This window comes from Streptomyces sp. SM18, from assembly GCF_002910775.2.
Classification (GTDB): domain Bacteria; phylum Actinomycetota; class Actinomycetes; order Streptomycetales; family Streptomycetaceae; genus Streptomyces; species Streptomyces halstedii.
The window spans coordinates 2919802-3376496 of the sequence record NZ_CP029342.1; the positions used below are offsets into that span (position 1 = coordinate 2919802).

Annotated in this window: 409 protein-coding genes, 5 tRNA genes, 3 rRNA genes and 10 pseudogenes (1 of these 427 running past the window's edge); 187 read left to right on the forward strand and 240 right to left on the reverse strand. The window is 70.9% G+C overall.

Annotated elements, in window-relative coordinates; genetic code table 11:
• Positions 1–885: the 5' portion of a sensor histidine kinase gene (locus tag B9S64_RS12830; protein WP_103488628.1), read on the reverse strand. The gene continues 441 nt to the left of window position 1, outside the view; the window shows 885 of its 1326 coding nt (coding positions 1–885); it begins with the start codon at positions 883–885; its stop codon lies off the left edge, out of view.
• A 154-nt stretch (positions 886–1039) separates the two neighbouring features.
• Between B9S64_RS12830 and B9S64_RS12835 the strand changes: the two genes are divergently transcribed.
• The 7 genes from B9S64_RS12835 (at position 1040) to B9S64_RS12865 (ending at position 6744) form a co-directional block, all read left to right on the forward strand.
• On the forward strand, positions 1040–1909 hold the full coding sequence (locus B9S64_RS12835; protein ID WP_103488629.1) for a hypothetical protein: 870 nt from the start codon (positions 1040–1042) through the stop codon (positions 1907–1909).
• Positions 1910–1920: 11 nt separating this feature from the next.
• A tRNA-Gln gene (locus tag B9S64_RS12840) sits at positions 1921–1991 on the forward strand.
• A 110-nt stretch (positions 1992–2101) separates the two neighbouring features.
• Complete coding sequence (gene glmU, locus B9S64_RS12845) at positions 2102–3550, forward strand: bifunctional UDP-N-acetylglucosamine diphosphorylase/glucosamine-1-phosphate N-acetyltransferase GlmU (RefSeq protein ID WP_103488630.1); 1449 nt, start codon at positions 2102–2104, stop codon at positions 3548–3550.
• A gap of 119 nt (positions 3551–3669) precedes the next feature.
• Positions 3670–4647, forward strand: a complete 978-nt coding sequence (locus B9S64_RS12850; RefSeq protein ID WP_103488631.1) for a ribose-phosphate diphosphokinase — start codon at positions 3670–3672, stop codon at positions 4645–4647.
• A 201-nt stretch (positions 4648–4848) separates the two neighbouring features.
• Positions 4849–5427, forward strand: a complete 579-nt coding sequence (locus tag B9S64_RS12855) for a 50S ribosomal protein L25/general stress protein Ctc (protein ID WP_103488632.1) — start codon at positions 4849–4851, stop codon at positions 5425–5427.
• A 177-nt stretch (positions 5428–5604) separates the two neighbouring features.
• Complete coding sequence (pth, locus tag B9S64_RS12860) at positions 5605–6198, forward strand: aminoacyl-tRNA hydrolase (protein ID WP_103488633.1); 594 nt, start codon at positions 5605–5607, stop codon at positions 6196–6198.
• Positions 6199–6273: 75 nt separating this feature from the next.
• The gene (locus B9S64_RS12865) at positions 6274–6744 is read left to right on the forward strand and encodes a hypothetical protein (protein WP_037877626.1); all 471 of its coding nucleotides are present in this window, start codon (positions 6274–6276) and stop codon (positions 6742–6744) included.
• Between the two features lie 34 nt (positions 6745–6778).
• Here the strand turns inward: B9S64_RS12865 and ppc are convergent, their stop codons facing one another.
• A complete protein-coding gene (gene ppc, locus B9S64_RS12870) occupies positions 6779–9508 on the reverse strand; it encodes a phosphoenolpyruvate carboxylase (protein WP_103488634.1) in 2730 nt (909 codons plus the stop codon).
• Positions 9509–9878: 370 nt separating this feature from the next.
• Here ppc and B9S64_RS12875 point away from each other — a divergent pair, with 370 nt between their 5' ends.
• Positions 9879–10865, forward strand: coding sequence for a fatty acid desaturase (locus B9S64_RS12875; RefSeq protein WP_028441331.1), 987 nt, complete (start codon positions 9879–9881; stop codon positions 10863–10865).
• The gene (locus tag B9S64_RS12880) at positions 10862–11548 is read left to right on the forward strand and encodes a TetR/AcrR family transcriptional regulator (RefSeq protein WP_078569060.1); all 687 of its coding nucleotides are present in this window, start codon (positions 10862–10864) and stop codon (positions 11546–11548) included. Before B9S64_RS12875 ends, B9S64_RS12880 begins: the two co-directional genes overlap by 4 nt.
• A 129-nt stretch (positions 11549–11677) precedes the next feature.
• Here B9S64_RS12880 and B9S64_RS12885 read toward each other — a convergent pair whose 3' ends face one another.
• Positions 11678–12472, reverse strand: a complete 795-nt coding sequence (locus tag B9S64_RS12885) for a trans-aconitate 2-methyltransferase (RefSeq protein WP_103488635.1) — start codon at positions 12470–12472, stop codon at positions 11678–11680.
• A gap of 88 nt (positions 12473–12560) precedes the next feature.
• Between B9S64_RS12885 and B9S64_RS12890 the strand changes: the two genes are divergently transcribed.
• Positions 12561–13058: a MarR family winged helix-turn-helix transcriptional regulator gene (locus tag B9S64_RS12890; RefSeq protein WP_028441334.1), complete on the forward strand. Its 498-nt coding sequence runs from the start codon at positions 12561–12563 to the stop codon at positions 13056–13058.
• Here the strand turns inward: B9S64_RS12890 and B9S64_RS12895 are convergent.
• Positions 13017–13787, reverse strand: a complete 771-nt coding sequence (locus tag B9S64_RS12895) for a response regulator transcription factor (RefSeq protein ID WP_103488636.1) — start codon at positions 13785–13787, stop codon at positions 13017–13019. The genes B9S64_RS12890 and B9S64_RS12895 overlap by 42 nt on opposite strands.
• A 268-nt stretch (positions 13788–14055) precedes the next feature.
• On the opposite strand from B9S64_RS12895, the pseudogene B9S64_RS12900 reads away from it, so the two are divergent.
• Positions 14056–14493 (forward strand): annotated as a pseudogene (locus tag B9S64_RS12900) (GNAT family N-acetyltransferase); the annotation flags it as partial.
• On the opposite strand, the gene galK reads toward B9S64_RS12900, so the two are convergent.
• The 3 genes from galK to galT are packed head-to-tail and all read right to left on the reverse strand — an operon-like array spanning position 14483 to position 17699.
• Positions 14483–15682 carry a galactokinase gene (gene galK / locus B9S64_RS12905; RefSeq protein WP_103488637.1) on the reverse strand — a complete coding sequence of 400 codons (1200 nt, stop codon included), beginning with the start codon at positions 15680–15682 and terminating at the stop codon, positions 14483–14485. The pseudogene B9S64_RS12900 and the gene galK overlap by 11 nt on opposite strands.
• A complete protein-coding gene (gene galE, locus B9S64_RS12910) occupies positions 15679–16659 on the reverse strand; it encodes a UDP-glucose 4-epimerase GalE (RefSeq protein WP_109492048.1) in 981 nt (326 codons plus the stop codon). The genes galK and galE overlap by 4 nt, the downstream gene beginning before the upstream one ends.
• Positions 16656–17699, reverse strand: coding sequence for a galactose-1-phosphate uridylyltransferase (gene galT / locus B9S64_RS12915; RefSeq protein WP_103493538.1), 1044 nt, complete (start codon positions 17697–17699; stop codon positions 16656–16658). Before galT ends, galE begins: the two co-directional genes overlap by 4 nt.
• A gap of 208 nt (positions 17700–17907) precedes the next feature.
• On the opposite strand from galT, the pseudogene B9S64_RS35540 reads away from it, so the two are divergent.
• Positions 17908–18066 (forward strand): annotated as a pseudogene (locus B9S64_RS35540) (DUF4158 domain-containing protein); the annotation flags it as partial.
• A 164-nt stretch (positions 18067–18230) separates the two neighbouring features.
• On the opposite strand, the gene B9S64_RS12925 reads toward B9S64_RS35540, so the two are convergent.
• Entirely contained in the window at positions 18231–19007 is a 777-nt protein-coding gene (locus tag B9S64_RS12925; RefSeq protein ID WP_103493537.1) for an SDR family oxidoreductase, read from the reverse strand.
• A gap of 42 nt (positions 19008–19049) precedes the next feature.
• On the reverse strand, positions 19050–19889 hold the full coding sequence (locus B9S64_RS12930) for an SDR family NAD(P)-dependent oxidoreductase (RefSeq protein ID WP_103493536.1): 840 nt from the start codon (positions 19887–19889) through the stop codon (positions 19050–19052).
• Between the two features lie 176 nt (positions 19890–20065).
• On the opposite strand from B9S64_RS12930, the gene B9S64_RS12935 reads away from it, so the two are divergent.
• Positions 20066–20971, forward strand: coding sequence for a helix-turn-helix transcriptional regulator (locus B9S64_RS12935; RefSeq protein ID WP_103493535.1), 906 nt, complete (start codon positions 20066–20068; stop codon positions 20969–20971).
• A 102-nt stretch (positions 20972–21073) separates the two neighbouring features.
• Here the strand turns inward: B9S64_RS12935 and B9S64_RS35010 are convergent.
• Positions 21074–21238, reverse strand: a pseudogene (locus B9S64_RS35010) (site-specific integrase); the annotation flags it as partial.
• A gap of 183 nt (positions 21239–21421) precedes the next feature.
• Between B9S64_RS35010 and B9S64_RS12945 the strand changes: the two are divergent.
• Positions 21422–21943, forward strand: coding sequence for an NUDIX hydrolase (locus B9S64_RS12945; RefSeq protein WP_103493534.1), 522 nt, complete (start codon positions 21422–21424; stop codon positions 21941–21943).
• A 34-nt stretch (positions 21944–21977) separates the two neighbouring features.
• On the opposite strand, the gene B9S64_RS12950 is transcribed toward B9S64_RS12945, so the two are convergent.
• From B9S64_RS12950 to B9S64_RS12980, 7 genes and pseudogenes are all read right to left on the reverse strand, one after another.
• Positions 21978–22385 (reverse strand): hypothetical protein, encoded by a 408-nt coding sequence (locus tag B9S64_RS12950; RefSeq protein WP_103493533.1) that lies wholly within the window; start codon positions 22383–22385, stop codon positions 21978–21980.
• Positions 22363–23310, reverse strand: a complete 948-nt coding sequence (locus B9S64_RS12955; protein ID WP_258038037.1) for a site-specific integrase — start codon at positions 23308–23310, stop codon at positions 22363–22365. The genes B9S64_RS12950 and B9S64_RS12955 overlap by 23 nt, the downstream gene beginning before the upstream one ends.
• A 105-nt stretch (positions 23311–23415) precedes the next feature.
• Positions 23416–23493, reverse strand: a pseudogene (locus B9S64_RS35015) (site-specific integrase); the annotation flags it as partial.
• A gap of 258 nt (positions 23494–23751) precedes the next feature.
• A complete protein-coding gene (locus tag B9S64_RS12965; protein WP_103493532.1) occupies positions 23752–23961 on the reverse strand; it encodes a DUF397 domain-containing protein in 210 nt (69 codons plus the stop codon).
• Positions 23962–24089: 128 nt separating this feature from the next.
• On the reverse strand, positions 24090–24299 hold the full coding sequence (locus tag B9S64_RS12970; RefSeq protein WP_103493531.1) for a DUF397 domain-containing protein: 210 nt from the start codon (positions 24297–24299) through the stop codon (positions 24090–24092).
• Positions 24300–24377: 78 nt separating this feature from the next.
• Positions 24378–24581 (reverse strand): DUF397 domain-containing protein, encoded by a 204-nt coding sequence (locus B9S64_RS12975; RefSeq protein ID WP_103493530.1) that lies wholly within the window; start codon positions 24579–24581, stop codon positions 24378–24380.
• Positions 24578–25405 (reverse strand): helix-turn-helix transcriptional regulator, encoded by an 828-nt coding sequence (locus B9S64_RS12980; RefSeq protein ID WP_103493529.1) that lies wholly within the window; start codon positions 25403–25405, stop codon positions 24578–24580. Before B9S64_RS12980 ends, B9S64_RS12975 begins: the two co-directional genes overlap by 4 nt.
• A gap of 139 nt (positions 25406–25544) precedes the next feature.
• On the opposite strand from B9S64_RS12980, the gene B9S64_RS12985 reads away from it, so the two are divergent.
• Together B9S64_RS12985 and B9S64_RS12990 are read left to right on the forward strand one after the other, a co-directional pair.
• Positions 25545–25754 (forward strand): hypothetical protein, encoded by a 210-nt coding sequence (locus B9S64_RS12985; protein WP_103493528.1) that lies wholly within the window; start codon positions 25545–25547, stop codon positions 25752–25754.
• A 5-nt stretch (positions 25755–25759) separates the two neighbouring features.
• Positions 25760–26929 carry a methyltransferase domain-containing protein gene (locus B9S64_RS12990; RefSeq protein WP_103493540.1) on the forward strand — a complete coding sequence of 390 codons (1170 nt, stop codon included), beginning with the start codon at positions 25760–25762 and terminating at the stop codon, positions 26927–26929.
• Positions 26930–27266: 337 nt separating this feature from the next.
• Here the strand turns inward: B9S64_RS12990 and B9S64_RS12995 are convergent, their stop codons facing one another.
• The 3 genes from B9S64_RS12995 to B9S64_RS13005 all read right to left on the reverse strand — a co-directional run bounded on the left by B9S64_RS12995 (position 27267) and on the right by B9S64_RS13005 (position 30903).
• Entirely contained in the window at positions 27267–28598 is a 1332-nt protein-coding gene (locus B9S64_RS12995; protein ID WP_103488776.1) for a UDP-glucose/GDP-mannose dehydrogenase family protein, read from the reverse strand.
• A gap of 72 nt (positions 28599–28670) precedes the next feature.
• A complete protein-coding gene (locus B9S64_RS13000) occupies positions 28671–29108 on the reverse strand; it encodes an NUDIX domain-containing protein (RefSeq protein WP_103488775.1) in 438 nt (145 codons plus the stop codon).
• A gap of 28 nt (positions 29109–29136) precedes the next feature.
• A complete protein-coding gene (locus B9S64_RS13005; RefSeq protein WP_181012119.1) occupies positions 29137–30903 on the reverse strand; it encodes an asparagine synthetase B in 1767 nt (588 codons plus the stop codon).
• A 331-nt stretch (positions 30904–31234) separates the two neighbouring features.
• On the opposite strand from B9S64_RS13005, the gene B9S64_RS13010 reads away from it, so the two are divergent.
• Positions 31235–32626 (forward strand): sporulation protein, encoded by a 1392-nt coding sequence (locus B9S64_RS13010; RefSeq protein WP_103488773.1) that lies wholly within the window; start codon positions 31235–31237, stop codon positions 32624–32626.
• Positions 32627–32776: 150 nt separating this feature from the next.
• Here B9S64_RS13010 and B9S64_RS13015 read toward each other — a convergent pair whose 3' ends face one another.
• From B9S64_RS13015 to rsmI, 9 genes are all read right to left on the reverse strand, one after another.
• Positions 32777–33469, reverse strand: a complete 693-nt coding sequence (locus tag B9S64_RS13015) for a LuxR C-terminal-related transcriptional regulator (RefSeq protein ID WP_103505011.1) — start codon at positions 33467–33469, stop codon at positions 32777–32779.
• Positions 33470–33694: 225 nt separating this feature from the next.
• Positions 33695–35626, reverse strand: a complete 1932-nt coding sequence (locus B9S64_RS13020; protein ID WP_109492049.1) for a PQQ-binding-like beta-propeller repeat protein — start codon at positions 35624–35626, stop codon at positions 33695–33697.
• Between the two features lie 58 nt (positions 35627–35684).
• Positions 35685–37598 carry a PQQ-binding-like beta-propeller repeat protein gene (locus B9S64_RS13025; RefSeq protein ID WP_109492224.1) on the reverse strand — a complete coding sequence of 638 codons (1914 nt, stop codon included), beginning with the start codon at positions 37596–37598 and terminating at the stop codon, positions 35685–35687.
• A 402-nt stretch (positions 37599–38000) separates the two neighbouring features.
• A complete protein-coding gene (locus tag B9S64_RS13030; protein ID WP_103491827.1) occupies positions 38001–39818 on the reverse strand; it encodes an ABC-F family ATP-binding cassette domain-containing protein in 1818 nt (605 codons plus the stop codon).
• Positions 39819–39931: 113 nt separating this feature from the next.
• Complete coding sequence (locus tag B9S64_RS13035; RefSeq protein ID WP_103491828.1) at positions 39932–40831, reverse strand: 4-(cytidine 5'-diphospho)-2-C-methyl-D-erythritol kinase; 900 nt, start codon at positions 40829–40831, stop codon at positions 39932–39934.
• Positions 40828–41715, reverse strand: a complete 888-nt coding sequence (gene rsmA, locus B9S64_RS13040) for a 16S rRNA (adenine(1518)-N(6)/adenine(1519)-N(6))-dimethyltransferase RsmA (RefSeq protein WP_103491829.1) — start codon at positions 41713–41715, stop codon at positions 40828–40830. The genes B9S64_RS13035 and rsmA overlap by 4 nt, the downstream gene beginning before the upstream one ends.
• Positions 41716–41857: 142 nt before the next feature.
• On the reverse strand, positions 41858–42724 hold the full coding sequence (locus B9S64_RS13045) for a TatD family hydrolase (RefSeq protein WP_103491830.1): 867 nt from the start codon (positions 42722–42724) through the stop codon (positions 41858–41860).
• 62 nt (positions 42725–42786) lie between these two features.
• Complete coding sequence (locus B9S64_RS13050) at positions 42787–43239, reverse strand: hypothetical protein (RefSeq protein ID WP_103491831.1); 453 nt, start codon at positions 43237–43239, stop codon at positions 42787–42789.
• A 204-nt stretch (positions 43240–43443) separates the two neighbouring features.
• Entirely contained in the window at positions 43444–44340 is an 897-nt protein-coding gene (gene rsmI, locus B9S64_RS13055) for a 16S rRNA (cytidine(1402)-2'-O)-methyltransferase (protein ID WP_103491832.1), read from the reverse strand.
• A 53-nt stretch (positions 44341–44393) separates the two neighbouring features.
• On the opposite strand from rsmI, the gene B9S64_RS13060 reads away from it, so the two are divergent.
• From B9S64_RS13060 to B9S64_RS13100, 9 genes are all read left to right on the forward strand, one after another.
• Positions 44394–46139, forward strand: a complete 1746-nt coding sequence (locus B9S64_RS13060) for a dolichyl-phosphate-mannose--protein mannosyltransferase (RefSeq protein ID WP_103491833.1) — start codon at positions 44394–44396, stop codon at positions 46137–46139.
• Between the two features lie 166 nt (positions 46140–46305).
• Positions 46306–47946, forward strand: coding sequence for a penicillin-binding transpeptidase domain-containing protein (locus B9S64_RS13065; RefSeq protein ID WP_103491834.1), 1641 nt, complete (start codon positions 46306–46308; stop codon positions 47944–47946).
• Positions 47947–48084: 138 nt separating this feature from the next.
• Positions 48085–48594 (forward strand): YbaK/EbsC family protein, encoded by a 510-nt coding sequence (locus tag B9S64_RS13070; protein WP_103491835.1) that lies wholly within the window; start codon positions 48085–48087, stop codon positions 48592–48594.
• A complete protein-coding gene (locus B9S64_RS13075; RefSeq protein WP_103491836.1) occupies positions 48591–49442 on the forward strand; it encodes an EamA family transporter in 852 nt (283 codons plus the stop codon). Before B9S64_RS13070 ends, B9S64_RS13075 begins: the two co-directional genes overlap by 4 nt.
• Positions 49443–49613: 171 nt before the next feature.
• Entirely contained in the window at positions 49614–49856 is a 243-nt protein-coding gene (locus B9S64_RS13080; protein ID WP_103491837.1) for a hypothetical protein, read from the forward strand.
• On the forward strand, positions 49828–50352 hold the full coding sequence (locus B9S64_RS13085) for a DUF6879 family protein (protein ID WP_103491838.1): 525 nt from the start codon (positions 49828–49830) through the stop codon (positions 50350–50352). Before B9S64_RS13080 ends, B9S64_RS13085 begins: the two co-directional genes overlap by 29 nt.
• Before the next feature lie 16 nt (positions 50353–50368).
• The gene (locus B9S64_RS13090; RefSeq protein WP_103491839.1) at positions 50369–51217 is read left to right on the forward strand and encodes a helix-turn-helix transcriptional regulator; all 849 of its coding nucleotides are present in this window, start codon (positions 50369–50371) and stop codon (positions 51215–51217) included.
• Positions 51218–51457: 240 nt separating this feature from the next.
• Positions 51458–52000, forward strand: a complete 543-nt coding sequence (locus B9S64_RS13095) for a class IV adenylate cyclase (protein ID WP_103491840.1) — start codon at positions 51458–51460, stop codon at positions 51998–52000.
• 56 nt (positions 52001–52056) lie between these two features.
• Entirely contained in the window at positions 52057–53160 is a 1104-nt protein-coding gene (locus B9S64_RS13100) for a radical SAM protein (RefSeq protein WP_103491841.1), read from the forward strand.
• Positions 53161–53193: 33 nt separating this feature from the next.
• On the opposite strand, the gene B9S64_RS13105 is transcribed toward B9S64_RS13100, so the two are convergent.
• The 5 genes from B9S64_RS13105 to B9S64_RS13125 all read right to left on the reverse strand — a co-directional run bounded on the left by B9S64_RS13105 (position 53194) and on the right by B9S64_RS13125 (position 57952).
• Positions 53194–54012: an SDR family NAD(P)-dependent oxidoreductase gene (locus B9S64_RS13105; RefSeq protein WP_103491842.1), complete on the reverse strand. Its 819-nt coding sequence runs from the start codon at positions 54010–54012 to the stop codon at positions 53194–53196.
• Complete coding sequence (locus tag B9S64_RS13110) at positions 54009–55172, reverse strand: serine hydrolase (protein ID WP_103491843.1); 1164 nt, start codon at positions 55170–55172, stop codon at positions 54009–54011. Before B9S64_RS13110 ends, B9S64_RS13105 begins: the two co-directional genes overlap by 4 nt.
• 77 nt (positions 55173–55249) lie before the next feature.
• Positions 55250–56128, reverse strand: a complete 879-nt coding sequence (locus B9S64_RS13115) for an energy-coupling factor ABC transporter ATP-binding protein (RefSeq protein WP_181012329.1) — start codon at positions 56126–56128, stop codon at positions 55250–55252.
• Positions 56125–56886, reverse strand: a complete 762-nt coding sequence (cbiQ, locus tag B9S64_RS13120; RefSeq protein WP_103491845.1) for a cobalt ECF transporter T component CbiQ — start codon at positions 56884–56886, stop codon at positions 56125–56127. The genes B9S64_RS13115 and cbiQ overlap by 4 nt, the downstream gene beginning before the upstream one ends.
• Position 56887: 1 nt before the next feature.
• On the reverse strand, positions 56888–57952 hold the full coding sequence (locus tag B9S64_RS13125; protein ID WP_103491846.1) for an energy-coupling factor ABC transporter permease: 1065 nt from the start codon (positions 57950–57952) through the stop codon (positions 56888–56890).
• Positions 57953–58128: 176 nt separating this feature from the next.
• Here B9S64_RS13125 and B9S64_RS13130 point away from each other — a divergent pair, with 176 nt between their 5' ends.
• Complete coding sequence (locus tag B9S64_RS13130; protein WP_103491847.1) at positions 58129–58503, forward strand: SsgA family sporulation/cell division regulator; 375 nt, start codon at positions 58129–58131, stop codon at positions 58501–58503.
• Between the two features lie 208 nt (positions 58504–58711).
• Here the strand turns inward: B9S64_RS13130 and B9S64_RS13135 are convergent, their stop codons facing one another.
• Together B9S64_RS13135 and B9S64_RS13140 are read right to left on the reverse strand one after the other, a co-directional pair.
• Complete coding sequence (locus tag B9S64_RS13135; protein ID WP_103491848.1) at positions 58712–60934, reverse strand: MMPL family transporter; 2223 nt, start codon at positions 60932–60934, stop codon at positions 58712–58714.
• Between the two features lie 119 nt (positions 60935–61053).
• Positions 61054–61626: a TetR/AcrR family transcriptional regulator gene (locus B9S64_RS13140; protein WP_103491849.1), complete on the reverse strand. Its 573-nt coding sequence runs from the start codon at positions 61624–61626 to the stop codon at positions 61054–61056.
• A 200-nt stretch (positions 61627–61826) separates the two neighbouring features.
• Between B9S64_RS13140 and B9S64_RS13145 the strand changes: the two genes are divergently transcribed.
• A complete protein-coding gene (locus tag B9S64_RS13145; protein ID WP_103491850.1) occupies positions 61827–65399 on the forward strand; it encodes a S41 family peptidase in 3573 nt (1190 codons plus the stop codon).
• Between the two features lie 340 nt (positions 65400–65739).
• On the opposite strand, the gene B9S64_RS13150 is transcribed toward B9S64_RS13145, so the two are convergent.
• From B9S64_RS13150 to B9S64_RS13165, 4 genes are all read right to left on the reverse strand, one after another.
• Positions 65740–65931, reverse strand: a complete 192-nt coding sequence (locus B9S64_RS13150) for a hypothetical protein (RefSeq protein ID WP_103491851.1) — start codon at positions 65929–65931, stop codon at positions 65740–65742.
• A gap of 86 nt (positions 65932–66017) precedes the next feature.
• On the reverse strand, positions 66018–66902 hold the full coding sequence (locus B9S64_RS13155; protein ID WP_103491852.1) for an SDR family oxidoreductase: 885 nt from the start codon (positions 66900–66902) through the stop codon (positions 66018–66020).
• Positions 66899–67840 carry an alpha/beta fold hydrolase gene (locus B9S64_RS13160; protein WP_103491853.1) on the reverse strand — a complete coding sequence of 314 codons (942 nt, stop codon included), beginning with the start codon at positions 67838–67840 and terminating at the stop codon, positions 66899–66901. The genes B9S64_RS13155 and B9S64_RS13160 overlap by 4 nt, the downstream gene beginning before the upstream one ends.
• Positions 67837–69357 carry an NAD(P)/FAD-dependent oxidoreductase gene (locus tag B9S64_RS13165; RefSeq protein ID WP_103491854.1) on the reverse strand — a complete coding sequence of 507 codons (1521 nt, stop codon included), beginning with the start codon at positions 69355–69357 and terminating at the stop codon, positions 67837–67839. Before B9S64_RS13165 ends, B9S64_RS13160 begins: the two co-directional genes overlap by 4 nt.
• A gap of 169 nt (positions 69358–69526) precedes the next feature.
• On the opposite strand from B9S64_RS13165, the pseudogene B9S64_RS13170 reads away from it, so the two are divergent.
• A pseudogene (locus tag B9S64_RS13170) lies at positions 69527–70144 on the forward strand (MerR family transcriptional regulator); the annotation flags it as partial.
• A gap of 156 nt (positions 70145–70300) precedes the next feature.
• Here the strand turns inward: B9S64_RS13170 and B9S64_RS13175 are convergent.
• Positions 70301–71116: an exodeoxyribonuclease III gene (locus B9S64_RS13175; RefSeq protein ID WP_103491855.1), complete on the reverse strand. Its 816-nt coding sequence runs from the start codon at positions 71114–71116 to the stop codon at positions 70301–70303.
• A 49-nt stretch (positions 71117–71165) separates the two neighbouring features.
• Between B9S64_RS13175 and B9S64_RS13180 the strand changes: the two genes are divergently transcribed.
• Positions 71166–71645 carry a GNAT family N-acetyltransferase gene (locus B9S64_RS13180; RefSeq protein WP_103491856.1) on the forward strand — a complete coding sequence of 160 codons (480 nt, stop codon included), beginning with the start codon at positions 71166–71168 and terminating at the stop codon, positions 71643–71645.
• A gap of 8 nt (positions 71646–71653) precedes the next feature.
• Here the strand turns inward: B9S64_RS13180 and B9S64_RS13185 are convergent, their stop codons facing one another.
• The 9 genes from B9S64_RS13185 to galU all read right to left on the reverse strand — a co-directional run bounded on the left by B9S64_RS13185 (position 71654) and on the right by galU (position 79140).
• The gene (locus B9S64_RS13185) at positions 71654–72427 is read right to left on the reverse strand and encodes an SAM-dependent methyltransferase (protein WP_181012330.1); all 774 of its coding nucleotides are present in this window, start codon (positions 72425–72427) and stop codon (positions 71654–71656) included.
• A 152-nt stretch (positions 72428–72579) separates the two neighbouring features.
• A complete protein-coding gene (locus B9S64_RS13190; protein ID WP_103491858.1) occupies positions 72580–73251 on the reverse strand; it encodes a hypothetical protein in 672 nt (223 codons plus the stop codon).
• 287 nt (positions 73252–73538) lie between these two features.
• Positions 73539–73612 (reverse strand) — tRNA-Ala (locus B9S64_RS13195).
• Between the two features lie 86 nt (positions 73613–73698).
• Positions 73699–74871: a gephyrin-like molybdotransferase receptor GlpR gene (glpR, locus tag B9S64_RS13200; RefSeq protein WP_103491859.1), complete on the reverse strand. Its 1173-nt coding sequence runs from the start codon at positions 74869–74871 to the stop codon at positions 73699–73701.
• 124 nt (positions 74872–74995) lie between these two features.
• Positions 74996–75679 (reverse strand): GNAT family N-acetyltransferase, encoded by a 684-nt coding sequence (locus B9S64_RS13205; protein WP_258037905.1) that lies wholly within the window; start codon positions 75677–75679, stop codon positions 74996–74998.
• 17 nt (positions 75680–75696) lie between these two features.
• The gene (locus B9S64_RS13210; RefSeq protein WP_103491860.1) at positions 75697–76224 is read right to left on the reverse strand and encodes a molybdenum cofactor biosynthesis protein B; all 528 of its coding nucleotides are present in this window, start codon (positions 76222–76224) and stop codon (positions 75697–75699) included.
• Positions 76225–76265: 41 nt separating this feature from the next.
• Positions 76266–76766, reverse strand: coding sequence for a cyclic pyranopterin monophosphate synthase MoaC (moaC, locus tag B9S64_RS13215; RefSeq protein ID WP_093530766.1), 501 nt, complete (start codon positions 76764–76766; stop codon positions 76266–76268).
• Positions 76767–76889: 123 nt separating this feature from the next.
• The gene (gene glp / locus B9S64_RS13220; protein WP_103491861.1) at positions 76890–78233 is read right to left on the reverse strand and encodes a gephyrin-like molybdotransferase Glp; all 1344 of its coding nucleotides are present in this window, start codon (positions 78231–78233) and stop codon (positions 76890–76892) included.
• Between the two features lie 4 nt (positions 78234–78237).
• Positions 78238–79140, reverse strand: coding sequence for a UTP--glucose-1-phosphate uridylyltransferase GalU (gene galU, locus B9S64_RS13225; RefSeq protein ID WP_103491862.1), 903 nt, complete (start codon positions 79138–79140; stop codon positions 78238–78240).
• Positions 79141–79246: 106 nt separating this feature from the next.
• On the opposite strand from galU, the gene B9S64_RS13230 reads away from it, so the two are divergent.
• The gene (locus B9S64_RS13230; RefSeq protein WP_181012331.1) at positions 79247–79855 is read left to right on the forward strand and encodes a 5-formyltetrahydrofolate cyclo-ligase; all 609 of its coding nucleotides are present in this window, start codon (positions 79247–79249) and stop codon (positions 79853–79855) included.
• A gap of 126 nt (positions 79856–79981) precedes the next feature.
• Here the strand turns inward: B9S64_RS13230 and B9S64_RS13235 are convergent, their stop codons facing one another.
• Complete coding sequence (locus B9S64_RS13235) at positions 79982–82726, reverse strand: penicillin acylase family protein (protein ID WP_103491864.1); 2745 nt, start codon at positions 82724–82726, stop codon at positions 79982–79984.
• Between the two features lie 243 nt (positions 82727–82969).
• On the opposite strand from B9S64_RS13235, the gene B9S64_RS13240 reads away from it, so the two are divergent.
• The 5 genes from B9S64_RS13240 (at position 82970) to B9S64_RS13260 (ending at position 88656) form a co-directional block, all read left to right on the forward strand.
• Complete coding sequence (locus B9S64_RS13240; RefSeq protein ID WP_258037906.1) at positions 82970–84550, forward strand: potassium/proton antiporter; 1581 nt, start codon at positions 82970–82972, stop codon at positions 84548–84550.
• A 383-nt stretch (positions 84551–84933) separates the two neighbouring features.
• Entirely contained in the window at positions 84934–86214 is a 1281-nt protein-coding gene (locus B9S64_RS13245) for an MFS transporter (RefSeq protein ID WP_103491866.1), read from the forward strand.
• Positions 86215–86280: 66 nt separating this feature from the next.
• Positions 86281–86619 (forward strand): FmdB family zinc ribbon protein, encoded by a 339-nt coding sequence (locus B9S64_RS13250; RefSeq protein ID WP_028441387.1) that lies wholly within the window; start codon positions 86281–86283, stop codon positions 86617–86619.
• Between the two features lie 129 nt (positions 86620–86748).
• Positions 86749–87621: an S-methyl-5'-thioadenosine phosphorylase gene (locus B9S64_RS13255; protein WP_103491867.1), complete on the forward strand. Its 873-nt coding sequence runs from the start codon at positions 86749–86751 to the stop codon at positions 87619–87621.
• Positions 87622–88029: 408 nt separating this feature from the next.
• On the forward strand, positions 88030–88656 hold the full coding sequence (locus tag B9S64_RS13260; RefSeq protein ID WP_103504990.1) for an RcpC/CpaB family pilus assembly protein: 627 nt from the start codon (positions 88030–88032) through the stop codon (positions 88654–88656).
• Between the two features lie 27 nt (positions 88657–88683).
• Here B9S64_RS13260 and B9S64_RS13265 read toward each other — a convergent pair whose 3' ends face one another.
• From B9S64_RS13265 to B9S64_RS13290, 6 genes are all read right to left on the reverse strand, one after another.
• On the reverse strand, positions 88684–88908 hold the full coding sequence (locus tag B9S64_RS13265) for a hypothetical protein (RefSeq protein WP_103490116.1): 225 nt from the start codon (positions 88906–88908) through the stop codon (positions 88684–88686).
• A gap of 154 nt (positions 88909–89062) precedes the next feature.
• On the reverse strand, positions 89063–89467 hold the full coding sequence (locus B9S64_RS13270) for a hypothetical protein (protein WP_103490115.1): 405 nt from the start codon (positions 89465–89467) through the stop codon (positions 89063–89065).
• A complete protein-coding gene (locus B9S64_RS13275) occupies positions 89464–90294 on the reverse strand; it encodes a ubiquinol-cytochrome c reductase iron-sulfur subunit (RefSeq protein WP_103490114.1) in 831 nt (276 codons plus the stop codon). Before B9S64_RS13275 ends, B9S64_RS13270 begins: the two co-directional genes overlap by 4 nt.
• Complete coding sequence (locus B9S64_RS13280) at positions 90291–90893, reverse strand: 4Fe-4S dicluster domain-containing protein (protein WP_028441392.1); 603 nt, start codon at positions 90891–90893, stop codon at positions 90291–90293. The genes B9S64_RS13275 and B9S64_RS13280 overlap by 4 nt, the downstream gene beginning before the upstream one ends.
• 7 nt (positions 90894–90900) lie before the next feature.
• Positions 90901–93225 (reverse strand): molybdopterin oxidoreductase family protein, encoded by a 2325-nt coding sequence (locus B9S64_RS13285; protein ID WP_103490113.1) that lies wholly within the window; start codon positions 93223–93225, stop codon positions 90901–90903.
• Entirely contained in the window at positions 93222–94376 is a 1155-nt protein-coding gene (locus B9S64_RS13290) for an MFS transporter (protein ID WP_103490112.1), read from the reverse strand. The genes B9S64_RS13285 and B9S64_RS13290 overlap by 4 nt, the downstream gene beginning before the upstream one ends.
• A 243-nt stretch (positions 94377–94619) precedes the next feature.
• Between B9S64_RS13290 and B9S64_RS13295 the strand changes: the two genes are divergently transcribed.
• Together B9S64_RS13295 and B9S64_RS13300 are read left to right on the forward strand one after the other, a co-directional pair.
• Positions 94620–95726 (forward strand): P1 family peptidase, encoded by a 1107-nt coding sequence (locus B9S64_RS13295; RefSeq protein ID WP_103505152.1) that lies wholly within the window; start codon positions 94620–94622, stop codon positions 95724–95726.
• Positions 95727–95847: 121 nt separating this feature from the next.
• The gene (locus B9S64_RS13300) at positions 95848–96594 is read left to right on the forward strand and encodes a DUF6227 family protein (RefSeq protein WP_028441396.1); all 747 of its coding nucleotides are present in this window, start codon (positions 95848–95850) and stop codon (positions 96592–96594) included.
• A 125-nt stretch (positions 96595–96719) separates the two neighbouring features.
• Here the strand turns inward: B9S64_RS13300 and B9S64_RS13305 are convergent, their stop codons facing one another.
• Entirely contained in the window at positions 96720–98237 is a 1518-nt protein-coding gene (locus B9S64_RS13305) for an MFS transporter (protein ID WP_258037949.1), read from the reverse strand.
• 229 nt (positions 98238–98466) lie between these two features.
• Between B9S64_RS13305 and B9S64_RS13310 the strand changes: the two genes are divergently transcribed.
• The gene (locus B9S64_RS13310; protein ID WP_258037947.1) at positions 98467–99507 is read left to right on the forward strand and encodes a YafY family protein; all 1041 of its coding nucleotides are present in this window, start codon (positions 98467–98469) and stop codon (positions 99505–99507) included.
• Positions 99508–99670: 163 nt separating this feature from the next.
• On the opposite strand, the gene B9S64_RS13320 is transcribed toward B9S64_RS13310, so the two are convergent.
• Positions 99671–100672, reverse strand: a complete 1002-nt coding sequence (locus B9S64_RS13320; RefSeq protein ID WP_028441397.1) for an RNA polymerase sigma factor RpoD/SigA — start codon at positions 100670–100672, stop codon at positions 99671–99673.
• A 535-nt stretch (positions 100673–101207) separates the two neighbouring features.
• Positions 101208–101987 (reverse strand): dioxygenase, encoded by a 780-nt coding sequence (locus B9S64_RS13325; RefSeq protein WP_103492434.1) that lies wholly within the window; start codon positions 101985–101987, stop codon positions 101208–101210.
• A gap of 255 nt (positions 101988–102242) precedes the next feature.
• Between B9S64_RS13325 and B9S64_RS13330 the strand changes: the two genes are divergently transcribed.
• Positions 102243–102755, forward strand: coding sequence for a MarR family winged helix-turn-helix transcriptional regulator (locus tag B9S64_RS13330; RefSeq protein ID WP_181012369.1), 513 nt, complete (start codon positions 102243–102245; stop codon positions 102753–102755).
• Positions 102756–102938: 183 nt separating this feature from the next.
• On the opposite strand, the gene B9S64_RS13335 is transcribed toward B9S64_RS13330, so the two are convergent.
• Together B9S64_RS13335 and B9S64_RS13340 are read right to left on the reverse strand one after the other, a co-directional pair.
• Positions 102939–104471: an MFS transporter gene (locus B9S64_RS13335; RefSeq protein WP_103492433.1), complete on the reverse strand. Its 1533-nt coding sequence runs from the start codon at positions 104469–104471 to the stop codon at positions 102939–102941.
• Between the two features lie 364 nt (positions 104472–104835).
• Complete coding sequence (locus B9S64_RS13340) at positions 104836–105501, reverse strand: TetR/AcrR family transcriptional regulator (protein WP_103492432.1); 666 nt, start codon at positions 105499–105501, stop codon at positions 104836–104838.
• 272 nt (positions 105502–105773) lie between these two features.
• Here B9S64_RS13340 and B9S64_RS13345 point away from each other — a divergent pair, with 272 nt between their 5' ends.
• Positions 105774–107051: a M6 family metalloprotease domain-containing protein gene (locus B9S64_RS13345; RefSeq protein WP_103492431.1), complete on the forward strand. Its 1278-nt coding sequence runs from the start codon at positions 105774–105776 to the stop codon at positions 107049–107051.
• Positions 107052–107171: 120 nt separating this feature from the next.
• Positions 107172–107244: transfer RNA gene (locus tag B9S64_RS13350), tRNA-Arg, on the forward strand.
• Positions 107245–107291: 47 nt separating this feature from the next.
• On the opposite strand, the gene xerC is transcribed toward B9S64_RS13350, so the two are convergent.
• Entirely contained in the window at positions 107292–108965 is a 1674-nt protein-coding gene (gene xerC / locus B9S64_RS13355) for a tyrosine recombinase XerC (protein WP_103492430.1), read from the reverse strand.
• Positions 108966–108976: 11 nt separating this feature from the next.
• Positions 108977–109642 (reverse strand): helix-turn-helix domain-containing protein, encoded by a 666-nt coding sequence (locus tag B9S64_RS13360; RefSeq protein ID WP_103492429.1) that lies wholly within the window; start codon positions 109640–109642, stop codon positions 108977–108979.
• 94 nt (positions 109643–109736) lie between these two features.
• Here B9S64_RS13360 and B9S64_RS13365 point away from each other — a divergent pair, with 94 nt between their 5' ends.
• The 5 genes from B9S64_RS13365 (at position 109737) to B9S64_RS13385 (ending at position 114853) form a co-directional block, all read left to right on the forward strand.
• The gene (locus B9S64_RS13365) at positions 109737–109967 is read left to right on the forward strand and encodes a hypothetical protein (RefSeq protein ID WP_103492428.1); all 231 of its coding nucleotides are present in this window, start codon (positions 109737–109739) and stop codon (positions 109965–109967) included.
• 215 nt (positions 109968–110182) lie between these two features.
• A complete protein-coding gene (locus tag B9S64_RS13370; protein ID WP_181012368.1) occupies positions 110183–111418 on the forward strand; it encodes a DUF3631 domain-containing protein in 1236 nt (411 codons plus the stop codon).
• A gap of 195 nt (positions 111419–111613) precedes the next feature.
• Positions 111614–112390 carry a DUF2637 domain-containing protein gene (locus B9S64_RS13375; RefSeq protein ID WP_103492427.1) on the forward strand — a complete coding sequence of 259 codons (777 nt, stop codon included), beginning with the start codon at positions 111614–111616 and terminating at the stop codon, positions 112388–112390.
• Between the two features lie 223 nt (positions 112391–112613).
• Positions 112614–113138, forward strand: a complete 525-nt coding sequence (mobC, locus tag B9S64_RS13380) for a plasmid mobilization relaxosome protein MobC (protein WP_103492426.1) — start codon at positions 112614–112616, stop codon at positions 113136–113138.
• The gene (locus B9S64_RS13385; RefSeq protein ID WP_103492425.1) at positions 113135–114853 is read left to right on the forward strand and encodes a relaxase/mobilization nuclease domain-containing protein; all 1719 of its coding nucleotides are present in this window, start codon (positions 113135–113137) and stop codon (positions 114851–114853) included. The genes mobC and B9S64_RS13385 overlap by 4 nt, the downstream gene beginning before the upstream one ends.
• A 212-nt stretch (positions 114854–115065) precedes the next feature.
• Here the strand turns inward: B9S64_RS13385 and B9S64_RS13395 are convergent, their stop codons facing one another.
• Together B9S64_RS13395 and B9S64_RS13400 are read right to left on the reverse strand one after the other, a co-directional pair.
• Positions 115066–115299: a hypothetical protein gene (locus B9S64_RS13395; RefSeq protein WP_103492423.1), complete on the reverse strand. Its 234-nt coding sequence runs from the start codon at positions 115297–115299 to the stop codon at positions 115066–115068.
• Positions 115296–115499: a hypothetical protein gene (locus tag B9S64_RS13400; protein ID WP_103492422.1), complete on the reverse strand. Its 204-nt coding sequence runs from the start codon at positions 115497–115499 to the stop codon at positions 115296–115298. The genes B9S64_RS13395 and B9S64_RS13400 overlap by 4 nt, the downstream gene beginning before the upstream one ends.
• Before the next feature lie 171 nt (positions 115500–115670).
• Here B9S64_RS13400 and B9S64_RS13405 point away from each other — a divergent pair, with 171 nt between their 5' ends.
• The 3 genes from B9S64_RS13405 to B9S64_RS13415 all read left to right on the forward strand — a co-directional run bounded on the left by B9S64_RS13405 (position 115671) and on the right by B9S64_RS13415 (position 118802).
• Complete coding sequence (locus B9S64_RS13405; protein ID WP_103492421.1) at positions 115671–116423, forward strand: DUF6879 family protein; 753 nt, start codon at positions 115671–115673, stop codon at positions 116421–116423.
• Between the two features lie 12 nt (positions 116424–116435).
• Positions 116436–117287 (forward strand): helix-turn-helix transcriptional regulator, encoded by an 852-nt coding sequence (locus B9S64_RS13410; protein ID WP_103492420.1) that lies wholly within the window; start codon positions 116436–116438, stop codon positions 117285–117287.
• Positions 117288–117650: 363 nt separating this feature from the next.
• Positions 117651–118802 (forward strand): MMPL family transporter, encoded by a 1152-nt coding sequence (locus B9S64_RS13415; protein ID WP_258037946.1) that lies wholly within the window; start codon positions 117651–117653, stop codon positions 118800–118802.
• A gap of 97 nt (positions 118803–118899) precedes the next feature.
• On the opposite strand, the gene trxB is transcribed toward B9S64_RS13415, so the two are convergent.
• Positions 118900–119880 carry a thioredoxin-disulfide reductase gene (gene trxB, locus B9S64_RS13420; protein WP_103492418.1) on the reverse strand — a complete coding sequence of 327 codons (981 nt, stop codon included), beginning with the start codon at positions 119878–119880 and terminating at the stop codon, positions 118900–118902.
• Positions 119877–120299: an arsenate reductase ArsC gene (locus B9S64_RS13425; protein ID WP_103492417.1), complete on the reverse strand. Its 423-nt coding sequence runs from the start codon at positions 120297–120299 to the stop codon at positions 119877–119879. Before B9S64_RS13425 ends, trxB begins: the two co-directional genes overlap by 4 nt.
• A gap of 94 nt (positions 120300–120393) precedes the next feature.
• On the opposite strand from B9S64_RS13425, the gene B9S64_RS13430 reads away from it, so the two are divergent.
• The 3 genes from B9S64_RS13430 to B9S64_RS13440 are packed head-to-tail and all read left to right on the forward strand — an operon-like array spanning position 120394 to position 122910.
• Positions 120394–120702 carry a helix-turn-helix transcriptional regulator gene (locus B9S64_RS13430; RefSeq protein WP_103492416.1) on the forward strand — a complete coding sequence of 103 codons (309 nt, stop codon included), beginning with the start codon at positions 120394–120396 and terminating at the stop codon, positions 120700–120702.
• A complete protein-coding gene (gene arsB, locus B9S64_RS13435; RefSeq protein ID WP_103492415.1) occupies positions 120699–121826 on the forward strand; it encodes an ACR3 family arsenite efflux transporter in 1128 nt (375 codons plus the stop codon). The genes B9S64_RS13430 and arsB overlap by 4 nt, the downstream gene beginning before the upstream one ends.
• Before the next feature lie 4 nt (positions 121827–121830).
• Positions 121831–122910, forward strand: coding sequence for an ArsO family NAD(P)H-dependent flavin-containing monooxygenase (locus B9S64_RS13440; protein ID WP_181012367.1), 1080 nt, complete (start codon positions 121831–121833; stop codon positions 122908–122910).
• A 57-nt stretch (positions 122911–122967) separates the two neighbouring features.
• Here B9S64_RS13440 and B9S64_RS13445 read toward each other — a convergent pair whose 3' ends face one another.
• Positions 122968–123441 (reverse strand): GNAT family N-acetyltransferase, encoded by a 474-nt coding sequence (locus B9S64_RS13445; protein WP_244318555.1) that lies wholly within the window; start codon positions 123439–123441, stop codon positions 122968–122970.
• Positions 123442–123715: 274 nt separating this feature from the next.
• Between B9S64_RS13445 and B9S64_RS13450 the strand changes: the two genes are divergently transcribed.
• The 4 genes from B9S64_RS13450 (at position 123716) to B9S64_RS13465 (ending at position 126354) form a co-directional block, all read left to right on the forward strand.
• Positions 123716–124048: a hypothetical protein gene (locus B9S64_RS13450; RefSeq protein ID WP_103492413.1), complete on the forward strand. Its 333-nt coding sequence runs from the start codon at positions 123716–123718 to the stop codon at positions 124046–124048.
• Positions 124045–124491, forward strand: a complete 447-nt coding sequence (locus B9S64_RS13455; protein WP_103492412.1) for a MerR family transcriptional regulator — start codon at positions 124045–124047, stop codon at positions 124489–124491. The genes B9S64_RS13450 and B9S64_RS13455 overlap by 4 nt, the downstream gene beginning before the upstream one ends.
• A 338-nt stretch (positions 124492–124829) precedes the next feature.
• Complete coding sequence (locus tag B9S64_RS13460; RefSeq protein WP_219818798.1) at positions 124830–125258, forward strand: MerR family transcriptional regulator; 429 nt, start codon at positions 124830–124832, stop codon at positions 125256–125258.
• 118 nt (positions 125259–125376) lie between these two features.
• Positions 125377–126354, forward strand: coding sequence for an arsenic resistance protein (locus tag B9S64_RS13465; RefSeq protein ID WP_103492438.1), 978 nt, complete (start codon positions 125377–125379; stop codon positions 126352–126354).
• Between the two features lie 48 nt (positions 126355–126402).
• Here B9S64_RS13465 and B9S64_RS13470 read toward each other — a convergent pair whose 3' ends face one another.
• Positions 126403–127446 carry an NAD(P)/FAD-dependent oxidoreductase gene (locus B9S64_RS13470; RefSeq protein ID WP_103492411.1) on the reverse strand — a complete coding sequence of 348 codons (1044 nt, stop codon included), beginning with the start codon at positions 127444–127446 and terminating at the stop codon, positions 126403–126405.
• 94 nt (positions 127447–127540) lie between these two features.
• Here B9S64_RS13470 and B9S64_RS13475 point away from each other — a divergent pair, with 94 nt between their 5' ends.
• A complete protein-coding gene (locus B9S64_RS13475; protein WP_103492410.1) occupies positions 127541–127837 on the forward strand; it encodes a helix-turn-helix transcriptional regulator in 297 nt (98 codons plus the stop codon).
• Positions 127838–127858: 21 nt separating this feature from the next.
• Here the strand turns inward: B9S64_RS13475 and B9S64_RS13480 are convergent, their stop codons facing one another.
• Positions 127859–128224, reverse strand: coding sequence for a helix-turn-helix transcriptional regulator (locus B9S64_RS13480; protein ID WP_103492409.1), 366 nt, complete (start codon positions 128222–128224; stop codon positions 127859–127861).
• Between the two features lie 104 nt (positions 128225–128328).
• Between B9S64_RS13480 and B9S64_RS13485 the strand changes: the two genes are divergently transcribed.
• The 6 genes from B9S64_RS13485 to B9S64_RS13510 all read left to right on the forward strand — a co-directional run bounded on the left by B9S64_RS13485 (position 128329) and on the right by B9S64_RS13510 (position 135049).
• The gene (locus tag B9S64_RS13485) at positions 128329–129723 is read left to right on the forward strand and encodes an NAD(P)-binding domain-containing protein (protein WP_103492437.1); all 1395 of its coding nucleotides are present in this window, start codon (positions 128329–128331) and stop codon (positions 129721–129723) included.
• A 60-nt stretch (positions 129724–129783) separates the two neighbouring features.
• Entirely contained in the window at positions 129784–130248 is a 465-nt protein-coding gene (locus B9S64_RS13490; protein ID WP_103492408.1) for an ArsI/CadI family heavy metal resistance metalloenzyme, read from the forward strand.
• Positions 130245–131477, forward strand: coding sequence for an MFS transporter (locus B9S64_RS13495; protein WP_103492407.1), 1233 nt, complete (start codon positions 130245–130247; stop codon positions 131475–131477). The genes B9S64_RS13490 and B9S64_RS13495 overlap by 4 nt, the downstream gene beginning before the upstream one ends.
• A gap of 116 nt (positions 131478–131593) precedes the next feature.
• Positions 131594–132298 (forward strand): hypothetical protein, encoded by a 705-nt coding sequence (locus B9S64_RS13500; RefSeq protein WP_258037945.1) that lies wholly within the window; start codon positions 131594–131596, stop codon positions 132296–132298.
• Positions 132267–133448 carry an XRE family transcriptional regulator gene (locus B9S64_RS13505; protein ID WP_103492405.1) on the forward strand — a complete coding sequence of 394 codons (1182 nt, stop codon included), beginning with the start codon at positions 132267–132269 and terminating at the stop codon, positions 133446–133448. The genes B9S64_RS13500 and B9S64_RS13505 overlap by 32 nt, the downstream gene beginning before the upstream one ends.
• A 650-nt stretch (positions 133449–134098) precedes the next feature.
• Positions 134099–135049 carry a hypothetical protein gene (locus tag B9S64_RS13510; RefSeq protein WP_103492404.1) on the forward strand — a complete coding sequence of 317 codons (951 nt, stop codon included), beginning with the start codon at positions 134099–134101 and terminating at the stop codon, positions 135047–135049.
• A gap of 460 nt (positions 135050–135509) precedes the next feature.
• Here B9S64_RS13510 and B9S64_RS13515 read toward each other — a convergent pair whose 3' ends face one another.
• The 5 genes from B9S64_RS13515 to B9S64_RS34465 all read right to left on the reverse strand — a co-directional run bounded on the left by B9S64_RS13515 (position 135510) and on the right by B9S64_RS34465 (position 139153).
• On the reverse strand, positions 135510–136163 hold the full coding sequence (locus B9S64_RS13515; protein ID WP_103492403.1) for an HAD-IA family hydrolase: 654 nt from the start codon (positions 136161–136163) through the stop codon (positions 135510–135512).
• A 571-nt stretch (positions 136164–136734) separates the two neighbouring features.
• Positions 136735–137058 (reverse strand): helix-turn-helix domain-containing protein, encoded by a 324-nt coding sequence (locus B9S64_RS13525; RefSeq protein ID WP_103492402.1) that lies wholly within the window; start codon positions 137056–137058, stop codon positions 136735–136737.
• Positions 137058–137426 (reverse strand): type II toxin-antitoxin system RelE/ParE family toxin, encoded by a 369-nt coding sequence (locus tag B9S64_RS13530; protein ID WP_181012366.1) that lies wholly within the window; start codon positions 137424–137426, stop codon positions 137058–137060. Before B9S64_RS13530 ends, B9S64_RS13525 begins: the two co-directional genes overlap by 1 nt.
• Positions 137427–137978: 552 nt before the next feature.
• Positions 137979–138731 carry a hypothetical protein gene (locus B9S64_RS13540; RefSeq protein WP_103492400.1) on the reverse strand — a complete coding sequence of 251 codons (753 nt, stop codon included), beginning with the start codon at positions 138729–138731 and terminating at the stop codon, positions 137979–137981.
• A gap of 284 nt (positions 138732–139015) precedes the next feature.
• On the reverse strand, positions 139016–139153 hold the full coding sequence (locus B9S64_RS34465; protein WP_181012365.1) for a hypothetical protein: 138 nt from the start codon (positions 139151–139153) through the stop codon (positions 139016–139018).
• Between the two features lie 508 nt (positions 139154–139661).
• Here B9S64_RS34465 and B9S64_RS13550 point away from each other — a divergent pair.
• The 3 genes from B9S64_RS13550 to B9S64_RS13560 all read left to right on the forward strand — a co-directional run bounded on the left by B9S64_RS13550 (position 139662) and on the right by B9S64_RS13560 (position 143565).
• Positions 139662–140903 (forward strand): Twin-arginine translocation pathway signal, encoded by a 1242-nt coding sequence (locus B9S64_RS13550; protein WP_103492436.1) that lies wholly within the window; start codon positions 139662–139664, stop codon positions 140901–140903.
• Between the two features lie 2 nt (positions 140904–140905).
• Complete coding sequence (locus B9S64_RS13555) at positions 140906–141220, forward strand: 4a-hydroxytetrahydrobiopterin dehydratase (protein ID WP_103492398.1); 315 nt, start codon at positions 140906–140908, stop codon at positions 141218–141220.
• A 209-nt stretch (positions 141221–141429) separates the two neighbouring features.
• Positions 141430–143565, forward strand: a complete 2136-nt coding sequence (locus tag B9S64_RS13560) for a restriction endonuclease (protein WP_181012364.1) — start codon at positions 141430–141432, stop codon at positions 143563–143565.
• Positions 143566–143599: 34 nt separating this feature from the next.
• Here the strand turns inward: B9S64_RS13560 and B9S64_RS13565 are convergent, their stop codons facing one another.
• The 3 genes from B9S64_RS13565 to B9S64_RS13575 form a co-directional block, all read right to left on the reverse strand.
• The gene (locus B9S64_RS13565; RefSeq protein ID WP_103492396.1) at positions 143600–144163 is read right to left on the reverse strand and encodes a flavoprotein; all 564 of its coding nucleotides are present in this window, start codon (positions 144161–144163) and stop codon (positions 143600–143602) included.
• Positions 144164–144167: 4 nt separating this feature from the next.
• The gene (locus tag B9S64_RS13570) at positions 144168–145997 is read right to left on the reverse strand and encodes a hypothetical protein (RefSeq protein ID WP_103492395.1); all 1830 of its coding nucleotides are present in this window, start codon (positions 145995–145997) and stop codon (positions 144168–144170) included.
• A 291-nt stretch (positions 145998–146288) separates the two neighbouring features.
• Entirely contained in the window at positions 146289–149111 is a 2823-nt protein-coding gene (locus B9S64_RS13575) for a D-alanyl-D-alanine carboxypeptidase family protein (protein ID WP_181012363.1), read from the reverse strand.
• A 196-nt stretch (positions 149112–149307) separates the two neighbouring features.
• On the opposite strand from B9S64_RS13575, the gene B9S64_RS13580 reads away from it, so the two are divergent.
• From B9S64_RS13580 to B9S64_RS13595, 4 genes are all read left to right on the forward strand, one after another.
• A complete protein-coding gene (locus tag B9S64_RS13580; protein WP_103492393.1) occupies positions 149308–150030 on the forward strand; it encodes a GPP34 family phosphoprotein in 723 nt (240 codons plus the stop codon).
• A gap of 227 nt (positions 150031–150257) precedes the next feature.
• Positions 150258–151115, forward strand: coding sequence for a helix-turn-helix transcriptional regulator (locus B9S64_RS13585; protein WP_103492392.1), 858 nt, complete (start codon positions 150258–150260; stop codon positions 151113–151115).
• Positions 151116–151341: 226 nt separating this feature from the next.
• Complete coding sequence (locus B9S64_RS13590; RefSeq protein WP_028441417.1) at positions 151342–151548, forward strand: DUF397 domain-containing protein; 207 nt, start codon at positions 151342–151344, stop codon at positions 151546–151548.
• A 656-nt stretch (positions 151549–152204) separates the two neighbouring features.
• The gene (locus tag B9S64_RS13595; RefSeq protein ID WP_103492391.1) at positions 152205–153788 is read left to right on the forward strand and encodes a sodium:solute symporter family protein; all 1584 of its coding nucleotides are present in this window, start codon (positions 152205–152207) and stop codon (positions 153786–153788) included.
• Positions 153789–153950: 162 nt separating this feature from the next.
• On the opposite strand, the gene B9S64_RS13600 is transcribed toward B9S64_RS13595, so the two are convergent.
• From B9S64_RS13600 to B9S64_RS13610, 3 genes are all read right to left on the reverse strand, one after another.
• Positions 153951–155066: an ADP-ribosylglycohydrolase family protein gene (locus B9S64_RS13600; RefSeq protein ID WP_103492390.1), complete on the reverse strand. Its 1116-nt coding sequence runs from the start codon at positions 155064–155066 to the stop codon at positions 153951–153953.
• Between the two features lie 244 nt (positions 155067–155310).
• Complete coding sequence (locus B9S64_RS13605; RefSeq protein WP_103492389.1) at positions 155311–155784, reverse strand: carboxymuconolactone decarboxylase family protein; 474 nt, start codon at positions 155782–155784, stop codon at positions 155311–155313.
• A gap of 103 nt (positions 155785–155887) precedes the next feature.
• Positions 155888–156166: a hypothetical protein gene (locus B9S64_RS13610; RefSeq protein ID WP_103492435.1), complete on the reverse strand. Its 279-nt coding sequence runs from the start codon at positions 156164–156166 to the stop codon at positions 155888–155890.
• 151 nt (positions 156167–156317) lie between these two features.
• Between B9S64_RS13610 and B9S64_RS13615 the strand changes: the two genes are divergently transcribed.
• From B9S64_RS13615 to B9S64_RS13625, 3 genes are read left to right on the forward strand one after another with little or no spacing between them, the layout of a single operon-like run.
• A complete protein-coding gene (locus B9S64_RS13615; protein WP_103492388.1) occupies positions 156318–157145 on the forward strand; it encodes a helix-turn-helix transcriptional regulator in 828 nt (275 codons plus the stop codon).
• Positions 157142–157348 (forward strand): DUF397 domain-containing protein, encoded by a 207-nt coding sequence (locus B9S64_RS13620; protein WP_103492387.1) that lies wholly within the window; start codon positions 157142–157144, stop codon positions 157346–157348. Before B9S64_RS13615 ends, B9S64_RS13620 begins: the two co-directional genes overlap by 4 nt.
• Positions 157345–157536 (forward strand): DUF397 domain-containing protein, encoded by a 192-nt coding sequence (locus B9S64_RS13625; protein ID WP_103492386.1) that lies wholly within the window; start codon positions 157345–157347, stop codon positions 157534–157536. Before B9S64_RS13620 ends, B9S64_RS13625 begins: the two co-directional genes overlap by 4 nt.
• 52 nt (positions 157537–157588) lie before the next feature.
• On the opposite strand, the gene B9S64_RS13630 is transcribed toward B9S64_RS13625, so the two are convergent.
• A complete protein-coding gene (locus B9S64_RS13630) occupies positions 157589–160171 on the reverse strand; it encodes a bifunctional FO biosynthesis protein CofGH (RefSeq protein WP_103492385.1) in 2583 nt (860 codons plus the stop codon).
• Between the two features lie 119 nt (positions 160172–160290).
• On the opposite strand from B9S64_RS13630, the pseudogene B9S64_RS13635 reads away from it, so the two are divergent.
• Positions 160291–160969: pseudogene (locus B9S64_RS13635) on the forward strand (HAD family hydrolase); the annotation flags it as partial.
• A gap of 424 nt (positions 160970–161393) precedes the next feature.
• Here B9S64_RS13635 and B9S64_RS13640 read toward each other — a convergent pair.
• The gene (locus B9S64_RS13640) at positions 161394–162158 is read right to left on the reverse strand and encodes a FadR/GntR family transcriptional regulator (RefSeq protein ID WP_181012175.1); all 765 of its coding nucleotides are present in this window, start codon (positions 162156–162158) and stop codon (positions 161394–161396) included.
• Positions 162159–162402: 244 nt separating this feature from the next.
• Between B9S64_RS13640 and B9S64_RS13645 the strand changes: the two genes are divergently transcribed.
• The 6 genes from B9S64_RS13645 to B9S64_RS13670 are packed head-to-tail and all read left to right on the forward strand — an operon-like array spanning position 162403 to position 168439.
• On the forward strand, positions 162403–163779 hold the full coding sequence (locus B9S64_RS13645) for an MFS transporter (protein ID WP_103489625.1): 1377 nt from the start codon (positions 162403–162405) through the stop codon (positions 163777–163779).
• Entirely contained in the window at positions 163779–165515 is a 1737-nt protein-coding gene (locus tag B9S64_RS13650) for a dihydroxyacetone kinase family protein (protein WP_103489626.1), read from the forward strand. The genes B9S64_RS13645 and B9S64_RS13650 overlap by 1 nt, the downstream gene beginning before the upstream one ends.
• The gene (locus B9S64_RS13655) at positions 165515–165991 is read left to right on the forward strand and encodes a ribose-5-phosphate isomerase (protein WP_103489627.1); all 477 of its coding nucleotides are present in this window, start codon (positions 165515–165517) and stop codon (positions 165989–165991) included. Before B9S64_RS13650 ends, B9S64_RS13655 begins: the two co-directional genes overlap by 1 nt.
• Positions 165991–166788, forward strand: coding sequence for a triose-phosphate isomerase family protein (locus B9S64_RS13660; RefSeq protein WP_103489628.1), 798 nt, complete (start codon positions 165991–165993; stop codon positions 166786–166788). Before B9S64_RS13655 ends, B9S64_RS13660 begins: the two co-directional genes overlap by 1 nt.
• Positions 166773–167570, forward strand: a complete 798-nt coding sequence (locus B9S64_RS13665) for a sugar phosphate isomerase/epimerase (protein ID WP_093675390.1) — start codon at positions 166773–166775, stop codon at positions 167568–167570. The genes B9S64_RS13660 and B9S64_RS13665 overlap by 16 nt, the downstream gene beginning before the upstream one ends.
• Positions 167570–168439 carry a phosphogluconate dehydrogenase C-terminal domain-containing protein gene (locus B9S64_RS13670; protein WP_093675391.1) on the forward strand — a complete coding sequence of 290 codons (870 nt, stop codon included), beginning with the start codon at positions 167570–167572 and terminating at the stop codon, positions 168437–168439. The genes B9S64_RS13665 and B9S64_RS13670 overlap by 1 nt, the downstream gene beginning before the upstream one ends.
• A gap of 102 nt (positions 168440–168541) precedes the next feature.
• Here B9S64_RS13670 and B9S64_RS13675 read toward each other — a convergent pair whose 3' ends face one another.
• Entirely contained in the window at positions 168542–169159 is a 618-nt protein-coding gene (locus tag B9S64_RS13675; RefSeq protein WP_103489629.1) for a TetR/AcrR family transcriptional regulator C-terminal domain-containing protein, read from the reverse strand.
• A gap of 71 nt (positions 169160–169230) precedes the next feature.
• Between B9S64_RS13675 and B9S64_RS13680 the strand changes: the two genes are divergently transcribed.
• The 4 genes from B9S64_RS13680 (at position 169231) to B9S64_RS13695 (ending at position 172577) form a co-directional block, all read left to right on the forward strand.
• On the forward strand, positions 169231–170736 hold the full coding sequence (locus B9S64_RS13680) for an FAD-dependent monooxygenase (RefSeq protein WP_103489630.1): 1506 nt from the start codon (positions 169231–169233) through the stop codon (positions 170734–170736).
• A 76-nt stretch (positions 170737–170812) separates the two neighbouring features.
• On the forward strand, positions 170813–171997 hold the full coding sequence (locus tag B9S64_RS13685) for a hypothetical protein (RefSeq protein WP_103489631.1): 1185 nt from the start codon (positions 170813–170815) through the stop codon (positions 171995–171997).
• A gap of 77 nt (positions 171998–172074) precedes the next feature.
• Positions 172075–172329, forward strand: a complete 255-nt coding sequence (locus B9S64_RS13690) for a type II toxin-antitoxin system Phd/YefM family antitoxin (protein WP_093526406.1) — start codon at positions 172075–172077, stop codon at positions 172327–172329.
• A complete protein-coding gene (locus B9S64_RS13695; protein WP_103489632.1) occupies positions 172326–172577 on the forward strand; it encodes a type II toxin-antitoxin system RelE/ParE family toxin in 252 nt (83 codons plus the stop codon). Before B9S64_RS13690 ends, B9S64_RS13695 begins: the two co-directional genes overlap by 4 nt.
• A 71-nt stretch (positions 172578–172648) precedes the next feature.
• Here the strand turns inward: B9S64_RS13695 and B9S64_RS13700 are convergent, their stop codons facing one another.
• Together B9S64_RS13700 and B9S64_RS13705 are read right to left on the reverse strand one after the other, a co-directional pair.
• Positions 172649–174133: a penicillin-binding protein 2 gene (locus tag B9S64_RS13700; protein ID WP_103489633.1), complete on the reverse strand. Its 1485-nt coding sequence runs from the start codon at positions 174131–174133 to the stop codon at positions 172649–172651.
• Positions 174134–174275: 142 nt separating this feature from the next.
• Positions 174276–175121, reverse strand: a complete 846-nt coding sequence (locus tag B9S64_RS13705) for an LLM class F420-dependent oxidoreductase (RefSeq protein ID WP_103489634.1) — start codon at positions 175119–175121, stop codon at positions 174276–174278.
• A 176-nt stretch (positions 175122–175297) separates the two neighbouring features.
• On the opposite strand from B9S64_RS13705, the gene B9S64_RS13710 reads away from it, so the two are divergent.
• Complete coding sequence (locus B9S64_RS13710; protein WP_103489635.1) at positions 175298–176026, forward strand: siderophore-interacting protein; 729 nt, start codon at positions 175298–175300, stop codon at positions 176024–176026.
• 48 nt (positions 176027–176074) lie between these two features.
• On the opposite strand, the gene B9S64_RS13715 is transcribed toward B9S64_RS13710, so the two are convergent.
• Complete coding sequence (locus tag B9S64_RS13715; RefSeq protein WP_103489636.1) at positions 176075–178012, reverse strand: long-chain fatty acid--CoA ligase; 1938 nt, start codon at positions 178010–178012, stop codon at positions 176075–176077.
• Positions 178013–178254: 242 nt separating this feature from the next.
• A complete protein-coding gene (locus tag B9S64_RS13720; RefSeq protein WP_103489637.1) occupies positions 178255–179532 on the reverse strand; it encodes an acetyl-CoA C-acetyltransferase in 1278 nt (425 codons plus the stop codon).
• 75 nt (positions 179533–179607) lie between these two features.
• On the opposite strand from B9S64_RS13720, the gene B9S64_RS13725 reads away from it, so the two are divergent.
• Both B9S64_RS13725 and B9S64_RS13730 read left to right on the forward strand, forming a co-directional pair.
• Positions 179608–180927 carry a 3-oxoacyl-ACP reductase gene (locus B9S64_RS13725; protein WP_103489638.1) on the forward strand — a complete coding sequence of 440 codons (1320 nt, stop codon included), beginning with the start codon at positions 179608–179610 and terminating at the stop codon, positions 180925–180927.
• 3 nt (positions 180928–180930) lie between these two features.
• A complete protein-coding gene (locus tag B9S64_RS13730) occupies positions 180931–181896 on the forward strand; it encodes a MaoC/PaaZ C-terminal domain-containing protein (protein ID WP_109492050.1) in 966 nt (321 codons plus the stop codon).
• Between the two features lie 11 nt (positions 181897–181907).
• Here the strand turns inward: B9S64_RS13730 and B9S64_RS13735 are convergent, their stop codons facing one another.
• Entirely contained in the window at positions 181908–182552 is a 645-nt protein-coding gene (locus tag B9S64_RS13735; RefSeq protein WP_103493889.1) for a TetR/AcrR family transcriptional regulator, read from the reverse strand.
• A gap of 208 nt (positions 182553–182760) precedes the next feature.
• On the opposite strand from B9S64_RS13735, the gene B9S64_RS13740 reads away from it, so the two are divergent.
• Positions 182761–183963, forward strand: a complete 1203-nt coding sequence (locus B9S64_RS13740) for an alpha/beta hydrolase (RefSeq protein ID WP_103493888.1) — start codon at positions 182761–182763, stop codon at positions 183961–183963.
• 87 nt (positions 183964–184050) lie between these two features.
• Here B9S64_RS13740 and B9S64_RS13745 read toward each other — a convergent pair whose 3' ends face one another.
• From B9S64_RS13745 to B9S64_RS13765, 5 genes are all read right to left on the reverse strand, one after another.
• Complete coding sequence (locus tag B9S64_RS13745) at positions 184051–185412, reverse strand: dicarboxylate/amino acid:cation symporter (RefSeq protein WP_103493887.1); 1362 nt, start codon at positions 185410–185412, stop codon at positions 184051–184053.
• Positions 185413–185798: 386 nt separating this feature from the next.
• On the reverse strand, positions 185799–186095 hold the full coding sequence (locus tag B9S64_RS13750; protein WP_103493886.1) for a DUF4229 domain-containing protein: 297 nt from the start codon (positions 186093–186095) through the stop codon (positions 185799–185801).
• Between the two features lie 137 nt (positions 186096–186232).
• Positions 186233–186760, reverse strand: coding sequence for a GNAT family N-acetyltransferase (locus tag B9S64_RS13755; protein ID WP_103493885.1), 528 nt, complete (start codon positions 186758–186760; stop codon positions 186233–186235).
• A 175-nt stretch (positions 186761–186935) separates the two neighbouring features.
• Positions 186936–188099: an aminofutalosine synthase MqnE gene (mqnE, locus tag B9S64_RS13760; RefSeq protein ID WP_103493884.1), complete on the reverse strand. Its 1164-nt coding sequence runs from the start codon at positions 188097–188099 to the stop codon at positions 186936–186938.
• A gap of 93 nt (positions 188100–188192) precedes the next feature.
• Complete coding sequence (locus B9S64_RS13765; RefSeq protein ID WP_028441448.1) at positions 188193–188648, reverse strand: Lrp/AsnC family transcriptional regulator; 456 nt, start codon at positions 188646–188648, stop codon at positions 188193–188195.
• A gap of 134 nt (positions 188649–188782) precedes the next feature.
• Between B9S64_RS13765 and B9S64_RS35020 the strand changes: the two genes are divergently transcribed.
• A complete protein-coding gene (locus tag B9S64_RS35020) occupies positions 188783–188917 on the forward strand; it encodes a hypothetical protein (RefSeq protein ID WP_255310544.1) in 135 nt (44 codons plus the stop codon).
• A 4-nt stretch (positions 188918–188921) separates the two neighbouring features.
• Here the strand turns inward: B9S64_RS35020 and B9S64_RS13770 are convergent, their stop codons facing one another.
• Complete coding sequence (locus B9S64_RS13770; RefSeq protein ID WP_372453981.1) at positions 188922–189620, reverse strand: UbiX family flavin prenyltransferase; 699 nt, start codon at positions 189618–189620, stop codon at positions 188922–188924.
• A gap of 94 nt (positions 189621–189714) precedes the next feature.
• Between B9S64_RS13770 and B9S64_RS13775 the strand changes: the two genes are divergently transcribed.
• Positions 189715–190320 (forward strand): rhomboid family intramembrane serine protease, encoded by a 606-nt coding sequence (locus B9S64_RS13775; RefSeq protein WP_103493882.1) that lies wholly within the window; start codon positions 189715–189717, stop codon positions 190318–190320.
• On the opposite strand, the gene mqnP is transcribed toward B9S64_RS13775, so the two are convergent.
• Both mqnP and B9S64_RS13785 read right to left on the reverse strand, forming a co-directional pair.
• On the reverse strand, positions 190310–191215 hold the full coding sequence (gene mqnP / locus B9S64_RS13780; protein WP_103493881.1) for a menaquinone biosynthesis prenyltransferase MqnP: 906 nt from the start codon (positions 191213–191215) through the stop codon (positions 190310–190312). The genes B9S64_RS13775 and mqnP overlap by 11 nt on opposite strands.
• Positions 191212–192669, reverse strand: coding sequence for a menaquinone biosynthesis decarboxylase (locus B9S64_RS13785; RefSeq protein WP_103493880.1), 1458 nt, complete (start codon positions 192667–192669; stop codon positions 191212–191214). The genes mqnP and B9S64_RS13785 overlap by 4 nt, the downstream gene beginning before the upstream one ends.
• 89 nt (positions 192670–192758) lie before the next feature.
• Between B9S64_RS13785 and B9S64_RS13790 the strand changes: the two genes are divergently transcribed.
• Positions 192759–193163, forward strand: a complete 405-nt coding sequence (locus B9S64_RS13790) for a PLD nuclease N-terminal domain-containing protein (RefSeq protein ID WP_103493879.1) — start codon at positions 192759–192761, stop codon at positions 193161–193163.
• Positions 193164–193345: 182 nt separating this feature from the next.
• Positions 193346–194041 carry a type 1 glutamine amidotransferase domain-containing protein gene (locus B9S64_RS13795; RefSeq protein WP_103493878.1) on the forward strand — a complete coding sequence of 232 codons (696 nt, stop codon included), beginning with the start codon at positions 193346–193348 and terminating at the stop codon, positions 194039–194041.
• Positions 194042–194122: 81 nt separating this feature from the next.
• On the opposite strand, the gene ccsB is transcribed toward B9S64_RS13795, so the two are convergent.
• The 7 genes from ccsB to hemL all read right to left on the reverse strand — a co-directional run bounded on the left by ccsB (position 194123) and on the right by hemL (position 201880).
• The gene (gene ccsB / locus B9S64_RS13800; RefSeq protein WP_103493877.1) at positions 194123–195208 is read right to left on the reverse strand and encodes a c-type cytochrome biogenesis protein CcsB; all 1086 of its coding nucleotides are present in this window, start codon (positions 195206–195208) and stop codon (positions 194123–194125) included.
• A complete protein-coding gene (locus B9S64_RS13805; protein ID WP_103493876.1) occupies positions 195205–196899 on the reverse strand; it encodes a cytochrome c biogenesis protein ResB in 1695 nt (564 codons plus the stop codon). Before B9S64_RS13805 ends, ccsB begins: the two co-directional genes overlap by 4 nt.
• 5 nt (positions 196900–196904) lie before the next feature.
• Complete coding sequence (locus B9S64_RS13810; RefSeq protein WP_103493875.1) at positions 196905–197669, reverse strand: cytochrome c biogenesis CcdA family protein; 765 nt, start codon at positions 197667–197669, stop codon at positions 196905–196907.
• Positions 197670–197673: 4 nt separating this feature from the next.
• Entirely contained in the window at positions 197674–198279 is a 606-nt protein-coding gene (locus tag B9S64_RS13815; RefSeq protein WP_028441458.1) for a TlpA disulfide reductase family protein, read from the reverse strand.
• Positions 198280–198346: 67 nt separating this feature from the next.
• Positions 198347–199612, reverse strand: coding sequence for a hypothetical protein (locus tag B9S64_RS13820; protein ID WP_103493874.1), 1266 nt, complete (start codon positions 199610–199612; stop codon positions 198347–198349).
• Between the two features lie 199 nt (positions 199613–199811).
• On the reverse strand, positions 199812–200576 hold the full coding sequence (locus tag B9S64_RS13825; protein ID WP_258038083.1) for a histidine phosphatase family protein: 765 nt from the start codon (positions 200574–200576) through the stop codon (positions 199812–199814).
• The gene (hemL, locus tag B9S64_RS13830; RefSeq protein WP_103493873.1) at positions 200573–201880 is read right to left on the reverse strand and encodes a glutamate-1-semialdehyde 2,1-aminomutase; all 1308 of its coding nucleotides are present in this window, start codon (positions 201878–201880) and stop codon (positions 200573–200575) included. Before hemL ends, B9S64_RS13825 begins: the two co-directional genes overlap by 4 nt.
• A gap of 295 nt (positions 201881–202175) precedes the next feature.
• On the opposite strand from hemL, the gene B9S64_RS13835 reads away from it, so the two are divergent.
• Positions 202176–202760, forward strand: coding sequence for a hypothetical protein (locus B9S64_RS13835; protein ID WP_103493872.1), 585 nt, complete (start codon positions 202176–202178; stop codon positions 202758–202760).
• Positions 202761–202859: 99 nt separating this feature from the next.
• Here the strand turns inward: B9S64_RS13835 and B9S64_RS13840 are convergent, their stop codons facing one another.
• Both B9S64_RS13840 and B9S64_RS13845 read right to left on the reverse strand, forming a co-directional pair.
• Entirely contained in the window at positions 202860–203123 is a 264-nt protein-coding gene (locus B9S64_RS13840) for a hypothetical protein (RefSeq protein WP_103493871.1), read from the reverse strand.
• Positions 203124–203343: 220 nt separating this feature from the next.
• Positions 203344–204756, reverse strand: a complete 1413-nt coding sequence (locus B9S64_RS13845; RefSeq protein ID WP_103493870.1) for a hypothetical protein — start codon at positions 204754–204756, stop codon at positions 203344–203346.
• A gap of 211 nt (positions 204757–204967) precedes the next feature.
• On the opposite strand from B9S64_RS13845, the gene B9S64_RS13850 reads away from it, so the two are divergent.
• Complete coding sequence (locus tag B9S64_RS13850) at positions 204968–205930, forward strand: hypothetical protein (protein WP_103493893.1); 963 nt, start codon at positions 204968–204970, stop codon at positions 205928–205930.
• Between the two features lie 46 nt (positions 205931–205976).
• Here B9S64_RS13850 and B9S64_RS13855 read toward each other — a convergent pair.
• A protein-coding gene (locus B9S64_RS13855; protein WP_374936112.1) for an IS5 family transposase occupies positions 205977–206767 on the reverse strand; the annotation gives its coding sequence in 2 pieces (ribosomal slippage) (positions 205977–206450 and positions 206453–206767; 789 coding nt in all).
• Positions 206768–206968: 201 nt separating this feature from the next.
• Between B9S64_RS13855 and B9S64_RS13860 the strand changes: the two genes are divergently transcribed.
• Positions 206969–207994 carry a transcriptional regulator gene (locus B9S64_RS13860; protein ID WP_103493868.1) on the forward strand — a complete coding sequence of 342 codons (1026 nt, stop codon included), beginning with the start codon at positions 206969–206971 and terminating at the stop codon, positions 207992–207994.
• A gap of 171 nt (positions 207995–208165) precedes the next feature.
• On the opposite strand, the gene B9S64_RS13865 is transcribed toward B9S64_RS13860, so the two are convergent.
• From B9S64_RS13865 to B9S64_RS13895, 7 genes are read right to left on the reverse strand one after another with little or no spacing between them, the layout of a single operon-like run.
• Positions 208166–208960 (reverse strand): enoyl-CoA hydratase/isomerase family protein, encoded by a 795-nt coding sequence (locus tag B9S64_RS13865; RefSeq protein WP_103493867.1) that lies wholly within the window; start codon positions 208958–208960, stop codon positions 208166–208168.
• Complete coding sequence (locus tag B9S64_RS13870) at positions 208957–210237, reverse strand: cytochrome P450 (RefSeq protein ID WP_374936111.1); 1281 nt, start codon at positions 210235–210237, stop codon at positions 208957–208959. Before B9S64_RS13870 ends, B9S64_RS13865 begins: the two co-directional genes overlap by 4 nt.
• 60 nt (positions 210238–210297) lie before the next feature.
• Positions 210298–211668 carry a cytochrome P450 gene (locus B9S64_RS13875; RefSeq protein WP_103493865.1) on the reverse strand — a complete coding sequence of 457 codons (1371 nt, stop codon included), beginning with the start codon at positions 211666–211668 and terminating at the stop codon, positions 210298–210300.
• A gap of 10 nt (positions 211669–211678) precedes the next feature.
• Positions 211679–212239: an ATP/GTP-binding protein gene (locus B9S64_RS13880; protein WP_103493864.1), complete on the reverse strand. Its 561-nt coding sequence runs from the start codon at positions 212237–212239 to the stop codon at positions 211679–211681.
• Between the two features lie 3 nt (positions 212240–212242).
• Positions 212243–212632 carry a DUF742 domain-containing protein gene (locus B9S64_RS13885; protein ID WP_103493863.1) on the reverse strand — a complete coding sequence of 130 codons (390 nt, stop codon included), beginning with the start codon at positions 212630–212632 and terminating at the stop codon, positions 212243–212245.
• Positions 212625–213473, reverse strand: a complete 849-nt coding sequence (locus tag B9S64_RS13890; RefSeq protein ID WP_181012473.1) for a roadblock/LC7 domain-containing protein — start codon at positions 213471–213473, stop codon at positions 212625–212627. Before B9S64_RS13890 ends, B9S64_RS13885 begins: the two co-directional genes overlap by 8 nt.
• A complete protein-coding gene (locus B9S64_RS13895; RefSeq protein WP_103493862.1) occupies positions 213470–214657 on the reverse strand; it encodes an ATP-binding protein in 1188 nt (395 codons plus the stop codon). The genes B9S64_RS13890 and B9S64_RS13895 overlap by 4 nt, the downstream gene beginning before the upstream one ends.
• 444 nt (positions 214658–215101) lie before the next feature.
• On the opposite strand from B9S64_RS13895, the gene B9S64_RS13900 reads away from it, so the two are divergent.
• The 3 genes from B9S64_RS13900 (at position 215102) to B9S64_RS13910 (ending at position 217176) form a co-directional block, all read left to right on the forward strand.
• Positions 215102–215851, forward strand: coding sequence for a Mut7-C RNAse domain-containing protein (locus tag B9S64_RS13900; RefSeq protein ID WP_103493861.1), 750 nt, complete (start codon positions 215102–215104; stop codon positions 215849–215851).
• 98 nt (positions 215852–215949) lie between these two features.
• Entirely contained in the window at positions 215950–216285 is a 336-nt protein-coding gene (locus tag B9S64_RS13905; RefSeq protein WP_028441471.1) for a YnfA family protein, read from the forward strand.
• Between the two features lie 132 nt (positions 216286–216417).
• The gene (locus B9S64_RS13910; protein ID WP_103493860.1) at positions 216418–217176 is read left to right on the forward strand and encodes an SDR family NAD(P)-dependent oxidoreductase; all 759 of its coding nucleotides are present in this window, start codon (positions 216418–216420) and stop codon (positions 217174–217176) included.
• Between the two features lie 48 nt (positions 217177–217224).
• Here the strand turns inward: B9S64_RS13910 and B9S64_RS13915 are convergent, their stop codons facing one another.
• Positions 217225–218418, reverse strand: a complete 1194-nt coding sequence (locus tag B9S64_RS13915; protein ID WP_103493859.1) for an RtcB family protein — start codon at positions 218416–218418, stop codon at positions 217225–217227.
• A 172-nt stretch (positions 218419–218590) separates the two neighbouring features.
• Here B9S64_RS13915 and B9S64_RS13920 point away from each other — a divergent pair, with 172 nt between their 5' ends.
• From B9S64_RS13920 to B9S64_RS35030, 3 genes are all read left to right on the forward strand, one after another.
• The gene (locus tag B9S64_RS13920; RefSeq protein ID WP_093821900.1) at positions 218591–219355 is read left to right on the forward strand and encodes a hypothetical protein; all 765 of its coding nucleotides are present in this window, start codon (positions 218591–218593) and stop codon (positions 219353–219355) included.
• A 203-nt stretch (positions 219356–219558) separates the two neighbouring features.
• Positions 219559–220383 carry a DUF3558 domain-containing protein gene (locus B9S64_RS13925; protein ID WP_103493858.1) on the forward strand — a complete coding sequence of 275 codons (825 nt, stop codon included), beginning with the start codon at positions 219559–219561 and terminating at the stop codon, positions 220381–220383.
• Positions 220384–220565: 182 nt separating this feature from the next.
• Positions 220566–222455, forward strand: a complete 1890-nt coding sequence (locus B9S64_RS35030; protein ID WP_258038081.1) for a DUF2637 domain-containing protein — start codon at positions 220566–220568, stop codon at positions 222453–222455.
• A gap of 79 nt (positions 222456–222534) precedes the next feature.
• Here the strand turns inward: B9S64_RS35030 and lysS are convergent, their stop codons facing one another.
• Positions 222535–224298, reverse strand: coding sequence for a lysine--tRNA ligase (gene lysS, locus B9S64_RS13935; RefSeq protein ID WP_030623157.1), 1764 nt, complete (start codon positions 224296–224298; stop codon positions 222535–222537).
• 193 nt (positions 224299–224491) lie between these two features.
• Between lysS and argS the strand changes: the two genes are divergently transcribed.
• Complete coding sequence (gene argS, locus B9S64_RS13940; protein WP_103493857.1) at positions 224492–226261, forward strand: arginine--tRNA ligase; 1770 nt, start codon at positions 224492–224494, stop codon at positions 226259–226261.
• Positions 226262–226402: 141 nt separating this feature from the next.
• On the opposite strand, the gene B9S64_RS13945 is transcribed toward argS, so the two are convergent.
• Positions 226403–227596 (reverse strand): phosphatidylserine/phosphatidylglycerophosphate/cardiolipin synthase family protein, encoded by a 1194-nt coding sequence (locus tag B9S64_RS13945; RefSeq protein WP_258038085.1) that lies wholly within the window; start codon positions 227594–227596, stop codon positions 226403–226405.
• Positions 227597–227805: 209 nt separating this feature from the next.
• Positions 227806–229305 carry a helix-turn-helix transcriptional regulator gene (locus B9S64_RS13950; protein WP_103493856.1) on the reverse strand — a complete coding sequence of 500 codons (1500 nt, stop codon included), beginning with the start codon at positions 229303–229305 and terminating at the stop codon, positions 227806–227808.
• A gap of 382 nt (positions 229306–229687) precedes the next feature.
• Here B9S64_RS13950 and B9S64_RS13955 point away from each other — a divergent pair, with 382 nt between their 5' ends.
• The 3 genes from B9S64_RS13955 (at position 229688) to B9S64_RS13965 (ending at position 232932) form a co-directional block, all read left to right on the forward strand.
• Positions 229688–230449, forward strand: coding sequence for a DUF4232 domain-containing protein (locus B9S64_RS13955; protein ID WP_103493855.1), 762 nt, complete (start codon positions 229688–229690; stop codon positions 230447–230449).
• Between the two features lie 213 nt (positions 230450–230662).
• The gene (locus tag B9S64_RS13960; protein WP_103493854.1) at positions 230663–231784 is read left to right on the forward strand and encodes a tetratricopeptide repeat protein; all 1122 of its coding nucleotides are present in this window, start codon (positions 230663–230665) and stop codon (positions 231782–231784) included.
• A 116-nt stretch (positions 231785–231900) separates the two neighbouring features.
• On the forward strand, positions 231901–232932 hold the full coding sequence (locus B9S64_RS13965; RefSeq protein ID WP_103493890.1) for a polyprenyl synthetase family protein: 1032 nt from the start codon (positions 231901–231903) through the stop codon (positions 232930–232932).
• 59 nt (positions 232933–232991) lie between these two features.
• Here the strand turns inward: B9S64_RS13965 and B9S64_RS13970 are convergent, their stop codons facing one another.
• The gene (locus tag B9S64_RS13970; RefSeq protein ID WP_103493853.1) at positions 232992–233393 is read right to left on the reverse strand and encodes an ATP-binding protein; all 402 of its coding nucleotides are present in this window, start codon (positions 233391–233393) and stop codon (positions 232992–232994) included.
• A 151-nt stretch (positions 233394–233544) separates the two neighbouring features.
• Between B9S64_RS13970 and B9S64_RS13975 the strand changes: the two genes are divergently transcribed.
• The 8 genes from B9S64_RS13975 (at position 233545) to B9S64_RS14010 (ending at position 240066) form a co-directional block, all read left to right on the forward strand.
• Positions 233545–234330 (forward strand): helix-turn-helix transcriptional regulator, encoded by a 786-nt coding sequence (locus tag B9S64_RS13975; RefSeq protein ID WP_103493852.1) that lies wholly within the window; start codon positions 233545–233547, stop codon positions 234328–234330.
• Entirely contained in the window at positions 234327–234566 is a 240-nt protein-coding gene (locus B9S64_RS13980; protein WP_103493851.1) for a DUF397 domain-containing protein, read from the forward strand. The genes B9S64_RS13975 and B9S64_RS13980 overlap by 4 nt, the downstream gene beginning before the upstream one ends.
• Positions 234567–234696: 130 nt before the next feature.
• Complete coding sequence (locus B9S64_RS13985) at positions 234697–235974, forward strand: choice-of-anchor A family protein (RefSeq protein WP_103493850.1); 1278 nt, start codon at positions 234697–234699, stop codon at positions 235972–235974.
• A gap of 362 nt (positions 235975–236336) precedes the next feature.
• A complete protein-coding gene (locus tag B9S64_RS13990; RefSeq protein ID WP_103493849.1) occupies positions 236337–237560 on the forward strand; it encodes an AAA family ATPase in 1224 nt (407 codons plus the stop codon).
• 74 nt (positions 237561–237634) lie between these two features.
• The gene (locus B9S64_RS13995; protein ID WP_103493848.1) at positions 237635–238231 is read left to right on the forward strand and encodes a hypothetical protein; all 597 of its coding nucleotides are present in this window, start codon (positions 237635–237637) and stop codon (positions 238229–238231) included.
• A gap of 151 nt (positions 238232–238382) precedes the next feature.
• Positions 238383–239171 (forward strand): DUF4253 domain-containing protein, encoded by a 789-nt coding sequence (locus tag B9S64_RS14000; protein ID WP_103493847.1) that lies wholly within the window; start codon positions 238383–238385, stop codon positions 239169–239171.
• Between the two features lie 48 nt (positions 239172–239219).
• Positions 239220–239570, forward strand: coding sequence for a hypothetical protein (locus tag B9S64_RS14005; RefSeq protein WP_103493846.1), 351 nt, complete (start codon positions 239220–239222; stop codon positions 239568–239570).
• Between the two features lie 88 nt (positions 239571–239658).
• On the forward strand, positions 239659–240066 hold the full coding sequence (locus B9S64_RS14010) for an SRPBCC family protein (RefSeq protein WP_103493845.1): 408 nt from the start codon (positions 239659–239661) through the stop codon (positions 240064–240066).
• Between the two features lie 8 nt (positions 240067–240074).
• Here B9S64_RS14010 and B9S64_RS14015 read toward each other — a convergent pair whose 3' ends face one another.
• Positions 240075–241163 (reverse strand): winged helix DNA-binding domain-containing protein, encoded by a 1089-nt coding sequence (locus B9S64_RS14015; RefSeq protein WP_103493844.1) that lies wholly within the window; start codon positions 241161–241163, stop codon positions 240075–240077.
• Complete coding sequence (locus B9S64_RS14020) at positions 241160–241582, reverse strand: VOC family protein (protein WP_103493843.1); 423 nt, start codon at positions 241580–241582, stop codon at positions 241160–241162. The genes B9S64_RS14015 and B9S64_RS14020 overlap by 4 nt, the downstream gene beginning before the upstream one ends.
• A 229-nt stretch (positions 241583–241811) precedes the next feature.
• On the opposite strand from B9S64_RS14020, the gene B9S64_RS14025 reads away from it, so the two are divergent.
• A complete protein-coding gene (locus B9S64_RS14025; protein ID WP_103493842.1) occupies positions 241812–242792 on the forward strand; it encodes a YafY family protein in 981 nt (326 codons plus the stop codon).
• 68 nt (positions 242793–242860) lie between these two features.
• On the opposite strand, the gene hemB is transcribed toward B9S64_RS14025, so the two are convergent.
• The 6 genes from hemB to B9S64_RS14055 form a co-directional block, all read right to left on the reverse strand.
• Positions 242861–243862, reverse strand: coding sequence for a porphobilinogen synthase (hemB, locus tag B9S64_RS14030; RefSeq protein WP_103493841.1), 1002 nt, complete (start codon positions 243860–243862; stop codon positions 242861–242863).
• Positions 243863–243987: 125 nt separating this feature from the next.
• Entirely contained in the window at positions 243988–245655 is a 1668-nt protein-coding gene (locus B9S64_RS14035) for a bifunctional uroporphyrinogen-III C-methyltransferase/uroporphyrinogen-III synthase (RefSeq protein ID WP_103493840.1), read from the reverse strand.
• On the reverse strand, positions 245652–246638 hold the full coding sequence (hemC, locus tag B9S64_RS14040) for a hydroxymethylbilane synthase (RefSeq protein WP_103493839.1): 987 nt from the start codon (positions 246636–246638) through the stop codon (positions 245652–245654). Before hemC ends, B9S64_RS14035 begins: the two co-directional genes overlap by 4 nt.
• Positions 246635–248131, reverse strand: coding sequence for a glutamyl-tRNA reductase (locus B9S64_RS14045; protein ID WP_103493838.1), 1497 nt, complete (start codon positions 248129–248131; stop codon positions 246635–246637). Before B9S64_RS14045 ends, hemC begins: the two co-directional genes overlap by 4 nt.
• Entirely contained in the window at positions 248128–248910 is a 783-nt protein-coding gene (locus tag B9S64_RS14050; protein ID WP_028441502.1) for a redox-sensing transcriptional repressor Rex, read from the reverse strand. The genes B9S64_RS14045 and B9S64_RS14050 overlap by 4 nt, the downstream gene beginning before the upstream one ends.
• 314 nt (positions 248911–249224) lie before the next feature.
• The gene (locus tag B9S64_RS14055) at positions 249225–249500 is read right to left on the reverse strand and encodes a glutaredoxin family protein (RefSeq protein WP_028441503.1); all 276 of its coding nucleotides are present in this window, start codon (positions 249498–249500) and stop codon (positions 249225–249227) included.
• 155 nt (positions 249501–249655) lie between these two features.
• Between B9S64_RS14055 and B9S64_RS14060 the strand changes: the two genes are divergently transcribed.
• The 3 genes from B9S64_RS14060 (at position 249656) to B9S64_RS14070 (ending at position 253298) form a co-directional block, all read left to right on the forward strand.
• Positions 249656–250615 carry an HAD family phosphatase gene (locus tag B9S64_RS14060; protein ID WP_109492052.1) on the forward strand — a complete coding sequence of 320 codons (960 nt, stop codon included), beginning with the start codon at positions 249656–249658 and terminating at the stop codon, positions 250613–250615.
• Between the two features lie 495 nt (positions 250616–251110).
• Positions 251111–251896, forward strand: coding sequence for an ECF subfamily RNA polymerase sigma factor, BldN family (locus B9S64_RS14065; protein ID WP_103491966.1), 786 nt, complete (start codon positions 251111–251113; stop codon positions 251894–251896).
• Positions 251897–252104: 208 nt separating this feature from the next.
• The gene (locus B9S64_RS14070) at positions 252105–253298 is read left to right on the forward strand and encodes a DUF5667 domain-containing protein (RefSeq protein WP_103491965.1); all 1194 of its coding nucleotides are present in this window, start codon (positions 252105–252107) and stop codon (positions 253296–253298) included.
• Positions 253299–253362: 64 nt separating this feature from the next.
• Here B9S64_RS14070 and B9S64_RS14075 read toward each other — a convergent pair whose 3' ends face one another.
• The 21 genes from B9S64_RS14075 to B9S64_RS14180 all read right to left on the reverse strand — a co-directional run bounded on the left by B9S64_RS14075 (position 253363) and on the right by B9S64_RS14180 (position 276700).
• Positions 253363–254409, reverse strand: coding sequence for a lysophospholipid acyltransferase family protein (locus tag B9S64_RS14075; RefSeq protein WP_103491964.1), 1047 nt, complete (start codon positions 254407–254409; stop codon positions 253363–253365).
• 16 nt (positions 254410–254425) lie between these two features.
• Positions 254426–255496, reverse strand: a complete 1071-nt coding sequence (locus B9S64_RS14080) for an NAD-dependent epimerase/dehydratase family protein (protein ID WP_103491963.1) — start codon at positions 255494–255496, stop codon at positions 254426–254428.
• 219 nt (positions 255497–255715) lie between these two features.
• A complete protein-coding gene (locus tag B9S64_RS14085; RefSeq protein WP_003948845.1) occupies positions 255716–255814 on the reverse strand; it encodes a 30S ribosomal protein bS22 in 99 nt (32 codons plus the stop codon).
• Between the two features lie 108 nt (positions 255815–255922).
• Positions 255923–256135 (reverse strand): helix-turn-helix domain-containing protein, encoded by a 213-nt coding sequence (locus tag B9S64_RS14090; protein WP_014046653.1) that lies wholly within the window; start codon positions 256133–256135, stop codon positions 255923–255925.
• A 128-nt stretch (positions 256136–256263) separates the two neighbouring features.
• Positions 256264–257079 (reverse strand): phosphatase, encoded by an 816-nt coding sequence (locus B9S64_RS14095; protein WP_103491962.1) that lies wholly within the window; start codon positions 257077–257079, stop codon positions 256264–256266.
• A 76-nt stretch (positions 257080–257155) separates the two neighbouring features.
• The gene (locus B9S64_RS14100; protein WP_103491961.1) at positions 257156–258328 is read right to left on the reverse strand and encodes an acetoin utilization protein AcuC; all 1173 of its coding nucleotides are present in this window, start codon (positions 258326–258328) and stop codon (positions 257156–257158) included.
• The gene (locus B9S64_RS14105; protein WP_103491960.1) at positions 258297–259505 is read right to left on the reverse strand and encodes an MFS transporter; all 1209 of its coding nucleotides are present in this window, start codon (positions 259503–259505) and stop codon (positions 258297–258299) included. Before B9S64_RS14105 ends, B9S64_RS14100 begins: the two co-directional genes overlap by 32 nt.
• 97 nt (positions 259506–259602) lie before the next feature.
• Entirely contained in the window at positions 259603–260250 is a 648-nt protein-coding gene (locus B9S64_RS14110) for an HAD family phosphatase (RefSeq protein WP_093526289.1), read from the reverse strand.
• 72 nt (positions 260251–260322) lie between these two features.
• Positions 260323–260439: ribosomal RNA gene (gene rrf / locus B9S64_RS14115) — 5S ribosomal RNA — on the reverse strand.
• A 79-nt stretch (positions 260440–260518) separates the two neighbouring features.
• Positions 260519–263643, reverse strand: a 23S ribosomal RNA gene (locus tag B9S64_RS14120).
• A gap of 297 nt (positions 263644–263940) precedes the next feature.
• A 16S ribosomal RNA gene (locus B9S64_RS14125) occupies positions 263941–265466 on the reverse strand.
• The 16S, 23S and 5S rRNA genes sit together here, the layout of an rRNA operon.
• Positions 265467–266480: 1014 nt before the next feature.
• On the reverse strand, positions 266481–267290 hold the full coding sequence (gene proC, locus B9S64_RS14135; protein WP_103490524.1) for a pyrroline-5-carboxylate reductase: 810 nt from the start codon (positions 267288–267290) through the stop codon (positions 266481–266483).
• Between the two features lie 58 nt (positions 267291–267348).
• The gene (locus B9S64_RS14140; protein WP_103490523.1) at positions 267349–268107 is read right to left on the reverse strand and encodes an ABC transporter permease; all 759 of its coding nucleotides are present in this window, start codon (positions 268105–268107) and stop codon (positions 267349–267351) included.
• Positions 268104–268883: an ABC transporter ATP-binding protein gene (locus B9S64_RS14145; protein ID WP_103490522.1), complete on the reverse strand. Its 780-nt coding sequence runs from the start codon at positions 268881–268883 to the stop codon at positions 268104–268106. Before B9S64_RS14145 ends, B9S64_RS14140 begins: the two co-directional genes overlap by 4 nt.
• 163 nt (positions 268884–269046) lie before the next feature.
• Positions 269047–269850 (reverse strand): class I SAM-dependent methyltransferase, encoded by an 804-nt coding sequence (locus B9S64_RS14150; protein WP_103490521.1) that lies wholly within the window; start codon positions 269848–269850, stop codon positions 269047–269049.
• Between the two features lie 138 nt (positions 269851–269988).
• Positions 269989–270546, reverse strand: a complete 558-nt coding sequence (locus tag B9S64_RS14155) for a hypothetical protein (protein WP_103490520.1) — start codon at positions 270544–270546, stop codon at positions 269989–269991.
• A gap of 97 nt (positions 270547–270643) precedes the next feature.
• Positions 270644–272494, reverse strand: a complete 1851-nt coding sequence (ilvD, locus tag B9S64_RS14160) for a dihydroxy-acid dehydratase (protein WP_103490519.1) — start codon at positions 272492–272494, stop codon at positions 270644–270646.
• Between the two features lie 141 nt (positions 272495–272635).
• Positions 272636–273901 carry a PQQ-binding-like beta-propeller repeat protein gene (locus B9S64_RS14165; RefSeq protein ID WP_103490525.1) on the reverse strand — a complete coding sequence of 422 codons (1266 nt, stop codon included), beginning with the start codon at positions 273899–273901 and terminating at the stop codon, positions 272636–272638.
• A gap of 177 nt (positions 273902–274078) precedes the next feature.
• Positions 274079–274705 (reverse strand): TetR family transcriptional regulator, encoded by a 627-nt coding sequence (locus B9S64_RS14170; protein ID WP_103490518.1) that lies wholly within the window; start codon positions 274703–274705, stop codon positions 274079–274081.
• Complete coding sequence (locus tag B9S64_RS14175) at positions 274702–275523, reverse strand: sugar phosphate isomerase/epimerase (protein WP_103490517.1); 822 nt, start codon at positions 275521–275523, stop codon at positions 274702–274704. Before B9S64_RS14175 ends, B9S64_RS14170 begins: the two co-directional genes overlap by 4 nt.
• 229 nt (positions 275524–275752) lie before the next feature.
• The gene (locus B9S64_RS14180) at positions 275753–276700 is read right to left on the reverse strand and encodes a Ppx/GppA phosphatase family protein (RefSeq protein WP_103490516.1); all 948 of its coding nucleotides are present in this window, start codon (positions 276698–276700) and stop codon (positions 275753–275755) included.
• Between the two features lie 41 nt (positions 276701–276741).
• Here B9S64_RS14180 and B9S64_RS14185 point away from each other — a divergent pair, with 41 nt between their 5' ends.
• Complete coding sequence (locus tag B9S64_RS14185; protein ID WP_103490515.1) at positions 276742–277581, forward strand: hypothetical protein; 840 nt, start codon at positions 276742–276744, stop codon at positions 277579–277581.
• Positions 277582–277671: 90 nt separating this feature from the next.
• Here B9S64_RS14185 and B9S64_RS14190 read toward each other — a convergent pair whose 3' ends face one another.
• Positions 277672–279567 (reverse strand): hypothetical protein, encoded by a 1896-nt coding sequence (locus B9S64_RS14190; protein WP_109492053.1) that lies wholly within the window; start codon positions 279565–279567, stop codon positions 277672–277674.
• Between the two features lie 135 nt (positions 279568–279702).
• Here B9S64_RS14190 and radA point away from each other — a divergent pair, with 135 nt between their 5' ends.
• Positions 279703–281115 (forward strand): DNA repair protein RadA, encoded by a 1413-nt coding sequence (gene radA / locus B9S64_RS14195; RefSeq protein ID WP_103488682.1) that lies wholly within the window; start codon positions 279703–279705, stop codon positions 281113–281115.
• An 80-nt stretch (positions 281116–281195) separates the two neighbouring features.
• A complete protein-coding gene (disA, locus tag B9S64_RS14200) occupies positions 281196–282320 on the forward strand; it encodes a DNA integrity scanning diadenylate cyclase DisA (RefSeq protein WP_028442179.1) in 1125 nt (374 codons plus the stop codon).
• Positions 282321–282512: 192 nt separating this feature from the next.
• On the opposite strand, the gene B9S64_RS14205 is transcribed toward disA, so the two are convergent.
• Complete coding sequence (locus B9S64_RS14205) at positions 282513–283346, reverse strand: hypothetical protein (protein WP_258037675.1); 834 nt, start codon at positions 283344–283346, stop codon at positions 282513–282515.
• A 261-nt stretch (positions 283347–283607) separates the two neighbouring features.
• On the opposite strand from B9S64_RS14205, the gene B9S64_RS14210 reads away from it, so the two are divergent.
• The 5 genes from B9S64_RS14210 (at position 283608) to cseC (ending at position 288080) form a co-directional block, all read left to right on the forward strand.
• Positions 283608–284510: an A/G-specific adenine glycosylase gene (locus B9S64_RS14210; protein WP_093530867.1), complete on the forward strand. Its 903-nt coding sequence runs from the start codon at positions 283608–283610 to the stop codon at positions 284508–284510.
• A 199-nt stretch (positions 284511–284709) separates the two neighbouring features.
• Entirely contained in the window at positions 284710–285321 is a 612-nt protein-coding gene (locus B9S64_RS14215; RefSeq protein WP_103488681.1) for a SigE family RNA polymerase sigma factor, read from the forward strand.
• Positions 285309–286037 carry a hypothetical protein gene (locus tag B9S64_RS14220; protein ID WP_103488680.1) on the forward strand — a complete coding sequence of 243 codons (729 nt, stop codon included), beginning with the start codon at positions 285309–285311 and terminating at the stop codon, positions 286035–286037. The genes B9S64_RS14215 and B9S64_RS14220 overlap by 13 nt, the downstream gene beginning before the upstream one ends.
• 10 nt (positions 286038–286047) lie before the next feature.
• Complete coding sequence (gene cseB / locus B9S64_RS14225; protein WP_103488679.1) at positions 286048–286761, forward strand: two-component system response regulator CseB; 714 nt, start codon at positions 286048–286050, stop codon at positions 286759–286761.
• On the forward strand, positions 286758–288080 hold the full coding sequence (cseC, locus tag B9S64_RS14230) for a two-component system sensor histidine kinase CseC (protein ID WP_103488678.1): 1323 nt from the start codon (positions 286758–286760) through the stop codon (positions 288078–288080). Before cseB ends, cseC begins: the two co-directional genes overlap by 4 nt.
• Positions 288081–288167: 87 nt before the next feature.
• On the opposite strand, the gene B9S64_RS14235 is transcribed toward cseC, so the two are convergent.
• A complete protein-coding gene (locus tag B9S64_RS14235) occupies positions 288168–289754 on the reverse strand; it encodes an MDR family MFS transporter (RefSeq protein WP_103488677.1) in 1587 nt (528 codons plus the stop codon).
• A gap of 139 nt (positions 289755–289893) precedes the next feature.
• On the opposite strand from B9S64_RS14235, the gene B9S64_RS14240 reads away from it, so the two are divergent.
• Positions 289894–290487 (forward strand): TetR/AcrR family transcriptional regulator, encoded by a 594-nt coding sequence (locus B9S64_RS14240; protein WP_103488676.1) that lies wholly within the window; start codon positions 289894–289896, stop codon positions 290485–290487.
• 17 nt (positions 290488–290504) lie between these two features.
• Here the strand turns inward: B9S64_RS14240 and B9S64_RS14245 are convergent, their stop codons facing one another.
• A complete protein-coding gene (locus B9S64_RS14245; RefSeq protein ID WP_103488675.1) occupies positions 290505–291173 on the reverse strand; it encodes a M23 family metallopeptidase in 669 nt (222 codons plus the stop codon).
• Positions 291174–291992: 819 nt separating this feature from the next.
• Positions 291993–294518, reverse strand: a complete 2526-nt coding sequence (locus B9S64_RS14250) for an ATP-dependent Clp protease ATP-binding subunit (RefSeq protein WP_103488674.1) — start codon at positions 294516–294518, stop codon at positions 291993–291995.
• A gap of 429 nt (positions 294519–294947) precedes the next feature.
• Here B9S64_RS14250 and B9S64_RS14260 point away from each other — a divergent pair, with 429 nt between their 5' ends.
• Positions 294948–295532 carry an SCO3374 family protein gene (locus B9S64_RS14260; protein WP_103488673.1) on the forward strand — a complete coding sequence of 195 codons (585 nt, stop codon included), beginning with the start codon at positions 294948–294950 and terminating at the stop codon, positions 295530–295532.
• On the opposite strand, the gene B9S64_RS14265 is transcribed toward B9S64_RS14260, so the two are convergent.
• From B9S64_RS14265 to B9S64_RS14310, 10 genes are all read right to left on the reverse strand, one after another.
• On the reverse strand, positions 295511–295846 hold the full coding sequence (locus B9S64_RS14265; RefSeq protein ID WP_103488672.1) for an Lsr2 family protein: 336 nt from the start codon (positions 295844–295846) through the stop codon (positions 295511–295513). The genes B9S64_RS14260 and B9S64_RS14265 overlap by 22 nt on opposite strands.
• Positions 295847–295992: 146 nt before the next feature.
• Positions 295993–296577 carry an amino-acid N-acetyltransferase gene (locus tag B9S64_RS14270; RefSeq protein WP_176712224.1) on the reverse strand — a complete coding sequence of 195 codons (585 nt, stop codon included), beginning with the start codon at positions 296575–296577 and terminating at the stop codon, positions 295993–295995.
• Between the two features lie 9 nt (positions 296578–296586).
• Entirely contained in the window at positions 296587–297075 is a 489-nt protein-coding gene (locus B9S64_RS14275) for a BlaI/MecI/CopY family transcriptional regulator (RefSeq protein WP_103488671.1), read from the reverse strand.
• A 103-nt stretch (positions 297076–297178) separates the two neighbouring features.
• On the reverse strand, positions 297179–297358 hold the full coding sequence (locus tag B9S64_RS14280) for a hypothetical protein (protein WP_103488670.1): 180 nt from the start codon (positions 297356–297358) through the stop codon (positions 297179–297181).
• Between the two features lie 140 nt (positions 297359–297498).
• Entirely contained in the window at positions 297499–298113 is a 615-nt protein-coding gene (locus tag B9S64_RS14285) for a hypothetical protein (RefSeq protein ID WP_109492054.1), read from the reverse strand.
• A gap of 139 nt (positions 298114–298252) precedes the next feature.
• A complete protein-coding gene (locus tag B9S64_RS14290; protein ID WP_028442162.1) occupies positions 298253–299050 on the reverse strand; it encodes a type III pantothenate kinase in 798 nt (265 codons plus the stop codon).
• The gene (gene nadC / locus B9S64_RS14295; protein WP_103489888.1) at positions 299050–300087 is read right to left on the reverse strand and encodes a carboxylating nicotinate-nucleotide diphosphorylase; all 1038 of its coding nucleotides are present in this window, start codon (positions 300085–300087) and stop codon (positions 299050–299052) included. The genes B9S64_RS14290 and nadC overlap by 1 nt, the downstream gene beginning before the upstream one ends.
• Complete coding sequence (locus tag B9S64_RS14300; protein ID WP_103489886.1) at positions 300084–301856, reverse strand: L-aspartate oxidase; 1773 nt, start codon at positions 301854–301856, stop codon at positions 300084–300086. Before B9S64_RS14300 ends, nadC begins: the two co-directional genes overlap by 4 nt.
• 1 nt (position 301857) lies before the next feature.
• Positions 301858–302865, reverse strand: a complete 1008-nt coding sequence (gene panC, locus B9S64_RS14305) for a pantoate--beta-alanine ligase (RefSeq protein ID WP_103489885.1) — start codon at positions 302863–302865, stop codon at positions 301858–301860.
• Positions 302862–303956: a Rossmann-like and DUF2520 domain-containing protein gene (locus B9S64_RS14310; RefSeq protein ID WP_103489883.1), complete on the reverse strand. Its 1095-nt coding sequence runs from the start codon at positions 303954–303956 to the stop codon at positions 302862–302864. Before B9S64_RS14310 ends, panC begins: the two co-directional genes overlap by 4 nt.
• 165 nt (positions 303957–304121) lie before the next feature.
• On the opposite strand from B9S64_RS14310, the gene B9S64_RS14315 reads away from it, so the two are divergent.
• Positions 304122–305276: a low specificity L-threonine aldolase gene (locus B9S64_RS14315; RefSeq protein ID WP_103489882.1), complete on the forward strand. Its 1155-nt coding sequence runs from the start codon at positions 304122–304124 to the stop codon at positions 305274–305276.
• Positions 305277–305372: 96 nt separating this feature from the next.
• Here B9S64_RS14315 and B9S64_RS34470 read toward each other — a convergent pair whose 3' ends face one another.
• On the reverse strand, positions 305373–305546 hold the full coding sequence (locus B9S64_RS34470; RefSeq protein ID WP_181387628.1) for a hypothetical protein: 174 nt from the start codon (positions 305544–305546) through the stop codon (positions 305373–305375).
• A gap of 134 nt (positions 305547–305680) precedes the next feature.
• Between B9S64_RS34470 and B9S64_RS14320 the strand changes: the two genes are divergently transcribed.
• Positions 305681–306787 (forward strand): DUF5937 family protein, encoded by a 1107-nt coding sequence (locus B9S64_RS14320; protein WP_219818774.1) that lies wholly within the window; start codon positions 305681–305683, stop codon positions 306785–306787.
• A gap of 41 nt (positions 306788–306828) precedes the next feature.
• On the opposite strand, the gene B9S64_RS14325 is transcribed toward B9S64_RS14320, so the two are convergent.
• Entirely contained in the window at positions 306829–307503 is a 675-nt protein-coding gene (locus tag B9S64_RS14325) for a response regulator transcription factor (protein ID WP_103490495.1), read from the reverse strand.
• A 23-nt stretch (positions 307504–307526) separates the two neighbouring features.
• Complete coding sequence (locus tag B9S64_RS14330) at positions 307527–308735, reverse strand: sensor histidine kinase (RefSeq protein ID WP_103490494.1); 1209 nt, start codon at positions 308733–308735, stop codon at positions 307527–307529.
• 96 nt (positions 308736–308831) lie between these two features.
• Between B9S64_RS14330 and B9S64_RS14335 the strand changes: the two genes are divergently transcribed.
• Both B9S64_RS14335 and B9S64_RS14340 read left to right on the forward strand, forming a co-directional pair.
• The gene (locus tag B9S64_RS14335; RefSeq protein WP_109492055.1) at positions 308832–309824 is read left to right on the forward strand and encodes an SAM-dependent methyltransferase; all 993 of its coding nucleotides are present in this window, start codon (positions 308832–308834) and stop codon (positions 309822–309824) included.
• Between the two features lie 32 nt (positions 309825–309856).
• Entirely contained in the window at positions 309857–310999 is a 1143-nt protein-coding gene (locus tag B9S64_RS14340) for an NADH-quinone oxidoreductase subunit D (protein WP_103489533.1), read from the forward strand.
• A gap of 59 nt (positions 311000–311058) precedes the next feature.
• On the opposite strand, the gene B9S64_RS14345 is transcribed toward B9S64_RS14340, so the two are convergent.
• The 4 genes from B9S64_RS14345 to B9S64_RS14360 form a co-directional block, all read right to left on the reverse strand.
• Entirely contained in the window at positions 311059–312087 is a 1029-nt protein-coding gene (locus B9S64_RS14345; RefSeq protein ID WP_103505269.1) for a hypothetical protein, read from the reverse strand.
• Positions 312088–312191: 104 nt separating this feature from the next.
• Positions 312192–313166, reverse strand: coding sequence for an ABC transporter substrate-binding protein (locus B9S64_RS14350; protein WP_103490498.1), 975 nt, complete (start codon positions 313164–313166; stop codon positions 312192–312194).
• Between the two features lie 53 nt (positions 313167–313219).
• A complete protein-coding gene (locus tag B9S64_RS14355) occupies positions 313220–313894 on the reverse strand; it encodes an ABC transporter permease (protein ID WP_103490499.1) in 675 nt (224 codons plus the stop codon).
• A gap of 3 nt (positions 313895–313897) precedes the next feature.
• Entirely contained in the window at positions 313898–314596 is a 699-nt protein-coding gene (locus tag B9S64_RS14360; RefSeq protein WP_103490500.1) for an ABC transporter permease, read from the reverse strand.
• Positions 314597–314729: 133 nt separating this feature from the next.
• On the opposite strand from B9S64_RS14360, the gene B9S64_RS14365 reads away from it, so the two are divergent.
• Positions 314730–315911, forward strand: a complete 1182-nt coding sequence (locus tag B9S64_RS14365) for a betaine/proline/choline family ABC transporter ATP-binding protein (protein ID WP_103490501.1) — start codon at positions 314730–314732, stop codon at positions 315909–315911.
• Positions 315912–316046: 135 nt separating this feature from the next.
• Here B9S64_RS14365 and B9S64_RS14370 read toward each other — a convergent pair whose 3' ends face one another.
• Positions 316047–317168, reverse strand: coding sequence for an esterase family protein (locus B9S64_RS14370; protein ID WP_103490502.1), 1122 nt, complete (start codon positions 317166–317168; stop codon positions 316047–316049).
• Positions 317169–317339: 171 nt separating this feature from the next.
• Here B9S64_RS14370 and B9S64_RS14375 point away from each other — a divergent pair, with 171 nt between their 5' ends.
• The 6 genes from B9S64_RS14375 (at position 317340) to B9S64_RS14400 (ending at position 322432) form a co-directional block, all read left to right on the forward strand.
• Complete coding sequence (locus B9S64_RS14375; RefSeq protein WP_103490503.1) at positions 317340–319145, forward strand: phosphatidylglycerol lysyltransferase domain-containing protein; 1806 nt, start codon at positions 317340–317342, stop codon at positions 319143–319145.
• A 245-nt stretch (positions 319146–319390) separates the two neighbouring features.
• Complete coding sequence (gene folP / locus B9S64_RS14380; RefSeq protein ID WP_181012230.1) at positions 319391–320188, forward strand: dihydropteroate synthase; 798 nt, start codon at positions 319391–319393, stop codon at positions 320186–320188.
• On the forward strand, positions 320185–320664 hold the full coding sequence (locus tag B9S64_RS14385) for a nuclear transport factor 2 family protein (RefSeq protein WP_103490505.1): 480 nt from the start codon (positions 320185–320187) through the stop codon (positions 320662–320664). The genes folP and B9S64_RS14385 overlap by 4 nt, the downstream gene beginning before the upstream one ends.
• Positions 320665–320856: 192 nt before the next feature.
• Positions 320857–321216 carry a dihydroneopterin aldolase gene (gene folB, locus B9S64_RS14390; RefSeq protein WP_103490506.1) on the forward strand — a complete coding sequence of 120 codons (360 nt, stop codon included), beginning with the start codon at positions 320857–320859 and terminating at the stop codon, positions 321214–321216.
• Complete coding sequence (gene folK / locus B9S64_RS14395; RefSeq protein WP_103490507.1) at positions 321213–321824, forward strand: 2-amino-4-hydroxy-6-hydroxymethyldihydropteridine diphosphokinase; 612 nt, start codon at positions 321213–321215, stop codon at positions 321822–321824. Before folB ends, folK begins: the two co-directional genes overlap by 4 nt.
• Before the next feature lie 125 nt (positions 321825–321949).
• Positions 321950–322432, forward strand: a complete 483-nt coding sequence (locus B9S64_RS14400) for a DUF3180 domain-containing protein (protein WP_103490508.1) — start codon at positions 321950–321952, stop codon at positions 322430–322432.
• 67 nt (positions 322433–322499) lie between these two features.
• Here B9S64_RS14400 and folE read toward each other — a convergent pair whose 3' ends face one another.
• The 6 genes from folE to dacB form a co-directional block, all read right to left on the reverse strand.
• Positions 322500–323105: a GTP cyclohydrolase I FolE gene (folE, locus tag B9S64_RS14405; RefSeq protein WP_103490509.1), complete on the reverse strand. Its 606-nt coding sequence runs from the start codon at positions 323103–323105 to the stop codon at positions 322500–322502.
• Positions 323106–323287: 182 nt separating this feature from the next.
• On the reverse strand, positions 323288–325345 hold the full coding sequence (gene ftsH, locus B9S64_RS14410; protein ID WP_103490510.1) for an ATP-dependent zinc metalloprotease FtsH: 2058 nt from the start codon (positions 325343–325345) through the stop codon (positions 323288–323290).
• Between the two features lie 217 nt (positions 325346–325562).
• Positions 325563–326102: a hypoxanthine phosphoribosyltransferase gene (gene hpt, locus B9S64_RS14415; protein ID WP_030629466.1), complete on the reverse strand. Its 540-nt coding sequence runs from the start codon at positions 326100–326102 to the stop codon at positions 325563–325565.
• Between the two features lie 96 nt (positions 326103–326198).
• The gene (gene tilS, locus B9S64_RS14420; protein WP_103490511.1) at positions 326199–327278 is read right to left on the reverse strand and encodes a tRNA lysidine(34) synthetase TilS; all 1080 of its coding nucleotides are present in this window, start codon (positions 327276–327278) and stop codon (positions 326199–326201) included.
• 188 nt (positions 327279–327466) lie between these two features.
• Complete coding sequence (locus B9S64_RS14425) at positions 327467–328603, reverse strand: zinc-dependent metalloprotease (protein ID WP_103490512.1); 1137 nt, start codon at positions 328601–328603, stop codon at positions 327467–327469.
• Between the two features lie 48 nt (positions 328604–328651).
• Positions 328652–330133 carry a D-alanyl-D-alanine carboxypeptidase/D-alanyl-D-alanine-endopeptidase gene (dacB, locus tag B9S64_RS14430; protein ID WP_103490513.1) on the reverse strand — a complete coding sequence of 494 codons (1482 nt, stop codon included), beginning with the start codon at positions 330131–330133 and terminating at the stop codon, positions 328652–328654.
• An 86-nt stretch (positions 330134–330219) separates the two neighbouring features.
• Between dacB and B9S64_RS14435 the strand changes: the two genes are divergently transcribed.
• Positions 330220–330711 (forward strand): inorganic diphosphatase, encoded by a 492-nt coding sequence (locus tag B9S64_RS14435; RefSeq protein WP_028442133.1) that lies wholly within the window; start codon positions 330220–330222, stop codon positions 330709–330711.
• 193 nt (positions 330712–330904) lie between these two features.
• Positions 330905–332608, forward strand: a complete 1704-nt coding sequence (locus B9S64_RS14440; RefSeq protein WP_103490514.1) for a threonine/serine exporter ThrE family protein — start codon at positions 330905–330907, stop codon at positions 332606–332608.
• 62 nt (positions 332609–332670) lie between these two features.
• Here the strand turns inward: B9S64_RS14440 and B9S64_RS14445 are convergent, their stop codons facing one another.
• Positions 332671–334101 (reverse strand): DedA family protein, encoded by a 1431-nt coding sequence (locus tag B9S64_RS14445; protein ID WP_109492056.1) that lies wholly within the window; start codon positions 334099–334101, stop codon positions 332671–332673.
• Positions 334102–334246: 145 nt separating this feature from the next.
• On the opposite strand from B9S64_RS14445, the gene B9S64_RS14450 reads away from it, so the two are divergent.
• Both B9S64_RS14450 and B9S64_RS14455 read left to right on the forward strand, forming a co-directional pair.
• Positions 334247–334612, forward strand: coding sequence for a YbjQ family protein (locus B9S64_RS14450; protein WP_103488600.1), 366 nt, complete (start codon positions 334247–334249; stop codon positions 334610–334612).
• An 80-nt stretch (positions 334613–334692) separates the two neighbouring features.
• Positions 334693–336114: a glutamate decarboxylase gene (locus B9S64_RS14455; protein WP_103488599.1), complete on the forward strand. Its 1422-nt coding sequence runs from the start codon at positions 334693–334695 to the stop codon at positions 336112–336114.
• 13 nt (positions 336115–336127) lie between these two features.
• On the opposite strand, the gene B9S64_RS14460 is transcribed toward B9S64_RS14455, so the two are convergent.
• From B9S64_RS14460 to B9S64_RS14470, 3 genes are all read right to left on the reverse strand, one after another.
• The gene (locus tag B9S64_RS14460; protein WP_103488598.1) at positions 336128–336769 is read right to left on the reverse strand and encodes a PadR family transcriptional regulator; all 642 of its coding nucleotides are present in this window, start codon (positions 336767–336769) and stop codon (positions 336128–336130) included.
• A 96-nt stretch (positions 336770–336865) separates the two neighbouring features.
• Entirely contained in the window at positions 336866–338320 is a 1455-nt protein-coding gene (locus tag B9S64_RS14465; RefSeq protein ID WP_103488597.1) for an aldehyde dehydrogenase family protein, read from the reverse strand.
• Positions 338321–338374: 54 nt separating this feature from the next.
• Positions 338375–339256, reverse strand: coding sequence for a helix-turn-helix transcriptional regulator (locus B9S64_RS14470; RefSeq protein ID WP_103488596.1), 882 nt, complete (start codon positions 339254–339256; stop codon positions 338375–338377).
• 342 nt (positions 339257–339598) lie between these two features.
• Here B9S64_RS14470 and B9S64_RS14475 point away from each other — a divergent pair, with 342 nt between their 5' ends.
• Entirely contained in the window at positions 339599–340165 is a 567-nt protein-coding gene (locus B9S64_RS14475; RefSeq protein WP_103488595.1) for an ATP-binding protein, read from the forward strand.
• Positions 340166–340341: 176 nt separating this feature from the next.
• Here B9S64_RS14475 and B9S64_RS14480 read toward each other — a convergent pair whose 3' ends face one another.
• From B9S64_RS14480 to B9S64_RS14495, 4 genes are all read right to left on the reverse strand, one after another.
• Positions 340342–340584, reverse strand: coding sequence for a DUF397 domain-containing protein (locus B9S64_RS14480; protein ID WP_103490807.1), 243 nt, complete (start codon positions 340582–340584; stop codon positions 340342–340344).
• A gap of 284 nt (positions 340585–340868) precedes the next feature.
• The gene (locus B9S64_RS14485) at positions 340869–342959 is read right to left on the reverse strand and encodes an FUSC family protein (protein ID WP_103490808.1); all 2091 of its coding nucleotides are present in this window, start codon (positions 342957–342959) and stop codon (positions 340869–340871) included.
• Positions 342960–343015: 56 nt separating this feature from the next.
• Complete coding sequence (locus B9S64_RS14490) at positions 343016–344176, reverse strand: DUF2786 domain-containing protein (RefSeq protein WP_103490809.1); 1161 nt, start codon at positions 344174–344176, stop codon at positions 343016–343018.
• A gap of 28 nt (positions 344177–344204) precedes the next feature.
• Positions 344205–345134 carry an NADP-dependent oxidoreductase gene (locus B9S64_RS14495; RefSeq protein WP_103490810.1) on the reverse strand — a complete coding sequence of 310 codons (930 nt, stop codon included), beginning with the start codon at positions 345132–345134 and terminating at the stop codon, positions 344205–344207.
• 160 nt (positions 345135–345294) lie between these two features.
• Here B9S64_RS14495 and B9S64_RS14500 point away from each other — a divergent pair, with 160 nt between their 5' ends.
• Complete coding sequence (locus tag B9S64_RS14500; protein WP_103490811.1) at positions 345295–347001, forward strand: bifunctional 3'-5' exonuclease/DNA polymerase; 1707 nt, start codon at positions 345295–345297, stop codon at positions 346999–347001.
• Between the two features lie 97 nt (positions 347002–347098).
• Here the strand turns inward: B9S64_RS14500 and B9S64_RS14505 are convergent, their stop codons facing one another.
• Entirely contained in the window at positions 347099–347980 is an 882-nt protein-coding gene (locus B9S64_RS14505; protein ID WP_103490812.1) for a carbohydrate-binding protein, read from the reverse strand.
• A gap of 63 nt (positions 347981–348043) precedes the next feature.
• Complete coding sequence (locus B9S64_RS14510) at positions 348044–349411, reverse strand: carbohydrate-binding protein (RefSeq protein WP_103490813.1); 1368 nt, start codon at positions 349409–349411, stop codon at positions 348044–348046.
• A gap of 278 nt (positions 349412–349689) precedes the next feature.
• Between B9S64_RS14510 and B9S64_RS14515 the strand changes: the two genes are divergently transcribed.
• Both B9S64_RS14515 and B9S64_RS14520 read left to right on the forward strand, forming a co-directional pair.
• Complete coding sequence (locus B9S64_RS14515; RefSeq protein ID WP_103490814.1) at positions 349690–350745, forward strand: DUF2804 domain-containing protein; 1056 nt, start codon at positions 349690–349692, stop codon at positions 350743–350745.
• 38 nt (positions 350746–350783) lie between these two features.
• Positions 350784–351467 (forward strand): phosphotransferase, encoded by a 684-nt coding sequence (locus B9S64_RS14520; RefSeq protein WP_103490815.1) that lies wholly within the window; start codon positions 350784–350786, stop codon positions 351465–351467.
• 171 nt (positions 351468–351638) lie between these two features.
• Here the strand turns inward: B9S64_RS14520 and B9S64_RS14525 are convergent, their stop codons facing one another.
• The 3 genes and pseudogenes from B9S64_RS14525 to B9S64_RS14530 form a co-directional block, all read right to left on the reverse strand.
• Complete coding sequence (locus B9S64_RS14525; protein WP_258037815.1) at positions 351639–352589, reverse strand: DUF11 domain-containing protein; 951 nt, start codon at positions 352587–352589, stop codon at positions 351639–351641.
• A 189-nt stretch (positions 352590–352778) separates the two neighbouring features.
• Positions 352779–352967 (reverse strand): annotated as a pseudogene (locus tag B9S64_RS35035) (transposase); the annotation flags it as partial.
• A 323-nt stretch (positions 352968–353290) separates the two neighbouring features.
• The gene (locus tag B9S64_RS14530) at positions 353291–354802 is read right to left on the reverse strand and encodes an alpha/beta hydrolase (protein ID WP_181012253.1); all 1512 of its coding nucleotides are present in this window, start codon (positions 354800–354802) and stop codon (positions 353291–353293) included.
• Positions 354803–354968: 166 nt separating this feature from the next.
• Between B9S64_RS14530 and B9S64_RS14535 the strand changes: the two genes are divergently transcribed.
• On the forward strand, positions 354969–355721 hold the full coding sequence (locus tag B9S64_RS14535) for a MerR family transcriptional regulator (protein WP_103490817.1): 753 nt from the start codon (positions 354969–354971) through the stop codon (positions 355719–355721).
• A gap of 219 nt (positions 355722–355940) precedes the next feature.
• Here the strand turns inward: B9S64_RS14535 and B9S64_RS14540 are convergent, their stop codons facing one another.
• Together B9S64_RS14540 and B9S64_RS14545 are read right to left on the reverse strand one after the other, a co-directional pair.
• The gene (locus B9S64_RS14540; protein ID WP_374936062.1) at positions 355941–356660 is read right to left on the reverse strand and encodes a MerR family transcriptional regulator; all 720 of its coding nucleotides are present in this window, start codon (positions 356658–356660) and stop codon (positions 355941–355943) included.
• 201 nt (positions 356661–356861) lie between these two features.
• Positions 356862–357473, reverse strand: coding sequence for a TetR/AcrR family transcriptional regulator (locus B9S64_RS14545; protein WP_103490819.1), 612 nt, complete (start codon positions 357471–357473; stop codon positions 356862–356864).
• A gap of 171 nt (positions 357474–357644) precedes the next feature.
• On the opposite strand from B9S64_RS14545, the gene B9S64_RS35410 reads away from it, so the two are divergent.
• Together B9S64_RS35410 and B9S64_RS14550 are read left to right on the forward strand one after the other, a co-directional pair.
• Entirely contained in the window at positions 357645–357782 is a 138-nt protein-coding gene (locus B9S64_RS35410) for a hypothetical protein (protein WP_308460752.1), read from the forward strand.
• A pseudogene (locus tag B9S64_RS14550) lies at positions 357783–358271 on the forward strand (helix-turn-helix domain-containing protein); the annotation flags it as partial.
• An 83-nt stretch (positions 358272–358354) separates the two neighbouring features.
• Here the strand turns inward: B9S64_RS14550 and B9S64_RS14555 are convergent.
• On the reverse strand, positions 358355–358768 hold the full coding sequence (locus B9S64_RS14555) for a MarR family winged helix-turn-helix transcriptional regulator (protein ID WP_103490820.1): 414 nt from the start codon (positions 358766–358768) through the stop codon (positions 358355–358357).
• A 108-nt stretch (positions 358769–358876) separates the two neighbouring features.
• Here B9S64_RS14555 and B9S64_RS14560 point away from each other — a divergent pair, with 108 nt between their 5' ends.
• The gene (locus tag B9S64_RS14560) at positions 358877–359791 is read left to right on the forward strand and encodes an alpha/beta hydrolase (RefSeq protein ID WP_103490821.1); all 915 of its coding nucleotides are present in this window, start codon (positions 358877–358879) and stop codon (positions 359789–359791) included.
• A 54-nt stretch (positions 359792–359845) separates the two neighbouring features.
• On the opposite strand, the gene B9S64_RS14565 is transcribed toward B9S64_RS14560, so the two are convergent.
• Together B9S64_RS14565 and B9S64_RS14570 are read right to left on the reverse strand one after the other, a co-directional pair.
• Positions 359846–360726 (reverse strand): IS5 family transposase gene (locus tag B9S64_RS14565; protein WP_103490709.1). Its coding sequence is split into 2 segments (ribosomal slippage): positions 359846–360366 and positions 360366–360726, totalling 882 coding nucleotides; the frame shifts between segments, so codons are not numbered across the junction.
• Positions 360727–360989: 263 nt separating this feature from the next.
• Positions 360990–361580, reverse strand: a complete 591-nt coding sequence (locus B9S64_RS14570; RefSeq protein WP_181012288.1) for a TetR/AcrR family transcriptional regulator — start codon at positions 361578–361580, stop codon at positions 360990–360992.
• Between the two features lie 69 nt (positions 361581–361649).
• On the opposite strand from B9S64_RS14570, the gene B9S64_RS14575 reads away from it, so the two are divergent.
• Positions 361650–362423, forward strand: coding sequence for an oxidoreductase (locus B9S64_RS14575; RefSeq protein WP_103491294.1), 774 nt, complete (start codon positions 361650–361652; stop codon positions 362421–362423).
• Between the two features lie 31 nt (positions 362424–362454).
• A complete protein-coding gene (locus B9S64_RS14580; RefSeq protein WP_103491295.1) occupies positions 362455–362823 on the forward strand; it encodes a VOC family protein in 369 nt (122 codons plus the stop codon).
• Between the two features lie 120 nt (positions 362824–362943).
• On the opposite strand, the gene B9S64_RS14585 is transcribed toward B9S64_RS14580, so the two are convergent.
• The gene (locus B9S64_RS14585; protein WP_103491296.1) at positions 362944–363579 is read right to left on the reverse strand and encodes a TetR/AcrR family transcriptional regulator; all 636 of its coding nucleotides are present in this window, start codon (positions 363577–363579) and stop codon (positions 362944–362946) included.
• Between the two features lie 146 nt (positions 363580–363725).
• On the opposite strand from B9S64_RS14585, the gene B9S64_RS14590 reads away from it, so the two are divergent.
• The 7 genes from B9S64_RS14590 to B9S64_RS14630 all read left to right on the forward strand — a co-directional run bounded on the left by B9S64_RS14590 (position 363726) and on the right by B9S64_RS14630 (position 372773).
• Positions 363726–364484: an SDR family NAD(P)-dependent oxidoreductase gene (locus tag B9S64_RS14590; protein WP_103491297.1), complete on the forward strand. Its 759-nt coding sequence runs from the start codon at positions 363726–363728 to the stop codon at positions 364482–364484.
• Positions 364485–364995: 511 nt separating this feature from the next.
• Positions 364996–365643, forward strand: a complete 648-nt coding sequence (locus B9S64_RS14605; RefSeq protein ID WP_103491298.1) for a hypothetical protein — start codon at positions 364996–364998, stop codon at positions 365641–365643.
• Positions 365644–365752: 109 nt separating this feature from the next.
• Entirely contained in the window at positions 365753–367366 is a 1614-nt protein-coding gene (locus B9S64_RS14610) for an alpha/beta hydrolase (protein ID WP_181012289.1), read from the forward strand.
• A gap of 1084 nt (positions 367367–368450) precedes the next feature.
• Positions 368451–369101, forward strand: a complete 651-nt coding sequence (locus tag B9S64_RS14615) for a GPP34 family phosphoprotein (protein WP_103491299.1) — start codon at positions 368451–368453, stop codon at positions 369099–369101.
• A 70-nt stretch (positions 369102–369171) separates the two neighbouring features.
• Positions 369172–369906, forward strand: coding sequence for a DUF3159 domain-containing protein (locus tag B9S64_RS14620; RefSeq protein WP_103491300.1), 735 nt, complete (start codon positions 369172–369174; stop codon positions 369904–369906).
• Positions 369907–369942: 36 nt separating this feature from the next.
• Complete coding sequence (locus tag B9S64_RS14625; protein WP_103491301.1) at positions 369943–371193, forward strand: peptide synthetase; 1251 nt, start codon at positions 369943–369945, stop codon at positions 371191–371193.
• 170 nt (positions 371194–371363) lie between these two features.
• On the forward strand, positions 371364–372773 hold the full coding sequence (locus B9S64_RS14630; RefSeq protein WP_103491302.1) for an FAD-binding oxidoreductase: 1410 nt from the start codon (positions 371364–371366) through the stop codon (positions 372771–372773).
• A gap of 820 nt (positions 372774–373593) precedes the next feature.
• Here B9S64_RS14630 and B9S64_RS14635 read toward each other — a convergent pair.
• The 10 genes from B9S64_RS14635 to B9S64_RS14680 form a co-directional block, all read right to left on the reverse strand.
• Positions 373594–373670, reverse strand: a tRNA-Thr gene (locus B9S64_RS14635).
• Between the two features lie 98 nt (positions 373671–373768).
• Positions 373769–375298 carry an alpha/beta hydrolase gene (locus tag B9S64_RS14640; RefSeq protein ID WP_103491303.1) on the reverse strand — a complete coding sequence of 510 codons (1530 nt, stop codon included), beginning with the start codon at positions 375296–375298 and terminating at the stop codon, positions 373769–373771.
• A gap of 92 nt (positions 375299–375390) precedes the next feature.
• A complete protein-coding gene (locus B9S64_RS14645) occupies positions 375391–376596 on the reverse strand; it encodes a DNA polymerase III subunit delta' (RefSeq protein WP_103491304.1) in 1206 nt (401 codons plus the stop codon).
• A gap of 215 nt (positions 376597–376811) precedes the next feature.
• The gene (gene tmk, locus B9S64_RS14650) at positions 376812–379919 is read right to left on the reverse strand and encodes a dTMP kinase (RefSeq protein ID WP_103491305.1); all 3108 of its coding nucleotides are present in this window, start codon (positions 379917–379919) and stop codon (positions 376812–376814) included.
• A 389-nt stretch (positions 379920–380308) separates the two neighbouring features.
• Positions 380309–383143, reverse strand: a complete 2835-nt coding sequence (gene topA, locus B9S64_RS14655) for a type I DNA topoisomerase (protein WP_103491306.1) — start codon at positions 383141–383143, stop codon at positions 380309–380311.
• Positions 383144–383424: 281 nt separating this feature from the next.
• Positions 383425–383622: a hypothetical protein gene (locus B9S64_RS14660; RefSeq protein ID WP_103491307.1), complete on the reverse strand. Its 198-nt coding sequence runs from the start codon at positions 383620–383622 to the stop codon at positions 383425–383427.
• Between the two features lie 249 nt (positions 383623–383871).
• Complete coding sequence (locus tag B9S64_RS14665) at positions 383872–385398, reverse strand: class I SAM-dependent methyltransferase (protein WP_103491308.1); 1527 nt, start codon at positions 385396–385398, stop codon at positions 383872–383874.
• Between the two features lie 159 nt (positions 385399–385557).
• On the reverse strand, positions 385558–386196 hold the full coding sequence (locus B9S64_RS14670) for a small secreted protein (RefSeq protein ID WP_103491309.1): 639 nt from the start codon (positions 386194–386196) through the stop codon (positions 385558–385560).
• 420 nt (positions 386197–386616) lie between these two features.
• The gene (locus B9S64_RS14675) at positions 386617–387063 is read right to left on the reverse strand and encodes an ATP-binding protein (RefSeq protein WP_103491346.1); all 447 of its coding nucleotides are present in this window, start codon (positions 387061–387063) and stop codon (positions 386617–386619) included.
• A gap of 269 nt (positions 387064–387332) precedes the next feature.
• Complete coding sequence (locus B9S64_RS14680; RefSeq protein WP_003967428.1) at positions 387333–387686, reverse strand: STAS domain-containing protein; 354 nt, start codon at positions 387684–387686, stop codon at positions 387333–387335.
• A 79-nt stretch (positions 387687–387765) separates the two neighbouring features.
• Between B9S64_RS14680 and B9S64_RS14685 the strand changes: the two genes are divergently transcribed.
• Positions 387766–390288, forward strand: a complete 2523-nt coding sequence (locus B9S64_RS14685) for a DEAD/DEAH box helicase (RefSeq protein WP_103491310.1) — start codon at positions 387766–387768, stop codon at positions 390286–390288.
• A 140-nt stretch (positions 390289–390428) separates the two neighbouring features.
• Here the strand turns inward: B9S64_RS14685 and B9S64_RS14690 are convergent, their stop codons facing one another.
• The 7 genes from B9S64_RS14690 to ssd all read right to left on the reverse strand — a co-directional run bounded on the left by B9S64_RS14690 (position 390429) and on the right by ssd (position 395831).
• Complete coding sequence (locus B9S64_RS14690) at positions 390429–390809, reverse strand: Rv3654c family TadE-like protein (RefSeq protein ID WP_103491311.1); 381 nt, start codon at positions 390807–390809, stop codon at positions 390429–390431.
• A 338-nt stretch (positions 390810–391147) separates the two neighbouring features.
• Positions 391148–391459 carry a TadE family type IV pilus minor pilin gene (locus B9S64_RS14695; RefSeq protein ID WP_374936068.1) on the reverse strand — a complete coding sequence of 104 codons (312 nt, stop codon included), beginning with the start codon at positions 391457–391459 and terminating at the stop codon, positions 391148–391150.
• A 106-nt stretch (positions 391460–391565) separates the two neighbouring features.
• Positions 391566–391787, reverse strand: coding sequence for a DUF4244 domain-containing protein (locus tag B9S64_RS14700; RefSeq protein WP_103491313.1), 222 nt, complete (start codon positions 391785–391787; stop codon positions 391566–391568).
• A gap of 156 nt (positions 391788–391943) precedes the next feature.
• Positions 391944–392747 carry a type II secretion system F family protein gene (locus tag B9S64_RS14705; RefSeq protein WP_103491314.1) on the reverse strand — a complete coding sequence of 268 codons (804 nt, stop codon included), beginning with the start codon at positions 392745–392747 and terminating at the stop codon, positions 391944–391946.
• Positions 392744–393589: a type II secretion system F family protein gene (locus tag B9S64_RS14710; RefSeq protein ID WP_103491347.1), complete on the reverse strand. Its 846-nt coding sequence runs from the start codon at positions 393587–393589 to the stop codon at positions 392744–392746. Before B9S64_RS14710 ends, B9S64_RS14705 begins: the two co-directional genes overlap by 4 nt.
• A gap of 26 nt (positions 393590–393615) precedes the next feature.
• Positions 393616–394764 carry a TadA family conjugal transfer-associated ATPase gene (locus B9S64_RS14715; RefSeq protein ID WP_103491315.1) on the reverse strand — a complete coding sequence of 383 codons (1149 nt, stop codon included), beginning with the start codon at positions 394762–394764 and terminating at the stop codon, positions 393616–393618.
• On the reverse strand, positions 394761–395831 hold the full coding sequence (gene ssd / locus B9S64_RS14720; RefSeq protein WP_258037853.1) for a septum site-determining protein Ssd: 1071 nt from the start codon (positions 395829–395831) through the stop codon (positions 394761–394763). The genes B9S64_RS14715 and ssd overlap by 4 nt, the downstream gene beginning before the upstream one ends.
• 566 nt (positions 395832–396397) lie before the next feature.
• On the opposite strand from ssd, the gene B9S64_RS14725 reads away from it, so the two are divergent.
• Positions 396398–397237 carry an HAD family phosphatase gene (locus B9S64_RS14725; RefSeq protein WP_103491317.1) on the forward strand — a complete coding sequence of 280 codons (840 nt, stop codon included), beginning with the start codon at positions 396398–396400 and terminating at the stop codon, positions 397235–397237.
• A gap of 445 nt (positions 397238–397682) precedes the next feature.
• Here B9S64_RS14725 and B9S64_RS14730 read toward each other — a convergent pair whose 3' ends face one another.
• Positions 397683–398507 carry an oxidoreductase gene (locus tag B9S64_RS14730; RefSeq protein WP_103491318.1) on the reverse strand — a complete coding sequence of 275 codons (825 nt, stop codon included), beginning with the start codon at positions 398505–398507 and terminating at the stop codon, positions 397683–397685.
• Positions 398508–398609: 102 nt separating this feature from the next.
• Between B9S64_RS14730 and B9S64_RS14735 the strand changes: the two genes are divergently transcribed.
• Positions 398610–399605 carry an ATP-binding protein gene (locus tag B9S64_RS14735; protein ID WP_103491319.1) on the forward strand — a complete coding sequence of 332 codons (996 nt, stop codon included), beginning with the start codon at positions 398610–398612 and terminating at the stop codon, positions 399603–399605.
• 60 nt (positions 399606–399665) lie between these two features.
• Here B9S64_RS14735 and B9S64_RS14740 read toward each other — a convergent pair whose 3' ends face one another.
• Positions 399666–400976 carry a hypothetical protein gene (locus B9S64_RS14740; protein WP_103491320.1) on the reverse strand — a complete coding sequence of 437 codons (1311 nt, stop codon included), beginning with the start codon at positions 400974–400976 and terminating at the stop codon, positions 399666–399668.
• A gap of 282 nt (positions 400977–401258) precedes the next feature.
• Between B9S64_RS14740 and B9S64_RS14745 the strand changes: the two genes are divergently transcribed.
• From B9S64_RS14745 to B9S64_RS35040, 6 genes are all read left to right on the forward strand, one after another.
• Positions 401259–403862, forward strand: coding sequence for a SulP family inorganic anion transporter (locus B9S64_RS14745; RefSeq protein ID WP_103491321.1), 2604 nt, complete (start codon positions 401259–401261; stop codon positions 403860–403862).
• Positions 403863–404158: 296 nt separating this feature from the next.
• The gene (acs, locus tag B9S64_RS14750; RefSeq protein ID WP_103491348.1) at positions 404159–406090 is read left to right on the forward strand and encodes an acetate--CoA ligase; all 1932 of its coding nucleotides are present in this window, start codon (positions 404159–404161) and stop codon (positions 406088–406090) included.
• Positions 406091–406528: 438 nt separating this feature from the next.
• Positions 406529–407929 (forward strand): Na+/H+ antiporter NhaA, encoded by a 1401-nt coding sequence (gene nhaA / locus B9S64_RS14755; RefSeq protein WP_103491322.1) that lies wholly within the window; start codon positions 406529–406531, stop codon positions 407927–407929.
• A gap of 39 nt (positions 407930–407968) precedes the next feature.
• Positions 407969–408493: a phage holin family protein gene (locus tag B9S64_RS14760; RefSeq protein ID WP_103491323.1), complete on the forward strand. Its 525-nt coding sequence runs from the start codon at positions 407969–407971 to the stop codon at positions 408491–408493.
• The gene (locus tag B9S64_RS14765; protein WP_103491324.1) at positions 408490–409470 is read left to right on the forward strand and encodes an alpha/beta fold hydrolase; all 981 of its coding nucleotides are present in this window, start codon (positions 408490–408492) and stop codon (positions 409468–409470) included. Before B9S64_RS14760 ends, B9S64_RS14765 begins: the two co-directional genes overlap by 4 nt.
• A 104-nt stretch (positions 409471–409574) precedes the next feature.
• The gene (locus B9S64_RS35040; protein WP_078492625.1) at positions 409575–409778 is read left to right on the forward strand and encodes a hypothetical protein; all 204 of its coding nucleotides are present in this window, start codon (positions 409575–409577) and stop codon (positions 409776–409778) included.
• A 161-nt stretch (positions 409779–409939) separates the two neighbouring features.
• On the opposite strand, the gene B9S64_RS14775 is transcribed toward B9S64_RS35040, so the two are convergent.
• The 3 genes from B9S64_RS14775 to nth all read right to left on the reverse strand — a co-directional run bounded on the left by B9S64_RS14775 (position 409940) and on the right by nth (position 412990).
• The gene (locus tag B9S64_RS14775) at positions 409940–411145 is read right to left on the reverse strand and encodes a MarP family serine protease (protein WP_103491325.1); all 1206 of its coding nucleotides are present in this window, start codon (positions 411143–411145) and stop codon (positions 409940–409942) included.
• Positions 411146–411237: 92 nt separating this feature from the next.
• Positions 411238–411990, reverse strand: a complete 753-nt coding sequence (locus tag B9S64_RS14780; protein ID WP_103491326.1) for a CoA pyrophosphatase — start codon at positions 411988–411990, stop codon at positions 411238–411240.
• A gap of 79 nt (positions 411991–412069) precedes the next feature.
• Complete coding sequence (nth, locus tag B9S64_RS14785) at positions 412070–412990, reverse strand: endonuclease III (RefSeq protein ID WP_103491327.1); 921 nt, start codon at positions 412988–412990, stop codon at positions 412070–412072.
• A 253-nt stretch (positions 412991–413243) separates the two neighbouring features.
• Here nth and B9S64_RS14790 point away from each other — a divergent pair, with 253 nt between their 5' ends.
• Positions 413244–413918 (forward strand): Crp/Fnr family transcriptional regulator, encoded by a 675-nt coding sequence (locus tag B9S64_RS14790; RefSeq protein WP_014046869.1) that lies wholly within the window; start codon positions 413244–413246, stop codon positions 413916–413918.
• Positions 413919–414069: 151 nt separating this feature from the next.
• Here the strand turns inward: B9S64_RS14790 and B9S64_RS14795 are convergent, their stop codons facing one another.
• The 4 genes from B9S64_RS14795 to B9S64_RS14810 form a co-directional block, all read right to left on the reverse strand.
• On the reverse strand, positions 414070–414912 hold the full coding sequence (locus B9S64_RS14795) for an MBL fold metallo-hydrolase (RefSeq protein WP_103491328.1): 843 nt from the start codon (positions 414910–414912) through the stop codon (positions 414070–414072).
• The gene (locus tag B9S64_RS14800) at positions 414909–415814 is read right to left on the reverse strand and encodes an NUDIX hydrolase (RefSeq protein ID WP_103491329.1); all 906 of its coding nucleotides are present in this window, start codon (positions 415812–415814) and stop codon (positions 414909–414911) included. The genes B9S64_RS14795 and B9S64_RS14800 overlap by 4 nt, the downstream gene beginning before the upstream one ends.
• Before the next feature lie 393 nt (positions 415815–416207).
• Entirely contained in the window at positions 416208–416678 is a 471-nt protein-coding gene (locus B9S64_RS14805; protein WP_103491330.1) for a RidA family protein, read from the reverse strand.
• 2 nt (positions 416679–416680) lie between these two features.
• On the reverse strand, positions 416681–416836 hold the full coding sequence (locus B9S64_RS14810; protein WP_093527172.1) for a DUF4177 domain-containing protein: 156 nt from the start codon (positions 416834–416836) through the stop codon (positions 416681–416683).
• 72 nt (positions 416837–416908) lie between these two features.
• Here B9S64_RS14810 and B9S64_RS14815 point away from each other — a divergent pair, with 72 nt between their 5' ends.
• Together B9S64_RS14815 and B9S64_RS14820 are read left to right on the forward strand one after the other, a co-directional pair.
• A complete protein-coding gene (locus B9S64_RS14815; RefSeq protein ID WP_103491331.1) occupies positions 416909–417961 on the forward strand; it encodes an ArsA-related P-loop ATPase in 1053 nt (350 codons plus the stop codon).
• Entirely contained in the window at positions 417958–419637 is a 1680-nt protein-coding gene (locus B9S64_RS14820; protein ID WP_103491332.1) for an ArsA family ATPase, read from the forward strand. The genes B9S64_RS14815 and B9S64_RS14820 overlap by 4 nt, the downstream gene beginning before the upstream one ends.
• Positions 419638–419898: 261 nt before the next feature.
• Here the strand turns inward: B9S64_RS14820 and B9S64_RS14825 are convergent, their stop codons facing one another.
• A complete protein-coding gene (locus tag B9S64_RS14825; RefSeq protein WP_030629379.1) occupies positions 419899–420246 on the reverse strand; it encodes a WhiB family transcriptional regulator in 348 nt (115 codons plus the stop codon).
• A gap of 628 nt (positions 420247–420874) precedes the next feature.
• On the opposite strand from B9S64_RS14825, the gene B9S64_RS14835 reads away from it, so the two are divergent.
• Positions 420875–423088, forward strand: coding sequence for a transglycosylase domain-containing protein (locus tag B9S64_RS14835; RefSeq protein WP_103491333.1), 2214 nt, complete (start codon positions 420875–420877; stop codon positions 423086–423088).
• 161 nt (positions 423089–423249) lie between these two features.
• Here the strand turns inward: B9S64_RS14835 and B9S64_RS14840 are convergent, their stop codons facing one another.
• On the reverse strand, positions 423250–423714 hold the full coding sequence (locus tag B9S64_RS14840; RefSeq protein ID WP_103491334.1) for a GatB/YqeY domain-containing protein: 465 nt from the start codon (positions 423712–423714) through the stop codon (positions 423250–423252).
• A 79-nt stretch (positions 423715–423793) separates the two neighbouring features.
• Between B9S64_RS14840 and B9S64_RS14845 the strand changes: the two genes are divergently transcribed.
• Positions 423794–424732 carry a metallophosphoesterase gene (locus B9S64_RS14845; RefSeq protein ID WP_103491335.1) on the forward strand — a complete coding sequence of 313 codons (939 nt, stop codon included), beginning with the start codon at positions 423794–423796 and terminating at the stop codon, positions 424730–424732.
• A 117-nt stretch (positions 424733–424849) separates the two neighbouring features.
• A tRNA-Pro gene (locus B9S64_RS14850) sits at positions 424850–424923 on the forward strand.
• Positions 424924–425168: 245 nt separating this feature from the next.
• On the opposite strand, the gene B9S64_RS14855 is transcribed toward B9S64_RS14850, so the two are convergent.
• Positions 425169–429761 carry an ATP-binding protein gene (locus B9S64_RS14855; RefSeq protein WP_103491336.1) on the reverse strand — a complete coding sequence of 1531 codons (4593 nt, stop codon included), beginning with the start codon at positions 429759–429761 and terminating at the stop codon, positions 425169–425171.
• A gap of 367 nt (positions 429762–430128) precedes the next feature.
• On the opposite strand from B9S64_RS14855, the pseudogene B9S64_RS14860 reads away from it, so the two are divergent.
• Together B9S64_RS14860 and B9S64_RS14865 are read left to right on the forward strand one after the other, a co-directional pair.
• Positions 430129–430632 (forward strand): annotated as a pseudogene (locus B9S64_RS14860) (transposase); the annotation flags it as partial.
• Between the two features lie 184 nt (positions 430633–430816).
• A pseudogene (locus B9S64_RS14865) lies at positions 430817–431302 on the forward strand (transposase).
• A gap of 175 nt (positions 431303–431477) precedes the next feature.
• Here B9S64_RS14865 and B9S64_RS14870 read toward each other — a convergent pair.
• Complete coding sequence (locus B9S64_RS14870) at positions 431478–432416, reverse strand: ion transporter (RefSeq protein ID WP_103491337.1); 939 nt, start codon at positions 432414–432416, stop codon at positions 431478–431480.
• 313 nt (positions 432417–432729) lie between these two features.
• Between B9S64_RS14870 and B9S64_RS14875 the strand changes: the two genes are divergently transcribed.
• The gene (locus tag B9S64_RS14875; RefSeq protein WP_028442080.1) at positions 432730–432963 is read left to right on the forward strand and encodes a hypothetical protein; all 234 of its coding nucleotides are present in this window, start codon (positions 432730–432732) and stop codon (positions 432961–432963) included.
• Between the two features lie 350 nt (positions 432964–433313).
• Here B9S64_RS14875 and tatA read toward each other — a convergent pair whose 3' ends face one another.
• The gene (gene tatA, locus B9S64_RS14880; RefSeq protein WP_103491338.1) at positions 433314–433613 is read right to left on the reverse strand and encodes a Sec-independent protein translocase subunit TatA; all 300 of its coding nucleotides are present in this window, start codon (positions 433611–433613) and stop codon (positions 433314–433316) included.
• Positions 433614–433760: 147 nt separating this feature from the next.
• On the opposite strand from tatA, the gene B9S64_RS14885 reads away from it, so the two are divergent.
• Positions 433761–435380, forward strand: a complete 1620-nt coding sequence (locus B9S64_RS14885) for an LCP family protein (RefSeq protein ID WP_103491339.1) — start codon at positions 433761–433763, stop codon at positions 435378–435380.
• 49 nt (positions 435381–435429) lie between these two features.
• On the opposite strand, the gene mgtA is transcribed toward B9S64_RS14885, so the two are convergent.
• Positions 435430–438102, reverse strand: coding sequence for a magnesium-translocating P-type ATPase (mgtA, locus tag B9S64_RS14890; protein ID WP_103491340.1), 2673 nt, complete (start codon positions 438100–438102; stop codon positions 435430–435432).
• Entirely contained in the window at positions 438095–438466 is a 372-nt protein-coding gene (locus tag B9S64_RS14895; protein WP_037877895.1) for a metalloregulator ArsR/SmtB family transcription factor, read from the reverse strand. The genes mgtA and B9S64_RS14895 overlap by 8 nt, the downstream gene beginning before the upstream one ends.
• A 290-nt stretch (positions 438467–438756) precedes the next feature.
• Between B9S64_RS14895 and B9S64_RS14900 the strand changes: the two genes are divergently transcribed.
• Entirely contained in the window at positions 438757–439023 is a 267-nt protein-coding gene (locus tag B9S64_RS14900) for a GlsB/YeaQ/YmgE family stress response membrane protein (RefSeq protein ID WP_103491350.1), read from the forward strand.
• 34 nt (positions 439024–439057) lie between these two features.
• Here the strand turns inward: B9S64_RS14900 and B9S64_RS14905 are convergent, their stop codons facing one another.
• Positions 439058–439642, reverse strand: coding sequence for a TerD family protein (locus B9S64_RS14905; protein WP_103491341.1), 585 nt, complete (start codon positions 439640–439642; stop codon positions 439058–439060).
• Positions 439643–439777: 135 nt separating this feature from the next.
• A complete protein-coding gene (locus B9S64_RS14910; RefSeq protein WP_028442074.1) occupies positions 439778–440353 on the reverse strand; it encodes a TerD family protein in 576 nt (191 codons plus the stop codon).
• A gap of 109 nt (positions 440354–440462) precedes the next feature.
• On the opposite strand from B9S64_RS14910, the gene B9S64_RS14915 reads away from it, so the two are divergent.
• Both B9S64_RS14915 and B9S64_RS14920 read left to right on the forward strand, forming a co-directional pair.
• Positions 440463–440846 carry a BlaI/MecI/CopY family transcriptional regulator gene (locus tag B9S64_RS14915; protein ID WP_103491342.1) on the forward strand — a complete coding sequence of 128 codons (384 nt, stop codon included), beginning with the start codon at positions 440463–440465 and terminating at the stop codon, positions 440844–440846.
• A 5-nt stretch (positions 440847–440851) separates the two neighbouring features.
• The gene (locus tag B9S64_RS14920) at positions 440852–441784 is read left to right on the forward strand and encodes a M56 family metallopeptidase (RefSeq protein WP_103505225.1); all 933 of its coding nucleotides are present in this window, start codon (positions 440852–440854) and stop codon (positions 441782–441784) included.
• A 105-nt stretch (positions 441785–441889) separates the two neighbouring features.
• Here the strand turns inward: B9S64_RS14920 and B9S64_RS14925 are convergent, their stop codons facing one another.
• A complete protein-coding gene (locus B9S64_RS14925) occupies positions 441890–442441 on the reverse strand; it encodes an NADPH-dependent FMN reductase (RefSeq protein ID WP_103490572.1) in 552 nt (183 codons plus the stop codon).
• Between the two features lie 119 nt (positions 442442–442560).
• On the opposite strand from B9S64_RS14925, the gene B9S64_RS14930 reads away from it, so the two are divergent.
• From B9S64_RS14930 to B9S64_RS14940, 3 genes are all read left to right on the forward strand, one after another.
• Positions 442561–443235, forward strand: coding sequence for a TetR/AcrR family transcriptional regulator (locus B9S64_RS14930; protein ID WP_103490571.1), 675 nt, complete (start codon positions 442561–442563; stop codon positions 443233–443235).
• A 105-nt stretch (positions 443236–443340) separates the two neighbouring features.
• Positions 443341–445257 (forward strand): molecular chaperone HtpG, encoded by a 1917-nt coding sequence (gene htpG, locus B9S64_RS14935; RefSeq protein WP_103490570.1) that lies wholly within the window; start codon positions 443341–443343, stop codon positions 445255–445257.
• Positions 445258–445618: 361 nt separating this feature from the next.
• On the forward strand, positions 445619–446413 hold the full coding sequence (locus B9S64_RS14940; protein WP_103490569.1) for an SGNH/GDSL hydrolase family protein: 795 nt from the start codon (positions 445619–445621) through the stop codon (positions 446411–446413).
• A 96-nt stretch (positions 446414–446509) separates the two neighbouring features.
• On the opposite strand, the gene B9S64_RS14945 is transcribed toward B9S64_RS14940, so the two are convergent.
• Entirely contained in the window at positions 446510–447346 is an 837-nt protein-coding gene (locus tag B9S64_RS14945) for a bifunctional 2-polyprenyl-6-hydroxyphenol methylase/3-demethylubiquinol 3-O-methyltransferase UbiG (protein WP_103490568.1), read from the reverse strand.
• An 89-nt stretch (positions 447347–447435) separates the two neighbouring features.
• Between B9S64_RS14945 and B9S64_RS14950 the strand changes: the two genes are divergently transcribed.
• Both B9S64_RS14950 and B9S64_RS14955 read left to right on the forward strand, forming a co-directional pair.
• Positions 447436–449313: a prolyl oligopeptidase family serine peptidase gene (locus B9S64_RS14950; RefSeq protein ID WP_103490567.1), complete on the forward strand. Its 1878-nt coding sequence runs from the start codon at positions 447436–447438 to the stop codon at positions 449311–449313.
• A 252-nt stretch (positions 449314–449565) separates the two neighbouring features.
• Positions 449566–450339: an SURF1 family protein gene (locus B9S64_RS14955; protein ID WP_103490566.1), complete on the forward strand. Its 774-nt coding sequence runs from the start codon at positions 449566–449568 to the stop codon at positions 450337–450339.
• A 4-nt stretch (positions 450340–450343) separates the two neighbouring features.
• Here B9S64_RS14955 and B9S64_RS14960 read toward each other — a convergent pair whose 3' ends face one another.
• From B9S64_RS14960 to recR, 6 genes are all read right to left on the reverse strand, one after another.
• Positions 450344–451375, reverse strand: a complete 1032-nt coding sequence (locus B9S64_RS14960) for a hypothetical protein (RefSeq protein WP_308460750.1) — start codon at positions 451373–451375, stop codon at positions 450344–450346.
• 407 nt (positions 451376–451782) lie between these two features.
• A complete protein-coding gene (locus B9S64_RS14965) occupies positions 451783–452358 on the reverse strand; it encodes a SigE family RNA polymerase sigma factor (RefSeq protein WP_028442063.1) in 576 nt (191 codons plus the stop codon).
• Between the two features lie 359 nt (positions 452359–452717).
• A complete protein-coding gene (locus B9S64_RS14970) occupies positions 452718–453779 on the reverse strand; it encodes an aspartate-semialdehyde dehydrogenase (RefSeq protein WP_103490564.1) in 1062 nt (353 codons plus the stop codon).
• Positions 453776–455047 (reverse strand): aspartate kinase, encoded by a 1272-nt coding sequence (locus tag B9S64_RS14975; protein ID WP_028442061.1) that lies wholly within the window; start codon positions 455045–455047, stop codon positions 453776–453778. Before B9S64_RS14975 ends, B9S64_RS14970 begins: the two co-directional genes overlap by 4 nt.
• 273 nt (positions 455048–455320) lie before the next feature.
• Positions 455321–455980 carry a DUF5063 domain-containing protein gene (locus B9S64_RS14980; RefSeq protein ID WP_028442060.1) on the reverse strand — a complete coding sequence of 220 codons (660 nt, stop codon included), beginning with the start codon at positions 455978–455980 and terminating at the stop codon, positions 455321–455323.
• Between the two features lie 84 nt (positions 455981–456064).
• Entirely contained in the window at positions 456065–456664 is a 600-nt protein-coding gene (gene recR / locus B9S64_RS14985) for a recombination mediator RecR (RefSeq protein ID WP_103490563.1), read from the reverse strand.
• Positions 456665–456695: the final 31 nt, after the last annotated feature.

Here is a 456695-nt window from a genome sequence, read left to right on the forward strand (position 1 = left end):
GCCCACCGACGCCAACGGCACCCGGCCCACCGGCCCGGGCACCAGCGCGTCCCCGCTCCGCAGCACCCCCAGCATCTCCCGCAGCTCCGTCAACGCCTGCCGGCCCATGTCACCGACCAACGCCGCGTTACGCACCGCCTTCGCCGGGTCCTTCGGCGCCACCGCCTGCAACGCCGCCGCGTGCACCACCATCAGACTCACCCGGTGCGCCACCACGTCGTGCATCTCCCGGGCGATCCGGGTCCGCTCCTCCGTACGCGCCCACTCGGCCCGCTCCTCGGCCCGGTCCGCCAGCAGCGACAGCTCCCGCTCCAGCGAGTCCGCCCGCTCCCGCAGGCTCTCCATCAGCCGGCGCCTCGCCCCGATGTAGAGCCCGAACAGCACCGCCGGCGCCGTCAGCCCCAGCGCCATGAACAACGACACCAGCGGGATGTACCAGTCACCCGGACCGAAATCCACGTCGGCGTGCGCGCTGACGCTCTGCCGCAGCCGCACGTACCCCACGACGAACGAACCGACGAAGGTCATCCCCGCCAGCACGATCGTGATCCTGCGCGGCACCTCCGAGGCGGCCAGCGTGTACAGGCCGACGAGCCCCATCAGAAAGCCCATCTCGGCCGGCGTCGTGGCGATCGACACCAGGACCACCGCGATCGGCCACCGGCGGCGCACCACCAGCACCGAACCGGCCAGCAGCCCGAACAGCACCCCCAGCGGCACCGGCAGCCCCGTGTCCCCGGCGAACTCCACCCCCTCCAGCGCGCACTCCAGCGCCGAGACCAGCGCCAGCCCCACGTCCAGGGCGACACCACGCCGCCGCTCCCACCACCAGTACGCGCGGGTGGTCCCACCCGGCGCTTCCTGGTCTGCCCCCGTTGCGGTCATGGCATCCAGCGTACGGGCGGCCGCATCCGTTTTTCCGGAGAGTCCGGCAGCACAGGAGGCGAACGCCCGGGACCGGAACGCACCCGGTCCCCACGATCCGGTGAACCACGCGCCTCTTCGACCGGACGTCCGCATTCCGCACGATCGTGTCCGTATGACCCAGCCCCACGACAGGTACGCGGACTTCGAGGGCCTGCGGGAGAAGGCGGTGGCGCTGCGCCGTGACGGGCTCAGCCTGCGCCAGATCCGCGACCGGCTCCACGTCCACAACAACGACCTCCTCCAGCGCCTCGTGAACGGCGAGCCCGCCCCGGAGTGGACGAGACGCCCCCGGGCCCGGGACGACCTGCGCGAGCGCGCCCGGGAGCTGCGGCGCCAGGGGCTGACGTACGACGCGATCCAGGTCGAGCTGGGGTGCTCGAAGAGTTCGGTCTCGCTGTGGGTGCGGGACCTGCCGAAGCCGCCGCGACGCTCCCGCGAGGACGCCTCGGCCGCCGCCAGGCGGGGATGGGAGGCCACGCTCCGCCGTCGCGAGACGGAACGCCTGCGGACCAGGGAGGCGGCCCGCCGGGAGACGGCGACGCTGAGCGAGCGCGAGCTGTTCCTGGTCGGTGTCGGGCTCTACTGGGCCGAAGGCGCCAAGTCCAAGCCCTACCGACGCCAGGAGCGCGTGTCCTTCGTCAACAGCGATCCGGACATGATCAGCGTCTACCTCGCCTGGCTCCGTCTGCTCGGTGTCACCCCGGAACAGCTCAGGTTCCACGTCCACATCCACGAGTCCGCCGACGCCGCCGAGGCGGAACGCTTCTGGGCCCGGCACGCGGACGCGGACCCCTCGCGATTCGGCAAGACATCACTGAAGAGGCATCAGCCCGGGAGCAACCGGAAGAACGTCGGCGGGGAGTACCGGGGTTGCCTCGTGATCCGTGTACTGCGGAGTGCGGAGCTGTACCGTCGCATCGAAGGCTGGTGGTACGGCATAGTAGGGGCTGCGCTTCCGCCCGAGAAGGAAATTCGGGCATAGCACCCATACTATCCCGGGTCGTCTAATGGCAGGACAAATGGTTTTGGTCCATTGAATGAGGGTTCGATTCCTTCCCCGGGAGCCCCCGCAGCGCGGGCCCCGACCCAACCGGTCGGGGCCCGCGCTCGTTTCGGGCCCGAACACCCCCGGTATCCTGCGGATGTCCATCACCCGAAGCCGAAGGGCACATCCGTGAGCACCACAAGCCCGGCAGCCGTCGTCGTCCTCGCAGCGGGTGAGGGCACCCGTATGAAGTCGAAGACTCCCAAGGTCCTGCACGAGATCTCCGGCCGTTCGCTCGTCGGTCATGTCGTCGCCGCCGCCCGGGAGCTCGGTCCGCAGCACCTCGTCGTGGTCGTCGGGCACGCGAGTGAGCAGGTCACCGCGCATCTCGCCGCCGACGAGACCCCCGTACGCACCGCCTTCCAGGCCGAGCGCAAGGGCACCGGGAACGCCGTCCGGATGGGGCTCGACGAGCTGGGCGGGGCCGTCGAGGGGACCGTGATCGTCGTCTGCGGCGACACCCCGCTGCTCTCCGGCGCGACCCTCTCCGCGCTCGCCGCCACCCACACCGCGGACGCCAACGCCGTCACCGTGCTGACCGCCGAGGTCCCGGACTCCACCGGTTACGGCCGGATCGTCCGCGACGCGGCCACCGGCGCCGTCACCGAGATCGTCGAGCACAAGGACGCCACCGACGCGCAGCGCGCGATCCGTGAGATCAACTCCGGCGTCTTCGCGTTCGACGGCCGGCTGCTGGACGAGGCGCTCGGCAAGGTGCGGACGGACAACAGCCAGGGCGAGGAGTACCTCACCGACGTGCTGTCGATCCTGCGTGAGGACGGCCACCGGGTGGGCGCCTCGGTGGCGGGCGACCACCGGGAGATCCTGGGCATCAACAACCGCCTCCAGCTCGCCGAGGCACGGCGGCTGCTCAACGAGCGGCTGCTGGAGCGCGCGATGCTCGCCGGGGTGACGGTCGTGGACCCCGCGTCCACGCTGATCGACGCGACGGTGACGTACGAGCGCGATGTGGTCGTGCACCCGGGCACCCAGCTGCTGGGTACGACGCATCTGGCGGAGGACTGCGAGGTCGGCCCGAACTCGCGGATCAAGGACACCGCGGTCGGCGCCGGGGCGCGGCTGGACACCACCACGGCGGACGGCGCGGAGATCGGCGCGGGGGCGACGGCGGGCCCGTACGCCTATCTGCGTCCGGGGACGCGGCTGGGTGTGAAGGCCAAGGCCGGGACGTATGTGGAGATGAAGAACGCCACGATCGGCGAGGGCAGCAAGGTCCCGCACCTGAGCTACGTCGGTGACGCGACCATCGGTGACCACACCAACATCGGCGCGGCGAGCGTCTTCGTGAACTACGACGGTGTGGCCAAGCACCACACGACGATCGGGTCCCACTGCCGGACCGGTTCGGACAATATGTTTGTGGCACCCGTCACGGTCGGGGACGGTGTCTACACCGCCGCGGGTTCGGTCATCACCAAGGACGTGCCGGCCGGCTCTCTGGCTGTCGCGCGGGGCCAGCAGCGGAATATCGAGGGCTGGGTGGCCCGGAAGCGTCCCGGAAGCCCGGCGGCCCAGGCGGCCCAGGCGGCGGGTCAGGAGTCCGACGGCGAAAGCTGACCGGAAACAGGTGCGCCCCAGGCGGCGTACCGTGATAGGTGCTCACCCATTTCGGCTGGCTCGTCGCACATCGGGACACATGCGCGCGGCGCCAGATACACGTCTGAGGAGACTGTGCTGTGACCGGGATCAAGACGACCGGCGAGAAGAAACTGATGCTCTTCTCCGGCCGCGCCCACCCCGAGCTGGCCGAGGAGGTCGCGCACCAGTTGGGTGTGGGCCTCGTGCCGACGAAGGCCTTCGATTTCGCCAACGGTGAGATCTATGTGCGGTTCCAGGAGTCCGCGCGTGGCGCCGACTGCTTCCTGATCCAGAGCCACACCGCTCCGATCAACAAGTGGATCATGGAGCAGCTGATCATGCTGGACGCGCTGAAGCGCGCGTCCGCCCGGTCGATCACGGTGATCGTGCCGTTCTACGGTTACGCCCGCCAGGACAAGAAGCACCGTGGCCGTGAGCCGATCTCGGCGCGGCTGATCGCGGATCTGATGAAGACGGCGGGCGCGGACCGCATCCTCACGGTGGATCTGCACACGGACCAGATCCAGGGCTTCTTCGACGGTCCGGTGGACCACCTGTTCGCGCTGCCGATCCTGGCGGACTACGTGGGTGCGAAGGTGGACCGGTCGAAGCTGACGGTCGTCTCGCCGGACGCGGGCCGGGTGCGGGTCGCGGACCGCTGGTGCGACCGGCTGGACGCGCCGCTGGCGATCGTGCACAAGCGCCGTGACAAGGACGTGCCGAACCAGGTCAGCGTCCACGAGGTCGTGGGCAACGTCGAGGGCCGGGTGTGTGTGCTGGTCGACGACATGATCGACACGGGTGGCACGATCTGTGCCGCCGCGGACGCCCTGTTCGCGCACGGGGCGGAGGACGTCATAGTGACGGCGACGCACGGGGTGCTGTCGGGCCCCGCGGCGGACCGTCTGAAGAACTCGAAGGTGAGCGAGTTCGTGTTCACGGACACGCTGCCGACGCCGGGTGAGCTGGAGATCGACAAGATCACGGTGCTGTCGATCGCGCCGACGATCGCGCGTGCGGTGCGTGAGGTGTTCGAGGACGGTTCGGTCACGAGCCTCTTCGAGGAGCAGGGCTGATCCCGGGCTGATCCCCGGGGCCGGTGATCCACTTGGGGTGCGGCCTCCCCGCCGGGTAGACTCATGGAGTTGCTCGGCGAGGGAGGCCGTTCTCATGAGGGATCATGAGGGCCGGCGGTCCGTTATCGACGCGCTCTTCGTAGCAGGCCTGTCGTGGGCCGGGTGACCATCGAACGTTCGTCACCTTGCGAGGAGTGCACCATGGCCGAGATCAAGCTCGCCACCGAGGCCCGTACCGAGTTCGGCAAGGGCGCCGCCCGCCGTATCCGTCGTGCCCACCAGGTTCCCGGCGTGGTCTACGGCCACGGCGCCGAGCCGGTCCACATCACGCTGCCGGGCCACGACCTGCTGCTGGCGCTGCGTACGCCGAACGTCCTGATCGGTCTGGAGATCGACGGCAAGGACGCGCTGGTCATCCCGAAGGCCGTGCAGCGCAACCCGCTGCGTGGCGACATCGAGCACGTCGACCTGCTCACCGTGAAGCGCGGCGAGAAGGTGGACGTCGAGGTCGCCGTGCAGGTCGAGGGTGCGCTGGCTCCGGGTTCGAACCTGCTCGAGTACGTCATGAACACGCTGCGCGTGCAGGCCGAGGCGACGAACATCCCCGAGTCCGTGACGGTTTCCGTCCAGGGCATGGACGCCGGTCAGTCGGTCTTCGCCAAGGACATCCCGCTGCCCACCGGTTCGGTGCTGGTGGACGACCCGGAGGCCGTCGTGCTGTCGGTCGTCACCGCGCAGGCCGAGCCGTCCGAGGAGGACGGCGAGGGCGAAGAGGCCTGAGCCTCGCCGCACCTGCTTGACTGACGGGGTGGCGTGTCCCTCACGGGGGTCGCGCCGCCCCGTTTTTCGTTGTCCGACCCGTTTTTCGTTGTCCGACCCGTTTCGTGGTGCGCGCGTATGCGCTGTGTGCCCCGTTCCGCTGTCCGTCCGTTCCATGCGCGAGGAGACCGAACGCAGATGTCCGACGCCACCGACCCCTGGCTGATCGTGGGCCTCGGCAATCCCGGCCCCGAGTACGCGGCGAACCGGCACAACGTCGGGTTCATGGTCGCCGATCTGCTGGCGACGCGGATCGGCGGGAAGTTCAAGCGGGCGCAGAAGGCGCAGGCCCAGGTGGTGGAGGGGCGGATGGGTCCGCCGGGTCCGCTGAGCCGTCGGGTGGTGCTGGTGAAGCCGATGTCGTACATGAACCTGTCGGGTGGGCCGGTGACGGCGCTGCGGGACTTCTACAAGGTGCCGACGGATCATGTGGTGGCAGTGCACGACGAGTTGGACATCGACTACGGGACGCTGCGGTTGAAGCTGGGGGGTGGCGACAACGGGCACAACGGGCTGAAGTCGATGACGAAGGCGATGGGTCCGGACTATCACCGGGTGCGGTTCGGGATCGGCCGGCCGCCGGGCCGTATGCAGGTGGCGGACTTCGTGCTGAAGGACTTCTCGTCCGCCGAGCGCAAGGAGCTGGCCTATCTGGTGGACCGGGCGGCGGACGCGGTGGAGGCGTTGGTGGCGGACGGTCTTGAGCGGGCGCAGTCGGCGTACAACTCCTGACATTCCTGTCGCTTCCTGGGTGTTTTCCGGCCACGAGTTGACCAAGGGTCCGGCTCTCGCCAAAGATCTGCCCCCATGAAGCGGAGCACGTCCCACCGGCTGTTGCACCACGGCCGTACGTTCGCGGCCGGCTGTGTCGTCCTGTTGCTGCTCGTGGCGGGGGTGTGGGCGTCGTGGGAGAGGGCGCACCACATCGTGCTGGCCAAGGGCCGTGAGCACGGGACGATGTCGGTGACGGGGTGCGGCGAGGACATGTGTACGGGGTCGTTCGCGCCGGACGCCCAGTCGGAGCGGCGGTCCGGGGTGACGATCGAGCGGTCCGTGGCGGTGCGCAAGGGTGACCGCTTCCCGGTGGTGGTGAAGCCGGGGACCGGGGAGGTCGTGCGGACCGGGGTGCCGGGGTTCCTGCACGCCTGGGTGCCGTTGGGCGGTGCGCTGGTGCTGGCGTCGCTGCTGATCGCGGGGGGTCTGCGGCTGACGCGGACGGCGTGGGGCACGGGGGCCGCGGGGGCGGTCCTGCTGGCGGCGACGTTCTTCGCGCTGTGACAGGACCGCGCCCGCGGGTGTTCCGGGGTGTGGGTCAGCCGGTGTTGCGGAGTCCGGCGGCGACGCCGTTGACGGTGAGCAGCAGGGCGCGGGCGAGCAGCGGGTCGGGTTCTTCTCCGCGTTCGGCGGCCTGGCGCTGGCGGGCGAGCAGGGACACCTGGAGGTAGGAGATCGGGTCCAGGTAGGCGTCGCGGATGGCGAAGGTCTGCTGGAGCACCGGGCTGGTGTCGAGGAGTTCCTTGCCGCCGGTGACCTTGAGGACTTCCCGCACGGTGAGTTCGTGCTCGGCCTGGATGACGTCGAAGACGTGCTTGAGCGGGTCGGGGACGAGGGTGTCCACGTAGTGGCGGGCGATGCGCAGGTCGGTCTTGGCGAGGGTCATCTCGACGTTGGAGAGGAAGTTCTGGAAGAAGTGCCACTGTTCGTGCATTTCGTCCAGGACGGTGTCGAGGCCGGCTTCGCGCAGCGCCTTGAGTCCGGATCCGACGCCGAACCAGCCGGGGACGATCTGGCGTGACTGGGTCCAGCCGAACACCCAGGGGATGGCGCGCAGTCCGTCGAGCGAGACGCCTGAGCCGGGGCGGCGGGAGGGCCGCGAGCCCAGGTGGAGGTCGGCGAGCTGGTCCACGGGGGTGGAGGCGAGGAAGTACGCGGGCAGGTCGGGGTCTTCGACGAGCTTGCGGTAGGCGGTGTGGGCGGCGTCGGAGACGGTGTCCATGGCCGCGTCCCAGCGGGCGAGGGCCTCGTCGGACTGGCGGGGCGCGGTGTGCAGGGCGGAGGCCTGGAGGGTGGCCGCGACGGTGAGTTCCAGGTTCTCGCGGGCGAGCGCGGGGATGAGGTACTTGTCGGAGATGACCTCGCCCTGTTCGGTGACCTTGATCTCGCCCTCCAGGGTGCCCCAGGGCTGGGCGAGGATGGCGTCGTGGGAGGGGCCGCCGCCTCGGCCGACGGTGCCGCCGCGGCCGTGGAAGAGGCGCAGGCGTACGCCGTAGCGGTGGGCGACGTCGCGCAGGCGCCGCTGGGCGCGGTGGATCTCCCACTGGGAGGTGGTGATGCCGCCGAACTTGGAGGAGTCGGAGTAGCCGAGCATGACCTCCTGGACGTCGCCGCGCAGGGAGACGAGGCGCCGGTAGGAGGGGTCGGCGAGCATGGCGTCGAGGATGACGTCGGCGGCCTTGAGCTCGTCGGTGGTTTCGAGGAGCGGCACGATGCCGATCTTGGCCCAGCCGCCGTGCAGGTCGAGGAGTCCGGCCTCGCGGGCGAGGACGGCGGCGGCGAAGACGTCGTCGGCGCCCTGGCACATGGAGATGATGTAGGACTCGATGACTTCGGGGCCGAAGCGTTCGAAGGCCTGGCTGATGGTGTGGAAGACGCCGAGGGTCTTCTCGCCGGCGGCGTCCAGGGGTGCCGGGGTGGGGGCGAGGGGGCGGCGGGAGCGGAGTTCCTTGGCGAGGAGCTTCTGCCGGTAGTCGCGGGGCATGTCGGCGTAGCGCCAGGATTCCTCGCCGAGCCGGTCGAAGAGCTGGCCGAGGGCGTGGTGGTGGGCGTCGGCGTGTTCGCGTACGTCCATGGTGGCGAGCTGGAGGCCGAACGCGGACAGGGTCCGGATGGTGCGGTCCATGCGGCCGTCGGCGAACAGTCCGCCGCGGTGTTCGCGCAGGGAGGTCTGGATGAGGGTGAGGTCGTGGATGAGTTCGGAGGTGCCGAGGTAGTCGCAGCCGGGGCGGTGCGGGGTGCCGGTGGCGAGGCGTTCGCGGGTGTTGACGAGCTTCTGGCGGATGCAGGTGGCCTTGAGCCGGTAGGGCTCTTCGGCGTTGAGCCGCTTGTAGCGGGGGCTGATCTCCGGGAGGAGTTCCAGGTCGGTCTGGAGGGAGGTGAGGAGCTCGTCGGTGGCTCCGGCGTAGCGGATGGAGTTGGAGAGCAGTCCGCGCAGGTAGTCGATGAGTTCGAGGGCGTCGGTGATGCCGTGTTCGTGCTGGAGGATCAGGACGTCCCAGGTGACCTTGGGGGTCACGTTGGGGTTGCCGTCGCGGTCGCCGCCGATCCAGGTGCCGAAGGTGAGGGGGCGGGTGCCGGCGGGGAGTTCGACGCCGACGCGTTCGAGTTCGGCGGCGAGGTCCTCCAGGACGTCGCCGACGGCTTCGGCGTGGAGTTCGTCGAGGTAGTAGATGGCGTTGCGGGCTTCGTCGGTGGGTTCGGGCCGTACGACGCGGAGTTCGTCGGTCTGCCAGATGAGGTCGATGTTCTCGGCGAGCCGCAGGTCGTGGCGGCGGCGGTCGGCCTCGATGACGGGGGTTTCCAGCAGCTCGGCGATGCGGCGGAGCTTGTTGAGCACGGAGCGGCGGGCGGCTTCGGTGGGGTGTGCGGTGAAGACGGGGCGGACGTTGAGGTTCTTCACCGTCTCGCGCAGGTGTTCGGGGTCCGCGTCCTTGAGCCGGTCGGCGGTGCGGGCGAGGACTCCGCCGTCGGCGGCCCGGCGGTCGCGCATCTCGTGGGCGCGGTGGACCTGCTCGGTGACGTTGGCGAGGTGGAAGTAGGTGGAGAAGGCGCGGACGAGCTGGGCGGCGGTCTCCAGGGCGGTGTCGCCGAGGAGCTGGGCGGCCGCTTCGCCGTCGGTGCGGGTGAGGGCCCGGACGCGTTCGACGAGGTCGAGGAGTTCGGGGCCCTCCTGGCGTACGAGGGTCTCGCCCAGCAGGTCGCCGAGGCGTCGGATATCGGCCCGCAGTTCGGTGTTCGCGGCGGGGGTCTGGTCGGCACTGCTCACAGTGTGCGGCTCCTTGCAGTGGTGGGAAGAGGTGCGTCGCGTAAGCGTCTCCCTGGAAGGTGGCGGCGGGAGACCGGTGAGCACGTCTGTCACAGGGGTCCGGGGTCGTCGCGGTACTCACGCCACCCCGGGTGAACGCAGAGTGCGGACCGCGCTGTCCGACCCACCCAGGATAGGTGGCCGGGGGACGGGCGTGTGGGCAGCCCTGGGGAGTGGTTGACGGTGGGGCCGGGGGTGGGTGTCACCGGGGTGGTGGCGTGGGCGGTCTCGTGTCGCGGGTGGTTTCGCTGCCATACTTACGTTGCCGTAGGTTACGGAAGCGTAGCCCGGTCATACCGTCATATTTCCTCACCTCACGGGGGACTCCCCTATGACCACCAGCCCCGATGTACTCGACGACGGCCTGCCGTCCGCCGTCCCCGATCCCGCACCCTCCTCCGGCACGCTCGGCGGAGACAACAAGCGTTCGATCGAGCAGATCGCGCTGCTGCTGTTCATCGTGGTGCCCTTCGCGGCCCTGGTCGCCGCGGTGCCTCTCGCCTGGGGCCGCGGTGTGAGCTGGCTGGACCTGTCCCTGATGGTCTTCATGTACTACCTCGGCTGCCACGGGGTGACGATCGGCTTCCACCGCTACTTCACGCACGGCTCCTTCAAGGCGAAGCGGCCACTGCGCCTCGCCCTGGCGGTCGCGGGCTCCATGGCGGTGGAGGGTCCGCTGGTGCGCTGGGTGGCCGACCACCGCAAGCACCACCGCTTCTCCGACGCCGAGGGCGACCCGCACTCGCCGTGGCGGTTCGGCGACGACCTCCCGGCCCTGCTCAAGGGCCTGTGGTGGGCCCACATCGGCTGGATGTTCAACGAGGAGCAGACACCGCAGCAGAAGTACGCGCCCGACCTGGTCAAGGACCCCGCGATCCGGGCGATCTCCCGCCACTTCGTGAGCTTCACCGTCCTCTCGCTGGCCATCCCGCCGCTGGTCGGCGGACTGGTGACGATGTCGTGGTGGGGCGCGTTCACCGCGTTCTTCTGGGGTTCGCTGGTCCGGGTGGCGCTGCTGCACCACGTGACCTGGTCGATCAACTCCATCTGCCACGCGGTCGGCAAGCGGCCCTTCAAGTCCCGTGACCGCTCGGGCAACGTGTGGTGGCTGGCCGTCCTCTCGTGCGGCGAGTCCTGGCACAACCTGCACCACGCGGACCCGACGTGCGCCCGGCACGGGGTGCTGCGCGGCCAGATCGATTCCAGCGCCCGGCTGATCCGCTGGTTCGAGCAGGCGGGCTGGGCGCGCGACGTGCGCTGGCCGGACGCCTCGCGTATGGCCTCCCGCCGCAAGCCCGTGGGCGCCGACCCGGCATGATTGAGGACGTGGTCACCGACTCAGGCAGCAACGGCGAGAAGAGCAGGACTTCCCCTACCCGACGGGCCCGGCGGGTCCGGATGACCGGTAAGGAGCGCCGGGAGCAGCTGCTGGACATCGGCCGCACCCTGTTCGCGGACCGGGGCTTCGAGGGCACCTCGGTCGAGGAGATCGCGGCCCGCGCGGGGGTCTCCAAGCCGGTGGTGTACGAGCACTTCGGCGGCAAGGAGGGCCTGTACGCCGTCGTGGTGGACCGCGAGATGCGCCAGTTGCTCGACCTGGTGACGGGCGCGCTGACCGCGGGCCATCCGCGTGAGCTGCTGGAGCAGGCGGCGTTCGCCCTGCTGGACTACATCGAGACGTACACGGACGGGTTCCGCATCCTGGTGCGGGACTCCCCCGTCGCCCAGTCCACGGGCACATTCGCGTCGCTGATCAGCGACATCGCCACGCAGGTGGAGGACATCCTCGGCCTGGAGTTCAAGGCCCGCGGCTTCGACCCGAAGCTGGCGCCGCTCTACGCGCAGGCCCTCGTCGGGATGGTGGCGCTGACCGGGCAGTGGTGGCTGGACGTCCGCAAGCCGAAGAAGGCGGAGGTCGCGGCCCATCTGGTGAATCTGGCCTGGCACGGGCTGGAGAACCTGGAGTCGAAGCCGCGCCTGATCGGCCACCGCAAGAACTGACGGCCCGCGCCCGCTCACCCGGCCCCGTGTCCCGCCGGCCGCTCTCCGGCCCCGGCGGGGCGCCGGGGCCGTTCCCGTCCGGTGTGACGCCGTTCCCGTCCGGCGCGGCGTGGCGCCGGGGCCGGGGTACTACTCGGGGGTCCGGGCCACCGCGAAGACGCGGCGGAAGGGCAGCACCGTGCCGTGGGGGCCCGGCGGGTAGGCGGTGCGCAGCAGTTCGCGGTAGGCGGCGACGAAGGCGTCGCGGGCTTCGGGGTCGTCGGCCAGGGCGGTGAGTACGGGGCGCAGCCCGGTCCCCTTCACCCAGTCCAGGACGGGGTCCTCGCCCGTCAGGAGGTGCAGATAGGTGGTCTCCCAGACGTCGGCCTCGCAGCCGAGGCCGGTGAGGTGGGCGAGGTACTCCGCCGGGGTGTCCACCGCGTCGCCGTGGCGCAGCACCCCGCCCAGCCGGTCGCGCCAGCGCGGTGACGCGGCGAGTTCGCGCATCAGGGTGTGGCTGGGGGCGTCGAAGTTGCCGGGGACCTGGAAGGCGAGGGTGCCGCCGGGGGCGAGGGCGTCCAGCCAGCGGGGGAAGAGCGCGGTGTGGTCCGGCACCCACTGGAGCAGCGCGTTGGAGACGATCAGGTCGTACGTCTCGCCGGGGGTCCAGGTCGCGGCGTCGGCCTCGGCGAAGTCGAGGCCGGGTCCGGCGTGGGCGCGGGCCCGCTCCAGCATTCCGGGGGAGTTGTCGTAGCCGGTGACACGGGCCCCGGGCCAGCGTGCGGCGAGGAGGGCGGTGGCGTTGCCCGCGCCGCAGCCGAGGTCCGCGATGCGTGGGGCGGGGTGCGGCAGGGGGCCGACACGGGCCAGCAGATCGTGGAAAGGGCGGGTGCGGTGGTCGGCGTGGCGGAGATACTGCTGGGGGTCCCAGACGGGTGAGGTCATGGTTCCAGCATCACCAGCCACTTGTTTCGATGTCAAGATACTCGAAATCAAGAGACTTCATGTCGAGGGACCCTTTACACTGATCGACATGGAGGACGAGGTCGACCGGCTGGTCGCTGCATGGCGCCGAGAGCGCCCGGACCTCGACGTGGAACCGCTCGAGGTCCTGAGCCGTGTCTCCCGCCTGGCCCGCCATCTCGACCGGGCCCGCAGGATCGCCTTCGCCGAGCACGAACTGGAGCCCTGGGAGTTCGACGTCCTGACGTCGCTGCGCCGCGCCGGCGCGCCCTACCAGCTCTCCCCCGGCCAGCTCCTCACCCAGACGCTCGTCACCTCGGGCACCATGACCAACCGCATCGACCGGCTCACCAAGAAGAACCTGGTCGAACGGCTGCCCGATCCGAGCGACCGCCGCGGTGTGCTCGTCCGGCTGACCGCCGAGGGCCGTGACAAGGCCGACCAGTCGCTGGCCGGCCTGCTCGACCAGGAGCGCGCCATCCTGGGCGAGCTCTCCGGCCGGCAGCGCTCCGAGCTGGCCGGTCTGCTACGCCGGCTGACCGCCCCGTTCGACAACATCCCCGGCTAGCGCGACCGGGCCGACCCCCGCCCGGCGGGCCAGGGCCACGGCGGCGAGCGTCGAGTGCACCCCCAGCTTGCCCAGGACGTTCTGCATATGGGTGCGCACCGTGTGCGGGGAGAGGAAGAGCCGCTCCGCGACCGCCTTCCGGCCGAGCCCCGCGACCATGCAGCGCAGCACCTCCCTCTCACGCGGGGTCAGCGACTCCACCAGCTGCTCGCTCTCCGTACGGTGCCGGCGCGCGGTGGTCAGCTCCCGCAGGACCCCGGTGAGCAGCGCGGGCGGCAGATGCGTCTCGTCGCGCAGCACCCCCCGGATGACGGCCAGCAGGCGTTGCAGGGAGCAGTCCTTGGCGACCCAGCCCGACGCGCCGGCCTGGAGCGCCAGCGCGGCGCGGCCCGGATCGTCCTTCTCGGCGAGCACCACCGTACGGACCGAGGGCCTGCTGACCCGCACCCCCGCCACCAGCGAGATGCCGTCCACCGGGGCGTTCCGGTCCGGTGCGGCCGGGGGGCGCGCGCCGGAGGCGGTCGCGCCCAGGTCCGCGTCGACCAGCATCACGTCGTAGTGCCGGTTCTCGGCGGCCGCGCGTTCCAGACACCGCAGGGCGGCGGGCCCGCTGCCCGCCGCGGCCACGTCCACGTCCGGTTCGGCCGCGAGGGCCGCCGCCAGTGACTCGGCAAAGATGCGGTGGTCGTCGACCACGAGAACCCGGATACGAGCCACAGGCACCCCCATGCTGCGTTTGCTCCTGGGGGCGCCTCTGCGCGGCCGGCCCCGACGGCGGACGGACCACCGCGGATACGACGCCCGGACCGTTCGAGGCGACCGGTCCGCACGGCCGCCGCCGTGCCGGGCCGGCGCCCACCCGGGCGTCGCATCCGACTGTCTCGTCCCCTGAATCGGCACCGGCCCCCACCGGTGCTGTGCATCAGCGTACGGCGGGTAGGGGGCGGCGGAGAGCAATTCGCAGAACTGACCGTCCGACGTGTTTAGGGTGTGCCTCATGTTCCGTCTTGAGACAGAAGTGGACAAGGAACGTCGTATTCTGCTGGGCCGTCGGCTGCACGACGACGACTGGGACGGATCCTCCGGCCTGCGGGCCCTGCACTCCACTTCCGCCGAGCACGAACTCCCCCTGGACGTATGGCTCCTGGACGAGGACGGGACCCTGGTCGGCGGGCTGGCCGGGCGCACCTGGGCGTACTGGCTCCATGTGGACCTGCTCTGGGTGGACGCCCGCCACCGGGGCGAGGGCCATGGGGCCCGGCTCCTCGCCCAGGCGGAGCGGACCGCCCGCGAGGACCGGGCCTGCACCCGCTCCCGGCTGGAGACCTGGGACTTCCAGGCCCCCGCCTTCTACCGGAAGCACGGGTACGAGGTGGCCGGCGAGGTCGCGGACTACCCGCCGGGCGTCCATGAGTTCACCCTGGTCAAGCGGCTGGACCAGCCGGAACCAGACGCCGGGCACCGGCCGAGGGGACTGCGGGGAAGACTCCTGGGACGGCGTGTCCGGCCGAGGTGAACGCCTCCACCACGGCCTTGGTGACGGTGTCCGCCGCCGAGTCCTCCACCAGCACGATCGCGGAGCCGCCGAAGCCGCCACCGGTCATCCGGGCGCCGAGCGCACCGGCCGCGCCGGCCGCGGAGACCACCAGGTCCAGTTCGGGGCAGGAGACCCGCAGGTCGTCGCGGAGCGAGCGGTGCCCGTCGTCGAGCACCGGGCCCGCCGCCCGTACGTCACCGGCGTCGAGCAGTTCGATGACCCGCTCCACCCGGTGGTTGTCGCTCACCACATGGCGGACGTAGCGCACCACGGACTCGTCCACGCCCGCCGCCTCCAGCGCGCCGAGCGCGTCGCCCAGACCGTCGTACGGCAGGTCGCGCAGGGTGGGTATGCCGAGCGCCCGCGCGCCCGCCTCGCAGCCGGCCCGCCGCTCCGCGTACGCGCCGTCCCCCAGCGAGTGCTTGACGCGGGTGTCCACGACCAGCAGCCGCAGGCCGTGCGCGGCCAGGTCGAAGGGCACCTGGCGCTGGGTGAGGTCGCGGGTGTCGAGGTACAGCGCGTGGCCCTCGGTGCAGCAGGCCGAGGCCATCTGGTCCATGACCCCGCACGGCACGCCGACGAAGTCGTTCTCCGCGCGCTGTCCGAGGACGGCCAGCTCCGGGGCGCTCAGGCCCAGTTCGAAGAGGTCGTTCAGGGCCAGCGCGGTGACGACTTCGAGGGCGGCGGAGGAGGAGAGCCCGGCGCCGACCGGCACGGTCGAGGTCAGCTCGATGTCCGCGCCGGTGACCGGGTGCCCGGCCTCGCGCAGCGCCCACACCACTCCGGCCGGGTAGGCGGCCCAGCCGTGGCCGGAGCGCGGGGCCAGCTCCTCGACGCGCAGGGAGACGACCCCGCCCGGTACGTCGGTGGAGTGCAGGCGCAGTTCGCCGTCGGTGCGGCGGGCCACGGCCGCCCGCGCGGCGTGCGGCAGGGCGAGCGGCATCACGAAGCCGTCGTTGAAGTCGGTGTACTCGCCGATCAGATTCACTCGTCCGGGTGCTGCCCAGACCCCCTCGGGGGCGTGTCCGTACAGCTCGGTGAACGACGCGGTCAGCTCGGCGTGGCCGGTTCCGGCGTGGTCGGTCATGGGGTGGCGGTTTCCTCTCGGCGGGCGAACGTCCAGGCGTCGGCGACGATGGCGGACAGGTCGGCGCGCGACGGCTGCCAGCCGAGCCGCCGCCGGGCGGTGGCCGCGGAGGCGACCAGCACGGCGGGGTCCCCGGCGCGGCGCGGGGCCGCGGTCTCGGGGACCGGGTGCCCGGTGACCCGCCGGACGGTCTCGATGACCTCGCGCACGGAGAAGCCGTTGCCGTTGCCGAGGTTGCAGATCAGGTGCTCGCCCGCGGTGGCGGCGTCCAGGGCCAGCAGATGGGCGTCGGCGAGGTCCGCGACATGGATGTAGTCACGCACACAGGTGCCGTCGGGGGTCGGGTAGTCGTCGCCGTACACCGAGATCGACTCACGGCGGCCGAGGGCGACCTGGAGGACCAGCGGGATGAGGTGGGACTCGGGGTCGTGGCGCTCACCGCAGGCGCCGTAGGCCCCGGCGACGTTGAAGTAGCGCAGGGAGACGGCGGCCAGGCCGTGGGCGCGGGCCTCGCCGCTGATCATGTGGTCGACGGCGAGCTTGGAGGCGCCGTACGGGCTGGTCGGCGCGGTCGGGTCGGTCTCGGTGATGAGGCTGGACACCGGCTCGCCGTAGGTCGCCGCGGTGGACGAGAAGACCAGGGTGCGCACCCCGGCGTCCCGCATGGCGGCGAGCAGGGCGGTGGTCCCGCCGACGTTGTTCACCCAGTACTTCTCGGGGTCGGTGACGGACTCACCGACCTGGGAGTACGCGGCGAAGTGCAGGACCCCGTCGTAGGAGGCGTCCAGCCACTTGGCGGCGTCCTGGACGCGGCCCTCGACGAACTCGGCCCCGGCCGGGACGCCCTCGCGGAAGCCGGTGGACAGGTCGTCCAGCACGGTCACGGTGTGACCGGCTTCCAGCAGGTGGGCGGCGACGACACTGCCGACGTATCCCGCGCCGCCCGTCACCAGGTACTTCTTCCCCGGGTTGCTCACTCGCTCGCTACCTCTCGCAGTCGCTGGGCCGCGGCCTCCGGCGGCACGTCGTTGATGAACACGTCCATGCCGGACTCGGAGCCCGCGAGGAACTTCAGCTTGCCGGAGGTCCGCCGGATGGTGAAAAGCTCCAGATGGAGCCCGAACTCCTCCCGCCCGGGTGCCCGGAAGGGCGCCTGGTGCCAGGCGGAGATGTACGGGGTCGGCGGCTCGCCGGGGCCGAAGATCCGGTCGAATCGCCTCAAGAGTTCCAGATAGACCTGTGGGAACTCCGTGCGCGCCGCCTCGTCCAGCTCCCGCAGGTCGGCGACCCGGCGGCGCGGGTAGAGGTGGACCTCGTAGGGCCAGTGCGCGGCGTACGGCACGAAGGCGGCCCAGTGCTCGCCCTCCAGGACGATCCGGTCGCCGTCGGACAGCTCGCGGGCCACGACGGCGTCGAACAGGTTGCCACCGGTCTCCGCACGGTGGGCCGCGGCCGAGCGCAGCATCCGCTCGGTGCGCGGGGTGACGAAGGGGTAGCCGTAGATCTGTCCGTGCGGGTGGCCGAGGGTGACACCGATCTCGGCGCCCCGGTTCTCGAAGCAGAAGACCTGCTCGACCTGCGGAAGCCCGGCGAGGTCGGCGGTCCTGTCCGTCCAGGCCGCGAGGACGAGCGCGGCCTGCTCCTCGGTGAGCCCGGAGAAGGACACGTCGTGGTCGGAGGTGAAGCAGACGACCTCGCAGCGGCCAGAGTCACCGGCGAGCGAGGGGAAGCGGTTCTCGAAGACGGCGACGTCGTAGTCCGCGTCGGGGATCTCGCTGAACCGGCCGTCCTGGGACGGGCAGAGCGGGCACTCGTCGGCCGGCGGGTGGTAGGTACGCGCCTGCCGGTGCGAGGCGATGGCCACGCTGTCACCGAGCAGCACGTCACGGCGGATCCCGGAGGAGGTCGAGACGGCGTCCAGCGGCCGCTTGTCGACCGCGTCCCGGACGGTGTCGTCCGCGCGGTCGTAGTAGATCAGCTCACGGCCGTCCGCGAGGGTCGTAACCGTCTTCTTCACCAGGGTCCTCCATGTAACCGCCCTCTCAACATAACCGCACACAATTAATCACAACTCAACATGAGCGTCAATGACGCCTGGTCGGGGTCTGAGGAACATCCGTGTCAGATCGTGCGCCAAGGGTTCGCTGGGCAGTTTGGTGCTGACCTGGAGTGATTGAGCGTCGGAGCCTTCGTGGGTCGTTGTTGTCGATCTTCGGAGAGCTGTTGTGGCGGTCGAGTTCCTGACGGATGAGCAGGCGGTCCGGTACGGGTCGTTCCACGAGGTGCCCTCGCGGGCGGAGCTGGAGCGGTACTTCTTCCTGGACGACGCGGACCGGGAGGCGGTGCAGGCCAAGCGCCGTTCACACAACCGGCTCGGGTTCGCGGACGCCTCGTGCCTGAAGCTGTACGGCGAGCGGGACGGTACGGCCCGTACCCACGCTGGGGAGATCCAGCAGGCCGGGAGCCGGCAGGCCACGGGACTCAGCTCTGGACACACCAGAGGCTGAGTCCGTTGACCAGAACGCAGGTACACCGCCTGTTTGTTGCGCTATACGGGCTGGGCCGTGGGCAGGATGGTCAGTTCGCTGATGTTGACGTGTCGGGGAAGAGCGGCAATGAAGGCAACGGTCTCTGCGATGTCGGTGCCGCGCAGGCACTCGATGTCGTGGAGCAGGCCGGCCATCAGGGCGCCGGCGTCGGGGTCGGTGACGTGGTCGGGTAGTTCGGTGTCGACCATGCCGGGCTCGATGGCGCTCACCCGCACGTTCTTTCGGCCCAGTTCGACTCGGATGAGACGGGTGAGGTGGCTGATGTACGCCTTGGTCCCCGAGTAGATCGAGAACTTCTCCAGAATGCGTGTCGCCGCGATGGAGGAGGTGTTGATCAGGTCGGCGGACTTTCCACGCTCAGCGCCGGCAGTCAGGTGCGGGAGGAAGGCAGCGATCACGTTCATCACTCCCGTGACGTTGAGATCGATCTGCCGCTGCCAGTCCTCGACCTTGAGCTCGTCGATGGCAGAGATCAACTGGACGCCCGCGTTGTTGAACACCAGGTCCGCCGGTCCCAGCGTATCCGCCACCTGGTCGGCGGCTGTGCGGACGGCTGCCCGGTCGGTGACATCGACGGACAGGGGTACGGCCTTTCCGCCGGCCGCGGTGATGTCGGCGGCGAGGGAGGCGAGCTTTTCCTGGCGGCGTGCGATGACGGCGACAGAGGCTCCAAGTTCGGCGAGTCGGCGGGCGGTGGCCGCCCCCATGCCGCTGGAGGCTCCGGTGACCACGGCCACACGGCCGTCCAACGGCCGACCGGTAAGCAGGTACGTCATGATGAGAGATATGTCCTGTTGCTCGGGATTGGTCTGGGGTGGTCAGGCAGCGTCGTCGCAGGCCGTGGCGGCGGACTTGTCCTGCCAGGCCGCGAGGTCGTCCTGAAGGCTGCGGATCTTGACCAGCTGGCGTTCGATCGCGTCGCGCCCCAGGGCCAGGTGCCCAGGCAGCTTGTCCTGGCAGGTCACCTCATAGATCAGGGCGGCGCCCTTGACCGGGTCGCCGAGCTGGGTGTGGTTGGCGGTGTCGATCCAGTCCAGGGTGGCGTGGGCCGGCGTGCCGTCGTAGGCGGGGATGCGCTCGGCCGCGGTCGACAGGGAGCTGGCGTCGAGGAAGTCGGTGCGGAAGACACCGGGCTCCACGACCATGCTCTGGATCCCGAACGGCTCCAATTCCACCGCGAGCGCCTCGCTGATACCGGCCACCGCGAACTTCGACGCGCTGTACATGCTCACCCCGGGCTCGCCCTCGAATCCGGAGCGGGAGCCGATGTTCACGATCTTTCCGGCTCCGGCCGCCCTCATCGCGGGCAGGACCGCGCGGGTGACGTTGATCAGCCCGAAGACGTTGAGATCGAACAGGGACCGCGCCTCGGCGTCCGTGATCTCCTCCAGCGCCCCGAGCAGACCGCGCCCCGCGTTGTTGACGAGGACGTCGATCGTGCCGAAGCGCTCCACGGCCGTCTCGACCGCGGCGGTGATGTCCTCGCCGCGGGTGACGTCGAGGGCGACACCGAGGACGCGGTCGTGCCGGCACAGCTCGTCCGGCAGCTTCCGCGGGTCACGGGCGGCGACCACGACGTTGTCGCCGCCGTTCAGTGCCGCCCGCGCGATCTCCAGCCCCAGCCCGCGGGAGCCGCCGGTGATGAACCACGTTGCCATGAAGGTGTCTCCATCCGTTCGCTTCGCCCGGACACCCCTTGCGGTGGCGGGCTCCGGCATCCACTGAACCAACTCTGAGCAGGCAAAAGAGGCCTCAAAAGGGCCCGCCTGATCGGGGGACGAAATGGGCCACCCTCCCGCCGCCGAATCCTCGGTGAACGCGCGACCCTGGATGTATGGATCGTGAGCACCCCACCAGCGCACCCATGGCGGAATTCCTCCGCTCCGCCCGCGCCCGCCTCACCCCGCAGAAAGCCGGGCTCGACGACCCCAGCCCGGTCCGACGCCGGGTATCCGGACTGCGCAGGGAGGAACTCGCCCGGCTGGCCGGGGTGAGCGTGGACTACTACACCCGCCTCGAACAAGGTCGCAGCCGCAGCGCCTCCACAGAGGTCCTCGACGCGCTCGCCACCGCCCTGCACCTGGACGACGCTGAGCGCAGCCACCTGCACACCCTCGCCCGGCCACGGCCCCGGCCGGCCCGCCGGCGCCCCCGCCCCCAGCGCGTCCACCCCGCCACCTGGGACTTGCTGGACACCCTCCAGCAGACCGGCCGCCCCGGTTTCGTCCTCGGACGACGCCTCGACGTGCTGGCCCACAACCCACTCGCCGGACGCCTGATCACCGACTTCCGCGCCCTCCCCGCGGCCGAGCGGAACCAGGCCCGCTTCGTCTTCCTCGACCCGCACGCGCGCGAGCTGTACCGGGACTGGCCCCGCGTCGCCGCCGACACCGCCGCCATGCTCCGCCTCGACGCGGGCCGCCACCCCGACGACCCGGCCCTCAGTGCCCTGGTCGGTGACCTGTCCATACACAGCGAGGAATTCCGCCGCTTCTGGTCCGACAACAAAGTCCACCGGCGCACGACCGGCACCAAGGACTACCACCACCCGCTCGTCGGCGACCTCACCGTCACCTACCAGGCCCTCACCCCCGCAGACGACCCCGACCAGATCCTCTTCGTCTACGGCACCGAACCCGGCAGCCCGTCCGAGACCTCCCTGCGCCTGCTGGCCCGATGGAGCAGGACGGCAGCCGATACCGCCAGCGTCACAGCGCAAGCGCCAGGAGCGCACGACTGACACAAGCCCGCTCCGGTCGTCAAAAGGTACGAGACGCATCCGACGCAGAGCGGTCTCTCCCCCACGCCCCGGGGCTTCGCACTCCGGGACAGTGAGCGACCAGCGGCTGGTGCCGCCCGGGGCAAGCAGGCTGGTCAGCTCGGAGATCGCCTCCGAGGAGGGCTTGAAGTAGCGGCGGACATTCTCGGGCTTCTTGTGCCGGGACTTCGCCATCAGCATCAGCAGAGAGGCGCCCTGCTCCCCGAGGTGGGTCAGGGCGGTGTGCCTTGTGTCCGCAGAGACCGTGTGCGGATGACCTCGTGTTGCGATTGAGTAAGCCAGGGGTCGCGGCCACATTCGCGACCCAGATCGTCGCGCGTGTTGCATTCTGCGAGGTCTCCTGTGGTGCAGATCACTCGTCACTGTTGCCCGTGGGGCCAAGCTGTCAGTGGGGACTGAGATCGTGCATCCGTGAGCGAACTGGTTGAGCATGTCGATGAGCACGACCGCGTGCTGGGGATCGTCGAACGGGATGAGGCGGTGCGTGAGAACTGGCTGCATCGCATTGCAGCGACGATCTGTCGTGATCGCGAAGGTCGGATCTTGGTGCTGCGGCGGGCCGAGACGTTGTCCCGGTTTCCGGGCTACTACGACGCGATGGTCGGCGGAGCCGTGGACGTGGGCGAGTCCTATGAGGAGGCGGCAGTCCGCGAGTTGGCTGAAGAACTGGGCGTTCGTGTGCCGGTGAGTTTCCTGTTCAAGCTCCTTTTCCGGGAGGGGCTTAGTCCCATCTGGCTCGGGGTGCATGAGGCCGTCGTGTCGGAGACCCTGGTCCCGGACTCGGGTGAGATCGACTGGTACGACTGGCTGACAGTGGCCCAACTGCGCGCAGTGGTTGATGAATGGTGCTTCGTTCCGGGAGGGCGGGAGGCTCTGCGCCAGTACTTGGGGTCTGGATTCGGCAGCGGTGCGAGCGATCTGACAGCCGGGTGACCAGCGATGCGGGTTACCTCGGTTCAGGGGCATTTCAGCTGCAGGACCCGATGACGGCGGTTCGCGGTGCTGGGAGACGGCTGACCTTGGCTTTCCCGTTGGCGGCTTCGCGGAGCCGGACGATCTCCTCGTGCTGGGCGGCGAGGCGGGCCAGGGCCTGGCTGCGGAGTTCGGTGAGCTCGTCGACCGTCTGCTCCGACTGGGCGAGCCGTTCCCGGAGCTTGGTGTTTTCTACCTTGAGCCGGGAGATCTGAGCGTCGCGAGGGTCAGGGATCTCGCCGGCCTCACGCAATACGTTCAGGCGTCGTTCGAACTCGACGCGCAGATGAGCGTAGGGGCGGGTGCCGTAGAACGCGGTGCGGTCGACGGCGGCCTCGCTGGCGAGGGTCTTGATGTCGCACTTTCCGCCTCGCGGGATCTCACCGCGGAGGAGCCGATCCATGGCGGCTCGGATGCGGTTCTCGTTCTCGGTCCGCTGGGCTGCTCCAGCCGGAGCCCTCCGTGGTGGCCGCGCGGTCCAGTTCCAGGTAGTCGTGCAGTCCAGCGAGAGCCTCGTAGGAGGTCCACGTGGTGCGGAACTTCTTGCCTTTGGTGATCCCAGTCGGCACCGGAAACGGGACGGGAACCGCGGTCGGCTCCGGCGGCAGGGCGGGGATCTCCCAGGGCAGAAGGTAGGTGAACTCCTGCAGCCGCATCCCGCTGGCCAGCGCGTGATCCCCGACCGCCCCGTTGCGGGTCAGCTCCCGCCCATGGAAACCGGTGTCCTGCGAGCCGTCCGGGGTCAGCCCGCGTAGCCCCTTGCGGAACAGTTCGGTGAAGTCCGGCTCCAGGTACTTGATCGTCACATGCGGCTTCGGCGTGCGACGGACCGCCAGATTCACCCGCACCTCCCGGCCGGTCCCGGCGAACAGAGCCCGCGCGGCCCGATAGGTGAACGGCTCGGCCACCGCGTACCCCTCGTGCATCGCCCACCGGTAGAACAGCGACAGGATGCTCATGTGCTGGCCCCACGTCGTCGCCGCGAACCGGGCCTTCAGCGGGCCCGCGGCCCGGTGCTCGGCGTACCGGCTCAGCCCGGCCTTCAATCGCTCGCGTGAGTCGAACAGGCCCACCCCGTGCTCGGCCAGGAACTCGATCCACTCCTTGACCGCTCGCGCGTAGTTCTCCCACGAGTTCGGCGCCGGCGCCCCGCTTGCAGGGAGCTCACGCAGCCACCGGTTCACCACCGCCGCGGGGCGCGGCGCGGCCGGGCCGTCCTCGAAGCGCAGGTCGTCGTCGACGAGCACGGGCATCCCCTCGGGGATCAACGGCCGATGCTCGACATCCCAGGACTCCCAGTCCTGGGACGAGAAAAAGCTCAGGATCATGAGGGCTGACAGTAGAAACACCACACGGCTCAGCGCAATGCCAAAACACCCAGCTCAGCAGCCCAGTTGGAGCCAATCGCTACACGGAAACTAAGCAGAGACAAAATGGCGGTACTCGTGCAGGTCCCAGCCGGTCCCCGGCCCGCGCACCGCGGTGTGTTCATCCAGCGGGGCGCGAGCCTGGCAGGGCCGCTTCACGTACGGCCCGGAGAACGTCACCGCAGGTGACGAACCAAGCTCCCGCGGATAATGGGGCGTTGTCCGTGGGAAGACTTCAGACGGGTCCGGTCGCCGACGCCCCGTCAGCCACCTACCAGGGTCGACGTCGGCTTAGCGCACGATCTGACATGGATGTTCCTCAACCCCCTGGTCCGGGACGCCTCACGGGCAACGCAAAGCCCCACCGTGCGGGGCACGGTGGGGCGAGGCCGGAACGTCCGGTCAGACGGTGCCGAGGTCTCCCGCCCGGACGCCCGCGACGAACGAGGAGAACGCGTCGGCGGAGACACGCAGAACGGGACCGCTCACCTGCTTGGAGTCACGGACGGGAACGACCCCGCGCGTGGCGGCGAAGCCGGCGGCGACCTCGACACAGTCGCCGCCGTTCGAGCTGTACGAGGACGTGTACCAACGGAGGGATTCGATCGTCACGGGATGCCCTTTCACAACTGGCTGATCTTGGCCACCGACGCTGCCCGCGAGCCTGCGGGGTCGGGACGCCACACCGTCAGCGAAAGCCCGCCGCGCTCGGCACGGTAGGGCGACGCCGGGACGGTCAGTCAGACGGCGTCAAGCTCTCCGCCCCGGACGCCCGCCACGAACGAGGAGAACGCGTCGGCGGAGACACGCAGAACGGGACCGCTCACCTGCTTGGAGTCACGGACGGGAACGACCCCGCGCGTGGCGGCGAAGCCGACGGCGATCTCCACGCAGTTGCCGCCGTTCGAGCTGTACGAGGACTTGTACCAACAGAGGGATTCGGTCGTCACGGGATACCCTTTCACAACTGGCTGATCTTGGCCACCGACGCTGCCTGCGACAGCGAATCGTCCCGGCCGGTGCGGCCGTCAGCCGAGCTTCGTGGAGCGCACGAAGTCGGTGAAGGCGCTCCGGCTGACCATCAACACCGGTCCGGCAGGCGCCTTGCTGTCCCGAATCGGGACGATGCCGTGCGCGGCGGCGTGAGCCGGGTGCCACTCCACACATTCTCCGCCGTTGTTCTGACTGAACGAACTACTCATCCAGCCATCCATCGCGACCGTGTGATTCATGAATAGCGTTCCTTCCGGATCGAGGTGATCAGCTCAGCTGACGCGTCCGGCGAGAGGGCCAGCGCCGTCAGCAGATCATAGGCGTCGGACGCCTTCGTTCTGTCTTCCGGTTCTGCCAGCACGTACCCCCGTGGGAAGCCGTCGACATGCACCACGTCCTCGTCATCAGGAAACGACAGGATGCCGAACGGCGAGGCCCAACCGTGGTGTTGTCCGATGTCGGGCACGACCTGCACGCGATGCCGTGCGACGTCCGAAAGCCGCAACAGGTGCCCCAGTTGCTGGTGCATCACATCGCGACCCCCGACCATGTTGGTCAGCGCGGCCTCGTTGAGGATCAACCAGAGCCGCGCCGGATCGCGGTCTCGCTCCAGAATCCGCTGCCGGTCTATGCGGCCGGTGACCAGCTCTTCCAGGTTGGAAGGCCGCCCCGTGCGCAGTACGGCCCGGGCATAGGACTCGGTCTGCACCAGGCCAGGCATGAGCTGAGGATGGAACATCCGCAGGCTCGACGCCTTCCATTCCAGCTCCAGGTAGCGACGGAACCACGGCGGGAAGGCGTATCTCATCGCCAGCGGCCACAGCCTCTCGAACAGCCCGTCCGCTCCAGGGAAGATCTGGTCGCAGGCCCGCGCGAAGTTCAACGACGGGGTCCGCTTGCCCGCTTCGATCTTGGCCACCAGTGAATAGCCGCAGGAGGCCGCCCGGGCCAAATCCTCCCGCCGGATGTTCCAACGCTCACGCGCGACTTGAACCTCCGCCCCGAAGAACGTGAGCGGCGTCTCGGCCGGGTCCGGCGTGGCGGGTTCCGCCTCTACTGCCACCAGTTCGCCCCCACTTCCTTGGACACCGGCTCATGTCCAACTGGACACTTCACACTGTCCACCCTAACCCTCTGTTGCCTGGTCGTCACAGTGCCGAAGCTGGTCCTGAAGCCACGGATCAGCACCACCGTGAGGACTCATGGACCCACCACTCAAGGCCGCCAACTCCCCAGCCGACAGGGGCGCCCGCCTCGGCGCCGAAGACCTCTGGTTCCGGAAGCGCGTGGACACGTCTCACTACGCGTCCCCGTCCCTGTTCCCGCCCTGCACCTGTGGAGCGCCGATCTGCCCGGACCGCTCCGACGACAACACACCGCCCGACGCCACCCCCAGGAACGAGTACCGATGAACCCGATGAAAGAGGCGGAAGAGAAGGCCTGCCCCACCCGTAAAGAGGTGGGGTTCGCCCTCGTGTCCGCCGGTGTCCTCAACTCGGAATGGCTCAACGCCTATGCCCTGGTGCCCCGCCGGGCGTTCCTTCCCGACGACATCTGGCCCTTCGACATGAAAACGGGACAGGTCGTTCACGTCTCGCGGGCCGACGACGAGAGGCGCTGGCGGGAGTACGCCGACGCGGACCTCCCGGTCGTGACTCAGTGGGACGACGGAGAGCACGAAGGCCACCGGCCGGGCCGTCTCCCCACCTCCTCGGCCTCCATGCCGAGTCTCGTGTTCCAGATGCTCGACCTCCTGACCGTGGACGAGGGTTCCAAGGTCCTGGAGATCGGCACGGGGACGGGGTGGAACGCCGCCCTGCTGGCTCACCGCGCCGGTGAGGAGAACGTCGTCAGCGTGGAAGTGGACCGGTCCGTCGCCGACCAGGCGAAAAGAGCCCTGGACCGGTTCGGCGCACTCGTGGAGGTCGTGCACGGAGACGGCTCCCGGGGAGCGCCCGGCCACGCGCCCTACGACCGGACCCTCGCCACCTGCGGAGTCCGGGAGATCCCCTTCGACTGGGTCGCCCAGACCCGCCCCCTGGGGGTGATCGTGGCCCCGTGGGGGACCGGCTTCACCCATGACGACGCGCTCGTACGTCTTCAGGTCCAGCCGAACGGACAGATCGCGCAGGGCAATTTCGTCGGGCCCGCCGAGTTCATGAAGCTGCGTTCGCACCGGATCACGCCGGTCTCCCACGAGGAGTACGCCCCTCACACGGACTTCCCGGCAGTCGAGGAGTCCCCGGAGGTCGCCTCGGAGATCGCGTCGGGCGGTCGGTTCAGTCCACTGAACTTCGCTCTCGGCCTCCGGGTGCCGGACTGCACCTTCCATCCGGCGGAGGCGCGGGACGGCGCTCGGCCGCTCTGGTTCTACGGCCGCGACGACCGTTCATGGGCCTGCGTCTTCCTGCGGGAAGGAGAGAACGCGCAGGTCTGGCAGCACGGTCCACGGAGGCTCTGGGACGAGGTGCGCGCCGCGCACACGTGGTGGTGCGCCCAAGGCCGCCCGCAGTGGCCCCGGTTCGGCCTCACGGTCGGTGCCGCCGGGGAGTACGCCTGGCTCGACGAGCCGGGCCGGCCGCTGTAGCCGACCGGTCCGCGGGCCGGTCCGCGCGAGGCCGGGGCGCCGGTACGGGCCCCGGTCCGCGCGGGCCGGGCCGTCGCCGTCCGCGCGGCCCCGTCTCTATCCCCGCCCCGCACCTGTGGAGCGCAGATCCGCCGGACCGCTCCGACGACAACGCACCGCACGACGCCGCCCCCAGGGCCGAGTGCCGATGAACCCGCCTGGGGAGCGTCCGGCCACACGCCCCACGACCGGACCCTCGCCACCTGCGGAGTCCGGGAGAGTCCCTCCGGCTGGGTCGCCCGGACTCGCTCCGTGGAGGGGTTGCGCCGGGGGCCTCCAGGACGGCCTTCGTTCCCCTTCACTCGCCTTGAGAGGGGCGCCCGAGGGTTCGGATCATCCAGCCGGCCTCGCGCCAGCGGTCGGTGTCGAGGGTGCCGCGAGCGTCGATGATCTTGCGACTGGTGGTGCGGGTGGCGAGCCGCTTGGGGTCGATGTGGGTGAAGACGTGCCATTCGGTGAGATGGAGGACGAGGTCGGCGTCCTCGGTGGCGGCGATGAGGTCCTGGACGTAGTCGAGGTCAGGGTGGAGCTTACGGGCGTTGTCGAGGGCTTGGGGGTCGGTGACGGTGACGTAGGCGCCGAGGTCGTGGAGTTTCTGGGCGATGTCCAGGGCCGGGGAGTCGCGGATGTCGTCGGTCTCGGGCTTGAAGGAGGCGCCCCAGACGGTGATGCGCTTGCCGCGCAGGTCAGCCCCGAGTTCCTGGTGGGCTAGGTCGATGACGCGCCGACGGCGGCGGGTGTTGACCGCGTCGGCTTCGCGGAGGATCCCGACGGCCTGGTCAGCGTCGAGTTCGCCGGCGCGGGCGATGAAGCCGCGGAGGTCTTTGGGGAGGCATCCGCCGCCGAAGCCAAGGCCGGGCCGCATGCCATGGCGGCCGATGCGGTGATCGTGTCCGAGGATGTCGGCCAGATTGGTGACATCCGCGCCGGACTTCTCGCAGACCTCGGCCATCGCGTTGACGAAGGAGATCTTCGTGGCGAGGAAGGAGTTCGCGGCGCCCTTGGCGAGCTCGGCGGTGGCCCAGTCGGTGACAATCGTCGCGGCCCCGGAGTCGATGATCTTCGCGAATGCTTCCCGCAGGACGCTCTCGGCCCAGGAGTGAGTGTTCTGGAAGCCGAGGACGAGGCGGTCGGGGCGGAGGGTGTCGTCGACGGCGAAGGACTCGCGGAGGAACTCGGGGTTCCAGGCAACCTCGACCTGGTCCCCGGCGGGGGCGGCGGCCTGGAGGAGTTCGGCGAGGCGGGGTGCCGTGCCGACCGGGACGGTCGACTTGACCGCGATCACGGCCGGGGTGCTCAGGTGCGGGGCGAGCTTGAGGGCGGCGTCGAAGAGGTGCGAGAGGTCGTAGCTGTCGCTGCCGGGTCGCTGCGGGGTGCCGACGCCGATGAAGTGCAGGTCGGCGAAGGCTGCGGCCTCCTGATGGGAGGCGGTGAACTTCAGCCGTCCGGTGGTGGTGTGCCTGGTGATCAGGGCGTCGAGGTCGCGTTCGAAGAAGGGGGCCCGGCCGGAGTTCAGGATGGCGACCTTGTCGATGTCGGAGTCCATGCCGAGAACCTCGTGGCCGAGTTCGGCCATGCAGGCGGCGTGGGTGGCGCCGAGGTAGCCGCATCCGATGACGGTCATCTTCATGAGCGGGGTGTCCCTTCGGGTGAGGCCGCCGCGGGCGGCCCCGCCCTTGCCCCGCCCGGACGGGCGGGTTGATCAGGAGGGCCGGACGGCCAGATGGCGGTTTATCCCGTTCCGGATGAACGGGGGGATCGTGAGGATGTCGAGGTGCTCGGGGGCGAAGAACCGGAGTCTGACGCCCTCGGAGAGCGGGAGGCGGGTCTCGTCGCCGTCCCAGGAGGCCGCGAAGAAGGTGATGATCTGCCCGGAGCCGTGTTCGTCGCGGGTCTCGAACAGCTCGGTCAGCGAGTCGGCGGTGAGGCCGGCTTCTTCCTGGAGTTCGCGGACGATCGCGGTGGCCGGGGCCTCTCCGGGGTCGCAGCCGCCTCCCAGCAAGCTCCAGTGGGAGGGCCAGGCGATGGCGGGGAGGTCATCGCGGAGGTGGAGGAGGAGTTCGCCGTGGCGGTTGGTGATGATCGCGACGGCTCCACGGGTGGCGGCCGACTCCTCGGTGGCGGGGGTCTTCGAGTGCATCCCCTCACCGTAGTAACCGAGTTGGGGATCATGCGGCCGCCCTCACCGTCTGGTCCGAAAACCAGGCGGCTGCCATGAGGGCCTGCATGCGCGTTCGGTCGAAGCATCCGCCGGGCTTCAAACCCCCCTCCAGGAGGGGGCGGAACGCGGGTGGGGCGTCGGCGAGGGCCATGCGGATCTGGGTGTCGGCCCAGGTGGCGAGGTTGCCGTTGAGCCAGGAGGGGACCGGGGAGGCGAAGCCGAGCTTGTCCCGGCGGGCCCAGACCTCGCGGGGCAGGCCGAGGCTCTTGGCGGCGTCCCGCAGGATCCGCTTGCCCTGGGCCGGGTCGGTGATCTTGTAGTCGACGGGCAGCCGGTAGGAGAACTCGACCAGGTCCCGGGCGAGGCAGGGCGACCGGCGTTCGAGTGCGTAGGCGGAGGCGAGCTTGTCGCTGGTCATCACCAGCGGCCTCCAGGCCGTCGCCAGGTCCGCGAGGGTCAGGCCGCGGGCCAGATCCCCGCCTGCGCGGGCCATGGCGTCCGCGACGAGATCGCGGAGACGACCGTCGGGGTCCGGGCCTCGAAGGATGAGCCGGGTCACCGCTTCCGCCGGGTTGAGGGGTTCTCCGGTGGCGTGCATGAGCTTGGAGGCCAGCGGCCGGTATGCCTCCAGGCCGGAGTTCAGGACGGCTTCGGGGCCGAAGAGGACCAGGGCCTGGCGGACGTAGCCCATCAGGAACTCGTCCGGTCCGAGACCGCCGATCACCACCCGCATGCCGAGATCGGAGATCTTCCGGTAGGCCATGTGCTCGGAGAACGTGGACGCGTTCCCCATGGGGTAGTCCAGGGCCCGCATCATGTGCGGCAGAGCGGTGGTGAAGTCGACGTGGTCGGGCTCGACCACCACCAGCTCGGCCTTGATGTCCCGCGCGATGACCGCGGCCGTGGAGGACTCGTCAAGGCGTTCCTGGCCCGGGTAGCGGACGGTGACGCAGACCGGGGGCCGCATCAGGTAGGCCAGCACCGCCGAGTCCAGCCCGCCGGAGAGAAGGAGAGCGAAGTCGCAGGCAGGGGACCTGAGCGGGATCTGCTCGGCCAGGATGGTGGAGAACCTGGCCAGGGCCTCGTCGTAGCTACCGGTGAAAGGGGCCCGATCCTCCAGGTGCCACCAGGTCATCTGGTCGATCGAGCCGGTGGTGACGTCGAAGGACAGCAGCGTGGCCGGTGCCAGCAGTTGGATGCCCTGGAACGGGGTGTCGACGCCGGTCGGGGTCTCGATCGCGGTGACCTCCGGCCGTAAGACCAGCGGGGCCGACCCGTAGCCGGTCAGCGTGGTCACCTCGGAGGCGAAGGCGAGCCGGCCGCCGTCGAGCCGCCAGTAGAGGGGCTTCTCGCCGAGCCGGTCGCGTGCCAGGAACAGCTTCGCGACCTGTGGATCATAGACGGCCAGGGCGAACATGCCGTCCAGGCCGTCCAGGCAGGACGGGCCGATTTTGGCCCAGGCCCGAAGCAGGAAGTGGGCATCCGACTCCCTCTCGCGGACCTCGATGCCCCAGGCGGCGGCCTGATGCCGCCAGTTGTAGATCTCCCCGTTGAAGGCCAGCAGCAGACCGGTGGCCCTGTCGCGATAGGGGCCGGGCATGGCCTGCGGGTCCACGATCAGCAGCGTGTTCATAGCCAGCACCGCCCGGCGGTCGCTGCTGGCGGCATGCATGGTGCCGTCCGGGCCGCGGTAGTGCTGCGAGGCGCCCATCGCGGCCACCGTCTTCTCGTGCCGGACGGCGTCGCCTCCGGCCAGTCCCGCAATTCCGCACATCTGGTTCACCCCCGAGCGTGAAGTCGTGGTACCTGGCGACGGCCTCCGCCGGGAGCACCTTCCTGGCGCCCCGACGGCGACCTGTGCCCTCATCACACCGTTCGGACCGGGCGGCGGGGAGGGCTCACATGGGGGCTCACAACTCGCGAAGCAGGTTCACCCAGGGTCCGCAGGGCAATACCCTCAGTGCCTCAAGCACGGGAAGCCGGACCGGTCTCCCGTGCACAGCCGGAACGCGTACGACTGAAAATTCCCAGTCGACGCGGCCCGGCCTCATGGCGTTACCTCGTCGGCCGCCCTGTTGCCGACCTGGTGGAAAAGGGGAATCAAGGTGGCGTCGACAAGCCGTCGGAAGCGACCGCCGAACGCGGATCTGGCCCGGCTCATCGAGACCTGCGGCGCGAGCCACAAGTCCCTGGCCCTGCGAGTCAACCAGCTCGCCAAGCACGCGGGGACGGAGACGGACTACTCGCATACCTCGCTCGCGAACTGGTGCCGACGGGGCATGATCCCCAAGTGGCCGGTGCCCACGTTGCTCGCGCAGGCCCTCAGGGAACGGCTTGGGCGGCGCGTGTCTCTGTCTGAAATCGGTATGGGTGATGCGGAGACACCGGACGCCGATGTGGGGTTGGATTTCCCCCGGGACCGTGCTGATGCGGTCCGAGTGGCCACGTCGTTCTGGAGTTTCGTGAACCGCCGCGACTTCCTGACCGGATCCGGCTTCGCCGTGTCCGCGTTCACCACCCCCGTGACACGGTGGCTGGTCACCCCCGCCGACGAGGCCGCCGACCTCGCCGACGGCAAGCAGGTCGGCCGGGCCGACCTGGAAGAACTCCGAGACGCGGCCGCCGAGGCCCGCCGCTGGGACTCCAAATACGGCGGCGGGAACTGGAAGGCCAACTCTGTCACCGTCTGCCTCCAGGAACGGGCCGCCCCGCTCCTGCGGGGTTCCTTCACCGATGACGTGGGCCGCGACCTGTTCTCCGTCACCTCCGAACTGTCGAGGCTGGCCGGGTGGACCGCCTTCGACGTCGGCCAGCACGATGTGGCCCAACGGCACTTCATCCAGGCCCTCCGCCTGGCCCGTGCGGGCGGTGACGTCCAGCTCGGCTGCTACGTCCTGACCACAATGGCCATGCAGTCCCTGCTGAGGGGCTTCCCCTCCGAGGCCGTCGATATGGCCCAGGGAGCTTTCGAACGCGCCAAGGGCCGGGCCGCCCCGCGTGTCCTGGCGTTCACCAAGCTCATCGAGGCCCGGGCCCACGCCCGCGAGAACAACGCCAGGACCGCCTCACGGGTCCTCGCGGTGTCCGAGGACCTCATCAGCCGGGCCGACCGGACCAGTGGCGACGAGCCCGCGTGGATCGACTTCTATCACCACGCGAGGCTGTCCGCGGACGCCGCCGAGGTCTTCCGCGACCTGAAGAACCCCAAGGCGTCACTGGCCTGGAACCAGCGGGCAGCCGCCATGCCGTCCGGGGTGTTCACCCGCTCCGTCGGGATGCGGCTCGCGATCGTGGGGACCGCCCACCTCCAGGCCCGCGACCTCGACCACGGCCTCGCACTGGGCAACCGGTCCGTCGACATCCTCGCCCGCGTCCAGTCGAGCCGGGCCAAGGACTACGTCCGCGAGTTCAACACTGCCCTCGCCCCCTGGCGGCGCGAGCCCTCCGTCCGTGACTTCATCCACCGCACCCGCACAGAACTCGGCGTCGCAGCCTGAGCACGTACGACGTCGCCTTGCACCACCGCGTACGGACTTCTGCCCAGACCGCCGCTGTGCCCGGTCGGTCCGCGCAAGGCCGGGGTGCCGGTACGGGCCCCGGTCCGCGCGGGCCGGGCCGTCGCCGTCCGCGCCGGGCCGTCGCCGTCCTCACGCGGGGCGGCCCGGGGCCTTCCGCGTCGCGGCGGCCCGGTCCAGCAGCCCCGTGCGGGCGGCCAGCGCCGCCGCCTCCAGCCGGGAGCCCACCCCCAGCTTCATCAGGACCCGCTGCACATGGGTGCGCGCGGTGCTCGGCGCGATGCCCATCCCGGCCGCGATCAGCCGGGTGTCGTCGCCCTCCGCGACCCGTAACAGCACCTCGACCTCGCGCGGGGTGAGCATCCGCAGCAGCCGTTGCCCCTCGTCGTCGGGCTGGACCGGTGGGTGGAGGAGGTCGGAGAAGGCGCCCCGCAGCAGTTGGGGGGCGATGGCGGCCTCTCCGGCGCGGGCCTTGGCCATGGCGCGCTCGACGCCCTCGATCCGTTCGTCGTGGCGGACGTATCCGGCCGCCCCGGCGGCGAAGGCCGCGGCGATCCCACGCGGGCTCGGCACCGGGCCGAGCACCACGACGGCCACCTGGGGGCGCTCCCGCCCGATCCGTACGATCGGGTCGAAGGCGCCCGGTTCGGCCGGCGTCGCCGTCCCGAAGAGGCAGACCTCCGGCGCCCGGCTGACCACGAGTTCGGCGGCCCCTGCCGTCGGCGCGGCCGCCGCCAGTACCCGGTGCCCGCGCAGTTTCAGTGCCGAGGCGAGCGCCTCGGCGAGCAGACGGTGGTCATCGACCACCATGAGCCGCACACCCATGCGAGCAACCCCCCTGTGCTGTTGTGTGTCCTGGAACAGGCCCCCCGGCCGCCCCTCTGGACCCGGCAAGTTACACGCTTGTTCGACGCGGTGCGCCCTCTATCGGGCAGGAGCCCCCAGAATGCCGAATTCTGCTGTGTTCAGGGCTACTTGGCGGGCGGAAAACGATCGGCCCTGCCGGTCGACCGATCGCCCGGCAGGGCCGCCGCTCACCCGTGGGACGGGTCAGTGGGTGGTGAAGGACACCGCGAGGTACTGCTTCTCGTCGGGGAACGCGCTGCTGGGCGTGGAGAGCGACCTGGGCGAGAGGAACATCCGGCCCTCGCCGTAGAGGATGTCCTCGAAGTACGCGGAGAAGCTGCTCTCCGTCTTGCGGACCGTCTCGTCGCCCGGGTTCTTCATCAGCACGGTCTCCTTGAAGGTGGAGCCGTCGACGGACACGATCTGCCCGCCCTCGTCGTACGGGGGCGCCTTGTACGCGATCACGTTGGTGCCGTCCATGCGCAGCGGGACGAGGTGGTGGCGGTCGCCCGCGTCCGCCTTGCCGCCGACGAGCTTCCCGGTGGTCAGGTCGAACGCGACGATCTCGTTGGTCCGGCCGTACTCGCCGCCGCCCTCGTGCTCCTCGGTCGGCACGTAGATCCGGTTGTTGCCGACCGCGAGGGCCGTGCACTTCTCGACCTCGGTGGAGCCGCAGTCACCGGCGTACTTGTCGGCGTCCGCGGAGATCCTGACGATCAGCTTGCCGGTCTGCGCGTCGATCGAGAAGAAGTCGGAGATGCTGCTGCCGTCCCCGGCGGTGTCGCCGACGTCGGCCGCCACGACGAGCGGCTTCGTGGACACGATGTGGGCGTAGTCCACCCCGGCGGGCATGGTGTACGAGGACACCGGCGCGCCCGTGGTCGCGTCCAGCGGCTGGATGCTGACCTGGGGATCGTCGTAGGAACCGCAGGCGCGGACCGCGACCAGGGCCTCACCGCCGCCGTAGCCACGGTCGTAGCAGCCCTGGGCGTCGGTCTTCGGCTTCCACAGCTCGGCCCCGGTGTCCAGGTTGAACGCGGCGCCGCCGCCGGTACCGCCCGCGGCGACCGTGGTGCCGCTCAGCGTGACCTCGTCGAACCTGACCGGCTTGTCACCGCTGCTGGAGGAGGTGACCGACTTGCTCCACAGGAGCTTGCCGGTGGTCATGTCGAGCGCGCCGACCTGGTTGCACGACGGGTACTTGGCCTCCTTGGTGGGCTTGGCCTCCTCGAAGACGACGGCCGTCTTGTAGTCCTCGCTCATGTGCCGGGAGGCCGCGCAGATCTGGCCCTTGAGCGGAACGGACCAGAGCTTGGTGCCCTTGTCGATGTCGAAGCCGGTGATCTCGTACACGCCGGGCTTGACGTACGCCTTGTCGGTGATCCAGGAACCGACGACCGTCATCCGGTCGTCCACCTTCGGCTGCTCCAGCTGGAAGCCGACCTTCGACGCGGTGTTCGCCGGTGCCTTCTCCTTGCCGCCGGCGAGCCCGTCGCCCTTGTCGTCCTTGCCCTCGCCGCCGGTGGTACCGGCGGAGGACGCCTCGTTCTTCTTGGAGCCCCCGTCGTCACCGCCCGCCGCGTAGATGACGCCGCCGCCGATGATCAGCGCCACGGCGACCACCGCCGCGACGATGATCTTCGTCTGGGTGCCGATCTTCTTGCCGCCGCCCGGCGGCGGGGTCGCGTACTGCGGCTGCATCGGCGCGGTCGGGTAACCGTGGCCCTGCGGCGGATACGCGCCGGGCTGTCCGGGCTGCTGCGGGTAGCCGTAGCCGGGCTGACCGGGCGGGGGCTGCTGCGGGTAGCCGTAACCCGGCTGTCCCGGCGGGGGTGCCTGCGGGTAGCCGTAACCGGCGGGCGGGGGAGCCTGCCCCGGCGCGGGCGGCGGCGGGGTCTGACCGGGCGGCGGCGGGGTGCCGTACCCGCCGGGGGGCGGGTCCTGCGGGGCGCCGAAACCGCCGGCGGGAGGTGTGGGCGGGCCCGCCGGGGCGGCCGGAGGCTGGGCCGGGGGCTGCTTGCCGAGCGGGTCGGCGGGGGGCGGCGGCGGGGTGGACGGCGCGCCGAAGCCGCCGGGGGGCGGGTCCTGCGGGGCGCCGAAGCCGCCCTGGGGCGATTCGTCGTTCGGCTGGGTCATGGCGTGCGTACCTCTGGGGGATGCGAAGAGAAGGGGCGGTGGGTGACGCCGTGGGCCGTCACTCGCCGAAGGCCATCATGGTCGTCTGCTCCAGTTCCTCCGCGTCGTTGGAGGCGCTGACGCGTCCGGTGACGATGAAGGAACGGCCACCGGCGTAGGCGGTCTTGGAGGTGAAGAAGCCGCCCTCGATCCGGTTCGTGGAGTCCGGGTGCTGGAGCACGACGGACGGGGCGCCGCCGGTGGGCGCGAGCGTGGCGATCGCTCCGCCCTTGTCGTACGTGGGCTCCATGTAGAGCAGCACCTTGCCGCCCTCCATGCCGATCGGCTTCACGACGCGTCCGTCCGGGGCCGGGGCCTTCCACTTGGTCTTGCCGGTGTCCAGGTCGAACGCGACGACCTTGTTGGTGCGGCTCTCGCCGCTGGTGTCGTCCTTGGTCGCCATGTAGAAGGTGTCGGCGTCGGCCGCGACACCCGTGCAGCCTTCGAGCTCCTGGCCGAAGACCGAGAAGTCGTGGCCGCAGTCGACCGAGAAGCCGTCCCCCTTGTCACTGACCAGTCCGGAACGGTTGGTGCCGTTGCCGTTGAGGGCGAGGATGGACCATTCCTTGTCCTTGGTCAGCGAGACGACCAGCGGGTTCACCGAGTAGACCTTGTCGATCTCCCAGCCGCGCTTGGGCACGTACGTCCACCGGGCCTTCCCGGTGACCGGGTCGAGCTCCTGGATCTGGTGCTGGGGGTTGTCCACGTCGTCGGTGCGGCAGTTGACCGCGGCGATGAGCTTGGGGCCGCCGGCGAACGCGAACGGCTGGCAGTTGCCCGAGGGGTTCGCGAACAGTTCCTTGCCGTCACCGACCCGGTAGGCGTTGGAGTTGCCGGTCCGGCCGACGGTCACGGTGTCCCCGCTGATCGCCAGCTGGATGTCGGACAGTATGTCCCAGGCGCCGTTCTTCTTGACCGACTTCTTCCAGCCGGCCTTGCCGGTGGTGAGGTCGATCATCTGGAGATCGGCGCACTTCGCCTTCTCGCTGGTGCCGTCCATGACGCCGATGACGATCTTGCCGTCCTCGGTGGGGTTGTTCGGGGCCGCGCACATGTCGGCGGGCAGCGGGACGGTCCACTTCGGCTTGCCGTCGGCCACCCCGTAGCCGACGACCGAGCGGTACATCCCCTTGACGAGGGTGTCGCCGACGATCCACGGGCCGTACACGTCGGCGCCGTTGCGGGGGACGTCGATGTCGTTCGTCGTCAGCCAGAGGACCTTCGCCTCGCCCTCCTTGCGCCCGGCGTTGAGGTCGTCGTTCGTCTCCCGGCCCCCGCCCGTGCCGTCGCCCTCGTCCACGGAGGGGGAGGCGCTCGGCGTTTCGGTGCCGGTGCTCTCCTTGGCCACGGGCTTCTTCGGGTCGTCGTCGGTGCCGAGGGCGAAGTAGACGCCACCGCCGACGACGAGCAGCGCGGCGACGGCCGCGCCTATGAGGACGGCGGGCTTCCCCTTGAACAGGCCGCGCTTCGGACCGCCGGCCGGTGCGGGCGCCCCGGGGTACTGCTGCTGCGGATAGCCGTAGCCACCGGGCGCACCCGGCTGTCCGTACGGGCCGGGGGCCTGGTTGTACGGGCCGGGCTGCTGGCCGTACGGGCCGGGGGCCTGGTGGTACGGCCCCGGCTGCTGGCCGTACGGGCCGGGGGCCTGCGGGTAGCCGTACCCGGGCTGTCCGGCCGGGGGCTGCGGGTAGCCGTAGCCGGGCTGCGTGGGCGGCTGGTCGGCCGGGGCGGCCGGAGGCACCGGCGGGGCGGACGGCGGGGCGGCGGGCGGCTGCCCCGGCGCCGGGGGCGGGCCGGCGGGCGGCGGGGTCTGCGGCGGACCGGCCGTGGGCGGGGTCTGCGGCTGGGGCGGCGGCTGAGGAGTCCCCTGCGGCGGCTCCTGCGGAGCCCCGAAGCCTCCCGGCGGCGGTTGCTGGCTGGGCGGCTGGGTCATCAGCACGTCCCCCTTCGTGCGGTGCGGTCCGTTGCCCGGTTCGTTCTCCCCCGCGATTCCGTGGGGCGGAATTCCCCTCGGAAAGGAGCGAATCGGGCACGGGTGGCGCGGCGTTACGACAGTCGAGCGGGGCTTCTTTGTACCACCCGTATCACTTCGGCCACCGGTTCGGGCCATGCCCTGTTCCCAAGGGAGAACCGGGCCGTGATGCCCTCGTTACCCGGTTCCGCCGGACGCCCGTCACCACGCTCGGGTGACGGGTCGTCACCATGCCGCCCAGGGCGCCCACTTCGCCATGGCAAACCCTCAGGCGCCTCACGAATCCGCCGCCGGGCGGCCGTACCGCCGGTACAACCGCCCACCACCCGCCCGCCGTACCACCCGGCCGGAGGGGGTCCGGCCTCAGGCGTCCTCGGCCAGCTCCAGCCAGCGCATCTCCAACTCGTCGCGCTCCGCGACCAGTTCACGCAGCTCGGCGTCGAGGGCCGCCACCTTCTCGAAGTCGGTGGCATGCGAGGCGATCTGGGCGTGCAGCTCCGTCTCCCGCGTGGACATCTTGTCGAGCTGCCGCTCCACCTTCTGGAGCTCCTTCTTGGCCGCCCGAGCGGCCTGCGGCGACACCGTGGCGGCCGGGGCCGCCTTCGGCGCGGAGGAGGCGGCTGCGGAAGCCGGTGCGGCCTCCTCCTCCATGCGCTTCCTGCGCTCCAGGTACTCGTCCACACCGCGCGGCAGCATCCGCAGCGACCGGTCACCGAGCAGGGCCATCACCCGGTCCGTGGTCCGCTCGATGAAGAACCGGTCGTGGGAGATGACGATCATCGAGCCGGGCCAGCCGTCGAGGAGGTCCTCCAGCTGGGTCAGGGTCTCGATGTCCAGGTCGTTGGTGGGCTCGTCGAGGAAGAGGACGTTGGGCTCGTCCATCAGCAGGCGGAGGATCTGCAACCGCCGCCGCTCGCCGCCGGACAGGTCCCCCACCGGGGTCCACTGCTTCTCCTTGGAGAAGCCGAACTGCTCGCAGAGCTGGCCCGCGGTCATCTCACGGCCCTTGCCGAGGTCCACCCGGTCGCGCACCTGCTGGACCGCTTCGAGGACGCGCAGGTTCTTGTCCAGCTCCGCCACCTCCTGCGAGAGGTAGGCCAGCTTGACGGTCTTGCCCGCGACGATCTTCCCGGCCGCGGGCTGCACCTCGCCCTGGCTGCGGGCCGCGTCCGCGAGCGCCCGCAGCAGCGAGGTCTTGCCCGCGCCGTTGACCCCGACCAGGCCGATGCGGTCGCCGGGGCCGAGCTGCCAGGTGAGGTGGGTGAGCAGGGTCTTGGGACCGGCCTGGACGGTCACGTCCTCCAGGTCGAAGACGGTCTTGCCGAGCCGGGCGTTCGCGAACTTCATCAGCTCGCTGGTGTCGCGCGGCGGCGGCACGTCGGCGATCAGCTCGTTGGCCGCCTCGATGCGGAAGCGCGGCTTGGACGTACGGGCGGGGGCGCCGCGCCGGAGCCAGGCCAGCTCCTTGCGCATCAGGTTCTGCCGCTTGACCTCCTCGGTCGCGGCGATCCGCTCGCGCTCGGCGCGGGCGAAGACGTAGTCGCTGTAGCCGCCCTCGTACTCGTGGACCGCGCCCCGCTGGACGTCCCACATGCGGGTGCAGACCTGGTCCAGGAACCAGCGGTCGTGGGTCACGCAGACCAGCGCGGAGCGCCGGGCCCGCAGGTGCGCGGCCAGCCAGGAGATCCCCTCGACGTCGAGGTGGTTGGTGGGCTCGTCGAGCACGATCAGGTCCTGCTCGGCGATGAGCAGCTTCGCCAGGGCGATCCGGCGGCGCTCACCGCCGGAGAGCGGGGCGATGACGGTGTCCAGACCGTGCTCGAAGCCGGGCAGGGCCAGCCCGCCGAAGAGGCCCGTCAGCACGTCGCGGATCTTGGCGCTGCCCGCCCACTCGTGGTCCGCGAGGTCGCCGATGACCTCGTGCCGGATGGTGGCCTGCGGGTCCAGCGAGTCGTGCTGGGTGAGGACGCCCAGGCGCAGCCCGCCGCTGTGGGTGACCCGCCCGGTGTCCGCCTCCTCCAGTTTGGCGAGCATCCGGATGAGCGTCGTCTTGCCGTCGCCGTTGCGGCCGACGACGCCGATCCGGTCGCCCTCGGACACCCCGAGGGATACGCCGTCGAGCAGGGCACGGGTGCCGTACACCTTGCTGACCTGCTCGACATTGACCAGATTGACGGCCATTTCACTCCTGCCTCGGGGGTCCCGGATGCGGGGACCGCTCGACGTCCCAGGGTAGTCGCCACGCGGAGTACGGCGTGCGGGGTGCGGTGGCCCCCGCCGCCGCCCCTGGACGCCTACGGTTCCCGGACCGTCGCCCCCGGTGCCGGGGACACCGCTGTGCGGACCCCTCGGCAGGTGCCCGAGGCCGCCAGGGCGTCGGCCACCTTCCGGGCCGCCTCCGCGTCGGCGGCCAGGAACGCCGTGGTCGGCCCGGACCCCGAGACCAGCGCGGCCAGGGCACCGGCCGCCGTGCCCGCGGCGAGGGTGCCGGCGAGCGAGGGGCGCAGGGAGAGCGCGGCGGGCTGGAGGTCGTTGCCGAGGGCGTCGGCGAGCCCGGCGGTGTCGCCCTTGCGCAGGGCGTCCAGGAGCGCGGGCGGCGCGGTGGGGGCGGGGACCGGGGTGCCCGCGGTGAGCCGGTCGAACTCCGCGTACACGGCCGGGGTGGACAGCCCGCCGTCGGCGACCGCGAAGACCCAGTGGAAGGTGCCGCCGACCTCGATCGGGGTCAGCCGCTCCCCGCGGCCGACGCCCAGCGCCGCCCCGCCGATCAGGCTGAACGGCACATCGCTGCCCAGCTCGGCGCAGATGGCGAGCAGTTCGTCGCGGGATGCGCCGGTGGACCACAGCGCGTCGCAGGCCACCAGGGCGGCGGCCCCGTCCGCGCTGCCGCCCGCCATGCCCCCGGCGACGGGGATGTCCTTGGCGATGTGGAGGTGGACGTCCGGGCTGATGCCGTACCGCTCGGCCAGCGCGGTCGCGGCGCGGGCCGCGAGGTTGGTGGAGTCCAGCGGGACCTGGGCGGCGTCCGGCCCGGAGCAGGTGATCCGCAGGGTCTCGGCGGGGGCGACGGTGACCTCGTCGTAGAGGCCGACCGCGAGGAAGACGTTGGCCAGGTCGTGGAAGCCGTCGGGGCGCGCGGCACCCACGGACAGCCGCACGTTGACCTTGGCGGGGACTCGGACGGTGACACTCATGCGTTGCTCCCGGACGTCTGGTCCACCGGCTTGTTCTCGGCGACGGCGGCGAACTCCTCGACCGTCAGCGACTCGCCCCGCGCCTGCGGGGAGACGCCCGCCGCGATGAGGGCGGTCTCGGCGGCGGCGGCGGAGCCCGCCCAGCCGGCCAGTGCGGCGCGCAGCGTCTTGCGGCGCTGGGCGAAGGCGGCGTCCACGACGGCGAACACCTCGGTGCGGCTCGCGGTGGTGCGGACCGGCTCGGTGCGGCGCACCAGGGACACCAGCCCGGAGTCGACGTTCGGGGCGGGCCAGAACACCGTGCGCCCGATCGACCCGGCGCGCTTGACGTGGGCGTACCACGCGGCCTTGACCGAGGGGACGCCGTAGACCTTGTTGCCGGGCCGGGCGGCCAGCCGGTCGGCGACCTCGGCCTGCACCATCACGAGCGTCCGCTCGATGGACGGGAAGCGTTCCAGCATGGTGAGCAGGACCGGCACCGCGACGTTGTACGGAAGGTTGGCGACCAGCGCGGTCGGCGCCGGGCCGGGGAGTTCCGTCACCAGCATCGCGTCGGAGTGCACCAGGGAGAAGCGGTCCGCGCGCTCCGGGAGCCGGGCGGCGACGGTGGCGGGCAGGGCGCCCGCGAGTACGTCGTCGATCTCGACGGCGACGACCCGGTCGGCCGCCTCCAGCAGCGCCAGGGTCAGCGAGCCGAGCCCGGGGCCGACCTCGACCACCACGTCGTCGGGCCGCACCTCGGCGGTCCGGACGATGCGGCGGACCGTGTTGGCGTCGATGACGAAGTTCTGGCCGCGCTGCTTGGTGGGGCGTACGCCCAGCGCCGCCGCCAGTTCGCGGATGTCTGCGGGGCCCAGGAGGGCGTCGGGCTCTGTGGTGCTCACCCGGTAAGCGTACGGCGGCGGCGGGGACCGGCCCGCCCGGCGGGGGCCGCGTCGGCCCTGGCCCGCCCCGTCCGCCGTGCGGGACCGCCTGCCGGTTCCGGCGCCGCTCGCTCAGGCGGGCTCAGAAGCCGCTCAGGCGGGCTCAGAAGTCGAAGGCGCGTGCGGTGTTGTCGTAGACCGCGGCGGCCAGGGTGTCCTCGTCGGTGCCCCGCACCTCGGCCATGGCCCGGAGCGTGACCGGGACGAGGTAGGGCGCGTTGGGCCGCCCCCGGTACGGGGCGGGGGTGAGGAAGGGGGCGTCCGTCTCCACGAGGACCAGCTCGACCGGCGCCACGGCCAGCGCGTCACGCAGCGGCTGGGCGTTCTTGAAGGTGACGTTGCCGGCGAACGACATGAAGTACCCGGCCGCCGCGCAGATCCGGGCCATCTCGGCGTCCCCGGAGTAGCAGTGGAAGACGGTCCGCTCGGGCGCGCCCTCCTCGGCGAGGATGCGCAGCACGTCCGCGTGGGCGTCCCGGTCGTGGATGACCAGGGCCTTGCCGTGCCGCTTGGCGATCTCGATGTGGGCCCGGAAGGACTCCTCCTGGGCGGCGATGCCCTCGGGGCCCGTACGGAAGTGGTCGAGGCCGGTCTCGCCGACGCCGCGTACGTGGGCGAGGGCGGCCAGGGCGTCGATCTCGGCGAGCGCCTCGTGCAGGGCCGCCCTCCCGCCCGGCTCCCTGGCCCCCTGGCGCGCGCCGCCGTCCGGGTCCCCGTGCACGATCCGGGGCGCCTCGTTGGGGTGCAGGGCGACGGAGGCGTGCACGGAGGGGTGGGCGGCGGCCGTCTCGGCGGCCCAGTACGAGCCCTTCACGTCGCAGCCGACCTGGACGACGGCGGTCACGTTGACCGCCTCGGCGCGGGCCAGGCCCTCCTCGACGGTGGCGTCCTGCATGTCCAGGTGGGTGTGCGAGTCGGCGACCGGGACACGCAGGGGTTCGGGCAGCGGCGGGGCTTCGGTACGGCTCATGCCCCGACTCTACGAAAGGTCCCCCGCGCACAGGCACCCGCAGGCCGCCCGGGGCGGCGGGATCACCCGCGGTGGAAGGGGCGCAGCAGGTCGGAGAGGTGCCAGTGGTGCGTCGCCGACGCCGGGGCCAGGGCGGCCGCGGGCACGGCTCCCCCGTCCACGGCGGCCTCGGGAGCGCCCGGGGCCTCCTGGCCCTCCCGGCCCTCCGCGCCCTTGGTCCCCGAAGGACCCGAAGCCCCCGGGGGCCGCGCGCCCTTCGCGGGCCGGAGCAGGGCCTGGGCGCCGGAGACCCGGCCGGACCGCATGATCCGGACCACGTGCCCGCCGCAGTTGGCGCAGGTGGGGGTGGACAGCGGGGAGGGCACCCGCTCCCCGTCCGCCCGGTAGACCACGTAGGCGTGGCCCGAGCCGTCGACGTGGTGTTCTATCTCGTAGGCCTGTTCCCAGCCGTGTCCGCACCTCATGCACGCGAAGGCGTACGCCTCGTGCACCGTGGTTGCCGCGCTCTCGCTCATGCCTGTTCCTCCTGTCCGTGGACAAGCACTCCGGCAGGCGCTCCGGCCCCGTGCTCCGACCGTGCCCCGGACATGCGTTCCGCCTTCCAGTGGACGCCTTCCGGAGCCGCCGCGCACCAGCTCTGCCGAGTGTTGGAGAGGTCTTGGTCCTTCTGTGGCCGAAGGCCCGGAACAGGGCCTTCCACGCGGGGCCCGCTTTACGTTTCAGGCCTGCCCTTTGCCATCGGACGGGGTGGTCCCGGCCGCGTTCTTCGCCGCGACCACCGCGTCGAAGACCTCGCGTTTGGGCAGGTGGGCGTCGGCGGCGACCGCCGCGATGGCCTCCTTGCGCCGCTCCCCCGCCTCCTCGCGCACCCGCACCCTGCGCACCAGCTCGGCGGCGTCCGGCCGCTCGCCGGTGGTGTCCGCCGCGCCTTCCACGACGACGGTGATCTCGCCCCGTACGCCCTCGGCGGCCCAGGCGGCCAGCTCACCCAGCGGGCCGCGCCGCACCTCCTCGTACGTCTTCGTCAGCTCCCGGCAGACCGCCGCCCGGCGGTCCGCGCCGAACACCTCGGCCATCGCGGCCAGGGTGTCGTCCAGCCGGTGCGGCGCCTCGAAGAAGACCATCGTGCGCCGCTCGTCGGCGACCTCACGCAGCTTGCCCAGCCGCTCGCCCGCCTTGCGCGGCAGGAAGCCCTCGAAGCAGAAGCGGTCCACGGGCAGCGCGGACAGCGCGAGGGCGGTCAGCACGGCCGAGGGCCCCGGCAGCGCGGTGACCCTGATGTCCCGCTCGACGGCCGCCGCGACGAGCCGGTAGCCGGGGTCGGAGACGGACGGCATCCCGGCGTCCGTGACCAGCAGGACCCGTGCCCCGTCGGCCAGCGCCTCCACCAGCTCGGGCGTCCGCGCGGCCTCGTTGCCCTCGAAGTAGGAGACGACCCGGCCCGTCGTGCGGACGCCGAGGGCCTGGGTGAGACGGCGCAGCCGCCGGGTGTCCTCGGCGGCCACCACATCGGCGGTCTCCAGTTCGGCGGCGAGCCTCGGCGGGGCGTCCGCCACGTCGCCGATGGGGGTCCCTGCGAGTACGAGCGTTCCAGTCGTTCCAGTCACATCGGCCATCCTCCCAGCACGGGCGGCGCCCCTCGCACAGACGCGTTCCCTACGATGGCGCGGTGACGAGTACTGCGCCCGAGGCCCATCAGGGCAACGACGCCGGGGATCCCGCCCGCGACCAGCCGCCCTCCTGGCAGCGGCGGCTGCGCCGATTCGGCCGTTCCGCACGGCCGGAGACGGGGCTGCGTGAGCGCCTGGTGCCGCCGTACACCCGGCCCGGACGGCAGTTCTGGGAGGTGCTCGCCGTGCCGCCGGCGGCGGCCGACCGCCTGGTGCGCTGGTCCGCCTGGGGCGGGCCGCTGCTGGTGGCGCTGGTCGCCGGGGTGCTGCGGTTCTGGAACCTGGGCAGCCCGAAGGCGGTGATATTCGACGAGACGTACTACGCCAAGGACGCCTGGGCGCTGGTCAACCAGGGGTACGAGGGCGCGTGGCCCAAGGACGTCGACAAGCTGATCCTGAGCAACCCGTCGGCGGTGGAGGTCCCGGCCGATCCCGGGTACGTCGTGCACCCGCCGGTCGGCAAGTGGATCATCGGCCTCGGTGAGCAGCTCTTCGGGTTCACCCCGTTCGGCTGGCGCTTCATGGTGGCCCTGCTGGGCACCGTCTCGGTCCTGATGCTGTGCCGGATCGGGCGGCGGCTGTTCCGCTCCACGTTCCTCGGCTGTCTGGCGGGCACCCTGCTGGCGGTGGACGGCCTGCACTTCGTGATGAGCCGGACCGCCCTGCTCGACCTCGTCCTGATGTTCTTCGTGCTCGCGGCCTTCGGCTGCCTCCTGATCGACCGCGACTGGTCCCGCCGCAAGCTGGCCGCCGCGCTGCCGGCGGGCGAGGACGGGGGGCTGCGCCCGGACGCCCGGACCGCCGAGACGCTGCGGCTGGGGTGGCGCCCCTGGCGTCTCGCCGCGGGTCTGATGCTCGGGCTGGCCTTCGCCACCAAGTGGAACGGGCTGTACATCCTGGCCGCGTTCGGGGTGATGGCGGTGCTCTGGGACGTCGGCGCGCGCCGTACGGCGGGTGCGGTGCGGCCCTACCGCGCGGTGCTGCTGCGGGACCTGCTGCCCGCGTTCGCCTCCACGGTGCCGGTCGCGATCGGCACGTACCTCCTCTCGTGGACCGGCTGGATCCTCTCGGACAAGGGCTACTACCGCGACTGGGCGGCCACCGAGGGCAAGGGCGGCAACTGGACCTGGCTGCCGGACTGGCTGCGCAGCCTGTGGCACTACGAGAACCAGGTGTACGACTTCCACGTCGGCCTGACCTCCGGCCACACCTACCAGTCCAACCCGTGGAGCTGGATCGTGCTGGGCCGCCCGGTCTCGTACTTCTACGAGGAGGAGCCGGGCTGCGCCGCGTCTCAGACCGGCAAGTGCGCCCGCGAGGTCCTGGCGATCGGCACCCCGCTGCTGTGGTGGGCGGCCTGTGTGGCGCTGCTGTACGTGCTGTGGCGCTGGTTCTTCCGCCGCGACTGGCGGGCCGGCGCCATCGCCTGCGGGGTCGCGGCGGGCTGGGTGCCCTGGTTCCTCTACCAGGAGCGGACGATCTTCCTCTTCTACGCGGTCGTGTTCGTGCCGTTCCTCTGTCTGGCGGTGACGATGCTGATCGGCGCGCTGCTCGGTCCGGCGGCCCGCCCGTTGCCCGGCGGTGATCCGTCCGGCGAGCGCAGACGGATGCTGGGGGCGATCGCGGCGGGTGTGCTGATCCTGCTGATCGTGTGGAACTTCGTCTATTTCTGGCCGCTGTACACGGGCACGTCGATCCCGGAGAACGCCTGGCGGGACCGGATGTGGCTGGACACCTGGGTGTGAGAACGCCGGGAATTCGGCTGGAAAGCGCTCTCTCGCGATGCGTCGCGGTCCGGTAACGACCCCTTCACATGTCAGAGCCGTCCCGTAGAGTCCCCAGAAAACCCCCGGGTTTCTGAACGCGTTCAGAACATGTGGAGGGGGGCTCCTGGGGAGGGGAACCGCACCGATGCGCAGTGGAGCGAAGGTCGCCGTGGTCGGCGGCGTGTTCGTGCTGGCGGCCGGAGGGATCGGCTACGGCGCGTACAGCGTGATCTCGGACGACACCGGGGGCGGCACGGACACCGTCGCCGAGTCCACCGAGGTGAAGACCGGCCCGCCGAGCGAGACCGAGATCGAGCGGACCTCGAAGGACTTCCTGACGGCGTGGGCGTCCGGCGACGCCGCGACCGCCGCACAGCTCACCAACAACGCCACGGCGGCCGAACCGCTGCTGACGGGGTACGCCGAGGACGCCCACGTCACCGACGCGGTGATCACCCCGGGCCCGGCCACCGGCGCGAAGGTGCCGTACACGGTGAAGGCGACGGTCTCCTACGAGGGGAAGACCAAGCCCTGGTCGTACGCCTCCGAGCTGACCGTGGTGCGCGGCCTGACCACCGGCAAGGCCCTCGTCGACTGGGACGCCGCGGTGATCCACCCGGAGCTGACCGAGGGCGCGGTCCTGAAGACCGGCGAGTCCTCCGTCGCCTCGATCGAGGCCGTGGACCGCGACGGCACGGTGCTGGACAAGAAGACCTACCCGTCGCTGGGCCCGGTCCTGGACAGCCTCCGTGAGAAGTACGGCGACACCGCCGGCGGTTCGCCCGGCATCGAGACCTGGATCGAGTCCGACGACGCGGAACAGCCGGACACCACGCTGCTGACGCTCGCCAAGGGGAAGCCCGGCACGCTGCGCACGACGCTCGACGCGAAGGTCCAGGCGGCGGCCGAGGCCGCGGTCAAGCGGTACGGCGAGTCCTCCGTGGTGGCGATCCAGCCCTCGACCGGCGCGATACAGGCGATAGCCAACAACCGGGCGGACGGCTACGACGCGGCCATGCGGGGCACGCTGGCCCCCGGCTCCACGATGAAGATCGTGACGGCCGCGATGATCATCCAGAACGGGCTGGGGAACATCAACTCCCCGGTGGAATGCCCGTCCACCGTGTCGTGGGAGGGCGTGACCTTCCACAACCTCAAGGACTTCTCCATCGCGAACGGCACCCTGCGCGACGCCTTCGGCCAGTCCTGCAACACGGCCTTCATCAAGCCGGTCAAGCCGCTCGGCGACCGGGCGGGCACGGCGCTCGGCCAGGAGGCCCGCGACTACTTCGGCCTGGGCCAGGACAACTGGAAGACCGGGGTGGAGTCCTTCGACGGCAGCGTCCCGGAGTCCTCGGGGGCCGAGACCGCGGCCTCCTACATCGGCCAGGGCAAGATCCTCATGAGCCCGCTGAACATGGCGTCGGTCACCGCGACCGCGAAGAACGGCGCCTTCAAGCAGCCCTACGTCGTCGCCCGCGACCTGGACGACCGGCCGTTCGCCACCGCCCGCCCGCTCCCGGGCGACGTGGGACAGCAGTTGCGGGACATGATGCGCTTCACCGCGACCAGCCCGACCGGCACCGGCACCAAGGCGATGGCCTCGGTCGGCGGCGACAAGGGCGCCAAGACCGGCTCCGCCGAGGTGGACGGCCAGTCCACGTCCAACAGCTGGTTCGTCGGCTTCAGCAACGACCTCGCGGCGGCGGCGGTCGTCCAGTCCGGCGGCCACGGCGGCGACGCGGCGGGCCCGGTGGTCGCGGCGGTCCTGCGCGCCGGTCCGTGAGCGGGGGCGTGGGCGGAACGTGATCTGTTGGCCGGGGCGTCACCGGGGGCCGGTTCGCCCGGACGCCGCCCCCGGCCTCACGCCCACCGCCCCCGAACTCCCTGGTGCCGGGGGCGGCCCGTTCAGTAGCGTGCGGCCATGAGCACATCGGACACGACTCCCACCGCGCCCCCTTCCGACGCCCACCCCCGCTTCGCCGAGGCCCTGCGTGAGCTGGGCCTCGACGTCGAGGTGCGCCGCTTCCCGGACGCCACCCGCACCGCCGTCGAGGCCGCCGCCGCGATCGGCTGCGCGCTCAGCCAGATCGTCAAGTCGCTGATCTTCGAGGCGGACGGCACCCCGGTGCTCGTCCTGATGGACGGCTCGTCCCGGGTGGACGTGGAGCGCGTACGGACCGAACTCGGCGCGGCCGAGGTCAAGCGGGCGGGCGCCGACCTCGTACGGGAGACCACGGGGTACGCGATCGGCGGCGTCCCGCCCTTCGGCCACCGCACGAAGACCCGTGTGCTGGCCGACCGGGGACTGCTCGACCACCCGGTGGTGTGGGCGGCCGCGGGCACCCCGCACACCGTGTTCCCGCTCGACCCGAAGGCCCTGGTCACGCACGCCGGCGGCACCCTGGTGGACGTGCGCGAGCAGACGGCGTGACCCCCCTGGTGGCGGTCGCCGTCCTGGCGGCCGCGATCACCCACGCCGGCTGGAACGCCATCGCCCACGCGATACGCGACCAGCTCCTGTCCTTCACCCTGATCTCCGGGGGCGGCGCGCTGATCGGCGCCGTCCTGGCCTCGGCGGCACCGCTTCCGGCGGCCGGTGCCTGGCCCTACCTGCTGCTCTCGGCGGGCCTGCACGTCGCCTACATGGCACTGCTGATGCGCTCGTTCACGCTGGGCGACTTCGGCCAGATGTATCCGATCGCCCGGGGCACGGCCCCGCTCGTGGTGACGGTCCTGGCCGCCGTCTTCGTCGGCGAACGCCCCGACGGCTGGGCGACGGCGGGCGTCGCGGTGGCCTCGGCCGGGCTGGTGGGCCTGGCGCTGTGGGGCATCCGCGGTTCCGGCAGCCGCCCGCACGGCCCGGCGATCCTGGCGGCCCTGGCGACGGGCCTGGCGATCGCCGCGTACACCACGGTCGACGGGGTCGGCGTCCGCGCCGCGGGCACCCCGCTCGGCTACATCGGCTGGCTGATGATCATCCAGGGCCTGATCATCCCCGCGTACGCCTTCTGGCGCCGACGCGGCGCGCTGGCCGCCGAGTTGTCCCCGTACCTGAGACGCGGCCTGCTCGGCGCGACCCTGTCGGTCACCGCGTACGCCCTCGTCCTGTGGGCCCAGACCAGAGCCCCCCTGGCCCCGGTCGCCGCGCTGCGGGAGTCGTCGATCATCGTGGGCGCCGCGATCGGGACACTGTTCTTCAAGGAACGGTTCGGCACCCCCAGGATCGCGGCGGCCGGACTGATGGTCGTGGGCATCGGCCTGATGCTGCACACCGGTTGAAGGGGGCGGGGCGACGGGGCAGACCGTACGACAACCCATTCGGTCTCCGCATCCGGTCCGCATGCGTCAGCACGTGGCCGGAACCGCCCTCTTGACGACGGACTGCGCGCTCGGAAGGCTCTGGCGTAGAAGTAGAAGCCGGTGCAATCCGCGTAGCCCGGGGAGGCTGCTGTGTCGCTGCGGTTCGTCGCCAAAGACCCCGAGACGGACGGGGCGAACTGCCCCACGGTGTGGGTGGACGACGAGAATCAGGAGATCGTGCTCCAGGGCTGGAAGGCCGACGAGGAGACACGGACGGCCTGCCTGAGGACGGGCCCGATCCCGGACACCGAAGCCGTCGTTCGACTACCGCTGCGCATGGCCGCCGCGGTCCGGGAGGCTTGCGATGCCGCAGACGGCACCGCCGTTCGCTGAGCTGCTCGCCAACTGCCGCCACTCGGCCGTACATCTGGAGATGCGCGACCACTACGACGACCCCGACGAAGCTCCGCGCGTAGCGGCCTGGAAGGCCGGGTACCGCCCGGACCCGGAGGACCGGGCGACGTGGTGGCGCCCCTGGCTCGACATGGTGGCCGAATCCGTCGGTCGCGGTGTCGAGTTCCGTCGGGCCCGCATCGTGTCCGAGCCCGTCAGCGAGTACACCCGCTACCTCTACGACGGCTCCTTCGCGAACATCGCCGCCGGGGAGAGAATTCGCTGGCTGCCCCGCCGAAGGGCATCAGACCTCTGTCTGCCCGGCAACGACTTCTGGGTGTTCGACGGGCAGTTGGTCCGCTTCGGACACTTCTCGGGAGAAGGCGCGTACCTGGGTGACGAGATCGAGGACGCCCCCGACGTCGTGAAGCTGTGCTCGTCGGCGTTCGAGGCCGTCTGGGACCGGGCCGTCCCACACTCCGCGTACACGATCTGAGGCACACGCACCACCCATGTCCCGTCATCCCTCGTCCAGCGTCCAGTCCGCCCGTGAAGCTCTCGCCACGCGTCTGCGCGAGATCCGTCTGGACTCCGGGCTGACCGGCCGTGCGGTGGCGGCGCGGGCCGGATGGCACGCCTCCAAGTCCTCACGTATCGAGAACGCGGTGACGCCGCCTTCGGATGCCGACATCCGGGCCTGGTGCTCGGCCTGCGGGGCCGACGGGCAAGCGGAGGACCTGATCGCCGCCTCCCGGTCCACCGAGTCCATGTACGTCGAATGGAAACGACTGCAACGGACCGGTCTGCGCAGGCTCCAGGAGTCCTACGAGCCCCTCTTCGAGCGCACCCGGACTCTCCGGGTCTACTGCTCGAACGTCGTCCCCGGCCTGTTGCAGACGCCCGCCTACGCCACGGCACTGCTCACGGAGATCGCCGGCTTCCGGCAGTCACCCAACGATGTCGCCGAAGCGGTCACCGCCCGTATGGGCCGATCCCGCTTCCTCCGCGAGGGCGACCACCGCTTCGCCTTCCTGGTCGAGGAGTCCGTCTTGCGGTACCGCATGGGCGACGCCGCCACCATGGCCGGGCAACTCGGCCATCTGCTGGCCGTCATGTCTCTGCCGTCCGTCTCGCTCGGAGTCGTCCCGCTGGACGCGCGGCGGGGCATGTGGCCACTGGAGACCTTCTCCGTCTACGACACCGATCGAGCACAGGTGGAGCTCCTCACCGCGGCCGTCACGGTCACGTCTCCGTCGGAGGTCGACCAGTATCTCCAGGCATTCGCCCGGGTCGGCCGGCTCGCCGTCCATGGAGCCGACGCCCGTTCCTTGATCACCGCCGCCATCGACGCGCTGCGTTGAACCGGCGTGCAATTCCGTAGAACTCTGTGGCCGCCCTCCCTGGCTGATTCCTAACGTGCCGTACAGGGACCCGGAAGCCGAGGCGGCTCGGTGCCCCGGCCACGGATCACGCCGTGCCGGCCACGGGCGGGTGACGTGTGACGGGTGGCCCCCCATCCGCGCCCCTGGGTGTCGCAGGCTTGCCCCGGTACGGGACATCCGGCCGGTACCCGACAGCCGACGGCGAGGAGATGACGCACGATGGCGACCCTGATCGAGTACGAGGCGAAGGCGCTGGGGATCGACCCCGGGGAGATGGCTGAGCGTATCGCCGGCAACGGGGGAACCCATGTCGCCGACCGGATGATGCGCCGCTACGTGTACGACGTCCGGCCCGCCGCACCAGGCCGGTGGGTCCGGCTGCGGGACACGGGATCCGAGGTGACGTTGTGCCTCAAGGAGATCACCTCCGACTCCGTCGACGGCACGCGTGAGACAGAGGTGGAGGTGGGCGACTTCGAGGCCACGCACGTACTGCTCGAACGCCTTGGATTCCACGCCAAGGCGTACCAGGAGAACCGCCGCTCCTCCTGGCAACTGGACGGCGTGCGGCTGGAGATCGACTCGTGGCCGCTGATCCCGCCCTACCTGGAGATCGAGGGGGACGACGCGGAGCAGGTCTGGACGGCGGCCCGTCGGCTGGGCCTGGCCCGCGCCGAACTGACCAGCGAGAACACCACCGCGGTCTACGCCCGGTACGGGGTGGAACTGGAGAAGGTCACCGACCTCCGGTTCACGGCCTGATCACCCCCGATGGTCCCGCTCCGGTCAGGAGCGTGTTCACCCAGAGAGGTGCGCCGATGCACGGCGAAGAACGCTTACCCGTAGACGTCCGTCCCGACCGCACGGTCCGAGTGAAGATCATCGACGCCTGCGGACTGGCGTGCACCTTCTGCCACAACGAAGGCACACCGGTCACGGCCGACAACCTCGGCAGGCAGGCGGGCGAGTACACGGGTACCCCCGGGCGTTCGGGACGGGTCTCCCTCTACCTGCGTACCAACGGGGCCGCGTTCCTGCCCGCGAGGGTGGAGCCGGACCCTGACTTCGCGCTCGCCCTGGCCGCCGTCCGGGGCAGCATCGACACCGGAGAAGTGCACTTCACCGGCGGTGAACCCACCCTCCACCCCAAGCTGCCCGAACTCGTCTCCCTCGCCCACCGGCTCGGGCTCACCGTCGGCCTCACCTCCAACGGAGAGAACGGCGCGGCCGTGCTGAAGGAGTGCGCGGAAGCCGGACTGGACCGCGTCAACCTGTCCGTCTTCGGCACCACGGCCGACGAACTCGCCGCCGTACAGTCCCCGCGCTACGCCTCCGTCAGGCTCGCCGAACGCAAACTCCGCGCTCTCCACGACACGATCGAAGCGGCGCTCCTGAGCGGGGTGAAGGTCTCGGCGAATATCGTCGTACCTGATCAGACGCATGTTCCTCGCGTGTTACGGATCATCGAAGAGCATGGCCGAGACGTCGCGGTACGCATGCTCGTGTCCCTCGGGGACGGGGGCACGTCGCTGCACGCGATGCGACAGGTGCTGAACCACCTCGGGGCGGTACCCGAACGGCACATCGTCACAGCGGGCGCTTCCGACCAGCGCACCCGCTACCGGCTCCCGGACGGCCGCACCCTGTACGCCAAGTCCATCCGTCCGGTACGGCTGCCGGACACTTGTGCCGGCTGCCGGTTCAACAACGCACGTGACTGTCAGGAGGGGTACTACGGGGTCCGCCTCTACCGCGAGCAGGACGGGCCCTTCATGGTCGGGGTCTGCATCCGGCGCATGGACCTGTGTGTGCCACTCGGCCAGTTCGTCATGAGCCGGATCTGTCACGAGGTACAGACCTTCCGGGACGACGAGTACGCCCGCCTGACCGCGCTCAGCCGGCCTCCAACGGCGGACCGCTGAAGCGCCGCACGCCCGTACGCGCCCCCCGCCGGTTCACACCGGCCGGGGCTCGTCCGTGTCGCCCCGCATCGCGTCGCGGAAGCCCTTGTTGACGCCCATCAGGCCGCCGTCCACCCGGAGCGTCGTCCCGGTGATCCAGGCCGCGTCGCGGGAGGCCAGGAAGGCCACGGCGGCGGCGATGTCGTCCGGTTCGCCGAGCCGTCCCAGTGGGTAGAGGGCTCTCGCCCGCGCCAGGTCGCCCTCGCGGCCGGTCCACCCCTCGGTGCGGATGGTGCCGGGGGCGACCAGGTTGACCCGGACCCCGCGCGGGCCCGCGTGGCCGGCCAGTGTGCGGGTCAGGCTGGCCAGGCCCGCCTTCGCGGCGCTGTAGGCGTGCCCGCCGAAGTCCTGCTCGCCGTTGACCGAGCCGATGTTGACGACGGCGCCGCGGCCGGAGGCGGCCAGGTGCGGCAGCGCGGCCCGGGAGCACCGGTAGGGGCCGGACAGGGTGATGTCGAGGGTGTGGGCCCAGGAGTCGTCGGCCTCGTCCTCGAAGAGGGCGGCGTCCTCGTGGTTGGCGTAGGCGTTGTTGACGAGGACGTCGAGCCCGCCGAAGGTGGCGACCGCGTGGGCCACGGCCGCCTCCACGGCGGCGCGGTCCCCGACGTCGCAGGCCAGGGCTTCGGCGGTGCCGCCGTCCTTCTCCCGTATCTCCCGGGCGACCCGGTCGGCCCGTGCGGCGTCCAGGTCGGTGACGAGGACGGCCGCGCCCTCGGCCGCCAGGCGGCGGGCCGTGGCGGCGCCGATGCCCTGGCCCGCTCCGGTGACCAGGGCGGTGTGTCCGTCGAGGCGTCTGCTGATGTCGGCTGTCACAGCGCCGACCGTACCGCCCGGACCAGCGCTTGGGAACGGGGATCCGCGGTGACCCCCTTCTGCAGACCGTTCGTCACATAGCCCAGCGCGACGCCCGATTCGGGGTCCGCGAATCCGAGCGACCCGCCCCGGCCGGGGTGGCCGAAGGAGCCGGGGGCCAGCAGCGGGGCGGCGGAACCGTGCAGCATGTAGCCGAGGCCGAAACGGGTGGAGACGACCAGCACCCGGTCCGGGCCCGCGGACTCCTCGGTGCGGGCCAGAGTGAGGGTGGCCGGGGCGAACAGCCGGTGGCCGTCCACCTCGCCGATCATCGCCGCGTAGCAGCGGGCCAGTCCGCGTGCGGTGGCCACGCCGTTGGACGCGGGGAGTTCGGCCGCGCGATAGGCAGGGGCGTTCTCGTCGGGGAACGGGTCGATCGCCCCGAAGGCCCGCCGGGTCAGCGAACCGGGGTCGGCGTAGGCCTCGACGACGTTCCGCTTGGGGCGCATGCGCAGCGTGCCGCCGTTGCCGTCCACCGCCGGGGGCTCGACGGGCCCGATGCGGCCGACGCGGTGCGCCTCGTCCTCCGGCAGCCCGAACCAGAAGTCCAGGCCGAGCGGGCGGGCGATCTCCTCCGCGACCCAGCGCCCGATGGTGCGTCCGGTGACCCTGCGCACCAGTTCACCGACGAGCCAGCTGTAGGTCTGGGCGTGGTAGCCGTGGTCGGTGCCGGGTTCCCACTGGGGCCGCTGGGCGGCGACGGCCCGTGGCCCGCTGACCCCGTCGGCCGCCTCCTCGGGTGTCAAAGGCGTGTCCAGGGCGGCCAGTCCGGCCCGGTGGGCGACGAGGTGGCGTACGAGGACGCGCTCCTTGCCGTTGGCCTTGAACTCCGGCCAGTACGTGCCGACGGGCGCGTCCAGGTCCACCTGTCCACGCTGGTGCAGCAGCAGCGGTACGGCGGCGGCGACGCCCTTTCCGGCCGAGCGGACGATCTGGGTGGTGTCCACCGCCCACGGTTCGGTGCCGTCCACGTCCCGGGTACCGGCCCACAGGTCCACGACCTTGCGCCCGTGCCGGTAGACGGCCACGGCCGCGCCCCGTTCCCCGCGCTGTTCGAAGTTACGGACGAACGCGTCCCGTACTGCCTCGAACCCTGGTGCCACCGTGCCTCGTACGTCCACGCCTGCTCCCGCACTCCCGCTCATCCCCCCATGGTGCATCGCCGGACGGGCGGAGCGGCTGCCGGGTCACCGTCTGTTCACGGACGGGGAACGGCGACGGAACGCGGGTCGAAGCCGAAGGGCAGTTCCAGCCGGTGTCTCCGCATCAGCCCGGTGTCGCACAGGAGTTCCTGGGTGTGGTCGTCGGCGGCGATGACCCCGTCGCTGAGGATGACGGCGCGGGGGCAGAGCTCCAGGGCGTACGGCAGGTCGTGGGTGACCATCAGGACGGTGACGTCCAGCGTCCGCAGGATGTCGGCGAGTTCGCGGCGGGAGGCCGGGTCCAGGTTGGAGGAGGGTTCGTCCAGCACCAGGATCTCCGGCTCCATGGCGAGGACGGTGGCGACGGCGACCCGGCGGCGCTGCCCGAAGGAGAGGTGGTGCGGGGGCCGGGTCGCGAACTCCTCCATGCCGACCCGCTTGAGCGCGGCCATGACCCGCTCCTCCAGCGCGGCGCCGCGCAGTCCGGCCGAGGCGGGTCCGAAGGCGACGTCCTCCCGGACGGTCGGCATGAACAACTGGTCGTCGGGGTCCTGGAAGACGATGCCGACCCGGCGCCGGATCTCCGCGAGGTTCCGCTTCTCCACGGGCAGTCCGGCGACCCGGACGGTGCCGGCGCCCGCGTCGAGGATGCCGTTGAGGTGCAGGACGAGGGTGGTCTTGCCGGCGCCGTTGGGGCCGAGCAGGGCGACGCGTTCGCCCCGGCGCACGGTGAGATCGACCCCGAAGAGGGCCTGGTGGCCGTCGGGGTAGGCGTAGGCGAGGCCGCTGACCTCAAGGGACGGCGGGACGTCCGGGGACGGCGGGACGTCCGGGGACGGCGGGACGTCCGGGGACGGAGCGGCCTCAGGGGACCAGGCGGCCTCGGGGGACACGGCGGCGTCGGGGGACGGAGCGGGGCGGGCAGGTCGGCTCATACGGTCCATCCCAGCAGACAGACGCCCAGGGCGAGTACGGGCAGGGCACAGGCGTACGCCCACTGGGCGCGGGAGGCGGTCACCTCGTCGATCACCGGCATGGTGCCGGTGTAGCCCCGGCTGACCATCGCGAGGTGGACGCGCTCGCCGCGTTCGTAGGAGCGGATGAACAGGGCGCCCGCCGTCTTGGCCAGCACGCCCCAGTGGCGTACGCCGCGTGCCTCGAACCCCCGGGAGCGGCGGGCGATCGACATCCGGCGCAGCTCGTCGGTGATCACGTCGCCGTAGCGGAGCATGAAGGACGCGATCTGGACGAGCAGCGGCGGCAACCGGAGCCGCTGGAGGCCGAGCAGCAGGGAGCGCAGTTCGGTGGTGGAGGCCAGCAGCACGGAGGCGGCCACACCGAGCGTGCCCTTGGCGAGGACGTTCCAGGCGCCCCAGAGGCCGGGGACGCTGACGGTCAGGCCGAGGAGTCCCGTCTGCTCCCCGGGGACGACGAACGGCATGAGCAGCGCGAACGCCACGAACGGCACCTCGATGACCAGGCGTTTCAGCAGGAAGCCGGCCGGGACGCGGGCCACCGCGGCGACGGCGGCGAGCAGCACGGCGTACAGCGCGAAGGCCCAGAGCGCCTCGCGGGGGGTGGAGACGACGACCACCACGAAGCCGAGGACGGCGACCAGCTTGCAGTGCGGGGGCAGGCGGTGGACCGGGGAGTGGCCGTGCCGGTAGAGCGTGTGGGCGTGGCCCGCGCCCATGTCAGTCGGACCCGAGCGCGCCGGCGACGGGCTCCGGCCTGCGGCGGCGGTGCACGGCCCAGAAGACGCCGCTGCCGACCGCCACGGTGACGCCGACCCCGATGACTCCGGCCAGGCCGCCGGAGAGCCGGGCGTCGCCGATGTCCTTGACGCCGTAGTCGGCGAGCGGGGAGTCCGCGGCGCCGTGTTCCTTGACGTTCTCGTCGATGCCCTTGTCTGCGGCGACCTTCTCCAGGCCGTCGGGGCTGGCGGAGGCGTAGTAGGAGACGAACCCGGCGAGCAGCAGCGCCGCGACCAGGCCGGTCGCCCAGACCCCGCGGGTGGAGCGGCCACGGGCGGCCGGGGCGGGCTCGGGCTCGGCGGCCGGGGCGGCCGGGGCGTCGACGAGTGCGCCGTCGACACGCAGCTTCAGCGGTGCGGCGAGCCCCTGGGCACCGTGGACGAGGTCGGGGCGTACCGCGAGGACCGCGCCGACGGTCAGCGCGGTGATGGCGGCCTCGCCGATGCCGATGAGGACGTGTACGCCGACCATCGCGGTGAGGACCTTGCCGAGGGGGACGTCGGTGGTCCCGCCGATCGCGTAGAGGGCGGTGAAGGCGACGGCGGCGGCCGGTACGGAGACCAGCGCGGCCACGAATGCCGCCGCGGTGGTCGAGCGGCGGGTGCGGGGCAGCACCCCGGTGAGCCCGCGGAAGAGGGCGTGGGCGACGACGACGGTGACGACGCCCATGACGGTGATGTTGACGCCGAGCGCGGTGAGGCCGCCGTCGGCGAAGAGGATGCCCTGCATCAGCAGGACGACGGCTATGCAGAGGACTCCGGTGTACGGCCCGACCAGGATCGCCGCGAGCGCCCCGCCCAGGAGGTGGCCGCTGGTACCGGCGGCGACCGGGAAGTTGAGCATCTGCACGGCGAAGATGAAGGCCGCGACGAGCCCGGCCAGCGGCGCCGTGCGCTCGTCCAGCTCGCGCCGCGCGCCCCGGAGGCTGACCGCGACCGCCCCGGCGGCGACCACACCGGCCACGGCGGAGACGGGTGCGTTGATGAATCCGTCGGGTACATGCATGGAGGGCTCCGCTTCGGGCGAGGGGGCGGGCTCGGGCAAACGCTCCATGATAGGACCCTGTTGCGAATCGTTCGCAAGAGCGCAGACGTGACAACTGCGTGGCACTTCCCAACATGCCGTAAGCGCGACATATGGGACATTGGGGTGGAAGATACATTCACACCGGAGGAGCCGGCATGTCTCTCGTGATTCATGAACACGTCAGGGCCCGGCTCGTCACCGACGGTCCCGAACCCCGGCTCGTCCCCGTCCGGTTGAGCTGCGACACCGAGGCCCCGCGGACCGTGCTCCTGCGACTTCCCGGCGGCGCCGACCGGAGCATCGGCCGGGACGTCCTGGAGGGCGGACTGCGCTCCCCCGTCACCTGCGGCGACCTGCGGATCTGGCCGTGCGGCCGGGCCCAGCTGGTGGTGGAGCTGCACGCGCCGGACGGTGTCACCGTGTTCCAGTTCGACAACGCGCCGCTGATCCGCTTCCTGCGCCGCACCTACGAGGAGGCCGGAGCGGCCGGAACCCGCCCGGCCGCGGGCACCTCGTCCACCCTGACCTGACCTGGACGGGGCCGGGGCGGACCGGACCATCCCGGCCCGCCTCGCCCGCTCCGGCCCGCCCGGCCGAGTACGCCCTGCCCGGCCACGCCGATGGGCCCCGCGCCGCGTGCACGGGGCCCATGGGCCGCCCCGGTCCCCCGTCCCCACAGGTGACCGGCGCTCCGGGGTCCACGTCCCGCTCAGGCGCGGACCCCGGGGTTCTCTCGGATCAGACGCGGCTCAGCTCGCGCTCCCCGCCCGCCGGGCCGTCACCCGGACCGTCGGCCGGCAGCTCCTGGCGGAGCCCCTCGCCCTCCACGTCCACACGGGGCAGCGCGCGGTCCAGCCAGCCCGGCAGCCACCAGGCGCGCCGGCCCAGCAGGGCCAGGACCGCCGGCACGATGGCCATCCGGACGACGAAGGCGTCGAAGAAGACGGCGATGGCCAGCGAGAAGCCGATCATCTTGATCATCGACTCGCTGGAGCCGATGAAGCCCGCGAAGACGGCCATCATGATCACCGCGGCGGCCGTGACCACCCGGGCCCCGTGCCGGAAGCCGGTGACGATCGCCTGGCCGGGCGTCTCCCCGTGGACGTACGCCTCCCGCATCCGCGTGACCAGGAAGACCTCGTAGTCCATCGCGAGACCGAAGACCACACCGACCATGAAGATCGGCATCATGCTCATGATCGGACCGGTCTGCTCGACCCCGAAGAGCGAGCCCAGCCAGCCCCACTGGAAGACCGCGACGACCGCGCCCAGGGCCGCGATGACCGAGAGCAGGAAGCCCAGGGCCGCCTTGAGCGGCACCAGCAACGAGCGGAAGACGACCATCAGCAGCAGGAAGGCGAGTCCGACGACGAGGGCCAGGTAGGGCAGCAGCGCGTCGTTCATCTTCTGCGAGAAGTCGATGTTCATCGCGGTGGCACCGGTGACCAGCACCTCGGCGCCGGTGTCGCTCTTGATGTCCGCGCCCGCGTCACGGATGGCGTGGACGACGTTCTCCGTGTCGGTGGAGCTCGGCCGGTCCTTCGGGATGACCGTGATGGTCGCGGCGTCGCCGGCCTTGTTGAAGGTGGCCGGGGTGACGGCGGCGACGTGCCCGCTCGCCTCGATCCCCTGGGAGACCTGCTCGACCGCGGCCTTGCCGTCGTCGCTGTTCCTGGTGTCCACGACGACCAGCAGCGGACCGTTGAACCCGGGGCCGAAGCCGTCCGAGAGCAGGTCGTAGGCCTGGCGCTGCGTGGTGCTCTTCGGCTGTGAACCGTCGTCCGGCAGACCCATCTCCAGCGAGGCGGCGGGGACGGCGATGACCCCGAGCCCCAGGACCCCGGCGAGCAGCACCCACACCGGCTTGCGCAGGACGAACCGTGCCCAGCGGGTGCCCATGTTCGGCTTGGCGTCGGGCCGGTTCTCCTCCTCCGCGGCCTTGCGCGCCTTGCGCCCCATGACCCGCTTGCCGACGAAGCCGAGCATCGCGGGCACCAGGGTGAGCGCGATGAGGACCGCGATGGCGACCGTACCGGCGGCGGCGAAGCCCATCTTCGTCAGCATCGGGATGTTGACGACGGCGAGGCCCACCAGCGCGATGACCACGGTCAGACCGGCGAAGACCACCGCGGATCCGGCCGTGCCGACGGCCCGCCCGGCGGCGTCCTCGTGCTTTCGGCCCTCGGCCAGTTCGGCGCGGTAGCGGGAGACGATGAACAGGGCGTAGTCGATGCCGACCGCGAGCCCGATCATCATGGCGAGGATGGAGGTGGTGGAGCCCAGGTCGAGCACGCTCGCCAGGGCGGTGATCAGCGACACCCCGATCCCGACGCCGACGAGCGCGGTGAGCAGCGGGAGCCCCGCGGCGACCAGCGAGCCGAAGGTGATGACCAGCACCACCGCGGCGACGGCGACCCCGATGACCTCGGTGGCTCCGGTCTCCGGAATGACCTGGAGCGCGTCACCGCCGATCTCCACGGTCATCCCGTCGCTCCGCGCGGCCTCCCCCGTGTCCTCCAGCGAGTCGCGCGTCGCGTCGGTCAGCTCCATGGCGTTGACCTTGTAGGAGACGGAGACGTAGGCCGTCGTTCCGTCCTCGCTGACCGCGTTCGCCTCGTAGGGGTCGGCGACGGAGGCGATCTGGTCCGAACCGGCCTCCAGCCGGCCGACGGTCTTCTGGACCTCGGCCTTGTTGTCGGCGTCGGTCATCTTCTGACCGTCGGGGGCCTTGAAGACGACCCGCGCGGTCGCCCCGTCGGCGCTGCCGCCGGGGAAACGCTCTTCCAGCAGGTCGAAGGCCTTCTGGGCCTCCGTGCCGGGAATCGAGAAGGAGCTGGAGGTGGCGGTGGACGCGGAGGCGGCGCCGAATCCGACGAGCCCCAGCAGCGCCGCCCAGACGAGGGCGACGTACCAGCGGCGCCGGAAGGCGAACCGCCCGACTTTGTACAGGAAAGTGGCCACGGAGAGGAACTCCCGGTCAGGTCGTGGAGTGGAAATGGGCGTGAGGAACCAGCCCGACGACGAGAGCGGCGTGTCAGGTGGAGCGTCGGGGAGAGGTCGTACGGAAGGGAGTGGGAAGGTCAGACACCGAGGGCGGGGAACACCACGGCTTCCGCGTAGTCGATCAGGAACTCACGGTCGACCGGGCGCTCCTCGACGAGCTCCCGTGCCGCGAAGGCGCCGATCATCATGTGTGTCACATAGGACAGCGCCGGGTTGTCGGGACGCACCTCGCCCCTGTCCACCGCCCGTTGGAGCAGCTTCTGGAGGCCGGTCATCTCCGGCTCGATCAGCAGGGCGCGCAGGGCCTGCAAGAGATCGGGGTTGGTATGGACGGCATGGCTCAGACCCCGCAGCAGTGCGGAGTTCTTCTCCATCTGGCAGTCGTCGCTGCGCCGGAGGACGGCGTGGAAGTCGCCCCGCAGCGAACCGGTGTCCACCTCGTCGAGGTGCACCGGCTTGTCGTTCCGGAGCGCCCTGACGACCAGCTCGGCCTTGCTCCCCCACTGGCGGTAGAGGGTGGCCTTGCTGGAGCGGGTACGCGCGGCGACGGCGTCCATGGTCAGGCCTTCGTACCCGACCTCGCCGAGCAGGTCGAGCACGGCGGTGTACAGCTCGTTCTCGCGTTCCGGCGTGAGCCGTGAGCGTGCCACCTGTCGACCTCCTCCACCTGGTATCCGCTGGATCGTACGCCGATCACGCCCGGACGCGTGATCATCGCGCAAGATCACGACCCGAACGAAACTGTTTCGTACACTTCGACGTTACTCCCCGCTCCCCGCGAAACGAAATCGTTTCGCTGTGTCGTGCGACACAAGTTGCCACCGGCCCCACGCGCGGAAAGCATTGGAGGGTGAGTGACGACGTCGCGTATCTCCGGTTCCCGCACCTCCACCAGGACCTGCTCTGCTTCGCGGCCGAGGACGACCTCTGGGTCGCCCCCCTCGCCCCCGCCGGGCAGCGGCCGGGCCGCGCGTGGCGGCTGACCGTCGACCGCACCCGGGTGAGCCACCCGCGCTTCTCGCCCGACGGCAGCCGTATCGCCTACACGACCTGGCGCACGCTCGATCCGGAGATCCACCTGGTTCCCGTCGACGGGGGGCCCGCCCGCAGACTCACCTACTGGGGCTCGACCGACGCACGGGTCTGCGGCTGGACCCCCGATCCCGGCGACAGCGCGCAGATCCTCGCCGTCTCCTCGCACAACCAGCCCTTCTCCTACTTCTCGTGGGCGTACAGCGTCCCCACCGACGGCGGCCCCGGCGGCAAGCTCCCCTGGGGCCCGGTCGCCGACATCGCGGTCGCCGACATCGACGGCGAGCGCCGCACCCTGCTCCTCACCGGCAAGCCCCCGCACGAGCCCGCGGCGTGGAAGCGCTACCGGGGCGGGGCGATGGGCCGGCTGTGGCTGCACGGCGAACGGCTGCTGCCGGACATCGGCGGGCATCTCGACGCGCCGATGTTCGTCGGCCGCCGCATCGCCTTCCTCTCCGACCACGAGGGGGTCGGCAACCTCTACTCGTGCCGGCCCGACGGCACGGACCTGCGCCGCCACACCGACCACGACGCCTTCTACGCCCGGCACGCCTCCAGCGACGGCACACGCGTCGTCTACCAGTGCGCGGGCGACCTGTGGCTGGTCGACGACCTGGAGGACCCGGACGCGGTCCCGCGCAGGCTGGAGGTGCGGCTCGGCGGCCCCAGGACCGGGCGGCGCACCTACCAGGTGCCGGCCGCCAGCCACGTGGACGCGCTCTCCGTGGACGAGACGGGCCGGGCCAGCGCCGTCTCCGTACGCGGCAGCCTGTACTGGCTCACACACCGCGACGGCCCGGCCCGCACCATCGCCGACGACCCCGGGGTGCGCGTCCGGCTGCCGGAGATGCTGGGCAGCAGCGGGCAGGTCGCGTACGTCACCGACGCCGAGGGGGAGGACGCGGTCGAGATCGCCTACCTGCCGCGGGCCAGCGGCGACCGGCGGCCGCGGCGGCTGGCCTCCGGACGACTGGGCCGGGTGCACGAGATGATCGCGGACCCGGAGGGTACCCGCCTCGCCATCGCCTCCCACGACGGCCGTCTGCTGCTGCTGGACACCGCGGAGGACGAGGCGGCACAGGAGGCGGCCGTCCTGGACCTGGCCGAACGCGAGGCCGCGCGACCGGACGAGATCCCCGCGCCGGACGGGACCTCCCCACCGGACGGAAACACACAAGGGACCGCCGCACAGGGGACCGCCGCCCCGGACGCACCCTCCCCACCGGACGGAAACGCACAGGGCACCCCCGCCCCGGACGCGACCGGACAGGAACCCCCCGTCCTGGACGTGACCGGGCAGGGGGCCGCCGTCCTGGGCGCGGACGCGCGGGAGGCCGCCCCGCCCCCTCCCCCACCGCCCGCCGAGACCGAGGTCACCGAGCTGATCCGCTCCGTCAACGGCCCCGTCCGCGACCTGGCGTTCTCACCCGACGGCGCCTGGCTGACCTGGTCGCACCCGGGAGTCGGACGCTCGCTGCGGAAGATCAAACTGGCCAGGATCAGCGGCCCCGGCGCCCCGGTGACCGTCGATGTCACCAACGGCCGGTTCGAGGACGAGAACCCGGTCTTCACCGGAGACGGCCGCTACCTCGCCTTCCTCTCCTGGCGCGGCTTCGACCCGGTGTACGACGTCCACACCGGCGACCTCTCCTTCCCGCTGGGCTGCCGCCCCTACCTGGTACCGCTCTCCTCGGCGACGCCCTCCCCCTTCGCGCTGCTCCCGGACGGGCGGCCGGCGGCGGGCGGCCTGGACCCGGTGGACATCCCCCCGGGGACGGTCGAAGGACCCACGGTCACCGTGGAGTTCGAGGGACTGGAGAGCAGGGTGACGCCGTTCCCGGTCTCCGCCTCGAAGTACTCGGCGCTCCAACCGGTCAACGGGGGCGGGCTGGTCTGGCTGCGGTGGCCCATCTCCGGCGCCCTGGGCGAGACGTTCGCCAACCCGGCGGACATGTCGGGCCGCCCGACCCTGGAGCACTTCAACATCGCCAAGACCCGCAGGACCGAACTGGTCGCCCACCTCGACTGGTTCGCGGTCAGCGGGGACCGGACCCGGCTGGTGGTCATGGACGACGGCGAGCTGCGCGCCGTCCCCTCCGACGAGCCCGGGGACGGCGACTCCACCGTCTTCCTCGACCTGCGCCGCATCCTGCACGACGTCGATCCGGCGGCGGAATGGCGCCAGGCGTACGACGAGGCGGGGCGCATCGTCCGGTCCTACTTCTGGGAGCCGGACATGTGCGGCATCGACTGGGCCGGTGTCCTGGACCAGTACCGCCCGCTGGTCGAACGGGTCGCCTCCCCCGACGAGTTCGCGGACCTGCTACGTGAACTCATGGGCGAGCTGGGCACCTCGCACGCCTACGTCGCCCCCGCCCGCCGCAACGAGGGACCGCCGCACTACCAGCGGGCGATCGGACTGCTCGGCGCCAACCTGGCCTGCCGGGACGGCGACTGGACGGTCCTGCGGATCCTGCCCGGCGACTCCTCGGACTCCAAGGCACGGTCCCCGCTGGCCGGTACGGGCATCCGCGAGGGGGCGGTCCTCACCCATGTGGACGGCCGCCCGGTGGACCCGGTGGCCGGACCGTACCCCCTGCTCACGGCGGCGGGCGGGACCACGGTCGAGCTGACCTTCCGCCCGGCGGGCGGCGAGGGCGGCCGGCCCCGCCGCATCGCGATCGTCCCCCTGGTCGACGAACGCCCGCTGCGCTACCAGGACTGGGTCGCCAAACGCCGTGAGGTCGTACGCGAACTGAGCGGCGGCACCTGCGGATACCTGCACATCCCGGACATGGGCGGCTCGGGCTGGGCCCAGTTCAACCGCGACCTGCGCCTGGAGGTGTCGCGCCCCGCCCTGATCGTGGACGTACGCGGCAACGCGGGCGGGCACATCAGCGAACTGGTCGTCGAGAAGCTGACCCGCACGATCCTCGGCTGGGACCTGACCCGCAACGCCCAGCCGGTCTCGTACGCCTCCAACGCGCCCCGGGGCCCGGTGGTGGCCCTCGCCGACGAGGCGACCTCCTCGGACGGCGACATGATCACGGCGGCCTTCCGGCTGCTGAAGCTGGGACCGGTCGTGGGGCAGCGCACCTGGGGCGGGGTGGTGGGCATGACCGGACGCCACCGGCTCGGCGACGGCACGGTGATCACGGTGCCGATGAACGCGGCCTGGTTCGACACGTACGGCTGGTCCGTCGAGAACCACGGGGTCGAACCGGACCTGGAGGCCCTGCGCACCCCCCTGGACTGGGCGGAGGGCCGGCACGCGGTCCTGGACGACGCGGTCACGGTGGCCCTGGACCTCCTGGCCGCCCACCCGCCCGCCACACCCCCCACCTACGCCACGGCCCCGAACCTACGCCGCCCTCCGCTTCCCCCACGCTGACCCCCACCCCACGTCCCGGGGCATGTTCCCTCTCCCCACACACTGGCCCGCACCCCACGTCCCAGGGCACAATCCAGCCCGTCCGGCGCTTGAGGACCGGCGCCCGGGACAGAGCCCCACCCCACGTCCCGGGGCACAACTCCAGCCCGTCCGGCGCTTGAGGACCGGGGCCCGGGGCGGAGCCCCGGTTTCGGGAAGGGGCGGGGAGGGGACAAGCCCCCCGCAGCGGCCCCCACCCCGGCACGCACCACACCGGCACCACCCCCGCCCCACCACCCCGCACACAAAAGGGGCGCGCCCCAGAAGGACGCACCCCTACACCCCGCAACCGCGAGGCCCGTCAGCGACCGAACCGCTCCCGCGCCCCCTCAGCCGCATCCCGCCCCCGCTCACGCGGGCCCGCCGGCCGCTCACCACCGCGGTCGGACCGCTCCCGCGGAGCGTCCCGCTCGCCGCCCCCCTGCCGCTTCCGCCGCTCGGCCTGGTCGGCCAGTTCCCGCGCCTTGTCCCTGAACTGGTCTGCGATGCCCATGCTGTTCACTCCTTCGTGGGTGCGTGGGACGGCCCCCGGAGGGGCCCCGCCCAGACTTACACACCCGGACATCCGACGCATTTCGATCAGTTACGCTGCGCTCGCGCCTCCTGGTCCGCCGCGCCACCGGCCCCCACGAGCCCCTTGCTGACGCCGTCCAACCGCCCCCCGAACCGATGCATCTCGCGCTGCCCGACGACCCCGATCACCGACGGCAGGTACCCGCGGACCGACTGCATCCCGCGCAGCCACCACTGCCCGTACACATGCGCGGAGCGCCGTTCGACACCGGCCACGATCCGGTCCACGGCCGGGCCGAGCGGGTAGGTGCGGTTGGCGGGCCAGGGCAGCCGCTGCCGCAACTCCCGCATGACGTCGTCCTCGTCGGCGCCGCGCACCATGTCCGTGTCGGTCCAGGACAGATAGCCGACCCCGACCTTCACCCCCCGGTAGCCGACCTCGGCCCGCAGGCTGTGCGCGAACGCCTCCACGCCCGACTTGGAAGCGCAGTACGCGCTCATCATCGGCGCCGGGGTCATCGCCGCCAGCGACGCTATCTGGAGGAAGTAGCCGCGGCTCTCCATGACGATCGGCAGGAACGCCCGCGCGGTGACCGCGCCGCCGATGAGGTTCACCTCGATGACCCGGCGCCAGGCGACGGGGTCGGAGTCCACGAGCGGACCGCCCGTGGCGACACCGGCGTTGGCGACGACGACGTCGATCTTCCCGAAGCGCTCCTTGACCTCACGGGCGACCTGGACCATCGCCTCGTGGTCGGTGACGTCCGCGAACCAGTGGTCGCTGTCACCGTGCAGCCGCTCGGAGACCTTCTTCAGCTCGTCGGGCTCCAGCCCGACCAGCGCCAGCTTCGCTCCCCGTGCCGACAGCTTGCGGGCGAGCAGTTCGCCCACACCGCGTGCCGCGCCGGTGACGACGACGACCTGACCTTCGAGACTCCGCCTGCCGCTCATGCGACCTCCTCCTCGCTCACGGCCTCGGCCGCACTGTCCACAGTGACGTACAGGGCCACCAGCTCGCGGAGCTTCGCGGTGACCACTTCGGGCGCCTCGACCGGCGTCATGTGCCCCATTCCCGTCAGCTCGGTGAGACCGAGGCTGTGCGGCAGCGCGGCCTCTATGGCCCGTGCGTGCACGGGGGGCGTCAGCCGGTCGTCCGTACCCGCTATGACCGCGGTCGGCAGCCTCAACTCCCCTATGCCCGCCCGGAGGTCGAGCTCCGCGAGCACATGCCCCCAGGCCACGCGCGCCCTGCGGGGGCAGGCGTGCACGATCCTGGCGCAGGTGTCCACCCGGTCCGGGGCGGAACCCCTCCCCATCGTCGCGTACTTGAGGACGGACCTGGAAACCGCGTTCACCGGTCCGAGTGGTGCCCGCGCGCCGAGGATCGCCCCGGTCATCCGGGTCCGCAGCGCACCGGCCCGCATCGGCAGGACCCGCGCTTCGGCGGTCAGCCGCGAACTGCCGGTGCTGCACAGCAGGGCGGCCGCGCCGTGCTCGCGTACGGCGTCCCGGCCGGCCGCCGCCATGAGCGTCATCCCGCCCATGGAGTGACCGGCCAGCACCGCCTTCCGGCCGGGCGCGAGGGTGCCCCGCAGTACGGCTTCGAGGTCGTCGGCGAGCGCCCGGGTGCTGTACCCGCCGTGACCCGCCCCGGGCGTACGTCCGTGGCCCCGCTGGTCGTAGACGACCACCCGGTGGTCGGCCGCCAGGTCGCGTATCTGCGCGTCCCAGAAGCGGGTGTTGCACGTCCAGCCGTGCGACAGGACGACCGCGGGGGCCTCCTCGGGGCCGTACAGCTCGACGTGTATGCGCGAGCCGTCGGCGGAGGTGACGGTCAGTTCGCGCGCGGGCACGGGCGGGGCGTCCACGCGGTGCGGCTGCCGGCTCATCGGACGGCCTCCTCGGCCACGGCCCGGAGGCGGCCGTCCGGTACGGGCGGCCGCACCACCTCGTACTCCGCGAGGTCCACCGAGCGGGTGGCCCGGCGGAACTCGGCGGTGGTGCCCGGCCAGACGGTCGTGTTGCGGCCGCTGGAGTCCAGGTACCAGCTGGTGCAGCCCCCGGTGTTCCACACGGTGCGCTTCATCCGGTCCTGGACCCGCCGGTTCCAGGCGCCCACGGCGGAGGGCCGGGCGGCGAGGGCGACCCGGCCGCCGAGGACGTCCAGTTGGCGCAGGTAGTCCGCCATGTAGTTGAGCTGCGACTCGATCATGAGGATCATCGAGGAGTTCCCGAGCCCGGTGTTGGGGCCGATGATCGTCATCCAGTTAGGGAAGCCGGCCGCGCTCGCGCCGCGCAGCGACTCCATGCCGTCCTTCCAGGACTCGGCGAGCGTGATGCCCTCGGCTCCGACGACCCGGTCCGCGATCGGCATGTCCGTCACATGGAAGCCGGTGCCGAGGACGATGACGTCCGCCTCGGTCTCCGTACCGTCGGAGGCGACGAGGGTGGAGCCGCGCACCTCGGCGAGGCCGGAGGCGACCACGTCCACGTTGGGCTCGGCGAGCGCCGGGTAGTAGGCGTTGGAGAGCAGGATGCGCTTGCAGCCGATGCGGTACGAGGGGGTCAGCTTGGCCCGCAGCAGCGGGTCCCTGATCGCGCGGGCCATGTTGGCCTTGGCTATCTTCTCCACGAGCCCGAGCTGGTCGGGGTGCTTGGTGAAGGCGCCCACCTGCAACTCCCGGATGGCCCACAGCAGTCCGCGGCGCGCGGTACCGGTGAAGGGGAGCGTCCGGTGCAGCCACTTCTCGGGGCCGCTGATGGCGCGGTCCATGCGCGGCATCACCCAGGGCGGGGTCCGCTGGAAGAGGGTGAGCCTGCGGGCCCGCGGCTGGATCTCCGGCACGATCTGGATGGCGGAGGCGCCGGTGCCGATCACGGCGACGCGCTGGCCCGCGAGGTCGTGGCCGTGGTCCCAGCGGGCCGAGTGGAAGACCTTGCCCGGGAAGTCGGCGAGTCCCGGTATGTCGGGCAGCTTGGGGTCGGAGAGCGGACCGGTCGCGGAGACGACGACGTCGGCGGTGAGCGTGGTGCCGTTCGCCGCGTCGATCACCCAGTGCAGCGCGTCGTTGTCCCAGCGCATGAGGGTGACCTCGTGCTCCAGCCGGATGTGCGGGCGCAGCCCGAAGGTGTCGGCCACCCGCTCCAGGTAGGCGCGGATGTGCTCCTGTCCGGAGAAGGTGCGCGGCCAGTCGGGGTTGGGCGCGAACGAGAACGAGTAGAGGTGGGACGGTACGTCGCAGGCGCAGCCGGGGTAGCTGTTGTCACGCCAGGTGCCGCCCACGGAGGCGGCGCGCTCCAGGACGACGAAGTCGGTGATGCCTTCGCGGCGCAGCCGGACCGCGGCCCCGAGGCCCCCGAATCCGGATCCGATCACCGCCACTCGTACGTGCTCGTGCTGGGCCATGCTGCCGCCTCCCCGCGGTACGTCACACGACTCTGCCAGCAATCACTGGCATGGTTGGGAGGGTAGAGCAGCGCCGTACCGATGGGTAGGGGGCGTACCAAGGAAAGTTACCGGCGGTACAACATAGGGTTCGGCTGTGGCCGAAAGACGCGAGCACCGCGAGTACCGCATGGAGGAGCTGGCCGAACGGGCCGGCATCACCGTGCGCACCCTGCGCTTCTACCGCGAGCGGGGGCTGATCCAGCCACCACGCCGCGAGGGCCGCATCGCCTGGTACGACGACCACCACCTGGCCCGGCTGCGCACCATCACCGGGCTGCTGGAACGCGGCCACACCCTCAACGGGATCGCCGATCTCGCCGCCACCTTCGACAGCGGCCGCGACGTGGCGGAGGTGCTGGGCCTGGGCGAACCGACGGAGGAGACCCCGGTACGCCTCACCCCGGAACAGCTCGCCGACTACTTCGCGGGCGAGGCCACCGCGGACAACCTCGCCGCCGCCATGGAGCTGGGCTACCTCGGCACGGACGGCGACACGATCGTGCACATCAGCCGCCGCCTGCTGGACGCGTCGTCGGAGCTGGTACGGACAGGGGTGCCGCTCGCCTCGGTGCTCTCGGCGGGCCGCCTGGTCCGCGAGCACGCCGACGCCCTGGCCGAGCTGTGCGTACGCGTCCTGCGGGCCCACACGGCGGACACCGACCAGGACCAACTGCGCACGCTGGCACACGCGGTGGTGGACGCCGAGCTGTCGATGGCCCTGGACCGCCGCCTCCGCGACAAGGACGCGGACCCGGGCACCGCACGCGGGGAGCACACACCGGCGGCCGAGGCGTCCCCGACACAGGAGCGCACGCCGGTGGCCGACGACGGAGCACAGCCGAACGGCACCGGCACCGCCACAGGCACCGGCCCCGGCCCCGAGGCAGACGTCCCGTAACGGTCAGCGCTCGTAGGAGACCGTCACCGGCGCGTGGTCGCTCCACCGCTCGCCGTGCGTGGCGGCCCGCTCCACCCACGCCTTCACCGCGCGCCCCGCGAGACCCTCGGTCGCCACCTGGTAGTCGATCCGCCAGCCCGCGTCGTTGTCGAACGCCCGCCCACGGTAGGACCACCACGAGTACGGCCCTTCCTGGTCGGGGTGCAGCGCGCGGACCACGTCCACGTACGCCGCCTCCTCGAAGACCCGGGTGAGCCAGGCGCGCTCTTCAGGGAGGAAGCCGGAGTTCTTCCTGTTGGCCTTCCAGTTCTTGAGGTCGGCCTCCTGGTGGGCGATGTTCCAGTCACCGCACACGAGCACCTCGCGCCCCTCGGCGGCGGCCCGCGCCTTGAGCCCCTCCAGGTACGGCAGGAAGGCCGCCATGAAGCGCTCCTTCTCCTCCTGCCGCTCCGTACCGACCTCACCGGAGGGCAGATACAGGCTGGCGACGGTCACTCCGGGGAGGTCCACCTCCACATAGCGCCCGCTGGTGTCGAATTCCTCACTCCCGGGGACGCCGAACCCACCGAATCCGATCTGCACGCGTTCCGGCGCGAGCCGCGTGTAGAGGGACACCCCCGCACGCCCCTTGGCCGCGGCCGGAGCGTGCACGGTGTGCCAGCCCTCCGGGTCGCGCACCTCCTCCGGAAGCTGGTGCGGCTCGGCGCGCACTTCCTGGAGGCAGACCACGTCGGCCTCGGACTGCGCCAGCCATTCCACGAAACCCTTCTTCGCGGCGGCGCGGAGCCCGTTAACATTTGCGGAAGTAACAGTCAGCATCCCGAAACAGTACCTACATCACCCCACGCATAGACGTACGATGATTCGCATGATTATTCAGCCTCGCCCCTTCGACCACCCCGACGCCGTCAAACTCAACGACCAGGTGCAGCTCGAATACGCGGCGCGCTACGGCGACGAGGGCGATCTCACACCGCTCGCCCCCACCATGTTCGACCCGCCTCACGGTCTGTACCTGCTCGCCTACGACGAGCAGGACCGCCCGGTGGCGACCGGTGGCTGGCGTTCCCAGGACGCGAACGCCGAGGGCTACTCCGACGGCGACGCCGAGATCAAGCGCATGTTCGTGGTCCCTGAGGGCAGGGGCCAGGGCCTGGCCCGCCGCATCCTCGCGGCCCTGGAGGCCGACGCGACGGCGGCCGGCCGCACCCGCATGGTTCTGGAGACCGGCGACCAGCAGCCGGAGGCGGTCGCCCTCTACACCTCCTGCGGCTACGAGATCTGCACGAAGTTCGGCTACTACCGGATGTACGACAGCAGCATCTGCATGGCCAAGCCGCTGGGCTGAGGCTTCCGTCAGGGAACCCGGGCCACCCCCACGTAGAACCCGCTGCGCTCGTACACCGGCGCGGGCTGCTCCTGGTACCACTCGGGCGCCGTCACCAGCCCCGGATCCACCAGCTCCAGCCCCTCGAAGAACGGCTCGACCTCGGCGCGCGTACGCATCCGGAGCGCGATGGCCCCCTTCTTGTACGCGGACTCGGTCTCCCGCCTCAGCTCCGGGTGCTGGTCGGCGGTCCCGTGCGAGAGGACCAGGTAACTGCCCGGCGGGAGGGCGTCGACCAGGGTGCGGGTGATGCCGTACGGCTCCTGGTCGTCGGGCAGGAAGTGCATCAGCGCGATCAGGGACAACGCGACGGGCCGGCCGAAGTCGAGCGTCCGGGAAGCCCGTTCGACGATGGCCATGGGCTCGCGCACATCGGCGTGGATGTAGTCGGTCACCCCCTCCGGGCGGCTGACCAGCAACGCCTCCGCGTGCCGCAGGACGATGGGGTCGTTGTCCGCATAGACGACCCGCGCGTGCGGCGTGACGGCCTGGACGACCTGGTGGAGGTTGGGTTCGGTCGGGATCCCGGTACCGATGTCCAGGAACTGATCGACCCCCTGCCGCGCCAGCCAGGCGGACGCGCGATGCATGAACGCCCGGTTCCGCCCCGCGTTGGCCCGCGCCTCCGCCGGCAGCCCCTCCCCGACCTCCTGGTCGACCGGGTAGTTGTCCTTGCCGCCCAGCAACCAGTCGTAGACGCGCGCCGGATGCGGCTTGCTGGTGTCGATGGGTGAGCTGGGCATACCGGAACCGGCCGTCACAGGACGCTCCTCCGAAGGAACCACGAGCAGAGAACGCCACACCCGACCTGCCCGTCAACCCTCAACTACGGTCACCGACAAGGCGGATGAGCAGGAACAGCCTAAGCGGTCCTTCACGGGACCCGGCACGTGCTTCAGGAACCGGAATGCTCGGTCCGCATGCGGCCGTCGATTCTCCGGATGACCTCGCGCAGCGCGTCGTGCGAAACCCAGGGAATCCAACGCGTCACATGGGTGGACAGCGCCGCAGGCTGCGGAAAGTTCACGAGTACCGACTGGGCATCGGCTGCCAGGCGGGAGAACGTCTCACCGCAGAACGGATGCTCCGCTTCGACGAAAGCCATGACCGAGTCGGACAGCGAGGGGTACTCGCCGTCATAGATCCAGTTGGCGCCGAACCCGATGAGCTCGGGAAAGCGCGCCGCCGCCTCCCAGTCCGCCAGAGGCAGATCGGCGAATCCGGCGTCCGGTTCCTGGTCGACCGCCCTGATCAGGCCGGCCAGCGTGCGCAGATACTCATCCCCCGGAGCACCGTCTCGCGCCTCGCCCAACCGTTCGGTGAACGTACGTGGGAAGAATGCCGCACCCTCCGACCTCAACAGGTCGGCCGTGTGGTCCAGCAGGGCGGCAACGGACGCGACGGGAAGCAGCCAGCGCGATGTGTCGGCGGCACACGTGGTGCGGACGAAGCGCCTCAACTCGTCGTCCAGGTCGAGGGCGCCCTGCGACTGCTGGGCACGCAGTGCTGTCTCGACCACGCGTCCGACCGGCCCGTCGTTGAAGAGGGCACCGGTGTGCGAGATCACGCCGCGATCATCTCCATGAAGAACGTCCGAGGGCTTCGACTCCGGCCCTCACCCTACGGACGTCCAGCCGCCCCCTGTCCGCTGCCAGGGGTTGGTGCACACCAGCGAGCTCAACGCCCCGGCGGCAGCCAGGCACCCGCCCGACAACCCGCCAGACCCGATACACCGCCATCCACCACCCCGAACAGGCATCGAACGACCCTCGAAACGACGAAGATCCCGCCCGATCTTGCGATCGGACGGGATCTCGTCACCATTCCTGAACTAACTCAAGAACAGTCGTGCGGTGGACCTGTGGGGATTTGAACCCCAGACCCCCTCGATGCGAACGAGGTGCGCTACCAGACTGCGCCACAGGCCCTTGCAACGAGTGAAACTCTAGCACCCTCACCGGGGTGCCCGGAAATCCGATCCCGGCAGGTCACCGAGTCGGGCCCGGCGGCCGTCTCACTCGTTGGCCGCGCGGGGCCGGTCCTCGTCGTCGTACTGGTCGAAGAGGGGCGTCCGACCGCGCTCGCGGGCTCGCTTGGACTGGGGACCGCGGCGGCGGGGGGCCGGGTCCGCCTCGGGCTGTACCGGGTGCGAGGTGCCCGTCTGGGACGGTTCCGCCGTGCTGGAGCGGGCCGCGCTCCAGGTCTCCGGGTCACCGACCTCCACCCCGCCCGTGGCGCGCGGGGCGACGGGGGCGGTGACATAGGTCGGCAGCGGGACCGGGACCGGCTCCCAGCTGTCGCCCTGGGCCGGGCCGCGTTCGCGCTGCTGGTCCACCCACTCCGCGTGGTCCGTCTGCTCGACGAGCGCACGACGGCCCGCTTCCTGCGGGGAGACCGTGGGAGCGGGGGCGGGGTGCCCCGCCTCGGGCTCCTCGTCGGGCTCGGCGGGAGCCGTCGCCGTGGGCTGGTGCCTGCGCGGGCGGCTCTCACGGAGCCGCTGGGCGGCGACCTCGGCCCGGCGCCGGTCCATGGTGAAGACGAACCGGCGGCGTTCCTGCCCCCGCAAGTGCACGATGTACGCGCTCAGCAGGACGGCCGGGACGGCGGGGGCCCAGAGGAACCGGAGCCCGCCGACCGCCGCGACGATCGCGCCCAGCGTGAACGCCATGAACAGGACCGTGGTCGTACGCCGGCGGCGTGCCAGGACCTGGGAGCGCCGGGCGCGCCGCTCGCGCTCCGCTTCCCCGCCGGGCGTACGCGGGCGCCGGGCGGGCGCGGGTCGCGCCTCCTCGCGCGGGCGTGCGTCGGCCGGGTATTCGGGGTATTCGGGTGCGCCGCCGTGCGCCGGGTCGTACAACCGGGCTTCGGTGTGTGCCGGGGGCGCGGAAAAGGCCCGGACGTCGACGGACTCAAGTCGGTCCGTGACGGCATCCGGGTCCACGTCACCAGGCGCCTCCCCGGCCTCCCGCCCCTGAAGCTCCTTGGCGTACCGGCGCTCCATGGCTGCCCGTCCGGACAGCAGCCGGATGGCAGTGCTGAAGCGTTCCGTCGGACGGGCCTCATTGAGCTCGTCCTGCCTGCGGAGCCACATCGGCACCAGGTAGGCGGCCCAGGCACCGACGATGACTGCGTAGATGAGGCCGCTGCTGCTCACGCTCACACCGTAGAGGGGTTTGCACGGCGGCATCCGCCAATTGGCCCGGTGTGTCGCACGATCCGGCAGATATCTCGGACTTTTTTTGCGATTCTTCCGATCAGCTGCCGACGCCGGCGGGGCGAATCAGGGTCATTGTGCGATCAAATTCGAACACTTATTGCATTTCCCCGGAGCTTCGCGGTGAGTTCGAGGTCTGCTGGGCCTGCTGGGTCTGTTGGGGCTGCGGCGTCGGTGATGCCTGCGGGCTGTCCTGGCGCGCCCCGCGCCAACGACGGAGCAGCCCGTCGGGCACTTCCTCCGCGGTGAGGGCGTAGATCAGGTGGTCCCGCCACGCACCGTCGATGTGGAGATAGCGGGGCCGCAGCCCTTCCTCGCGAAATCCGAGTTTCTCCACGACCCTGCGGCTCGGCCTGTTCTCCGGCCGAATGCACACCTCGATCCGGTGCAGTCCGACCGTACGGAAGCAGTGGTCGACGGCGAGGGCCACCGCGGTCGGTACGACCCCGCGTCCCGCGACGCCCTGGTCGACCCAGTAGCCGACATGCCCCGAACACATGGAGCCCCAGGTGATGCCGGCCACCGTCAACTGCCCGACGAGGCGTCCCTGGTACTCGATGGCGAAGGGCAGCATCCGGCCCCCGTTGGCCTCGGAGCGCAGGTGCCGGACCATCTGACGGTAGGTGGGGCGCTGGGCCATCGGGCCACCCGGGGAGGGCGGCGGCACCGTCGCTTCCCAGGGGCGCAGCCAGTCGCGGTTGCGCCGGTTGACCTCGCGCCACGCGCGCTGGTCCCGGAGCTTTATCGGGCGGAGGGTGATCTCACCGTCGGTCAGGATCACCGGCCAGGTCGGGACGTTCAGCTCGGGCTCCCCGGTCGGGGGTGGTCGCCGCCGCGCATCTGGTCGACGGCGTGCACCAGCAGACGGCCCAGGACCGCGAGCCCGTCACGTACGCCGCCGGTCGAGCCGGGCAGGTTCACCACGAGGGTGCCCTCCGCGGTGCCCGCGAGGCCCCGGGACAGGGCGGCCGTGGGTACCGTGTCGCGTCCCTCCGCCCGGATCGCCTCCGCGATGCCCGGGATCTCCCGGTCGATGACACGACGGGTGGCCTCGGGGGTGCCGTCGGTGGGCGAGACGCCCGTACCGCCGGTGGTGACGATCACGTCGTAGCCGGCCGCCACACCGGCCCGCAGGGCGGCCTCGACCGGATCGCCGTCCGGGACGACCTGGGGGCCCTCGACGGCGAACCCGAGGACCGTGAGTCCTTCGGCGACCAGCGGGCCGCCCTTGTCGGGGTAGACACCGGCCGAGGCGCGGTTGGAGGCGGTCACGACGAGGGCGCGGTAGCCACCGGCCGCCGAAGCGCCTCCGGGGCCGGCCGCCAAAGCGCCTCCAGGGCCGCCCGCCGCCGCACTTCCTGGGCCGCTCACGCCTCGGCCCCCTCCGGCGCCGGGCGCCGGTAGTCGCCGGACACGCCGCCGGACTTCGCCTCGACCCGGACGTCCGTGATCACCGCGCTCTTGTCGACCGCCTTGACCATGTCGATCACCGTGAGCGCGGCGACCGAGACGGCGGTCAGGGCCTCCATCTCGACGCCCGTACGGTCGGTGGTCTTCACGGTGGCCGTGATCTCCACCGCGTCGTCGGCGACGCCCAGATCGACCTTCACACCCGAGACGGCCAGCGGATGGCAGAGCGGGATCAGCTCCGGCGTCCGCTTGGCCCCCATGATCCCGGCGATCCGCGCGGTGGCCAGCGCATCGCCCTTGGGAACGCCTTCTCCCCGCAGGAGTTCGACGACACGCGGCGACACGAGGACCCGGCCGCTCGCCCGCGCCACCCGGGACGTGACGTCCTTCTCCGACACGTCGACCATGCGGGCCGCGCCCGCCTCGTCGATGTGCGTCAGCCTGTTCTGCGTACTCAACTCACTCCGCCTAGCGGTAGGGCGCCGGTCGCCCCCACCGGCCGCACAGGCGTGCGGGCCGGGGGTCCGGGGGCTTCCCCGGGAGGGCGCGGCGCGAGATACGGTACCGCCACCACGGGCCCGTCAGCGGAGGAGGATCACCTCGGTCTCCGTGCCGGGCTCGGTTGAGGTCATGTCCTCGGGCAGCACGATCAGCGCGTCGGCCTGGGCCAGGGCGGCGACCAGATGCGACCCGGGACCGCCGACCGGTGTCACGGTGCCGGCCTCGGCGTCGTACCTCCCGCGGAGGAACTGGCGCTTGCCGGACGGCGAGGAGAGCGCCTCGTCCACACTCAGCGTGGCCCGGACCCTGGGGCGGTGGACGTCGTCCAGGCCCATCAGGGTGCGGATCGCCGGCCGGACGAACAGCTCGAAGGAGACGTACGAGGACACCGGGTTGCCCGGCAGGGCCAGCAGCGGCGTGTGGTCCGGGCCGATCGAGCCGAAGCCCTGCGGCTTGCCGGGCTGCATGGCGAGCCTGCGGAAGTCCACACCGGGGCCCGCCGCGTCCTCCTCGGTGTCCGGGTCGCCCTCCGCGTCCCGGGGCGCGTGCCCGACCGACGACAGGGCCTCCTTGACCACGTCGTACGCGCCGACGCTCACCCCGCCCGTGGTGACGACGAGGTCGGCCCGGATCAGCTGGTCCTCGATGGTGGCGCGCAGGGCCTCGGCGTCGTCGGCAACGGCGGCCACCCGGTAGGCGATCGCCCCGGCGTCCCGGGCGGCGGCCGTGAGCGCGAAGCTGTTGGAGTCGTAGATCCGTCCGCCGGTCAGCTCCTCGCCCGGCTGCGCCAGCTCGCTGCCCGTGGACAGGACGACGACACGCGGGCGGGGCCGTACCTTCACCGACGCCCGGCCGATCGCGGCGAGCAGCCCGATCTGCGCGGGGCCGACGACGGATCCCGCCGGCAACGCCAGGTCCCCCGGGCGTACATCGCTGCCCCGGGCCCTGACGTGGGCGCGGGGCTTCACCGGCCGGTGGACGCGGACCTCGCCGCTCGCCCCCTCCGGGGCGTCGCTGTGGGCGCGCATGGCGGTGGCGGGGCCGCCGCCCGTGCCGCCGTCCGTCCACTCGACCGGGACGACCGCCTCGGCGCCTTCCGGCAGCGGGGCGCCGGTCATGATGCGGGCGGCCTCACCCGGGGCGACGGCCCGGCCCCCGGGCAGACCGCCGGCGCCCGCGGCGACGTCGCCGACGACGGTGAGGACGGCCGGGAACTCCTCGCTCGCGCCCTCGACGTCGGAGACCCGGACCGCGTAGCCGTCCATCGAGCTGTTGTCGAAGGGCGGCAGCGCGACCTCCACCACGACGTCCTCGACCAGGACGCAGCCCTGGGCGTCGGGCAGCTGCAACTCGATGGGCTCCAGCGGCCGCACGGCGGCGAGGATGTCCTCCAGGTGCTCGTCCACCGACCAGATGGTGCTCACGCTCCTACAACTCCTCGGCGACGTACCGCTTCAGCCAGGTCCGGAAGTCCGGTCCCAGGTCCTCACGTTCGCACGCCAGTCTGACAATGGCACGCAGATAGTCGCCGCGGTCGCCGGTGTCGTAACGGCGGCCCTTGAAGACGACGCCGTGCACCGGTCCGCCGATCTTCTCGTCCTCGGCCAGCAGCTGGAGCGCGTCGGTGAGCTGGATCTCGCCGCCGCGGCCGGGACCGGTCCGCCGCAGTATGCCGAAGACGGCGGGGTCGAGGACGTAACGGCCGATGACGGCGAGGTTGCTGGGGGCGTCGGCCGGGTCGGGCTTCTCCACCAGCCCCGTGACGCGCACGACGTCGCTGTCCGCGGTGGCCTCGGTGGCGGCACATCCGTACAGGTGGATCTGAGCCGGATCGACCTCCATGAGGGCGACGACGCTGCCGCCCTCCCGCTCCTGGACCTCGATCATCCGGGCGAGCAGGGGGTCCCGGGGGTCCATCAGGTCGTCGCCCAGGAGGACGGCGAACGGCTGGTCGCCCACGTGCGGGGCGGCGCACAGGACGGCGTGGCCGAGTCCGCGCGGATCGCCCTGCCGGACGTAGTGCATGGTGGCCAGGTCGCTGGACTCCTGGACCTTGGAGAGCCGTTCGGCGTCCCCCTTGCGGGTCAGCGCGGATTCCAGCTCGTAGTTCCGGTCGAAGTGGTCCTCCAGGGGACGCTTGTTGCGACCGGTGATCATCAGCACATCGGAGAGGCCCGCCGCGACCGCCTCTTCGACGACATACTGGATGGCGGGCTTGTCGACGACAGGCAGCATCTCTTTGGGAGTGGCCTTGGTGGCCGGCAGGAACCGGGTGCCGAGACCTGCAGCTGGGATGACAGCTTTGCTGATCCTGGGGCGCGACTGAGTCATGCGCAGAACTGTAACGGGTGCCTATGGGCGGAAGATGAGCGTCCGGTTAACTTCGCACTCATACAACCCGATACACGAGGTATGTGAGCACCCGTTGAACGACGACATGTCCAGAAAAACGCTGCTGCGGAGCGAACTGCTGGCCGCCCGGCGCCTCCTGACGTCCCAGGACGTGCGGGACGCCGCCGAGCTCATGTCCTCGGCCGCCGCGGCCCTCCCCGAACTGGCCGGCGCCCGCACGGTGGCCGCCTACGTGTCCGTGGGGCGCGAGCCGGGGACGCACGCGCTGCTGGACGACATGCGCGCCCGGGGCGTCCGGGTGCTGCTGCCGGTCCTGCTGCCCGACAACGACCTGGACTGGGCCGTCTACGAGGGTACGGAACACCTCCTGCCCGCCGGACGCGGCCTCCTGGAACCGCACGGCGAGCGGTTGGGCCCCGACGCGGTCCTCGCCGCCGACGTGGTCCTGCTGCCCGGCCTCGCCGTGGACCGGCGCGGGATGCGGCTGGGACGCGGCGGCGGGAGCTACGACCGGGTACTGGCCCGGCTGGCGGCTGCCGGGGCGGATCCCGCCCTGGTCGTCCTGCTCTACGACGACGAGGTGGTCACCCGGGTCCCGGACGAAGCGCACGACCACCCCGTGGACGCCGTGATCACGCCGACCGCCGTACGGCGCTTCCTGCCCCGGGGCCGCACGGAACCCCAGGACACCTGAGAAGTCCAGGACACCTGAGAAGTCCAGGACACCTGAGGAACCCAGGAGGCCCCGGGGCATCGCGCCCCGGGGCCTCCCGCTGTCCTGCGGTCCTGCGGTCCCGCTGTCCCGCTGTCCCGCGAAGCCCTACGGCTTCTTCAGCGTCAGCGTGTCGACCGTGGCCGTGTCCACCGCGCCCGTCCCGTAGGACCAGTCGAGCAGTTCACCGTTGACCCACTTGTCGGTCTGGTCGGTGTAGTGCGCGCTGAACGCGTGTCCGGAGGCACCCGTGAGGTTGATCCAGCGGGACTTGTCCCAGTCCCCCACGTTGACGACCATCCGCATCGACGGGACCCAGATGACGCCGTAGCCGCCCGCCGCGTTCCACCCGGTGGCGTTGACCGCCGCCTCGCCGCCGCCGAGATTCCAGGGGCCGCGGTTGAGCGCCCGCTGGAGCAGGTCGGGGCCCTCGGTGCCGAGCGTCTGGTTGCGCAGGGTCAGCTGGTGCAGCCGGCCCCAGCTCCATGTGCTGATGTCCTTGCCGAGCTTGGCGGTCAGCTCCCAGCGCGCGTCCTCCATGGCGCGGGCGAAGAGCTGGTCACGGCCGTCGATGGCCTCCTCGCGGCCCTGGGCGGGCGCCTTCCACCACTCGTTGTCCGTGTCGTCGAGGATCGACTCGACGACCTCGTACCAGCGGTCGCCCCCGTCCGGCTGCGCCGCGTCCGGTGCGCGCTGACCGCACTCCCGTACGAACTTGTCCTGCTCGTCCACGGGTCCGCTGCCGGCGGCGGGCCGCACGTAGATGCAGTCGCCCTTGGCGCGGAGCTCCTTGGGGAGCTTGTTGCCGAAGGCCAGCTTGAGGATGTTGCGCCAGACACCGTTGAAGTACGCGGCCGCGGCCGAGTCGGACTCCTGGGTGTAGTCCCAGCCCTCCAGAAGCTTCTGCGCCTCGCGGATGCTCGTGTCGGAGATGTTGATCTTGAGCAGCTTCGGCACCAGCTTCGCGGCGATCGCGCTCTGGTTGTCCATCTGCATCGACTGCATGTCGTCGGTGGAGACCTTGCCGCCGTCGTCGATCTTCTTCTGGATGAGGTCGTTGATGCGCTGGCTCCGGGTGCCGTAGCCCCAGTCCTTGGTGAGCATGTGCTGGTAGCTGTCGTCGATGACCGCCTGGTTGGCGGTGACGATGTACCCGCGCTTCGGGTTGTACTCGTACGGCAGCTCGTCGAAGGGGATCGGGTCCTTCTCCCAGCCGTACTCCGAGGACCAGCCCGGACTCGGCATCGTGCCGTCGCCCTTCAGGCGGACCGGGATCTTGCCGGGGGCCTGGTAGCCGATGTTGCCCTCGGTGTCCGCGTAGATGAGGTTCTGGGAGGGCACCTCGAAGTGCGAGGCCGCCGCCCGGAAGCTCTTGAAGTCCTTGGCGCGGTTGAGCTCGAAGACGGCGTCCATGGACTTGCCGGGCTCCAGCGCGGTCCACTTCAGGGCGATCGCGTAGCCGTCGCCCCGGTCGGGGGCCGCGTTGGCGACGGGGGCCTTCTTGCCGACCTTGGCCAGCTCGCCGCTGCGGTCGGAGACGAGCGGCCCGTTGTTCGTCTCGCGGACGGTGATCTTCCGGCTCTTGCCGCCGGCGACCTTGATGGTCTCGTCGCGGGTGTCGAACGCCTTGGTCTTGCCGTCGTACTGGTAGCCGTCGGCCGAGACCTTCTCCAGGAAGAGGTCCGTGACGTCGGCGCCCAGGTTGGTGAAGCCCCAGGCGATGTCCTGGTTGTGACCGATGATCACACCGGGCATGCCGGAGAAGGTGTAACCGGCCGTGTCGTACCGGCAGTCCTTGGAGACCTCCCGGCAGTGCAGCCCCATCTGGTACCAGAGGGAGGGCAGCATCGGCGCCAGGTGCGGGTCGTTGGCCAGCAGCGGCTTGCCGGTGGTGGTGTGCTCGCCGTCGACCACCCAGGAGTTCGACCCGATGCCGTTGCCGTTCGGGCCGAGCAGCGCGGGGATCTCGTCCAGGGTGCGGGAGAGGGCGGAGAGCTGGGTGTTCAGGCCGTCGGCCGCGTCCGTGGCGGTGTCCCCGCCGATGTTGTCCGACGGCTCGGCCTCCGGATCGAACTCACCGGTGACCGGGGAGACGGCGCCCTTCTCGACGATCGGCTTGTTCTTCTTGTACGGGTACTCCGGGTACAGGTCCCCGATCTGCTTCTCGGTGAGCCTGCTGGTCAGCAGCGAGCGGTCGATCTCGTCCTGCATGTTGCCGCGCAGGTCCCAGGCCATCGCCTTCAGCCAGGCGACCGAGTCGACCGGGGTCCACTCGGTGGGCTTGTAGTCGTTGGTCAGGCCGAGCGCCGCGTACTCGACGGAGATGTCCTTGCCGTCCTTGCCCTCCAGGTAGGCGTTCACGCCCTCCGCGTAGGCCTGGAGGTTCTTCTTGGTGTCCTTGTCCAGGACTTTGTCGTACTCCTCCTGGGCGACCTTGCGCCAGCCCAGGGTGCGCAGGAAGGCGTCGGTGTCGACCTGGCCCGAGCCGAACATCTCGGAGAGCCGTCCGGCCGTCATGTGGCGGCGGACGTCCATCTCCCAGAAGCGGTCCTGGGCCTGCACGAAGCCCTGGGCGCGGAAGAGGTCGGCGTCGGAGTCCGCGTAGATCTGCGGGATCCCGTAGGCGTCGCGCTTGACGTCGACGTCACCGGTCAGGCCCTTGAGTTCGAGCGTGCCGGTGGTCTGCGGGTAGGAGGCACGGACCGTGGAGACGGACCAGTACGCCCCATATCCGACACCCGCGACGAGCGCCAGCACCAGGACGATCACGAGCAGGCGAGCGCGTCGCCCCTTCTTCCTGCCTTTTTTCTTCGCATCAGAAGAACCGGAAGGGGCGGTTGTGTTGGCGGGCATCGCTGTCCTTCGAGGGGCAGGGCGGTCCTGGGAGTGCAGGAGCAACCATAGGCGCCCCGCAGAAGCCACTCGGACGCGGTACGGGGATGCACCCATCTGCGCCGTGGTCGTACGAACGCTCGAAGGCGTCAAGAAAGCGTTAAAGATTAGGTAAGGTAACGAAGTACTGGCCGCCGGAGGCCGATCCGGAAGGCGTACGCAGGGAAGGAACGGACCCTGACTGTCCACACGCTCAACGAGCTTCTGCTCGCCTGCTCGCTCGTCCTGCTGGTCGCCGTCGTGGCGGTGCGCCTCTCGTCGCGCAGCGGGCTTCCCAGCCTGCTCCTGTACCTCGGCATCGGCATCGCCCTGGGACAGGACGGCCTCTTCGACGTCAAGTTCGACAACGCCGAACTGACCCAGGTGATCGGCTACGCCGCCCTGGTCGTCATCCTGGCCGAGGGCGGTCTGGGCACGAAGTGGAAAGAGGTCAGGCCGGCTCTCCCGGCGGCCGCCCTGCTCTCGACCGTCGGCGTGGGCATCAGCGTGGGCGTCACCGCGAGCGCGGCACACTACCTCGTCGGCCTGGACTGGCGTCAGGCACTGATCATCGGCGCCGTCGTCTCCTCCACCGACGCCGCGGCCGTCTTCTCCGTCCTGCGCAAGGTCCCGCTCCCGTCCCGCATCACGGGCGTCCTGGAGGCCGAGTCCGGCTTCAACGACGCCCCCGTGGTCATCCTGGTGGTCGCCTTCTCCGCCGTGGGCCCGGTGGAGCACTGGTACGTCCTGATCGGCGAGATAGCCCTGGAGCTGGCCATCGGCGCGGCCATCGGGCTCGCGGTCGGCTGGCTGGGCTCGTACGGGCTGCGCCATGTCGCCCTGCCCGCCTCCGGGCTCTACCCGATCGCCGTCATGGCCATCGCGGTGTCCGCGTACGCGGCGGGCGCCATGGCCCACGGCAGCGGGTTCCTCGCCGTCTACCTGGCCGCGATGATCCTCGGCAACTCCAAGCTGCCGCACTGGCCGGCCACCCGGGGCTTCGCCGACGGGCTCGGCTGGCTGGCGCAGATCGGCATGTTCGTCCTGCTCGGCCTGCTCGTCACCCCGCACGACCTGGTCGACGACTTCTGGCCCGCCGTGGTCGTGGGGCTGGTCCTCACCGCCGTGGCCCGGCCGCTGTCGGTCTTCCTCAGCCTCGCGCCGTTCCGGCTGCCACGGCGTGAGAAGGCCCTGATGTCCTGGGCGGGGCTGCGCGGCGCGGTCCCCATCATCCTGGCGACCATCCCCATGGTGTCCGGGATCGAGGGAAGCACCCGGGTCTTCAACATCGTCTTCGTCCTCGTCATCGTCTACACGCTGATCCAGGGGCCGACCCTGCCTTGGCTCGCGAAGGCGCTCCGGATCGCGGACGACCGGTCCGAGGCGTCCGACCTGGGCATCGAGTCGGCCCCCCTGGAGCGGTTGCGCGGGCACCTGCTGTCCGTCGCGATCCCCGGGAAGTCGAAGATGCACGGTGTCGAGGTCGGTGAGCTGCGGCTGCCCTCCGGAGCGGCCGTCACCCTCGTCGTACGGGACGGCACGAGCTTCGTACCCGAGCCCGCCACGGTGCTCCGGCGCGGGGACGAACTGCTGGTCGTCGCCACCGACCCGGTGCGCGACTCCGCCGAGGCACGGCTGCGGGCGGTCGCCGAGGGCGGCAAGCTGGCCGGCTGGCTGGGCACCGGCAAGGACACCGGGCCGGAGGTCGTCGCCCCGCTCGTGGACGTACCGCACGTGGTCAGACTGGCGAAGAAGCTCGGCAAGGGCGGCGACGGCCGTCCGGACGGCACCAAGGCCCGCCGGTGAGCGGGGGTGTGGTCCGGTCGGTGATCAGGGCCCGCGGCCCGGTGAGCGGGGGCGGGGCCCGGTGACCCGAGGCGGGCCGGGTGATCGGAGGCGGGGCCGGGCGTCCCGTACGCGATCACAGGCGCCCCGGGTCGCGTACCTGTAACATGAAGGATTGCTACATGATCTACTCGATCTGATCGAGATCGACCAACTCTGCCTGACGCAGAGCTGGCGCGACCGTATGGCGGTCGTGGCGTCCTTTCGCCTCTGGAGCGAGCGCCCGGCATCTACCGCAGTCCCGCGCGAAGAGGACAGCTCTCGGCAGCTTCCGGACGAGCTCGGCACCCCGGTGCCGGCATCCCCCGGGGGCACGGCCACCAGGCGGCAGAAAGGCATGGACCGTGGCGACCACGGTCTCCGACCGCCCCGGTTACGGGCAGTTGCTGCGCACCCCGGGTGCGTGGACCTTCCTCCTCCCGGGCTTCGCGGCCCGGCAGCCCTTCGCGATGCTGACCATCAGCATCGTGCTCCTGGTGCAGCACACCACCGGCTCGTACGGCAGCGCGGGCGCCGTCGCCGCCGTCTCCGGTGTCTCGATGGCCCTGTTCGCGCCGCAGAGCGGCCGGCTCGCCGACCGGTTCGGCCAGCGGGCGGTGCTGCTGCCCGGCGTCCTGGTGCACGCCGCGTCCGTCGCGGTGCTCACGACGCTCGCCCTGGCCCACGCGCCCCTGTGGGCGCTGTTCCTGGCGGCCGTGCCCACCGGGGCGTCGATCCCGCAGATCGGGCCGATGGTCCGGGCCCGCTGGGCCGCCCGGCTCGGCGCCGCCCCGGGACGTCCGGCCTCCCCGCTGATGGCGACGGCCGCCGCCTTCGAGTCCGTGACGGACGAGTTCACGTTCGTCGTCGGACCGGTGATCGCGACGGCGCTGTGCACCGGCGTGCACCCGGCGGGCGGGCTGGTCGCGGAGGGTGTGCTGACCCTCGTCGGCGGCCTCGTCTTCGCCGCCCGGCGCTCGACCCAGCCCGCCGTCCGGGGCGCCTCGACCACCGCCGCCCCGCACCGCTCGGCACTCACCGTCCCGGGGGTCCGGGTCCTGGCGATCACCTTCCTGGGCATCGGATCCGTCTTCGGGGGCATGCAGGTCTCCCTGACCGCGTTCTCCGAGGAGATCGGCCGCCCCGGGGTGAACGGGCTGCTGTACGGGGTCTTCGCGGCCGGCAACATGCTCGCCGGGATCGCCTGCGGGGCCATCGCCTGGAAGAGCAGCCCCCGCCGTCGTCTGATCATCGGATACATCGCCCTGACCGTGACCGCGTCCGGCCTCTGGGCCATGCACTCCGTGGTGCTGCTGGCCGGCCTCGGACTGCTCGTGGGGCTCTGCATCGCACCCGCTCTGATCAGCGGATACACCTTGGTCGACGCCCTGGTTCCGCCGTCCGCCCGGACCGAGGCCTTCACCTGGCTGACGGGCGCGGTGGCACTGGGCCAGGCGGCCGCCGTCACGGTGGCCGGACAGCTCGCGGACGCGAAGGGGGCGAGCACCGGATTCCTGGTGCCGCTGGCCGGTACGGTACTGGCCCTGGCGACCCTGCTGACCCTGCGTTCACGGCTGGTACCGCGCTCCGAAGGGCGGACAGTGGCACGTGGGATCGGTCACCGCGGGCCGGTCACGGTGGACTGACGGGCCGGAATACGTCAGTATGGAGCGTCGTTAGCACTCATTGAGTGAGAGTGCCAGGAGGAGCAAGTGCCGACCTATCAGTACCAGTGCACCGAATGCGGCGAGGGCCTAGAGGCGGTGCAGAAGTTCACCGATGATGCCCTGACCGTGTGCCCGAGCTGCGAGGGACGCCTCAAGAAGGTGTTCTCGGCGGTCGGCATCGTCTTCAAGGGCTCCGGTTTCTACCGGAACGACAGCCGTGGCTCCTCGTCGAGCAGCGCACCGGCCGCGTCGTCCGCGAAGACGTCCGGTTCCTCGTCCACCACCTCGTCGTCCTCGTCGGGTTCGGACGCGAAGCCCGCCGCCTCGGCCGCCTCCTCGACGTCTTCGTCGTCGGGCTCGTCGGGCGGCACGTCCGCCGCCTGAGGCCTCGGCCTTCCGCAGGAGCCGTCCAAGGATTCCGCCCCGGGACCCCGCTTCCGATCTGACGACCGGACCGCGGGGTCCCGGTCGTGCGCCCGGCCGGGGACGCGGGACAGCCCTTAGGGTGATCGCATGGCGAACGCGGATACGGCTACGGGCACGGTTACAGGCACGGCTACGGCGGACATCGGGGTCATCGGCGGATCAGGGTTCTACTCCTTCCTGGAGGACGTGACCGAGGTCCGTGTGGACACGCCGTACGGCGCGCCGAGCGACTCACTCTTCCTGGGCGAACTGGGGGGCCGCCGGGTGGCGTTCCTCCCCCGGCACGGCCGCGGCCACCACGTACCGCCGCACCGCATCAACTACCGCGCCAACCTCTGGGCCCTGCGCTCGGTGGGCGTACGCCAGGTGCTCGGCCCGTGCGCCGTCGGCGGCCTGCGCCCGGAGTACGGACCGGGCACCCTGCTGGTGCCCGACCAACTGGTGGACCGCACGAAGGCCCGCGTGCAGACGTACTACGACGGCGAGACCCGGTCGGACGGGGTGGCCCCCCAGGTGGTGCACCTGGGCTTCGCCGACCCGTACTGCCCCGAGGGGCGCAAGGCCGCCCTCGCCTCGGCGCGCGGCCGTGACTGGGAGCCGGTGGACGGTGGCACCCTCGTCGTCGTCGAGGGCCCCCGCTTCTCGACCCGCGCCGAATCGCGCTGGCACGCCGCGATGGGCTGGTCGGTCGTCGGGATGACGGGCCACCCGGAAGCGGTGCTCGCCCGTGAACTGGAGCTCTGCTACACGTCGATGACGCTGGTCACCGACCTGGACGCGGGAGCCGAGGCGGGCGAGGGCGTCAGCCACGACGAGGTCCTGAAGGTGTTCGCGGCCAACGTGGACCGGCTCCGCTCGGTGCTGTTCGACGCGGTCGCGGCGCTGCCGGCGCCCGAGGACCGCGACTGCGTGTGCGCGCACGCGCTGGACGGCGTCGAGACGGGCGTGGTGCTGCCCTGACACCCCCGCCTGGCAGCGGCCGGCGGCCGGGCGCCCGAGGTGCGGGGGCCGGAGTGGCCGAGGCGCGTCGGCCGGGGCGTGGCGCTTGCTCCGTGGGCGCTCGGGTGTGGGCGGTTGGGTGTGGCGGTTGGGTGTGGGCGCTCAGGTGTGGGGCGGTTGGGGTGGGTCAGCGCGGCTGACTCGTGTGGCGGCGGCGTGGGTGCCCGCGTCGCGGGCGGTGTCACCACTCGGTGGACGGTGTCACCCTCGGTGGGCGGTGTCACCCTCGGTGGGCGGTGTCACCACTCGTACGGGTCCCCGAGTTGTCCACATCGTGTGGACCGTCCACAGGCCTCAGCACGATTCCGGCCGCCGGTGCAGGGTGAGGGAGTCCGCGTCCGCTCCTCCACTCACGCCAGGTGGTGCCCCATGTTCCCCTCGGTGCCCGACACCCGTCCCGCGCCTCCCGCTCCCTGCGGGATGCCGCCCTTCGCGCCCCTGCGAGTGCGTGGCGGCGGCGGAGGCCGCCTGCGGCGCGTGCTGCGGCGGCAGCGCCGCGCGTTGGCGGCCGGGTCCGCCCTGTCCTGCGCCTTACTCGCCGTGTCAGGGCTCGGGGGTTCTCCTCCGGGAGGCGCGGGCCCGGCCGGGGAGGAGGGCAGAGCCACCGTCGCGGGCGACGCCCGACCGGTCGAGCCCGAGCGGCGTCCGGTCCGGCTGGTCGCCGCCCCGGTGCGCATCGCCGACGCGGCGACCGTCCGGCTGCTGCGTCCGGGAGACCGCGTCGATGTGCTCTCCACGCGGGACGCGGACGCACGGTCCTCGGACACCGGGCAGGACACCACCGCGCGAGCCCGCCTGGTGGCGCGGGACGTACGGGTGGCTCAGGTGCCGGGGCGTGCGGACGGTCCGGACGCGGGCCTCGGGGAGCCGGACGGTGGCGCGGAAGCGGGAGACGGAGGCTTGGTCGTCCTCACCGTGGGGCGTGAGACCGCGGCGGCGCTGGCCGGTGCCGGCGCCTCGGGACGGCTCGCCGTGGCGGTGTCCCATGGCCACTGAGCGCACGTGTCCCGACAGCGGGGCCTGTCAGACGTGGTGGGGCGGCTTCTCGTCGAGGAAGCGAGCCAGATCGGCGGCGCCACCGCCCGAGGGAGCCCGCTCACCCCATCCCTGGTCCGTGTCGTCCGATGACTGCCGGTCCAGCGGATCGTCGAAGAACAGCGCCTGCCTCGGCTCGGCCTCCGGCGGCTGCTGCTCCTGCGTCTGCGTCGGCTGCGGATCTCGCGGTCCGGGGGCGGGGGCGGTGCTCATGGTCCCAAGGGTACGGCGGCCGCCCCCAAGGGCACGAAAGCTACTTCCAGAAGCCCGGAGGCCCTCCCCCGGGGCAGGGCGGCTGCCTCCCGGAGCTGGGCGGCGGCTACCTCGCCGGGCAGGGCAACTGTCTCCAGGGGTGCGAGGGCACCGCTCAGCGGTCCTTCGGGTCGAGCAGCCACAGTCCCAGAACGACGAGGAAGGACAGACAGAGAAACCCCGCACCCCACCAGGCCGTCGCGGTCCGGCCCTCCATCCACACGTTGACGACCACCGTCAGCGCCCAGAGCTGGCCGACGACGACGCTCATCGCCAGGACCACCCGGGCCGTCAGCTTCGCCGAGCGTTCGGGTTCCTGCTCGGTTCCCGCTCCGGGCCCCGGCCCGGTGTGGCGCACCCTCGGGTCGCCCCAGCCGCTGGTGGGCCGGATCTGGGGATAGCGCTCGTGGACGGGACGGTTCAGTTGGGGGTGGGCGCTGCCCGGGTGGTAGTCCGGATACCGCGTCCCGGCGGGGTCGGGAGGGCGCGGTGGCTCGACCGGGTCCAGAGGCTCGGTCATGCCCGCCTCCCCGGCGCCATGGCCTCGGACACGACCGGAGCGGGCACCGGCGCGGGCGGGGCGAGGACCGGCACGGCCGGAGCTGGGCCCTGTGCGGGCGAGGCTGGGACCGGTGCGAGTCGGGCGGGCGAGGCTGGGACCGGCGCGGGCCGGGCGGGCGGGCCACCGGGGGCCAAAGCGGCCGGGCCCTCCGCACCGCCCTGGGTGCCGGGGCAGCCGATCCGGGCGGCGAGGGCCGGGTCGTCGCCGAGCTGGCGGCAGAGCCCCGCCTCGATGCTCTCCCCCGAGCGGGTGGTGCCCACGGCCCAGACGCTGCCGTCGTCCAGCTCGGCCAGCACCACCTTGGGCAGACCGCGCGGCGGGGGCCCGGCCGTCACCTCCCCGGTGCGGGCGTCGAAGACCCCTTCGTGGCACGGGCAGTACAGTTCCCCCTCCGCGCCCCGGTCCTTGCGCCACAGCACCGCGCAGGCGAGGTGGGTGCAGACGGCCGAGTAGCCGACGAGGGTGCCGTCGTCCATCCGTACGGCCAGCGCCCGGTCCTCGTCACCGGGGTAGCGGAAGGCGAGGGATTCGCCGGGCAGCAGGCGCGGGGCGATCCGCTTCGGCTCCGGTGCCTTGCCGCCCGGCTCCTCCCCGTGCCGCCGGAGGATCCCGCCGGCGACGCCCAGGCCGCCCACCGCGAGACCGCCGGAGACCGTGGCGACGATCCGGAGGTAGTCGCGCCGGGTGGTCGGTGAGTCGGCGGCGATCCTGTCCCGCAGGGCGTTGCGGGGGTCGCCGTCGGGGTTGTCGTCGCTGCCCGGCTGCTGCTGTTCGGTGACGCTCATCGGCGGACGTCCTCCCCGTTGATCTCGACGACCGGGAGTCCGCCCGGCACCGGCCACCGGACGCGTTCCGCGGGCACGACCATGGCCGCGCCCGTGCGGACCTCGCTCTCGCCGAAGACGAAGGTGTCGGCGATCTGGACGCCCGGACGCTCGGCCTGGAGCTCCTCGGCGGTCCCGTAGAAGAGGGCGCCGGTCGGGCAGACGGTGGCGCACATCGGGGCGAGCCCGTAGGCGGTGCGGTCGTAGCAGAGGTTGCACTTCATCTGGAGCTTCGCCTGGAGGTCGATCTTGGGGACGCCGAAGGGGCAGGCGTTGACGCAGTTGGCACAGCCGATGCAGCGGGTCGTGTCGGCCTGCTGCACGACGCCGTCGGCGGTCACCAGGATCGCGTCGGCCGGGCAGACCTCCGCGCAGGGGGCCACCGGGTCCTCGCAGTGCATGCAGACCGTGGGAAGGGAGGCGACGCTGTGACCCTCGTCGGTGTAGTCGAGGTGGATCATCGACTTGCCCCGGTGGGAGTCGCATTCGCGGCAGGCGGAGACACAGGCCTGGCAGCCGATGCAGCGCCCCGGGTCGATGAACATCGTTCTGCCCATCATCGGGGCATCAGCTCCTCTCCGAGGTGCCGCGGCCCTGCGGGGCCGTGGGAGGCAGCGGGTCGGTCCGGGAGACCTGGGTCTCGGGGTAGGCGACCTGCCCGGGGGCGACCGGAGGCGAGGGGACCTCGTCGATCCGTTCGGCGCGCTCGACGCGGCAGGCGCAGACCTTGTACTCGGGGATCTTGGAGCGGGGGTCGAGGGCGTCGATGGTGAGGGCGTTCGCCGCGGTGGGGACGGGCCAGTGGTAGGGGATGAAGACGGTGTCGGGCCGGATCGCCTCGGTCACCAGGGCGGGGTAGACCGCGCTGCCGCGCCGGGTGACGACCCGGAGGGGTTCGCCGTTGCGGAACCCCCGGGAGGGATGGATCTCGACCCAGGGGCGCGGGGTCTGCTCGACGAGCCCGCCCAGCCGGCGGGTCTGGTTGCCGGAGAGGAAGTGGGCGACGGTGCGTCCGGTGGTCAGCCTCATGGGGTGCTCGTCGTCGTACGGGTCCGCCGGCGGGTGCCACTCCACGACCTGCATATGGACCTTTCCGTCGGCGTGGTAGGTCCTGCCGTCCTCGAAGAGCCGGGGGGTGCCGGGGTGGTCGGTGGACGGGCACGGCCAGGCGATCCCGCCGGTCTCCTCCAGCCGTTCGTAGGTGATGCCGGAGTAGTCGACGATCGTTCCGGCGGAGGCCCGGCGCAGTTCGTCGAAGACGGCGCGGGAGCCGTCGAAGGCGAACGCGTCGCCGGCGCCGAGGCGGCGGGCCAGTTCGCACATCACCCAGGTGTCGGTGCGGACGCCGGGCGGGGGTTCCTGGGCCTTGTTGTGCTTGACGACCCGCGCCTCGGAGTTGGCCATCACCCCCTCGTCCTCGGCCCAGACGGTGATGGGGAAGACCACGTGCGCGTTGGCGGCGGTCTCGGAGAGGAAGAAGTCGAACTGGGCATGGAACTCGGTGACGTCGTACCCGTCCTTGACCACGGAGTAGTTCGGAAGGGAGACGAACGGGTTGTTACAGATGCCGATCAGGCCGCGGATCTCGCCGCGCTGCATCTGCCAGACCATCTCCATCATCGAGGTCCCGGCAGGCGGGAGTTCGGACTCCTTGATGCCCCAGATCTCACAGATCTGCCGGCGGTGTTCCGGGTCGTGGATCGAGCGGCCGCCGGGGAGGAGGTCGGCCTTCTGCCCGTGCTCGCGGCCTCCTTGGCCGTTGCCCTGGCCGGTGAGGGTGCCGTATCCGGCACCTGGCCTGCCGAGGTGGCCGGTGGCGGCGCAGAGGTTGATGACGGCGAGGCAGTTCTCGACGCCCTGGGTGTGGTGTTCGATGCCCCGGGCGTGGAAGGCCATCGCCTTGGGCGCCCGTGCGAAGGCGCGCGCCACCTGGACGACCTGTTCGGCGGGGACACCGCAGATCTCGGCGGCACGGGAGGGCGGGTAGTGGGCGACGGTGGCCTTGACCTCCTCCCAGCCGCTGGTGTGTCCGGCGAGGAAGGAGACGTCCGTGAGGCCCTCCTCGATCACGACGTTCAGCACGGCGTTGAAGAAGGCCGAGTCGGTGCCCGGCCTGAGGGCGACATGGATGTCGGCGGTGCGGGCGACCGCGGTTTCGCGCGGGTCGACCACGATCAGCGTGGCCCCGCGGTCCCGCGCGCCCCACACGTACTGGGTCAGCACCGGGAAGCACTCGCCGACGTTGGCACCGGCCAGCAGCAGGCAGTCGGTGAGCAGGATGTCGGCGAAGGGGTTGCCGGCCCGGTCGATGTTGAAGGCGAGCTTGTTGGCGCCCGCGGCGCTGACCATGCACAGCCGGCCGTTGTAGTCGACGTGCCGGGTCCTGACCGCCAGCCGGGCGAACTTGCCGACCAGATACGTCTTCTCGGTGAAGAGACTGGCCCCGCCGAGGACGCCGACGGCGTCATTGCCATGGGCCTCCTGGATGCGTCTGATCTCGGAGACGGTGTGGTCGAGCGCCTCGTCCCAGGAGACCTCGCGCAGTTCCTCGTCACGGGAGCGGCGCATCAGCGGGGCGGTGAGCCGCTCGGGGTGGTTGACCTGCTGGTAGGCGTTGATGCCCTTGGGGCAGAGCCGCATGCGGTTGATGTCGTGGTCCCGGGGCTCCACGCCGAAGACCTTGCCGTCCCCGTCCACGCGCAGATACATGCCGCACTGGACGCCGCAGAAGCAGCAGTGGGTGGGGACGAGCGTCTCGCCGTGCTGGTCGGCGTGCCACCGGTCGGCCGGGAACCCGCCCGCGTCGCGGAAGCCCCGGGTGCCCGGCGGCGCGAGTGAGGGGTCGAGGGGAATCACCGTACGACGGCCGGGCGCGTGTGGTTCCGCGGTCACTGGAAGCCCTTCTTGACCTGGGAGAGATAGGCGTTGCCGCGCAGCACCCGCTTGCAGCGCGGGCAGTACTCGGCCCATCGGTCGAAGCCGAGGTCGAGGTCGCGCATGGTGCCGCGCAGGTTCTCGACGTAGGGCCCGGTGTCGATGGGTTCGTGGCAGCGGCGGCAGGTGAAGATCTCGTCGTCCCGCCGCGCCGTGTACTTGAAGAGCTGCATACCGACCGCGGCGGGCCGCTGCACGATGTGGAAGAACTTCCCGAACGGGATGTAGACGAGGGTGAAGACCACCGACGCCATGTGCAGGATCGCCAGGAACTCGTAGCCGCCGCCGTGCAGGAAGAGCGAGGAGAACGTGAGCAGCAGACCGGTCACGGAGATGATGATCAACGCGAGGAGCGGGACCATGTCGTAGGCGAAACGCTGTCCGGTCATGGCGCCGCGGTCCTTCATCCGGCGCCAGAGGAAGTAGGCGGCGCCCGGGATGACCAGGACGGCCGCGAGGTCCAGGCCGTGGAACATCACCCAGCCGACGAAGCTCAGCGCGTCGAAGCCGAGGATCTTGACGCCCCAGATCCGCATCTCGTAGGCGGGCCCCGAGCCGGTGCCGGAGGTGAAGGTGAACCAGCCCCAGGTGAGCGGGAAGGTGATCAGCGCGGCGAGGACACAGCCCCAGAAGATCAGCTGGTGGGCAGCCCAGCGGGCGTGCGAGCGGGCGCCGAGGAACTTCTGGAAGCCCAGGTAGGTCGCGATCATCCTCGGCACGGCGGTGGGCGCCTGGCGGAAGTTGTCGGCGGAGAAGAAGCTGCCCCAGCCACGGGCGAGGAGCCGGCGGGCACCGGGGGCGGAGACCCAGACCGTGTAGCGGTAGGCGACGCCGAAGGCGAGGAAGACGCTGGCCACGGCGTACGGGAGGAGCGCGGAGTCGTAGTCGCGCAGGAGCCGGCTGCCGAACACGATCGCGAGGACCAGCAGGGCGGAGACGGCGGTACCGGCCAGGACGGCCCGGCCGTTGACGGACCGTGGGAGGGCCTCGACGGCCCTCGCGAGGACGACGGGGCCGCGTCGCCGGCGGCCGGGCCCCCCGGGGGGTTCGGTACGCGCGCCGGCGCCGGGCTGTTCGGCCGTGGACAGCGCTTCTGGTGGCTCGGTCACCCCGCCACCGTAGGGCTGAAAAGTGCGCTTGACCCCGTTTTGCACCCTCGGTGGGTGCGCGTCGCCCGTCGGGCGCCGGGCGGGCACGGTCCCGTACCGCTCCACCGCGCACGTCCCGGTACTCCCCCGCCGCTGTACGTTCACCGGAAGACGACGATCCGGGAACGGGGAACGGCGAACGGGACCCGCCGGAACCTGCCGCCCCGCCGCCCGTCCCCGCCGTACACGACCGAGGAGCCCGCGATGCCCGATGACGACGTCCCTCCGACCGGCCCCCTGGACGCGCTGACCGACGTGGACGGGATCCGGGTCGGCCACGCGCGCGTGCCCGGCGGCCTGGCCCTGAGCGGGACCACCGTCGTCCTCGCCCCCACGGGCGGCGCCGTCGCCGCCGTCGATGTGCGGGGCGGCGGCCCCGGCACCCGGGAGACGGACGCCCTCGACCCGCGCAATCTCGTGCAGCGGGTCGACGCGGTCGTCCTCACCGGCGGCAGTGCGTTCGGCCTGGACGCCGCGTCCGGTGTGACGGCGTGGCTGGAGGAGCGGGGGCGCGGCGTGCCCGTGGGCCCGGAGCCCGGCCAGGTGGTACCGGTCGTCCCGGCCGCCTGCCTCTTCGACCTGGGCCGGGGCGGCGACTGGCGGGCCCGCCCCGACGCCTCGACCGGCCGGGCCGCGATCGAGGCGGCCGCCGCCACCGAACCGGGCACACCGGTCGCCGAGGGCACGGTGGGCGCGGGCACCGGCGCGGTCGCCGGGGAGCTGAAGGGCGGAGTCGGCACGGCGAGCGTGCGGACCGCGTGCGGGGCGACGGTCGCCGCCCTGGCCGTGGTGAACGCGGCCGGTTCGGCCGTGGATCCGAGGACCGGCGTCCTGTACGGCGCGTACGGCGCCGGTCAGCCCCCGGAACCTCCCGCCCCCGCCACCCACGAGGCGGCCCGCCGACGGCTGGCGGAGCTGCGCGCCGCACGCGGAACCGGACACTTCAACACCACGATCGCCGTCGTGGCCACCGACGCCGGCCTCACCCGCGCCCAGGCGCAGAAGCTCGCGGGCACGGCGCACGACGGGCTGGCGCGCGCCGTCCGGCCGGTCCATCTGCTGACCGACGGGGACACCGTCTTCGTCCTGGCCACCGGCCGTACACCGCTGCCCGAGGAACCCACGTCCGCGCTGAACGGAATCCTGGCGGCGGGCGCGGACGTGCTGGCCCGAGCCGTCGTGAAGGCGGTCAGGGCGGCCCGGGGGGTGGACGGACCAGGCGGAACGTTTCCCTCGTACAGCGACCTCTACGGCGAGCTCCCCGGCAAGCCCCATGACAACCGGAACGATCATCACAACGGCACGCCCTGACGGCGAGGAACTTTACTCGTCAGCGGTACGTTTTTTAGCGAACACAGGTCACGATGTCCGAACCAGGGACTACGTTATGCACGCATCAAGTAACGCGCGGCGACGGCCTGGAGACAGCACCTTGAGCGATCCGTACGAGACAACCGAGCAGCACCTCGAGCGACTCCTGCGATGCGCCCTCAACTCCTTCGATCTGTCCGACACCACCATCGAACGACTCGGGACGGCACTGGCGCACAGCAGCGCGCTGCACTCGTCCCACCACAGCGCCGCCCTCCACCGTGAGACCTACCGCCACACCTATCTGCTCTCCGACGGCTCCGCGCTCACCCTGTGGGAGCTGGTGCACGGCGGCGCACGGGACACCGACGCGCCCCTGCGCCACGAGCTGTACGACGACGAGGGCGACGCGCAGGTCGCCGCCGCCCGGCTGTCCGGGAGCTTCTGGGACACCCGGGCCATCGCCGACGAGGGTTCACGGGACGATCTGGAGATCCTCACCCTCCTGACGGCCGTCCCTCCGGCCCCGCTCCCCCGTATGTACGCCCCGGACAACTCCGCGGACCACGCGCGCCGGGTCCTGCGCCGCGCGGAGAACGTGGACCGGCCGGGTACCGAGACGGCGGGGCTCCTGCGTGCCGCCTTCGCCCACCACATCACCCAGATCTTCGGACGCCAGTGCCGCGTCGACGGCCGGGACGCGGGGTTCACCCTCTACGAGCACGCGTTCCTGCTGCTGGACGGCAGCGAGACGAGCCTGTGGGAGGTCGAGCACACGGCGACGCCGGACGGCCGCCACATGTGCGAGGTGTACGGCGACGAGCAGACCGCTCGCCGGGCCATGGAGAACCGCACCCGGATCTGCTGACCCCGCCGCGCAGGAACCGTCCCGCGTACACCGACGGCCCGTCCGCCCCGCTCGGGGGTGGACGGGCCGTCGTGGACCGCGGGGCCGCACGCACACCGCCGCCGCCGCGTCCGTCAGTGACCGTCTCAGCGCGTCAGCACCGGCTCCTCGGTGGGCAGGTCCCCCGGAACCGCTCCCCCGACCGTCCCCGTCCCCGTTCCCGTCCCCGTCCCCGTTCCCGTCCCCGTCCCCGTTCCCGGGTCCTCGGCGTCGCCGCCGCCCTCCAGGTGCACCCTCGGCGCGGCCGGCAGGGCGAACATCACCAGGAAGATCACGGCGAGGACCCCCGCGACACACCACAGCGACCGCTGGAAGGCGTCCACGAACGCCGGTCCGAGCGCGTCCGGCGGCAGATCGTCACCGATCGCCCCGAAGAAGACGACCGACACGAGGCCGAGCCCCAGGGCCGTACCCATCTGCTGCACGGTGTTGATCAGCCCGGAGGCCGACCCCGAGTGTTCCTTCGGCACCCCGGAGAGCACCGCGTCCGTCAGCGGGGCCACGATCAGTCCCATCCCCACACCCATGAACAGCAGCGGCGGGATCATCTGCCAGGGGGTGACGGCCTGGCCGTAGTGCCCGGCCTCGCCCATGTAGAGCAGCAGTCCGACGATCATGAGCAGCGCGCCGGCCTGGAGCACCTTGCGGCCGAAGCGGGGCACCAGTTTCTGCACGGAGAGCCCGGCGGCGACCGAGACGGCGATCGAGAACGGAATCCCGGTCATCCCCGCCTTCAGCGCGCTCCAGCCGAGCCCCATCTGGAGGTAGAGCGTCCAGACCAGGAAGAAAATGCCGAGGCCGACCCCGAAGGTGAGCTGCACGGCGATGCCCGCGGCGAAGCTCTTCACCCGGAACAGCGACAGCTCGATGAGCGGCGAACCGTCCAGGCGCGCCTTGCGTGCCTCGTACGCGACCAGTACGGCGAACACCAGGAGGCTGCCGGCCATCGACAGGTGCCCCCACAGCGGCCAGCCCAGCTCGCGTCCACGGGTCAGCGGGTAGAGCAGCATCAGCAGGCCGAGCGTCACCAGGGCGACACCCACCAGATCGAGGCGGAGCGCCTTCGGGGCCTTGGACTCGCTGATGAACTTCCGTCCCAGGACGAGCCCGGCGACACCGACCGGCAGGTTGATCAGGAAGATCGGCCGCCACTCCAGGCCGAAGAGGTTCCACTCGGTGAGCAGCGCGCCCAGCAGAGGGCCCGAGACGGCGCCGAGTCCCACGATCGCCCCGAAGAGCCCGAAGACCTTGCCGCGTTCGTGCGCCGGGAAGGTGGCGTGGACGATCGAGAGCACCTGAGGCACCATCAGCGAGGCCGTGGCGCCCTGGAGGATACGTGAGGCGACGAGCATCTCCGGGTTCACCGCGAAGCCGCAGAGCGCGGAAGCGATCGTGAAACCGGCGATACCGAGCAGGAAGAGCCGTTTACGGCCGTAGATGTCACCAAGTCGGCCACCGGTGATCAGACCGGCGGCGAAGGCGAGGGCGTACCCGGCGGTGATCCACTGGATCGCGGAGAACGAGGCACCGGTGTCCCGGGTGATGCTCGGTATGGCGATGTTGACGATGGTGACGTCGACCAGGTCCATGAAGGCCGCGGTCATCACGATCGCGAGCGCGAACCAGCGGCGCCGGTCGGCCGACGAGCGCGGGTCCGCCTGCGCTGCCGACGAGCGCGGGTCCGCCTGTTCTGCCGACGAGCGCGGGTCCGCCTGTTCTGTGGAAGCCGTACGGGCGGCTGCCGCGGGCCGCGGCGATGCGGGAGAAGTCATGGGAGGAAACTAGACAGCCATTAGGTCAGGTCATGACCTCTTTGTGGCACATGCTGAACCCATGACCGACACACCGGCACGCCTGCTGAATCTGCTGTCGCTCCTCCAGACCCCGCGCGAATGGCCGGGCAGCGAACTGGCCGAACGGCTCGACGTCAGCCCCCGGACCATCCGCCGCGACATCGACCGGCTCCGTGACCTCGGCTATCCGGTCGAGGCCTCACGCGGCTCGGTCGGCGGATACCGGCTGGTGGCGGGCGCCGCCATGCCGCCCCTCCTGCTGGACGACGAGGAGGCGGTGGCCATCGCGGTGGGGCTCAGGGCGGGTGCGGGCCATGCCATCGAGGGCGTGGACGAGGCGTCCGTACGCGCGCTGGCCAAGCTGGAGCAGGTGCTCCCCTCCCGCCTGCGGCACCGCGTCTCCTCCCTCCAGAACGCCACCGTGCCGCTCACCCGGGGCGACGGCTCCACCATCGATCCGGGCACCCTCACGGTCATCGCCTCGGCGGTGACCGGGCGCGAGCGGCTGCGTTTCGCGTACCGGGCGGGGGACGGCACCGCGTCGAAGCGCCAGGTCGAGCCGTACCGGCTGGTGAGCACGGGCAGCCGGTGGTACCTCGTCGCCTACGACCTGGACCGTGAGGACTGGCGCACCTTCCGGGTGGACCGGGTGACCGAGCCGTACGCCACCGGTGCCCGGTTCTCCCCGCGCGAGCTGCCCGCGGGAAACAGGGACGCCGCCGAGTTCTTCACCCGGTCGATGGCGCGCAGGCAGCCGGAGGTGCGCGTCGATGTGACGTTCCGGGCCCCGGCGGACTTCGTCACCGCGCGGCTGCCCGGCTCGCTCGGCGCGGCGGAGCCGGACGGCGGGGGCGGCTGCCGGCTGCGCACGGCCCTCAACGACTCGCTGGAGTGGGTGGCGCTGCGGCTGGCGCTGGTGGACTGCGAGTTCGAGGTGCACGGGCCGCCGCAGCTGGTGGAGCACCTGCACGCCCTGGGTGCCCGTCTGACCCGTGCCTCCTCGACGGGGCTCGGCGCGGCGGACGGGACAGCGGTACCGGCACAGACGCCGGCCACGCACGACCGGGGCGGACGAGGCTGACGGGCCGGGGCGGACGAGGCCGACCGGGCCGGGCCGGGCCGGACATGGAAGAGCCCCGGCGCCGGGGGGGGGTGGGCGCCGGGGCTCAGCTCTAGGGACCGGAAGGAACCGGTCTTCGGGCCGGTGCGAACCGGCTTGATGGGGAGATTACGGGGTCAACGGCTCAGGCCGCAGCGTCAAAGCCCGTGTCGTGAGCCATTCTCTTCAATTCGATCAGTGCGTGCTTCTCGATCTGCCGGATCCGCTCCCGCGTGAGGCCGTGCTGCTTGCCCACTTCGGTGAGGGTCCGCTCGCGGCCGTCCTCGATCCCGTAGCGCATCTTGATGATGGAGGCGGTGCGGTTGTCGAGCTTGCCGATCAGATCCTCCAGCTCCTCGCTGCGCAGCAACGTCATCACGGACTGCTCCGGCGACACGGCGGAGGTGTCCTCCAGCAGATCACCGAACTGCGTGTCCCCGTCGTCGTCCACCGACATGTTGAGGCTGACCGGGTCCCGCGCCCAGTCCAGGACGTTGCCGACGCGCTCGGCGTTGGATCCCAGCTCCGCCGCGATCTCCGTGTGTTCCGGGTCGCGCCCGTGCTCACGGTTGAACTCGCGCTGGACCCGGCGGATCCGGCCGAGCTCCTCCACGAGGTGGACGGGGAGGCGGATGGTGCGGGACTGGTCGGCTATGGACCGGGTGATGGCCTGCCGGATCCACCACGTCGCGTACGTGGAGAACTTGAAGCCCTTGGCGTAGTCGAACTTCTCGACCGCGCGCACCAGGCCGGCGTTCCCCTCCTGGATCAGGTCGAGCAGGGGCAGACCTGCCCTCGGGTAGCGGCGGGCCACGGCGACGACGAGCCGGAGATTGGAACGGATGAATATGTCCTTGGCGCGCTCACCCTCGGCGACGAGCGCCTCCAGCTCCTCACGCTTGGCGCCTCCGGCCTCGCTCTCCACCTCTCCGTCGAGGATCCGCTGGGCGTAGACGCCCGCCTCGATCGTCTGCGAGAGCTCGACTTCCTTGGCGGCGTCGAGCAGGGGTGTACGAGCGATTTCGTCGAGGTACATGCCGACCAGGTCGCGATCGGCGATTTCCACGCCCTTGGCGCGAACACTGCTTGCCCGGTCGGTCCCACCGGTCTCGGCGGACGAACGACGGGCGACGGCACGGGTTGCCATGCGTGCTCCCTTGCTGAGTAGGTCGCGACACCCTCCCGGGTGCCCTGCATCCGTTGGAAACAACGACTGGAATCCGGACAGAATTCCCACACCGGCCATTCACTTTCGCGATCATGCAGTACCCTGTCGGCCCCTTCGGGGGGCCAGATGTCACGGATACCCGCGGAAGCCCAGGTCAGACCTGGAACCGGAACGGATCTGCCGGCCCTCGCCGACCTCTGCCACCCCGTGGTACCTGAGACGGCGGTCACGGTCGGCACGGTTGCCTTCACCCGACCAGCGGCCCCCCTGATCCCGCCTCTCTCCCCAGGACGGTCTCCGACGCCCACGGGTTGCCCCGACCCGGCCGCCGGACCGGACGACGCGACCACCGGACCGGACGACGCGACAGGGCGGCCGGGCAGCACGCCAGCCGGCCGGACAACACGACCGACGCGACCGACGCGACCGACGCGAACGGCGGGCCCGTACGCACGACCCGCCGTCCCCGCCGCCTGTCCCCCGTCTTCCCGCCGCCACCGGACGGTCCCCGGACTCAGCCGAACTGCACCGACCGCTTCGCCAGCCCCATCCAGAAGCCGTCGATCACGCTGCGCCCCTGGTCGAGGTCGTTCTCCGCCGCGCCGAGCGTGACGAAGAGCGGGGCGAAGTGCTCGGTACGGGGGTGCGCCAGCTTGCCGGCCGGGGACTTGTGTTCGAAGTCCAGCAGCGCGTCGATGTCCTGGGCCCGGAGCGCGCGGTGCCCCCAGTCGTCGAACTCCGCCGACCAGCCGGGGGTGCCACCGGCGTGGCGCAGAGCCGCCAGGTTGTGCGTGAAGAAGCCGCTCCCCACGATCAGCACCCCCTCGTCGCGCAGCGGGGCGAGCCTGCGCCCGATGTCCATCAGCGCCTGCGGGTCCAGCGTCGGCAGGGAGATCTGGAGCACGGGGATACCGGCGTCCGGGTACATCTCGACGAGCGGCACGTACGCCCCGTGGTCCAGGCCGCGGTCCGGGATGTCCTGGACCGGCGTACCCGCCCGGCGCAGCAGCTTGCGGACGTTCTCGGCGAGTTCCGGGGCCCCGGGGGCGGCGTACCGGACACCGTAGTAGTGCTCGGGGAAGCCCCAGAAGTCGTAGACGAGGGGCACGGTCTCCGTGGCGCCGAGCGCCAGCGGGGCTTCTTCCCAGTGGGCCGAGACCATCAGGATCGCCTTGGGGCGCGGCAGCTCCGCGGACCAGGCGGCCAGCTCGGCCGGCCAGACGGGGTCGTCGGCGAGCGGCGGGGCGCCGTGGGAGAGGTAGAGGGCGGGCATGCGTGCGGCGGTGACGGTCATGACACTCCCATTCCTCCGCCGGCCAAGGTATGTGTTCTGTGCAGGTACCACGATCGGCACCTGTGCGGACCACCTGGCCCCGGCCGGACGGCTTCTCGCGACGGAGATTTCCTGGACTTCCTGGATGTTGCTCGAAGCCTCGCGTGGATCTCGCGTGCGTCCCGGTCGGATCCCGGACGCTTGCTTGAAGCTTCAAGTTCCTATGTCCACAGACCTTAGCTCTATCTAGTTCAACTTTCAAGAAAAGGTCGTACAGTGAAGTACATGACCACGGCATCCACCGGCGGGCCCCGATGGCTCACCGACGAAGAACAGAGCGTCTGGAGTGCCTATCTGCACGCCACCACGCTCATGGAGGACCATCTCGACCGCCAGCTCCAACGCGACGCCGGCATGCCGCACATCTATTACGGGCTGCTCGTCCAGCTCTCCCGGGCACCGCGGCACCGGAAGCGGATGACGGAGCTGGCCAAGGACGCGAAGATCACCCGGTCCCGGCTCTCGCACGCGGTGGCCCGGCTGGAGAAGAACGGCTGGGTCCGCCGCGAGGACTGCCCCTCCGACAAACGCGGACAGAACGCCGTACTCACCGACGAGGGCCACGCGATGCTCGTCCGGTCCGCCCCGGGTCACGTGGACGCCGTACGTCAGGCGATGTTCGCCCGGCTCACCCCCGAACAGGTGCGGAACCTCGGCGAGATCATGCGGGTCGTCGCCGCCGGACTCCAGCCCGAGGGCACGGACGCCGACCTGCCCTGGCTCCGCTGAGCGGACCCGGAAGGCGACCGGACACGGGTCTGCCCTGGCTCCGCGCCGAGCGGAACCAGGGCAGACGACCCGGGCAGACGACCGGGGCAGATGTCACGACCCGCCGGTGAGCGACGGGCGACGACCGGTCAGTAAGCGAAACGGCCGGTCAGTGGGCGGCGTCGGTCAGTCGGCGACGACCGGTCAGTGGGCGACGACCGGGATGCGGAACTCGTCCTCGGTACCGTCCACCCGCTCCCCCGTACCACCGGCGGAGCCCGTGGGTCCCGAACCGGGGCGCCCGGTGTTGACGAGCGTCACCGCGATCGCCGAGGCGGCCACGAGGATGCCGACCGCCCACCAGATCGCTGCGGCGAAACCGCTGACCATGGCCTGGAACTGGAGCAGCTTCGGGTCACCGGCGCCCGCGGCGTGGTCGGCGATGTAGGCGGTGGTGGCCCCGGCGGCGATGGTGTTGAGCAGCGCCGTACCGATGGCACCCCCGACCTGCTGCGAGGTGTTCACCATCGCGGAGGCGACCCCGGCGTCACGAGGCTCGATGCCGTGCGTGGCCAGCGACATGGCCGGCATGAACGCCGTACCCATCCCCAGGCCGAGCAGCAGCTGCGCCGGCAGGATGACGCCCGCGTACGAGGTGTCGAGATCCAGCTGGGTCAGCAGCAGCATGCCGACGGCGGCGACCAGGAAACCGGGGCCCATCAGCAGCCTCGGCGGGACCCGGGTCATCAGGCGGGCGCCGATCTGCGTGGAACCGGTGATCATGCCCGCGATCATCGGCATGAACGCGAAGCCGGTCTTGACCGGCGAGTAGCCCTGGACCACCTGGAGGTAGTACGTCAGGAAGAGGAACAGCCCGAACATCGCGATGACGGCGAGACCCAGCGAGAGGTAGACCCCTCCGCGGTTGCGGTCGGTCAGGACGCGCAGCGGCAGCAGCGGGGACCTGACCCGCGACTCGGTCGCGACGAAGGCCACCAGCAGCACACCGGCCGCGATGAACATGCCGACGGTCAGCGAGTCCGACCAGCCGGCCGACTCGGCGCGGGTGAAGCCGTACACCAGCGAGACGAGACCGAGCGTGGACAGGACGACACCGGGGATGTCGAGCGGCGAGCGGTTACGGCCGCCGGCCGGCTCACGGATGACGAAGTAGGCACCGGCGGCGGCGAGCACCGCGAACGGGATGTTGACGAAGAACGTCCAGCGCCAGTTCAGGTACTCGGTCAGGAAGCCGCCGAGGATGAGGCCGACCGCGCCGCCGCCACCGGCGATGGCGCCGTAGATGCCAAACGCCTTGGCGCGCTCCCTGGCGTCGGTGAACATCACCGCGAGCAGAGAGAGTGCGGCGGGTGCCAGCAGTGCGCCGAAGACACCCTGGAGGGCACGCGAGCCGAACATCATGGCCTGGCCCTGGGCGGCACCGCCGAGCGCGGACGCCAGGGCGAAGCCGAGCAGCCCGACCACGAAGGTGCGCTTGCGCCCCCAGAGGTCGGCGATGCGCCCGCCGAAGAGCAGGAGTCCGCCGAACGCGAGGGCGTACGCGGTGATCACCCACTGCTTGTTGCCCTCGGATATCCCCAGGTCGGTCTGGGCGGAGGGCAGGGCGATGTTCACGATGGTCGCGTCGAGCACGACCATCAGCTGGGCGAGGGCGATGAAGGCCAGCGCTTTCCAGCGACTGGGGTCGGGAAGTGAGGTGTCGGCGATTTTCGACATGGGAGTAGCCACCTAGGGACGCGCGTGGACGCGAAGAGTCGTGACCGGTTCCGTACCGGGCCCGGGTACGAGCCCGCGGCGGAACCGGGAAAAGGGAGTGCTGTGCCGGGAGCCGGACCCGCTGGTTGGGCCTCGGCGCTTCATCGGGGTGCGGACCGGACCTGCCACGGGGGCCGGAGTCCGGCCGTCCGGCCGGGGGTCCACCGGCCGGACCGGACAGCTACCGGCCTACCAGTCTGATCCGGTCCGGCTTGATCTGGTCTGGCCTGAGTCGGTCTGGTTCGATCTGTTCCGATCTGTTCTGGTTCGGTCGGTTTCGGTTTCGGTTCCGTCTGATGATTGATCCTGGGCGTCGCGGCGTGAGTCAGCGTCCGCGGCGCAGATCCTCCAAGGTCGCCGCCGATCCGGGCAGTTCCGAACGGGCCGGAGCACGCAGGCCGTCCAGGAAGAGCTGGAGATGGCGGTGGGTGAACCGGTCGATGCCCGGACAGGCGATGCCGGGCAGCGGCCGGGTGAGCTGGGAGAGGGCGACGAGTACGTCACCGACGGCGATGTCGGTACGCAGACGCCCTGCGGACATGGCGCGCTCGACGAGCCCTTCGACGGCCTCTTCGAGGCGACGGCGCTCGGCGAGCAGTTCGGGATGGTCCTTGTCGAAGCCGCCGGACAGCATCGGGCACAGCGCGCCGATCCGTTCGTCGGCCGCCGCGTGCACGAAGCGGCTGAGCGCGGCGAACGGGTCGGACTCCGCCGTCGCCGCCTCCTCCGCGCGGTCGGTGGTACGGCAGGTGACCGCGAGCACGACCTCGTGGGTCAGCGCGGCCCGGTCGGGGAAGTTCCGGTAGAGCGTGGCGTTGCCAACCCCGGCCCGGCGCGCGACCTCGTCGAGCGGCACGTCCGGCCCGAACTCGACGAACATCTCACGGGCGGCCGTCACGATCCGCTCCCGGTTGCGCAGCGCGTCGGCCCGCGGACGGGTCGTGCCAGGGCGATGCGTCGCGCACGTGGCGGCTTCGTCGACGGTCTCCACGACACGGACCTTCCTTCTCGTTCGGAGTGATCCCCGCTGCGCGATGCCCGCACAACCGGGGAACATGTCCCCGGTTCGCGGGAACACAGGTGTAAACGGGGAGACCCTCCCCGGTTATTTCACACCTGATTGTGACCTGCCTCACCTCTCATGGCTCGGGAATCCCCTCCAACGGCGCACCCAACGGGCGGGCGCACAGGACCCGGCACAGGCTGATCGCCAGAGCGCAGCCCGGGGCCGGCCGGCTGCCGCGGAGCCCGAAGGCGAGCCTCATGCACCATCCCCGCCACCGGATACGCAGCTTCCGCCGCCCCCTCGCGCTCGCCGGAGCGACGGCCCTGGTCATCGCGACCATGGCATCGGCCAGCTCCACGATCCCGCTCTCCAGCCGCGCCTCCGCGGGCCCGGTGTCCGCACCCCGGGGAACCGGCCTGGCCCCGTGCCGTATCCCCGCGACCATGGGCGTGCAGATGTCGGAAGGCATACCGACCCCGCACGGCTACACCCGCTCGACCGGGCAGGTCAGGGCCCTCAACCTGATGATCGACTTCCCGGACGCCCAGGCGAAGGAACCGGCGACGGACCGGCTCGCGGAGTTCTTCCCGCAGACGTCCGACTGGTTCCACACCAGCTCCTACGGCCGCCTCGACTACGTCCCGGAGGCCCCGGTGAAGGACTGGCTGCGCATGCCGCTGCCGTTCTCGGAGTACGGGATCGAGCGCGGCTCACCGTACGAACCGGGGTACCGCAAGCTCGTCAAGGACCTGGTGACCGTCGCCGACCCGAAGGTCGACTTCTCCGCGTACGACCTGGTCAACGTGCTGGTCACCCCGAACGCCGGCCCGTCCGCCCTGGACACCGTCCTGTCGGTGACCTTCTCCGGCAACGACGAGGCACCCTCGGCCGACGGCGTACCCCTCTCCAACACGTCCTTCGTCTACAGCCGCCAGGACGACGGCTCCGGCTCGTACGAGGAGACCGGCTACCGCGTACTGCCGCACGAGAACGGCCACGTCTTCGGCCTCCCCGACCTGTACACGATGGAGGGCGGCGGGGCCGTGGGGCACTGGGACATCATGTCCGAGGACTGGGGCGCCAACAACGACCTGCTGGGCTGGCACAAGTGGAAGCTCGGCTGGCTCTCCGACGACCAGGTCAGCTGCGCCTCGGCGACCGGCACCAGCGAGCACACCCTCGGCCCCCTGGCCACCCCGGGCGGCCCGAAGCTGGCCTTCGTCCCGGTGACCGCCGAGTCCGGGTACGCGGTGGAGGTACGGACGCCGGGCGGCAACGACGAGGCGGTCTGCCGGCCCGGCGTCCTCATCTACAAGGTCAGCTCGGACGTCGACACCGGCCAGGGCCCGGTCTCCGTCGCGGACAGCACCCAGAACAGCGGCGGCTGCACCCGCCGCCCCAACGTCCACGCCGAACTCTCCGACGCCCCGTTCGAACCGGGCGAGACGTTCAACGACCGGTCCAACGGCATACGCATATCCGTGCTGGACAAGGACGCCGACGACAACTACCGCATACGGATCACACGCCCGTGACCCGGGCCGGACGGAGGCGGGGGCGACCCCCACGCCCGCCCGCCCTCACCCGCTACACTGACGGCGGCGTGCCCCTCCAGGGACGCCACGGGATCAGTGGACCTACGTGTCCGGGACCCCGCCTTCGTAGCTCAGGGGATAGAGCACCGCTCTCCTAAAGCGGGTGTCGCAGGTTCGAATCCTGCCGGGGGCACAACGCGTTATCGTTCTGACCTGGGGTTTCTCCCCCAGGGAGGGGTCTTACTCGGCCTCGGACTTCTCGTCCGGGGCCGATTGCGTGAGCGGTGCGTGAGCGGACGGGAAGTTGATCTCCCGGATTTCCCCCAACGGATCAGCACCATCCGGCACGGATTCCGCGTCGGCGGACTCCGCGTCGTCGAGCTCGGCCTCCGCCTCGGGAGCGATGTTCTCGGGGGTTGTGCGCGCTCGCGGCACGAGCCGGGCCGCAGCCTCTGCGATTGCCAGATCCGCTTCGGGGAGCAGGCTCGTGTACGTGTCCGACGTGATGGTGATCGAGGAGTGGCCGAGCATCTCCTGGATGTCCTTCAGGCCGGCACCTGCTGCGTGAGCCAGAGTCGCGGCACCGTGAGGGAGGTCGTGGAGCCGGACCGGCGGGAGGCCGATCTCCTCGTACAGCTCGATAAATCGCCGCGTGACGTTGGCAGGGTGGAGCAGTTCTCCGTTCTCGCGGGTGAAGACCCTTCCGGTCTCCACCCAGGCGCTCCCCCACTTCTCGCGGTCCTTGTCCTGCTGGGCGCGGTGCCGCTTGAGGGCCTGGACCGTGTCGGAGTCGAGGGCGATGGTGCGCGCTCCGGCGTCGGTCTTGGGGTCGTCCTCGTACACCTCCCAGCCGTTCACCACGAGTTGCTTGGCGACGGTGAGGAGGCCGGCGCTCAGGTTGGTGTCGGTCCACCTCTGACCGCATGCCTCACCTCGCCGTAGCCCACGAAAGGCGACCAGGTGGAACAGCGCGTACAGCCGGTCCTCGGCTACATGGTCGAGGAAGAGGCCGGTGTGTTCCGGCGTCCAGACCATCACCGGCGAGGGTGTCTCTCCGGTGCGCCTCCAGTGGAGGATGCGCTCCTCGGTCCACACGAGTGCCTTGGGACGCCTGCCCGCCTCCAACTCGACGTGGGAGGCCGGGTTGAAGGTGATCAACTGTTGAGCGATCGCGGCGTTCAACGCAGCACGCAGTGTGGAGCGAACGCGTTGGCGCGTTGCCGGACCGACGATCCGGCGGTAGGGCTCCATCTCTGCGATGGCCGCTTTCATCGCCTTACGGCGGGAGCGCGGCTCGCGCCCCTTCCAGGGGATCTGTGCGAGATCCTCGACCGCTTTGCGCCGTGCGGCGTTTCCTTCGGCGATCTCGACGTTGGCCTCGGCTATGGCCTCGAACATCTCCGACAGGTGGGTGACCCGAAGGCGGTCGAGTCGCAGGTGCCCGATGCGCGGCTGGAGGTGGACACGAATGTTGCTCTCGTCGCGGCTGATCGCGCTCTGCCGCCCCTTCTTGCCCGCCAGCCAGATATCCAGCCAGCCGCCGACCGTGAGGCGGCTGGTGAGATCCAAGCCGTGGCTCAGCCGACGACGGGTCGACTCGATGTCCGGTAGCGGGGCCTTCTCGTCCCCCACCTTCTCCAGCAACTCGGCGATCTGATCCAGACCTTCGGAGTCGTCGGCGTCGGCAAGGCCGAGAAGCGCGCGTATGTGGTCGAGTTCGGCTTGTGCGGCTTTGAGGCTCTCGTAGCCGGCACGGCTGAACGAGCGGCGGGTTCCGTCGGCACGGGGCGGGAGTTCCTGGCGTACGGAGTAGGAGCCGTGCTTGCGGCCGGCGAGCTTGGGGCACTTCTTGCCGAGCGGCTTTCCCGTCTTGGGGTCGCGGCAGTAGCAGCGGCGGTGGGTGGAGCCCTTCAAGGGCGTTCCTCCTAGGTGGTCTCAGGGGCCCATTCGGGCGGGTCTACGTCGTGAAGTGCGGGTGGGAGGTCGGGTGGGGTGGCTCCGTCTTCGCTGAGCTCGCGACGGAGGTAGCGGAGCTTGTACTTGGCGGAGATGGCCTGGTCGGCGTACGCGCTCTGCTTGCGTTCGGCCTCTTCCTGCTGGGCGCGGCTCGTTGCCGTCTTGGCCGCAAACCGTGCCTGCTCTTCCTCGTCGAGCGCGGCTAGTGCGGTGCGCACGAGACTGGTGTGGGCTTCGAAATCGGGCACGAGGCCCGAGTCATAACCGAACACTTCCTCTTCGCCTGTGAAGCGCCGCAGGGCGTCCCAGGTCGGCACCAGACCCTGGAATGGAAGTTCCTGCGTCCGGTCGACGTAACCGACCGGGAAGATCAGACAGGCCGGATACGTCTCCAACGCGGCGGCGAGGACGATGACGTCGACCAGCGGGAGGCCAGCCCGACGGCCCGACTCCATGTTGGCAATCACGTTGCGGGGAATGGGATGCCCGAGCCCCTCGCACCGATCGGCCAGATCCTGCGCGCTCCACCCCATCTCCTTCCTTCTCCGGCGGACCTCACCGGCCACGTTTGCCTGGACCCGGTCCACCCACTCCGGGAAGTCATCCTCTTCATCATCCGAACGACGTTGTGTCATGTAGACACATTAGCTTGAGGATGCTGATTGGTAGACGCCTGGAGCCGGACGGGATGACCACGTCCGCCGAGGGCTGTACCGAAAGGGATGCCGCATGCGCGATAACACCACAGGGGGACAGCCCAAGGGCATGAGCCGGGAAGACCTGTTGGCCTTGCCGGTAGCCGTTGACCTGGAAACAAGCAATCGAGCCCTGGGCCTCGGCCGAAGCAAGGGGTATGAGCTGGCGAAGCGGGGCGCGTACCCGTGCAAGGTCCTGCGGCTCGGCAACGCCTACCGCGTCGTGACCGCAGATCTGCTGGATCTGCTCGGGCTGGCGGCATGAAGGGACGGCAGCGTAGCAAAGCATTCTGCGTTGAGCTGACACAGAATCGCTGGACTGTCGGCAGGAGTGGACGTACGGTCCGTGTTCCCTCGGGGTACGAAGTGGGCCTCCGGCGAGGCAACGCCGGAGGCCCGAGCAGCCCCGAACGGCCCTGGAAGAACCAACCCGGCGGCAAGGGCAGGCAAGCCCACCACCGCCAGACGAGGAGCTGCCCCGTGGAACACGCGGCAACCGAGCCCTATTCCACCCCTGACAAGCCTTCGTGGCCGCCGGTGGCCATACCCGGCCAGTCGACGGGCCACCCTGCTTCACCGGGAGAGCCGCCCGCAGCCGTCTCCGAGACTGCCCCGGTATCCGAGGGGGATCAGGTGCTGACGGAGCTGCTGGAGCAGATCCGCCGTTACGTCGTACTGCCGAGCGAGGAAGCGTTCACGGCCGTGACGTTGTGGGTGGCGGCGACTCATCTGCAGACGGCATGGCAGCACGCCCCGCGCCTGGCTGTGGTCGGGCCGGCGAAGCGGTGCGGCAAGTCGCGGCTGCTGGACGTGATCACCGAGAGCGTCCACGATCCGCTGATCACGGTCAACGCGTCAGCCGCCGCGGTATTCCGGTCGATCACCGCCACACCGCCCACCCTGCTGGTCGACGAGGCCGACACTCTCTTCGGCTCCGCGAAGGTCGCGGAGAAGAACGAGGAGATGCGCGGCCTGCTCAACGCGGGGCACCAGCGTAACCGCCCCACCCTGCGGGTTTCCGGACCCAACCACGAGGTCTCGAAGTTCCCCACGTTCGCCATGGCAGCCCTCGCCGGCATCGGCGACCTGCCGGACACGATCATGGACCGGTCGATTGTCATCCGGATGCGGCGCCGCAGGCCGGGCGAGAAGGTGGCGGAGTTCCGTACCTTCCGTGACACCCCGCCCCTCCACGCGCTGCGCGACCGGCTCGTCGCCTGGCTGGCCCCGCTGCACGCCGAGGCGATGGAGCTGACACCGGCCATGCCGGTCGAAGACCGCGCGGCCGACACCTGGCAGCCGCTGGTGACCGTTGCCGACCTCGCCGGCGGGACGTGGCCCGACCTTGCCCGCACAGCCTGCCGGGTCATGGCCAAGCACGAGGCCGAGCAGGACCAGGACAGCAGTAGTCTCGGCATCCGCCTCTTGGCCGACATCCGCCGCGCCTTCGCCACCGAAGGCAATCCGCCGGCTCTCCGCACCAGCCGGCTCCTCGACATCCTCAACCAGGACGCCGAGACCCCCTGGCCGGAGTACACCACCAACGGCCTGACTCCTCGGGGCCTGCAGATCCTGCTCAAGGAGTACGGCATCAGCTCCGCACCCCGCCGCTTCCATGGCAACGTCCAGGCCCGGGGCTACGCCCTCCTGCATTTCACCGACTCCTGGGCACGCTACTGCCCGGAGCCCGCACCCGAAACGACGACCGGGGCCTGACCCGGCACGACCCGTCGCGACTCGTCTCCGCGCAGGTCAGCGCGGTGACGGGTCGGGACCCGGTGACGAGTCGACTCGATGTCACCTCCGCACCCGTACCTGCCCTGACCAGGCACGCGACGAGTTGCGACGGGTCTCTCTCACCCGCGACCGGGCCACACCAGTCTCATCTCCGTACTCCTGGAGCGCTCCCCCTTGCCTTCTCCCACTTCCACCGCGGTACCTTCCCCTGCCCCGGTGCCCTTGACCGCAGCGATCCGCACAGGCGTGGCGCTGCTGGCCGTGGCAGCCTTCGCGCTTTCCTATGACGCCCTGCGGCAGATGGCCGCCGCCAGCCACATTCACCCGGCGCTCACCTACGCCTTCCCGCTCGTCATCGACGGGTTCATCGCCATCGGGATCGGCGCCCTGCTCGTCCTGCGGACCGCGCCCCTGTCCGCCCGCCTCTACGTCTCGGCGCTAGTCGGCACCGCCACCGCCACAAGCATCTGGGCCAACGTCCTGCACGCCATCCGCCTCAACCAGCAGACCCGCCACAACGGACTCTCTCTCGACGACCTCACCGTCGGGGCCATCTCCGCCATCGCGCCACTCGCCTTGGCCGGGGCCGTCCACTTCTACCTCCTCGTCGCCCGGCGCCCCACTACCCCTGACCGCCACAACAGCGACGACCGCCACGAACCCGGCGCGGACCACACCATCGGTGAGCTCGCGCCACCACACGCCACGGACACGGACACCGATGTGCCGCAGCAGCCCGGTAAGCCGGGAGGCAAGCAGTCGAGCGTTTCCCTGGAGCAGGCCGTGGCCATCGGCCGCACGGCTCCCCTCGGACGAGGCAACAGCGTCTCCCGCCGCAACGTCGAGAAAGCGATCCGGGACAACGGATTCGGCATGTCACGCGCCCGCCTGGACCAGGTCAAGGACCTGCTGCAGGCCGAACTCGACGCCGTCACCACAAGCACCAACTGAACCTCGCACCCCACGTCACCCCAGCCCGTTCCTCCCATGAACCAGCACCGGAGGAACGGGCCCTCTCCCTCCACCACCGCTTGCAGGAGCCCTCATGCACAGGCCCGTCCGCGAGCCCTCGTCGGCGCAGCAGCAGACCACCTCCACCCCGGCATCAGGCGGAGCAAGGTATGGCGTTGGACCGTCCACGGGCCGGTCCCACGCAGATGCCTCCGCCCCGGGGGTGGCGGAGGAGCTCGGGCGCCAGGGGGCGCCCGACCGGAACAAGCCCGTCGACACCGCCACCCGCACCGTGCTGCCGCAGCGTGCCGCCGAAGCCGCCGCACTGCACCGAGTCGCCCGCCGCCGTCAGCGCAAAGAGACCCAGCGCAAGGAACGCGTGGACGTCCGCTACAGCATCGACGAGAAAACAGCGATCCTCACCGTGGCCCGCTCGCTGAACATCGCCGCCGCCCACTACGTCGGCGCCGTCGTCATGGCCCACATCCAGGGAGACCTCACGCTGCCTGGTCAGCGCACTCAGCTCGACGACTACATCGACGAACTCGCAGCCCTCCGAGGTGAAGTCGCCAAGATCGGCCACAACATCAACCAGATCGCGAAGAAGCTCAACTCCGGCGGCCGTCCACACCCTGGGGACACCGCACTCCTCGACCATGCAGAACTCGTCCTCAGCACGGCCGTCACAGCCGTCCGCCACATCGCAGCAGCCACCACTCAGGCCGCCGCCACAAAGGGGCCACGGTGATCGCGAAGATCAGCAGCGGCAAGAGCACCGCCGGCCTCATCCGCTACCTCTACGGCCCCGGCCGGGCCAACGAACACACCGACCCGCACCTCGTCGCCTCCTGGGACGGCTTCGCACCCGACCCCGGCCGCACCAACGACAGCGCAGCCACGAAGAAGCTCCTCGTGGCCGACCTCGACCTACGCGTGCAGCAGGCCAGGCGTCTCGGCCGGGCCCCGAAGCAGCACGTGTGGCACTGCTCCGTCCGCGCCGCACCCGGCGACCGCATCCTCGACGACGCCGAATGGGCGGAGATCGCCCGTCGTGTCGTCACAGCGACCGGCATCGCACCGACAGACGATCCCGACGGCTGCCGATGGGTCGCCGTCCGGCATGCCGACGACCACATCCACATCGCCGCCACCAAGATCCGAGGCGACCTGCGCACCGCACGCCACTGGAACGACTACCTCACCGCCGACCGCGAACTCGCAGCCGTCGAGAAGGAATACGGCCTCTTCCAAGTCGTACGCGGAGACCGCACCGCCGCGAAACGGCCCACCCGCGCCGAGCAGGAGAAGGCCCACCGGACCGGCCACGACAAGCCCGCCCGCGTACGCCTGCGCACCCTTGTCCGCACAGCAGCGGCTGCCGCCACCAACACCGAGGAATTCCTCGCTCTACTCACCCGTACCAGCGGCGTCCTCGTCGAGGTCCTGCACTTTCCCTCCGGAGAACCGCGCGGCTACAAAGTCGCCCTGGAGCACGACACGAACGCCGAAGGAGAGCCGGTGTGGTTCTCCGGCTCCACGCTGTCACCGGACCTCTCCCTCCCCAAGATCCAGAGCCGTCTCGCCGCAGCAGACATCCCTGCCGACAATCCCAACGGGCATCTACGGCCGCACCCGTGGCACCAAGCCACCGCAGCCACAGAGCGCATCCCCCACCACCTCGGCCGGCCGGACGCCGAAGCCGCCCAGGCCCACCTGGCCGCCCTCGGCGAAGCACTCGACGCCGTGGCCCTCACCGCACCACCGGACATCCGTACCGAACTCCGAGCAGCAGCCTCTGCCTTCGAACGGGCAACCCGTTCACGTATCCACGCCGAACACCACCACGCCCGTGCCCTGCGCGGGGCAGTGAAATCTATGCTCCGCGAGCCCTCACCCAAGGACGGAGCTCTCCTGGCGATGTTCCTCGATGCCGCGCTCCTGGCCGTCATCGCCGCCGCCCGCTGGCACGACCAACGACAGCACAACCAACAGGCCGCAGCCGCCCACCAGACTCTGCTCCACCTCCAGACCGCCTACGGCCGAACCTCATCCGGGCACCTACTCACCGCCAGCCAGCACCGACCGCCTCAGAAGGTCGCAGTCCGGTACGCCCAGCTCATCCGCCAGACCACCCCCACGCACGCCGACCAGATCCTCACCGACCCCGCCACCGACGCACTCACCACCGCAATGGCCGCCGCGGAAACCGCAGGACACGATCCCGGACGCCTGTTGCAGCAAGCAGCAGACGAACGCACCCTCAACGACGCCCGCTCCCCAGCACGCACCCTGGCCTGGCGCATGCAACGGCTCTCGCAGCGACCCGCACCGAGCCGCCGTGCCCTCGCAGCGCAAGCACACAGCACCCTCCTGCGCCCAACAGCTTCTCTACGCCCCGCAGCTCCCCCGCAGCCCGCGGCACCGACCACGCCCGCCACCACGGCTGGGCCCCGGCGCAGGTGATCACGCCTGGCCAGTCGACTCAGGAGTGAGCAGGTCAAGTGCTTCCACCCTGCAGTCGTGGTGGGCGCAGGTGCAGCGGCGCACGAGCAGGATTCCACCTCCGTGGGGCAGCGACACGTCCTCGGTTTGGCGGCACTCGCGGTGCAGGTCCTTGTAGCCCGGACGATGGGCAAGGGCACATTCCGGCGACATGCCTGAGGTGTCCGGGCTCATCAGAGGATGCCGCCGCTGCTGGCCGAGTTCAGGGCGCGCGTCCGCTCCCGTATGGCCTTTTGGCGTTCGTCGTCGGTGGCCCGGCGGACACGATCGGGGTCGGCGTCCCACTCGCACCCACCGGTCACCGGCCGAAGCTGAACGTACGGCCCTTCGTGTCCCATGACGTACCCCAGCCTGTCGCGCTGGGTGTCGACGACCAGTGCGCCCTCCGGCTGCTGTGCCGCCGTCACTCGCGACCTCCTCGCTGAAGTGCCTCGGCCAGACGGGCGGCCACATCGGAGCGCACGCGCCCCAGTTCAACGAGCCGCAACTCCGGTGACGCGGCGTCGACGCTCAGCGAAGGAAGAACAATCCCGGCCTCGGCCAGTGCCTCTCTCAAGGACTCCACCGCAGTGAAGGGATCGATGTCCTGCTGTTCCTTGGTTGCCATGAACCAGACGCTAGAAGTGGGAAGTTGTCCGGCGGTACGCTGTTTTCTCGGATTTGCTCGACAGGTCATGAAGATTGCTGGTGTTTTCTCCTGGGCCCTGCCTGATCCCGTAGTGCCGAGCTGGTGCTCCGGCCATGCTGTTGATCACCACCCCTGGAAGGGAGAGCGTCCATGGCTCGCCAGTTGCGCTTCAGCGGCACAGACAGCAAGGTCGACGGCTGCCCCGCCCTGCACACGGACGAGGGCACCGGCGAGATCATCGTTCAAGGAACCCCCGTGACCGACCCCGAAGACCTCGCACAGCTCCAGCACTACGGGCCGGACGACGCAGCGGTTGCCGTGCCTCGCGAACTGCTCGTGAACTGGGGACCGAAGGAAATGGACCGGGTACCGGAGATGGTCGACCGGGACACCTTCCGGCGCCTGTTCACGACCTTCGAGCACACCGCATGGCGGCTGGAGACGCGGCGCGGCTACGCCTCCGACCGGCAGGACCCCGACTTCCAGGCGTTCCTCGCCACCGGCTCGTCGCCCTGCGACCCCGAGGAGCCCTGGTTCCTCAACATCAGGACCCAGACGGACGCCGGCAAGACGGTCGGCCGTGTCCGCATCGCCGACAACCCGCCCACTACCGAGCAGCGATTCCTGCTCGACTACGCCCGGCACAACACGGCGGTCGGCGAGGACATCCGCTACCTGTGGCGCGAGGACGCCGACCAGGCGACCCTGCCCGCCGAGGACTTCTGGATCTTCGATTCACGGATCGTGGCGCTGCTGCGCTTCGACGACGAAGACACCATGCTCGACATCGAGTTGATCACCGAACCGGCCCAGGTCGTGCGCTACGCCACCATCCGCGACGCGGCCATGCACCATGCCGTTCCGTACGACCGGTTCGCGGCGCAGGTGGCCGCGACCGGATAGCGTGCGTGACCGGTGAGCACCGACTACCAGCAGGCACGGGCAGCTCTGGGGGCGCGGCTGCGTGAACTCCGCTTCTCGTGCCCGGGGGGCCGGCTCACCGGTCAGCAGCTCGCCCAGCGGTTGGGCTGGCAAGGGTCCAAGGTCAGCAAGCTGGAGAACGGCAGGCAGACGGCTACCCCCGAGGATCTTCGGGCGTGGGCCGACGCTACCGAGCAGCCAGGCGCGTACGCCGAGCTTGCCTCCCGGCTCGCCGGGTTCGAGTCCCACATCAGATCCTGGCGCAGAGCACTGGCGAACGGCTTCAAGCCCTTGCACGAGGGGCTGAGCGCGGAGATCGAGCGCACCACGGAAATGTGGCTCTGGGAAGAGTCGGTGATCGCCGGACTTCTACAGACCCCCGAGTACGCCCGCCACGTCATCCAGCGCTACGCGGAGCTGCTGGGCGGAGCCGGCGGCATCGAGGATGCGGTGCGCTCCCGGGTACAGCGGCAGGAGTGGCTGTACCGTCCCGGCCACAAGCTGCACGTGCTGACGTGGGAAGCCGCGTTGCGCTCGCTGATCTGCCCTCCCTCCGTCCTGGCCGCGCAGCTCGACCGCCTCACGGGCGTGATCGGGATGGACACGGTCGAGCTGGGCATCATCCCGTTCACCGCGTCCGTGAAGATCGTGCCGGCCAACGGCTTCTGGGTCCTCGACGACCGCCTCGTCGTCGCCGAGGACTGGCACGCCGAGATGTGGCTGGACGACGCCGACAGCGTCACCTTGTACATGAAAGTCTGGAAGACCCTCCGCGAATCGGCGGTGTACGGGGCCGACGCCCACAACGTCATCAACTCGGCCAGGCGCGCGCTGAACCAGCATTGACGGGCCACCCGGGGCAGGGTTCTCCGTAGCACCCAGACCATACGCACCTCTTCGGCTCCGCGTCGCCCGACGCCGTCTGCCGCACTGCACCGGCCGGCCAAGAGTCCAGGCCGCCACCGTTAGAAACCTGAAGCACGTGGTGCCCCCACCCGTTGCCGGAGCAGCGGCCGCCATCGGGGCGGCCACTACTGCGTACGTATTAGAGAACTGTCGGCAGCTGCACGACGCCGGCGAACACCAGGTCGGACAGGGTGGAAAGGGTTCCCCGAGTTCGGATGTGGAGACCCTCCTGTCGCTGCTTTTCTTGATCGTTTGTGCCGGTTGGCCTTCCGTCGACGCTGGCGCGTCCTGGCGGTGTGGGTGGTGGCACTCGTTGCTGCCGGGGTGGCGTCGGCGCTGGCCCCGGCCGCACCGGATGGTTCCTACTCGATGCCGGGGACGGAGTCGCAGCGGGCGTTCGACCTCATCGAGGAGCGCTTCCCCGCCAACAGCACGGGGAGCGCCGCCTCAGAGGGGGCGAGCGCGAAGCTTGTGTTCGTCGCGCCTGACGGGGAGAAGGTCACCGACCAGGCGAACCGGGCGGCCGTCACCGAGGTCGTGGGCAAGGTCGGGGGGCTCGACCAGGTGGTCCGGGCGGCCGATCCGTATGGAACGGCCGCGGTGAGTAAGGACGGCTCCACGGCGTATGCGTCGGTCACCTTCGAGGTGAAGGCGAAGGACGTCGACGACGCGGGGCTGGAAGGCCGCTTCACCGAGGCCACCGGGCGCGAGCTGTTCGCCGCGACCTCCCAGCTGGTCCACCTCGCCGGCTGGATGGCCCAGGACGAAGGCGACACCCCAGAACTGCGTGGGCTCGCCCAGGGCTACTACGCCCATTCCTTCCGCCTGGCAGCCGAGGCCGGCGACGCAGAACTGTCTGCCACAGCCCTGCGAGGGCTCGCCGTCCAGTGCGTCGACCTGGGCTACCGAGCCGAAGCCGTCCAGCTCGGCGAAGCCTGCGTGGAGTACGGCCGTCACCTGGACAACCCGCGAGCCGTCGCCTACTACGAAGCCACCCTCGCCAACGCAGCCGCCCAGGACGACGACCGCCACATGGCGACCAAGCACCTTGCCATGTCCGAGACCGCCATCGGCAGACCCGCTGTCGCAGGCAGCGACTCCTGGGCCGCCCACTACTCCCCCGGCCGCTGGGCCCACGAATCCGGCATGATCCTCTCCCGCCTCGGCGACCTCGACGCCGCCGAAGAACACCTCCACCTCGCCCTCGACATCCACGGCCTCGACCGCCGCCGCACCCGCGCCATCGTCCTCGCCGACCTCGGCGGCGTCCGCCTACGCCAAGGAGACATCGACGGTGCCATGGCCACCTGGCGCGACTTCCTCGACTGCGCCGACGGCATCCGTTCGGTCAAGGTCCAGGCCGCACTGCGGGACATGCGCGTACGCCTGCGCCGGTACAGCGCGGTTCCCGAGGCTCAGCAACTTCGTGAACGGGCAGGTCACATCACTGACTGACTGGCGAGGGCCAGCAGGCGGCTCGGACCCGCCTAGCCTCCCCTTCGAGGGCGGGGCGACAGGGGCCTTGATCCCGCAGACGTCCTGCGGTTCAGGATCAGGCGACCGCGACAGAGGCTATGGATGCGTCAGCCAGGGCGCCGGAGGGGAGCCCTGCCAGATAGCGCTCGGCATCCAGGGCGGCCGAGGCCCCACTGCCGGCAGCGGTGATGGCCTGCCGATAGGTGTGGTCGACGACATCGCCTGCACCAAAGACGCCAGGGAGGTTCGTCCGGGTCGTGGGTGAGGAGACCTTGAGGTAGCCCTCCTCGTCCAAGTCGAGCTGACCGCGGAAGAGCTCGGTGCGCGGGTCGTGTCCGATCGCAATGAAGAGTCCGGTGGCCGCTACTTCTCGCGTGGCGCCGCTGAAGACGTCCCGGAGAACGATGCCGCCGAGCATGGTCCCCTCCTGCCGGAGTTCGGCGACCTCGGTGTCGAAGGCGAAGGAGATCTTGTCGTCGGCGAAGGCGCGGTTCTGCATGACCTTCGAAGCGCGAAGGGCGGAACGGCGGTGGACGACGGTCACGGACTTGGCGAAACGAGTCAGGAAGGTGGCTTCCTCCATAGCGGTGTCGCCGCCGCCGACCACGACGATGTCGCGGTCACGGAAAAAGAATCCGTCGCAGGTGGCGCACCAGGACACTCCTCGGCCGGAGAGCTCTTCTTCGCCGGGGACGCCGAGCTTGCGGTAGCCGGAGCCGGTCGCGACGATCACCGTCCGGGCCTGGTGGACGGTGCCGTTCGAGTCGGTGAGGAGTTTGACGGGGCCGGTGAGGTCGACGTCGGTGATGTCGTCGTCGATCATTTCGGCGCCGAACTTCTCGGCCTGGGCCCGCATCTTTGCCATGAGATCGGGGCCGTCGACGCCCTCTGGAAAGCCAGGGAAGTTCTCGACCTCCGTGGTAGTAGTCAGGGAACCACCGACGAAGATGCTGCTCCCGAAGAGGACGGGCCTGAGCTGAGCACGGGCGGTGTAGAGGGCAGCGGTGTAGCCGGCAGGGCCGGAGCCGATGATGACGACGTCACGTATCACGCTCACGCCGTGGCCTCCGGGGCGATCTCGGCGATCAGGCCCTCCACGAGGGTCTTGATCTCGTCGCGGATGGGGCGGACGGCTTCCACGCCCTGGCCTGCGGGGTCCTCGAGCTTCCAGTCGAGGTAGCGCTTGCCGGGGAAGACAGGGCAGGTGTCACCGCAGCCCATCGTGATGCAGACATCGGACTCGCGGACCGCGTCGATGGTGAGGACCTTGGGGGTCTCGGCGGAGATGTCGATGCCGACCTCGGCCATGGCCTCGACGGCGGCAGGGTTGACGGCGTCACCGGGGTTCGAGCCGGCGGAGCGGACCTCGACGCGGTCCCCGGCAAGGTGAGTCAGCCAGGCAGCGGCCATCTGGGAGCGGCCGGCGTTGTGGACACAGACGAACAGGACGGACGGCTTGCCGGAAGACTCGGCCATGATGATCGTTCTCTCTCGTCGCACGGCGGGACCAGCCGCCAATGACTTCAGCCCCCGCTGGTATCAGCGAGTGATGATGTGAGAGTATCAGTGCATGCTGACTTCAGTCGATCCTGATCTGATCCGGGTGCTGGGCGATCCGCTCCGCCTCCAGATCGTGACCCTGCTGGCGCGCGAGACGCTCTGCACGACGCACCTGGTCGAGGAGACCGGCGCGAAGCAGACCAACCTGTCCAACCACATGAAGGTCCTGCGCGAAGCCGGCGTGGTGGAGACCGAGCCGTGTGGCCGCTTCACCTACTACAAGCTGCGCCCCGAGGTCCTCGCCGGGCTCTCCGAGCAATTCGCGGCGCTCGCCGAGTCCGCCCGCACAGCCGCCGAGAACAAGAGGGCCTGCCCGTGACCTCCACTGAGCCCACCACAGTCTCCACCCAGGGTGCCGGCCCGGCGGGGGACGACTCGATCGTCAAGAAGCTCTCCACTCTCGACCGCTACCTGGCGGTGTGGATCCTGCTGGCCATGGCCGTCGGCCTGGGGCTGGGCCGGCTCATCCCAGGGATGAACGACGCGCTCGCGAAGATCGAGGTCGGCGGGATTTCCCTGCCGATCGCGCTCGGTCTGCTGGTGATGATGTACCCCGTGCTGGCCAAGGTCCGCTACGACCGGCTGGACACGGTCACCGGCGACCGCAAGCTGATGGTGTCCTCGCTGGTGATCAACTGGGTCGCCGGCCCCGCGGTCATGTTCGCGCTGGCGTGGATCTTCCTGCCCGACCTGCCCGAGTACCGCACCGGTCTGATCATCGTCGGCCTCGCCCGCTGCATCGCCATGGTCATCATCTGGAACGACCTGGCCTGCGGTGACCGCGAAGCCGCAGCTGTCCTCGTCGCATTGAACTCCGTGTTCCAGGTCATCATGTTCGGCGTGCTGGGCTGGTTCTACCTGGACCTGCTGCCGCAGTGGCTGGGCCTGGGCGACGGACAGGGTCTCGACGTCCCCGTGTGGCACATCGCGCTGAACGTCATCGTCTTCCTCGGCCTCCCGCTCCTGGCCGGCTTCCTCACCCGCCGCATCGGCGAGAAGAAGATGGGCCGCCAGTCCTACGAGACGAAGTTCCTGCCGAAGATCGGCCCCTGGGCGCTGTACGGGCTGCTGTTCACGATCATCATCCTGTTCGCACTTCAGGGAAAGACGATCACCTCGCAGCCGCTGGACGTCGTGCGGATCGCGCTGCCGCTCCTGGTCTACTTCGCGATCATGTTCTTCGGGACCTTCCTCCTGGGCAAGGGCCTCGGCCTCGCGTACGACCGCACCGCCACGCTCGCGTTCACCGCTGCGGGCAACAACTTCGAGCTGGCCATCGCCGTCGCCATTGCCACCTTCGGCGTCACCTCCGGCCAGGCGCTGTCGGGCGTCGTCGGCCCGCTGATCGAGGTCCCTGTCCTGATCGGCCTGGTGTACGTCGCACTGGCCTGGCGCAAGAAGTTCGCCCCCTCAGCGCTCGCCACCTCGCAAAAGGACGCCTGAGGCGATGCGTCCTGACGCCGTGACCAGGCGGACGGACGTGATGGTGATCGGCGGCGGGCAAGCTGGGCTCGCCGCCGGATACCACCTGCGCCGCAAGAAGCTGGACTTCGTGATCCTGGACGCGCAGGGCACACCCGGCGGGGCCTGGCAGCACACCTGGGACTCCCTGCACCTGTTCTCACCAGCCGCCTTCTCCTCGCTGCCCGGCCGGATCATGCCGGCCCAGCCGGGCCACGAGTACCCGGATGCCAAGCACGTCGTGGAGTACCTAAGCAACTACGAGCAGCGCTACGAACTGCCCGTGCACCGCCCGGTCCGGGTCCAGCAGGTACGCCGGGACGGCGATCGGCTGCGGGTGGAGACGGACAAGGACATCTGGTCCGCCCGGGCCGTCGTCTCGGCGACCGGCACCTGGTGGCGCCCCTTCCTGCCCGCCACCCCCGGCCGGAACGATTTCGCCGGCCGTCAGCTGCACACCAGCGGCTACCGGAGACCGTCCGACTTCGCCGGGCAGCGAGTCGTCGTGGTCGGCGGCGGGAACTCCGGGGCGCAGATCGCCGCGGATCTCGTCACTCACGGCGGGGTCGATCCGACCTGGGTCACCCAGCGTCCGCCGCGCTTCCTCGCTGACGACATCGACGGCCGGGCCCTGTTCGACGCCGCGACCGCCCGGCGTCGCGCCCTGGACGAAGGACGCACCGATACCGGCGGCGTCGCCTCACTGGGCGACATCGTCGCTGTCCCGCCCGTCCGCGAGGCGCGGGATGCCGGACTGCTCAAGGCGTCCCCGATGTTCACCCGGCTCACCGCCGACGGCATCGAGTGGGCGGACGGCACACGGGCCGCAGCCGACGCCGTGATCTGGTGCACCGGCTTCCGCCCCGCCCTGTCCCACCTCGCCCCGCTGGGCCTTCGGGGACCACGCGGCCACATCCCCACGCACGGCACGCGGGCGGCCGGGGAACCGCGCCTGCACCTGCTCGGCTACGGCGACTGGACCGGCCCCGCCTCCGCCACCCTCATCGGCGTCGGCCGCCCGGCCCGCGACGCCGCCGCAGAGATCGCTGAACTCCTCAGCCGCTGAAGGCATCCGAGCCGGCGCCTCCGGCAACGGACTCGATTGCGGCGCGACTGGGGCGGCTCAATTGACGTGATGGCTGCGGCGTTCGATCAGTTGCACATCCCGCCATATGCCATGGAGCCGGCCGACGCGTTCCCGTGTCCCGATGACGCGGAACCCAGCCTGCTGGTGCAAGGCGAGACTGGCCGCGTTCTCCGGAAAGATCCCCGACTGAATGGTCCAGATCCCGGACGCCTCCGTGGACGCGATCAATGCGTGCAGCAGAGCGCGAGCAATACCCTGCCCGCGGGCGTCCGGGTGCACGTAGACGGAATGCTCGACCACGCCGGCGTATGCGGCGCGGGCAGAGACAGCCGAGACGGCGATCCAGCCGACCACGGCAGCATCGGGGGTGAGTGCGACCAGGCGGTGATTGGGCAGCCTCGACTTGTCGAACGCCTCCCAAGAGGGGGCGGCTGTCTCGAAGGTGGCGTTGCCTTCATCGATCCCGGACTGGTAGATCGCCAGGACCTGCTGGGCGTGTTCGGCAAGCATGGGAGTGAGGGTGAACTGCGCGGGCACTGCGATTCCTTCCTGCCGCACGATGCTGGCGCCGATTGTGCCGCGTTGCGGCGACGGGTCGAACAGGCCCCCTCCCATCTCAGTGCTCCGGCTTACGGACGGATGCGACGCGGGTGCGGCCGTATGCCGCCGGCCCGGTCTATGGCCCGGTCGGTCACGCAGGACACTTGTAATCGGTACCTAGGTACAGGTTTACCGTCGGAGGTGTTCCCCCTTTTTTGGGGACGCGACGACGGGAGTGAGCGCGATGAGTGATCTGGCGTGGGTGCCGCAGTCCTGCACGCTGCCCACCGAGGAACGCCCTCTGCGGGTCGCAGAGTGGGATGAGCTGTTCACCGAGCACCTGACCTCGATGTCGCGGCCGGGACCGCTGCGGCTGCACCTGGACCTGGCCGGCGGACCCGGCATCGAGGAGCAGGTACGGGATCTGGCGGAGCGGGAGGGCGGCTGCTGCTCGTTCTTCGCCTTCACCGTCACCCCGGGCGAGAACCTGATCGGCCTGGACATTGCGGTGGACCAGCAACACGCCGTGGTCCTGGAGGCCCTGGCCGTACGGACCGCCGCCGGAGGCCGGCGGTGAGTGCGGGGCTGCGCAGCGGGCAGGTCGCAGAGGCGGCCGGGGTGAACGTCCAGACCCTGCGCTATTACGAGCGGCGCGGTCTGCTGGCCGAGCCGGACCGCAGTAACGGCGGTCACCGCCTGTACGGCGAGGAAGCGGTGACCGCGCTGCGGGTGATCAAGGCCGCGCAGCGACTCGGGTTCACGCTGGAGGAGGTCGCCGAGCTGCTGGAGGCGGGTCGCCATCGGCACGGCCGCCCCGTCGCGGGGCTCCAGGACCACGCTGCGGCCAAGCTCGCCGAGGTCGACGCGAAGATCTCCGACTTGACCACCATCCGCACCACCCTGGCCGCGGCAGTCGAGGCCGGGTGCGACGACCTGGCCGTCTGTGCCGGAAGCCCCTGCTGCCCCATCCCCTTCACCGACCTTGCCGAGGAGAACCGTCATGCCGGACCCTGTTGCTGATCCACGCCCTCACCAGGCGCCGAAGGCCCTGGGCGGCCTGGCCGCTCTGGCCTGCGTGGCGTGCTGCGCGCTTCCGGTCCTGATCACGGCCGGGGTCGTCGGCGCAGGCGCCGGGGCGGTGGTGGGCTGGCTGCCTACTGTCGCCCTCGTCCTTTCGGTACTCGCGGCAGGGACCTGGTGGCTCGGTCGGCGTCGTGGCTCCTGTTCCTGCTCCTCCTCGACGAAGGCCATGGGCGGGGAAGGGTGTGGCTGCAAGGCGTCGGGGGACCCGTTGAAGATCACGGGCGGGGGCCGCCGGGCTTGACCTTCGAGTCGAGGTGAAGGTTTACGGTCGACCGATGAGCACGATGCGGATCTCCCAGCTCGCCGAACGCAGCGGCGTCCCGGCGACCACCCTGCGGTTCTACGAGACCGCCGGTCTGCTGCCCGCCGAGCGGACCCCGGCCGGGTACCGCCTGTACGGGCAGGACGCGGTCGACCGCCTCGCGTTCATCGGGGCGGCCAAGCACTTGGGCCTGCCGCTGGAGGAGATCGCCGAACTGCTCGGGGTGTGGCAGGCGAGCGCCTGCCAGGAGGTGAAGGCCGACCTGCGCGAGCGGGTCGTGGCCCGGATCGCGGAGGCCGAGCGACGGGCAGTCGAGCTGGCCGCGTTCACCGCCTCCCTCCACCAGGCAGTGAAGCATCTGGACGAGCTGCCCGACCGTGAGGACCGCTGCGACCCGCACTGCGCCTTCCTCGCCTTGGTCCCCGCCCACACCCCGGCGTGACCCTCGACCGCCCACACCTCGGTTCCGTGCCTCTGCGGCCAGGAGCTCTCCCCCACCTCGCTATGTCCCTGAGCAAGGAGCACGTACGTTGTCGCAGTCATCCGGCCTGGTCGAAGCCATGGAGCGCCATCAGGTCGCCGTCTACATCGGCGCCCTGGCGGCCGGTGGCCTGGTCGGCTGGGTAGCCCCCTCTGCCGGGCCGAGCCTGGAGCACGCCATCAACCCGGTGCTCGCCGTGCTGCTCTACGTCACGTTCCTGCAGGTGCCCGCCGCCGACCTGCTCCGCTCACTGCGCGCGGGCCGGTTCCTGACCGCGACCCTGGTGGTCAACTTCGTGGTAGTGCCGCTTGTCGTGGCGGCCATGTTCCCGTTCCTGCCCGCCGACCAGGCCGTCCGCCTGGGCATGCTCCTGGTCCTGCTGGCGCCGTGCGTCGACTACGTCATCGTCTTCAGCGGGCTCGCCGGCGGCAGCAGCCAGCGCCTCCTGGCCGCGACCCCGCTGCTCCTGCTGGCCCAGATGATCCTGCTGCCCCTGTTCCTGTTCCTGTTCATGGGCTCCGACCTGGCCGGCATCGTGGAAGCCGGCCCGTTCCTCGAAGCGTTCCTGATCCTGATCGTCATCCCGCTCGCCCTGGCCTGGCTCACCCAGGCATGGGCGGCCCGCCGCACAGCCGGGCAGAAGGTCGCTGATGCGATGGGGACCACCATGGTCCCGCTGATGGCCGCGACCCTGCTGACCGTGGTGGCCTCCCAGGTTCCCAAGCTCGGCGACAGCTTGGCCGACGTGGCCCGAGTGGTGCCCTTCTACGTCCTGTTCCTGCTCGTGATGGCCTTCGCCGGACTCGGCGTCGCCCGCTTCTTCCGTCTTGACGCCCCCGACGGGCGGGCCATCGTGTTCACCGGCGCGACCCGCAATTCCCTCGTTGTCCTCCCCCTCGCCCTGGCGCTGCCTGACACCCTGGCCGTCGCCGCAGTTGTCGTGGTCACCCAGACCCTCGTCGAGGTGATCGGCATGGTCGTGTACGTCCGCACGGTCCCACGCCTGCTTCCAGCCCCCAGCGCCCACTCCCGTACAGGAACAGCGCCTCGCGGCTAAAACAGAAGTTGAGCCAGAACCAGTTCTCACGCACAGAGCCGCTGTCGCTCAGCGCCTCTGCAGACGGGACAGCACGTACCCCGCGTCGCGGCCGACGCCGCGCAGAGTCTTGGAGGAGAAGCTGCGCTGGAACTCCATGCCTACGAAACCGAAGCCCGGCACGGTGGTGGCAATGCCGCCCTTATGGAGCGGTGCGCCGTCGGAGCCGAGGGCGCCGCTGCTGTGCAGGTAGGGAAAGGTGAGCTGGTAGCCGGTGGCGAGCAGGACTGTATCGATGGCTTCTTTCGTTCCGTCGGCCCACACCACGCCCTCGTTCGTGTACCGGGCGAACATGTCGCGGCGTTCAACGCCGTGCCGGTCCAGTGCAGCCAGGTAGTGGCCGTCATCGATCACAGAGACGGGGACCTTCGCCAGTAGCCGTCGGATCGGAGCGATATCGAGGCGGGTGTGCTTGAGCCACCAGTGCAGGTCCCGGCCGAGCGGGCGCTGGGGCAACCAGCCGATCGGGCGCCGGCTGGCCAGGGTGGTGTCAGCGACCACGCCGAGGTCCGCAGCAATCTGAATCGCGGAGTTGCCTCCGCCGACCACGACGACCCGCTTCCCCGCGAACACGTCGGGACTGCGGTAGTCAGCGGCGTGCAGTGCCTGGCCGCCGAAGTCCTGGCGGCCAGGGAGGTCCGGAGTGAAGGGCGTGCCGTAGTCGCCGGTCGCGGCGACGACCGCCCCAGCCGTGAACTTCCGCCCGTCGCTGGCAAGCACGGACCAGGCACCGTCCTGCTGCGCTACAGAGGTGACGGAGGTCGAGGTGCGGATGTCGGCGGGCAGGCGTTTGGCGTAGTCGCGCAGGTAGTCCACGACTTCGTCCCGGCGCGGGTAGCGGTCCTGGTCGCCGGGGAACGGCATGCCGGGAAGGGAGGAGTACCGGGCCGGGGAGAACAGCGTGAGGCTGTCGTAGTAGCGCGGCCAAGACCCGCCCGGCTTCTCCGCGGCTTCCAGGACCAGCACGCGGGTGAAGCCATGACGCGGGGCAAGGGCAGCGGTGGCCAAGCCGGACTGTCCGGCGCCGATGACGATGAGATCGGCATGCTCCATGAGAAAGTAGACCCTTCGCTTTAGTCGTTATTTCGGGATGTGACGAAATGTTGGGCAGGAAGCTGTGACAGAAGACGGCGCTGGTACGACCCGCGTGGATCCGGCGACGGCCGACTTCCTCAAGGCACTGGCCAGCGAAACCCGCCAGAAAGTGCTGCAGCAGTTCGCCGGCGGGATCGAGCTGACGGTCGGCGAGATCGCCGACCGCTGTGCCCTGAAGCCGTCGACCACCTCGGAGCACTTGAGCCTGCTGCGCCGCGGTGGCTTGGTGATCTCCCGCAAGGACGGCAAGCAGGTCTACTACCGGGCCGACGGTGCCACGATGGCCCAGCGCCTCTCCGCACTCCAGGCGTATCTGGCGAACTGCTGCCCGACCGACTGCGCCACTTGACCCGCAGGGGCGGGCGGAAGGTCAGCTGCGCAGGTCAAGCATGGCGGCCATGGCCGCCACGACGGACGGGGCTACCTGGTAGTAGACCCAGGTTCCGCGTCGCTCCGAGGTAAGCAGGCCAGCCTCGCGCAGCTTCTTCAGGTGATGGGAGACCGTCGGCTGGGAGACGCCGACGTCCTGGATGTCGCACACACACGCCTCGCCGCCGGGATGTGAGGCGACTCTGGAGAACAGCCGAAGCCGGATCGGGTCGGACAGCGCCTTGAACATCAGGGCCATCCGCTCCGCGTCATCCTGCGACAGCTCTCCCGCAGTGATCGGCGGGCAGCACGGCACCGCCGTTACGGGGTCCAGAACCGGCAGCTCCACTACCTCTGACTTCGACATGCGTCTATGTTGACACTCATCAATGCGAGTGGCAAGCTTCGAATATAGACAGCAATCAAAACAGCGGCCGGGTGCGGTCGCCCATCCCGGAGGACATCACCGCCATGACCACCACTGCAAACCTTCCGGTAGTCGTCATCGGCGCCGGCCCTGCCGGGCTCGCAGCCGCCGCCCACCTCGTCGAGCGAGGCATCGAACCGCTGGTCCTGGAAGCCGGGTCCTCCGCGGCCACCGCGGTGCGTGCCTGGTCGCACGTACGGCTCTTCTCTACCTGGAACGAACTGACCGATCCCGCCGCCGAGAAGCTCCTGGCGCCGACCGGCTGGACCAAGCCCGCCGCGGAGATCTACCCCACGGGCGGAGACTGGGCCGAGCAGTACCTCCAGCCGCTCGCCGACGTCCTCGAAGACAAGGTCCGCTACGGCGCCACCGTCACCGGCGTCTCGCGCCTCGGCCGGGACCGGATCGTCGACGCCGACCGAGAGCAGCAGCCCTTCACCGTCCGCCTCACGCTCGCCGACGGCACCGAGGACCGAATCCTCGGCCGGGCCGTGATCGACGCGTCCGGTACGTGGTCCACCCCCAGCCCGATCGGCGCCGACGGGCTGCCCGCCCTCGGCGAACGCGCCGCCTCCGCCCACATCTCCTACCGCATCCCCGACCTCAAGGACCCCGCAGTCCGGGCCCGGTACGCGGGAAAGCGCACAGCCGTCATCGGTTCCGGGGCCTCTGCGTTCACCGCGCTGGCCACCCTCGCCGACCTCGCAAAGAACGAACCAGGTACGCACTCCGTGTGGATCCTGCGCCGCGGTATCAGCGGGTCCACCTTCGGCGGTGGCAGCGCCGACCAGCTTCCCGCCCGAGGCGCCCTGGGCCTGGCCGCCAAGGCCGCCGTCGACGACGGGTACGCCGACGCCGTCACCGGCTTCCGCACTGAGGTCATCGAGCCCACTGCCGACGATCGTCTGACCCTCGTGGGTGAGGACGGCCGACGCCTCGACCCGGTGGACGAGGTCATCGTCCTGACGGGCCTGCGCCCCGACCTGTCCTTCCTGTCCGAGCTCCGCCTCGCCCTGGACGAGCGCCTGCAGGCACCGGTGGAGCTCGCACCGCTCATCGACCCGAACCAGCACTCCTGCGGCACCGTGTACCCGCACGGCCACCGCGAGCTGTCCCACCCCGAAAAGGGCGTCTACCTCGTCGGCATGAAGTCCTACGGCCGCGCCCCCACCTTCCTCGCCATGACCGGCTACGAACAGGTCCGCTCCGTCACCGCCGCCATCGCCGGTGACACCGAGTCCGCCGACCGCGTCGAACTCACCCTCCCCGAAACCGGAGTCTGCGGCGGCGCCGGACTCTTCGACGGCCCCGCAGCCGGCCAGGCCGACGAAGGCGGCTGCTGCGCTCCGGCACCCGCCCTCGTACAGATCGGCACCGGCATCTCCGTGCCGGTCGCAGTCGCCGAGGACACAGCGTCCGGTGGGTGCTGCGGGTCCTGAAACACCGCACCCAGGCCACTCCCGGCCTGGGCGCTACCACTCCGAGTCTGGAGGAACGTCATGTCACGCATACAACTCGCCTTGCGCGTCCCCGACCTCCAATCATCAATCGCCTTCTACAGCAAGCTCTTCGACACCGAGCCGGCCAAACTGCGCGACGGGTACGCCAACTTCGCCATCGCCGACCCACCGCTCAAGCTGGTCCTCGTCCAGGGCACACCGGACGCAGACACACGCATGGACCACCTCGGCGTCGAAGTCGCCGCCACCGAAGAAGTCCACTCCGCCACAGCCCGTCTCCAGGACCAAGGGCTGGCGACCGACATCGAGAACGACACCACCTGCTGCTACGCCCTCCAGGACAAGGTCTGGGTCCACGGCCCCGGCAAGGAACCGTGGGAGGTCTACGTCGTCAAGGCAGACGCCGACTCAATGGCCAAGCAGAAGAACAGCACCTGCTGCGAGGGCCCCGTCACCGAAGCAGGCCCGCCAGCGCCCGTCGAGGCTGGTGGCTGCTGCCCGTGACCAAGCTCGACGCCCACGGGGCCGCGACCGGAACAGGGGACCGGTCGCGGCCCCGCGCCGTACTTCCTGCTCTATGCGCCACACAGATCACCAGCTGGGGCGTCATCTACTACGCCTTCCCCGTCCTGAACCCAGCCATCACCGCAGACACCGGCTGGCCCACCGGCGCCACGACAGCCGCATTCTCCGCAGCCCTGCTCATCTCCGCCTTCGCCGGGATCCGAGTCGGCCGGATGATCGACCACCGCGGTCCGCGCACCGTCATGACCGCTGGTTCCGTCCTCGGCGTGGCCAGCCTCCTCGTCATTGCCGCCGCCCCCAACCTGCCGGTGTTCTTCACGGGCTGGCTGCTGGCAGGACTGGCCATGGCGGCCACCTTCTACCAGCCTGCCTTCGCCGCACTGACCCGCTGGTGGGCACCCGACCACGTCCGCGCCCTTACCGTCGTCACCCTCGCCGGCGGGCTGGCTTCGACCGTCTTCGCACCCCTGACGGCCATGCTCGCCGACCACCTGACCTGGCGGGCCACGTATGCCGTCCTCGCCCTCATCCTCGCTGCGGTGACCGTGCCCGCCCACGCCCTGGCACTGAGAGCACCCTGGCCCGAGGCACCGCCCGCAACAGCTCACGCCGGCGAATCCTCGACCGCAGTGTCGCGCAGCCGGCCATTCTGGATGCTGGCCACCGCACTGACCCTCTCCGCATTCACTGTCTACGCCGTCGTCGTCGCCCTGGTCCCGCTTCTACTGGAGCGTGGGTACTCCACCAGCCAGGCCGCCTGGGCGCTCGGCCTGGGCGGCGCGGGCCAAACCCTTGGCCGCACCTTGTACGCGACACTCGCCCGCCACACCAGGGTCATCGCGCGCACCACCACGCTGATCGCGCTCGGCGGCGTCACCACAGCCACCCTCGCCTTCACACCCGGCCCCTACGCCCTGTTGGTCGCCTTGTCGGTCGCGGCCGGGATGGTTCGCGGCAACCTCACCTTGCTACAAGCGACCGCCATTACCGACCGCTGGGGCACCACCCACTACGGCCGCCTGTCCGGACTCCTCGCAGCACCTGCGACCACGGCCGCAGCGCTCGCCCCGTTCGCCGGCGCGGCGCTGGCCTCACCACTCGGCGGATACCCGCTCCTGTTCGCACTGCTTGCCGCTGTTTCAGGACTTGCCGCCCTGATTGGACTGAGGACGGCGGCTGGCCAGAGCCCTCCCCGCCTCCGCTACTAGGGCTTCCTCCATGCGTGGACTGCGCCAGCACCGCCACACGCGCGGGGCAACCGACCAAGGGGGCGCCTGCCCTGGACCCAACCCTTGATCGTTTCGCTGTCACACCGTCAGCTTCCGTGCCAGCCGCACAAGTTGAATGGCCGAACCTCGCCACCCTTAGCTTTTTCCGTGATATTTTCACGCGTGTGATTAAGGATGAGGTCGCGCACATCCGCGACGCCACCGCGCAGCTCTGCGAGCCCCTTCACGACGCTTTCGCGTGGGCCGTCCAACATCAGCGGGCCCAGTTACCCGAGATGGACGGGCCCTCCTACGGCTGGATCCGCACGCACATGACCCGCGCCTTCGTCCACTACCGCCTTGGGTCAGCGGCGGCCAGGCTGGGAAACTGGAAGCTCAGCGGTAATCACCGCAGGAACGGCGAGCTGTGGCTGACGAACGACGAGTACTGCACACGGCTGCTCCACGCCTTCAGAGACGACCACGTCCCCGCCCCCGGCCCGAACCATCAGCGGCGAGCTTTCTACCAGAACCGCCCGCTGACAAAGTTCGGCCAGTCGACCCTGATGGGCCCGGAAGACAACGACCTGCTTATCCTCTGGCGTATCGATGCCGAGGGAGCGCCGTTGTTCCGCGTAGTACGGACCATCGGAACGTGGAGGTTCGGCAAGGAGCAGCGAGCCGACCTCGATTTTCCACTGCTCGCCAGCGCGTCCGACCTGCGAGACCTTCACTTCGAACCGCAAGATGAAGGTCTGGAACTCGAACTTCCGGATGAGGAGACAAACGATGCCGACGGCACTGGAGGCTTCCCCTGGTGAGCGGCTGCGGACGCTCCGCGACCTCCTCGGGCTCACTGGTGCCGATCTTCACCGTCTGACGGGAATCAGCCAGAGCTGGACGTCGCAGGTTGAGACAGGCGCACGTGAGCCGGCCGAGGATCGGCTTCGTACGATCGCTGAAGCCACTGACACACCCATGAGCTTCTTCTACGCGCAGCCCTCCTCCGTGCCCCTGGACTCGTTGCGCTTCCGCAAGATGGCTAGTGCGAGCCGGACCGTCACACGCCGGATCAGCGCGTTCTACGGAGAGAGCTTCCGCGTGACGGAGGAGATCACCGCCAGCGCCGGGTACCCAGCACCTCCGCTCCCGTTCGCCAGTTCACCGGACCTCTCCGAGAAGGGCATCGAGGAGCTAGCCGCTGAGACGCGCGAAGCTCTGCGCCTGGCGCCGGACAAGCCCATCCCGCATCTAACTCGCGCGCTTGAGCGCGCCGGCATCTCTGTCGCACCCATCGTGCTACCCGACCCAACGGGCGACGCAGTCAGCCCGACCAACAAGCACTTCGGCGTCTCATATTGGGCAGGCATCGGAGAGACCGCACTGATCGCGTACTTCCCCGGTGCGCAGGGCGATCGGGACCGCTTCACCCTCGCCCATGAACTCGGCCACCTGGTGCTTCATACCTTCCGGCCGCGTGCAGCAGACCCGGAAGGGGAAGCAAACCGGTTCGCTGGCGCCCTACTCGTCCCCTACGAAAGGGCGCGAGAGGAAATCACTGACCGGCTGACCCTGGAAGGGTTCGCACGCCGAAAGCAGGCATGGGGAGTGTCCATCCAGGCGCTGATCCTTCGCGGTGCCGCAGTGGGAAACATCGACGACAGCCGGAAACGATCTTTGTACGTTCAGCTAACTCAGCGAGGCTGGCGGAAGAAGGAGCCCGTTTCGGTGGGGCAAGAGGCACCCCTCCTCTTGTGGCGCCTCCTGCAACGCCAATACGGGGACAAACCGTATCTCCGTGCGTCCGACCAGTTGGCCATCCACCCCACGATTCTGCGGTCCATCGCCCCGCAACCAGTCTCGAACGCTTCATCTGTAGGGCCCAACCAGCCAAGGGCTGATGGAAAGGTAGTCGCCTTCAAGCCACGGACAAGCCCGCGAAGCGGCGACCTGCGCAGCACGGCGCCCTGATCACCACAACGCCATACGCGAGGCTTGATGTCGCCGCCGGACATCTTCTGGCCCACGCCGGGCAGCAAGCCCCTCAGCCCCATTCATGCGTGAGCGATGCGTGAGCGGACGGGCCAGCACAAGGCGTCACGAGCCGGACCGACTACGAAGCCGCGTGGCTCTGACCAGGCAGGACAGCACCACGCGGCAGACTCAGGCACCCCCCGGCAGGACTTCGATCCCACTCCTAAAGCGGGTGTCGCAGGTTCGAATCCTGCCGGGGGCACAGTGTCTGACCAGCGCGTTTACCTCTCTCGGGTGGGCGCGCTGTTCGTCGTAGCCGTGGCATTGGCCATCAGCATGACGAATACCAATCTCAAGCCCGTTCGGAGAGTCCGCATCCAACGGATCCGGCGTTCAAGGGCGGCACCAGCCGATGGTCCTGTTTGGCCGCAGTGGTGGTGTCTCCGCTGCTGGCGGTCGCAGCCCGTGGCCTGCTGCGACCGAACACGCAGTGGGCATCTCCGCTTGATCGCGCGTGCCCTGCGGGATACCGGACGGCCTTCTTCACGTCCATCTCGACGCAGACCCGGTTCAGGCAACGCGGGCGGTCGATCCCTCGTCTGGTAGGGAGAACAGCCAGGAACCCCCCCCCCTGAACGGAGCGCTCGGTGCTCATAGGACTCCTGACCGCCGTTGCGGCCTCGATCTGTTACGGCACGGGCTCCGTCCTCCAGGCCGTCGGCTCCCGCAAGTCGGCCCGCCGCGAGGCGACCGCCGCCGGGCATACCACCGGACAGGTCACCGCGCATGGCGGCCCTAGTCTCTCCTCCACTGCCCAGGCCGCGATGACCTGGGAATTCATCGTCGGCACGGTCCTGGACTTCGTCGGCTTCGGACTCGGCGCGCTCGCCGCCCGCCTGCTGCCGCTGTTCCTCTCCCAGACGGTCATCAGCGCCAACCTCGTCATCACGGCCGTCCTGAGCGTCAAGCTGCTCGGCATCCGGCTGACCCGGGCGGAGTGGACCTCGATCGCAGTCGTCTGCTCGGCGCTGGTGCTGCTTGCGAGCGCGGCGAGCTCTGAGGGCAGCGGGCACACGCCGATCACCACCCACTGGTGGCTCCTCACGATCTCACTGCTGCTGATGGCGGGCGGCACGGTCCTGGTCCGGCTGCTCGGCGCACGGGCCGCGATCCTGGCCGGTCTGCTCTCCGGTCTCGGCTTCGGCGCGCTGGGCGTGGGCGTGCGAGTGCTGAACGGGATCGATCCGTTCGACCTGGCCACGCTGCTCACCGACCCAGCCCTGTACGCCATTCTGGTCGCTGGAATCGGCGGCATGTACCTGCACACCGTCGCGCTGCAGATCGGCTCGGTGAACGGGGCGACGGCGGCGCTGGTGGTCGGCGAGACCGTGCTGCCCGGCATGATCGGCGTCTGGTGGCTGGGGGACGCATCACGCCCCGGCTTCGCCTGGCTGGCGGTGACCGGCTTCGTCCTGGCGGTCTCGGGCGCGGTCGCGGTGGCCTGGTTCGGCGCGCCGGAGAACGCCGGGGAGGACGTCCCGGCCCCGACCGACACCTCCCCCCAGAACCCGGCGCTTGCCCAAAACCGAGCCTCTTAGCATCGAGGACTGGCGCGGTGGCTGCCGCTCCCTGTCCAGTCCCCGCCGCTTCGAACCATACGTGCGGTTCTCCCGCATACGGCTTTCCGACATCGTTCACCGGCTGGCATGACTGTCGCCCTGCGCACGGCGTCGTCACGTTGTTGGGCATGTGATCGCCTGAGAGAGCGTTGAGCCCCTTCCCTCCCGGTTCGTGATCACTCGCTCCCCCTCGGTGCCTGGGCCCGGACCGCCTCGGGCACCACCGGCGGCCACCATCTGTTGATCACACACATGCCCGAGTTCCTGTATTGCACCCTCCACGGTTGCTGCGTCATGCCGCCGCGCAGCGCCTTCAAGCGCTCAGAGGTGGTGTACTCCGACCACTGCATGTTCCAGGACCTCCGCGCGATGAGCTCCACACGGACAGTACTGGCCGGAGCGGTGAAGCAGACAGCCTTTGATCAGACCGCAGTTTGGTTCATGCGGCGAGCGCCGCCGTGACACCGAGGAGGGCCTCCAACTCGGTCACGGCGTCATCCTCGGCCGTGAGGTGGACCGTGGCAATGCCCAGCTCGGCGGCCGGCGGAAGGTTCACCGCGTGATCGTCCACGAACACGCACCGCTCGGCGGGCAGCCCGATCCGCTCCAGGGCGAGTTCGTAGATCGCCGGATCGGGCTTGGCCATCCCGACCAGCTCGGAGACGACGTGCGCGTCGAACAGGTCCCAGACGCCGACGTGTTCGTACGGGTTGAACGGGTCGAGACCGAAGCTGTTGGACAGCAGGGCAAGCCGGTGGCCGGCGGCACGCGCGGCACGCGCGAGCGCGATCATCCGGCGGGCCACGGGCACCCCGGCCCAGGCCCGCCCCATCAGGTTCACCGGATCCACGTGCGCACCCAACAGCGCGGCCGTGCCCTCGTTCCACTCGGTCTGCCCGATCTCCCCGATTTCCAGAGCCTCGTACAGACGCCGGCCCTCAGGGTGATCGTTGAGAGTGCTGCGCCATGCGCCCGGAGCCAGCCCTTCTGACACGCACCAGGCGCGGTGGACATCGATCGGGCTGGCGGTAAGCACCCCGGCGAAGTCGAGGATCAGGCCGCGCCTGTCGGCCACATCAGTCCTGTGCAGCATCCGGTGATCGCCCCTTCCCTGATGGGTTCTCCCGGCGACGCTACCGCGCCCACCAGACCGCCACCCTCACCTCGTCCCTCATGGACCTGCCCATCGTCGCCAATACCGGCCCCCTCGCCGAATGGCGCGCCCCCAGCATCGTCTTCGGCCGCACCGCCGAGACCTGACCGCCGACCCGCCGAGCCTGGCGCGCTCGCCGCCTCGCCCGCCCCTCGCTCACCGACCCCCACACCCGAGTCTGGACGTCCTCGCACGTCTCCCGGAGGGGCCTGCTGTGTTCGCCGCTGCTGCCAGGAGTCCTTAGCGGTTCACCAAACTCCGCCCGTTCGCGCTCGGACGGCCTTCCGCTCACCGGCCGACCTAAGCGTTGTCCCGTAACTCTGGGAAGAGGTCGGTGGGGTACCACCGGCAGATCCGATTGTCCGGCTTCGCTCCGAATCTCGACCCCAATCGGATCGTGATCAAATAGTTCGAATCGGGCACCGGGTCTGAAGCGGGTGTCGCAGGTTCGAATCCTGCCGGGGGCACAGAAAAGGGCACCTACAGTTCTTCGTAGGTGCCCTTCGTCGGTTCAGGCGGCGTGCGGGGTGAAGGTGACGTGCGAGTCGCCTTCGTCAATGGTCAGCTTCAGCGTGCCGTCCAAAGCCTTGGCCAGGCGCCGCAGCAGCGGGAGCGTAGGCACGGTGTCACCCCCCTCCATCCGGGAGACCTGGGGCTGGGTCATCCCGGCCCGCTCTGCCAGCTCCGTCTGGGACAGGCCCAGCTCGGACCGGCGGTCGTGGACCGCCTGCCCGAGGTCGCCGGCCAGGCGGGCATCGACGTACTCCTGGTCGTACTCCACCACCTCACCCGCGAGCTGGCGGGTCCGACGCGTCCTCCATGTGCTGTGATTCATCAGCTCTCCTTGCGCCGCTCGTAGGTGTGCTGAGCGTGGCCGTGTTCGGTCTCGCAGACCTTCTGGACTTGGTGCGCGCGCTCAACTTCTGCTGCCTCGCGCATCCTCGTCTTGCGGAAGACCGTCAGCAGCACGATCCGTTGCCCCGGCGCGAGCCAGTACGGGATGCGTACCGCCTCGCCGTCCAACTCGAAGCGGAGCTCCCGTAGCTTGCCGCCCAGGTGGCGCGAGTACGGCTCTCCGAGAGTCGTCGGCTCGTCCAGCAGCCGGTCCGTCTTGTCCTCGACCCGCCGGTACAGGCGGAATGGAAGCAGCTCCAGCCAATCCCGCACCTCGGGCTCGATCTCGATCTGCCATCGCTCCGTCATGCAATCAACGGTATATACCTCGAAACGCATAGCGCAAGCCGCCACAGCTCACGGAGCCGCGCTCCTGGAGCTCGCGCTGCCACTGACCCAGCTGGCACGGATACAGCGATACAGCACACGTGAGGACGGGAATCCGCGGGTGTCGCAGGTTCGAATCCTCCTGGGACACACCGCGTTACCGCTCTGACCTGGGGTTTATCTCCCAGTGAGAGGTTTTGGGCGGTCTGGGACTCTTCGTCCGGGGCCGCTTGCGTGAGCGGACGCGGGGGTTGCCGCCCCAATCGCGCGCACCAGGACGGGAGATCGTGGAGCCACTGGTCCACGCGCGGTTTAGAGTCCGCAGGCGACAAGGGTCCCCGCCTCTGCGAGAGCGAAGACACCTCCAGTCACTCGGCACGTCGTGACACTGGTGGGCCGTGAGCGGTAGGCGTAGGGCAGCGCCTGGAACCATTCGGCCTCCCCACGGATGTTGGCGGCCAGAAGCCCCCGCCTATGAGAGCGACAACTCCCCACAGCAGGTTGAACGTTTGACTGTGCGCGGTGCGAGGGTGGTCAGCCTGTCCTCTCGTCCGCACCGTGGCTCCGTGTCCGGGTAGGTTGCCCACCCGGTTTCCCATCCCCGTCCACCTGGCCGTTCGCAGCGAACAGGATCCATTCCAGTCGGTCGGCCGTGGTCCCCAGTTCTCTCGCCCAGCCGTGCATCGTGCTGACGTACGTCGTGTATCTCGTCGGCCGGCGCCGGGTGCCCGCCGCCTCGCGGCTGGACCAGCCCAGGGCGTTCAGGGAGCGGAAGACCCTGTCGTCGAGGATCAGCGCGCGGTCGCACTCGGGGCCCCGGTCGTCCACCGCGGCGAACCACTTGGTGAAGAACGAGCGGCCGACGCCCCTGACGGCGAACTGGCTGTAGGCCGCGCCCAAGTCGCCCTTTCGGACCGAGGCGCGGGTCGCCCGCAGGACCGTCGGCAGGCGGGGGTCCGAGAGGGCTGCGGCCGTGTGTCTTGGGCCACGGCCGTTGGTCGTGCCCGAGCCCCAGATCATGACGGCCACGAACAGGTCGCGGAGGCCGTCAGCATCGCCGCCCGGATCGCCGTTTCGGTCGGCTCCGGCGCGCTCCCGTACCGCCGTCAGGCCGTCCCGGTCGATCAGACGGTCCGCGCCGGGCCCGGTCGCGCGTTCCCAGCCCGCGTCGAGGATGTGCGCGGCCCCGTGCGGCTCCAGCCAGGGCCGCCAGGTCTCCGGGCGGAACCGCACCGCCTTCTGGCTGCGCCCGGCGTACGCGTCGACAAGTCTTCGTAGCTGTTCCAACGGTGTCCCCTCCCGTGGCGGCCGTGCGCCGTGTGCGCCGCAGCCTAAGGGGGGTGGGCACCGAGTGGCCGGTCTTCTCCTGATCTCGGCAGATCCCCCGTCCTGAAGGTGATGCTCCGCGCTGTCCTCCCCCACCCTGACCTCACCAAGGGGGCGGTCCCACTGCACACCGGGAAACGGTCCGCCGAAGGGATCGGTGTCAACCTCGCCGGCCCCGTCCGGGGGTAGGCGCCTCCATGCTCCGGCCAGGTACGGCCGGCCCCGGCCGCATGCGGTCCGTGCGTTCAGCGGGGCCGTTGGGCTCGCGCCGCGGCCAGCCGCGCCTCGCGGGTCTGCTGGAGCCAGATCAGGTCTTCCAGTACGAGGTCTCGCTCGGGCGGCTTCGGAGTGGGTGGCGGCTTGGCCTTGGGGGCGGGGCTCATCGGCGGGCCTCCCGCCAGGCGCGGCCGAGCCGTATGGCCGTCACGCAGGGAGTGGTCCGGCAGGCGGCGCACTGGACGGTATGTCCGAGCCAGATTTCGTACGCGGCTTCGGCGTTCGTCGCTGTCTTCGTCGTCATGACCGGGCTTTCTGGCAGGTGCGGCAGCAGCGGGGGAACCAGAGGACCGAGACCCCGTGTGCGTCGAGCGGGCGGGCGCCGAGGTCGTGGGCCGTTGCGTTGGCAAGTGGAGCCGCACACCAGACGCAGTTCGCGCCGCGCTGCTGCGCGTCGGACAGCGTCACGGGATCGGGCAGAGGTAACTCAAGCGCGGGCGTGGGCATGTTCGGCTCCGTCCATCGGGGGCTCTCAGCCATTCCGCCGCACGGCCCGCTGTCACACCCTGATGATGTGCGTGCACAACAAGTAAGCAACAGGTCACCGGACGGCCACGCGTGGCCACGTGGCGGCCATGGCCGGGAGCTTGGATGATGACCCGTCACACGGAACGCATGAGCCGCAACGACGCCCTTCGCGCCGCTCGCCTACGGCACGGATGGCGCACCGTCGAGGCCGCCTCGACCGCGCTCACCGGCCACGGGCAAAAGCTGCTGGACGACCGCCAGTTCACGGTGTCCGCGCGGACGTGGCGCCGATGGGAAGGCAGCCGCCCCGGGTGGCCGGCGGAAGAGACGGCGATCGTCCTTCACGATGCTCTCGGCCGCTGGCCCGAAGACCTCGGCTTCACCACCCCGCCCGGCTGGATCCGGCCCGAGCACCACGACGAGGAACGGGTGAACCGCGCCTTCACCTCCGTCACCGCCGCCGCGCTCGTCGCCGGGCCGATCACACCGCAGCACGTCGATCCCGCTCTGGTCGACTACTTCCAGCAGCAGTTGGAGGGGCACTACCGTGCCGACATGTTCCTCGGCCCGCACGATCTGATCGGCACGGTCTCCGCCCAATACCAGCTGATCGACAAGCTCGTGCGTTCCGCGAAGGGCGAGACGCGTCGGGGCCTGCTGCGTGCCGGAGCCGCCTACGCGGCGCTCGTCGGCTGGCTGTACCAGGACGCCGGCGACATGGACGGGGCCGCGTTCTGGCGCGGGGTCACGCAGGAGATCGCCATGCGGTCCCGCGACCCGCACCTCATCGGCTACTCCCTGGTGAACCAGGCGCAGGTCCGCACCGACCTCGGTGACGGACGCGCGGTCGTCGACCTGTGCGAGGCTGCCCTGGAGGACGCTGACCGCCTTGTCCCGAAAGTGCGGATCATGGCGATGCAGCAGCAGGCGCACGGTGCCAGCCTCACCGGGGAGCGCCGGACCGTCGACCAACTGCTCGACCTGGCCGACCAGCTACTTCCCCAGGTCGATGACGACCTGCCGTGGGGCAATGCCTGCCGCCGCACACCGGGCTACCTGGAGGTACAGCGCGCCACCTGCTACGGGCGGCTCGGCCTAGGCACAGAGGCGGGCTCGCTGTGGGCGCAGGTGCTGGCGGAAGTACCGGAGACGGCCCGTCGGGACCGCGGGGTGTACATGGCCCGGCAGGCGACCGCAGCGGCCGCGGCCCGCGAGCCGGACCGCGCGGTGGAGATCGCCCGCACGGTGGCAACGATCGCCGTGGAGACCCGGTCGGCCCGCATGCGACGGGAGTTGGCCACTCTGGAACGGGCGATGCGCCCGTGGCACGATGCCCCGGTCGGCCGGGATCTTGCCGAGATCCTGGCACCGCTGACCGAGGGGAGCTAGCTGTGGGCAAGGAACCGTTGGCGGACGCGGACATCACCGCACGCCTGGCCGCGCTGCCGGGATGGGAGCGTGACGGGCACGGCATCACCCGCACGTTCGGGATCCGGTACCACGGTGGCGTAGCACTGATCGTGCACGTCGCGGACATCGAGCGGCTCATCGGGCACCACGCGGACATCGACCTGCGGTGGGATCACGTCAGGTTCCGGATCACGACGCACGACGCCGGACACCGGCTCACCGAAGCCGACTTCGTCCTCGCCGCACGCATCGACCAAATCGCCGCGGCCCACGAAGCGCAGCCCACCGAGGCGTAACCGTCCGCCCCGCCGTCACCACGTGTTCACGTACCCCCGGCGCCGTCGCTTCGTCTCGTGTATACCGGGTCGGGGCGGTGTGGGGGCATCTGCGGCACGCGCATAGGCGTGTGGCCGGTGGCCGACTAGAGTCGCCTCATCACTGCTGGTTATGGGGCCAGGGCCGGGTACACGCACGTCCGGTCGCTGGTGGGGAGGGCCTGTAGAGCATGAGCCGTCGCTCCAATGGGTTGGTCGGTGTCTGGGCGGAAGCGCAGCGCCAACAGCAACGTCAACGTGAGGCGCAAGCCAGGTATCAGCGCGATCAGGAGCGTCAACAGCGCGCCCACCAACGGGAGATCGTCCGTAGCCACCGTGAGCAGAAGGCGGCGTACCGGGAGCAGCGTGAGGCGGAGGCGCGGCGGCGTACCCAGGAGCTGGACGCGCGGGTGGAGGCGTTGCAGGGGCTGCTGGCCACCGGGTGCCGGGCGTTGGCGTTCCGCGCCGACGCGCTGACCCGGCCCGAGCGGGTCGAGGCGTTCTCCCCGGGGCAGCTCGGTCACCCGATCACCATGCCGGACCCGAACCGGTATCAGCCGCAAGGCGGTTGGACCGCCGGGCGGCGGGCCCAGGCGCAGGCGGAGGCCCGGTCCAGGTTCGAGCGTGACTGGCAGGCCGCCCAGGCCGCCGAGGCCCAGCGGCTCCGGCAGCTGGCCACCTACCAGGCGCAGTACCAGCAGTGGGCCGACGCCCAACTCGCCGAGGTCCGGCGGCACAACGCCGGGATCACGGAGATGACGGCCGGGCTGCGCGGCGGGGACCCGGAGGCCGCGGTGGAGTACTTCTCCGCCGCCCTCTACGCCTCCACCGGCTGGCCGGACGACCTGCCGCGCCAGGTGTCCGCGGCGTACGACTCCGGTGCGCGCCAGCTGGTACTGAACTGGGAGCTGCCCGCGTACGCCGTCGTCCCCGAGGCGAAGTCGGTGCGCTACATGGTCAGCGCCGACCAGGAGAAGGAGTCGCCCCGGCCGGTCACCCAGCGCCGCGCCCTCTACCGGGACGTGCTCGCGCAGTGTGTTCTGCTGGTCCTGCGCGATCTCTTCGCCGCCGATGAGTTCGGTGCGCTGGAGTCGGTCGCGCTGAACGGGTTCGTGGACGACCACGACCCGGTGACCGGCCGCCGGGCCTCTCTGTTCCTCGCGACCGTCATGGTCTCGCGCGCGGACTTCGCCGGGCTGCACCTGGAACAGGTGAACGCCGTCAACTGCCTGGTGGACGGGCTCCGGGGGCAGTTGTCGTCCCGCCCCGACCAGTACGCGACCGTACGCCCCGGCCGGGTCCCCGAAGACGTGGGCAACGGCGTCGTCACCCACGGGGGCGACGAGGAGCCGGATCTGTACGCCATGGACCCGATCGCCTTCGAACAACTGGTCGCCGAGCTGTTCCGGGCCATGGGCATGCAGGCCGTGACCACCCAGCGTTCGAACGACGGCGGTGTGGACGTCGACGCGCTGGACCCCACCCCCATTCGCGGCGGCAAGATCGTCGTCCAGGTCAAGCGCTACCGCAACACCGTGCCCCCGACCGCCGTCCGCGATCTGTACGGCACCGTGCAGGACGCCGGTGCCAACAAGGGCGTGCTGGTCACGACGTCGAAGTTCGGTCCGGGCTCGCACACCTTCGCCAACGGCAAGCCCCTGGAGCTGGTGGCCGGTTCCGAACTGGTCGATCTGCTGCACCGCCACGGTCTGCGGGGGCGGTTGGGCGGCGGCGAGGGCTCGGTGCCCGCCCAGCGGAGCGCGCCGGACAGCCGGGTCACGCCGGGCGGCGGCGCGGATACGGACACCGGGGCGCCGGACCCGGACGGCCCGGCGGCGGCGGACGACTACAACATCCTGGGCATGTACTGGTCGGGCGGCGTCGCCCTGGACGTGTGCGCGCTCGTCTGCCGGGGCAACCGGGTCCTGGACGACGACCACTTCGTCTTCTACAACAACCCCAGGACACCGGACGGTACGGTCCGCGCGCTCGGCCCCGTCGCGCCGGACAAGGCCGCCATCCAGGTCGCCTTCGACGCCCTGCCGGCGCGGGCCGACCGCCTCGTCGTCATCGCCGCGGTCGATCCCGTCGTCAACGCCGCGGCTGATCTGTCCGGCTTCTCCGACGCGGGTATCCGGTTGCTGGACTCCGAGGGGACCCCGCTGGACCGGTTGGACGTCTCCGACGGCCGCGACGGCGAGACCGCCCTCGTCCTGGGGTCCTTCCGCCGCCGCGCCAACGGTGACTGGGAGTTCGTCACCGGTGGCAAGGGCTATCCGGGCGGCCTGGAGGAGCTGGTCGGGGAGTACGGCATCGACGTGGACTGATTCGGGGCGGGGCCCTGGCCGCGGCCCCTGCCGGTCAGCGGAACTCCTGGAGCCGGGGGGCGAGCAGGCCGAGTGCCTCCTCCCAGCGGAAGGGGGCGATCTCGGCGCCGGGCGTCGGGTCGTGGGGTTCCCGCGTCCCGATGAGCACGCCCATCGCGCGCAGCCGGTCCAGGCTCTGCCGGTAGGCGGGGTGGGCGGCCTGGGCCGCGTTCAGGCAGGGCAGGACGGCGGTGGGGATGCCCGATCCGTACGCCTCGCACAGGATCCCCAGGGCGAGGGTGTCGGAAGCCCCGGCCGCCCACTTGTTGATCGTGTTGAACGTGGCCGGGGCGACGGCGATCGCGTCGGCCGGGGGCAGCGGGCGGGGCTCGCCGGGCCGCCGCGACGCCGAGCGGATCGGGTGACCGGTCCGCGCCTCGACCGCCGCCGCGTCGATGAAGCCGAGGCCCTGCGGGGTGGCGACGACGCCCACGTCCCAGCCGGCCTCCTGGGCGGCCGTGATCAGCGTGCCGACGTCACCGGCGACCCCGGCCGCGCACACGACGACGTACAGGAACGGCCTCCTGGTGGGCCGGGCGGGCCGGTCGTCGTCGCTCATACGGTCAGCGCAGTTCGTCCGGGCACGGTGTACCGGGCTGGAGCTGGTACGGGGCGGCCAGCCGGTAGACGCCCGGACGCGGGGCGAGGAGTTCGGTCCACTCGTCGCCGTCCGGGTCCTCCTCCACCTTGATCAGGCAGCCGTGGGCGTTGGTGAAGTCCTTGGGCGCTTCCTCGTCCTCCTCCGACCGCTGCTTGGACGCCTCGGTCTCCTGCGGCCGCTCGACGCTCTTGCCCTCGTCGTCCACGACGGCGAGCCACCGCGAGTACGGGACGCGGATCAGCACCCGGCCCGCCGACCGCACCCGGATCGTCAGCTCCTCCGCGCCGGCCTTCTCCACCGTCGCCGGCGGGTCGGCCAGCGGCACCGGGTCCAGGACCCGGAACAGCTTCCAGTTGGCGTCGCTCCAGACCGCCTTCAGATACGGCTGGCCCTTCTCGACCAGCTCCGCCTCCTGCACCGCCCCGCTGGAGTCCGGCTTCCCGGTCGGCAGCACCACGTAGTGGACGGCCCAGCGGTCGAGCCACTCGCGGTAGTTCACCGGGTCCAGGGTGTCGTCGTAGAAGAGCGGGTTGCGCTTCATGTCGGCCTGGCGGTTCCATCCCCGGGCCAGGTTCACGTACGGCGCGAGCGCCGACGCCTCCCGGTGGCTGCTCGCGGGCACGACCTCGACCCTGCCCCGCTCCGCCCCGGCCTTCTGGAGCTGGTGGACCAGGGGGGCCAGTTCACGGCTCCAGGAGGCGGCGGGGGCGGTACGGACGATGTCGTCCACCCCCTTGAAGCCGATCCAGAAGTTGAACCCGACGAGCGCGAGCGCCAGGGCGTACCAGCGCCGGGTGCGGGGCGCCGTGTACGGCAGCGCCGCCAGCAGCACCACACCGCCGAACAGCATCGCCATCCGCGAGACGTTCGAGCCGATCTGCGAGTCGACGACGTACGTCAGCAGGGTCCCCACCCCGTACACCGCAGCGGCCGTGCGCACGGTGCGCCAGTCGCGGGGTACGAGGACGAAGACCAGGACGGCGAAGACGAACGGCAGCGAGAGCGTGCCGAACGACATCGGCTGCGTACCCGAGAAGGGGAACAGCCAGGCGGACAGGACCACGACCGCGACGGGCGCCAGGCCGAGCGCGTACGCCCCGGGGCGCCGTTTGTTCAGGAAGAGCGCCGCCGCGACCACTCCGAGGAAGAGCCCGGCGACCGGACTGCCCGCGGTCGCGAGCCCGGCCAGCGGGGCGGCGACGACGGCCTTCGCCCAGCGGCGGCGACGCCAGCGGTGCGGCCAGCAGAAGACGGCGGCGACCGCCCCGAGGGCGAACATCATGCCGAGCCCGAAGGTCACCCGGCCGGACAGCGCGTTGCAGAGGTATGCGAAGACGCCCGCGAGCGAGCAGGCCAGCGGATTGCGTACGGCGGGCACCCTGACCAGGATCAGGGCGGTCAGCGCCGAGGACACCGTGCCGACGATCATCATCGTCGTACGGACGCCGAGCAGGGACATCAGGTAGGGCGACACCACGCTGTACGAGACCGGGTGCATCCCGCCGTACCAGGCGAGGTTGTACGCGGTTCCGGGGTGGCGGCCGACGAACTCGGCCCAGGCGTCCTGGGCGGCGATGTCCCCGCCGCTGTTGGCGAAGAAGAAGAACCAGAGCACATGGACGACGGCGGCGGCCGCGGTCGTCAGCGCGACCGGGTGACGCCACAGGGGCCGGCGTGCGGCCCGTTCCCGCTGGTCACGGCCGCCGTCGGGCTGGAGGGGGATCCGGATCCCGACGTCCGCCCGCGGCGACGCACCGGCGGCTCCCGTCCGTGTCGGTTCAGCCGTGGTCACTGCGACTCTCCCCGTCCTTGCCCTGGGCCTGCCGAACCGTCGATGTACCTCACGGGCCGGCCCGTACCCGTGAGGACGGCGCCCGTGACCTTTCCGTTGCTCTTCGGGACGCTAGCATGTGCCATTTTCCATGGCACCGGGCTTATGCGGCGGAGTGTCCGTTCCGCCCGCCGCGACCTCTCGGCCGGACCCCGTGCCCGGACCCGCGCCGGTCCCGCGTCCTGGAGCCGAGGACGCGGGGCCGGGCGGTCGGGCCGGGCCGGACGGTCAGGAGACAGCGGGGCCGGACGGTCAGGAGATACGGGTCAGCTTGTCGCCGAAGGACGGCTCCGTCATCGCGCTCTGGAGAGCGACCGGGGCGGAGACCTTGCCCGTGCCCGTACCGATCGTCACCTCACCGACGACCGTGCCCGCCTCGGCCTGGTGGCCGGGCGTCTTGCCGCCGTCCGTCAGCTTGAGGTCGACCTCCAGCCCGCTCCAGCCGACCGCCTTCAGGTTCTTGGTGGCGACCACGGGGGTGTGGGCACCGAACCCGTTGTCCACGTATCCGACGACCTGGCCCTTCTTGACGACGGTGGTCGAATCGACGCCCTTCTGGGCGGCCTGGATCAGCTTGAGGCTGTTCTGCACCGCGCGCTGGAGCTTGTCGTACAGCCGGCCTTCCATGTCGGCGCCCATCACCACACCGATGATCCGCTGGGTCTTGCCGTCCACGACGGTGCTCGCCGTCCAGAGCAGGTTGCCGCCCGCCGGGGTGGAGGAGCCCGTCTTGATGCCGTTCACGCCGGGTTCCAGCAGGATGTCGTTGTTGTTGTAGATCCTGCCGACGCCGGGGATGTCGGCCTGCGGCATGTCCACGATCCTGCGGAAGATGTCGTTCTGCATGACCGCCTTGCCCAGTTTGATCTGGTCGGCGGGCGTGGACACGGTGGAGGACTTCAGTCCGCTCGGGTCGGTGTAGGTCGACTTGGTCATGCCGAGGTCCTTGGCGGCCGCGTTCATCTTCTCGACGAAGGCCTCCTCCGTCCCGGCGTCCCAACGGGCCAGCAGACGCGCCACGTTGTTCCCCGAGGGGATCATCAGCATCTGGAGCATCTGGTACTCCGTGTACGTGTCGCCTTCCTTGATCGTCGCCATCGACTCGTCCGTGCTGTCGGCTTCCTTGCCCGCCTGCGCGTCGACCTCGATCCGCTCACCGGTCTGCTTGCCGGTGATCGGGTGGTCCTTGAGGATCACGTAGGCGGTCATCACCTTCGCCATGCTCGCGATCGGCGCGGACTTCTCCTTGCCGTACGAGCCGATGGCTCCGACGCCCTCGACCTCGACGGCGCCCTGCCCCTCCTCGGGCCACGGCATCGCCAGCTTCTCGCCGGCGAAGGTGTACGTGGGGGCGGCCGAGAGCGTCAGCGCGGGGTCGGGAAGCGGGCGCACGGCCTGCGCGATCGCAAAGATGATCAGCAGGAGCAGGACCAGCGGGGTCCAGATCTTGACCCGCCGCACGGCCGTGCGGACCGGGGTCTCCGGCGGTGGCGGGGTGTTCGTCAGCTCGGCCAGCAGGTCCAGCGGCGGCTTGGGCGGCATCGGCTGCTGCCGGGTCCGCTCGGCCTCGACGTACCCGGGCGCGGGGCCGGTGGAACCGGCGGCCCCGACGTCCTGGACGACGGTGGGGCCGACCGCGCCGGTGGGCGCGCCGAAGGCACCGGACGCGCCGGACGCACCCGGCACACCGGATTCACGGGACGGTACGGGGGCGGGCCGCACGTCGTCCGACCGCAGGGGGACGAACTTGCTGGTCCGCTCGGCGGAGGTCCCGGGGGCGTCGGCGCCTTCGGCGTCGCGGGTGCCCTTGGAGCCCTCGGCGCCCTTGGGGCCCTTGGTGTTCTTGGACCCCTTGGTGTCCTTGGTGTCCTTGGTGTCCTCGGCATCCTTGGCAGGGCCGGTCTTCGGGCCCGCCTCGGCCGCGCTCTTCGTCTCGGTCACGCGCGGGGGCAGCTTCAGCGCCGTCGTCGGCTGATCGACCTGGGGGCGCCGGGTCGTCGTGAAGACGGCTGTCGGCTGATCGATTCCTCGCCCGTCCCCGGAGGCGTCGGAGGCGTCGGACGCCTCGGCGTCGGCCTTGTCCGTGGGCTCGGCCTTGTCCGAGGCGGGCTTCTCCTCGCGGGATGCGGGGGCCTTCTCGCCGTCCTTCTCCGTGTCGGCCTTCTCGGTGTCGGCCTCCTCGCGCGTCTTCGGGACGCGCGGGGCGGGGGCACTCTCCTTCATGGCGCCGGACTCCGCCGCACGCCCTGCCGCGGAGTCGGAGTCGGACTCGGACTCGCGCTTGGACTCGGACTCGGACGCGGGCTTGGAATCGGCGGACGCCGCCTCCGACCTGGGCGTATCCGCCTCCGGCGCCTCGGCTTCGCGGACCGTCGCTCCGTGGCCCTTCGTCTCCGGGTCCTTGGTCTCGTCGGCCTTCGTCCCCGCGTCCTCCGACTTCGGGCCGGCAGCGCTCCCGCCCGAACCGGACGCGGCACCCGAACCGGCACCGGCCCCGGACGCTCCCGACGCCCCGGAACCGCCAACCGGAACAGAAGTCGAATCGTTACGAGCCGAACCGCTGCGGGCCGAACCGTTACGGGCCGATCCCGCCGACTCGGCGGCATCCGTGTCGGCGAGGCCGGTCCCGGCGGTCTCCGCCTCGTCGGCGTCCGTGTCGGCGTCCGTGTCGGCGTCCGTGTCGGTGTCCGTATCGGTGTCCCGCCGCGCCGACGGCCCCCCGTTCGCCCCGGAGCCGCCCTCGGCGTCCTCCGCCTCCCCGTCCCCGTCGCGGGGCGCCGAGGCCTTCTCCGGGCGTCCTGCGTCCTTCACGGCCCCCTCGGCGGGCCCGCCGCCCTCGTCACCGGTCCCCGCGTCCGCCGTACCGGCCGCCGGGGCGTCCGACGCGTCGTCATCGGTGTCCGTGGGCCGCTCCGTACGGAAGACCGCCGTCGCGGCGCCCGCCGTGCTCCCGGTGCTCGCGGAGGCGGCCGGTTCACGGAACACGGCCAGACGCGGATCACGTTCCTCGGCCGTCCCCGAAGCCGTCCCCGACGACTTCCGCTGCTTCGACCTGTCGGGGGACTCGCCCGCCACCGATGCCTCCTCCATACGCCGTGCGAGGACATGCCCGCACTGTCCGAACCATCTACCAGTGTCCTGTGTGGAACCTGGGCTGGGCTGCTAGACGGGAACGACATACCTAACGGTTCCCTTACAAAGCACCCAGGCACCCTCGACAGACCAATGTGAGAGGGGTCACCCTGTCATTCATCCACGCGGGGAGGCATGGATGGGCAGGAGCCGCAGAACAATTCCGGAGGAGCTTCTGCTGCTCGCTCTGGACCCGACCACGGGTACCACAGCGCAGCCGCAGTCGCTCGACCTCGGCCTGGCCGGGGCACAGCTAGTGGAGCTGGCTCTGGCAGGACGGATAGCCCCTGACGGGGATCGTATCGCCGTGGTGATGCCACGGCCGACAGGAGATCCGACTCTGGACTCCGCACTGGAACTGCTGCGCCGTCGCGGCAGCCCGGTCCGGGCCGTCCATTGGATCGGCGGACCCCGGCTGGGGCTCCGCCAGATCTACCTCGCGCATCTGGAGCGGTGCGGCATGGTGCATGCCGTGGCGGGCCAGATGTGCGGAGTGCTGCCGACGACTCGCTACCAGGCGACGGACACGGCGGTCAGCCGGGACATCAGAAGCCGGCTGGACAGTGCGATCCGCACCGGCGTACCGCCGGACCCGCGGACCGCGGCGCTCGCCGCGCTGGCCCACGCGGTCGGACTCGGCAAGCACCTGTACCCCGGGAACGAGGGGCGTTCATCGCGCTCCCGGCTCCGGGACCTGATCAGGCACGACCCGATGGGTGGTCTCGTCGCGCACGCCGTGATGGACGTCCAGAACGGCGTGGCAGTCCAGCCACGCCGTCATCAGCAGGCGGCCGGAGTGCCGTTGCAGCCGCAAGCACCAGCTCGCCGCGGCAGCATGGCGCACACCTCCGCCGTCCACTGACCGCACGACCGCGCGGACACTTACGCGCAGCACTGCCAACCGCCGCACCGACGTCCCCAAGACCCGGTTCGGGAGCCGCACCAGGCGCGGGGCAGCCGGACCCACCGGCTGCCCCGCGTTTCGCGCGTATTGGCCATTTCCCAGCGCGCCCGGTGTCATGGGTGGCAATCTGCTGAGCGATAGATACGCACAGCTACAACAGCTGCATAGCCGGAGGTGCCGTTCCCGTGCCGACCAACGTCAATCCCACCGTCAGGCGACGCCGGTTGGGCCAGGAATTGCGCAGACTGCGCGAGATCAAGGGCATGACGGCCGAGGAGGTGGCCGAGCGGCTGCTGGTCTCGCAGTCGAAGATCAGCCGACTGGAGAACGGCCGGCGTTCCATCAGCCAGCGCGATGTGCGCGATCTCTGCGGGGTCTACGAGGTCGAGGACCACCGGGTCGTCGACTCGCTGATGCAGATGGCCAAGGACTCCCGTCAGCAGGGCTGGTGGCACGCCTTCGGCGACATCCCGTACAGCGTCTACATCGGGCTGGAGACGGACGCCGAATCCCTCCGGGTGTACGAGCCCCAGATCGTCCCGGGCCTTCTCCAGACCCGCGGGTACGCGGAGGCCGTCATCAGCGGCGCGCTTCCGGAGGCCCCTCCGTCCGAAATCGAGAAGCGCGTCAGCGTCCGGGCCCGGCGGCAGGACCGGGTCAACGCGCCGGAGGCCCCGCTGCGTCTGTGGGCCGTCATCGACGAGGCGGCACTGCGCCGGCGGGTCGGCGGCAAGCAGGTGATGGCCGAACAGCTGGAGCACCTCATCGAGCAGTCCGAACTCCCCCATGTCACCGTGCAGGTACTGCCGTTCGACATGGGCGCCCACCCGGGCATCAACGGGCAGTACGCCATTCTGGAATTCCCCGATGCCGCCGACTCCAGCGTCGTGTACATCGAAGGGGTCACCAGCGACCTCTATCTGGAGAAGGCCCACGACGTACAGCGCTACAGCGTCATGTACGAGCATTTGCGGGCCCAGGCCCTCAACGCGGACCAGACCCGCGAGTTCATCAGCGACATCGCCAAGGAGTACACCCGCTGAGGGGCGGCGGGGAGTCACCGAGGGTCACCGAGAGCCGGGTATTGGCTGATAAGTGCAGGGCGGGGCGGAAAGATACACGGCCTCCGCTACAGACGGAAGACCCATATGCAATATGCCATCCGGTCGAGTGAACGGCACCTCCACGCCATGAAGTTGGCTAGTAGCGTCGATCACGCCAACAGGAATGAAGTTGGTGTCCCTCACACTTCTCTGAACCGGAGTCACCATGGCTATTCTTCAGGGCGCTACCGAAAAGTGGACCAAGTCGTCGTACTCCGGCGGCAACGGCGCATGCGTCGAGGTCAAGTCCCCCGTCACCCGGTCCATCGCCGTACGCGACTCGAAGGCGCCCGAGGGCCCTTCGCTGACCTTCGTGCCCGGCGCGTGGAACGCCTTCGTGCGCGACGTCGCGACGGGTTCCGTCGACGCCTGACGGGCTGACGGCCGTGCGCGGCACGGCAGTCCGTCCCGCGCCATCGCCAGGAGCCCTCTCGACTGGTCCGCCGTCCTGGCCGAGGGGGCTCGGCCCGTCCGGCGCACACCGGTAGCGGTGTGCGTACGCCGGCGTCCGAACCGGGGCACGTGCGCCCGGCGCCCACCGCGCGCCACCGCCCGTGCGCTCGGCGCGTCCGCAGTCAGAGCCTCTTCGCTCACCACCCCTCCTCGTCCTTCTCCGGCCGCACGGGACCCGCATCCCGTGCGGTCGTTCCGCGTTCTCGTGCCGTCGCGCCGCGACCGCCGCCGATCCCGGCCCCGCCGCCTCCGCGCCACCGCTCCGCCGCTGTCCCGCCCGTCGCCCGGGGGACTCGCGGTCGTGCTCGCCGTCGTTCATGTCTCCGCACAGCCTGACGAAGTGCCCGCCCATCGTGTGGCCCCGGTCACGTTCACGACAACGGGCCCCTGGGTCAAGAAGCCGTAAAATCGTTCGGCTTACTGATCTGCGTTCACATCTCTGACCGCGCACACCTTGACCGAGGGCGCGGGCGGACGGTTCAATCCCCGCAGTCCCCTTCCCGCGCGGGGCCCCGCTGAACGGCCGTACCGACGAAGTGCGTTCCCGTTCACAAGGCGGACCCCTGGAGGGGGCACATGAACAGTCTCGACTGGGCCGTGCTCATCGGCTACTTCGGCGTGATGGTCGCGATCGGCCTCTGGTCGCACCGGCACGTGGACGACGTCAGCGACTTCTTCACGGCGGGCGGCAGGATGCCGTGGTGGCTGTCGGGCATCTCGCACCACATGTCGGGCTACAGCGCGGTGATGTTCACCGGGTACGCCGGCATCGCCTACCAGTACGGCGTGACGTCCTTCGTCACCTGGTCGCTGCCCATCGCCATCGGTATCGGGATCGGGGCGAAGCTCTTCGCCCCCCGGCTCAACCGGCTGCGGTCGCGACTGCACGTCGCCTCGCCCCTGGAGTACCTCAAAAACCGCTACAACGTCCCCACCCAGCAGGCCCTCGCCTGGTCGGGCCTGCTGCTGAAGATCGTGGACGTCGGCGCCAAGTGGGCGGCCATCGCCACCCTGCTCTCCGTCTTCACGGGCATGAGCCTCACCCAGGGCATCTTCATCACCGGCGCCATCACGGCCGTCTACTGCACGGTCGGCGGGCTGTGGGCCGACGCGCTCACAGAACTGGGGCAGTTCGTCATCCAGCTCTTCGCCGGGCTCACCATGCTCGTCGTCGTGCTGGACGAACTGGGCGGCTTCAGCTCGCTGTGGACCGTCTGGGACAAGCTCCCGGAGGGCCACGCCGAACCGACGGCGGGCCCGTACACCGTGACGTTCCTGCTGGCGTACCTGTTCATCAAGACCTTCGAGTACAACGGCGGCATGTGGAACCAGGCCCAGCGCTACATGGCGACGGACTCCGCCCGCTCCGCGACCCGTTCGGCCCGGCTCTCCGCGATCCTGTGGCTCGTGTGGCCGGCCGTGCTCTTCTTCCCGATGTGGGCGGCCCCCCTGCTCGTCGAGGCCAAGAAGCCGGACGCCTCGGACAGTTACGCCCTGATGACCGAGCAACTGCTGCCGCACGGACTGCTGGGCCTGGTGGTCGTCGGCTTCTTCTCGCACACGATGGCCATGTGCTCCTCCGACGCCAACTCCATCTCGGCCGTCTTCACCCGGGACATCGCGCCGGTCTTCTCCAAGGCCGCCCGCTCCTGGGACAACCGCGCCGGGCTGCTGGCCGCGCGGCTCTCCACGCTCGCGTTCCTCGCGCTGTCGATGGCCCTGGCCACCCAGATCAACTCGCCCGCCTTCAAGGACATCATCTCGGTCGTCATCAAGTGGGTGGCCGGGCTGATGGGACCGATCGCCATCCCGTTCATGCTGGGCCTGCTGCGCCCGTTCCGCCGGTCGGGGCCGACGGCGGCGCTCACCAGCTGGGCGGCCGGGCTGCTCGCGTTCTACTTCACCAACTACGACCTCCACGGTTCTGTGAAGACGGACGTCGCGCTGCAGTACCAGGTGGCGCTGCCGCTGGCGATCTCGCTGGTGCTCTACATCGTCGTCGGACTCCTCAAGCCCGAGGACACCCCGGAGCGCGACGCCCTCATCGAGACGATCAACTCCGACGGCGGCGACGGCGCCCCGCGCGGCGGCGCGGCGGCCGTGCCCGGCCAGCGGACCGGCCCGGACGGTACGGGGGTCCCTGAAGGCCTGAAGGACTGACCCGCCGGGCACGGGTACGGGTACGGGTACGGGTACGGGTACGGGTACGGGTACGGGTACGGATACGGGCACGGTCCCTCAGGTCGGGTGGAGCGGCGGGCCCGTACCCGTTACCCGTAACCGGCCTCCGCCCACGGCCCGTTGCCCGTCCCGGCGGCCGGTTCAGCCGCGGGGGTAGCGGGCCAGCCAGCCAGGCGCGGCGGCGGTCGGGTTGTGCAGGGCGGGGCCCTGCGTCATCTCCATGGCGAAGTCGTCGGCCAGTTCGAGGACGGTCGCGCGCCCCTCCAGCTCGGCCAGCCAGGCCGGTGGCAGCGCCGTCTCCCCGTGCAGCGCCCCGAGCAGGGCCCCGCACACGGCCCCGGTGGCGGCCGAGGGCCCCGAGTGGTTCACGGCGAGGCGCAGCCCGTGCCGTACGTCCTCACCGACCAGGGCGCAGTAGAGGGCCACGGCGAGCACCTCCTCCGCGGAGTCGGTGTCGCCGAGGGCCTCGATGAGGGCGGGCCCCGGGATGCCCTGCCGTACGGAGCCGAGGGCCTGCCGCAGCGCGTCGCTGACCTGCTCGTTGCCCGGACGGTCCGCGAGCATCGCGAGGGTGTGCTGCACCGAGCCGTCCAGGGTCTCGCCGCGTGCCAGTCCGTGGATCAACAGGGCGAAGGCGCCGGCCGCCAGTTGGGCGGTGGCGTGCCCGTGGGTGTGGGCGGCGCACTCGACGGCCAGTTGGAGGACGAGCTGCGGTTCCCAGCCGACGAGCAGCCCGAACGGCCCGGAGCGGGTGAGCGCGGCGGAGTCCCGCGCGGCCGGGTTCTTGGGGACGGCGAGGGTGCCCATCGTGGCGTCGCCGAAGCCGACGAGGCATTCGCGGGTGGGGGCGCGGCGCGCGTACAGCCACTCCTCACCGGCCAGCCAGCCGTTGTCGTCGCGGCGTTCGTCGGGCCCCCAGGCGCTCTGGGTGGCCGCCCACCGCAGATGGGCGCGGTGCACGTCGGTGGGCGGATGCCAGGCGCCGGTGTCCCGGCGCACCTGGGCCCGGATGAGACCGTCGACGGTGAAGAGGGTGAGTTGGGTGACGGCGGTGACGGCGCCGCGTCTGCCGTGCGCCGCGACGAAGTCCGTCAGCCCGTCCGCCCCGTGGGCCTCGCGTATCGCCTCCAGGCCGAGCCCGGAGACCCCGGCCCCCAGCGCGTCCCCGATGGCGCCGCCGAGCAGGGAGCCCCGTACCCGGCTGCGGAAGTCCTGCTGCTGGGCGCGGCCCCAGACAGCTGTGGTCCCAGTGCTCACCGTGCCCCTTCCGTCCGTCCGTCCGCCCTACGGTGTGCGACCGCGCAAGCACTGTAATCGAACGAGATGGCCGAACTCAGGGCCGGAACGGTATGTGCGGATAGGCTCTTTACCGGCCGGTAATGCGGGTTTCGGGGGCGCTTGGCCCCGTGGGCCGTGGGCCCCGACCGGGTCCCACGGCCGGTACGGGCCGGGCTCGGCCCTCCGCCTCCGGGGCCGCCGTGCGGCCCCGGAGGCGCGGCTGTCAGCCGAACTGTCCGGCCTGGTAGTCGCCGGCGGGCTGCTGGGTGATGACGTTGAGGCGGTTGTACGTGTTGATGAGGGCGATGAGCGCCACGAGGGCGACGAGCTGCTCCTCGTCGTAGTGCTTGGCGGCGTTCGCCCACGCCTCGTCCGTGACGCCACCGGCCGCGTCGGCCAGGCGGGTACCCTGCTCCGCCAGTTCCAGGGCGGCACGCTCGGCGTCCGTGAAGACCGTGGCCTCCCGCCAGGCCGCGACCAGGTGCAGCCGGGTCGCGGTCTCGCCGGCTCGGATGGCCTCCTTGGTGTGCATGTCGAGGCAGCCCCCGCAGCCGTTGATCTGGCTTGCGCGGATCTTGACGAGTTCCTGCGTCGCGGCCGGCAGCGGCGAGTCGGCGACCGCCTTGCCCGCCGTATTGATGTGCTTCACGAACGTGCCGAGGAGCGGGCTGGCGTAGACGTTCAGACGGGGTTCCATGGTGGACTCCTGTGTCGTGGTCGCGTGCTGATGACACCCCTACGACGGAGCGGGTCCCACCCGATGTGACATCACCGGCTGACCTGCGTCTCACACGGCGTGGTCAGGGCACCCGGTCTCCCCTGCACTCCGCGACGCGCAGCGCGTCCCGCAGTGACTCGGTGGCCCGCGTGAGCGCGAAACGCACCGCCACCTCACCGGCCACCAGGTCGGCGAGCACGGCCTCGGCCCCGGCCAGTACCGCCTCCCCCGACGCGATCAGCTCGGCCTCCACCTCGTCCGCCATCCGTGACAGTCGGCTGCCGGGATCGTCGGTGCTGAGGTAACAAGGTTTCCCCTCGGGGGAGTTCCAGGGCAGCAGTCGCAGGGGAAGCTCGTTCATGGGGCGCGCCTCGCAGACGTGGGTGTCTTCCGATGTGGATGTCTTCCATCGGGTGACGGTGGTCACCGTTCGTGTTCCGATGATCACGGTCTGGCCGTAGCCTCGGAAGAGGCGCACGGTTGCCTGACCAGGGGACAACGGAAGGAGCGGGATGACGGCAGAACCGGCCCACGCGGACGAGGAGTCGGGCCGCGCGGCACTGGGACGGGCCCTGCGGTATCTGCGGGAGCGGTCGGGGAAGTCCCTCGGCCAGCTCGCCGGGGAGACCCGGTACGACAAGAGCTACCTGTACCGGCTGGAAGCGGGCCAACGGCTGTCCAAGCTGGCGGTGATGGAGGACCTGGACCGCTATTACGAGTCCGGGGACCTGCTGGTACGGCTGTGGAAGGTGGCCCGCCGCGAGGTCTTCAAGGACCGGTACAAGGAGTTCATGCGGCTGGAGCCGACGGCCCGCATCATGCACGTCTTCACGCTCGGGATCCCCGGACTGCTCCAGACGGAGGATGTGGCGCGAGAGCTGTTGTCCGGTGCCCAGGAAACGGCGGTGGACGCCGAGTTGGTCGAGGAACAGGTGGTGGCGAGGCTGGGCCGCCAGCAGTTGCTTCGCCGAACACCGGCGCCCTCGGTCCGGGTCATCATCGACGAATACGCCCTGCGTCGTCCCGTGCCGGAAGCCAAGGCGTGGCGGGAACAGCTGACACACCTGCTCGACACCGCGGAGCTGCCGTCGATCGTCCTCCAGGTGCTCCCGTTCGCGGAGGGCGCCCACCACCTCATGGACGGCTCACTGACCCTGCTCTGGCAGGAAGACGGCACGTCGATCGCCTATACGGAGGGCAACGGCTGCGCCGAGCTGATCGAAGATCCGGCGGCGGTGACACGCTACCGGCTGTCCTACGATCGCCTTCGGGACCGGGCGTTACCCCCGCCGGAGTCCATCGGGTTCATCAGGGGTGTCCTGGAGGAGCACAGATCATGAGCCGTACCCCCGACCTCGGCACCGCGGAGTGGCGCAAGTCCAGCTACAGCGACGGCGGGGCGAACAACTGCCTCGAAGTCGCCCATGACTTCCCCGGGCTCGTCCCCGTCCGCGACAGCAAGAACCCCACCGGCCCCACGCTCGTCTTCCCCGACCACGCCTGGACCGCCTTCGTGCACAACGTACGCGGGACCGGCCGATGACCATTCCCGCCACAGCGGTGTGGCGCAAGTCCAGCTACAGCGACGGTGGAGGCACGAACTGCCTCGAGGTCACCCATGACTTCCCCGGGCTCGTCCCCGTCCGTGACAGCAAGAACCCCACCGGCCCCGTCCTCGTCGTGGCCGCGCCCGCCTGGGCAGACTTCGTCGCGTTCGCCGTACGCCGCTGACGGGTCCCGGCCCCCGCGCCGGGGCCCGTCAGGCGTTCGGCGTGGCCCGTGCTCAGCCCTCCAGCACCGGCAGCAGCTCCGGGAGGTGTCCGTCCGAGGCCTCCGCCGCCGCCACGCGCTCGGCCGGGACCTCGCCGTACAGCGTCGTGCGCGGCTTCGCCGGGCGGCCCGCGAGGTCTGCGATGGCCACCAGGTCCTGGATCGACCGGTACGAGCCGTAACTCGACCCGGCCATACGGGAGATGGTCTCCTCCATCAGCGTGCCGCCGAGGTCGTTGGCGCCTGAACGCAGCATCTCCGCCGCGCCCTCCGTACCCAGCTTGACCCAGCTGGTCTGGATGTTGGTGATGTGCGGGTGGAGCAGCAGCCGGGCCATCGCGGTGACCGCCCGGTTGTCCCGGTCGGTGGGGCCGGGGCGTGCGATGCCCGCCAGGTAGACCGGGGCGTTGGTGTGGATGAAGGGCAGCGTCACGAACTCCGTGAAACCGCCGGTCTCCTGCTGGAGGCGGGCCAGTGTCCGGAAGTGGCCGAGCCAGTGGCGGGGCTGGTCCACATGGCCGTACATCATCGTGGACGATGAGCGCAGACCTACCTCGTGCGCCGTTCTGATCACCTCCAGCCAGGTGGCCGTGGGCAGCTTGCCCTTGGTGAGGATCCAGCGGACCTCGTCGTCCAGGATCTCGGCGGCGGTGCCGGGGATCGAGCCGAGACCGGCCTCCTTGGCGGCGAGCAGCCAGTCGCGGAGGGACAGGCCGGTGCGGGTCGCGCCGTTGACGACCTCCATCGGGGAGAACGCGTGGACGTGCATGTCCGGGACGCGTTCCCGCACGGCCCGCGCGATGTCGAAGTAGGCGGTGCCCGGCAGGTCCGGGTGGATGCCGCCCTGCATGCAGACCTCGACCGCGCCGACGTCCCAGGCCTGGGCCGCGCGGTCCGCAACCTGGTCCAGGGAGAGGGTGTAGGCGTCGGCGTCGGTGCGGCGCTGGGCGAAGGCGCAGAAGCGGCAGCCGGTGTAGCAGACGTTGGTGAAGTTGATGTTCCTGGTGACGATGTACGTGACGTCGTCACCGACCACGTCGCGGCGCAGCGTGTCCGCGATCCGGCACAGCTCGTCCAGGGCCTCGCCGTCGGCGTGGAGCAGGGCGAGGGCCTGGTCGTCGGTGAGCTTCGTGGGGTCGTCGGCGGCCTGGCCGAGTGCCTGGCGTACGTCGGCGTCGATGCGGGACGGGACCATGCCGGGGGCGGCGGCCTCGCGCAGTGCCTCCCAGTCGCCGTACACCTCGTCGAAGTCGTTCCGCCGGTCGCCGGTGCGGCCCTCGGTGTCGATGGTGTGGTGCAGATCGGTGCGGCCGAAGGAGGTGAAGCCCTCGTCGGGCTCCTGCCAGGGCAGCCCGGCCGGGATCGCGCCCTCCTTCGCGAGGCCCGTCTCGGGGTCGGCCAGGGCCCGCACGTGCGGAAGGAGGCGCGGGTCGAGCCAGGGTTCACCCCTGCGGATGAACTCGGGGTAGATGGTGAGGCGTTCACGCAGCTCGAAGCCGGACTCGGCGGTGCGGGCGGCCAGTTCCTCGATGTGCGGCCAGGGCCGCTCGGGGTTGACGTGGTCCGGGGTCAGCGGCGAGACGCCGCCCCAGTCGTCGATGCCGGCGCCGATGAGCAGGGCGTACTCGGCGTCCACCAGGTTCGGCGGGGCCTGGATACGGGCCGAGGGGCCCAGGATGTGGCGGGCGACGGCGATGGTCGCGGCCAGCTCCTCCAGCTCCGCGTCCGGCATCCCGCGCATCGCCGTGTCCGGCTTGGCGCGGAAGTTCTGGACGATGACCTCCTGGATGCCGTGATAGGCGCGGGCCGTCCTGCGCAGCTCGAACAGGGAGTCGGCGCGCTCCTCGTGGTCCTCCCCGATGCCGATCAGGATGCCGGTGGTGAACGGGACGTTGGAACGTCCGGCGTCCTCCAGCACCCGCAGCCGCACCGCGGGTTCCTTGTCCGGGGAGCCGTGGTGCGGGCCGCCCTTCTCGGACCAGAGCCGGGTCGCGGTCGTCTCCAGCATCATGCCCATGGACGGGGCGACCGGCTTGAGCCGCTGGAGGTCGGTCCAGGTCAGGACGCCGGGGTTGAGGTGCGGGAGCAGCCCGGTCTCCTCCAGCACGCGGATGGCCATGGCCCGCACGTACGCCAGGGTGTCGTCGTACCCCTCGGCCTCCAGCCACTCGCGCGCCTCCGGCCAGCGGTCCTCCGGCCGGTCGCCGAGCGTGAACAGGGCTTCCTTGCAGCCCGCCTCGGCACCCTTGCGGGCGATGTCGAGGACCTCGTCGGGCGACAGGAACATCCCGTGCCCGGCCCGCCTGAGCTTGCCCGGCACGGTGACGAAGGTGCAGTAGTGGCAGGTGTCGCGGCAGAGCCGGGTGAGGGGGATGAAGACCTTGCGGGAGTACGTGATCACTCCCGGACGGCCCGCCGCGTCGAGTCCGGCGTCACGCACCCGGGCGGCGGACGCGGCGAGGTCCTTGAGATCCTCCCCCCGCGCCTGGAGCAGGACGGCGGCCTCGGCCCTGTCGAGGGTGACACCGTCGCGAGCCCGCCGGAGGGCGCGCCGCATCGCGTTGGTCGTGGGGCGTCCGCGCTGAGGATCGGTCATGATCCGAGCATACGAGCGGCGTCCGCCGTCCGGACCGGGGCCTCTCTCGGGTTAACCGGCCGATCACTCCTGGCGCCTTGACCGATACGCCCCGATTTCACCCTAGGGTCGGGACGGTGATGGAAACCATCGTCTTCGACATCGGTGAAACGCTCGTCCGCGACGACCGCCACTGGGCTTCCTGGGCCGACTGGCTGGGCGTTCCTCCGCACACCGTGAGCGCCCTGGTCGGTGCCGCGGCCGCCCACGGCCGGGACGGCGAGGACGCGCTGCGCCTCCTGCGGCCCGGTATGAACGTCACCGAGGCGTACGGCGCCCGGGTGGCGGCCGGGCGGGGCGAGCACCTGGACGAGACGGACCTGTACCCGGACGTCCGCCCGGTCCTGGCGGAACTGCGGGCGCGGGGCCTGCGGGTGGTCGTCGCGGGGAACCGGTCGGCGCGGGCCGGGGCGCTGCTGCGGGCCCTGGACCTGCCGGCGGACCTGGTGGTCACCTCCGGGGAGTGGGGGGTGGCCGCCCCGGACCCGGCGTTCTTCGCCCGCGTCCTGGAGGTCGCGCACGCCCCGGCGCACGCCACGCTGTACGTGGGCGACCACCCGGCCGACGACCTGTTCCCGGCGAAGGCGGCGGGACTGCGGGCCGCGCACATCCGCCGTGGCCCGTACGGGTACGGGTGGGCGGATCATCCGGACGTGGCACGGCTGGCGGACTGGCGTCTCGGCGCCCTGACGGACCTGCCCGCCCTGCTCGACGCCGACCGGGGCGCCCCGAACGACCCGGGCGGCACAGGCGGCACAGGCGGCACAGGCGACTCGAACGACCTGCACCACCTGGACGACCCGAACGACCCGAACGACCTAGGCGACTCGAACGACACGAGCGACCCGGACGCCCCGAACCACGAGGTCGGCGCGGACCGGCGGCCGTCGCGCGGATCCGGCGCGTCCGCGCCGCCGGACGGCGCCCCCGGGCCCACACCACGGGTCACCGGCCTGCCCGCCTCCCGGAACGCCGGGCGGCACACGCCGAGCGCCAACCGGCCGAAGCCGTAGGCGAGTTGTGCGCCCGCTCCCACGCGCGGGCTCCAGGGCGGCCCGCACCCCGGCCCGCACCCCGGCGCGCCCGTACGCGCACACCAGCGCGCCCGCACCAGCACCCCGGCACATCCGCGCCCGGCGCACTCGCCACCCGGCGCACCCGCCCGCCCCCGCGGACGCGCCCCCTACGCCCCGGAGGCGGCCGTGTCCTGCTCGTCGTCCCCGCGCAGCGACAGCCGCAGCCGGTCGCTGGCCAGCCGCATGTGCTCGGCCATCGCCGCGTCCGCGGCCTCCGGGTCGCCCGCCCGGATCGCGTCGAGCACCGCCCGGTGCTCGCACAGGGTGCCGCTGACGGTGCCCTCGATGTCCCCGGCCCGCTCCATCCACACCTGGAGCAGGGCCCGGATGGAGTGCAGGATGTCGCTGAGCACCGTGTTGCGGGCGATGTGCGCCGTCTCCAGGTGGAAGGCGATATCGGCCTCGATGAACGCCTTGACGTCCGTCCCGGCCTCGCGCATCCGCTCCAGGTGCTGTTCGAGGCGTTCGATGTCCTCCTCGCCGGCCCGGTCCGCGGCCAGCCGTGCCGACATGCCCTCCATGAAGGTGCGGACCTCGACCAGGTCCTGCGTACGCCGCTGACCGAGCATCAGCCCCCAGTTGATGGCCCGGGGCAGGAACTCGCTGGTCCCCTCGCGCACATAGCTGCCCGACCCCGGGCGGATCTCGATGATCCCCAGGACGTCCAGCGCGGAGAGCGCCCCGCGCACGCTGGAGCGCGCGACGCCGAGCGCGTCGGCGAGCTGGCGCTCCGCGGGCAGCCGGGTGCCCGGCTTCAGGTTTCCCTCGGACAGATGATCAAGGAGTCGCTTGGCCACCTCGCTGACCGAGGACTCCCGGACGACGGGGCGCAGGAGTGACGTGAAATCGGGCGCTTCGGGCTGCGTGGACACGCTGACCAGTACATCAGACCGGGCGGCCGGTGCCGGGAGGGGGCGGAAGATAACGCGCTCATCGGTCGAGGAGAAGAGCTCAGCGGAGCGACCTACGTCACTTTGGTAAATTGGTGACCAATTTACGATCCAGAGCTAGCTTGGAGTTGTTCACCGGCTGGAAACACGACCCCCGCGGTTCGCCTTCGCCTGCCGGAGCAGACACAGAACCGGACAAAGCGGTCCGCAAGCGAGGAGTCTCCCTATGGGCGCCACTGCGCATTCAGCCATCACGGGATCAGCCGTCGAGAGATCAACCATCCGGAAGGTCTCGATCCGGCTCGTCCCCTTCGTGGCCCTGATGTTCTTCGTGAACTACCTGGACCGGACGGCCGTCTCCTTCGCCGAGCCGAACGGCATGGGACAGGACCTCGCGCTCACCGCGGCACAGTTCGGCTTCGCCTCCGGTGTCTTCTTCATCGGCTACATCATTCTCGAAGTGCCCAGCAACATGGCGCTGCACAAGTTCGGCGCCCGCCGCTGGCTGGCCCGGATCATGGTCAGCTGGGGCATCGTCGCGCTCCTGTTCACCTGGGTGCAGAACAGCGAGCAGCTGTACACGCTCCGCTTCCTGCTCGGGGTCGCCGAGGCCGGGTTCTTCCCCGGCGCGATCCTCTTCCTGAGCCAGTGGGTGCCTTCCCGGCACCGTACGAAGGTGCTCGGGCTCTTCTACCTGGCGCAGCCCCTGACCACGGTGATCGGCGCCCCGCTGGCCGGCTGGTTCATCAACCAGCACGGGCTCTTCGGCCTCGAAGGCTGGCGGGTGATGTTCCTCGGCGTGTCGATCCCGGCGATCCTGCTCGGCGTCATCGCCTGGTTCTACCTGATCGACAAGCCGGCCGACGCCAAGTGGCTCACCCCGGCCGAGAAGGACTGGCTGACCACGGAGCTGGCCGCCGAGAACGCGGGCAAGACCGGTGCCGACGAGAAGACCAGCCACGGCAAGGCGGCCCTGAAGTCGGCCTTCACCAACAGCCGGGTCTGGACCCTCGCCCTGATCTACTTCGGCTTCATCTACGGCCTGTACGCGCTGGCGTTCTTCCTGCCGACGATCATCAACGGCTTCCAGGAGCAGTTCGGCACCACGTTCAGCGTCATGGACAAGGCCTACATCACGGCCATCCCCTATCTGCCGGCCGCGGTCGTCCTGTACTTCTGGTCGCGCCACGCCACCCGGCACGGGGTGCGGACCTGGCACATCGCGGGCCCGGCCGTCGTCGGCGGCATCTCCATCCCGCTCGCCCTCTACATGGGTTCGCCCGCCGCGACCGTCGCCGTCATCACCGTCACGGCCTGCGCGATCTTCGCCGCGCTGCCGGTCTTCTGGTCCGTGCCCTCGCAGTTCCTCACCGGTGCCGCCGCCGCGGCCGGTATCGCCCTGATCAACACCGCGGGCAATGTGGCCGGCTTCGCCGCCGGATACGTCACCGGGTGGCTGAAGGACTTCAGCGGTGACTACTACCTGCCGCTGTTCCTGGTCGGTGCCTTCATGCTCATGTCCGCCGCGCTGATGCTGTGGCTCGCGAACCGGTCCAGGGGCCGGGGCGCGGACCAGGGCCGGCCCCTCGCAGAGGTCCGCTGATGACCCGCCTCTTCAACGATCCCGCCGCCTTCGCCGACGAGGCACTCGAAGGCTTCGCCGCCGCCCACCCCCGCCGGGTCCGCCGGGTCCCGGGCGGGGTGGTCCGGGCCACCCGTACCGCCCCCGGCCAGGTCGCCGTCGTGGTGGGCGGGGGCTCCGGCCACTACCCGGCCTTCTCCGGCCTGGTCGGCCAGGGCCTCGCGCACGGCGCCGCGGTCGGCAACGTGTTCGCCTCGCCCTCCGCGCACCAGGTCCGCCAGGTCGCCGAGGCCGCCGAGACCGGCGGCGGTGTGCTGCTCGCTTACGGGAACTACGCCGGGGACGTGCTGCACTTCGGCCAGGCCGCCGAGGCGCTGACCGCGGCGGGCATACCCACCCGCACGCTCGGCGTCACGGACGACATCTCCAGCGCCTCCCCCGAGGAGGCCCCCAAGCGTCGCGGTGTCGCCGGTGACCTGGTCGTCTTCAAGACCGCCGCCGCCGCTGCCGAGGCCGGTCTCCCGCTCGCGGAGGTCGCCCGGATCGCGGAGCTGGCGAACGCCCGTACCCGCTCCTTCGGGGTGGCGTTCTCCGGCTGCACGCTGCCGGGCGCCGACCACCCGCTGTTCACCGTGGACGAGGGCCGGATGGCCGTCGGGCTGGGCATCCACGGCGAGCCCGGCATGGGCGAGCGGCCCGTGCCCAGCGCCGACGAGGCGGCGGAGCTGCTGGTCTCCACGGTCCTGGCCGAGCTGCCCGAGGGGGTGGAGGCGCCGCGCGGCCACCGTGCGGCCGTCATCCTCAACGGCCTGGGTTCGGTGAAGTACGAGGAACTGTTCGTCGTCTACCGCCGGGTCGCCCAGCTCCTGGCCGAGGCGGGGATCGAGGCCGTCGATCCGGAGGTCGGGGAGCTGGTCACCAGCTTCGACATGGCGGGCGTCTCGCTCACCCTGTGCTGGCTCACCGACGAGCTGGAGCCCCTGTGGACGGCCCCGGCCGACGCCCCCGCCTACCGCAAGGGCATCGTCGAGGCCGCCGAACTCCTCGCCCCGGACACCCTGGCGGAAGCCGTCGAGGAAACCGTCCCGCCCGCCACCGACGCCTCCCGCGAGGCGGCCCGCACCATCCTCGCCGCCCTGCGCGTCCTCACGGACACGGTGGACACCCACGCCGACGAGCTGGGCCGGATCGACGCGGTCGCCGGGGACGGCGACCACGGCATCGGCATGCGGCGCGGCTCCACCGGCGCCTACGAGGCGGCGGTACGCGCCGAAGCCCTCGGCGCCGGTGCGGAAACGCTCCTGCACCGGGCCGCCGACGCCTGGGCCGACCGGGCGGGCGGCACCTCCGGCGCCCTGTGGGGCGTCATCCTCCGTGCGGTCGGCTCCGCCCTCGGGGACACCGAGCGGCCCACCGCCGCCGTGGTGGCCGCCGGGGTCCGTGAGGCGTCGGCGGGCGTGATGCGGCTGGGAAAGGCGGAGGTCGGGGACAAGACGATGGTCGACGTCCTCGTGCCGTTCGCCGAGGCCCTGACCGCCGCCACGGACGCCGGGCAGCCGTTGCCCGCCGCCTGGGGCACCGCCGCCGACGCCGCGTCCGAGGCCGCCGAGGCCACCGCCGGCCTGCTCCCCCGGATGGGCCGCGCCCGCCCGCACGCCGAGAAGAGCCTCGGCACCCCGGACGCCGGAGCCCACTCGCTCGCCCTGATCGTCCGCGCCGTGCACGGCGTGTTCGCACCCACCCTGGAGAACCACTGATGTCCGACAAGCTCCGCATCGTCGTCGGCTCCGACGACGCCGGATACGCGTACAAGGAAGCCCTCAAGAAGGACCTGGAGGCCAGCGGCCTCGTCGTCACCGTCACCGACGTGGGGGTGGACGCGGACGGGCACACCGCCTACCCGAAGGTCGCCATCGCCGCCGCCGAGATGGTCGCGCGCGGCGAGGCCGACCGCGCCCTGCTGGTCTGCGGCACGGGCCTCGGGGTGGCCATCGCCGCCAACAAGGTCAAGGGGATCCGGGCCGTCACCGCCCACGACTCCTTCTCCGTCGAGCGCGCGGTGCTCTCCAACAACGCCCAGGTCCTCACCTTCGGGCAGCGCGTCGTCGGCCTGGAGCTGGCCCGCCGGCTGGCCGCCGAGTGGCTGACGTACCGCTTCGACACGGCCTCGGCCTCCGCCGCCAAGGTCGCGCTCATGGACGACTACGAGAACCAGCAGGAAGCCGCAGCCTGATGTCCCCCGCCCCGCAGCCCCGGGTCACGATCGGGGTGAGCCTGAAGATGTACTTCGGCCACCACCAGACCCTCAACTGGGCCCGCTCGATCGCGGACCTGGCCGCCCGGCACCCCGCCGTCACGGGCGGCACGGCCGAGCTGTTCGTGCTGCCCGCCTTCCCCGCCCTGGTCCCGGTCACCGGCATCCTCGCCGGTACCCGGGTGCTGACCGGCGCCCAGGACCTGGCGACCGAGGACTCCGGCCCGTACACCGGCGAGGTCAGCGGTGCGCATCTGCGTGAGATCGGTGCCCGGTACGCCGAGGTCGGCCACGCCGAGCGGCGCCGCCTCTTCGGCGAGGGCGACACCGTCGTCTCCGCCAAGACGGCCGCCGCCCTGCGCAACGGCCTGACCCCGGTGCTCTGCGTCGGCGAGCTGGACCACGTCTCCCCGGACGAGGCCGCCGCCCGCACGGTCGCCGAGGCGGAACGCGTCCTGGCCACCGCCGCCCACGACGGCCCGCTCGCCCCGGTCGTCCTCGCCTACGAGCCGCAGTGGGCGATCGGCGCCCCCCGGCCGGCCTCGCCCGAGCACATCCGCACGGTCTGCCGGGCCCTGGCCGACTGGCTGGCCACCCAGCCCGCGCTGTCCGGCAGCCGGGTCATCTACGGCGGAAGCGCGGGCCCCGGCCTCCTCACCGAGCTGGGCGCGGGCGTCGACGGCCTGTTCCTGGGCCGCTTCGCGCACGACCCGGCGGCGGTCGCCCGCATCCTCGACGAGACGCTGGAAGGAGCCGGTCCATGTCCTACGGCCTGAGCACCTACGCCTACTTCTGGCGCCTCTCCGACAAGGCACCCCGGCCCCTCACCCTGGACGAGATGCTCGCCGAGACCCGCGAACTGGGCGGCGAGGTCTTCCAGATCTGCGACTACCCGCCGATCGAGGGGTACGACGACGCGGCCCTGGACGCCCTGCGCGCCACGGCGGCCGGGTACGGCATCACGCTGGAACTGGGCACCCGGGGCGTGCGCCCCGACCACCTCGCCCGCTATCTGCGCATCGCCCGCCGCCTCGGCGTCACGCTGGTCCGCTCGATGCTGAACACGGCGGACCACCGTCCCACCCCGGCCGAGGCCACCGCCCTGCTGCGCGAGACGGTCCCCGCCTACGCGGCGGCGGGCGTCACGCTGGGCCTGGAGACGTACGAGCAGGTCTCCACCGACGACCTGCTGTCCGTCGTACGCGGTGTGGACAGCCCGCACCTGGGCGTCGTCCTCGACCCGGGCAACAGCGTCGCCCGGCTGGAACGCCCGGTGGACGTCATCGACGCCACCGCCCCCCACGTGGTGAACATCCACGTCAAGGACTTCTCGTTCTCCCGCCGGGACGGCTGGGTCGGCTTCACCTTCGCCGGCTGCCTCCTCGGCGAGGGCCTCCTCGACTACCGGCACATGATCGACACGGTCGGGCCGGACGAGCGGGGCGTCAACCAGATCGTGGAGCACTGGCTCCCCTGGCAGGGCGGTTTCGAGGAGACCGCCCGCCTGGAGGACCAGTGGACCCGGCACAGCATCACCACCCTTCTGAGGAGCAAGTAATGGCCACCGAATCCAGGACCGTCGCCGTCATCGGGGCCGCGGGCAAGATGGGCCAGCGGGTCTCCAACAACCTGGTCAAGAGCGGTTTCACGCCGCTCTTCGCGGAGAACTCGCCCAAGGGCCAGGAGCTGATCCGCGAGCTCGGCCGCGAACTGACGGACAGCGCCGACGCGGCCGCCCGCGCCGACGTCGTGATCCTGGCCGTCCCGGACGTCATCCTCGGCACGGTCTCCGAGCAGCTCGTCCCGCTGATGAAGCCCGGCGCGATCCTGCTGACCCTGGACCCCGCCGCCGCGTACGCCGGTCTGCTGACCCGCCGCGCCGACGTGGCCAACGCGGTCGCGCACCCCTGCCACCCGTCGGTGTTCCTGGAGCGCACGACGAAGGAGGAGTGGGCGGACACCTTCGGCGGGATCGCCGCCCCGCAGGAGGTCGTGGCCGCCTTCGAGCCCGCCACCGAGTCCCCCGACCCGGCGGCCCACGAGCTGGCCGAGGCCGTCATCTCCACCATCTACGCCCCGGTGGTCGAGGTGCACTGGGTGACCGTCAAGCAGCTCGCGGTCCTGGAGCCGACCCTGGTCGAGACGATCGCCTGCATGGTCGGCGCCCTGCTGACCGAGGCCCTGCACGAGACCGTCCACACCGTGGGCGTCCCGGAGAAGGCCGCCCGCGCCATGCTGCTCGGCCACACGCAGGTCGCCCTGGCCAACACCCTCAAGGGCGACAACCCGTTCTCCGACGCGTGCCTGATCGCGATGGACTACGGCCGTGAGTCGATCGTGCGCGAGGACTGGAAGAACGTCTTCAAGGACGACGAGCTGGACAAGGTCATCACGCGGATGCTGCGGATCAAGGAGATCAACCGCTGATCCGGACCTGACACCGGATCAGCCGCCGGGTCGCTCCGGCGCGAACGGGCCGGGCTCACCACCAACAGGGGGGAGAGCCCGGCCCGTTGGCGTGCCCGCGTCTCATGTGCCGAGGACGCGGGAGAGCCCGTAGTCGAAGCGCTCGTCGAAGGACGTCTCGCCGAAGTGCGCGGCGGCCCGGGACAGCGACGGGTACGCGCCCGTGGCCAGGCTCCGCGCGAAGGCCCCGCCCAGCGCGTCCGGCTGCGCCTGCTCCTCCTGGGCCAGCCCGAGGGTGAAGTAGACCAGGGTCCAGGCCGTCCACACCGCCTCCCGCTCCCCCAGTCCGCCGGTCAGCAGCGCCTCCACCACCAGCTCGGCGAACCGGAGCGTGGCGGGCTCGGCCGCGTACGTACCGGCCACGATCCTGGCCCCGTCGCGGTGGGCCAGCAGCGCGCGGCGGTAGCGGTGGAACAGCTCGCGGACGCGCGGCTCCCAGGCCTCGGGCAGCCCGTCCGACGGTGCCTCGGCCAGGATCGCGTCCGCCATCAGCTCCAGCAGCCGGGCCTTGGTCTTCGCGTGCCAGAGCACCGTGTTCATCCGGACGCCGAGCCGGTCCGCGATGCCCCGGATCGAGAGCCCGTCCGCGCCCTTCTCGTCCAGCAGCTCCAGGGCCGCCCGCACCACCGTGCCGGGGTCGAGCCGGGTCCGGGCCGCGTCCTCCACTTGCTTCTTGGTCACCGACCTAGTCTACTGGGCGAAACACTCTTGGTCACTGACCAAGAAATCCGGTCGAGAGCCGAGGAGCCGTCATGGAACACAGCGCCGCCGAACACGTCGTCATCGCGGGAGGCGGGCCCACCGGCCTGTGGCTCGCCGCCGAACTGCGCCTGGCCGGGACGCCCGTCACCGTCCTGGAGACCCGGCACGAGCGGGACCCCCACTCCAAGGCGCTCACCCTCCATCCGCGCACGCTGGAGGTCCTGGCCTTCCGGGGCGTGGCGGAGCCCTTCCTCGCCGAGGGGCGGCGCATCCCGAGCGGCCACTTCGGCGGGCTGGACGACCGTATGGACTTCGCCGTCCTGGACACGCCCTACCCGTTCACACTCGCCCTGCCGCAGGCCCGTACCGAAGAACTGCTGGAGGCGCACGCGGTGGCGGCCGGTGCCGACCTGCGACGCGGGCACCGGGTGACCGGCCTCACCCAGGACGAGGACGGGGTGAGCGTCGGGGCGACCGGCCCCGACGGGCCGTACACCCTGCGTGCCGCGTACGTCGTGGGCTGCGACGGCACCCGGAGCACCGTCCGCGAGGCCGCCGGGATCGCGTTCCCCGGCACCGACGCCACCACATGGGGCTGGCTCGGCGACGTGGTGCTGGACGATCCGCCCACGGGGGCGGTGTACGCCGCTTCCGGTCCGGCGGGCGGCGTCATGGCCGTCCCGATGCCGGGCGGTCTGCACCGGATCGTCGGCGGCGACCCCGACAGCAACGGCCCGGACCACCCCGGCGAGCTGACCCTCGACGCCCTGCGCGCCAAGGTGACCCGGATCGCCGGTACGGACTTCGGCATGCGCGACCCGAGCTGGCTCTCCCGGTTCGGCAACGCCACCCGCCAGGCCGCCGCCTACCGCCAGGGCCGCGTCCTGCTCGCGGGCGACGCCGCGCACATGCACTATCCGGCCGGAGGCGTGGGCCTCAACGTCGGCGTGCAGGACGCCACCAACCTCGGCTGGAAACTGGCCGCGACGGTGGCGGGCACGGCCCCCGACGCCCTCCTGGACAGCTACCACACCGAACGCCACCCGGTCGGCGCCGATCTGCTCCTCAGCACCCGGGCCCAGACGGCCCTGATGAACGCCCGGTCACCGGAGGGCCAGGACCTGCGGACCCTGCTCAGCCAACTCGTCGCCACCGTCCCCGCGTTCTCCCGGAGCCTGGCCGAACGTCTCTCCGCGCTCGCCGTCACCTATCCGCCCACGACCCCCGGCCACCCGCTCACCGGCCACCGCGCCCCGAACCTCGAACTCGCGGGCTCCACCGACCTGTTCACCGCCCTGCGCCCCGGCCGGTACGTCCTCCTCACCTTCACCGGCACCCCGGCCCCCGCCCCCGGCGTCGTCCCGCACGCCGCGCCCCGGCCGGCCGGCCGTCCCGCCTGGTGCACCGTGAGCGCCGCCCTGATCCGCCCGGACGGCCATGTCGCCTGGGCGAGCGACCAGCAGGACGACGAGGCGCTGGGGGCGGAGATACGGACGGCCGTCTCCGCCACCACCGGGCGCCGGGGGGACACCGCTCGCCCCGGGCGACGACCGTGACCCCCATGTGACCGGCACCCCGTACTCTCCAGCCGGTCAGGAAATTGACGGGGTGCGATCACATCGGGGGACGTTCATGACATACCGGCGCGCGGTCATACCCGCACTGGTCGGAGGGGTACTGCTCACGGCGCTGCTGTGGTGGGCCGGGGCGAGCGTGGAGGCGCTGCACCTCCAGGGCGCCACCGACGCGCTCGGCGGCCGGATGGTGGCCGACCTTCAGTACTGGCTCTCGCCGTGGGCGTACGACCCGCCCGAAGCGCTCCGGCTCGGCAGCGGAGGACTGGGCGACACCGGGGTGGACGGCGCCCGGTACCTCTCGCTGCACGAGACCGGGATGCAGGTCCGGTTCGCGGCGCTGTTCGTCTTCTTCGTCCCCGGGGCGCTGCTCCTGGTCCGCGGGCTGCCGCCGGTGAACCGCCGGGCCGTGGTCACACTGCTCGCGGTGTGGGCCTGGGGGACGGTGGCCGGGATGCTCGCGACGACCGTCTCGGCGCCGTGGCTGATCGCCTCGTCCGGGCGCGGGAGTTACCGGGTCCTGCCGCAGCTGGCGAGCATGATGTCGTCCGGCCAGCAGATCACCGTGGTGGCCTCGCTCGTCACCGCGGCGGTCACCGTCCTCGTGGCGTGGATCACCGCCAAGGGCGCGGGTCCGCTGCCGCTGGGCATCGTCCCTGCACGCGCGGCCCGTCTGGCGGCGACCGCCGGTACGGTCGTGGTCGCCGTGTCCTCGGTGGTGCTCTCGTACCACCGGGTGGCGGCCTCCTTGCAGACGGTCCCCCTGTCCGGCCGGCTGCTCTCCGAACCGGGCGACCTGCTGCGCAAGTTGCTGCTGCTCGGCTACTGGGCGCCGCCCACGGACGGGGCGTTCGGCCACTGGCTGCTGTACCGCCTCGGTGACGTCCTGCTGCTCGCCGTGGTGTGGTGGGCGCTGCGGCTGCTGCCCGTGCTGCTCACCCGGGCCACGGTCCCGGCGACGGCGGTCGGGGCGGTCTGCGCGACCGTCGTCGGGCTGCTGGTGAACCAGGTGTGGCAGTCCGCGGTGACCTCGGCGGACTCAGGCACACGGTGGGGCTGGCAGCACCTGACCGGCGCTCTCGGCGGCGGGGTCCCGGCGGCCCTGCTCTGGGGCCTGCTGGCGGGCGTCACCGCCACCGTCACCCTGCGGCTGGCCGGGGGCCGCCCGGAGACCACCGAAGCCCCACCGGCCGAGCCCGTCACCACCCCGCCGCCCGCACTCCCGACCGAGCCCACCGGATGACCTGAGCCCCCGCCCGGCAACATGCCGGGCGGACTCTCACTCAGCACAGAACGCGCGTGAAGTGTACACTTGCGTACATGAGTGACACTCTGCCGATCACTGAAGCCCGTGCCCGCTTCGGCTCCCTCGTCCGGAGAGCCTCGAACGCGCGGGAACGCATCACCATCACCGATCACGGACAGCCTGCGGCCATACTGATCAACCCCCAGGAGCTGGCCGAGATCGAGGACGCGCTCGCGCTCGCGCAGTACCGGGAGCGCGAGACGTCCGGAACGCTCGAAACCGTTCCGCATGACGAGGTGCGCGCGCGGCTCGGCCTGGAGCAGCGGTGACCCACCTGGTCGTCTGGGACGAGCACGCCATCGATCAGGCGGCCCGCTTCCTCAAGGACGACCCCGACGGGCTGCGCCAAGTGATGGACACCATCGACCTGCTCGCGGCTGATCCGGCCCCCAAGGGATCCGTCGCCTATGGCGCACCCACGTTGCGCCGCGTCCACGCGGGCCGCTACCGGGTGCTGTACGAGATCAAGGACGCCGAAGTCACCGTCATCGTGATCCACCTCGGCCGCCTCGGCTGACGACACACACCTGAGCCCCCGCCCGGCAACGTGCCGGGCGGGGGCTCAGGTGTGTCGCAGGGATGGGCGGGCTACTTGCCCAGTACCGCCTGCATCACGCTCTTCGCGATCGGGGCGCCGAGGCGGCCACCGGAGATGTCGGAGCGGGAGATGTCCATGGCGGTCGGGTCGATGAACACCGCGACCGCCACCGACCGGCCGTCGGAGGCCTTGCCGTACGAGACGAACCAGCCGTACGGGACTTCCTTGCTCACGTCGTTGCCGCGCTGAGCCGTACCCGTCTTGCCGCCCACCGTCACGCCGTCGATCAGCGCGCGCTGCGCGCTGCCCTCCTTGGCGGTGAACTCCATCATCTCCTGGACCTTCTTCGCCGTCTCCGGGGAGACCGCCTGGCTCATCTCCTTCGGGTCGTGCTTCTCCAGCGTCGAGACGTCCGGGCCGCGCAGCTCCTCCACGATGTGCGGCTGCATCAGCTTGCCGTCGTTGGCGAGCGCGGCCGTCACCATGGCCATCTGCATCGGGGTGCTCGTGAGGCTGCCCTGTCCCATACCGGTCAGCGCCGTGCCGGGCTTGTCCAGCTTCTCCGGGTAGAGGCTCTTGGTGGCGAGCATGTCACCGAAGGCGTCGGAGTAGACGTCCTCGTTGAAGCCGAACTTCTCGGCCGTCTCGCGCATCTTCTCGTCGCCGACCTTGAGGGCGGCGTCCAGGAAGACGTTGTTGCAGGAGTACTGCATGGCCGTCTTCATCGACGCCTTGTTGCACGTCGCGTCGCCGGCCTCACTGCTGATCTTGGTCGTGGACTGCGGCAGCGGGTACGGGGAGACCGCGTCGGTCGGCGCGTTGACGTCCGTGATGACGCCGTGCTCCAGGGCCGCGGCCGCCGTGAGGATCTTGAAGGTGGAGCCGGGCGGGAAGGTCTCGCGCAGCGGGCGGTTGGCGAGCGGCTTGCTCTTGTCGTCCACCAGCGCCTGGAACTTGTCGCCCTCCTTGAAGGAGTTCCCGGCGAAGACCGAGGGGTCGTAGGAGGGCGTCGAGACCAGGGCGAGCACCTTGCCGGTCGAGGGCTCCAGCGCGACGACCGCGCCCCGGGCACCCAGGTCGGTCAGCCCCTTGTACCCGGCCTCCTGCGCCTTCGCGTCGATGGTCGTGATCACGTCGCCGGCCCGGCGCGGCTCACCGGTGAGGATGTCCTTGGCGTGCCGGAAGGCGAACCGCTCGTCCTGGCCGCTGAGGATGGAGTCGTACGTCTTCTCCAGGAGGGACATGCCCTGCGCCTGCGAGGCGTAGCCGGTGACCGGGGCGTACATCTTGCCCTGCTTGAAGGTGCGCTGGTACTTGAAGTCGGTCCCCTCGACCTCCTTCGACCCGGTGATCGCCTTGCCGTTGACGATGATGTCGCCGCGCGGGGTCGCGAACTGCGTGATCTTCACGCGGCGGTTGTGCTCGTGGTTGGCCAGTTCCTCACTCTGGGCGAACTGGAGCCAGTTCGTCCGGATCAGCAGGGCCAGCATCAGCAGCCCGCAGAAGATGGCTATGTGGCGCAACGGCCTGTTCATCGTGCTCCCGCTCCCAGGCAGCCGAGCACACACGCACACGGGCCGCACCATCGATGTCCGGAGGTGATAGATGCGATTTTAGCCCCGCCGGTTGCACGGGGAACCGGCGGCCATGAGGTGGCGGCCCGTGCGGGGCGACTTTTCAGAGGTACGCCGCGTACGCGTCCAGCGCGCGCAGCACCTCCGGCTCACCGGCCGACGGGAGTTGCAGCACGACCTCTTCGACGCCCAGGTCCGCGTAGTGCGCCAGCTTGCCGGGGTCCGGGACGACGGCGTACGGGACGACCTGGAGGTGTCCGGGGTCACGGCCCGCCGCCTCCCACTCCGTACGCAGCTTCGGCAGCGCCTCCGCGAGCCCTCGCCCGCCGATGGGCAGCCAGCCGTCCGCGTCCCGGGCGATCTGCGCGAAGAGCTTCGGGCCCGCCGCCCCGCCGATCAGGGTGCGGGGGCCGTTCACCGGGCCGCGCGGGGCCCGCACCGGCTTGGGGTAGGCGTGGCTCGCCCGTACCGACTCGAACTCCCCGTCGTACGCGGTGGGTTCGTCGGCCCACAGGGCGCGCATCAGGGCCAGCCGGTCACGGCCCAGGGCCCGCCGGGTGGACCACTCGACCCCGTGGTCGGCGGCCTCCTCCACGTTCCAGCCGAAGCCGATACCGAGCGTGAGGCGGCCACCGGAGAGGTGGTCCAGGGTGGCGGCCTGCTTGGCCAGGTCGATCGGGTCGTGCTGGGCGATGAGCGTGATGCCGGTGCCCACCTCCAGCCGCTCCGTGACCGCGGCCGCCTGACCGAGGGCGACGAAGGGGTCCAGCGTGCGGCCGTACTCCGCCGGAAGCTCACCGCCCGCCGGATACGGGGTCTCCCGGCTGACCGGGATGTGGGTGTGCTCGGGCAGGTACAGCCCGTGGAACCCCCGCCGCTCCAGCTCACGCGCGAGCCGTACCGGGGTGATCGTCTGATCGGTGAGGAAGATCGTTGTGGCGATCCGCATGCGAGGAACCTCCGTGGTCGACCGTGACGGACCCAACGTATGCCGTGCGGCACGGAGTACGGAGCCCGAGGGGACCGGCGCCCGCGTCCGCCTGGAATCCGGCACTCCCCAGGGCGATCGATTTAGGTTAGCCTCACCTTAGTAAACCTCTGAGGGCCTCGGTGGGAAGGACCGCGATGAGTCATGGTTGGGAAGGCGTCGTCCTCAAGCTGTTCCGGGGGCGGGACTTCACGTTCACGGTCACCGGGGCCGAGCAGATCGACGAGGACTTCCGCCGGGTGCGTGTGACCGACGGCGGGCTGCTCGCCGCGACGGGCGGGGCGCACCCCACGATGTGGGTCCGGGTCTGGTTCGACCGGGCCGGCAAGCCGCACCAGCGCGGCTACACCCTGGTCGATCCGGACCCGGAGGCGGGCACGTTCAGCCTGGAATTCGCCCTGCACGACGGGACCGCGAGCGACTGGGCACGTGCGGCGAAGGCGGGTGACACCATCGACGCCACCCTTCAGGGCACCGGTTTCGAGCTGCCCGACCCGGCGCCCGCCCGGCTGTTCGTGGTCGGGGACCCGGCCTCGCTGCCCGCGATCAACTCCCTGCTGGACGCGCTCCCCGAGGTGCCCGCGACCCTCTGGTTCGAGACCGCGCACAGCTCCCCCGACGACCTGCCGCTGCGGCTCGACCCGGACCGCCACACCGTGCACCTGGTCCCGCGCCGCGACGGGGGCGCGCACTTGGTCGAGGAGGTCAAGGCCGCCCTGCCCGCGCTGCTCGGCCCCGACCCCTCGGACGCGTACGTGTGGATCGCCTGCGACACGGCGACGACCCGGGCGCTGGCCGGGTACGCCCGCAGGAAGCTGGGGGTGCCGAGGGAGCGGGTGAACGCCACGGGGTACTGGCGGCCCTGACCCCGTCGGGCGCGGTCCCCCGTCACGCCCGCCCCCTTCCGGTACGGATCACCGCTTCCGGTACAGCTCGTCGATCCGGTCCGCGAAGTCGCGGGTGATCGCGTCGCGCTTCAGCTTCAGGGACGGCGTCAGATGGCCGCCCTCCTCCGTGAAGTCCCCCGGCAGCACGGTGAACGTGCGGATGGACTCGGCGCGCGAGACCAGCCGGTTGGCCTCGTCCACCGCGCGCTGGAGCGCCGCGCGCAGCTCCTCGTCATGGACGAGTTCGCGGATCGGGACGCCCTCCTTCTTGTGCATCCGCCGCCAGTGGGCCAGCCCGTCCGGCTCCAGGGTGATCAGGGCCGCGATGAACGGCCGGTCGTCGCCGACGACCATGCACTGGCCGACCAGCGGGTGGGCGCGCAGCCAGTCCTCCAGCGGGGCGGGGGTGACGTTCTTGCCGCCGGAGGTGATGAGGATGTCCTTCTTGCGGCCGGTGATCGTGAGGTAGCCGTCCTCGTCCAGCGCCCCCAGATCGCCCGTCGGGAACCAGCCGTCCTCCCCGCGCGGCACTGGCCCGCCGCGCTCGGCGTCCCAGTAGCCCTGGAAGACCTGGCCGCCGCCGAGCAGCACCTCGCCGTCGTCCGCGATCCGTACGGCGGTGCCCGGCAGCGGCCAGCCCACCGTGCCCAGCCGGGGTTTGAGGGGCGGGGTGACGGTGGCGGCGGCGGTGGTCTCCGTCAGCCCGTACCCCTCGAATATCTGGATGCCCGCCCCCGCGTAGAACGCCGCGAGCCGGTGCCCCAGCGGGGAGCCGCCGCAGATCGCGTACCGCACATGGCCGCCGAGCGCGGCCCGGATGCGCCGGTAGACCAGCGGGTCGTACAGGGCGCGGGCGGCCCGCAGCCCGAGCCCCGGTCCGGGGCCCGTGCCGTGCTGGGCGGCCTCGACGGCCTCGCCGTACCGCTGGGCGATACGCGCCGCGCGGTCGAAGGAGGAGGCGCGGCCCATGTTCTCCGCGGTGGCCCGGCCGGTGTTGTACACCTTCTCCAGGACGTACGGGATGGCCAGCAGGAACGACGGTTTGAAGCCCGCCAGGTCCGCGAGCAGGTCCTCGGTGCGGATCGACGGCGCGTGTCCGAGGCGGACCCGGGCCCGCATGCAGCCGATCGCGACCATCCGCCCGAAGACATGGCTGAGCGGCAGGAAGAGCAGGGTGGACGCCGGGTCCTTGGAGACGGACTTGAAGACCGGGTGGAGCAGTTCGATGGCGTTGTCGACCTCGGCGAAGAAGTTGCCGTGGGTCAGGACGCAGCCCTTGGGGCGGCCGGTGGTGCCCGAGGTGTAGATGAGGGTGGCGGGGCTGTGCGGCTCCAGTGTGGCGCGGCGGGCGGCGACCACCGCGTCCGGGACGTCCTTGCCGAGCGCCTTCAGCCGGCCGATCGCCCCCGTGTCGAACTGCCAGAGGTGCAGCAGACCGGCGAGCTGCTGCCGCTCCTGGCTGACCAGCCGGCCCTGTTCCGTGGACTCCACGGCGCAGGCGGCGGCCCCGGAGTCCTGGAGGATCCAGCGGGTCTGGAAGGCGGAGGAGGTGGGGTAGACGGGGACGGTGACCAGTCCGGCCGCCCAGGACGCGAAGTCGAGCAGGGTCCACTCGTAGGTCGTACGGGCCATGATCGCGATCCGGTCCCCCGCGCGGAGGCCTTCCGCGATCAGCCCCTTGGCGACGGCCTGGACCTCGGCGGCGAAGTCGGCGGCCGTCACGTCCTGCCAGGTGCCGTCCGCCCGCTTACGGCTGAGCACCGCCTCGGCCGGGGCCTCGCGGGCGTTGTCGTACGGGATCTCGGCGAGCGAGCCGCGCCCCACGACCGGGGCGAGCGGAGGCACGGAGGCCTCCCGCACGGTGCCGTCCGCCGCCCTGACCCGGGTCGGCTCGACCAGGGCGGGCACGGAGGCGGTGGCGGACCCGGCGGGGGTGGGCACGGCGGCGGGGGTGGGCGTGGACACGGGCGGCTCCTCGACATGGGGTCCGGCGCCGGGCCCGTCCCTGGGCTCCGGCGCCGGCACGGGCTGCTGCTGGGTGCGCGGGTCGTACGCGTGCGGTGCGGTGCGGTTCCGGGTGGCGGGGGTTACGGGGTCCGGTGCCCGGAGGGTTACGCGGGCCGGGGCCTCCGGGGCCGGGGGTCACGGGGCCGGGGCTTTCAGGACGCCCCAGGTGACCAGGGCACCCGGAGGGCTCTTCGCCGCCCTCAGGGGCGTTCCAGGATCGCCGTGACCCCCTGGCCGCCCGCCGCGCAGATCGAGATCAGGCCACGGCCCGGGGTGCCCCGCTCCGCGAGGAGGGTGGCCAGCGTGGCCACGATCCGGGCCCCGGTCGCGGCGAAGGGGTGCCCGGTGGCGAGGGAGGAACCGGCCACGTTCAGCCTCTCCCGGTCCACCGGCGCGAGGCCCTGCTTCTCCCAGGAGGCCAGGGTGGCCAGCACCTGGGAGGCGAAGGCCTCGTGGATCTCGACGAGGTCGAAGTCCTCGATGCCGAGTCCGGCGCGCTCCAGCATCCTCGGCACAGCGTGGGCGGGTGCCATCAGCAGGCCCTCCTCCCCGTCCACGTAGTCCACGGCAGCGGTCTCGTACAGCGAGAGGTAGGCGAGCGGTTCGTGCCCGTGGGCCTCGGCCCACTCCTCGCTCGCCAGCAGCACGGTGGCAGCCCCGTCGGTGAGCGGGGTCGAATTGCCCGCCGTCATCGTCGCGTCGGGGTGCCCGGTGCCGAACACCGGCTTGAGAGTGGCCAGTTTGCCGGGCGTGGAGCCGGGGCGGAGGTTCTGGTCGCGGTCCAGACCGAGGAAGGGGACGACCAGGCCGTCCAGGAGGCCCCGGTCGTACGCGGCGGCGAGCCGCTGGTGGCTGGTGGCCGCCAGGAGGTCCTGGTCCTCGCGGGTGACGCCCCACGTCCGTGCGGTGAGCGCGGCGTGCTCACCCATCGACAGGCCGGTGCGCGGTTCGGCGTTACGCGGGATGTCCGGCACCAGGTGGCCAGGGCGTACGGCTGCGAGGGCCTTCAGCCGGCCGCCCGCCGACCTCGCCCGCCTGGCCCGGAGCAGGATGCGGCGCAGGTGGTCGTTGACCCCGAGCGGGGCGTCGCTGGTGGTGTCCGCGCCGCCCGCGACCGCCGAGTCCACCGCGCCCAGGGCGATCTTGTTGGCGGCGGCGATCACGGCCTGGAGCCCGGTGCCGCAGGCCTGCTGGACGTCGTACGCCGGGGTGCGCGGGTCGAGGGCCGAGCCGAGCACGGTCTCACGCGCCAGATTGAAGTCCCGGCTGTGCTTGAGGACCGCGCCCGCGACGAACTCGCCCACCAACTCTCCGCGCAGACCGAAGCGTTCGACCAGACCGTCCAGTGCGGCGGTCAGCATCCGCTGGTTGGAGACCTCGGCGTACGGGCCGTCGGCGCGGGCGAACGGGATGCGGCTGCCGCCGAGGACGGCGACCCGGCGCGGCTGCGGCAGCGGGAGGGGGATCAACTCGACCAACTCATCTCGACCTACTCCTGACCCTTGAGTAACCTTACTCTGGAGTAAATCTACGACCGAGCAGGAGTCTGGACAATGGCCGACCGCTATCTGCACCTGACCGGCACCGCACCCGGCCGCTTCCTGACCCGCCGGCTCGGCCTGCCGCAGCCCGTCCCGCTGCGCCGCTGGAGCCCGGCGACACCCACGCTCGACGGCCCGTCGCTGCACCTCACGGCCGGTGCGTCGGCTCTCGGGGAGACTCTCGGCCCGGTCCTCGCCGCCACCGGACCGGTGGTCACCACGGCCGCCGAGCGCCCGGCGGCCGTGGTCGTGGATGCGACGGGAATCACCACGGCGGCCGGGCTCGGCGCCGTCCACGCCGCGCTCCACCCGGTCGTACGGTCCCTGGCCACCGGCGGCAGGATCGTCGTCCTCGGCACCCCGCCCTCGCCCGACGACCACCACCAGGCCGCCGCCCAGCAGGCGTTGGAAGGGTTCGTCCGCTCGCTCGGCAAGGAGATCGGCCGGGGCGCCACCGCGCAGCTGCTCCGGATACCGCCGGGCGCCGCCGCCGGTGCCGAGTCCACCCTGCGCTTCCTGCTGTCACCCCGCTCCGCGTACGTCAGCGGTCAGGTCATCGAGCTGACGGACACCGCCCCCGACCCGGTCGCCGACTGGGCGGCCCCGCTGTCCGGGCGCACCGCGCTGGTCACCGGCGCGGCCCGGGGCATCGGCGCCTCGGTCGCCTCCGTGCTGGCCAGGGACGGCGCCCAGGTGATCTGCCTGGACGTCCCGCAGGCCCAGGAGGACCTGGTCCGCACCGCCGATCGGCTCGGGGCGAGGGCCCTGCCGCTGGACATCACCGCCGCCGACGCGGCCGAACGCATCGCCGCGGCCGCCCCGGAGGGCCTGGACGTCCTCGTCCACAACGCCGGTGTCACCCGGGACCGGCGGCTGGCCAACATGCCCGCCGAGCGCTGGGCGCAGGTCATCGAGGTCAACCTCGACAGCGTCCTGCGCACCACCGACGCCCTGCTGAAGGCGGGCGCCGTGAACCGGGGCGGCCGGATCGTCGCCACCGCGTCCATCGCCGGCATCGCGGGCAACAACGGCCAGACCAACTACGCGGCCTCCAAGGCGGGCATCATCGGTCTGGTCCGCTCCCTGGCCCCGCGTGCCGCAGCCGAGCACGGCGTCACGGTCAACGCGGTGGCGCCCGGCTTCATCGAGACGAAGATGACGGCCGCCGTCCCGCTCTTCATACGGGAGGCGGGGCGCCGGATGAACTCCCTGTCCCAGGGCGGCCTTCCGGTGGACGTCGCGGAGACCACCGCCTGGCTCGCCCAGCCCGCCTCCACCGCCGTCAACGGCCAGGTCGTCCGGGTCTGCGGCCAGAGCCTGCTGGGGGCCTGAGCCATGACCGCCCTCGGCGTGTCCCTGCTGCGCGGAGCCGTCACCTCCCCGTTCAAGCGGGCCGGCGGCCCCGGCGCCACCCTGCCGACGGGCCGCGAGGTGCTGCCCGCCGCGCCCACCGCCCCGGCGCCCCTCGCCGCGTACCGGGCGCTCTGCGGCTTCACCGACCCGGAGAACCTGCCGCTCACCTATCCGCATGTGCTCGGCTTCCCGCTCGCCATGCGGCTGATGACCCGACGGTCCTTCCCGCTCCCGGTCCTGGGCCTGGTCCACACCTGGATCGAGATCACCGCGCACCGGCCGCCGCGCCCGGAGGACCGCCTCGAACTCACCGTGTACGCCGCCGAACTGACGGCTCATCGGCGCGGCACCGAGGTCACGGTGGTGACCGAGGCGCGGTGTGCGGGGGAGACGGTCTGGGAGTCACGCAGCGGCTATCTGTCCCGGCACGCGGCGTCCGGTACGCCCGGCGGCACCGCGGACCGGTCGCGGGGCGCCACCGTCCGGGCGGGGGCGTCCGCCGCCGGGACCGCCCCGCCGGACGCGCCCGCCGCCGGGGCCGGGCTGCCCGCCGTCGCCGAGTGGCGGCTGCCCGGCGACCTCGGGCGGCGCTACGGTGCCGTCTCGGGCGACCGGAACCCGATCCACCTCCACCCGCTCACCGCACGGCTGTTCGGCTTCCCCCGGCACATCGCCCACGGCATGTGGACGGTCGCCCGCTGTCTCGCCGAGGCGGAGACGGGAGCGGGCGCGGGGCCCGGAACGGGAACGGGAACAGGCACGGGAACAGGCTCAACAAGCACGGAGTCCGGCGCGCGGGACCGTGGCCGGATCCGTTCCGTACGGGCCGAGTTCAAGGCGCCCGTCCTGCTGCCCGCCACCGTCACCTACGCCGCCGCCGCGGACGCCTTCCTCCTGCGCGGCGGCGACCGGGTCCACCTCACCGGCACCCTGGTCCGCCAGCGCTGACCAGGGGGCCGTCAGTCCTCCGTGGGCTGCCAGCCCCGCCCGTGCATCAGGTTCTCCAGGCCCGCCCAGGAGAAGTTCATCAGGGTGGTCGCGGCCTCCCGGGCCGAGACACCGGGGGTGATGTTCGCCCATCCGGCGAGCGCCTCCGCGGCCCCCACCAGCGCCTGCGCGAGCCCGGCCACGTCCCGGTCGGGCAGCGCGGGATCGTGGTGCGCCTCGCGCGCCGCCGCCCCGATCAGGCCCGTCACGAACGCCACGATCTCCTCCCGGAGCACCGCGACCTCACCGACGAACGGCTCCCCCTGCGCGCGGGCCTGCTGGTGCAGCACCGCCCAGGCGTCCGGGTGGTCCGCGGTGTGCTCGAAGAACGCCCGCAGCCCCGTCCACAGCTGCCGGTCGGCCGGCAGATCCGGCTCGACCCCGGCCCGCACCGCCTCCATCAGGGCCTCGGACTCACGGCGGATGCAGGCGGTGAACAGCTCCTCCTTGGAATTCAGGTAGAGGTAGACCAGCGGCTTCGACACCCCGGCCAGCTCCGCGATCTCGTCCATCGAGGCGGCCCGGTACCCACGCTGCCCGAAGGTCCGCACCGCGGCGTCCATCATCTGCCGCTCCCGCTCGGCGCGCGGCATGCGTTTGCTCTTCACTGCACTCACGTCGGTCTTCCTCCCCGCCCCCACCACTCCGGTAAGCGTACGGCGCGGGTCGGGCGCGCACCGTACGCGACCGCGCCCACCGGCCCCGATGGCCGAAGGACGCCCCCCCGGACCCGCAAGGGAGGCGGCCGCCGTCCGACTCCAGTCGCACACGGCATCGGCCTCGGGCACGATGCCCGCGCCCCGCGCCGCCGCCTACTGTCGCCGCATGACGACCCGATTCCGCGGACCGGCCGTGCTCGCGGCCCTCGCCGCGACCGTCCTGCTCGCCGCTCCCGCCACCGCGGCCCACGCCTTACCGGACACCGCCCCCGCCGCGACGGCGAGCCGCACCGCGACACCCGAACTGCCCCGCCCCACCGGCCCGTACGCCGTCGGCACGGAAGTGCTGCACCTCGTCGACCACGACCGCGCCGACCCCTGGGTCCCCGAGGCCGGACCACGGGAGCTGATGGTCTCCCTGCACTACCCGGCCCGCTCGGGCGGCGGCGCCCCCCGCCCGTATCTGAGCACCGAGGAGGCCCGGCTGCTGCTGGCGTCACGCGGGCTGGACGACGCAGTCCCCGCCGATGTGGTCGCCGGCACCGTCACCCACGCCCGCACCGGAGCTCCCCCCGCCCGGGGCCGGTACCCGCTGGTGCTGCTCTCCCCCGGGTTCAACACCCCCCGGGCCACCCTGACCTCGCTCGCCGAGGACCTGGCGAGCCGCGGTTACGTGGTGGCGAGCGTGGACCACGCCTACGAATCGACCGGAAGCGCCTTCCCCGGCCGCCGGATACTCACCTGCACCGCCTGCGACCAGGTCCAGGCGGCCCCGGACGACGCCTCCGAACGGCTGGTGCTGAAGGCCGTCTCCACCGGGCGCGCCGCCGACCTCTCCTTCGTGCTCGACCGGCTGACCGGCCACCACCCCGCCTGGCACCACGCACGCATGATCGACCCGGCCCGGATCGCCGCGGCCGGGCACTCCATCGGCGGGAACGCCGCCGCCTCCGTGATGCACACCGATCCGCGCGTCGGCGCCGGGATCAACATGGACGGCACCTTCTTCGACCCGGTCCCCGAAGCGGGCCTCGGCGGCCGCCCGTTCCTGATGCTGGGCGTCGACGGGCTGCACCGGCCCGGCGGCGGGGATCCCACCTGGGACGAGGGCTTCCAGCGGCTGGGCGGCTGGAAGCGCTGGCTGTCCGTCAAGGAGTCCGGGCACTTCACCTTCACGGACGTCCCCCTCCTCGCCGAACAGCTGGGCCTCCCGGTGGACCCCACCGCCACCCTCTCCGCGGACCGCTCGGTCCGTATCACCCGTGACTACACCGCGGCCTTCCTCGACCTGCACCTGCGGGGCCGGCCGCAGCCGCTCCTGGCCGGGCCGACACCGGGCAACCCCGAGGTCGTCTTCCAGCGGCCCTGAGGGCCGTGCCCGCCCCGGACGACGACGGAGCGCCCCCGGCCGGAAGGGTTCCGGCCGGGGGCGCTCCGAGGGTGCCGTACGGCGGTGTCACGCGGGGACGGGCAGCGTCACCTTCCGCTCCGCGTCGGACACGCTGACCTCGTCGACCGGGGAGGCCGACGCCGAGTTGTACGCGTCGTGGTCGAGGATCTTCTCGCGGGCCGCGACGAGCACCGGGACCATCGCCTGGCCGGCCACGTTCGTGGCGGTGCGCATCATGTCCAGGATCGGGTCGATGGCCAGCAGCAGGCCCACGCCCTCCAGCGGGAGGCCCAGCGTGGACAGGGTGAGGGTCAGCATGACCGTGGCGCCGGTGAGGCCCGCGGTGGCCGCCGAACCGATGACCGAGACGAACGCGATCAGGATGTAGTCGCCGATGCCCAGCTGGACGTCGAAGATCTGCGCGATGAAGATCGCCGCCAGCGCCGGGTAGATCGCGGCGCAGCCGTCCATCTTGGTCGTGGCGCCGAACGGGACGGCGAAGCTGGCGTACTCCTTCGGGACGCCGAGCCGCTCGGTGACCTTCTGGGTGACCGGCATGGTGCCGACCGAGGAGCGGGAGACGAAGCCGAGCTGGATCGCGGGCCAGGCGCCCTTGAAGAACTGGAGCGGGCTGACCTTGGCGACCGTGGCGAGCAGCAGCGGGTAGACGCCGAACAGCACGATGGCGCAGCCGATGTAGACGTCCGCGGTGAACGTCGCGTACTTGCCGAGCAGGTCCCAGCCGTAGTCGGCGATGGCGTAGCCGATGAGGCCGACCGTGCCGATGGGGGCGAGGCGGATGACCCACCACAGGGCCTTCTGGAGGAGTTCCAGGACCGACTCGCTGAGGGTGAGGATCGGCTTGGCCCTCTCACCGAGCTGGAGCGCGGCGATACCGGCGACGGCGGCCATGAAGACGATCTGGAGCACGTTCAGTTCGGTGAACGGCGTGATGACGTCCGTCGGGATGATGCCGGTGAGGAAGTCGAGCCAGGAGCCGGCGTGCTCGGGCTTGGCGCCGTCCTTGGGGGTGAGGCCGGTGCCGGAGCCCGGGTTGGTGATCAGACCGATCGCGAGGCCGATGGCGACCGCGATCAGCGACGTGATCATGAACCAGAGCAGGGTGCGGCCGGCCAGCCTGGCGGCGTTGTTGACCTTGCGCAGGTTGGTGATCGACACCATGATCGCGAAGAAGACGAGGGGCGCGACGGCCAGCTTGAGGAGCTGGACGAAGATGTGGCCGACCTTGTCGAGCGTGGTGTAGAGCCAGTCGATGTCCTGGCTGCGGGTGAGCCAGCCGAGCAGGACGCCGAGCACCAGACCGGCGACGATCTGGACCCAGAACGGGACGCCGGGTATGCGGAAACCGGAGCCGGACGGCTTCTCGGCCTCGGCCTCGGTCTCGGGGGACGCGGAATTCGCGGACAAGGGAACACTCCTGGGAGGACGCAGCGGGACGTACGGGAACAGACGTGCCGACGTGCGGTGGAACGGGGACGGGGTGCGGCGCCCGCGCCAGGGGCGGCGCCGCTGCATGATGCCGGTTCAGACGTTGCGGCAACAGACCGCGGACATACAGCGGCAGAGATCCACGTGCAGGCGCGCCACGAGCGACAGGCTCATGGCGTGACGGGTGCGCACTGCGGTGTTCATGCCGAACACGTTAACACTTGTACTTTGAGGACCTCAAAGGTCCGCTTGGGTCGAATCGCACCGGCCGGGCCGGACCGTGCCGGAGAACGCCGAAGCCCCGGTACCGGAGCGGCTGCTCGGTGCCGGGGCGCTGTCCCGTACGGGACCGTCTGTGAGGAACGTTACGGGGTGACGCCGTCCTCGCGGGTGCGGTTCGCTTCGAGCCGGGCCTTGGACCGGTCGACCGTGGAGATGATCTGCTCGGACATCTCGTCGCGCTGCTTGCGCAGGAGGACGTAGCTCAGGGGCGCGGAGAGCAGCAGGCCCAGGAGGATGACCCAGACGACGTTGGAGCCGCCGACGCCGGAGGGCAGCAGCCCGAAGTGGACCGCGACGCCGGAGACGAAGAAGCAGCCGACGAAAATCAGGAGGCGCAACGCGGTGTACCGGATCGTTGCGCTCGGCTTGGCAGCGGACACGGCTTGGCCTTCTCTCTACGTCCGACGTCTCTCACGCTCGTTGCAGTCTGCGACTCTGCCCGACCAGTGAAGCATGCCCCGAATTCCGTCACTTCCCAGGGGTTCCCCTTCCGGCACGAGCGGGCGCCCCGCCACCGCTAACGGAAGAGCGGGAGCAGCATGATGACGTCGTCCCGGTAGTCGTCGTCGGCGACCCGGATGGCGTCCGGGACCCGGCCGACCTCCTTGTACCCGCAGGAGGTGTAGAAGCGGTCGGCGCCCGTGCCGCCGCGGCAGGTGAGCCGGATGGCGTCGACGCCGTCGAGGGAGCGTGCGGCGTCGGCCGCGGCCGCCATCAGCTCGCGGCCGTATCCCTTGCCCTGGTGGCGGGGGTGGACCATCACCGTGTAGAGCCAGGCCCAATGGCGCATCAGGCGGTGGGTGTTGAGGGTGAGGAAGGCGGTGGCGGCGACCTGGCCGTCCTCGTCGCGGCCGACCACCAGCCGGGTACGTCCCTCCGCGATGGCCGTGAGGTGCTTGAGCAGCTCCGGCCGGATCTCGTCCGCGGTCACCGGGGGCAGGAACCCGACGGCCCCGCCCGCGTTGCTGACATCGGCCCACAGCACGGTGATGCCGTCCCGAAGGGCCGGGTCGAAAGCGGGGTTCACCTCAAAAGTAAGAGCCATAGAGCGAGATTAACCATTACAACCCGGCCTTCACAACCCGGATCCCGCCCTCCCGCACTCCCGTCCGGACGGACGGACACCTGTCCGGACGCATGAGAAAGCCCCGCTCCGGGCGACTGTCACCACGGGCGGGGCTCTCCGGGCCCCTTACGGGGGCCTCTGCCGACGGGGCGCGTCAGACGCGCATCGGCTGCGGCGACTCGCGCAGCTCCGCGTCCGGTCCCGGGTACTCACGCAGGATCTCGTACCGGGTGTTGCGCTCCACGGGCCGGAAGCCCGCGTCCCTGATGAGCTCCAGCAGATCCTCGCGGCCGAGCTTGTTCGGGGTGCCGTAGTCGTCCGCGTCGTGCGTGATCTTGTACTCGACGACCGAGCCGTCCATGTCGTCCGCGCCGTGCTGGAGCGCGAGCTGGGCGGTCTGCACCCCGTGCATCACCCAGAACACCTTGACGTGCGGGACGTTGTCGAAGAGCAGCCGCGAGACCGCGAAGGTCTTGAGCGCCTCCGCGCCGGTCGCCATGGACGTCCGGGCCTGGAGGGTGTTGCGGACCTTGCCGTCCTTCATGTCCACGAAGTCGTGCTGGTAGCGCAGCGGGATGAAGACCTGGAAGCCGCCGGTCTCGTCCTGCATCTCCCGCAGCCGCAGCACGTGGTCGACGCGGTGCCGGGGCTCCTCGATGTGCCCGTACAGCATCGTCGCCGGGGTCTTGAGCCCCTTCTCGTGCGCGAGGCGGTGGATGCGCGACCAGTCCTCCCAGTGGGTGTTGTGGTCGACGATGTGCTGGCGGACCTCCCAGTCGAAGATCTCCGCGCCGCCGCCGGTCAGCGACTCCAGACCGGCGTCGATCAGCTCGTCGAGGATCTCGGACGCCGAGAGGCCCGAGATCGTCTCGAAATGGTGGATCTCCGTCGCGGTGAACGCCTTGAGCGCCACGTCCGGCAGGGCTTCCTTCAGCGCGCTCAGCGACCGCGGGTAGTAGCGCCACGGGAGGGTGGGGTGCAGGCCGTTGACGATGTGCAGCTCGGTGAGGTTCTCGCCCTCCATCGCCTTGGCGAGGCGGACGGCCTCCTCGATCCGCATCGTGTACGCGTCCTTCTCGCCCGGCTTGCGCTGGAACGAGCAGTAGGCGCAGGACGCGGTGCACACGTTCGTCATGTTGAGGTGGCGGTTGACGTTGAAGTGGACGACGTCGCCGTTCTTCCGCGTCCGCACCTCGTGGGCCAGCCCGCCGAGCCAGGCCAGGTCGTCGGACTCGTAGAGCGCGATCCCGTCCTCGCGGGTCAGCCGCTCGCCGGCCCGGACCTTCTCCTCCAGCTCGCGCTTGAGTCCCGCGTCCACTAGGGCGCCTCCCATATCTCTACGTAACAGACTCCGGCAGCCCACCGTACTCCCCCGCCTTCCGGCCCCCGGCACCCGCATTGCCGCTCCGTGTCACACCTCGTCGGGGAGCTCTCCCACCCGGTTCTCCCACTTCGTGGAGAGCACGACCGTCGTACGGGTACGCGAGACGCCCTTGGTCCCGCTGAGCCGGCGGATCGTCCGCTCCAGGCCGTCCACGTCACCGACCCGCACCTTGAGCGTGAAGGAGTCCTCGCCGGCGATGAACCAGCAGTCCTCGATCTCGGCGAGCTCCTTCAGCCGGTGCGCCACGTCCTCGTGGTCGGCGGCGTCGGAGAGCGAGACACCGATGAGCGCGGTGACACCCAGCCCCAGGGACGCGGCGTCCACCGTCGCGCGGTACCCGGTGATGACACCGGCGGATTCCAGCCGGTTGATGCGGTCGGTGACGCTGGGGCCGGAGAGCCCGACGAGCCGCCCCAGCTCGGCGTACGAGGCCCTGCCGTTCTCTCTGAGTGCCTGGATGAGCTGCCTGTCCACCGCGTCCATATGACTGAAGCCTTCCATTGTTCAGCAGTATCGCGAGATTACGTGTAGAATCTAAGGCACAGCAGGGTCGAGAGCCTGTAAATCTTTCAGGTCGATCCAAAATCGCTTACGAATCTTCAGGAGTGATAGTCACCGTGTACACGATCGAGATGGCCTACGCCCGGATGCGCGAGCTGCAGGACCTGGCCAACCGCTCGCGTGCCCACCAGCCCGCCGCCGCCCACCGCGTCGACAAGACCCGGGCCCCGCGCACCGACCGGAAGCGCTGAGCCCTCAGGGCCTCTCACGGGAGCCTCCACCGAGTTCTCCCTCCCACCGGCGGTACAGCTGGTGCGGCACCCCCGCCGCGTCCAGCACCCGCCCGGCGACGAAGTCCACCAGGTCCTGGATGTGGGTCGCCCCCGCGTAGAACGCCGGAGAGGCGGGCAGCACCACGGCGCCCGCCTCGTCGAGGGCCACCATCTGCTTCAGCGTCTGGCCGCTGAGCGGCGTCTCGCGCACCGCGACGACGAGTGTCCTGCGCTCCTTGAGCGTCACGCTCGCCGCGCGTTGCAGCAGATCCTTCGAGAGTCCCAGCGCCACCCCGGCCACACAGGCCGTGGAGGCCGGGACGATCAGCATCCCCTTCGCCGGGTACGACCCCGAGGACGGGCCGGCCGCCAGATCACCGGCCCCCCAGTACCGCACCCGGTCCAGCACGTCGTCCGGCACCGCGAAGGTGTCCGGCCCGCCGTCCGCGCCGCGCGCCAGCCAGCCCCGCAGATCCTCCCGCCAGTGCGCGTCGCGGAAGGCGATCCCCGTCTCGTCCAGCAGCGTCAGCCGCGAGGCACGGCTCACCACCAGGTCGACGCTCTCCCCCGCGTCCAGCAGCCCGCGCAGGACGGAGGCCGCGAACGGGGTACCCGAGGCGCCCGACACCCCGACAATCCAAGGCGCGCGCGGCCGCTCACTCACTGAAGTCCCGGATTTCACACGGGCGAGCCTATCCGGCGGAGGTCTCGCGGAACCGGGCGAGGGGCTCCGTACGTTGCACGGAAGAAGCGACAGCCGTCGACAGGGGGTGACCATGACCGTCACACGCACGACCACCACCACCGCACGGGCCACCACGGCCGGTGCGGTGATGATCACCTGGGTGGCGCTGCTGTGGGTGCTGGAAGGCATAGACACCCTGGCCGGCCACCGTCTGGACGACCACGGCATCTCCCCGCGCGAGCCGGCCGAGCTGCTGGACGTCGTGCCGTCCGCCTTCCTGCACGCCGGCTGGCAGCACGTCGCCTCCAACAGCCTGCCGCTGCTCGTCCTCGGCTTCATAGCCGCGCTCGCCGGGATCCGCAGGTTCGCCGCCGTGGTCCTGACGGTGATCGTGACGGCCGGCCTCGGCGTCTGGTTCACCGCGCCGTCCGGCACGGTCACGCTCGGCGCGTCCGGGGTGGTCTTCGGGCTCTTCGGCTATCTGCTGGTCCGCGGCTTCGTGGACCGCCGCCCGCTCGACATCGTGATCGGGGTGGCCGTCGCCGCGGTCTACGGCTCGATCCTGTGGGGCGTCCTGCCGACCGACTCCGGCATCAGCTGGCAGGGCCACCTCTTCGGCCTGCTCGGCGGGGTGCTGGCGGCGTTCCTCTTCCGCCGCCCCCGCCGCCCGGCGCCCGGGTCCTCCGTCACGGTGTGAGGCCGCGCACCAGCAGGTCGAGCAGCGCGCAGGCGAACAGCGCCATGCCGATGAAGCCGTTCACCGAGAAGAACGCCCGGTTCAGCCGGGACAGGTCGTGCGGCCGCACGACCCGGTGCTCGTAGACGAACGCCACGGCCACGATCACCATGCCGACCCAGTAGAGGAGCCCGGCCCCGGTCGCCAGACCGAACCAGACCAGCATCCCGGTCGTCACGGCGTGGCACACCCGCGCGCCCCAGAGCGCCGCCGGGATGCCGAAGCGCGCCGGGAAGGACTTGACCCCGTGGGCCCGGTCCGCCCGCACGTCCTGGCAGGCGAAGATCAGGTCGAAGCCGCCGATCCAGATCCCCACGGCCAGCCCGAGGATCACCGCGTCCCAGGACCAGCTGCCGGTCACCGCCAGCCAGGCGCCGATCGGCCCCATGGCCTGGGCGACACCGAGGATCGCGTGCGGGAAGTTGGTGAACCGCTTGCCGTACGGATAGACGACCATCGGCACGACGGCGACCGGCGCCAGGATCAGACAGAGCGGGTTGAGCAGGGCCGCGGCGCCGAGGAAGACGGCGACGGCCACCAGCGCGCCGGTCCAGGCCGACCGCACGGACACCGCCCCGGTGACCAGCTCCCTGCCGGCGGTGCGGGGGTTGCGGGCGTCGACCTCCCGGTCGATGATCCGGTTCGCCGCCATCGCGAAGGTGCGCAGCCCCACCATGGCCACGGTCACCAGCAGCAGCGTGCCCCAGTGGATGGTCTCGTCCATCCGGAACATCGCGGTGAGCGCGGCGATGTACGCGAACGGCAGGGCGAAGACCGAGTGCTCGATCATCACCAGCCGCAGGAACGCGCGGGACTTGCTGCGCGGCTGCGGCACGGCGGCGGCGGAGGCGCTCACAGGCCGTACTCCTTCCAGCGGCGGTCGACCTTCGCCGCCGTCTCCGGGTCCGACTCGACCATCTCGGGCCAGCCCCCGTCCCTCGTGTACCCCTCTTCGGGCAGCTTCCGCGTCGCGTCGATCCCCGCCTTGCCGCCCCAGAACTGCTGGTAGGAGGCGTGGTCGAGGTGGTCGACCGGGCCTTCGGTGAGCAGCAGGTCACGGGCGTAGTCGGTGTTGCCGAGCGCCCGCCAGGCCACCTCGTGCAGGTCGTGGACGTCGCAGTCGGCGTCCACGACGACGACCAGCTTGGTCAGCGACATCATGTGCGCCCCCCAGACGGCGCTCATCACCTTCTGCGCGTGCTTGGGGTACTTCTTGTCGATCGAGACGATCGCGCAGTTGTGGAAGCCGCCCGCCTCGGGCAGGTGGTAGTCCACGATGTCCGGGACGATGACCTTGAGGAGCGGCAGGAAGAACCGCTCGGTGGCGCGGCCCAGCGGCCCGTCCTCGGTCGGCGGCCGGCCGACCACGATCGACTGGAGCAGCGGCCGCCTGCGCATGGTCACACAGTCGATGGTGAGCGCGGGGAACGGTTCCTGCGGGGTGTAGAACCCGGTGTGGTCGCCGAACGGCCCCTCGGGCAGCATCCGGCCGGGCTCCAGCCACCCCTCCAGGACGACCTCGGCCTGCGCGGGGACCTGGAGCGGCACGGTCTTGCAGTCCACCATCTCGATCCGCTTGCCCTGGACGAACCCGGCGAAGAGGTACTCGTCGATGTCCCCGGGCAGCGGCGCGGTGGAGGCGTACGTCACCGCGGGCGGCGCCCCGAACGCGATCGCGACCGGCAGCCGCTCCCCGCGCCTGGCGGCGGTCTGGTAGTGGTTGCGGCTGTCCTTGTGGATCTGCCAGTGCATCCCGATGGTGCGCCGGTCGTGGCGCTGGAGCCGGTAGAGCCCGAGGTTGCGGATGCCCGTCTCGGGGTCCTTGGTGTGGGTGAGGCCCAGGTTGAAGAAGGAGCCGCCGTCCTCGGGCCAGGTGAAGAGCGCGGGCAGCTGGTCCAGGTCCACGTCGTCGCCGGTCAGAACCGTTTCCTGGACGGGCGCGCTGTCGGACTTGACCTTCTTCGGCGGCAGGTGGGCCACCGAGCCGAGCTTGCCGAAGGCCTCCCGGATCCCGACGAAGCCCTGCGGCAGCTCGGGCTTGAGCAGACCGCCGATCTTGTCGCTGATCTCGGCGTAGGACTTCAGTCCGAGCGCCTTGAGGAGCCGCCGGTCCGTCCCGAAGACGTTCATGGCCAGGGGCATGGTCGCCCCCTTGACGTTCTCGAAGAGCAGGGCGGGCCCGCCCGCCTTGTTCACCCGGTCGACGATCTCGCCGACCTCCAGGTGGGGATCGACCTCGGCCTTGATGCGCTTGAGATCGCCCTCGCGCTCCAGAGCCCGGAGCAGGGAGCGAAGATCGTCGTAAGCCATGCTGTCAAGTATCGGACACCGGCTACCCTTGGCCCATCACCGGGGGCGGTCCGTGCGCCCCGTCACCTCACCTCGGGGGATCTTCCACGATGCTCAGGGCCCTGCTCTACATCCTGCCGCTGGCGCTGACGATCTTCGCGTTCATCGACTGCCTGAACACCCCGGAGGAAGAGGCCAAGCACCTGCCGAAGATCGCCTGGGTCTTCATCATCCTGCTGTTCTGGATCGTCGGGCCGATCGTCTGGCTGGCCGCGGGCAAGACGCGCCAGGTGCCCGGCGGGGGCCGTACGCCTTCCGAGTGGTCCCGTGGGCGCGGGACCTGGGTGGCGCCGGACGACAACCCGGACTTCCTCAAGTCCCTCAAGGACGACGACAAGAAGGACGAGGCGCTCCTCAAGGACTGGGAGGCGGACCTGCGCCGCCGCGAGGAGGAGATCAAGCGCCGCGAGGGCAACACCGGGCCGGAGGACTCCACCCCGCCCGCCGCCCCCTGAGCGCCTGAACCGAGCGCCGTGCCCGTCGCCCGCCGAGCGTCCGGGACGGCCCGGCGGCGCCCGACACGTCCGGCGCGTCCGGAGTAGGGACGGCGCGTGGTGCCGCGTCCGCGGCCGTGGTCGGTCATCCTCGGTACCGAGCCCGCTCACCGCAGCATCTCCGTCCCGTAGGGAGCACCCCCATGCCCTCCGTACTCTTCGTCCTCACCGGCGCCGACCACTGGACCCTCAACGACGGCACCACCCACCCCACCGGCTTCTGGGCCGAGGAGCTGGCCGCGCCCCACCGTGTCTTCTCCCAGGCCGGATACGACATCTCCTTCGCCACCCCGGGCGGTGTGGCGCCGACGGTGGATCCGGCCAGCCTCGCCGCCGAGGCCAACGGGGGCCAGGACCGGGCCGACTCCGTCGCCTCCTACCTCGCCTCGATCGACGAGACGCTCCGCATCCCCGGCCGGCTGGAGGACGTGGTCCCCACCTCGTACGACGTGATCTTCTACCCCGGCGGCCACGGGCCGATGGAGGACCTGGCCACCGACGGGGCGTCCGGCCGGCTGCTCACCGCGGCCCTGGACGCGGGCACCCAGGTCGCCGTCCTGTGCCACGCCCCGGCCGCCCTGCTGGCCGCCCGCCGGGAGGACGGGAGCTGGCCCTTCGCCGGTTACCGCATGACGGGTTTCAGCAACGCCGAGGAGACCGAGGCGGGGTTGGCCGCCAAGGCGCCGTGGCTGCTGGAGAGCCGGCTGGTGGAGCTCGGCGCCCGGTACTCCGCCGGGGAGGCCTGGGGCCCGCACACCGTGCACGACCGCAATCTGCACAGCGGCCAGAACCCCGCCTCCTCCGAACAGCTGGCGCACGAGATCGCCGGGGACCTCTGAGGCCCGGCCGGTCCCCCGGTACGACGACGAGGGCGCGACCGCTCGGCAGCGGTCGCGCCCTCGTGGCGTGTGCGTCCCGGATCAGACCCCGGCGTAGGAGTGCTTGCCGGTGACGAAGATGTTCACGCCGTAGTAGTTGAAGAGCCAGCAGCCGAAGGCGACCAGCGCCAGGTAGGCGGCCTTGCGGCCCTTCCAGCCGGCCGTGGCGCGGGCGTGCAGGTAGGCGGCGTACGCGACCCAGGTGATGAAGGACCAGACCTCCTTGGGGTCCCAGCCCCAGTAGCGGCCCCAGGCGTCGCCCGCCCAGATCGCGCCCGCGATGATCGTGAACGTCCACAGCGGGAAGACGGCCGCGTTGATGCGGTACGAGAAGGTGTCCAGGCTCTTGGCGGCCGGCAGCCGCTCCAGGACCGAGGTGGCGAACTTCCCGGGCTTCCCGCCGCTCGCGATCTTGTTCTCGTAGCTGTCGCGGAAGAGGTAGAGCAGGGTGCCGACGGCCCCGAGGTAGAAGACGGCACCGCAGATGATGGCGGTGGAGACGTGGATCCACAGCCAGTAGGAGTGCAGGGCGGGCACCAGCTGGTCGCTGTCGGTGTAGAGCGTCGTGGTCGCGATGCCGAGGTCCAGCAGGACCGTGGTGACCAGCAGCAGCCCGATCCAGCGGACGTTCTTCCGCAGCGCGAGCAGCACCAGGTACGCGCCGACGGCCACCGTGGAGAAGGTGATCGAGAACTCGTACATGTTGCCCCAGGGGGCCCGCCGCACCGACAGGGCGCGCGCGATCACGCCGCCCGCCTGCACGGCGAAGGCGACGACGGTCAGGGAGACCGCGATACGCCCCCACAGGTCGCCCTTGAAGGTGCCGCCCGCCGCTCCGGGCCCGTCCGGGACGTCCCGGGTCCCGGCGGCGGACCGGGTGACGACCTCGGGGCGGTCCAGCACGGCGGTGCCGCCCTGCTGGGCGCCCTTCACCCGCACCACGGGACCGGCGGTGGCCGCCGTGTCCTTCGTCAGCGCGGCGGCCGTGCGGCCGACCTTGCTGCGGCTGCCGAAGATCCATTCGGCGATGTGCGCGAAGAAGGCCAGGGTGTAGACGGCCATCGACGAATAGATCAGCACATTGCTGGTATGTGCCAGGTTCTCGTTGGTTGCGGCGGCGAGATTCACTTCTCAGCCCCTTCGGCAGGTTCTTCGGAAGGTTGTCCGGACTCGGGCTCGGGTTCGGGTGCGGTGGGTGCCACGGAGTGGAGCGCGCCCGCGAGATCCGCCAGTTCCTCGGGCAGCCGCGCGGACTCGCTGCGGCCCAGACCGGCCATCTCGACGACGGTGACCCCGTCGGCTCCCGGGACGGCCCGCACCCACACCCGGCGGCGCTGGATGAAGAGCGATCCGGCGAGTCCGGCGATGGCGGCGACCGCCCCGGTGAGCGCCCATCCGCTGGCGGGCTGGCGCGAGATCTGGAAGCTGGCCCATTCCTGGACGCCCTCGAAGGTGACCGAGCCGGCGCCGTCGGGCAGCTTCATCGTCTCGCCGGGGCGCAGCCGCTGCTTGAGCTGGTCGCCGTTGCTGTCCTTGAACTCCGTCATCTTGGACGGGTCGAGCTGGTAGACGTTCTGCGGCAGCCCGGAGTCCACGCCGAGGCTGCCGTAGTAGCCGTTGAGCGCCAGCACCGGGTAGTCCAGGGCGGGGAACTGCGAGAACATCGTGCCGCTGCCCTCACCCGCGAAGGTCGGGACGAAGAACGCCTGGAAGCCCAGCTGGGTCTTCTTCCCGTCGGCGTCCCGGTAGCCGTCCATCACCTTGATCGCGCCGGTGGAGGTGATGTTGTCGTCCTGCGGCAGCAGGGGCACCGCGTTGCGGTAGACCTCCTTGCCCTTGCCGTCCTTCACGGAGATGACCGGGGCGTACCCGTGGGCGTTGAGGTAGACCTTGGTGCCGTCCACGACGAGCGGCTGGTTGACCTTGATGACCCGCTTCTGCGGTTTGCCGTCCACGCCCTCGGCGTACGTCACATGGGCCTCGAAGGTGCGGGGGGTGCCGCGCTGCGGGCCGGTGCGCTCGTACGTACCCCTGAACTCGTCGAGGTCGAAGCTGAAGGGGACGAGATCGTCGTCGCTGAAGAGCGTGCCGGGCCGGAAGTTGTTGTACTGCGTCTTCGTGTTGGCGAACCCGTCGCCCTCCAGGATGAGCTTGCCCCCCTCGAACTTGAAGAGCTGGCCCCAGCCGAAGGCGACGAGCATGACGATCAGCGCGATGTGGAAGAGCAGGTTGCCGGCCTCGCGGAGGTAGCCCTTCTCGGCGGCGACGGCGTCGCCCACCGTGTGCGAGCGGAAGCGCCGCCCGCGCAGGAGACCGAGGGCCGCCTCGCGGACCCGCTCGGGCTCGGCCTCGGTGCGCCAGGTGGTGTAGGCGGGCAGCCGGGTCAGCTTCTTCGGGGCGCCCGGCGGACGGCCGCGCAGCTGCCCGACGAACTGGCCGGTCCGCGGGACGATGCAGCCGATCAGCGAGACGAACAGCAGGATGTAGATCGCGGAGAACCACACCGAGCTGTAGACGTCGAAGAGTTGCAGCTTCTCGTAGAGCGGGGCGAGCGTGGTGTGGTCGCCCTTGAAGGTCTCCACCTTCATCTCGTCCACGCTGTTCTGCGGGATCAGCGAGCCGGGGATGGCGCCGAGCGACAGCAGGAAGAGCAGGATCAGGGCGACCCGCATCGAGGTGAGCTGGCGCCAGAACCAGCGGGCCCAGCCGATGACGCCCATCGCGGGTACGGAGGCGGCGGACTCCTCACGCGGGGCGGTGGAGAGCTGTTCCCCGGCCGTGGAGAGGTCGTGCTCGTCCGTGGTGTTCAGGTTGCTCATGAGACTCAGATCCCCACAGTGAAGCCGTCGGACCAGATGCGCATCTCCTGGATGAGCGTGTCCCACACGCCCGTCAGCAGGAGGATTCCGGTCACGATCATCATGCCGCCGCCGATCCGCATGACCCATGCGTAGTGTCGCTTGACCCAGCCGAACGCGCCGAGCGCCTTGCGGAAGGCGACGGCCGCCACGACGAACGGGACGCCGAGGCCGAGGCAGTACGCCACGGACAGCACGGCCCCGCGGCCGGCCGTCCCCTGCTGGAGCGCGAGGACCTGGACCGAGGAGAGGGTGGGCCCCAGGCAGGGCGTCCAGCCGATGCCGAAGAGCGCGCCGAGCACGGGCGCGCCCACCAGCCCGGTCACCGGCTTCTTGTGGATGCGGAACTCACGCTGCGTCATCCAGGGCATCAGCCCCATGAAGAAGATCCCCATGAGGATCATCAGCACGCCCAGGACCTTGGTGAGGACGCCGCTGTACTCCATGACGTTCTGGCCGAAGTATCCGAAGAGCGCGCCGCTGGAGACGAAGACCGCGGTGAAGCCGAGCACGAAGAGCGCGGCGCCCGCGACCATCCGTCCACGCCGGGCCTCGGCGAGGTCGGATCCGCTGACGCCGGTGACGTAGCTCAGGTATCCGGGCACCAGGGGCAGCACGCACGGCGAGAAGAAGGAGACGAGCCCGGCGAGCAGGGCGATGGGGAGCGCCACCAGGAGGGCCCCGCTGAAGACCGTCTCGTTGACACCGGTGGTCGCGGCGAGTTGGAGCACGAGGTCACTTCTCCGCGATCAGCGGGTCGATCATCTCGTGCAGCTTCTCCGCGTCGAGGCCGCCGAGCTTGCGGGCGGCGATCTTCCCGTCGCGGTCGATGACCACGGTGGAGGGGATCGTCTGGAGGTTGAGCGTGCCCTTGGGGAAGCGGAGGAGGAGCTTCCCCGTCGGGTCGTAGAGGCTCGGGTAGGTGACCCCGTAGTCCTTCTCGAAGTTGATCGCCAGGGACCTCTGGGTGTCCTGGGTGTTGATGCCGACGAACTGGATGCCCTGGCCCTCGGTCTCCTTGGAGACCTTGGCGAAGTGCTTGGCCTCCAGCCGGCAGGGCCCGCACCAGGAACCCCAGACGTTCAGGACGACGACCTTGCCCCGGTAGTCGGTGATGTCGAGGGGCTTGCCCTCCAGGGTGGTGCCGTCGAGCTTCGGAGCGTCCGTGCGCTCGCCCCGGGGGACGGTGGAGATCCCGCTGTTGCCGGTGACGAAATTCGTGTTGCCGCCACCACCGGAGGTGGTGCCGTCACCTGAGCACGCGGACAGCGTCAGGGCACCGGCCGCCGCCGCGGCGGCGAGCAGGGTGAAGCGGCGTCGGGGTGCGAGGCCAGAGCTCATGTGAAAAGTTTCGCATGGCAGTTCCGGCGATCTCCCGCGCCCCCCTCAATGCCCGTAAAGCCCCTTGTCAAGCCTGTTTAAAGAAAGTGTTCCAGCCACCTGCCGGGGCCTGTCCGACCTCCAGCGTGCGCAGCTTGTCGAGCACCGCCGGATCCTGCGCGTCGAGCCAGTCGACGAACTGCCGGAAGGAGACGAGGCGCACATCCGGCTTGTCCGCGACCTTTTTGATCACTTCCTCGACGGCGTCCATATAGATACCGCCGTTCCACTCCTCGAAGTGGTTGCCGATGTAGAAGGGCGCGCGGTTCGTCTCGTAGGCCCGGTCGAAACCGGCGACATAGGCGCCGACGGCCTGTTCGCGCCAGCCCGGATAGCGGGAGGGCATGCCGTTGGTCGAATTCTTCGACTGGTTGGCGAGGATGTTGTAGTCCATGGAGAGGACTTCGAAGGAGTGGCCGGGGAACGGCACGCCCTGGAGCGGGAGGTCCCAGACGCCCTGGCGCTTCTCGGGCCACATCTGCCGGCCGCCGGGCGAACTGGCGTCGTACCGCCAGCCCAGCGCCTTCGCGGTGGGCAGCAGGTTGTCCTGGCCCAGCAGACAGGGGGTGCGGCCGCCGATGAGTTCCTTGCGGTAGTCGAACGGCAGCGGATCGATGTCCGCCCAGCCGCTGTTGGTGCGCCATTGCGTGACGAAGGACACCGCCTGGTCGATCTCGCTCTGCCATTGCGCCGGGGTCCAGTGTTCGACGGATCCGGAACCGCCGCAGAAATGCCCGTTGAAATGGGTGCCGATCTCGTGGCCGTCGAGCCAGGCCTCGCTGACGTACTTCAGGGTCTCCTTGACGTGGCCGTCGGTCAGATAGCCGATGTCGGAGGCGCCCCGGGGGTTGTTCGGCGGGCGGTAGAGGGACTTCTTCGCCTCGGGCAGGAGGTACAGCCCGGAGAGGAAGAAGGTCATCGAGGCGTTGTGCTGCCGGGCGATCTCCAGAAAGCGCGGAAAGAGCCCGTTGCCGACCTCGCCGGCTCCGTCCCAGGAGAAGATCACGAACTGCGGCGGCTTCTGGCCGGGTTCGAGCCGGACGGGTGCGGCGGGCTGCTTCGGCTGCTTTCCGGTGTCGGCGGTGGAACCGTCACCGATGACCCGGACGTTCTTCTTGGGAGAGCCTCCGCCGTTCCCGGTCCCGTGCGCCCCTCCGTCCCCCTTGGGGCTCTTCTCCGGGCTGCCGGGGCTGCCGCCGTCCGACGATCCGGAGGCGCCGCAGCCCGCCACCGTGAGTGCGGCTGCGGCTCCGAGTCCTACTCCGAGAAGTCCCCTTCGGTCGATCTCACGCATAGCGTCCCCATCTGTGGTCGTTTTACCTCATTGCCATACAAACCGGCGATGGCTTAGATGAGGCTGACAACACGAGGGTTCCGCTGATAATCACAAAAATTATTACGTGACTAGACCCTTACACGAGCTCCACATCACGAGAACGGCCGAAGGGGGCGGGGGACGCCGGGGCTGCCCGGCCGTCCCCGACCGCACGGTCTCAGGCCCCGAACGCCTTGGACTTCCCCTTGACCGGCTTGGCACCCGCCCGCAGATGCGGCGGCACCAGATCCACGGCGGGCTCGGTGTACCCGACGGACACGATCTTGTCGCCCTGGTAGGTGAAGCTGGTCAGCGAGGCCAGCGTGCACTGCCGCCTGCGCGGGTCGTGCCACAGCCGGCGCCGCTCCACGAAGCTGCGCACGATCCAGATCGGCAGCTGGTGGCTGACGCAGACCGCCTCATGGCCACGGGCCGCGTCGCGCGCCGCGTCCAGCGCGCCCATCATCCGTACGACCTGCTCGATGTACGGCTCGCCCCAGGACGGCTTGAAGGGGTTGGTCAGGTGCTTCCAGTTGTCCGGCTTGCGCAGCGCCCCGTCGCCGACCCCGAAGGTCTTGCCCTCGAAGACGTTGGCGGCCTCGATGAGGCGCTCGTCGACGGCCACGTCCAGACCGTGGGAGGTGGCGACGGGTGCGGCCGTCTCCTGCGCCCGCTCCAGCGGGGAGGCGACGACATGGGTGATGTCGCGCTTCTCCAGGTGCTCGGCGACCCGGTCGGCCATCTTCCGGCCCAGATCGGAGAGGTGGTAGCCGGGGCGGCGCCCGTAGAGGACACCCTGCGGGTTGTGCACCTCGCCGTGCCGCACCAGGTGGACGACGGTGATGTCCTTCGTGCCGGCTCTGTCGGCCTTCTCGGTCTTGGTCTTCTCGGTCTTCTCGGTCACGGTGACGTCCCTCTCGCCGGTCGCGCTGTTCTCGCTCATGCGGTGGCCTCCGACGCGGCGCGCGCGGCGGCGGGCAGGGCCGCGGCGATCCGCTCGACGGCCCCCGCGTCGTGGGCGGTGGAGACGAACCAGGACTCGAAGGCGGACGGCGGCAGGTAGACGCCCTGCTCCAGCATCGAGTGGAAGAAGGCCGTGTAACGGAAGGCCTCCTGCTTCCTGGCGTCCTCGTAGTCGCGGACGGGCCGGTCGGTGAAGAAGACGGAGAACATGTTGCTCGCCGCCGAGACCGTGTGCGCGACGCCCTCCTTGGTGAGCGCCTCGCCCACCAGGGTCCGGACCTCCGCGGAGACCGCGTCCACCCGCGCGTACGCCGCGTCGTCGAGCAGCCGCAGCTGGGCGAGACCGGCGGCGGTCGCGACCGGGTTACCGGAGAGGGTGCCCGCCTGGTAGACGGGGCCGGCGGGGGCGAGCTGCGCCATCACGTCGGCCCGGCCGCCGAACGCCGCGGCCGGGAAGCCGCCGCCCATGACCTTGCCGAAGGTCATCAGGTCGGGGCGCACCCCGTCCACGCCGTACCAGCCGGCCTTCGACGTGCGGAACCCGGTCATCACCTCGTCGGAGATGTACAGGGCGCCGCCGGTCGCGCAGATCTCCTTCAGCCCGGCGTTGAAGCCCTCCCCGGGCGGTACGACACCCATGTTGCCCGGGGACGCCTCGGTGATCACGCACGCGATCTCGCCCGGGTGCGCGGCGAAGGCGGCCCGCACGGCGTCCAGGTCGTTGTACGGCAGCACGATCGTGTCGCCCGCCTGCGCGCCGGTCACACCCGGCGTGTCCGGGAGGCCGAAGGTGGCGACGCCGGATCCGGCGGCGGCCAGCAGCGCGTCCACGTGCCCGTGGTAGCAGCCGGCGAACTTCACGACCTTCGCGCGCCCGGTGTACCCGCGGGCGAGGCGGATCGCGGACATGGTCGCCTCGGTGCCGGAGGACACCAGCCGCACCTGCTCGACGGGGGCCACCCGGGCCGTGATCTCCTCGGCGAGCGCGACCTCGCCCTCACCGGGCGTACCGAAGGAGGTACCCCGCGCCACGGCGTCCTGGACGGCGGCGACGACCTCGGGGTGGGCATGGCCGAGGATCATCGGCCCCCACGAGCACACGAGATCGACGTACTCACGGCCGTCCGCGTCGGTGAGGTACGGACCCGTACCGGACACCATGAACCGGGGCGTACCGCCCACGGCCTGGAAAGCACGCACGGGTGAGTTCACGCCACCGGGCGTCACGCGGGACGCGCGGTCGAAAAGCGCCTGCGAGACGGGGGCTTCGTATGAATACGACACTTTTGTCCTGATCTGCGATTCGGGGTTCGGGGGTCCGGCCGGTGTTTCCGGCCACCGGGTGAGCAGGGAGCGCACTCTCCCCGTATGAGGCTCGTACAACGAAAGGGCGTCAGTCTCCTCGCGTCTGCGAAACTGGGGCGTCATAGGGAAAGCTCACACATGCCATGTTGTCAGAGGCACCGGCGGTCTTGCGGACAGGTGTTTCACCGCACGCCCGTGGGGGAGGTCACTGACACGATGATCGGGTTGCGCGGCGGGGCTGTGTCTCCGTAAGAAGTAGTCGGGTGGATGAGATATGCATCGCGGTGGCGGAGTGGGCGAAGGGACCGACGACCTGGGGCCCGAGCCTGCCCGGCGAGGGCGGCACCGGCGCGATGCGGAGCGCGCCCGGGACGCCCGTGTGCCCGAGGCCGACGTTCCGGGGATCAGGAGCAGTGGACGGGTGGGGGTGACCTACAAGTACTTCGGTGCCCCGGACGGGGCCACCGCGGCGCGGGTGCCCATCTCCATGCGCCCCGAGGAGCTGGGCGGCGACGAGCTGGGCATGGGAGGCATGTTCAGCAAGATCAAGCCCGAGACGGTGGCGGCCATGGTCCTCACCGGCATACAGGGCATACCCCTGCACAGGGTCCCGCCGCTGGAGCTGGTGGTGCTCCATCCCGACTACGCGGTGGTCAAGTTGCCGATGACGGTGGTCGATCCGCTGCGGGACGTCGGCGAGGAGTCGGTCGGGGCGGCGGCGTTCATCTGGTCCACGGTCCCCGACCGGGGCGGTCCGCGCGACGCGTTCAACGTCTACCAGCTGCTGCACGAGTGGCAGGACTTCAGCTACCGGCTGCACGACGCGGGGCACCAGGCGTACTGCCTGGTGTGGCCGTGAGGGGGCATCTCGCGGTTTGGGCGGGACCTTCGGGTCCCGCTCTCGGCTGAACCGGTCAGCAACCTCAAACGGCGCTCATCAGCGATGCCGCTGACCGGATCAGCCCTCGTCTTGTCCTGCCCCGGCTCCCCTGGGTGTATGGCGCCCGTCGCTTGGGTCGACCGCAAGGGTGCCCGGGGCGGTGACCCTTGTTGGGTGATCTGGAGAGCCGGGATCGGTGCCAGCGCTCAGTTCATGCCGGACCTGCCGCCACGCGCGGATGATTTGTGGCAGCCTCGCGAGCACCTCGCTGATCTGCGCCAGCAGTAGCGTGACGCAGCCGGACACGGCGAGGATGACGAGGGTCACTTCGTCCCACTTCACCGGGGCCTCTTCCTTCTGCTGGGTCCTCTCGCGCCGCTCGGGCAGCTGCAGAACCGCGCAACCGAGTCTGACGTGGACGTTGTCACTGGCAACACGCTTGACGGCACTGGGGATACCGAACTGCGCGGGCGAAGGACGCCGTGGGCAACCGTTCGGGTGCCCTGGTGCGCGGGCTTTCCCAATCCTGGTCCGTCAGCAGGTGGGCAGGCCGGGTGGCGCATCAGCCGAGTAGCGCCTGGCGGGAAATCCAGTCGAGGGCATCTGCCCCCAGCCGGTCGGGCGCTTCGACCAACGCGGCTTCTACCGCCGCGAGATCTGTCAGCGCCTCGGGTGCGCCCGACCTGTCCAGCACGGCGAGACGGTCCATTGCTGAGGCGACGGCGCCAGGCCAGCCCGGCATACCGAAGTGGGTAGGAACTTTGAACGCAGCCGAAGTGGCTCTATGCAACAACCCAGCGCGCCAGCCCTGTTCACACATCACTTCTGCGGTGAACCAAACCCGGTCGTCGACGTGCTGGACAAACTCCGCCACGGATTCGGACATCTTCCGCAGCGCGAAGCGCGAACCGCCCGCCCACAGAAGGTCCACGTCCGAGGCGACGGCCACGAACGCAAGCAGCCTCTCAGGCCCATCCTCCCGTGCGGCCACCAGCGCGGCGCGAGCCCTGCGGTATAGATCGATGCTCTGCGCGAAGATCTCCCCGTCGCTTGGCCCGTCGTCGGCCGCGTGGATCATGTCCAGCGGCCCCTCGCGCCAGGCGTCAGCCACCAGCCCGACCGCCGCCGCGCTCACCAGGGCATCCGTATCATCGGCGTCGATACCGAAGTGCGCCAGGACAACGGGGGCCTGCTCCTCAATGTCCGGAAGCAGCGAGTGCTTCTCCTCGGCCTCGGTCCTTCCCAAGAGAGCCGCGAGCCGAGGCGACAGAGGTTCGGGCTCCGGCTGCTCCACGGTGATTCCGTGCTTCGTCAGATCCTCGAAGACGGCGTCCGGTCCGCAGTCGATGTGAGAGGAGTCATGTCGTCCCGAGCAGCCTTCCGGGCATTCGAGCTCCTCGCACATCTCCGGTTCCTCAGGCTGCGCTTCGTTAATGAGGTGATAGGCGAGCCGCTCCGCCACAGCCTCCCGTGCTGTGATCATCGCCAGGTCGAGCCGGAACACCTCGTCCCTCAGCTCTGAATCCTCGCGCTCCGCAGAGGTGGGTGGCTCCGGCGCCTCCGGGAGCCAGGCGTACGCCGACTCCAGCGAGACCAGCAGCCAGGCGACCTGCAGCGGCTCGGTGTCACCGTCCCGGGCCAGCCCGGCCACGGCCTCTGCGGCCTGCCGCGCACTGTCGAGCCGGGCGAGATGCCGCTCACGCACCGGCAGCCAGGCTGCGGACTCCGTTCGGACCCGCTCAGCGTCCTGGGTCTGCGCGGCGTCACGGGCCCGCCGCGCCCGGGCGACCAACCGGGTTAGACAGGGATGGCAGCCGAACAGTCCCGACTCGGGAGTCGGCCCGAGTGGTACGGGCGGCCGTTCTTCAAAGGGCTTGTCGCAGAGGCAGCAATCCAGCGCCCCCACCTGGCGGGAGGTAGGGACAGTCGGCAGTGCGGACCGGATCATGGCATAGGCATAGTTTGGGATGTGCACGGGGCAACTCCTTCGGAAAAGCCACTGGTTCGCTCACAACGCTGTCTCCATGCTCGGGGCCATCTCCGGTTGCTTGTCATCGTTTGACGCCCGGGAGGGGGAAGTTGACGCAATCTGGCATGTGGCACTCTGCCTGCGACTTCTATGCTCTTGGCGCTATCTGGCGGTTATCCGGGCCGCCATCGGAAAGCTCGAAAGGATCTGTCGTTTCGTGACCCCCAACACCGTCTCTCTTCCAAACGAAGCCCACGAGGAGCTGGTACGCGCCCTCGAAGAGCTCCACCGAGCGGCGGGCCGCCCCGGCATGCGAAGGGTGAGCGCCCTAATCGCTGAGGGCGACCACCCGGCGGTCGTCAGCCATGAGGGAGTCCGTACGACCCTCAAGGGCCTGAACGTCCCGCGCTGGGAGACCGTGCAGTCGATCGTGGCGGTGCTCGCCGGCGCCTGCGTCGATCCCCCCCGAGACGCGACGGCCGAGGTGGCGCGGTTCCTGCCCCTATGGCGCGCAGTGCGGGAGGGCGAGCCGGGTGGCATGAAGTCGGCCCGGGAATTGGCACTGTCACAGGGTTGGGGCACGGATGACGGGCAGTGGACCGCTGAGGCGGTCGTCGGCGTGATGATCAACCCGTTTAACGCCATTGAGATCGCCCCCTCGCTCGCGGTGCCGCACGAGCCTGTGATCTCAGAGGACGAATGGGTGCAGGTTGGTGTCCGCCTCATCGAGGAGAACGGTGCCGAGTTTGCTCTACGTGCTCTCCTGCGAACCCTGAAGGGCGACTACCTGGGCGCCGAGGAAGGCAGCCCCTTCGGCTACCACTATCCGGACCAGGAAGCGGTCGAAATGCATACGGCCTTCCGCTATGGCTGCGACCGGCTTCTCCAGCGCCTGGCGGTCGAGCCGAACCTCCTCCAGCGGTCGATCAGCGCCATGCATGCTGACGAGACTATGGACCGTGAAGACCGTATCGAGATGCTGCGAGCCGAATCGGACATGTCCCTGATGCGGGAGATCATGACCGCGGCACCGGAGACCTGGCATGAACTCTCCGAGGAAGCCCATAATCAGCTCTTTGGCTATCTCATCAAGGCGATCGGCCCGGTAGGCAGATTTGGGCTTCCGCCGGACCAGCGGTTCCGCATCACCTGGCGCATCCCTGAGCCGTCGACGGCATAGATCCGTCGTAAAAGTCTCTTCTATTGCCTAAGAGCTCGTAACACGATCACGGGTGAGGCTTCTTGAGGCGTCGGTAGCAGATGAGGCTGCAGGCGAGGGAGACGAAGGCGTCGTGGAGTTCGGTGCGGCGTTCCCAGCGGACGGCGAGGCGTTTGAAGTGGTGGAGGAGGGCGAAGGTCTGCTCGACGACGTAGCGGAGTTTGCCCAGGCCCTTGATGTTCGGGCGGCCCTTCTGGGAGATGACGGGCATGATCCGGCGCTTGCGCAGTGTGTCGCGGTTCGGGTTGGAGTCGTAGCCCTTGTCGCCGAGGAGGGCTACGGGCCTTCGGCGGGGTCGGCCGGGTCGGCCCGCGACGGGCGGGATGCCGTCGACCAACGCGAGGGTTTGGGTGACGTCGTTGACGTTGGCCGCGGTCGTGATGACCTTGAGCGGGGTGCCGCGGCCGTCGCAGATCAGGTGGTGCTTGCTGCCCGTCTTCCGCCGGTCGACCGGCGACGGACCGGTGTCGGCGCCCCCTTTTTCGCGCGAATATGGGAGCCGTCCACGCACGCCCGTGACCAGTCGAGCTTGCCGGCCGCGTTCAGCTCCGCGAGCAGGACCCGGTGCAGCTGGTCGAAGACCCCCGCCTTCTGCCACCGGTCCAGGCGGCGCCAGCACGTCTGACCCGAGCCAAACCCCAGCTCCAGGGGCAGAAGTTGCCAGGCTATGTCGTTGTAGAGGACGAACAGAACGCCCTGGAGACAGCGCCGGTCCGACACCGGCCGAGGCCCCGGGGACCGCTCCGGCCACGGTGGCAGCAGCGGCTCGATCAGCGCCCACAACTCATCGTCCACGATCCACGGTCGAGTACCCACACCCTCACGAACGGCCGAATCGTCACACCGGTAACGGCCAACCAGCACACTTCAACAAGATCGTGTTACGAGCTCTAAGCCAGCGATCCCCTCGTGAGGCAAGAAACAAGCCTCCCCGAGCCCGTGCCCGCGGCACCCCACACAGATACCGTTGCATCAGTCCTGCACCTGGGGAGGAGCGACGTGGAACGCCGGGAGTTCATCCTCGCCTCCAGCGGATACGCGCTGTCCGCACTCGGCCTGCCCGACATGGACAGCATCACCCGCCGGACCAGGACCGCCCTTCCCGGAGCGGTCCGCGTCGGCCAGGGCGAGGTCACCTCCGTACGCCACATGGTCAAAGCCCTTGGCGATTCCGCCTCCGAACTCGGTGGCGGGCACGCCCGGCACCTGGCCGTCCGCTACCTCACCCAGGACGTCGCCCGCTGGCTGGAGGGCCGCTTCACCGAAGCCACCGGCCGCGACCTGTTCGCCGCCACCTCCCAACTCGTCCACCTCGCCGGGTGGATGGCCCAGGACGAAGGCGACACCCCCGAACTGCGCGGGCTCGCCCAGCACTACTACGCGCATTCCTTCCGCCTGGCCGCCGAGGCCGGCGATCCGGAACTGTCAGCGACGGCTCTCCGCGGCCTGGCCGTGCAGTGCGTCGACCTCGGCCACCGGGCCGAAGCCGTCCAGCTCGGCGAAGCCTGCGTGGAGCACGGGCGCCACCTCGACAACCCGCGTGCGGTCGCCTACTACGAGGCCACCCTCGCCAACGCCGCCGCCCAGGACAACGACCACCGCATGGCGATCAAGCACCTCGCCCTGTCCGAGACCGCCATCGGCAAGCCGAGCGCCGCGCCCGGCGACTCGTGGGCCGCCCACTACTCGCCGGGCCGCTGGGCCCACGAATGCGGCATGATCCTCTCCCGCCTCGGCGATCTCGACGCCGCGGAGGAACACCTCAACCTCGCCCTCGAGACCCACGGACTCGACCGCCGTCGCACCCGCGCCATCGTCCTCGCGGACCTCGGCGGCGTCCGGCTCCGTCAAGGCGATGTCGACGGCGCCATGGCCACCTGGCGCGACTTCCTCGACTGCGCCGACGGCATCCGCTCGGTGAGGGTCCAGGCCGCACTCCAGGACATGCGCGTCCGCCTGCGCCGGTACAGCGGGGTGCCAGAGGCGCAGGAGCTTCGCATGCTTGCCGCCCACATCGAGGCCTAGGGCGTGTAGCTCTGATTCCCGCCGCGTTGCGCGGGCACATCGAGGGCAGCGCGGCATTCCGGTGAGGCCACGCCGGTCCGGCCACCGCCTTCCGTGACCGGACCGGACCGCCCCTCGGTGGCGGCGTCTCCGCGCTGACGCGGGACGGCGCGCCCGGCGGGCGCGCGTCTCCTACGAGGCCGCCGGGCCGGAGCTCCGGGCCTGGTGGAGCTGGGCCGTCAGCAGGTGGGAGTCGAGCAGCGCCACGTCCGCCGTGCGGTCGGCCCGTGCGAAGCCGGCGAGCATGCGTTTGGTCAGGACGAGGGCCTCGGGCGAGCGCCGGACGAGCGGGCGCGTCCATTCGGCCACCGTCCGGTCCAGCTGGTCGAGCGGGGCGACCTTGTGGAGCAGGCCGAGCCGGTGGGCCGTGGACGCGTCGAACGGTTCGCAGGTGAGCATGAGTTCGCGGATCCTCGCGACCCCCGCCTCGGAGACCAGGCGGCCCATGGCCCCTCCCCAGGCGGGCGGGAGGCCGAGGCCGACCTCCGGCATCCGGAACCGGCAGGTGTCCGCGCCCGCGCGCAGGTCGCAGTAGGCGGCGAGCGCCAGTCCGGCCCCCACGACCCTGCCGTGGAGCCGGGCGACGGTGACGGCGTGGGTGTTCTCCAGCGCGTGGCACAGCCGTTGCGCCTTGTCCGCGATACGGCGCAGGGCACCACCGCTCGGATCGGCGGCCAGCGCCTCCTGGTACTCGTCGCGGTCGGCGCCCAGGCAGAAGTCCTCGCCCATGGACGACAGGAGGAGGACGCGGATGTCTGGGCGTTCGTGGAGTCCGTCGATCAGGGTGACGAGGGCGTCGAGGGTCGCGACGTCCAGGACGTCCGCCCCGCCGGCGGGATTGAGCCGGACATGGAGGACGGGGCCGTCCTCCTCGACGCGTATCGCCTCACGCGGCGGGGCGGTGAAGGTCAGGGTCATGTCGTTCATGCGAGTGCGACGTCCAAGTTCTGTATGCGGCGGAACGCCACCCGGGGCGCCCACGAGGGGCGGCGCACGAGGGTGAGCCTGGGCAGGCGGGCGACGAGGCCGCGGAGCATGACATGGGCTTCCATCCGGGCCAGCGGGGCGCCGAGGCAGTAGTGGATGCCTCCGCTGAAGGCCAGGTGGCCCGGGGTGCGCAGCGGGTCGAAGCGGTCGGGGTCGGCGTGCCGGGCGGGGTCGCGGTGGGCCGCCCCGACCATGAGGTGGACCATCTCGTCCTTGCGTACCTCCACGTCCCCAAGGGTGCGGTCGTCGGAGGCCACCCGGCTGATCACGTGGGTGGGCGCGTCGTAGCGCAGCGTCTCCTCGACGAATCCGGGGACGAGTTCGGGGCGGGCGGCCAGTCTCTCCCACCACTCCGGGCGCTCGACGAGCATCAGGGCCGTGGTCGTCAGCATGGTGGAGGTGGTCTCCAGGGCGGCCAGCAGGACGAACAGGGCCAGGAAGTAGACCCCTTCGTCGGCCTTGTCGCGGTCCGGCTCCATGGCGTCCCAGGTCGTGATCCACCGGGAGACGGGGTCGTCGCCCGGGGACGCGCGCCGTTCGCGTACGAGGTTCATGAAGTAGACGCGCAGTTCGGCGGTGGCCGCGTCGGAGAGGGCCAGTTGGCTGGCGGAGGGCAGGAGCTCCTGGGTGAAGACCTGATCGTGGGTCAGTTCCCGCAGGCGGGGGAAGTCGGCGGCCGGCAGGCCGAGCCAGTCACCGATGGCCGCGATCGGCAGTTCCTCGCTCACCAGGGCGGCGAAGTCGGCCTCGCCGGAGCGCAGTCGCTCGGTCAGCGAGTCGAGGAGGCTGTCGGTGACCCGGCTCACCGTCCGGCCGAGGCGTTCGATGGTGGCACGGTCGAAGGCGCCGGCCGCGCGGCGTACCCGGGTGTGGTCCGGTGGGTTGAGGGCGGGCAGAGTGCTGCTCATTTCCCGGGACGACGGCGCGTTCCAGCGCGTGCCCGGGCCCTGTTGCTCGCGCCAGCGTTTGTCCGGTTCCAGCCATTCCCGGCCGCGCACTATTCGGTCGCAGAGATCGAAGCTCGTGACGAGGAGCCCGCCCCAGGGTGCGCGGCTGACATCACCCCTCGCCCGGAGTTGCTCGTAGACCGGGAAGGGGTCTGCTTGCCCCTGTGCCGTTCGCAGTCGGGAAAAGAGAGATACGGCAGCCCGGCGGTCGGACGACGGAACGGTGGTAACCCCCACGGTGGCGGCTCCTTCCTGAGCATCAGCCGCCATGCATACCCGTGGGGCACATTAAGCATCCAATAACACAGAGTTCAATCCTAGTTACTTACGTCACTCGCCCCTCGTCCATGCCAGGAAGCGGCTGAACAGGCCGGACTTGTTCAGCGGAGCCGCCGCAGGCTGGGCGGCCGGACGCGGGGTGCCGGGCGCGGAAGGCTGCGGTGCGCGGGCCGCGGTCTGGTGACGGGCCGCCTCGACACCGGCCGACGGCACCGTACGCGGGGAGAACCGGACCGGAAGCGTCACCAGCGAGCGGCTCCACGGCGACGGCGCCCAGGTCAGGGACTTGAAGGGGACGCGCATCTCGATGTCGGGCAGCCGGTTGAGCAGCGACTCGACGGCGGTGGCCGCCATCATGAACGCCGGGTCCTTGGCCGGGCACGCGTGGGGGCCCGCGCCGAAGGCCAAGTGGGCCTTCCCGCTGAGCTGTTCACGGTGCTCGGTGAGCCTGGGATCGGTGTTGGCGGCTGCGAAGGAGATCAGGATCGGGTCGTTGGCCCGGATCGTCCGGCCGGCCAGATCGACGTCGTGGGTCGGGTAGTGACCCGCGTAGTTGGCGATCGGCGCGTAGTTCCACAGCGTCTGCGAGACCGCGTCCTCCACCGGGAGGCCGGTCTGCCAGTCCTCGCCGAGGTACAGCGCGCTGCTCGTGCCGATGGTGGCGGTCAGGGGCGCCGTACCGCCGGAGAGCAGGGTGACGAGCTGGTGCAGCACCTCCTCGTCGCTCAGCTGCGCCGGGTGCTCCATCAGACGCGTCGTCAGGTCGGCGCCGGGGCGCCGCCGCTTGAGGGCGATCAGCTCGGCGAGTGCCGCGCCCAGCGTCTCGTCCGCCCCGGGGGTCCCGTCGAAGATACCGCTGATGCCGACGATGACCCGGTCGCCGACCGCGGGCGGGCAGCCGAACAGATCGCTGAAGACCAGCAGCGGCAGCGGCTGGGCGTAGTCGGCCATCAGCTCGGCCTGGCCCCGCGGTTCGGAGCTGAAGCGGCTGATCAGGTAGTCGGCGGACTGCTGGGTCTGCCGGACGAGCTGGAGCTCGTTGACGGTGGCCAGGGAGTCCGTGACCGCCTGGCGCAGCCGGGCGTGTGACGCGCCGTCACTGAAGAGCGCGTTGGGCCGGTAGCCCATCATCGGCAGGGCGGGGCTGTCCTCCGGGATCCGCCCCTCGTTCAGCGCGCGCCAGCGACGGGAGTCGCGGACGAAGGAGGCGGGGTTCTGGAGGATGTGCAGGGCGGCGTCGTAGCTGGTGACGAGTTCCACCTCGACGTCCGGCGCGATGTCCACCGGCGCGCTCGGGCCGGCCGCGCGCAGGTGCGCGTAGTGGCCCTCGGGGTCGGCGCCGAATTCGGGGCCGTACAGCTGGACGTTCCCGTGGGCGGGGCAACCGGACGGTACCCCCTGGGTGTCGAAGGGCTGTTGCATGCCAGGGCTCCTAGCCGAGTTGGGACATCAGGTGCGTCACGAGCGTGATGAGCGCCTGTGCGGAGGATTGCTCATCGCGTACGTCGCACGGCACCACGGGGGTCTCCTCGGAGAGGTTCAGCGCCTCACGCACCTCGTCGAGCGGGTAGTCGGTGGTGCCGTCGAAGTGGTTGACGCCGATGGCGTACGTCAGGCCGAAGCGCTCGACGAGGTCCAGGACGGGGAAGCTCTCGTTCAGCCGTTCGGGGGCGACGAGCACCAGCGCGCCCAGCGCTCCCCGGGACAGCTCCTCCCACATCTCCTTGAAGCGCTCCTGTCCGGGCGTTCCGAAGAGATAGAGGACCAGTTGGTCACTGAGGGTCAGCCGGCCGAAGTCCATGGCCACGGTGGTGGTCGTCTTGTTCGGCGTGCCCGACAGGTCGTCGAAGCCCTCGCTGGCCTCGGTGATCTCCTCTTCGGTCTGCAACGGCTCGATCTCGGAGATGGAGCCGATACAGGTGGTCTTACCGACGCCGAAGTGCCCCACGATGAGGATCTTCACCGCGTGCGAGACCTCTGGATCCAGGTACACGGGTCACGCTCCGAATCTGGTTTTCAGGCCGTCGAGCACGGCGCTGAGCAGTTCTCGGTCTGCTCGTTCGGCGCGCGGCACGGGCTTCCTCACGATGATGAGCCCGCTCCCCTCCATCTGCGCCAGGAGAATGCGCACGATGCCGAGCGGCAGGTGCGTGTGGCCCGCCACCTCGGCCACGGACAGGAAGCCGTCGGCGACCAGGTCCATGACCTCGCGCGCCTCCGGGGAGAGCGTCCGCGCCGCGGCGGCCGCGCCCTCCTGGGCGGTGACGAGGGTGGTGTGCCCGTACTCGTGCTCCGGGGGCAGCGCGTGCCCGTTCGTGATCACGAAGAGTGGTACTAACGGGGAGGTGAGCTCCAGTTCGTGGTCCGGCTCGTGCTCGTCACGCATGGCCCACCGCCTTGCTCCATGGCGCCTCAGGCGCCCTCAGCTTGGGCACCACCTCGTGCAGACGGGTGGCGAACTCCTCGATGTCGCAGTCGTGCTCGGCCGCCGCGGCCAGGAAGGCCCCGTCACCGGCCGCGATCAGGAAGGTCCAGCCGTGCTGGAACTCGATGACCGTCTGCCGCCACGCGGCGTCCTCCGGGGAGCCGGCGAACTGCGAGGTGACACGGCTGTAGGCGTGGATGCCCGTCATCGCGGCGGAGATGGTGTCCGCCATGTCCCGGCTCATCCCCGACGTCGCCCCGCGGGGCAGCCCGTCGGACCCCAGCAGCACGGCGTGACGCGCTCCCTGGACGTCGGTGATCACCTGGTCCAGGTCGGCGAGCACGAACCCCGACGGGCTCGTGCCCTCGCGCCGGGCCGAGGCCGCCCCGGCCGCCTCACCCTCCTCCTGCGCGCTCACTCTCGGCGGCGAGGTGAGGTTGTTGCCCAGCCGGGCCACCAGCCGGTGCATACGGAAGGAGATCTGCTGCATGTCGACGTCGGGCTCGGCGGCGGCGGCCAGATAGGCGCCCTGGCCCGCTCCGATCAGGAAGATCCACCCGTGGGAGAACTCGATGATCGTCTGGCTCCACTGCCGGTCCCCCACCGTCCCGGCGAAGTGCGCCGTGGCCCGGCTGAGCGACTGCATCCCGGCCATGGCCGCGGAGATGGTGCGTACGTCCTTCTCGGCCAGGCCCTCCGTGGCTCCGCGGGGGAGGCCGTCCGCGGACAGCAGGACCGCGTGCCGTGCCCGCGGCACGTTGCTCACGATGTCCTCAAGCATCCACGACAGGTCGGCGGTCATGCGTCTTCGGACCCTTCGAGTGACGATATGTCGAGGTTGCGGCCCGAGAGGGTGCCGCGCTGGAAGGCGCCCAGGCTGCGGCCCGACGCGCGGCCGCCCTCGGGCAGCCGCGACGTGGGCCGGGGGGCCGGGGCATCGGCGTCCGGGACGCTCGCGATGGGCGACTGGCGTGCTCCCCGCTTCGGCAGACCGTGCATCGTGCGCGAGCCGTTCTGCGGCCGCCCCTCGACGCGCCGGATACTGCTGACGGGTGCCTCCTCGGCCGGCGGCGGGGTCTCCTCCATGGTCCACAGCTCCTCGGGCAGCAGGACGACGGCCCGGACGCCCCCGTAGCGGGAGACTCCGGTGACATCCACCTTGAATCCGTACTGACGGGCGATCAGACCCACGACGGGGAACCCGAACTTCGGCTGGTTCCCCAGCTGCGAGAGCTGCGGCGTGATGTCGCCGGAGAGCAGCGCGGTCGCCCGCTGCCGGTCCTCGTCGCTCATGCTGACGCCGGCGTCGTCGATGACGATGCACAGGTTGCTCTGGACCCGCTGGAACGTTACTTCAATGGGTGCGTCGTGCTGCGAGAAGCTGGCCGCGTTGTCCAGCAGTTCGGCGACGGCGAGGGCGACGGGCGCGACCGCGGAGGCCTTCAGCGCGAGGCCGCCCTGCTGCATGATCTCGACCCGGTGGAAGTTGCGGATCTGGCCCTGGGCGCTGCGCACCACGTCGTAGACGCTGGCGGGCTTGTTGCGGCGGCCGAGCGGGGCTCCGCACATGACCGCGATGCCCTGGGCCTTACGGGCCATCTGGGCGTTGGCGTGGTTCACGTCCAGCAGGTCGGCGAGCACGGGGTGGCCGCCGTAGGTGCGCTGGATGTCGTCCAGGAGCGTGGTCTGCTCCGCCGCGAGGCTCTGAAGGAACCGGGCGGCCCCCTTGAGGACCGCCTTGGTGCTCTCCTCCGCCGCCTGCTCGGCCTCGCGGATGGTGCTGTCGTACTCGTCCTTGTGCTTGCGCAGCTCGGCACGGGAGACGGCCAGTTGGCCCTCCGTCGTGTAGATCTGCTGCGTCAGCGCGGCCTCGGACTGCCGCTTCTTCACCCCTAGGGCTCTACTGCGGACGAAGAGCACCACGACCGCGGCGACGGCTATCGCCGTCGACGCAACCAGGCACCATATGAGCGCGTCTCGATTCATGGAAACCTTTCCCGGCGCGTGGCATGCGGAGATCGACGGAGCACCTCGCGAGGATCCATGACACAGCCGCTCGGAACCGCCCGACCGCTGCTGGACTGAAGCAGGCCGACCTCGAATCAGCGCCTGAGTCGAGTGGATCAAGGTCGCAGATGCGGGGATGCTATCACCGCGCTTCCCACGGCCATCGGACTGCCCCTATAGGGGGATATGCCACCTCAAGCGCCTTTTGCTCACCCAGGATGGCAAGCGTTTTCGCAGCTGAAACGCCCAGTCTCCGCGACTGTCACAACAAAGACGTCCGCCGGACACAAACTCTCCAGAACAGTTCCGCCCCACCTCCGCCAACCGGCGCGCCGGGGCCAAGTGAATCTTTTGTGAAGACGGTGCGCCGGGGTGGGCGGAACTCCGTCGCCGCCACGTCCCGCCCGATGGCATCCTGACCGGGTGAACGGACCCGAGATCGACGTGGAAGTGGCCCCGGAACTGCGGCTCTTCGTCGCCCATGGACGCCGCCGGGGCAGCACCGCCGTCATCACCGACGGCTCCTCGACCCTGGGGCACGTCGTGGAGTCCCTCGGCATCCCCCTCACCGAGGCCGGGACGCTGCTGGTGGACGGCCGGACCGTGTCCGTCTCCCACATCCCGGGGCCCGGCGAACACGTCGAGGTACGCGCGGTGGAGCGTCCGCAGCGGGTTCCCGGCGCGCCCCTGCGCTTCCTGCTCGACGTCCATCTGGGCACTCTCGCCCGCCGGTTGCGCCTGCTGGGCGTGGACGCGGCGTACGAGAGCGAGGACATCGGCGACCCCGCGCTGGCGGCCCTCTCCGCGCGGGAGCGGCGCGTCCTGCTCTCCCGGGACCGGGGGCTGCTCAGGCGCCGCGAGATCTGGGCCGGCGCGTACGTCTACAGCGACCGCCCCGAGGAGCAGGTGCGTGACGTGCTCGGCCGCTTCGCCCCCGTACTCGCCCCGTGGACCCGCTGCACGGCGTGCAACGGGCGGCTCGCCGAGGCCGACAAGGAGACGGTGCGCGCCCACCTGGAGCGGGGCACGCGGGCGACGTACGACGTGTTCGCCCGGTGCACGGCCTGTGGGCGGGTGTACTGGCGCGGCGCCCACCACACACACCTGGAGGCGGTCGTGGCGGACGCGGTGCGGGAGTTCGGCGAGCCCGGCGGCGGGTCACCGGCCGGCTGAGTCCGTGCCGGAGGGCGGTCCCGGTGGGCCGGAGCCGGGCTCCCGGTGTCCCGGTGGGGCCGGAGCCCGGCTCCCGGCGGGCGTGACACGCTGTTCCCATGCTGCTCGCCCGCTCCGTCGCCCTCTTCGTCGTCGCCGCGCTCTTCGAGATCGGCGGTGCCTGGCTCGTCTGGCAAGGGGTGCGCGAGCACCGGGGCTGGATCTGGATCGGCGCCGGTGTCATCGCGCTCGGCGCGTACGGCTTCGTGGCCACGCTCCAGCCCGACGGCGACTTCGGCCGCATCCTCGCCGCGTACGGCGGGGTCTTCGTCGCCGGTTCGATCGCCTGGGGCATGGTCGCCGACGGTTACCGCCCGGACCGCTGGGACGTGACCGGGGCGCTGATCTGCCTGGCCGGCATGGCGCTGATCATGTACGCCCCACGCGACCACTGAGCAGCGACCACTGAGCAGCGACCCCTGAGCAGCGGCCACGGAGCAGCGCCCGGCCACCGGACGGTCACCGCGCTCCCCCTCCCCGGCTGCCTATCCTGGGCCCGTACCGATCAGCTGTCCGAGGAGTTCGCCATGGCCGCCACCCCCATCGCCGTCGTCACCGGTGCGAGCAGCGGTATCGGCGCCGCGACCGCCCGGCAGCTGGCCGCCGCCGGATACCGCGTGGTGCTGACCGCCCGGCGCGCGGACCGCATCGAGGCGCTCGCCGCCGAGCTCACCGAGGCGGGCCACCAGGCCACCGCGTACGCCCTGGACGTCACCGACCGGGCGGCGGTGGACGAGTTCGCCACCGCGTTCCGTTCGCTGGCCGTGCTCGTCAACAACGCGGGCGGCGCGCTGGGCGCGGACCCGGTGGCGACCGGCGACCCCGCCGACTGGCGCCAGATGTACGAGACGAACGTCATCGGCACCCTCAACGTCACCCAGGCGCTCCTGCCCGCCCTCACGGCGAGCGGCGACGGCACGATCGTGATCCTCTCCTCGACGGCCGCCCTGGCCTCCTACGAGGGCGGCGGCGGCTACGTCGCGGCCAAGCACGGCGAGCACGTCCTCGCCGAGACCCTGCGCCTGGAGATCGTCGGCACCCCGGTCCGGGTCATCGAGGTGGCGCCCGGCATGGTCAGGACCGAGGAGTTCGCCACCACCCGTTTCCGGGGCGACACCGAGAAGGCTGCGAAGGTGTACGCGGGCGTGGACGCCCCACTCACCGCCGACGACGTGGCCGACACGATCACCTGGGCCGTCACCCGTCCCAGCCACGTCAACATCGACCTCCTGGTGGTCCGCCCCCGCGCCCAGGCCTCCAACTCCAAGGTCCACCGCACGCTCTGACGGCCACCCGCGGTCCGGAGGAGCCCCCCGCGCCCCTCCGAACCCCGGTCAGCCCTTCACGCAGACGAGCTGCTTCAGCTTGGCCACCACCTCGACCAGGTCCCGCTGCTGGTCGATGACCTGCTCGATCGGCTTGTACGCGGCCGGGATCTCGTCCACCACACCGGAGTCCTTGCGGCACTCCACCCCCCGCGTCTGGTCCTCCAGGTCCTTCGTGGAGAACGCCCGCTTGGCGGCGTTCCGGCTCATCCGCCGGCCCGCGCCGTGCGAGGCGGAGTTGAACGACTTCGCGTTCCCGAGGCCCTTCACGATGTACGAGCCGGTGCCCATGGAGCCCGGGATGATCCCGAAGTCCCCCGACCCCGCCCGGATCGCGCCCTTGCGGGTGACCAGCAGGTCCATGCCGTCGTACCGCTCCTCCGCCACGTAGTTGTGGTGGCAGGAGATGACCGGGTCGAAGGTGACCCTCGCCTTCTTGAACTCCTTGCGCACCACGTCCTGGAAGAGGCCCATCATGATCGCGCGGTTGTACTTCGCGTACTCCTGCGCCCAGAAGAGGTCGTTGCGGTACGCCGCCATCTGCGGGGTGTCCGCGATGAAGACCGCCAGGTCACGGTCGACCAGGTCCTGGTTGTGCGGGAGCTTCTGGGCCTGGCCGATGTGGAAGTCGGCCAGCTCCTTGCCGATGTTCCGGGATCCGGAGTGCAGCATCAGCCAGACCGAACCCGCCTCGTCGAGGCAGAACTCGATGAAGTGGTTGCCGCTCCCCAGCGTCCCCATCTGCTTGGTGGCACGCTCCTGACGGAACTTGACCGCGTCGGCGACCCCGTCGAACCGCGACCAGAAGTCGTCCCAGCCGGTGGCCGGGAAGCCGTGCAGCCGTCCCGGGTCCACCATGGAGTCGTGCATCCCGCGTCCCACCGGGATCGCCTGCTCGATCTTCGACCGCAGCCGGGAGAGGTCCCCCGGCAGGTCGTTGGCGGTCAGCGAGGTCTTGACCGCGGACATCCCGCAGCCGATGTCCACGCCCACCGCCGCCGGGCAGACCGCCCCGTGCATCGCGATCACCGAGCCGACCGTCGCGCCCTTGCCGAAGTGGACGTCCGGCATGACCGCGAGCCCCTTGATCCACGGCAGGGTCGCCACGTTCCGCAGCTGACGCATCGCGACGTCCTCCACGGACGCCGGGTCCGCCCACATGCGGATGGGAACCTTCGCCCCCGGTACCTCTACATACGACATAACCCCTCTATTCCCCCGAAAAAACTGAAAGCGCAAAACCGGTGCCAAGGTCGGCATACAGGTCGGCCGACCGGCATTCACAGCGGCGCGTGCGATACACATTGTCTCCATCGGCCGCCGTCGAGCGGCAACTCGTTTTCCGTACCGAAGGGAGCCCGGTCCCGTGCGACCCATGGCGTACGTACCCGGCGTCGCGCTACTCGCAGCGCTCGTCGCCGGCTGCAGCGCCGGCTCCGGTGCCGGTGATTCCGGTGCCGACAGCAAGCCCGGCAGCCCCACGGTGACGGCCGCGCCCCCCGGCAAGTACCGGACGCTGCCCCAGTCCTGCCGCGCGGTGCCGCGTGCCACCCTGAAGGACCTGCTGCCCGGCGCCGAGGACCTGCCCGAGGAACAGCAGGAGAAGCTGTACGAGGGCACGCCCGCCGTGACCTACGACAACGACCGCAAGGTCGGCTGCCGCTGGAAGTCCGAGGCCCCGGACGCGTCCCGGAACCTGTCGATCGACTTCGAACGCGTGGTGTCCTACGACCCCGCGGTCAGCGACGACGACCGTGCCCGCGAGGTGTTCGCCAAGCAGCAGGACACCGCCCTGCCGCAGATGGCCGGCCAGAGCGGCGGCACCCCGTCCGGCTCGTCCTCCACCGGCTCCTCCACCACGCCGACCACCGGCACGGACGGCGCCGGTTCCCCGGACGACCTGCTGCCGCGCCTGCTCGACGGGCTCGGTGACGCCGCGTTCCTGGACGACGCGCTCACCCGGGCGGGATCCACCGCACAGCACCGCACCGTCAGCGTGGTGTTCCGCACATCGAACGTCATCGTGACCGTCCGGTACACCGAGCAGCCCGCACGCGTCACCGAGGTCCCCGACAGCAAGGAACTCCAGGAGAAGGCCCAGGCCCTGGCCCGGAATCTGTCCGAGACCCTCAGCGAGTAGCCCCGGCCGGGGCGGCGGCCACGGGTGCCGTCCCGTGCTCCCGGCGTCCCCGGCCGAGGCGGCGTCCGGTCGCCGTCCGTCGTACCGTGGCCCTCCGGAGCACCGGGCCGGGTCCCGGCACCGCTCCGGACCGCCCGCCCGACCGCCAGCACGACCGACCACCCGCACGACCGGGACCGCCGTGCCGTCCGAGTGAAGGAACCATGCACCGATCAGCCCCGCGACTGTCCCGCATACTCGTCTGCGCCGCCGTCCCGGTGATGCTCGTCGTCGCCGGCTGCTCGTCGGACTCCGGCGACGAGAAGGACACGGGCTCCTCCACCTCTCCCAGCGGCTCGGGGTCGGCGGAGCCGACCGTCGAGCCGGCGAAGTTCTCCGAGCTTCCGGACGCCTGCACCTCGCTCGGCAAGAAGACCATCACGGACCTGGTCCCCAAGGCGAAGACCAAGGGCGGCACGGCCGGGAAGTCCAGCGACACCTCGACCCGCGCCAGCTGCTCGTGGAACGGCCTGGACGACAACGGCGTCAAGGGCTCGCAGTACCGCTGGCTCGACGTCGGCTTCACCCGCTTCGCCTCGGACCAGTCCCTGGGCAGCGGTGCCGAGCGCGCCACGGCCGAGTTCACCAAGCAGGTCGCCAAGGCGCGCGCCGCGGAGGACGCGCAGAAGGTCGCCGCGGCCCCGGCCGAGGGCGTCGGCGAGGAGGCGACCGCCGTCACCTACGACCTCAAGAAGACCGGCGAGGACTTCAAGTACGCGACGGTCGTGGCCCGTACGGGCAACGTCGTCGTCACCCTCACCTACAACGGCGCGGGGTACGCGGGCGCCAAGACCCCCTCCGGCGCCGACATCCTCAAGGACGCGCAGAAGGCCGCCAAGGAGGCGGTGGCCTCGGTCGGCACCAAGGACGCCGACGACGAGACGTCCCCGTCCGCGTCCGCCTCCGCGAAGGCCTCGAACAAGAGCGAGGACAAGAGCGACGGCAAGGACACGGAGAAGGACGGCGCCAAGAGCGACGACAAGTCGTGACCTACGCCCGGCGCGGCCCCCGAAGCCGCTGACCAGACGCCCGCCGACGGAACCCGGCCCTCCCCCGAGGGCCGGGTTCCGGCCCCTCCCCACTCACCACGTCTCGTACACATGTGCCAGGCTGTGCCCGCGCCGGTTGCCGAAATGGGGCCGGTTCTTCGAAGTTCGGGAGGGGACTGCGGGTGGCCGCCATGCAGCTCACACGCACGCACAAGGTACTGATCGGGGTCGTCGTCGCCGGCGCGGTGCTCATCGCCGCGATCGGCTTCGCGGGGTCGTACGCCGCCGTGCGCGAACTCGCCCTGGAGAAGGGCTTCGGCGACTTCTCGCTGGTCTTCCCGATCGGTATCGACGCGGGCATCTGCGTCCTGCTCGCGCTCGACCTGCTCCTGACGTGGATGCGGATCCCGTTCCCGCTGCTGCGCCAGACGGCATGGCTCCTGACGGCCGCGACGATCGCGTTCAACGGTGCCGCCGCCTGGCCGGATCCGCTCGGTACGGGCATGCACGCGGTGATCCCGGTGCTGTTCGTCGTCTCGGTCGAGGCCGCCCGGCACGCCGTGGGCCGGATCGCGGACATCACGGCCGACAAGCACATGGAGGGCGTCCGCCTCACCCGCTGGCTGCTCTCCCCCGTCCCCACGTTCAAGCTGTGGCGGCGCATGAAGCTGTGGGAGCTGCGGAGTTACGAGCAGGTCATCAAGCTCGAACAGGACCGGCTGGTCTACCAGGCCCGTCTCCAGGCCCGCTTCGGCCGGAACTGGCGCCGCAAGGCACCCATCGAGTCGATGATGCCGCTGCGGCTGGCCAAGTACGGCGTCCCGCTCGCCGACACCGCCCCGGCCGGGCTCGCCGCCGCGGGCATCGAACCGGCGCTCCTGCCGCCCGTTCCGGCGCCGGAACCGGCCGCCGTGGAGACCGAGGCACGGCAGCCGCAGCTCCCGTACGTCCCGCAGCGGGCGGAACAGCCCGTACAGCTGCTTCACAAGGGACAGCAGGGGCAGCAGGTTCACCAGGAACAGCAGGGCCGGCCGGAACAGCAAGGGCATCAGGGCCGGCCCGGCCCCCAGGAGCAGCACGGCCACCCCGAGCAGCACGGGGCCCCGGCGCCGACCGGACCGCAGGCACCCCAGCAGCCCCAGCAGCCCCAGCAGGCCCAGCAGGCCCAACCTGCCCAGCAGGCCCAGCAGGCCCAGCAGGCCCAACCTGCCCAGCAGGCCCAGCAGATCCAGCACGCGCAGCAGCCCCAGCAGCCCCAGCAGCCCCAGGCCGAGTGGCCGCAGGAGGGTCCCGGCGCGCACCACAGCCCGTGGTTCGCCGCGCCCCAGCTCCCGGGCGACGCGGGGGACGCGGGCGAGAGGGCGTACGACCCGACGCAGGTGGAGGGCCTGGAGCCCACTCCGGTCCGGGTCCCCACCGGTCCCGGCGGCCGCACCCGGCCGCTCGGCAACGTGGGCACGATCGGCGCCGTCCCGCGCCCCCGTCTGCTGGAGCAGCAGTACGAGCACGAGGCGCCCTCGCACCCGGAGGAGCGGGACCAGTACCCCGGGCAGCAGGCCGATCAGCCGCACACCGGGCGGATTCCGGCCCCGCAGACCCAGGAGCAGCAGCCCCAGCCGCAGCAGACGCACGAGCAGCAGGCACCGGAGCAGCAGCCCCAGGCCCCGCAGGCCCAGGATCAGCAGGCCCAGCCCCAGCCCCCGCAGGCTCAGGATCAGCAGGCTCAGGACCAGCGGGCCCCGCAGCCCCGGCCGCAGAACGCCCAGCCCCAGCCCCAGAACTCCCAGCTCCAGTCCCAGACCCCTCAGCCCCAGGACGCCCAGCCGCCCCGCGACGCCCAGAAGGCGGCCGAGTGGGCGGCCGCCGAGGCGCAGTTCAGCGCGAAGGCGTACGAGGTGTTCTGCTCGTACACCCGTGAGAACCACGACTACCCGAACGCCGCGGTCCTCGACATCCACCTCGCCGACGGCCACAACGTCCACCATCCGCGCAGCGGTGCGCTGCTGCGCCGTCTGCTGCCGGGCTTCAAGCAGCGCTTCGACAGCGAGATGTCGGCCGACCACATCGCCTGACACACCCGCCTGCACACGAAGAACCGGGCGGGCCGTTCCCACGGCCCGCCCGGTTCTCGTGTCCTCACATACGGCGGGGTCAGGCGCCCAGCAGCGTCCGCACCCGGTCCGCCCCCACCGCGAGCAGCAGGGTGGGCAGGCGCGGCCCGGTGTCCCGGCCGACCAGCAGCCGGTACAGCAGCGCGAAGAACGACCGCTGGGCCACCTTCAGCTCCGGCGTCGGCTTGGCGTCGGGCTCCAGGCCCTCCAGGACCTTGGGCACGCCGTAGACGAGTGTGGTCAGCCCGTCCAGCGACCAGTGCGAGTCGAGCCCGTCCAGCAGCAGCCGCAGCGACTCGCGTCCCTGCTCGTCCAGGGAGCCCAGCAGATCCTTGTCCGGCTCCTGGCGCACGATGGTGCGGGCCTCGGCCGGGACCTGGGTGCTGATCCAGTTCTCCGCGCGGTCGAGCCGGGGGCGCGCCTCGTCGAGCGAGGTCAGCGGGTTCTCCGGGTCCAGCTCGCTGAGGATGCGCAGCGTCTGGTCCTCGGCTCCGGCGGTGATGTCCGCCACCGAGGCCAGCGTGCGGTACGGCAGCGGGCGCGGGGTGCTGGGCAGCTCACCGGCGGCCGTGCCGATCGCACGGGCGTACGCGGCGGCGTCGGCGGGCAGCACCGTGCCGTCGGCGACCTTGCGGCCCAGCGCGTCCCACTCGTCGTAGAGCCGCTGGATCTCCTGGTCGAAGGCGATCTTGAAGGACTGGTTCGGCTTGCGGCGCGCGTACAGCCAGCGCAGCAGCGGCGCCTCCATGATCTTCAGCGCGTCGGCCGGGGTCGGCACCCCGCCCTTGCTGGAGGACATCTTCGCCATGCCGGAGATCCCGACGAAGGCGTACATCGGGCCGATCGGCTGGACGCCGTCGAAGACCTCGCGGACGATCTGGCCGCCGACGACGAAGGACGAACCGGGCGAGGAGTGGTCCACCCCGCTGGGCTCGAAGATCACACCCTCGTAGGCCCAGCGCATCGGCCAGTCGACCTTCCAGACCAGCTTGCCGCGGTTGAACTCGTTGAGCCGGACCGTCTCGGCGAAGTCGCACGCCGAGCAGGTGTAGTTCAGCTCGGTGGTGGCGTCGTCGTAGGAGGTGACGACGGTGAGGTCCTTCTCGCAGTTGCCGCAGTAGGGCCTGTACGGGAAGTAGCCGGCCGCGTTCGAGCTGCCGTCGTCCTCGCTCGCCGCGCCGGAGCCCTCGGCGGCCTCCAGCTCGGCCTCGTCCACCTTCTTCTGCTGCGGCTTCTTGCCGCCGCCCTTCGCGCCCGCCGCGCCGTCCTTCTTGGTGCGGTAGCGGTCCAGGACCGCGTCGATGTCGGCGCGGTGCCGCATGGCGTGCAGGATCTGCTCGCGGTAGGCACCGGCGGTGTACTGCTCGGTCTGGCTGATGCCGTCGTACTCGACGCCCAGCTCGTCCAGGGCGTTCGTCATGGCCGCCTTGAAGTGCTCGGCCCAGTTCGGGTACGCGGACCCGGCCGGGGCGGGCACCGAGGTCAGCGGCTTGCCGATGTGCTCGGCCCACGACTCGTCCACGCCCTCGACGCCGTTCGGCACCTTGCGGTAGCGGTCGTAGTCGTCCCAGGAGATCAGGTGCCGCACGGTGTACCCGCGGCGGCGGATCTCGTCGGCGACCAGGTGCGGGGTCATGACCTCGCGGAGGTTGCCGAGGTGGATCGGGCCCGACGGGGAGAGCCCGGACGCGACGACGACCGGTTTGCCAGGCGCACGTCGCTCCGATTCGGCGATGACATCGTCCGCGAAGCGGGAGACCCAGTCGGTCTCGGTGCTGCTCTGACTGGAAGCCACGGTCGGCACGTCCTTCTCTCGTGTAGGACTCAATCGGGGAACCCCTACCAGGGGCACACCCATTCTCCCAGGTGCCGCCCGCAGCACGAAAACGACTATCCACAGGCGCGGAAACTGGTTGTCCACAGGCGCGAAAAACGCTTTACACCGCGTGGGATACTGGGAACGATCCCTCATCCCCTACCGAAACGGCAGCCGGCTCATGGCCTCGGTCCCTTCCCTCGCTTCCACGCTCCAGCAGCAGCTGGCGGACGCCCTGACGGCAGCACTGCCCGAGGCCGGCACCGCGGACCCGCTGCTGCGCCGAAGCGACCGGGCCGACTTCCAGGCCAACGGCATCCTCGCCCTCGCCAAGAAGCTCAAGGGCAATCCGCGTGAGCTGGCGGGCAAGGTCACGGACGCCCTCCCGGCGGGTCAGCTGATCAAGGACATCGAGGTCTCCGGCCCCGGCTTCCTCAACATCACGCTCACCGACCGGGCGATCACCGAGACGCTGGCCGCGCGCGCCGCCGACGGCGACCGGCTCGGCGTCCCGGTGGCCGCCGACGCGGGCACCACCGTGATCGACTACGCCCAGCCGAACGTCGCCAAGGAGATGCACGTCGGCCACCTGCGCTCGGCGGTCATCGGTGACGCGATGGTCCAGATCCTCGAATTCACCGGGGAGACGGTGGTCCGGCGCCACCACATCGGCGACTGGGGCACCCAGTTCGGCATGCTCATCCAGTATCTGTTCGAGCACCCGGGCGAGCTGGGCCACGAGGGCGGCGAGGCGGACGGCGAGGCGGCCATGTCGTCGCTGAACCGCGTCTACAAGGCCTCGCGGGTGCTGTTCGACTCCGACGAGGAGTTCAAGGCGCGCGCCCGGGACCGGGTGGTGGCCCTCCAGGCGGGCGACCCGGAGACGCTGGCGCTCTGGCAGGGCTTCGTGGACGAGTCGAAGATCTACTTCTACTCGGTCTTCGACAAGCTCGACATGGAGATCCACGACCCCGACATCGTCGGTGAGTCCGGGTACAACGACATGCTGGAGGAGACCTGCCGGATCCTGGAGGAGACAGGCGTCGCCGTCCGCTCCGAGGGTGCGCTGTGCGTGTTCTTCGACGACGTGAAGGGCCCCGACGGCAACCAGGTCCCGCTGATCGTCAAGAAGACCAACGGCGGCTACGGCTACGCGGCCACCGACCTCTCCGCGATCCGCGACCGGGTCCAGAACCTCAAGGCCGACACCCTGCTGTACGTGGTGGACGCCCGGCAGTCCCTCCACTTCAAGATGGTCTTCGAGACGGCCCGGCGGGCCGGCTGGCTCAACGACGACGTCACGGCGCACCAGCTGGCCTTCGGCACGGTCCTGGGCAAGGACGGCAAGCCGTTCAAGACCCGTGAGGGTGTCACCGTCCGGCTGGAGGACCTGCTGGACGAGGCCGTCGAGCGGGCCACCGCGGTGGTGCGCGAGAAGGCCGAGAAGGTGGGCCTGACCGAGGACGAGATCGTGGAGAACGGCCGGTACGTCGGTGTCGGCGCCGTGAAGTACGCGGACCTGTCCACCTCGGCGGTGCGGGACTACAAGTTCGACCTGGACCAGATGGTGTCGCTGAACGGCGACACCTCGGTCTACCTCCAGTACGCCTACGCCCGTATCCGGTCCATCCTGCGCAAGGCGGGCGAGGCGAAGCCGGTCGCGCACCCGGAGCTGGAGCTGGCCCCGGCCGAGCGCGCCCTCGGCCTGCACCTGGACCAGTTCGGCGCGGTCCTGGCCGAGGTGGCCGAGGGGTACGAGCCGCACAAGCTGGCCGCGTACCTCTACCAGCTGGCCTCGCACCTGACCACGTTCTACGACCAGTGCCAGGTGCTCAGCGACGACAACCCGGCCCCGGTCGTGGAGAACCGGCTGTTCCTGGTCGAGCTCACCGCCCGCACCCTGCACCAGGGCATGCGGCTGCTCGGCATCCGGACGCCCGAGCGCCTCTGATCCGGGCCCGTCCCGTCCCGGGGCCCCCGGCACGCACCGGACGCACCAGCGGCGTCCCCACCGTGTCGGGGGCCTCGGCCGTGCCGGGGCCCTGGCGCCTCCCGGGGCTCTGGCGCCTCCCGTCCCCTGGCGCCTCCCGCGTCACAGCCAGCGGCGGATCGGCTGGACGGCGGCCTCACGCATCCGCTGCACCGGTGAGCGGCGCCGCCACCGGGCTCCGTCGATCTGCTCGCTCCGGGCCCGGTCCTCCTCGAAGTGCCCGTCCAGGGTCGCGGTGAACTCCGGGTCCAGCACCGCCAGCATCACTTCCTCGTCGTGGTCGAGGGAGCGGCGGTTGAAGTTGGTCGAACCGATCAGCGCGGCGACGCGGTCCACCGTGAGCGTCTTGGTGTGCATCATCGTCGGCTGGTACTGGTGGATCCGCACACCGCAGGCGAGGAGGTCCTCGTAGTGGTGCTGCCCCGCCAGCTGGCAGACCCGCTTGTCGGTGTGCGGGCCCGGCAGCATGATCTCCACGTCCACCCCGCGCCGGGCGGCGGCGCAGAGCAGCCCGATGAAGTACGCGTCGGGCGCGAAGTACGCGGTGGTCAGCCGCACCCGCTCCTCGGCGGACTCCAGCACGACCCGGAGCAGGGTCTGCATGTCCTGCCAGCCGAAACTGGCCGAGCCGCGCACCACCTGCACGATCGCGTCACCCTCCGGTTCGAGGGCGACGAACCGGTCCCGCTCGTCGAACAACTCCGTATGGCACTCGGCCCAGTTCTGCGCGAACGCCGCGGCGAGGCCGTCCACCGCCGGCCCTCGCACCCGCACATGGGTGTCGCGCCACTCGTGCTCGTCGCGGGCGTCGCCGCACCACTCCTCGGCGATGCCGACCCCGCCGGTGAACGCCGTCCGCTCGTCGGTGATGAGGACCTTGCGGTGGCAGCGGTGGTTCTGTTTGAGGGGCGACAGGTACAGCGGCTTGCGGAACCAGGCCACCTGCACCCCGGCCGCCTCCATCATCGCCAGCTGGTCCTTCTCGATGAGCCGGCTGCCGAACCCGTCCAGCAGCAGCCGCACCCGCACCCCGGCACGGGCCCGCTCCGACAGGGCCTCCGCGAAGTCGCGGGCTATCGCTCCCCGCCAGTACACGAACGTCATCATGTCCACGGTGTGCTCCGCGGCCCGGACGGCGTCCAGCATCGCGGCGAAGATCTCGTCCCCGTTGCGGAGCGGGAGCAGCGCGTTGCCCTCGGTCGCCGCGATCCCGATGAGGCGTTCGAGCCGTCGCCGCAGGCGCAGGGTGCGCTCCGCGTGGACGGCCGCCTCCGGGGTGTCGGGCGTCTCCGGTATGCCGGGCGTCACCCGTGTGTCGGGCGCCTCCGATATGCCAGGCGTGTGCGGTATGCCGGGGCCGTCCGGGGTGCCGGGCGCCTCGTCGTCCACCGGTCTCTCGTCTGTGGGACTGGACAATCTCTCACCTGCTCGGGCCGATGCCGGACGGGACCGGCGCTTCCCGGTCCCCTGTGCTCCGGAACTCCTCGTACCCCGCTCGCGGCCGGTCAGCTCTCCGGATTCACCCACTGGGCGATGTCGGGGCGGTAGAGGTACTCGGGCCGCGCGGCGATGCTGCTCGTCCGGAACGGCCGGCCCTGGTCGTCGATGCGCAGGACCCCGCTCCGTCCGCCGCTGGTCCACTCCAGCTCCAGGTACCAGGTGACGTCGTGCCCCTCCACGTGCGCGTCGAGGTGGAACACCTCCACGTCGGTGGAGCTCACCTGGTACGGGAAGTCCTTCGCGGGGACCACAGAGTCTCCCTGTTGCCCCGCCACCGGTGCGGGGCGCGGCTGCCCGTCGTCCAGGTCCACGTCGAAGGACTGGGGTGTGATCCCGCTCCCGCAGCCCTCCCCCATGGAGTACGCGGACCAGGCGAGCGCCGGTTCACGCGCCAGTACCCGCACATGCAGCGCGCCGAGCACGACCGCCTCACGCGAGGTGCCCTGGACGGTGAGCGCCAGCCTCATGGCACCCCCGTCCACCGCTTTCAGGCGCCTCGCCCAGTCTCGCGTGCTCTGGGGCGGAGGCGGCGGCGGTACGTCGTCCGGCTCCTGGTCGAGCAGGTAGTACTGCCCGCAGGGGGCCTCCCAGTTGTAGGAACTGATGGTGGCGTGCACGGGGACGCCCCCGTTCTTCGCCCCACCGTCCCCGCCCTGCCCGGCGGTGCCGCCGGATGACGGGGAGGGGCCGGCGGACTCGCTGTCCGCAGGGACCGGCGAGCCGGACGTCCGGTCGGGCGACGGGGAGGCGCTGATGCTCGGGCCGGTGCTCGTGTCCGGCGGGACCAGCGTGGCGGCGAGGGTCGTCCGGGGGCGCACCTCGTCGGCCGGGTCCTCCTGGGTGAGGCCGTGTACGGCCACGACGGCGGGCACGGTGAGCGCCACGACGGCCACGGCGGCGAGCAGCACCCGGCTCCGCCCGGACCAACGCCGCCGGGACCCCGGCGGCGGCGCCGTGACGACACGGCTCTCGGGCGTCACGTCCTTGGCCGTCACGTCCTCGGCCGCCGCTTCCCTGGCCGTCACTTCCCCGGCCGCAGGAACGGCGTCGGGGTCGGCGTCGGGGTGGGCCTCGGGATCGGGGACGGCCCCGGAGTCGGCCCCTGCCCCTGCCTCGGGCTCGGCCACGGACGCGGGGTCGGGGGCGGGGGCAGGGTCGGGATCGGATCCGGCCACAGCCGCGCCCCCGGCCTTGGAACCGCCCCCGGACCCAGCCCCGGCCCCCGCCGCACCCCCCGGCTCCGGCTTCCGCGCCCCCCGCCGCTTCGCCTCGTCGGCCAGGATCCACTTCCGGTGCAGGGCCACCAGCTCGTCGCCCGAGGCCCCGCACACCCGCGCGAACCGCTCGACCGGCGCGTAGTCATGGGGAACGGCGTCGCCGTTGCAGTAGCGGTGCACCGTCGACGTGCTCATGTGGAGCTTCCGGGCGAGCATCCCGTAGCTCAGCCCCGATCGCTCCTTGAGCCCGCTCAACTCCGCCGCGAAGTCCTGGATCTCCGTACCCACCCCGACCGTCTCTCCCTCTGTTCCATCCCGGAACGGCGTTCCAGGGAGGCATTGTTCCCCCAGGTCAGAGGGTGTTCCACCGTTCCCGCGTCCCGTGCCGCCCGGCGGTCGTTGCCAACCGGTCCGGGCCCCGCACAGGATGTGGACACACCACCGAGGACCACACCGTCCCACCGAGGAGACGCCGTGCGTACCCGCTTCGACCCGATCCTGACGGACGTGATCGCCGCAGGTGTGCTGATCGCCTCCACGGCGACGCTCCTCACACTCCTGTGGCGTCTCTGACCACACGTCACCACCCAGTACATCCGGCAGGACCCCGGCGCGCCAAACGGCGCCCCGGTGACCTCACGAACACCATCTGAACGGGGAGAACCACCTCATGCGCACCCTTCGCCTCCACCGCACCGCCCGTACCTCCGCCCTGGCCACGGCCGCCGTGCTGGCCGCGCTCTCGCTGACCGCCTGTGGGGGCGGCGACTCCTCGGCGGCGGGCACTCCCGCCCCGGTGAGTGATGCCCCGTCCCCGCAGCCGGCGAACGACGCCAAGGCACCCGCCGAGCAGGGCAAGGACGCGGCGGGCTCCACCACCTCGCCGGACACCGGTTCCGCCCCTGACTCCGCTGACTCCGCTCCGGCCGCCGCGACGAAGAAGGACTCCGGCTCGACGCACGCCGAGCCCGCCGCGAACACGAGCAAGGGCGGCGACAGCGGCGTCGTCACCCTCGCCTGCCACGGCGGCAACTCCAAGGTGACGCTCAAGCCCGTGACCCGTCCCCTCAACCACATGCTCCTCACCGTGACGAACACCGGCTCGAAGTCCTGCAACGCGTACGGCTATCCCGCCGTGCGCTTCGGCGAGGCCCAGGCCGTCCCCCCGGTCTACGAGGAGAGCAAGCCGCAGGCCGTCGTCACCCTCTTCCCGGGCGAGTCCGCGTACGCCGGTGTCATGACCAACTCCGCCGACGGCAGCGGCACGGGCGGCTACTCCACCAAGAACCTGACCGTCTACTTCCAGGGCCGCGACCTCTCGGGCTCCACCGGTCAGGGGGCGAAGGTGCCGCTCAGCGAGAAGGTGTACGTGGACAGCACCCTGACCGTCACCTACTGGCAGGCCGACATGGCCGACGCCCTCATGTACTGAGCCCCCCAACGCCCTTGGGCGGAGCCCCGGTCGGCAGCGATGCCGGCCGGGGCTCCCCCGTGCGTCCCGTACGTCCGACTGAGGAGATGACGGCCTGTCACGTAGCCCTTGGGACGGACCGACGACCAGTACGGAGAGGGATTCGCCCGGCCCCCTCCCCCTCGTACGGTCGTCAACGACCACGAACGACCGACGACGTGCGCACACGGTGGGATGACACACGTGACACAACAGGAAACGGTTCGGGGAGAAGCGCCGCAGGACAAGGCGTTCGCTCCCGAGTACCAGGGGGCTCTGGGCTCACTCTCGGTGAACGCGTCGCTCACCGAGGTACGGGCGAGAGGGATCGAGGAACTGCGGGCGGCGGAGGCGGCCGGGGACGGGCCGGAGATGGCGCGGTGCGGGCTCGCCGTGGCGGAGGCCTGCCGGCGGCTGGGCCGCAACGAGGAGGCCGACCGGGCGTGGAAGGCCAGCTACCGCGCGGCCCGCTCCGCCGGGGACGTCGGCGCCATGGCCTGGGCGCTGTGGAGCGGCGGCACGCTCGCCCGGCAGCGCGGCGCGCTGCCCCTGGCCTACCGGCTGCTCCGACTGGCGGCCGAACTGGGGGAACGCGGCGGCGACATCGTCGTACGCGGCTACTCGCTCGCCGGGCTCGCCGAGACCGGGCGCATCCAGGGCGACTACCAGGCCGTGGGCGAACTCCACGAGAAGCTGCTCGCGGAGGCCCGCAGGCGCGGCGAGGCCCGGCACACGGTGTGGGCCCTGGAGGGCATCGCCCAGATGCACCGCAACACCGGCTCGTACGACAAGGCGCTGGCCCTCTTCGAGGAGGCGGCGGAGACGGCCGGCAGGGCGGACGACCGACGGGGCCGGGCCTGGGCCCTGCGCGGCATAGCCGACGTGCTGTCCGTCCGGGACGGTGACACCGACCGCGCGCTGGAACTGCTCTCCGAGGCCGAGGAATACTGCCGCGAGATGCGGCTGTCCAGCGCCCTCGCCTACAACCACAAGATGCGCGGCAACGTCCTCTACCGGGCGGCCCGGTACGCGGAGGCACGGGAGAACTACGCGCTGGCGCTGGAGGAGTTCCGCGCGATGGACGAGTCACGGGGGATCGCGCTCTCCCGGCTCGGCCTCGCCAAGGCGCTCGCCCGCCTCGGCCGCGCCCCGGCCGCGACGGTGGCCGAACTCGCCGATCTGCGCCGCGCCCTGGGGCTGCTGGGCCTGCGCCACGCGGACGACATGATCGACCGCGCGGCGACCGAACTGGGGGTGGGGCCGGTCCCGCAGGACGGCCCACCGCTGTCCCTGGGCACAGAGGCGGCCCTGCGATGACCCCCGCCGCCGTCACCCGCGCCACCGGGACGGGCGGCACCCATGACGGCACCGGCGGCGCACACGACGGACCGGCCCGCACCACCCGGACGCCCCCGGCCGATGCCACCGCCTCCATGACCGGACCGCCCGCGTCCCTGGCCCGCTGCCGCGCCCTGGTGCGGCCCGCGCTCGCCGACGCGGTCGGCCGCCTCCACCCGTGGCCCGGCGAGATGGCCGCGTTCTCGCTCGGCTGGAGCGACACCGGCGGAACCCCCGCCCCGGGCGCGTCCGAGGGCAAGGGCATACGCCAGGCCCTCGCCGTGCTGGCGGCCGAGGCCTGCGGGGCACCGGGCGGGAGCGCGGTCCCGGGCGCGGTCGCCGTCGAACTCGTCCACGCCTTCTCCCTCCTGCACGACGACATCATGGACGGCGACGAGACCCGGCGGCAGCGCCAGACGGTGTGGAAGGCGTACGGCACCGGGCCCGCCGTGCTCGCGGGGGACGGCCTGCTGGCCATCGCCATGGAGACCCTCGCCGAGACGCCCGGCACCTGCGGCGGCGCCGCCGTCCTGCGGCTGTCCGGGACACTGAACCTCCTGGTCCGGGGCCAGGCCGAGGACCTGCTCTTCGCGGAGCGCCCCTGGACGGGCCCCGACGCCGTGCCGACCGACGCCTACCGGACCATGGCCGAGCACAAGACCGGTTCGCTCCTCGGCTGCGCGGCCGCGCTCGGCGCCCTGCTCGCCGGGGCGCCCGACCGGACGGTCGCCGCTCTGAACCGCGCCGGACGCCACCTCGGCGTGGCCTTCCAGGCCGTGGACGACCTGCTGGGCATCTGGGGCGACCCCGCCAGAACCGGAAAGCCGGTCCACGGCGACCTGCGGCAGCGCAAGAAGACGTACCCCGTCATCGCCGCGCTCGCCTCACACGGGCCGACGGCACGCGAACTCGCCGCCCTGCTCTCCTCCCCCTGCCCGCCCGACGACGCCACCGCGGCTCGGGCGGCGGAGCTCATCGAGGCCGCCGGTGGCCGCACCGCCACCCTGACCGAGGCCCACCACCACCTCGACGCCGCCCGCGCCTGCCTGCGTGGCGTCGCCCTGGCACCGGACGCGGTGGACGAGATCGAGGAACTGCTCGACTACCTGGCGCTCCGCACGGTGTGAGCCACGGCCGGTGGACGCGGCACGGGACGATCCCCACCACCGCGTCCACCGGCCCCGGTTCACGGCCCGGTCTTCCCGAAGGCGCACCAGACGACCTTCCCCGGGTCCCGCTCGCCCACGCCCCACCGGTCCGCGAGAGCGTCGACGAGCAGCAGGCCCCGCCCCGACTCGTCGGAGGGCTCGCGCAGAGCGGGCACCCCGCCCCCGCTGTCATGCACCTCGACCTTCAGGTCCCCCTCCTCCAGCAGCAGCCGCACCAGAAAGCCGCGCCCCGGCGGCACCCCGTGCAGCAGCGCGTTGGTCGCCAGCTCGCTCACACACAGCAGTACGTCGTCCAGCCGCGCCCCGAACCCCCAGTCGGTCACGGCCTCGCGCGCGAACTCCCTGACCACGGGCACCGACCGGCGCTCCCGCCGACAGAAGCGCTCGCGGGCCAGGGAGAGTTGCATCGTCTCGTTCATGAGCCGATTGTCACTCTCCGTTGCTAAGGTAGCGCACTACGTGAGGCCGTACAGATCCGCTGTACGGGCCGCGCACGCGTGAAGTACGTACCAGGGCGGGGAGTCGAACCGTATGCACCCCAGGAAGCGGCAGCGCAGGAACGCGTCGGCCATGAAGCTCGTAGGCAAACTCGTCGGCCTGTTCCGCGTCGCGGCCGGCCTCACCCAGGCCCAACTGGCGGAACGGGCCACCGTGCAGATGGAGACGATCGCCTCCATCGAACAGGGCCGCCGCACCCTCCTGCCGGATCTGGCCCGCCGCCTGGACGAGTTGCTGGCGACGAAGGGGGCGCTGGAGACGGCGGTGGACAACATGCCGGAGGTGGACCTGATCCCGGCATGGGCCGAGCGGTACATGGACCTGGAACGGGAGGCGCTGGCGCTGTCCTGGTACGACAGCCAGGTCATTCCCGGGCTGCTGCAAACGGAGGCGTACGCGAGAGCCGTCCTCCGCAACCGCGTGCCCGCCTTCAGCGAGGACGAGGTGAACGAGCAGGCGGCCGCCCGCCTCGAACGGCAGGACATTCTTCACCGCAAGCACCCCCCAACGATCAGCCTGGTGGTTTGGGAGGCGGCACTCCTGCTGGAACTGCTCCCACCCGAAAGCCGTGCGGAGCAGCTCCGACACCTGCACTCATGCGCCCAACTCCCCGGTGTATGCCTCCAGATCCTCCGGCTCAACAGCAAAGGCCACGCGGGCCTCGACGGCCCATTTACTCTGCTGGAGACTCCGGACCACCAGCAGGTGGCTTACTCCGAAACCCAGCGTGGCAGCCAGCTGGTATCTGACCCGAATGAGGTCAGCATCCTCGCTCAGAAATATGCGATGCTGCGAGCTCAGGCATGCAGTCCTGAGGAGACTTTGGGCCTGCTGGACCGTCTTCTGGGAGAGAGATGAGCATCGCACTGCACTGGTTCAAGTCGACCTACAGCGCCAGCGAAGGTGGGCAGTGCCTCGAAGTCGCCTACACCTGGCGTAAGTCAAGCTACAGCGGCGACGAAGGCGGTGCCTGCGTCGAGATCGCCGCACACCCCGCCGCCGTGCACGTACGGGACTCCAAGAACCCCGGGGGTCCCGCCCTCACCGTCGCCCCCACCACGTGGACCGCGTTCGCCGCGCACATCGGCGCCTGACGCCTCCACCCCCCACCCCCCGTACGCTGCGGGTTCATACATTGGTCTTGACCAATTTTCGGATATATGAGAATCATGACCGGAGTCGCCACAGAACCTTCATAACTGTTCCACAGGAGAACCACGCACCATGCGCATACCTGCAACTGCCGCCATCGCGGCGCTCGGCGGTGCCCTCGTACTCGGGCTCACCGCTGTTCCGGCCGCCCAGGCCGCCCCCGCCGCATCGGCGGACTGCACCACCGACGCCTTCGGGATCGCCGGTAAGTACGGAGAGTTCGTCCTCGGGGACAACACCCACTCCCCCGACGCCGAGGGTGCCGTGGCGGTCGGCGGAAACGCCGACTTCCGCGGGGGCTTCAGCGTCGCCAACGAGCTGTCGGCCTCCGAGGTCGACGCCCTGCCCGGCCGCGCCTCGCTCGTCGTCCGGGGCGACCTGGTCAACGGGGGCTCGGCCACGGTCGTGATGAAGGGCAACGCCGTCGTCGGCGGCGCGGTCAAGGACCGCAAGGTCGAGATGCACAACGGCACGTCCAGCCGCCAGGCCGACCTCATCGACTTCGAGGCGGAGTTCGCGAAGCTGCGTTCGTACTCCTCGGCGCTGGCCGGGGAGTCCACGACGGCCGGTGCCCAGGTGAAGCTGGACGGCCCCAAGCTGACGCTGGAGGGCGGCAACAGCGCCCGTAACGTCTTCTCGGTCTCGGCGGACCAGCTGGAGAAGGCCAAGGAGGTCTTCATCAAGGTCCCGGCGGGGGCGACGACGATCGTCAACGTCAGCGGCCAGGAGTACGACATGGCCGGTGCCCGGACGACCGGCTTCTTCCTGTCGGGCGGCCAGGACTTCGTGCTGGACGACAAGCTCCAGAGCGCGTCGGACGGCAAGATCCGGGCCAAGCTGCTGTGGAACTTCCCCGACGCCACCAAGGTCACGAAGAACAGCCAGGCCGCGTGGCCGGGCAGCGTGCTCGCACCGAAGGCCCACCTGGAGCTGGGGACCGCCGCGCCGGTCAACGGCTCGGTGTGGGTGGCGTCGCTGCACGGTTCGGGCGGGGCGGAGACGCACCACTTCCCGTTCACGGGCTGCCTCCCGGAGGTTCCGGGCACAGAGACTCCGTCGCCGAGCGAGACCCCCGGCGAGGGCACGGAGACGACGCCTCCGGCAACGGCCACCCCGTCCGCCTCGGTGACCCCGCCGTCCGAGAGCGCCACCCCGAGCGACGGGCCGTCCGAGGGCCCGTCCGAATCGGCCACCCCGGCCACCCCGGCCCCGTCCGACAGCCCGGCCGGTGGTGACCTGGCCTCGACCGGCAGCAGCGGCACGATCCCGCTGGTCATCGGCGGCGCCGCGGTCCTCGCGGCCGGCGCCGGCCTGGTCGTGCTGGCCCGCCGCCGCAAGGCCCAGGCCTGACACGACGCATGACCGATGAGTGAGGGGCGGTGGCACGTGAGACGTGCCACCGCCCTTCTACGTGACCAAAGCGGATAGGCGTGTCAGCCGCACGGTCTACGCTGCACTACGGGCTGTGGTTGCCTGAATGATCGCTACTGCCATCATCTGCTGCGGAGACCATGCGTGAAGACAGTGAAAATGACGGCTACTCCTACTCGAACTTATTGCCCACCGGCCACGCCTGAGAGTGATCCTGGGTGGTGGTCCAGCGCTGCGCGCCTTCGCCCCGACTGCGCCGGGCCACGAACACGCCACGCTTGAACCCACGCGCTCAGGACGCTTACGCCAACCGGCGATCTGCTACCCGATAGGTTCACTCCATGCCCGGCCGTCTTCTGGAACTGCACGTCGAGAACTTCCGTAGCCTTCGTGACGTGACCATCCCCCTCGGACCGCTCACCGTCCTGGTAGGTCCGAATGGGGTGGGCAAATCGAACGTACTGAAGGTTTTCGACTTCCTTGCCGCGATCATCCGGACCGATCTTCAGCCGGCACTCGATGAACGTGGCGGATTCGACGAAGTAGCTTTCTGGGGCGGCGAGAGGCCACCGACATCGATGGCGATCCGGCTCAAAGCGGACTGGACGACACATGCGAGCGTCAAAGCACCGGACGAATACTCGCTTACCATCCGCAGGCGCTCCACCCCTGGTAGCCGGGACTCCTACACCTTGTCACGCCAGGAGAGTTTCCAGTTCAAACGTACACAAGGGAGAGGGCGCCGCATCACCATTTCCGGCGACGAGGCCCGTGTCGTGGACAAGAGAGCCGGGCTGGAATCGGATGGGGGAAGTTTCGGCATCCAGCGGTTGAGCAGCGGCCTGTCCACACTTCCTCGGCTGGGGCGCTCTGATGGAGGCGAGGAGGTCACAAGAGTGGCGAGCCGTCTCTCGTCCTTCCGGGTTTTCGACGTGGACGTCGCCGCCGCTCGCCAACCGGCGCGCACCCACTCCATCAGGGCAGGCCGTCTGGAGCCTCACGCGGAAAACCTGGCTGCATTTCTCATCCGACTCAGTACGGACGAGGACCGCTGGGAACGTCTGACCCAGGACGCCCGTCGAATTCTGCCCCAACTGGATGCCGTCGAGTTCGAGCAGGTCGGCGGGTACGCGGATCAGCTTGCCGTGGTGCTTCATGAACGCGGTCTGCGCCGGCCTACACCACTCGCCGACGCTTCGTTCGGAACAGTGCGCCTTCTCGGCCTGCTGGCCATGCTCTACGACCCCCACCCTCCAGCCCTGACATGCGTGGAAGAGATCGACCACGGTCTCCACCCTCAAGCGCTTGAGCTCATCGTGGAGCGGATGAGGGAAGCCTCGATGCGTACACAGTTCATCGTGGCGACCCACTCACCGGCACTGGTCGACCGGTTGAAGCCTCAGGAGTTCATCGTTTGCGACCGGGACGAAAACGGCGCTTCCATCATCCCCGCCCTGACGACAGAGGAGATCGAGACAATCGTTGCCGAGACAGGTGACCAGCCGCTCGGGGAGTTGTGGTTCTCCGGCGTGCTCGGCGGCGATCTGACAGAGGACGAACTGTGAGTCGCAGGCGTATAGCCAAGCCTGCGAGTCGGGGGGTGGTCGTGCTTGCAGGAGAGAGTGCGAATGACCGTCGTATGCTGGCCGCATTCATCAAGGCCGCGCACCCTCGCCTGGCAGCCTCCGTCACCCTTACGGAAATCACCGACCAGGTACGGTTGCGGAAGAAAACCGGGGCCGAGCTGGAGACCGCAGCGCGGACGTTGGTAGGTAAGGCTCGCGGCAAAGCCCACCTCAAAGCCGGCGAGTTCGTGGGAATCGCTGTGCACGAGGACATGGATGCCTGCCCGGGGCCTGCCTACGACACGGCCCGCAAGGCCGTGTCGGCGGCGCTGTCCAAGGCGACCGGCACCTGCTCGTCCGCCTACGCACTTGCCGCCGCAGAGTCGGAAGCGTGGCTCCTCCTCTTCCCTGAGGCCTTTACGCTCTATCGGCCGTCGTGGAAGATTCCGGCCAAGTGGCAGGGAAGGGACAGCGGGAAACTGCGGAATCCGAAGGAGGACCTCGAAGGGCTTCTCGTCCATCCACGGTTCATGGAGCGCGACGGCCCTGAGATCGTAGCCAAAGCCTTGGGGCAGGGATTACTGGCAAGCCCTCAAGGGTCGAACCGTTCTTACGAAGAGTTCATCGCGGACATCTCCGACTGGACGGTCAGCCAACCGCCGAAGCGTTGAGTCTGCGAACACACCGTGCTGGCCCTGTTCCCACGTAGCACCGAAGTCCCCGCCGTCCGTGCCGCGTCCGACCCGTCCGGCACGCGAGGGCACGACCCGAGGCTGTGGAGCACGAGCCTGGCTGTCAGTGGCAGGGCCTAGGGTCACCGGCATGGCGACGCTTCCGAACTCCCTGCCGCACCTGGCCGCTTCGGGCCTGGACCTGCCCTCCGGCACTCTGGTGGACACCACGGACGAAGGGGTCTGGCACGAGCCGCTGCTGTGGCACGCGGACGAGACGGCCCGGCCCGGGTCGTGGCGGGCGCTGCGCGCCTCCGCTCGCCCGCTGGGTCTGCTCCCGGTGCTGGTCGACGGCGGGCGGCGCGGCCAGTGGCCGGCGCGGTGGGACCTCGCCCCCGCGAGGATGTCGTACCCCGGTGACCACGACGCGGAAGAGGTGCTGCGGGGCTTCTGGGAGGACAACGCGGGGGACGAGCTCGGCGCCGCCGACGCGAAGTGGCCCGGCCTGGCCCCGGTCCCCGAGGGCGGCGCCCCCGACGACCCGGACGTGCTGGCCGCCGAGATCGCCGACATGTTCACCGAGAGCCCCGAAGGGCCCCGGTTCCGCATGGGACTGGTCCCCGCGCGGCGGAGCGCCGACATACCTGCCGCGATCGGCTGGCAGGGCCCGCTGAACCACGAGAACGACGTGGCGCGGCTGTGCGCGGTGCTGCGCTCGTGGGAGGACCGTTTCGACATCCGGGTGCTGATCATCGGGTTCGACACCCTGGTCGTCTCGGTCGGCCGGCCCCCCACCACCCTGGAAGAGGCACGGGCCCTGGCCGAGGAGCACTTCGCGTTCTGCCCGGACACCATCGAGCAGAACCCGCCCTACGGTCTCGGCCTGTACGCCGAGCGCAACCTCCTCTCCCAGTCCACCTGGGGCTTCTGGTGGGACTGAGTACGGGCGCTCATGTGCCGGGGCGGCGGGCGGCGTTGACTCGTCCGCATGGCGAACGACCTGACCGGCACCCGCGCCCCGCACAGTTGGGTGGCGCCCCTGCTGTCCACCCTGGTGACCCTGCCCGCGGCGGGCCTCGCCCTGCTCTACGGCGGGCTGTCACCCATGGCCTGCGACTCCTGCGACGGCCCCGAGGCCGAGCGCTTCACCGATTCCTTCAACGCGGCCTGGGCCGTGCTCTGCACCGGTCTCGTGCTGTCCCTGGCGGTGCTGGTGGCGAGCTGGGTCCTGCCCTGGCGCCGGCGCCACGTCCCCGCGCGGATCCTGTTGTCGGTGGCCGCTCCCGGCACGGTCCTCGTCGCGTCCCTCGCCTTCATGGCCCTGGTCGACTGGCCCTGACCCCGTGTCCGCGGGCCGCCGGAGCGCGGGCGGCACCACCTCGGATTCGTGCGAGACCCCGGCCGCCGGGCCCGATAGCGTCTCCGCCATGAACACACCCGACTCGCCTTCCCGGCACCTCAGCGTCCACATCGACCGCACCGCCGAAGACGTCTACGCCTACGCGTCGGCTCCGGCCCATCTCCCCGAGTGGGCCTCGGGGCTGAGCAGTTCCGTGGAGGAGATCGACGGACAGTGGATCGCGGACTCGCCCATGGGGCGCGTGGTGGTCACCTTCGCCCCGAAGAACGCGTTCGGGGTGCTGGACCACGACGTCACGCTGCCCTCGGGGGAAAGGGTCCACAACCCGGTGCGGGTCATCGCCCACACCAGCGGCTGCGAGGTCGTGTTCACCCTGCGCCGACGTCCCGAGATGAGCGACGACGACTTCCGCCGCGACGCCGAAGCCGTCACCGCCGACCTCGCGGCGCTCAAGCGCGTCCTGGAGAGCGACTGATCCGCGCCTCACCCCAGCCGTACGCGGTCGCTGTCACCGTCCGACAGGAACAGGGCCAGCCGCCCGCCCTCCTCCCGGACGGCGGTCCGTTCGGCCCGGCTGAATCCTCGTAGCGGACCGACGTCCACCGTCCCCGCGTCCACGGTCCAGGTCCCGGCGACCCGGCCGTCGACCAGCACCATGCGCGCGCCCCGCACCGACAGGCCCCGGTGGGCGTCGTCGATGATCCGGCCGCGGTCCTGGTAGCCCAGGACCGCGTTGTCGAAGGCGGGCAGGAACCGCACCGGCGCCGGGGTGTCCGGGTCCGGGCGCGGCGCGTCGGGCAGGTCCAGCAGTTCCCGGCCGCGCTCGTCCCGGAAGGCGACCAGCCTGTCCCGGACCGCCGCCACCGCGGCGGGCAGTCCGGCGAGTCCGCACCAGGCCCGCAGATCGGCCGAGGCGGCGGGACCGTACGCCGCCAGATAGCGCAGCACCAGGGCCTCGCCCGCCGGGTCGGTGCCCTGCGGGGAGGGCGGGAGCGGTTCGCGGCCCAGCCAGTGGGCGAGCGGCCGGTTGCGTACCCCGGACCTCACGCGCCACAGCCCGCGCGGCGGCAGCTGGACCATCGGGACGAGGGCGGCGACGGCCATCTCGCCCAGTGCCCGGCGGCCCGGCGCGGGCCAGCGGTCGGCGAGCGCGCCCGCGATCCCGGTCATCGTGCGGGGCTCGCCGTCCGCCAGCAGGGCGCGGACCGCCGCCGCGAGCGCGTCGAGGTCCACCCCCTCCAGCTCACGGCGGTAGGTCCCCAGCACGCGCTGCCGCAGCATGGCGTCATGGCGGGCCCGCCAGGCCAGGGCGTCGTCGGCGGTGACGAGATGGACGGTGCGGCGCATCAGATGGGTGCGTACGACGCGCCGCCCGGTGAGCAGGCCGTCCAGATCCGCCGGTGCGAAACCGCGCAGCCGGGACCAGAGCCCGGTGAAGGGCTCCTGCGGCTCCTGCGCCTGGAGGCCGCACAGGTGCGCGACGGCGTCCAGGGGCGGGAGTTCCGCGCGGTCGAGGAGCAACTGCCGGGCCAGCGCGGCCCGGTTGAGCGCCCGCGTGTCCAGGGTCCTCACCTGTCGTACCCGCTCACCACGTCCAGGACCCAGACCACGCCGTACCGGTCCTTGAGCATGCCGTAGAGCGGGGCCCACGCGGAGGGGCCCAAGGGCTGGACGACGCTCGCCCCCTCCGAGAGCTTCTCCCAGTACGCCGTCACCTCCGCGGTGTCCTCGCCGCGCACGGAGACGAAGAGGGAGTTCTCGCCCTGGTCGTACGGCAGCCGCGCGGGCACGTCGTAGGCCATGACGCGGAATCCGTTCTCCGCCGCCACCTGGCCCCACATCACCTGGTTCTCCTCGTCGGGATCACTGGCTCCCCCGGCGTCCTGGTAGGTGACGACGGCGAGGTCGCCCCCGAACACCGAGCGGTAGAAGTCGAGCGCGGCGCGTGCCTCGCCCCGGAAGTTCAGATGGGTCGTGGTCGTGACGGACATGGGTGGCTCCTCGCCTCGGTCGCGGATCCCCGGTCGCGGGGCCCTCGGTCGCGGATCCCCGGTCGCGGGGCCCTCGGTCGCGGATCCCCGGTCGCGGGGCCCTCGGTCGCGGAACCCCGGGGCACGGGGCCCTCGGGAGCAGGTCACGCGGTCTCGCGTCCTGCGGTGCGCCCCACACTCGCAGGGGTAGCGGTCAGGGTGTGGCCGCTATGACGGGCAGCATGGACGCATGCCGAAGACCTCAGCCCGACTGCTCGCGCTGCTCTCCCTGCTCCAGGCCCGCCGGGACTGGCCGGGCGCGCTGCTGGCGGAGCGGCTGGACGTCAGCCCGCGCACCGTACGCCGTGACGTGGACCGCCTGCGCGAACTGGGCTACCCGGTGGCGGCCTTCAAGGGACCGGAGGGCGGATACCGGCTGGAGGCGGGCACCGAGCTGCCCCCGCTGCTCTTCGACGACGAGCAGGCCGTCGCGCTCGCCCTCGCCCTCCAGGCCGTCACGACCACCGGTGCCGGTGTCGAGGAGGCCGCCGCGCGCGCCCTGACCACGCTCCGGCAGGTCATGCCCGCGCGGCTGCGCCACCGGCTCGACACCCTCCGGGTCACGGCGGTGGCCCCGGCCACGAGCGGACGGGGCGAGCGGGCCGGCGGCGGGACGCTCATGGCGATCGGCGCCGCCGTCCACGCCCACGAGGTGCTGCACTTCGACTACACGGGAAGCGAGACGCCCCGCCGGGCGGAGCCCCACCACCTGGTCACCTATGCCGGACGCTGGTACCTCGTCGCCTGGGACCTCGACCGGGAGGACTGGCGCACCTTCCGCGCCGACCGGATCACCCCGCGCGTCCCCACCGGCCCCCGCTTCACCCCGCGCGAGGTGCCCGGGGGCGAGGTGGCGGCCTTCGTGGCCGGCAGGTTCCAGGGCGCGGAGGCCCCCGGCGACTGGCCCTGCCGGGGCGAGGTGGTCCTGCGCACCGCCGCCGCCACCGTGGCCCCCTACGTCCGGGACGGGCTCGTCGAAGCGCTCGGCCCCGACCGCTGCCGTCTCGTCCTGGGCGCCTGGTCCTGGACCGCCCTGGCCGCCGGACTCGGCAGGTTCGACGCCGACATCGAGGCCGTCGGCCCGGACGCCCTACGGGAGGCCTTCGCCCGGCTGTCCCGGCGCTACGCCGACGCGGCGACGGCCCCACGGCCCCCGGCGCCCGGACCGTGAACACCCGGACCATGACACGACGGTGAGCGGCGCCGGGCTCGCCCCCGCCCCCCGCAAGGGCCCCCGGATCAGTGCCGCGCGGTCAGCCGCCGCGCGGCCTCCGTCGCCCAGTACGTCAGGATCATCTGCGCGCCCGCGCGCCGGATGCCCGTCAGGCTCTCCATGATCGCCGCGTCCCGGTCGATCCAGCCCTTCTCCGCGGCGGCCTCGATCATCGCGTACTCGCCACTGATCTGGTACGCGGCCACCGGCACGTCCGCCACCTCCGCGACCTTGGCCAGAATGTCCAGGTACGGTCCGGCGGGCTTGACCATGACCATGTCGGCGCCCTCCTCCAGGTCGAGCGCCAGCTCGCGCAGCGACTCGCGGACGTTCGCCGGGTCCTGCTGGTACGTCTTGCGGTCGCCCTTCAGCGAGGAGCCCACCGCCTCACGGAACGGCCCGTAGAAGGCGGAGGAGTACTTCACGGTGTACGCGAGGATCGACACGTCCTCGTGCCCGGTCTGGTCCAGCGCGTCCCGGACCACCCCGACCTGGCCGTCCATCATCCCGCTCGGGCCCACCACATGGGCGCCCGCGTCGGCCTGGACCTGGGCCATCTCCGCGTACCGCTCCAGGGTGGCGTCGTTGTCCACGCGGCCGTCCCCGGTCAGCACACCGCAGTGGCCGTGGTCGGTGAACTCGTCCAGGCACAGGTCGGACATGACGATCAGGTCGTCGCCCACCTCTTCCCGGACCGCGCGCAGCGCCACCTGGAGGATGCCGTCCGGGTCGGTGCCCGCCGTGCCCCGGGCGTCCTTCTTCTCGTCCAGCGGGACACCGAAGAGCATGATCCCGGAGACCCCGGCCCCGACCGCCTCGACCGCCGCCTTCCGCAGCGTGTCCAGGGTGTGCTGGTAGACCCCCGGCATGGCCGAGACGGCCACCGGGGAGTCGATGCCCTCCCGCACGAACGCGGGCAGGATCAGGTTCGCCGGGTCGAGCCGGGTCTCGGCGACCATGCGCCGCATGACGGGGGTCGTCCGCAGCCGCCGGGGGCGGGAGCCGGGGAAGTTTCCGTACACAGTCATCCTTCGAGGTTAGACCCGCGCACCGCACCGGCTTACCGACAGCCGGTGCGGAAAGAACGGGAAAGAGACCGGCCCGGCCGCTCCACGAGGAAGCGACCGGGCCGCACACCGCCGTACCCGACCCGTCAGGTCGTCGTCCGGCGCCGTCTCGCACCCGGGCGGCGCTCGCTCGGGCGCGTCACCGGGTCACCGGCCTCCTTCGCCGCGTCCCGGCGCCGCGCGCCGAAGTCCGCCAGCGCCTGGGCCAGCTTGTGGACCGACGGCTCCGGGGACAGCACGTCCACCCGCAGGCCGTGCTCCTCCGCGGTCTTCGCCGTCGCGGGGCCGATACACGCGATCACCGTCACGTTGTGCGGCTTGCCCGCGATCCCGACCAGGTTGCGCACGGTCGAGGACGAGGTGAACATCACCGCGTCGAACCCGCCGCCCTTGATCGCCTCACGGGTCTCGGCCGGCGGGGGCGAGGCGCGGACCGTGCGGTATGCGGTCACGTCGTCCACCTCCCAGCCCAGCTCGATCAGCCCGGCCACCAGCGTCTCCGTGGCGATGTCCGCACGCGGCAGGAACACCCGGTCGATCGGGTCGAAGACCGGGTCGTACGGCGGCCAGTCGTCCAGCAGACCGGCGGCCGACTGCTCACCGGACGGCACCAGATCCGGCTTCACACCGAAGTCGATCAGCGCGGCGGCGGTCTGCTCACCGACGGCCGCGACCTTGATCCCGGCGAAGGCACGGGCGTCCAGGCCGTACTCCTCGAACTTCTCCCGCACGGCCTTGACCGCGTTGACCGAGGTGAACGCGATCCACTCGTACCGGCCCGTCACCAGGCCCTTGACCGCACGCTCCATCTGCTGCGGCGTACGCGGCGGCTCGACGGCGATGGTGGGGACCTCGTGCGGGACCGCGCCGTACGAACGCAGCTGGTCGGAGAGCGAGGCCGCCTGCTCCCTCGTCCGCGGCACGAGCACCTTCCAGCCGAACAGCGGCTTCGACTCGAACCACGACAGCTGGTCACGCTGGGCGGCGGAGCTGCGCTCACCGACCACGGCTATGACCGGCCGGTGCCCCTCCGGAGACGGGAGGACCTTGGCCTGCTTGAGCACCTGGCCGATGGTCCCCAGCGTCGCCGTCCAGGTGCGCTGGCGCGTCGTCGTCCCCGCGACGGTCACCGTCATCGGGGTGTCCGGCTTGCGGCCCGCCGACACCAGCTCCCCGGCGGCGGCGGCCACCGAGTCCAGCGACGTGGACACGACGGCCGTCGCGTCGCTCGCCCCGACCTCGGACCAGCAGCGGTCCGTGGCGGTACGGGCGTCCAGGAAGCGCACGTCGGCGCCCTGGGCGTCCCGCAGCGGCACACCGGCGTACGCCGGCACACCCACGGCGTTGGCCACACCGGGCACGACCTCGAAGGGCACACCGGCGGCGGCGCAGGCGAGCATCTCCGCACCCGCGTCACCGTCCATGCCGGGGTCGCCGTTCACGGCACGGACGACCCGCCTGCCACCCTTCACGCCCTCCATGACAAGATTGACCGCATCCCTGAGAACGGGTACCCCGGCGGTAGTTGACGACGTGTCAACAACCGTCATCTCAGGCGTGCTCACCCCTGCCCGAGCGTGGCCGCGAACGACGTCGAGCACGTCCGGCTCGGCGACAAGGACGTCCGCGCTCGCGAGCGCCTCGACAGCGCGCAGAGTCAGCAGTCCCGGGTCGCCGGGACCGGCGCCGAGAAAGGTGACATGCCCTGAGGGCAGCACAGGGAAGTCGGATACGACGGGGCCGGTGGGGCTCAAAGTGCTCGCTCCCCCATAAGACCGGCCGCACCCTTGGCGAGCATCTCGGACGCGAGTTCGCGGCCGAAGGCCGCCGCGTCGTCGTGCGACGTGGGGGCGGAACCGGTGATGGACAGCTGCACCAGGGAGGCGCCGTCGGTGGAACCGACGACACCGCGCAGGCGCAGTTCGTTGACAGTCTGGCCGTCGCCCTGGAGGTCGGCCAGCGCACCCACGGGTGCGGAGCAGCCGGCCTCCAGGGCGGCGAGCAGGGCACGCTCGGCGGTCACGGCGGCCCGGGTGTGCGGGTCGTCGAGCTCGGCGAGCGCTGCGGCGAGTTCGGTGCTCTCTTCAGCACACTCGATCGCCAGTGCTCCCTGACCGGGAGCGGGCAGGACGGTGTCGGGCGACAGGAAGTCGGTCACCTCACCGGTCCGGCCCAGACGGCTGAGACCGGCCGCGGCGAGTACCACCGCGTCCAGCTCTCCGTTCCGTACAAAATTGATACGCGTGTCGACGTTGCCGCGGATCGGCACGGTCTCTATGCCGAGGCCGTGCGCGCGGGCGTACGCGTTGAGCTGCGCCATACGGCGCGGCGACCCCGTGCCGATACGGGCACCGGACGGCAGCTGCGCGAAGGTCAGGCCGTCCCGCGCCACCAGGGCGTCGCGGGGGTCCTCGCGCGGCGGCACGGCGGCCAGCACCAGTCCCTCGGGCTGCGTGGTCGGCAGGTCCTTCAGCGAGTGGACGGCGAAGTCCACCTCACCGCGCGCCAGCGCCTCGCGCAGGGCCGCGACGAACACGCCGGTCCCGCCGATCTGCGCCAGGTGCTCCCGCGAGATGTCTCCGTACGTGGTGATCTCGACGAGCTCGACGGCACGCCCGGTCACCTCACGGACCGCATCAGCGACCATGCCGGACTGCGCCATGGCGAGCTTGCTGCGCCGGGTGCCGAGCCGCAGGGGCTTGGTGGTGTCCCCGCCCAGGGGTGAGTAGTCGGTCATGACCGCCCTCGATTCGGGTCGTTCAGGTCTGCCCGGGAGACGGCTGCCACCGTCTGCGGGTCGAGGTCGAAGAGTTCACGCAGCGCGTCGGCGTACCCGGCGCCGCCGGGCTCACTGGCGAGCTGCTTGACCCGCACGGTGGGCGCGTGCAGGAGCTTGTCGACGACACGGCGCACCGTCTGGGTGATCTCGGCGCGCTGCTTCTCGTCAAGGTCGGGGAGCCGTCCGTCCAGCCGGGCGATCTCCCCGGCCACCACGTCGGCGGCCATCGTGCGCAGGGCGACGACGGTCGGGGTGATGTGCGCGGCCCGCTGGGCGGCACCGAAGGCGGCGACCTCGTCGGCCACCAGGGTGCGCACCAGGTCCACGTCGGCGGCCATCGGCGCGTCGGCGGAGGCCTCGGCGAGCGACTCGATGTCCACCAGGCGCACCCCCTCGACCCGGTGGGCGGCGCCGTCGATGTCACGCGGCATGGCGAGGTCGAGCAGGTGCAGCCGGGCGGGCGCGGCGTCCACGGCGCGCACGGGCACCGGGCGCACGGCCCGGTCCCGCTCGGCGGTCGTGACGGAACCGTTCTCCACCCAGGCGGCGTGCTGGTCCAGGGCCTCCACCGGCGTGGCGGCCGCAGGCGCCCCGGGCGCCCTCCCCGCCACGTCGAAGTCCACGTCCAGCGCCTCGGCGACGGCCTCGGCGCTCAGCACGAGACCGGTGGCCCCGGTACAGGAGACGACGACGTCTGCACGTGTCAGTTCGTGCGCCACGGCGGCCATCGGCACGGCGCGGGCGGCACAGCGCTCGCCCTGGCCGAGGATCTCGACGAGCCGGTCGGCACGGGCCCGGGTCCGGTTGGCGACGACGACCTCGGCGACACCGGCGCGCGCCAGCGTGGCGGCGGCGAGCGAGGACATCGATCCCGCGCCGATCACCAGGGCGCGCTTGTGCGCGGCCCACTCGGTGACCTCGGCGCCGTCCGCGAGCTGCTCCAGCCCGAAGGTGACGAGCGACTGCCCGGCCCGGTCGATACCGGTCTCGCTGTGGGCGCGCTTGCCGACCCGCAGGGCCTGCTGGAAGAGGTCGTTCAGCAGACGTCCCGCGGTGTGGAGCTCCTGCCCCAGCGCGAGCGCGTCCTTGATCTGGCCGAGGATCTGGCCTTCGCCGACGACCATCGAGTCCAGCCCGCACGCCACCGAGAAGAGGTGGTGGACGGCGCGGTCCTCGTAGTGCACGTAGAGGTACGGGGTGAGCTCGTCCAGGCCGACGCCGCTGTGCTGCGCGAGCAGCGTGGACAGCTCGGCGACGCCCGCGTGGAACTTGTCCACGTCGGCGTACAGCTCGATGCGGTTGCAGGTGGACAGCACGGTCGCCTCGGTCGCGGGTTCCGCGGCGAGGGTGTCCTGCAACAGCTTCGTCCTGGCGTCGGCCTCCAGCGCGGCCCGCTCCAGTACGGAGACGGGCGCGCTGCGGTGGCTGAGCCCTACGACCAGCAGGCTCATGCCGGCATCACGGCGGGCATGTCCCCCTCGGGTCCCTTCCGGTTCGTGGGCGTGGCGCGCACGGGCGGCGCCGGCTCGTCGGCGGCCGGAGCGGCGGTGCCGTCGGCGGCGGCCTCCTCGCCGGCCTTGCGCTGCTCGTGGAAAGCGAGGATCTGGAGCTCGATCGACAGGTCCACCTTGCGCACGTCCACGCCGTCGGGCACGGAGAGCACCGTCGGCGCGAAGTTGAGGATGGAGGTCACACCGGCGGCGACGAGCCGGTCGCAGACCTGCTGGGCCGCGCCGGGCGGGGTGGTGATGACGCCGATGGACACACCGTTGTCGCTGATGATCCGGTCCAGGTCGTCGGTGTGCTGGACGGGGATCCCGGCGACGGGCGTGCCCGCCATGGCCGGATCCGCGTCGATCAGCGCGGCCACCCGGAAGCCACGGGAGGCGAACCCCCCGTAATTGGCGAGCGCCGCGCCGAGGTTACCGATGCCGACGATGGCGACCGGCCAGTCCTGGGTGAGCCCGAGTTCACGGGAGATCTGGTAGACGAGATACTCGACGTCGTACCCGACACCCCGCGTGCCGTAGGAGCCCAGGTAGCTGAAGTCCTTGCGCAGCTTGGCGGAGTTGACCCCCGCCGCGGCCGCGAGCTCCTCGGAGGAGACCGTGGGCACCGAGCGTTCGGAGAGCGCGGTGAGTGCGCGTAGATACAGCGGAAGCCGGGCGACGGTGGCCTCGGGAATTCCTCGGCTACGGGTCGCCGGTCGGTGAGTTCGGCCAGTTGCCACGGTGCTCCTGCCAGATGAGCGAGGCTGTAGGCGGCCGTGTGTCCCAGGACCGCCCCGTCGACAGCAGGCTATGTCTTTGTGAACGCGTGCACAAAGATAGTGTCCGTTTTGTCCGGTCAAAGTGACCGGGGTCACGCATATTCCCCGCCCGATCCCGGAACCAGGGGCGGCCTCGGCCCGTTGCGGGCTCCACGAGGGCAAAGCCGTACACACTCCTCATGTCCATGCCCCCGAGAACACCCAAAACGCCCACGATGGTAGCCGGTTTCCGCCACCTGGATGCCCCGGAAGGCCCTGGGAACCCGTCCGGGCCCTCAGGAACGCAGCGCGGTGCGCAGTCTCACCGGATCCACCTTCCAGAAGGTGTGCTGCTCGCCGTCGACCAGCACCACCGGGATCTGCTCCCAGTACTCCCGGTACAGCTCCTCGTCCCGGGTGATGTCCTCCTCCACCCAGGAGGCGCCGGTCTCCTCGCAGACCTCGCGGACCACCGCCCGCGCGTCGTCGCAGAGATGGCACCCGGGCTTCCCGACGAGGGTCACCACCCGGTCCTCGGGCTTCTTCTTCGCGCGGCGCAACAGGGGGCTCATACCTCCTATTCTGCGCCGGTCCCCGGGGAAGCCCGCCCGCCCACCCGCCACCGGGCGCCCCGTGGCCGCCCGTTCGGCGCCGCGGCCCCCAGAGTTCACGCCACCGCGTCCCGACCGGGGAGGGAACGGACGAACCGAATGGCTATGCTCACGACATGGCCGCTCTTGGATGGCTCACACCCCGCAGGCGCTCGGCTACGGCACGGAGCGTGCTGGCAGGCGAGGCAGCAGCCGAGGCAGCACGGAAGTCCGCCCTTCCCGCCGACGAGTCCGACCTGACCGAAGACACCGCCGCGCCGGCCGTGGCCGAGGAGACGGCCGAACCCGCCTTCCCGGTGGCCGGGGACGACCGGGCCGCCGCCTTCTTCGACCTCGACAACACCGTGATGCAGGGCGCCGCGCTCTTCCACTTCGGACGGGGCCTGTACAAGCGGAAGTTCTTCCAGCGCCGCGAGCTGACCCGGTTCGCCTGGCAGCAGGCGTGGTTCCGGCTGGCCGGCGTCGAGGACCCCGAACACATGCAGGACGCCCGCGACAGCGCGCTGTCCATCGTGAAGGGCCACCGCGTCGCCGAGTTGATGTCCATCGGCGAGGAGATCTACGACGAGTACATGGCCGACCGCATCTGGCCCGGCACCCGCGCACTCGCCCAGGCCCACCTCGACGCCGGACAGAAGGTCTGGCTGGTCACCGCCGCCCCGGTGGAGACCGCCACGATCATCGCCCGCCGGCTCGGACTGACCGGCGCCCTGGGCACGGTCGCCGAATCCGTCGACGGCGTCTACACCGGGCGCCTGGTGGGCGAGCCCCTGCACGGCCCCGCGAAGGCCGAGGCGGTACGCGCGCTGGCGGTGGCGGAGGGCCTGGACCTGGAGCGCTGCGCGGCCTACAGCGACTCGCACAACGACATCCCGATGCTCTCGCTGGTCGGCCACCCGTACGCGATCAACCCGGACGCCAAACTGCGCAAGCACGCCCGTGCGCTGGACTGGCGGCTGCGCGACTACCGCACCGGGCGCAAGGCGGCCAAGGTCGGCATCCCGGCCGCCGCGGGTGTGGGCGCGCTGGCCGGCGGCACCGCCGCCGCGGTCGCCCTGCACCGCCGCCGCCGCTGACCGCCCCGCCGCCGCTGACCGGAGACGCCACCGCACCGCCGGCCCCGTCACTCCCGGCCCGGCCGTCAGCCCTGCCCGCCCCGTCACCCCCGGCCCGCCCGTCACCCCGCACGCGCCCCCGTGAGCGCCGTCGCGCCGGGGCCGGTCGAGCGTGCGTTCCCCGGAGGGCCACGCCCGGGACGTACCGCCGAACGTGAGCGGACCCGACACGGGACCGCCCACCGCTCCGGCCAGTCGCGTTCGGTTCCGGCGACCACAACCCGTCTCCACCTCAGACAGATCACGAAGCGGTTTGGTCACTAACCGATCACCAACTGTCGCTCGAACCGCTACTTAGAGGTTATGGAAGCGACGTAATCGATGATTTGAGCAACTGGGTGTAGCACTGCCTATACGAAGCGTTATTCTCCTCAGACGCATGAAGAGCCCTCACTCGCCACCACGGGTGACGGTTTTCGAACTGCACGTGATGGAAGCTCTGCCTCTGGGAGTCCCGTGTACCCACACGTCGGGGTTGACGCCTCGGGCCTGGCTACGCTGCGCGCGACGGTCCTCGACCACCTGCGCGGCTTCGTCCCCACCGCGTACGCCGTCCCCGCATTCGCCACCACCCCCGCACCTGCCGGACCCTGCTACGCGCTGGCCGAGCGCGGCGCGGCGGTCGGAAGACGCAGCACCCGCGGCGCCACGACCACGACCACCACCACCGTCCGCCGCCCCACGGCCGACAGTGACAGCGCGCGCATGATGGACCTCGTCGAGCGCGCCCAGTCCGGCGAGGCCGAGGCCTTCGGCCGCCTGTACGACCAGTACAGCGACACCGTGTACCGGTACATCTACTACCGCGTCGGCGCCAAGGCGACGGCGGAGGACCTCACCAGCGAGACCTTCCTGCGCGCGCTCCGCCGCATCTCCACCTTCACCTGGCAGGGCCGCGACTTCGGCGCCTGGCTGGTGACCATCGCCCGGAACCTCGTCGCCGACCACTTCAAGTCCAGCCGCTTCCGGCTGGAAGTGACCACCGGCGAGATGCTCGACGCCAACGAGGTCGCCCGCAGCCCCGAGGACTCCGTCCTGGAGTCCCTGTCCAACGCCGCGCTCCTGCAAGCCGTACGCCGGCTCAACCCCCAGCAGCAGGAGTGCGTCACCCTGAGATTCCTCCAGGGACTCTCCGTCGCCGAGACCGCCCGCGTCATGGGCAAGAACGAGGGCGCGATCAAGACCTTGCAGTACCGGGCCGTGCGCACCCTCGCCCGGCTCCTCCCGGACGACGCCCGATGACGTCACCATCGGTGACGTGTCCGTGACACACCGTCGGATCAACCTTCGTCCGTAACCCAACTGCCGCGCCACTCGTTGTGCCGGATGCAGGCCCCCTGTCGCTACGCCCTGACGGATCTCTCCACCCGATCGTGTGGAAACGGTCCCGGCGGGCAACCTTCCGGACCCGCAGGGGACTCGACCGTCACGACGAGAGGAGGTGCCGCCAGTGATCGCAAACGTTTCGGCACACCGGCGGGCGAACGCCTTCGCCCAGGCCCTGGAAGACCAGCCGCCCCGGGGTGCGGCGGCCGCGCAGCCCGATGAGCCGGCCGAACAGGCCGACCACGGACCGCTGTTGGCCCTGGCGAACGGCCTCGACGAGCTACCGAAGCCATCATTGGATCCCGAGGTCAAAGTGGTGCAGCGAGCCCAGCTCGTCGCGGCCATGGAGACGATGTTCGCCCAGGGCGGTGCGTCCACGGGCCCTACGGTGCCCGAGCAACGGGGCAAGGGGGCTCACCGGGCCTCCCCGCTCCGGAAGTTGCGTCCACGCTCCCGCTGGGCGAAGGGCCTCACCGCGGGCGGAATCACGGTCGGTGTGGCCGCGGGAGCGCTCGGCGGAGTGGCCGCTGCCAGTTCCGACGCCCTGCCGGGTGACTCCCTGTACGGCCTCAAGCGCGGGATGGAGGACATCCACCTGGGCATGGCCGACGGCGACGCCGACCGGGGCGAGGTCTACCTCGACAAGGCGTCCACCCGGCTGAGCGAGGCCCGCCGGCTGATGGAGCGCGCCCGGTCCGGCGACCTGGACCACGAGTCGCTCGGAGAGGTCAGACGCACCCTCGACGGCATGACGCACGACGCCACCGAGGGCCACCGTCTGCTCCGAGCCGCGTATCAGCGCGACGGCTCCATCAAACCGATCCAGACCCTGGACACCTTCTCCCGCTCGCACCGCGAGAGCTGGAGCAGCCTCCGCGACCGGCTGCCCGTCCAGTTGTCCGACGTCGGCGAGAAGGTCAGCTCGGTCTTCGAGGCGATGGACGAGGAGGTCGCCCCGCTCCAGTCCCTGCTGCCCCGCGCCCCGGACAGCGGCACGGACACCGAGCGGTCCGCCTCCCCCGACCGGCGGGCCGACCCGTCCGGCAAGGACCGTCCGGCGCCGTCCTCCTCGGCGTCCCCGGACTCCGGTCCGGAGAGCGACATCGCACCCCAGCCGTCCGGTTCGCACTCCAGCGGCCCGGCCGAGGGCCTGATCGGCGGCGGCACGGACGGCCTGCTGGACGGCCTGCCGACCGACGGCACCGTGCCGTCGGCCCCCGGCGGCGGAGCGCCTCCGGCACCGGACATCACCCTGCCGCCCCTGTTGCCGGGTCTGCTCCCGGGCCTGGGCATCGACGGCGAGAACCTCAAGCCGTAGCGGACGGTGTACGGGAGGGGGCGTCCACGGGGCGCCCCCTCCCGGCACGACCGGCCGCACACCCTCAGAAGAAGACCGAGCGCCGCTGCACCAGCAGCTTGTACAGGGTGTGCTGGATCTGCTCCCGTACCTGGTCGGTGAGGTTGAACATCAGCATCGGGTCCTCCGCCGCCTCCGGCGGGAACCCGTCCGTGGGGATCGGCTCCCCGAACTGGATGGTCCACTTGGTCGGCAGCGGCACCGCCCCCAGCGGCCCCAGCCACGGAAAGGTCGGGGTGACCGGGAAGTACGGCAGCCCGAGGATCCGGGCCAGGGTCCTGGAGTTGCCGATCATCGGGTAGATCTCCTCCGCCCCCACGACCGAGCAGGGCACGATCGGCACCCCGGCCCGCAGCGCGGTGGACACGAACCCGCCCCGCCCGAAGCGCTGGAGCTTGTAGCGGTCGCCGAAGGGCTTGCCCAGTCCCTTGAAGCCCTCCGGCATCACCCCGACGACCTCACCGCGCTCCAGCAGCCGTTCCGCGTCCTCGGCGCAGGCCAGCGTGTGACCGGCCTTCCTGGCCAGTTCGTTGACCACCGGCAGCATGAACACCAGGTCGGCGGCGAGCAGCCGCAGATGCCGCCCGGCCGGGTGGTGGTCGTGCACCGCGACCTGGAGCATCAGCCCGTCCAGCGGCAGCGTCCCGGAGTGGTTGGACACGATGAGCGCCCCGCCCTCGGACGGGATGTTCTCGACGCCCTTCACCTCGACCCGGAAGTACGTGTCGGCGAGCGGGCGCAGCAGCGACATGAGGACCTGGTCGGTCAACTCCTGGTCGTAGCCGAACTCGTCCACCTCGTAGTCGCCGGTGACCCGCCGCCGCAGGAACGCCAGCCCGTTCGCGATCCGCCGGTCCCAGTCACCCCGCCCGGAGCCCTCCGGTGGTTCCTGGGGGGCCTGTGCCCCCGGTTTCGGGTCAGCAGGGGGCTCGGCACCCGGCAGGGCGCTCACGGGCGCCCCACCGCCCGCGGAGGGTGCCTGACGGCCGCCGCCCGGCTGTGTGCCCCGGCGCCGCCCCGCGCCGGAACGCGAACGGTCGTCGTCGAACGGAAGGACCTTGGCGTCCGCCATCGTGGGTCGCGCTCCTCTACCTGGCGCCGTCAGTCGAATGTGCCGCACCGGCCGCGCCGCCGGGCAGCGGCAGCTCCGCCAGCCGGCCGACGGCTCTGCCCATCCGCTCCGGTGGCAGCAGTCCCGGCCCCCTGCCCCGGGCGAACTCCGCGAACGTCTCCGCCGTGGTGTACCGCGGGCGGAAGCCCAGTGTCTCGCGCATCTGCACCGTCGAGACCACCCGGCCGTGGGTGAGCAGCCGGATCTGCTCCGGCGAGAAGTCGGTCATCCCCACCGCGCGGAGGGCCGCGCCGACCCAGGTGACCGCGGGCAGCAGCACCGGCACGGTGGGCCTGCCCAGCCGCCGCGAGCACTGCGACAGCAGCAGCACCCCGTCCCCCGCGATGTTGAACGTGCCGCTGTTCAGCGTGGCGCGCCGGGGCTCACGCGCGGCGATCTCCAGGACGTCGACGACATCGTCCTCGTGGACGAACTGGAGCCGGGGGTCGTAGCCGAGGACCGTGGGCAGCACGGGCAGCGCCAGGTAGTCGGCGAGCGGCGAGTCCGGCTCGGGCCCCAGGATGTTCGCGAACCGCAGCACGCACACGGCCACGTCCGGCCGGCGCCGCGCGAAGCCCCGTACGTACCCCTCGACCTCCACCGCGTCCTTGGCGAAGCCGCCGCTGGGCAGGGACTTGGGCGGGGTCGTCTCGGTGAAGACGGCCGGGTCGCGGGGGGCGGAACCGTACACACTCGTACTGGACTTCACCACGAACCGCTGGAGCGTCGGGGACTTCTGGCAGGCACCGAGCAGCTGCATGGTGCCGATGACGTTCGTCTCCTTGACCGTCGTGCGGCCGCCGGCGCCGAGCGACTTCCCCGAGACGTCCAGGTGCACCACCGTGTCCACGGAGTGCTCGGCCAGGACCCGGGCGATCGCGGGCCGGCGGATGTCCGCCCGGACGAACACGGCGTCACCCAGCCGGTGCTCCGGCGTGACGGCGTCCACGGCGATCACCCGGTCCACCCCCGGATCCCGCTGGACGCGCCGCACGAAGCGGCCGCCCAACTGCCGGGCCGCACCGGTGACGAGCACGATCTTCCCCAAGATCAGCGCCTTCCGTCGGTCGTTCCGCGGTTCACGGAGCGGGGACTCCCCCTGGCGTCACCGTAATACCTGGGCGGTGCGCCGCGCCGCCCCCCTGGCGGGCTTTACCGAACCGATGGCGGAAGACGACACCGGTGGCCGCCGGGAACCGGGCCCGGACGCACCGAGGCCCTCCCACCAGGACGGCGGAAGGGCCTCGGACGCACGAACCGCGTTCGCCTACTTCTTGTTGCGACGCTGAACGCGCGTGCGCTTGAGCAGCTTGCGGTGCTTCTTCTTGGCCATCCGCTTACGCCGCTTCTTGATAACAGAGCCCACGACTACCCTCGCTTTGTCTTCTTCACTGGTGCGGGGCGTCTGGGCCCACACGACCTACGTCGGCCTAGCCTACCCGCCACCGGGTGAGGGACGTAATCCGAGGGCGGCCTAGGCCGACTCCACCCCCACGAAGGACTCACGGAGATACTCGTGCACCGCCTGCTCCGGGACCCGGAAGGACCTTCCCACCCTGATCGCCGGCAGATGACCGCTGTGCACCAAGCGGTACACGGTCATCTTCGACACCCTCATGACCGAGGCGACTTCCGCCACGGTGAGAAACTTGACCTCGTTGAGAGGCCTCTCGCTGCCAGCAGCCATGACCCACCTGTACCTTCCGCACGAGACGCGCACCGGCTTCCCCTCCGGTGACTCTTCGTCGTTGTGCGCTCACCGTCCAGGTTAGGGGCGGGTGATGCGAGTGGGGAAGAGGTGAGGCGATCGGCCGCCTACTGTGACAGACACGCCCGATTGAGTACATAGCGAGCCAACGGCCGGTAGTGCTCGGACGGCACCCCGTCGTCGAGCGGGACCACCACGGACACCCGTCCCTCGGCCTCGCCCACGAACAGCGCGGGGTCGTCCGTGTCCGCCAGTCCGATCGCCTCGATACCGAGCTGACCTGCCCCGCAGACCCATCCGTGGTCCCCCACGACCAGCTCGGGCAGCACCCCGCCGGCCCTCGCCACGCCCTCCAGAGCCGCCCGGACCGGCAGCGGTGAATGCGTGTGCGCGCCGGTCGCACTCCCTGGAGCCCGCACGCCCCGTTCGCGCACCAACGCGACACCTTCTACGTAATCGAGGGTGTATCCACGTACGCCGAACCGAGTCGTCATGTCGACACATCTGCCCCGCTCGGGGGTGAGGACCGCGCACCCGGCCGCCGACAGGGCGTCCGCCAGCCCGGCGTAGAACCCGAGCAGCCGGTGCGGATGCCCGGTCCCGATCAGCACCGGGGAACGCCGGGCCGCCGCCCCCGCGAGCCGCTCGGCGAACGCCTCCAGAGCGGCCAGCGTCCGCTCCGGGTCGATCACATCGGGGCCCGACACCCGTCCCGGGTCGTCCGACACCCCGCACCGGTCGGCCATCAGCCGCAGCAGATCGCCCTCCGCCCAGGCCCGTTCGGGATCGAGCCCCAGCAGGACGCGCGGATCCCGCGCCGCGAAGAGCCGGTAACTGCGCAGACTCGTCTCCCGGGTCGTCGCCACGGGTCCGGCCAGCCGGGCCGCCAGCAGATGAGCGCGCAGCGCTCCGGTGCTCAACACCCGGACGATGCTGCCGCACCGACGCCGCCCAGGGGCCGGAACCCCTACCGGAACCCACCTTCGGTGGAACCGCCGCTCACGGCAGCAGCCCCCGCAGCGGGAACGCCGCCCGCCGGGTCGCCCGCACCGCCTGGTCCAGCCGGTCCGCCGGGTCGTACCCGTCCTCCCACGACCGCCACTCGGGCGTACGGCCGTCCGTCATCCGCCCCGGACCCAACTGCCGTGTCCGGGCGTAGACCTGGTCCCGCCACGACGCCGGGACCACCGACTCCGGGTCCACCGGCGCGTGCGCGGCGATGCCCACGAGGTGGGTCCAGGACCGCGGGACCACGTCCACCACCGCGTAGCCGCCACCGCCGAGCGCCACCCACCGCCCGCCCTCCGCGTGGGCGTGCGCCAGCTCATGACAGGCCGTCATGACCGCCCGCTGCGCGTCCAGCGAGACCGCGAGATGGGCCAGCGGGTCCTCGAAGTGCGTGTCGGCCCCGTGCTGGGTCACGAGCACCTGCGGCCGGAAGTCCGCCAACAGCTCCGGCACGACCGCGTGGAAGGCCCGCAGCCACCCCGCGTCGCCCGTACCGGCCGGCAGCGCCACATTGACCGCGCCGCCCTCCCCCGCCCCGCCACCGGTCTCCTCGGGCCAGCCCGTCTGCGGGAACAGCGTGCGCGGGTGCTCGTGCAGCGACACGGTCAGGACCCGGGGGTCCTCCCAGAACGCCGCCTGGACGCCGTCCCCGTGGTGCACGTCCACATCCACGTACGCGACGCGCTCCGCACCCAGCTCCAGCAGCCGGGCGATGGCCAGCGCCGGGTCGTTGTACACGCAGAAGCCCGCGGCCGCCCCGGGCATCGCGTGGTGCAGGCCGCCGGTGAAGTTCACCGCGTGATCCGTCTCGCCCCGCCACACCGCCTCCGCCGCCCCCACCGAGAGCCCTGCGATCAGGGCGGACGCCTCGTGCATGCCGGCGAACGCGGGATCGTCCACGGTGCCGAGCCCGTACGTCTGGTCGGCGGCCTTCGGATCGGCGGACGCGGCCTTCACCGCGGCCACGTAGTCCTCGCGGTGCACCAACCGCAGGGTGGACTCCCCCGCCGCCTTGGCGGACCGCACGTCCACCCCCGCGTCCAGCCCGTACGCCCGCACCAGTCCCATCGTCAGGTCGAGCCTGACGGGGTCCATGGGGTGGCTCTCCCCGAAGTCGTATCCCGTTACCGCGTCATCCCACATCAGCCGCGCGCGCCCGCTCATGCCCGCCACCGTATCGGGCCGGGTCCGCCCCGAACGATCTGGCGTGCAGGAGCGTCGCGAGAACCAGCACCATGGGGACCAGCATCGCGCCCCGATAGCTCCAGGCGCCCCCGAGGGCCCCGACGAGCGGCGACCCGACGAGGAAGCCCACGTAGTTGAAGACGTTCAGCCGGGCCACGGCCACATCGCTGGCGCCGGGGAACATCCTCCCGGCGGCGGCGAACGTCTGCGGCACGATCACACACAGCCCCAGCCCCAGCAGGGTGAACCCGAGCATCCCCCACCACGCTCCGGGCGCCACCGCCACCACCGCGAACCCCGCAGCCGCCAGCACACTCCCGCCCCGCACCACGGCCACCGCCCCCAGCCGCCGCACCCCGAGGTCCCCCACGGCCCGCCCGAGCAGCGTGGTCACCATGTAGACGTTGTACGGGACGGTCGCCAACTGCTCCGAACTGCCCAGCACGTCCTGGAGGTACTTGGCACTCCAGTTGGAGACGGTCGAGTCCCCGATGTACGCGAACGCCATCACGAGGCACAACGGCATCAGCAGTCTGAACGGCACCGAGGGGCTCTTCCCGGCCGTCCCGTCCCCGTCCGCCGGGGGCACCGGCCGCTCCCCCTCCGTGTACCACCGGCTCCCGACGAGGGCCGCGGGCAGCAGGACGGCCACGACCGGCAGGTAGGACACCAACAGCGGCAGATCCCAGTGGGCCCCCGCCCAGGCCAGCGACGCACCGGCGATACCACCGAGGCTGTACGCGGCGTGGAAGCCGAGCATGATGCTGCGCCCGTAGGCCCGTTGCAGGCTGACGCCCAGCATGTTCATGGAGGCGTCCAGCGCTCCTACGGCCAGCCCGAAGACACCGAGCGCGAGGGCGGCCTGCCACACCTCGCTGCCGGCGCCCACCCCGAGCAGGGCCAGCAGCACGACGGGCTGCGACCACCTCAGGACGACTCCCGGACGCACCCGGGCGACGACCTTCTCGGTGGCCACACTGGCGACTCCGGCCAGCACGGGTACGGCGGCCAGGAACGCGGGCAGCAGCCCGTCGGATATCCCGTACCGGTCCTGGATGGCGGGGATGCGGGTGACGAGCAGGGCGAAGGTCACCCCTTGCACCAGGAAGCCGAAGGCGAGGGACGCCCTGCCGTGCCGCAGCCACGCAGTTGTCATGGCCGCGAGCGTAGAGCCAGGATCTACCGCTGGGTAGATCGATCAGGCAAATCGCTCGGGCAAGCAGTTCCGGGACTCGGGCGAGGAGTTCCGGGACTCAGGCCAGGAGTTCCGGGAGCTGAGACATGTCGGAGAAGTGTCCGGTGACTCCGACGAGCCGGTCCGCCGGCATCATCGAGGTGAAGCCGTACACGTCCATGCCGGCGGCGCGGGCGGCCTCGACGCCGAGGGGGCTGTCCTCGATCACCACACACCGCTCGGGGCTGACGCCCATGCGTTCGGCGGCGTGCAGGAACAGGTCCGGCGCGGGCTTGCCGAGTCCGACGTCCTCCGAGCTGAAGATCCATTCCTCTTCGAACCACTGGTCGAGGCCGGTCCGCCGGTGCCCGGCGGAGATCTTCTGGTGGCTTCCGGAGGAGGCGACGCAGTAGGCCACACCCTCGGCGACGAGCTTGCCCAGGAGTTCCTCGACACCGTCGACGACGACGAGTTCCTCCTGCTGGAACGCGGCGATGGTGCGGGTGTGCAGTTGCTCGTCGAAGTCGGCCGGCAGCTTCTCCCCGGTCCGTTCCTCCACCAGGTCGTGCACCCGGTGGACGGCGGCGCCCATGTAGTCGCGGACGGACTCCTCGTACGAGGTGTGGTGGCCCAGCTCGGTGAGGTAGGCGGCGAGGACGGTGTTGGAGATCGGCTCGCTGTCGACGAGCACACCGTCGTTGTCGAAGATGACCAGTTCGTAGCGCATGGTCCGAGAGTAGACGCTCAGAACGCAGAAAAGCCCCGTGCCACAAGGGCACGGGGCTTTCCCGGAATAATAGTTCGGCGGCGTCCTACTCTCCCACAGGGTCCCCCCTGCAGTACCATCGGCGCTGAAAGGCTTAGCTTCCGGGTTCGGAATGTAACCGGGCGTTTCCCTAACGCAATGACCACCGAAACACTATGAAATTAACCAACACCGGGCAACAACACGGCAGTTCGTTATTTCAGAACCAACACAGTGGACGCGAGCAACTGAGGACAAGCCCTCGGCCTATTAGTACCAGTCAGCTCCACCCGTTACCGGGCTTCCACATCTGGCCTATCAACCCAGTCGTCTACTGGGAGCCTTAACCACTCAAGGTGGTGGGAACACTCATCTCGAAGCAGGCTTCCCGCTTAGATGCTTTCAGCGGTTATCCTTTCCGAACGTAGCCAACCAGCCATGCCCTTGGCAGAACAACTGGCACACCAGAGGTTCGTCCGTCCCGGTCCTCTCGTACTAGGGACAGCCCTTCTCAATATTCCTACGCGCACAGCGGATAGGGACCGAACTGTCTCACGACGTTCTAAACCCAGCTCGCGTACCGCTTTAATGGGCGAACAGCCCAACCCTTGGGACCGACTCCAGCCCCAGGATGCGACGAGCCGACATCGAGGTGCCAAACCATCCCGTCGATATGGACTCTTGGGGAAGATCAGCCTGTTATCCCCGGGGTACCTTTTATCCGTTGAGCGACAGCGCTTCCACAAGCCACTGCCGGATCACTAGTCCCGACTTTCGTCCCTGCTCGACCCGTCGGTCTCACAGTCAAGCTCCCTTGTGCACTTACACTCAACACCTGATTGCCAACCAGGCTGAGGGAACCTTTGGGCGCCTCCGTTACTCTTTAGGAGGCAACCGCCCCAGTTAAACTACCCATCAGACACTGTCCCTGATCCGGATCACGGACCCAGGTTAGACATCCAGCACGACCAGAGTGGTATTTCAACGACGACTCCACAACCACTGGCGTGGCCGCTTCAAAGTCTCCCACCTATCCTACACAAGCCGAACCGAACACCAATATCAAACTATAGTAAAGGTCCCGGGGTCTTTCCGTCCTGCTGCGCGAAACGAGCATCTTTACTCGTAGTGCAATTTCACCGGGCCTATGGTTGAGACAGTCGAGAAGTCGTTACGCCATTCGTGCAGGTCGGAACTTACCCGACAAGGAATTTCGCTACCTTAGGATGGTTATAGTTACCACCGCCGTTTACTGGCGCTTAAGTTCTCAGCTTCGCACACCCGAAAGTGCACTAACCGGTCCCCTTAACGTTCCAGCACCGGGCAGGCGTCAGTCCGTATACATCGCCTTACGGCTTCGCACGGACCTGTGTTTTTAGTAAACAGTCGCTTCTCGCTGGTCTCTGCGGCCACCCCCAGCTCAGGAAGCAAGTTCCCTCACCAGAGATGGCCCCCCTTCTCCCGAAGTTACGGGGGCATTTTGCCGAGTTCCTTAACCATAGTTCACCCGAACGCCTCGGTATTCTCTACCTGACTACCTGAGTCGGTTTAGGGTACGGGCCGCCATGAAACTCGCTAGAGGCTTTTCTCGACAGCATAGGATCATCCACTTCACCACAATCGGCTCGGCATCAGGTCTCAGACTATATGCACGACGGATTTGCCTACCGTGCGTCCTACACCCTTACCCCGGGACAACCACCGCCCGGGCTGGACTACCTTCCTGCGTCACCCCATCGCTTACCTACTACAAGTCTGGTTCATCGGCTCCACCACTACCCTCAACTCCGAAGAGATCAGGCCGGCTTCACGGACTTAGCATCGCCTGATTCAGTACTGGGCGTTTCAAAGCGGGTACCGGAATATCAACCGGTTGTCCATCGACTACGCCTGTCGGCCTCGCCTTAGGTCCCGACTTACCCTGGGCAGATCAGCTTGACCCAGGAACCCTTAGTCAATCGGCGCACACGTTTCTCACGTGTGTATCGCTACTCATGCCTGCATTCTCACTCGTGAACCGTCCACAACTCGCTTCCGCGGCTGCTTCACCCGGCACACGACGCTCCCCTACCCATCCATACTCCCGTTAAGGATATGTGTATGAATGACACGACTTCGGCGGTACGCTTGAGCCCCGCTACATTGTCGGCGCGGAATCACTTGACCAGTGAGCTATTACGCACTCTTTCAAGGATGGCTGCTTCTAAGCCAACCTCCTGGTTGTCTCTGCGACTCCACATCCTTTCCCACTTAGCGTACGCTTAGGGGCCTTAGTCGATGCTCTGGGCTGTTTCCCTCTCGACCATGGAGCTTATCCCCCACAGTCTCACTGCCGCGCTCTCACTTACCGGCATTCGGAGTTTGGCTAAGGTCAGTAACCCGGTAGGGCCCATCGCCTATCCAGTGCTCTACCTCCGGCAAGAAACACACGACGCTGCACCTAAATGCATTTCGGGGAGAACCAGCTATCACGGAGTTTGATTGGCCTTTCACCCCTAACCACAGGTCATCCCCCAGGTTTTCAACCCTGGTGGGTTCGGTCCTCCACGAAGTCTTACCTCCGCTTCAACCTGCCCATGGCTAGATCACTCCGCTTCGGGTCTAGAGCGTGCAACTCAAACGCCCTGTTCGGACTCGCTTTCGCTACGGCTTCCCCACACGGGTTAACCTCGCTACACACCGCTAACTCGCAGGCTCATTCTTCAAAAGGCACGCAGTCACGACTGACAGCACAAGTGCTGCCAGCGACGCTCCCACGGCTTGTAGGCACACGGTTTCAGGTACTATTTCACTCCGCTCCCGCGGTACTTTTCACCATTCCCTCACGGTACTATCCGCTATCGGTCACCAGGGAATATTTAGGCTTAGCGGGTGGTCCCGCCAGATTCACACGGGATTTCTCGGGCCCCGTGCTACTTGGGTGTCTCTCAAACGAGCCGTCAATGTTTCAGCTACGGGGGTCTTACCCTCTACGCCGGACCTTTCGCATGTCCTTCGCCTACATCAACGGTTTCTGACTCGCCTCACAGCCGGCAGACTGTGAAAGAGAGATCCCACAACCCCGCATGCGCAACCCCTGCCGGGTATCACACGCATACGGTTTGGCCTCATCCAGTTTCGCTCGCCACTACTCCCGGAATCACGGTTGTTTTCTCTTCCTGAGGGTACTGAGATGTTTCACTTCCCCTCGTTCCCTCCACACTGCCTATGTGTTCAGCAGCGGGTGACAGCCCATGACGACTGCCGGGTTTCCCCATTCGGAAACCCCCGGATCAAAGCTTGGTTGACAGCTCCCCGGGGACTATCGTGGCCTCCCACGTCCTTCATCGGTTCCTGGTGCCAAGGCATCCACCGTGCGCCCTTAAAAACTTGGCCACAGATGCTCGCGTCCACTGTGCAGTTCTCAAACAACGACCAGCCACCCATCACCCCACCCTTACAGGTGAGTGCACTGGGGCCGGCAACCGAAGGCGACCATACGGCCGTACCTTCAGATACCCAACAGCGTGCCCGACCCGACCTGTCCCTCACCACGTTCCACGCCGAAGCAGTACTAGCAGTGATTGACCTGTCGTGCCGAGTAGTCAACGTTCCACCCATGAGCTAACCACCGTCGAACATTTGCCGACGTAGTGGCCCTCGATTCCTTGACGGAACCTCGATGCTCCTTAGAAAGGAGGTGATCCAGCCGCACCTTCCGGTACGGCTACCTTGTTACGACTTCGTCCCAATCGCCAGTCCCACCTTCGACAGCTCCCTCCCACAAGGGGTTGGGCCACCGGCTTCGGGTGTTACCGACTTTCGTGACGTGACGGGCGGTGTGTACAAGGCCCGGGAACGTATTCACCGCAGCAATGCTGATCTGCGATTACTAGCAACTCCGACTTCATGGGGTCGAGTTGCAGACCCCAATCCGAACTGAGACCGGCTTTTTGAGATTCGCTCCGCCTTGCGACATCGCAGCTCATTGTACCGGCCATTGTAGCACGTGTGCAGCCCAAGACATAAGGGGCATGATGACTTGACGTCGTCCCCACCTTCCTCCGAGTTGACCCCGGCAGTCTCCTGTGAGTCCCCATCACCCCGAAGGGCATGCTGGCAACACAGAACAAGGGTTGCGCTCGTTGCGGGACTTAACCCAACATCTCACGACACGAGCTGACGACAGCCATGCACCACCTGTATACCGACCACAAGGGGGGCACCATCTCTGATGCTTTCCGGTATATGTCAAGCCTTGGTAAGGTTCTTCGCGTTGCGTCGAATTAAGCCACATGCTCCGCTGCTTGTGCGGGCCCCCGTCAATTCCTTTGAGTTTTAGCCTTGCGGCCGTACTCCCCAGGCGGGGAACTTAATGCGTTAGCTGCGGCACCGACGACGTGGAATGTCGCCAACACCTAGTTCCCAACGTTTACGGCGTGGACTACCAGGGTATCTAATCCTGTTCGCTCCCCACGCTTTCGCTCCTCAGCGTCAGTAATGGCCCAGAGATCCGCCTTCGCCACCGGTGTTCCTCCTGATATCTGCGCATTTCACCGCTACACCAGGAATTCCGATCTCCCCTACCACACTCTAGCTAGCCCGTATCGAATGCAGACCCGGGGTTAAGCCCCGGGCTTTCACATCCGACGTGACAAGCCGCCTACGAGCTCTTTACGCCCAATAATTCCGGACAACGCTTGCGCCCTACGTATTACCGCGGCTGCTGGCACGTAGTTAGCCGGCGCTTCTTCTGCAGGTACCGTCACTTTCGCTTCTTCCCTGCTGAAAGAGGTTTACAACCCGAAGGCCGTCATCCCTCACGCGGCGTCGCTGCATCAGGCTTTCGCCCATTGTGCAATATTCCCCACTGCTGCCTCCCGTAGGAGTCTGGGCCGTGTCTCAGTCCCAGTGTGGCCGGTCGCCCTCTCAGGCCGGCTACCCGTCGTCGCCTTGGTAGGCCATCACCCCACCAACAAGCTGATAGGCCGCGGGCTCATCCTTCACCGCCGGAGCTTTTAACCCCGTCCCATGCGGGACAGAGTGTTATCCGGTATTAGACCCCGTTTCCAGGGCTTGTCCCAGAGTGAAGGGCAGATTGCCCACGTGTTACTCACCCGTTCGCCACTAATCCACCCCGAAAGGCTTCATCGTTCGACTTGCATGTGTTAAGCACGCCGCCAGCGTTCGTCCTGAGCCAGGATCAAACTCTCCGTGAATGTTTTCCCGTAATCGGGATGAACACCACGAGAGCGGAACGACCAGGTCGGAATAAGACCGGTCGTTCACAGCGTCCTCGCTATGTTTCGCCTACCCGCATCCATTACGGACCGGGCAGGTCTTTTCAAAGGAACCACCAACCTGCCGAAGCAGGCCGGGGTATCAACATATCTGGCGTTGACTTTTGGCACGCTGTTGAGTTCTCAAGGAACGGACGCTTCCTTCGGTCCCGTTTCACCGGGGCCCTCCGGGCGCTTCCCTTCGTTCTTGCGTTTCCGACTCTATCAGACTCTTTCGTGTCCGATTCCCGGTCGAAGCGGGTCTTGCGTCTTCCGCTTTCCAGTTCTTCGCTTTCGCGTTTCCCTTTCCGGCGAGTCCGACTCTATCAGATCCTTTCGGGCCTGATTCCCAGTCAGCGGGGTTCGTCCTCCCGGCCGTTGGGCCGTTCCGACGAGTGAGACATTAGCGGAATCCCTGGCCCCGACGCTAATCGGGTCACCTTCGAACGCTGATTCCTCATTTCGCACACGCGCACATACAAAACGCGCGACAGATGTCGCTCGATTGCTGTGGAGACTGCGGAATGGCTGCCCGGGGACCGACCGAGGTCGGCGCTCACGTCGGACAACTCGGAGCACACTACGGAGGTCACCGGGCTCTGTCAACCCCGGCCCGCGCCCACTCCCGAGCCGGTACGGGCGACGGTGGCCGCAGGGTGCGTGCCGAGCCGCCTCCCCGCACGGCCGGCACGCGGTGGCCGCCCCTCCCGGAGCCCCGGCGGCGGGATGTCGCCGGTGGCGGCGACCGGACTGCTTGACCACCCTGACCTGCGGTGATGCCTGGACGATCGGTCGGTGCCCCGGTCACGCACCCCGGTGCGACCGGGGAGCGACCGGGGAACGGCGGACGACCGTACGGGCGGGAGAGCCGGCCCGTACGGCCGGTCCCTGTGGTCGTGGGCCACTCCGCCGTACGGGTCAGCTCGGGGCCCACGGGTGCGGGGCGGGCCCGGCTCAGCCGTTGCCGGAGGCCAGTTCGCGGCTGCGGTCGCGGGCGGCTTCGAGTGCGGCGATGAGCGCGGCGCGCACACCGTGGTTCTCCAACTCCCGGATGGCGCTGATGGTGGTGCCGGCCGGGCTGGTCACGGCCTCACGGAGCTTGACCGGGTGTTCACCGCTGTCCCGGAGCATGACGGCGGCACCGATCGCGGCCTGCACGATCAACTCGTGGGCCTGGGCGCGGGGCAGTCCGAGGAGGATGCCGGCGTCGGTCATGGCCTCCACGAGGAAGTAGAAGTACGCGGGGCCCGACCCGGAGAGCGCCGTGGCGGCGTCCTGCTGGGACTCCGGGACACGCACTGTCTTGCCCACGCCCCCGAAGATCGTGTCGGCGAGGGCGAGATGGTCGGGCGTGGCGTGGCTGCCCGCCGAGATGACGGACATGCCCTCGTCCACGAGGACGGGAGTGTTCGGCATGACGCGGACCACCGGGGTCCGCTCGGCGAGGCGGTCCTCGATGAACGCGGTCGTGATGCCGGCGGCGGCGCTGATGACCAGGCGGTCCGAGGTGACGTGCGGGGCGAGTTCGTCCAGGAGGGTGCCCATGTCCTGGGGCTTGACCGCGAGGATGAGGATGTCCGCGCTCTTGGCGGCCTCCGCGTTGGTGACGGCCTCGACGCCGTACCGGGTGCGGAGCTTCTCGGCGCGTTCGGCGCGGCGGGTGGTCACCAGCAGGTCACCGGCCCGCCAGCCGGCCCGGATCATGCCGCTGAGCAGGGCCTCGCCGATCTTTCCTGTACCGAGGACTGCGACTGTCTGGGTCATGCGGTTTCACCCTCCGGGCGGCGGTACGCGACGTTGCCGCCATCCTCGCACCGGGCCGTCAGGCGGTGCGGCGTCGGAGGGTGGCGGCACCCAGGAAGAGGACGAGCAGCGCGGAGCCGGCCACGACCAGGACGTCACGGTAGAAGTCGGCGGTGACCTCCGTACGGGTCAGGACCTGGTTCATCCCGTCCACGGCGTACGACATGGGCAGGACGTCCGAGACGGCTTCGAGGACCGGGTGCATCCGGTCGCGCGGGGTGAACAGGCCGCACAGCAGCAGCTGCGGGAAGATCACCGCCGGCATGAACTGGACGGCCTGGAACTCGGAGGCGGCGAAGGCCGAGACGAACAGGCCGAGCGCCGTGCCGAGCAGGGCGTCGAGCAGCGCGACCAGGAGCAGCAGCCAGGGCGATCCGACGACGTCGAGGCCCAGGACCCACACCGAGAGCCCGGTCGCCAGGAGGGACTGGAGGACCGCGACGGTGCCGAAGGCGAGGGCGTACCCGGCGATCAGGTCGCCCTTGCCCAGCGGCATGGCCAGCAGGCGTTCCAGGGTGCCGGAGGTGCGTTCGCGCAGGGTGGCGATCGAGGTCACCAGGAACATCGTGATCAGCGGGAAGATGCCGAGCAGCGAGGCGCCGATGGTGTCGAAGGTGTCGGGGCTGCCGTCGAAGACGTACCGGAGGAGCGTGATCATCAGCGCCGGGACGATCAGCAGGAGGGCGACGGTACGGGGGTCGTGGCGGAGCTGGCGCAGGACGCGTGCCGCGGTGGCCAGGGTGCGGGCCGGGTCCGCCACGGGGGTGCCGGTGCTCATCGGGAGTTCTCCTGCCGGGTGGCGGCCGTGTCCACGAGGTGGAGGAAGGCCTGTTCGACGGTGTCCGAACCGGTACGGGCACGCAGGGCGTCGGGGCTGTCGTCGGCGAGGACCGTGCCCTCGCGCATGAGCAGCAGCCGGTGGCAGCGCTCGGCCTCGTCCATGACGTGGGACGAGACCAGGAGGGTGGTGCCCCGGTCGGCGGCGAGGGCGTGGAAGAGGTCCCAGAGGTCGCGCCGGAGCACCGGGTCGAGGCCGACGGTCGGTTCGTCGAGCACCAGGAGCTCGGGGGTGCCGAGCAGAGCGACGGCCAGGGAGACCCTGCTGAGCTGGCCGCCGGAGAGGTTCTTGGCGAGCGCGTCCGCGTGGCTCGCGAGATCGACGTCCCCGAGGGCGCGGGTCACCGTGTCCCGCCGGGCGCTCCGGTGCGCCCGGCCCGGACGGAGCACCGCGGCGAAGTAGTCGAGGTTCTGCCGGACGGTGAGGTCGGAGTAGACCGACGGGGCCTGGGTGACGTAGCCGACGCGCGGGCGCAGCGCGGGGTGGCCCGCCGGATGACCGAGGACGTCCAGGGTGCCGGTGACCTTGGCCTGGGTGCCGACGACGGCGCGCATGAGGGTGGACTTGCCGCAGCCGGAGGGGCCGAGGAGACCGGTGATCCTGCCGGCCCCGACCGTGAAGTCGAGGGAGCGCAGGACGGTGCGGTCGCCTCGTACGACCGTGAGGGCACGGGCCTCGACGGCGTTCGCGCCCGCGTCGGCCGCTTTATTCATCATGTGATGAATTCTGGTCCCGGGTGTGGTGCCCCGTCAAGGCCCGGGGTCTGGTGCCCCGTCAAGGCCCGGGTGTGGTGGCCCCGTCACGGGACGCGCTCCCGGGCGGGCCGTGGACGCGGCACGGGTGCGGCCGGGCGGCGCGGGCCGCCCGTGCGGGAGGGGTTCAGCGGCCGGGAGCGTCTGCCTCCGCCACGCCCGCCCCGTCCACGACCATCAGCCCGAGATCGACCACATAGCGCTCCTCGACCCTCCCGTCCGGGAAGACGTCGGCGAGGTGGCGGCGCTCCTCGTCCAGGAAGGCCCGCGTCCTCGCCTCCTCGTCCGCGCCGCGCACGAGGAAGGCCGAGTGGCTGGCCAGGTTGGCGAGATGGGTCTCCACCGGCACGGCCCGGCCCCAGGGCAGCCGCCGCCGTGCGAGGGCCCCGGCGGGGAGCGGCGATCCGGCGCGCGCCGAGCCGTGGGCGCTGTCGCCGGTCCCGAAGTGGCGGCGCAGGCGTTCGTCCTGTGCGGCGATCCAGGGGACGTCGTGGTCGGCGACGTTCCACCAGAGCGCCAGGGCGCCGCCGGGCCGCAGGACGCGTACCGCCTCGGGCAGCGACAGGGCCGGGTCCGTCCAGTGCCAGGACTGCGCGTAGGTGAGGAGGTCCACGGAGGCGGTGGCCAGCGGCAGCCGGTTGCCGTCGCCCCGGACGACGGGTACGGACGGCAGCGCCCGGTGCAGTTCGGCGGCCATGCCCGGTCCGGGCTCGACGGCCGTGACCTGGGCGCCCCTGGCCTGGAGCAGCCGTGTCGCGATGCCCGTCCCGGCGCCGACATCAACGGTCCGCGCGCCCTTCAGGGGGCGGCCGGACAGCTCTTCGACCGTGTCGAAGAGGGCGGGCGGATAGCCGGGGCGGTTCGCGGCGTACGCGGCGGCGGCCCGGTCGAAGGAGAGGACGCGGGGCGTGGACGCGGATGGTGTCTGCATGCCCCATCGTGTTCCACGTCCGGGCGGCGGGTCCACGGTGTCGCCACCCGCCGGGCGCGCTACCGCCGGCCGGGACCCTTCGCCCTGCCCCGCGGCGGGTCCACGGATACGCCACGGATACGCCACGGTCCGGCGCGGCTATCCCCGGCCGGGGCGCTTCCCCTTGCCGTTCTTGCCGCTCTTGCGGGCCGCCGGGTTGCCGGTGCGGGCGGAGCGGCGCTTGGTGTACTGCGCGAGGGCCGTCTCGTACTCCGTGCGCCGCAGCTTCTCGCCGGGCGCCTCGGTCAGCGAGCGGACGAAGTAGGCGAGGAGCGAGCCGATGAACCCGATCGACTTGAGGCCGCGCAGGCTGTCCTCGCGGGACGGATCGGCCGGGCGGCGGGAGAAGCCGTCCCAGGTCCGGCGGAAGGCGATGGCGCTGCACACCGCGAACATCAGCACGACGAGCATGCCGACGAGCCCGTCGACCTCGGCGATCTCCAGCCCCTGGTAGGCGAAGCGCAGGACCAGGCAGGAGACGGCGGCCGCCACCAGCGAGCCGGCCGCGACGCCCACGCGCCGCAGCCCGTATCCGCCGTCGTGGCCGACCCAGGTCGTCCCGAAGAACCTCAGGGGTTCGGGCTGCGGGCCGGGGGGCGTCCCCTGCGGGGTGGCGCCGCCGGCGGGTGCGTCGGTTGCCTCACTGTTCTCGCTCACACGACCCATTGTCCCGTACCCCCCGAAGCCCGGACGCGGTCCGGCCCCGGCCGCCGGTGACAGCGGGCGGGGCCGGACGGCGCGCTTGGAGCGTGTTTCAGCCGAGCTTGGAGACGTCGCGGACCGCGCCCCGGTCCGCGCTCGTGGCCATCGCCGCGTAGGCGCGCAGCGCCGCCGAGACCTTGCGTTCGCGGTTCTTCGGCGCGTACACGCCGTTCAGCGCCTCGCGGCGGGCGGCCAGCTCCGTGTCGGTGACGAGGAGGTCGATCGTACGGTTCGGGATGTCGATCCTGATCCGGTCGCCGTCCTCGACCAGCGCGATCGTGCCGCCGGACGCCGCCTCGGGCGAGGCGTGGCCGATGGAGAGGCCGGAGGTGCCGCCGGAGAACCGGCCGTCGGTCACCAGGGCGCAGACCTTGCCGAGGCCCCGGCCCTTCAGGAACGACGTCGGGTAGAGCATCTCCTGCATGCCGGGACCGCCGCGCGGGCCCTCGTAGCGGATGACGACGACGTCGCCCGGCTCGATCTCCTTGCGGAGGATCTTGTCGACGGCCTCCTCCTGCGACTCGCAGACCACGGCCGGTCCCTCGAAGGTCCAGATCGACTCGTCGACGCCCGCCGTCTTCACGACACAGCCGTCCACCGCGAGGTTCCCCTTGAGGACCGCCAGGCCGCCGTCCTTGGAGTACGCGTGCTCCAGGTCGCGGATGCACCCGCCGGCCGCGTCCAGGTCGAGGGTGTCCCAGCGCTCCGACTGCGAGAAGGCGGTCGCGCTGCGGACGCAGCCCGGGGCGGCGTGCCAGAGCTCGACGGCCTCGGGGGACGGCGAGCCGCCCCGGACGTCCCAGGTCTTCAGCCACTCGGCGAGGGTGTCGGAGTGCACCGCGTGCACGTCCTCGTTGAGCAGACCGCCCCGGTGCAGCTCACCGAGGAGGGCGGGGATGCCACCCGCGCGGTGGACGTCCTCCATGTAGTACGTGCCGCCGGGCGCGACGTTGGGGGCGACCTTCGACAGACAGGGCACGCGGCGCGAGACCTCGTTGATGTCGTCCAGGTCGTAGTCCAGCTCGGCCTCCTCCGCCGCGGCGAGCAGGTGCAGGATCGTGTTGGTCGAACCGCCCATCGCGATGTCCAGCGCCATGGCGTTGTCGAACGCGGCGCGGGTGCCGATGGAGCGCGGCAGGACGGTCTCGTCGTCCTGCTCGTAGTAGCGCCTGGTGATCTCCACGACCGTGCGGCCGGCCTCCTCGTACAGCGCCTTGCGGGCGGTGTGCGTGGCGAGGACGGAGCCGTTGCCGGGGAGGGAGAGGCCGAGGACCTCGGTCAGGCAGTTCATCGAGTTGGCGGTGAACATGCCCGAACAGCTGCCGCAGGTGGGGCAGGCGTTCTCCTCGATGCGGAGGATGTCCTCGTCGGAGACGTTCTCGTCGACCGCGTCGCTGATGGCGTTGACCAGGTCGAGCTTGCGGACCGTGCCGTCGACCAGGGTGGCCTTGCCGGCCTCCATCGGGCCGCCGGAGACGAAGACGGTGGGGATGTTGAGGCGCATCGCGGCCATCAGCATGCCCGGGGTGATCTTGTCGCAGTTGGAGATGCAGATCAGGGCGTCGGCGCAGTGCGCCTCGACCATGTACTCCACGCTGTCCGCGATGAGGTCGCGGGAGGGCAGGCTGTAGAGCATGCCGCCGTGGCCCATGGCGATGCCGTCGTCCACCGCGATGGTGTTGAACTCGCGGGGCACCGCGCCCGCCGCCTTGATCGCCTCGGAGACGATCCGGCCGACCGGGGCGAGGTGGGTGTGGCCGGGCACGAACTCGGTGAAGGAGTTGGCCACCGCGACGATCGGCTTGCCGATGTCCTCGCTCGCTACGCCGGACGCCCGCATAAGGGCGCGGGCGCCCGCCATGTTGCGGCCGTGGGTGACAGTGCGGGACCTCAGCAGGGGCATCGTCGCTCGCTCCTTCGACAGAAAAGACTGTCTCCGAGCGTACGCCTCCGGTGCCAAGATCTGGACAGTGTGTCCGTTATGCGGGATGTGCTGGCTCGGTGGACGGCGGGGGCGGCGCCCGCGCCACGCCCCCGCCACAGGTCACACGGCCGGGAGCCCCTGGATGCGCCGGGCGTGCAGCGCGGCGAGCCGGGTGCCGCCCGCGGCCACGTACCACTGCTCGATGTCGCCCGTACCGTCGTTGTACGTCCAGCGGAGTTTGCCGTCGCGGGCGTCGTAGGCGTGCACGCCGCCCCGCTCGTCGAACTCCGTCGCCCCGTAGAGGGTGTCCCCCACCTTCGCGAACTGGACGGGGGCCGCGACGTCGGTCTGCGCGGGGGTACGCCACCGGCGCCTGCCCGTGGCCGGGTCCACCGCCCAGACGGACCGGCCGCTGTCGGAGGCGTACAGCACCCCGTCGAGCACGGCCGGGCCGTTGAACGAGGAGAACTCGTCGGCCTTCAGCGACCATCGCTCGGTGCCGCCGTCCACGTCGAAGGAGCGCAGCGAGCGGCCGTCCGCGACGAAGACCGCGCCCTCGTGCACGGCGATCCTCGCGAAGTTGGAACGGCTGGTCTTCTTCGTCCACAACTGGCGTCCGGTCGCGGTGTCCCGGACGGTCAGGTTCTCGCGGTGGTCGGTGTAGACGAGGCGGTCGCCGAGCACCGCCGAGGTGATCCCGGACTCCTCGGTCCCGGCGTCCCGCCGCTCGCTCCAGACGGCCTTGCCGGTACGGAGGTCGATGGCGGCGATCACGTTGTGGTGCGAGGAGAGGTCCTTCTCCAGGATGCCCGCCACGACGTACACGCGTTCGGTGTCGGCGCCGACCGGGCGGGGCTGGCTGTACCGGCTCCCGAGGTGGCTGCGCCAGGTCTCCTTGCCGGTGGCGGGGTCCAGGCCCACCACGTCGCCGTCGTACTGCCCACTGGCCAGGTACAGCGTGTCCCCGCCCATGATCAGCCGCGCGCCGGGCACGGCGACCTCCGCGCGGGACCAGCGCTCCTTCCCGGTGGCGATGTCCCGGCCCACCAGCGGGTCGCCCGAGACCAGCACCACGTCCCCGACGACGGCGAGCGCGTCCAGGCTGCCGAACGCGCCCGCCGCCGCGTCCTCCTGCCACAGGGCGCGGGGCGCGGTTCCCGGGGGCGGTGTGGTGAAGGCGTCGCCGTCCTTGTCCGTACCGGGCTCCGGGGCACCGGACCCCGGACCGGCGCCGCCCGGTGTGTCCGCGTCCTCGGGCCCGCAGGCGGTGATCAGCCCTCCGGCCAGGACGAGTCCCAGGCCCGCGCCCGCCATCCGCAGCAGGCCCCTGCGGGGCAGGGCGCTCTCCGCGGGCGCGTCCGGTCTGTCCACGGTCCGATGCGTCATGGTCTTCTCCCCCATGTGTCGCCGAGGGCCTGCGTCCGGCCCGCCGGTCCCGCACAGCCAACCATCGGGATCCGGCCATGGTCACCCTCTGATACCGAGCCGCGACAGCGTTGTGAAGCCACCGGCACAGCCGTCCCGCGACCCGGACCCGGCCCGGCGCCCGGTTCGGGACCCCGCTCAGCGCTCGGTGAGGTACCGCTGGAGCGTGGGCGCCACCATGGCGACGATCCGCTCCGGGTCGGCGGAGGCCAGCGGCTCCGCCCGGACCACGTACCGCAGGACGGCGATCCCGATCATGTGCGAGGCGGCCAGTTCGGCGCGGAGGGTCGGGTCGGGCACGTCCAGGTCCGCCGCGATCCGCTCCAGCAGCCGGCGCAGGACGAAGCCGCGCAGCACGTCCGCCGCCTTCTCGTGGGTGAGCGCCGAACGCATGATCGCCAGCAGCGGCGCCCGGGACACCGGGTTCTCCCACACACCGATGAAGTAGCGGGCCAGCCGCTCCCCCATGTCGTCCGGGGGGCCGCCGAGGATCGAGGGGAGGACGAGCGCGGGTTCGAAGGACAGCTCGACGGCCGCCGCGAAGACCTCGTCCTTCGTACCGAAGTAGTGGTGGACCAGGGCCGGGTCCACGCCTGCCGCCCTGGCGATGCCCCGGACCGACGTCCGGTCGTACCCGCGCTCGGCGAATTCCGCGCGGGCCGCCCGGAGGATGGTGTCCCGGGTGTCCGGGCCGCCCTCCTTCGCCGTACGGGAGGGGCGCCCCCGGCGCCGGGGGGCCGGGCCGTCCGTGCCGCCGGTCGTCACGTGCGCGGGGCCCGCGAGGACGACAGGTGCAGCCGGGTGAAGGCGAGCGCCTCGGCGAGGTCCGCCTCGCGTTCGGCCGAGGACATGGCGCGGCGGGTGTTGACCTCGATGACGACATGGCCGTCGAAGGAGGTGTGCGCCAGCCGTTCCAGCAGCTCGGCGCAGGGCTGGTCGCCCCGGCCGGGCACCAGGTGTTCGTCCTTGGCGGAGCCCTTGCCGTCGGCGAGGTGGACGTGGGCGAGCCGGTCGCCCATGCGGTCCACCATGGCGAGGCCGTCGGTACGCGCGGTCGCGGTGTGCGAGAGGTCCACGGTGAAGTGCCGGTAGTCGTCCTGGGTGACGTCCCAGGCGGGGGCGTACGCGAGCACCTCGCGGTCCCGGTAGCGCCACGGGTACATGTTCTCGACGGCGAACCGCACATCGGTCTCGTCGGCCATGCGCCAGATTCCGTCCACGAACGCGCGGGCGTAGCCGCGCTGCCAGCGGAACGGCGGGTGCACGACCACCGTCGAGGCCCCGAGCTTCTCGGCAGCCGCCTGGGCCCGCCGGAGCTTCACCCACGGGTCGGTGGTCCAGACCCGCTGGGTGATCAGCAGACAGGGGGCGTGGACGGCGAGGATCGGCACCTGGTGGTAGTCGGACAGGCGCCGCAGCGCCTCGATGTCCTGGCTGACGGGGTCGGTCCAGACCATGACCTCGACGCCGTCGTAGCCCAGGCGCGCGGCGATCTCGAAGGCCGTCGCCGTCGACTCCGGATAGACCGAGGCCGTCGACAGGGCGACCTTCGCATCCGGGACGCGCACCACTGGTTCTGCCACGTGGACAGCGTACGGGCACCCATGGGCGGCTTCGCGGGTCGCCGGTCGAAAGTGAGAAGGGCCATGACGGGCGGCGGCGGAGGACCGGGGGGCCTCGTCCCGGACGGCGACGGAGGCCCGGCGGCGTCCGGCCACGCCGGCCGGGCTCAGGTCACCGCGTCAGGCGTGAGAGGCCCGACCGTGTCCGTCGCGGACGGAGGCCCGACCGTGTCCGTCGCGGCGGCCGGGCTCAGGTGACGGCGTCCTCCCCGGTCGGCAGGTGGTCCAGGCGGCGCAGGATGACGCCCTCGCGCAGCGCCCAGGGGCAGATCTCCAGCTCCTCGACACCGAACAGGTCCATCGCGGCCTCCGCAACCAGCGCCCCGGCGAGCAACTGCCCGGCGCGGCCCTCGGCGACCCCGGGCAGGCTCCCGCGTTCCTCGGCGGACATCGAGGACAGCTTCGGCACCCACTCCCGGAGCGCCTCGCGGTTCAGGACGCGCTGGACGTAGAGGCCCTCGGCGGAGCGTGCGGCACCGGTGATCCTGGCCAGCTGCTTGAAGGTCTTGGAGGTCCCCACCACATGGTCCGGCGGGCCCAGCCGGGCGAAGTCGCCGACCGTGCGCGCGATGCCCGTACGGATGTGGCGGCGCAGCTCCCGTACGGCCGTCGGGTCCGGCGGGTCGCCCTGGAGCCAGCCCGCGGTGAGGCGGCCCGCGCCGAGCGGCAGGGAGGCGACGGCGTCGGGCTCCTCGTCCATGCCGTACCCGATCTCCAGGGAGCCGCCCCCTATGTCGAGCAGCAGCAGCTTCCCCGCCGACCAGCCGAACCAGCGGCGGGCGGCCAGGAACGTCAGCCGGGCCTCCTCCACGCCGCTCAGCACCGTGAGGACGACACCGGTCTCCTCCTTGACGCGGGCCAGCACGCGGTCCGCGTCGGTCGCCTCGCGCACCGCGGAGGTGGCGAACGCCAGCACGTCCTCGCAGCCCTTGTCCTCGGCCGCCTGGACGGCGCCGGCGACCGTGGCCACCAGGCGCTCCATGCCCAGCGGGCCGATCGCCCCCTCGGCGTCGAGGAGTTCGGCCAGCCGCAGGTCCGCCTTGTGCGAGTGCGCGGGCAGCGGGCGGGCGCCGGGGTGCGCGTCGACCACCAGCAGATGAACCGTGTTCGATCCCACGTCGAGGACTCCGAGTCTCATACCGGGAAACGCTACTGCGGCCACGGACTTACCCTGGGCGCGTGCCAAAGACGAAAAAGGCGAAGCCGGACAAAGTCACGAAGAAGCAGAAGACGAAGCAGGAGATGCGCCAGCCGGAAGCAAAGGGGCCCGACGTGCCCGACGAGAAGGGGCTCGACTTCGCGCGGGCCTGGGTCGAGTTCCCCGACCCCGCCGACGACGAGCAGGTCTTCCGCTGCGATCTGACGTGGCTGACCTCCCGGTGGACCTGCGTCTTCGGCAGCGGCTGCCAGGGCATCCAGGCGGGCCGCGCGGACGACGGGTGCTGCACGCTGGGCGCGCACTTCTCCGACGAGGACGACGAGAAGCGGGTGGCCGGGCACGTGGCCCGGCTCACTCCGGAGATCTGGCAGTTCCACGACGTCGGTACGGAGTCGGGCTGGGTCGGTGTCGACGAGGACGGGGAACGCCAGACGCGGCGCTGGGAGGGTTCCTGCATCTTCCAGAACCGGCCGGGGTTCGAGGGCGGCATGGGCTGCTCGCTGCACATCCTGGCCCTGCGGGAGGGCAAGGAGCCGCTGGAGACCAAGCCCGACGTGTGCTGGCAGCTGCCGGTGCGGCGGACGTACGACTGGATCGACCGGCCGGACGACACGCGCGTGCTCCAGGTCTCCATCGGGGAGTACGACCGGCGCGGCTGGGGGCCGGGCGGGCACGACCTGCACTGGTGGTGCACCTCGGCGACCTCGGCGCACGGGGCGGGGGAACCGGTCTACGTCAGCTACCGGCCCGAACTCGTCGAGCTGATGGGCAAGGAGGCGTACGACCAGCTGGTCGAGCTGTGCGAACAGCGGCTGGCCTCGCTGCTCCCGATGGCCCCGCACCCGGCCGACCCGGTCTGAGACCCGCGCCGGACCCACCGGACCGGACCACCGCACCGGACCACGCCGGACCACCGGGCCGGATCCGCCGCACGGATCCGCCGGTCGTGGTCATTCGTGGTCGGCCGGCCGGCGGGCCGAGGTCTCGCCCGGTGCTGTCGGTGGGTCGGACGGCACCGGTGCGGAGGGTTCGCCGGTCGGGGACGGCGTGGGGTCGGGCGTGCCCGGGGTGGGACCGGTCGGGCCGGGGGTCGGCTCGGTGGGCTCCGGCGTGCCCGGCGTCGGGTCCGGCGACGCGGACGGCGGGACGGACGCGGTCGGGTCGGGAGATCCGGAGGACGGCGCCGGGTGCGGGGCCGGGCGTCCCGGGACCGTGGTCGTGCCGCCGCGGCCGGAGAGCGTGACCGCGGACCCGGAGGGCTCCAGGACCACCCGGGCGCGCCAGGGTCCGGCCGGTTCGGCGGCCCGGTCCACCACGACGTCCAGCGTCGTGGAACGGCCGGGCGCGAGCGTGCCGGACACCCGGCCGAGACGCAGCCACGGGGCGGTGGCGCGGGCCGACCAGGAGACGGGTTCGTCACCGGTGGCGGTCAGGATGATCGTCGTACGGCCGCCGGAGGAGCGCGCGGCGATCCTGAGCGTGCCCGCACGGTGCCCGCCGTGGCCGACGCTGACGACCTCGGCGGACACGTCGGGCCGCCGGTCGCCGCCGGTGAAGCGGCCCCCCGGGTCGAGGCGGGCGTTGCCCGCGTTCTCGTAGTGGTCGGTCGGCTCGCCGGAGGGGTTGTCCGGGCCGCCCATCGCCGTCGCGGTGACCGAGGAGCCCTCACGGCCCTCGCCGGCCGGCGGCGCACCCCGGTAGGCGGCCCACAGGGCGATCACCGGGGCGGCGACGACCGTGGCCACGACGGTGGTCGTCACGACCCGGGAGCGCAGCCGGGTGCGGCGCGCGGCGTGGTCCTTGGGGTCCAGCGGGAAGCCCGTACGGCCGAAGCGCGGGGCGCCCGAGCGGGTCCGGCGGGCCTGGGCCAGCGCGACGTGCACCGAGGGGCGCGGCGCCTCGACCACCGGCAGCGCGACGGCCGGGGTGACGGTCGCGCCCGGCCAGGGTCCGGCCGCGCCGGCGCGTTCGGCGGCGTGGCGGCAGCGGGGGCAGTCGTCCACGTGCCGGACGAGCTCCCGGCGCAGGGCCGAGGAGAGCAGCACCTGAGGGGCGCCGGTGAGCCGGCCGACGGTGGCGCAGTCGCCCGTCTCGACGACGGCGAGCGCGGCCCTGGTGCGTTCCACCTCGCAGGCGGCGGCGGCCAGCAGCTCGCGGGCGCTGCCCGGCTGGAGGCCCAGGACGGCGGCGACGGCGCGCGGGGTGAGGCGGTGGCGGACGGCCAGCTCCAGCGCCTCGCGCTGCTCCGGGGTGGTACCGGCCGCCTCCGGCCAGGCCAGCCGGGCGAGTTCACGCCGGCGCGCCTCGGCCGCCGGTGACCGGGCGGGGTCCGGGACATGGCCGGATTCGGGGGCGGGGTCGCAGCCGGGGTCCGGGGCGCGGTCGAGGTCCGGGGCGGCCGCCTCCTCCGGGGTGCCGGGCGCGGCGGGGGTGACGGGCTCGGGCGGTGCGCAGGGCGGTGGGGCTGCCGCGCGGCGGTGCGTCTGGCGGCCGCGCTTCCGTTCGGTGAGGGCGCGCAGGCACGCCCACCTGGCCAGGGCGTACAGCCAGGATTTACGTTCCTCCTCGGCCGCGGGGCAGCGGCCGTGCTGCCGTTCCGCGATCGCGAGGACGGAGCCCAGGGCCTCGGTGGCCGCCTCGTGGTCGCACAGCACGGAGAGGCAGTAGGTGAACAGGCCGTCGAGGTACGGCTCGTAACGGACGGACGCCCGCTGAGCCGAGGGGCGGGACGCGCGGCGAAGCGCCCGGTGTACGCCGGTGGTGTGTGTGGGGGTCTCCAGTCTGCTGCTCGTCACCTGGCGACCGTAGGCAGACCGGCACGGGCCCCTGACGGCACTTCTGCACATTTAATCCTTACGGGTGACGCTATCCCTCGAAAGAGGACAGGAACCCCGGTTCCCGCCGGACGTCCCCCTTCGTGCACCTGTTCGCTTCCCGTTCCCGTGGTCGGCACTGTCCGAGGCCGCCTATACGGTGACGCCATGGCTGCCCGTACGAAATCCGCGAAGGACCGACCGTCCTACCGCTGCACCGAATGCGGCTGGACGACCGCCAAATGGCTCGGCCGCTGCCCGGAGTGCCAGGCCTGGGGGACGGTCGAGGAGTTCGGCGGTGCCCCCGCCGTCCGGACCACCGCCGCGGGCCGGGTCTCCACCGCGGCCCTGCCGATCGGCCAGGTGGACAGCCGGCAGGCCACGGCGCGCTCGACCGGCGTCGGGGAGCTGGACCGGGTGCTCGGCGGAGGGCTGGTGCCCGGCGCCGTCGTGCTGCTCGCGGGCGAGCCGGGGGTGGGCAAGTCGACGCTGCTGCTGGACGTGGCGGCCAAGGCGGCGAGCGAGGACCACCGCACGCTGTACGTCACGGCGGAGGAGTCCGCGAGCCAGGTGCGGCTGCGGGCCGACCGCATCCGGGCCATCGACGACCATCTGTACCTGGCCGCGGAGACGGACCTGTCCGCGGTGCTGGGGCACCTGGACGCGGTCAAGCCCTCCCTGCTGGTCCTGGACTCCGTGCAGACGGTCGCCTCGCCGGAGATCGACGGCGCCCCGGGCGGCATGGCGCAGGTCCGGGAGGTGGCGGGCGCCCTCATCCGGGCCTCGAAGGAGCGCGGCATGTCCACGCTCCTGGTCGGCCACGTCACCAAGGAGGGCGCGATCGCCGGGCCCCGGCTGCTGGAGCACCTGGTCGACGTGGTGCTCTCCTTCGAGGGCGACCGGCACGCGCGCCTCCGGCTCGTCCGGGGCGTCAAGAACCGCTACGGCGCGACGGACGAGGTCGGCTGCTTCGAGCTGCACGACGAGGGCATCACCGGTCTCGCCGACCCCTCGGGCCTCTTCCTGACCCGCCGCGACGAGCCGGTGCCGGGCACCTGTCTGACGGTCACCCTGGAGGGCAAGCGCCCCCTCGTCGCGGAGGTGCAGGCGCTGACGGTCGACTCGCAGATCCCCTCGCCCCGGCGCACGACCTCCGGGCTGGAGACGTCCCGGGTCTCGATGATGCTGGCCGTCCTGGAGCAGCGGGGCCGGATCAGCGCGCTCGGAAAGCGGGACATCTACAGCGCGACGGTGGGCGGTGTGAAGCTCACCGAACCCGCGGCGGACCTGGCGATCGCGCTGGCGCTGGCCAGCGCGGCCGGCGACACACCGCTCCCGAAGAACCTGGTGGCGATCGGCGAGGTGGGGCTGGCGGGCGAGGTCAGAAGGGTCACCGGGGTGCAGCGCAGACTGGCCGAGGCGCACCGCCTGGGGTTCCGGCACGCCCTGGTCCCCCGGGACCCCGGACGGGTCCCGTCCGGTATGAAGGTCACAGAAGTCGCCGACATGGGTGACGCCCTGCGCGCCCTTCCCCGCCGCTCTCGCCCGGACGGACCACGGGAGGACGGCGCACGCCGGTAGACTTTGCCCTGGTCTCGCCCGCCCGTACGAACGGTATGAGGGACGCAAGGGCACCCCAAACCTGTGACCGGAGGAGTGCAGTGGCAGCCAACGACCGGGCAGCATCGCCCGGAAAGTCCGGCCAAGGCACGGGGAACGAGGCGCTGATGCGCGCCTCCCTGAGCGCGGTCGCGCCCGGAACGGCCCTCCGTGACGGCCTGGAGCGCATCCTCCGCGGCAACACCGGAGGCCTGATCGTCCTCGGCATGGACAAGACCGTCGAGTCCATGTGCACCGGCGGTTTCGTGCTGGACGTGGAGTTCACCGCGACCCGGCTGCGCGAGCTGGCCAAGCTGGACGGCGCCCTGATCCTCGACAAGGACATGACCAAGATCCTGCGGGCCGGTGTGCAGCTGGTCCCGGACGCCGGCATCCCCACCGAGGAGACGGGCACCCGTCACCGCACGGCCGACCGCGTCTCCAAGGCGTGCGGGTTCCCCGTCGTCTCGGTGTCCCAGTCGATGCACCTGATCGCGCTCTACGTGGACGGGGAGCGCCGGGTCCTGGAGGAGTCCTCCGCGATCCTCTCCCGCGCCAACCAGGCACTCGCCACGCTGGAGCGGTACAAGCTGCGGCTGGACGAGGTCGCCGGCACGCTCTCCGCCCTGGAGATCGAGGACCTGGTGACCGTCCGGGACGTGACGGCGGTCGCCCAGCGCCTGGAGATGGTGCGGCTGATCGCCACGGAGATCGCCGAGTACGTGGTGGAGCTGGGCACCGACGGCCGGCTTCTGGCCCTCCAGCTGGACGAGTTGATCGCGGGAGTGGACCCGGAACGCGAGCTGGTCGTCCGCGACTACGTGCCGGAGCCGACCGCCAAGCGGTCGCGCACGGTGGCGGAGGCGCTGGACGAGCTGGACACGCTCACCCACACCGAGCTGCTGGAACTCCCCGTGGCGGCACGCGCCTTGGGCTACAGCGGGTCGCCGGAGTCGCTGGACTCGGCGGTGTCACCGAGGGGTTACCGGCTGCTGGCGAAGGTGCCGCGGCTGCCGGGAGCGATCATCGAGCGGCTGGTGGAGCACTTCGGCGGCCTCCAGAAGCTCCTCGCCGCCAGCGTGGACGACCTCCAGGCGGTCGACGGGGTCGGCGAGGCCCGCGCGCGCAGCGTGCGGGAGGGACTCTCGCGCCTGGCGGAGTCGTCGATCCTCGAACGGTACGTCTGAGCCCTGGACGACGGTACGTGGGGCGTCGAGCCCCGGAGCCTGAGCCCCGGCCGGCGGTCTGTGGCGCTTCGGGCGCCACGTCCGGGGCCGGGCTCGGGCGGCCGGGCCGCAGGGGCCCCACGGCCTCCGGGCCCCACCGTTCGGCCCCGGAACCGGTCCGTCCCGCCGGACCGCTCAGTCCCGCCGGACCGGTCAGTCCTTGGCGAGGACGAAGGACGCCCGCTGCACCGGCTCGCCGGGGGCCTTGGCCTCCAGCAGATAGGTGCCGGGAGCGGCCGTACCGGGAGGCGTCGTCGGGCACGTGGGGGCGCTCTTCTTCCGGTCCCACTCCACGGTGTGCGTGATCGTCCCGCCCGCCGGGACCTTCAGGAACACCGCGCCGCCCGGCGGGCAGTCCTTGGAGGACCACACCCGCTCGTCGTCACCGCCGGCCTCGGTGACGGTGAGCACCACGTTCTTCGGTCCCAGGTCGGCCTTGCAGTCGGAGGCCGAGGTGTTCTCGGCGACCAGCCGGAACACCGGCTTGTCGTCCGGGCCGAAGCTGTTCTCCGTCTTGACGCCCAACCGGAGTGCCGAGGGGGTGCAGTTGGGGAGCGTGGAGTCGGCCGGTACCCGCTGACCGGCCGTGCCGCCGCCGCCCGTCCCCGTACCCCCGGAAGACGATCCGCCGGAGGACGATCCGCCCGTGCCCGGCCCGCCCGTACCGGAGCCGCTCTCGCCGCCCGTCCCCGCGTCACCGCCGCCGGTGTCCGCGCCGGTGTCCCCGCTCTCCCCGGAGTCGCCCGACTCGTCGCGGCCGCCCGGAGGTTGACCGACGACCGGATCCGAACTGGAGGGACCGGGGGTGATGGTCGACGGGGCGGGTGAGGCGTCACCCGTCTTGGCGTCGTCGCTCTTCTTCCCGCCGCCGCCCGTGGAGGTGACGGCCCACACGACCAGCGCCGCGAGCAGGGCGATCACCAGCGCCGCGACTGCCCTCCGACGCCAGTAGATGCTGGAGGGAAGCGGCCCGACCGGATTGCGCATAGATCCCACAAGACCGAACTGTACGAGAGTTCACGGGCGACTCCGGCCCCTACCCGCCGCTCCGGCCGACAAGTTTTCCGGATCATCATCACGCGGCGGCCGTTCCCGGCGCTTCCGTCCGCTTTGCCCCGCCCTTGAACCAGGTGGCGGGGCGCGAAGGGTCGAAACGGGTGGCGTTATCACCACCTGAACCATCCGCCGGTCCGACACCCCCGTCGCCGTGCCCGATGTCCCCGCTTCCGTGCCAGGATCGTAGGTGCGATGACTGCCATGACTTCGACACACACGCCCCCCGTCTCCCTCCACACCCCCGTCATCGGGTGGTTCGAGCAGCACGCCCGCGATCTGCCCTGGCGACGTCCCGAAGCGGGCGCCTGGGGTGTGATGGTGAGCGAGTTCATGCTGCAGCAGACTCCGGTGAGCCGGGTCCTCCCGGTCTACGAACAATGGGTGGCCCGGTGGCCCCGCCCCGCCGACCTGGCCGCCGACGCCCCCGGCGAAGCGGTCCGGGCCTGGGGCCGCCTCGGCTACCCGCGCCGTGCGCTGCGCCTGCACGGGGCCGCGCAGGCGATAACGGAACGGCACGGCGGCGACGTACCCAGCGAGCACGGCCAGTTGCTCGCGCTGCCCGGGATCGGCGAGTACACGGCGGCGGCCGTGGCCTCCTTCGCGTACGGCCAGCGCCACGCCGTGCTGGACACGAACGTGCGCCGGGTGTTCGCCCGCGCCGCGTCCGGCATCCAGTACCCGCCGAACGCCACCACCGCGGCCGAGCGCAAGCTGGCCCGCGCCCTGCTCCCCGAGGAGGACGCGCGCGCGGCCCGCTGGGCGGCGGCCACGATGGAGCTCGGCGCCCTGGTGTGCACCGCGAAGAACGAGGACTGCGGACGCTGCCCGATCGCCGAGCAGTGCGCCTGGCGGCTGGCCGGGAAGCCCGCCCACCAGGGGGCACCGCGACGGGGCCAGACCTACGCGGGCACGGACCGGCAGGTGCGCGGACGGCTGCTCGCCGTCCTGCGTGAGTCGGTCGCCCCGGTGTCACAGGCGGCCCTGGACTCGGTGTGGGAGGAGCCCGTGCAGCGGGCCCGCGCCCTGGACGGGCTGGTCGCGGACGGTCTCGTCGAACCGCTGGCGGGCGGCCGGTACCGGCTCCCGCTGACCTGAGCCCCGGCCCGAGGGTCCGCACCGGAAGCGGGCCCGGCGACCGGCGCTGTTACACAACCGATGGACAGCCGTGCGTCCGCGTACGCCTGCTCCGCACAACCTCGTGACAACAGCTCCGTAGCGTCACCGCTGTCGGCGACATGACCGGTCACCGACGGCGGGACCACGGGGCACGACGGGGACGACGGAGGCGGTTGTGATGGCGCAGGGTGACGCGCTCGGGTTCGAGGAGTACGTACGGACCAGGCAGGACGCGCTGCTGCGCAGTGCCCGGCGGCTGGTCCCCGACCCGGTGGACGCGCAGGACCTGCTCCAGACCGCGCTGGCCCGCACCTACGGCCGCTGGGACGGCATCGCCGACAAGTCGCTGGCCGACGCCTATCTGCGCCGCGTCATGATCAACACGCGTACGGAGTGGTGGCGGGCCCGCCGGCTCGAAGAGGTCCCCACCGAGCAACTGCCCGACGCGAGCGTCGACGACGGGACCGAGCAGCGCGCCGACCGTGCCCTGCTGATGGACGTCCTGGGCGTCCTGGCTCCGAAGCAGCGCAGCGTCGTCGTCCTGCGACACTGGGAGCAGATGAGCACGGAGGAGACGGCCGCGGCCCTCGGCATGTCGGCCGGTACGGTGAAGAGCACGCTGCACCGCGCGCTGGCCCGGCTGCGCCAGGAGCTGGAGGACCGGGCGGCACGGAGCCGCGAGGCCGACGGGATACCGGCGCGGATCCCGGCGCAGCCGGACCGGCGCCGTGTCCCGGCGCAGCGGGACGGGCGTCACGAGGAGCGGGGGCGGAAGCGGTGCGCGGCCTGACAGGCGGCGACGGTGTGGGCACGGAGACCGTTCCCCCGCCCGGAGCCGGTACGACACGCCCGAAGGCCCCCCGCGGACTCCGGGCGCCGGCGGCGGCCGGTGCGGCCACGGCCGGGCTGGTCGCCGTCGGTCTGCTGTGCGCGGCCTGCTCGACGGGCGGCACGGGCACCCGGGACGAGGGGCCCGCGGGCACCCAGCCGGTCGCCCAGGTGTCCGCCTCGGCCGCGACGCCCACCGGCACGGCGAAGCCCGCCCCCCGGGTCAACGCCGTACAGCTCGTCAAAGGCGACCCGGAGGTCAGCCTGCGGGTCAGGAACGACCTGAAGCCCTGCACCGGCGACGAGTACCCGATCGACACCTCGTACGGCACCCTGACCGGCAGCTCGGCGCCCGACGTCGTGGTCAACGTGCTGACCTGCGGCGACTCCGTGGGCATCGGCACCTATGTGTACCGGCAGACCGGGAACGGCGGGTACGTGAACGTCTTCGCCACCGAGATACCCGCGGTCTACGGGACCATCGACCGGGGCGACCTGGTGGTGACGACCCAGGTGTACGGGGCGAAGGACGCGGTCGCGTTCCCCTCCGGCGAGGACGTGATCACCTACCGCTGGGCCTCCGGCCGCTTCGCCGAGACGGACCGGGTGCACAACGACTTCAACCGGGCCGTCGGCAACGGGCAGGGCGCCCTCCCCGAGCCGACGGCGCAGAACTGAGGGCTCCCGTATGGCCGACACCCATGTCCTGTTCGTCGAGGACGACGACGTCATCCGCGAGGCCACCCAGCTCGCCCTGGAACGGGTCGGCTTCACCGTCACCGCCGTACCGGACGGGCTGCTGGGGCTGGAGGCGTTCCGGGCGGACCGGCCGGACATCGCCCTGCTCGACGTGATGGTGCCGGGGCTGGACGGCGTCAGCCTGTGCCGGCGCATCCGGGACGAGTCCACGGTGCCCGTGATCATGCTGTCGGCCCGCGCGGACGCCATCGACGTGGTGCTCGGCCTGGAGGCCGGGGCCGACGACTACGTCACCAAGCCCTTCGACGGCGCGGTGCTGGTCGCCCGCATCCGCGCCGTGCTGCGCCGGTTCGGCCACGCCTCGGGTCCGGACGGCACCGCCGGGGCCGGCGGCACGGGCGCCCCCGGCGGCACGGGCGGGGCGCTGGTCTTCGGGGACGTGGAGATCGACACCGAGGGCATGGAGGTACGCCGGTCCGGTGTGCCCGTGGGGCTGACGCCGACCGAGATGCGGCTGCTGCTGGAGTTCTCCTCCGCGCCCGGTACCGTCCTCTCCCGCGACCGGCTCCTGGAGCGGGTCTGGGACTACGGCTGGGGCGGCGACACCCGGGTCGTGGACGTCCATGTGCAGCGGCTGCGCACCAAGATCGGACAGGACCGGATCGAGACGGTGCGCGGCTTCGGATACAAGCTCCGCGCATGAAGCGGCTCGCGCTGCGGACCGGGGTCCGCTGGAAGATCAGCATCGCGATCGCCGCGGTCGGCGCGCTCATCGCGGTGGCGCTGAGCCTGGTCGTGCACAACGCCGCCCGGGTGTCGATGCTGGAGAACGCCCGCGAGGTGCAGTTGGAGCGGCTGCTGTTCGCGCAGCGGCTCTACGAGGCGGCCGGCACGCAGAAGTCGGCACCGAAGTTCGGCGCCAAGCTCAACGACCCCGCGCTGCCGTCGAGCCTGCGCGAGCAGATACGGGAGAACCGCAGGGCCACCCACGTCGACGAGTACGGCGACGGGGTGCCCGACGTCTGGGCGGCCGTACCGCTGGCCAACGGGGAGGTCCTGTCGCTGCACACCCGGTTCGCCGACCGCAGCTCCATGATCATGGGCGATCTCGACCGGGCGCTGATCATCGGCTCGGTCTCGGTCGTCTTCGGTGGCTGCGCGCTGGGGGTGCTGGTCGGCGGCCAGCTGTCCCGGAGGCTGCGCAAGGCGGCCGCGGCGGCCGGCAAGGTCGCCCAGGGCAACACCGACGTCCGGGTCCGGGAGGCCGTCGGCGGGGTCGTACGCGACGAGACCGACGAGCTGGCGCGCGCCGTGGACGCGCTCACGGACGCGCTGAACGAACGGATCGAGGCGGAACGCCGGGTCACCGCGGACATCGCCCATGAACTGCGTACCCCCGTGACGGGGCTGCTGACCGCCGCCGAGCTGCTGCCCCCGGGCCGCCCCTCCGAGCTGGTACGCGACCGGGCCCAGGCGATGCGGACCCTGGTCGAGGACGTCCTGGAGGTGGCCCGGCTGGACAGCGCGTCCGAGCGGGCCGAGCTCCAGCAGCTCCAGCTCGGCGAGTTCGTGGCCCGCCGGATCGGGCTGCTCGACCCGGACATCCGGGTGCGGGTGGTCCACGAGTCCTGGGTCTCCACGGACCCGCGCCGGCTGGAACGCATCCTGGGCAATCTGCTGGGCAACGCCGCCAAGCACGGGGCGGGCCCGGTGGAGGTCACCGTCGAGGGCCGTGTCGTACGGGTCCGCGACCACGGGCCCGGCTTCCCGGACGACCTGCTGCGGGACGGGCCGAGCCGGTTCCGTACGGGAAGCAGCGACCGGGCCGGGCGGGGCCACGGGCTGGGGCTCACGATCGCCGCGGGCCAGGCGCGGGTGCTGGGGGCCCGGCTGACGTTCCGCAACGCCGCTCCCGCCGGGACCACGGACGGGACGGGCGGGGCGGTCGCCGTGCTGTGGCTGCCCGAACACGCGCCGACCGACACCGGCAGTTTCCCCGTACTGCGCCCGGCCACGGACTGAGCCACCGCCGCGCGGAAGGACCGGGGCGGGCCGGACACGACCGGGCCCCGGGGTGGTCGTCCCCGGGGCCCGCTCACCTGCGGACGGTCAGACCGTCTGCGACTCCTTGGCCGCCGCGGGCCCGGCCGGAGCCGCCCCGCCGTCCTCCGCCGTCGGCTTCGCCGTGCCCCGCAGCGGGACCTCCTTGACGAACAGTGCCGCCACCAGGGCGATGATCGCGACCGATCCGCCCACCAGGAACGCGAGGTGCGTGCCGGACGCCACCGCGTACTCGTACGCCTCACGGGCCGCGTCCGGCAGCTTCGCCAGGCTCGCCGCGTCCAGCTGGGCCGACCGCTCGGTCACGCCCCCGCCACCGCGCGCCGCCATCTCGTCCTGCACCCGCCCGGTGAACAGGGCACCCATGATCGCGACGCCGAAGGAGCTGCCGAGCGTACGGAAGAGGGTGGTGGAGGAGGAGGCGACGCCCATGTCCTTCAGCTCGACGCTGTTCTGCGCGACGAGCATGGTGATCTGCATCAGGAAGCCCATACCGGCCCCGAGCACGGCCATGTAGACACCGGAGACGAGGCGGGTGGTGTCCGTGTCCATGCTGGAGAGCAGGAAGAGTCCGGCGACCATCAGGACGCTGCCCACGATCGGGAAGACCTTGTACCGGCCGGTGCTCGTGGTGATCCGGCCCGCGACCAGCGAGACGATCATCATGGCGAGCAGCATGGGCAGGAGCAGCAGCCCCGAGTTGGTCGCGGACGCCCCCTGCACCGACTGCTGGAACAGCGGCAGGAAGAGCACCGCGCCGAACATCACGAAGCCGGCCATGAAGCCGACCACCGACATCAGGGTGAAGTTCAGATTGCGGAAGATGTGCAGCGGCATGATCGGCTCGGCGGCCCTGGTCTCGACGAAGACGAACCCGACGAGGGAGGCCACGCCCAGCGCGATCAGCTCCATGATGACCGCGGAGCCCCAGGCGTACTCGCTGCCGCCCCAGGTGGTGACCAGCACGATCGCGGTGATACCGACGGTCAGCAGTGCCGCGCCCAGGTAGTCGACCGTGTGCTGGGCCCGTTCCTTGCGGGGCAGGTGCAGCACCATGGTCACCATGGCCAGCGCGACGGCGCCCAGCGGCAGGTTGATGTAGAAGCTCCAGCGCCAGCCGAGGTGGTCGGTGATGGTGCCGCCGACGAGCGGGCCGCCGATCATGGCGATCGCCATGACCCCGGCCATCATGCCCTGGTACCGGCCGCGCTCGCGGGGCGGCACGAGGTCACCGATGATGGCCATGACGCCGACCATCAGACCGCCGGCCCCGAGGCCCTGGACGGCCCGGAACCCGATCAGCTGACCCATGTCCTGGGCCATTCCGCTCAGCACCGAGCCGATCAGGAAGATCACGATGGACGTGAGGAAGACACCCTTGCGCCCGTACATGTCGCCGAGCTTGCCCCAGATGGGGGTGGAGGCCGCGGTGGCCAGGGTGTAGGCCGTAACCACCCAGGACAGATGCTCCATACCGCCCAGATCGCCGACGATCGTCGGCATCGCGGTACCGACGATCAGGTTGTCCAGCATGGCCAGCAGCATCGCGATCATCAGCGCCAGCACCACCACCCGGACGTTGCGCGGCCGGGATTCCGGTTTCCCGGTCGCCGCCGCTTTGTTCAGTTCCGCCATGTCACGCGCTCCCCTGTATCCCCAGTGCCCGGTCGGTCGCCGGTACGACGCTTACTTGTCGCCCGGCTAGTTGGCTACACTGCGGAAAAGTAGACCCGTAACTAGCCGGGCGTCAAGTAAGTTGAGGGAGAGTCGTCGCATGGGCAGCACGCCGCAGCCGCGTCGGGGGGACACCCGCCAGCGCATTCAGGACGTCGCCATGGAGCTCTTCGCCGACCAGGGGTACGACAAGACCTCGCTCCGCGAGATCGCCGAGCGGCTCGACGTCACCAAGGCGGCCCTCTACTACCACTTCAAGACCAAGGAAGACATCCTCAACAGCCTCTTCGAGGTCCTGAACCGACCGGTCGAGGAGCTTCTGGCCTGGGGCGCGGAGCAGCCGCGGACCCTGGAGACGAAGCAGGAGATCCTGGTCCGCTACAGCGACGCGCTCACCGCCGCCGCACCGCTCTTCCGCTTCATGCAGGAGAACCAGGCGACGGTCCGGGACCTCAGGATCGGCCACACCATGAAGCACCGGGTCATGGCCCTGGTGGACCTGCTCAAGGACGAGGACGCCCCGCTCAGCGACCAGGTGCGCTGCTTCACGGCGCTGATGGCCATGCACGCGGGTGTCTTCGCCCTCAGAGACGCCGAAGGCGACCCCGAGGAGAAGCGCGAGGCTGCTCTCGAGGTCGCCGTCGAGTTGGTGACCAGGGCCCACGATCACGGGACCGGTGGCTCCGCCGGGTAAGGCGGACACTCAATGCGTCACACGCTGACGTGCACCGAGTTCAGGTACGAGACCGGGTTGATCGCCGAGCCGTAGTTCGGGGTGGTCCGGATCTCGAAGTGCAGGTGAGGACCGCTGGAGTTACCGGTGTTACCGGACAGCGCGATCTGCTGGCCCGTCTTCACCTTGTCGCCGACCTTCACCTGGATCTTGGACAGGTGGGCGTACTGCGAGTACTTGCCGTTCGAGTGCTTGATCACGATGGCGTTGCCGTACGCGGGACCGTCGCCGCCGCCGTTGGGGCCGGCCTTGACGACCGTACCGGCGTGCGCGGCCTCGACCTTGGTGCCGACCGGCACCGCGAAGTCCTGGCCGGAGTGCTTGCTGGCCCAGCGGTCGCCGCCGGTGCCGTAGGTGGCGCTCAGCACGTAGTGGCTGACCGGGGTCTGCCAGGACGTGGCCGCCTTCTTGGCCGCGGCCTCCTTGTCGGAGGCGGCCTTGCTCTGGACGGACGCCTGCTTGGCGACGGAGTCGGCGGTGGACGCGCCGGCGGTCACCGCGGGCTTGGCGGTGTCCGTCGTGCCGGACGCGAACGCAGCGCCCGCACCGAACACCATCGACGCACCCAGGCCTGCGGCCACGACGGCGCCACTGACGCGGGACATGGACGGGCGGCGGGAGTGCTGGAACGTAACGCGCTTCGACATGCGGGAGAACCTCCGGGATGGCTGGACCCGGCGCTCTCACCGGGCTTGCTCCACCTTGGTAACCCGAACCCCCCGAAACGCTCAAACACCCCATCTACGATGAAAAGCCGTAGCCGGCGGGGCGGGAATGCGCCATGCGCGCCGGACCGCGACCGGGATGACGATCTTCCGGAAAGGTTCTCCGGAACGGGTTTAACCGCTGCTCGAACCGCATCTTTCCTGGATACAGCACCGCGATACCGACATATCACCCCTGTTGCCGAAAGACTCGGCCGCCGTGGGACCAAGGTCCCGGCGGGAGGCAGGCGCCTTGCTCCTAGGGCGCCTAGTAGGCCCGAAAAGGGCTGTGCGCCTTGTCACCGGCGGGGGCCCTGGAGCCCCCGATTCCGGCCCCCGGAGACGGCCTCACCCACCCCTCGAACCGACCGGCCGAGCCCCCGGACCGGACCTGTCGAGCCCCTTGATCGGACCCGCCGAGCCCCCTGATCGACCGCCGACGCGGTGGACGGCGACCCCGGGGGCGGCCCGATCGGCCCGAGGCGACCCGGCGCCCCCGAGGCCAGGGCACTGGGCACCGGCCGGGCACGCCCCCGTCCCCCGGAGGCGCGGGGGCTCCGGTCACAGGGCCGCGCCGCAGGGCCTCACGCCCGTACGCGTACCCCCGCGCGCCAGTACGTCTGTGCGCCAGTACGTCCGTACGCGTACGCCCCCCCGCCCCCACGCCCCCGCAACGCGGACGCGCCCACGGCAAAGGGGCTGCCCCGGACCGTCGGACGGTCCGGGGCAGCCCCTTGGTGCACGCTCAGGCGCTACGCGCCCCTACGCTTCCTTCGTCAGGTTCGGGCCGCCGCCCGCCGCCTGCTCGATCGGCGGGACGTCGGGCAGGGCCGACTTCTCCTCGCCACGGAACGTGAACGTCTTCTCGTCGCCCTCGCCCTCGGTACCCACGACCACGATGTGACCGGGGCGCAGCTCACCGAAGAGGATCTTCTCCGAGAGGATGTCCTCGATCTCGCGCTGGATCGTCCGGCGCAGCGGCCGGGCGCCCATCACGGGGTCGTAGCCCTTCTTGGCGAGGAGCGTCTTCGCCTCCGCGCTGAGCTCGATGCCCATGTCGCGGTCCTTGAGACGCTCATCCACCTTGTCGACCATCAGGTCGACGATCTGGATGATGTCCTCCTCGCTGAGCTGGTGGAAGACGACCGTGTCGTCGACACGGTTGAGGAACTCGGGCCGGAAGTGCTGCTTGAGCTCTTCGTTGACCTTGTTCTTCATCCGGTCGTAGTTCGTCTTCACATCGCCCTGGGCGGCGAAGCCCAGGTTGAAGCCCTTCGAGATGTCCCGGGTCCCGAGGTTGGTCGTCATGATGATGACCGTGTTCTTGAAGTCCACGACCCGGCCCTGGGAGTCGGTCAGCCGACCGTCCTCCAGAATCTGGAGCAGGGAATTGAAGATATCGGGGTGGGCCTTCTCGACCTCGTCGAAGAGAACGACGGAGAACGGCTTGCGGCGCACCTTCTCGGTGAGCTGGCCACCCTCTTCGTAGCCCACGTAACCGGGAGGCGAACCGAAGAGCCGGGAAACCGTGTGCTTCTCGCTGAACTCCGACATGTCGAGGGCGATCAGCGCGTCCTCGTCGCCGAAGAGGAATTCGGCGAGCGTCTTGGAGAGCTCCGTCTTACCGACACCGGACGGGCCGGCGAAGATGAACGACCCACCGGGGCGCTTCGGGTCCTTCAGGCCGGCCCGCGTACGGCGGATCGCCTGCGAAAGCGCCTTGATGGCGTCCTTCTGCCCGATGACGCGCTTGTGGAGCTCGTCCTCCATGCGCAGCAGACGGGAGGACTCCTCCTCCGTCATCTTGAAGACCGGGATACCGGTGGAGGCGGCCAGGACCTCGGCGATCAGCTCGCCGTCGACCTCGGCGACGACGTCCATGTCGCCGGCCTTCCACTCCTTCTCCCGCTTGGTCTTCGCCGCCAGCAGCTGCTTCTCCTTGTCACGGAGCGAAGCCGCCTTCTCGAAGTCCTGGGAGTCGATCGCCGACTCCTTGTCGCGGCGGACACCCGCGATCTTCTCGTCGAACTCGCGGAGGTCCGGCGGCGCGGTCATCCGGCGGATGCGCATCCGGGAGCCGGCCTCGTCGATCAGGTCGATCGCCTTGTCCGGCAGGAAGCGGTCCGAGACGTACCGGTCGGCCAGGGTGGCGGCCTGGACCAGCGCCTCGTCCGTGATGGAGACCCGGTGGTGGGCCTCGTAACGGTCGCGCAGACCCTTGAGGATCTCGATGGTGTGCGGCAGCGTCGGCTCCGCGACCTGGATGGGCTGGAAGCGGCGCTCCAGCGCGGCGTCCTTCTCCAGGTGCTTGCGGTACTCGTCGAGCGTGGTGGCGCCGATGGTCTGGAGCTCGCCTCGCGCCAGCATGGGCTTGAGGATGCTCGCCGCGTCGATCGCGCCCTCGGCCGCGCCCGCACCCACCAGGGTGTGGAGCTCGTCGATGAACAGGATGATGTCGCCGCGGGTGCGGATCTCCTTGAGGACCTTCTTCAGGCGCTCCTCGAAGTCACCGCGGTAGCGGGAGCCGGCGACCAGGGCACCGAGGTCCAGGGTGTAGAGGTGCTTGTCCTTGAGGGTCTCGGGCACCTCGCCCTTGACGATGGCCTGGGCCAGGCCCTCGACGACCGCCGTCTTACCGACACCGGGCTCGCCGATCAGGACCGGGTTGTTCTTGGTACGGCGGGAGAGCACCTGCATGACCCGCTCGATCTCCTTCTCGCGCCCGATGACCGGGTCGAGCTTGGACTCACGAGCGGCCTGGGTGAGATTCCGGCCGAACTGGTCGAGGACCAGGGACGTCGAGGGCGTGCCCTCGGCGGGACCACCGGCGGTGGCGGTCTCCTTGCCTCCCGAGTACCCGGAGAGCAGCTGGATGACCTGCTGCCGCACCCGGTTCAGGTCGGCGCCCAGCTTCACGAGGACCTGGGCGGCGACGCCCTCGCCCTCGCGGATCAGGCCGAGCAGGATGTGCTCCGTGCCGATGTAGTTGTGACCGAGCTGAAGGGCCTCGCGGAGCGACAGCTCCAGGACCTTCTTCGCCCGGGGCGTGAAGGGGATGTGTCCGGACGGGGCCTGCTGGCCCTGACCGATGATCTCCTCCACCTGCTGGCGGACCGCCTCGAGCGAAATCCCGAGGCTCTCCAGGGCCTTAGCGGCGACACCCTCACCCTCGTGGATCAGGCCCAGGAGGATGTGCTCGGTGCCGATGTAGTTGTGGTTGAGCATCCGGGCTTCTTCCTGAGCCAGGACGACAACCCGCCGCGCGCGGTCGGTGAACCTCTCGAACATCGTTAATCGCTCCTCAGAGCGGTCAGGCAGTAAGGGGTCGGTCCCCTCCCTGTCCTTCCGCAGCTTAGTCCCGCAAGCGGGGACCGCTCATTTCAACTGCCGACACCCGTCGATGGCCTCCTGCCCCGAACGCCGACAACTGCCTCAACCCGATGGTGCGAGACGATGTTCCCGCAGGCCAGGCAGATAGCCCTTTCGCCAGTACGCCGATGGCGAACGCGAGACGCTTTTGCCCGCGTGTCGCCCCTTCCCACTAGGGATGTCTTACCCGCACTCACCGGCAGTCCATGCGGCGCGCCCCTGTTCACTCCGCTACGGGCGAACAACCGCGCACCGTCGCATGCCCCTGTGCGCCCCCGCCGCGCACACGAAGCGCGACGACCGTGCGGCTATGCGTAACCCCGGCGGGGTTCCGGGGGTTCATCCGGCATGGCACCCATCGTTCCGCCTCCCCGCTCCTCGCCGGAAGCCGACGGCCGCGCGCGGTGGTACGCACGCGAGCTCGGCTGGGCCACGGCGGGCACCTCGCCCGTGCGGCTGCCCACCGGGCTGCGCTTCGACGTACTGGAACTGCCCGCCGTGGCGGGCCACGCGGTGCTGCGCCGGGTGGGGCGCACCGGTCCGGTGGCGCTGGCGGGGCAGCGGATGTGGCTGCTGGTGGCGGCCGGAGGGGCCGACGAGCTGCCGGGGCTGCTCGACTGGCTGGAGTGGGGCGGGATCACGCTCGACCTGACCGCGATCGGCGCGGGCGGGCACATCACGGCCCCGGCTCCGCCCGGCGGACCGGGGGACCCGTCGGGGGCCGCGCTCTGGCTGCGGCCCCCCGAACCGCGCCGGGCGGTGGAGCCCATGCTCCCGGCGCTGGTCGGTTTCGGGAACAGGGGCGGGGACGTTCCCGATCTCGTACGGCTCGTGGACGCCGCCGCGACGGAATGCCACCGGGCCCGGCTGTCGGGTGCGCGGACGCGTCTGCCGGCCGGCCGGCCGGCGGGTCAGCCGTTGGCCTTCTCGTAGGCCTCGCGGATCTCGGCCGGGACGCGGCCGCGGTCGTTCACGTTGTGGCCGTTCTCCCGGGCCCACTTGCGGATCTCCGCGGTGTCCTTGTTGCCGCCCGTGGTGGCACGGCCCTTGCCGCGGCCGGTCGCCGCGCGGCCACCGGTACGACGGCCACTCTTGGTGTACGGCTCAAGAAGACCGCGGAGCTTGTCCGCGTTGCTCGTGGTGAGGTCGATCTCGTACGTCTTGCCATCCAGAGCGAACGTCACGGTCTCGTCCGCCTCGACACCGTCGAGGTCATCAACAAGAAGGACCTGAACCTTCTGCGCCACCGGATTTCCTTTCATCGAAAATGTAGTACGCGGAAAGGAAACCGCTTTTCCCCGGAAAACACAAACCCCTGGGAGAGGTTCAGGAGCTCAAGAGGACGGGAAACGTGCGCGATTCGGACATAGGGTTCTCCGGCGCCGCCCGCCGTTCACAGGTGCAGAAGCATCCGGCTGTTGCCCAAGGTGTTCGGTTTCACTCGTTCGAGCCCCAGGAACTCGGCGACACCCTCGTCATAGGAACGCAGCAGCTCACTGTAGACATCTCCGTCGACCGGCGTCTCTCCGATCTCGGTGAAGCCGTGCTTCGCGAAGAAGTCGACTTCGAAGGTGAGGCAGAAAACCCTGCGGACACCCAGCCAGCGTGCGGTCTGCAAGAGCTTGTCCAGGACCTGGTGCCCCACACCGGCGCCCTTGCTGACGGGATCGACGGCGAGAGTACGCACTTCGGCGAGGTCTTCCCACATCACATGGAGTGCGCCGCAGCCGATGACCCGGGCGTCCTCGTCGCGTTCGGCGACCCAGAACTCCTGGATGTCCTCGTAAAGCGTCACGGTCGCTTTGTCGAGCAGGATGCCTTCGCGGACGTACCCGTCGAGCAGACTCCGTACGGACGCCACATCGCTGGTCCTGGCGCGCCGCACGGTGATGGCCGCCGCCCCTTTTACCGACGGGTCGGTACGGAAATCGGCGTCCGGATCGTTACGGGGATCGGTTTGCGGCAGCTCTGAGGACATGCCCCGACGCTATCGCCCGGAGTCGGGCGGTGCTTCACCGGCGGGGAAGTCGCCTTCGGTCCCCGGCTCACCGCCGGACGCGGCCTTCTCCTCGGGCTCCGCCTTGTCACCGGGCTCCGCCTCCGGGGCTCCGGGGAGAGCGGGAGCGACGATACGCACCGCGTCCTGGAGCGCTTCGCGCTGCTCGGCCGACATCATCCCGAAGAAGGCGACCAGGGCCGCCGCGGGGTTGTCACTGCGCGACCAGGCTTCGTTCATCAGTGCGGCCGAGTAGGCGGCCCGCGTGGAGACGGCCGTATATCGATAAGCCCGTCCGTCCACTTCCCGGCGTACCCAGCCCTTCTGATGGAGATTGTCCATTACCGTCATGACGGTCGTGTATGCGATGGACCTCTCCTGCTGAAGGTCCTCAAGGACTTCCCGCACGGTGACCGGTCGGTTCCATTGCCAGACCCGTGTCATCACGGCGTCTTCCAGCTCTCCCAATGCGCGAGGCACGGCATCACCTTAGTGCTAGATGTCTGGAATGGGATATTTTTGTCATACGAAAAAGGGCGCACAACTCCTCCAGGAGCCGTGCGCCCTTCACGCTGGGGCCGGGTCAGACGCCGTCGGTCCGCGGGGCCTGCCGCGCCGATTCGGCACGGGCGAGGGCCGCGTCCACCGCGGCGTCCTCCTTGGCCTTGTTCGGCCCGCCCTGACTCTTGATGATCGTCACGACGAGGCCGATGAAGAAGACGGCCATCACCACGGGCGGCACGAGCGCGGATACGTAGTCCATGCGCTCCAGAGTAGCGAGCCCGGCATTCCGGCCTCTTGGGGACCCCTCGGGCACGGCGCGTCCGAGGGGCCCGGTGCCGCTCGGGCACGGCATGTCCGAGGGGGTACGGCCAGGAGGCCCCACCGCACCGGCCGCGCCCGTCAGGAGGCGGCGCGCTCCCCGGGCGGGGGCGGAGGCGTGGGCGCGGGACGACGGCGCGGCGGGAAGACCTCGGACGGCTTGGGGGCGGGCCGGGCGGGGGCGTCCGGCCGTCCCGGGGCCGCCGGACGGGCCGGCTTCCCGGGCCCCGTGGGCGCCTTGGGGCGGGCCGGCTCCCCGGACGCCGCCCGGCCGCCGGGCAGGGCCAGCAGCCGGCCGCGCGGAGCGGGGGCCACGGGGGCGGCGCGCCCGGCGAGGCGGGCGCGGACCGAGCGTTCGGCGATCACCTGGCAGCGCTCCAGGAGCGCTGCGGCGACCGGACCGCCGCGCAGCGCCCGCAGGGCGGCGAGATCCTCGGGGCGGGGGTCGTACCCGGCGGCCAGGGCGTCCTGAAGGAGCTCCAGATAGCCGCTGAGCGAGCCGGGAAGCGCGTCCCGGTAGCGGGCGAGGTCGGCGAGGAGGAAGGCGCGGAGCCTGCCCGCCTCGTCCACCGCCTCGTCCACCGCGTCCGCGAGCCGCAGACAGTCCTGGACATCCTCTTCCGGCAGGGGCGTGGGGTGGAGGGCATGGGCGAGAGCGCGTCGGAGCACCCGCAGCTCGTCCGCACCGAACGCCATGCCGCCGCGTGATCCGTAGGGCGTGGGCATGGAGCGACAATACGTGCTAAATGGACAAAATCCGCTTAACTGGTCGCCCGGCGGCGCGGCGTCCCGCCGCTGCCGCCGGGCCGTTCCCGCAGGTGGCCGTGGGCGCGCCCTACATCCGGGCGAGGTTGCGCTCGTAGACCAGGCGCAGCCCGATGAGCGTCAGCCAGGGTTCGTGCTCGTCGATGACGGAGGCGTCACCCAACACCATCGGAGCAAGGCCGCCCGTCGCGATGACGGTGACGTCGTCCGGGTCGGCCGCCAGCTCCTTCTTCATCCGCGCGACGACCCCGTCGATCTGCCCCGCGAAGCCGTACACGATGCCGGACTGCATGGCCTCGACGGTGTTCTTGCCGATCACGCTGCGCGGCCTGGCCAGCTCGATCTTGCGGAGCTGGGCCCCCTTCGCACCCAGCGCCTCCACCGAGATCTCGATGCCGGGCGCGATGACCCCGCCCGCGTACTCGCCGCGGGCCGAGACCGCGTCGAAGGTGGTGGCCGTGCCGAGGTCCACGACGATCGCCGGACCGCCGTAGAGCTCGACGGCGGCGACCGCGTTGACGATGCGGTCCGCGCCGACCTCCTTCGGGTTGTCCATCAGCACCGGTACGCCCGTCTTGACGCCCGGCTCCACCAGCACGGCGGGGACATCGCCGTAGTAGCGGCGGGTGACCTCGCGGAGTTCGTGCAGGACGGCGGGGACGGTGGAGCAGATCGCGATGCCCTCGATCCCGTCGCCCAGCTCCATGCCGAGCAGCGGATGCATCCCCATAAGGCCCTGGAGCAGCACGGCGAGTTCGTCGGCGGTGCGGCGGGCGTCGGTGGAGATCCGCCAGTGCTCGACGATCTCCTCGCCGTCGAACAGCCCGAGGACCGTGTGCGAGTTGCCGACGTCGATGGTGAGCAGCATCAGACGCCGGCCTCCTCGGCGTCACGGAAGTCCAGGCCGATGTCGAGGATCGGCGACGAGTGGGTGAGCGCCCCGACCGCGAGGTAGTCCACACCGGCCTCGGCGTAGGCGCGGGCGGAGTCGAGGGCGAGCCGGCCGGAGGACTCCAGCACCGCGCGGCCGCCGACCAGGGCGACCGCCTCCGCGGTCGTGACCGGGGTGAAGTTGTCCAGCAGGATGAGGTCGGCACCGGCGTCCAGCACCTCGCGGACCTGCTCCAGGGTGTCCACCTCGACCTCGATGGGCAGCTCGGGGAACGCGGCCCGCACCCGGGTGAACGCCTCGGCCACACCGCCCGCCGCGATCACGTGGTTGTCCTTGACGAGGGCCGCGTCCACCAGCGACATCCGGTGGTTGACGCCACCGCCGCAGCGCACCGCGTACTTCTCCAGCGCGCGCAGCCCGGGGGTCGTCTTACGGGTGTCGCGGACCTGGGCCTTCGTGCCCTCCAGCACGTCCGCCCAGGCGCGGGTCGCCGTCGCGATCCCGGAGAGCCGGCAGAGCAGGTTGAGCGCGCTGCGCTCGCCGGTGAGCAGATCGCGGGTGCGGGTGGTGACGGTGAGCAGCTTCTGGCCGGGTACGACGCGGTCGCCGTCCTCGACGTGCCGCTCCACCTCGAACGCGTCGGTGCAGACGATGGACAGGACGGCCTCGGCGACGCGCAGGCCCGCGACGACACCCGCCTCGCGGGCGGTGAAGTCACCGATGGCGACGGCGTCCTCGGGGACCGTGGCGACGGTCGTCACGTCGACCCCGCCGTCCAGGTCCTCCTCGATGGCCACATGGGCGATGTCCTCGACCTGGACGGGGTCGAGACCCGCCTCGGCGAGGAGCCGGGCGAGCGCGGGGTCCAGGCCGCACTCCAGAGCGTCGGGGTCGTAACCGTCGCCGCAACCGCAGTCGTCGCCGCAACCGCCGCCCGACTCGGCCGGGACACCGATCTGGATCAGCGGGACGTCCACCGGTGTGGGACGCGGGTTCTCTTCGGGCGTGCTCACGGCTGCGGCTCCTGGGGGGCTTCGGCGGGGTGGTTCGGAAGGTCGGTGGGTCCGGCGGGGTCCGCCGGGGCGCCGGGGCGTACGGGCGGGAAGGCGGCGTCCCGCGTACGGCTCACGACCGGCCGCCCGTCCGGTCCGGTCCGGACGACGAGATGGCGGCGCCAGCTGGTGTCGTCGCGGTCGGGCCGGTCCTCGCGCCAGTGGCAGCCGCGGGTCTCCTCGCGCTCCCGGGCGGCGGCGACCAGCACCTGGGCGACGAGCAGGAGGTTGGTGGCCTCCCACGCCTCCACACCGGGGACGGCGTCCTTGGCGTCGGTGTCGAAGGCATCCGCGGTGCGTCCCAGCGCCTCCAGCCGCTCCGCGGCCTCGGCCAAGGTGGACGCGGACCGGATGACCCCGGCGCCCCGGGTCATGATCCGCTGGACTGCGGTCCGGGACTCGGCCGCGAGCAGGGGCACGGGAGCCGGCGCGGGGTCCTGACCGTCCGCCCGCTCGGATGCCCGCTCCGGTGTCCGCTCCTGGGGGCCGGCCGCCACGATGTCCGCCGCGATGCGCTCGGCGAAGACCAGGCCCTCCAGGAGGGAGTTGGACGCCAGCCGGTTCGCCCCGTGCACCCCGGTGCAGGCGGTCTCCCCGCAGGCGTACAGGCCGGGCACCGTCGTCCGTCCCCACAGGTCGGTCCGGACACCGCCGGAGGCGTAGTGCGCGGCGGGTGCCACCGGGACCGGCTCGGTGACGGGGTCGATGCCATGGGCGCGGCAGGCGGCGAGGATCGTCGGGAAGCGGCGCGCCCACATCTCGGCGCCGAAGTGGCGGGCGTCCAGGTACATGTTCTCGGTGCCCGTCAGACGCATCTGCCGGGTGATGGCCTTGGCGACGATGTCGCGGGGGGCCAGCTCGGCCAGCTCGTGCTGCCCGAGCATGAAACGGGTCCCGGAGGCGTCGACGAGGTGGGCGCCCTCGCCCCGTACCGCTTCGGAGACCAGCGGCTGCTGGCCCTCGGCGCCGGCGCCGAGAAACAGGACGGTCGGATGGAACTGGACGAATTCGAGGTCGGAGACCTCGGCGCCCGCCCTGAGCGCGAGGGCCACCCCGTCACCGGTGGAGACCGGCGGGTTGGTGGTGGCCGAGAAGACCTGGCCCATGCCACCGGTGGCGAGGACCACCGCAGGGGCCCGGACGGCTCCGACGCCGTCGTGCTGGCCCTCGCCCATGACGTGCAGGGTGACGCCCGTCGTACGGCCTTCGGCGTCCGTGAGCAGGTCGAGGACCAGGGCGTTCTCGATGGTGCGCAGGGCCGCCGAGCGGACCGCGCCGACCAGGGCGCGGGAGACCTCCGCGCCCGTCGCGTCGCCGCCGGCGTGCGCGATGCGGCGGCGGTGGTGGCCCCCCTCGCGGGTCAGGGCCAGGGCACCGGCCTCGGTCGTGTCGAACCGCGCGCCGGTGCCGATCAGCCTGTCCACGGCGCCGGGGCCCTCGGTGACCAGGGTCCGCACCGCCGCCTCGTCGCACAGACCGGCCCCGGCGACCAGGGTGTCGTCCAGGTGCTGTTCGGGGGTGTCGCCCTCGCCGATCGCGGCCGCGATGCCGCCCTGGGCCCAACGGGTGGAGCCGTCGTCGAGCCGGGCCTTGGTCACGACGACCGTGGCCAGGCCCGCCGAGGCGCAGCGCAGTGCGGTGGTGAGACCGGCCACGCCCGAGCCGACCACGACGACGTCCGCGTCGATGGACCAGCCGGGGGCGGGGGCGGTCAGCCGTATTCCGGTCACGTCAGGCTCCAAGGGTCAGCGGGATGTTGTCGATCAGCCGGGTGGCGCCCACCCGCGCGGCGACGGCGAGGACCGCTTCGCCGTTCTCACGGCCTTCCGGGATCTCGGTGAAGTCGGCGGGGTCCACCAGCGCGAGGTAGTCGAGGACGAGCGGGACGGACTCCTCCGCCACCTCGTCCAGGACGGCCCGCGCGGCGGCCCGCACCACGGCGGGCCCCGTGGTCGTCAGGGCCGCGGCCACCGCCTGGGAGTCGGCGGCCGCGCGCGCCTCGCCGAGCCGGGTGAGTCCGGCGGCCCGGTCGGCTCCGGACGCCACGGACCGGGCACGGGCGTGCAGCGCCTGCCGCGCGGCCAGCCGGTCACGGGCGGCGAACAGCGCCCGGGACAGCGCCAGCGCGGTACGGCGCTCGTCGGCGCTCAGGAAGCGGTTGCGGCTGGAAAGGGCGAGGCCGTCCGGGTCGCGGACCGTGGGTACGGCGACGATGTCGATGCCGAAGTTCAGGTCGCGCACCATCCGGCGGACCAGCGCGAGCTGCTGGGCGTCCTTCTGCCCGAAGAACGCCGCGTCGGGCCGGGTGAGGTGGAGGAGCTTGGCGACGACGGTGAGCATGCCGTCGAAGTGGCCGGGGCGCGCGGCGCCCTCCAGCCGCTCGCCCATGGCGCCCGCGACGATCCTGACCTGGGGGTCGCCGCCCGGATAGACCTCGTCCACGGACGGCGCGAAGACCGCGTCGGCACCGGCGGCCACGGCCACGGCGAGGTCGGCGTCCAGGGTGCGGGGGTAGCGGTCGAGGTCGGCGGACTCACCGAACTGGAGCGGGTTCACGAAGACGGTGACGACGACCTGGCCGTCCGGGCCCACGGCGTCCCGGGCCGCCCGGATCAGGGTGGCGTGGCCGTCGTGCAGGGCGCCCATCGTCATCGTGACGGCGCGCCGGGCTCCGGCGGGCCGGGCGAGGGCGTCCAGCTCGGCGGCGGTGCGCAGCAGGGTGGCGGGTGCGGTGGTCATCGGTTCTCCCCCGGTCCGGAGCCCTCCGGGCCGCCTTGTCCGTCCTGCCCCTCCGGGCCGTTCGCCCCGTCCGGACCGTTCAACCCGTCCGGACCGTCCGGACCGTTCCGTCGGTGCGGTTCGTCGGCGTCGTCGCGTCCGTGCGGGCCGTTCAGCCCGTACGAGCCGTTCACCGTGTGCGCGCTGTCCGACAGGACGCCGAGGAGGTCCTCCGCGGACTCCGGCTTGAGCAGGCCGGAGGCGAGCGCCCGGTCGGCCGTGGTGCGGGCCATGGCGAGGTATCCGGCGACGGACTGCGGGGCGTGGGTGCGCAGCTCGCGCACATGCGCGGCCACGGTGCCCGCGTCCCCCCGGGCGACGGGGCCGGTCAGCGCCGCGTCGCCGGAGCGCAGGGCGTTGTCGAGCGCGGCTCCGAGCAGCGGGCCGAGCATCCGGTCGGGGGCGCCCACCCCCGCCTTCCGCAGCAGCTCCATGGACTGCGCGACCAGGGTGACCAGGTGGTTCGCGCCGAGGGCGAGCGCCGCGTGGTAGAGCGGGCGGGCCTCCTCCGCGATCTGTTCCGGTTCGCCGCCCATCTCGATGACGAGCGCCTCGGCGGCCAGCCGGAGCTCCTCGGGAGCGGTGACGCCGAAGGAGCATCCGGCCAGCCGCTGGACGTCCACGGAGGTGCCGGTGAACGTCATGACCGGGTGCAGGGCGAGCGGGAGGGCCCCGGCGCGCCGCGCGGGGTCGAGCACCCGGGTGCCGTACCGCCCCGAGGTGTGGACGATCAGCTGTCCCGGACGTACGGCACCGGTCTCGGCGAGCCCTTCGACCAGGCCCGGCAGGGCGTCGTCGGGGACGGTCAGCAGCACCAGCTCGGCGCGGGCCAGCACCTCGGCGGGGGTGACCAGGGGGACGTCGGGGAGCAGGGCGGCGGCCCGGCGCACGGACGCGTCGGAGACGCCGGACACGGCGACCGGGCGGTGCCCGGCCAGCCGCAGCGAGGCGGCGAGCGCGGGTCCGACCCGGCCCGCGCCGACCACGCCCACGGTCAGGCGGGCGGGACGGTCCCTCGCGTCGAGGGGCTCCTGGGAAAATGATGGGTTCACGCGGCGACGGCCTTCCGTTCCAGTCCGCGGGGGGTACCGGACGATTTCTCTGCATGCTACGCCAGCACCTCGACGGCGACCCGGGCTGTCCACAGCCTGTGGGTAACTTCTCGCGGCGGAGCACCCGGGGCGCGGACGGCTCCGGCGGCCGAGGATGATCGTCCCATGGGAGACACCGAAGAGACCGAGGAACAGAGGCGACGGCACCGCAGGCTGACCGCGTGGCGGCGGTCGGAGAGGATCCTGTCCCGGTCCTCCGCGGACCGCCCCCTGGCCGAACGGCTGGCCTCGCTGGCCGCCGACGCCGGAACCGTCCACGCCCCGGACGAATGGACCGACACCTACGGCAACGGCGTCGTCGCCGAGGTGGAGCGCCGCACCGCCGACCTCCTGGACATGGAGGCCGCCGCGTTCTTCCCGACCGGGACGATGGCGCAGCAGGTCGCGCTGCGCTGCTGGGCGGGGCGTACCGGGAACCCGGTCGTGGCCCTGCACCCCCTCGCCCACCCCGAGGTCCACGAGGGGGGCGCCCTCTCGGTGGTCAGCGGCCTGCGCACGGTGCACCCCACCTCCGAACCCCGGCTGCCCACCGCGGAGGAGGTCCGGGACGTCCCCGAGCCCTTCGGCACCCTGATGCTGGAACTGCCGCTGCGGGACGCCGGTTTCACGCTGCCCTCCTGGGAGGAGCTGGAGGCGGTCGTGGCCGCCGCCCGCGACCGGGACGCCGTGGTCCACCTGGACGGGGCCCGGCTGTGGGAGTGCGGCCCGCACCTCGGCCGCGGCCTGCCGGAGATCGCCGCGCTCGCGGACAGCGTGTACGTGTCGTTCTACAAGTCGCTGGACGGGCTCTCAGGGGCGGTGCTCGCGGGCCCCGCTGCACTGGTCGAGGAGGCCCGCACCTGGCGCCACCGCTACGGCGGGCAGGTCTTCCAGCAGTTCCCGGCGGCGCTCTCCGCCCTGCTGGGCATGGAGCGTGAGCTGCCGAGGCTGCCGTCGTACGTGGCGCACGCCAAGCTGGTCGCCGGGGCGCTGGCGGAGGGCTTCGCCGGCTCCGGGGTGCCGTGGTCCCGGGTGCACCCGGAGCCGCCGCACACCCACCAGTTCCAGGTGTGGCTGCCCTACTGCACCGACGTACTGGACGAGGCGTCCGTGCGGCAGGCCGAGGAGACCGGTGTGACGCTCTTCCGCCGCTGGTTCCCGGCACCCGCCGGCCCGCCCGGCCTCTCGTACACCGAGGTCACGGTGGCGGCTCCGGGACTGGAGTGGACGGCGGGGGACGTACGGGACGCGGTGGCGGGGTTCGTGGAACGGCTCGGGTGAGCACCGGACGGGGCCGCGCACGCGACAACGGCGTCCGGTCCGGGCGCGGGGCGCGGCCCCGTCGGCATCCGGTCCGGGCCGGGGCGCGGCCCCGTCTCAGCCGGGCGGCGGGCGGCGGTCGGGCGGAGGGTGCGCGGCGGCCCAGGCCCGGAGGCGTCCGCGCAGTTCGCGCAGCACCTCCCGGTCGTGGCGGCCGGGCGGCGGCGGGGGCGCCTCGCCGTGCTGCGCCGCGCGGTAGCTGTCGAGGATCTGCTGCTGAACGATGTCCATACCCCCAGCCTGACCCCGCGCCGGCCGGACGTCCTGTCGGTTGACGGCCCCCGTCAAACGGCCAGGCGCCCCGTCGATTGACAGCCCCCGTCAAACGGGCGGGCCTCCCGGCCGCGTACCCGCACCATGGAGGGGTGAGCGTACACATCGACATGGCGGGCGTGGCCCCCGAACACGTGGTCTTCGAGGTCTCCCCGCTGGTCGAGCTGGGGCAGGCCCTGCACGCGCTCTCCGAGCCGGGGCACCACCCGGGGCTGCACGGCTGGGCCACCGCGACGGCCGCCTCGCTGGAGCCCGATCTCGCGGACCGGATGCGCGAGGCGGAGTTCCTCTGGCGGAACACCTTCTCCGACATCTTCATGCCGTTCGCCGGGGTGCGCGGGGGTGACGGCAGGACCGGGGCGACCCTCGCGGACGACCTGGACATCCTCGACCGGCTGGACGACGAGCGGTTCGTCACCGCCGCCCTGGAGTTCACCTGCGCCGGCCTGTACGGGGCGGGGACGCCGTCCCCGCTCACGGACGCCCGGACGCGCGAGCGCGCGCTGGACATGGCGGCGGCCCGGGGCCCCGCACAGGTGGAGTTCAGCCGGCGGCTGCTGTCCGACCCCGCCTCCGTACGCCGCTGGATCCGGCGCTTCTTCGAGGACTGCGACCAGGCCTTCTTCGCGGACACCTGGCGGCGCGTCCAGGTCGCGCTGGCGGCCGACGCCCGGCACAAGACCGAGGTGCTGCGGCACAAGGGTCTCGGCCCGGCGCTGGAAGCGGTCTCCGCCGCCGTGTCGCTGGACGAGGAGGCGGGCAGGATCAGCGTCGACAAGCTGGCGGAGGGGCGCACCGACGCCGCAGGCACCGGTCTCACCCTCATCCCCACCAGCTTCGGCTGGCCCCATCTGATGGTGCTGCACGCCCCGGGCTGGCGGCCGGTGATCCACTACCCGGTGCGCCGGCCCGAGCTGCCGTCCCCCGCCTCCGTCGAACTCCTCCAGCTCCGCATGGAGGCCCTGGCCCACCCGATGCGGATGCGGATGTGCCGCAACCTGGCCCGTTCCCCGTACACCACGGGCGAGCTCGCCGACTCGCACGGCATCACCTCGCCCGAGGTCTCCCGGCACCTGGCGGTGCTCAAGAAGGCCGGTCTGGTCACCACCCGCCGGCGCGGCCGCTACGTCCTGCACACGCTGGACCTCACGGTGGTGGCCCGGCTCGGCAGCGACTTCCTGGAGGGCGTCCTGCGGTGAACCGGCACCGCCCGGCCGCCCGGAGAGGAGCCGGGGGCCGCTCAGCCCGGGTGACCGCCGGCCCGGACGAGGCCGGTCTCGTACGCCAGGACGACCACCTGGACGCGGTCGCGCAGCCCCAGCTTGGTCAGGATGCGGCCCACATGGGTCTTCACGGTCGCCTCGGACAGCACCAGCCGCCCCGCGATCTCCCCGTTGGACAGCCCCTGGGCGACCAGGAGCATCACCTCGCGCTCGCGCCCGGTCAGCCGCTCGACGTCCTTGTGCCGCGGTTCCGTGCCGCCGCTCGGCAGCATCGGGGAGAACCGGTCGAGCAGCCTGCGGGTCGTGGAGGGGGCCACCACGGCGTCACCGCTGTGCACGGAGCGGATCGCGGAGAGCAGCTCGCCCGGCGGCACGTCCTTGAGCATGAAGCCACTGGCGCCCGCCTTCAGCCCGGAGAAGGCGTACTCGTCCAGGTCGAAGGTGGTCAGGATGAGCACCTTCGGCGGATCGGTCCGCGCGCGGATGCGCCGGGTCGCCTCGACACCGTCCAGCCGTGGCATCCGTACGTCCATCAGCACCACGTCCACGGCGGTCGAGCGCAGGACGTCGAGCGCCTCCTGGCCGTCCCCCGCCTCCGCGACGACCTCCATGTCCGGCTGGGCCGCGAGCACCATCCGGAAGCCGGTGCGCAGCAGCACCTGGTCGTCGACGAGCATCACGCGGATCGCCATCTGGGGCCGTCCTGTCCTCGGGGTCACTGGTTCGCGGGCTTGAGCGGCAGCAGCGCGCTGATCCGGAAGCCGCCGCCGGGGCGCGGTCCCGCGTCCAGCGTGCCGCCCACCATCCCGACCCGCTCCCGCATCCCGATCATGCCGTGCCCGGCGCCGTCCGCCCCGCCGTCCTCGTACAGCTCGTGGGAGGCACCGCGGCCGTCGTCCTCGACCAGCAGTCCCAGACCGTCGTCGAAGTAGACCAGCCGCACACTGGCACCGGCGTCCGGGCCGCCGTGCTTACGGGTGTTGGTGAGGGCCTCCTGCACGATGCGGTACGCGGTCAGCTCGACCCCGCTCGGCAGCGGACGGGGGGTGCCCTCGATCCTGAAGTCCACCACCAGGCCCGTCTCCCTGACCTTGCCGACGAGCTCCTCGATCTGCTCGACGTCGGGCTGGGGGACGTACTCCCCGCTCTCCGGGGCGTCGCCGGTGCGCAGCACGCCGAGCAGCCTGCGCATCTCCGCGAGCGCCTGCCGGCCGGTGCCGGAGATGGTCTCCAGCGCCTGCCGGGCCTGGTCGGGGGAGGTCTCCATGACGTACGCGGCGCCGTCCGCCTGCACCACCATCACCGAGACGTTGTGCGCGACCACGTCGTGCAGTTCCCGGGCGATACGGGCGCGCTCGGCGGCCACCGCCACCTTGGACTGCGCCTCGCGTTCGCGCTCCAGCCGGGCCGCCCGCTCCTCCAGCTGGCTGAAGTAGGCCCGCCGGGTGCGCAACGAGTCGCCGAGCACCCAGGCCAGGACGAACGGCACGGTCAGCACCACCACCACGAAGACCGTCTGCGCCCAGCCGTCCGTCTCCGTCGTCTGGGGCCAGCGCAGCCGCGAGAGCGCCGCCGCGCCGAGACAGCAGGCCAGGGCGAGCCGGGACGCCCACCGCTCGCCGACGGAGGCCACGGTGTAGGTGATCACCAGCAGGGCGAAGTCGGCCACGTCCGGCCGTACCCCGAGGAGCAGTTGGGCCAGGCCCGTGCCGATCGCGAGCAGCAGCATCTTCTCGGGCGCGCGTCGGCGCAGCGCCACCACCACGCACAGGGCGACGGCGAGCGGCACGGCGGCGACCCGCTCCCGGCCGCTCCCCACCTGGTTCCCCACGATGGACATGCCGGAGAGCCCGAGGAGCGCGACAGCCCAGAAGGTGTCGACGCCCGTCGGGTGTCTGCGGATGAAATCGTAGAGGCGCTGCACGTCACCCAGCGTAGGGACACCGGATCGGTACCCGGGTCAGCCGGAGGGCCGATCCAGGTCCTGGGACCGTACTCCCCAAGGTGGAGACTTGCCTACATGACGGATGAGTGGTGCGGCTGGCGGGAAGCGACTCGGACCGCTTTGTACGGGGACGAGGGGTTCTACCGGCGCCCGGAAGGGCCCGCGGGACACTTCCGCACCTCCGTCCACGCCTCCGGGCTCTTCGCCTCGGCGGTCGCCCGGCTGCTGGTCCGCACGGCCCGGGAGCTGGGGAGCGGCACGGTCGATCTGGTGGACGTCGGTGCCGGCCGGGGCGAGCTGCTGACCGGGGTCCTGGCCGCGCTGCCCGCCGAGGACCCCTCGCTGGCCGTACGGGCGTACGCCGTGGAGCTGGCCCCGCGCCCGCCGGGCCTCGACCCGGCCGTCACCTGGTGCTCCGGCGTCCCCTCGGGGGTACGGGGTCTGCTGTTCGCCAACGAGTGGCTGGACAACGTCCCCGCCGAGGTGGCCGAGGCCGACGCGGACGGGGTGGTGCGCCGGGTCCTGGTCCGCCGGTCCGACGGGGCGGAACGGCTGGGCGGTCCGGTGACGGGCGAGGACGCCCGGTGGCTGGAGCGCTGGTGGCCGCTGACCCGGCCGGGCGAGCGCGCGGAGATCGGCCGCCCGCGCGACGAGGCATGGGCCGGGGCGGTCGGTTCGCTGGCCGGCGGGCTCGCGGTGGCCGTGGACTACGCGCACGCGCGCCCGGCCCGCCCGCCGTTCGGGACCCTGACCGGGTTCCGGGCCGGGCGGGAGGTGCGGCCCGTGCCGGACGGCGGCTGCGACCTGACGGCGCACGTGGCGCTCGACGCGTGCGCGGCCGCCACGGCGCACATCGGCTCCGGGGCCGAGCTGGTGGACCAGCGCACGGCGCTGCGGGAGCTGGGCGTCAGCGGCGAACGGCCGCCGCTCGCACGGGCGTCCACCGACCCGGCCGGCTACGTCCGGGCGCTGGCCTCGGCCGGCGAGGCCGCCGAACTGACCGCCCGTGGCGGCCTGGGTGACTTCGGCTGGCTGCGACAGTGGGTGGCCCCGGGAGACCGCACCTGAACCGGGACGGCGCGGGAGGGATACTGTCGGGCATGACGGAGACGACGGTCGGCATCGGCGGCGCGGCAGAGAGCACCGACATGGTGCTCAACATCGGTCCGCAGCACCCCTCCACGCACGGGGTGCTCCGGCTGCGGCTCGTACTCGACGGGGAGCGCGTCCAGCAGGCCGAGCCGGTCATCGGGTACATGCACCGCGGCGCCGAGAAGCTCTTCGAGGCCCGCGACTACCGGCAGATCATCATGCTCGCCAACCGCCACGACTGGCTGTCGGCGTTCTCCAACGAACTCGGTGTCGTGATGGCCGTCGAGCGGATGCTCGGCATGGAGGTCCCGGAGCGCGCCGTCTGGACGCGGACCCTGCTGGCGGAGCTGAACCGGGTGCTGAACCACCTGATGTTCCTCGGCTCCTATCCGCTCGAACTCGGCGGCATCACCCCGATGTTCCACGCCTTCCGGGAGCGCGAGGAGCTCCAGGCCGTGATGGAGGAGGTCTCCGGCGGCCGGATGCACTACATGTTCAACCGGGTCGGCGGCCTCAAGGAGGACCTGCCCGCCGGCTGGCTCGGCCGGGCCCGGGACGCCGTCGCGTCGGTCCGTTCCCGGATGGACGTGTACGACCGGCTGGTCCTCGGCAACGAGATCTTCCGGGGCCGCACCCGGGACGTCGGCGTGCTGTCCGCGGAGGCCGTGCACGGCTACGGGGTGTCGGGCCCGATCGCCCGCGCGTCCGGGGTGGACTTCGACCTGCGCCGCGACGAGCCGTATCTGGCGTACGGGGAGCTGCGGGACACCCTGAAGGTCGTCACCCGGACCGAGGGGGACTGCCTGGCGCGCTTCGAGTGCCTGCTGGAGCAGACGCACAACGCGCTGGACCTGGCCGACGCCTGTCTGGACCGGATGGCGGACCTGGCCCCGGGGCCGATCAACCAGCGGCTGCCCAAGGTCCTGAAGGCACCGGAGGGCCACACCTACGCGTGGACCGAGAACCCGCTCGGCATCAACGGCTACTACCTGGTCTCCACCGGCGAGAAGACGCCGTACCGGCTGAAGCTGCGGTCCGCGTCGTACAACAACATCCAGGCGCTCACCGAGCTTCTGCCGGGCACGCTGGTGGCCGACATGGTGGCGATCCTGGGCTCGCTCTTCTTCGTCGTCGGGGACATCGACAAGTAGCGGGCCCCCGGGGCGCCGGGCACCGGACGGTCCCGGCGCTCCGGCGGTCCCCGGGCGGGCTACGAGGAGACGGCGCTGCGCAGCGGGACGATGTCCAGCTGCTCGGTCTCGTCGTGGGCGGTGAGGTCGATGACCTCCCCGACGGCGCGGTCCTGGGCCGTGCCCGTACGGTGCGCGGCCAGCGCCTCCTCACCCACCACGTCCGCGAGGTCCTCGTCCTGCACGGACCCGGCCGGGGCGGCGCCCTCCCGCTGCGTACCGAAGAAGTCGAAGCTTCCCCTCGGGGCGAGGTGGCGGCGCGCGGCGTACGGGACGACCGCCGAGGCGGCGGCCCCCGCGCGGGGTGCCCGCACCGGGGCGGGCGAGGGCTGCGGGGCGGGGAGCGCGGCGGGCGTACGGCGGTGCTGCCGGTCTTCCGCCCCGGCGACCGCCGCGTGCTTCCCCTTCGGGCCCTCGCCCTCCGGGTCCCGCTCCGCGGCGCGCTCGGCCAGATCGCGCGACCGGGCCAGCTCCGCCGTGCGACGGGCCTCTTGGAGCGCCGCGTTGCGCGCCAGGTCCCGCAACGCCTGGGCGGCACGCAGATACGCGCCGGGGGTCGGCGTGGACCGCGCGGCGGGCAGCTCCCGGGGCGTGGAGGCCTCGATGGCGAGCTGCCTGCGGCCCTCCAGGGCACTGGCCCGCTCGGTCTCCGCGGTGGCGTACCGGCGGAGCAGGGCGGCGTGTTCACCGCGCAGCCCGGTGAGCTCCACCCGCTTGGCGCGCAGCTTCGCCTCCAGCCGGGTCCGCAGTTCGCGCGCTTCGTCGAGGTCGGCCTCCAGCTCGGCCATCCGCTCCTCGGCCCTCCACTCCTCCCCGGCGCGTTCCCGGTTCAGCTCCGCGACCCGCAGCCCCGCGGCCCGGTCCCAGCTGCGCATCAGGCAGGCGCCGGTGACGGCGGTGGCCGCCGCGGCGGCCACCAGCACGCGCAGAACCAGGGGTTCCGACACCGGCCAGGCCGCGGCGGCGCAGACGACCGACACTCCGGCCACCACGGAAGGCGGCAGGATTCTGTGAAGGGGTGGCGAATGGCGGTGGCGTCCTCGTGGCATGGCTCGAAATTTACCGTGCGCGCGCGCCACTTGGGAGGCCGCCCGCCAATCTGTTCCCCGCCGGTTACCTCCGGGCCTCCCCTTCGGTCCTCCGAAACGCCCTTTTACTTCTTGATCAGCCCCTTCGCCAGCAGATACTTCTCGGCCGCGTCGGCGGGCTTGGCGCGCTCCGCGTCGACCTCGCGGTTCAGTTCCGCGAGGTCCTCGGTGGTGAGCACATCGGTGAGCTTCCCGAGCGCGTCGGCTATCTCCGGGGCGCCCGCGTCCTTGGCGTTGAGCACCGGAAGGACGTTGTCGGCGTTCTGGAGCTTCTTGTCGTCCTCCAGGAACACCAGCCCGTCCAGCACCGCGTCCGTGGTGGTGGTCAGCACCAACTGGTCGGCGCCGTCCCGCACCGCCTGCTTGGACTGCGGAGTGCCCACGCCCTTGGGGTCGATCCCGGACACGTCGATGCCGTACGTCTTCTTCAGGCCAGGTGCGCAGAAGGGGCGGATCTCGCACTCGTCACCGGCCGCGATCTTCACCTTGATCTTGGAACGGCCGAGGTCGGAAAGGGTCTCCAGGCTGTTCTTCTCCGCGAATTCCTTGGAGACCGCGAAGGCGTTCTGGTCGACGGCTCCGCCTGCCGGGAGCACCTTCAGCCCGAGCGGGGCGGCCAGCTTCTCCAGAGCGGTGACGGTGGCCGCCGTGTCGGGGGAGGCGACCGGCTTCTTCTGGGCCTCGTCGGCCCCGTTGACCTTGGCGTTGAGGAATTCCGCCAGGGTCGCCGCGTATTCCGGGACGACGTCTATCTCGCCCTTCTCCAGGGAGGGTTCGTAGAGTTCACGGTTCTTCACCGTGGTGACCGAGGTGCTGTACCCGGCCTCGTCCAGGACGCGTGCGTACAGTTCGGCGAGCACCTTGGACTCGGTGAACGCGGCGGCGCCCACGACGAGCGAGCCCTTCTTCCCGCCCCCTCCCGAGGCGCCGTCCGAACCGCCCTTCTCCTTCTCCAGGCTGTCGCCGCCGCAGGCCGCGAGTGCCCCGGCCAGCGCGACCACCGAGACGAGCACTCCGGCTGTGCGCGAGGTCCTGCTCATGTTGTTCTCCGTCCGGGAAAGAAACGTGGTTGCGCGGTCCTGGAGGACCGCGTTCATGCGGTCGTGCGGCGGCGAACGGGGGACAGCAGCCGGTCCAGCGCCACCAGGACGCCTTCCACGACCAGGGCCAGCAGGGCGACCAGCACGGCACCGGCGAAGACCTGTGCCGTGTCGTAGGTGTTGAAGCCGGCGGTGATGATCCGGCCCAGGCCGCCGAGGCCGACCATGGCGGCGATCGACGCGGTGGCGACCACCTGGACGGCCGCGGACCGCAGCCCGGTCATGATCATCGGGTAGGCCAGCGGGAGTTCGACCCGTACGAAGAGCTGCCCGCCGGACATCCCCATGCCGCGCGCGGCCTCGATCACCGACCGGTCCACCTCCCGCATGCCGACGTAGGCGTTGGTCAGCAGCGGCGGCACCGCGAACAGCACCAGCGCGACGATCGTGGGCAGATAGCCGGAGTTGCGCAGGGGCGTCAGCATGAAGAGGGCCAGCACCGCGAAGACCGGGACCGCCCGCCCCACGTTCGAGAGGTTGACCGCGAGGGCTCCGCCCTTGCCGATGTGCCCCAGATACAGGGCGAGCGGCAGCGCGAGGGCACAGGCCACCGCGAGGGCGACCCCGCTGACGTACAGATGCTCACCGAGCCGGTGCGAGGCGCCGTTCTCCCCCGACCAGTTGGCCCCGGTGGTCAGCCAGGTCCAGGCCCCCTGAACGACTCCCATGGATCAGCCCGCCTCCGCCGCCGGGGCCGCGGGCCCCGGTATCCGGGTCCAGGGCGTGAGCATGCGCTGCACGCCGAGCAGCAACAGGTCCGCGGCGACCGCGAGCAGCACGCAGAGCACGGACGCGGTGAGCACCTGTGCCTTGAAGAAGCTGGGCAGCGCGTCCTCGATGAGATTGCCCAGTCCGCCCTTGCCGACGAGGGAGCCCACCGTGGTCAGCGCGACGGTCGAGACCGTGGCGATTCGCAGACCGGCCATCAACGCGGGAAGTGCGAGTGGGAGTTCCACTTCCCAGAGAAGTCGCGCGGGGCCGTAACCCATGCCTTTCGCGGCTTCCCTCGCCTCCCGTGGAACGGCTTCCAGGCCCGCGAGTATGTTCCGCACGAGAATGGTCAGCGAATACAGCACCAGACCGGTGACGACCAGCGCCGCGGAGAGCCCGAACAGCGGCAGCAACAGCGAGAACATCGCCAGTGACGGCACGGTGTAGAGCACGGTGGTCAGCCCCAGGACCGGTCCCGCGAAATGCCGGCCCCGGCGGGCCAGCAGGGCGAGCGGAAATGCCACCAGGAGCCCGATCAGCACCGATACCGCGGTGATCCAGATGTGCTGGACGGTGGCATCGGCCAACTCCTGGCTGCGGGAGCGCAGATACTCCCCGCAGATCCAGTCGTTCGCCACCAGGCAGTTCTGCTCGGCCATACGTCCCCCCACCTCCCGCGTCGCCCTCGTCTACCCGATCACCGGCGACCCTATCCCCGAGCACTGACAATCGCCGAAGCCGTCGTATTCCGGCAACATGTCCTTCACACCATCCGCGCCACAATGGGGAACCATGATCCGTTTCGAGCAGGTCACCAAACGCTACGCGGACGGAACCACCGCCGTCGACCGCCTTTCCTTCGAGGTCGCCGAGGGTGAACTGGTCACGCTCGTCGGGCCTTCCGGATGCGGGAAGACGACCACCATGAAGATGGTGAACCGGCTGATCGAACCGACCGAGGGCCGGATATTCCTCGACGGGGACGACATATCCGCCATCGACCCCGTGCGACTGCGCCGGCGTATCGGCTATGTGATCCAGCAGGTCGGCCTCTTTCCGCACAAGACGATCCTGGAGAACACCGCGACCGTTCCCCATCTGCTGGGCTGGAAGCGGGGAAAGGCACGTGAGCGCGCCGCCGAACTCCTCGACCTCGTCGGACTCGACCCCTCCGTCCACGGTGACCGCTATCCCGAGCAGCTCTCCGGCGGCCAGCGCCAACGGGTGGGCGTGGCCAGGGCGCTGGCCGCCGACCCGCCGGTCCTGCTGATGGACGAGCCCTTCGGCGCGGTCGATCCCGTCGTCCGCGAAAGGCTCCAGAACGAGTTCCTCAGGCTCCAGGCCCAGGTCCGCAAGACGGTGCTGTTCGTCACGCACGACATCGAGGAGGCGGTACGGCTCGGTGACCGCATCGCGGTGTACGGGCAGGGCCGTATCGAGCAGTTCGACTCGCCCGCCACCGTGCTGGGGGCGCCCGCGACGCCCTATGTCGCGGACTTCGTCGGCGCGGACCGGGGCCTGAAGCGGCTCTCGGTCACCCCCGTCGAGGAGAGCGACCTGGACCGGCCGCCGGTCGTCCACCTCGACGACCCGCTGGCGAAGGCGACCGAGCGGCTCCGGGCCGAGGGGGCCCGCTGGGCGGTGGTACTCGACGGCGACGACCAGTTGCACGGCTGGATCCCGGCCGAGGACGCCTCGTCGGCCCGGACCGGCGGCACGGTCCGGGAGCACGCCCGCAGGATGGAGGCGTGGCTCCCGCTGGGCTCCCCCCTCAAGCAGGCCTTCGCCACGATGCTCCAGCACGACGCCGGCTGGATCGCGGTCGTCGACCCGGAGAGCACCGGCCGCTTCCTCGGCGTCCTCACCCCCGCCCGCCTCCACGAGGCGCTGCGCCGCTCGATCGACGCGGACGCGCACGACGTCCCGCGCGCCGGGGTCGCGGTGGAGACGGTCGCCACGGTCGCCGGTCCCTGACCGGTCCGGCCTGGGCCGCGCCGGTCCGGCTGGGTCCTGATTCCGCCTGAGCCTGAGCCCGCGTCAGTCCGCCCTGGGACACCCCGGGGCCGCCTCGGTCCACCCCGGTCCACCCCGGTCCACCCCGGGGCCGCCTCACTCCGCCGAGAGCCTGCCGCTCATCCACTCCAGCGCGCCGGGGATCTCGCGGCGCCAGGTGTTGAAGTTGTGCCCGCCGCTGTCCAGCACGATCGAGGACACCCGGGCGGGCGCCTTCACCGGGTCGATGAACTGCCGGGTCGCGCGCAGGTTCCCCTCGCCCTTCAGGGAGGTCGTGACCAGGAAGGACGAGTCGGCCGGGGCCCGGTGGTCCAGGCTCCACAGCAGGTCGGCGCGGCGGCGGGCCGCGTCGTCGCCGTGGAAGAGGTCGCCGGTCGTGGGGTCCTCGGCGGCCTTGTAGTAGGCCGAGAGGCCGGCACTCGCGGCGAAGCGGTCCGGGTGGTGCAGGCCCAGCTTCAGCGCGCAGTAGCCGCCGGTGGAGTTGCCCATCACCCCCCAGTTGCGGGCCCGGTCACCGACCCGGTAGGTCCGGGAGACAGCCCGAGGCAGGTCCTCGGCGAAGAACGTCTCGGTCCGCGGGCCGCCCGGGACGTCCACGCACTCGGTGTCCCGGGGCGGCGCCACGGTCGGCCGCAGCATCACCAGGACCATCGGCTGCGACGCCCCCGCCCGCACCCGCTCCTGGGCGGTACGCGGGTAGCGCAGCCCCTTGATCAGGTTCTCCGCGGTCCCGGGGTACCCGGTGAGCACCACGACCGCCGGGAACGTCCGCCGGGCGTACTCCGGCTGGAAGTACTCCGGCGGCAGATAGACGTACGCGGGGCTGTCGATGCCCGAGGCCCGCCCGGCCACCACCACCTTGTCGATGCGCCCGACCGTGGCCGGCCGGCTGCCACCCGGGACGTCCGGCCGTTGCGCCCCGGTGCGCACCACACCCCCGGTCGCCCCGGTCCCCGCACCGTGGTCGACCACGGTGCCCAGCTCCTGCTGACGCCCCCACAGGTCGTCCCAGGAGCCGTAGAAGAGGAAGGAGTGGTTGGCGAGCAGACCGACCGAGACGAACACCAGCAGCTGGGTCGCCAGCAGCAGGCCGATCCGGCCGGCGACGGCGCCGGCGCTCCGGGCGGCCAGCCTCGGCCAGAGCCAGACGGTGACGGTGAACAGCGCGACGGCCAGGGAGACCGCGACGGCCAGAACCGCGTTACTGGTGAGACCCATGGTGCGAATGAGCTTTCTGTGCAGGAATTTCCGGGTAGCGGATGAACCCGCCCCGGAGATAACTCGTCCTAGAGGGCACACCGTCCGTAGGGCTTCGGCCGACGGACCCGAAAATCTCGCGCGAGGCCACAGGAAGCGATGTCTGTCACGGTAGATAGTGATAAATCAGGAATGGTTCCGCAGGAGAGCCGGCGCCGCAGGTTCCTCCGCGGCCCACGGCCCGAATCGGTGCCACTCCTGGTGGGCGGCGCGTGCGCGGCCGTCGGTCTGATCGACGTCGCCGCGGGCGTCTTCCCCGGCTTCCGGCACAGCCGGATGCACACCCTCGCCGAGGTGCTCCCCGGCGCGCTCGGCCCCTTCGCCGCGGCGCTGTCGCTCAGTTCGGGCGTCCTGCTCCTGCTGCTCGCCCACGGCATCAAGCGGCGCAAACGGCGGGCCTGGCGGTCCGCCGTCATCCTGCTGCCCGCGGGCGCCGTGGCGCAGTTCTCCTACCGCCATTCCGTCCTCGGGGTGGTGCTCTCCCTCGCGCTCTGCTTCCTGCTGGTCCGCCACCGGGCCGAGTTCGCGGCCCTTCCGGACCCGCGGAGCCGCTGGCGCGCCCTGGCCAACTTCTTCCTCCTCGGGGCCGGATCGCTCGCCCTGGGCCTCGTCATCGTCAGCGTCCACCCGGGGCGGGTGGTGGGTGACCCCTCCATAGCCGACCGGCTCCAGCACGTGCTGTACGGCCTGTTGGGCCTGGAGGGGCCCGTCGACTACACCGGGGCGACCTCGTGGACGGTGGCGTACTCCCTGGGCTCGCTCGGGCTGCTGACCGCCGTCACCACGATCTACTTCGCCTTCCGGCCCGAACACCCCGCCGCCCGGCTCGGCGAGGAGGACGAGGCACGGCTGCGGGCCCTGCTGGAGCGGCACGGCGGCCGGGACTCCCTGGGGTACTTCGCGCTCCGCCGCGACAAGAGCGTGGTCTTCTCGCCCAGCGGCAAGGCCGCCGTCTGCTACCGCGTGGTCTCCGGGGTGATGCTCGCCGGGGGCGACCCGGTCGGGGACGTGGAGGCCTGGCCGGGTGCCATCGAACGCTTCATGGACGAGGCGCGGGCCCACTCCTGGACCCCGGCGGTCATGGGGTGCAGCGAGACCGGCGGCGAGGTGTGGACCCGCGAGACGGGCCTGACCGCGCTGGAGATCGGCGACGAGGCGGTGGTGGACGTCGCGGATTTCTCCCTCGCCGGACGCGCGATGCGCAACGTACGCCAGATGGTCAAGCGCATCGAACGTAACGGCTACGAGACCCGCGTCCGGCGCGTCCGCGACATCGGCGCCACCGAACTGGAGCGCATCCGCAGGGCCACCGCCGACTGGCGGGGCACCGACACCGAGCGCGGCTTCTCCATGGCGCTCGGCCGGCTCGGTGACGAGGCCGACGGCGACTGCGTGATCGCCACCGCCCATCTGGCCGGGACCGGCGGCGACGACCCGTCCCCGTACGGTGACCTCAAGGCGGTGCTCCACTTCGTGCCGTGGGGCGAGGACGGTCTCTCGCTGGAGCTGATGCGGCGCGACCGGTCGGCCGACCCCGGGATGAACGAACTCCTGATCGTCGCCGCCCTCCAGGCCTCGCCCCGGCTCTCGGTCACCCGTGTCTCGCTCAACTTCGCGATGTTCCGCTCCGCCCTCGCCCGCGGTGAGCGGCTGGGGGCGGGCCCGGTGCTGCGCTGGTGGCGGGGACTGCTGATCTTCCTGTCGCGCTGGTTCCAGATCGAGTCGCTGTACAAGTTCAACGCGAAGTTCCGGCCGCGCTGGGAACCCCGCTTCGTGGTCTTCCGCAAAAGCGGCGAGCTGCCCCGGATCGGCCTCGCGGCCCTTCAGGCGGAGGGATTCGTGAACCTCGTCCCGCCCCGTCCGTTCCGCCCCCGCGCTCCCCGCCCCTGCGACCACCGCGGCGACCGGCCCTCGGACCGGAGCGTCCGCGCCGCCTGATCCCTCTAAGGGCTGTCCCGTAATCCCTGGTGGATCAGCGCGCGGCGTCAGATGCGGTAGATCGCAAGGCGGAGGGACGTCCGCATACTGGATGTATGCGGACGTCCCGACAACGCGGCGAGGTGCCGTAGCTGTCGTCGTGCGCCCGCCAGGGATGACGGGACAGCACTTAGGCTGACCCCATGAGTACGTTGCGAGGACGGGGCACGGTGCGGGGTCTGCCGGGATGGGACCGCTGTGCGGTCATGGGTGTCGTCAACGTGACGCCCGACTCCTTCTCGGACGGCGGCCACTGGTTCGACACCACGGCGGCGATCAAGCACGGCCTCGAACTCGTGGCCGAGGGCGCGGACCTGATCGACGTCGGCGGCGAGTCCACCCGCCCCGGCGCCAGCCGGGTGGACGCCTCGGAGGAGCTGCGCCGGGTCATCCCGGTCGTGCGGGGGCTGGCCTCCGAGGGCGTCACCCTCTCCGTGGACACCATGCGCGCCGAGATCGCCGAACAGGCGGTCGCCGCCGGGGCCACCCTGGTCAACGACGTGAGCGGCGGCCTCGCGGACCCGGACATGATCCCGGTCGTGGCCGCCGCCGGGGTGCCGTTCGTCGTGATGCACTGGCGCGGTTTCAGCGCGTCGATGAACAGCCGCGCGGTGTACGGGGACGTCGTCTCCGAGGTCCTCACGGAGCTGCGCTCACGCATGGACACGGTGATCGACGGCGGGGTGGCCCCGGAGAGCCTGGTGATCGACCCGGGGCTCGGCTTCGCAAAGAACGCCGCCCAGGACCTCACCCTCGTCGCCCACCTGGACCGGCTGCGCGAGCTGGGCCGGCCGCTGCTCGTCGCCGCCTCCCGGAAGCGGTTCCTCGGACACGTCCTGGCCGGCCCGGACGGCACCCCGCCGCCGGCCCGGGAGCGCGACGCTGCGACCGCCGCGGTCTCGGCCCTCTCCGCGAACGCCGGAGCCTGGGCGGTCCGGGTCCACGCGGTCCGCGCCACGGCGGACGCGGTGCGCGTCGCCCGCGCCGTCGAGGGAGCCGCGTGAACTCCCCGCGCGACGGGCACGAGGCGGCGGCCGCCGACGTCCGGGCCGTCGAGGAGGCCAACACCGCGTTCTACGAGGCGGTGGAGCGCGGCGACCTCGACGCACTCTCGGGGCTCTGGCTGCCGGGCGAGGACCTCACGGTCTCCTGTGTGCACCCCGGCTGGCCGGTCCTCTCGGGCCGCGGCGAGGTCCTGCGCAGCTACGCGCTGATCATGGCGAACACCGAGTACATCCAGTTCTTCCTGACCGACGTCCAGGTCGCCATGACCGGTGACACCGCCCTGGTGACCTGCACCGAGAACATCCTCAGCGGGGGCCCCGCGGAGGAGGGCGACGCGCTCGGTCCGCTCGTCGGCCAGCTCGTCGTCGCCTCCAACGTGTTCCGGCACACACCGGACGGCTGGAAGCTCTGGTCGCACCACGGCTCCCCCGTCCTGGCGGAGACCGGCGAGGAGGACGAGGAAACCCCCTCCTGAGCGCCTGATACGCGCTGGGGGGATTGGATTCCCCGATCACGGGTAAACGCCGTTCCTGGTCCCTGCCGCGCCGTTCCGCGTCCCCCCGCTCGTCGGCCCTGTCGGTGCCCGCAGGTAGATTCGAAAGACGGCACCCCACCGTCCGCACACGGGCGGGTGCCACCGGAGACGACAACAGCAGGAGTGATTCGCGTGGATCGTGTCGCGCTGCGCGGCCTCAAGGCCCGTGGACACCACGGTGTCTTCCCCAAGGAACGGGAAGAGGGCCAGACCTTCATCGTCGACCTGGTGCTCGGCCTCGACACCCGCCCCGCGGCGGCCGCCGACGACCTGACGAAGACCGTGCACTACGGCGTGGTCGCGGAAGAGGTCGTCGCCGTCGTCACAGGGGAACCGGTCGATCTGATCGAGACCCTCGCCGAACGCATCGCGCACCAGTGCCTCGCACACGAAGGGGTCGAGGAGGTCGAAGTCGTCGTCCACAAGCCGGACGCCCCCATCACCGTCCCCTTCGACGACGTGACCATCACCATCACCCGGAGCCGAGCATGACCGCTTTTTCCACCGAGGGGCAGAGCGACCCCACCGTCCAGCCGGTCCCGGCCTCCGTCGTCGAGCAGGTGGACGCCGCGGACGTCACCCTCTCCAACCCCAAACGCGCGGTGCTCGCCCTCGGCTCGAACCTGGGCAACCGGCTGGAGACCCTCCAGGGGGCCATCGACGCCCTGGAGGACACCCCCGGTCTGCGGGTCAAGGCCGTCTCCCCGGTGTACGAGACGGAGCCCTGGGGCGTGGACCCCGGCTCCCAGCCGTCCTACTTCAACGCGGTGATCGTGGTGAAGACGACCCTGCCCCCGTCCTCCCTGCTGGAGCGCGGCCAGGCCATCGAGGAGGCCTTCGAGCGGGTCCGCGAGGAGCGCTGGGGTCCCCGGACCCTGGACGTGGACATCGTGTCGTACGCCGACGTGGTCTCCGACGAGCCGTCACTGACCCTTCCCCACCCGCGCGCCCATGAGCGCGCCTTCGTCCTCGCCCCCTGGCACGACGTGGACCCCGAGGCCCAGCTGCCCGGTTCCGGTCCGGTCGCCGAGCTGCTCGCGGACGTCGGCAGACAGGGCGTGCTTCCCCGGGCCGACCTGGAACTCCGCCTCCCCGAGTAGTCGTTAGGCTCAAGGGCACACAGCTCAGGTACACGGGTACGACGGGTATCCGGGTACGACGACACGGGCGGCGTCCGGCACGGCACCGCCCCGCACCGGCACAGCGGCGAAGGGCGGCACTCTCGGTGAAGCAACTACGGCTCGGGCCGCTGGCCGGAATCCTCTTCGGAGCCGGTGTGCTGTCCTGGGCGGGGTCCCGCCTCTGGGACTCCCTGGGGTCCCTGCCGAGCGTGCCCCTCGCCGCGCCCGTCGTGCTCGCCGCGATCGCCGTCGTGCTGCTCGCCACGGCCCTGTCGATACGGTCGCGGCTGCGCGCCCAGCGGGAGCGCCGTCCGGGCGCCAAGGGCGTCGAGCCCCTCATGGCGGCGCGTGCCGTGGTCTTCGGGCAGGCGAGCGCGCTCGTCGCGTCGCTGGTCGCCGGGATGTACGGCGGCGTCTTCGTCTTCCTGCTCGGTTATCTGGACATTCCGCCCCGGCGCGACCAGGCGATCTACTCCGGGCTCGCGGTCGTCGCCGGCATCGCGGTGGTCGCCGCCGCGGTCTTCCTGGAGCGCGTCTGCCGGCTCCCCGACGACGGCGAGGACCACAAAAGCACCGCCGCGGCCTGACACGGGCCCGCACGGGACACGGGCGGTGACCGGGGGATCCCCCGGTCACCGCCCGTGCCTGTACGCCTCAGCGCGCCATGACGAGGCTCATCGCCTCCGCGCGGGTCGCCGGGTCGCGCAGCTGACCGCGTACGGCGGAGGTGAGCGTCTTCGCGCCGGGCTTGCGGATGCCCCGCATCGACATGCACATGTGCTCGCACTCGACGACCACGATGACCCCGCGCGGCTCCAGGATCGCCATCAGCGACTCGGCGATCTGCGTGGTCATCCGCTCCTGCACCTGGGGCCGCCGGGCGTACACGTCCACCAGCCGGGCCAGCTTGGACAGCCCGGTGATCTTGCCGCTGGTCGCCGGGATGTATCCGATGTGCGCGACGCCACGGAAGGGCACCAGGTGGTGCTCACACGTGCTGAACACCTCGATGTCCTTGACGAGGACCATCTCGTCGTGGCCGAGGTCGAACGTGGTCGTCAGGACGTCCTCGGGCTCCTGGTACAGGCCCGCGAATATCTCCTTGTACGCGCGCGCCACGCGGGCCGGCGTCTCCCGCAGCCCCTCGCGGTCCGGGTCCTCACCGACCGCGATGAGAAGCTCCCGTACGGCGGCCTCGGCCCGCTTCTCGTCGAATTCGCCGATCGAACCCTGCCCGTCGAGTGTCACGGGGTCGGTCATCTGTGCCTCGTTCCTCTGTGCTGTCGCATGCGCGGGCGCCCGACCGGACATCACGGAACACGGCGGGCATCGCACGCGGGCATACCGAAATGCCGCGCCCCCACAGGCTAGAACCTGGGGGGCGCGGCATCCATTCCGGGACCGGTGGAGCACCCGTGACAGGTACCACACCGAGCCGGTGATCAGCTCTCGGGACGGTCCTCGTCGTGCGGCTCCGCGGCCGGGCCGGTCTCCTTCGAGAGCATGTCCTTCGGGGCGTTCTCCGAAGCGGCCGAACCGTTGGCGGTGGTGGCGCCGTTGGTCAGGGCCAGCTCCTTCGGGGAGAGGACCGGAGGACGGGTCGAGGGAGTACGCCGGGACGAACCGGTCCACGCCGGACGGGCCGGACGCTTCACGATCGGGGCGAAGATCTCGGCGATCTCCTCCTTGCCCAGCGTCTCCTTCTCCAGGAGTTCGAGGACCAGCGCGTCGAGGATGTCGCGATTCTCCACGAGGATCTCCCACGCGTCGTTGTGCGCGGTCTCGATGAGCTTCTTGACCTCCTCGTCGACGAGCGCCGCGACCTCTTCCGAGTAGTCGCGCTGGTGGCCCACCTCCCGGCCCACGAAGGGCTCGGTGTTGTCACCGCCGAACTTGATCGCGCCGAGACGCTCGGTCATGCCGTACTGGGTGACCATCGCGCGGGCCGTGGTGGTGGCCTTCTCGATGTCGTTGGCGGCACCGGTCGTCGGGTCGTGGAAGACCAGCTCCTCGGCCGCGCGCCCGCCCAGCATGTACGCCAGCTGGTCGAGCATCTCGTTGCGCGTCGTGGAGTACTTGTCCTCCTCCGGGAGCACCATCGTGTAACCGAGGGCGCGGCCGCGGGAGAGAATCGTGATCTTGTGGACCGGGTCCGACTGGGGGGAAGCCGCCGCGACCAGGGCGTGTCCGCCCTCGTGGTACGCGGTGATCTTCTTCTCCTTCTCGGACATGATCCGGGTCCGCTTCTGCGGACCCGCCACGACGCGGTCGATGGCCTCGTCGAGCATCTTGTTGTCGATGAGCTTCTGGTTGCTGCGCGCCGTCAGGAGCGCCGCCTCGTTCAGCACGTTCGACAGGTCGGCACCGGTGAAACCGGGCGTACGGCGGGCGACCGCGTTGAGGTCCACGTCGGGCGCGACCGGCTTGCCCTTCTGGTGCACCTTGAGGATCTCCAGGCGGCCCAGCATGTCCGGGCGGTCCACGGCGATCTGCCGGTCGAAACGTCCGGGACGCAGCAGGGCCGGGTCCAGGATGTCGGGCCGGTTGGTGGCGGCGATCAGGATGACGCCGCCCTTCACGTCGAAGCCGTCCATCTCGACGAGCAGCTGGTTGAGCGTCTGCTCCCGCTCGTCGTGGCCGCCGCCCATACCGGCACCGCGGTGCCGGCCGACGGCGTCGATCTCGTCGACGAAGACGATCGCCGGGGCGTTCGCCTTGGCCTGCTCGAAGAGGTCGCGGACACGGGAGGCACCCACACCGACGAACATCTCGACGAAGTCGGAGCCGGAGATCGAGTAGAACGGCACACCCGCCTCGCCGGCGACGGCGCGGGCGAGCAGCGTCTTACCCGTACCGGGCGGACCGTAGAGCAGGACACCCTTGGGGATCTTGGCCCCCACGGCCTGGAACTTCGCCGGCTCCTGGAGGAACTCCTTGATCTCGTAGAGCTCCTCGACCGCCTCGTCCGACCCCGCCACGTCGGCGAAGGTCGTCTTCGGGGTGTCCTTGGTGATCAGCTTGGCCTTGGACTTGCCGAACTGCATGACCTTGGAGCCGCCACCCTGCATCTGATTCATCAGGAACAGGAAGACGACCACGATCAGGACGAAGGGCAGCAGCGACAGCAGGATCGAGACGAACGGCGACTGCTTCGACGGCGAGACGGTGTAACCCTTCTCGATGTCACCGCTCTCGAACTTCTGCTGGAGCGTGTTGGCGAGCTCGACGCCCTGGTTGCCGATGTAGCTCGCCTGGAACTTGCTGCCGTCCTCGCCCTTGAGCTTTTCCTTGTTCTTCAGCTCGATCTTGATGATCTGTTCGTCACCGGTGGTCAGCTTGGCCTGCTCCACCTGGTTCTTGCTGATCGCCTGGATCACCTTGCCGGTGTCCACCGTCTTGTAGCCGCCCGACGAGCCGACGACCTGCATCAACACGACCACGGCGAGGACGGCCAGCACGATCCACATGACCGGCCCACGGAAGTATCGCTTCACGTCCATCCATACGGAGCGAAGTCGCCCCGTCCCTCCTGCCCGTAGGTAAATGCTGCTGTGAGAAAAGTTTGTTCTTCGGACGGTACCCCAGCATTGTCACCCGCGACCGCAGGGGACGTCTGACAAACCCGCCTACGAAGGCTCCAACGGCGGGAGGACCACGAGGGTTCCCCGGCGTCCGGGCCGCTTCCCGCCGGACGGGTCACGCTCCGCCGGTGCGGGGTCAGCCGCCGTAGACGTGCGGGGCGAGCGTGCCGACGAAGGGGAGGTTGCGGTACTTCTCCGAATAGTCCAGGCCGTAGCCGACGACGAATTCGCTGGGAATGTCGAAACCCACCCACTTCACGTCGATCGCGACCTTCGCGGCGTCCGGCTTGCGCAGCAGGGTGCAGACCTCCAGGCTCGCGGGTTCGCGCGAGCCCAGGTTGGTCAGCAGCCAGGACAGCGTCAGGCCGGAGTCGATGATGTCCTCGACGATCAGGACGTGCTTGCCCTTGATGTCGGTGTCGAGGTCCTTCAGGATCCGGACGACGCCCGAGGACTGGGTGCCCGCGCCGTACGAGGAGACGGCCATCCAGTCCATCGTGACGGGGGTGGACAGGGCACGCGCCAGGTCCGCCATCACCATCACCGCGCCCTTGAGCACGCCGACGATGAGCAGGTCCTTGCCCGCGTACTCCGTGTCGATCTCCGCGGCCAGCTCGACGAGCTTCGCGTCGATCTCTTCCTTGGTGATGAGCACCGACTGAAGGTCGGTACCCATGTCCTTCTCGTTCACCCGCGTCTCTTTCTGTGCCTGCCGGACCCGGGAGCCCCGGGCCGGACCGGCCGTCTCGCCCGCGCCTCGGCCGCTTGCGCCTCAGCTCTGCCGGATGACCAGTCTGCCACCCTGCCGCAGCACCTCGACGCGTCCGGGCAGGTTGATGGCCCCCTGACCCCGCCAGCCGGTGATGAGCCGGTCGACTTCCTCGATGTGCCGGGCGAAGAGCGAACCGGCGGGCGCTCCCGTGTCGATCACGGCCCGGCGCAGCACCCGGCGGCGCACCGCGGGCGGCAGGACGGCGAGTTTGGCGCACTCCAGCCGTCCGTCGTCGTCGCGGACCGACCGGGCGGCGTCGGCGGCCCAGGTGTCCAGGGCGTCCGCGTCGTCGCGGGAGAGCTGCGCCGTGCGCGCGAGGGCTTCCACGACGCCCTTGCCCAGGGCCTTCTCCAGGGCGGGCAGGCCCTCGTGGCGCAGCCGGGACCGGGTGTAGGCGGGGTCGATGTTGTGGGGGTCGTCCCAGACGGGGAGCGACTGGACCAGGCAGGCCTTGCGGGCGGTCTGCCGGTCCAGCTGGAGGAAGGGGCGGCGGTAGCGGCCGGCCGGTCCGGAGGCGGCGGCCATCCCGGACAGCGAGCGGATGCCGGAGCCGCGGGCGAGGCCGAGCAGGACGGTCTCGGCCTGGTCGTCGCGGGTGTGACCGAGGAGGACGGCGGCCGCGCCGTGGCGTTCGGCGGCGGCGTCCAGGGCGGCGTAACGGGCGTCACGGGCGGCGGCCTCGGGCCCGCCGTCGCGGCCGACGTGGACGGCGACGGCCTCCACCGGGTCGAGCCGCATCTCGGTGAGGCGGGCGACGACCTCGGCGGCGCGCAGACCGGAACCGGGCTGGAGGTTGTGGTCGACGGTGATCCCGCCCGCCCGGACGGGCAGCTTGCGCGACTCGAAGGCGAGGGCGGAGGCGAGCGCCATCGAATCGGCGCCGCCGGAGCACGCGACGAGGACCAGGGGGGTGTCGGGGCGTTCGGGGAGCGCGCCGCCGCGCCCGCCCGCACCGGCCCCGGCTTCGGCGAGCTCGGCGTGGCCGGCCTGGTCGATGTGGCGTTGGTGGTCGGTGACGACGTCGTGGAGTACGCGGCGGACCGCCAGGCGTATCGCCGCGACCGCAGGATGGGGACCCATGTCCGGTGCCCTTCGGTGAAGTTTTGGGGGGCGCTACGGAGTGCCGGGACGCGACGTCCCGTCACTCAGAGTGCGTCGATGGTGACAGAGCCAAGCTGTCCACCGAGCATTGCACGCCTTCCCATGCCCCTATGGTCCCTCGGATGGGTGATTGGAGGGGCAATCTTCTGCCACCGGGCGGGCCTTGATCACGAATCCGCCTTGCGGTGCACCCGTGCCACCCAGTCCCCGGGCGCGGCGATCTCGGCCTTGGTGGGCAGGGTGTTGGGCGAGGTCCACACCCGGTTGAAGCCGTCCATCCCGACCTCCTGGACCACGGCCCGCACGAACTTCTCGCCGTCGCGGTACTGCCGGAGCTTGGCGTCCAGGCCGAGGAGCTTGCGCAGCGCGAGGTCCAGCCGGCTCGCGCCGCGGGCCCTGCGCTCCTGGAACTTCTCCCGGATCTCGGTGACGGAGCCCACCACCTCGGGCCCCACCCCGTCCATCACGAAGTCGGCGTGCCCCTCCAGCAGCGACATCACGGCGGTGAGGCGGCCCAGGACCTCGCGCTGGGCGGGTGTCTGGACGATCTCGACGAGGCTGCGGCCGCCCTCCTCGCCGGTCTCCCCCTCGGGCCGGCTGCCGCCCGCGAACGTCTGGGCGGCCTCCCGGAGGCGTTCCAGGACGGTCATCGGATCGACGTCGGTCTCGTCGAGGAACGTCTGGATCTCGCCCCGCAGGTGGTCCCGGAGCCAGGGGACCCCGGTGAACTGGGTGCGGTGGGTCTCCTCGTGGAGCGCGACCCAGAGCCTGAAGTCGTGCGGGTCCACGTCCAGTTCGCGCTCGACGTGGACGATGTTGGGGGCGACCAGGAGCAGCCGGCCGCCACCGTTCGCGGAGGCGGGGAGCTCCCGGCCGGCCGGGGCGAAGGTCTCGTACTGCCCGAGGATCCGGGAGGAGAGGAACGACAGCAGCATGCCGAGTTCGACGCCGGTCACCTTGCCGCCGACGGCACCGAGGACCGCTCCGCCGGGGCCGTTGCCACGACGGTCCCGCATCTTGTCCAGCAGGGGGCCCAGCAGCGCGCGGAAGCCGGCGACGTTGGCTCTGATCCAGCCCGCCCGGTCGACGACCAGGACCGGCGTGTCCTCGGGTTCGTGCCCCTCCGGGATCATCCTGGTATACGAACGGACGTGCTCCTCCGAGGCCTTGGCGTGCCGCCGGAGTTCGGCGACGACGGCACGGGCCTCCTCACGGCTGATCTCGGGACCCGGCCGTACGAACCGGGTCGCGGTCGCGACCGCGAGATTCCAGTCGACCATCTCGGCACCACCGATGCGCGTCATGCGTCAACGGTACGTGAGGCGGTCGCCCCGTGGTGGGGTGTCGGCCGTCTACCGGCCGCCCCGGGTCAGGGCCGTGGCCAAGGCGTCCAGGGAGGCCTCCGCCTCCCCGGGGGACGTGGTGCCCGAGGTGAGGAACGCGAAGGCGAGCAGCCTGCCCTGGGGATCGACCGCCGTACCCGCCAGGGTGTTCACCCCGGTGAGGGTGCCCGTCTTGGCCCGGACGAGCCCGGTGCCCCGGGACGTCGCGGCGTAACGCTCACCGAGCGTGCCGCTGAAGCCCGCGACCGGCAGGCCGGTGAGGACCGGGCGCAGTTCGGGGTGGTCCGGGTGGGCGGCCAGCGTGAGCAGGGAGGTGAGCAGTTGGGCGGTCACCTTGTCCTGGCGGTTCAGCCCGCTCCCGTCCACCAGCGCGGCTCCCGCCACCGGTACGCCGAGCGCCTTCAGCCGGGCGGTCACCGCGCGCCGCGCCCCGGCGAACGAGGCGGGCTCGCCCGCCTTCAGGGCGGTCTGCCGTACCAGCGCCTCGGCGATGTCGTTGTCGCTGTTCGTCAGGGCCCGTTCGACGAGTGCGGAGAGCGGCTCGGAGAGGTGCCTGGCGACCGTCCTGGCCCCTTTACCGGCCCGTCCGGACGTGGCATCGGACCGGACGGACACCCCCGCCTTCCCGAGCTGCTCCGCGAACGCGCGGGCGGCCTCCCGGGCGGGGTCGGCGGTCCGGGGGGCGGGGCCGTGGTCGCTGCCGTCCAGCCGGCCCTCGTCGACCATGAGCGCGCTGACGGGCGCGATGTTCTCGTTGGGGCTGATCGGGTGCAGGGCGGGCCCGGAGTACCTGGACGTGTCGTACGTCAGCCGGACCTTCCCGGGGACGCTGTCGCCCAGGGCGCGCGCCGTGCCGGCGGCCAGCGCGCGCAGGGCCGCCCCGTCCAGCGTGGGGTCGCCCCCGCCGACCAGGGTGAGGGTACGGGCGTCCTTCGACACCTGGACGGTGGTCGGGATGCGGTGGTCCGGCCCCAGCGCGGAGAGCGCGGCGACGGCGCCGGCGATCTTCACCGTGGAGGCGGGCGTCATCGGTGTCGTCGCGCCGTGGGCGTAGACCTGGGTGCCGGTGGCGGTGTCCACGACGGACGCCGCGCTCACGTCACCGAGCCCCGGAGCCCCCAGCAGAGGGGTGAGCACGGCGTCCAGGGTGCCCGCGGCGACCGGGGCGGTACGGCCGGACCGCTCGCCCAGCGCGGTCAGTACGGCGGGGGCGCTCGGCGCGGGCCGGGGGCCGGCCGGGTCGGGCACGTGACGTACGCCACCTGTGCGCTCCTCCGCGACCACCCGGTCGTGCTCGGCCTTACGCTGACCGGTGTCCCAGGGCCCGGCGGCCAGGACGGCGACGGCGGCGACCACCAGGCCCAGTACCGCGGAGCCTGCGACGAACCGCCGGTCGTCCGACCCGTTCCCCGGCACCGGAGACATCCGGTCTTTCCACACGCGCCATCTGGTCACCGGTCCGTCCGTCGGTCTCTCCACCGGCTCGGCCACCGTTGACCAGCCCCTTTCGCGAGCACTCGTCTGCGTGAGGGACACTTAACCACCAGTCGTATGTCTTGATCATGGAGGAGCCACCCGTGGAGTTCGACGTCACCATCGAGATTCCGAAGGGTTCGCGGAACAAGTACGAGGTGGACCACGAGACCGGTCGGATCCGTCTGGACCGTCGGCTCTTCACCTCGACCAGCTACCCGGCCGACTACGGCTTCGTCGAGAACACCCTCGGCGAGGACGGCGACCCGCTGGACGCGCTCGTCATCCTGGACGAGCCGACGTTCCCCGGATGCCTCATCAAGTGCCGTGCCATCGGCATGTTCCGGATGACCGACGAGGCCGGCGGCGACGACAAGCTGCTGTGCGTCCCGGCGTCCGACCCCCGGGTCGACCACCTGCAGGACATCCAGCACGTGTCGGAGTTCGACCGCATGGAGATCCAGCACTTCTTCGAGGTCTACAAGGACCTGGAGCCCGGCAAGTCCGTCGAGGGCGCGGACTGGGTCGGCCGCGCCGAGGCCGAGGCCGAGATCGAGGCCTCCTACAAGCGTCTGGAGACGCAGGGCAAGCACTGACGCGTCCCCTCCGGTTCCGCTTCCGAGCGGGACCGGGCGGCTCGCGGGGATCGGGCCGACCGGCCCGGCCGACCGTGGAAACAGCGGGCGGCGCACCGTTCACCGGTGCGCCGCCCGCTGCGCGTGGTGGCCCTTGTCCGTGGCCATACTGGGCAGAAGCGTTCCGGAACACGGTCGAGAGGAACGAGGACGAGTGGTGGCGGAACAGGGCGGTCCGGAGGATCAGAAGCCCCAGTCCGACGAGGCGCGCAGCGCGTTCGTCCCGCCGGCCGGTGTGGAGCAGCCTCCCGGTCCGTCCGAGGACGACCACCCCACCTCGGAGTTCGCCGTCCCGGCCGGGCTCCAGACCGAGCACCCCTCCTCGCCCGGTTCCGCTTCCGCCCCCGGAGGCGGCAACGGCTCCGAGCATCAGGCCTCCGCGTTCACCACGCCGAGCGGCGTCCAGGGGCACCCGGCACCGGCCTTCACCCCGGCGCAGGGTGTCCCGATGGTCCGGCTGACCAAGGAGGCCCCCTGGCAGGACCGGATGCGCACGATGCTGCGGATGCCCGTGTTCGAGCGTCCGGCGCCCGAGAGCGTGCAGAAGACCGACGACTCGGGGCCCGCGGTCCCCCGGGTGCTCGACCTGACGCTGCGCATCGGGGAGTTGCTGCTCGCGGGCGGTGAGGGGGCCGAGGACGTGGAGGCCGCCATGTTCGCGGTGTCGCGCTCCTACGGACTCGACCGCTGCGAGCCGACGGTCACCTTCACCCTGCTGTCCATCTCGCACCAGCCGTCGCTGGTGGAGGACCCGGTCACCGCGAGCCGGACCGTGCGCCGCCGCGGCACCGACTACACCCGGCTGGCCGCGGTGTTCCAGCTGATCGACGACATCACGACCGCCGAGCACGTCGAGGTCTCGCTGGAGGAGGCCTACCGGCGCCTCGCCGAGATCCGCCGCAACCGCCACCCCTACCCGGGCTGGGTGCTGACGGCCGCCGCCGGGCTGCTCGCCGGCTCGGCGTCCGTCCTGGTCGGCGGTGGTGTGCTGGTCTTCCTCGCGGCGGCGGCGGGCGCGATGCTGGGCGACCGGCTGGCCTGGCTCTTCGCCGGGCGCGGACTGCCGGAGTTCTACCAGTTCATGGCGGCGGCCATGCCGCCCGCGGCCATGGGCATCGCGCTGACCCTCACCCACTCGACCGACATCCGGCCCTCCGCGGTGGTCACCGGTGGACTGTTCGCGCTGCTGCCCGGACGGGCGCTGGTGGCCGGGGTGCAGGACGGGCTGACCGGCTACTACATCACTGCCGGAGCCCGGCTCCTGGAGGTCATGTACTTCTTCATCGGCATCGTCGCCGGGGTGCTGCTGATGCTCTACCTGGGCGTCCAGCTCGGCGCCCAGCTGAACCCGGAGGCCCGGTTCGTGCCGCACGACCGGCCGGTGGTGCAGATCCTCGCCTCGATGGCGCTGACGCTGGCCTTCGCCATCCTGCTCCAGCAGGAGCGCTCCACGGTCCTGGCGGTCACCCTCAACGGGGGCGTGGCCTGGGTCGTCTTCGGGGCGATGGCCCGTGCCGGGAACATCTCACCGGTGGCGGCGACGGCCGTGGCGGCGGGTCTGGTGGGCCTGTTCGGCCAGTTGTTCTCGCGGTACCGGTACACCTCGTCGCTGCCGTACATCACGGCGGCGATCGGCCCCCTGCTGCCCGGTTCGGCGACGTACTTCGGTCTGCTGGCCTTCGCGCAGAACGAGGTGGACACCGGTCTCGCCCTGCTCTCCACGGCGGTGGCGACGGCGCTGGCCATCGCCATCGGGGTGAATCTGGGGAGCGAGATCTCCCGCCTGTTCATGCGGGTACCGGGCGGGGTCGAGGGCGGCCCCTCGCGCCGCGCCGCCAAGCGGACGCGCGGCTTCTGACACACGACGGCGCCCCGGCCCCGTGGGGGGCCGGGGCGCCTGTCACCGCGCGTCCTGGGCGATCAGCGCCGGGCCTGCCATCCGTGCTGCCCGGGGTCACCCTCCTGGTCGTCCTCCGGCCGGGCGTCGTACCCGCCGTCGTACGCCGTGCCCTGGCCGTTGCCGTACGGGCCCGGCTGGGCGCTGCCGTACGGACCGGGCTGGGCGTCGCCGTACGGGGACGGCTGCCCGTTGCCGTACGCGCCCTGGGGGGCGTTGCCGTACGAGCCCTGCGGGGGGTTGCCGTACGGACCCGGCCGGGCGCTGCCGTACGGGTCCTGGGGGGCGCCGTACGGGTCCTGGGGCGCGCCGTACGGGTCCTGGGGCGCGCCGTACGGGTTCTGGCCGCCGTACGGGCCGGGCCCGCCGTTCGCGTACGGGGCCTGCCCGCCGCCGTACGGGCCCTGGGGGGGATTGCCGTACGGGCCCGCCGGCTGCCCGCCCGCGTACGAGCCGCCCTGGGCGTCACCGTTGCCGTACGCACCGGTGCCGTACGGGTCGACGGACCGGGGGGCCTGGTACGGGGTGCCCTGCGCGTCGCCGTACGGGGCGCCGCCGCCGGTGCCGGGGCCGGGGCCGCCGTACGGGCCCGGCCGGCCGCCGTACGCGTCGTCGCCGTACCCGCCGCCGCCCTGGCCGCCGTCGTACCCGCCGGCCCGGCCCGTGCCGTACCCGTCCTGGTCGTACCGGGCCGTGTCGCCGCCGAAGCCCTGGGGTGCGGGGCCGCCGAAGCCCTGGGCGCCGGTGGGGCCGCCGTCCGAGGGGCCGTCCTCCTCCGCCCGCCGCTCCGCCGTGTCCGCCGAGGCGTCCGTGGCGGCCGCGGCGGCCTCCTTCTTCGACCGGCTCCGGGCCCGCAGGAACTCGATGATGATCGGCACCACGGAGACCAGCACGATCAGGATGAGGATCAGCTCGATGTGCTCGTGCACGAAGTCGATCTTGCCCAGGGCGGAACCCAGCAGGGTCACCCCGACGCCCCAGAGCACCCCGCCGATGATGTTGAAGGTGATGAACGAGCGGTAGTTCATCCGGCTGACGCCCGCGATGATCGGCGTGAACGTCCGGACGATGGGCACGAAGCGCGCGAGCACCAGCGACTTCGGGCCGTACTTCTCGAAGAACTCGTGCGCCTTCTCGACGTTCTCCTGCTTGAAGAGGCGGGAGTCCGGACGCTTGAAGAGCGACGGTCCGACCTTGCGGCCGAAGAGGTAGCCGACCTGGTCCCCGATGATCGCGGCCAGCGCCACCAGGACGCACACCACCCAGAGCGGGTACTTCAGGTCGCCCGTGGTGACCAGCAGACCGGTGGTGAAGAGCAGGGAATCGCCCGGCAGGAAGAACCCGATCAGCAGACCGGACTCGGCGAAGACGATGAGCAGGAGGCCGGGGAGCCCGAACGTGTTCAGCAGATAGTCCGGGTCCAGCCAGCTCGGGCCGAGCGCAAGCGTATTCAAGGGTCCGGGCTCCAGGATCGATCGATGACGGCGGCAGCGCCGCCCCAAGCTATCAACGCGGCGCGACGGCTCAGGGTTCCAGTGGCGTAAGCAAGGATGCGCCCGACGCGAACCGGGGCAAAGGTGGCTCCGGGAGGTGTCACCCATGGGCATCGAGGATTACGGCGGCGGGCAGACGGCTCAGGCGGACGTCCTGGTCGTCACCACGAACGACGTACCCGGGCATCAGGTCACCCAGGTCATCGGCGAGGTGTTCGGACTCACGGTCAGGTCCCGCCACCTCGGCAGCCAGATCGGCGCGGGCCTGAAGTCGATGATCGGCGGCGAGCTGAAGGGCCTGACCAAGACCCTGGTCGAGACCCGCAACCAGGCCATGGAGCGCCTCGTGGAGCAGGCCAGGGCCCGGGGCGCCAACGCCGTGCTGACGATGCGCTTCGACGTGACGGACGCCTCGGACGTGGGCACGGAGGTCTGCGCCTACGGAACGGCCGTCGTGATCAGCCGGACCTGAGGACGCGCCTCCGCCGCCGGCGCCCGCGTCCCCGCGGGCAGGACGGCCTCCCGGCCGAGAACTGAGAGGACCACACACCGATGCCGCTCCACAAGGGTTCGCCCGGCGCCGACCAGGCCGACGGGGACCGCAGGCTGGCGATGAACCCGTTCTTCGCCGAGGCCGACCCGACGGCCGCGATGACCGCGGCGCCGCCCGTCCACCGGCTGCCGGACGGCCCGATGCCGCCCAAGAACGCCTACCAGATCGTCCGTGACGAGCTGATGCTCGACGGCAACTCCCGGCTCAACCTCGCGACCTTCGTCACCACCTGGATGGAGTCCCAGGCCGCTGTGCTGATGGGCGAGTGCCGGGACAAGAACATGATCGACAAGGACGAGTACCCGCGCACCGCCGAACTGGAGCGGCGGTGCGTGGCGATGCTCGCGGACCTGTGGAACGCCCCCGACCCGCGGACCGCGGTGGGCTGCTCCACCACGGGGTCCAGCGAGGCCTGCATGCTCGCCGGGATGGCGCTCAAACGGCGCTGGTCGCTCCGGAACGCCCACCGCTATCCGGCGCACGCCCGGCCCAACCTGGTGATGGGCGTCAACGTGCAGGTGTGCTGGGAGAAGTTCTGCACGTTCTGGGAGGTCGAGGCCCGCCAGGTCCCCATGGAGGGTGAGCGCTTCCACCTGGACCCGCAGGCCGCCGCGGAGCTCTGCGACGAGAACACCATCGGCGTCATCGGCATCATGGGATCGACCTTCGACGGCTCCTACGAGCCGATCGCCGAGCTCTGCGCGGCCCTGGACGACCTCCAGGAACGTACCGGCCTCGACATCCCCGTCCACGTCGACGGGGCGTCCGGCGCGATGGTGGCCCCGTTCCTCGACGAGGACCTGGTGTGGGACTTCCGGCTCCCCCGGGTGTCCTCCGTCAACACCTCGGGGCACAAGTACGGCCTGGTCTACCCGGGTGTCGGATGGATCCTGTGGCGCTCGCCGGCGGAGCTTCCGGAGGAACTGGTCTTCCGGGTCAACTACCTGGGCGGTGACATGCCGACCTTCGCGCTCAACTTCTCCCGGCCGGGCGCCCAGGTGGTGGCCCAGTACTACACGTTCCTGCGCCTGGGACGCGACGGCTACCGTGCCGTCCAGCAGGCGTCCCGGGACGTGGCGATGCGGCTCGCCCGGGAGATCGAGGCCCTGGAGGACTTCCGGCTGCTCAGCCGGGGCGACGAACTGCCGGTGTTCACCCTGACGACGAAGCCCGACGTCCAGGCGTACGACGTCTTCGACGTGTCACGGCGGCTGCGGGAGCGCGGATGGCTGGTGCCCGCGTACACCTTCCCCGCCAACCGGCAGGACCTCGCGGTGCTGCGGGTGGTCTGCCGCAACGGCTTCACCTCGGACCTCGCGGAACTGCTGCTGGACGACCTGCGCCGGCTCCTGCCCGAGCTGCGGCGGCAGCCGCACCCGCTGAACCGCGACCGGTCGACCGCGACGGCCTTCCACCACTGAGGGCCGTGCGGCCTCAGCCGGCCCCGTCCCGGTCGGCCGCGCCGGTCGCGTACGGGTTCTCCCGGCCCTCGGGCAGCACGCCGACGAAGGGATCGCCTTCCCCGGCGAACGTGTAGGCACCGGCCTCGATCCGGGCGATCAGGCCCCGGGTCCACTCGGCACCCGCGTCCGCCGAGTGGACCCACAGACGCATGATCTCGCCGATGTGACCGAGCGACTCCGGCCCGTCCGCCGGTATGTAGTGCTCCGTGACCGAGGCCCGCCAGCCCTCGATGGCGGCGACGCGCTCGTGGAGCAGCGCCACGGCCTCGGAGCGCTCCAGGTCGACGATGAAGCCGATGCCCGCCGAGAGCACGTCCACGCTCTGGTCGTACGAGGTCAGCGCGGCCCGCAGCAGCGCGAAGTACTCGCTCGTGCCGCTCCCGGTGATCTCGTACTCGGTGCGGGGCGGGCCGCCCGCCGTGGACGGGGCGCTCTCGTGTGCCAGGAGCAGGCCCTGCTTCGCCATCTGCTTGAGCGCGTGGTAGATCGAGCCCGGTTTGGCGTTTGACCACTCGTGCGCGCCCCAGTACTCCAGGTCGTTGCGGACCTGGTAGCCGTGTGCCCGCCCGTGCTGACGGACGGCGCCCAGGACCAGGAGCCGGATCGCGGACAAACCCTCCACCCCCTGTACTCAACTTTGACCAGCGTAGCCGCCTTCGCGTCGGCCGGCGCGAGCGCCGCCCTGCCGGGGTGGTCCAGGAGGCTCGGTTCAGAAGGGGAAGGCCGTGCGCCCGTGCTGGATCGAGATCCACCTCAACGTGGTGAAGGCGTCCACCGCCGCCGCGCCGTTCAGCCGCCCCATGCCCGACATCTTCTCGCCGCCGAAGGCGACCAGCGGGTCGTCCTGCACCGTGGTGTCGTTGACGTGGAACATCCCGCTCACGATCCGCCGCGCGAACCGCACCCCCCGTTCGGTGTCCGCCGTGTGCACGGCACCGCTCAGGCCGTAGGGGCTGTCGTTGACGATCCGCAGGGCGTCGTCCTCGCCGTCGAACGGCACCAGCAACGCCACCGGGCCGAAGATCTCCTGCCGCAGCAGCGGCGAGTCGTCCGGCAGACCGGTCAGCACCGAGGGGCCGACGAGGTTGCCGCGGGTGGTGCCCCGCACCAGGGCGGTCGCCCCGCGCGCCAGTGCCTCGTCGACGAGCGCCGTGAGCGCGTCGGCCTGGAAACCGCTGGTCACCGGGCCGATACGGACCTCTGGGTCGCGCGGGTCGCCCGTCTTGAGGGCGGCCACCTCCGCGGTGAACCGCCCGGTGAACTCCGGCTCCACGGACCGGTCCACCAGGATGCGGCTGGCGGCCATGCTGACCTGGCCCTGGTGGAGGAAGCGGCTGTGCACGGCCGCACGGACGGCCTGGTCCACGTCGGCGTCGTCCAGGACGACCAGGGCGCTGTTGCCGCTCAGTTCGAGGAACGTCCGCTTGAAGAGCCCGGCCGCCGTCGCCGCGACATGGCGGCCGACCCGGTCGGAGCCGGTGAACGATATCGCCTTGGGCACGGGGTGCTCGATGAAGGTGTCACCGATCTCGGCGCTGTCGGTGATCGTCACGTTGAGCAGTCCGGCGGGCAGCCCGGCCGCCTCGAAGACGTCGGCCACCAGCGGGCCGCCGGCCACCGGGGCGTTCTGGTGGGGCTTGACCACCGCCGCGTTACCGAGGGCGAGCGCGGGCGCGACGGTCTTCATCGTCACCAGGAAGGGGAAGTTGGACGCGCTGATGACGCCTATGACGCCGATCGGGAGCCGGTGGAGCCGGTTCTCCTTGCCGTCCACGGCGGCCGGCAGCAGCCGCGCGGTCGGGCCCAGGGCCTGTGTCTCCGCCTCGCGCAGGAACGCCCGGACGGCGCGCACCTCGTACTCGGCCCTGCACCGGGTGCCGCCCAGCTCGTCGATGAGCATCTCGGTGATGACGCCGGCGCGTTCCGCGACGATCCGTTCGGCGTTCCGCAGAACGGCCGCGCGCTCGAAGGGGTGGGTCGTGGCCCATTCCCGCTGCGCGCGCTCCGCGGCCCGGTAGGCGAGATCCACCTCGGCCGCCGTGGCGACGGTGACGGAGCAGAGCTTCTCGCCGTTGTAGGGATTGAAATCGATGATGTCCCACGAGCCGCTGCCGGTCAGCCACTCGCCGTCGATGTACTGGTGGGCCAGTTCATGGAAGGACATGCATTCCCTTACTGCAGGCGCCAACTCCTGTAGAGGCGTCATCGTACGTGCGGATCAGGTGAGTTGGAGGAGTCCGCGAAGAACGTCCCGGCTTTCCTCGGGACCGGGGCTGTCGTCGTGGAGGCGTGCCATCGCCTTCTCGTACAGAGAGACCTCCTCCGGCTTGTCCAGATAGAGCGCACTTGTCAGCTGCTCCAGATAGACGATGTCCGACAGATCGGATTCGGGGAACCGCAGCATCGTGAAGGCGCCGCTCTCGCCCGCGTGCCCGCCAAAACTGAAGGGCATCACCTGGAGGGTGATGTTCGGCTGCTCCGACATGTCGATCAGGTGCCGCAACTGCGCCCGCATCACGTCCCGTTCGCCGTACGGGCGGCGCAGGGCCGCCTCGTCGAGCACGGCGTGGAAGCGCGGGGCGCGCTCGGAGACGAGCGCCTTCTGCCGCTCCAGGCGGAGCGCGACACGGCGGTCCACCTCGGCCGCGGAGGCGCCGGGCATGCCACGCGAGACGACCGCGTGGGCGTACGCCTCGGTCTGCAACAGACCGTGCACGAACTGGACTTCGTAGATCCGGATGAGCGATGCCGCCCCCTCCAGACCGATATACGTCTGGAACCAGCCGGGCAGCACATCGCCGTAACTGTGCCACCAGCCCGCCACGTTGGCCTCACGGGCCAGGCCGAGCAGCGACTCCCGCTCCACCTCGTCCGTGACTCCGTAGAGCGTGAGGAGGTCCTCGACGTCCCTGGCCTTGAAGCTCACCCTTCCCAACTCCATGCGGCTGATCTTCGACTCGGAGGCGCGGATGGAGTAGCCGGCCGCCTCACGGGTGATGCCCCGCGACTCGCGCAACCGCCTGAGCTGTGAGCCCAGCAGGATGCGTCGCACCACAGATCCACTCGACTCGCCTGCCGACACCGGTACTGCCCTCCCCATCGCTTCCCTTGCACCGGAGCACCCCCGAACCCCGGAGCCGGATTCTGCCACCAAAACGCTTCAGCCCGTACTCATTCGGTTACAGAACCGGCCATGGATGCGAAGTGCCGCCGATCCGGTCGACGGAAGAAATGACCAAGAACCGCCACGCTACCGGGCGAGTCCGGCGCGTGCACGTGCATCTGCCCTTGCATCTGCCCTGCGCATTCGGAACCATGGTCCTCGCGCACCTGCGTGCTCGTTCGTGTTGTGCCGCTGTACCTCCTAGTAGTGCCGCTACCAGCAGTGCCGCTACAGCCGCGAATCCCGGGAGTGCCTCGCATGGGGACGAATGGATCGACGATGCTCGAACCGTTACGGCGGGGTCTTCCCCCTATCGACCCCTCGTCCGTCGCCGGTTCGGTGTCCTGCACCCTGCCGCCCCGGTACGAAGCGGTGGGCGGGGCACGGTCGTTCACGCGTACGACGCTGACCTCCTGGGGCCTGGCCAACCGGTTCGACGACGTCGCCCTGGTCGTCTCCGAGCTCGTCACCAACGCCCTGCGGCACGCCCTGCCGGCCGACCCGGCGCGCGAGCGCCAGGACCGCTCCGTGCGGCTGCACCTGATGCACTGGACCTCCCGGCTGGTGTGCGCGGTCCGCGACCCCAGTGACGAGAGCCCGGTGGCGGGCGACGCCGCCGATTCGGCCGAATCGGGGCGCGGGCTGTTCCTGGTCGAGTCGTTCAGCGACTGCTGGGGCTGGCACCCGTCCCCCGTACCGGCCGACACCGCGCGGGGCGCGGCCCAGCGCGGCAAGGTGGTCTGGGCGCTGTTCCGCCTCCCGGAGCAGTCCCCCGCGGCCACGGCACCGGTGTTCCCGGCGCTGGGCGCGGCGAAGCCCGCTCAGGCGCTGACCGACGGCAGGTAGGACCGGGACGCGTCACGGACCGGGACGCGTCACGGACCGGCCCGGCCGGAGCGCGCGGGCCGGAGCCGGGCCTCCCGGCCGGAGCGGGGCGCGCCCGGTCGGCGCGGACCGACCGGAACCGGCCACCGGGGCACGCGACAGGAGCGGGCCGGCCGGCTGACGGCGCGGGCGTGCGGTCAGCCGCCCGCCGCCAGATGGTCGAACTCCCCGCTCTTGGCGCCCAGTAGCAGCGCCTCTATCTCCGCCGGGGTGTAGACCAGCGCCGGCCCGTCCGGGTGGCGCGAGTTGCGCATCGCCACATCGCCGCCGGGCAGTTTCGCGAACTCCACGCAGGAGCCCTGGGAGTTGCTGTGGCTGCTCTTCTGCCAGACGACTCCGCGAAGCTCTGTGGCCGCCATGCCGTTGTACACGTCGTGCACAGGACGCTCCCGAGTTGCAAGGTGCAAGTGTCAACTAGCTCGGATCATAGCTGTGTTCATATGCCGATGCATGAGCAGATGCACGTGCACGCGGGGTGCGCACGCGGTTACGCTCCTTCTGCCCCCAGATTCCGCCGAGGCACCTCTCCTCGGAGAGACGCTCCGCGGGGCGATCAGGATCCCTTCACCGGACTTCACTCGGGGCTTCTTTCAAGGCTTCCCCGGGCACGGCCACGAATTCCTTGAACGGTCGAGCGGTGCCGAGGTCCTGACCCGGTCCCAGGTCAGGACTTCGCCACCGTGCCCTCCAGACCCCGTGAGAAGTCCTCCAGCGCCTCCACGAGCATGGCCGCGCCCTCGCGCAGGAAGGGGTCGGGCGGCGGTGTCGCCTCCGGGTCCTCCTCCGGGAGGTCCCAGCGGGCCAGCACCCGGCGCACCTGCTCCCAGTCCGGCACCCGGCGCTCGCGTACCGCCTTCGCCCCCCGCTCGGCCGCCTTGCGCAGCGCCCCGGCCAGCTCCGCCGCGCCCGGCACCGGGTCGGCCGAGCGGGCCGGCAGGTGGGCCTCCATCAGCATCGCGACCCTGCCGAGCTGGGCCAGCGCCTGCTGGGCGTCCGCGGCGGCGGTCCGGGAGATGCCCCGGTGGCGTACCGGTTCGTGCTGGGCCGTCTCCAGCGCGTCCTGCCAGACCACCCGCGCCTCACGGGTGGTCAGCAGCGCCTTGCGCACGTCCTCCTGGCTGCCGCCGGCCGGATCCGCGAAGTGGTCGAGGACCGTGGCCGCGTAGGCGCTGTCCGTGAGGAGCCAGTCGGCGAGCCGGTTGCGCAGCCGGGGCGTCTCCCAGGCGGGGTACAGGGCGTACGAGACCATGGCCAGCAGCCCGCCGACGAGGGTCAGGACGACACGTTCGGGGACGGTCTGCGACCAGTCGTCGCCCGCCATGCCGAGCAGGAAGACCACATAGGCGGAGACGCAGACCTGGCCGACCGCGTATCCGGTGCGCATCAGCAGGTACATCAGCAGGGCGCACAGCACCGCGAGACCGGCGGCGAGCGTGGCACCCGGCTGGAAGGCCTGCACGATGCCCGTGGCGACCCCGACCCCGACCAGGGTCCCGCCGAACCGGGCCACCGCGCGGGAGTAGGTCTGGGAGAACTCCGGGCGCATCACCATCACGGCCGTCATCGGCGCCCAGTACCCGTGTCCGAACGGCAGCGCCGTCCCCATCAGATAGCCGGCGCACGCGACCACCGACACCCGGACGGCGTGCCGGAGGATCGGTGAACCCCGGCGCAGCTCACGGCGCATGGACGCCAGGACCACCGGGACCATGCGCAGCAGGGTGGGGCGTCGCCGGGTCTCCAGATCTCCGCTGGACGGCTCGCGGGTGCCCGTGCCCTCGGCGATCTCCAGCACGTCGGCGAGCAGCACGTTGAGCCGGTCGGCGGCGCGGCGGGGCCGGCCGGTGAGGATCACCTCGTTGTCCGGGGTCCGCAGCACGCCGAGGTCCGTGGGGGCGATGTGGACGGGTTCGCCGTGCCGGATCGCGCGGGCCGCCGCGTCCAGCACGGAACCGGCGGCGGCCAGCATCTCGCGCACCCAGACACGCTCCAGCCCCTCGGCGGGCACCCCCAGGGCCGGGTCGGCCAGCGAGGCCAGCACCGGGCGCATCCGCTCGGCGATCTTGCGGGCCCCGTGCAGTTCGGCGGGGCGCCGGCGGGCCTGGGCGGGGGTGACGGCGGCCGCGCTGCGGGCGGTCATCAGCGGTACGGGGTCGAAGTGCGCGACCGGGTCGTGGCGGAGCCTGCGGGCGTACTCGGCCTCGGCGGCCAGCGCGTCGGCGAGCGCGTCGCGCTGGGCGCCCCATCTGCGGACCGGGAACAGCACGATCAGCGCCGCCTGCACGAGGCCGCCGACCGCCATCATCGCGGCGTGCGCGGCGGCGTCCAGGACGGAGGTGGGCAGGGTGATCGTGACCAGCATGATCGCCACGTTGGAACCCGCGATGATGCCGCCCGTCGAGCCCGCGGCCCACGACATCCCGGCGGCGAACGTCCACAGCGCCAGCACCGCCACGAACAGGGCGGTGTGCGAGACGCTGACATAGCCGATGAACGTGGACACCGCCAGGCTGGCACCGGAGACCAGGGCGAGCACCGGCCGGGGGCGCCAGCTGCGCTGGAAGGAGGCGATGGCCGCCTGGAACGCCCCGAAGGCGGAGCTGGCCGCGATCGCCGGGCCGAAGAACGTGAGGGTGACGCCGACCACGAGGGCGAGGCCCGCGGCTCCGCGCACCGCGATGAGCGGTTCGAGGCGTTTCCGCTCGATCGTGAACCCGGAGCGGGCGGTCTCCTTCAGCGCCCGGAGCCAGCTCATGGGCCCGAGCGTAACCGCAATCCCCTACGATCCCGGCTTACGCCACCCAGCCCGCGCTAACGGTCGATTCCGGGCGGACGGCCGCCCACCCTGGCCCGGTCCGCGGCGGCCGTTCCGTGTGTCCACCCCTCGGCGTCGTTCACCCCGCGCACCCGGGAGGTGGTGGTCCTGGGGAACATCCGCTCCGCCGCGTCGGTGACGGCGACGTCCCGGGCCGCCAGCACCGGAAGCAGGTCCCCCGGGGCGTCGTCACCGCCGGCGCCGGCCGCCGCGGTGACCCGGGCGGTGTCCGCCGCGAGCCGGGCACCGAGGCGCTGGGCGTACGCCATCAGGAACGACTGCCGGAAGGTCTTGGTCCGTTTCCGCCCGGCGGCCCGCTGCCCGGCCTCCGCCGTGGTCATGGCGGCGGTGCCCTGGACCAGCAGCGAGGTGAAGAGCAGATCCACCGCCTCCAGGTCCGCCTCGAACCCGACGACCGTGCTGAAGCCCAGGTCGCTGTCCCACACGGCCCGGCAGCGGTTGGCGGAGGCGACCGCGTCGAGCAGGACGGCCTTCGCGCTCTCGTACGGGGCGTCCACGCCGATCCGGCGGGCTCCCGGGCCGTCACCCCCGTGCGTACGGGCGGCGAGCAGCGCCTCGTCGATGCTGTGCCGGGCCATCAGCTCCTGGGCCTTGGTGGTGAGGGCCTCCGCCTCCTGGGGGAAGCCGGTCGCCTCCGCCTTGGCGAGCAGGGCCCGGATCCGGGTGAGCATCCGGGGTTCGCCGTGCGCGGGCGGCCGGTGCGGGCCCTCGGACGCCCGGCCGGGCGGCGGGCCGACCGGTTCGGTCGCGGGGAGCCGCAGCAGCAGCCGGTACAGCTCCAGGAGCGCCGAGGCGTAGCCGAACCGGTCGGGCCTGTTGCGGGGCGCGGGCGCCGGGAGTCCGGCGATCTGGTCGGCCCAGCGGGGCGGCAGCCGGTCGTAGCGCGCGGTCTCGGCGGTGATCAGGGCGGAGACGAGGGCGGCGCCGCCCTCGTCCAGCTCACGGCGGACGAACCGGACGACGTCGGCGGGCTGCCAGCCGCGCTCCCAGGCCCGCCGGACGAACTCCTCGCCCCTGCGGTGCGCCGCCGCGTCGGCGGACGGGTCGGCGGCGAGCAGGGAGGCGCCGGTGTCCAGTCCGGCGTCGTCCGCCGAGTAGAGGGCCGCCGCGCACGCCTGGTCGATCACCGGTTCCATCGGATCAGGGTAGGCCGGGACGGGCCCCTCACCGCTCCCCGGGGAGCAGCACGAGCTTGCCGCGTACGTGCCCGGCCTCGCTGAGCGCCTGGGCCCGCGCCGCGTCCCGGAGCGCGAAGGTTTGCGTGACCGGGATCCGCAGCTCGCCGACCGAGGCCAGCCGGGCGGACTCCGCGAGCCGGGCGGCCTCGTCCGGACGGTTCCCGCCGCCCCCGGAGAAGGCGACGCCGTACGCGGCCGCGTCCGGGTCCGCGATGGTGACGATCCGGTCGGAGGTACCGCCGCGCAGCTCGACGGAGTCCGCGAGCGCGCCCCGGCCCGCCGCGTCGAACACCGCGTCCACGCCCTCCGGGGCCGCCGCCCGCACCCGCTCCACCAGGCCCTCGCCGTACTCCACCGGAAACGCGCCGAGCACCCGCAGATAGTCGTGGTTGGCGGGTGAGGCCGTCCCGATCACGGTGGCTCCCCGGGCCGCGGCCAGCTGGACGGCGGCGGAGCCCACCGCTCCGGCCGCCCCGTGCACCAGCAGGGTGTCCCCGGCGGCGACCGCGAGCTCGTCCAGGACCCGGGCGGCGGTCCCCGTCGCGACCGGCAGGGCCGCGGCCTCCTCCCAGCCCAGGCCGTCCGGCTTGGCCGCCACGGCGTCCGCGTCGGCCAGGGCGTACCGCGCGTAGGCGCCGGTGGCGCTCCGGCCGAGCACCTCGTCACCGGCCTCGAAGGCGGTGACCCCTTCGCCGGTCTCCTCGACGACCCCGGCGAACTCGCTGCCCGGCACGGCCGGCAGCGGCGTCGGGAAGGCCGCCTCCATCCAGCCGTTGCGGATCTTGTAATCCATCGGGTTGACCCCGGCGGCCCGCACGGCCACCCGGATCTGGCCGGGGCCCGGACGGACGTCCTCGGTCTCGCTGAACCGCAGGACCTCCGGGCCGCCGAACTCCTCGTACACGATCGCTTCCATCACCGTCTCCTCGGTGCCCTCACGCCTCGCCCGCCCCTCCCTCCGATGGTCGCGGCAGGACGGCCCGGCCGCCCGGCGAGAGACGGCCACGGCCAGGCGGGGCCCGCCGCCCGGGGCCCGCCGCCCGGTCACTGTCAGTGCCGGGTGCCAGACTCGCCCCATGACCGGACGCTGGGCCCTGGCACCCCTCGAAGGGGGCGGCGCGCACCTCGTTCCGCTGGGGCGGGACGGGCTGCCCGCCGGTCCCGTGCTGACCGAGCACGACCTGGCCGAGGCGGTCCGCTCCCGCCCCGACGTGGTCCGCTGGGTCTGGCGGTCCACCGCCGAGGTCTACCCCCGCCTGCTCGCGGCCGGTGTCCGGGTCGAGCGGTGCTACGACATCGAGTGCGCCGAGCAGTTGCTGCTCGGCCACGAGGGCCGGCTCGGCGAACCCCGCTCCGCCGCGGCCGCCTGGGCCCGGCTGCGCGACGCGCCGGTGCCGCCCGATCCACCGCCCCGCTCGGCGGAGCCAGGTTCCCAGTCCTCCCTCTTCGACCCGCCCTCCGGCACGGACGTGCCGTTCGACGCCCTGCTCCAGGTCTACGCCGAGCAGCTCCGCCGCCACGACGCGGCGGAGCACCCGGGCAGGATGCGGCTGCTCACGGCCGCCGAGTCGGCCGGCACACTGGTCGCCGCCGAGATGAAGAGGACCGGCCTGCCCTGGCGGGCCGACGTGCACCGCGCGGTCCTGGACGAGCTGCTGGGCGAGCGGTACGCGGGCGGCGGCGAACCCCGCAGGCTGGCCGAGGCGGCCGACGAGGTCTCGGCCGCGTTCGGCAGACGGGTGCGCCCCGACCTGCCCGCCGATGTGGTGAAGGCCTTCGCCCAGGCCGGGATCAAGGTCCGCTCGACCCGCCGCTGGGAGCTGGAGGCGCTCGACCATCCGGCGGTGGAGCCGCTGATCCGCTACAAGAAGCTGTACCGCGTCTGGACCGCCCACGGCTGGAGCTGGCTGACGGACTGGGTGCGTGAGGGCCGCTTCCGCCCGGAGTACCAGCCGGGCGGCACGGTCAGCGGGCGCTGGACGACCAACGGCGGCGGCGCCCTCCAGATCCCCCGGGTGATACGCCGGGCGGTCGTCGCCGACCCGGGCTGGCGCCTGGTCGTGGCGGACGCCGACCAGATGGAGCCGCGGGTGCTGGCCGCGGTCTCCCGCGATCGGGGACTGATGGAGGTGGCCGGACACGACGGCGACCTCTACACGGCCCTGTCCGACCGCGCCTTCCAGGGCGACCGCGAACACGCCAAGCTCGCCCTGCTCGGCGCCGTCTACGGACAGACCTCCGGCGACGGCCTGAAGAACCTGGCGGCGCTGCGGCGCAGGTTCCCGCACGCCGTGGCCTATGTGGACGACGCGGCGAAGGCCGGCGAGGAGGGCCGGCTCGTCCGCACCTGGCTCGGCCGCACCAGCCCGCCCGCCGCCGGCGCCGGGGAGTACGAGGAGGCGGGCATCCCGCAGGAGACCGGTGGCACCGGGCCCGGGGAGAGCACCGGGGAGTACGGCCTCACCCCCGGCTACGCCTCGTCCGACTCCCGCGCCCGGGGCCGCTTCACCCGTAATTTCGTCGTCCAGGGCAGCGCCGCCGACTGGGCGCTCCTGCTCCTCGCGGCACTGCGCGGCACGCTGGCCGCCCAAGGGATGCGGGCCGAGCTGGTGTTCTTCCAGCACGACGAGGTGATCGTGCACTGTCCGGCCGACGAGGCGCCCGACGTGGTGGAGGCGATCCGGGCGGCCGGGGAGCTGGCGGGACTGACCGCGTTCGGCCCGACGCCGGTGCGGTTCCCCTTCACCACGGCGGTCGTCGAGCGGTACTCGGAGGCCAAGTGAGCGAACGGTGCCCGGACGGTGAGGGCGGGCGAAGGTGCGGTGGCGCGGAAGAGCCCGGACCGGGGTGATGCCCCGGTCCGGGCCCGCGCCGCTCCCTCTACCCGCGTTCCCACAACGCGGGGACCAGCGGCGGCTCCCACCCCACGATGGCCTTGTGCCCCTGGAGGCAGCGGTAGGAACCGCCGCCGTAGGTCACCCGGTCACCCGCGCGGTAGGTGGTTCCGGCCGCCCAGCTGCCGCCCGGAGAATCGGTGGGCGGGACGGTGGGCGGATCGGTCGGGTCGGGCTGCTGGGCCACGTCGAGGACGAAGTCGAAGGTGCCCTCCCGCCCCGACCCGGCGGAACGGACGTTCATCAGCAGCGCCGGGTCGAAGATGGCGTCCGTGGCGTTGCGCGGCTCACCCGGGAAGTACAGCTGCGTGGTCAGCACGGGCCGGCCGGGCGCCTGCGCCTTCACATGGATGTGCCGGGTGCGCCCCGGATACAGCCCCGGCACGATGGTCGTCAGCGAGAACGAACCGTCGGCGCCGGTGAACTGGTGCCCGCGGAAGGCGAATCCGGCCATGTCGTAGGCGCCGTTGGTGTCCGCCTGCCAGAAGTCCAGGAGCACGCCCGCGACCGGCTTGCAGGCCCGGCCGAAGACGTAGCCGCTCACGGTGAGCGGCACGCCGGGGGTGGAGGACGTCACCAGGCTGGTGCGCAGCGGGGAGTTGGGCTTGAAGTAGGGGCCCTCCATCTGCTCGGGGGTCGGGTCGTCACCGTCGTCGCAGGACGGCGTCAGCGCCAGGGGGGTGGTGCCGGCGCGGCCGGCGTCCCGGGCCAGCGCCGCGCCTCCGCCCACGACCAGGGGCACGGCGCTCGCCGCGACGGCCGCCTTCAGGAGGCTCTTACGGCTGATCGGGCGGCCGGTGGTCTGCCGGGAGTCGTTGCGGGGGGTGCCGCCGGTCTCTTCCGGCGGCACAGCGGATCTCTCGGTCATGGCTGATTCCTCGGTGTACGCGGACTCCGCCGGATGCTCGGAATCCTCGGAACGGGGACGGGGTCAGATCCGCTGCCAGAGCGCGGGCACGTTCGGCGGCGTCCAGCCGGGCTGGGCCTGGTGGCCCTGGAGGCACCGGTAGCTCGATCCGCCGTAGGTCACCACGGCACCGGCGGCGTAGGTCGTGCCCGCGGCCCAGGTGCCGCCCGGCTCACCGGTCGGCGGGTCGGTGGGCGGGTCGGTCGGTGTGCCGCTGGTGACCAGGGTCAGCCCGTACGCCGACAGCGCCGGGTTGATCGGCTGGTAGTACGTCGTACCGCCCTGGGAGCAGTTGCCGGAACCGCCGGAGGTGACGCCCTGGGCCTGGCTGCCGGAGATGAACGAGCCGCCGGAGTCGCCCGGTTCGGCGCAGACGTTGGTGCGGGTGACGCCGGAGACCGTGCCCTCCTGGTACGTCACGCTGGTGTCGTGCTGCTGGATGGTGCCGCAGTGCCAGCCGGTGGTGGAGCCGGAGCGGCAGACCGAGGAGCCCACCACGGCCTGGGTGGAGCCGGCGACCGTCACATCGCCGTTGCCGTAGCCGTTCACCAGGGCGCGGGGCGTCCAGTTGGCGTTGACGGCGACCCAGGAGTAGTCACGGCCGGGGAAGGTGGAGCCCTGGAAGGAGCCCTGGGACTGCTGGTTGACACCGCTGGTGGTCACTCCGGGGGTGCCGCAGTGGCCGGCGCTGACGAAGCCGTTCTGGGTGCCCCGCTTCACGGGGAAGCCGATGGAACAGCGGCCCGAGCCGTTCATGTAGTACGCGTCGCCGCCGCGCAGGTCCGCGTAGGTGCGGGGCTGTTCGGTGGTGTGCTGGACCCGTACCAGGTCGCGGGAGACACCGGCGGCGTCGAGGAGGCCGTCCGCCGCACCGGTGCGGGCGGTGTTGACGACGAGCCGGTTGGCGCGCACGTCGACGTACCAGGAGGGCACGTCCTTCGGCGCCTTCTTCAGGGCCACCGCGTCCACGGCCGCCTTGGCCGCGTCCAGGCGGTCCAGGCTGTGGTCGACGACCTCGGCCCGCGCGCCCGCCCCGGTGATCCGGGCGACGTCGGCGCGGTCGGTGGTGGCGACGGTGAGGGCGGCCTCGTCACCGCTCACCCGGGCCCCGGCGAAGTCGGCGCCGAGGGACTTCTCCAGCCCTTGGGCGACGACCGCCGCACGGTACTCGTTGCCTATCCGGGCCTTGGCCGCGTCGGCGTCCAGCCCGAGGTCGCGCTGCATGGCCTTGATCAGCCCCGGTGAGAGCTGGCCGGAGGAGGCGGCGGGGGCCGGGCCGTGCTGCGGGTCGGCCGAGGCGATGCCCGCCAGGCCGGCGAGGCCGAGCGCGCCCACGGCCACGGCGGCGGTGGCCGTGGCGAGCGCGCGCTTGCGGAGCTTGGTTCTCTCCACGTGACTCTCCTTGGATCGAGGGGGTGCCGGGCTCCGGGGGTGAGGAGCTCGGAAGGAGGTGGGGAATTGCCGAAAACGTAGCCGCGCGGACCGCCCCGCAGGAGATCCCGCCCGCCCCCTACCACCGCGTTATGGGGCGCCCGGAACCGGACCGCCCCGCTGCCGCGTCGGCCCGGCGGACGGACCCGGCCGGCCCCGGCCCGGTGCCCCATGGGCTCCCGGCCGTAGGCGCCCCTGCGGGTTCCCGGCCACAGGCGCCCGCCCGTAGGCTCCCCGCCATGGCGACGCATGAGCACGAGATCACCGAACCCGTGGACCTCTGCCTGCCCGACGGCAGGCTGAACCGGGCGGCGGTCGGCTGGTCCCGGGTGCCGCTGCACCGTGCCAACCTGCGCGGCTGGGGCCGGACCAAACGATGGGAGTACTGGTGCGTGACGACGCCCACCCATCTGGTGGCCCTGACCGTCAGCGACCTCGACTTCCTGGCGCTGAACACGGTGTACCTGCTCGAATACGCCCCGGGAGGACGCGAGTCGGAGCACACCTCGATCGTCCCCGGTGCCCGCGGTGTCCGACTCCCGGACACCGTCGCCGGATCCCCGGGCGCGGAGGACGTCGTGGTGGGCCCCGCCCGCCCGTCCGGCGGAAAGGTACGGATCGAGATCCGTGACGAGGCGTCAGGCACCCGGCTGCGGGCCCGCTGCCTGACGCCGGACCGGCTGCCGCTGGAGGTCGATCTGCTGGTCGCCCGGCCGGAGGGGCACGAGTCGCTCTCCGTCGTGGTGCCGTGGAGCGACCGGCGTTTCCAGTACACCTCCAAGCACACCGCGCTGCCCGCCACCGGGCAGGTGAGGATCGGTGCGGAGGTCCTGGAGTTCGGCGGGGACGACGAGCCGGCCTGGGCGGTCCTGGACCACGGCCGGGGGCGCTGGCCGCGTACGGTCGACTGGAACTGGGGCGCCGCCGGCGGCCGTACGGACGGCCACACCCTCGGCCTCCAGTTCGGCGGGCGCTGGACGGCGGGGACCGGGTCCACCGAGAACGGACTCTGCGTCGACGGCCGGCTCACCAAGATCGGCGAGGAGCTCGACTGGCAATGGTCGGCCACCGACCGGTCGGCCCCCTGGACCATCCGTACGCCGGTGTCCGGCCAGGTGGACCTGACGTTCACGCCGTTCCACAACCGGTCCACACGCACGGACGCCGGGCTGATCGCCAACCGCACCGACCAGAGCTTCGGCCACTACGACGGCCGCGTCCGCACCGACGACGGCACCGAGATCGCGGTCCGGCACCTCCTGGGCTGGGCCGAGGATGTCCACATGCGCTGGTGATCTCCCCCTCGCCCACGGACACGGGTAGGTTGCCCCCCATGCACATAGGCCCTCTCCTGGGCTCAGGGCGCACCGCCGACGTGTACGCACTCGACGACTCCTGGGTCCTGCGCCGCTACCGCGGCGACACCGACGCCACCGCCGAACTGGCCGTGATGTCGTATCTCTCGGCCCACGGCTACCCCCTCCCCCGCATCGGTCCCCCGGGCGGCGCGGAGGTCCTTCCGCAGGACCTGGTGATCCAGCGGCTCACGGGGCCCACACTGGCCGAGGCGCTGCTGGCGGGCACGGTCACGATGGCCGAGGGCGCCGGCGTACTGGCGCGGCTGCTGCGGGAGTTGCACGCGATCCCGCCACGGATCTCGCAGGATCCGGCGGACCGCATCCTGCATCTGGACCTGCACCCGGAGAACGTCATGCTGGCCCCGCAGGGCGCCGTGGTCATCGACTGGACGACCGCCGCGGAGGGGCCGCCCGCGCTGGACCGGGCCGTGTCCTCGCTGATCCTGGCGCAGATCGCGGTGGACCCGGAATTCACCGCGGGCGCGAACGTCCGGGCCCTCCTCGCGACGTTCCTGGAGCGGCTCGCCGACGACGGCGGGGTCCCGGCCGACGCCCTCGTCCGCGCCACGGCCCTCCGCGCGGTGAACCCCGGGCTCAGCGACCGGGAGAAGGCGCTGCTGGACGAGGCGGCGGCGCTGGTGACGGCGCTGACGGACTGAACCGGCCGGCCACCGGGGACACCCACCGCAGGCATGCGCGCGGCCACTCGAAGGTCAGGGGCTGCCTGGGACGTGAGCCCCGTCGTACGCGCCCGAGCCCGGCGGACTCACGTGTGGGCCCCCGCCGGTCACCGACGGGGGCCCACGGGTGAGGTCCGGCACGCACCGGCCTCACCTTGGCGTCGAACGCCTCACTTCATCCGCAGGGCGTGTGACAGCCCTCGCGGTCCTCGCAGTCCTTGCCCGTTCAGTACGCGTCGCAGCGCTGGTCAGCGCACGGCTTGTGACAGTCCTTGCCTTGGCACGGCTTGCAGTCCTTCCCATGGCACGGCTTGCTCTCGACCTGAACGGTCGCCCGGTCCGGTTCGGAGCGGACGGTGCCGTTGTCGGCGGTGGCGACGGCGACGTTGGTGATCTCGCCGGCCGCGGCATCGGCCTCCGTGACGGTGTAGGTACCCGTGCACGTGGTGCTCGCCCCGGAGCCAGGGTGGTGGCCTGGCAGGTGACGTCGGTGACACGGTCGTCCACGACGGTGACGTCGCTCAGCTCCGTGTTCCCGGTGTTGGCGACGGTATAGGTGTAGGTGATCCGCTCACCGACCCGGTACGGGCGGGAGTCGTCGACGGACTTCTCGAGCCTGAGGGCAGGCCGGTTGGTGACGACGTCCACGCGTGCGGAGTCCGGCGGGGACTCCACCGTGGTATCGCCGGACTGCCCGCGCGCGAAGGCGATGTTGGTGACGTTCCCCAGCCCGGCGTCCTGCTCCGTCACGGTGTAGGTACCGGTGCAGGTGGTGCTCGCCCCCGGGGCCAGAGTGGTGGCCTGGCAGGTGATCCCGGTGGCACGGTCGTCCACGACGGGGATGCCGGTGAGCGTCCCGTCCCCGCTGTTCGTCACGGTGTACGTGTAGGTGACCTGGTCACCCACCTCGTACAGGCGCGAGTCGTCGGCGCTCTTGGTCAGGCTCAGCGCGAGGCTGGTGGCCACCCCGATCGTCCGGCTGTCCGGCGGGGAGTCCACGGTGGTCCCGCCCGGCGTCGTCCCGTGGGCGAGGGCGGTGTTCGTCACCGACCCGGCCAGACCGTCCGCGTCGGTCACCGTGTACGTGCCCGTACAGGTCATGGTCTGACCGCTGGCCAGGGTGCTTCCGGGACAGCTGATACCGGTGACCCGATCGTGCGTCACGTTCACGTCGATCAGCGTGGTGTTGCCGCTGTTGGTGACGACGTACTCGTAGGGCACCTGCTGGCCCGGTGTCAGCGGCAGGGGGACGTCGGAAGCCGCGGAAACCTGCTTGACCAGGTTCAACTGCGGGAGATAGGCCCACTGACAGCCGGTCCGCCCCTGGTAGAGGATCGCGTTCACGATCTCCCGCATGTCGTAGGCGCCCTGGTGGCCGCTGACCGAGCGGTGCCGGTCCTTCCACGCCGTGATCACCGGCTCGATCAACGACCACTGCTCGTCCGATAAGTCACTCGGGTACGGCTTGCGTTCACTCACCCGGTCACATCACCAGATCACCAACCGCGGACCGGCAGATCCCGCCCCGCCGCCACACCATCAGGTGACAGCAGATTCACTCAAAGACTCACGAACCGCCCACTCACAGCTTCACTACGGCAGTCAGCCCCGTGGCCCGTCCTGCGTCTGCTCCAGCTTGCGGACCCCACTGCCGCATCTCTCGGTCAGGCGCGCCGCAGCTGGCGCCGTTCACCGAGGAAGGACTGGTACTGCGGACCGCCCCACTACTCGCAAACCGGCACCGAGGGGTACGCCAGAAGACGTCAACAGCGGACGGGGTGCCGACGGCCCGGGTCCGGTGGTCAGTCCGCGCGGCAGGACGTGTCCTTCGTGGGCATCTCCCCCTCGACGAGGTAGCGCGTGGTGGTGTTCAGCGCGCAGGAGTTCCGGCCCAGGACGTAGACACCGTGCCCGCTGTCGTCGACGCTGATCAGCCGGGCGCGGTCCCCGAACTTCTCCCGCAGCATCTTCCCGCCCAAGTGCGGGGTCGACGCGTCCCGCCGGTTCTGCAGGAGCAGCACGTTGCGCGGGCCTTCGGCGTCGACCTCCACGGGCGGTTCAGCGGGGGTGTACGGCCAGAAGGCGCAAGGGTTGATGTTGGCGGTGGCGGCGCCGAACAGCGGGTAGCGTTCGCGGTCCTCGGCGACGCCTCGCCGGTAGGTGTTGATGTCCGCGGGCCACTCCTCGTCGTTACAGGTGACGGCGAGGAACACGGTCAGTGCGTTGTCGGTCGGCGACAGCGCGCCGTCCGCCGTTTCCCCGGTGGCGGCCGTCAGACCGCGGGCCGCGGCCTCGTCGCCTTCGCGCAGCGTCTGCCAGGTCTGCGCCAGCGTGGGGTACTGCGTCTGCTTGAACAAGTGGCCGAACGTCAGGAGACGGAAGAGGCCGCCGTCGATCCCCGCGACCGGAGCCTTGTCGAGCCTGCCGGCGATGGCGAGGTAGGACGCCCGTACCTGCCCAGGTGTGCGGCCCAGGCCGTAGCTGTCGTGCCGGCTGGCGGCCCACTTCGCGAAGTCCGGCAGGGTCTGCTCCATGCCGAGCGCGTAGCGGCGCATGCCGTCGCGGTCGAGGTGAGCGTCTCCGATGTTGCTGTCGAGCACGATCCGGTCGGAACGCTCGGGGAACATCGACGCGTAGGCGGCGCCGAGGGCCGTGCCGTACGAGTAGCCCAGGTAGCTGGCCTTCTCCTCGCCGAGCGCGGCCCGGATCCGGTCCAGGTCGCGGGCGGTGTTCGCGGTGGTCAGGTGGCGCAGCCTGCCATCGTCGTCGTTGTCCGCGCACTGCTCGGCCGCCTTCTCAGCGACCTTCGCCTGCGCGGTGACCGCGGCTTCATCGACCGCGTAGGGCGGGATGTTGGAGTAGTAGGGGCTGTCTGTGGTGAAACCGCAGCTGACCGGTGTGGAATGACCGATCCCGCGGGTGTCCATGCCGATCAAGTCGTAGCGGTCGGTGACGCTGCTGGGCAGGCCCTGGGCCACCAGCAGCGCGGACAGCGCCAGCCCGGATCCGCCGGGACCGCCCGGGTTGAGCATGAGGACGCCGCGCCTCTTGTCCGGGTCGGCGGCGGCCAGCCGCGAAACGGTGAGGTCGATCTGGTCGCCTTCCGGCTCGGCATAGTCCAACGGCACGCGCACGGTGGCGCACTGCAGCACGGTCGGAGCGGCTTCCGCCCCGACGTCGTCGGGGCACTGGCCCCACTCCACCTGAGGCGTTTTCGTCTCCTCGGCGGCGGCGGGCACAGTGATCAGTGACGCGCCCAGGCCGATGACCGCCAGAAGGGCCAGGTTTCGGCCGACACCGCTTTGTCGTTTCATGTCCAGTCTCCGCATATCGGTGCGTGGGGCGTGGTCACGTCCATCACACTCCCTGCCCCTGGGGCACGGTCAACCGCCGGCGAGCCGGAACCGAAGGGAGTTGACCGTGCCCCAGGGGCAGGGTTTTCAATGGCCACCGGGCACGATCCTGGAGAGGGGGCTCCTGATGGCGTGGAGTACCCGTCGGCTGGCGGAACTCGCGGGGACGACCGCCAAGGCCGTCCGGCACTACCACGAGATCGGCCTCCTGGACGAGCCGGAACGGGCGTCCAACGGCTACAAGCGCTATGGCGTCAACCACCTGGTGCGCCTGATGCGTATCCGCAGACTGACCGACCTCGGTGTGGCTCTCGCAGATGTCCCCGCGGTCGAGAGCGGTGATGAGAGGGCACGGCAGATCCTTCGGGACCTCGACGCCGAACTCGCGGCGGACATCGAACGCCGACAGCGGATGCGGCGGGACCTGGCGGCCATCATGGACAATCGGGCCGCGCTCGACATGCCCCCGGACTTCAAGACGCTTGCCGACGACCTGCCCGAAACACAGCGATCCCTGCTGGTGGCCTACTCCAGCATCCTCACACCCGAAGCGATTGCCGCCCTCAAGGAACAGCTTTCGGGACCCCGTGGCGACCTCGAAGCGGAGTTCGCGGCGCTCGAGGAGGACGCACCCGAGGACGTACGGCAGCGGCTGGCCGAGCAGATGGCGCCCGAAGCCCGCGAGCAGCACCGGGCCCACCCTGCTCTGGCCGACCTCGGGCGGGCCTCGCACCGGGAAAGGGCGCTCGCGGACTCGGTCACCGTGCACGCCTTGACCGAGTTCTACAACCGCGCGCACCTCGACGTGCTGCGACGCGTTCACAGCATCCTCGTCGAGAACGGCACCGCAGGGAGCGAGAGCGACGACGCCCAGCAGTGAGGGCAGCGCCGGGTAGGCGCACACCGCATCTGTGCCGCCCGCGCAGCGTCGGACCGGCCTACCGCAACGACGCACGTGCGTCAGCGGACCACCCCGACCACGGTTCGCTGATGTCCAGGTGGTGGTGGCAGTGACGACGACTCCTGCATGCACTCGTCACACCATCAGGCGCGCACTGGGCCACACTCACCGAGTCACGAAGCGGCGCTCTGAGTACGGTCACCGAGGGGCATCGTCATCGGACAGGAGCCCGTCGAGCCGCTTCATGACGTCCACCTGGGCTGGATTGTAGAGATCACTGATGGCTTCGCCGATGGTGCGGGCGGTGTGCTGTCGGCCGCGCGGGGCGTCTGAAGCCAGATCGCTGAGCCCGGGGTGGCGGACCCGGAGGCCTCGAACGTATGGCACGAGACGCTCGGCGAGACTCTGGCGGGTCACCTCGTCGGCATCGGCCGGAAGCTCGTTGAGTTCCAGTGCCACCGGCTGCGGCTCCTGATGGAGCAAGTCGGCATAGGCGTCCATCCCACTGGGTCCGAGGACCGTACCGAGGACGGTGACGAAAGAGCGGTCCGGGGCAGGAAGTTCGGCGGTCTTGTCCACGGAGACGAAGCGGAGGGGAAGATCGCTCGCAGCGCGCCCGCGCAGGAGGGCGCCCACCTCCGCGCGGGCGTGTTGCAGGCGTTCGATGGTGGCGGCCAGCTCCGTGTCGAGAGCCCGCAGATCACGCGGGTCGGGGCCCGCATCCGGGTCGTCGTCCATGCCCGCGATCTGGGACAGGGAGAAGCCCAGAGCGGTGAGGCGCTTTATCCGGAGGAGCCGGACGAGGTGGCTGACGCCGTACTGCTTGTATCCGTTGGACCGACGCTCCGGCTCTTCAAGCAATCCGATGTCGTGGTAATGCCGTACGGCCCTGAGACTGACGCCGGCCAGCTCCGCCATCTCCCGAGTGCTCCACGCCATGATCGAGATCTCCCTCGCCGTCTGGTTCCGTGCCTTAGCGTTTCTTTGCGGTCGCCCTCGAGAATTCGAGTCCGGCAACTGCCCGGCGGGCGGATGGCCGCCGACCATGCCGGTCTGTCCACGCCGGCGCCCGTCGCGCCGTGGTCTCGCGCCTCGACGCGAAGGGGTGGCTGGTCCGGTTCACGGCCGGGGGGGTCCGGCGGATGGTGCGGGGCCGGTGGAGAGGACGTGGTCGACGGCGGCGTTGAGGGTCTCGGTCTCGGCGATGAGGACGGGTTCGCGTGTGGGCAGGGCGCGTTCGACCGAGAGTCCGTTGAGGACGGTGAGAAGGAACCTGACGTTGCGGGTGTGGTCTCCCGGGGGCAGTGCGCCCTCCTCGGCGAGCACGGCCAGCCAGTGTTCGACCAGACGCTCCGCCTCCCGCTCGTGGGCGAGGTAGGCGGTGCGTACCGGTTCGGTCGGTTCGGGTTCGATGAAGCTCCGATAGACCGTGCCCCATGCGGTTCGCGCGTCCTCGTTGGTGCCGAGCGGTGCGAGAACCTGCCGCAGGCAGCTCAGCAGCCGTTCGCGGGGCGACAGTGTCCGGTCCCGGATCGGGTCGCCGGGCAGCAGGTGTTCGTAGATCCGCTTGAGCAAGCTGTCCTGCAGCGCGCGCTGGGTGGGGAAGTGGAACCTCAGCGAGCCGATGCTCACCCCGGCGCGCGCGGCGACCGCGCGCACGCTCAGCTTCGCCGCTGCGTCCTCGGCGATCATTTCCGCGGCGGCCTTGAGGATCTTCTCGCGTGTTTCCATCCCGCTCCCCTTTGCTTCTCCCAGCACCCTTCACACTGTACTAGCACGCCGTACTAGTACAGCATGCCAGTGCTCCGATCGGAAAGGTTCGCCGAGGCGGTCGTCCGGGCGGTTGGATGCACGGTGACGGCCGCTCTGACTGCTGGGGGTGTAGTGGCTGAGCCTGTCCATGTGCGCAGGTTGACCGACCAGGAGGGGCAGAAGCCGCAGCAGATCGTGCGCCGGGGCAGCACCATTTCGGGGCGCTACCGGCGCGCGATGATGCTGCTGACCTCGGCCGGTCGGAACCGGGTGCCGGTGATCGCGTAGCTGGTGCAGGCCGACGAGGACACCGTCCGCGACGTGATCCACCGGTTCGATGAGATCGGCCTGGCCTGCCTGGACCCCCAGTGGGCGGGAGGCCGCCCCCGCCTGCTCAGTCCTGACGAGGACTTCGTCGTCAGGACGGCCAGCACCCGCCCGAGCAAGCTCGGCCAGCCCTTCACCTGCTGGCCCATCCGCAAGCTCGCCGCCTACCTGCGGAGAGCGCACGGCCGTGTCATCCGGATCGGCCGCGAGGCGCTACGTGTCTGCTCGCCCGCCGCGGTGTCACCTTCCAGCGGAGCAAGACGTGGAAGGAGTCGCCTGACCCCGAGCGCGACGCCAAGCTGGACCGCATCGAGAAGGTGCGGAGCACACTTCGGACCGCTGCGGCAGTTCACCATCGCCAACTCGCACCACCCCAACCACACTGCGCAGACACGGGCCCTGCACACCCACCTCCGCCGGCGCAACGCCAACACCCGCCACCGCAGCCTGAACGATCCAACGAATCCACGCGATCACAGCACTGGTGAGCAGGGGTTCACCGGGCAGGCGAACCCCTGCTCGTGACCATGGACTCATACAGGCGAGAGCATCTCCTGAAGCATGCGCTGCAACTCGGTGCGGTCCCGCGGAGTGATCCTCGCCAGCCTGCGGTCGTACTCCGCCGCGAGGGCTGCGAGTGCACGATCCCGCGCCTCTGTGCCCTCGGCGGTCAGTACGAGCCGGTGACGCCGCAGGTCCGCGTCGTCGATCTCGCGCCGGATGAACCCCTTGGCCACGAGGTTGCGGACGTAGACCGTCACGCTCGCTCTGGGGAGCAGCAGTGCCGTCGCGATCTCGGCCGGGTACGGCGACGCCTCCACCTCGGCCAGGACGAAAAACTCCTTCGTCTCCAACCCGAGCTCGGCCAGCTCACCCGTGCAGGCATCCATCACAACGCCCAGCAGCCGCTGGTTCAGCGTCCACAACTGCGCCCCGTCAACCGACATGCGACCCCTCCATCCATGTAGTACGGTTTCGCATTAGTTTAACCTCGTACAATCGATTTTCTTGTACTGGGCTCCTATGGAACAACAATCTCACGAAAGAAGTCAGGCATGCTTAGGCACCTCACGGTCCCGCGCGGTCCCATCAACCTCGCCGCGGACCTCCACCTGCCCGACAACGCCGACAGCAGCGCACCGCTGCGCGCCGTGGTGCTCTCCACCCCGGGCAGCAGCGTGAAGGAGCAGATCGGCGCCGGTTACGCCTCCCGTCTCGCCGCCCGCGGCATCGCGGCGCTCGTCCTCGACCCCGCCCATCAGGGTCAGAGCGAGGGCGAGCCCCGCGACCTCGAAGACCCCTACCGCCGAGGCGAGGACATCTCCTACGCCATCGACGCGCTCACCACGACCCCCGGCGTCGACCCGCAGCGCATCGGCGTCCTCGGCATCTGTGCCGGTGGCGGCTACGCCGTGCACACCGCTCGCACGGACCACCGCATCAAGGCGGTCGGCACGGTAGTCCCCGTCAACATCGGCGCCGCGTTCCGCAGCTTCTCCCCCGACGGTCCGGCCGCAGCACTCGACGCCCTCGCGGACGCACGCACCGAAGAGGCCCGCTCCGGCGAGACGACCCGCGTGAACTGGCTGCCCGACACCCTCGAGGACGCCACAGCAGCGGGTCTGACCGACATCGACACCACTCAGGCCGTCACCTACTACCGCACCGAGCGCGGCGGTAACGAACATTCCACGAACCGACGCCTCTTGCGCAGCGACTCCCTCCTGCTGGGCTACGACGCGTTCCACCTGGCCGATCGGCTCATGACCCAGCCACTCCAGGTCATCCTCGCCGGACGCATCGGCAACACCGGCTCCTACGACACCGGCATGCAGCTGTGGAAGCTGGCCCCCAACCCCGTCGACCTCATGGTGATCGACGGCGCCGGCCACTACGAGATGTACGACGAACCCGAATACGTCGATGCTGCCGTCGAACGACTCACCAGCTTCTATGCGAACAACCTGTAAGGCATCCGAACCGGCGAACCTGTGCGGTCCCAGCACTAGGTCGTGTCCGGCGGATCACTGGCGGAGCCAGAGTCGGATCGCGGCGGCGGTAACGGTGCCGTGGAAGACGTAGGCCCGCTTGTCGTAACGGGTCGCGACCGCGCGGGAGTTCTTGAGCCGGTTGATGGTCCGCTCGACCTCGTTGCGGCGCCGGTAGAGGTCGCGGTCGAAGCTGGCGGGCCTGCCACCGCTGCTGCCTCTGCGTCGGCGGTTGGCCCGCTGGTCCTTCGGTTCCGGGATCGTGTGCCGGATGTGGCGTCTTCGCAGGTAGCGGCGGTTTCGGCGTGAGCTGTAAGCCTTGTCGCCACTGACGTGATCCGGCCGGGTGCGGGGCCGTCCGCCCAGTGGCCGGGGAACCCGTATCCGGTCCAGGACCTCGACCATCTGCGGGGCATCGCCCCACTGACCCGGCGTGAGCAGGAACGCCATGGGACGGCAACCGCCTTCGCCGGCGAGGTGGATCTTGCAGGTCAGGCCGCCCCGGGACCGTCCGAGTCCCTCGTCGGGGCGGTGGTGCCGGGGCGTCGTCCTTTTTTCGGGATCCGCGGACGGACTGTGCGGGCGCCGGCCGCGTGCTGATGGGCCCGGCAGGACGTCGAGTCGACGCCCACCATCGACCAGTCGATCCTCCCGGCCAGGTCGGCGTCAGCCTGGACCGCGTGCAGGATCCGGTCCCAGGTACCGTCCGCCGACCAGCGGCGATGCCGTTCATAGACAGTCTTCCACGAGCCATAGCGTTCCGGCAGGTCACGCCACGGGACACCGGTCCGGACCCGAAAGAGGATCCCGTTGAGCACGGTGCGGTGGTCATTCCACCGGCCGCCCCGACCACCAAGAGGTGGCAGATGCGGCTCCAGCGATGACCACTCGCGGTTCGTCAGATCCCCCCGACCCATGCCCGAACCAACGAACGACCGGTCAGAAGGTCACATGATCCGCCGGACAGGGCCTAGCGCCCTTCCTGACTCGCTGCACTAGTGGCGGTGCCGGCCGATGCACACAGGAGGGGCGGAGCACGACGTTGAAGCAGCGGGCGGCATCAAGGCGCCTGGAGCCGGGCGACGGCAGGGAACTGCAGCGGTTCCGCGCTGTACGAGGACGACGACGGGAGCGGTCAGGAGTGACGGGCAGGGCCTGTCGGGTGGCGCGCGCCCCCGGCTCAGGGTGACTGCGAGGCGCCGTGTCGCAGGCCGTCGAAGAGGAGGGCGGTGATCTGTCGGGCCTCGACCAGCCAGCCCTCCGTGGCGCGCATTCCGCAGATGCCGCCCAGGGCACGCAACAGAGTTGGCCCTGTGATGTCGTCGCGGACGGTGCCGGCCGCACTGCCTGCTTCGAGCAGCAGGGAGAGGGCACCGGCCATACGCGTACGGGCGTCGTCGAAGACCGGTGAGTCCGTCGCCATGATGCTTTCCAGCACACCGGACATCCCCTTGCCCACCGCCGCGTGGTCCACGAGCAGCAGCAGGAAGCGCCGCAGCGCCTCCTCCGGGGCGTGCTGGTCCAGCAGGACACCGGGCGTGGCGCACAGGTCGTCGACCTCTTTGCGGTAGACCTCCTCGATCAGCGCGTCGCGGGTTTCGAAGTGGCGGTAGAGCGTTCCGACGGCGACGCCGGCGCTGCGGGCGATGTCCTCGACGTGCGCGTCGGCGTCGCCGCCGAGGAACGCCTGGCGGGCCGCGGACAGCAAGGCCTCGCGGTTGCGTCGCGCGTCGGCACGCAGCGGGCGTGGTTGCGTCAAGAGAACCTCCATAAGGTGAGTCCAGTTCCGTTTACGTGTACCTTTTCCGGAGTCAGGTTCATCTTACGGAGGAGACACCCCATGCCCATCACGGACAACAGCCTCGACGGCCTTCGGGTACTGGTCACCGGCGGCAGCCGGGGCCTGGGCGCGGCGACCGTGCGCCGCTTCGTCACCGCGGGCGCGACCGTACTGACGGCCTCCCGCAGCCGGCCCGAGGAGGACAGCGGCGCCACATTCCTCGCGGCGGACCTCTCCACGCAGCAGGGAGTGGCCGAACTCGGCCGCCGCGTCGTCGAGCAGGTGGGCGGCGTGGACGTGCTCGTGAACAACGCGGGCGCGGCGAGCTCCCCGGCGCCGACCCTGAGCCGGTCGGACGAATCCTGGCAGGCGGACCTGGAAATGAACCTCCTCAGCGCCGTGCGCCTGGACCGGGCCCTGGTGCCGGGAATGGTCGAGCGGGGCTCCGGCGTCGTCGTGCACGTCTCCTCGATCGCCAGCCAGCTGCCTCAGCGCACCGAGGCGTCCTACGCCGCCGCCAAGGCCGCGCTCAACACCTACAGCCGCGAACTGGCCACCGAAGTCGGCGCACACGGGGTGCGCGTGGTCTGTGTCCTTCCCGGCTTCGTCGTCACCGACGGCGCCACCGCCCACCTGAAGCACATGGCCGAGAAGCAGGGCATGACCACCGAAGAGGTCACCCGGCAGATCGTGGACCACCTGAACGTTCCCATGGGCCGCCCCGGCGATCCCGAGGATGTCGCCGAGATGATCGCCTTTCTCGCCTCCGGCCGCGCGAAATGGCTCACCGGAGCGCAGTTCCGCGTCGACGGCGGCATCATCCCGACCGTCTGAGCAACCACCGACAGCACGAACAGGACACCCCATGCCCATCACCCTGGCCTCCGTGATCATCGACGCCGCCGACATCGAGAAGGAAAGCTCGTTCTGGCACCAGCTGCTCGGCGGCTCCCTCACTCCCACGCCGACGCACCACTTCGTCCAGGCTCCCGGCCTCCCGGTGATCGTGGTCCAGTCCGCTCCCGGACACACCGCCCCGAACTGGCCGGACGGCACCTCCCAGCAGATGCACCTCGACTTCGGCGTCGACGACCTCGCAACCGCCGACCGCACGGCCACCGACGCCGGCGCCACCCGACTGCGCCCCACCGACGAGATCACCCCGGAAACTCGCACCGGTAGCCGGGTCTACGCCAGCCCGGCCGGACACCCCTTCTGCCTGCGCTCAACCTGAGCCGGCCGGCCGTCCACCGGGCCGCGCCTGTCGTCAAACGATCGTTTGCCTACAGGTATCGCGGGTGAAAGCGCCGCGGTCTCAGGCATTGCGCGGCCGTGTGGACATTCCGGCTCCGGGTCAGGCCGGCGGGCCGGGTGTGTATCTGGCGAGCATGGTCTGGACGGCCTCTTCGACGGCGCTATCGATGTCGGAGGCGGCGGGGTTCCAGCCGGTCAGCAGCATGCGGGGCCACAGGACGTAGTTAGCGATCATGCCGAGGAACTGGTTCGCGGCGCTTTCAGCGTCGGGCACATCAGCGTTGCCCGCCTCATGCTCGGATTCCAAGTAGTGCTGGACGGAGGCGAAGTAGGGCAGTTTGCCGAGCTGGAACTGCATCCGTCCCAGCTCGGGGAAACGAGGCAGTTCGGCGATGACGATCCGGAACAGGCCTGTCATGCGGGGCTGGCCGATCAGGTCGGCGTACCGGTGGCCGATGGCTGTCAGCCCGGAGCGCAGATCTCCCGCCTGTGGCCGCGCGGCGGTATCGCCGACGTCGCGCTGCCAGGACTCGGTGACGATGGCCTCGAAGAGGGCCGCCTTGGTGGGGAACTGCTTGAACAGGGTGGACTTCGAGACCCCGGCCGCTTCGGCGATCCGCGCGAGGGAGGTGCCGTCGTAGCCGCGGTCCAAGAACAGTTCCGTGGCCGCGGAGGTGATCGCCTCACGCTTCTGCTGGGCGAGCCTGCGGTGATGCGCGGTGAGTTCTGCTGCCATGCGGAGAGTATGCCGCAGCCCCGAGGCGAGTCACTTGACTCGCCTCGGGGGGCCACTTACGGTGCAGCAGTAAGGCGAGTCGAGTGACTCGCATCTGAGGTGTGGCACCTGGGCGCATCCTCGTTGTCGCACGATGGAGGAAGTTCATGACAGTCGACAAGATCGCTTTGGTGACCGGTGCGAATCGCGGCCTCGGGCGCAGCGCGGCCATCGCCCTGGCCACACGCGGGGTGCGGGTCGTGGTCACCCACCGCGGTGACGCGGCCGGGGCTGAGAAGACGGTGGAAGAGGTGCAGGCCGCGGGTGGGACGGCCGCTGCTCTCCGGCTCGACATCAGCGACGTCCCCTCTTTCGCGTCCTTCACCTCCGAACTGGGCGCGCAGCTGGAGCGCTGGGGTACTTCGCGGCTCGACATCCTGGTCAACAACGCGGGACTGGGAGTCTTCGGGCCGCTGGAGACCGTCACGATCGACGACTTCGACACGGTGATGGGCACCAACGTCCGGGGCACGTTCTTCCTCATCCAGTCGCTCATGCCGCTGCTGGCCCAGGGCGGCCAGGTCATCAACGTCTCGACGTCACTGACCCGCCACACCAGCCCCGCCACCTCGGTCTACTCCGCCTCGAAGGCCGCCGTCGAAGCTCTGAGCCGCACCCTCGCCGCAGAACTCGGACCTCGCGGCATCCGGGTCAACTCCATCGCCCCGGGGCCGACCGCCACCGACTTCAACGGCGGAGCGATGCGGGACGACGCCGGAATGCGCCAGGCTTTGGCCGGACAGACCGCGCTCGGCCGCGTCGGCGAACCTGAGGAGATCGGTGACGCCATCGCCACACTGGCCTCCGAGGGACTGCGCTGGGTCACCGCCCAGCGCATCGAGGTCTCCGGCGGCGCCCTCCTGTGACGCCGGGCGACGGCGAGACGTCAGCACCGCCTGGGTGCCGCTCGTGCCACAACGGGGCGACCTCGGGGACAAGTTCTGCGATCACGTCGGGCGTCAGCCCGGTGATCCGCGGGCTACGCATGGTTGCCGCACGCGTCCGATTCCCCACCACACGGGTCGTGCTCAACGATCAAGGTCTCGCCAACCACGCACGAGCCCGTAAGGACTGTCCCGTAAGTACCGCTTGCCACCGGCGCTGCGCCTTCGTCGGCTAGCACGGCCGGCCAGCGTTCGACCAGACGCTCCGCCTCCCGCTCGTGGGCGAGGCAGGCGGCGCGTACCGGTTCGGTCGGCTCGGGTTCGATGAAGCTCCGATAGACCTGGCCCCGTGCGGTTCGCGCGTCCTCGTTTCCTTCACTTCTCCCCGCTTTCCCCACCCGACTAGCACGCCGTACTAGTACGGCGTGCTAGCGTCTTCCTAGCACGCTGTACTAGTAAGGGTGCGGCCGAGGCGCGAAGGGGTGCGCGGAGCATGGCGTTGAAGCAGTGGGCGGCATCAAGGCGCCTCAAGCCGGGCGACGGCAGGGAACTGCAGCGGTTCCGCTGGTGGCAGCTCCCCGTGCGATCCCTGTTCTGGCTACGGCTTGCCGGTGACGGCGGGCAGGAACGCCTGTACGCCGTCGACGTACGGCACTGGGCGCGATTGGACAACAGCAGGATCCGGGCGCATCTGTTCCTGGACGGCAGGCACGTGGCCGAGTCGAAACTGCCCGCGCTCCTCCCTGTCGACGGGGGCGTCATCGAGGTGGCGATGAGCAGCTACGGCATCAAGCGCTGCCACTATCGCCCCTCGGACGGACACCCGTCTCAGCTCACGCCTGACCCCGCCTCCGCGGAGGGACGGAGGGCGCGCTTCGGCACCCGCCACCCGGGGCTGAGCCGGGCGATCACCATCGGATCGGTGCTGCTGCTGGTCATCGGTGTGGGCCTGAACCTGCTGCAGCTCGCTGAACCCGTCTCTCACATCCCCCCCGTCACACAGCGGGTCGGAACCTTCGTATCGCCGATACACCTGCCGATCTGGCTGAACCTCGCACTGGGAGGCGGGGCCGTTCTGGCAAGCATGGAGCGCGCTCTCCGCCTGCGGTACTCCTCCCTGCTCGACGCGGCCGGTCACTGACTCATCGAAGCGAGGAAGGCACGACCACGCCCTCTTCGGCCGGCCTCTCGCGCGACCGGCGCAGCCGGGCTGCAGGGCATGGCACACGTAGGACGAAAGGAAGACGATCATGATCCAGTCGAGGCCACGGACCGCCGCCAAGTACGGGGCCGCGTTCGCCGCGGCCCTCATGGTCCTGACAGGGTGCTCGTCCGGCGCCTCGGGGCTGCGCAGCACGTCCGCAACGGGCGCGTCGGCCCCGGCTCCCTCCCCGGACCCGCTCACTTGGAGCACGTGCGGGAAGGACCTGGAATGCGCCACGATCAAAGTACCGGAGGAATACACCGCCCCCGAGGGCGCACAGATCCCGCTCGCGGTCATGCGGCACCGGGCCACCGATCCCGCTCAGCGCATCGGCAGTCTCATCTTCAACCCGGGCGGACCCGGGGTCGCCGCCACCGAGACACTGCGTAATCTGCCCAAGACAGCCGGCACTCCGGGCGCTTTCTCGCCCGCTGTGCTCGCCAGATTCGACGTCATCGCCATGGACCCGCGCGGCGTCGGCCAATCGCAGGCGGTTCGCTGCCTGACCGACCAGCAGCGAGCCGACGCCGCCGGCACCTCCTTCGACCCGGCGATCCCCGGGGGCAAGCCTCTGCCGCGACTGCTGGCCGATGCCGCCGCGTTCACCGACGGCTGCGCCAAGCACCAGAGCAAGAAGTTCCTGGCCAGCCTTTCCACCGACAACGTGGCTCGCGACATCGACCGGGTCCGCGCCGCACTCGGCGAGAAAAAGATCACGTACTACGGCTTGTCCTACGGCACCGTGGTCGGCCCGATGTACGCCACCCTCTTCCCTCACCGAGTCCGCCAGATGGTGCTCGACGCGCCCGTCGACACCAACCAGTGGTTCGGCAACTCCCTCCCCTTCCAGAACGACGTCGCTGTGGCAAGCGAACGAACCCTCAACGCCTGGTTCAAGACCTGTCGCGCCGAAGGGGCCGCAGTATGCCCGTTCGGGGCGGGTGACCCGGAGGCGGCGTTCGACACACTCATCGACACGTTGGAAGCGAAGCCACTGAAGATCGCACCCGCCCAGGGGGGCGCCACCCCGGGCGGCGAGCTCGACGGTGCCATGGCCCTGGAGACCACCCGAGCCCTGGCCGGCGACCAGAACACCTGGCCCTTGCTGACCTCGGCACTGCTGGCCGCGCAGAAGGGCAACGGCGCACCCCTCTACACCCTGTGGAGCAGCGTCACGGTATCCCCCTTCCCCGTCCCCACCGCGATGTTCGAAACCCACACTGCGGTACGCTGCGCCGACTGGAAGACCCCGTCCGGCATCGCCGCGCACAAGGCCGCAGCCACAAAGGCCATTACTGAGGCGAAGCGGATCGGGACCCGGGCCGCGTACTCCGCTCTCAACTGCGCACGGTGGCCCGCGCCGAACAAGGACCGCGTCACCAAGCCGCTCACAGGCGCCGGTGCGCCACCGGCACTGGTGGTCGCAGGCCGACTGGACCCCGTCACCCCCCATCACTGGGCCGAGAACATGACCCGGACTCTGGACGCCGCGGTCCTGCTCACACGTGAAGGAGTCGGACACGGCTCCTACGGCATCAACTCGTGTGTCAACAAGGCAGTTGACGCCGCACTCCTCCACGGCACCCACCCCGCCGACGGCACCGTGTGCAAGACGGACACGCCCGCGACCACCCGCCCCCTTGTCCCTGCGAGGCGTTGAGTCACAGCCAGCCGTCACCCACCCACGCATACGCATGGCATGACCTCAGAACAGCGGAAGGACTTACGCACGGGTTGGCTGGTGTTCAAGGCCACAGCTAAGGGCTGGCCCGCATGTCCCGCCGGGTGCCCGACGACAGCCAAGGCACCTCGTCACGTTGTCGGAGCGTCCCCATACATCCAGTATGTGGACGCTCCTTCGCTTTGCGATGCGCCGCGTCTGGACGCCATGCGCTTGATCCACCGGGAATTGCGGGATAGTCCTCACGCAACCCACTTCAGGGACCCGCCCGTGCGTGATTCTGCGCCGGCTTGGTGAACTGACGCACCGCAAAAGCGGACAGAAAATAGGTCCTGCGTTCTCAACCGAGGCGGTCTCGGCGATGTAATCCGCGGTTGCTGACGGCGCAGATCAAACAAGACAGAAGGAAAACCCGCGCCTTTCCCTCGTTGCCACCCCACTCACAGCACACCACCTGGCCAGTTCAAGGGGAGACCGCCCCGTCATCGGCGACTCCGATTGCACCAGCGGTCTCTCCCACTGCTGCTACCGCACGTCCAGCACACCTTTCGCCGACGTCGACTCCAGTCTCCGCAACACCGCGATCGCCCGGCCCACCCCGGCTTGAGGGATAGACCCAGCGGCACGGCCAGGGCCCGCCGGGAGCCCGGCACGAGAACGGTCATAACTGCGGGTCCTGTGCATCCCGCACGTCCCGTCGGGACGCCCCCCAGGCGCGAGGCGGACGCCGGTTACGCCTCTGTCACGACGGTGGACTCGGCGCACACCGTGCAATAGATACCGAAATGCCCATTCTCCAGGTCGTACAGAACTATGCCGTAACGTCACCAGTTTCACGGCTCGAACCGGAGGTAGGAGAACCACTGAAAAGCAGATCAGGGGGAGAGGGCGTAGCAGTTACTCCCTGATGGGTGGGCGAACGCCCAATTCGTTCCACCTGCCCCTTGACAGGGATTAGAGGAAGGGAGGGTGCGACCGATGAGCCTCTCTTCTGCACACATTTCACTCTCTTGTCGGCGATAGAAACTCTTGCCCACTTCGGCTAGCACAAAGGGGAGTTCTGATGCCCACGACTCTCGCTCAGAAGCTGTATCTGCTCTGCTACACCGTCAAGAAGGAAAAGTTCCAGCTCGACAACATTCAGGGGCGCGGCCAGCTGCTGCGGGCCGGGGCGATGACTGAGCTGGCCCGTATCGGTCTGCTGGACGCGACCGGGGGGAAGGTTCGGCGGCTCTCCGGCAATCCGCCTGAGGATCCGTTCACGGCATCGGTCTGGTACGACCTGCCCGAGGACAAGCCCAAGGGCTGGCTGAAGTTCCTGCACAACAAGGCGCACACAGCCGAAACCCCGGTCCGCGACCAGTTGCTCGCCTCCGGGGATGTCGCCATCGAACGGCGGAAGAAGCTGGGGGTCGTGTCCACCAACAGGGTCACCGTGGTGCACCCGGACCTGGTGGACGCCCTGCAGGACCGGGTGCGCGCGATCGTGCTCGACGGCGCTCCCGCCGATGACCTGACGGACGAGCTGGCCATGGCCGTCCTGGCGGTCGAGCTGGAGCTCACCTCGGTGTGGAGCAAAGAGGACCGCCGCACCCACAAGTCCGCCCTGAAGGCGCAAGCGGCGCGGTTCGACGCGTTCGTCCCCGGACTGCGCAAGGCACTGCGCGACTCCTATCTCGCGAGCCGGGCCGTGGGAGGCGGCTGGAGCGCCTGAACCGCACCACGACCGCAACGAGAAATTCCCGAGAGACGCTGCAACCGCAGCCCGTGACCAGGAGTGATCGATGACCCAACTCGAAGGCGAGCATGCCTCCTCCCCAACTCACGACCGGGCCAACACAAGCGCGCCGCCCCCCGCCCCGGGTTCACCCGTTCTCGAGTCCATGGGCGGCATCGCGGGCTTCGTCTACTCGACCGTCCCGGTCGTGGTGTTCGTGATCGCACTCGCCTTGCTGTCGACGAAGGCAGCCGTGATCGCGGCTGTAGCAACCGGTGCGGTGCTCACCGTGGCCCGGCTGGTGCGTGGGGAACGTCTTCTCGCCGCTTCGGGCAGCCTGACCGGTGTTCTGGTCGCGGCAGGCATCGTCGCACTCACCGGATCCGCCAAGGACTTCTTCCTGCTGGGCATCTGGGTGGCCTTCGCAGGATTCCTCGCCACCTTCGGTTCGGTCCTCCTGCGCCGCCCCCTGACCGGTGTGGTGTGGAACCTCCTGCACGGTGGCGCGCACGCCTGGCGCGCGGACCGTCAGGTTCTGCGGGCACACGACATAGCCACGCTCGCAGCGGCGAGCGTCTTCGGCGCCCGGTTCGTAGTGAAGCAGTGGCTCTACGTGCATGACGCCACCGGCTGGCTCGCCTTCGCGAAGATCGCCATGGGCACCCCCCTCACCGTCGTCGCCGCACTGGTCGTCGCCTGGGCCTTCCGTGCAACGTCCAAACGTCTGGCGGACAGCCGACCGGTCCCGACCATCGCTCAGCACGAGGCCGAACTCCCCCCTCGTCAGGATGCGTCCGGGTAACGAGCAGTCACATCACCTCAGCGAGGAAGGAACCTCATGTCGATCAGCCACACGCAAACGGAGACGGTGCGGGAACTCGGAGCCTTCGAGCGGACCATCGATCTCTACATGCATCGAAACCCTGTCCAGTTCTCCCTGGTCGCCGAGATCGACCGCAAGGTCTGTGAGCAGACGCTGGCACGGGCGCTGAAGCAGGTACAGGCACAGCACCCGCTCCTCCGCGTCTCGGTCGACCGCCGGTCCGCTCAGGCTCGGTACCGCTGGGCAGAGGGCCCGGTCAGGATCGAATCCGCCGCCGAGGGAACGCCCTGGCAGGCGGTCGTCGCCCGTGAGCAGACGTGCCCCATCGCGCCGGAGCCCGGCCCGCTCCTGCGGACCGTACTGATTCCCGCGGAAACAGGCAGCTTCATTGTGCTGACCTTCGCTCACCAGATCACCGATGGCACCGGCGGCATGCGGGTGGTGTCGGACCTCGTCGCCGCCCTCGACGGCGACGAGGAGAGCGGTAGGCCGACCCCGGGGCAGGATGCGCCGCCCTCCCAGGAGGCCCTCCTGCAGGCCCTCGACGCGGCGACGCCTCCCGTAGGGCCGCCCCAGGACGAGCTGATGAACCCGCCCGGCGAGCTGACTCAGTTCTCGGGACGGGCACCGCACGTCTCCGCCTTGGCCCTGCAACGCGGTCTGACCGCACGCCTCGTGGCCCGCTGCCGCGCGGAGGGCGTGTCCGTGCACGCCGCGCTGTGCGCTGCCGCCGGCACGGTCTTCCACCGCGCGGGCCGCACCCGGGTGAGGGTGCTGAGCCCGGTCGACCTGCGCCGTGCCGCGGGTCTGCCCGACGCCGTCGCCAATCGCTTCGCCGGAGCGCGGACAGTCAGCGAGGCATCCCAGGCCGAAGATTTCTGGAAGCTGGCCCAGCATCATCACCAGGCTCTGCAACACGAGCGGACACCCGGGTTGCTCAAAGCCGGTTCGCAGGCGCTGGCCCATCAGCCGCCGACCACCCCCGAGGAGGCCGAGGCGATGATGACCGCGGTCACCGCCGCCGACATCCAGATCACCAATCTCGGAGTGGTCGAGGCGCCTGCACACGGCCGCGCCCGTCTCACCGCTCTGTGGGGACCGGCGCAGACCACCCAACTGGCCGGCGAACACGTCCTGGGTGTCGCCACCTGCGAGGGGCGCCTACGCATGACGGAGCTGACCCACGACCCCATGGCCGTTCTGCTGCCCGACATGGTCGCCGTCCTCGCCCAGCAGTGCACCGAACCCGGCGCGCCCTCCTCCTGATGCGTGCAGGGCACCGAGCACCGTCCCAGACACACCGTCGGCCATCCGGCGGTTCGAAACGCCCGGGACGCCCTCGCCGAACGGGCAGAGCGCCACCGAACCGATCCGGCCACCACATCCACACCACGCCCTCGACAGCCGCACCCGATGAGCGACACACAGGAGTGACCATGCAGTCCCGTACCGACGCCCACGAAACAGTCGATACCGCCTTCCTGGCCGAGCTGCGGTCCCGTATTCCTGCGGACCGTGTGCTCACCAGCGGACCGGAGTACACGCGAGCCGTGGCGCTGTTCAACGCAGCGGTCGATGTCCGCCCTTCCGTCGTCGTGCGGTGCGCGAGCACCGCTGACGTGCAGGCGGGAGTACGCGCTTCTCGCAACCATGGAGTGCCACTCTCCGTGCGTGGCGGGGGTCACGACTTCTGGGGCCGGGCGTTCCGTCCCGGTGGGCTGGTTCTCGATCTGACCGACATGAGGGACGTGCAGGTCGACGTCGACCACCGTTACGCGACGGTGGGTGGCGGGGCGCTCTCGTCCGACGTCGTCTCGGCCGGCGAGCGGGCGGGTCTGACCGCCGTCACCGGAACGGCGGGCTCCGTCGGCATGGTCGGCCTCACGCTCGGCGGCGGCTACGGCCCCCTCCTGGGCCAATTCGGCCTAGCAGCCGACAACCTGCTCGGCGCCGAGGTCGTCCTGGCCGACGGTTCACGGGTGAACACCGACGCCGAACAGCACCCGGACCTCTTCTGGGCGCTGCGCGGCGGCGGCGGCAACTTCGGCGTCGTGACCTCGGCACGGATCCGCCTGCACCCCGTACCGACCGTCATCTCGGGAACCATCCTGTACCCGATCGACCACAGCGCAGGCATTCTGGCCGACCTCGGCGGGATCCTTCAGGACAGTCCCGACGAGCTGACGGTAGACGTGGGGTTCCTTCCCGGCCCGGACGGCAAGCCGACGGTGTACGTCGCGCCGACCTGGTCAGGGAACCTCGACGCGGGCAACGCCGAGAACGGACCGGTGCGTGCACTGGCCAAGCTCAGTACACCCTTGCTCGCCGACATCGGACCGGCCGCTCGTTCCACGACGCTGGCCGCGACGGACGCCATGTTCCCACCCGGACGCATGGGCGCGATCCGCACACGGACCATCCAGAGCGTCACAGGCTCCATCGCGACCGTCCTGGACCGAGCCGCCCAGGAGTTCACCTCACCGTTCTCCGCGATCGTGTGGCACCAGTTCCACGGTGCAGCCACCCGCCCACCACTCGGTTCCACGGCTTTCGGCCGACGCGAACCGCACCTCATGGTCGAGCTGATCTCCATGTGGGAGAACGGCGAGAACCAGGACCACACAGGTAGGTCCTCGCACCTGCGCTGGCTGGAAGAAACCCACGCAGCCCTCGAACCGTTTTCCCTGCCGGGCGGCTACGTGAACTTCCTGGGGCCGGAAACTCCCGACCAGATAGCGAACTCCTACGGGCCGAACACCGAACGCCTGCTCGCCGTGAAGTCCGCAGTCGACCCGGACTCGGTCTTCTCCGCCACACCGCTCCCTACATCCACCGCCGACGCCTGATCCCGCGCGTGTGAGGTGAAGGAGAGATCGCCGACCTGGTCAACGGCAGCGACTCCTCACCCCTGCCTCCTGCTGATCAACGCTGGAGCCTGCCGCCGCCCCACACCGGGCCTCGGCACGCGCACAGCGGCCGCAGCTCTTCGAGGGCTGCGCGCGGCGCACGGCCGGAGCACGACAGCCGCCGTGAGCAGAGCAGTTGCGGCGGAAAGGGCGCGTCGCTCGAGCAAGCGGTAAGTCGTGTCCGGTGGGACAGCTTGTCTGTCGTGCCCGCCCGGAAACTCGTGTCGCCAGGCACGTACACGCGGGCACCCCGGCGAGGGCGGACCTCTTTCATAGTGGTCCGCCCTCGTTCTCTCTACTGGCCCGCAGCTGCTTGCGCGTTTCTCAGGGCATCGCGGTCTGAGGCGCACGCTCCGACATGACGGCCGAAGGCGACCAACAGGCTGGCGGTTGAGCAGCGACAGACAGCTGCAACTCGGAGGTTCTTCCAAATGTCGGGCCGGCGCAGAAAGGCCTCCGGCCAGCTGCCCCTCCGCGGGCACCCGGAGCCTCCCATCCCCTCGGAAAGCGTTTCCCGGCCGCAGCGTCAAGCACGCTTGTCCACCGGCTGTCCACCGGAGCAAGTGACTACGCGGCGACCGAAGGGCTGAACTGCACCAGAACAGCAGTTCAGAGCCTTGCCGAAGCTCACAGGCGACAGCGAAAACAAACCTGGGACCTGCGCATTACATGCACAGACGACCGGTGCCCGATTTAACAGGATTCCAAGGTCATCCCAAACAAGAAACCCCAGGTCAGAAACTCGACCTGGGGTTTACCATGGAGCCGCCTTCGGGATTCGAACCCGAGACCTACGCATTACGAGTGCGTTGCTCTGGCCAACTGAGCTAAGGCGGCACGCTCCGGCACACCATGGTGCGACCAGCAGCGACGCCAAGTCTACACAGTTTCCCAGGGTGCTCCGAACCGCCCTGGGCCCCGCCCGTACCCCCAGGTCAGGAGCACTTCTTGCCGTCCTTGGGAGGCGTGCCCTCCAGCAGGTACGTGTTGATCGCCGTGTCGACGCAGTCGCTGCCCCGGCCGTACGCCGTGTGCCCGTCGCCCTCGTAGGTGAGGAGGCGGCCGGAGGAGAGCTGCTCCGCCAGCGAGCGCGCCCACTTGTACGGCGTGGCCGGGTCGCGGGTGGTTCCGACCACGACGATGGGGGCGGCTCCCTCCGCCTCGGTGCGGTGGGGGGTGCCGGTGGCCTCGACCGGCCAGGATCCGCAGTTCAGGGCCGCCCAGGCGAAGCCCTTGCCGAAGACCGGGGAGGCCTTCTCGAAGGCGGGGAGGGCCTTCTCCACGTCTTCGGGGCGGGTGAAGGCGGGGGCGAGGTCGAGGCAGTTCACCGCGGCGTTGGCGAACATCAGATTGGCGTACGACCCGTCGGGCTCGCGCTCGTAGTAGCTGTCGGCCAGGGCGAGCAGGCCGGAGCCCTCCCCCCGCTTGGCCTCGGCCAGCGCCCGGCGGAGCTGCGGCCAGGCCCCCTCGTCGTACATCGCCGCGATGACGCCGGTCGTCGCCAGGGATTCGCCCAGCTCGCGGCTCTCGCCGGTCGGGACCGGTTCGGCGTCCAGGTCGGCGAAGAGCTTCTTCAGCGCGGTCGCCGCGTCCGCGGTGGACGTGGTGCCGAGCGGGCAGTCCTTCTCCTTGACGCAGTCCGCGGCGAACGACTGGAACGCGGTCTCGAAACCGGCGGTCTGGTCGCGGTTGATGTCGATCGCGGACAGCGACGGGTCCATCGCGCCGTCGAGGACGAGCCGGCCCACGCGGGCCGGGAACAGATCGGCGTACGTCGCGCCGAGGAACGTCCCGTACGAGGCGCCCAGGTAGTGGAGCCTCTCGTCGCCGAGCAGGGCACGCAGGATGTCCATGTCACGCGCGGTCTCGACCGTGGAGACGTGCGGGAGGATCTTGCCCGACCGCTTCTCGCAGCCGGTCGCGAAGGTGCGGAAGGCCTCGTTCAGCTTCGCGACCTCCGCGTCGTCGTCGGGGGTCTGGTCCACCTGGGTGTAGGCGTCCATCTCCTTGCCGGTGAGGCAGGTGACGGGTTCGCTGCGGGCGACCCCGCGCGGATCGATGGCCACCATGTCGTACCGGGCGCGGACCGGGGCCGGATAGCCGATGGCCGCGTATCCCTGGAGGTAGCCGATGGCCGATCCGCCGGGGCCGCCCGGGTTCACCAGGAGCGAACCGATCCGCTTCCCGGGGCCGGTGGCCTTCTTCCGTGAGACGGCCAGGTCGATGTCACCGCCGTCGGGCTTCGCGTAGTCCAGCGGCGCCTTCATGGTCGTGCACTGGAAGCCCTCCACCCCGCAGTCCCGCCAGCGCAGCTTCTGCCCGTAGTACGGCTTGAGCTCTTCGGCGGCCGCGGAGCCGGTGGCCGAGGCACGCGGCGCCGATCCGCCGCTGCTGCAACCGGAGACGAGGAGACCGGCAGTGCCGAGCGCGGTGGCGAAGACGGTGAACAGGCGCCTGGTGTTCATCCCCGGAGCGTAGCCGCAGGGTGACGACTCCACCGATTCCCTGCTCTTACGGGTGAATTCGCGCGTCGCGTCCCGGCCGGGAGCGGCGGCCGTCAGCCGGCCCGGAGAGCCATCGTCATCGCCTCCACCGCCAGCAGCGGGGCGACGTTGCGGTCCAGCGCCTTACGGCAGGCGATCACGGCTTCTATCCGCCGCAGGGTGTGCTCGGGGGCCGACGCCCCGGCGATCCGGTCGAGCGCGTCCCGTACGTCGGTGTTGGCGAGGGCGGTCCGGGAGCCGAGCTGGAGGGCCAGCACATCGCGGTAGAAGCCGGTGAGCTCGGTGAGCGCGAGATCGAGGCTGTCGCGCTGCGTGCGGGTCCTGCGGCGCTTCTGCTTGTCCTCAAGCTCCTTCATCACTCCGGCGGTGCCACGCGGCATGCGACCCCCGGCGGCGGCACCGAGCGCCGCCTTCAGCTCCTCGGTCTCCTTGCCGTCCACCTCCTCCGCGGCCTGCTTGGCGTCGTCGTTGGCCGTGTCGATCAGCTCCTGGGCCGCCTTGAGGCAGCCTCCGACGTCCTGGACGCGCAGCGGCAGCTTGAGCACCGCGGCCCGCCGCGCACGGGCCCGCTCGTCCGTGGCCAGCCGGCGCGCCCTGCCGATGTGCCCCTGCGTGGCACGGGCGGCGGAGGCCGCCCGCTCGGGGTCGACGCCGTCCCGCCGGACGAGCATGTCCGCGACGGCGTCGACCCGTGGCGTGCTCAGGGTGAGATGGCGGCAACGGGAGCGGATCGTGGGCAGCACGTCCTCCAGCGACGGTGCGCAGAGCAGCCACACGGTGCGGGGGGCCGGCTCCTCCACCGCCTTCAGCAGGACGTTGCCCGCGCCCTCGGTGAGACGGTCGGCGTCCTCCATGACGATGACCTGCCAGCGCCCCACGGCGGGCGAGAGCTGAGCACGGCGGACCAGCTCACGGGTCTCCTTCACGCCGATGGAGAGCATCTCGGTGCGGATCACGTCGACGTCCGCGTGGGTCCCGATCAGGGCCGTGTGGCAGCCGTCGCAGAATCCGCAGCCCGGTTCCCCGCCCAGGGCGCGGTCGGGGCTGGTGCACTGGAGCGCCGCGGCGAAGGCACGGGCGACGGTCGACCGGCCGGATCCGGGCGGCCCGGTGAACAGCCAGGCGTGGGTCATCTTCGACCCCGAGGGCACCGGAGTGCGGTCGGACTGCGCGGTGACCAGCGCATCGGCGTCCCGGGCGGCGGCACCGAGCTGCTCCCGCGCTCGGTCCTGCCCGACCAGGTCGTCCCATACGGTCATGGGTCACCGTCCTTCCGGTGGTGTGCTGCTGAGGAAGCCGGATTCCATTGTGCGGGAGGGGTCTGACAGCCCGGACCACACCGGCACCGGACCGGTCCTCTCCGTACGTCCTCGCCACCGCCGCGGCCCGGCTTCACCACCGCTCGACGGAACGGGCGCCCCGGGAGCGGTGATCCGTCACCCCGGGACGCCCGCGCCGGACGCCTCACGTTCCGTCAGCCGCGCGGCCCGCGGCCTCCACGGCCGCGCCGGTCCTGGTCGTCGTCCTCCTGGCCACCGAGCAGTTCGTCGGCCAGGGTCGGCAGGTCGTCGAGCGGTGTCTCCTCGGCCCAGTCCGGGCGAGGCCGCCGGCGGCGGTCCGAACGGTCCTGGTCCCCGCCGTCCGTCCGCGGGTTCTCACCGACCTGGGGCAGCTCGCGCGTGCGCTCGTTCTCGCCCTCGGACCCGCGCTCGTCCCGGAAGACGCCCGGCGGCACCCGGTCGGCCGGGTTCTCGTCGCGCACGGGCGGCAGCACGGTCGTCTCGTCCGCGTCCCGTACGGCCGGCAGGACGGTCGTCTCCTCGGCGTCGGGGGCGGAACGGTCCTGCGGCCGGGCCAGCGGTACCGGCTGCGTGATCTCGTTCGGGTTCACGACGGGGGTCGGCACCGTGAGCTCGTTGTCAGGCGCCGAAGATGCCGAAGATCCAGAAGGTCCCGGGGAATCGGACGGCGCGGACTCCCGCGACGCCGTCTCGGCGGCTGCGGCGGCGGCCGCCGCCTCTGCCCGGCGCCGTGCCTCCTCGGCACGCACCAACGCCGCCTCCGCCTTGCGCTGCTTCTCCAGGCGGAGTTCCTCCGCCTCCTTGCGGAGCCTGGCCTCCTCGGCCGCCTGCTTGCGCAGCCGCTCCTGTTCGGCCTCGCGCGCACGCTCCTCCGCCTCGACGCGGGCCCGCTCCTGCTCGGCGCGGCGGCGGGCCTCCTCGGCACGCTGCCGGGCCTCCTCCGCCTGCCGCTCGGCCTCACGCTGCCGGGCCTCTTCCTCCTCGCGGCGCCTGCGCTCCTCCTCCTCGGCACGGAGCTTGGCGAGCTGCGCCTGCCGCTCGCGCTCCAGCCGCTCCTCCTCGGCCTTGCGGGCCGCCTCCTCCTCGGCCTTGCGGCGGGCCTCCTCCTCGGCCGCCCGGCGCGCCTCCTCCTGGGCCTTGATCTCGGCCTCGGAGAGGGGCAGGAGCTGGTCGAGCCGGTGCCGTACGACGGTGGTGATCGCCTCGGGTTCCTGCCCGGCGTCCACCACGAGGTAGCGGAACGGGGCGGCCGCCGCGAGGGTGAGGAACCCGGCCCGCACCCGGTTGTGGAACTCGGCCGGCTCGGACTCCAGCCGGTCGGGCGCCTCCGTGAAGCGTTCCCGGGCGGTCTCCGGGGCGACGTCCAGAAGGACCGTCAGGTTCGGTACGAGGCCGCTCGTCGCCCACCGCGAGATACGGGCGATCTCGGTCGGGGAGAGGTCCCGGCCCGCGCCCTGGTAGGCGACGGAGGAGTCGATGTAGCGGTCCGAGATGACGACCGCGCCGCGTTCCAGCGCCGGGCGGACCACCGAGTCGACGTGCTCGGCGCGGTCCGCTGCGTACAGGAGTGCCTCGGCCCGGTTGGACAGCCCGGCGGAGGACACGTCGAGCAGGATCGACCGCAGCCGCTTGCCGATGGGGGTCGCCCCCGGCTCACGCGTCACGACGACCTCGTGGCCCTTGGCCCGGATCCACTGGGCGAGCGCCTCGACCTGGGTGGACTTGCCGGCCCCGTCGCCGCCTTCGACGGCGAGGAAGAAGCCCGACGCGGCGGGTGCCACCGCCGGGTCGCCCCCGCGCAGCGCGTCCCGCAGGTCCCGGCGGAGCGGGACACCGGACCGGTCGTCGATCCGGGCGAGGACGATCACGGCGACGGGCAGCAGCAGCGCGCCGATGAGCATCAGGGCGAATGCCGCGCCGCCGTGGGCGAAGACGAAGTCGCCGGAACCGAGGCGGTGCCATCCGATCGCGGCGGCGAGCAGCGGGCCCCCCACCGCGCCGAGGGCGACGAGCACCCGGACGACGGCCTGGAGGTGCTCGGTCGTCCTGGCCTGGCGGGGCGCCTCGGTCTCCTGGTCGAGGATCGCGTGGCCGACACGGGCGGCGACCCCCGCCGCGTAACCGGCGAGCAGCGCGAGGAAGACCCCGGTCGCCGTGTCCGCCACCAGGCCGAGTGCGAGGAGGGCGACCCCGGTGACGGCGATGGCGAGGGCGAGCAGCCGGCGCCGCGACAGGGCGGGCAGCACCTTCTCCGCGGTGCGCATGCCGAGAGCCGTACCGCCGGTCAGGACGAGGATCAGCAGGGCGAAGGCCGCGGGGCCGCCGCCCAGGTCGAAGGCGTGCAGCACGACGACCCCCGCGGCGGCCGCGATGGCACCGGCGACGGCCGCGCACGCGGCGACGACGAGCCGGATCGAACCCGTACGGCCCTTGTCGGGCGCGGAACCACTGCCCGGCCGACGCAGCCCCTCCAGGGGGGAGCGCGGCCTGGGGGTGGCGGTGCCGGGGATTTCGAGGAAGTAGAGGGCCGAGATCGAGGCCGAGAAGAGACCGGCCGCGACGTACGAGCCGAGCGCCGCCTGGTGGAAGGAGAACCACTCGAACCCGGTGCCCAGCAGCTCACCGATCAGCGAGGCGACCAGGAGCACGACCGCGGCGGCGGGGATCGCCAGGAAGTTTGTCCGCAGCGAGAGCCGGCGCAGGGCGTCGAGGTGGTCGGGCAGCGGGCGCACGGCGGCACCCTCAAGGGGCGGGGCCGGCAACAGCGCCGGGGCGGCGCTCTCCTTGGCCACGGTCCACAGACGTTCGGCGGCGCCGGTCACGAAGACGGTGATGAGGATCATCATGAGCGCCTTGTCCGGCACCCAGTCGATCCACAGCGGCGCGACGACCAGCAGGGCGAGCCGCAGTCCGTCCGTCCCGACCATCAGCCATCGGCGGTCCAGCGGACCGCCGGGCGCCACGAGCGACGTCAACGGCCCGAGGAGTACGGCTCCGAAGAGCACGGTGGAAAGGATCCGGGCACCGAACACGGCGGCGACGGCGAAGGCCGCCCCGCGGTATCCGGCCCCGAAGGAGCCCTCGACGACCGCCGCTTGCAGCGACAGCAGCACCAGCACGAGAACGGCGAGTGCGTCGCCGATACCGCCGACGAGCTGGGCGCTCCACAACCGCCTGAGCGGGGGAACACGCAGGAGGGCTCGTACGGCGCGCTCGCGTGAGTCTGCGGCAAGTGTGTCGGAGGTGGGGCTCACGACCGGTGGCTGCTCGGCTCGCGTCATCCGCCCAGCCTATCGGCAGTGACACAGTGCCCGGGGGCCGCACCCGAACATATGGCCGCCACGTATGGACCGGGCGGTACGGGGTACCGGCGGGGCGGGTGGACCACGCCACGAGAAGCCGGACCGAGGCGGAAACCGCCCGGCGGTCCGCCTCTCGGTCCACCCCGCCGCCCGCCCCGTGCGAACAACGGCGACCGAACCACGGCGACCGGGACCCGCCGCCCGCGCGGCTTCGCCGACCCGGTCCCCGCGCGCCCCCGCACGACCTGGGCACGCGAGGCGCGGCGCCCCACGTGCCCAGGTGGTCAGCGGTCAGGCCTTCAGGCTTCAGATCTCAGGCCGTCAACGGTCCCACGCCCAGACGGCCGGGCTCCCGCGCCCGGCCCGCCTCACTCCTCCGTCGAGGACGCGGTGGCCTTCCGGGCGGGCGCCTTCTTGGCCGTGGCCGCCTTCTTCGTGGCTGTCGTCTTCTTGGCGGCCGTCTTCTTCGCCGGTGCCGCCTTCTTGGCCGTCGCCTTCTTCGCGGGCGCCTTCTTCGCCGTCTTCTTCTTCGCGGGCCCCTTGGCGCGCTTCTCGGCGAGCAGTTCGTACCCGCGCTCCGGCGTGATCTCCTCGACGCTGTCACCGGTCCGCAGCGTCGCGTTGGTCTCGCCGTCGGTGACGTACGCGCCGAAGCGGCCGTCCTTCACGACCACCGGCGCCCCGCTCACCGGGTCCGTGCCCAGCTCCTTCAGCGGCGGCTTCGCGGCGGCCCGGCCGCGCTGCTTGGGCTGGGCGTAGATGGCCAGGGCCTCGTCCAGCGTGATGTCGAAGATCTGGTCCTCGGACGTCAGCGAGCGCGAGTCCGTCCCCTTCTTGAGGTACGGGCCGTAGCGGCCGTTCTGCGCGGTGATCTCCACGCCCTCGGCGTCCTCGCCGACCACACGGGGCAGGGACATCAGCTTCAGCGCGTCGGCCAGCGTCACCGTATCGAGCGACATGGACTTGAAGAGGGACGCCGTCCGCGGCTTCACCGCGTTCTTGCCCGTCTTCGGCGTGCCCTCGGGCAGGACCTCGGTGACGTACGGGCCGTAACGCCCGTCCTTGGCGATGATCTGGTGCCCGGTGACAGGGTCCGCGCCCAGCTCGAAGTCGCCGCTCGGCTTGGCCAGCAGCTCCTCCGCGTACTCCACGGACAGCTCGTCGGGCGCCAGGTCCTCCGGCACGTCCGCGCGCTGGTGGTTCTCGGCGCCCTTCTCCCCACGCTCGATGTACGGGCCGTACTTGCCGACCCTGAGCATGACGTCGTTCCCGACCGGGAAGGACGAGATCTCCCGCGCGTCGATCGCGCCGAGGTCGGTGACGAGTTCCTTCAGGCCTCCGAGGTGGTCGCCGTCTCCGTTGCCCGCGTCGGAGGCCGGGCCCGCGCCGTCCGTCTCGGCGCCCGCGCCGAAGTAGAAGCGCCGCAGCCACGGCACGGACTGCGCCTCGCCCCGCGCGATGCGGTCGAGGTCGTCCTCCATGCGTGCGGTGAAGTCGTAGTCGACGAGTCGCCCGAAGTGCTTCTCCAGCAGGTTGACCACGGCGAACGAGAGGAACGAAGGCACGAGGGCCGTGCCCTTCTTGAACACGTATCCGCGGTCCAGGATGGTCCCGATGATCGACGCGTACGTCGACGGGCGGCCGATCTCGCGCTCTTCGAGCTCCTTGACCAGCGACGCCTCGGTGTAGCGGGCCGGCGGCTTGGTGGCGTGCCCGTCGGCCGTGATCTCGTCGGCGCTCAGCGCGTCGCCCTCGGTGACCTGCGGCAGACGCCGCTCACGGTCGTCCAGCTCCGCGTTCGGGTCGTCGGCACCTTCGACGTACGCCTTCATGAAGCCGTGGAAGGTGATCGTCTTGCCGGACGCGGAGAACTCGGCGTCCCGGCCGTCGCTCGCCCGGCCGGCGATCTTCACGGTGACCGAGTTCCCGGTGGCGTCCTTCATCTGGGAGGCGACGGTCCGCTTCCAGATCAGCTCGTAGAGCCGGAACTGGTCTCCGGTCAGGCCCGTCTCGGCGGGGGTGCGGAAGCGGTCGCCGGACGGGCGGATCGCCTCGTGCGCCTCCTGCGCGTTCTTGACCTTGCCGGCGTAGGTGCGGGGCTTGTCCGGCAGGTAGTTCGCCCCGTACAACTGCGTGACCTGCGCCCGCGCCGCGGCGACCGCGGTGTCCGAGAGCGTCGTGGAGTCGGTACGCATATAGGTGATGAAGCCGTTCTCGTACAGCTTCTGCGCGACCTGCATGGTGGCCTTCGCCCCGAAGCCCAGCTTGCGGCTCGCCTCCTGCTGGAGGGTCGTCGTACGGAACGGGGCGTACGGGGAGCGGCGGTACGGCTTCGACTCGACCGAGCGGACGGCGAACGCCGAGTCGGCGAGGGCCGCGGCCAGGGCGCGGGCGTTCTCCTCGTCCAGGTGCAGCGTCCGGTCGGAGCCGGACTTGAGCAGCCCGTCCGGACCGAAGTCGCGGCCCTGGGCGATACGGCGTCCGTCGACGGCGCTGAGCCGCGCGGTGAACACCGAGGGATCGGAGGCGTCGCCGCCGTGCCCGGTGGCGAACGTGCCCGTCAGGTCCCAGTACTCGGCGGACCGGAACGCGATGCGCTCGCGCTCCCGCTCGACGACGAGACGGGTGGCGACGGACTGGACACGGCCGGCGGAGAGCCGCGGCATGACCTTCTTCCACAGGACCGGCGAGACCTCGTAGCCGTAGAGGCGGTCGAGGATGCGGCGGGTCTCCTGGGCGTCGACCATGCGCTGGTTGAGCTCACGCGGGTTGGCGACGGCCGCCCGGATCGCGTCCTTGGTGATCTCGTGGAAGACCATCCGGTGGACCGGGACCTTGGGCCTGAGCACTTCCTGTAGGTGCCACGCGATGGCTTCGCCCTCGCGGTCCTCATCGGTGGCGAGGAAGAGTTCGTCGGACTCGGCCAGCAGCTGCTTGAGCTTCCTGACCTGGGCCTTCTTGTCCGCGTTGACGACGTAGACGGGCTGGAAGTCATGGTCGACGTCGACGCCGAGCCGACGGACCTCGCCGGTGTACTCGTCGGGAACCTCGGCCGCGCCGTTCGGCAGGTCGCGGATGTGCCCGACGCTCGCCTCGACGACGTATCCGGGGCCGAGGTAGCCCTTGATCGTCTTCGCCTTGGCAGGGGACTCGACGATGACGAGTCGGCGGCCGCCCTGTGCGGTCTCGCTGGTCGGGGACAACTTCGCTCTTCTCTCCGGTCGGCACGGGTGGGGCATCCGGGCAGCCCTGTGACGCTGCCCGCGGTGCTGTCGCTGCGGAGTGTGACGGTACAACCCGCCCCCGTGTCAAACGGCAAAAGCCCGCAACGGCCACTCGAACGGTAACCCGACTTCCGGCATTCCTGCCGCCCGGACCGCCCGGTCCGCGCTTCGCACCACGTCCACCCACGGGTTTCACGAGGCCGGCGGGGACACGGGGGAACGCACGTCCGTCCGGAGATCCTCCCTTCGGGAGAGGCAGGTCAGACGTGGGTGAGGAACCACACGCCGAGGGTCAGGAGAAGTGCGCCGAAGAGCGTGGCGAGGGCGGTGGACGCGACGGGGCTCACACCGAGTGCGACGGGCGCGCGCCGGATGGTCCGCGCCCCCGTCCAGACCAGGAGCGCCGCTCCGAACAGTGCGAATGCCGTACCGGCCAAGCCGGCGGTGACGCTCTCCATGTCCGTACCCCTCAACCCTGTCCGCGTCCGCTGCGGCGGATGCCGCCCGTGGCAGTGGGGAGGCTGCCACCCCCGGGCGACGCCGACGCGAACCACGGATGAACAGCGCCTCGCGGCCGCCCGTGACCCCTCGAACGGATTCCGTACAACGACCCCGGGCGCACGCCTCGGCACCCGGGAACCCGCTGTTCGGAACGGTCTGGATCACGGCGCGTCGCACGACGCCCGCGCCGGAGCGGAACATGGCCGTCAGCGCTCCGGCGCACCACCCCGGACGGGCTCCAGAAAGCCTTCCTCGACCAGCAGCCGGATCGCCTGGGGCGTGCGGTCCCGCAGGAGCACCGGGTCCTCCGCCGTCAACTGGGCGATGGCGTCCAGGATCCGGCCGGCGGGCAGCGAACCGTCGCACACACCCGCGAATCCCGCCCCGACCGAGTCCACCTTGGTCGCCCGCCGCATGCCCCGGTGCTGACGCAGCACCACATGCTCGGGATCCTCGGCGCCCGGCAGGCCGACCTGCTCCTGCACGATCTCCTCGGCGAGGGTGAAGTGCGTCCCGAGCAGCGCCGCGTCGTCGTGCTCACGCAGATAGTCCTGGCGCGCGAAGTGGGCCTCCACGGCCGGGCCGAGGGGCTGCTCCACCGAGTGCGGCCACTCCTCGGCGACGACCGACGGATTCCCGGCGGCGGCAGCGGTGGACTTCCTGAGCGTGATCCAGCCGAAGCCCACGGCCTTGGTGCCGCGGGCCTCGAACTCGTCCAGCCACGCCTCGTACCGCTCGGTGTACTCGGCGGGGTCCGCGCGGTGGTCACCGCTGTCGCGCAGCCACAGCTCGGTGTACTGAGTGACGTCCTGCACCTCGCGCTGCACGATCCACGCGTCGCAGCCCCGCGGCACCCAGGAACGCACCCGGTCCTGCCAGTCCTCCCCCTCGACGTGCTGCCAGTTGGCCAGGAACTGCGCGAAACCCCCCTCGTTCAGCCGGTCCCCCGCCTGCTCGACGAGGGTCCGGCACAGGTCGTCCCCGCCCATGCCCGCATCGCGGTACGTGAGCCGGGCCCCAGGAGAGATCACGAAGGGCGGGTTGGAGACGATCAGGTCGTACGTCAGGTCACCGACGGGTTCGAACAGGGAGCCCTCCCGGAGATCGGCCGGGGCGGCGCCGGACAGGGCGAGGGTGAGCCGGGTGAACTCCAGAGCGCGCGGGTTGACGTCCGTGGCGGTGACCCGGTCGGCGTGCTGTGCGGCGTGCAGCGCCTGGATGCCGGAGCCCGTCCCGAGGTCGAGGGCGGACTCGACGGGCCTGCGGACGGTGATCCCGGCCAGCGTGGTGGACGCCCCGCCGACGCCGAGGACAACGCCCTCCTCGTGCGACCCGATGCCTCCGGCCCCGCCGACCGCACACCCCAGGTCGGACACGATGAACCAGTCCTGGCCCTCCGGGCCGCTGTACGGCCGTACGTCGACGGCCGCCCGGACCAGGTCGTCCGCCCCTCGGACCAGCCAGCCGTCCTCCGCACACTCCTCCAGCGGAAGAGCGGCGGCCGCGACGGCGGCCGGGACGGGGCGCTGGAGGAGGAACAGCCGCACCAGCGTGTCGAGCGGCGAGTCCCCACGGGTGGCCCGGAGGGCGGGGACGGTCTCACTGCGCGCGAGAGCGGCGTAGGCGGGTGCGCCGAGCCGTTCGAGAAGACCGTCGGCGGTGAAGTCGGCGGCGAGCAGGGCTTCGCGGAGTCGAGGGGTACGGGCGGATGCGGGAAGGCTGGTCGTACTCACCCGCCCATTGTGTCCGCTTCCTCTGACAACGGCAGCGGCCCGGCGCCCGGGGAGGGCGACCGGGCCGTGTGAGGCGCCCCTCGGGAGCTCTCACGGGCGGCCGAACGCGGCGTGGTCCGGCCCGAACGCGGCATGGCCCGTCCTGCGCGCCAGGCCTCGCTATTCCTTCTCGGCCTTGGAGGGCGTGGGCGAGGCGGGCTCCGACGCCTCGTCGGACGCGGTGGCCGGCGGCGCGGCGGCGGGCGAGGTGGAAGCCGTCGGCTTCTGGCAGCCCTTCTGCTTCGACATCGCGGTGCCGACCTTGCCGGACTGAAGCTTCTTCAAGGCCTGGTCGCCATTGGTGCTGATCTTGTTCAGCTCGTCCGCGATGCCCTTGAGGCCGTCGGCGAACTTGGCCTGATCACCCGTGTCGAGCGCGTCGACCTTCGTCCTCAGGTTCGCGTAGGCGGTGGAAGAGGCGTTGAGCTCCTTCACGGCCTCCTTCTGTGTGGTCTCGCCGTCGTCGACGGGCGGCGGGCCCGCCGAGTCGACAGCGGCGCCCAGCGCCTTGTAGGCCTGCGAGATCTGCTGGAAGGCGGCCGAGTCGGTCTTCTGCACGTCGGCGGGCTTGCTGTTGTCGGCCGTCTGCTCCTGGATCGCGGCATTGGCGTTCGCGATCTTCTGTAGCTGGGGCTGGACCTGGTCGCAGACCTTCTTCGCCCAGTCGTTCACCTTGTCGTCGCTGTCGTCACTGCAGCCCGACAGCGTCAGCACGAGTACCGCACCGCCGGACAGCGCGGCCGCAAGCTTCTTGTTCACCGGATTGGGTCCCTTCCAAGGCTCTCGGCCCCGGAACTTACACGCCAAGTGGGCGACATTCAGGCGGCAGGCATCCGATGTGCGTGCTTTTGCAGCCATTTGCACCAAGAGGAGCGAGGGAGATTCAACTCACCCGAACAGCGCGATCCGCCCGCACGCGACCGCATGGACGAGCCGGGAGCCACGAGTTCAACGCGCCCGACGACGCGTCAGGGCATCGCCCTCCTGACGCACCGACAGGCGGTCTCGTCCTGATCTGCCGTCACGGGTGACGCCGGGTGGAAGAAGGAAAGGTGGAACGAGGGTGGAGAGAGAAAGGACGGGCGGTGCGAAGGACGGCCAGTGCGGAGGACGCGCTGTCCGGCGACGCCGTCCGGGGTCCCACGGTCCCGCAGTCGTCCCTCACCGAGCGCACGACGCTCAGGGGGCGACGACCGCAGGCGTCGTCGGCCAGCTCATACGGATCACTCCGCCGTCCGTGGCCGACCGGACCTCCACGTCGTCCACGAGACCGCTGATGACCGCGAGACCCATTTCGTCCTCGCTGTCGGCGTCCGTCTCCGGCCCGCCGCCCGCGCCACGGAACCGTCCAGGCAGCGAGGTGTTGTCCCCCGGGCCGGGAACCGCGTCGCCCACCTCGATGGAGAACGCCTTCTCCTCCTCGATCAGCACCACGGTCACCGGGGCGGTGATGTCATGGCTCCGGTGCAGTCCGACAGCACGGCTGCACGCCTCGCCGACGGCGAGCCTGACCTCGTCGAGCAACGCCTCGTCGACACCGGCCCGACGCGCCACGGCGGCCGCCACCAGGCGTGCCGTCCTGACGTGCTCGGGCTGAGCGCTGAAGCGGAGTTCAACGGTTGGCATGCCATCCCCCTCGAACGTGTGGGCGTGCTTCTCAGAGGCCCGAGCGTGGCGCCCGGAACCCTGGTTTCCATCTTCCTCCGGAAACCGACGAAGCCGGCAGTCGACCGAAGAGGTCGACCGCCTGCTCGTGACGGCCTGCCCGCTGCCGTCGGCCGGCCCGGACACGACCGTCCCAGGCACGGGCACGACCTGGCCGGCCGGGCCACCACCTGGTCGGCCGGAGGACCGGCCGACCCGATCCGGCGGATCGGTCAGCGACCTCCGACTGATCAGTCAGTGGCCGCGACAGCCTCGTCGACCGTGGTGTGGATGGGGAACACCTTGGTCAGGCCCGTGATCCGGAAGATCTTGAGAATGCGCTCCTGGTTGCACACCAGACGCAGTGAGCCCTCATGGGCCCGGACACGCTTCAGGCCACCCACGAGCACGCCGAGTCCGGTGGAGTCGAGGAAATCGACACCTTCCATGTCGACAACCAGGTGGTAGCTGCCGTCATTCACCAACTCGACCAACTGCTCGCGCAGCTTGGGCGCGGTATACACATCAATCTCGCCACCGACCTCGACGACCGTACGGTCGCCACCAGGGCCGGACACATTGCGAGTCGACAAGGACAGGTCCACGGATCCTCCAGCACCTTGCTATCGAGCGGTCGCCCCTCGGTCTCCCCGACGGAGGCCAGGGGACGGATCGCCAGCCGCGATGGCATTCAATCACTTACCAGCAGCCATGCACGACGCCTTGGGACCATTGTCCGTCATGCCGGTGACACACTCGGTGTCGATGGCCAAGAATCACCGCCCCAGTCAACCACCCGAGAACGGCAGCTCGCGCCCGTCTCCCGCGGTGGTCCTCGACCGGCTCGCCGCAGGGGCGAGCCGGGCAGCGCGCATCACTCATACGGAGCACCTGCCCCCGCGTGAGGGAACCCATGCCATCTGGCCCGACCGCATCCGGCCGGAAGTGGTCGCCGCAATTGGCCGGGCCGGAATCGACCATCCGTGGACCCACCAGGCCGCCGCCGCCGAGCACGCCCTGGACGGGGAATCCGTCGTCATCGCCACGGGAACGGCCTCGGGGAAGTCCCTCGCGTACCTGGCCCCGGTCCTGAGCACCCTCCTCGACGGCTCCCGGGCCCCGAACGGCCGAGGGGCCACCGCGCTGTACCTCGCGCCCACCAAGGCGCTCGCCGCGGACCAGTTGCGCTCGGTGAAGGCGCTCGCGGAACCGCTCGGCCCCGCCGTCCGGCCCGCGGTCTACGACGGGGACACGCCGGTCGAAGAACGCGAATGGGTGCGCCAGTACGCCAACTACGTACTCACCAACCCCGACATGCTGCACCGGGGCATACTTCCGTCCCACCCCCGATGGTCCTCCTTCCTGCGCGCCCTGCGCTTCGTCGTCATCGACGAGTGCCACACCTACCGGGGCGTCTTCGGCTCCCACGTCGCCCAGGTACTACGCCGTCTGCGCCGCCTGTGCGCCCGCTACGGCTCCGAACCGGTCTTCCTCCTCGCCTCCGCCACCGCGGCGCAGCCGTCCGTCGCGGCAGGCCATCTCACCGGCCTGCCCGTCAGAGAGATCGCCGACGACGCCTCGCCCCGGGGCGAGATGGTCTTCGCCCTCTGGGAGCCGCCTCTCACCGAACTGCACGGCGAGAGGGGGGCTCCCGTGCGCCGTACCGCCACCGCGGAGACCGCCGACCTCCTGACCGACCTGACCGTCCAGGGGGTCCGCTCGGTGGCCTTCGTGCGCTCCAGACGCGGAGCGGAGCTGATCTCCGTCATCGCGAAGGAGCGGCTGGCCGAAGTGGACCGGGCTCTGCCGAGTCGGGTCGCCGCCTACCGCGGCGGCTATCTGCCCGAGGAGCGCCGGGCCCTGGAACGGGCCCTGCACTCCGGCGAGCTTCTCGGCCTCGCCGCCACGACGGCCCTGGAACTCGGCATCGACGTCTCGGGCCTCGACGCCGTCGTCATCGCCGGCTACCCCGGTACCCGGGCCTCCCTGTGGCAGCAGGCGGGCCGTGCGGGACGCTCCGGGCAGGGCGCACTCGCCGTCCTGGTGGCCCGGGACGACCCGCTGGACACCTTCCTCGTCCACCACCCCGAGGCGCTCTTCCAGCAGCCCGTGGAGTCGACGGTGCTCGACCCCGACAACCCGTACGTCCTCGCCCCGCATCTGTGCGCCGCCGCCGCCGAGCTCCCGTTGACCGAGGCCGATGTCGCGCTCTTCGGTCCCGCCGTACCCGATCTGCTGCCGCAGCTGGAGGCCGCGGGACTGCTGCGCAGGCGTACGACAGGCTGGCACTGGACCCGCCGCGAACGGGCCGCCGATCTCACCGGCATCCGCGGCGAGGGAGGGCGCCCGGTCCAGATCGTCGAGGAGGGCACCGGCCGGCTGCTGGGCACGGTCGACGAGTCCGCCGCGCACACCACCGTGCACGAGGGCGCCGTCCATCTGCACCAGGGCCGCACGTACCTGGTGCGGAGGCTCGACCTGCGGGACTCGGTGGCCTTGGTCGAGGAAGCCGTTCCGCCGTACTCGACCACCGCGCGCGACACGACCGCCATCAGCGTCCTGGAGACCGACACGGAGATTCCCTGGGGTGACGGGCGGCTCTGCTTCGGCTCCGTCGAGGTCACCAACCAAGTCGTCTCCTTCCTGCGTCGCAGGCTGATCACCGGGGAAGTCCTGGGCGAGACCAAACTCGACCTGCCACCCCGCACCCTTCGCACCCGTGCCGTGTGGTGGACGGTCACGGAGGACCAGCTCGACGCCGCCGGAATCGGTCCCGAGATCCTCGGCGGCGCCCTGCACGCCGCCGAACACGCCTCCATCGGCATGCTCCCGCTGTTCGCCACCTGCGACCGCTGGGACATCGGCGGAGTCTCCGTGCCGCTCCACCCCGACACGCTGCTGCCGACGGTCTTCGTCTACGACGGCCACCCCGGCGGAGCGGGCTTCGCGGAACGGGCCTTCCGGACGGCACGTGCGTGGCTGACGGCGACCCGGCAGGCCATCGCGTCCTGCGAGTGCGAGGCCGGTTGCCCGTCCTGCATCCAGTCCCCCAAGTGCGGCAACGGCAACGACCCACTGCACAAGAGGGGTGCCGTACGCCTTCTGGCCGAACTCCTCCGGACCGCCCCGCCGGACCCCGGCGACGGCCGGCAGCCGGAGGGCACCACCGAGCACCGACCCCTGCCGCCCGCCACCGCGGCGCCCTGAACCGCCGCGGCCACACCCGGATCACATCCGGCACCCCACGGTCACCTCCTCCCTCCCCAGTACGCCCGCGTGGCACCACCAGCACCACCGGCACCACTCGCACCACCACAGCTGGCTGTCCCACGACTACGTCACGGTCATTAGCGGCCCCCCTTCCATACCGCTGAGCTCCTGGTGAACGACGGCACGTCAGGTGTGTCGGGAGCCTGTGCCATCGGAGGGCCGGCTCTCGATCTGGCCTCCGGTGCGTACGGGCCGAAACGAGCGCGTGCGGTTACGTCGGCAATGTCCCCCCGCACCACACACCGCACCAGTTCCGCCTTCTGCGCCCCGGTCACTTCCCTCGCCGCCTCACACGCCTCGGCCACGCCCAGCAATGCGCGATCGGCCGCCGCGAGAGCCGCCAGATCCGCAGCGGCACCGGCCTCGTGCCTGGCCACCACCGCCTGGCCCATCGCGAGCACCGCCGCGAAGACCGCACACAGCGTCGCCGTCGTCACGGCCACCCACACCGTCGCCATCCCCCGGTCCCGCTCCTCGACCCGGCGGCCGACCCGGCGGCCGACCCGTCTTCCGGCCGGGGACCCGGCACGGGGTCGGACTCGCGTTCCGACCTGGGGATCAAGGCCAGCGGCACGTCCGTACCTGTGATCCGGATCGGAGTCAGGGCGGGGGCGGGGGCCAGGGTGAGGATCGAGCCCACGTCCGGGGTCCTGTCCGAGACCGCGTTCGAGATCGGACCCGGGACCGGTCCCCTGCCCGGAACCAGACCCCTGTGCGGGACCGGGACCCGGCCCCGGACCGACCTCTGCTCGTGGTTCGCACAGGAGGCCCGTCCAGGCACGCCTTGGCCTTCTCGTCACGCGTCCGCCCCGATCGTGTCTTCGGCCAAGGCGGCCGCCTCGGCGCTCAGTGTCAGGGCGAGCGCGCCAGGGCCCGGCGCCGGTGACTCGACCCGGACCCGCCACAGCTCACCGGCCCGCTCCACCTCCACCTGGGCCCCGTGCGGTGCCGCTTCCCGCGCGGCGGACAGAACATCCGCCTCAGACTCCGAGCGTGCCGCTGCCCGTGCCCCGGCCCTGGCGGCGTCCACGCAACGGATCTGGTCGGAAGCGGCGACCAGCGCCCAGACGAGCGCCAGGACGAACGCGACCAGCACCGGGACCGCCATGGCGGCCTCCGCCGTCACCGCGCCTCGGTCAGTGGACCGTGATCGAGCCCGGCTTCCCACTCCCGCCCAGGGAGCCAAACGCCTCCCTGTGCCTCTCCCGACCGACTCAGAACTTCGCATCGAGGGCGTCCTTGATCAGTGACTGAAGCGCGGACAGGACGGCCCCGCTGGTCACCACCTTGTAGAGCACGGCGGCGAACGCACACGCCGCGATGGTTCCGACCGCGTATTCGGATGTCGTCATCCCCTGGTCCTGTCGGCCGGAGCGCTTGAGCCGGCCGATCCTGTCCTCGCAAGCGCGCCGCAATGAACTCAGCGCTTGTGTCATGGCGTTCTTCCGCATCTCGACCCCGTGATCCCCGTCTTGTCGTCGTCTTGTCGTCGTCTTGTGTCTGGGGCCCGGAACGCCGCTCCAGGCCTGTTCCTCTTGATTTCCCGTGCGACGCGGTAGGCGCGGTCGACGGCAAAGACCCGCCGTGCGCCCTCAGTTCCGCTGCAACAGACCGGTCGCCAGACCGATCACCACCGGGGCCACACCCACGGCCAGAAACGCGGGAAGGAAGCACAGTCCGACCGGTGCGGTGATCAACACTCCCGCCCGCTGGGCGCGTGCCACCGCCGCGCTCGCCCGCTCGGCTCGCATCTCGTCCGCCAACCGGGACACCGGCTCCGCCGCCGGAGCCCCGGTCGCTCCCGCCCGCTCCAGGCAACGGGCCAGCGGCGCGGCACCGGGTATCTCGCCGAACCTCCCCCACGCGTCGGACGGTTCGCCGCCGAGCCGGATCTCGGCGGCTGTGCGGGCGAGCCGCGCACCTACCGGGCCGTCCAGCGATTCACCGACCGCCTCCGCCGCTTCGTGCGGTCCGGCCCCTGCCGACAGACAGGCGGCCAAGAGGTCGGCGACGAGCGGCAACTGAGCGGAGACCGATGCGTCCGCCGTTTTCGCCGCCGTAGCGGCCCGACGCGCCCCTGCGGACCGCTGCCACCTCCATATGCCGTACGCCCCGGCGCAACCGGCGCCGCATCCGACGCCTCCGCCGATGAGGAACCAGCAGGCCGCACCAGCAGCCAGCGAGATGGCCCAGCGCCGCACACCGTCCCGGTCCACGGACCGCGCCGAGGGCGGCCGCGGGTGTCCGCACGCGGCGGAGTGCGTCAGCCGTGCTCCCCGTCGACGCGTCGCGCGCTCCCGCCGTGCCCCCGCCAGAGCGAGCACCGGATACAACGCCGTCCCTATGAGCCCACCTGCCACCACCAGCCGCCGCATCACCTCCGCCGCCCCGGTCATACGGTCTCCCCCGTCCGCACGATCCGAGCGGCCCAGAACAGCCCCGCCCCTTCCGTCAGAGAGCCGGCGACCAGACAGGCGAGGCCGCCCGGGGTGTGCAACAGGACCCGCAGCGGATCGGCTCCCATCGCCGCTCCCAATCCCAGACCCACCATCGGCAACAAGGCCAGCACCACCACCGTCGACCAGGCACCGGCCAGCTGCGCCCGTAGCTCCTCCCGTCCGCGCCGCTCGGCACGGAACGCGTGCTCGATTCGGGCCAGCCCCGTCGCGAGACCGGCCCCGCCGTCCACCGCCACCTTCCAGCAGGCCGCCATCCCGGCCAGTCCTTCGAGGCCCGGTGCCGCGGACGCCTTGCGGAGGGCACCCGGCACGTCACCGCCGAAGCGGGCAGCCGCCAGCACCGCGGCCTCCGCCGTGCCCAGAGCCCCTTGGCCCCGCCCCACGAGGAGCAACGCCTGCCCTGGCTCACGACCGGCCCGCAGCTCCCCGACGAGGTCGGCGCAGAGCGCCGTCACCGCATCGGCCGCGCGCTCACGACTGCGCCGTAAGGCTCGCCGCCGGATCCACCGTCGCGTCAGGGGCAGCGCCAGGGCACCGGCGAGCAACGGCAGCACCGACTCCCCCAGCACCGCCAGCAGGACCGCCACAGGAACGCACAGCCACTCACGGTGTCCGTCGAGACGCGCCCGGACGACGGCCCATGCGCCAAGGACACCGGGTTCACGCGCCACGTGGTCCGCGAACATCGCCCTCGCCCGCCCAGGCCCCGGGTCCCGGGCCACGGCCAGCCCGCCCGTGAGACCCGCGCCCGCTGCCAGGACCAAGGACGACAGAGGCATCGACGGCACCGCCGTCTCCACCACCGTCATGGCGCCGCGCCGATCAACGATTCCAGTCGTTCCCAGCCCCGCTCCGGAGCGAAGCCCCCGCTGCCCCAGCGCAGTGCGGGAACCGTGACCACCAGCCCCGTGTCGTCCCGGCCGAGGACATGCACCTCGGCCAGCCGCCGCTGTCCGCTCCGGTCCCGCACAAGATGGACGACCACCGACAGCGCCGCCGCCAACTGACTGTGCAAGGCGGCGCGATCAAGGCCCGCGGCCGTACCCAGGGCCTCAAGACGGGCAGGTACATGTTCGGCGGCGTTGGCGTGCACCGTGCCGCACCCCCCTTCGTGCCCGGTGTTGAGGGCGGCCAGCAGATCAGCGACCTCGGGCCCTCGCACCTCCCCCACCACGAGCCGGTCGGGGCGCATGCGGAGGGCCTGGCGCACCAGGTCCCGGAGCGTCACCTGCCCCACCCCCTCCTGGTTGGCCGGGCGCGACTCCAGACGGACGACGTGCGGATGATCCGGCCGGAGTTCCGCCGAATCCTCGGCGAGCACGATGCGCTCCCGGTGTCCGACCGCGCCCAGCAAGCTGGACAGCAGCGTCGTCTTCCCCGCACCCGTTCCCCCACTGATCAGGTAGGAGACCCGTGCTTCTACCAGGGCTCGCAGCACCCTGTCACCGCCGGGCGGAAGGGTCCCCGCGGCCACGAGTTCCTCCAGTGCGAAAGCCCGGGGGCGGACCACCCGTAGCGACAGGCATGTCGATCCCACGGACACCGGGGGCAGGACGGCGTGCATCCGTGTCCCGTCCGGCAGCCGCGCGTCCACCCACGGGCGGGCATCGTCGAGTCGGCGCCCGGCCACCGCGGCGAGTCTCCGCGCGAGCCGGCTGACCGCCGCCGCGTCCTGAAAGGTGATCCGGGTCAGTTCCAGCCCGCTCCCGCGGTCCACCCATACCCGGTCGGGCGCGGACACCAGGACATCGGTCACCGCCGGGTCGGCCAGCAACCGCTCCAGCACTCCGGTGCCCACCAGCTCGCCGCGTAACTCCTCGGCCGCTCCGAGCACTTCGGCGTCGCCGAGCAAGCGGCCCTGGGCCCTCAGCGCGGCGGCCACTCCGGCGGGGGTCGGAGCGGCGCCGCTACGGGCCAGTCGTTGCCGCACGGCGTCCAGCAGTACCTCGGTCATGGCGCCCCCGTCCCGAAGGCCGCCGCCACACCGTCGGCACCGCCGGACGTGTCCGCCAGATCCCAGAAGGCCGTACAGAAGCGGGCCAGTGGGCCGCGCGGATCACTCCCCGGCGGCTCCCCTCCGCTCTGGGCCGCTTGGAGGCCCGGTTCCACGGGGAGATCGCCCACCAGAGGCAGCCCCAGTGCTTGAGCGACCCAGTGCTCGTCGAGTCCCACCGCGTAGGGCCCCCGCGCCACGACCCGCAGATCCGGCAGGACCGTACCCACCGCCGAGGCCACCCGCTTGGCCGCGGCGACCGCCCTGAGCTCCCCCGGCACGACCAGAAGACCGGCATCCATCTGCGTCAGAGCCTCGGCCACGCTGTCGTCGACCTTGCGTGGAAGATCGACCACCACGACCCCGCCGAGCCGACGCGCTGCTGCCAGAACGGCCTGCATGGCCTGCGGCGGGACGGACACTTCGTCGTCCCTGCCCCAACTCAGCACGCGCAGGCCGTGCAACGCGGGCAGCGACTCCTCCAGCGCTCCTCCGCCCACCCTGCCTTTGGAACGGGCGAAATCCGGCCACCTCTTCCCTTCGGTTTCCTCAGCCCCGAGCAGGATGTCGATACCGCCGCCCAGTGGGTCGCCGTCGATCAGCATGGTGCGCCGACCGGACCCGGCCGCCGTCACGGCCAGGGCACAGGCCAGCGTGGACGCGCCGGAGCCGCCCCGCCCGCCCATCACCCCGACGGTGAGGGCCGGACGCCCCACGCCTTCCGCGGCATTGGCGATCTGATCGACGAGCCAGCTCTCCGCGTCCGGCAGGCGCAGCACGTATTCGGCCCCGATCTCCACCGCCCGGCGCCAGATGTCCGGGTCGCCCCGGTCGCGGCCGACGAGCATCACACCTCGCCTGCGTACCGTTCCCCGGCACCGGACGGCCGCGTCGTCCCCCACCAGGACCACCGGCGCCCGCTCCCAGCTCCCTCTCGCCGCCGGAGGTCCGTGATGGACTTCGGGCATCGCCCCGGCGGCCGCGCACAGCCTCAGCAGGTCGTCCAGCAAATGTGCGTCCTCGGTCACGATCAACGGACCGCCGCTCAGCTCGCCGGCGCCCGGCAGCACTTCTCGTGTGTTGGTTCCAGCCACGGACTCCGCCCCTTCCCACTGCCCCTTCAGTACGGTTCGCGGTGCTCTCGGGCCCATCCGAGATACGCGATTCCGGAACCCGCGGACTTCGCGGGTGGAATCACCATGCAACGGCGCGGAAAAACATGTGGATCTTGGTCGCAAACTGTGGACACCCTCAGCATTGTGAATATCTCCGTCGCTCATACAGGCGACATTCGGAGCGCACCCCTTCCGCTACACTGCGTGATGGGTGATGCTGGCACGAGAGCACGGCGAGGGACGGCCGGTACGTCCCCGAGCGGAGAGGAACCCCCCGCAAGAAGCGGCACAACCGCATCCGGACATGCGACGACCCCCGCCGGGGGGGAGAGCGGGGGTCGTCCCCACGGCCGACTCGGGGGGGGAGGAGCCGGACCGGGGTTAACACGGTCGCGAACGATCCGTGACTTCCATGGTGTACCCGAGCGCCTTCTCAGGCAAACCCACCCACCGGAGTTTACGCCGAATGGCGGGCCCTTATGCTCAGCTTTGTGGAAAACTGCTTCTCACCGCGCACAGCAGCCTTCTTTGACCTGGACAAGACGGTCATTGCGAAGTCATCGACCCTCGCCTTCAGCAAGTCCTTCTACCAAGGCGGGCTGATCAACCGCCGCGCCGTACTGCGGACCGCGTACACGCAGTTCGTGTTCCTCGCCGGCGGCGCCGACCACGACCAGATGGAGCGGATGCGTGAATATCTCTCGGCACTCTGCAAGGGATGGAACGTCCAGCAGGTCAAGGAGCTGGTCGCCGAGACCCTCCATGACCTGATCGACCCGATCATCTACGACGAGGCCGCCACCCTCATCGAGGAGCATCACACCGCCGGGCGCGATGTCGTCATCGTGTCCACCTCCGGCGCCGAGGTGGTCGAGCCGATCGGGGAACTGCTGGGCGCAGACCGGGTGGTGGCCACGCGCATGGTCGTCGGTGACGACGGCTGCTTCACCGGAGAGGTGGAGTACTACGCCTACGGTCCGACCAAGGCGGAGGCGGTGAAGGCGCTCGCCGCGTCCGAGGGGTACGACCTTTCACGCTGCTACGCCTACAGCGACTCGGCCACCGATGTGCCGATGCTGGAGTCGGTGGGCCACCCTCACGCGGTCAACCCGGACCGAGCACTGAGGCGTGAAGCGACCCTTCGGGAGTGGCCGATTCTCGTCTTCAACCGCCCGGTCCGGCTCAAGCAGCGGCTGCCAAAGTTCTCCATGCCACCGCGCCCCGCCCTGGTGGCCGTGGCAGCGGTCGGCGCGGCAGCCATGGCCGCGGGAATCGTCTGGTACGCCAACCGACGCCGCCCACCGGCGCTCAGCACCTGACAAGGGAAGGCGGGGCCGATCTGCGATGCGGAGCGGCGCGTAGCCCTCATCCGATGCGGCAGCCCGGCCACGGTTCACCCACCTTGAGTGAACGCAGTAGCAAAGAAGCGGAACTGGGCCTTCCGTTGTTGTCGCGTCAGGAGTACAAAGGAATGAGTGGCCCGCGAGACCGAGGACATCCGAGAGGATGACCTTCACGTACAGCAGATGGCCCCACGGACCCAGCATGGAAGCCGAGCACCCACGCGACGTCGACCCGTCGAATACGGGCCGGCCACACCAGGTGACGGGCGATGAACCGACCTGATGGGCACACATCGAGGACGCTTGGTAACTGGGCGGACATGCCGACGGCGGTACCGGAAGCGGTACCGCCGCACTCATCTCTCATGGGGTGCCGCGCCCCCACATCGGGACGGCCGGGCGCGGGACGGAGGGGAGCCCCCTACGCAGCCCCTCGCTGCAGCGCCTCGCAGACGGCGGTCGACTCCCTGACGCCCAGCTCCACGGCGCGCCCGCCGTGGGTGATCCAGGCGGCCATCCCCTCAGGCGTCCCCGAGAGGTAGCCCTCGAAAGCCTTGATGTACGCGGCTCGCCCCTGCTCGGCGTGTCCCACCTCGGCGGGGCAGACGGATTTCGGGTCGAGGCCGCTGCCGATCAGCACGATCCGTTCGGCGGTCCGCGCGACCAGTCCGTTATGCGAGCTGAAGGGCCGTAGGGCCAGCAACTCACCGTGCACGATCGAAGCCGTCACCAGCGCGGGCGCCTCACTGCCCGCGAGAACGAGGCCCGCGAGCCCGTCAAGCCGCCCCGCCACCTCGTCCGCGTCCGGAAGCGGCGCCTCGATCAGGGGTTCCTCGACCGGCTCCCCCGCGAACCGTGGCCTGCCCACAGCGTCGTCGGGCGCCGCACCGCCGGCCGCCACCAGATGCAGTCGCGCCAGGACCCGTAGCGGGGACTGCCGCCAGATGGACAGCAACTGCCCCGCCTCCGCGGTCAGTCTCAGGGCGGCGCCCACGGTGCGCGCCTCCGGGTCACCGCTGAAGTCGGTGCGTCGGCGCACCTCTTCGAGATTCCAGTCGGCACCCGCGAGTGCCGCCGAACCACGCGCGCCACGCAGGGCCGCTTCGGCCGTCACCTCATTGCTGCGGCGCCGCATGACCCGGTGACCGTAGACCCGGTCGACCGCCTTGCGTACAGAGTCCACCGCGTCGGGCACTCCGGGCAGGGAACCCAGAGCGGCGAGCGGATCGGAGGAAGGCGTACTCATAAGGAGCGAGGCTACGCGTCCCTTGGCCGGATACCGCCCGGGAGTGGTCTTCTTCACCCATCATGACTGCGCTACGCATTGAAGCCGCTACCCTAGGTGAACATGAAGATCGCTTTCGTAGGCAAGGGCGGCAGTGGCAAGACCACACTGTCCTCGCTTTTCATCCGACATCTCGCGGCCAACGAGGCTGCCGTCATCGCGGTCGACGCGGACATCAACCAGCACCTTGGGGCCGCACTGGGCCTCGACGAGGAGCAGGCCGCCGCGCTGCCCGCCATGGGGGCGCAGCTACCGCTCATCAAGGACTACCTGCGCGGCAGCAACCCCCGCATCGCCTCCTCCGAGACAATGATCAAGACGACGCCCCCCGGCGAGGGCTCGCGGCTGCTGCGCCTGCACGAGGACAACCCCGTCTTCGACGCCTGCGCGCGCACGGTCCGGCTCGACGACGGGGAGGTTCGGCTGATGGCCACCGGTCCGTTCACCGAGTCCGACCTCGGGGTGGCCTGCTACCACTCCAAGGTCGGCGCGGTGGAGCTCTGCCTCAACCACCTGGTCGACGGCCCGGAAGAGTATGTGGTGGTCGACATGACCGCCGGATCGGACTCGTTCGCCTCGGGAATGTTCACCCGGTTCGACATGACCTTCCTCGTCGCCGAACCGACCCGGAAGGGCGTCTCCGTCTACCGGCAGTACAAGGAGTACGCCCGGGACTTCGGCGTCGCCCTGAAGGTGGTCGGCAACAAGGTGCAGGGCCAGGACGACCTCGACTTCCTCCGCGCGGAGGTCGGCGACGACCTGCTGGTCGGCATCGGGCAGTCGGACTGGGTGCGGACGATGGAGAAGGGCCGGCCGGCCGCCTTCGAACTGCTCGAAGCCGACAACCGGATGGCGCTGCAGGCCTTGCAGAACACCGCGGAGGACTCGTACGAGCAGCGCGACTGGGAGCGCTACACGCGGCAGATGGTGCACTTCCACCTGAAGAACGCGGCGAGCTGGGGCAACGAGAAGACGGGGGCCGACCTGGCTGCCCAGGTCGACCCCTCGTTCGTCCTCGCGGAGCACAGCGCGAAGGCGAGTGCCGCCCAGCCCGCCTGACGGGCGGACGCACTCCGCCGGTCGCGCGCCGGAGGGCACCGGAGCCCGGAGGTGCCGGTGCTACTTCGCGCTCCGGTCGGCCGCCTCACCCGAAGGCCCGGCGGGTACGGGGCTGCTCGTGGCCTTGCCCTGAGTGGCCCCGAGGAAGGCGGGCCAGCCCTGCTCGGGCTTCTGGCCCACCTTCAGCGTGCCGAGGTCGGCGAGCATCGCGGGGTCCTGCGCGTCCAGCCAGTCGGCGAGTTGCCGGAAGGAGACGCAGCGCACCTCCTTCTGGACGCACACCTTTTCGATCGTCTCCTCGATCGCACGCATGTAGGTGCCGCCGTTCCAGGATTCGAAGTGGTTGCCGATGATGAGGGGCGCGCGGTTTCCGTTGTACGCGCGGTCGAACGCCTGGAGGAGCCCGTCCCTCATCTGATTGCCCCAGTAGGCGTGCTGGTCAGGGTCTCCCTGCGTCGTCCCGGACTGGTTGAACATGAAGTTGTAGTCCATCGAGAGCGTCTCGAAATCGCGGCCCGGCACCGGAACGAGCTGCATGGAGAGATCCCAGAGGCCGCCCTTCTTCTTGGGCCACACCTGGTCGCGGACCCCGCTCGAGTCATAGCGGAACCCCATCGTCCGTGCTGCGGCGATCATGTTCTTCTGCCCTTCCAGGCAGGGGGTGCGCGCTCCGACCAGTTCCTTGTCGTAGTCGAAGGGCAGTGGCGCTTCGGCCTTGAGGGTGGGGGTGTTCGTCTTCCAGTTCTGCACGAAGGACTTGGCCTGGCTGATCTCGCTCTTCCACTCCTCGACCGACCAGGTGCCGACGCCTCCGTCCGGTCCGCAGAAGTGGCCGTTGAAGTGGGTCCCGATCTCGTTGCCGTCCAGCCAGGCGGCACGAAGCTCCGTCAGGGTGTCGTGGATGCCCTCCGCGTCGTTGAAGCCGATGTCGGAGCGGCCGGCCGAGTGCTGGGGCGGGTCGTAGAGTGCCTTCTTCTCTTCCGGCAGAAGATAGACACCGCTGAGGAAGTACGTCATGTTCGCGTCGTACTTCTTCGCGACTTCGCGGAAGTGTGAGAAGAGCTTCTGACTGTCCTCTCCGGCACCGTCCCAGGAGAACACCACGAATTGCGGCGGCTTCTGTCCTGGCTTCAACTTTTTGGCCACCGGAAGCTTGGGCTGAGCTCCGGTGAACGCGGTGGAACCGTCACCGATGAGCTTGACCGCCCCCTTGGGCGCCGCGGCCGGGGACCGCTCCTCACCACCGGGCGCGGTCTTCTTCTCCGTTCCGGGGCCACCGGCCTCCGTACCGGAACTCGAGCAGCCCGCCAGCCCCGCGACCAGCGCCATGACCACGGCCCCCAGGGCGATCCTCTTCGTGGCGGCCATCATCCGTCCACCTCTTCCTCGCTGGATTACGTGCGTTGCAGTGCCGACACGGCGCGGTCAAGGTCGCACGGAGAGCGAGTGATAAGTACGACAAGCATGATGAAAAACTGCTTATTCACTGAGACGAGTGAGCTGATCCGCTATCTGCTCGAAAGTATGGACACCTACCTTTACTCGCCATTACGATTCGTTTACCAAGAGTTGAGTTAATCCCACCGTTGCACGCCGACCCACGGCCGCCTTTCCTGCATTCCGCGACCGCGCTGCCCCGGAGGAGACGGGAACATGCCTTCCTGCGCCCCTACTCGCCACGACCACTCCCGCAATTGGCGCCCCTCGCGCGCCTCGGGTTTCAAGCGTCCACACAGCCCGCCGCCACCCGGCGGCCGTCGATACCGCCTCTCAGGCACCGACCTGTCCGCGTCGATCACGGTCTTCCTGATCGCGCTCCCCATGTCCCTGGGCCTCGCCGTCGCCATGGACGCCCCCCTGGCAGCCGGCCTGGTAGCCGCTGTCATCGGCGGTATCGTCGTCGGCCTGCTCGGCGGAGTCCCTCTCCAGGTCAGCGGTCCCTCAGCCGGACTGACCGTGGTGACAGCCGAGCTGATCCAGCTCTACGGCTGGCGCACCACCTGCGCGATCACCATCGCCGCCGGACTCCTGCAGATCCTGCTCGGCTCTCTGCGAGCCGCCCGCGCCGCGCTCGCCGTCAGTCCGGCCATCGTGCACGGCACCCTCGCGGGCATCGGGGTGGCCATCGCGCTCGCCCAACTGCACATCGTGCTCGGCGGCTCACCGCAGAGCTCCGCGCTCGGCAACGCCCTTGCTCTGCCGGACCAGTTCGAGCGATTCAGCCCGGCCGCACCCGCGATCGGCGCGTTGACCATCATCCTTCTCATCCTGTGGCCGAGGCTGCCCGGACGGGTCGGTGCCGGCCTCGGCCGCCTTCCCGCCGCGCTCACGGCCGTGGCGATCGCGACGGCCGTGGCCGCTCCCGCCGCGCCGGGCATCGCCCGCGTCGAGCTTCCCGCCTGGCGGTCTCACGCCTTGCCGGAGATGCCGCACGGCCCCGTCATCGCGCTGGCCACGGCCGTGTTCACCGTCATGCTCGTGGCCAGCCTGGAGTCGCTGCTCGCCGCTGTCGCCGTGGACAAACTGACGGCCGACCGTGCGGCCGCTCCACCCACGGGCCGCTCCGCTCCGACGCCCCTCGCCAAGCGCTCCGACCTCGACCGGGAGCTACGGGCGCAGGGTGTGGCCAACTCGCTGTCGGGGCTGCTCGGTGGACTCCCCGTGTCCGGTGGGGCGGTCCGCAGTTCGGCCAACGTCCGGGCCGGGGCGACGAGTCGCGCGGCCACGGTGCTGCACGGGGTCTGGGTCCTCCTGGCCGCGCTGCTGCTGGTCGGCGCGCTCGAACGCATTCCGTTGGCCGCACTCGCCGCGCTGGTGATGGTCGTCGGCATCCAGATGGTCAACTTCGCCCACATCCGCCAGGTCCACAAGCACCGTGAATTCCCGGTCTACGCGGCCACGATCGTCGGCGTACTCCTGGCCGGGGTGCTCATGGGGGTGGCGATCGGCATCGTCGTGGCGATGGCCCTGGCCCTGCACCGCCTGGCCCGCACCCGGATCACCGTGTCCCAGCGGGACGGCCGGCACGTCGTAACGGCCCGCGGGCAGCTCACCTTCCTCGCCGTACCCCGGCTCAGCAGGACGCTCGGCCGACTGCCGCAAGGGGCGGAGGTGACCGTGGAGTTGGACGGCTCCTTCATGGACCACGCCGCGTACGAAACGATCCAGAGCTGGTGCGCCTCGCAGACCACACTGGGCGGTCGCGTCGAGGTCACAGGGCGCTCCGGCGGCAGAATCGCCGAGCCGGCGTCGCCGGCCGCCCACTCCTGCTGCCGCCCCTGGACCCCCTGGCGCAACCACCACTGCCATGACCGGGCCGCCCCCACCGCCCCGGCCCCACCTCCGCCACCGGACTCCGGGACAGCCGGCTCACCGAGCGTCTCCACGGCCGCCTCGGAGGATCAGCCGGCCGTCCACCGGTTGCTCAACGGCCTCAGCTCTTTTCAGCGCACCACGGCGCCCTTGGTCCGCGAAGAGCTGGCACGGCTGGCCACAGAGGGGCAGCGCCCCTCCCAGCTCTTCCTCACCTGTGCCGACTCCCGCCTGGTGACGAGCATGATCACCGCAAGCGGGCCGGGCGACCTCTTCACCGTGCGGAACGTCGGCAATCTCGTGCCCCCGCCGAAGGCCGGGAGCGGATCCGGTACGGACGATTCGGTGGCCGCCGCCATCGAATACGCGGTGGACGTGCTGGAGGTCGAGTCGATCACCGTCTGCGGGCACTCCGGCTGCGGGGCCATGCAGGCACTCCTCGGTGGCCCGCCCAAGGCCCCGGAGACGCCGATGTGGCGATGGCTCCGACATGGCCTGCCGAGCCTTGAACGTATGAAGTCGCGCCATCACACCTGGGCACGCATCTCCGGCCGGTTGCCCACCGACGCGGTGGAGCAGCTCTGCCTGACCAATGTGGTCCAGCAGTTGGAGCATCTGCGTGAGCACGACTCGGTCGCGCGCAGGGTCGCCGCGGGCACGTTGCGGCTGCACGGCATGTACTTCCACGTCGGCGAGGCACAGGCGTACCTGCTGACCGAGGGTGCCAGTTCCGGGACGGGACCCGACGAGGTCTTCGTTCGGGTCGCCCCCGGTGACCGGCCTGAGCCGCGCTCCCTCTCCGGAACCGGCACACGGCCCTCCGGCAGCGGCGCTTCCGGCCGGGGTTCCGGCACAGATTCCGACGCAGATCCCGGCACCGGCCGGCCGGGCAGGGCAGGCGCCGGAGCGAGCCGGCCGGTCGGCGACGCGGCCGTAGGCGCCTGACGGCCTGAACCTCTCACGCCCTCTGTCCGTGAGACCTTGTGGTCCCGCTTCCGCTGTGGTCCCGCTTCCGCGGCCCACGCATGCGGCAACGGGAGCGGGACACGTGCCCCCATACACGAAACACAGGTCTAAACCAATTCCTGGAAGACACTTGTCACGTGGCCCACGGCCTGATGAGCTGTCCCCCTGGACACAACGGACACCCTGGGAATGGGAGATGTCGTGAGCAACGAAAGCCTGACCGATCTGCTGAGGGGGGAGACGGGCCAGTGAGCGAGCGTCCTTCCATCTCCAACATGCTCAAAGAGGAGCGGCGGTTCACACCGCCTGCCGATCTGGCCGCGAACGCCAACGTGACCGCGGAGGCGTACGAGCGGGCCGAGGCGGACCGGCTGGGCTTCTGGGCCGAGCAGGCCCGGCGCCTGACCTGGGCCACGGAGCCGACCGAGACGCTCGACTGGAGCAATCCGCCCTTCGCGAAGTGGTTCGCGGACGGTGAGCTCAATGTCGCGTACAACTGCGTGGACCGTCACGTCGAGGCGGGCAACGGCGACCGGGTCGCCATCCACTTCGAGGGCGAACCCGGCGACAGCCGCGCCATCACGTACGCGGAGCTGAAGGACGAGGTCTCCCGGGCCGCCAACGCCCTGACCGAGCTGGGTGTCCGAAAGGGCGACCGGGTCGCCGTCTACCTGCCGATGATCCCCGAGGCGGCCATCGCGATGCTGGCCTGCGCCCGCATCGGTGCCGCGCACTCGGTGGTCTTCGGAGGCTTCTCCGCCGACGCCATCGCCGCGCGCATACAGGACGCCGACGCCAAGGTCGTGATCACCGCCGACGGCGGCTACCGCCGTGGCAAGCCGTCCGCCCTCAAGCCGGCCGTGGACGAGGCCGTCTCGCGGTTCGACAGCGTCGACCACGTCGTCGTCGTACGCCGCACCGGCCAGGACACCGCGTGGACCGAGGGCCGGGACGTCTGGTGGCACGAGATCACCGGCCGGCAGTCCGCCGAGCACACCCCCGAGGCGTTCGAGGCGGAGCAGCCGCTCTTCATCCTCTACACCTCGGGCACCACGGGTAAGCCGAAGGGCATCCTCCACACCTCCGGCGGATACCTCACCCAGGCCGCCTACACCCATCACGCGGTCTTCGACCTCAAGCCCGAGACCGATGTGTACTGGTGCACCGCCGACATCGGCTGGGTGACCGGACACTCGTACATCGTGTACGGCCCGCTCGCCAACGGCGCCACCCAGGTGATGTACGAGGGCACGCCCGACACCCCGCACCAGGGGCGTTTCTGGGAGATCGTCCAGAAGTACGGGGTGACGATCCTCTACACGGCGCCGACGGCGATCCGGACGTTCATGAAGTGGGGTGACGACATCCCCGCCAAGTTCGATCTGTCGTCGCTGCGCGTCCTCGGTTCGGTCGGCGAGCCGATCAACCCCGAGGCGTGGATGTGGTACCGCAAGCACATCGGCGCCGACAGGTGCCCGATCGTGGACACCTGGTGGCAGACCGAGACCGGCGCGATGATGATCTCGCCGCTCCCCGGGGTCACAGCGACCAAGCCCGGTTCGGCGCAGCGGGCCCTGCCCGGCATCTCCGCCACCGTGGTCGACGACGAGGCCCGCGAGGTGCCGGACGGCGGGGGCGGCTATCTGGTCCTCACCGAGCCGTGGCCGTCGATGCTCCGCACCGTCTGGGGCGACGACCAGCGTTTCCTCGACACCTACTGGTCACGTTTCGAGGGCACGTACTTCGCGGGCGACGGCGCCAAGAAGGACGAGGACGGCGACATCTGGCTGCTCGGCCGGGTGGACGACGTCATGCTCGTGTCCGGGCACAACATCTCGACGACCGAGGTGGAGTCGGCCCTCGTCTCGCATCCGTCGGTCGCCGAAGCCGCCGTGGTCGGTGCGAACGACGAGACCACCGGTCAGGCCATCGTCGCCTTCGTGATCCTGCGCGGCACGGCCACCGCCTCCGAGGAACTGGTCGCGGAACTGCGCAACCACGTCGGCGCCACGCTCGGTCCGATCGCCAAGCCGAAGCGGGTGCTGCCGGTCGCCGAGCTGCCGAAGACCCGTTCCGGCAAGATCATGCGACGCCTGCTCCGCGACGTCGCCGAGAACCGCGAGCTGGGCGATGTCACCACGCTCACCGACTCGTCGGTCATGGACCTCATCCAGACGCAGCTCCCCGCCGCGCCTTCCGAGGACTAGGGCCGGGTCCGAAGCCGGTCAGCGGGCCTGCCGTACCGCGAAGAGAGCCCGCTGCCCGGCGGCGGTGAGGGGCACCCGGACATGACCGGGTGCCCCTTCGGGCTCTCCGGGGCAGAAACGGACCCGCCACGGGACCCCGCGCGCCGACGGGAACCCGCACGCGGACCCCGCGCGCCGGTTCCCGTGTCGGCGGTACGCCGTCGGCAAGCACCCGACCCGGAACGGTGTCCGGATGCGGCGTCGGGCACGTCGCGGGCGAAGGGCAACGGATCCGGATAGCGTTTTGGGTGCCCCGGGTAGAGTGGAGACTTCGTCGGCGGACCACGTCGGCACTCAGCGACAACTGCATACGACATCTCCACAGGGGCGCCGGGAAGTCTGGTCGGCACGTGCATTCGCCATGCCATCGTTGCCGTATCCCCTCCGGAGGTCCCCCTCGTGGCCGCGCCCCTTCCGCCTTCCCCCCGCCGCACCTTTCTGGGCCGCCTCCCCTTGCCGGAGCGCACCTACGTCACCGACGCCCTGCGCACGGAGACGGTCGGCGGGGTCATCCTGCTGGTCGCCGCCATCGCCGCCCTGGTCTGGGCGAACACCAACGGCTCCGGTTACGCGGCCGTGAGCCACTTCCACATCGGCCCCGAGGCGCTGGGCCTGAACCTCTCCGTGGCCCACTGGGCCGCCGACGGACTGCTCGCCGTCTTCTTCTTCGTCGCGGGCGTCGAACTCAAACGCGAACTCGTCGCGGGCGAACTCCGCGACCCCAAGGCGGCCGTCCTGCCCGTGGCGGCCGCCCTGTGCGGCATGGTGGCGCCCGCGCTGGTCTACACCCTGACCGTCGTCCTGGGCAACGGTTCGACGGCCGGCTGGGCCGTCCCCACGGCCACCGACATCGCGTTCGCCCTCGCCGTCCTCGCGGTCATCGGGACATCGCTGCCGTCGGCGCTGCGCGCGTTCCTGCTGACCCTCGCCGTCGTCGACGACCTGTTCGCGATCCTCATCATCGCGGTCTTCTTCACCGACTCCCTCGACTTCCTGGCCCTGGGAGGCGCCCTCGCCGGGCTCGTCGTCTTCTACGTACTGCTGCGCGCCGGTGTCCGGGGCTGGTACATCTATGTGCCGCTCGCCCTGGTGATCTGGGGCCTCATGTACAACAGCGGCGTCCACGCCACCATCGCCGGTGTGGCCATGGGCCTCATGCTCCGCTGCACCCGGCGTGAAGGGGAGACCCAGTCTCCCGGTGAGCGCCTGGAGCATCTGGTACGCCCCCTGTCGGCAGGCATCGCGGTCCCGCTGTTCGCGTTGTTCGCGGCCGGCGTCACGCTCAAGGGCGATGCCCTGGCAGGTGTGTTCACCCGGCCCGAGACGCTCGGGGTGGTTCTCGGCCTGGTGGCGGGCAAGACCCTCGGCATCTTCGGCGGCACCTGGCTCGTCACCCGGTTCACCAAGGCGGAACTGAACAAGGAGCTGGCCTGGGCCGACCTCTTCGCCGTCGCCACGCTGGCCGGGATCGGCTTCACCGTCTCGCTCCTCATCGGAGAGCTCGCCTTCGCGGGGGACGAGGACACGGTCAACGAGATCAAGGCCGCCGTTCTGATCGGTTCGCTGATCGCCGCCGTACTCTCCGGTGTACTGCTGCGACTCCGGGTACGGAGATACAGAGCGCTGTCGGAGGAGGAGGAACTCGACGAGGACGCCTCGGGCGTCCCCGACGTCTACGAACAGGGCGATCCCGAGTACCACCGCCGCATGGCCGCGATCCACGAGGAGAAGGCGGCCGAGCACCGGCGCCTTGCCGAAGAGGCGGGGGCAGCGCGCGGCAAGCCCGACAGTCCGGCATGATCGGACATCGGATGTACGGATGAGGAGAGGGAGTCAGGGATGAGCGACCCCAGCAACTACCCGGGCAGCACCGACCGCAGCCTCGGTCAGCTGTTCGCGTCAGCCACGGCCGAGATGTCGGCGCTCGTGCACGACGAGATCGCCCTGGCCAAGGCCGAGATGCGACAGGACGTCAAGCGGGGCGTGATCGGGAGCTCTTCGGCCATCGTCGCCGGTGTGCTGCTGCTCTTCTCGCTCCCGATGCTGAGCTTCGCGGCGGCCTACGGCATCCACAACCTCGGTCTGGGGCTCGCCTGGTCGTTCCTGATCGTGTGGGGCGGGTTCACCCTGCTGGCCGTCCTGATCGGCCTCTTCGGGGTCGCCAAGCTCAAGAAGGTCAAGCCGCCGCAGAAGTCCATCGCCTCGGCCAAGCAGACCGCCTCCGTCCTCCAGGGCGTCAAGCCCCACCCCCGCGCCACCCTGGCGGGCGAGCTGGACCACGGCGGCAGCACACTCCCGGACAAGGCCATCGAGAACCGTCCGGTTCAGGACAAGGCATCCGCTGTGGCACGCTCGTCCACATGACCGACCCCGATCACAGCGCTTCTCCCGGCCCCGTCGGACCGCTCGGCCCGGCCGCCGGCACCGGCGGGCCCGTACGCATCGAGGGGCCCTGGACCCACCGCGATGTGGCGGCGAACGGCGCCCGCTTCCACATCGCGGAGCTCGGCGACGGGCCGCTGGTGCTGTTGCTGCACGGCTTTCCGCAGTTCTGGTGGACCTGGCGCCACCAGCTGACCGCGCTGGCCGACGCCGGGTACCGCGCGGTCGCGATGGACCTGCGCGGGGTGGGCGGCAGCGACCGCACGCCGCGGGGCTACGACCCCGCCAATCTGGCGCTGGACGTCACCGGTGTGATCCGGTCGCTGGGCGAGCCGGACGCGGCGCTGGTCGGACACGACATGGGCGGCTATCTCGCCTGGACCGCCGCCGTGATGCGGCCGAAGCTGGTCCGCCGGCTCGTGGTGTCCTCGATGCCGCACCCACGACGCTGGCGCTCCTCGATGCTGTCCGACTTCGCGCAGTCCCGGGCCAACTCCCACATCTGGGGATTCCAGCGGCCGTGGGTGCCGGAGCGTCAGCTCGTCGCGGACGACGCCGCCTTGGTGGGGCGGCTGATCCGGGACTGGTCGGGGCCGCGTACCCCGGAATTCCCCGACGACAAGACGGTCGACGTCTACCGGCGGGCCATGTGCATCCCCTCGACGGCGCACTGCTCGATCGAGCCCTACCGCTGGATGGTGCGTTCCCTGGCCCGTCCGGACGGGGCCCAGTTCAACCGGCGGATGAAGCGGCCGGTGCGGGTGCCCACGCTGCACCTGCACGGTTCACTCGATCCGGCGATGCGCACCCGGAGTTCGGCGGGGTCCGGTGAGTACGTGGAAGCGCCGTACCGATGGCGACTTTTCGACGGTCTGGGCCACTTCCCGCACGAGGAGGATCCGGACGGGTTCTCGACCGAACTCGTCAACTGGCTCAAGGATCCTGAGCCTGACCGCTGATCTGAGCGAACGCGCGTCCGACGAACGCCAATTGCCTGGCGCATAAGCCAATTGGCTGACTCCCTCACGATTACCGACCATGGGTCAGGGGCAGACGTCGGGGTATGGGCTGGACGCGCGACTTCAGTGACGCAGCACGCAACCGCCGCTCGACCGCTCCTGCTGGTCCGAGCATTCATGAGGGGGGCGGCTCCCGGAGCCGGGTGCACGATATGAGCGATTTCCATGATCTCCGGCTGGGCATTCCCCGCATTCTCCACCGCCGGGCGCGATGGTTCTCGGCGCGGCTCCGCCATCCCCGTGGATGAGGGCATGACGCACTGATCCGGCGCCCGTGAGCAGCGGCCGCCCGATCGCCCCGGTCTCTCCGGGGCTCCCTTCCCGAACGGTCCGGCCCCTCTCGTACGTACGAGAGGGGCCGGTTCCTACGTGCGTGCGCCGGGGACAGGGCCGGCTCGCGGGGCGCCGCTCAGAGCGCGCATCCCTGGCTGTCGACCTGCTGGGCCGCCGACTTGCCCAGGTCGATGTCCTGACGGATCTCGTCGGCCGTCAACGCGTAGCCCGTGTCCGGGTCGTCGAGGGACTTGGCGAACACCACGCCGTACACCTTGCCCTCCGGGGTGAGCAGCGGTCCGCCGGAGTTGCCCTGGCGCACGGTCGCGAACAACGAGTACACGTCGCGCCGCACGGTGCCCCGGTGGTAGATGTCCGGGCCGTCGGCGTCGATGCGGCCACGGATGCGGGCGGAGCGTACGTCGTAGGCGCCGTTCTCCGGGAAGCCCGCGACGATCGCGCTGTCGCCGCTCTCCGCGTCGTCGTCCGCGTCGGTGAAGCGCAGCGGTTTCGCGTCCAGGTCCGGGACGTCCAGTACGGCGATGTCGCGCTGCCAGTCGTAGAGGACGACCTTCGCGTCGTAGAGGCGGCCCTCGCCACCGATCTGGACGGTGGGCTCGTCGACACCGCCGACCACATGGGCGTTGGTCATGACCCGCCGGTCGGAGAAGACGAAGCCGGTCCCTTCGAGGACCTTGCCGCAGCCCGGCGCCGTGCCGACGACCTTGACGATGGACTTCTTCGCGCGGGCGGCGACGGGGCTGCCCTCCAGCGCCGGGTCCGGGGGTTTGACCTCGGTGATGGGCTCGTTGGCGAAGGGGCTGAAGACCTGCGGGAAGCCGTTCTGCGCGAGGACGGAGGAGAAGTCCCGGAACCAGTTGGACGCCTCGCTCGGCATGACGCGGGAGACACCGAGCAGCACCGAGGAGTTGCGGACCGCCTTGCCGAGGGTCGGCAGGGAGGTACCCGCCAGCAGCAGGCCGATCAGCCAGGCAACCAGCAGCATGGCCACCACGTTGACCAGCGCGCCTCCGGTGGCGTCCAGGGCGCGCGCGGGCGACCACGTGATGTACCGGCGGAGCCGGTTGCCCAGGTGCGTGGTGAGGGCCTGGCCCACGGAGGCGCACACGATCACGATCACCACGGCGACGATGGCGGCGGTGGACGAGACCTCCGACCCGTCGGTCATCCGGTTCCAGATCACCGGCAGCAGATAGACGGCCGCCACACCGCCGCCCAGGAACCCCACGACGGACAGGATGCCGACGACGAAACCCTGGCGGTAGCCGATGACCGCGAACCACACGGCGCCGACGAGCAGCAGGATGTCCAGCACGTTCACCGTCTATAGCCTCGCAGATTCGTCACCTGGCCCGTCCGGTTCGACGGGGTCCGGGCCAGGCCCGGAACAGCGCAGCAGGGGAGGTCAGCCTGTCATGCGCGCCAGTCGAGCGGCACCTGCTTGTTCCTGTCCCACGGGCGTTCCCAGCCCGCGTAGTGCATGATCCGGTCGATCACACCGGCCGTGAAACCCCACACCAGCGCGGATTCGACCAGGAACGCCGGGCCTCGGTGGCCGCTGGGATGGACGGCCGTGACCCGGTTCGCCGGGTCCGTGAGATCCGCCACGGGGACGGTGAAGACCCGCGCGGTCTCCGCCGGGTCGACCACGTCCACCGGGCTCGGTACGCGCCACCAGCCGAGCACCGGGGCGACGACGAAGCCGCTCACCGGGATGTAGAGCCTGGGCAGCACGCCGAAGAGCTGGACGCCGCTCGGGTCGAGACCGGTCTCCTCCTCGGCCTCGCGCAGCGCCGCCCGGAGCGGTCCGGTGGTCGCGGGGTCGCCGTCCTCCGGGTCGAGCGAGCCCCCGGGGAAGGAGGGCTGGCCGGCGTGGGAGCGCAGGGAGCCGGAACGCTCCATCAGGAGCAGCTCGGGGCCGCGCGCGCCCTCGCCGAAGAGGACCAGTACGGCGGACTGGCGTCCCGCGCCGCTCTCCGGCGGCAGGAACCGGCTCAGCTGCTGGGCCCGGACGCTGCGCGCCGCCTGGGCGACGGGGTCGAGCCAGCCCGGCATGCCGTCCGTGGTGAGGGTGATCGAGCTGTCCTGGGACGTGTCCGTGCCTCCGGTGGCCGCCGGTGCGGCGTGTGCGCCCTGTGCGTGCGTCGTGCTCTGTGCGTACGTCATCGGCACCCCCGTCGTTCCAACGCCTGCCGTCTGCCATTTCGTTCCGGACGGCGCCGCCCGTGCCACCACCGGGTGCCCCTCATCCGGCGCCCAGGGGCGGGGCGGGGCGCCCCGGGTAGTCCGGGGGCGGGCTGAGCCGCTGGCCCGGATACCCGCCCAGCTCGTACTTCAGGAGCTTCTTCGCCTTCTCCGGGTCCGTCTCGCCCTCCCCGTACGCCGGGCAGAGCGGGGCGATCGGGCAGACGCCGCAGGCGGGCTTGCGGGCGTGGCAGACGCGGCGGCCGTGGAAGATCACCCGGTGCGAGAGCATCGTCCACTCGCTCTTGGGGAAGATCGCGGCGACGTCGGCCTCGACCTTCACCGGGTCCTCCTGTTCGGTCCACTTCCAGCGGCGGACGAGCCTGCCGAAGTGGGTGTCCACGGTGATGCCCGGTACACCGAACGCGTTACCCAGAACGACGTTGGCCGTCTTGCGGCCCACCCCGGGCAGCTTCACCAGGTCCGCCAGGCGCCCCGGGACCTCACCGCCGAAGTCGTCCCGCAAGGACGCCGACAGCCCCGCCAGGGAGCGCGCCTTCGCCCGGAAGAAGCCGGTCGGCCGGATCAGCTCCTCCAGCTTCTCCGGATCGGCGGCGGCCATGTCCTCGGGAGTCGGATAGGCGGCGAACAGCGCGGGCGTGGTCTGGTTGACCCGCAGATCGGTGGTCTGCGCGGAGAGCACCGTGGCCACCAGCAGCTCGAAGGGATTGCGGAAGTCCAGCTCGGGATGGGCGTAGGGGTAGATCTCCGCGAGCTCGCGGTTGATCCGGCGGGCACGGCGCACCATCGCGAGATGCGATTCCGGCTTGGCCGGCCTCTTCGCCGGACGGGTCGCACCGGACGCTTCCGCCCCACCGGGTGTCACCGCTGTGCGCCCGCCCGTGCGTGCCGAGCCGCTCGCGGCCGGACGCGAGGGGCCTTCCGCGGCCTTCTCGCGACGCCGCGCAGGCTGTTCGCCCACAGCGGAACTCTTTTCTTCGGACACCCCATCAGCCCCTTTGGCCTGCGCTCTCACCGGCGTTGCGGACACTCGGCCAGCCTAGAGCCCACCACTGACATCTGGGCCGGTCATCGCCTTTCCACGCCCGATCGGCCCCCTGCCGTAGGGTCCGGCACGCCCGTGCGTCAAACTGGTTTGTGATTGATCGCACTGTTTTACCGTCCTGCATCATGGGGACCACGCTTCCCTGAACAGGCCGACAAGGAGAGAACTCGTGGACGACGTTCTGCGGCGCGCCCCGCTTTTCGCGGCGCTCGATGACGAGCAGGCCGCGGAGCTCCGCGCCTCGATGAGTGAGGTGACCCTCGCACGCGGTGACGCGCTGTTCCACGAGGGCGACCCCGGCGACCGGCTGTACGTGGTCACCGAGGGCAAGGTGAAGCTCCACCGCACCTCCCCGGACGGCCGGGAGAACATGCTGGCCGTCCTCGGCCCCGGAGAGCTGATCGGTGAGCTGTCGCTCTTCGACCCGGGACCGCGCACCGCGACCGCGACCGCCCTCACTGAGGTCAAGCTCCTGGGTCTGGGCCACGGCGACCTCCAGCCCTGGCTGAACGCACGCCCCGAGGTGGCCACCGCCCTGCTGCGCGCCGTCGCCCGCCGGCTGCGCAAGACCAACGACCAGATGTCGGACCTGGTCTTCTCCGACGTCCCGGGCCGCGTCGCCCGAGCACTCCTGGACCTGTCGCGCCGCTTCGGCGTCCAGTCCGAGGAGGGCATCCACGTCGTCCACGACCTGACCCAGGAAGAGCTGGCCCAGCTGGTCGGCGCCTCCCGCGAGACGGTCAACAAGGCGCTCGCGGACTTCGCGGGCCGCGGCTGGCTGCGTCTGGAAGCGCGCGCCGTGATCCTGCTGGACGTCGAGCGGCTGGCGAAGCGGTCCCGCTGAGCCGGACACCCCGCCCGCGCACGCGTTCTCAGGCCCCACCGCACGAGCGGCGGGGCCTGAGGCCTGTCCGGGGCGGATGCGGCCCCTGAGGGCCTGTCCCCGGGGCAAGGTGGAGGGCCTGTCCCCGGTGGGCCAGGCCTCGTGACGGCGCCTAGGACGGCGTCCCGGTCAGTCCGTGTTCGGCCAGGTACTCCAGCTGGGCGCGCACCGACAGTTCCGCCGCGGGCCACAGGGACCGGTCCACGTCGGCGTACACGGCCGCCACGACCTCGGCCGGGGCGCGGATTCCGGCCTCCACCGCCGTCTCCACCTGGGCGAGCCGGTGCGCCCGGTGGGCGAGGTAGAACTCGACGGCGCCCTGGGCGTCCTCCAGCACCGGGCCGTGCCCCGGGAGCACGGTGTGCACCCCGTCGTCGACCGTCAGGGAGCGCAGCCGCCGCAGGGTGTCCAGGTAGTCGCCGAGCCGTCCGTCCGGGTGCGCGACGACCGTCGTCCCGCGCCCCAGGATCGTGTCGCCCGTCAGTACGGCCTGGTCGGCGGGCAGGTGGAAGGAGAGCGAGTCGGCGGTGTGCCCCGGGGTCGGTACCACCCGGAGTTCCAGCCCTCCCGTGGTGATCACGTCACCCGCCGCCAGGCCCTCGTCCCCCAGGCGCAGTGCCGCGTCCAGGGCCCTCACCTTGGTGCGGGTCAGCTCGGCGAACCGGGCCGCGCCCTCCGCGTGGTCGGGGTGGCCGTGCGTCAGCAGCGTCAGGCCGACACGCCGCCCGGACCGCTCCGCCGTGTCGATGACGGCCCGCAGGTGGATGTCGTCGAGCGGCCCGGGGTCGATCACCACCGCGAGGTCGGAGCCGGGTTCGGCGACGATCCAGGTGTTGGTGCCGTCCAGGGTCATCGGTGAGGCGTTGGGGGCGAGGACGTTGACCGTACGGGCGGTGGCGGGTCCGGACAGCACTCCGCCGCGCGGCTGTCCCGGCAGGGCCGCGGCGTCGCTCATGACCGGCCACCTCCCGTACCGCCCGGGACGTCCGCCGGGACGTGTTTGGTGAACTCCTCGTGGCCCGGCCAGCTCAGCACCAGCTCGTCGCCCTCCATACGCGCCTGTGCGAGCACCGGCGCGAGGTCCTGGGAAGCCGCCCCCTCCAGGGCCGCCGCGGCCGTCCCGTACGGCAGGAGCGCCCGCAGCGTGGCGACGGTCGGCGGCATCATCAGCAGCTCGCCCCGGTCGTAGCCCTCGACCGCGTCCGCCGGGCGGATCCACACCGTGCGGTCGGCCTCGCTCGACGCGTTCCGGGTGCGCTGGCCTTCCGGGAGGGCCGCCACGAAGAACCAGGTGTCGTACCGCCGGGACTCGAACTCCGGGGTGATCCAGCGGGCCCAGGCGCCCAGCAGGTCGGAGCGGAGCACCAGGCCGCGCCGGCCGAGGAAGTCCGCGAAGGAGAGCTCCCGGGCGACGAGGGCCTCGCGGTCGGCCTCCCAGTCGGCGCCCGTCGTGTCGCCGACGACCGTGTCCCCGGTCGGCCCGGCGAGCAGGACGCCCGCCTCCTCGTACGTCTCGCGCACCGCCGCGCAGACGACGGCCTGCGCCTCGGTCACCGTCCCGACGCCCAGCCGTGCGGCCCAGGCCTCCAGGGACGGCCCGGACCAGCTCACGAGGTGGTCGTCGTCACGCGGGTCCACGCCGCCTCCCGGATAGGCGTACGCGCCCCCGGCGAAGGCCATGGAGGCGCTCCGCCGCAGCATGTGCACCGCGGGCCCCGGGGCCGCCTGCTCCGCCACGGCGTCCCGGAGCAGCATGACCGTGGCCGCCCGTCTGGGGGGCACGGCCGTCAGCTCGCCGCTGGCGAGGGCCCGGATCCGGGCGGGCCATTCCGGGGGGTACCACTGACCGTTGGACATGGCCGGAGGCTATCCGGAAGCGCGCCGATGTTCGAGAGGCGAAAGAGCGCGCAGTGACCTTCCGGCCTCCCCGCGCCTCCTGGGGGCCCGCTCGCCGTCCACGCCTCCTGGGGCGCGCTTGCCGCACGCACCTCCTGGGGGCCCGCTCACCGCACGCACCTCCTGGGGGCCCGCTCACCGCACGCACCTCCTGGGGGCCCGCTCACCGCACGCACCTCCTGGGGGCCCGCTTGCCACTCGCACCCCAGGGGCCGCCGTCGGCCGTCCACGCGCCGACGCTCGTACGCGCCACGCCTCAGGGGGCTCGCCGTCCCCACCCAGGGCTCGCACACGCCCGCACACAGCTGATCCCGCCCGGTCGTGGTGGACCGGGCGGGATCAGGGACGAGCGGCTCAGTCCTCGGTCAGCTCGACCTGGACCTCGATCTCCACCGGTGCGTCCAGGGGCAGCACGGCGACCCCCACCGCGCTGCGCGCGTGCACGCCCTTGTCGCCCAGGACCGTGCCGAGCAGTTCGCTCGCACCGTTGACCACCCCGGGCTGCCCGGTGAAGTCGGCGGCGGAGGCGACGAAGCCCGTGACCTTCACGACCCGGGCGATCCGGTCCAGGTCGCCCACGACCGACTTCACGGCCGCCAGGGCGTTCAGCGCGCAGGTCCGGGCCAGTTCCTTCGCCTCGTCCTGCGTCACCTCGGCGCCGACCTTGCCGGTCACCGTGAGCTGGCCGTCCACCATCGGGAGCTGCCCGGAGGTGTACACGTACACCCCGGAGCGCACGGCCGGCTGGTAGGCGGCGAGCGGAGGAACGACGTCCGGCAGCGTCAGGCCGAGCTCGGCGAGGCGCGCCTCGACAACGCCCGCCACGCCTACTTCTCCCGCTTCAGGTAGGCCACGAGCTGCTCGGGGTTGTTCGGGCCGGGAACGACCTGGACCAGCTCCCAGCCGTCCTCGCCCCAGGTGTCCAGAATCTGCTTGGTCGCGTGCACGAGAAGGGGCACGGTCGCGTATTCCCACTTGGTCATGGGCCCGACTGTAACGCCTGGCATACGCGGCCTCGTGCGTAGCCTGCCCGTCGACTGGTTAGGCTCGAAGACGTGAGCAGGTTCCAGGTCGTCAGCGGCAAGGGCGGTACCGGTAAGACCACGGTCGCCGCCGCCCTCGCGCTCGCCCTCGCGACCGAGGGCAGGCGCACCCTCCTCGTCGAGGTCGAGGGCAGACAGGGCATCGCCCAGCTCTTCGGGTCCGAAGCCCTTCCGTACGAGGAACGCAGGATCGCTGTGTCGCCGGGCGGCGGAGAGGTCCACGCGCTGGCGATCGACGCCGAACGGGCCCTGCTCGACTACCTCCAGATGTTCTACAAGCTGGGCAGCGCCGGCCGGGCGCTGAAGAAGCTCGGCGCGATCGACTTCGCCACGACCGTCGCCCCCGGGGCCCGGGACGTCCTGCTGACCGGCAAGGCCTGCGAGGCGGTACGCCGCAAGGACCGGCGAGGCGAGTTCGTCTACGACCACGTGGTCATGGACGCCCCGCCCACCGGCCGCATCACCCGCTTCCTGAACGTCAACGACGAGGTGGCCGGTCTGGCGCGGATCGGCCCCATACACAATCAGGCGCAGGCCGTGATGCGCGTCCTGAAGTCGCCTGAGACAGCGGTCCATCTGGTGACCCTCCTGGAGGAGATGCCCGTCCAGGAGACCGCGGACGGCATCGCCGAACTGCGGGCGGCCGATCTGCCTGTCGGCCGGATCATGGTGAACATGGTGCGCCCCCACCTGCTGGACGAGGACGCGCTGCGCACCGCGTCGGGCGGCCGCCGCAAGGAGATCGCGAAGGTGCTGACCCGGGCGGGCGTCACGGGCTCGGCCGGGCTCGTACGCCCCCTGGTCGAGCAGGCGGCCGAGCACGCCCAGCGGGTGGGGCTGGAACGGGAACAGCGCGCGGTACTGGCCGGCCTGGGGCTGCCGACCGCCGAACTGCCGCTCCTGGGCGAGGGCGTGAGCCTGTCCGGGCTGTACGACCTGGCGACGGAGCTCCGCAAGCAGGGTGTGGGCGACGGCACGGCGGACGCGGCCGGGCAGGGACCGGGAGGCGCGGAGCGGGCCGGGAAGCGCCCCGGGGGCGGCTCGGGACAAGGGGTGGGTTCATGACGCTGGGCACCGGCATCGCGTCCGGGCTGGACACCGACGCGCTCCTGGACGACCCGGGGATCCGGATCGTCGTGTGCTGCGGGTCGGGTGGCGTGGGCAAGACCACGACCGCCGCAGCGCTCGGGGTACGGGCGGCCGAGCGCGGTCGTCGGGTCGTGGTCCTCACCATCGATCCCGCCCGCCGGCTCGCCCAGTCCATGGGCATCGACCGGCTCGACAACGTCCCGCGCCGGGTCGACGGCATACGGGGCGACGGCGAACTCCACGCCATGATGCTCGACATGAAGCGCACCTTCGACGAGACCGTCGAGGCGCACACGGACGCCGAGCGGGCGCGCGCGATCCTGGAGAACCCGTTCTACCAGTCCCTGTCCGCCGGTTTCGCGGGGACGCAGGAGTACATGGCGATGGAGAAACTCGGCCAGTTGAGGGCTCGCGACGAGTGGGACCTGATCGTCGTCGACACCCCTCCGTCCCGCTCCGCGCTGGACTTCCTGGACGCGCCGAAACGTCTCGGCTCCTTCCTGGACGGGAAGTTCATCCGGCTCCTCATCGCCCCCGCGAAGATCGGCGGGCGGGCCGGGATGAAGTTCCTCAACGTCGGCATGTCGATGATGACCGGGACCCTCGGCAAGCTGTTGGGGGGTCAGTTCCTGCGTGACGTACAGACGTTCGTCGCCGCGATGGACTCGATGTTCGGCGGGTTCCGTACCCGGGCCGATGCCACGTACCAGCTTCTCCAGGCCCCGGGTACGGCGTTCCTCGTGGTGGCGACACCGGAGCGGGACGCGCTGCGCGAGGCCGCGTACTTCGTGGAGCGGCTGGCCGCGGAAGAGATGCCGCTGGCGGGCCTGGTCCTCAACCGGGTGCACGGCAGCGAGGCCGCGCGGCTCTCCGCGGACGGCGCGCTGGCCGCCGCAGAAAATCTTGAGGACGCCGGCATTGTGGATCAGTCGTCCGGGAAGGCTGGCTGTGGTGACCCGGCGGGCGCGGCGGCCCTCACCTCTCCCGAATCCGCTGAAGCCCCCGGACACGACGAGCCCCACGCGTTCCCCGAAGAACCCGATCGTCCCGAGTCGTCGCTCTCCCCCGAGCCACCGCTCTCCCCCGAGCACCACGAGGAGCCGCCGCCGCGCGGTCACACCGCCCGTGACCCGCAGGCCACCGACCCACAGGAGCACCGGACGCCCGTTCCGCCCGGGTCGGCCGCGCACACGGCGGACGGCCACGCGGTGAACGACGGCGTAGTGAACGACCACACGGCGAACCACCACACGGCAGACGAGGACAGGCCGGACGGGACCGGAGACGCCACCACGCCCACGGGCCCGGCCACGCCGGTCTCCGGCACCGGTTCCCCGGTCGCCGATGTCGATGCCGATGAAGCCGTGTCGGCTGAAGCCGTACGGGCCGAAGCCGCGTCCGACGATGCCGTATCGGCCGATGTCGTGTCCGTGGAGCAACTGACCGCCGGGCTGCTGCGGCTGCACGCCGAACGCATGCAGGTCGTCGCACGCGAGCGCGACACGCGTGACCGCTTCACCGCGCTCCACCCCGAGGTCCCGGTGACCGAGGTGGCCGCGCTGCCCGGAGACGTACACGACCTGTCGGGGCTCCGGGCCGTCGGAGAACGGCTCGCGACCGGCGCGGTTCCCTCCACGACCGGAAGCGCGTAAGGCGGCTCCACCGAGCGGACCCGCTCAGGGCGGACCGCCAGAGCGGAATCACGTGAGGCGGGCCTCGGCGCGCGGACCCGCGCGGGACGGATCGTACGGCCCAAGACCCCTGCGGCCCATGGCTCGTGCGGCTCATGGCTCGTACGGCCCAAGGCTCGTGCCGCCCAGTCGGCCGCGCGACAGGTGGCCCCAGGGGGCGGAACCCCGCGTACGGCAGGCCCCGCCGGTCGATGCCCCTCCCTGCGCCCGACCGGACGGGAGCTACCCGACCGCCGCGTACGTCTCGTGCAGTTCGTCGTCCAGGCCCACCGCGGCGGGCAGCAGACCGGTCGAGCGCTCGTACTCGCTGCGCGCGGTCTCCAGCAGCCGGCGCCAGGACGTCACTGTGGGCCGTCGTCGCAGCAGTGCGCGACGCTCCCTTTCCGTCATTCCACCCCACACGCCGAACTCGACGCGATTGTCCAGCGCGTCGGCCAGGCATTCGGTCCGCACCGGGCATCCGGTGCACACCGCCTTGGCCCTGTTCTGCGCTGCCCCTTGTACGAACAGTTCATCCGGATCAGTAGTGCGGCAGGCTGCCTGCGCACTCCAGTCGGTTACCCAGCCCATGCCGGCGCCGTCCTCTCCCGAATCGAGGCTCCCCCACGGCGGCAGCGGCATATTCACCGCTGCCAGTTGAGGACGTTACGGAAAGTGGCGACAGCACAACACCCCCTTCGGGCCCAATCTTGGATGGCCCGAACGGACTATGCGTACGCGGCAGATCACCCAGAGGAGTGAGCGGAGGACATGCGTAACCATCCCGACGCAATCGGGACAGAATACCCAAGTCGCAACGGACATTCAGCGACACACCAGGCGAATTCGGGGTCGCCTTGACGTGTGGCTGAATTGCGCAGGGGCCGTGCAGGGGACTTGATGCAGCACCGCATTGCTGTGACAGTTGGGAGCAGCTTAGGCCAAGGCCTATCGGTGTGTCCGGCGAATGAGAACGTAGACACCTCAGACCGCCGCGCCCTGCCGTGCGGTCGCGATCCGGGCTGCCCCGTCCCGTTCAGTCCTGTTCCGTTCCGCCCTCCCGTTCCGTCAGGGCGGACCTCGCGCGGCGCTCCCCGGGTGCCTCCGACCGGCCGCGACGGGCGCGGGACGGCCCGCGGATGTCACGGTCTGGTACTCGAACGCCCCTGGACACCCCTGGTCCCGCGGAACGCCGCTCACGACCAATTAGGCTGCCTCCATGCCAAAGAAGCGCTCAGGCGGGGGTCTCACGACGACCCAGCAGGCCGCCAAGTTCCTCGGTGTCGCCGCGCTCTCCGGAGCGGTACTGGCGGGCCTCGCATTGCCGGCCGCCGGAGCACTGGGGCTAGCAGCCAAGGGGACGGTCGAGGGATTCGACGAGATCCCGTCCAACCTCAAGACACCGCCGCTGAGCCAGCGGACCACGATCCTGGACAACGAGGGCGGCACGATCGCCACGGTCTACTCACGTGACCGCACCGTCGTGCCCCTCAAGGACATCTCCCCGTACATGCAGGACGCGATCGTCGCGATCGAGGACTCACGCTTCTACGAGCACGGCGCGGTCGACCTCAAGGGCATGCTGCGCGCGTTGAACAGCAACGTGCAGAGCGGCGCCACGCAGGGTGCCTCGACGCTCACCCAGCAGTACGTGAAGAACGTCTTCGTGGAGGAGGCGGGCGACGACCCGGAGAAGGTCGCCGAGGCCACTCGGCAGACGCTGGGCCGCAAGGTCCGCGAGCTGAAGTACGCGATCCAGGTCGAGGAGGAACTCGGCAAGAAGAAGATCCTGGAGAACTACCTCAACATCACGTTCTTCGGACAGCAGGCGTACGGCGTCGAGGCCGCCTCCCAGCGGTACTTCTCCAAGCACGCCAAGGACCTCAAGCTGGAGGAGGCCGCGATGCTGGCGGGCCTCGTCCAGTCGCCCACCCGCTACGACCCGGTCAATGACACGGAAGAGGCGACCAAGCGCCGCAACACCGTGCTGCGGCGGATGGCGGACGTCGGCAGCGTCTCGAAGGACGAGGCCGCGAAGGCCATCGAGAGCCCGCTCAAGCTGAAGGTGAAGAGGCCGAGGAACGGCTGCATCACCGCGGTCAGCGGCTCCGGGTTCTTCTGCGACTACGTGCGCAAGACCATCCTCACCGACCCGGCCTTCGGGAAGACCGCGGAGGACCGCACCAAGCTGTGGAACCTCGGTGGTCTGACCGTCAAGACCACGCTCTCCCCGCGTGCCCAGAAGGCGGCCAACGAGGCCGCGACCTCGAAGGTCAACAAGGACGACAAGATCGCCGCCTCGGTGGTCCAGGTCGAGCCCGGCACCGGCAAGATCCTCTCGATGGGCCAGTCCCGCCCGTACGGCCTGGACCAGACGCAGCACGAGACGGTGCTCAACCTCGCCGTCAGCAACGCGATGGGCGGCAGCACCTACGGCTTCCAGGTCGGCTCGACCTTCAAGCCGATCACGGCCGCCGCGGCGCTGGAGAAGGGCATCAGCCCGGCGCAGAGCTACTCCTCCGACTGGAAGCTCTCGGTACCGATGAGCTCCTTCCGGAACTGCAAGGGGGCGCCCACCGGAAGCGGGAACTGGGACCTCCAGAACGAGATGGACTCGGAGAAGGGCGCGTTCGACATGACGAGCGCCCTCGGGAAGTCCATCAACACCTACTTCGCCAAGCTGGAGCAGCAGGCCGGGCTGTGCGAGACGGTCACCATGGCGAAGAAGCTCGGCTACGAGCGGGGTGACGGCAAGCCCGTCTCGGACAACAACCCGTCGATCACCCTGGGCGGTACGGAGAGCACCCCGCTCAACATGGCCGCCGCCTACGCGGCGTTCGCCAACCGGGGCACGTACTGCACGCCGATCGCCCTTCAGGCCATCACCGACGCGAACGGCAAGAAGGTCGACGTCCCCAAGTCCACGTGTACGCGGGCGATGAGCGAGAAGACGGCCGACACCGTCAACCAGATGCTGAAGGGCGTCGTCGAGGACGGCACCGGTACCCAGGCGGGCCTGACGGACCGTGACAACGCGGGTAAGACCGGTACGACCAACGACCGCGTGGACGCCTGGTTCGTCGGCTACACGCCGAACCTCTCCACGGCCGTGTGGGTGGGTGCGGACGTCGGCAAGAAGGTGCCGATGTACGACATCACCATCGGCGGCCAGTACTACGACAAGGTCTGCGGTGGCTGTCTGCCCGGCCCCATCTGGCGGACCGCGATGACCGGTGCGCTGAACGCCTCGGAGACCCCTTCCTTCAACGCCGTCGACGTGCCGCGCGCGAAGGAGAAGGAAGACAAGGAGAAGGACAAGGACAAGGGTCACGACGGGGACAAGGGCGACGACGACAAGCCCGACACCACCCCCTCGCGCCCCGGCTTCACCGGTGGACGCGGTGACCGGCACGGCGGTGGCAACGGCCACTGACCGGCGGAACCGTACGTGAAGGAGGGGCGCTCCCGGCCGGGGGCGCCCCTCCTTCACGTGTCGCTGCCCTGAGGTGCCTCCGGGGCGTCCCCGGGGGCTCAGCGGCCGCCCGGGGGGCTCAGCGGCCGGTCACCCCGCGAGGGGCTCAGCCCGCGACGAGCTCAGCCCGCGAGGACCTTCTTGACGGCGGCGGCGACCCGGCCGCCCTCCGCCAGGCCCGCCACCTTGGGGTTGACGATCTTCATGACGGCGCCCATGGCCCGCGGCCCCTCGGCCCCGGCGGCCCTGGCCTCCGCGACGGCCTGCGTGACGATCGCGTCGAGCTCATCGTCGGTGAGCTGCTTGGGCAGGTAGGCGTCGAGCAGCTTCCCCTCCGCCCGCTCCCGCTCGGCCTGCTCGGTCCTGCCGCCCTGTGCGAAGGCCTCGGCCGCCTCGCGGCGCTTCTTCGCCTCCTTGGCGATCACCTTCAGCACCTCGTCGTCGGAGAGCTCGCGCGCCGACGTGCCGCTGACCTCTTCCTTCGTGATCGCGGTGAGGGTGAGCCGGAGGGTGGACGAGGTGAGCTCGTCACGCGCCTTCATGGCCGTGGTGAGGTCTTCCTTGAGCTTGGACTTGAGCGTGGTCATGCCGCAATTGTGACAGGTACGGGGCACCCGCCGCCCGCCTGTTTTCGTCTCCGGGCACCGTGTCTGCGACGATGGGACCATGCGCGCACGCTACGGAGTACCTCTGAAAGTCACGGCAGTCGGCGCAGCGATCGGCGCCGCCGGCCTCGTGTACGCGGCCGGGTTCGAGGCCCGCTCGTTCCGTCTCCGCCGGATCACGGTTCCCGTACTCCCGCACGGGGCCCGCCCGTTGCGCGTACTCCAGGTCTCCGACATCCACATGGTGAACGGTCAGCGCAAGAAGCGCGCCTGGCTCCAGTCGCTGGCGGGGCTGCGCCCGGACTTCGTCGTGAACACCGGTGACAACCTCTCGGACCCCGAGGCCGTACCCGAGCTGCTGGACGCCCTCGGCCCGCTGATGCGGTTCCCCGGGGTGTACGTCTTCGGCTCCAACGACTACTACGGCCCCAAGCTCCGCAACCCCGCCCGCTACCTCCTGGAGAAGGCCCACGGCAAGCACGGCCTCAACGGGAACGCCCCGGCCGTCGGCGTGGTCCACAACCCGTGGGAGCCGATGCGGGACGCCTTCGACGAGGCGGGCTGGCTGAACCTGACGAACACCCGGGACCGGCTCAAGGCGGACGGCCTGGAGATCGCCTTCACCGGCCTGGACGACCCGCACATCAAGCGGGACCGCTACGCCGAGGTGGCCGGCGGACCCGACACGGACGCGGACCTCTCGATCGGCGTGGTCCACGCCCCGTACCTGCGTTCCCTGGACGCCTTCACCGCGGACGGCTACCCCTTGATCCTGGCGGGCCACACCCACGGCGGCCAGCTCTGCATCCCGTTCTACGGCGCCCTCGTCACCAACTGCGACCTGGACACGGACCGGGTGAAGGGCCTCTCCAGCCACACGGCCGACGGCAAGCGCGCCTACCTCCACGTCTCGGCGGGCTGCGGCACGAACCGCTACACCCCGGTCCGCTTCGCCTGCCCCCCCGAGGCGACCCTGCTGACCCTGACACCCCGCGACTGAGGGTGAGCGCCCGACCACCGGCCCGCCGGGGCCTGGGAGCCCGGCCCAGAATCCGGATTTCGCCTCCGGGCGCCGGTGGGCTAAAGTAAACGTTGTCGCCGGGACAACGGTGGACATCGGGGTGTAGCGCAGCTTGGCAGCGCGCTTCGTTCGGGACGAAGAGGTCGTGGGTTCAAATCCCGCCACCCCGACAGCTGAAACACCAGGTCAGGGGCCTGATCCGCATCGCGGGTCAGGCCCCTGAGTGGTTCCGGGTGCCGTTTTGGGAGCCGTTTGGGAGCCGACTTCATATCCCGGCTCCCAAACGGCTCCCATCACCCCGTCGCCAAAGCTGCTCGATCACGCACCGAGCACGGCGTGCGGGAAGCCGTGCTCTTCATCCCTCACGATCGTCAGAGCGTGTGTGAGCATCTGCGCGATGTACGGGGCAGACCTCTCACACCCCGGCATCCGGCCATTGCCACAAGGTCGCGTCGGCATCCGCGTCACGTACGCCTTTCAGCTTCACGTCAGCCATGGATTCGACCTCAAAGAAGCGCAACGGATCAGTGATGATCCGCAGCGTCGGGATTCCCCTGCCCTCCTCCAGGTTCGAGGCGATGACGAGCGAGTAGTTGTTTCCCTCTGCAAGCGCACGCGTGAGTTCCGCGCTGGTGAGTGAGACGTCGGCGGGCTCTGCCCCGCCGTGAGCCTTGATCTCATAGAAATGGCCTGTTGAGTCGACGGCGTCCGCCCCCAGTCGTTGAAGACCTCGCTGGTCTTCCAGCATCCTCCCGCTCTCGCCGAGAATTCCGGCAAGCAACGCCAGGACGGTCTTCTCCTTGTCCCGGTCCTGGTAGCCGAGCAGCACGGAGCGCTCGTTGGGTGCGGCCCCGCCCTGGCGCGGTTGCGGCAGGGAAGCTGCACGTCGGCCTTTCGAGGATGACGCGGAGCGAAGCTGCGAGAGGGAAGCAGTACGAGTCGCCTGTGGACTACGCGCTTGTAGTTCGGCCAAGGAGACAAGCTTGCGAGGCTCAGCCGACAGCGGAATGGATGGGGACGCCACACCAGAAGGTATGGGAGTCAGCAGAGGCGCAGGGGTCGACGGAGGTGACGGGACTCCGGTGGGTAGCACCGGACCGCCCGGTTGGGCAGGAACCACAGGGCCCGAGGGCGCCGACAAATCTCGCTTCCGCAGCTGCGAGGCCAAACGCTCGCGATCCTCATGGTCTTGCTGGCCGGATGGGACAAGTGGGGTGACGGGAGCGTCCTGCGGCCGTTCCTCCTCCCAAAGGTCACGCCAGCGGTGGCCGACGTGAGCGCGCTCCGCGGAGAAGAGGGCAGCCACGGCCAACCCGCCTCCTCGGGTCGTCTTCAGCGCCTCGGGGGCACTGACGAAGAGCGCCTTGGCCTCCCGATCGACATGTGCATCGACCGGGACCTCAATCACGTCATGGCCCTCGCCCAAGTTCAGCCGGATCCGCAGCCCCAGCAAGACTCGTACCTCAAGCTCCATAAGCCACGCCCAGTCCGTGAAAGCCTCAGCGGCGGCCGGCTCGTCCCGTACGAGAGTGTCCTGCAGGCTGGTCACCGCCCACCGGAAGCCCTCGGTCAGCTGCCGATCAGGACGAGCACGGTCCGGAGCGACGACACACGCTTCCGACGCCTCCATCCTGTGCACCTTGAGAACACCCAACAGGCCGGCGAATTGCTGCAGATCTCCGCCGGGCTGCCAAACGTGAAGGTCCTCGCCGAGCGTGCGCGCGATGGCGGGGTGGTCTACCGCGTAGACGGGCCGCTCCTTCGTCCAGCCGAGGGTGGTGCGGAGCGGCAGCCAGCGCAGCTTGGCCCGCAGGCCGAGGGGGACGGGGCCATCAGCCGAAGTGACCGTGTCTGCAAGGGACCTCAACGCCTCCAGCATCACACGCTGCTGGTCGGCCCGAAGCTGAGCGCCGGACTGAGCGATCTCCTTCAGCACATCAGCGAGGTCCTCGGGCCTCGGCTCCTCGATCCATAGAGCGTCCCAGAGCGGATTCAACTCGGGGTCAGGGATGGTGAAAGGCCGGAAGCCGCGCAGGATCGTGGGACCACGGAAGCAGTCGCTCGACCTACGCCACCCCTGGTCGGTGAGCACGAAGTCGGTGCGGTTGAAGGCATCCCGGACCCTCCTTCGCAGCTCGTTGTGGGACGTACCCGGCGCCTCGCTTCTCAGCCGCCCCGCCAAAGCCTGATAGACGAGATATACCTCGGCCTTGAGACGGTCGTCCACCAAGCCAGGGGCCGTGGAACGCTTCCGAAGTTCCCGCAATCGATTGATCAGTTGAGGAACATCAGGGTCTCCCTTCACCCCAAGAGCAGCCAGGACATCAACTCTGTTGGACGTGGTCTGCTGGATCGCAGGGTGCAGGTACCCCGGGTCATCCTGACCATAGAGCGCCTGTGCGTCACGTGTTCGCAAGTGCACCTGCTGCGGAGTGCGAAGTTCGCCGCTGCTGTCCTCCAGCCAGGCCGTCTCCCGAAGGCGCCAGACCCAGAGGGCTGCCGTCTGGCCACGCACGTTCCAGCGGTGATACGCGTCCGCCGCCTGTACGTCTGCGTGTTCGGAGGAGCTGATCACGCCGGGCCTGCCAAGCGTCTGTAGCATGGCCGCCGTACGACGCCTGCGCTCCTGCGGATTCTGCTCGGCGATGATGTGTTGCACCACAGCGTCCACGTCCGGGCTACTGCGATCGTCCAACGTGTAGTACGCGCCCAATCGGCGCAGCTCGCTCGTACGCGCAGGCGGCGACAGCCAGCAGTCACGCGACAACCCTATGCGGGAGTCCGCCTCGTACTCCTTGGTCTCCCGGCCCGGCTGAATCTCCTTGAGCCGGGGTGCGTCCGCCACCCCGAGGAGTCGAAGGAAAGCCGTACGGCTCAGCCCGCACTGCGCTTGCGACAGCAGGGTTCGGGCATATGAGCGCTGCACCCATCTGATACCGGGGGTCTTCCCCGCCGCGACGGCGAAACGATCTCCGTCTGTGCTCTCCAGCGCTTGCGGCAGGTAGGCGTGTGCGGGCTGCACCACGCACGGCTTTTCGTTGCCTTCGCGGTCGTGCATGTAGCCGTCCAGGAGCACGGCCCGTCCGATGCCGGGGCCGAGTCGCTCACGTACCTTCTTCGATACTTCGCCCAAGCCCCGCTGGATGGCGACAAGTTGCTCGACTTCACATGCGATGTCACCTCCGATTCGCCTGCCCGCGCGTCCCATCCGTTCGATTCGACGCAGTACGGCCGCGGTGTCATCACGCCGTACGAGGCAGTCCTGTTTCCGTAGCCAGTCGAGGACATGTTGGGACCACTGCGAGTTCTCCGCGTAACCGGCATGGAGATTCACGACGATACCCAGCGCGTCCAGCGGGCTGGTGCCGCGTAGCTCGTCGTCCTGGTACTCCGCGAACGCGACGCCAGTTGCTGTGGGTCGCAGACGCTGACCATCGGCAGCAATGACGCACGGCTGGCTGCGCAGCAGGTAGCCGAGGTCCTCCTCGATGGCGACCGCCGTGAGACGGATGGTCTGCCCGATGTCGTACTCGGTGTCGTCGAGTGAAATGAGCGCGTCCCTCACCCGCACTTCATCGGCGACTTCTGCGGTGCCTTCGCAGCGCCAGTCCGTCAGGACCTCGCGCCACAGGTGAGCAGCATCGCGGGCGCGTCGCGGAAACGTACTCGACAGCCCGGCAAGCCGGGCAATGTCCCCGTCAGCCAGCACTCCCGACAACTGCGGCTCCTCAACGGCAAGCGCCGAGAGTGGCTTCGTGGTCCCGTCTGGACAGGGCAGGGAGATCCGGGACGCCAACCACGTGCGGGAACGGTCGACCAGCGCCGCCCGGATACTGTCCTGGAGCCGGGTGGGTGGCGAGGGGTCGGAGGGTGAAGGCAGCGGAACGAGGTGCCAAGCCGAAGGTTCGACGCCGCTGAGTATGTCGAGGGCGGCAGCAGCCCAGAGGTCCGCGACCAGTGGGACGAGATCCTCGTTCCACCGGCTGGCAGCGAAGCCTTCACGGCTGACGACGGGGTCGAACTGGGCGTGCACGCGGGCCGCGGCTCTCAACTCGGCCACAGGTAGCCCCGTGTGCACACTTCCCGGTTCCGATCCAAGCACCGGCAGCGCGACGGCGAGCGGCATAGAGGCCCCCACCGCCTTGTGCCGACGGGTACTCGTGCCGTGGGGTGCGACCTGGGCGTCGTAGACCCGCCACAGTGCTCCACTGGTCGTCCGGGCCTCACGGACCCGGACGTCCGCTTTCTCACCGTCGATGCGAAGCCTTCGCCGATCGATCTCCGTCCAACTCAGCCTGAGCGTCACCGGCGACGTCTCGTCATCGGGTTCCTGATCGACCGGGCAGTCGCTGAGGGCTTCGACTCGCGTCGCATGCCGGAGAAAGAGCAAGGAGCTGTCGTTCCACGTCTCGAACCACTCGAAGAGCTCCGAGGCGGACAGTACGCCGGCGGCTAGAGGGATCCGGAAGACCGTCCAGTCGGGCCCCGCAAGTTGTTCCGGCACCACCAACGGCCTGACCGCCTGAATTGACAGATCGGCGAACTGTACGTGGAAGGGGCGGCAGTGGACTTCCCAGGTGGTCGCCAGGGCGCGCAAGGTCGCCAGCCCGATGCCAAATCGTCCCGTCGCCTCCGCGTCGGAGGTCTTTCCGCTGAGCCACGGCAAACCGAGCAACAGGATGTCGGCCAGTCGCACGCCTTTGCCATCGTGAGCGATCAACAACTCCTTGGGGCGCCAAATGAATCGGACTTGGGAGGCCCCCATGTCATCGGCGTTCTGCACCATTTCAGACAGGACTTGCAGCCGGTCCGATGACAGGGTTTCTGCACCCCTCTGCCCTCCCTCGGCCATCAGCCGGAAGACGCCGGGCCCAGTCCGAAGCCCCTCCTCAAGTAGCCCCACCGCGCAAGCGGCCTGTTCAACGGTCTCGACATCGATACCCGGATCCGTACGCGGATCCGACAGCAGTGCTTCCACTGCATCGATGAGCTCCCCATCCTCGTTCACCCGAGTCTCCTCCCCATGGGCCGTTTTCGGGAGCGCCCCCCACGCCCAGCCAAAGCCTCACGGCAGATGGCGCTCCGTATGGCCATGCCCGTCGAAATCACGCCAAAGGCCGGTAACGTGGAGCCCCGAGCCAGCCCCCTAGTCACAGGGCAGACCGTGCGCTGCCATCCGAGCAAGCACACGGCCCTCAGCTCACGCCACAGCGAGTGAAAGACCGGAATCAACTACTCCTGGGGCCCGATTGTCAGGCCAGCATGCTAGAGGCGCCGGATGCAGACGCATTTGTGCCCTTGAACTCATGGGTCCCCAAGACGAATAGCCCTGTCTTGCTTGTGCCGAGGTGACCACAGACGGTACGACGGTCGCCATGCACCCATGGTCTCCGTTACTGACTTCGGCTTGTCAGGGTGAACCTTCGCGAAGACTCGGACGGATCTGGAGCGGTGGCTGTATCCGGTGGTGTGTGAGATACGCGGATGGGGGCGGGCTGACCGCCGTGGGCCGTGAGCGCCGGGAAGTGGTAAGGATCCAGGCGGCCGAGCTGTTCGCGCGGGGAGTCAAGGCACCGGAGGTCGCGCGACGACTGCGGGTGAGCCCGAAGTCCGCCTACCAGTGGCATCAATTGTGGCGGGAGGGTAGGACCAGGGCACTGGCCTCCCGCGGCCCGAGCGGATCTCGATGCCGTCTGTCCCCGCGCTGCCTGGAGAAACTGGCCGTGTACCTGGAACAGGGCCCAGCAGAACACGGTTGGGTGGAGGAACAGGTGTGGACCGCGGCGCGGGTGGCCACGCTGATCGGCCGGAAGTTCCACGTCTCCTACAGCGTCTCGGGCGCCACGAGGCTGATGCACCGGCTCGGCTTCAGCCCGCAGGTCCCCGCGCGGAAGGTCGCTGAGCGCGACGAGCAGGCCGTCACTGCGTGGAAGGAGGCGACCTGGGCGGAGGTAAAAGAGCGCGGGCGGCCTGCGGGGGCTACATCTGCTTCGAGGACGAGGCCGGCTTCACCCGCCGGCCGCCCGAAGGATGCACTGGGGCCGACGGGGCCGCACCCCTGTCGTGACGGTCAGCGGCCGGCGCTCGGGACGTCTGTCGGTGGCCGGGCTGATCGCCATGCGGCCCGGCTCCCGTACCCGGCTGTGCCACCGTCTGCGATCCCATCCCGCGGGCAGAGGCAAGCGCCGCAGCATGGGCGAGCGCGACTTCATCGCGCTGATCGACGGCGTCCACCAGCTGGTCAAGGCGCCGATCGTGCTGGTCTGGAACCGTCTGAACACCCACGTCTCCCACGCCATGCGCGACTTGATCGCCGAACGTGCCTGGCTGCCGGTGTTCCTGCTGCCTGCCTACTCGCCGGACCTCAACCCCGTGGAGTGGGTCTGGGCACACGTCAAGCGCAGCCTGGCCAACTTCGCCGTGGTCGCTTTCGACCAGCTCGAGGCCCTCGTCCGCAACCGGCTCAAACGCCTGTAGTACCAGCCCGAGACCCTCGACGGCTTCATAGTCGACACCGGCCTGACCCTCGACACCCCAACGTCACCCTGACAAGCCGAAGTCAGTAACAGCAAGGCCAGAGGGTCCAGTGTGCAAGTGGCACTGGGCCCTCTGGCGTTTCCGTGTGTCTGTCCGCGGGGCCGCCCGTTCCGGGGTCAGGGCTCTCATCCGGTGGTCTTGGACGACCGACCGGACGAGATCCCCGCCCCGTTCTTCCGTCAGACGGTCACGACGGGGCGCCCTCCTCCGCCAGGTCGCGGCGTGGGTGGTCCGTGGTGGGCGGGAGAGCGGCGGTGGTGAGGTCGCGTTCGAGGGCGTCCAGGGCCCTGCGGGCCGCTGTGACGCGTTCCAGCAGGAGCCGTTGGTCTTCCTGTACCGGTGTCGGGTCCGGTCCTTCCGGCGGCTCTTCCTCTCTCTCCATCTCGCGGGCCTCCTCAAGGGAGGTGATGACGACACCGACCAGGACGTTGACGAGGACGAAGGAAGCGAGCAGCACGTAGGAGGCGTAGTAGAGAAGGCTCCAGCGGGAGATCTCCAGGCCGGCGTGGATCGCGTCTCCGATGCCGTCGAGGATCATCAGCAGGAACAGCGTGAGGACCGCGCGGCCGATGGAGCCGTAGTGCTCGGGGTCCTGGTGGCCGAAGAAGACCCAGCCGACCATGGCGTACACGTAGAGCAGGAGCGCGCCGACCAGCAGGAAGCTCAGGGTGCCGGGGAGGCTGCGGCCCACGGCGACCAGGACGATCCGCAGCTGCGGGAGGAAGCGGGCCGTCCGTAGCACCCGGGCCAGCCGCAGCAGACGCAGGACGGTGGTGTTCTCGCGGACGAACGGCAGGAACGCGCAGAGGACCACGGCGAGGTCGAAGAGGTTCCACGGGTCCTTGCAGAAGTTCCGGGGGCGGTCAGCGTGGGCCCCCAGGCGCAGCAGGATCTCCACGGTGAACACGGCCAGGCAGGCGTGCTCGGCCAGACGTAACCAGCGGTGCCAATCCGCGACGAGTCCGGAGTACGTCTCCAGGCCCAGCAGTGCCGCGTTGAGGAGGATCACGGCGAGGACGGTCAGGGCGAACCATCTGGCCTCGGTGACGTGGCGGCACCGTCGTGCCAGTTCCAGACGGTCGGGCCGGAACTCGACGGCGGTCGTCCGGTCGTGCTGCTCCGGCATCGTGCTGCCCTGTCTCCTTCTCGTGCCGCCCCCTCCCGGCCGATGCTGCCGGGAGGCGGGCTCGTCGGGTGATCGGATCACCCTTCAGGAGAGACTTCTACAGCACTGTAGAACGCCCGGGGACGTCGGTCGCCGTATCCGGCCACGCCTCGTCCGGGGGACGGGTTCGGCGAACGGTCCTTGGCGGGACCCGGTGCGCGCCCGGCGGTGGGGGGTGTGACGGGTGTGACGGGCGGGGTACGGAGGGCTCCGCGTGAAGGACGGGATTCGCCGCACCGGTTCGCGTTAGTTGCGCAACCTTTAAACTGTTCGCATGGAGACCGCTGACGCGACGACGGGACAGGAAACCGCAGTGCTCGACGGAGGGCCTGCGGACGGACTACGGATGGAGGTCGCCGACCGGCCGCAGGTGATCCAGGTGACATACCCCTGCCAGGTGGAAGCCGCACCGAACGGCGTGCGCGTGGACGAGGTGTACGTCTACCGCCGCGACTACGCCGTGACCAGCGAACCGCTGCGATACGGGTTCGATGTCGCGAGCCCCTGACGCACACGGACCCCGGCGCGCGCCGAACCGAACCCCTGGCGCGCGCCGGCCCCGGGGGCATGGACACGCTGGTCATGGGCACACTGGTCATGGAAGCGGCGCGCGGTGGTCACGGACGCACGACGACGGCCTCCGGCCAGGGGCGTGGCCTCGCCGTTCGGCGGAGCTGACCATGTCGTGACACCGGTGACGGGCGACGCCCCGGGTGCCGCGCGAAGTACCTCCGGAGCGCCTCCACCGAGGGATGTGACCGGCGCCCCCGCGCGCGACAGCCCCGCGCGCCCCGGCCCCGGTGCCCACGGACCCTCGGCGGCCCCGCCCACACCGGGCGCACCCCGGCGGTCGACGGATCAGCGCGTCGGGTCGTTCTCCGTGGTGGGACGTGCCTGCGCCGTCTCTCCGGGGACGGTCCGGACGGCGTACGGCGCGGGCTCGGTGCCGGCCGTGTTCGCCGTGTCCTCGGCCGGGCCCCCGGAGGGCCGTACGGTCGCGCCACCGTCCTTCTTCATCGCCTCGGCCTCGCTCTTGAGGATGCGCATCGACTTGCCCAGCCCCCGGGCGGCCTCGGGCAGCTTCTTCGACCCGAACAGCACGATGATCACGATCGCCACGACCAGCAGGTGCCAGGGCTCCAGTCCGTTGCGGATCATCCCGCCCACCTCTCCTCTTCGCCGACCCTCGATGCCCACCGGGCGGTGCGCACCGTCTGACATCATTGCTACATTGCGCAACTGTACAACCATGGGGGGTGGGTCAGTCGTCCACTCCGTATGAGTCGGACGGATGAGGGTGCACGGATGACCACCACCAGCGATCAGGCCACGCCCTCCCGTCGGCGGCGTCGCGAGGAGCCGCCTGGGCACGACAAGGCTCCGGGCCGTACGCGGGGCAGGCCACGTGGCAAGCGGCACGGTGGCCGCGCGGCACGGCGCCGCAAGCGCGGTCCGCTGCGTACGGTCCTGATGGCCGTCCTGGCCCTCGCGGTGCTCGGTACGGGCGGCCTCGGGTGGGTCTATCTGAAGCTGAACGGCGACATCGACACCTTCGACGGCGAAGGACTGTCCAAGAACCGGCCCGAGTCCGGCACGTCCAAGGGTGCGAACGTCCTGGTCATCGGCTCCGACGCGCGCACCGAGGGCAACAGCGCGCTCGGCGGTGGCAGCAAGGACGACATCGGCCGCGCCGACACGGCCTTCCTGCTCCATGTCTACGCCGACCACAAGCACGCGATCGCGGTGTCCATACCGCGCGACACCCTGGTCACCATCCCGCCGTGCCTGCTGCCCGACGGCACCTGGACCGAAGCTCAGTCCGACACCATGTTCAACGCGGCCTTCTCGGTCGGGCAGACCGAATCGGGGAACCCGGCCTGCACCCAGAACACCGTGGAGGAACTCACCGGACTCCGGGTCGATCACACGCTCGTGGTGGACTTCAAGGGTTTCGCGGCGCTGACGGACGTCGTCGGCGGCGTGCGGGTGTGCCTCCCCCAGGACATCTACCAAGGCGACCTCAACCCCAACCGCGCGACCAAGGGCGACCTGATCTTCGAGAAGGGCGAGCAGGACGTCTCCGGGCAGAAGGCCCTGGACTACGTCCGCATCCGGCACGGCATCGGCGACGGCTCCGACATAGGGCGGATCAAGCGCCAGCAGGCCTTCGTGTCGAGCCTCCTCAAGAAGATCAAGAGTGACGGCCTCACCCCGACGAAGCTGCTGCCGCTGGCCACCGCGGCCACCCAGTCCATGACCGTCGACCCCGGTCTGGGTACGGCGGACAAGCTGATCGCCTTCGGCATGTCGTTGAAGGACATCGACCTGCACGACACGAAGTTCGTCACCGTCCCCTGGCGCTATCAGGGTTCGCGCGTCGCGCTCGCCGAGCCGGACGCCTCCGGTCTGTGGGCCGCGCTGAAGGCCGACCGCACCATCGACGGCAAGGACGCCAGCGGGGGGAGCGGGAAGACCTCGGAGGCGTCGGCCTCCCCGGGGGCCACTGGGAGCGACGGGAGCGGGGTCGACGGGGACGGCATCGACGTGGCCGTCTACAACGGGACCACCGTCGAGGGGCTGGCCGCCGAGGCGGCGACCGCCCTCACCGGCCACGGTTTCACGGTCACCGGCACCGGCAACGCCGGCAGCCGGGAGCACAGCACCACGGTCGTCCAGTACGGCACGGGGCAGCGGAGCCGGGCCGAGACGGTCGCCGAGCTGTTCCCCGGCGCACAGCTGGAGCCCATCGGCGGATCCGCGATCAACGTGGTCGTGGGCGCGTCCTACACCGCCGGTGACTCACCCGCGGCACCCGGCGCCGGGACGGAGACCACGCCGACCTCCGCCTCCAGCTCCGTGGCGGAGGACGCCCGCTCGGGCGACGACGACCTGTGCGCGGACCTCTCGTACGGAACCGGCGGCTGACGGACGCCGGACGAACCCTCCATCCGCTCGGGCCCCGGGGGGACCCGCCTCACCGCCCGTCCGCGTCCCCCGCGTGCCGTCGCTCGTACCGCGCCCGTGCCGCCAGGAGGCCGGCGGCGTACAGCCCCAGGACCGCGGCGAGCTGCGGGTAGTACAGGCCCGGCAGTGTGGTCAGGCCGAGCAGCGGGCCGAGCGGTGACGGGGGCAGCAGCAGTCCGATGGCGGCCAGTGCCGCCGCGGCCCAGGCGACCGGTCCCGGTCTGCGCCCCTCGGCGCCGCGTCGGCCGATGCGCAGGAGCAGCATCACCAGGGCCTGGGTGAGCAGGTTCTCGGTGAACCAGCCGGAGTGGAACGCCGCCTCGTCGTCGCCGGTCCCCGGGCCGTACAGGGCCATCGCGAGGACCCCGAAGGTCGCGAGGTCGGCGACGGCGTTGAGCAGGCCGAACCCGGTGATGAACCGCAGGAGTTCGCGCGGGCGCAGCACGGTCGGCCGCCGCAGCTCCGACGGGTGCGGGCGGTCGTGGACGAAGGCGAGCTGGGCGGCGTCGAAGCAGAGGTTCTGCGCGAGCACCTGGGCCGGCAGCATCGGCAGGAACGGCAGCAGCAGGCCCGCGGAGAGCATCGCGATGACGTTGCCGAGGTTCGAGGACAGGGTGACCCGCAGATACGTGGCGATGTTGCCGCTCGCGTGCCGGCCCGCGCTGATCGCGTGGGCGATGGCCGTGAGGTCCTTCTCCGCGAGCACCACGTCGGCGCCCTCGCGGGCCACGTCGGCGGCCTCGCGCGGGGCGATGCCGACGTCGGCGGCGCTCAGGGCGGGCAGGTCGTTGACGCCGTCACCGAGGAATCCCACGGTGTGCCCCGCGTCCCGCAGCGCCAGGGTGACCCTGGCCTTGTGTTCGGGGGTGCAGCGGGCGAAGACCGTCGTACGGCCGGCCAGCTCGGAGAGTTCGGTGTCGGTGAGCCCGTCGATCCGGTCGGCGGTGAGCACCGCGTCGTCGGCGACGGGGATGCCGAGGTCGCGGCAGGCGCGGGCGGCGGTGCCGGGGTGGTCGCCGGTGAGGATCTTGACCGTGACGCCCTGCCCGGTCAGGACGACGAGCGCGTCGGCGGCGGTGGGGGTGAGCGCGTCCCGGAGGGTGACCAGGCCGTGGAAGGTGAGGCCGCGTTCGTCGGCGGGCGTGTAGGCGCGGGTGCGTGCCCGGCGTTCCGCGGTGGCGACCGCCAGCACGCGTACGCCGCTTTCGGCCTGTTCGGCGGCGAGGCCGCGCAGCCGTTCGCGTGCGTCCTCGGTGAGGACACAGCGGCCGAGCACCGCCTCGACGTCCCCCTTGACGACCAGGGTGTGCCGGCCGAGACGGCCGGGGGTGCGGACGACGGCGGTGGCGAGGCGGCGGAGCGGGTCGAAGGGGACGGCCGCCGTCCCGTCGTACGCCGTGAGCGCGTCCTCGTCGGCCGCGTCCAGGATCGCCTCGTCCAGGGCGTCCGGCACCGGCAGGTCGGCGAGCTGCAAGGTCCACCAGGCGTTGACGGCGGCCCAGCGCAGCACGTCCGGGTCGTCCCGGCCGTCCGCCCCGATGGCGCGGTCGACGACCGGCCGGTCCTGGGTGAGGGTGCCGGTCTTGTCCAGGCACAGCACGTCCACCGCGCCGACGTCGTGCAGCGCCGGCAGCCGCTTGACGATCACCCCGTGGGTACGGGCCAGCAGCGAGGCGCCCCGGGCCAGGCAGGTGGTGACGAGCACCGGCAGCATCTCCGGCGTCAGCCCGACCGCCACCGCGACGGCGAACGGCAGTGTCTCCAGGCCCCGCCCGCGCAGCGCCGCGTTGGCCATCAGCACGAGGGGCGGGGTGAGCAGCATGAACCGGATCAGGGTCCACGAGATCCCGTGGACCGACCGGTCGAAGGCGCTCGCCTCCCTCGGCCCCGGGTACCGGTCCTGAGCGGCGGCGAACCGGGTGTGCCCGCCGGTCGCGGTGACGACCGCCGTGGCGCTCCCGGAGGCGACACTGCTGCCCTGGAAGCACAGCTGCGGCTGCTCGAACACCCCGCCGCCGGTCCTGCCGGGGGTGTCTTCGGCGTGTTTCGCGACGGGTGCGGACTCCCCCGTCAGCGCGGCCTGGTGCACGGTGAGCCCGCTCGACCGCAGCAGTCGTACGTCCGCCGGGACCAGCTCGCCGGGCCCGAGGCGGACGACGTCCCCCGGTACCAGGTCGTTCACGGGTATCTCGCGGGCAGCGGCCGCCTCCTCCCCGTCCGCGCGCCGCAGCACGGTGGCCGTGGTCGCGACCAGCTCCCGCAGTCCGGCCATGGACCGGTCGGCGCGGTGTTCGCCGGACGCGCGCAGGACGCAGCTCACCGCGACCAGCAGGAGGATCACCGAGGCGGCGCCCCAGGCGAGGACGAGCGCCGAGACGAGGCCGAGGCATCCCAGTACGGCCGTGAACGGGTCCCGGAGGCTGCGGACGAACAGGCGCGGCCAGGAGGCGGGGCGCCGGCCCGGGACCGTGTTGCCGCCCGACCGGGCCAGCCGCTCCTCGGCCTCCGCTTCCGTCAGGCCGCGCGGGCCGCTGTCCAGCCGTCGCAGCACCTCCAGCACGGTCGGCGCCGTGGGACCGGGGCCGGGGGCCCCGGCCGCGTCCCGGCCGTGTCCCGGTCCGGGTACGGCCGCGGGGGCGGGTGCCCCGGCGGCCCGGCCCGAGGCCTCGGTGGTCTCAGCCACCGGTTCCGGGCAGCCTGGTCACCGCCGCGTGGGCCTGGTGGGCCTGGTGGGAGCGCACGGTCAGCTGCCCGACCATGACCCGGACCACGGTCACGATGTCGGGGTCGTCGACGTAGTAGACCTGGCGGCGGCCCTCACGGCGGGAGCGTACGAGTCCGGCGAGCTTCAGTTTCGCCAGGTGCTGGCTGACCGCGGGCAGCGCGCCGCCGACGCGGTCGGCGAGGTGCGTGACGTCGCTCTCGCCCTGCGACAGCGCCCACATGATGTGCAGCCGGGCCGAGGAGGCGAGCAGGCCGAACGCGGCGGCCGCGTCCGCCAGCACCTCGGCGGACGGATCCCCGAAGCCAGCGACGTTCTCCGCCAAGGTCCTCTCCCGTCCCTCCCGCATCACAGCTGCCGCACACGCGCCGACCCAGTGTAGGCGTCCGGGCGTGCCGCGCCCGCTACGGGAGGCGGGGCGGCTCCGCCCCGCGGGGTGACGGGCCGGTGACGATCCCGTGACGGACTTCGGCACCTCGTCACCGATCGGACCCGAACCCCGGAGGAGGCTCGTCAGAGCTTCGAACTGTTCATAGGATTGCGCAATCAAGCAACTACGTGCCGGTGGGTGTCCGTCGGACACCCACCGGCACGACCCGACTGGAGGACAACGACGTGGGCATCATCGGCTGGATCATCCTCGGCCTGCTCGCCGGAGCCATCGCCAAGATCCTGCTGCCCGGCCGCGACCCGGGCGGGCTGTTCGGTACCACCCTGATCGGTATCGCGGGCGCGTTCGTCGGCGGCTGGCTGTCGGCCCGCTTCCTGGACCGCCCGGTGGAGAACCAGTTCTTCGACCTCTACACCTGGGGTGCGGCGATCAGCGGCTCCCTGGTCCTCCTCATCGGCTACCGGCTGCTGTTCGGCAACTCGCGCAACTGACCCGGCCGCCGTCCCGCCCGAGCCGCCGCCCGACTCACAGGTGCGCGGCGACGGCGGGCAGCAGGTCCTGGAAGGTCCGGCCCGCGGCGGGCTCACCGATGGCCTTCAACTGCCAGCCGCCGCCCGTCCGGTACAGCTTGGCCATGATCTGGGCGGTGTACGTGCCGCCGCCGCTGAGGGTGTAACGGGCCAGCTCCTGGCCGGTGTTCTCGTCGACCAGGCGGCAGAACGCGTCCTCCACCTCGGCGAAGGTCTGCCCGGTGAAGGAGTTGACCGTGAAGACGATCTGGTCGACATGGCCAGGGACGCGCCCGAGGTCCACCAGGACGACCTCGTCGTCGCCGCCGGCCCCGTCGCCACCGGTGAGGTTGTCCCCCAGGTGCCGTACGGATCCGTCGTCACTGGTCAGGTGCTGGAAGAAGACCACGTCGGCCAGCTGCCCACCGGTGAACAGCAGGGCGGCGGCGTCCAGGTCGATCTCCCGGGTGCCCGCCAGCTTCGCGAAGAACCCCTTGCGCTGCACGGCCTTCCAGCCGAGCCCCATGCGTACGGAACTCAGCGTGCTGCCGTCGGACTTGCTCAGGCTGATCTGCTGGCCCTTGGTCAGGTTGACCGACATGCGTCGTCGTCTCGCTTTCTGTCGCTGGATGGTTCGGGAACGGCCGGCCGTGCGCCGGGTCCCGCCCCGCTCCGCCGGCCGGGACCCGGATCAGGGCGGGACTCCGGTGCCCCGGGCCGTGGGCGGAGGCGGGTCTCAGACGTTGACCCCGTAGTCGGACGCGATGCCCGCCAGGCCGGAGGCGTACCCCTGGCCCACCGCGCGGAACTTCCACTCGGTGCCGTGGCGGTAGAGCTCGCCGAAGACCATCGCGGTCTCGGTCGAGGCGTCCTCGGACAGGTCGTAGCGGGCGATCTCGGTGCCGCCGGTCTGGTTCACCACGCGGATGAAGGCGTTGCGCACCTGGCCGAAGCTCTGGCCGCGCGAGACGGCCTCGTGGATCGACACCGGGAAGACGATCTTGTCGACCTCGGCGGGCACCGCCGACAGGTTGACCTTGATGGACTCGTCGTCGCCCTCGCCCTCACCGGTGAGGTTGTCACCGGTGTGCTCGACGGAGCCGTCCGGGCTGGTGAGGTTGTTGTAGAAGACGAAGTGCTGGTCGGAGACGACCTTGCCGGCGGTGGTCAGCAGCAGGGCGGAGGCGTCGAGGTCGAAGTCGGCGCCGGTGGTGCCGCGTGCGTCCCAGCCCAGTCCGACAAGGACGGCGGACAGGCCCGGGGCCTCCTTGCTCAGCGAAACGTTGCCGCCCTTGGCCAGGGAAACGCCCATGGTTCATCTCTCCGTACTCGCGGTCGATCGGGGTCCGAAGCCCGGACCCCGATCTAAAATCTACAACACTGTAGAAATAAAGGGGGAGGCTGTGGAAGGGAGACGGCACGTGACCCAGACGGATCCGCACCGCGGGCGCAGGGCCCAGGGCGCGCTGGAGACTCAGGTGCTCAGGGCGCTGCACGACGCCGGGGTACCGGTGACGGCGGGCTGGGTGCGGGAGCACCTGACGGCCGGTCTCGCGTACACGACCGTGATGACGGTGCTGGCCCGGCTGCTGGCGAAGAACGCCGTCACACGCCGGCGCGAGGGCCGCTCGTTCGTCTGGGTGCCCGCCGCGGACCAGGCGGGGCTCGCCGCGCTGAAGATGCACCGGGTCCTGGACGGCGAGCAGGACCGCCGCGCGGTCCTCGCCAGCTTCATCACCGCGCTGCCAGCGGACGACGAACAGGTGCTGCGCGAGCTGCTGCACCAGGCCGGCGACGGGGGCTGACGCGCATGGGCATCTTCGTCTTCCTCCCCCTGGTCCTGCCGCTGACCGCCTGGCCGGTGGCGCGCCTGGCCGAACAGCGCCTCCACCCCCGCACCGCCACGCGGCTGCTGACCGGCGTCTGTGCCGTCATGGCCCTGTGCAGCACCGTGTGCCTGATCCTGCTGATGGTGGTCGGCACCGCCCAGCTCCCCGGCAACCCGCTGCCGGACGGCTGGTCGGACCCCGAGGTACGGGCGAGCGTGCCGTACCACGAGGTCGCCGGGAAGGCCGCGATCGTCGCGCTGGTCGTGGTCTTCGCGAGCTGCCTGCGCACGCTGGTACGCCACCGCCGGGTACGGCGGCGGGCCCATGAGGCCCTGGAGGCCCTGCCGCGTACGGAGGTGGCGGTCCTGCCCGACCACCGGCCGTACGCGTACGCCCTGCCCGGCGGGGGACGCGACCGCATCGTGGTGTCCACCGCGATGCTGGCCTGCCTCGACTCCCCGGAGCGCCGGGCGCTGTTCGCCCACGAGCGCGTCCACCTGGCGGCGCGGCACCACCGCCATCTGCTGCTCGTCCGGCTGGCCGCCGACGCGAACCCGTTCCTGCGGCCCCTGCGGACGGCCGTGGCCTACACGGCGGAGCGCTGGGCGGACGAGGAGGCCGCCCGTACCGTCGGCAGCCGCCGGACCGTGGCCCGCGCGATCGGCAAGGCCGCGCTCGTCTCGCGCGGCACGCCCACGCCCGCCCTCGCCGGCTTCGCCGCGCCGGGTCCGCTCCCCCGCCGGGTCGCGGCGCTCCTCGGTCCGGCGCCCGTCGCGCGTGCCTGGCCGCCGCTCTCCACCGCGGTGGGCCTGGCCCTGTGGACGGCGGCCACCGGGGCCGCCCTGTCGGCGATGTTCTCGGCCAACTCGGCGGTCACCCTGCTGCTGCTCCTGCACGCGGCCACCCCCCTGTGACCGGTGGCTCCGGGGAAAGCCCGTGGCCCCCTCGCCGTGGGGACGGCGAGGGGGCCACGGGCCACCGGACGGCGAGGAGCGCCGCACGCGGCGGCGGGACCGTGGTCAGGCGGCGGCGGGCGCGGCCTGCTCGGCGACCTGACGGAGCACCTCGGTCAGCGAGGTGACGACCTCGGCGTCCTCGGCCGGGTGGAGCTCGGCGAAGCGGGTCACGGAGCCGGGGATGGAGAGCTTGACGTCAGCGAGCACGGCGCCACCGGCGGCCTTGCGGGCCTCGTCCTGGGCCCAGACGCCGCCGTACTGGCCGAAGGCGGTGCCGACGACGGCGACCGGCTTTCCGGTGAGGGCACCGGCGCCGTAGGGGCGGGACAGCCAGTCGATCGCGTTCTTCAGGACGGCCGGCATGGTGCCGTTGTACTCGGGCGAGAACAGCAGGAAGGCGTCGGCGCGTGCCGCCGTCTCACGCAGCCGGACGACCGCGGCGGGGACGCCGCCCTCGACGTCCAGGTCCTCGTTGTAGAAGGGCAGTTCGGCCAGGCCCTCGTAGATCTCGACACCGGTACCGGCGGGCGCGTGCTTGGCGGCCGCCTCGGCGAGCTGGCGGTTGTGGGAACCGGAGCGGAGGCTTCCGACGAGGGCGAGGATGCGGACAGGCATGGGGGAACTCCCAGGAGAGAGACAAGGATGCGCAAGCAAGCGGACCGTGGTCCGTTTAAATGTGTACCACCTCAAACGGACCACAGTCCACTTCCGGCGGGTGCCGTTAGGCTGGAGCCATGACCGGCTCCGCTGTCCCTTCGCCGCCCCGGCCGCCCGGCTCCGGCTCCGGCTCCGGCTCCGGGGATGCGCGCACGACGCTTCCGCTCGCGAGCACCGGCGAACCCGAGCGGCTGCGGGCGGACGCGGCGCGGAACCGCACGCTGCTGCTGGAAGCGGCCTCACGCCTGATGGCCGGCTGCGGCGCCACGAACCTGACCATGGAGTCGGTGGCCGCCGCCGCCGGTGTGGGCAAGGGGACCGTGTTCCGGCGCTTCGGTGACCGCACCGGCCTCCTCATCGCGCTCATGAACCACCGCGAGGGCCTGCTCCAGGCCGCCTTCCTCTCCGGCCCGCCCCCCATGGGCCCCGGCGCCCCGGCACTGGACCGGCTGCACGCCTTCGGGCCCGCCCTGATGCGCCACGAGCGCGAGCACCACGAGCTGATCCTGGCCTCCCGCACCGACCCGCTGCGCACCTACGCCGTGCCCGCGAACCGCCTGCGGATCAGCCATGTCGCCATGCTGCTGCGCCAGGCCCGCGCGGAGGGAGACGTGGAGCTGCTCGCCCACACCCTGCTCGGCTCGGTCGACGCCGCCCTCGTCCACCACCTGACGACGGACCGGGGCATGCCGATCGAGCGACTGGACCAGGGCTGGCACGACCTCGTCACCCGGCTCTGCGCCGGGCCGTAGGCCTCGCGGGGACCGGACTTCGGCAAGCGGCGCATCGGTGCGACCGCGGCTGGTTACGATATGCCTCGGCTCAACTCACGTACTCCGGAAAGGAATCCCGCACTCATGCCGGCCGAGACATTCGAGTTCCAGGTGGAAGCTCGTCAGCTCCTGCAGATGATGATCCACTCGATTTATTCGAACAAGGATGTATTCCTGCGCGAGCTGATCTCCAACTCCTCTGACGCGCTGGACAAGCTGCGGCTGGAAACACTTCGCGACGAAACGCTCCAGGCGGACACGTCCGACCTCCACATCGCTCTTGAGACCGACCCGGACAAGCGCACGCTGACGGTGCGCGACAACGGGATCGGAATGTCGCACGACGAGGTCGTGCAACTGATCGGAACCATCGCCAATTCCGGAACGGCGAAGTTTCTGCGGGAATGGAAGGAGGCCAAGGACTCCGCGACCTCCGAGGAACTGATCGGGCAGTTCGGTGTCGGTTTCTACGCGAGCTTCATGGTGGCCGACGAGGTCACCCTGCTGACCCGGCGCGCCGGTGAGAGCCAGGGCACCCGCTGGAACTCCGACGGCGAGGGCACGTACACCGTCGAGTCCGTCGAGGACGCCCCCCAGGGCACGTCGGTCACCCTGCGGCTGAAGGCCGAGGACACCGAGGACCAGCTCTTCGACTACACCTCGCCCTGGAAGCTCAGGGAGATCGTCAAGCGCTACTCCGACTTCATCACCTGGCCGATCCGCATGGCCGCCGCGACGCCCGGCGAGGACGGCGCGGAGCCGGAGACCGAGACGGTCAACTCCATGAAGGCCTTGTGGGCCCGGTCCAAGGACTCGGTGACCGACGAGGAGTACAGCGAGCTGTACAAGCACATCAGCCACGACTGGACGGACCCGCTCGAAACCATCCGCATGCAGGCGGAGGGCACTTTCGAATACCAGGCGCTGCTCTTCCTCCCGTCGCACGCCCCGCAGGACCTCTTCATGCAGGGGCACAAGCGCGGAGTGCAGCTCTACGTCAAGCGCGTCTTCATCATGGACGACTGCGAAGCGCTCATGCCGACGTATCTGCGTTTCGTGAAGGGCGTGGTCGACGCCCAGGACCTTTCACTCAACGTGTCGCGTGAAATCCTCCAGCAGGACCGTCAGATCGAATTGATGCGGCGCCGCCTGGTCAAGAAGGTGCTGTCGACGGTCAAGGACATGATGTCCGCGTCCCCGGAGAACTACCGCACCTTCTGGAAGGAGTTCGGCCGAGTTCTCAAGGAAGGCCTTCTCCAGGACTTCGAGAACCGTGACGCGATTCTTGAGATCTCCTCGTTCGCCTCCACCCAGGACGAGGAGGGGCTGACCACCCTGCGCTCCTACGTGGAACGCATGAAGGAGGGCCAGGACCAGATCTACTTCATGACCGGCGAGTCGCGTGCCGCCATGGAGAACTCGCCGCACATGGAGGCGTTCCGGGCCAAGGGCCTGGAGGTGCTGCTGCTGACCGACCCGGTGGACGAGGTCTGGGTCCAGTCCGTACCGGAGTTCGACGGCAAGCAGGTGCAGTCCATCGCCAAGGGCGAGGTCGATCTGGACAGCGACGAGGAGAAGGAGAAGGCCGAGGAGGAGCGCGAGAAGCGGCAGCAGGAGTACGCGGGCCTGCTGACCTGGATGACCGAGCGGCTCGGTGAGAGCGTGAAGGAGGTGCGCCTGTCCTCGCGGCTCACGGTGTCACCGGCCTGCATCGTCTCCGACACCCACGATGTGACCCCGGCCCTGGAGAACATGTACCGCGCCATGGGCCAGGAGGTGCCGCAGATCAAGCGCATCCTCGAACTCAACCCCTCCCACGCGCTGATCGGCTCCCTCAAGCGGGCACACGCCGCACTGGACACCGAGCCCGGGGCCGACTCGGAACTGGCGGAGACCGCCGAGCTGGTGCACGGGCTGGCGCTGCTCTCCGACGGCGGGGAGCTGAGTGACCCCGCCCGCTTCAGCAGGCTGATGGCCGACCGGCTGGAGCGCACGCTGTAAGCCCTTCCGTTTCCGTACGAGAGCGGCCGTCGGGTTCCCCCGGCGGCCGCTCTCGTACGTCGCGGCACGCCCCGTACGCCGTACTGAGGCACCGTCAGCCGGATGAGGCGCGGGAGCGTCCGGGGGCAACGGGGAATGGAGCGAAGAAGTCAACGCGACCGCGCGATAGATCCACAACTTCACCCATTTGAGGGGCGGTTGGAGGTTTATCTACGCGCGGAGCTTCCCCGACCGAACGAGCATTCGGGCATATCAGACGACTTCTTTCGCGGCTATTACCGACGGGTACCGGGAGCTGCTACAAACGTGGACGCCCCACGAACTCCCCACCCGTCCCCCACACTTCGAAGGGCTGACAGCCATGTCAGTACGTACCTTCTGGGCCTCCGTTTCGACGCTCGCCATCGGTGCCGCGGCTGTGCTCGGCCTGGCACAGCCGGCTTCCGCCGCCGGCGCCAACTACGTCGCTCTCGGCGACTCCTACTCCTCCGGAGTGGGCGCCGGGAGCTACACGTCCGAGTCCGGTGACTGCAAGCGCAGCACCAAGTCGTACCCCTACCTCTGGGCGGCGGCGAACGCGCCGTCCTCGTTCACCTCCGTCGCCTGTTCGGGCGCGACGACGAGCAGTGTGTCCAGCGGTCAACTGGGCGCCCTCTCCGCCTCCACCACGCTCGTCAGCGTCACCGCGGGAGGGAACGACGTCGGGTTCGCGGACGTCATGCAGACCTGCGTGCTCCAGAGCGAGGCCACCTGCGTCAGCCGCGTCAACACCGCCGTCTCGCAGGCGCAGACCACGCTTCCGGGGAAGCTCGACTCGCTGTACAGCGGCATCCACGCGCGTGCCCCGCAGGCCCATGTGGTGGTGCTGGGCTACCCGCGCTTCTACAAGATCTCGGGCAGCTGCATCGCCGGTCTCACCGAGAAGGAGCGCGGTGCGATCAACGACGCCTCGGACATCCTCAACGGGGTGATCGCCAAGCGGGCGGCCGACGCCGGGTTCACCTACTCCAGCGTGGTGGACGAGTTCACGGGGCATGAGCTGTGCTCGGGCGACCCCTGGCTCCACAGTGTGACGCTCCCGGTCACCAACTCCTACCACCCGAAGGCCATCGGGCAGTCGAACGGGTATCTGCCCGCCTTCCGCTCGGCGGTGTAGGCAGAGAGTTCCCTCCCCCCACACCTGCGACGGCACCACCCGGGCGGCCCGGGTGGTGCCGTCGCGCGTACGCGGCCCGGTGGGGGCCGCGGCCGGTCAGCCGCCGGCCGGCCGGGTCGCCTTGATCGAGTACATCAACGGAATGCGCGGGCGGTCGGCCGGGAAGCGGTAGTAGCCGTCCGGGTGCCGGCGCAGCGCCGGGTAGCGGGCGAAGAGCGAGGCGTCGTGCTCGTGGAGGAAGTCGACGCGCAGGCCGGCGGCGGCCAGGGCGGACACGACCTCGCCCAGGGGGTGCTGCCATTCGACGCTGCGGTTGTGGACGGTCTCGGCCTCGCGGTCGGCGTACGTACCGGGTGTGTCGTCCACCCACGCGTCACGGCTGAAGTAGTCGTACGTGACGGCCGAGCCGGTCTCGTCGTCCAGGCAGTCCGTCAGCGGATGGAACTCGGCGAGGTAGAGGAAGCCGCCCGGCCGGACCAGGGACGCGACGGTCTCCGCCCAACGGCTGAGGTCGGGCAGCCAGTTCAGCGCGCCCAGCCCGGTGTAGACGATGTCGTACGCGGAGTCCGGCACGGCCTCGGCCGCGTCGTACACGTCCGCGACGACGAACGACGCGCGCTCGGGCGGCAGGTCCAGCGACCGGGCGAGACGTCGGGCGGTCTCCACGGCGGGCTCGGAGAAGTCGAGGCCGACCACCCGCGCGGCGCCGTGGCGGGCCCAGGACAGGGTGTCGAGCCCGATGTGGCACTGCAGGTGCAGCAGGGTGCGGCCGCGCACGTCGCCCACCTCGGCGCGTTCGAAGTCGCGCAGGGCGTCCTTCCCGGCGCGGAAGGAGTCGAGGTCGTAGAAGTCGCCCGCCGCGTGGATGGCCACGCGTTCGTCCCAGCGCGCGCGGTTGGCCTCGTGCCAGTCGTCCGGTGTCGGTGCGTACATGCGGGGAAAGTTACCCACAGCCTGGGGGTGGGCGCGATCGGTTATCCACAGGCTCACCGGTGGACCGGCACATCGGGTTGTATGGAGCCATGAGCGACGCACAGAAGGACACGTCCGCACCCGAGCGGGTGCGCACACCGGATCCGCGTGAACCGGACCCCGCGTGGGAGCGGCTGCCCCGCTGGGAGCAGCGCTTCCGCGCGCCCCGGGTGTCCCTGCCCGACTGGGCCGAGGACGCGCCGGACCGTTCGCTGTTCGTGTCCAACGCCACCGGCACGTACGAGCTGTACGCCTGGGACCGGGCGACCGGAGGACAGCGCCAGGTCACGGACCGGCCCAACGGCACCACGGACGGGGTGCTGACACCGGACGGCGCCTCGGTCTGGTGGTTCTCCGACACCGACGGCGACGAGTTCGGCGTATGGATGCGGCAGCCCTTCGAGGGCGGGCCGGACGAACCCGCGACACCCGGTCTCGAACCCTCCTATCCGGCGGGGCTCGCGATCGGCCGGGACGGGACCGCGGTGGTCGGGCGTTCGACGGACGAGGACGGCACGACGATCCATGTGGTGCGGCCCGGGGAGAGCCCCGTCGAGATCTACCGGCACCGGGAGTCCGCCGGGGTCGGCGACCTCTCCCGGGACGGCACGCTGATCGTCCTGGAGCACACGGAGCACGGGGACGCGATGCACTCCGCGCTGCGCGTGGTGCGCCTCGACGGTTCGACGGTCGCCGAGCTGGACGACACCGAGGGCGGCACGAAGGAGCTGGGTCTGTCGGTGCTGGGCTTCGCCCCGGTGGCGGGCGACACCCGGTTGCTCGTCGGGCACCAGCGGCGGGGGCGCTGGGAGCCGATGATCTGGGATCCGGTGGCCGGGACCCAGACGGACCTGCCCGTCGAGCTGCCCGGTGACGTGGGCGCCGAGTGGTATCCCGACGGCTCGGCCCTGCTCGTCGAGCACAGCTTCGAGGCCCGCGGCGAGCTCTGGCGGTACGAGCCGGGGGCGAAGGGGCCGGAGCGCGTCGAGACCCCGGCCGGGACGGTCTCCGGTGCCACGGCACGGCCCGACGGCTCGGTGGAGTACCTGTGGTCGTCGGCCGCGCGGCCACCCGTCGTACGGTCCACGACCGGCGCCGTCGTCCTCGACCCGCCGGGTCCCGAGGCACCGGCGTCCGAGCCGGTGCGGGACGCGTGGGTCGAGGGTCCGGGGGGCCGGATCCACGCCCTGGTGCAGACCCCGGCGGACGGCGAAGGCCCGTTCCCCACCATCTTCGAGATACACGGCGGGCCCACCTGGCACGACAGTGACACCTTCGCGTCCGGTCCGGCGGCGTGGCTCGACCACGGATTCGCGGTCGTCCGTGTCAACTACCGCGGTTCCACCGGATACGGGCGCGCCTGGACGGACGCGCTCAAGCACCGGGTCGGGCTGATCGAGCTGGAGGACATCGCGGCGGTCCGGGAGTGGGCGGTGGAGTCGGGGCTCGCCGACCCGGCACGGCTGGTCCTGGCCGGCGGGTCGTGGGGCGGCTATCTGACCCTCCTCGGGCTGGGCACGCAGCCGGACTCCTGGACCCTCGGACTGGCCGCGGTGCCCGTCGCCGACTACGTCACCGCGTACCACGACGAGATGGAGGCCCTGAAGGCGATGGACCGCACCCTGCTGGGCGGGACGCCGGAAGAGGTGCCGGAGCGGTTCGAGGCGTCGTCCCCGCTGACGTACGTGGACGCGGTGCGCGCCCCTGTGTACATCTCGGCCGGGGTCAACGATCCGCGGTGCCCGATCCGCCAGGTGGAGAACTACGTGGACCGGCTCGCCACCCGTGGCGCGGTCCACGAGGTCTACCGCTACGACGCGGGGCACGGCTCGCTCGTGGTGGAGGAGCGGATCAAGCAGGTCCGGCTGGAGCTGGACTTCGCGCTGCGGCACCTGGGGAAGGGGGAGGTGGCGGGCCCGGCCTCATGAGCGGGAGGGGCACGGGGGCCGGGGGCGGACACGAAGGGGGCGGACATGCGGGCGCGAGGGCGGTAACTACCGCTCCCCGGACGGGAGTCCGCTCCGGTCCCGGCCGGGGGGCCGTCCGGTGCCGGACGGGGACGTGGCGGCCTCACCGGGCAGCCGCGCACCGGCCCCTGGGGGCGCCCGGAGCACGTAGGGTCCGGATAAATGGTGCACCCCGCTCCCGGGGGCCGGAGCGGGGAACCGTACCGTGGAGGGGTGTACCGGTTCCTGCTGACCCCGCGATGGTGGGGAATCAACCTCTTCGTCGTGCTGGCCATCCCGTTCTGCGTGTTCATGGGCACCTGGCAGCTCGGCCGCTTCGAGGACCGCGTGCAGTCGCACGAGGAGGCCGAGAACCGGCCCGACCCCGGCACCCGGGCCGTGAAGCCGCTCGACGAGTTGCTGCCGGTCACGACAGAGTCCTCCGGCCGTGCGGCGGTGGCGACGGGGTCGTACGCCGACCAGTTCCTGGTCCCCGGACGCGAGCTGGACGACCGGACCGGCTTCTACGTGCTGAACCTGCTGCGCACCGACGGTGGCAAGGCACTGCCCGTGGTGCGGGGCTGGCTTCCCGGCACACCGGACTCCACCGAGGTTCCGGCGGCTCCGGCCGGCGAGGTGACCGTGACCGGCGATCTCCAGGCGTCGGAGAACACCGGCAGCACCGGGGTCGACCTCCGGGGCGGGCTTCCCGAGGGCCAGCTGGGCATGATCAGCGCCGCCTCGCTGGTCAACCTCGTCCCGTACGACGTCTACGACGCCTGGGTGACCCTGACCGAGCCGGAGCCGGGCGGCACCACCCTGAAGCCGGTGCCCGCCGCCGCGGCGCAGGGCAGCGGGCTGGACCTGAAGGCCTTCCAGAACCTCGGCTACACGGGCGAGTGGTTCGTCTTCGCCGGCTTCGTGCTCTTCATGTGGTTCCGGCTGGTCCGCCGCGAGGCGGAGGCCGCCCGCGACATACGGCTGGGCCTCGCGGCCGACGCCGACTGAACGGCTACGTGGTGCTCAGTACGCCGGTGCGGTAGATCGTGCCCGCGCAGGCGTGGGAGATCGTGGCCTCGGCCGTGGGCGCTCCCGTCTCCGGTGTGTGGGTCACCACGACACTGCCGTCCGCCGGGGCGTCATCGGCGCTGCCGAACTGCGCCGCCGTGTCCGAAGGCCCCGTGCCGCCGCCCGCCGTGCCGCCGCTGCCGCCACCGCCGTCGCCGTCCGTGGGCGTCGGGCTGGGCGAACCACCGGTGCTCGTGCAGGTGTCCGACGGCACCCAGGCGAAGCGCACCTCGTACGCCGTCGTCGGCTTGAGCAGCACCGCACCGGGTTCCTGGGACGGGTCGGGCAGCCCGCTCGCCGGGTCGCCGCCGGCGTACCGGACGACGCTGATCTTCTGGGGGTCGGCCGCGCCCGCCGCCTGGAACCCGAATGTGCCGTTGCTCGTCACCGAACAGGCCTTGCCGGACACGTTGGAGATCTTGAAGCTGCCGTACACCTTGCCGTCCGACCCCGGCGTTCCCGCCTCGGCCGAGGCGACGCCCAGCTGACCCGGCTCACAGGCCGGCATGTCCGCCGCCTGGACGCCCGGTGTGTCGTCGAGACCGGCGCTGCCGGTCCCCTCGGTGCCGGTACCGGAGTCCTGGGTCGGGGTCGCGGACCTGTCGGTCCCCCCCTCGACACCCTCGTTCTGCTGAGCGGCCGGTCCTGCGGTCTCCCGGCCGTCCGTCTCCGTACCCGTGTTCTGTCCGTTGCCCCCCTGGGCCTGCTCGCCGTGTCCGGCGATGGCGGGATCGGCCGTGACCGAGCCGTCCGAGTTCGCCACGTGGACGAAGGCGGGGACCGCCGTACCGATGAGCAGGGCGGCCGCGACGGCACCGACCACCGCCTGACGCCGCTTGGCACGGCGGGCGGGTACGGCACGGTGCAGGTGGTCCAGGACGCCGTCGACGGGCCGCAGCCCTTGGACGGCGCCGTGCAGCATGCGGCGCAGCGCCTCCCCGTCCACGTCCGCGCCGTTCACGTACGGGGCGTTCATGTGCGGGTCGTCCGTCCCACCTGCCGGGACGCCGCCCGCCGGGGCACCCCCGACCGGACCGGCAACGGCCGGACCGGCAACGGCCGGACCGGCAACGGCAGCGCCCGCGTCGGGCCCGGTCCCGTCAGCCGGTCCCGCGCCCGCTCCCGTGTCTCCTCCGGCTGCCGAAATCACGCCCTCGGCATCCGCGCCCTCGGCATCCACACCCTCGGGATCCACGCTCCCGGGATCCACACCCTCGGCGTCGTTATCGGTCTCGGTGTCGGCCGCCGGGCCGCCCGTGCTGCTCTCGCCCTCGCCCCGTCCGTCCGCCGTCTGCTCCGGATCCGTCTTCGGAGTGCTGTCCGGCCCGTGGTTCACAATGTCGTTTCCAGTCCGGTCATCGTCGTGCCTGTGTTCCGGCCTGCTCATGCCTGCGCCTCCATCGTGACGCGCAGTGCCGCTATGCCTCTCGATCCGTACGCCTTCACCGAACCGAGCGATATCCCCAGCGTCTCCGCGACCTGGGCTTCCGTCATGTCCGAGAAGTAGCGCAGCACCAGCACCTCCCGCTGGCGGCGTTGCAGGCCCTTCATGGCCTTGATCAGCGCGTCCCGCTCCAGCAGGTCGTACGCCCCCTCCTCCGCGCTCGCCATGTCCGGCATCGGCTTGGTGAGCAGCTTCAGCCCGAGGATGCGCCGACGCAGCGCGGAGCGGGAGAGGTTGACGACGGTCTGCCTCAGGTACGCCAGGGTCTTCTCCGGCTCCCGGACGCGGTTGCGCGCCGAGTGCACCCGGATGAACGCCTCCTGCACCACGTCCTCGCAGGACGCCGTGTCGTCCAGGAGGAGCGCCGCGAGCCCCAGCAGCGAGCGGTAGTGGGCGCGGTAGGTCTCGGTGAGATGGTCGACCGTCGTTCCCGCCGCCACCGTCTCCTCAGCGCCTTCGCGCGGGGACGGCAGACGGGCGGGCCGCGCGGCGGGCATGGGAGCGATCACCGGCATGCCGCCGGCTGCGCGGGGCCGCCGGAGCGGGCGCGCCGAAGCGCCTCGCAACGGGCCCACCACTGTGATGTCGAGAACCTCTGCCACGCCAGTTGGACACACTTCTCCCCGTCAGGGTTGTACGCGTGCGGCACCACGTTCGATGCTGTGCGACATGCCCTCATTCGTACCTGCTCTTCCCCAAATGCCACATAGACGCACCCAGTCACGCAAGAAGTGACGATTGAGACGCGCCGCATCCGACGAGCGGTTGCAGGAGGCCAGGAGATCATCGTCGGATACGGCAACGCCCCAGCTCAAGAGGTTCAGACCAGCCAATTTCCCACAGGGCGCACACAGATCCTACAAAACAGATTCGATCAATCCCGGTGAAATTCGGCAGCGACGGATTCCGCAATCTGCGCCACATTGAGAGCCGCACCTTTTCGGAGATTATCTCCACAGATGAACATCTCGATGGCGCGCGCGTCGTCCATCGACTGCCGCACCCGCCCCACCCAGGTCGGGTCGGTGCCCACGACGTCCGAGGGGGTCGGGAAGTCCCCGCTCGCCGGGGAGTCGAAGAGCACCACCCCCGGCGCCGTCGCGAGGATCTCGTGCGCGCGCTCCACCGCCACCTCGTTCTCGAAGCGGGCGTGCACGGACATCGAGTGCGTCGCCACGACGGGGACGTACACGCAGGTGGCGGAGATCTTCAGATCCGGGAGTCCCAGGATCTTCCGGCACTCCTCACGGATCGCCAGCTCCTCGGAGGACCAGCCGTCACCGGCGTCCGTACCCGCCCAGGGCACCACGTTCAGCGCGACCGGGGCGGCGAAGGGGCTGTCCCCCTCGCCCAGGGCCCGCCGGACGTCCCCGGGGCTGGTGCCCAGATCCGTACCGGCAACCAGGGACAGTTGCGCGCGGAGGGCGGCGACACCGTCCCGGCCGGCGCCGCTCACCGCCTGGTAGGACGAGACGACGAGTTGCCGCAGCCCGAACTCGGCGTGCAGCGCGCCGATCGCGACGATCAGCGACAGGGTCGTGCAGTTCGGGGACGCGATGATGCCGCGCGGTCTGATCCGCGCGGCATGCGGGTTGATCTCCGGGACGACGAGCGGCACGTCGTCGTCCAGCCGGAACGACGCGGAGTCGTCCACCACCACGGCCCCGCGGGCGGCGGCGACCGGGCCCCAGTGGGCGGCCACCTCGTCCGGTACCAGGAACAGGGCCACGTCCACCCCGTCGAAGGCGGATTCGCCGAGCGGGAGCACCTCGCACTCCTCCCCGCGCACGACCAGCTTGCGCCCGGCCGCGTGCGGGGAGTCCAGCAGTCTGACCTCGCCCCAGACGTCCGCGTGCTGCGAGAGGATCTGGAGCATGACGCCGCCGATCGCCCCGGTCGCACCCACGACCGCGAGCGAGGGGCGGCGTCGTGTCATCGGCCGGTGCCTCCGTAGATGACGGCCTCGTCGGAGTCGCTGTCGAGCCCGAAGGCGCTGTGCACGGCGCGCACGGCCTCGTTGACGTCGTCGGCACGGGTGACCACCGAGATGCGGATCTCGGAGGTCGAGATCAGCTCGATGTTCACGCCGACGTCGGAGAGCGCCTCGAAGAAGCCCGCCGTGACCCCGGGGTTGGTCTTCATGCCCGCGCCGACCAGGGAGATCTTCGCGATCTGGTCGTCGTAGCGCAGCGACTCGAAGCCGATGCCGGAGCGGTTGCGCTCCAGGGCGTCGATGGCCTTGCGGCCCTCGGCCTTGGGCAGGGTGAACGTGATGTCCGTCAGCCCGGTCGAGGCGGCGGAGACGTTCTGCACCACCATGTCCATGTTGATCTCGGCGTCCGCGATGGCGCGGAAGATCGCTGCGGCCTCGCCCGGCTTGTCGGGCACACCGACGACCGTGACCTTGGCCTCGGAGACGTCGTGGGCGACTCCGGAGATGATGGCGTGCTCCACCTGCTGGTCCCCTTGCGGCTCGTTGCTGACCCAGGTGCCGCGCAGTCCGGAGAAGGACGAGCGGACGTGGATCGGGATGTTGTAACGGCGTGCGTACTCGACGCAGCGGTGCAGCAGCACCTTGGAACCGGACGCCGCCAGCTCCAGCATGTCCTCGAAGGAGATCCAGTCGATCTTCCGGGCCTTCGGCACGACCCGGGGGTCGGCGGTGAAGACACCGTCCACATCGGTGTAGATCTCGCAGACCTCGGCGTCCAGGGCGGCGGCCAGGGCGACGGCGGTCGTGTCGGAACCGCCGCGGCCGAGGGTGGTGATGTTCTTGCCCTCCTGGCTCACGCCCTGGAACCCGGCGACGATGGCGATGTTGCCCTCGTCGATCGAGGTCCTGATGCGGCCCGGCGTGACATCGATGATGCGCGCTTTGTTGTGGACCGAGTCGGTGATGACTCCGGCCTGACTGCCCGTGAACGACTGGGCCTCGTGCCCCAGGTTCTTGATCGCCATCGCCAGCAGGGCCATGGAGATCCGCTCTCCGGCGGTCAGCAGCATGTCGAACTCACGCCCGGCAGGCATCGGGGATACCTGTCCGGCGAGATCGATCAACTCGTCCGTCGTGTCGCCCATCGCGGACACCACGACAACCACCTGGTTGCCGTTCTTCTTGGCATCGACGATTCGCTTGGCGACGCGCTTGATGCCTTCGGCATCGGCTACGGAGGAGCCTCCGTACTTCTGCACGACAAGGCCCACGTGCGCTCCTCGCTCATTAATGGTGCGGTCGGCTCAGTTTAACGAGCAGTCCGGAATCGACCCGTCCCTACCAGATGATGAGATGTCCCGCTCACCACGTGGTCCGGCGCGTCGCCCGAACTGCTCGTACCGGGCTGCTGCCCACAACCCCCTCCGAGCACGCCCGTTTGTGGCCCAGGACACACATCGGAACGAACGGGGCACCTCGTCGGGGACAGATCGGGGCAGCTCGTCAGGGACGGGCCGGAGCCGCCACCCGGGCCGGGACGGCCCTCAGTTGACCGGCCGCAGCCCCAGCGGTCCCGCGATCTCCGCGACCATCACCCGGCCCGCCTCCTCAGCGAGGTCGCCGTCCCCGGGGTCCTGGTCGGTGTCGAGGCCGTCCAGCTCCTCCAGCGGCTGGTTCAGCCGGATGTGGGCGATCAGCGATTGCAGGGCGCGCAGGGCGGCGGACGCGGTGGAGCCCCAGTTGGAGAAGTACGAGAACTGCCACCACCACATGGCCTCCGCCGTGCGGTCCGCCTCGTAGTGCGCGAGCCCGTGGCCGAGGTCCGTGACCAGGTCGGCCAGGTCGTCGGAGATCCGGTGCGGGACGGGGGGCTTGCGGGGCTCGTACGGGTCGAACACCTCGGAGTAGACGTCGATCGGCTCCAGGAGGGCCGCGAAGCGCTCGCGCAGCCCGTCGGCGTCCGGCTCGGCGCCGAGGTCGGGCTCGTAGCGCTCCTCCGGGAGGATGTCCTCGTAGGCGCCGAGCCGGCCGCCGGCCAGCAGGAGCTGGGAGACCTGGAGGAGCAGGACCGGTACGGCCTCCTCGGGCTCCTCCGCCTTGGACACCTCGGCGACCGCGACGATGAACGTCTTGATCTGGTCCGCGATCTGTACGGCGAAGTCGTCCGGATCCTGCGTGACGGAGTTCAGCGTGGCGTCGGACATCGAGGGGACCTCCCGGTGGGCGCGGTCGCGAACGGTGGGTAGAACGTATCCGCGCCCCGCGTAAGGACGACGTCAGAGGCGGGGTCACACATCGAGCAGTCGCCTCCCCTCGAACGCGCGGCCGAGGGTGACCTCGTCCGCGTACTCCAGGTCGCCGCCCACCGGCAGGCCGCTGGCCAGGCGGGTCACCCGCAGGCCCATCGGCTTGACCATCCGGGCCAGGTAGGTCGCGGTGGCCTCGCCCTCCAGGTTGGGGTCGGTGGCCAGGATCAGCTCCGTGATCGTGCCGTCCGCGAGCCGCGCCAGCAGCTCCCGGATGCGCAGGTCGTCCGGGCCGACGCCCTCGATCGGGCTGATCGCGCCGCCGAGCACGTGGTAGCGGCCCCGGAACTCCCGGGTCCGCTCGATCGCGACGACGTCCTTGGGCTCCTCGACCACGCAGATGACCGTCCGGTCGCGGCGCGCGTCCCGGCAGATGCCGCACTGCTCCTGCTGGGCCACGTTCCCGCAGACCTCGCAGAACCGGACCTTGTCCTTGACCTCCAGGAGGGCGTGGGCCAGACGGCGTACGTCGGTGGGCTCGGCCTGGAGGACGTGGAAGGCGATCCGCTGCGCGCTCTTGGGACCGACGCCGGGCAGCCTGCCCAGTTCGTCGATGAGCTCCTGAACCACGCCTTCGTACAACGGAACGCCTTTCCTCTTCCCGCTCGTACCG

Coding starts and splice junctions, on each gene's coding strand:
- ilvD (WP_103490519.1), bottom strand. CDS start 272,494: ATGCCCCTGCTGAGGTCCCGCACTGTCACCCACGGCCGCAACATGGCG.
- B9S64_RS14685 (WP_103491310.1), top strand. CDS start 387,766: ATGGCATTCAATCACTTACCAGCAGCCATGCACGACGCCTTGGGACCA.
- B9S64_RS14205 (WP_258037675.1), bottom strand. CDS start 283,346: ATGCGCAATCCGGTCGGGCCGCTTCCCTCCAGCATCTACTGGCGTCGG.
- B9S64_RS13030 (WP_103491827.1), bottom strand. CDS start 39,818: ATGGCCGTCAATCTGGTCAATGTCGAGCAGGTCAGCAAGGTGTACGGC.
- B9S64_RS14740 (WP_103491320.1), bottom strand. CDS start 400,976: ATGATGGCCGCCACGAAGAGGATCGCCCTGGGGGCCGTGGTCATGGCG.
- B9S64_RS13620 (WP_103492387.1), top strand. CDS start 157,142: ATGAGCCGTACCCCCGACCTCGGCACCGCGGAGTGGCGCAAGTCCAGC.
- B9S64_RS14835 (WP_103491333.1), top strand. CDS start 420,875: ATGCCAAAGAAGCGCTCAGGCGGGGGTCTCACGACGACCCAGCAGGCC.
- B9S64_RS14925 (WP_103490572.1), bottom strand. CDS start 442,441: ATGCCTGTCCGCATCCTCGCCCTCGTCGGAAGCCTCCGCTCCGGTTCC.
- B9S64_RS13995 (WP_103493848.1), top strand. CDS start 237,635: ATGCTGGCCGCATTCATCAAGGCCGCGCACCCTCGCCTGGCAGCCTCC.
- B9S64_RS14840 (WP_103491334.1), bottom strand. CDS start 423,714: ATGACCACGCTCAAGTCCAAGCTCAAGGAAGACCTCACCACGGCCATG.
- B9S64_RS13625 (WP_103492386.1), top strand. CDS start 157,345: ATGACCATTCCCGCCACAGCGGTGTGGCGCAAGTCCAGCTACAGCGAC.
- B9S64_RS13795 (WP_103493878.1), top strand. CDS start 193,346: ATGCCCTCCGTACTCTTCGTCCTCACCGGCGCCGACCACTGGACCCTC.
- glpR (WP_103491859.1), bottom strand. CDS start 74,871: ATGCCGCCGTGCAAACCCCTCTACGGTGTGAGCGTGAGCAGCAGCGGC.
- B9S64_RS14545 (WP_103490819.1), bottom strand. CDS start 357,473: ATGGAAACACGCGAGAAGATCCTCAAGGCCGCCGCGGAAATGATCGCC.
- B9S64_RS14525 (WP_258037815.1), bottom strand. CDS start 352,589: ATGACCTGTACGGGCACGTACACGGTGACCGACGCGGACGGTCTGGCC.
- B9S64_RS12875 (WP_028441331.1), top strand. CDS start 9,879: ATGACCACCAGCCCCGATGTACTCGACGACGGCCTGCCGTCCGCCGTC.
- B9S64_RS14725 (WP_103491317.1), top strand. CDS start 396,398: ATGCTCAGCTTTGTGGAAAACTGCTTCTCACCGCGCACAGCAGCCTTC.
- B9S64_RS14290 (WP_028442162.1), bottom strand. CDS start 299,050: ATGCTGCTCACCATCGACGTCGGCAACTCGCACACGGTCCTCGGGCTG.
- B9S64_RS14795 (WP_103491328.1), bottom strand. CDS start 414,912: ATGAGCGACGCCGCGGCCCTGCCGGGACAGCCGCGCGGCGGAGTGCTG.
- B9S64_RS14215 (WP_103488681.1), top strand. CDS start 284,710: ATGGCGCAGGGTGACGCGCTCGGGTTCGAGGAGTACGTACGGACCAGG.
- B9S64_RS14705 (WP_103491314.1), bottom strand. CDS start 392,747: ATGACCGGGGCGGCGGAGGTGATGCGGCGGCTGGTGGTGGCAGGTGGG.
- B9S64_RS14765 (WP_103491324.1), top strand. CDS start 408,490: ATGACCGACCCCGATCACAGCGCTTCTCCCGGCCCCGTCGGACCGCTC.
- B9S64_RS13335 (WP_103492433.1), bottom strand. CDS start 104,471: ATGTCGAAAATCGCCGACACCTCACTTCCCGACCCCAGTCGCTGGAAA.
- B9S64_RS14970 (WP_103490564.1), bottom strand. CDS start 453,779: ATGACACGACGCCGCCCCTCGCTCGCGGTCGTGGGTGCGACCGGGGCG.
- B9S64_RS13460 (WP_219818798.1), top strand. CDS start 124,830: ATGAGCACGATGCGGATCTCCCAGCTCGCCGAACGCAGCGGCGTCCCG.
- B9S64_RS13990 (WP_103493849.1), top strand. CDS start 236,337: ATGCCCGGCCGTCTTCTGGAACTGCACGTCGAGAACTTCCGTAGCCTT.
- B9S64_RS13610 (WP_103492435.1), bottom strand. CDS start 156,166: ATGAACGAGCTTCCCCTGCGACTGCTGCCCTGGAACTCCCCCGAGGGG.
- B9S64_RS14645 (WP_103491304.1), bottom strand. CDS start 376,596: ATGACCGTATGGGACGACCTGGTCGGGCAGGACCGAGCGCGGGAGCAG.
- B9S64_RS14165 (WP_103490525.1), bottom strand. CDS start 273,901: ATGACGCATCGGACCGTGGACAGACCGGACGCGCCCGCGGAGAGCGCC.
- panC (WP_103489885.1), bottom strand. CDS start 302,865: ATGACCACCGCACCCGCCACCCTGCTGCGCACCGCCGCCGAGCTGGAC.
- B9S64_RS14575 (WP_103491294.1), top strand. CDS start 361,650: ATGCCCATCACGGACAACAGCCTCGACGGCCTTCGGGTACTGGTCACC.
- B9S64_RS14620 (WP_103491300.1), top strand. CDS start 369,172: ATGACCCAACTCGAAGGCGAGCATGCCTCCTCCCCAACTCACGACCGG.
- galU (WP_103491862.1), bottom strand. CDS start 79,140: ATGACTCAGTCGCGCCCCAGGATCAGCAAAGCTGTCATCCCAGCTGCA.
- htpG (WP_103490570.1), top strand. CDS start 443,341: ATGCCGGCCGAGACATTCGAGTTCCAGGTGGAAGCTCGTCAGCTCCTG.
- B9S64_RS13985 (WP_103493850.1), top strand. CDS start 234,697: ATGCGCATACCTGCAACTGCCGCCATCGCGGCGCTCGGCGGTGCCCTC.
- B9S64_RS14570 (WP_181012288.1), bottom strand. CDS start 361,580: ATGGAGGTTCTCTTGACGCAACCACGCCCGCTGCGTGCCGACGCGCGA.
- B9S64_RS14675 (WP_103491346.1), bottom strand. CDS start 387,063: ATGCCAACCGTTGAACTCCGCTTCAGCGCTCAGCCCGAGCACGTCAGG.
- B9S64_RS12925 (WP_103493537.1), bottom strand. CDS start 19,007: ATGACGTACCTGCTTACCGGTCGGCCGTTGGACGGCCGTGTGGCCGTG.
- B9S64_RS14540 (WP_374936062.1), bottom strand. CDS start 356,660: ATGGCGGAGCTGGCCGGCGTCAGTCTCAGGGCCGTACGGCATTACCAC.
- B9S64_RS13095 (WP_103491840.1), top strand. CDS start 51,458: ATGGCGACCCTGATCGAGTACGAGGCGAAGGCGCTGGGGATCGACCCC.
- B9S64_RS13165 (WP_103491854.1), bottom strand. CDS start 69,357: ATGGCCCAGCACGAGCACGTACGAGTGGCGGTGATCGGATCCGGATTC.
- B9S64_RS13515 (WP_103492403.1), bottom strand. CDS start 136,163: ATGCTGCACAGGACTGATGTGGCCGACAGGCGCGGCCTGATCCTCGAC.
- B9S64_RS13155 (WP_103491852.1), bottom strand. CDS start 66,902: ATGAGCGGCAGGCGGAGTCTCGAAGGTCAGGTCGTCGTCGTCACCGGC.
- B9S64_RS13180 (WP_103491856.1), top strand. CDS start 71,166: ATGATTATTCAGCCTCGCCCCTTCGACCACCCCGACGCCGTCAAACTC.
- B9S64_RS14000 (WP_103493847.1), top strand. CDS start 238,383: ATGGCGACGCTTCCGAACTCCCTGCCGCACCTGGCCGCTTCGGGCCTG.
- B9S64_RS14450 (WP_103488600.1), top strand. CDS start 334,247: ATGGGCATCGAGGATTACGGCGGCGGGCAGACGGCTCAGGCGGACGTC.
- B9S64_RS13630 (WP_103492385.1), bottom strand. CDS start 160,171: ATGACCGATCCTCAGCGCGGACGCCCCACGACCAACGCGATGCGGCGC.
- B9S64_RS14505 (WP_103490812.1), bottom strand. CDS start 347,980: ATGACCGAGAGATCCGCTGTGCCGCCGGAAGAGACCGGCGGCACCCCC.
- B9S64_RS13020 (WP_109492049.1), bottom strand. CDS start 35,626: ATGACCCAGCCGAACGACGAATCGCCCCAGGGCGGCTTCGGCGCCCCG.
- B9S64_RS12950 (WP_103493533.1), bottom strand. CDS start 22,385: ATGGATCGGCTCCTCCGCGGTGAGATCCCGCGAGGCGGAAAGTGCGAC.
- B9S64_RS14470 (WP_103488596.1), bottom strand. CDS start 339,256: ATGGGGAGGGCAGTACCGGTGTCGGCAGGCGAGTCGAGTGGATCTGTG.
- B9S64_RS13470 (WP_103492411.1), bottom strand. CDS start 127,446: ATGGAGCATGCCGATCTCATCGTCATCGGCGCCGGACAGTCCGGCTTG.
- B9S64_RS13550 (WP_103492436.1), top strand. CDS start 139,662: ATGAGCCGCAACGACGCCCTTCGCGCCGCTCGCCTACGGCACGGATGG.
- B9S64_RS13000 (WP_103488775.1), bottom strand. CDS start 29,108: ATGCACTCGAAGACCCCCGCCACCGAGGAGTCGGCCGCCACCCGTGGA.
- B9S64_RS13775 (WP_103493882.1), top strand. CDS start 189,715: ATGACCGTCACACGCACGACCACCACCACCGCACGGGCCACCACGGCC.
- B9S64_RS14760 (WP_103491323.1), top strand. CDS start 407,969: ATGAGCGACCCCAGCAACTACCCGGGCAGCACCGACCGCAGCCTCGGT.
- B9S64_RS13970 (WP_103493853.1), bottom strand. CDS start 233,393: ATGAACGAGACGATGCAACTCTCCCTGGCCCGCGAGCGCTTCTGTCGG.
- galK (WP_103488637.1), bottom strand. CDS start 15,682: ATGACCGACCACGCCGGAACCGGCCACGCCGAGCTGACCGCGTCGTTC.
- B9S64_RS13615 (WP_103492388.1), top strand. CDS start 156,318: ATGACGGCAGAACCGGCCCACGCGGACGAGGAGTCGGGCCGCGCGGCA.
- argS (WP_103493857.1), top strand. CDS start 224,492: ATGGCCTCGGTCCCTTCCCTCGCTTCCACGCTCCAGCAGCAGCTGGCG.
- B9S64_RS13130 (WP_103491847.1), top strand. CDS start 58,129: ATGTCTCTCGTGATTCATGAACACGTCAGGGCCCGGCTCGTCACCGAC.
- B9S64_RS14485 (WP_103490808.1), bottom strand. CDS start 342,959: ATGAGCTGGCTCCGGGCGCTGAAGGAGACCGCCCGCTCCGGGTTCACG.
- B9S64_RS13885 (WP_103493863.1), bottom strand. CDS start 212,632: ATGCGTGACGAGCACGAGCCGGACCACGAACTGGAGCTCACCTCCCCG.
- B9S64_RS14495 (WP_103490810.1), bottom strand. CDS start 345,134: ATGGAAGCGATCGTGTACGAGGAGTTCGGCGGCCCGGAGGTCCTGCGG.
- B9S64_RS13645 (WP_103489625.1), top strand. CDS start 162,403: ATGGGCGCCACTGCGCATTCAGCCATCACGGGATCAGCCGTCGAGAGA.
- B9S64_RS13790 (WP_103493879.1), top strand. CDS start 192,759: ATGCTCAGGGCCCTGCTCTACATCCTGCCGCTGGCGCTGACGATCTTC.
- B9S64_RS14810 (WP_093527172.1), bottom strand. CDS start 416,836: ATGACCAAGTGGGAATACGCGACCGTGCCCCTTCTCGTGCACGCGACC.
- folP (WP_181012230.1), top strand. CDS start 319,391: ATGGGTGTCGTCAACGTGACGCCCGACTCCTTCTCGGACGGCGGCCAC.
- B9S64_RS14005 (WP_103493846.1), top strand. CDS start 239,220: ATGGCGAACGACCTGACCGGCACCCGCGCCCCGCACAGTTGGGTGGCG.
- B9S64_RS14360 (WP_103490500.1), bottom strand. CDS start 314,596: ATGGCCGAGCAGAACTGCCTGGTGGCGAACGACTGGATCTGCGGGGAG.
- folK (WP_103490507.1), top strand. CDS start 321,213: ATGACCGCTTTTTCCACCGAGGGGCAGAGCGACCCCACCGTCCAGCCG.
- B9S64_RS14100 (WP_103491961.1), bottom strand. CDS start 258,328: ATGAGCGGGCGCGCGCGGCTGATGTGGGATGACGCGGTAACGGGATAC.
- B9S64_RS13295 (WP_103505152.1), top strand. CDS start 94,620: ATGCCCGATGACGACGTCCCTCCGACCGGCCCCCTGGACGCGCTGACC.
- B9S64_RS12975 (WP_103493530.1), bottom strand. CDS start 24,581: ATGAATCACACGGTCGCGATGGATGGCTGGATGAGTAGTTCGTTCAGT.
- tatA (WP_103491338.1), bottom strand. CDS start 433,613: ATGATCCGCAACGGACTGGAGCCCTGGCACCTGCTGGTCGTGGCGATC.
- B9S64_RS14585 (WP_103491296.1), bottom strand. CDS start 363,579: ATGGCAGCAGAACTCACCGCGCATCACCGCAGGCTCGCCCAGCAGAAG.
- B9S64_RS13320 (WP_028441397.1), bottom strand. CDS start 100,672: ATGGCAACCCGTGCCGTCGCCCGTCGTTCGTCCGCCGAGACCGGTGGG.
- B9S64_RS14965 (WP_028442063.1), bottom strand. CDS start 452,358: ATGCCGGTGATCGCTCCCATGCCCGCCGCGCGGCCCGCCCGTCTGCCG.
- B9S64_RS13150 (WP_103491851.1), bottom strand. CDS start 65,931: ATGGGCATCGCAGACCAGTTCAGGGACAAGGCGCGGGAACTGGCCGAC.
- B9S64_RS13895 (WP_103493862.1), bottom strand. CDS start 214,657: ATGAATCGAGACGCGCTCATATGGTGCCTGGTTGCGTCGACGGCGATA.
- B9S64_RS13115 (WP_181012329.1), bottom strand. CDS start 56,128: ATGAGCCGACCTGCCCGCCCCGCTCCGTCCCCCGACGCCGCCGTGTCC.
- B9S64_RS13015 (WP_103505011.1), bottom strand. CDS start 33,469: ATGGGTGTGCGGCTCATGGTGGTCGATGACCACCGTCTGCTCGCCGAG.
- B9S64_RS14885 (WP_103491339.1), top strand. CDS start 433,761: ATGACCACCACCAGCGATCAGGCCACGCCCTCCCGTCGGCGGCGTCGC.
- B9S64_RS34465 (WP_181012365.1), bottom strand. CDS start 139,153: ATGAGCCCCGCCCCCAAGGCCAAGCCGCCACCCACTCCGAAGCCGCCC.
- B9S64_RS14090 (WP_014046653.1), bottom strand. CDS start 256,135: ATGGCTGCTGGCAGCGAGAGGCCTCTCAACGAGGTCAAGTTTCTCACC.
- B9S64_RS14945 (WP_103490568.1), bottom strand. CDS start 447,346: ATGTACGCACCGACACCGGACGACTGGCACGAGGCCAACCGCGCGCGC.
- B9S64_RS13905 (WP_028441471.1), top strand. CDS start 215,950: ATGCTGCTCGCCCGCTCCGTCGCCCTCTTCGTCGTCGCCGCGCTCTTC.
- B9S64_RS14920 (WP_103505225.1), top strand. CDS start 440,852: ATGGGCATCTTCGTCTTCCTCCCCCTGGTCCTGCCGCTGACCGCCTGG.
- B9S64_RS14535 (WP_103490817.1), top strand. CDS start 354,969: ATGGCGTGGAGTACCCGTCGGCTGGCGGAACTCGCGGGGACGACCGCC.
- B9S64_RS13485 (WP_103492437.1), top strand. CDS start 128,329: ATGACCACCACTGCAAACCTTCCGGTAGTCGTCATCGGCGCCGGCCCT.
- B9S64_RS14350 (WP_103490498.1), bottom strand. CDS start 313,166: ATGAGCAGGACCTCGCGCACAGCCGGAGTGCTCGTCTCGGTGGTCGCG.
- B9S64_RS14590 (WP_103491297.1), top strand. CDS start 363,726: ATGACAGTCGACAAGATCGCTTTGGTGACCGGTGCGAATCGCGGCCTC.
- cbiQ (WP_103491845.1), bottom strand. CDS start 56,886: ATGGGCGCGGGCCACGCCCACACGCTCTACCGGCACGGCCACTCCCCG.
- B9S64_RS13230 (WP_181012331.1), top strand. CDS start 79,247: ATGTCCAGAAAAACGCTGCTGCGGAGCGAACTGCTGGCCGCCCGGCGC.
- B9S64_RS13580 (WP_103492393.1), top strand. CDS start 149,308: ATGGGCAGGAGCCGCAGAACAATTCCGGAGGAGCTTCTGCTGCTCGCT.
- B9S64_RS12855 (WP_103488632.1), top strand. CDS start 4,849: ATGGCCGAGATCAAGCTCGCCACCGAGGCCCGTACCGAGTTCGGCAAG.
- B9S64_RS13305 (WP_258037949.1), bottom strand. CDS start 98,237: ATGACCGCGGCCTTCATGGACCTGGTCGACGTCACCATCGTCAACATC.
- B9S64_RS13430 (WP_103492416.1), top strand. CDS start 120,394: ATGCTGACTTCAGTCGATCCTGATCTGATCCGGGTGCTGGGCGATCCG.
- B9S64_RS13965 (WP_103493890.1), top strand. CDS start 231,901: ATGACCGGACCGCCCGCGTCCCTGGCCCGCTGCCGCGCCCTGGTGCGG.
- B9S64_RS13665 (WP_093675390.1), top strand. CDS start 166,773: ATGTCCTACGGCCTGAGCACCTACGCCTACTTCTGGCGCCTCTCCGAC.
- B9S64_RS13670 (WP_093675391.1), top strand. CDS start 167,570: ATGGCCACCGAATCCAGGACCGTCGCCGTCATCGGGGCCGCGGGCAAG.
- B9S64_RS14950 (WP_103490567.1), top strand. CDS start 447,436: ATGAGCGACGCACAGAAGGACACGTCCGCACCCGAGCGGGTGCGCACA.
- B9S64_RS14210 (WP_093530867.1), top strand. CDS start 283,608: ATGACTGCCATGACTTCGACACACACGCCCCCCGTCTCCCTCCACACC.
- B9S64_RS14980 (WP_028442060.1), bottom strand. CDS start 455,980: ATGTCCGACGCCACGCTGAACTCCGTCACGCAGGATCCGGACGACTTC.
- acs (WP_103491348.1), top strand. CDS start 404,159: ATGCTCAAAGAGGAGCGGCGGTTCACACCGCCTGCCGATCTGGCCGCG.
- B9S64_RS14365 (WP_103490501.1), top strand. CDS start 314,730: ATGATCCGTTTCGAGCAGGTCACCAAACGCTACGCGGACGGAACCACC.
- B9S64_RS13365 (WP_103492428.1), top strand. CDS start 109,737: ATGCGCGATAACACCACAGGGGGACAGCCCAAGGGCATGAGCCGGGAA.
- B9S64_RS13050 (WP_103491831.1), bottom strand. CDS start 43,239: ATGAGCGAGAGCGCGGCAACCACGGTGCACGAGGCGTACGCCTTCGCG.
- B9S64_RS13440 (WP_181012367.1), top strand. CDS start 121,831: ATGCGTCCTGACGCCGTGACCAGGCGGACGGACGTGATGGTGATCGGC.
- B9S64_RS13825 (WP_258038083.1), bottom strand. CDS start 200,576: ATGAGCGAGAACAGCGCGACCGGCGAGAGGGACGTCACCGTGACCGAG.
- B9S64_RS14270 (WP_176712224.1), bottom strand. CDS start 296,577: ATGTCCTCAGAGCTGCCGCAAACCGATCCCCGTAACGATCCGGACGCC.
- B9S64_RS13785 (WP_103493880.1), bottom strand. CDS start 192,669: ATGGCTTACGACGATCTTCGCTCCCTGCTCCGGGCTCTGGAGCGCGAG.
- B9S64_RS14715 (WP_103491315.1), bottom strand. CDS start 394,764: ATGACCGAGGTACTGCTGGACGCCGTGCGGCAACGACTGGCCCGTAGC.
- cseB (WP_103488679.1), top strand. CDS start 286,048: ATGGCCGACACCCATGTCCTGTTCGTCGAGGACGACGACGTCATCCGC.
- B9S64_RS13175 (WP_103491855.1), bottom strand. CDS start 71,116: ATGCTGACTGTTACTTCCGCAAATGTTAACGGGCTCCGCGCCGCCGCG.
- B9S64_RS13450 (WP_103492413.1), top strand. CDS start 123,716: ATGAGTGATCTGGCGTGGGTGCCGCAGTCCTGCACGCTGCCCACCGAG.
- B9S64_RS13920 (WP_093821900.1), top strand. CDS start 218,591: ATGGCGTACGTACCCGGCGTCGCGCTACTCGCAGCGCTCGTCGCCGGC.
- B9S64_RS14930 (WP_103490571.1), top strand. CDS start 442,561: ATGACCGGCTCCGCTGTCCCTTCGCCGCCCCGGCCGCCCGGCTCCGGC.
- ftsH (WP_103490510.1), bottom strand. CDS start 325,345: ATGGACGTGAAGCGATACTTCCGTGGGCCGGTCATGTGGATCGTGCTG.
- B9S64_RS13865 (WP_103493867.1), bottom strand. CDS start 208,960: ATGAACGACATGACCCTGACCTTCACCGCCCCGCCGCGTGAGGCGATA.
- B9S64_RS14500 (WP_103490811.1), top strand. CDS start 345,295: ATGACCGGACGCTGGGCCCTGGCACCCCTCGAAGGGGGCGGCGCGCAC.
- B9S64_RS13255 (WP_103491867.1), top strand. CDS start 86,749: ATGGCGAACGCGGATACGGCTACGGGCACGGTTACAGGCACGGCTACG.
- B9S64_RS14820 (WP_103491332.1), top strand. CDS start 417,958: ATGACGCTGGGCACCGGCATCGCGTCCGGGCTGGACACCGACGCGCTC.
- B9S64_RS14475 (WP_103488595.1), top strand. CDS start 339,599: ATGCTCGAACCGTTACGGCGGGGTCTTCCCCCTATCGACCCCTCGTCC.
- B9S64_RS13650 (WP_103489626.1), top strand. CDS start 163,779: ATGACCCGCCTCTTCAACGATCCCGCCGCCTTCGCCGACGAGGCACTC.
- proC (WP_103490524.1), bottom strand. CDS start 267,290: ATGACCCAGACAGTCGCAGTCCTCGGTACAGGAAAGATCGGCGAGGCC.
- B9S64_RS13465 (WP_103492438.1), top strand. CDS start 125,377: ATGGAGCGCCATCAGGTCGCCGTCTACATCGGCGCCCTGGCGGCCGGT.
- B9S64_RS13680 (WP_103489630.1), top strand. CDS start 169,231: ATGGAACACAGCGCCGCCGAACACGTCGTCATCGCGGGAGGCGGGCCC.
- B9S64_RS13085 (WP_103491838.1), top strand. CDS start 49,828: ATGCCGCAGACGGCACCGCCGTTCGCTGAGCTGCTCGCCAACTGCCGC.
- B9S64_RS14075 (WP_103491964.1), bottom strand. CDS start 254,409: ATGGCGGACGCCAAGGTCCTTCCGTTCGACGACGACCGTTCGCGTTCC.
- B9S64_RS13765 (WP_028441448.1), bottom strand. CDS start 188,648: ATGGACGCGGTGGACAGGCAGCTCATCCAGGCACTCAGAGAGAACGGC.
- tmk (WP_103491305.1), bottom strand. CDS start 379,919: ATGACGCGAGCCGAGCAGCCACCGGTCGTGAGCCCCACCTCCGACACA.
- B9S64_RS13710 (WP_103489635.1), top strand. CDS start 175,298: ATGAGTCATGGTTGGGAAGGCGTCGTCCTCAAGCTGTTCCGGGGGCGG.
- B9S64_RS12885 (WP_103488635.1), bottom strand. CDS start 12,472: ATGACCTCACCCGTCTGGGACCCCCAGCAGTATCTCCGCCACGCCGAC.
- pth (WP_103488633.1), top strand. CDS start 5,605: ATGTCCGACGCCACCGACCCCTGGCTGATCGTGGGCCTCGGCAATCCC.
- B9S64_RS14780 (WP_103491326.1), bottom strand. CDS start 411,990: ATGACGTACGCACAGAGCACGACGCACGCACAGGGCGCACACGCCGCA.
- B9S64_RS13525 (WP_103492402.1), bottom strand. CDS start 137,058: ATGAATCACAGCACATGGAGGACGCGTCGGACCCGCCAGCTCGCGGGT.
- B9S64_RS14845 (WP_103491335.1), top strand. CDS start 423,794: ATGCGCGCACGCTACGGAGTACCTCTGAAAGTCACGGCAGTCGGCGCA.
- B9S64_RS13270 (WP_103490115.1), bottom strand. CDS start 89,467: ATGACCGAGCCTCTGGACCCGGTCGAGCCACCGCGCCCTCCCGACCCC.
- B9S64_RS12865 (WP_037877626.1), top strand. CDS start 6,274: ATGAAGCGGAGCACGTCCCACCGGCTGTTGCACCACGGCCGTACGTTC.
- B9S64_RS13595 (WP_103492391.1), top strand. CDS start 152,205: ATGAACAGTCTCGACTGGGCCGTGCTCATCGGCTACTTCGGCGTGATG.
- B9S64_RS13310 (WP_258037947.1), top strand. CDS start 98,467: ATGACCGACACACCGGCACGCCTGCTGAATCTGCTGTCGCTCCTCCAG.
- B9S64_RS14370 (WP_103490502.1), bottom strand. CDS start 317,168: ATGGGTCTCACCAGTAACGCGGTTCTGGCCGTCGCGGTCTCCCTGGCC.
- B9S64_RS14630 (WP_103491302.1), top strand. CDS start 371,364: ATGCAGTCCCGTACCGACGCCCACGAAACAGTCGATACCGCCTTCCTG.
- B9S64_RS13875 (WP_103493865.1), bottom strand. CDS start 211,668: ATGCAACAGCCCTTCGACACCCAGGGGGTACCGTCCGGTTGCCCCGCC.
- B9S64_RS13690 (WP_093526406.1), top strand. CDS start 172,075: ATGAGTGACACTCTGCCGATCACTGAAGCCCGTGCCCGCTTCGGCTCC.
- B9S64_RS14055 (WP_028441503.1), bottom strand. CDS start 249,500: ATGAGCCCCCTGTTGCGCCGCGCGAAGAAGAAGCCCGAGGACCGGGTG.
- B9S64_RS13560 (WP_181012364.1), top strand. CDS start 141,430: ATGAGCCGTCGCTCCAATGGGTTGGTCGGTGTCTGGGCGGAAGCGCAG.
- B9S64_RS13490 (WP_103492408.1), top strand. CDS start 129,784: ATGTCACGCATACAACTCGCCTTGCGCGTCCCCGACCTCCAATCATCA.
- B9S64_RS14910 (WP_028442074.1), bottom strand. CDS start 440,353: ATGGGCGTTTCCCTGGCCAAGGGCGGCAACGTTTCGCTGAGCAAGGAG.
- B9S64_RS14180 (WP_103490516.1), bottom strand. CDS start 276,700: ATGAGACTCGGAGTCCTCGACGTGGGATCGAACACGGTTCATCTGCTG.
- B9S64_RS14250 (WP_103488674.1), bottom strand. CDS start 294,518: ATGTTCGAGAGGTTCACCGACCGCGCGCGGCGGGTTGTCGTCCTGGCT.
- B9S64_RS13065 (WP_103491834.1), top strand. CDS start 46,306: ATGCGCAGTGGAGCGAAGGTCGCCGTGGTCGGCGGCGTGTTCGTGCTG.
- B9S64_RS14940 (WP_103490569.1), top strand. CDS start 445,619: ATGTCAGTACGTACCTTCTGGGCCTCCGTTTCGACGCTCGCCATCGGT.
- B9S64_RS14465 (WP_103488597.1), bottom strand. CDS start 338,320: ATGTCCTTCCATGAACTGGCCCACCAGTACATCGACGGCGAGTGGCTG.
- B9S64_RS13955 (WP_103493855.1), top strand. CDS start 229,688: ATGCGCACCCTTCGCCTCCACCGCACCGCCCGTACCTCCGCCCTGGCC.
- B9S64_RS13700 (WP_103489633.1), bottom strand. CDS start 174,133: ATGAACAGGCCGTTGCGCCACATAGCCATCTTCTGCGGGCTGCTGATG.
- B9S64_RS13870 (WP_374936111.1), bottom strand. CDS start 210,237: ATGGCGGCTGATGCTCAGGAAGGAGCCGCCACCGTGGGGGTTACCACC.
- B9S64_RS13815 (WP_028441458.1), bottom strand. CDS start 198,279: ATGAGCTCTGGCCTCGCACCCCGACGCCGCTTCACCCTGCTCGCCGCC.
- B9S64_RS13235 (WP_103491864.1), bottom strand. CDS start 82,726: ATGCCCGCCAACACAACCGCCCCTTCCGGTTCTTCTGATGCGAAGAAA.
- B9S64_RS14800 (WP_103491329.1), bottom strand. CDS start 415,814: ATGTCCAACGGTCAGTGGTACCCCCCGGAATGGCCCGCCCGGATCCGG.
- B9S64_RS13605 (WP_103492389.1), bottom strand. CDS start 155,784: ATGGAACCCCGTCTGAACGTCTACGCCAGCCCGCTCCTCGGCACGTTC.
- B9S64_RS12930 (WP_103493536.1), bottom strand. CDS start 19,889: ATGGCAACGTGGTTCATCACCGGCGGCTCCCGCGGGCTGGGGCTGGAG.
- B9S64_RS13655 (WP_103489627.1), top strand. CDS start 165,515: ATGTCCGACAAGCTCCGCATCGTCGTCGGCTCCGACGACGCCGGATAC.
- B9S64_RS13980 (WP_103493851.1), top strand. CDS start 234,327: ATGAGCATCGCACTGCACTGGTTCAAGTCGACCTACAGCGCCAGCGAA.
- B9S64_RS13405 (WP_103492421.1), top strand. CDS start 115,671: ATGGCTCGCCAGTTGCGCTTCAGCGGCACAGACAGCAAGGTCGACGGC.
- hpt (WP_030629466.1), bottom strand. CDS start 326,102: ATGGGTACCGACCTTCAGTCGGTGCTCATCACCAAGGAAGAGATCGAC.
- B9S64_RS14660 (WP_103491307.1), bottom strand. CDS start 383,622: ATGGAGAGCGTCACCGCCGGCTTGGCCGGTACGGCATTCGCACTGTTC.
- B9S64_RS14425 (WP_103490512.1), bottom strand. CDS start 328,603: ATGACGCGCATCGGTGGTGCCGAGATGGTCGACTGGAATCTCGCGGTC.
- B9S64_RS13835 (WP_103493872.1), top strand. CDS start 202,176: ATGCATCGCGGTGGCGGAGTGGGCGAAGGGACCGACGACCTGGGGCCC.
- B9S64_RS13265 (WP_103490116.1), bottom strand. CDS start 88,908: ATGAGCACCGCCCCCGCCCCCGGACCGCGAGATCCGCAGCCGACGCAG.
- B9S64_RS14700 (WP_103491313.1), bottom strand. CDS start 391,787: ATGACACAAGCGCTGAGTTCATTGCGGCGCGCTTGCGAGGACAGGATC.
- B9S64_RS14235 (WP_103488677.1), bottom strand. CDS start 289,754: ATGGCGGAACTGAACAAAGCGGCGGCGACCGGGAAACCGGAATCCCGG.
- B9S64_RS14340 (WP_103489533.1), top strand. CDS start 309,857: ATGACGGAGACGACGGTCGGCATCGGCGGCGCGGCAGAGAGCACCGAC.
- B9S64_RS14825 (WP_030629379.1), bottom strand. CDS start 420,246: ATGGGCTGGGTAACCGACTGGAGTGCGCAGGCAGCCTGCCGCACTACT.
- B9S64_RS12890 (WP_028441334.1), top strand. CDS start 12,561: ATGGAGGACGAGGTCGACCGGCTGGTCGCTGCATGGCGCCGAGAGCGC.
- B9S64_RS14905 (WP_103491341.1), bottom strand. CDS start 439,642: ATGTCGGTCAACCTGACCAAGGGCCAGCAGATCAGCCTGAGCAAGTCC.
- B9S64_RS14455 (WP_103488599.1), top strand. CDS start 334,693: ATGCCGCTCCACAAGGGTTCGCCCGGCGCCGACCAGGCCGACGGGGAC.
- B9S64_RS14520 (WP_103490815.1), top strand. CDS start 350,784: ATGCACATAGGCCCTCTCCTGGGCTCAGGGCGCACCGCCGACGTGTAC.
- B9S64_RS13090 (WP_103491839.1), top strand. CDS start 50,369: ATGTCCCGTCATCCCTCGTCCAGCGTCCAGTCCGCCCGTGAAGCTCTC.
- B9S64_RS14060 (WP_109492052.1), top strand. CDS start 249,656: ATGGCCGCTCTTGGATGGCTCACACCCCGCAGGCGCTCGGCTACGGCA.
- B9S64_RS13400 (WP_103492422.1), bottom strand. CDS start 115,499: ATGGCAACCAAGGAACAGCAGGACATCGATCCCTTCACTGCGGTGGAG.
- B9S64_RS14530 (WP_181012253.1), bottom strand. CDS start 354,802: ATGAAACGACAAAGCGGTGTCGGCCGAAACCTGGCCCTTCTGGCGGTC.
- B9S64_RS12985 (WP_103493528.1), top strand. CDS start 25,545: ATGGACCCACCACTCAAGGCCGCCAACTCCCCAGCCGACAGGGGCGCC.
- B9S64_RS12995 (WP_103488776.1), bottom strand. CDS start 28,598: ATGAAGATGACCGTCATCGGATGCGGCTACCTCGGCGCCACCCACGCC.
- B9S64_RS13740 (WP_103493888.1), top strand. CDS start 182,761: ATGACGACCCGATTCCGCGGACCGGCCGTGCTCGCGGCCCTCGCCGCG.
- B9S64_RS14150 (WP_103490521.1), bottom strand. CDS start 269,850: ATGCAGACACCATCCGCGTCCACGCCCCGCGTCCTCTCCTTCGACCGG.
- B9S64_RS14285 (WP_109492054.1), bottom strand. CDS start 298,113: ATGGCGTTCGGTGCGGACGAGCTGCGGGTGCTCCGACGCGCTCTCGCC.
- B9S64_RS14315 (WP_103489882.1), top strand. CDS start 304,122: ATGGGAGACACCGAAGAGACCGAGGAACAGAGGCGACGGCACCGCAGG.
- B9S64_RS14025 (WP_103493842.1), top strand. CDS start 241,812: ATGCCGAAGACCTCAGCCCGACTGCTCGCGCTGCTCTCCCTGCTCCAG.
- B9S64_RS13590 (WP_028441417.1), top strand. CDS start 151,342: ATGGCTATTCTTCAGGGCGCTACCGAAAAGTGGACCAAGTCGTCGTAC.
- B9S64_RS13890 (WP_181012473.1), bottom strand. CDS start 213,473: ATGACCGCCGACCTGTCGTGGATGCTTGAGGACATCGTGAGCAACGTG.
- B9S64_RS13960 (WP_103493854.1), top strand. CDS start 230,663: ATGACACACGTGACACAACAGGAAACGGTTCGGGGAGAAGCGCCGCAG.
- B9S64_RS12935 (WP_103493535.1), top strand. CDS start 20,066: ATGGATCGTGAGCACCCCACCAGCGCACCCATGGCGGAATTCCTCCGC.
- B9S64_RS13035 (WP_103491828.1), bottom strand. CDS start 40,831: ATGAGTGTCACCGTCCGAGTCCCCGCCAAGGTCAACGTGCGGCTGTCC.
- B9S64_RS13070 (WP_103491835.1), top strand. CDS start 48,085: ATGAGCACATCGGACACGACTCCCACCGCGCCCCCTTCCGACGCCCAC.
- B9S64_RS13725 (WP_103489638.1), top strand. CDS start 179,608: ATGGCCGACCGCTATCTGCACCTGACCGGCACCGCACCCGGCCGCTTC.
- B9S64_RS13325 (WP_103492434.1), bottom strand. CDS start 101,987: ATGACCGTCACCGCCGCACGCATGCCCGCCCTCTACCTCTCCCACGGC.
- B9S64_RS13530 (WP_181012366.1), bottom strand. CDS start 137,426: ATGACGGAGCGATGGCAGATCGAGATCGAGCCCGAGGTGCGGGATTGG.
- B9S64_RS13445 (WP_244318555.1), bottom strand. CDS start 123,441: ATGCTTGCCGAACACGCCCAGCAGGTCCTGGCGATCTACCAGTCCGGG.
- B9S64_RS13755 (WP_103493885.1), bottom strand. CDS start 186,760: ATGGCTCTTACTTTTGAGGTGAACCCCGCTTTCGACCCGGCCCTTCGG.
- B9S64_RS13425 (WP_103492417.1), bottom strand. CDS start 120,299: ATGGCCGAGTCTTCCGGCAAGCCGTCCGTCCTGTTCGTCTGTGTCCAC.
- B9S64_RS14375 (WP_103490503.1), top strand. CDS start 317,340: ATGGTTCCGCAGGAGAGCCGGCGCCGCAGGTTCCTCCGCGGCCCACGG.
- B9S64_RS14745 (WP_103491321.1), top strand. CDS start 401,259: ATGCCTTCCTGCGCCCCTACTCGCCACGACCACTCCCGCAATTGGCGC.
- B9S64_RS14345 (WP_103505269.1), bottom strand. CDS start 312,087: ATGCCACGAGGACGCCACCGCCATTCGCCACCCCTTCACAGAATCCTG.
- B9S64_RS13360 (WP_103492429.1), bottom strand. CDS start 109,642: ATGACACAACGTCGTTCGGATGATGAAGAGGATGACTTCCCGGAGTGG.
- B9S64_RS13005 (WP_181012119.1), bottom strand. CDS start 30,903: ATGTGCGGAATTGCGGGACTGGCCGGAGGCGACGCCGTCCGGCACGAG.
- B9S64_RS14710 (WP_103491347.1), bottom strand. CDS start 393,589: ATGCCTCTGTCGTCCTTGGTCCTGGCAGCGGGCGCGGGTCTCACGGGC.
- B9S64_RS14730 (WP_103491318.1), bottom strand. CDS start 398,507: ATGAGTACGCCTTCCTCCGATCCGCTCGCCGCTCTGGGTTCCCTGCCC.
- B9S64_RS13975 (WP_103493852.1), top strand. CDS start 233,545: ATGAAGCTCGTAGGCAAACTCGTCGGCCTGTTCCGCGTCGCGGCCGGC.
- B9S64_RS13925 (WP_103493858.1), top strand. CDS start 219,559: ATGCACCGATCAGCCCCGCGACTGTCCCGCATACTCGTCTGCGCCGCC.
- B9S64_RS14615 (WP_103491299.1), top strand. CDS start 368,451: ATGCCCACGACTCTCGCTCAGAAGCTGTATCTGCTCTGCTACACCGTC.
- rsmI (WP_103491832.1), bottom strand. CDS start 44,340: ATGGCCGATGTGACTGGAACGACTGGAACGCTCGTACTCGCAGGGACC.
- B9S64_RS14260 (WP_103488673.1), top strand. CDS start 294,948: ATGGCACCCATCGTTCCGCCTCCCCGCTCCTCGCCGGAAGCCGACGGC.
- B9S64_RS14625 (WP_103491301.1), top strand. CDS start 369,943: ATGTCGATCAGCCACACGCAAACGGAGACGGTGCGGGAACTCGGAGCC.
- B9S64_RS14355 (WP_103490499.1), bottom strand. CDS start 313,894: ATGGGAGTCGTTCAGGGGGCCTGGACCTGGCTGACCACCGGGGCCAAC.
- B9S64_RS13125 (WP_103491846.1), bottom strand. CDS start 57,952: ATGCATGTACCCGACGGATTCATCAACGCACCCGTCTCCGCCGTGGCC.
- B9S64_RS14735 (WP_103491319.1), top strand. CDS start 398,610: ATGAAGATCGCTTTCGTAGGCAAGGGCGGCAGTGGCAAGACCACACTG.
- tilS (WP_103490511.1), bottom strand. CDS start 327,278: ATGGGTCCCCATCCTGCGGTCGCGGCGATACGCCTGGCGGTCCGCCGC.
- B9S64_RS13480 (WP_103492409.1), bottom strand. CDS start 128,224: ATGTCGAAGTCAGAGGTAGTGGAGCTGCCGGTTCTGGACCCCGTAACG.
- hemC (WP_103493839.1), bottom strand. CDS start 246,638: ATGACCGACTACTCACCCCTGGGCGGGGACACCACCAAGCCCCTGCGG.
- B9S64_RS14695 (WP_374936068.1), bottom strand. CDS start 391,459: ATGGCGGTCCCGGTGCTGGTCGCGTTCGTCCTGGCGCTCGTCTGGGCG.
- B9S64_RS14020 (WP_103493843.1), bottom strand. CDS start 241,582: ATGTCCGTCACGACCACGACCCATCTGAACTTCCGGGGCGAGGCACGC.
- B9S64_RS14010 (WP_103493845.1), top strand. CDS start 239,659: ATGAACACACCCGACTCGCCTTCCCGGCACCTCAGCGTCCACATCGAC.
- radA (WP_103488682.1), top strand. CDS start 279,703: ATGGCTGCCCGTACGAAATCCGCGAAGGACCGACCGTCCTACCGCTGC.
- B9S64_RS13280 (WP_028441392.1), bottom strand. CDS start 90,893: ATGATGGGCAGAACGATGTTCATCGACCCGGGGCGCTGCATCGGCTGC.
- B9S64_RS14325 (WP_103490495.1), bottom strand. CDS start 307,503: ATGGCGATCCGCGTGATGCTCGTCGACGACCAGGTGCTGCTGCGCACC.
- B9S64_RS13805 (WP_103493876.1), bottom strand. CDS start 196,899: ATGAGCAACCTGAACACCACGGACGAGCACGACCTCTCCACGGCCGGG.
- B9S64_RS14110 (WP_093526289.1), bottom strand. CDS start 260,250: ATGCGCTACGAACTGGTCATCTTCGACAACGACGGTGTGCTCGTCGAC.
- B9S64_RS13045 (WP_103491830.1), bottom strand. CDS start 42,724: ATGAGCCGTACCGAAGCCCCGCCGCTGCCCGAACCCCTGCGTGTCCCG.
- B9S64_RS14105 (WP_103491960.1), bottom strand. CDS start 259,505: ATGACAACTGCGTGGCTGCGGCACGGCAGGGCGTCCCTCGCCTTCGGC.
- B9S64_RS12835 (WP_103488629.1), top strand. CDS start 1,040: ATGACCCAGCCCCACGACAGGTACGCGGACTTCGAGGGCCTGCGGGAG.
- B9S64_RS34470 (WP_181387628.1), bottom strand. CDS start 305,546: ATGGACATCGTTCAGCAGCAGATCCTCGACAGCTACCGCGCGGCGCAG.
- B9S64_RS13910 (WP_103493860.1), top strand. CDS start 216,418: ATGGCCGCCACCCCCATCGCCGTCGTCACCGGTGCGAGCAGCGGTATC.
- B9S64_RS14335 (WP_109492055.1), top strand. CDS start 308,832: ATGACGGATGAGTGGTGCGGCTGGCGGGAAGCGACTCGGACCGCTTTG.
- B9S64_RS13025 (WP_109492224.1), bottom strand. CDS start 37,598: ATGACCCAGCCGCCCAGCCAGCAACCGCCGCCGGGAGGCTTCGGGGCT.
- B9S64_RS14140 (WP_103490523.1), bottom strand. CDS start 268,107: ATGAGCACCGGCACCCCCGTGGCGGACCCGGCCCGCACCCTGGCCACC.
- B9S64_RS14870 (WP_103491337.1), bottom strand. CDS start 432,416: ATGCCGGAGCAGCACGACCGGACGACCGCCGTCGAGTTCCGGCCCGAC.
- B9S64_RS13820 (WP_103493874.1), bottom strand. CDS start 199,612: ATGCGTGAGATCGACCGAAGGGGACTTCTCGGAGTAGGACTCGGAGCC.
- B9S64_RS13160 (WP_103491853.1), bottom strand. CDS start 67,840: ATGAGCCGGCAGCCGCACCGCGTGGACGCCCCGCCCGTGCCCGCGCGC.
- B9S64_RS14640 (WP_103491303.1), bottom strand. CDS start 375,298: ATGAACACCAGGCGCCTGTTCACCGTCTTCGCCACCGCGCTCGGCACT.
- B9S64_RS14690 (WP_103491311.1), bottom strand. CDS start 390,809: ATGGCGACGGTGTGGGTGGCCGTGACGACGGCGACGCTGTGTGCGGTC.
- B9S64_RS13915 (WP_103493859.1), bottom strand. CDS start 218,418: ATGTCGTATGTAGAGGTACCGGGGGCGAAGGTTCCCATCCGCATGTGG.
- B9S64_RS12895 (WP_103488636.1), bottom strand. CDS start 13,787: ATGGGGGTGCCTGTGGCTCGTATCCGGGTTCTCGTGGTCGACGACCAC.
- B9S64_RS14560 (WP_103490821.1), top strand. CDS start 358,877: ATGCTTAGGCACCTCACGGTCCCGCGCGGTCCCATCAACCTCGCCGCG.
- B9S64_RS13260 (WP_103504990.1), top strand. CDS start 88,030: ATGTTCCCCTCGGTGCCCGACACCCGTCCCGCGCCTCCCGCTCCCTGC.
- B9S64_RS14245 (WP_103488675.1), bottom strand. CDS start 291,173: ATGTCGAAGCGCGTTACGTTCCAGCACTCCCGCCGCCCGTCCATGTCC.
- cseC (WP_103488678.1), top strand. CDS start 286,758: ATGAAGCGGCTCGCGCTGCGGACCGGGGTCCGCTGGAAGATCAGCATC.
- B9S64_RS14605 (WP_103491298.1), top strand. CDS start 364,996: ATGGCGTTGAAGCAGTGGGCGGCATCAAGGCGCCTCAAGCCGGGCGAC.
- B9S64_RS14610 (WP_181012289.1), top strand. CDS start 365,753: ATGATCCAGTCGAGGCCACGGACCGCCGCCAAGTACGGGGCCGCGTTC.
- B9S64_RS13100 (WP_103491841.1), top strand. CDS start 52,057: ATGCACGGCGAAGAACGCTTACCCGTAGACGTCCGTCCCGACCGCACG.
- B9S64_RS14240 (WP_103488676.1), top strand. CDS start 289,894: ATGGGCAGCACGCCGCAGCCGCGTCGGGGGGACACCCGCCAGCGCATT.
- B9S64_RS12990 (WP_103493540.1), top strand. CDS start 25,760: ATGAAAGAGGCGGAAGAGAAGGCCTGCCCCACCCGTAAAGAGGTGGGG.
- B9S64_RS13505 (WP_103492405.1), top strand. CDS start 132,267: ATGCCGACGGCACTGGAGGCTTCCCCTGGTGAGCGGCTGCGGACGCTC.
- B9S64_RS13275 (WP_103490114.1), bottom strand. CDS start 90,294: ATGAGCGTCACCGAACAGCAGCAGCCGGGCAGCGACGACAACCCCGAC.
- B9S64_RS13565 (WP_103492396.1), bottom strand. CDS start 144,163: ATGAGCGACGACGACCGGCCCGCCCGGCCCACCAGGAGGCCGTTCCTG.
- B9S64_RS14875 (WP_028442080.1), top strand. CDS start 432,730: ATGGAGACCGCTGACGCGACGACGGGACAGGAAACCGCAGTGCTCGAC.
- B9S64_RS14490 (WP_103490809.1), bottom strand. CDS start 344,176: ATGGAACCGGTGATCGACCAGGCGTGCGCGGCGGCCCTCTACTCGGCG.
- B9S64_RS14960 (WP_308460750.1), bottom strand. CDS start 451,375: ATGAACGCCCCGTACGTGAACGGCGCGGACGTGGACGGGGAGGCGCTG.
- B9S64_RS14555 (WP_103490820.1), bottom strand. CDS start 358,768: ATGTCGGTTGACGGGGCGCAGTTGTGGACGCTGAACCAGCGGCTGCTG.
- B9S64_RS13730 (WP_109492050.1), top strand. CDS start 180,931: ATGACCGCCCTCGGCGTGTCCCTGCTGCGCGGAGCCGTCACCTCCCCG.
- B9S64_RS14280 (WP_103488670.1), bottom strand. CDS start 297,358: ATGGACTACGTATCCGCGCTCGTGCCGCCCGTGGTGATGGCCGTCTTC.
- B9S64_RS13660 (WP_103489628.1), top strand. CDS start 165,991: ATGTCCCCCGCCCCGCAGCCCCGGGTCACGATCGGGGTGAGCCTGAAG.
- B9S64_RS14515 (WP_103490814.1), top strand. CDS start 349,690: ATGGCGACGCATGAGCACGAGATCACCGAACCCGTGGACCTCTGCCTG.
- B9S64_RS13705 (WP_103489634.1), bottom strand. CDS start 175,121: ATGCGGATCGCCACAACGATCTTCCTCACCGATCAGACGATCACCCCG.
- B9S64_RS12880 (WP_078569060.1), top strand. CDS start 10,862: ATGATTGAGGACGTGGTCACCGACTCAGGCAGCAACGGCGAGAAGAGC.
- B9S64_RS13185 (WP_181012330.1), bottom strand. CDS start 72,427: ATGCCCAGCTCACCCATCGACACCAGCAAGCCGCATCCGGCGCGCGTC.
- hemB (WP_103493841.1), bottom strand. CDS start 243,862: ATGACTGTGTACGGAAACTTCCCCGGCTCCCGCCCCCGGCGGCTGCGG.
- B9S64_RS14580 (WP_103491295.1), top strand. CDS start 362,455: ATGCCCATCACCCTGGCCTCCGTGATCATCGACGCCGCCGACATCGAG.
- B9S64_RS14190 (WP_109492053.1), bottom strand. CDS start 279,567: ATGTGCAGAAGTGCCGTCAGGGGCCCGTGCCGGTCTGCCTACGGTCGC.
- B9S64_RS14045 (WP_103493838.1), bottom strand. CDS start 248,131: ATGAGCCTGCTGGTCGTAGGGCTCAGCCACCGCAGCGCGCCCGTCTCC.
- B9S64_RS13685 (WP_103489631.1), top strand. CDS start 170,813: ATGACATACCGGCGCGCGGTCATACCCGCACTGGTCGGAGGGGTACTG.
- folE (WP_103490509.1), bottom strand. CDS start 323,105: ATGACCGACCCCGTGACACTCGACGGGCAGGGTTCGATCGGCGAATTC.
- B9S64_RS12955 (WP_258038037.1), bottom strand. CDS start 23,310: ATGATCCTGAGCTTTTTCTCGTCCCAGGACTGGGAGTCCTGGGATGTC.
- B9S64_RS14145 (WP_103490522.1), bottom strand. CDS start 268,883: ATGATGAATAAAGCGGCCGACGCGGGCGCGAACGCCGTCGAGGCCCGT.
- B9S64_RS13345 (WP_103492431.1), top strand. CDS start 105,774: ATGCACCATCCCCGCCACCGGATACGCAGCTTCCGCCGCCCCCTCGCG.
- B9S64_RS35040 (WP_078492625.1), top strand. CDS start 409,575: ATGGGCTGGACGCGCGACTTCAGTGACGCAGCACGCAACCGCCGCTCG.